We start from the raw sequence: 461373 nt of genomic DNA on the forward strand, positions 1-461373 counted from the left end.
CAGAGCACCGGGTGGGGAACCATTATTTATCTCGCGGCTCTGTCAGGCGTAGATCCTCAGCTGCATGAAGCGGCTATTATGGATGGAGCAAGCCGATTTAAACGGATGCTGTATATCAATCTGCCGACGATAGTGCCCACCATTACGATCATGCTGATCTTGAATATGGGTAATATACTGGGCGTTGGCTTCGAAAAGATTCTGCTGCTGCAGAATTCGCTTAATATGGAGGCTTCCGATGTAATTTCCACCTATGTATACCGCGCCGGCCTGGTGAACGCCCAATATAGTTTCTCAACGGCTGTCGGATTGTTCAACTCGGTAGTCAACGTTATTCTGCTTGTTACTGTCAACCAGATTGCCAAACGCACCAGTGAGAACAGTCTCTGGTAGAAAGGAGTTGAAGTCTTTGGTTACTGCGATGAAAGAATCCAAGGGGGACAAGCTGTTTCTAATCAGCACCTATATTTATTTGGTCCTTGCACTCCTGGTTGTTCTCTATCCGCTGATCTATATTCTCAGCGCTTCAATAAGTTCGCCGCAGGACGTCAATTCGGGAGCCATGTGGCTATTCCCGAAGAATGTAACACTGGACGGCTATAAGCTTGTTTTTGATAATCCGAAGATATGGAATGGCTACTGGAACACAATTATTTACACGGTGGTAGGAACTCTGGTCAATCTCGCCGTTACTTTGCCGGCTTCGTATGCGCTCAGCAGATCTGATTTTGTCGGGCGTCAGCTGTTCATGGGCCTCATTTTGTTCACGATGTTCTTCAGCGGCGGACTCGTGCCGACGTATTTGCTGGTCAAGAACCTTGGACTCATTAACAGCATGTGGGCATTGATTCTGCCGGTGGCCGCTTCGGTCTGGAATATCGTCGTGGCACGCACCTTTTTTCAGACGACCATTCCGAAAGAACTGCAGGAAGCGGCGCACATTGACGGTTGTACGAATCTGAAGCTGTTCATCCGCATTATTCTGCCGCTGTCGGCACCGATTATAGCCGTTATGGCCTTGTTCTATGGAGTTGGCCACTGGAACAGCTATTTCCCTTCTCTCATCTATTTAAATGATGATTCCAAGTATCCGCTGCAGATGGTTCTGCGCCAGATCCTTGTCCTTCAGGAAATGTCGGCCGAAACCACGGGCGCTTCGATCAACAGCGAGGTGGCGACCGCCATGAATAATAAGGCGGAAACGGCATCACTGATCAAATATGGAGTCATTGTTGTCTCCACACTGCCCATCGTGGCGGTCTATCCGTTCCTGCAGCGTTACTTTGTCCAAGGGGTCATGATTGGCTCTGTTAAAGGCTAAACGTTTACAATGTAATGATAACAAGGGAGGAATCATTTATGCAGACCACACGCAAACCATGGAAGCTTCTGCTGTCTTCGGCTCTAATTCTTACACTGCTGGCAGGGTGCAGCAATTCAAACGAAGGTGCTGCGAATAACAGTACCGGAGAGGTCGCTGTGAATAAAGAAGGTTTTCCAATTGTCAATGAATCCGTTACCCTGACGCTTATGGCGCCCGATGTAGGGATTCAGAACTGGGAGAACATGGCGGTGCTCCAGCAGATGGAGAAGAAGACCGGCATTACGCTGGAATATAAAAATGCACCGAAGGACAGCTTCGAGACAAAGAAGAATCTGGTGCTCGCCAGCGGAGATTACCCAGATATCCTCTATGCTGCCGGTTTGACGACTGCAGAGCAGATGAATTACGGAGAGCAGGGTATCCTCATTCCTCTGGAGGATCTGATCGATGAATACGCTCCGAACTTCAAGGCGCTGCTGGAAGAGAATCCGGATGTCCGCAAATCGATTACAGCACCGGACGGGCATATCTATTCCTTGCCGGTAGTGGAATTCAGCCAGCACTGGTACCGCAATCCGATGTGGTATAACGGGGAATTCCTGAAGGCGCTGAATATAGAGAAGCTCCCCGAAACGACAGAAGAGCTGTATACCTACCTGAAGCGTGTGAAGGAGGAAGATCCGAACGGCAATGGCATAGCCGATGAAATTCCGATTTCCTCGGTGACAACACCCGCAGCCAACCTCCGCGATATCCGCACCTGGCTGCTTGGCGCCTTCGGCATATATGAAGAGGAAATTTATGTAGACGATGAGGACAAGGTGCATTATACACCGCTTGAAGAAGGCTATAAGCAATATCTGACCTATATGAACCGCTTGTGGTCTGAAGACCTGCTGGATCATGAGAGCTTCTCGCAGACGGCAGAGCAAAAGAAGGCCAAAGCGCAGAATAACCAGGTCGCCCTCTTCTCCGACTGGCATGCCTACATGACCAAAGGCGGAGAGCCTTCTACAGCAGATCCGATGTTTGCACCTGTCCGCAGTGAATCGGTTGCTGCTCCTGCGATTGCCAAGAACAAAGGGATTACAACCGGCGCCTTTGCCATAACGCAGAACAATCCGGCGCCGGAAGCCTCCATGCGCTGGGTGGATTATCTCTATTCCTATGAAGGCGCCATGTTCTTCAATAAAGGGCCGGAAGGCATTCTCTGGGAATACACCGATAAAGAGAACCGGGTCAAGAAGTACTTGCCGGTACCGGAAGGCAAGGAAATGGAAGATTACCGGGCAACTCTGACGCCTAACTACGGCATTCCTGCTCCAACCTTGTCCATGGATGATATCAATAAGGGACTGAAGACAGACTTTGACCTCTGGGTAGAGCAGGAAACCCAGCAGAAGCTTCTCGATAAAGGCGCACGAATTCCGTTCCCGACTCTGTTCTTCACCGTGGAAGAGCAGACCGAAATCAGCAGCTTGAATTCTGATTTGAGCACATATGTGAAACAGATGGAAGCGAAGTTTATCACCGGTGCCGAGCCGCTTACGGGTTGGGACAATTATGTGGCGACCGTCAAGAAAATGGGCGGAGAGCGTGTGGCTGAAATCAACCAGGCAGCCTATGACCGCTGGAAATCCAACTAATTCAGCCTATACCACGAACATTAATCACAGGAGGGAAAGACATGCAAATCACGAGACATCCGAATAATCCTATTGTCGTCCCGGGCGGCTATGAATGGCGTAAGGTTACGGTCTTCAACCCGGCGGTCATCATCGACAACGGCAAATTTTATATGATAGAGCGCACCGCCGGTTCCCTGACTCCATGCAAAAATTACCTGGGTCTGCTGGAAAGTGATGACGGCGTGAACTTTTCCCACGTGAAGGATGAGCCGATTGTGACACCCGATATGCTGGGATTCCCTTACGGCAGTGTACAGGACCCGCGGATTGTCAAAATCGACGGTACCTTTTATCTGAACTATGCCCTACGTCCCTGTGCTATAAGTTATTATCCTACCGGGGCAGGCGTCCCCCTGCGCTCTATTCCGGAATATCCGGACGGGTGGGGGGAAGAGGAGGGGCATTGGCTGACCCGGTCATCCATTCTGAAATCGGATAATCTGCTGGATTGGGAGTTTGTGGCGGACACGACGCCTCTTGATATCAATGACCGGGACAACATTCTGTTCCCCGAGAAAATAGGCGGCAAATTCGTGCTGCTGCGCCGGCCCGAGGAATATGTGGGAGAAGCCTACGGAACGGATAAGGCAGCCATGTGGATTACCTACTCCGAGGATCTTGTGAACTGGGAAGAGCCCAAGCTGCTTGCTGCTGCCGGAAATCTGTCCTGGGAATCGCGAAAAATCGGAGGCTCTACGCCTCCGATACGTACAGATAAGGGCTGGCTGGTGCTCTATCACGGCGTTGATGAAGAGATTGTCTACCGTGTGGGGGCCATGCTGCTGGATTTGGAACAGCCAGAGAAAATCATTGCCCGGACACATCATTTCATTATGGAGCCGGAGACGTATTACGAGAAATTTGGGTTCCAGATTCCGAATGTCATCTTCCCGACGGGAAATGTGGTCAAAGACGGACTGCTCTATATCTATTACGGGGTAACGGATACGGCGATTGCGCTCGCCACTGTTCCACTGGATGAACTGGTAGAGCATATCCTCCAGGAAGCGCAGCAGCAAGACACCCCACAAAGTGAAGCCTCATTGGCTTCAAATTAAGAATTTATTTGCTTCGTGCTGTAAATTATTCTTCTATTTCTCGTTGAAATGATACCGTCCTACAAAAAGGACGTCAAAGCAGTTTCCACTTGAATGTTATTCAGGTACTTTGTGTGGGAATCAAACATATAAACTATCTCTTCAGAAAAGGCGGAAGCTCCGCAAACTTAAAACGGTCTATTTCGCAGCAGCCCCCTTTAAGGCATATTCCTTGCGGTACTGCCCCGGTGTCAGACCGATTTCTTTTTTGAACTTGCGGATGAAATTCGGCGTATCCAAGTAACCGACCTGCTCGATAATTTCTTTGAGCGGTGCGGTAGTGTTCTCCAGCAGCCGGATGACCTCATTCACACGCAGCTGCCAGATATATTGTGAGAAATTGATGCCGGTCTTCTCTTTGAAGCTCCGGCTTAAATAAGAGGTTGAAATGGCAAACTTAAGCGCCACATGCTCCAGGCTGAGTGTGTAATCAGCAAACTTCTCATCCACGTATGCCAGAATGTCATCCATCAATGAAGACTCGCTCGTCTCCGTATTCCGCTCGACCTGCGCGCAGATGTCAGAGGCCAGAGAGAGCAGACGGCTCTCAAGCTCTTCAAGCGTTTCGAAGGAGGTCAGTTCCGAAATATTAGCGAACACTCTTTCCATGCCAAGCTCGGAGGCGGTGCGCAGAAAAGCGTTCAGCAGATCGAAGCAGATGCAGCGCAGCAGATGAACCTGCAGCGGCTCGTCTTGGATCGTATCCATAGTATCGGCAATCATCTGGACGGCTACCGATTCGTTGCCCTGCTTCAGGCTCTGCTCCAGCTTCAGCATGGATTTGCGCGGAATCCAGAAGCTCTCGGTAGCGGCAGGGTTCAGCTCTGTAAGCTGCTCGAAGTAGGTCACCTGCCCGCTGCGCCGGATCATCCGGTGCTCCAGAGCTGCAGCAGCTTCAATGAAGGATTGGTTAAGGAGAGCCAGGTCCCTGTAGGCCATGCCGACACCGATACTTAGAGACAACTGCGAGTGCTCGCGGATTACCGCTTGAATGGCTTCAATAACCTGTTCCATCTGGTTCTGGACGGGCATGTCCGCATCGCCGGGAAGTGAAATGATCAAGGCAAACTGGTCTTTGACCGAGAATTCCACACCGAAGATCTGAGCACTTAGACCGGGCAGACATACATTGCTGAGTATTTCCTGCAGCAGATGGCGCTCCTGCCAGGACTTGCCGACCCGCACAGTGTCATCCCAGGAAAGGATTGCTGAGAAATAGAGGCCTTGTCCCTGAGGATATCTGAAGCCGGTGCTGAAGATCATCTGCTCAATCTCAGGATCATCCGGCTTGCCGTGTTTGAGCAGCAGCAGCATGCACTGATTGCGGACGAAGGGCTCCTGAAGATCAATTCTGGCACTGTAATCGTGGAGAGTCTGCCGGATCCATTCCCATTCATTGCGGAGTTTGGGAGTATCATTACCGCTGCCTTTCAGCTTGGCGAATTCCATCAGATCCCTGATCGGATGGTACTGCCGTTTGGCCAGCAGCAGTGCGGCGGCTATGCCGGTAATGACCGTTATACAGAAGACGATCAGAATCAGGGTCTGGACATGGGCGACACGGCTGAAGAACTGGAAGCTTGGCATCGTGGTCACATAGGTCCAGCCATTTTCTTCAGATTGTACAGAAACGACGGAATGTTGTTCCCCGTCCAGCTCCAGATTATGAATACCAGGCTCAAGTCTGGATAAATGTTCAAGCTCGTCCTGGGGAAGGTTGACGTTATGGCTGTTCGCGGTCAACACCTCTCCGGTGGGACCGAAAATATAGCTGCTCCCCGAGAAGTCACTCAAGATCGAATCCATAACCCCGGTAAGATTGGATTCTTTCATTAAATAGACAACGGTTCCATATGGATACGGGTCATTCGGTTTAACGGGTACAAGCATGACGAGCATCGGCTCCACGCGGGAATTTACCGTCACATTCTCAGCGGGACGCACCAGGGGCTGCCGGGTTTCATTCAAGTCCCGCTGTAATTCTTCCGGGGTCCAGCGCTCGAACTGATAGAGAGTATCGAAGGTGACATGAAGATCAGCTGATCCGCGGTAAGAATAGATGTTGGAATCGTTATGGAAATAAAGAAGCAGATCCTCTGTAATGCTGCTGCTGGCTTTGTAATTCGCCAGCGCCTGAATCGCCTCCAGGCTGTAGTAGGGATCGCGTACCATATAGGGGGTCAGATGTTTGTCATAGGCGATTCTCCCTGCTATTTCCTGAAGCTCATTCATACGGGTATCTATGGTGTTCTTCACCTGGTTAAGCTGATTGACATTGGATTGTTCAATTTCTACACGAAGGCCTTTGACAGCGTTTTCGTAAACGAAAATGGTTACACCGGTCAGAGGGATAAGAAAGATGAGGATGTAGGAAAACGCATATTTTAGAAGAAGCCTTGATTTGAAATGATTCCAGCTGAGCCTGAATCTGTTGAGTAAGGATGGCTTGAGTGCCGGATTTGCCATGAAGCTTTCCCTCCTGTGTTAACATATTCGGTTTAAAAATCTTGGAATTAACTGTTCTCTTCTGGATTACACTTGTGCTAGTATAAACATTATAACATTATAATCTTTGAAATGAAGCAGCACATCAGGTTTATTTTTAAAAACATAAGGATGTACAGGTTTCATATCATGTCATTATTGATTTTTGAATTTCGCCTGTATATCGAGGTTGAAGAAGGAGATGGGATGAGTGGGCACAGAGAATGTGCTGCGCAATTTGCAGCTTGTTGACGGGCGGATTGTTGATATCGCCATTCAGGACGGGGTTATCACCTCCATTGCACCGTCAGGCCAGGCTGAAGGAGAGATCGGTCTAGACTGTTCTGGTTTATATGTGTCCAGCGGATGGATTGATCTGCATGTGCATGCCGTGCCGGAGCTTGATCCTTATGGCGATGAGATCGACGAAATTGGTGTGAAGCAGGGGGTAACGACGCTGGTGGATGCTGGTAGCTGCGGTGCAGACCGGATCGGGACTTTGTATATCGCGAGGTTGAAGGCTGATACACGGGTATTTGCTCTGTTGAATATCTCAAGGATCGGGCTCGAACGGACAGATGAACTGTCGCAACTGGAATGGATTGACCGGGCTAAGGCACTTGAGGCGGCAGCGGCTTATCCTGATTTCATCGTTGGTCTGAAAGCCCGCATAAGCCAAAGTGTCGTCAAAGACAGCGGCATAGAGCCGCTCAAGCTGGCACGCACATTGTCGGAAGAAACAAAGCTTCCGCTCATGGTGCACATCGGTTCCGCTCCGCCCCTTGTCTCCGAAGTGCTGGAGCTGTTACAGCCTGGCGATGTGATCACCCATTACCTTAACGGCAAGCCCAACAATCTGTTCCATGCGGACGGCACACCGCTGCAAGGACTGCTGGATGCAGCTGCACGGGGAGTTCATCTGGATGTGGGGCATGGCACAGCGAGCTTCTCCTTCCGGATTGCAGAACAGGCGAAGGCGGCAGGCATTGCGCTGAATACAATTAGCACGGATATTTACCGGGGCAACCGTCTGAACGGGCCGGTGTACAGTATGTCGAATGTGCTGACAAAATTTCTGGTTCTCGGCTACAGTCTGGAAGAGGTGATCCGCGCTGTGACAAGCAGTGCAGCGGAGTGGCTCGGCAAGCCGGAGCTCGGGCAGATTAGGGTGGGGCAGCAGGCGAACCTGACTTTGTTTGCCCTGGAAGCAGGCGAGAAGCAGCTTATGGACTCGGAAGGTAATGTCCGGGTCGCGAAACACTATATTGAGGCTAAAGGAGTCTTTGCTAATGGGTCACTCATTACAGGCTAGATATGGATTGAAGCGTGTTATTAATGCCAGTGGAAGAATGAGCATCCTTGGCGTTTCCGCACCTACGGATTCGGTCATGGAGGCGATGAAGCAGGGCGGACAGCAGTATGTGGAAATTGCGGATCTTGTGGACAAATCCGGAGAATATATTGCACGCCTGCTTGGTTCCGAAGGTGCGATTGTTGTGAACTCGGCATCCAGCGGCATAGCGCTGTCGGTGGCAGCCATTGTGACCGCCGGAGATCCGCGGCTGAGCCTTCGCCTGCACCAGGAGCCGGTATTGAAGAATGAAATTATCATGCTAAAAGGCCATAATGTGCAGTATGGAGCTCCTGTCGAAACCATGGTATTCCTTGGCGGTGGCCGGGTAGTGGAAGTAGGATACGCCAATGAAGGCCGCAAAGAGCATATCGAACAGGCCATCGGTGATCGCACTGCAGCCATTCTCTACGTCAAATCCCATCACGCCGTCCAGAAGAACATGATTTCTGTCGAAGAAGCCTGGGAGGTGGCACAGCGTCAAGGGGTCCCACTGATTGTTGATGCGGCTGCGGAAGAGGATCTGCACAAATATGTCCAATATTCGGATTTGGCGATTTTCAGCGGATCGAAAGCTATTGAAGGCCCTACCTCCGGTATCGTCGCTGGCAAAAAGAAATACGTCGAGTGGTTGAAAGTGCAGCTGCACGGGATCGGCCGCAGCATGAAGGTCGGCAAAGAGACTACCTTCGGACTGCTTCAGGCCTTGGATGAATACCAGGACAAAGCCGATCACAGCGAGCGGGAGAAGCTGGCGCTGGAGGCTCTTCAGCCGCTGGCCGGGCTTCCTGGTGTTTCGGTCCGCATCGTGCAGGATGAAGCTGGCAGAAGGATTTTCCGCGGGCGTATCCAGATTGATTCCTCTGTTGCAGGGATGGATGCAAAGAATGTCAATGACCAGCTGCGTGAAGGCGTAATTGCGGTATATACCCGGGACTATGGCGTCAAGCAGGGTTATTTCGATATTGATCCAAGGTCTCTGCAAGGTGATGATCTTCAGGTTATCGTCAGCAGAATACATGAAATCGTGGGGGGCGAACAAGCATGAGTAATATTCGGCAGCGTCTGTATAAGAACCGGGCGGCACTTAATGTACTGGCCGGCAGTATCGGGAACGCTAAAGATGTGTACGAAGCTGCGGAAGGATATGTACTGGTAGGTGTGCTCTCCAAAAATTATGCTACGGCGGAAGAAGCGGTAGCCGCCATGACTGAATATGGTCAGGCTATTCGAGATGCCGTATCCATCGGGCTTGGGGCTGGAGACAACCGCCAGGCGGCAGTTGTAGCGGAGATTGCCGCAAGTTATCCGGGAAGCCATATCAATCAGGTATTTCCTTCAGTAGGGGCGACCCGCGCCAATCTGGGAGCTAAGGACAGCTGGATTAACAGCCTGGTCTCTCCATGCGGGAAGCCGGGCTATGTAAATATATCGACCGGACCCGTCAGTTCAGGGACCACTTCGCAGGCTATTGTTCCGGTTCATGCCGCCATTGCATTGGTTCGTGATATGGGCGGCAATGCGCTCAAGTATTATCCGATGCAGGGACTGAAGCTGGAGGAGGAGTACCGTGCGGTTGCCGAGGCCTGCGGGGAAGCAGGGTTTGCTCTGGAGCCTACGGGCGGAATTGACCTGGATAACTTCGGACCCATTCTGGAGATTGCTCTTCAGGCAGGCGTGCCGCAGGTTATTCCGCATGTCTATTCCTCCATTATTGAGCCGCAGACCGGAAGTACGAACGTACAGGATGTCCGTAGACTGCTCGAAACAATGAAATCGTTGGTGGACCAGTATGCCTAGGATTGCTGCTTTTGGTGAAGTGATGATGCGGCTGCAGGTTCCGGGCTATGAAACACTGGTGCAGAGCAACAGGCTGGAGTATTCTTTTTCCGGCAGCGGGGTGAATGTAACAGCTGCACTGGCCAGATACGGCCATCACGGTGCGCTAATTACCACCTTGCCGGAAACTCCGGTGGGCGAAGCGGCTATCGCTTATCTGCGCAAACTTGGCGTGGATACCTCACTAATCAGCCGAGGCGGCAAGCAGCTGGGGATGTACTTTTTGGAGAATGGCTTTGGAGCTCGCCGCGGCAGAGTCACCTACACAGACCGGCTGGGCAGCAGCTTCAATACCGCGGAGGCAAGCAATTATGATATGGGAGCGCTTGCCGCCAAGGTCGATGTTCTTCATTTGTGCGGCATTACGCTGGCTATGAATGAAGGTGTGCGCAAGCAGATGAAACAGCTTGCTGCAGAAGTGAAAAGTGCCGGTGGCAAGATTGCTTTTGACTGCAATTATCGTCCTGTGTTATGGGGGACGGATGGCTATGCCAAGGCCCGCCCGCATTATGAGGAAGTGTTGGAGCTGGCGGACCTGGTGCTGATGAACGAGAAGGATGCGCAGTATATACTTGGCATTGGAACCGGAGAATATGATAGAATAACGCAGTTGAAGCAAGCGATTCCCGAAGTGGCGGAACGCTTCCAAATCGGAATGACAGCGGGAACCCATCGTGAGATTAACGCTGACAACACGCATTCCCTGACAGGATATATCTATCATCAAGGTACGTTCGTGTTTTCCCGCAAGCTGACCTTCCCGGTGTATGACCGGATTGGTGCCGGCGATATGTTTGCCAGCGCCGTCATCCATGGGGAATTGCAGCAATACCCACATCAGCAGACGGTTAATATGGCATCGGCGGCAGCGATGCTGGCCCATACCACTCAAGGTGATACAGCGCTTTTTACCGAGAGCGAGGTGCTCCGGGTGTTGTCAGACCATACCTTAGATGTTGAAAGGTAGTGAACAGCGAGTGTCACTGAAACGCAAGCAAGGTCCTTTATATCAACAAATTCAGAAAATTCTCAAAGACCGGATTCTGCATGGGGTATATCCTCTCGGGAGCATCATCCCATCCGAGCAGCAGCTGGAGAAAGAATTCGGCGTCAGTAAAATGACGGTCCGCGGCGCGGTCCAGGAACTGTCCCATGAAGGCTATGTGCAGAAGAAAAGCGGTGTCGGAACAATTGTGATGCGCAATACCTCCTATCAGAAGCTCTCTAAGGGCAAACGGTTTACAGAGCTGCTCGTAGAAGAGGGCCATAAGCTGGAAAAGAGACTGCTGAATTCCAGGTTAGTCATCAATGATACCGGAACGGAGGATTATGACCGCTACGGGCCGTATTGCCAGCGGATTGAACGGCTCTACATCCTAAACGGACAGCCGTATATTCATCTGATACACTTCTTGGCTGCAGCTGCACTGCCCGGCGGAGGCACGGAAGAAATGGAGGCAGACATCCAGTCACTGTATGACTCACTGGAGGAGAACGACATCGTGCTGGAGAATTTCAAGGACCGTTTCTTTGTAGAGTCAGCACCTCATGAGGTATGCCAGCTGCTGGAGCTTCCCCCGGGGACACATGTGCTTAAGCGCCTGCGTAACTCCTTTGACGGGGAAGGCAGACTGATTGAACACAGTATCGGCTGTTATAACACGGAGCTCCAACATTATCTGGTCAGTTACGACACCTGAAGTCAGCGTTAGGACGGATGGATGTCTATAAGAAAACAAGGTGGATACCGTTATTCTCAGACTCTCGCTGCTTGCAGCGGGATTTTTTTATGCGTAGGAGAAATAATTCCAATTAAAGTTCCTTTATCAGCTGGTCACTACGCTATGCTGCTTTTACATTATGCTTGAGGGACAGGTTGACGTAATGGAGGAAGGGGTAAAAAATGATCAACCGAAAAATAAGATAAAGCGTCAATTACTTTGGTAGATGAATGATGATGTAGTTGAGGAGATGAGAGACCGCTGCGGGCGGTGATTGCGGATTATATAAGTATCCACATGATGCTGCCGTTCCATGCAAAATCAAGGATGTTAAAGAACCTTCTTAAAAGATCGAAAACAAAAAAGCCACTTGTCCCGATCCGGTCCAAGCGGCAATAAATGGGGTGATGCCAGTGACGCTGACACCACCCGCAAAGTGGATGGTATGCAATGTTAATTAAATCAATTTTTCTGCCTAACCCTATCGTAGCGTGAATTAGCTGGCATTGTAGCGCTCATAAGCAGTCTTGTAGATGTTCATATATTCCTCAAGGCCCATTTTCTCAATAGTGCTCACGTAATCGTCCCATTGATCAAACGATGCGCTGCCATTAACGAATTTGGCTTCCATTTCACCGATATAATCCTGAATGTCTTTACCGACGGAAGACATGAATTCTGTCTCTTCATTGGTAAAGTTGAAGTTGAACCAGATATCCTCAACCGCATTTGGTTCAGCTTTTTTAGCAGCTTCCATTGAATTCGGCAAGGTCTCAGAGCCTTTGAAATATTCCCCCTTCACATAACCCGGGTAGCTTCCGCCTGTCCAGGTAAAATATTTCGTAAGTGCCTGGTCCATCGTCAGTCCATCTGGATTGTTTGTGATTTCTTTAATATATTCCAGATCTCCATCCGCATTCTTGTTATACGTGGTTCCTTCTTCTCCCATGAAGAAGAACGTAGCTCCTTCCTGGCCATAGAAGTGATCCATCCAGCGGATGGTCGCTTCAGGATGCTCATTTTTATCCGTAATAGCAAACGCACCAACGTGTACCATAGGAACTTTTACATGCGAATACAATTTATCTCCATGTGGACCTTCCAGCGCACCAAGACCGATGAAATTATCTTTGCCCATCACAGTGTCCGGATTCGGAACAATCGTCGAACCCAGCAAATCTCCCTGTCCTTTGGCGTTTAATGCACCGCTCTCAATCGTAAATATTTCCTTGTCGATTAGCCCCTCAGTGTAGAGTTTATTCATAAACTGCAGCATTTCTTTATATTCCGGGAGAGTCTTGGTAAAACGCAATTCATTCGTGTCTGGATCAACATCAACGAATTTGTGGCCGAGGCCCTTAGTTCCAAGCCCCCAAGCCCCTTTGATCTGATCAATGATTGAGGTAATTCCAGTGCCTCCGTACGGAATTTCATCATTTTTTCCGTTTCCGTTTAAATCGGTTTCTTTAACTGCCTTAAGGTAATTGTAAAATTCATCGATGGTTTTGGGCTCCTCCATTTTCAGCTGCTTCAGCCAGTCTTCATTGACCCAAAGTGGTGTACCGATCAACATAGATAAGAAGTTCGGATCATAGACGGAAGGGAGGGAGTAAATATTGCCGTCCGGCATCGTCAGTCCCTTGCGAATATCCGGATTTTCCTCCATCAACTTCTTAAAGTTAGGAGCGTACTGATCAATCAGGTCATTCAGTGGGATAAATATGCCTTGAGGACCGTAACGGGTCAGCTCTGCAGAACCTACTCTTGCTGAATAAAATACATCGGGATAATCGCCGCCTGCCAGTGCAAGATTTCGTTTTTCCGTTAAGGACTCAAAAGGAACGAGATTAAAATTTACGTCGATATTAGATAATTCCTGATACTTTTTCCACACGAATACGTCATCATAATTACTGCTGTTTCCATTCCATTTCCCTGTAAAAAAGTCGAGTGTTATCTTCTCATTAACGATAGGCATACCTGTCTCGTTCAGGCTAGATGCTGCTTCCGGAGTGCTAGCTTTGTCGGCTGTTTTATCAGCTCCGGAACTACAGCCTGCCATTAAGCTGGCTGCAATAACTAACGACAACGAAAGACTTCCCCATTTTTTCCACATACCTATTTCACTCCTCAATTTATAGTAAATTACATTATTTAGCCTTTAATCGCACCGATCATCACGCCTTTAATGAAATATTTCTGAAGGAAAGGATACAAAAGAAGCATGGGCAGATTGGTTACAATCACTGCTGCATATTTGATAGCCTCAACCTCCATCAGGCTTCTGGAAAAGGTATCACTGCCGAGATCCACCATGTTCTGCATTTGATCCTGAATCAGAATTTCTCGTAAAAAGAGCTGCAGCGGATACTTGTCCCTGTCGGATAGATAGATCAATGCGTTGAAATAACTGTTCCAGTGTCCGACTGCATAAAACAGCACCATAACAGCGAGTACAGGCCCGGATAAGGGAAGAATAATCCGTATGAGCAGCTTCATGTTTGAACAGCCGTCCAGAAATGCAGCCTCCTGTAATTCTTTCGGAATCGAGTTCTGAAAGAACGTTCGCATAATGAGAATATTCCATACCGAAACCGCAGTAGGGAGGATCATTACCCAATAGGTATCGAGCAAACCTAAATCTTTAATAAGCAGGTAAGTCGGAATCATGCCTCCGCTGAAGAACATCGTAAACACAATCATCATTGTGAATACGTTTCTTCCCTTGAAATCTTGACGAGACAGCGGATAGGCTGCTGCTATAGTCATCACTACATTAAGCGCTGTTCCAAAGAAAGTGTATAAAATTGTATTAAGGTAACCTTTCATCAGCTCGTTATTTTCGAAAATTCGCTCATATCCGACGAAAGAAAGATCTGTCGGCCACAGCCACACGTTTCCAAGCATGACATCCTCCGGATTGCTGATCGAAGCAATCATGACGAAGTAAATTGGATACAGGACAATGAGAGAAATGATCCCGAGCAGAATGTAGATGGATCTCATGACAAAACGGTCTGCGGGGCTTTCCGCCATAATCCTATCCCTCCTTTCTACCACAGACTGCTTGAGCTTACCTTTCTCGCAATCCGGTTAACAATTATTAACATAATGAAGTTGACCATGGAATTGAATAGACCAACCGCGGCCGAGTAACTGTACTGTGCACCGAGGATTCCGCTGCGATATACGTTTGTCGAGATCACGTCTGAGCTTTCCATGTTCAGGTTGTTTTGCATAAGAAACACTTTTTCAAAGCCAACTCCAAGAATTGAGCCCATGTTCAAAATAAGCAGAACGATAATTGTTGGAGCAATGCCTGGGATATTAATATGCCATATTCTTTTTAATCTCGAAGCTCCGTCTACCCTTGCTGCTTCGTGGAGCTGGGGATCGATCCCGGCTAAAGCCGCAATATAAATAATGGAGCTCCAACCCATCGTCTGCCATACGCCTGACCATACATAAATGCTTTTGAACCATCCAGGCTCAGTCATAAAGCCGATCGATTCACCGCCAAACAGGGTGATCACCACATTCACAAGCCCTGATACAGGAGACAGAAACATCATAATGATACCTACCATAACAATGGTTGATAAGAAATGAGGCATATACGTTACTGTCTGAACAAATTTGCGGAATTTCCCCGTCCGCAGCTCATGAATCATAAGTGCGAGAATGATAGGAATCGGAAAACCGACAATCAGTTCATATATCCCGATACCCAGGGTATTGCTAATAATCCGCCAAAAATAAAAGCTGTCGAAGAATCGCTCAAAATGCTCAAAACCTACCCATGGGCTGCCGACGATCCCTTTGTTGGCAATAAAGTCCTTGAATGCAATTTGTACTCCGTACATCGGAATATAATGAAAGATCATAAAGTAGGCGACTACAGGCAGAAATAACAAATAAAGTTCCCAGTTTTTTGTCCATGACTTCAGACTATTTTTTTGCTTCCATTTGAAACGTTCTTTTTTCACCGCTATTTGGTTACCCATCATTTCATCCTTCCCAATACCAACACCCTCTCTTTTTCGAACTGCAAGTTTGTTTGCTAATGGACACTTACAGGTCACACCTTACAAGAGCTTATTGAAATGTGGTATTCACCGTTCTTTGGATCGCAACCATTTCTTTCGAAATTTACGAAATCTATCATCTTTCCTAAGAAAAGCATTACAATCTTAAAAAATACATACTAGCATTTTACATTGGATTAACATGAGAGCTCTCGGGCGTTAATACTTATTTACTAAAATAAGCCGATTGCTTAAAAATCTCGTAAGGCTGCTGTACCTAATGAGATTTCAAAAAAAGTGGGGAGTGGAAAGGAGAAGGAGGTAAGAAATTCAAAACCAAACGATTAGTACGTTATTCAATTTCTTATATCAAGGTATAGTCGGGGGCGTAAAGATGAATAAAAAACGAATCAACCTGGTTTCTCTTCTTCTGATCACGATCGTGGTGATTGCTTGTGCACCTCTCTTGCTATGGTTTAGAAGCAGTCCGCTCCTCGCATTAGAAATATTCGAAAGGGCTATATACAATCTAGAGATTAGTTATCAAGTTACGGTGTTGTTATTGGCTGTTATTGTGATTGGTATTGTATATGGGGTGGCAGGTAAAGATGGATTGGCGTATTTAAACCTTACAAAGCGAGATGGGAAAATTCGGCCTGAACCGTGGATCGGCATTAAACCAAAAGAAACAGAGACGTGGAAAAACTTGGGTCTAAACTTTGCGATCGTGATTACGTTGGTAACGGCTGTTGTCATCTACTTTCAAGTGGTTCATGGGGGAAACGTGAGCCTGAAATTATATCCAGGGGTTATACTGATCCTTGTTTTTGCGCTCATGAATGCTTTTTCAGAAGAAATTATCTTTCGATTTTCATTCGTTGCCGTAGTTAGCAGATATGGTCTCTCTCCGTACGTAGCGCAAGGATTAGCAGCGGCGATCTTTGGTGTTGTTCATTATTTTGGAAATCCAGGCGGGGTACTAGGCGTATTGATGGCTGCTTTTATCGGATGGTTTTTGGCCAAATCAATGTTAGAAACGAAAGGTTTCTTCTGGGCACTGACGATTCATTTCTTGCAGGATGTCGTTATTTTCAGTGCCTTGTTTTTGGAATAGGTGTTCGGTCCACTATGGGTTTGATGGCAGCAGCTTGTACCGATTACCCGAAAATGAATAATACATGGTTGGTTTCCGATTTCATGATGAAATTGTATAAAAGTATAAAAGTTGTGCATTAAACCTTTTGGATACCTCACATAAGTCGCATGGTCAGACGTAAACAAGATTGTTAAATCTTTATTGGATTGCTGGTGTTCTAATTTTGGTATCGCTCTCAAAATAAATATTGAAACGTTTCCAACTTGATGTTATTATGATTTTCATAACAGAGCTAAGTGGGGGGTTAGATGTCAAGTATTAAAGATGTAGCCAGTCTAGCTGGCGTAGCTGTTGGAACCGTCTCACGCGTCATTAACAACTCGGGAGCCGTAAAGCCTGATACACGCAAAAAAGTAGAGAAGGCCATAAAAGAGTTGAATTATTATCCTAATGAAATCGCTCGTAATTTTAAAATGCAAAAATCAAAGACAGTGGCATTGCTCCTCCCCAGTATATGGAACCCTTTCTTTTCTGAACTGGCTTATTACATTGAAGATGAATTAGATCTCGAAGGCTTCAAGCTTATGCTGTGCAATAGCGGAGGCAAGCCGGAAAAGGAACTCTATTATCTGGATATGCTTCGGCAAAACAAAGTGGCTGGCATAGTCGGTATTACTTACAACGATATTGAAAGCAGTGTGAGGAATAACATCCCGATTGTAAGTATTGACAGACACTTTAACAAGAAAATCACCTGTGTGACGTCTGACAATTATGAAGGAGGACGTCTAGCTTTAAGGGAACTGGTTAAGGCAGGTGCCCGAAAACCGGCCTTTTTGGGAAGCGTCACTTCCGTCTTTAGTGAAACCATGAATCGCAGAAAAGGGTTCGTTGACGAGGCTGAGGAAATGAAAGTCGACTATGTGATCTATGAAAAGCCAGATCCCATTATGGACGACGATGCTTACTTTGACGAGTTTTTCAAAACGCATCCCGATGTGGATGGGATTTTCGCTATTACCGACTTACTGGCTGCCAACTACATTGACAGGGCAGGAAGGATGGGTTATCGCGTTCCGGAAGATGTTAAGGTCATCGGGTATGACGGGATTCAGGATCATCCCTATTTCCATCCGATATTGTCCACCATTAGGCAACCTGTCGAGGAGATGGCACGTACGACAATCAGACTTCTTTATAAAAAATTCGAAGGAGTAACTTTGGAGAAGGAAGTATATCGCTTGCCTGTACATTTCAGACAGGGTGAGACTACTTAACTCATAATAATTGATCGTTAGCGGTTATCTCCTCTAGCGATCAAAGTAAGACCCCAATTCAGTTATCTGATTAGTAGATGGATATGCTGCAGGGGATGTTTTTTAACTTTAAGTTGGAAACGTTTCAATTAAAATTGGAAACGTTTCAATATATCAACAAAGAGAGGACATATGAGGGTGAATCCAAAAGACTCCGCGAGCTATCAACCCGGAAGCCAAGTGAAACGTAAAACGTGGGCACGGCTCAAACGTGACTATGAACTGTATCTGTTTCTGCTGCCAATCATCATTATTTATGCCGTATTCAAGTACTACCCAATGTACGGGGTACAAATTGCATTCAAGGACTTCTCACCAAGTCAGGGAATATGGGGGAGCGATTGGGTAGGTTTTCAGCATTTCATTGATTTTTTTGATTCCTATAACTTCTGGTCCATCATATCAAATACGCTAACGCTTAGCTTCCTGTCACTCCTATTCGGTTTCCCGGTTCCGATTATCATTGCGATCATGCTGAATCAGATGTTAGGCAAGCGGTATAAGAAATTTATCCAGACCGTCATTTATGCTCCGCATTTTATTTCTACGGTAGTACTCGTAGGTATGCTCCATGTTTTTTTATCGCCCAACAGCGGTTTGGTGAATCACATGATCACCTGGCTTGGCGGTGACCCTGTTCTCTTCATGGCGGACGAGGGATGGTTTCGACCCTTGTACATATTGTCAGGGATTTGGCAAGAGACCGGTTTCGCCACCATTATTTACCTGGCTGCTTTAGCGGGAGTCAATCCCGAACTTCACGAAGCAGCAATTATGGATGGTGCGAGTAAATGGAAACGAGTATGGTACGTGGATATTCCAAGTATTTTACCGACGATCGTAATTTTGCTGATTCTCGCTCTAGGAAACATCATGAGCATTGGTTTTGAGAAGGCATTCCTAATGCAAAACGATTTGAACTACGCTACTTCCAACATTCTTCCGACCTATGTTTATGAAATGGGGATTCAGAAAGCACAATACAGTTTTTCCACGGCAGTTGGACTGTTCAATTCCGTGATCAATATTATCCTGATTGTCACCGTCAACCGAATTGCCAAAAGATTGACGGAAACCAGCCTTTGGTAAAGGAGAGCTTAATTTGAATCAGTTATTGAAAAGAAAAAGCAGAGGGGACATTTGGTTTGACGTGATCAACCTTGTCTTATTGAGCTTGATTATGCTTCTCGTGTTATTCCCGTTGTATTTTGTGTTGATTGCTTCATTCAGTGATCCAAATCAGATCTATTCCGGGAATGTTTGGTTGTTTCCAAAAGGGTTCACGTTGGATGGTTATGTTCGAATCTTCAGCGATTCTTCGATTTGGATCGGTTATGCAAATTCCATTCTTTATGCGGGTGTAGGAACGCTGATTGGTGTAGCTGTTACGGTATTTGCAGCCTATCCTTTGGCTCGCAAAAATTTGATGGGCAAATCGGCAATCATGTGGTTTTTGATGATCACCATGTTTTTTAGCGGGGGACTAATTCCCACGTATCTGTTGATTAAGGACCTTCAGATGTTGGATACCATCTGGGCTTTAGTTATTCCAGGAGCCGGCAGTGTTTTCAATGTCATTATCGTGAGGACGTTTTTTCAGTCATCCATTCCGGATGAATTGTGGGAAGCGGCTTCAATTGACGGCTGTTCCAACACCCGATTTTTCTGGAGCATTGTAATGCCTTTGTCAAAATCAATCATTGCTGTCATGGTTCTGTACCATGTGGTTGGTTTCTGGAACGGTTTCTTCGATGCTTTGATTTATATGAATGACGAAAGCAAGTATCCGCTTCAGCTGGTACTCCGCAATATCCTTGTCCAGAACCAGGTTAACTCCGGCATGATGGTGGATGTGGAATCATACGCGGCGAAGATGCGTGTTACTGAACTTATCAAATACGGTGTCATCATTGTATCCAGTTTGCCGCTGTTAATCTTGTACCCATTCCTTCAGAAATACTTTGTCAAAGGCGTAATGATCGGTTCGATCAAGGGATGATATTGACACGGTACTTGAAGGGGGGGATGTACGGGAGATGTATACGTCTCTGCAAACCGGCTCCAACAAAGATCAAAAAAAATTGACCAGAGATTGAAACAAATTCTTGGGAGGTTTATGCATCATGAAATCTGTATTCAAAAGTGCGGGAATTTTAATACTGACTGGCGCATTTGCACTAAGTGCATGTTCAGGAGACGGCGGATCGAAGAAACAGACTTCCAACCCACCTGCCGATTTCAACAAGACCGGTCTTCCGATCGTTGAAGAAGCGATTTCTTTAAAAATGGTATCCCCGAAAGCTGCATTAGCACCGGAGTATGCGCAAATGGAAATATTCAAGCGTCTTGAAGAGCAGACCAACGTTAAGATCGAGTGGGAGAATATCCCGGACACTGATTTTGCAGAAAAGAAAAACCTTTTGCTCGCAAGCGGAAATTTACCAGATGCATTTTACGGGGCTGGTTTTACAGATTACGAACTAATTAATTACGGTGAAGACGGAACCATCATTCCCTTGGAGGATTTAATTGATCAATATGCACCTAATCTGAAAGCGCTTTTAGATAGCAGACCTGATATCAAGTCCTCCATCACAGCACCTGATGGGCACATTTACGGGCTGCCTTCTTGGGAGGAGAACAACCTTGGAACCAACCCCTTCTTCCACGTGATTAATAAAAAGTGGCTCGACACACTGGGTTTGAAAATGCCTGAGACGTTGGACGAATATACGGAAGCGCTGATGGCATTTAAAACTCAGGATCCAAATGGAAACGGTAAAGCCGACGAGATTCCATTGAGCTTTATGCATATGCAGTGGTGTATGGATATTGCAGGGATTTTCGGAGCGTTTGGCCTGCCGGATAATCTGGAGCACCGGGTTGTTCGCGATGGCAAAGTTATTTTTACTGCGACGCAGCCCGAATATAAGGAAGCCCTTAAATATTTTAATGAGAAATGGTATAAGCAGGGTTTGATTGATCCTGAATCCTTTACCCAGGACGCAGCGCAGTATCTGGCCAAAGGCAAAACAACAGACGAAACGCTCGGCTCCTATATCTGGTGGGAGGTGGAGGAAGTTGTTGGACCTGATCGAGGAAAGGATTATGCATTGTTGTCTCCGTTAAAAGGACCTAATGGTGCCCAAACGATTGGACGAAGCAATGGGGGTGGCCCCGGTCGTGGTGCATTTGTGATCACGAAGGAAAACCAGAACCCAGAAATTACGATGCGCTGGATCGATCAACAGTATGAACCGTACATGGCAGCTCAAATTCATTGGGGCCCGCTGGATGTTGTATTCGAGAAGGATGAGAATGGGAAATTGGTAAACTTGCCCCTACCTGAAGGAACATCAGCAGGAGAATTCCGTCAAAAAGTGGCTCCGGGCACAGGCGGACCAGGTGTCATTACGATCGACGACTTCGGAAAAGTTGTAGACATGGAGCCTAGGGCACAACAGCGCGCTAAAGATTTGGAAAAATATTACGAACCTTACATGGAGAAGGAAAGCTACCCGAGTATCTTCTTTGAACCGGAGGAGCTGGACAAAATCAATAGAATTGAGTCAGAGCTGATTAAATATGTAAATACCCAACGAGGTAAATTCATTGTCGAGGGCGGCGTGGATGAGCAGTGGGACAATTATGTGAAGACATTGGAGAAAATGGGATTGAACGAGTTGATGGAAATCTACCAAAACGGGCTGGATCGATATAACGCAACTTTAAAAAAATAATTTAACAAGCGATGGGTGGAGAGAAGTTGTGCTTGATGTTATAGCTATAGGAGAAGTGTTGATAGACTTTACTCCAGTTGATTCTGCTGGGGGAAGCACCCAACAGTATGAGTGTAATCCTGGAGGGGCACCGGCTAACGTAGCAGTGGCGCTATCCCGATTGGGAGTCAAAGCTGCATTAATCAGCAAGATTGGAGAGGATCGTTTCGGTTCGTTACTGCACCAAGCCTTGCTTAGCAGTGGGGTTGATGTATCAGGGCTCACATTTACCGATGAAGCGAATACAACGCTAGCCTTTGTTCACTTGGATGAAGACGGCGACCGGTCATTCAGTTTTTTTCGGAAGCCAGGAGCGGATACCTTCTTATCCTCACAAGATGTTCCTTTCGATCTGATCGAGAACGCCAGAGTACTGCATTTTGGATCATTGTCGATGACCCATGAGCCCGCACGGACGGCAACGAGAGCAGCTGTCGTTAAGGCCAAAGAGACTGGCGCACTGCTTTCATTTGATCCGAATATCCGTCTTTCGCTATGGGAGACTGAAGAGGCAGCGAAGCAGAATATTCTTTGGGGCTTGCAGTATACCGACATTTTGAAAATATCGGAAGAAGAACTCAGCTTTATCACGGGTGCAACAGACATTGAAAAAGGATCTTTGGAACTGCAGCAACAATTTGGCATCCCCTTGATTGTCGTAACGTTAGCAGATAGAGGCTCCTATTACCGGATGACCGCTCATGATGGATATGCTCCAGGTTTTCCGGTAAAAGCCATCGACACGACAGGCGCTGGCGACGCATTTCTGGGCTGTTTTTTAACCAAGTTGCTGGAAATAGGGAATTCATTAAATCTGCTGACAAAGCAGCAAATCATCTACATGTTAACGTTTGCCAATGCTGGCGGTGCATTAGTAACAACTCGGAAGGGAGCTCTCCAATCTATGCCAACGACAGATGAAATAAACAAAATGATAGACTCTAGTAAAGAGTTCAAAATGGACAGTTTCAGACCAGGATTTCATTTCTCTCCTCCCTCCCATTGGTTGAATGATCCGAACGGATTAGTTTATTACGAGGGCGAATATCATCTGTTTTATCAGAACCATCCCTTTAGTAACCAATGGGGCCCGATGCACTGGGGCCATGCCGTGAGTGAGAATCTGATTCACTGGCAGCATGCACCAATCGCTTTGTTTCCTGATGAGCATGGAGCTATATTTTCCGGTTGCTGTGTGGTTGACTGGAACGATAGCAGCGGGCTGTTTGAAGGTCACCATGGATTGATTGCAATCTTTACTCATGCGGATACATATCCGGAGACTGATCAGCCTCGACAACGGCAAAGCTTGGCTTACAGCCGCGATAAAGGAAAAACCTGGCATAAATATGCGGGGAATCCGGTCCTTGCCGAACCTGATCTGGTTGACTTCAGGGATCCTAAGGTATTCTGGCATGCAGAAAGTAAGCGATGGATTATGGTTATAGTCGCGGGTGACCATGTTCGCTTCTATCGATCGGAAAATTTGATTGATTGGGCGCTCGCCAGTGTATTCGGTCATGAGGAAGGTTCCCACGACGGTGTTTGGGAATGCCCAGATCTCTTTGAATTGCCTATCGGTGATACGGGGCGTACCAAGTGGGTGCTTATCATAAGCATAGGGGATAATCCTTCTTGTCCGGAAGGCTCACGTACCCAATACTTTATCGGTGAGTTCGATGGAGTGACGTTCATTAACGATAACTCCGCTGATCACATCATGTGGCTAGATTATGGTCGGGACAACTATGCCGGGGTCACCTGGTCGGATATACCTGAAAAAGACGGCCGGCGCGTGATCATTGGATGGATGAGCAACTGGAAATATGCCAACGAGACGCCAACAGGTACTTGGAGAGGGTCAATGACTTTGCCTCGGACCTTGGCATTAAGCAGTCAGGATGAAGGAGTCGTTTTAACCCAAATGCCTGTTCGGGAAATAGAGCAGTTGCGGAAAGACCCCATGAGTTGGTCTGATGTCAGAGTGACGGCCGAGACACCGTTTAGTCATAAAATTAGCGATGATCTGCTTGAGATTGAAGTCGATATCGATATGGGTTCCAGTGACGAGGTACAGATCATCATGAAATCCACCGGAGAGAGTGAAACGGTTATCGGGTACGATTCGATGCGCGAGTGGTTGTTCATTGACCGCACGAAGTCGGGACTGACTGACTTCCATTCATCGTTTCCATGCAACCACGGTGCCAGCATGTCCCAAGAGAAGGGGAAGATTAAGCTGCATATCTGGCTGGATCGCAATGCGGTTGAAGTGTATGGGAATGATGGCCTGGTTGTCCTGACCGATCAGATTTTCCCGGACGCGCCAATGGACAGTATTTCTATTATTTCGAAATCGGGACAAGCGAAACTGAACCTGCTGCATATCCATGCTCTTCAGTCGATCCATGCTTCTAAAGATGTCATAAAGCAGATATTAAGGAGGGGGGAAGTATGAATTCGAAAAATCAGGGCTTGATGATGTCCTGGACCTTTGACGAAGGAACAGGATTCAACACTATGGAGAGCATATCGAAAGTTCGGGATCATATTCATTATGTATTTAATCAAGCAGAATTCACCGAACCGTGCGACCCGCAGTGGAGAAAAGGAGTGGTGGGAAATGGACTCCTTTTCGATGGTTACTCGACTTATATTGCCCATGCGACTCACGCTAAAGATCCAAACATCAAGTACAACTACCGATCAGAGCTAAGTATTGGAGTATGGCTTGCACCACGTTCTTATGAATGGGGGTATGAAGGAAAGTTATCTGCCATTGTGAACTATCACAACATGGATCGCAAGCAGGGATATCTGCTGGGGATGTATCGTCATGGCTCTTGGTCCTTTCAAGTCGGTTTGGAAAGTGGGGATTGGAAAGAACTTTGGGCACCGGACGGACATGAACTTCCCAAGAACCAATGGTCGTACGTGAATGCTGTATTTGATGGAAATCAAGGGATCATGAAGCTTTACTTAAACGGCAGTGAAGTCGCTTCGACTGATCTACCTCGTGGTTCCCGGCTGGTCGAGGCTTTAGACACGGAATTGCTCATTGGCAAAAACAATCACAGCAGTCTGCTGGCAGATGTATTCAGCCTTCACATGTTCAGCGGTATGCTTGATGAACTCAACATTTATAATCGGGCCCTGAGCAAACAAGAGGTAATCGATTCTTATCGATATGTAATAGATACCAACCACAGAGGATCCCATCCGCTATTAAATGATGAGGAAATAAAGCTGGATCGGAGGCCGCTGCTACCGGATCGCCATAGACCGCAGTATCATGTCAGCCCGCCAGCGCATTGGATGAACGAGCCTCATGCACCGATTTATTTTAACGGGCAATATCATTTATTTTATCAGCATAACCCCCTTGGCCCGTTTTTTCATCAAATCCATTGGGGACATTGGGTAAGCAAGGATCTCGTACATTGGCGGGATCTTCCTGTGGCCTTGGCTCCCGAAAAAGATCAACTCGCCCCGGACGGAATTTGGTCGGGAAGTGCAACTTATGATGTGGAAGGTTTGCCTGTCTTATTTTTCACGGCGGGAAATGACAGTGCTTCGCCGAATCAGAGCGTGGCCCTTGCCCGAAGCACTTATCCCATGGATAACGATCCGGATCTGGTTCATTGGGTCAAACATCCGGAGCCGTTGATTGTGCAGAAGAAAGGAATGGGTGCATTCGGAGATTTCCGGGATCCGTTCGTATGGAAGGATGATAATGGCTGGTATGCCTTGGTCGGGTCAGGGATTGAAGACGAAGGAGGAGCCGCGCTTGCCTTTGTGTCCCAGGATATGCTGAATTGGACGTACAAAGGGCCCTTTTTTAAAGCAGATATTCAGAAGTTTCCTTATCTTGGACCCATCTGGGAGCTTCCTGTGCTTCTTCCTTTAGGTCGTGACCGAAAGGGGGAGAACAAATTTCTCCTGTTAGTCAGTCCTGTGGGACAGGGAGCGGACGTCGAGGTATTCTACTGGATCGGGCAGCTTGACATGCAAGAACTATCATTTATTCCTGATCAAGAGGAGCCTCAGTTGATTGATGTTGGTGATTTTCATTTTACTGGCCCTAGCGGAATGATAGATCCCAAGACTGGCAGAAAGATCGTATTTACGATTGCACAAGGTGACCGAACGTCGGAGTTGGAATATAAATCGGGCTGGGCTCATAATGGCGGCTTACCGTTAAGTGTGTATTTACGGGAAGACGGACGGCTGGGGATTGAACCCATTCAGGAGCTTCAATCATTACGAGGCGCTAAGCGGTTGTCGTTATATGACAAAACATTGGCTGAAGCGAACGAACTGCTGCAGGAGGTCCAAGGCGACATGCTTGAGATTCAAGTGGTAATGGAGCCGGTTAGCGCAAAACAATTTGGAATGAAGTTACGTCGTACGCCTGATGGAGAAGAAGAGACCCTTCTGTTTTATGATATGAGTGAATCGATGTTCTTGGTAGATCGAACAAACACCACGCTTCATCCGGGAGAAAAGTGCAGAGGTGTGCAAGGCGGTAAGCTTGAACTGCTGGAAGATTATCTAAGGCTTCACATTTATATGGACCGCTCTATGGTCGAAGCTTATGCCAACGGATTAAAAAGTCTGACAACCCGAGTGTATCCAAGCCGTTTGGATGCATTGGGACTTGAGATTTGGGGAGATGGGGAACTGTTGGTTAAATCGCTGGATATATGGGAGATGAAATCCATTTGGTAAAAAGAGCGCTTAGGCGCTCCTTACCCTTTGGACAATTTGATCAAAAACCAGGACTTTTATGAAAGCGTGCTATTCTCTCTCCTTTATGCTTCATGACCATTCTTCCTTGTAGAAGGGGAGCTGTCAAAATTCCGGTGAATATAAAATCGTGAAGGAGAGCTCTTGAATGAAATATGCAAGTACAAGAAGAACCTGGATGATAAGAATGATCATATGGACAATGCTTCTCCAGCTTGCTGTACCTGAAATATCAATGGCAGCCGAAACACATGAAGAGGTGGGGCAACTTCCAAAGACTGAAACGGAACTGTCCGTTATGGATACCGTCTATCAAATTCAAAACCCAGGATTTGAAACAAAAGATTTGACGGGTTGGACGGTAGTCAAGGGCGATGCTTTCGGCGAGAACAGCGTATCGGACGAAAAAGTTTGGTGGGCGGAAGCAATACCGTACAACCAGGAAGGCGATTATCATTTAAACGGTTGGAGATATGATGAATCAGCAACCGGTGTGCTTCGCTCCAGCACTTTTGAACTTGGCGGCAGCGGCTGGATCAGCTTCAAACTTGGCGGTGCAAAGAACCCTGACAAGGCATATATCAATATCGTGGAAGCTGAGACGGGACAAGTTATTGGCAGGTATGGGAACAGCGCTTTTGCCGACGTTGGTTTCCCGGATCCCACACAAGGATTGCGCTTAGCTAATATGGAGCAGTATAAGGCAGATCTTTCCGAATATTTGGGCAAGAAGCTGTATGTGGAGATCGTCGATCATGCAACCACGGACTGGGGAGTGATATTTGCGGACGCATTCTTCATGTATCATGAAACCGAACCTGCTGAAGGAATTATCGCCACGGATATCAAGCCTGATTTCAAACGCTATCAAATCGAAAATCCCAGCTTTGAAACCGGGGACTTAACAGGATGGACGGTTGTCGAAGGTGAGGCATTTGGGCCGAACAGTGTATCGGACGACACAACCTTTTGGGATGAACAAATCCCGTACAACCAGGAAGGCACCTATCATTTGAACGGCTGGAAATATAATGAGGCTGCCACCGGTGTGCTTCGTTCAAGCACCTTCGAGCTGGGCGGAACAGGCTGGATTTCCTTCAGACTGGGTGGAGGCAAGAATCCGAATCAAGGGTATGTGAGCGTCATCGAAGCGGATACGGGAGACTTGATTGCCAGGTACGGTAACAGTGAATTTAATGAGTCCGGGTTCCCGGATCCTGCGCAGGGTCTGAGACTGGCGAATATGGAATTATATAAAGCCGACCTGTCCAAGTATATTGGAAAGAAATTGTATCTTGAAATCGAAGATCATGCAGCATCGGATTGGGGACTGATATTTGCGGATGCCTTCAATACCTTCAGTGAAACCGTACCGGATGAAGGTGTCATGGCAGAGAACATTATCCCGGCCGAAATCACAAACCGCAGTTTTGAAACCGGGAATTTGGATGGCTGGACAGCTGAAGGTACTGCTTTTCAAGTATCCCAGGAAGCTCAAGCCGGTAAAGAAGGGAACTTCTATGCCAAGTCTTCTGCGGAAGGACAGGGCTCTATTACCTCCAATACTTTTACCATGCAGGGAACCGGAAGCATTACCTTTACTATTTTAAAAATCGTCAATCCGGAGGATGCCTACGTCGCAATTTATGATGCGTCCACAGATACGTTGCTTAAAAAGACTGGGGATATCAGTGCGAACGAGAAAATTTCCTGGAACATGCAGGAACACTACAATAAGAAGCTCTATGTCAAGGTTGTTGATCAATCCAACCAAGCCAGTATTGCTGTTGACGCTTTTCAAGCTCGTGGTTTGGGGACCATTTTCTATATGAGTCTTGATGAAGGCGCAGGAAAGAAGGCGCTTGAAGAAGTAAGCAATCTGGAGCATGATGTGAACTATGTATTTAACAACGCCAGATACATGGCCTCGAAGGATCCGAGATGGACTCCGCGTGGAGTCAAAGGCGGCGCCTTGTTGTTTGATGGATATTCAAATGATATTGAGATCAATACAAAGGATATTATACCTGTAAGCGATGCGTTTACGCTTGAAGCTTGGGTCGCCCCGCGAAGCTACGAATGGGGGGACGGGAACAAGCTGTCTGCGATTGTAAACCAGTCTGATCAGGATAAAGCCGAAGGCTTCGCGCTTGGCATGTACCGGCACGGCACATGGTCGATGCAGGTCGGGATCGGTGGTCAGTGGATTCAGGTATGGGTAAAGGATCACCCGCTCGAAAAATACAAGTGGAATTATGTGGCCGCTACCTTCGATAAGAAAGAAGGAATGATTAAGTTATATCTAAACGGAGAGGAAGTGGCTTCCCAGGCAACACCAGTCAATGTCCCGATCACACCATCTGGAGCAAGTCTGATTATCGGGAAAAATAATAAACCGGTAGAATTGGCTGGCTTGTTCTCCTACAATATGTTCAGCGGACTCATTGATGAGGTGAAGCTGCAGAACAAAGCCCTTACCGCTCAGGAGCTGCTAGCTGAATACGACGAGGTGAAGTCGCTTCACGGGGGCGCGGTTCCGGTAATTCCGAATGGTGATATTGATGAGGACCCAAGTGTGTTTGATGGAGATCAGCACCGCCCCCAATACCATGCGATGCCTCCTCAAAACTGGATGAATGAAGCGCATGCACCGATTTATTATAACGGTAAATACCATTTATTTTATCAGCATAACCCGCAAGGTCCGTTCTGGCATCAAATCCACTGGGGACATTGGGTTAGTGACGATATGGTTCACTGGGAGAATGTGAGGCCTGCTCTTGCCCCCGAAGCTGGCACCTTGGATCCGGACGGCGCATGGTCAGGAAGTGCAGCGTATGATCGCGACGGAAATCCCGTTCTCTTTTATACCGCCGGCAATGACTCCCTGTCTCCGAACCAAAGAACAGGACTTGCGACTCCGGCAGATTTATCCGATCCCAATTTGGAACAATGGGTGAAACATCCCGCGCCAGTAACAGAGCAGAACGGGAATGGCATCCATAACGAGTTTCGTGACCCGTTTGTCTGGTACGATGAAGAGGTCGATAAGTGGTATCAGTTAGTGACGTCCGGCCTTGAAGATTTCAACAGTGGAACTGCTTTGGTGTATGTGTCCGACGATATGTACAACTGGGAGTATAAAGGACCTTTATTCAATAGTGACAGAAGCCAGTATCCAGAGCTCGGTACCGTATGGGAACTGCCCGTATTATTGCCGTTAGGCAAGGACAGTACGGGTAAGCAAAAGCATATTTTTATGATAAACCCTCATGAAAAGCCGGAGCATGTTCCTCCCGCGAGCGATGTGAAAAGAGATGTTGAGGTCTTTTACTGGATTGGCACCTGGGATCGGGATAACTTCAAATTTATACCTGACCAAGAGGCTCCTTCTAAATTGGATGTGGGTGATGGCTATTTAACTGCAGAGAGTGGAATGGTCACACCTGACGGAAGAACGGTTGTTTATTCCATGGTTCAAAATGTAAGAACACCTCAAGCAGAATACCAAGCTGGATGGGCCCATAATTTAGCATTGCCGATTTCACTTAGCCTGGACGAGCAAGATAAATTGCGTATCGAACCCATACAGGAATTGCAGAGTCTTCGGGGAAATAAGGTAGTTGATTTTGCAGACAAAAACCTGGAAACCGCCAATCAATTGATTAAAAATGTCAAAGGCGACATGCTGGAGATTGTAATGGAAATTGATCCCGGCGAAGCCCAGAAATTCGGCCTCAAGGTGCGGCGCTCCGATAACGGCCAAGAGGAAACACTCATTTACTACGACAAGACAAACGGGACATTGAATGTGGATCGCACGAAGAGCAGCATTGACCCGGATGTACGTGTGGACGGCATTCAAGGCGGATATGTGGATCTTGACGGAGAGAACTTGAAGCTGCATATTTTTCTTGATCGTTCAGTTGTTGAAGCCTTTGCCAATTACAAGAAAAAGCTGACAACCCGCGTCTATGTGGGCAGGTACGACTCCCTGGGACTGCAGGTCTGGGGCGACAACGATATTACGGTCAAGTCGATGGAAGTATGGAACATGAATGCCTTAAAAGGGGAAGCGGCTGCTCCGGTCGATGTGCCTGATGACTGGGATAACTCGGTGTATACCGATATTACAGATCTGCCTAACCATGATTTTGCTGCAGGCGACTTAACTGGTTGGGTAGCTGAAGGAGAGGCCTTCTCGGATGTTCATGTGACAGATACACCATTTTTCTGGGACACCATTTATTTTAATCCGTCGCAAAAAATTCCGGGTGGCTATCACTTATGGGGCTTCAACGAGGGCGCCGGAGGTGACAGCTTAACGGGAACGCTAAAATCACAAAATTTTGTCCTTGGCGGAAACGGTAAAATCAATTTCCTGGTTAGCGGCGGGCGTGATATAGATAAGCTGTATGTTGCACTGGTCCGGGTATCGGACGGTAAAGAGTTATTCAAAGAGACTGCCACCAATTATGAGGAATATCAACGGAAGATTTGGGATGCGTCGGAGTACATCGGCGAGGAGCTTTACATTAAGGTGGTTGATCAATCCATAGGCGGATTTGGTCATATTAACGTCGATGACTTCAATGTACCGGTTAAGGTAAACAATTCCACGGGTGTAACCGTTACTTCGCGATAAACCAAGATCGAAACCGTCAGTGGAAATTCGAAAACTGCTACAAAATTATGAAAACGGGATAAAACCCTCAGGAACGCAATAAAGGCGTCCTGAGGGTTTTTGCGTAAATTTAAGGTTCCTGTAAGGTTAGGTTTAACACAGTGTAAGTTGCGGTCTTTAATATTGAATTTACGACCCTTACAGCAGGCAAACAACAATAAGATGTGGTTCTGCAAATTCATGTAAAGGGGAATGAAGTCAACTTTGATCGGGGAGTTCAGGATAGTAACCTGCGCACAAGCGAAGAGAAAGCTGAGCTGAGCTGCAAAATAAATACTCCGTCCGGTGAATCCAGATCTAGTCCATTCAACACATATTACAGGGAGAGAATTCGATGTATCGATCAACCATCCAATCAATATCCAAAAAAGCGCTGGCTTATTCGCTGGCTTTTACACTCGCAGCCTTCCCCGTTGTCAACGCCACTCAAGCCTTAGCTGCGCCAGCGGCTTCATCCGCTCTGTCTTCCTTGGCTGCAGAGGCTCATGCTCCAGTCCAGTACCGGATCGACGCCCGACTTGACGAAAACAACATGCGCATCAAGGGAAGCGAAACCGTCACTTATAGGAACACTTCCAATGATACCCTGCGGAAGATCGTATTCCATACGTTTGCCGACGCCAACCGGTCCAAAGCGACCCAAACTTCAATGTTTGAGCGAAACAATGAGGAGATCCAGAAAGAAAATCCACAGAAGAAGCCGGAAGACTTTCTGGGCGGCATTGACATTCGGAGCGCGGCGGCAGACGGGCAATCCTTGGTCTTTTCGAACAGCAATCAGGCTTTGACCGTTGAACTGAAGCAGGAGTTAAAGCCTGGCGAAGCAGTGACGGTCGAAATCGGCTTTGAGGTGAAAATCCCTTACGGCATGCAGCGTCTCTCGTACTACAAAGACATCATAAACGGTGCACATTGGTTCCCGGTTATGTCGGTCTATGACGAAAACAAACATGAATGGGACAGAACGAAATACAGTAAAGCCTTCGAATCCGATTATTACGTTTCATCAGACTTCGAGGTGCATTTTAACGTGCCGGAAGCCTATCAGATGCTGATGCCAGGAAACATAACGACGCAGGCCGACCCGAAGGAGCCCGGCCGCAAAATCGTAACCGCTAGGGCCGATAACACCCGGGAGTTCGTCTTCTTTGCCAGCCCGAATTATAAGGTGGAGAGTGTTACACGGGATGGACTCACGGTTGAATATTATTACTCAGACAACATGCCAGGCAAGAAAAAACTCGTCGACGGATACATCGACACCGCTTTTGAGGCTATTTCATTTTTCAGCGAAAAATATGGGAAATACCCTTACTCTGAATTCCGGATTGCAGAGTCATACGTTGAGGGGGTGGCGGTTGAGTTCGCCCGGGTCATTCAAATGGGGCAAATCCAACTGAACAGCGATCCGGCACATGATTACGTATTCGTTCATGAAATTGCCCACCAATGGTTCCATGCCTTGATCGGCAACAGTTCGGAGACAGAATCGTTTTTGGATGAAGGATTTGCCGATTTTTCGAAGGTCTATTTCGCGGAAAAACAAGGTGATGATCTGAACGGGTTCAAGTCTATCCAAATCGATGATGTGTCATGGATTGACAAGCCGATCGCCTCAACCAATACGGAAGTAGGTGACATGGAGAGTCCAACTTTTTACAATAAAGGACGCCAGGCCATCTACCAGTTATACCGCATGGTGGGCGAGGACAAATTCGATTCGTTCATGCAGGAATATTTTAAGCGGTACGAGTATAAAAATGCGACGACACAGGGGCTTTTGCAGACGATCCAAGATACACTTGGTGATGAAGCGCGAAAGGAAATGGACACGATGCTGCATGATTTTGATTTTGCCCTGAAACCCGAATATCAATTATCTAAGGAGGAAGCAGCCGCGTATTGGCATGAGCAGTTCAAAAACACATACCATTCGTCTCTGATCCAAGTTCCCAATCTTCCTTCGGAAACGATGAGCCGCATTGTGGATAAGGCGCTGCAAGGCGAACCGCTGACCATTGTGCTAAGCGATCAGGCCGTCGGCAAAGAGAAAGAGCAGCAACAAAAGATCTTGTCGAAGCTTGAAGGAACACTTGGGATTATGGACATTCCATACGAAGTAATTTCCGATCGGCAAACACTCAAGAACAAGCTAAAAAAGGAGCTCGGGACCAGCAACATCATCGCCATTGGTAATTACAAGACCAACGGACTCATTCAGGCGCTTAAACCCGGCATCATACAAAAATCAAAGGCCATCGGCTTAGACTGGAAAAGCAAGGTGAACCTAAAGGCATCTAAGGGCGCATACGTTGTTAAGCATCCATACAATCAGAATCGCCTGCTGCTGCATTTTTTCTGGAACGATGAAGCCTTAAGCAGCAATGCGGTCGAATCGTTTGCGGAGCAAATGCTGCGTGGGATCAGTTTTAGCAGTGACTTTTATCAATATTACATCTTGGACCAAGCAGGCAGTATCGCGACAGACAAAAAGATCACTAATCCGATGGCGAAATTGTTTGCCGAAGATTAAAATTAAGAGTATCTGTGGCCAATACGCTCGTTTCAATATATGGTTATTTATTGACAGGGCGGGGAAGATGATTATGAAGAGAGCGGAAGATTTTGAGCTGCCGCTCTTTTTCCCTGCCTACAGAAAGGAGGTTCGGACCGAATTGCCGTTAAGTCAAAAAATACTGATTGTGGACGATGAGGAAGATATCGTCAAGCTTTTGAAAACCGTGCTGGTCAAGGAAGGCTTCGAACATGTGTATACCGCCACTTCCGCCGTGGAAGGCTGGATCCAGTTTCTGGACAAGCAGCCCGACCTCGCCATTTTGGACATTATGCTTCCGGACGGTGAGGGCTATGACGTATGCAAACAAATCCGCAGTGTTTCGAACGTGCCGATTTTCTTTTTGTCAGCCAAAACCGAGGAAATTGATAAAATACTCGGATTTGCCATAGGCGGTGATGATTATATTACCAAGCCGTTTAGTCCGAAGGAGGTGGCCTACCGGATCAAAGCCCGTTTCAGAAGAGCGGAGGTTACCCCGGTCGAGAAAAGAAACGAGCATATGCTGAAAGCTGGCCCATTTGAGTTTGATGAACAAAAACTCGAACTGAAGAAGAACAGCGAAATCATCGAGCTCAAACCGAAAGAACTTGGTCTTATTAGCTATTTGCTAAAACATCCGAACCGAATTATAAGCAAGGAAAGCCTTTACGATCAAGTGTGGGGGGAAGAATCCTTCGGCTATGACAACACGGTCATGGTTCATATTCGGCGGCTGAGGGAAAAGATCGAGAAGGACCCGTCAAACCCGCAATATTTGGTGACCGTAAAAGGACTGGGATATAAGTTTGTATTGCAGGAATCGGCGCAATGAAATGGCGGCTGACCGGCAGATATCTGGTATCCGTCGTCCTGATTGTAGTTGTCGTCATCTTCATTAACATTCTGGTGGTAACCGGGCTTTTTATATACCAAAGCGTATCTTCCCATCACCCGTTCCAACAAGATGAAGCCTCAGCTGAGGCCATCACCCGGTCATTCGGTAAAGAAATCGTTCTGTCCGAATCGGGGATGGTCATTTCCCTGCAAGGGAAGGAAACGCTGGAGCACAATCAGGCCTGGGTTCAAATTTTGGACGAAAACGGCGAACAAGTTTATGGCTATCATGTGCCGCCTGAAGCCAAAACGAAATATACACCAAAGGATATCGTTCAGACCTACAAATATATGGAAGAAGAACTGATGTCGACCGTTTATATAGGGGAAAAGCAGGGAAACGGGAAACGCTACAGCTATTTGATCGGCTTTCAGAACCCTTATCTTGAGCGGCATATCCTCACCTATGATATCCAGAAGGTCGGACGTTTCCTTCAGCTTGGCATCCTTACCTTAATTTGCGTCGATGGCTTCATCGCGCTCTGCATCGCTTATTTGTTCAGCAAAAGATTAACCCGGCCGCTTTCCGTGCTCATTGACGGGATCAAGCAGCTGGCCCATAAAAACTACCAGGTGCACTATGAAACGAAGGGCATTTACAAGGATGTGTTTTACAATTTCAACATGCTGAACGAGGAGCTGCGGGCAAGCGAATTGGAACGGAAAAAGCTGGACCGGATGAAAGAGGAGTGGATCGCGAACATTTCGCATGATATCAAAACGCCGCTTGCTTCAATTCAGGGGTACGCCGAAATGATGCGGGACAAGGAGTATGAATTTACGGTCGAGGAAATGCAGGATTACGCGGAAATCATTGAACGGAAGTCGCTTTATTTGAAAGACGTGATAGAGGATCTGAACCTTGCCACCCGTCTGAGAAACAAGGGACTGACGCTCAATCTGAAGAGCGTAAACATCGTCAGCCTTGTCCGGAACACTGTCATTGATACATTGAATGACGCCCGGTACGGCAATCGGAATATCCATTTCCGTTACAGCGACGAAGTAATTCTTAAAGAGGTTGACGAAATCCTGATTCGCCGCGCGGTTGCCAATTTGATATACAACGCTGTCGTACATAACGACGAGGATGTGGTCATTCAAGTCAGTGTCGAGAACGAAGGAGAATTCGTTCGAATCCTTGTCGAGGACGATGGCAAAGGAATCAAGAATGAAGAACTGGAACGGATATTTGACCGTTATTATCGCGGAACCAATACGGGTGAGTTGCATAAAGGAGCAGGACTCGGCATGGCCATTGCGCACGATATCGTGAAGGCCCATAGCGGTGAAATCCATGTTGTGAGTGAGTTTCATAGCGGAACAAGAATTGAAGTTTTGCTCTAAAGGGGAACGATAGTTCTATTACGACTCAAAGCATGATTTCTGAACTTTTTAGTATGAAAGCGTTTGACTTATTTGAATATCAATCTATAATGATGAAAGGAAATTGGACTTGGACGGGACACAGACAGCGTGTCCTGGTTGGTGTCCGCCTGAATGGATTGATATGCCGACGAGCTTCAAAAAGGCCTAGCCTATGGGGATAACGATAATCGGTATAGGCTGGATGTATATTCACAGCAAGCTTCCATAACCAGGAGGCTTGCTGTTTCATTTTTAGAAGGAGAACAGGTCAGAATGACACTTAAAAAAAGAATCTTTTTATTGTTCTTTCTCAGTGCTTTTATCCCCTTTATCAGCATATTTGCGATTTCTTACTATACCATTGACTCCATTTTCGCAAATAAAATCGATGATGGCATCCGCAGCAATTTGCAGCAGGTGACATCCTCATTGGAGAATTCCATCACCAATCTGAATCATGTTACGCAGCAATTGTCTTACGGTGGTACTGTAGGCAAAAGACTGGATGAATTCTTGAATCCGTCCTCCGATATCTTCGAATTGATCGAGGCCAGGGACGAATTAAAGAGTGAGTTAAGCGTAGTCACGTTTACCAATCCGAATATCGGGTTGACCTTGTATTATTTCCAGAAAGAAGGCACTACGCAGTTCGGCAACTTTCCGATTAAGGATCATTTTTCTCCTGAGTCTTTGCCGATGCTCTTCCAAACGTATGGCATTAAGTATTATGGTCCCCATATCAGCATGAACCGGTTTGATGACCAACTTGTTCTGTCTGCTATGCGAAAAGTACAACTGCCCGAAAGAGACGATGTGTATATTTACGTAGAATCGGGCTTTCGCCTTACCCAGGATATCTTGGGCTACAATCAATACAATGGAGCTTTATCTCATCTGATTCTGGATGGTAAAGGAAACATTGTGTACAGTGAAATACCGGAAGCCATGAAGGTAGGAGAGAATTTCAGTGGCTTAACGGCGGATCATGCCAAGGACGGAATATCCCGCGGGTATCACTGGTTTAAGGAGGATTCCTCACAGAAATGGAGTGTCGTATCGGTCATATCGCAGGCTCAATATCAACAGGAGAAAAATCAGTGGCTGCTTCAAATATTACTGGTCGCTTTATTTTTCCTCGGCTTTACCGTATTTCTTGCTTGGCTCCTGTGGAAGATGGTCTACAAACCACTCGGCCTGTTCCACTCAGAAATCAATGGGATGTCCAAGAATCCACAAACGACCGGGAGCCGGGCTCGCACTCAGATTCCCGAATTTGATTTTCTGCTCGGTGAATTTTCGAATATGCAGCATCAAATCGGCGACCTCTTCAAGGAAGTGCAGCAGAAAGAGAAGATTCGTGCAGACCTGGAAGTGGAAAAACTGCTCTATCAGATCAACCCGCACTTTCTGATGAATACGCTGGATACGGTGCACTGGCTGGCCGTGATGAATGGACAAGGGGAGATCGACAAGCTGGTGCAGTCATTGAACAAGCTGCTCTATTACAATTTGGGCAAATTAGGTCAAGTATCCACGATGGAAGAGGAAATTGATGCGTTAAGGCAGTATCTGATTTTGCAGCAAATTCGATATGACTTTGAATTTGACGTCCGGATTACTACAGATGAACAAGTGCTTCAAATTCCTGTGCCCCGCTTTATTCTGCAACCGCTGGTTGAAAATTCGCTTTATCATGGATTGAGTGATGAAGGTTTTATTCAAATTGAAGTTACTTGCACTGAAACGTTGAACATTATGATACAGGATAATGGTGCAGGTATGACGAAGGAAGCCATTCATAAACTGCTGAACAATCGTGTAGCTGAACAACAAAAAGTAGGGATGGGCATCGGACTCAATTACGTTCACCGCATGTTGAAGGCACAGTACGGGGATCAAGCACAACTGATGATCGAGAGTGAGTTGGGAAAAGGAACAAGCATACTGCTCATATTGCCTATTAAAGGAGAAGATATCTCGGCATGATTAAGGTATTGATTGTGGATGACGATAAGCTGGTACGCAAAGGCATTAGCTCTGCGATGCCATGGAACGAGTTCAACATGGAAGTTGTGGGAGAAGCAAGCAACGGGGCGAAAGCACTGGATTTCCTGAAATCCCAACCGGTCGATCTGATGTTGACGGATCTTGCGATGCCAGTAATGTCAGGGATTGAACTGATGCGAGCTACGAGGCAGCTCTATCCTAAACTTCATATCGTTGTGTTAACACTGCATCAGGATTTCGATTATATCCAGGAGGCGCTCAGGCTGGGAGCCATCGACTATATAGCCAAAGTCCAACTGGAGAAAGAGCAATTCGAACATGTTCTGCATCGGATACATACTCGAATTGACGGGTTGACGAACACGAACCGAAAGATACCCTCTCAGAATGAAATCAATGTCCATTATCGAAATGTGTATGCACTTGTTTCACAGGATCGCAAATCAGAGCATAATTCGCCAATGGAGCTAACTGCACATGGAGGCCAGATCCGATGGGAGGTTGAGCGAAATAGCTGGATGTGGGCAGCACCCCAAAACGAAGAGGATCAACTGTTTCATCAATTGAAGGAATCCCTGGATCAAGTCCCCCAAAGTACGTTGTTGGTTTTGTCAGATGTACAAGAGCGAACGTGGTCGCAAATCAAAAACTGGATTATGAATTATACAGAGACGTCTTTATTCTATGCGTACAACCCCAATGCCCAAGTCATTGCCGTTTCAATGAATCAGGAAGACACATTTTCAAAAGAACCGCAGGACGAGGACATTGACCGGATTAAGCAGAGTTGGTTCCAAACCCCATGGACCCACCATGACAGTTACTACAACCAACTCATTGAACAGTTCAAATCATTGCGATTACGTAAAGATCAGTTGATGGGATTGCTGTACTCGATCGTTATGGAGTGGAACCACCTTTTTGCCCGAACTACGCTTGGAAGAATCTCCATGATCCATTCTTTTGAGTCCTGGTACGAGGTTGAAAAATGGATCAAACAAACTGCTGCAGGCATTCGAAAGGCCGATGAACAGACTGCGTATTCACAGGAAATCATCGATGCCGTAAAAAAAGCGGTGATGATCATGCAGCATGATTTGGAGCAGGCGTATACAGCTTCAGGCCTCTCCCAACAACTCAACATCAGCCGAAGCTATTTCAGTCAATGTTTCAAAGATCTGATGGGGAAAACCTTTAATGAGTACTCCCGATTCATCCGGGTAGAGAAGTCCAAAGAGTATTTGCTCAATACGAACCACACGATTTTCTGGATTGCAGAGCGAGTGGGTTATACGGATGAAAAATATTTCAGCCGGATTTTTCGCGAAATGACAGGTCTTCTGCCAAGCGAGTATCGGCAGCTAGGCAAAGGAGTTAATAGCGAACATCTTGCCAGTGACCGAACATCCATTCAAAGGGGCAAGTAACCGCATTCCATAATGACCGTTGTAGGCTGTCCTGTAAATGATTTGATAAATGAAGGCCGACAGTTTCCTGTTTTCGGAGCTGCCGGCTTTTTTTCAATCGAGAATAAGGATAGATAGACGAATGTAGGTCAGTAGGTAGGGTAAATGCTCACAAGCTAACCAATGCTTTAGAATACCGGTTGAAAACTGTAACCATTTCTCTATCCAAACGGACGTGCAATCCCTATCTCGAGTGGTCTTCACTCCATTTTATAATGAAAGCGCAAACAAATATTGAACATCAGAATAAAGGGGAATCGAATTAGATGAGAACAAAATGGTCCATGAAAAGCAAAGTGTTGACGAAACGTCTGGCCGTGCTGTCGATGTCTGCCTTAATGGTTTCAACCCTCGCGGCATGTGGAGGCTCTTCCAACCCTCCTACTGCAGAGGAAGCAGGCAAATATGAAGTAACGCCTGGTGATCCGTTCAGTGCTTATAAAGACGAAATCACGGTAACCATGGGTCGGGTGACTACAGCTAACCCGAAACTGCCGGCTGGAGATACCTATGAGAATAACGCGTATACCCGGCTGGTCAAAGACACGTTTAACGCTAAGATTACAGATCAATTTGAAGCCAATGGCGAAGATTATAGCCGTCAGGTTTCGCTCGCCATCGCATCCGGGGAATTGCCTGACATGATGCGCGTTGATTCCAAAGATGAACTGAAAGAATTGGTTGATAATGACCTGATTGAGGATCTGACGGCCATTTACGATCAATATGCCACGGATAACATCAAGCAGATTTACGATTCCTATGATGGCCGTGCATTAGACAATGCGACGATCGATGGACGTTTGATGGGCCTTCCAGCGACTTCCCTGGATTCCGCACCAACGATGGTTTGGGTCCGTCAAGATTGGCTGGATCTGCTGGGGATTCAACTGGATGCAGACGGAGACGGTGCCATCTCGCTGGACGAAGTGGAGAAAACAGCGCTGGAATTCCTAAAAAGAGATCCTGGCCAATCCGGGAACCCGGTAGGTATTCCATTTGTGAACACGATGAATACAACAGATTATAATGGTTCTGCTTATACCATGCTGGGTGTTGCCTCAACCGAGGGAGCGTTCCCGCAATATTGGATGAATGGTGAAGACGGCAAAATCGTGTATGGTTCCACGACAGAAGAAACGAAGCAAATGCTGGGCATTATGGCGGATTGGTACAAGAACGGCATCATTGACCCGCAATTTGGTACCCGCACGTTTGATGATATTACCGCACTCTACGCTAATGGCCAAAGCGGTATTGCTTTTGGACCGTGGCATATCCCTGACTGGGGATTGATCAGCGCGAAGCAGATGGATAAAAATGCGAAATTCTCGGCTTATACGCTGGAGGATGCAGACGGTAAGGTCAACGTGGCGCATGCCAATCCATCAAATCAGTTTATTGTGGTGAGAAAGGGTTATGAACACCCTGAACTGGCCGTTAAGATTGTAAACCTGTTCTACGATAAACTGGCCAATGATAAAGATGTCGCAACAACCATGCCGGAAGCTGCCAAGTATCAGGAGACCGGGGTAGACGGTTCTACAAGACCTTTTAATATCGAAGTCAACTCGGCTACATCGCTGCTGGATGATTACTCCGACGTCGTTCGCGGCATTAAAGGAGAGATTGGCCTGGATGAGGTTCGCACAACCGAATCGAAGAACAATATTGGAAGCATCAAAACCTATTTGAGCGACATGGATACGGATGACGTGACTGCTTGGTCAAAATATCATTCGCGGATCAACGGAGTTGGACTGATCGACAAACTGACAAAGGAAAACAAATTCGTTTGGATGACACCTGCTTTCTCTGGAACTACACCAAGCATGAAGCAGACGTGGGCCAATCTGACGAAGCTCGAGCAGGAATCGTTCATCAAAATCGTGACGGGTTCCGAACCGCTCGATTACTTCGATACATTCGTCAGCAACTGGAAAAAACAAGGCGGCGATCAAGTCATTCAGGAAATTGAAGACGAAATCGCATCGAAACAATAGACATCCATGAACAGTTGGAGGGCTGCGGTAAGCAGCCTTTCTTCAGGAAAGGGGCTCATCCATGAAACAGGAGAAATTGAAAGCAAGAGGCCGGCTCGGTACAGGTGCCATGTATCATATGATGATGCTGCCGGGCATTTTGTTTTTGCTAGTATTCAGCTATATTCCGATGGTCGGCGTCATTACGGCGTTTCAGGACTATATACCGGCCAAGGGCATGTTCGGCTCCGAATTTGTAGGGCTGAAGCATTTTATTTATATGTTTAAGCTGCCGGATATCGCACAGGTCGTCAGCAATACGTTGGTGATTGCCATTGGCAAGATTCTGCTCGGAACGATGATGGCGATCATTTTTTCCGTTTTGTTGAATGAAATACGTATCAAATACGTTAAAAAATCCGTGCAGACGATTGTTTATCTGCCGCACTTTCTATCCTGGGTAGTACTGGCATCCGTCGTTGTCAACATGTTCAGTTTGGACGGAATTGTGAATCAAATGTTGGCGTTCTTTGGCCTGGAAAATATTAATTTCCTAGGTAGCAACACCTGGTTCCAACCACTGATTATAGGTACAGACGTGTGGAAGGAATTTGGTTACAGTTCCATTGTCTATTTGGCTGCGATTACGTCGATTGATCCCGGACTATATGAAGCGGCTGGAATGGATGGAGCCAGCTGGTGGAGAAAAGTATGGCATATTACGTTACCGGGTATGCTGCCTATTATTCTGCTCATGGGTGTAATGAGCTTGACCAATATTTTGAGTGCCGGTTTCGATCAAATCTATAATCTGTATAACCCGGTTGTCTATGAGTCGGGTGATATTCTGGATACTTATGTCTACCGGATCGGTCTCGTTGGGCGACAGTACAGCTTCGGTACGGCTGTTGGCTTGTTCAAGTCCGTAATCGGCATTATTTTGCTCTTGTCTGCCAACCAGCTCGCCAAAAAATATACGGACCGAAAAATATTCTAAGGAGGCCAAATCTGTGTCCTATTCTGCAAACTTCAAAGATCGAATTGGCCGGTTTGTCATCTATGCCATCGTCATTATGCTGGCGTTGGTCTGCCTTCTTCCGTTATGGAATATCGTTGCCATTTCATTCAGCAGCAGCGAGGCGGTATCCGCGAATGCCGTAGGACTCGTTCCGGTCAATTTTACAACAGCAGCGTATACCAAAATTATCGATGATGCACAGTTCTGGCGTTCCTTTGGCATATCCGTACTACGTGTCGCGCTTACTCTTGTGCTTAACATGATTCTGATTATTTTGATGGCTTATCCGTTATCCAAATCGAAAAGGGAATTTAAAGGCAGAAACATTTATATGAATATCATGATTTTTGCCATGTTGTTCAGTGGAGGCATGATTCCGAGTTACCTGCTGATCAAAAACCTGGACATGCTGAATACGATTTGGGCACTTGTTCTGCCAGGCGCTGTCCCGATATTCAGTGTCATCCTCGTGATGAACTTCTTCTCGGCTGTACCCAAAGCGCTTGAAGAAGCAGCATTCATTGATGGGGCGAATCCGCTCCAAGTCTTGTTCAAAGTGTATGTTCCCGTGTCCATTCCTGCGCTGGCGACAGTCGCTTTATTCAGTATTGTAGGTACATGGAATGACTTTTTCAGCGGTTTGATCTATATGACCAAAGTCAGCAATTATCCGCTAATGACCTATATTCAGTCCCTTAATGTGAATATTGCCGATTTGCTTCAAGCCGGCACGAATTCCAGCGAGCTCAGCAACCTGACTGAAATTTCGAACAAAAACCTGAATGCAGCCAAAATCGTAGTCGCGGTCATCCCGCTATTGCTGATTTATCCGCTGCTGCAAAAATACTTTGTGACAGGCATCGTCGTAGGGTCGGTCAAAGAGTAACGAGATGTTTTGAGATGATGAAAATAAAACTACTTTTCTTGTGATAGAGAGGTTGAATGGAATATGGAAAATAAAAAATGGTGGAAAGAAACCGTTGTCTATCAAATATATCCAAGGAGCTTTCAAGATAGTAACGGAGATGGAATCGGCGATTTGAAGGGCATTGTGTCCCGATTGGATTATTTGCAGGAACTCGGCATCGGTGCGATCTGGTTATCACCCGTTTGCAAGTCCCCTCAAGATGATTTTGGGTATGATATTTCAGATTATCAGGACATCGATCCGATGTTTGGGACTTTGGAAGATATGGAAACGTTAATTCATGAAGCCGGGAAACGAGACATTCGGATCATTATGGATTTGGTGTTGAACCATACGTCGGATGAACACCCTTGGTTTCAGGAAGCCAAGAAAGGCAAAGACAATCCGTACCATGACTATTATGTCTGGAGAGATGGCGTGGAAGGAACGCCTCCGAACGACTTGGGTTCCACATTCGGGGGTTCAGCTTGGGAGTGGGTGCCTGAGATCGGGCAATATTATTTGCATCTATTTTCCGTAAAACAGCCGGATCTCAACTGGGAAAACCCCAAAGTCCGGCAGGAGATATACAACATGATTAATTGGTGGATCGACAAGGGTGTTGGTGGTTTTCGACTTGACGTGATCGACTTAATCGGCAAAGAACCCGATATGAAGATTACGGGAAACGGGCCGAATCTGCATAAATATATCAGGGAACTGAGCCAGGAGACATTTCAAAAAGCGGAAGACCTGCTAACCGTTGGAGAAACATGGGGCGCCACTCCGGAAATTGCCAAACTGTACAGCAACCCGGACGGCAGCGAATTTTCAATGGTATTTCAATTTGAACATATCGGCTTGGATGAACAAGAAGGGAAAGGAAAGTGGGAGCTTAAGCCATTAGATGTAATGGCATTAAAAAAAGTGCTGTCCAAATGGCAGACGGAGCTCAAGGGCGACGCCTGGAACAGTTTGTTCTGGAACAACCACGATTTGCCACGAATCGTTTCACGTTGGGGAAATGACGGAGAATTCAGGATCGAATCGGCTAAAATGTTGGCCACTCTTCTTCATGGTATGCAAGGGACGCCATACATTTATCAGGGTGAGGAATTAGGCATGACGAATGTCCAATATGCGATTGAAGATTATCGTGATATTGAATTGCTCAATTTCTATAAGGAAAGAATGGGAAAAGGACACCCTGAAAGCAGCATTATGGAGTCGATCTACGCCAAGGGACGCGATAACGCGAGAACACCTATGCAGTGGGATGCTTCCGATAACGCTGGTTTTACACGAGGGGAACCTTGGATTAAGGTGAATCCGAATTATACGGATATCCATGCCGAGCAAAGTTTGAATAACCCTGAATCCATATTCCATTATTATCGGAAGTTAATTCAATTACGAAAAGATCATGAAGTCATCGTATATGGCGATTATGAGCTGATCTTTCCAGAGAATCAAGACGTGTTTGCTTATACCCGAACGTTGAATGGTACAAAAATTGTTGTCGTATGCAATTTCAAAGGATATACGACTGAACTCCCGCTTCAGGAACAATTGGCAGAGACGAATCAGCTGTTGATTTCCAATTATGCAGGTAATCTATCAGAGAACGAATTGCGTCCATACGAAGCAAGAATGTACCTTATCATGGCTTAGAAACATAATACTATAAATAAAGTGTGATTGATTCGTGCAGTTTATATCGTGGTTGAGAAAGAAGGATTGCATCAAATGAAAAGAGTATGGTGGAAAGAAGCAGTAGCTTATCAAATCTATCCGAGAAGCTTCATGGATTCCAACGGGGATGGGATTGGCGACATTAAGGGGATCATTTCAAAGCTGGATTATATCCAGGATCTCGGTATTGATCTGATATGGATCTGCCCGATGTATAAATCACCTAATGATGATAATGGTTATGACATCAGCGATTACTGTTCCATTATGGATGAATTCGGCACAATGGCGGACTTTGATCAATTACTGAATGAAGTGCATCACCGCGGCATGAAACTCATCATGGATTTGGTGATCAATCATACAAGTGATGAACACCCGTGGTTTATTGAATCCAGATCTTCGCTGGATAATCCTAAACGAGATTGGTACATCTGGAGAGATGGGAAGAACGGTGAAGAACCGAATAACTGGGAAAGCATCTTTGGCGGTTCTGCTTGGGAATATGATGAAGTCTCCGGACAGTACTATCTTCATCTGTTCTCCAAAAAACAACCGGACTTGAATTGGGCCAATGAAGAAGTTCGGAAAGCCATTTATGAAATGATGAATTGGTGGCTGGATAAAGGGATTGATGGGTTCCGTGTCGATGCCATCAGCCATATTCACAAAGAAGAGGGCCTATTGGATATGCCAATTAAAGAAGGGGTCAAATACATCTCTTCTTTTGAAAAGCATATGAATGTCAAAGGAATTCAGCGATATCTGCAAGAAATGAAAGAGAACACATTATCCAAATATGACGTCGTGACAGTTGGGGAAGCAAATGGAGTAAAGGTAGAGGACCAAGAAGATCTGTATGATTGGATTTGTGAAGTCAGAGGCAAATTTAATATGGTCTTCCAATTCGAACACCTTGACCTCTGGAAAAACAGCACAGACAGGCAACTTGATGTTCCCAAATTGAAAAACGTATTGACCAAGTGGCAAAAATCGCTGGAAGGCATCGGTTGGAATGCTTTGTTTATTGAAAATCATGATCAGCCCCGCAAAGTTTCATCCTGGGGAAATGATGCGGAGTATTGGTACGAAAGCGCTACAGCTCTTGGAGCCATGTACTTTTTCATGCAAGGCACCCCTTTCATTTATCAGGGGCAAGAAATAGGTATGACGAATGTGGCTTACCCTTCCATAGAGGATTATAACGACGTAGCTGATCGGAATTTATATCGGATCAAACGTGAAGAGGGGATGTCGCATGAGGAGATCATGAACATCATTTGGGCTTCGAGCCGCGATAATTCCAGAACGCCAATGCAGTGGTCTTCGGAAAAACAAGCCGGATTTACCACAGGTACTCCATGGTTAAAGGTGAATGACAATTACGTCAATATTAATGTAGAGAAACAACTTCAGGAACCACATTCCATCCTGCACTTTTATAAACAAATGATTCAGCTGCGAAAAGAACACGATACGTTGACTTATGGTATCTATGAGCTTCTTATGCCGGATCATCCTAGTGTGTTCGCATATACACGTACACTGGCAGACCAACAGGTGTTGGTATTAATCAATCTTACTGGACAAATCGTGGAGCTGGGTGAAGAAGAGCTTGGCCTTAACTTCTCAGAGATCTGGCTTACCAACTACGAGAATGGCAAGCTGCCAATGAGGTTACGGCCATTCGAAACAATCATTGGTTTAAGCGATAAAGTCGAAGACGGAGAATTCTCCGGTATGGAATGAACCCCAAAGTTCCTTCTCTAATTTGTGACGGAAAGAGAAGCACACCCCTTAGAATCGACATTGGAATAAACCCCTGGTTTATCCGAGGAAATTCTGAGGGGCATTTTTTATTCATGCGGTTAAGGGTCCGAAGTTTAAACAGTACTCCGAAGCATAGAAGGAAAGCGATGCATCTTCACCTGTGTCACCGGACAGTTAGTATGACTTAGGAGACAATAAAAAAACCTTCTCACTGAGAGTTATACTCTCAGAAAAGAAGGCATATTGTGAAACCTCATCATTCGTATTTGAATTTTTCCGTCAGATTCTCTAATTTCTGTGACATACCCGACAAGGTTGTGGCCAGGCTCGTAATTTGCTTCATTGAAGCCAGTTGTTCTTCTGAAGATGCAGCTATATTTTGTGAGTTGTCAGCAGCTTGAAGCGCCAGATTCGTGACCTGCTCTTGGCCCGCTGTTATTTCCTGAACACTTGCAGTGATCTGCTGTGTAACACTGGCGAGTTCTTCCGTTTGCTGCGCGATAAAGTTTGTGGCCCCCACAATTTTGTTAAACTGTTGTTCCGTCTCATTAGCAATCTGTATGCCTGAGTCGACGTCCTGTTTAACTCGTTCCAACGTTTTAAGAGATTGTTCTATATCTGTACGCATATCTTGAATCAATGTGGAAATCTGCCCCGATGATTGATTCGACTGTTCAGCGAGTTTTCTCACTTCAGCAGCAACTACGGAGAAACCGCGGCCTTCTTCGCCTGCACGGGCAGCCTCAATGGAAGCATTTAAAGCAAGAAGATTAGTCTGTTTTGCGATATCCGTAATGGCATGTAACATTGTACCGATCTGCTGACTGCGTTCATCCAGCATCCTCATGACAACATCCGTTTCATTAACCGAATGGTTAATCAGGTTCATTTGCTTCGCCGTGTGTTCTACGGCAGTACCACCGATGTTCGCTAATTCCATCGCATCAACAGAAGAATCGGCAATGGTTGATGAGCTTTCCGCTATTCGCTGAATACCAATCGATATTTCCTCGAGTGAGTTGGTTGTCCTTTGCAGCATCATTTGCTGCTCTTGTGCACCGGCTGCGGATTCTTGAATCGACATGGTAATATTCTCAGTTGCTTGACTGGTGTGCTCTGCTCCAAGGGTCAATTCTTTAGAGGATGAAGCAACCTGCTTGGTGGAGAGATCGACTTGGCTAATAAGATATCTCATATTTTTAATCATCTCATTAAAATCCTTAGCCAGCTCACCAATCTCATCCTTGGACTTCATTTTAACCTCATCAACGGTCAGATCACCTTCCGCAACTGACTTTAGTCGCTTTGCGATCTTTATGATAGGGTTCGTTAATCGACCCGAAACAATGCTGACGATAATCGATCCGAGAACAACCGCAACTGCCATAACAATCAGAACAAGATAAAGGACTTGTGTGGCACCACTGTTGAACTCACTTAGGTATGCGCCCGAACCGATGATCCATCCCCAATGTGGGTCCATTTCGACATATGAAACTTTCGTTTCTACTTCACCTGTATCGGGTAAAGCCCACTTGTAGGTGACAAATCCACCTCCAGCTGATCCAACGTTAACGATCTCTTTCCCCAAATATACGCCATCTTCCGTTACGACATCTGTCAAATCCTGACCTTCATTCGAGGGATTCATCACGGATTGAGCATCCTTACCAACTGCCCATGGATATCCCGTTTCCCCTACAGTATATTCACTTTTTACTGGCCGCTTATTATCGGCGTTTTTTTCACCAAGCAGTTCGACACGGAGTTTCTCCTGTGCTTGCTCCAATGTTAAATCTCCATTCTCCACTTGCTCATTGAGGAGATTAATCATGCCAATGACCATCCGCACACTATTTTCGAGTGCAGCCTTGCCCGATTCATTCATTTCATTTTTCGAGACCGTATACGAAGTGAACCCGATCACAATCGTAGGCACGATTAGTATAGTCAAGCATAGAGTGACTAACTTTGTTCTTAAAGATCTCATTTTTAGTATAGATGCCATCTTTGTTTTCACTGCATTTCCCCCTCAATACATCAAAAAATTACAGCTCCCATAATTTTAATAGTTAAAATTTAAAATTTAAAATAAAAGTCTGTACATAATATATCGTACATTTATCGCGTAAAATGAAGCCTCGTTTCGATGTCTGTGGCGGACTTTTTGGTTGTGGATGTTATTAGTACAATCCGCGATCCTAAGTCTTAACTTTATAGTAAAATCCTTGCTGCGGCTGACTTTATACCTATATCAAAGTTTATAAATGGGAGGAAGCTTTTTTTCAAACCTGCCTCGTCTTCAGGGGGAAATAGAACGTGTGTAAAATAGCCCTCCAACATTTGACTCTGATCAAAATCGAGGACAAAAGTGTTCATGGTACAACAAGAAATGAGAACTTTAAACTAAACTTAAACTTGCTCCATACTTCGCCTTAACCCTGGAGGCTTATGATCGTTCCCAAGGTAATAATCAAATACACAAATAGAAGATTAAAACAGCAGACATTTGAAAGACTTAACATGGCAAAGCTGCTCTATATTGAGGGGGTTTTACCATAAAAAGAATGGAAGGGAGCGAACTACTACGTGATTGTTAAAAAGAAAAATAAGATTCTGACCATCTTCAAGAGAATGCTTCTCGTCATGTTGTCCGCTGTACTCATCTGGATTGGTTTTCATCATGTCATGAAGCTGGTAGAGCAGCATAAGTACCCGGCTATAGGGCAGTATGTACAAATTGAGAATCAACGGATGCATGTTTACACAAAAGGTAACGGACCCAATACCATTGTATTATTTAGCGGTCTGGGAACAGCCTCACCTGTGCTGGATTTTGAGCCTTTAATCAATGAAATGTCCAAACATAACAGAGTTGTCGTCCTAGAGCCATTCGGATATGGCTGGAGTGATAAGACGGATAGGAAAAGAACGGTAGAGCACATCGTTGAGGAACTAAGAAGTGCTTTGAAGCAACTAAATATCAAAGGGCCATATGTATTAATGCCGCATTCTGCTTCCGGAATTTATACCATGTATTATGCTCATGAGTATCCTGAAGAGGTTAAGGCAGTTGTTGGAATAGACGCGACGCTGCCAGCTGCCCTTGCTTATTTTAATGAATCCCCTCCGTCCATCCCGGATTATATGAAATATGCGGAGCCCAGCGGGTTAGCTAGACTCGCTGTAACTTTGGATGGTAGTGATTATCTTCCTCTTGCGAGTGAAGGTGCTTACTCGGACGAGAATTTAGCAATGACCAAAGCCATGACGGCATGGAACAGTTACAACAAAAATATTGTTCAAGAGGCAAGTGAACTGGATGATAATGTGAGAAAAACTGCTCAGATGTCGTTTCCATCAGATATGCCCGTATTGTTTTTTACAAGAGACGATGGCAGGGTGAGTGAGGACGGGAAATCTCATTCTTCTTTCTTACAAACTCAGCTTACCGAACATCCTTCGAGTACAATCTTCCCTTTAAAAGGTCATCATTACCTTCATTGGACTAAATACAAGGAGATGAGCGAAGTTGTCCTGAGATTCATGAAAGATATTGAAGATCAATAGTAAAGTTATATTGCTATGATGGTAAGCCTGTGTCGTCCTTCGTTATTAGACGATTCATGGAGCAGCCCGGTATTTATGGGATATATTCGAATCTTGGCAAGATGAATTGACAAGAACATGAACCCAATGAGAGTCGCTAAAATAGCGGCTTTTTTTGGTTTTATCGATAAGACATTGTCCTGATCAAGGATAACTAAAGAGGTTTACTTACGTAGCTAATAGTAGGAAATAGCAACAGCAAAAGTGTTAAGAGTAAAGGGGACAATATCCCTTTAATCAAAATGTAGTGCTGCCCAACGTGGATTTCTAGTTCTATGTTTTACTTTCGTGACTTGACCTTAGGTCTGCCCTAAGGTATATGCTTAATTTGTTTTCAAGGGACTGGGGGAGGAAAAACCGATGAAAAAGGAAATCACCATTAGCGAGTTAGCAAAATTGATGGGCGTGTCCGTCCATCAAATTCGTTATTTTGAGGAAAAAGGCATATTGTTCCCGTCCTATATCGATGAAAATCAATATCGGATGTATAGCATCAACGAGATGTATCAGCTGGCACATATTTTGCTCCTCCGTAAGGTGGGATTGTCCGTACAAGTCATCCGGGATTGGAACGATGAAGGGACGCCGGACGACATGCAGCGGTTGCTTGTGCAGTCTGTTTCCAAGATGGAAGCCGAGATAGATCGCCTGGACAAGTTAAGCGGTTTTATCTGTAAGGTCTTGGATGAGAATGAGCGCTATGAACAGGAGGCTGATTCCTTCCGAATTACTCAACGAGATCAGCTTGTTCTGTCTTCATGGTTCGAGACAGACATCGAGACGGAACTGGATGCTCGAATGTTGGTCCAGCAGGGGGATACGCTGCCAGCGTTGTTTGAAGCGGACATTCATTACATATATGAGGGAGGAGGCCGCGTACTGCTGTGCACGGAAGTGTACGACATGGAAGGAGACATGGTTTTGCCAGCTGGCGAGTATTTATCGTACCAGTTCTCGATACATGGCGAAGAAGGCTTGGAACAACGCTTCAATCAATTCCAGGCTTTCGCCGATAGCAGCTCTCTTATTTTAACCGGACCACAAATCCTCGTGGAAAAGTCGTACCTGTCTCTGTTCACCCAAGAAAGCATACATTACGAATTGCTAGCGCGAATTGATCGCAAAGGCAGTGATGCTACGAAAGGGGAGGAGAGTCGATGACCACGATTCCCGCCATTCATATGGAGCGAATGAAAGAGGAACACAAAGTCTCAGTCAGCGAACTGCTACAACAAGGATTTTGCAGCAAATTTCAGTTTGGGACAGGGCTAAATAACGCGCAGTTGCAGTGGTTGTTAGAAAGATTTCTTGTGCTGGATGAGCAGCGGGGAGAAGGTGAGCGTATTGTTGCCATACAGGGAGGATCTGTCATCGGCAGCCTGTCACTTCAGTTTCAGGTTCGTTCAGGTGAGCCGCGTCCAAGTACAACAGCAATGGATCTGCTCCGCTTGTGGGAAGGGATTCAAGAAGTTGGATGGGGAAAAGCGTTAGGTTTTGCTGTGCGATTGGCCTGTTTGAGACATCGTCCGGTGAGTGGAGAATTGTATATTGCTGACGTATCTGTCCATGAACGGTTTCGGGGAGCGGGCGTGGGGAGAATGATGCTGGATTGGGGCCTCGGCGAAGCAGCATCAAGGCCGGAAATCCGATATGCAAGCTTGCATGTATCGGGCAGCAACGTTGGAGCCAAACGTCTGTATGAACGGATGGGATTCTGTACGAAGGACGTTCAGCGCAGCCAATTCATGGCGTGGTTATTTGGCGAGCAAGAGTGGAATTACATGATTCATGAAGGGTAGACATACTTGCGTAGAAAGGAATGCAGAGGAGAGATGAAAAAAAAATGGGGAATTTCGCTCCTGATCATCCTGCTGCTGTTGGGAGGAACCGGCGCGTATATTTTACAGCAGAACAGCTTTGATATGGTCCAACAAGCTGTGGAGATGGATACGCCTCAAGGCAAACTGACGGGCGTACTAACGTTACCCGAGAAATATAGCGGCAAGGTTGGTCTAGTGTTGTTCATTCATGGAGACGGCCCAATCGATGCGACACACGATGACGGGTATAAACCGCTCTGGGAGCGGCTTGCTGCGCTTGGTTATGCCTCACTCTCGCTCGACAAGAGGGGCATCGGTGGATCGGAAGGCAACTGGTTAGACCAGAGTATGGATGATCGGGTGGAGGAAGCACAGCAAGCGTTGGCCTGGGCGAGGCAGCAACCAGCAATCGACGTGAATCGCATAGGCGTATGGGGGGCAAGCCAGGCAGGGTGGGTTATTCCTAAACTAGCCGGCAAAGAACAGCTAGCTTTTAGCATTCTCGTTTCTCCGGCAATCAACTGGCTTACGCAGGGAGAATACAATACGCGCAGTCAAATGGCGAAGGAAGGACGGTCTTTCAATGAGATTGAGCAGAAGGTGATCGACGATAACCGAATTAAGGATCTGTTAAAGGCTGGCAGCTCTTATGATGAATATAGGAGCGCTGCGGGTCAAAAACATGCCATGTCCAGGGAACGTTGGACGTTTGTAAGTCAGAACTATACTGCTGATGCTACAAACGATATTGCGAATTTTAGCTCTCCAGTTCTGCTTATCCTCGGTGATCAGGATATTAACGTAGATGTGAAAGAAACAGAGAAGGTTTACAGGGAACATGTATCACCATCCGAATTACTGCGAGTTAAAGTGCTGTCCGACACGGAGCACTCCATGCTCTCCACCTCGACAGCCGATTCGCCGACGCGTGCATTATTAATCAGCCTGTTTGCGCCGAGAAGCATTACTGCGAAGGGTTACATGGATGAAATTACGGATTTTTTGCAAAATGTTCAACCAATTCAAGAGATACAGCCTTAAAGTGAAAAGTTATAGCGTATGGATACCGGGAGAGTAAGACATGGAACTGGAGGTGCGGAGCGGGAGGATAGTCGGCCTAAATTTGCAAAAGCCATTGCCATCTTAGGTATGGATCATGGTCAACGATAAGCTGTACTCTGCAGTAAAAAACAAGTCTCTAGAACGTGGCGTAATGATGGCTATAGTGGTGAATTGAGGAATGAGAGAAAAGGACATAGAGTTGAAACTAATTCATATGTATATGATATTTTTTATATTATTTTAAGGTTTTATTTTCTAAATACTTTATATTTAATATGGAAAAGACCGAAGGGGGATTATAAATTTAATGGATAATAACAAGCCGTCGCCAGACAATGAAGAAGAAATGAAAGATTCTTTGACAGAAGAGCAGGAAACACAGCAAGAAACAACTTTGGAACCGGAAATGCTAAAAGAGGAGAATCAACAAAATTCATTAGAGACTCATCCACAGGCGGCTAAAGGGAAAAGCAGTGTGGTCTGGATGGTAATCTCGGGAATACTTGCTGCTGCACTTATCATTGTAATCGTATATCCACCATTTGGTGGGGGCAGGGAGTCTGTGGCTTCGGTCAATGGGACTGACATTTCAAAGGACGAGCTATACAATGAATTGGTATCTCTTGGTGGCGAGAGTACATTAAACAGCATGATTACTATGAAATTAATAGACCAAGAGGCAGCAAAGGCTAACGTGTCTGTTACTGAAGAAGATGTGAATGCCGAGATTGAATCGCTAAAAACCCAATATGGCGGTGAAGAAGGACTTAACACAGCGCTTTCTCAATCAGGTATGACAATGGATTCGCTCAAGAAAAATACGGAAGTACAAGTGAAAATCCGTAAAATACTAGAGCCGAAAACGACAGTAAAAGATGAGGATATCAGTGCTTACTATGAGCAGAACAAAGCGACGTTCGCAACTCCGGAGCAGGTAAGAGCATCCCATATCCTTGTGGCAACGAAAAAAGAAGCTGATGAGATCAAAAAACAATTGGATGAAGGGGCAGACTTTGCAGCCCTGGCAACAGAAAAATCCACAGATACAGCTTCTGCAGCGAATGGCGGGGATCTTGGATTTTTCGGAGAAGGTGAAATGGTAGAACCATTTGAGAAAGCCGCTTTCTCCATGCAGATCGATGAAATTAGTGACCCGGTTCAATCGGATTTTGGTTATCACATTATCAAGAAGACCGATTATAAAAAAGCAGCAGATCCAACACTGGAAGATAAAAAGGAAGATATTCGTAAAATACTGGTGGAGCAACAAGTTGGTGAACTCAGCACCAATTGGATGACGGATTTGCGTTCAAATGCTACCATTACCAACACACTTGAGCCAGCAAAAGAAAATACAGGTGCTGCAGATTCCAAAGATTCCGCTCAGAATACAGAATCCAGTACAAGCGAATAATAGTAACGATGGTGGAATAAAAACAAGTAAGCAGCTGGAAAATTTGGATTGCAAGGTTTAAATTTTTCAGCTGTTTTTTTACAAATTGATAATTGTCGTGGACAAGAATATTGTCTCATTGAAGTCGCTATTTTAGCGGCTTTTTTTATTTTATCGGAACAAGAACTTGTTATAAAATAGACAACCCCGGCTGAGAGGCAGGAATCGGCACATGGCACATTAGACAACTTTCTCTGCACCAACGTCACTCAACCTTACAAGAGTGTAAGGCAATGTCATCTAGATCAATGGTTTCAACCTGGCTGCTTCTCTATACTAATCCATGGTTAGGATTATTTTTGAGGGGGAGTTGGCGTGAGATTTTTTGAAATGCTGCTATTCTTATCAAGTACTTGTTTGTTGGCACTCCTGTTCATGTTCAATCAACGGATCCGAAGATCAGCTTTGCTCCTGACAAGCGGAGCAGGCTCCATTTTTTTAGTGATACATTTGCTTGTCGAAGGATATAGGGTTCAGCTTTTATTTTTATACGGATACACAGTCCTAATGCTTTTGCTTTCGCTTATAGACGTGTTCATAACAACGAAAGTCATTCGAACTGCCTCGCGAATCCGTAGGGTTTTGGGCCGACTTCTTAGCGTGATTGGGCTAATCGCAACGGGCTGCTTCCTCTATGTGTTTCCTGTATTCGACTTTCCATCGCCAACCGGTGAGTTGAAGGTAGGCACGCAAGTCTTTCATTTCATCGATCCAAGCCGGGAGGAGACATTTGGCAAAACCGCGACAGGCAAGAGGGAATTGATGGTTCAGGTATGGTATCCGGCTCAAGCTGGCACCGGCAAGTACGCTCCCTTTATTCCCGATACCCGGATTTTACGTTATATGGCCGCAGACTATGGCCTTCCCGGGTTTACTTTTCAGCACCTGAAGTACGTATCCAGTCATTCTTATTCGGGGGCTGAAGTTTCTTCGGCACAGACTTCATACCCGCTGATCCTTGCGAATCCCGGCTTCAGCTCTTCCAGGTTTCTCCACACATTGCAAGCCGAAAATCTCGCGAGTCACGGATATATTGTGGCCGTGATTGACCACACCTACAATACATTTGCAACCGAGTTTCCAGACGGTCGAATCACAACCAGCGCAACCAACGATTTATTTTCGCCAGATCAGGATTATCGGACGGGAAGAGAAATTCGCGACAAGCTGGGAAAAGTTTTAACCGATGATGTAACGTTTGCGCTGGACCAATTGGAGCTCATCCAATCGGGGCAGATTCCAAGTCATCTGACAGGGAGGATGGATCTTGGACATGTCGGGGTGTTCGGTCATTCCATTGGTGGAGCGACGGCTTACGATGTTTCTTATGACCCGCGAATCGTGGTTGGAATAGACCTTGATGGAGGGCTTTATCGTCTGCGTGACAGAGAGGAACTGCAAAAGCCGTTTTTGTTCATCAACTCGGAAAGCTATTTCGAAAAGTTAAAAATGGTGATGGATAACCGGATCTACACGGATGCAGAGCTTAAACGTATGGGCTCAACAAGAGAGTGGGAGGATCAAGTAACGGAAGATAAAAAGTTGGAGCTTGAACGGATGCGCAAAACAGTCGGCAAAGGGGGGCAAGTACTCTATATCGATAATATGGAGCATTTGAATTTTGCAGACGTACAGTTCGTTTCTCCGATCTTCAGCTTGCTGGGCATTACAGGAAAGATTACGCCTGAAAGAGCCAACTCCGTTATCAATGCCTATATGCTGGATTTCTTCGATAAATATCTCAAAAATCAAATTGGACTCTTAATGAAAGGACCGGATAGCCGCTTTCCAGAGGTGAAGTTCGTAACCCCGCTATTATAAAAGACGGAACAGGATGCTGAATTTAAATATGCTCCTCATCAAGTAGACAGGTTATTTCTTATTGGATGAACCACACGAATCCATAGCAAATTCATAAACAAAAAGAATAGATATTGCTTCTAATAAGTCGCATGATGCGGCTTTTTTTGGAATCTTTGTTAAACCGGAGCTTAAACGCCCCGGTTTTATTGTATACCAAGAAGTTTTAAGGATGTTTTACAAGGTGATAGCCTTCCTAATCCGTCATATTCTAAGGATGCTCAGTCAGACTGGACAAAGGAACGGTCATTTCCTGCTCCGAGTTTCCGATCGGATAGATTCGAGCCGTCTCATCTTCATTGACATGCTGGATAAAGATAGGGGCATCCTGGTAAGTTACATTTTTCATAATGGCTGATTCCGAAATTTCAATCGCTCTTTGTTTGTTCATGAGAATTCTCCTTATTCTGAACGCTTGTTCAATTGATCAGGATGACGGTGGGTGGCTTTTTTTATTTCTTGGTCGAGTTTCGATTGTCCTTGAATTTCTGCCGCAGCCTCCATCTGATTATTCAGCTGATGTTCGATTTGTCCGATTCCATGAGCTTCTTGTTGTTGTTGGCTCTTAGCCAAAAGATATCCCTCCATGTTGTGATTTCTTTATAAACTCTGCATCACTACATTGCACCAAACAATAAGAGCTTATGCATCGTTTTTCCTGTACTCAGATTTAATTGCCATGGTGTTACATTTGATGCGAGAAAATTGGACTGTTTACAGAAAGAGTAAGCCGATTGGAAAGTAGGTGTAAATAGTGACCTATTTCGGTTGGATGGTGTAGAGATAAAAACGATTATTTGCTTTTTCAACTTGATCTACATTTTGGGGATTCATGCCAACCTGACATCAAGATCAGTTCAAGTGTCCGTTACGTCTTGTTTAGTTTTTCATAACTTATAGAGTTGGCAGATTTGGATGAAGATAGAATTTAAGAGGAGGCGGAAACATGAGTAGAAAAGTTGTGATTGAGATTAACTTCAACAACTACGGTTTCGACCCGCAGCGTCTGACGAAGGTATGGTTGGAGCGGAGAATGGACATTTTTCGCAGGTATACCCTGAACTGTCTCAAGGCACAGACGAATCAGGATTTCCTGACCGTAGTGAAGCTCTCGAAGGAATCAGGAGAGTTGATGCAGGAAATTTTGGCAGAGCAGGAACCATTGCCGGCAAATATCCGTTTTGGTACGCATATCGAGAGCGTTCGCGCCATACTTGCATTTGCAGAAGGACATGAAGACATCTATATTGCCAGACTTGATTCGGATGACCTATACCACAGAACGTTTGTTCAACAGCTTTATAGCGTGGAGCCGAAGCCAGACACGATGGCACTTATCAATCAGAACGGTTATTTGTGGGACAGCGTTAATAATGAGATGGCACCGACGTTCCACCGTTCACCGCAGTTTTATGTGTATCTGTATAAAACGGAGCAATACGCCTCAGGATACCGCGTCAAGTTACCTGGCAGAGGTACTCATGGGAATGTCATCGATCTACCACATGAGCTGCTTTCTCCACGCAATTATATCAATGTCGTTCATTCCAGCAATACCTCGGTAAAAAAGGTTCCACTTAAAGACCGGCTGAGCGAAAGCGAAATTGATCAGGTATTACGGGAATTCATGATCTGACAAGAGCAAGGCTGATACACAAATACGTTGAAAAAGATTAGTCACCCAACTTGAAAAGAAAGAGAGAGCGGAATATCCGCTCTCTCTTTTCACGATTCACCTACGTGGTTAGCAAGCCTTGTCCGAATATGTTTCCATATTTCCAAGCAATTTGTCCAGTGCAGTTCTACTAGAAATTCATATACTATTCACATCCTACATCATCCCTAAACATCTAAGGAGGGCTAAGCGCGTGTCTATGGAAAAAAAACTCATTGTAGAAATGCTTTTTAATAATTGGGGAGCGACAGCGGATCGACTAACCAAGAGCTGGATAGAATACCGAATAGATTTATTCATGAAATATGCATTGAAGAGCCTGCTCCTTCAATCTTCTCAGGATTTTACCTGTTACGTGCTGTATGATCCGAAGTCAGAGAAGCTTATACAGGAGATGCTAAAAAAGTATCCTCCCCTGCCTTCAAATATCTGTTTTGCAACACCTAAAGAATACCAGTCTCATCTAATCCAAGATATTCAAGAGTTCAAGTATTTGTACCGCGTTTATCTGTCCAGTGACGATATGTATCACCAAGATTTTATCAAAAGGCTGCACGCCTATAAACCTCAAAAAGACACGGTTGCCTTGGTACCGCAATACGGTTACATCTACGACTCGGTACAAAAGCGACTGGGAAAATTTTTTTTCTGGCTTCCAAGCTACGGTGTCACAATTACCAATGTGGATGAGTATTTGAGAGGACAAGCGGCCCGGTATAGCTGGCGCGATGCATATAAGGTTCCCAGGGAATTCATTCATATTAAAGAACCAATCTGGATTAATCATATTCATGGACAGAACACAGGAACAACTTTTGACAACGTACTGACCTGGAAAATAGCAAATGTTCATGATGCTTGTACCTTGGAGCCTTGGAACAACAGTAAACAGCCTAAAGCTGCTTTCGGTCCTGAGATAACAGAGCCAAATGAAATCGAACAGATCCTGAACCGCTTCTTCTAACTGTGTGCTCCTTTACCAACTGTCATCAATAACGTGATAAGTTCTAAACGTTGCGAAGTCGCCTGAATGGCGACTTTTTTTGAGTTGGAATTGGTATTTAGTGAAGAGTTCAAAAACCGGAGGCCTCTTCTTGGATAAGAAAACGAGAATGCGGATTGATAAATTTTCAGAGATCCATTATTATGAAAGCGTTATCTGTAGGTATTGATTTGTACAATCCGGTCACTTGACCAACTTATTAAATCTTGAGGTGAGCAGAATGAAATACAGAAGATTGGGCATGACCGAACTGGATGTATCCGTCGTAGGCGTAGGCACGTGGCAGTTTGGTGGTGACTGGGGCAAGGATTATACACAGAAAGAAGTCGATGACATTCTCTACCGGGCCAAAGAATTGGGCATTAATTTGATTGATACGGCCGAATGCTACGGACCTCACCATATGTCAGAGAGCTTTATCGGCGATTTTATGTCCCGGGATCGGCGTGAGGATTGGGTGATTGCAACCAAGTTCGGTCACCAGTGGCATGAACATTGGACAAATGCCTGGAGCGTGGATCAGATTCGCGTTCAATTGGAAGAATCCCTGAAAGCCCTAAAAACGGATTATGTCGATTTGTATCAGTTCCATTCCGGATCGGATGAGGCGTTCGATAACGACGAGCTGTGGACTATGCTGGACAAGCAGGTGCAGGCCGGTAAAATTCGCAATCTTGGTATATCAATCGGAAGCAATGATAATCTGCATCAGACGAGCAAGGCTACGGAGTTGAACGCAAAGGCAATTCAGGTTGTATATAACCGTCTGGACCAGAAGCCGGAAGAGAGGGTATTCCCATCATGTCTGGAGCAGGATCTAGGTGTGTTGGCAAGAGTCCCGCTGGCCAGCGGTTACCTGAGTGGCAAATACAAGCCGGGCGTGGTATTCAATGACAATGTCAGAAAAGGACGCGAGCGGGAAGAGATAGATGAGAAGCTGAAGCTTGTGAGTGAAATTCAGAAGGAAGAAGTTCCGGAAGGTGTCGACATGGCATCGTGGGCCCTTGCCTGGTGTCTGAAGCATCCAGCTGTTAGCTGCGTCATTCCGGGATGCAAAAGTCCGGAGCAGGTTGAAGCGAACGCCCGGGCGGCAGATCTGGAGCTGTAAGGACCTTCTTAGGCCTAAGTTAGAACAACAAGATAGCCATAGCAATTTGATGTGAAATCAAAGAGTTATATTTCCAATTCTTTATTATGATTTTGAACGGTTTAGATGACCTAATAGTAAGTTGTAGCCCTTAAATAGGACACCTTTAAGCTAAGACCGTTTCCCGATACTTTATCGGAAACGGTCGTTTAAGATGGAATGTTTTTTTATCTAATTTTGAATACCCCCTTGTTTTACATATTATTCCACTATAATACCGTATATTGGGATTTACATGCTGTGTCATTGAAGTGAAAAGATCCGCCACAAATAAACTATAATCTATCAGGTTTTAGCCCAAAGAATAATATAGTAAGATTTACAAATAAAGCTAAATAATTTGCATTTAATGCAATTTGAGAGGAAGTGGTGAGTAAACTTCTATTGGCTGCTGAAAAAGTTACATTTTTGAACGCGCTTTCATTTCGTGCAATAAGTTGAGGAGGGTGAAGATATTGAAATTGAAATTAAAAAAATCAGTTCATATTTTACTGGCCTGTTTAACGGCTCTGCCTCTGATGTTAACTTCGACACACGTGTCAGCAGCTAGTGATGCCAACATTAATTTGGCCTCCGAAAAACAGCTCATCAAGGGCTTTGGGGGAATTAACCATCCAGCCTGGATCGGCGACTTGACGGCAGCTCAACGTGAAACGGCCTTTGGCAACGGACAGAATCAGCTTGGTTTTTCCATTCTGAGAATCTATGTCGACGAAAATAGAAATAACTGGTACAGAGAGGTTGCTACCGCGAAAAGAGCGATTGAACAGGGCGCCCTTGTATTCGCTTCACCGTGGAATCCTCCGAGTGACATGGTTGAAACCTTTAATCACAATGGGGATCCAAACGCCAAAAGACTGAAATACGACAAATATGCCGCGTACGCGCAGCATCTGAACGACTTCGTAACTTATATGAAAAACAATGGTGTAGACCTGTATGCCATCTCGGTACAAAATGAGCCGGATTATGCCCATGACTGGACCTGGTGGACACCACAGGAGATCCTTCGTTTCATGAAAGAGAATGCTGGCTCCATTCAAAATACCAAGGTCATGGCACCAGAATCGTTCCAGTATTTGAAAAACATATCTGACCCGATTCTGAATGATCCTCAGGCACTCGCCAACATGGACATTCTGGGAGCACATACGTATGGAACCCAGTTCAAAGATTTTGCATACCCGCTCTTTAAGCAAAAAGGAGCCGGCAAAGAACTCTGGATGACTGAAGTTTACTACCCGAACAGTGATAACAACTCGGCGGACCGCTGGCCAGAGGCATTGGACGTATCCTACCATATGCACAACGCCATGGTTGAAGGGGATTTCCAGGCATATGTATGGTGGTACATTCGGAGACAATACGGCCCGATGAATGAGGACGGCACCATTAGCAAACGCGGATATAATATGGCTCATTTCTCCAAATTTGTACGGCCAGGTTATCGCAGAGTAGATGCAACCAAAAATCCAGATACCAACACTTTCGTTTCGGCCTACAAAGGTGATAACAAAGTGGTCATTGTGGCGATTAATCGCGGCACATCAGCTGCAAGCCAAAAATTCGTTCTGCAGAGCGGTAACGCCTCCATCGTATCCTCATGGGTTACGGATAGCAGCCGAAACCTGGCAAGTGGAACACCGATTACAGTGTCAGGAGGAGCCTTTACGGCACAGCTTCCTGCCCAGAGCGTAACCACGTTCGTAGCCAATATCACCGGCAGCAGTGGCGGTAGTCCAGGAACTGGAACCTCATACGAGGCAGAGACCGATACCACACTTACCGATGCTGTCATTGAAACAATCTATCCAGGATATACAGGCTCCGGATACGTTAACTTCAACGCCTTGACAAATTCGACCATTCAATGGAATGCCATCAATAATGCTATAACTGGAACCAAAAACGTAAAGTTTCGATATGCGCTGGAAAGCGGAACGCGTAACCTCGACATATTCGTCAACGGAACCAAAGTCATCAGCAACGAACCTTTCCCGGAAACCGGAAGCTGGTCGACTTGGAGTGAAAAAACAATTCAGGTCCCCATGAACACGGGAAGCAATACCATTAAAGTGGTAACAGCCGGCACAGAAGGGCCGAATGTGGATAACATTACGGTTACAGCAGCGCAATAAGCGAGCCAATTTCTTATGTAAAATAATAAATAGCCAAGCCCCCGTTCTGCACTTGATACGCTAGCTGGTATCCTGGGATGGGGGTTACTCATTTTTTAAAGGAGAATAACGAAATGTTCAAAAATCACATATAGCAAGTGTAATTTGTATATTGATACCTGCTGTTGGTCTTTTATTGCGATCTCAGGAGGTTTGCACACTTTGAAAAAGATGATCTGATAATCACTAGGACGCGCAGGTTCCGGACCAGGGGCATTCTTTTTTGTTCAAATAGTCAGAATGATTTAAGCATTCGTGGAAACAATACTCAGAAATACGTGCATGTTTACAGTACAGAGAAATGCTGGGCAAGAAAGTGGTCCAAAATTCTTTATAACGTTCTCTGAGTTGGAAAAATGGGCATGACTCTTACATATAAAAAACTAAAAAAATACTTTGGGGAATGTAGTGCCGATTGTGATCAATATGATCACAGTCGTTATGGTTATTGGAAGTCTGTCCATCGAGGGCATGAAAATCCGCACGTGCCTAACGCTGGATCTGATGCGAAGTTTCGAAATTTAGGGGTTGATCTTAAACGAAGTTGAAACCCTTCTGCTGATCAGCATTATCCGTAAGAAGGGAGGGAAGCACGTTTGAATCGAACCATTCGAATCGGTCTGCTGCTGCCCGGATTGCTGCTGCTGCTGTTTACCGCTGGGTGTTGGAGCAGCAAGGAGATTGAGGACCTTAGTGTATATGTTGGACTTGGAATTGATGTGGAGAATGAAACACCATTTGAAAAAAGTGTTAATCAACAGGGAGGACACTACCCTAAAGAAAACAATATTACGGCCACGGTACAAATAGTGCCTCGAGGAACAGCTAAAGAACAGTCCGGACCGGGATCACCAGGAGCAGGGAAATCTTATTTTAACGAACAATTAACAGGGGATTCCCTGATTCAAATTTTTCGCCAATTTTCACTGAGAAGAGATCGACCGCTGATCGGTCATCATCTTAAAGTCATCGTCGTCTCGGCCGAGGTGTCCAGAAAATACAGTTTGGATCAGCTGCTTGATTTTGTGCTGCGGGATAACGACATTCGGCCAAGCTGTCTGGTCCTGGTCAGTCACCGGGAAGCACTGGAAGCACTGTCGTCCAAAGAACCTGGTGAAATTCCATCATTCTATCTTACAGGTCTGTTTGACAATGAAAATCGAACGAACAAAATAATCCCTGCCATGTCGCTTGCCAAATTGGATGCTACAATGCAGTCCGGATCAAGCTATTTATTGCAGAACGTGATTTCATATGAAGGAGAACATAAATTTTCTGGAGCAGGCATCTATAGTGGAAAGACCAATCGGTGGATTGGCAGTCTAAGCCAAACCGATTTAGAAGGGTTAGCCTGGATTCAAGGCGAGGCACCAGGAGGCCTAACCAAAGCGTACCGAGAAAAATCGGGGAGCACCATCACGTATGAAATAAGACACTCCAAGAGCAAAATCATCCCCACGGTCAAAGGGGATGACATTTCCTTTCATGTTCAGGTGGAATCGGATGGCTGGTTTATGGAAGACTGGACTTCACCGGAGGAAAAAGGCACGGAAAAGTATTTGGCTGAATTGGAAAACGAGTTTAGCGACCAGGCTGAACAACAGATTCAGCAGCTATTGTACAAAATGCAGCATGTGTATAAGGTAGACGTTGGAGGATTTGGAGACCGGCTTCGCATTAAATACCCCAAAGTATGGAAAAAGGTTAAACCGGATTGGGATAAAGTGTTTAGTGAAATCCCGATTACCTATGATATAAAAATCAAAATTACGAATCAGGGTTCGTCGACAGAGTAGGGAGGGAGCCGACAACCTTGATCCATTAATCGGTGTCGCAAATACATGTCAACCCTAAATAATTTTTAAATCAAAAAAGCGAGCCAAGTTTTTTCAACTTCGCTCGCTTTTTGCTTCTTATTCTGAAGAGCCTGAAGGTTTAAAATTTTTCCATATAGAGCTTGACGGATTACTAGCAAGCAGCGAGTGAGGCTATTCATAATAAATAGCCTCGTAAGGAAACTCTAACTTATTCATGCGATATTCTTTGGGCGACATGGACATATATTGCCGAAAAACTTTGCCGAAATAGCTGGGACTCTCAAAGCCGCATTGTTGGCCAATTTGGGAAATCGGAAGTTCCGTTGTGCGGAGTAGTCGGATTGCAACCTCAATCCGTCTGTCTTTGAGATAGGCTAGCGGTGATGTTTTCTCCGATTTCTGAAATAACCTGCACAAGTAGTGTTTATTGATATCGCAATGGCTGGCCAGCAAATCCAGCGTCAATGGGGAAGCATAATTCTCTCGAATGAACTTTTTACATTTCTCGATCGTTGTGATTGAAAGGACACCGATATCCCTCTCCGCATCCCGACTCGTCTGCACCAAGATAAGCAACCACTGATAGACTTGCATGGACAAGCGATACTTGTCCGTTACTTTCTCTTGATGAATCAGATGGATGATTTGCCATAACTCTTGGATCAAGGGAGAATCCGCGTTTCGTAGAATGACGTGCCCCTCATTATCATGGATTATATCCCAAATTCGGCTCGCTTCATCCCCACGAATGTTTATCCAAATAAATTCCCAGGGTTCGTTATTCTCTTGCTTATAGTAATAGCAATGTTCTCCGGAGATTTTAACGAGTAGTGCATGTCCCTTCGGTAAAGGGATTGTTTGATTTTCAATATCCAGATAACCCTTACCATTAAGCGTGTATTGAAAAACAACGTGCCCCGGGTCCGGTCTATTATCACTTGGACAGCGATATTCCTCGCTTGAGACGATCTGCCATCCAATAGAGTCTAACGTCATGATTGATGTATCGTCATTACGAAAAGCATAAGAGACCGTATGAACCATACTTTCATCCCCTGCCTAAAAAAGTCAATTATATTATATAATACGTCACATTTTTTAGATTGTCTGCCTTTTTTTACACCTGTAAGATAATTGTAAGCGGTAACATAGAAAGGGGGGTGACTGTAGTTTGTGTTCCTTTGGATAAGTGAAAACATGTTTCAAGCAACAAAGGAATCGTGCTTCAAATTTACAGCGAACGGCAAACAACAAGTAGGGCAGATTTTGAATAAAAATGAATTTTTAGATAAGGAGGAGTTAATCCAATGGATCGTAGAACTGTTTCCATCCAGAAATCGATGTTTGTATCTTTATTAGCACTCCTTATGGTTATTTCACTGGCCATACCTCCGGCGCCGGTGCGTGCAGAGTCATCAGGCAGCCTGCCGGGGCGCCAAGCGGAATATCTTAACCGGGGTCTGGTTGCGGTTCTTGTAGACAACGGCGTTTTTTTAAGCTGGAGGTATTTAAATAATGATCCTGATGAGATCGCTTTCAATATATATAAAAACGGAACCAAAGTAAACGCATCTCCCATAAGCGATGTGACAAATTATGTGGACACAACTGGCTTCGACAGCTCGCAGTATCAGATCTCCACTGTCATTGCGGGCAAGGAGCAAATGCAGCCGGAAGTGGTATCGGTCTGGCATAACGATTATCTGCCTATTCCGCTGGATAAACCGGCCGACGGTCGGACCAAAGACGGTGGAACCTATTCCTATTATGCTGGCGACGCTTCCGTAGCGGACTTGGACGGTGATGGCGAATATGAGATCGTCTTCATGTGGAGTCCGAGCAATTCCAAGGACAATTCGCAGGCCGGTTATACCGGCAATGTCTATATCGATGCCATCAAACTGGACGGCACGAAGCTGTGGCGGATTGACCTGGGCGTTAACATCCGCGCCGGAGCACATTATACACAGTTAATGGTATACGACCTGGATGGCAACGGAAAAGCCGAAATCGTTGTTAAGACGGCGGATGGCACGAAAGACGGCCAAGGCACGGTCATTGGCGACGGGGCGAAAGATTACCGCAACGAGAGCGGATACATACTGACAGGGCCGGAATATCTCACGCTGTTTGACGGTGAAACCGGCGCGGCTGTATCCACCGTGGATTATGATCCACCAAGAGGCAACGTTAGCGAATGGGGTGACGGCTACGGCAACCGTGTAGACCGGTTCCTTGGAGCGATTGCTTATCTGGATGGCACGAAGCCAAGTGTCGTGATGAGCCGCGGTTATTATACCCGCACCGTGCTTGCTGCTTATGATTATGTTGGCGGGGAACTGGTGAAGCGTTGGGTGTTCGACACGAACGAAGCAGGAACACAATATCAATCGCAGGGCAACCATAATCTAAGTGTGCTGGATGCCGACAATGACGGCAAGGACGAGATCATGTTTGGCGCCTTGGCTATAGACGACGACGGCAGCTTGATGTACAGCACCGGACTTGGCCACGGCGACGCCATGCATGCCGGCCAGCTCGATCCGAACCGGGATGGCTACCAGGTGGTAAGTGTGCACGAGCATTCGGATGCGGCATACGGACTGGAGATGCGCGATGCTGCTACAGGTGAAATTATATGGGGGGAGAAAACAGGTTTCGACACCGGTCGCGGGATGTCGGCGGACATTGATCCGAACTATCCGGGCTACGAATCATGGGCCACGGCCGTTACCAACGGGCAAAGTGTACCTGTAACCAATACCTATTCGGCTGCCGGAGAGGCTATCTACACTGTGGACGAAGGGCCCAAAACCGCCAATTTCGCCATCTGGTGGGATGGAGATCTTCAGCGGGAGCTGTTTGACCATGAGTGGGATAATAGCACAGCCAGAGGAATTCCGCTCATCTATAAGTGGGATTACGAAAACAAAAAGCTGAATGAAATCTTCCGTGCGACCGGTACGTTAACGAACAACCATACCAAAGGGAATCCTGCACTTCAGGCGGACATTCTGGGTGACTGGCGTGAGGAGCTTCTGCTGCGGAGCGAAGATAGTTCGGAGTATCGTCTCTACACGACGACAATTCCTTCAGACTATCGCATCCCTACGCTGATGCAGGACCCAGTGTATCGACTTGGCGCAGCGTGGCAAAATGTAGCCTACAACCAGCCGCCACATACGGGCTTTTATCTTGGAGCAGAAGCTACGGAATTTCCCAAAGCCGATCTGGCTCTGACGCGTGAAGCAGAAATGCCGGAGCCGGTCTACCGCTTTAATTTCGGTACAGAAACTGCGTCGGGAAGTACGAACATACAGGATACACTCTACGCACAAGATCCGGGATACGGCTTCTTGGATACGGACGGTATTGCGGTAGGGGCAAACCTGGTTTCGGTCGACACAGGCACAACATTTGCCGTTGACCTGCCAAATGCAAATTATAAGGTAACCCTGCGACTAGGTAGCGATGCGCATGATTCGAACGTGGGTATTAAATCCGAATTCGTCCAAAAGCTCGCTGTAACCAATGTGAAAGCCGGAGCACCGCTGGAGTATTCCTATGACATTGCATTGGTGGATGGACAGCTCGATTTCCTCTTCACCGGCACAGCCATAGACATTCAGAATATTATTATCGAGAAATATCCGGAGAAAGAAGCCGGTATGGCAACGACAATCTATATGGCCGGCGATTCAACCATGCAATCTTACAGTGAAATGCAGGCTCCTCAAGAAGGATGGGGCCAGCAGTTCGGACGTTATTTCTCAAATGGTGCAGTGATCGTGAACGATGCGATCGGCGGCCGAAGCAGCAAATCCTTTATGGTAGACGGCCGTCTGGATACGATCCTGCAGCGAATCAAGCCGGGGGACTTTTTCTTCATTTCCTTCGGTCATAACGACGCCAGTGCAGGGATACCGGACCGGTATGCATCACCTGAGGACTATAAGATCTACTTAGCTCGCTATGTAAACGGTGCCAAACAGCGCGGCGCTACACCGGTATTGCTCACTCCGGTTGGACGCAGAGATTTCAATACGGTGACTCAGGAATTCAACGTCAGCTTCCCGGCATACGTGCAGGCTGCCAAAGAAGTTGCTGAGGAGCAGGACGTGCCGCTGATTGATCTCAGCAAGTTAAGTATTGCGTACTACGACAAAATTGGTAATACAGCTGCGGAGAAAGTATTCCTGTATGCTAATCCGGGTGAATATCCGAAATACCCGAATGGTATCAACGATAATACCCATTTCAGCAGCTATGGTGCGCAGAAAATTGCCGGACTCGTTGCAGGAGCGGTCAAAGATATGGATCTGAGCATTTCTCATCTGGTCATCGACCCTGATATATCCGAACCCGAGCCGGAGCCGGAAGTCCAGCTCTATGAGGAGGATTTTGAAGGCGACGCTGCTGATTACCAGTATGCGATGGTTAATGCCACTGGTATTGGAGGAACGATGACTGGAACGGTGGTTGAGCAGTCAGGAAATAAGGTGCTGTCCGTCACGGGGTCTGGATCAGGCAATCGGGCCAAAGTATTCCGTCTGTTCGATGCCGTAAACGGCGATCAGGTGAACGTGAACTTTGACTGGCAATCCGGTAATGTGAGTGCCTATCCGTCAGAAGGTCATCTCACGGTTCAGGATTCTAATGAAAATGCCCTGTTCACGCTGTATACGAAAACCGGAAGCACAAAAATTCATTATTTTGTCGGTGCATATAATCCGGATTACGGCACAGGGGATACAGCGATACCGGAAGGTGGAACGGCTACAGAGATTACCAAGAACCAGTGGGTGAATGTGGATGCAACCATTAATTTTGCCGAGAAAACGCTGAATCTGACATTAACGAATCTGGCGGATCCAACAGCAACACAAACGATCAAAGATATCCGGCTTAGTTCCGGAGTATATGCGGACAACGTCAGAGCCATGAGGTTCCTGGGGACGAGAAAAGGCGGTGGAGGCACACTGAACTGGACTACCCAAATCGACAACGTGCGGATTGAAGGCACGCAGCTTCCTTCGGAGGGTGGCGATCAAACGGCCTTGATTGATCTGTACGATGAGATCAAAGCACTGGAACTGTCGGAATATACAGAAGCATCAAAAGCCGTGGTGAACCGGGCTTTGGCAGCTGCGGAAGCCATAATCAATACCGAAGCCACCCAGGCTCAAATTGACCATGCGTTTAACATGTTAACTGTCGCGAAGGATTCATTGACAAGTGAACCAGGCGAAGAGATTAATGAATATAAATTCGATTTTGGTTCTGGCAGTGCTGCCGAAGGATACATCAAGGTAGATGCCAACAGAGCGTACATCGAAGGCAATGGGTATGGCTTTGCAGATACTTCAATGACCCATGATGAGAACCGGGAAACCGGAGATGCGCTTACGGAGGATTTCACACGGGTAAACGGCACTTCATTCCTGGTGGAAATGGAGCCAGCCAATTACAGGGTAACGATGAGCATCGGGGATGCGGAGGAATCGACCAGCGCGAATGTCGTTGTAGAGCAGATGACGAAGCTGCCGCTCACAACCATTGCCAATGGCGAATTCAAAGAAATTACGTATGATATTGCCCTGATTGATGGGGTCTTTAACTTCAACTTCACCGGAAATGCACCGAAGATCAATGCGCTGAAACTGGAGCGTCTGCCAAATCACAGTGCAAGCGATAAACCTGTTATTTATTTGGCCAGCGATTCCACCGTGGCCAATTATGCGGAGAACTATCGTCCGCAAGCAGGCTGGGGCGAAACATTGGGCGGATATTTTGATCCAAATGAAGTCAGCATTGATAACCGGGCAATAGGAGGATTGAGCAGCAAAACCTTCCTGGTCGGCGGATATCTTAATGATATTTTGCTCGACATTCATGAAGGTGATTATCTGTTCATGCAGTGGTCCCATAACGATTCCACACCGTCCCGTCCGGAGCGATATCTTACGCCCGAGCAGTTTAAGGTATATTTGAAAGAGTACATCGAAGGTGCTCAGCAAAGAGGGGCAATTCCGGTTCTGGTCACGCCTGTGAACCGACGTGATTTTACCGGGGATATCCTGAACAAGAGCTTCCCGGAATACGTACAGGCGATGAAAGAAACGGCTCAGGAAACGGAAACACTCATCATCGATCTGAACCAGGCCAGTTGGGAGTATTTCCAGGAGCTTGGCACTGAAGGAACCAAATCGATATTCATGTGGGTAGGCACAACGGAAGACAATACACATTTACAGATGAACGGTGCAATCAAGGTATCTGAACTCGTGGCTCGTCTCGTGAAGGAATTAAATATACCGCTGTCAGCCTTTGTCACCCTGGAAGGCGAATCACCGGATCAGGAAGCCCCGCATACCAAGGCAACTGTGGAAGGAGAATCGAAGGACGGCTGGTATACTTCTCCAGTACAAGTAACCTTTACAGCAAGCGATGATGATTCGGAAATTGAAGGGACCTATTATCAAATCAATGGTGGTGAAACGCTGAGTGGCACACAGTTGACCCTGGGTGAAGAGGGTACACACACCATCACTTACTGGAGCGTCGATGTTGATGGTAACCAAGAGAGTGAACAGTCGTTGTCCATATCCATTGATCTCGTTCCTCCAATCATTGAAATTCATGGTGAAACAGAATACACCATTGATCAGCACGTGGAAATCGGCTATACAGCCTCCGATACGGTATCCGGTGTGGCAGAACCGACGGGAGTGGTTCTGAACACTCCAGCGTATACACTGGAACCCGGCCTGAATCAGGTTACGGCAACCGTCTCCGATTTGGCTGGCAGGGAACAGACGGTAGAATACAGTTTCGGGATTATTGCTACGTTCGACAGCCTGATCAATCTGACCAATACCTTTGCAAATGAATCGATAGATCCTAATGCCGGTGTTCTTGCTGATCAGCTTGCGAACACGTTACAGCAGGCCAAACAGGCAGCAAACGATCATGAAGGAGCAAAAGCGCGTCAACTGCTTGCATCCTACGGGAATGACATTCAAGCCGCCAGAGGAACGGTATTTACGGATGAGCAGGCAAGTGTGCTGCTTAAGTGGGAAGAATGGCTCAAGGAGGCAACTCCACTAGCAATCGGAGCCCCTGGCACTCCGGTGTTATCTGACAATAACGGTTACGACACAGGGCTGAAAGACGGTGACTACACTGTCACGATGAATTTGTGGTGGGGCAATAACGGCAATCAGTTCAAACTGTATGAGAATGGTGAATTGATCAAGGAAATTGCTCTGGTCGATCAATCACCATCCGCCCAGTCTGTTAAAGTTGATATTACTGGAAAGAAAAATGGCACCTATATTTATACCGGGGAATTGATTAATGCACTGGGTACGACCATGAGTGTTCCGCTGACAGTCATCGTTACAGATGCTTCCCCGGGGCAAGTCGTTCTGTCGAACGACAACTGGGACGGTGACGGCAACTTTAATATCACCATGAATCTCTGGTGGGGAACGAACGCAACCGAATACGAACTTTACGAAAATGGTGTTTTGATCGACACACAATCGCTGCCATCACATACGCCTAGTGCACAGTCTGCGGTTACCGCACTCTCTGGAAGGGTACCTGGAATCTATGAGTATGAAGCTGTACTTCGTAATTCTTCAGGGGAAACCAGATCTACCAAATTAAGTGTGACGGTACGAGAGTAAGAAGAAATGTTTGAGGCATTCTCCTTGACAATAAGTGATTAGAACTGAAGTAAGGTACGCATATACAAAGTGCTATTCCTCATCATTTTGAGGAGTAGCACTTTTGTTTATGTTGAGAAATTGTAACGGTACATGTTATGTCCTAAGCTGAGGACAAAAGCATTGAATCATCGATTAAGCTAACGGGCAGTTTACATTAACAGGAACTGCTCTAAAGAAGGAAATTTACAAGTATTTGTTGAATAATATTCCATGTTTTCTACCTGAAAGGAGAGGTTAGATGGGGAAAAATCAAACAATCTGTTTAGCAATTGATGAATCGATCAGGTTCTTGGATTCTTCCCCGCACTTAGAGTTCAGCGGCGACCACAGCCGCCACAAATGGAATGGGGCATGGTGGCATATGGGAGCAATTTACGAAATGGGGGAAGTGGATAAAATTCCTGAATCTGCTATTGTCCAGGCTAAGAATTGGTTGGAAACGCAAGTCTGGCAGACCTTCATCATATCTCCCAATGATCACCCAACAAGCGAAAGCGATAAAATGAAGATGGATTGCTGTCATTGTGAACTTGCCGTATACTATATGATTCTCAAAGCTTATGACTGTGATTTGGATAATGAACTTCCCTGGATTCGCGAATGGCTACTGAAATATCAGTTACCTGATGGTGGATTGAACTGTGATCCTGATGCTTACGTTCATTCCCATAAGAGTTCTATTATCTCTACCCTTCCTCCTCTAGAAGCTATCTTATGGCATACGAACCGCGATTTTACGGAACAGGAAGACGTATTTCTAGATGAAGGTGCGCGCTATTTAATAGAGCATCGTCTTGTATGTTCTAAACATGAAGGGAACATTATCAATAAAGACTGGCTGCAACCCGCTTCCCGAGATTCTTTGAATACGATATATTGCGGGGGATGTCTTTCTTGGTAGAATGGTCCCGGCGCAGGAATAAACCGCTACCGACTGAGTTACTTATTGAGGGAATGGAGCGATTGAAACCCTTTATAGAAGCAGGCAGCGTGCGAATCGGCAGACAAGTTTTTGATCCACAAGGGCCATGGGCTGGAGACACCTTTCCCTTGTTAGAAGAATTATCCAGAATAGGCGATGTTTCGCCTTATCTGACTAGCCAATTAGATCGAGTTATTGAGCAAATGTCGAAGAACAGCTGACAACCTGGAAAAGGTCGGCATTTAATCGAAAGCTTTTTTAATCGAGTGAAACAGTATCGGCGCTTGGCAACCAGCTATGACAAGACAGTGAGCATATTCAAGGCTTTTTTGGCGTTGATTTCGATAAGGATGTGGATCAAATAGGTTTGCGTATAGGCTCTAATCAATCTAATTAGGTCGATATTGTGGATGATCCAGGATAACGGCCGCATTCATCATGCAGCCCAAGTGCAAGAATTCTTGAAGCAGCATCACCGATTACAATTTGTTTTTCTGCCGAAGTACTCGCCTGACCTTAACCTGATTGAAGGTTTATGGAAGTGGCTAAAGAGCGATGTCGTTATTGTAAAAACAAAGAAATTGGAGGTGGCTTGACAATGAAAATACTTATAGTAGGCTATTTTACTCAAATTTCAAAATCAAATATTAAAAAATATTTTCCTAATGACTGGGACATTGTAATTGTGCCGCCGGGAAAAGAAATGCTGCATCATATTGTAGACTGCCAGGTAATCATACCAGAACATATCAAAGTGGATCGCGACTTACTTTCCATGGCACAAAAATTAAAACTGGTACAGACGGGTGCAGGGTATGATAATGTAGATATTGATGCCTGCACGCAACTAGGTATTTGGGTAGCTAATGCTGCAGGAGTGAATGCGCAGGCAGTGGCCGAGCATGTAATGGCGAAGATGTTGTCTTATTATAAAAACATACCCTACCTCGATAGATTCATGAAAACCAGAACAGATGAAAGACAGTTGGATTATACAGGAAGTGAATTAAAAGGTAAAACAATAGGAATTATCGGCTTTGGTGCTGTCGGTAAAAAAGTAGCTGAGTTTTGCAGGGTTTTTGATATGAATGTGCTGGTTAATGCTAGACATGCCGTTGTACAACCTGACAGCTTTGTAAAAATGACGGATTTCGATAATCTTGTAAGTGTATCAGATATAGTCACTGTACATACGTCACTGAATTCGCAAACCAAACAACTGATTGATAAAGGAGTATTCAAAAAGATGAAGAATACCGCACTTTTTATCAATACGGCTCGCGGTGGGATTGTCAATGAAAATGACCTAATTGCTGCATTAAAAGATAAAGAAATTTCAGGAGCATGCTTGGATGTGTATGAATCTGAACCGCTTTCAATTGACAGTGAACTAAGGGATCTGAGTAATGTCATACTTACTCCCCATACTGCTGGCATGCCAGATGGCGTCAAGTTGCATAAAAAAAGATATGATTTCTTTGTGAATAATATAAAACATATAAAAAACGGTGAAGAACCTGAAAGCAAGCTTAATCAGGTGTTATAATTCTGATAATTTTTCATTTTATTAAAAGAGCAGTCGATCAATTGGCCGTTATACGTATCCCGGTCATACGCCCGCTTCCTCCAAATGCAGATGAAGCAAATCGCTACGGAGATTTAAAAGAGAGGTTGATGAAATGAATCTAATCTGTGAATCTCAAGTCGTTACCGATTATTTGACCATGACAGCAGAGGTCAATTATGATCATCCGCTAATTGCTGGACTTGCTTCGGAGTTAGCAGCATCATCAAAAGATCAGGTAGATTTTATTAGGCAGTCATATATATATGTCAGAGATCATATTGCCCATTCTTGGGATATCCAGAGTTCTAGAATCACTTGTTCGGCATCAGAGACATTGGTTTATAAAGAAGGTATTTGTTATGCCAAAGCAAACCTGCTATGTGCAATATTACGAAGAGCAGGCATACCATCTGGCTTCTGTTATCAACGACTTACGATCGGGGATACTCCGGATACGGGCTATTGTATCCATGCATTAAACGCTGTTTACATTCAAAAAACAAATTCATGGATCCGCTTGGACGCACGAGGGAACAAGCCGGGAATCCAAGCAGAGTTCTCATTGAATGGAGAAAAACTTGCTTTTAAGATCCGAAAAGAGTATGACGAAGCTGAGTATGTGACTATATTTAAGTCTCCAAATATGAAGACCATCGAAACTTTGAAGAATAACACAGACTGCATAAACATGTATCTTCACGGACTACCCGATCAACTGTAATCATTAAACTAACGGGAAACAAATAGCTCAATAATACCAAGAAAGCAGCTGATTCATGTGATCGGCTGCTTTTGTTATGCTATTGGGCAGGTTAGTTTAATGAAAAAAAGATACATAGATAGGAAATGATCAGATCATACCAAACTATATGACATGTATAACTTACTTTTGACCATTCTTTTCCCTTACCTTCATTCTTATAATGAATTACTAAAGTGATAGGTTTTTATGATAATAAATAAAAAGAAATCTATTTCACATGATTAAGTGGAAACAGAGGAAGGAAGAGTATTATGAGACTGTTTGAGCAGCATCAGCACAGAAAGATACGTTCCCTAGAAGGAACGTGGGATTTTCAGATGCAAGACGGAGAACATGCGGGTAAGCACTATCTCTTGCCAGTTCCGGGTTGTTGGGAAATGCATCCAGATCTATTGAACTATCGCGGAAAAGGTACTTACCGCAAGGTGATTGTAACGGAGAGGGAGGCTCATCTGCGTTTTCTATTTCAAGGGGTCAGCCATACCGCAGAGGTTTATTTTGACGGTAAATATGTAACGAGACATTATAATGCCTACACTGCATTTGACGCTCTAATTAAAGGTGTTTCACCAGGGACGCATACACTTGAAGTCAGAGTCGACAATGGTTTTCATGAGGCCTCCTCCTTACATATGCATAATGATTACTATACTTATGGTGGCATCATTCGTTCTGTTGAGGTTCAAGAACTTGAAGACGCATACATTGAACGCTTGGAATTTGTGCCCAGCAAGCATGAGGGTTTATGGCAAGCTGAGATCAAAGCCGTTGTCATAAACCTGAGCGATCAGAAGAAAACATTTCGCTTGCAGGGTCAGGGGGCGGGTGAATCATTGGACTTTGAAGGTAAAGAGCTGCGACCACATGAAAAGGCGGTAATAATAGGGAAATTCACTTTTCCGGAAGCTAAGGCCTGGATTCATGAATCACCTAATCTATATCATATAAAGTTAAAGTTGTCAGACGACCAAGGGAATTTAGTCGATGATCTGACAGAGCGAGTTGGATTCCGTATCATTACTACACATAGAGGAAGGATTCAGGTTAACGACCAGGATATTGTACTGAGAGGCTTTAACAGGCATGAGGATCATGGAATCTTTGGTGCATCGTTCCCTTTGTCTGCAATGGCACACGATCTGGATTTAATGAAAGAAATGGGATGTAACAGTGTCAGAACAAGTCACTATCCGAATGATCCCCTCTTTCTTGACCTATGTGATGAGCGCGGATTCTACGTATGGGAAGAAAATCATGCCAGAGGCCTGAACATTGAGCAAATGAGAAATCCGAATTTTATTCAGCAATGCGAAGATGTAAATAGGGAGATGGTTGAACAACATTATAATCATCCAAGTATTATTATCTGGGCTATCCTTAATGAGTGTGCTAGCAATACCGAGGAAGGTCGAGTTCATTACAAACGTCAGCTGGAGCAGATAAGAGAACTGGATGACAGTAGACCACTGACCTTTGCTTCTCATCATCGAGATAGAGAATTATGTTTTGATCTTGCGGATATCGTCTCCTTTAATCTGTACCCCGGCTGGTATGGGCCTGAAGATCCGGGGGAATTATGCGATGCTGCCAGACGCTGGGCCGACGAAGCAGGTGGTTTTGGCAAACCGATGATCATGAGTGAATTTGGTGCAGATGCCGTATATGGATACCGTCACATGACAAGAGTAAAGGGCACGGAGGAACGACAAGCGGATATTATTGAACAGAATTTAATCGCTTATGAGAAGCGTGAGTTTGTATCAGGCATGTATATTTGGCAATTTTGCGATTGCCGTGTCACCGAGGAAGAAGTTGGACCGCTGTGGAGAATAACAACCCAAAATTTAAAAGGAGTAGTAGATACTTATCGTCGTCCAAAACTCGCTTTTGAAACAGTGAAACAAATGTGGAACAGAGATGACAAAAGATAAAAATTAAAGATAGAGGCACTTGCACAAACACAATCCTGAAAATAATAACCAGGAAGCCAACCAAGGGTAATTCCAAAAATACTATTGTAAAAATTCACATTGTACTAACTACAACTAAACAATAGAAAAAGGAAGACTGCCGATCTTTAGAACTGTAAGAGGTGTTGCCAAACGACAACAATATGAATGCTTTAAAAGTCGCTAATATAGCGACTTTTTTTGTTTTAAGGAACTAAGTTCTTGCCCCATACTAAGGACAAGAACATTGTGTCATAGTCGATTAGACAAATAGGTAATTAGAATATGATATCTGCTTCATAAAGCTAACGGGCAGGTTAGTTTAAAAACCTTCTTATATTCTCTTTTTAAGGGCTTTTTCTATGGGTTCGCTTCTCAGAAATACTATTTCTTTGTACGTTTTTGTTTACAAGGTTTTATCGATTACAATGGATAATTTGTAGTTAGCATAATTGTTTAACTCTAGCAAAAATTGGTTTAACGCTTCATTGCTTGGAAACCTACATTCAACCAGATAGCATCCATCACCACTTATTTTGTAATTATTTAGAATGTGATCCTCTTTAGAATGAATGAACGAAAGAAATGGCTGATGGTGTGTATCTTTAATATAGATATTTAGAAATGCATACGTAAAACATCCTAATTTTGCGTGATTAACTTTAATGCTGTATCCCTCTATAACTCCGGTATCCTCAAGTTTTTCTACCCGGGCTGCTGCTGCAGGTCCAGTTAGGTGAACTCTTTCCCCTAATTCTTTCATCGTAATTCGGCTATTTTGACTCAGCTCTTCAATAATTCGTTTATCTGTATGATCCAAATCAAGCGCATCTCCTTTAAAAATAAAGTAAAAAGACCAATACACTTTATTTAATCTGTGTATTTGAAGGTTGCATCTAGTATAAACTTATCATTGTCAACAAACAAAATTAAAAAAACAGAAGGAGCATTATATAAATATGCACATTCAACAAGTTCGAAATGCAACAATCATTGTTCACTATGCAGGTAAAAAGTTCCTAGTCGATCCATTGCTCGCGGACAAAGGTCTATATGATCCATTCCCGGCGGGGATCAGGGAGGATTTGAGAAATCCTATAATTGATTTGCCAATGTCCGTTTACGACATCATTAAGGATGTCGATGCTGTTATTCTGACTCATTTGCATCTAGATCACTACGATGATATAGCAAAAGCAGTGCTTCCAAAAGGCACTAAAGTTTTTGTGCAAAACGAAGAAGATGCTAAACAAATTGAAAGTGACGGTTTTCAACAAGTAGAAGTACTTACTGAAGATACGCTTTTTGAAGGTATTCAGTTAATTAAAACAAAAGGCGAGCACGGCAGAGGGGAAGATTTATTAAAAGTGATGGGACAGGTATGTGGTGTTGTCTTCAAACATGCCAACGAGAAGACGTTATACCTAGCCGGAGATACAGTATGGTATGAAGGTGTCGAAAAAGAAATCACTTCCCACACGCCTGAGATTATCGTGCTGAACGCTGGAGATAATAGTTGGCACGATTTGGGCTCGCTTGTAATGGGCAAAGAAGATGTCTATGAGGTGCACAAAGCAGCTCCTAACGCCAAAATTATCTCAGTTCATATGGAAGCAGTTAATCACTGGACATTATCTAGAAAAGAACTAAAAAGCTTTGGAGAAGAAAAGGGATTCGCCTCTAGTTTATTAATTCCCGAAGACGGGGAATCGTACACTTTTTAAATTGCACAAGCTCCTTGCATATCAAATATTTACCAAAATCTACAGATAGGAGAATATGCTATGAACCAAACGAATCCTAAACTTTGGACAAAAAACTTCATTATTCTTTCGTCTGTCAATTTCATTATGACATTAATTTTCTTTTTATTAAACGCGACAATCACTCTTTATTCAATTAATGAATTTGATGCATCAACCGGCCAAGCTGGTATCGTCGCAGGAATTTTTATTATCGGTTCATTATTAGGGCGTTTGTTTACAGGGCGTCTTATACATTCCAAAAAAATCTTGATGACCAGCTTGTTTTTATTAATTTTGACAACATTACTTTATTTCGTTCATCTTAATGTTAACTTTCTCATATTAAATCGGCTTTTAAACGGGATCACAGTGGGTATTATATCTACCATTGTGAGTACGGTTGTTGTATTTAGCCTTCCTGCATCACGAAAAGGTGAGGGAATAAGTTATTTTGCAATTAGTACGGCCTTGGCCACAGGAATCGGTCCATTTATTGGTTTAGTTTTGAGTCAAAATTCAAACTTTGATATGATTTTTTCTTTAAGTCTATTGCTTGGAATTTTTAGCTTAGTAATCGCATTTTTTCTGAAGTTTCCTGCAGCGTACAAGACTGAGAAGAATAATAAAAAGGGAATAAAAATCACTGACTTTGTTGAGCCAAAAGTAATACCGATAGCAATTATTATTTTTTTCATGACTTTTTGTTTTTCCGGCATAGTTTCATATTTAAATATTTATGCTTTGGAATTAGGGTTAATAGACACAGCAAGTTTCTTCTTTATGGTATATACTGTTTTTGTCTTAATATCACGACCTTTTACAGGACGAATAATGGATAAAAAAGGAGCTAATATTATCATATATCCGGCTCTTATTATTTATGGAGTAGGGATGATTCTTTTAAGCTCAGTTAATAGCAGCTTTACATTGTTATTGGTAGGAGCATTGGTTGCTCTTGGATTTGGCAATATCTCTTCCATAACTCAAGCCATAGCCATAAATTTAGCTGAACCTCACCGAGTGGGCTTAGCAACTGCGACGTTCTTTATATTCTATGATCTAGGTAACGGATTTGGCCCATCTATTATCGGTTTGGTAATACCAGCTACAGGATATAGTGGTTTGTATGTAATACTCGGATTAATTGTATTTGCTACACTTGTTCTATATTACATGTTGTATGGAAAGAAAGAAGGGAAAATTCAAAATCAAGTGGTAAACTAAAGAGCACTTAAAGTGAGGATCCTGAGAATTTGAACTGTGATCTATAATAGATAGACGTCTATATTTTTATATGAAGCAATTGGATCAGTACGAAATTTTCTTGAAAAATAGAGTGAGGAGAAATTTATGACTGTAGTATTGCAAAGAGTTAACAACGAGAATATGGATGAGATAAAAAAAATGTATGATGATTCGTTTCCTAAAGAAGAGATGATCCCGTATAATAAATTGGTCGAGATAAGCAATGATATCGACCATTTGTTTTATGGAGTATATGACAATTACACGCTGGTAGGAATGAATTATCTAATCGTAAAAAAAGACATGCTTTACGTACTATATTTGGCAATTAATAAAGCATATCAAAATAAAGGGTACGGCAAAGCAATTGTTAATGAGATAAAAAATAAATACTCCAACTATCGGATTTGCCTGAATATTGAAGAAGTTAACCCTAAATTTATTAATAATGATCAAAGAATTAAAAGGAAACGTTTTTATCAACTTTTAGGTTTTGAGTCTCAGGATTACTTAATCTCAAATCATGAAGGCATAACTTTCGAGACGATGTCAATAAATGGGGATGTATCCTCTAAAGAAATTCATGCGCTATTCGATTATTTTAAAAAGCTAAGTCAGATTAAGACTAACCGGAAACGTTAGTTGAAAGACATGAGCAGTCTGCAGATTAGCAGGCTGCTCATTTTTTTGTTGAGCTGTCGGTGACATAAGTAAGTTCCGTGAATCTTTTTACTTCTTCAACCGAATTGGTTGTTGTATCCGGACGTTCACCAAGAACCGTAATATGCACCTGTTTTTTAATAGACACATTTAAAATGTTTCATTGACTATCTAAAAAGAGAAGAGTACATTTGGTTTTATGTTACAAGGGAATATCATGATAGATAGTTACAATTTGTGAAATTTATTCATCATCAGGGACAGAACAAAATTTAGGAAAGAGGACCGTTCTATGCGCTTTATCCGAATACTAAATGACATAAGACTTAAAAGTAAGCTATCATTGATTTTTATAACCGTGGCCGTACTCCCTCTTTTAATAAGTGGTATCTATTTAACAAGCAAACTGAGGGAAGTAATGATCACGAACGCCTTTGAACAAGCAACCAACAACGTAGAGCGTGTCCAGAAAAGGACCGAGGAAGTTATCAATGTAGCTATTGATATTTCCTATCAACTCTCAAATGATAACCGAATGAAGTCCATAGCTAGCCGCAGCTATGACAGTTATAACGAAGTCATCCAAACCTATCGTCAATATACTGACATTCGGGATTATATGCGGCTTTATAAAGAAATAAAATCCATTCGGTTAAATACGTCCAATCCAACGATGCTCAATAACTGGGAATTTATGCAGCCAGACGACCAAACGAAACAGTCTGAGTGGTATAGATCCGCCTTGAGTCAAAAAGGGCTTGCAGGTTGGGACTATATTCAGGATGAGCGTGATCATAAACATTATCTAAGTCTGGTTCGAAAAATCAATCTGGATGAGTTGAAAAAAGAAAGTGTTTTGGTGATTAATGTGAATTCTGATTTGCTAAACTCTATTCTATCCCAAGAGACCTTTTCAACGATGATCGTGGATGACAACAACAATATTGTGGCAGCCAACCGGCCAAATCTTCACGGTCAAAACCTTGCTTCTGTGCATGCTGGGAGCAATATGTTGTCTCAAACAGAGGGCAGCTATGAAGCTATCATGGATGGGAAAAATTCGAAGGTGGTCATAGCAAACATAACTCCACAGAATAGCTGGAATGGACTACGTATCATTTCCGTTTTTACGGTGTCTGACATTCTACATGATGCAAACGCTATCATTCGGTTGGCTACTTTTGTTATAGGTGGATGTCTAATCATCGCAGTTTTGCTTGTCTATGTTTCGGCATCATTTATTGCAAGGAGATTGCTTCGACTTAGTAAACACATGTCCCGAGTAGGCACGGTGTCCTGGGATACTTATCTTGACCTCGACGGAAAAGATGAGATCGGACAACTTTCCAGACAATTCAATGATCTGGTTCATCGGATCAGTGAACTAATGTTTGAAGTGGAAGAGAGTAACCAGCAGAAACAGCTACTATTACAAAAACAAAATGACATCAAATTTAAGATGTTGGCGAGCCAGGTCAATCCTCACTTCCTGTTTAATACACTTGAGTCGATTAGAATGGAAGCACATCTTCGTGGGGAAGAGGGCTTGGCCCAAGCCGTATGGCAGCTTAGCATGTTGATCCGAAATAGTTTGGAGGTCGGAAGTCGCCAGATTCCACTTTCAGATGAGTTAAATATGGTTCGGTGTTACTTGGAGCTACAAAAATTCCGATATGAAGACAGACTTCAATACAATCTGGAAATCGACCCAGCAACCGAACACATTGAAATTCCTCCACTTATCATTCAACCTTTGGTTGAAAACTCGATACTCCATGGCTTAGATCGCAAGGAGGGTCCAACGTTGATCACGGTTCGAACGAAGCTTAACGATCAGGGGATGTTATTTGTAGAAATCCATGATGATGGTGCGGGTATTCCTCCAATGAAAATGAATGAGTTAAAAAAACAGTTAATGAACTCCGATGAATCTGGGAATCGCATTGGTCTTCGTAACGTGAACGACCGATTAGTACTTACCTACGGTGTAGGTTCAAGGCTTTCAATTGAGAGCGTAGAGGGTAGTGGCACCTGCATCATATTTTGCATTCCGAAGGAAGGAGGGGAACCTAATGTTCTCCGTGATAATCGTTGATGATGAACCGAAACTACGGTTGGGGTTGCAAACGTTAATACCATGGAGGGAATTGGGGTTCGAAGTGATTGGAACGGCAGCTGGTGGAAATGAAGCGCTCCGAATATTCGAAGAAACGATTCCCGACGTATTGTTGGTTGATATACGTATGCCGGGGATGGATGGACTGGAACTCCTTCAGAAGATCCGCCACCGTGGCTGGCTCAGTCATGTCATTATTCTCAGTGGCTACGCCGATTTTGAATATGCGCGCCAAGCACTTCAATTCGGTGTCGATGCATATCTGCTGAAACCAGTGAACAAGGAAGAATTGTCAGCATCTCTCCAAAAGATTCATGGGCAGCTCTCAAAAACGCAGGAAAAGAGCATGTTACAAAAGACAAAAACGCCAGAATGGATACTTTACTCTTTACTATCTGGAAGATACGCTTCGGAGGATTCCTTTTTGATTGAATGGTCTGACTCATTTGAGGCGAGCTGGAAAACATATCAAATCCTTTTAATTGGGTTTTCAGGTTCACATCAAGAAGAAAGCGAACAGATTCATAAATTTAAGGATGTACTCAGTAGAACGTATGCTTCGGAACGTCAAGGGATCGTTTTATATTTTGCTCCATACATTGTCCTGTTGCTTGGTGATTCTCCTGTCGGCGAATTGGGATGGAATGAACTTCACAAGAATCTCCAGCTCTTATCCGGAGAGCTTCGATTTGAAATGGACGTAGCGTTAGGTGAGCCTGTTCGGTCTCTAGATGAAATCATTCATTCCTTCAGAACTGCACGATGCCTTCTCGAGCGTAGTTTTTTTTACGATAAAGGGAGGCTGCTGACTGAGGAAACACCGGAAACCTACCAAAAGGAAAATGTTCAAACTTCAGTATTATCTCTACCAAATAAGGAGGAAGAGGCTTTCAGGCTGCATTATCTGGTAGATGTTGGCCATGCAAGTGCGATCTCATCTTTTTTAAACGAAATAGCATTACAACAAGTATCTGAGCAGGCTGATGAAAAGGAGATCCGTGACCGCTTCTTCTACCTTGCTAATGAAACGGTTCGGAAAATTCATTCCCGTCTCTGGTCTTTAAGCGGTTATCCGGGAGAGCCGGCCCAATTCCTTGCTGAAGTATATCATTCCCGATATATTCGGGATCTCGTAGACCGGATTTCTGTTGTTATGGAGAGGCTCGCTCGATGCGCAGATTATAATAGTAAGGACAATGAAATGAAGCGATTGCTGGATTATATAGATCGACACTATGGGGATAACCTAAGATTAGAAATGCTTGCCGTATTGTTTAACTACAGTAGTTCCTATTTGGGCCAACTCTTCAAAAGTTACACGGGGGAATATTTCAACGCCTATCTTGATCGGATACGGATTCAAAAAGCGAAAGAATTACTGGCTCAGGATATGAAGGTTTACGAAGTGGCTGAAAGGGTAGGATATTCAAACGTCAATTATTTCTACACCAAATTCAAGAAACTAGAAGGGGAGTCACCTTCTTTTTATCAAAAAAAAGAATAACCTTAAACAAAGCTCCTCTACTAACGGAAGTAAACGAACAGTAGGGGAGTTTTCTAATCTTTAAATGAAATGAAAAGAAATGTGCTTTCTGAAAATACAAAGGATTTTAGAATGAAAGGATTTAAAATTTGTGATATGTCCGAGAGCCTCCTCAGCCAATATAGTTGATACGAAAGGAGGGACCATAACAATTGAAAGCGATAACAGGAATGCAACGAACTGGGGGGAGGCAATAAAATGAAGGCAAAATCTGATTCGCTTATGAAGTATGCTGCGTCGAATAAAACCTATTTAAAGTTAGGATCGGCCATTTTCTTGTTGAGCATCATCATATCGAGTTTTACTCATTCCAGGGTGGAAGCAGCCATTACGGTGCCCGGGTTTGTTGTTGAACCTGATCAAACACAAGCATTAATAGTAACCTTTAAAGATGCTCAGCTAGAAGGGCACGGGATTGAAAAACGGGAAGAGACAACTGCCAAAGCTGAGGACAAGTCATATGATGGGGAAGGTTACATTTCTTATTTTTTCGAAGAGGATAATACAACTAAAGGAAGCGCCACATTCAAGGTTGAAGCACCGGAAGATGGCCTTTATGAGTTGAGCTTGGGATATTACATTCCTGAAGGGAATGGGGACAAAACAACCTCTATACAAGTGAATGGTTCAGGAGCTGGTGAATTGACGCTGAATGCTCCCAACCCAGGGCTGGTCCGCGCTGAAAAAAAGGTGACAAAAGTGCTTCTAACCGGGGGGAGCAACTCCATTCAAATCTTTCGGGGGTGGGGATACTATGGTATTGAGTATATCAAGCTCCAACGTATAGATCCCAACGTATCCAAACAGCAAATAAATATGCATACCTTGAGTAATTCCCAAGCAACTCCCCAAGCCAAAGCACTCTTGGATTTTATGACCAGCCAGTATGGAAAGAAGATAATCTCGGGACAGCAGACACTAGAAGATGCGAAGTGGATCTACAAGCAGACAGGAAAATCCCCTGCGCTGGTTTCCAGTGATTTGATGGATTATTCTCCATCCCGTGTTGAAAATGGAAGCACCTCAAACGAGGTGGAGAAGATGATTGAATGGTATGAACGCGGAGGCATAGTATCATTAAGCTGGCATTGGAATGCGCCGAAGGGAATAGGTGGCAACGAACCGGGCCGCGAATGGTGGCGTGGTTTTAATACCGAGTTCACGACCTTCGATGTAGAATATGCCCTGAATCATCCGGAATCGGAAGATTACAAGCTTTTAATTCGAGACATTGATGCCATCGCTGTTCAGTTGAAACGATTACAGGATCATAACATTCCCGTACTTTGGAGACCACTGCACGAAGCAGAGGGCGGCTGGTTTTGGTGGGGAGCCAAAGGGCCGGAACCTACCAAAAAATTATATAGATTAATGTACGAACGCTTGACCGATCACCATCAGTTAAACAATCTCATTTGGGTTTGGAACTCTGTGAAGGAGGAGTGGTACCCTGGCGATGATATGGTCGACATCGTGAGTGTCGACGTTTACAATCCAGCGGGTGATCACAGCCCGAACATTGCCAAGTATGATGAACTCTTGTTTTTGAGCAAGCACAAAAAGCTTGTAGCGCTTGCAGAAAACGGGCCTATTCCAGATCCTGATCTGCTGCAGACTTACGGCGCACATTGGAGCTTTTTCAATACCTGGACTGGCGATTATCTGCGCGATGGAAAAACGAATACAAAGGAACATTTGAAAAAGGTATACAATCATGACAACGTAATCACGCTAGATGAACTTCCCGAAGGGTTGTATGGCAGTCCCTAAATCGAAAAGGGATACATTTTATTATGGAGCAGAAATAATCTAGTTTAACAGGAGTGAATCATGTAATGGCTATTTATATTAACGAGTCACAGCATATTTTTCATCTGCAATCCCGCGTAACCAGTTATGTTATTCAAATCGTAGACGGCTTCCCATTATTGGTATATTGGGGGCAACGATTGTCCGAGAAAGGTAATCTGGAAAAGCTTGTACCAGGTTTGGAAAAAACGGAGCCTGGCTCCATGCCTCATGAATATCCGCAATATGGAACAGGCGACTTCAGATCGCCTGCCTATCAAGTTCAACTTGAAGACGGAAGCCGGATTACAGAGCTTCGCTATAAAGGGTACACTACAAAGGCAGGTAAACCAGCACTTGAAGGCTTGCCGTATGTGTATACGGAAACGGACCATGAAGCAGATACCTTGGAGCTGGAACTGGAGGATGCATATGCAGGAATGACCGTTCTTCTAAAATATTGCATCTTCAGGGATGGAGCTATTACCCGGTCAGTTCACTTTAAGAACTATGGTCAAAGCACGATCAAACTTTTACGTGCGCTTAGTGCCAATGTTGATTTGTATGGTAAGAGCCATTATGAATTGCTATACCTTGCGGGTCATTGGGCTCGAGAGGCGCATCTTCAACGCAGGCCCCTGGGCCCAGGAGGTACTAGTCTTGGAAGCAAACGTGGAATGAGTAGTCATCAGCACAATCCTTTTGCGGCTGTCGTTAGCCCGGGAGCCGATGAGGATCATGGGGAGGTCTTTGCAGTAAATCTGGTGTATAGCGGTAATTTTCACGCCGAAGCTGAAGTGGATGCTTTTGGTGTCGTTCGTTTGGGCATTGGACTCAATCCGTTTGATTTTGGTTGGATGCTTCCTCCAGGCGAATCCTTCCAAACCCCTGAGGCTGTATTGGTATATTCAAATGAAGGGATCGGTGGCATGTCCAGAGTCTATCATCGACTCTACCGAAATCGGTTATGCCGCGGCGTGCATAGGGACAAGGAGCGACCGATTCTCGTGAACAATTGGGAGGCAACTTATTTTAATTTCACTGCAGAAAAGATTGAAGCGATTGCCGAGGCTGGCTCTCAACTGGGGATTGAACTGTTGGTGCTTGATGACGGCTGGTTTGGCAAACGTGACAGCGACAACAGTTCTCTCGGAGATTGGGTTGAAGATCGTCGAAAGCTTCCTAACGGCTTGCGTGATTTGGCGGAACGGATTGAACGTCACGGCTTGCAATTCGGTCTATGGTTTGAACCTGAAATGATTTCACCCGACAGTGATCTGTACCGGAAGCACCCCGACTGGTGCCTGCACGTTGAAGGCCGTCGCCGGACGGAAGCCCGGTGGCAATTGGTATTGGATCTTTCACGGCCGGAAGTCCGTGATTATTTGTATGATGCACTGGCTGAAATCTTCACCAACGTACCTGTTTCTTATGTAAAATGGGACATGAACCGCGCGTTGACCGAAATTGGTTCCGCAACGGCTTTACCTGAGAATCAACAGGAGATTGCACATCGGTACGTGCTTGGCCTCTATGAACTTTTAAATAAACTGACTACTGCATTTCCGGGAATTTTATTCGAAAGTTGTTCCAGCGGTGGAGGTCGGTTTGATCCCGGAATGCTCTACTATATGCCGCAGACTTGGACAAGTGACAACACGGATGCCGTGGAACGCTTAAAAATACAATATGGGACCAGTTTGGTTTATCCCGTCAGTACCATCGGAGCTCATGTCTCCGCAGTGCCGAACCATCAAGTCCACCGCGATACCTCGCTTAAATTCAGAGGTGACGTTGCGATGTCGGGGAACTTTGGCTATGAACTTGATCTGACCAAATTCACCGATGCCGAAAAAATCCGGGTGAAGGAACAGGTTGCCATGTACAAAGAACATCGTTCTCTCATACAACAGGGTGATCTATTTAGACTTCGGAGTCCTTTTCAAGGCAATGAAACTGCTTGGATGTTTGTTTCTGACAATCGATCCGAAGCTATCGTATTTTATTTTCGAGTTTTAGCCAAGCCCAATCCTGCTGCTGATGTACTTCAGCTCAAAGGATTGGATCATTCGTATACTTATGAGGTGAGTGGAGAGAGTGGACTCATGGGATCTTTCGGCGGGGATCGTTTAATGCAAGCAGGCCTGATTATCCCTCCTCTTACAGGAGATTATACCAGTGTATGGTTCAAGTTAAGCGCTGCTCAATAAATATGGCGAAGCCAAAAGCATGCTCTAAACGTTAACTTTCAATGATTCAATGATAAAAATTCTCTGCATTGTTTTACAGCAGAGAATTTTTATTATACCAACTTATGAAAAAAATTGATTTTTCTGAAAACAGTAAGGATTTTTGAATGAAATTCTAATAGATCTCCGATATGTCACCAAAATAATATTCGTTTTATGATGGGAGAGGAAAGGGGGGGATGAAATGAAAGCGATAACAGAAGAGAGAAGGTTCCGCACACGCAAACACAAAAATTCGCAAAAGTGGAAAGTCTTTAAGAATCAGAAATATCTGTACATGATGTCATTTCCATTTGTGATTTGGGTGTTTGTATTTCAGTATTTGCCACTATGGGGTTGGACGATGGCATTTCAAAACTATAGACCAGGCAAAGGGTTTTTCGATCAAAAATGGGTTGGATTCGACCATTTCCAAGCACTGTTTCAGGATGAGCATTTCTATTTGGTGCTAAGAAATACGCTAGCAATGAGCCTTATGGGGCTTGTGGCAGGGTTCGTGTTTCCTGTATTGTTCGCAGTGATTCTAAACGAGGTACGGGTTCAGTTTATGAAGCGTTTCGTGCAGACTGTTTCTTACCTGCCTCACTTCGTGTCTTGGGTCGTGGCCGCGGGGATTGTCATCAAAATGCTGTCAACCGATGGAGGCGCGATAAATGACTTGCTCTTGGGGCTGAATTTGATTGACCAACCGATACAATTTATGGCCAAGGGGCAACTGTTCTGGGGAATAGTGACCGGAGCCGATGTTTGGAAGGAGACAGGTTGGAACGCCATTATCTATTTGGCTGCCATTTCGGGGATTGGTCCTGAACTGTATGAGGCAGCAAGGGTCGACGGTGCCAGTCGTTTGAGACAAATATGGCATATTACACTCCCTGGCATCAGGCCAACAATCATCGTACTGTTTATTATGTCGATTGGCCACCTTGTAGGAATCGGATTTGAAAAGCAATTCTTGCTCGGCAATCACATGGTTAGCGATTATTCCGAAGTGTTGGATCTATATGCGTTGAACTACGGTTTATCAATGGGGAGATATTCTTTTGGTACAGCTATTAGTATCTTCAATTCGGTCATCAGTGTGATTTTGCTGTTCGTCGTGAATGGACTCTTTAAAAAATTCGCTAACGAAAGCATTATGTAAGGAGGAGGAACAGACATGGAAGCATCCGAGCCGACAACTTCTTCCGTCACACCAAAACGACCGAAGATAGGCGCAAAAACTCCCCAAGACTTGATATTTGACACCTTTGTTTACGTATTCATTGGAATCGTTACGATCGCGACGCTATATCCATTTTTGAATGTGCTCGCCATTTCATTCAACGATTCCGTAGATACTGTTCGAGGCGGTATTTCAATTTTCCCTAGACAATTCACTCTTGAAAATTATAAGCTCATCTTTAGTTATGAAGGGTTGATCACGGGATTCAAAATATCGGTGCTGCGAACTGTTATAGGAACACTGGCAGGTCTTGTAAGCGGTTCGATGGTTGCTTATACACTTGCTCGTAGAGAATTTCAGGGAAGACGATTTGTTTCCGTATTTCTGGCTATCACCATGTATGTGTCGGGCGGTTTGATTCCTGGTTTTATCTTGATCAAGAATTTGGATCTGATCAATACTTTCGCAGTTTATATTTTGCCAGGACTCGTAAGCGCCTTCAATATATTCATCATCCGTTCGTTTATTGATGGAATTCCTTATGCTCTGCAAGAATCGGCCAAGCTTGATGGGGCAAACGATTTCACCATTTACTGGCGTGTCATACTACCACTCACCAAGCCTGCTCTTGCAACCGTAGCCTTGTTCCTTGCTGTCGGGCAATGGAATTCTTGGTTTGATACGTACCTTTACAATGGTTCGAATGACTCCCTGACCACCTTGCAGTATGAGCTTATGAAAGTGCTTCAGAGTACCACCACAAATTCTAACAATATACGTGGGGAAAACATGTCGCAATTGATGTCACAGGTGTCTCCTGACGCGGTAAAAATGGCGATTACCATCATCGCAACTGTACCTATTCTCATTGTGTACCCATTCTTGCAGAAGTACTTTGTTAAAGGCATGACACTGGGTGCGGTCAAAAGCTGATGAGACACTAACCGTAAATGACTTTGTATCCTTAAATTATCTGAATCATGGGGAGTGTTTGTTTTGATGAGAAAGCGAACCCGAAAAACAGCAGTAACACTACTTTCAGCTGGTCTTTTGCTGAGTCAACTCGCAGCCTGCAGTGGAAGTAGTGGCGGGGAATCAGCAAGTCAAGATGGCTCAAATCCTATCACGCTTACTTATTTTTCAGAGGATGGAAGTCCTAACTGGAACAATATGAACGATCGCATAGGAAAAGTTATCACAGAGAAAACAGGCGTCGTTTTGGATGCTGAATTCGCAGTGGGGGACCCTGTGCAAAAGGTATCCATCATGGCTGCTACCGGTGAAGTTCCTGATCTCATAGCTGCAAAGGCTGATCTTGGCAAGCTAGTGGACGTAGGTGCAGTTCTTGACCTGACGGACCTGATTGAAGAACATGCGCCTAATATTAAAAAGATGCTTGGCGATAAGATTGTTCGTGCCAAATATAGTTTGGAGGATCAAGCCATCTATGCCATTCCGACTTGGTCTGCTATCGATGAACGTAAATTCAAAGCTGACGGCGGCTTCCAGCTTCAGCATCGTGTTGTAAAAGAAGCTGGTTATCCTGAAATTCGTACGGTAAAGGACTATGAGAAGGTCCTTACAGATTATTTGGCTAAACACCCAACAGATGAAAACGGTAACAAAAATATCGGACTAACCATTAATGCGGATGACTGGCATATGTATCAGGTGACGAACATGGGATTCTTTACGACAGGTGCACCGGATGATGGAGAATACTACGTGGACCAAGAAACATTCGATGTAACCTATCATTTCCGCCGTCCGGAGGAAAGGGAATATTTCCGCTGGTTGAACCATATGAACGATATAGGTTTACTGGATAAGGAAAGCTTTGTCCAAAAGACGGATCAATTCAAATCCAAGGTTTCATCTGGACGTGTGCTTGGCCTGATCGACCCTGCATGGGACTATGGCGATGCTCAACAGGCATTGAAGGCTGCAGGGAAATTTGATCAAACCTACGGCCATTATCCAGTAACTTTATCTGAGGAGTATAAGGATACAAATTTCTGGTCCGCTGGGTTTGACGGAGGATATGGGATTGCGATTTCCAGCGAGTGCAAAGATCCTGTAGCTGCAATCAAATTTTTGGATTACCTCGCTTCGGAAGAAGGACAGATTCTGATGAACTGGGGGATCGAGGGACAAGATTACGTTGTAGAGAATGGAAAAAGAACCGTACCGAAGGAAGTTCAAGAAAAGATGGACAATGAAGGCAGTGCTTACATGAAGGAATCGGGTCTCGGTCTGTATTGGAACCTATCCGTTCATTATGGTGACGGAATTGAGGACTCGACAGGCAATTATTTTACGAAAACGAACAGTGATCTTTTAACCGCTACCTACAGTGAACCCGAAAAAGAAGCTTTGGCTGCATACAAAGTTGAGCACTGGAGAGATCTTTTCCCGAAAGAAGAAGAGTTTCCTGAAAGAAAAGCCGGCGCGGTTTACAATATTGCTTTGCCAAGCGATAGCCAGGCGACAATATTAATGGCCAAAATGAAGGATATCACATGGAAACGGATTCCTGAAGCTGTGATGGCCAAACCGGAAGATTTCGATAAAGTCTGGGATGAGTACATGGCTGAATTGGAAAAGGCTGGAGTGGAAGAGATGGAAGAGGCTTTTGGTCAATATGTGAAAGACCGAGTTAAACTGTGGAGTGGTCAATAACTATTCAAGTGAGAATAGACAGAAAGGCAGGATAAGATGAAATCGATACCTTGCAATCCTAATGCATCGGAAGAAGTTCGTTCTGTGCTCAACTATTTCCACGAAATTCAAGGGAATGGCATCATTACGGGACAGCACACACAAACCATGGCGCAAGAAGAATTGAACTACATTCATCAAGTAACAGGGAAGTGGCCAGCACTATGCGGATTCGAGCTTCTGGGGTATTCTCCAAACATTAATTATGAAGATAGTGGCGAAGAGTGTTTGCTGGAAGTCGCTGAAAACCAGGATACGCTGCAAAAAGCTTGGGAGTGGACGCGGAAAAGCAGAGGATTGCTTACATTTACATGGCATTGGTTTTCTCCACTGAACGGACGCGATAAAAGCTTCTACACGGAGCATACAGATTTTAACGTGAGTAAAGCGATTACGGAAGGGACCAAAGAATACCAAGCTCTGCTGTCCGATATGGATCATATGGCTGAAATTCTCCGCGAATTTTGCGACAAACGTATTCCGATCTTGTGGAGACCATTTCATGAAGCGGAAGGAACCTGGTTCTGGTGGGGCAGCCAAGGCCCGGAAATCGCAAAACAATTGTACCGCATCATGTATGAGAGGTATACGCATTATCATAATCTAACGAATTTAATTTGGGTATGGAACTCACCGTTAGTCGAAGGTTATGTTGGGGATGACGTGGTTGACATTATTTCCAGGGATATGTATCCCCCGGCTCACCAACATACGGATTTACGTAAGGAATATGAAGAACTAGTTGGTGTCACACGGACACCAAAACTTGCTGCTATCGGGGAAATTGGTCCGATTCCGAGTGTTAGAAGCTTGTCCACCTCGCGCATCCCGTGGCTGTGGTTTATGACATGGTCTCAGGATTTTGGTAAAACGGAGAAGTTTACGACAAAAGACGAGCTGCGCAGCGCATATCACTGTGACTATGCCATAACATTGGACAAACTACCGAAGCTATATTAAGCAATGTTTTATCATTCTAAAAAGATGTTCTACGTTATATGTAACCTGTTCCATTGGTACAATGTATATTGTAGAAGTTGAAGCAAACTGGCGTCGGTACCCACCGACGTCAGTTTGTATGTTTTCATTTTCCGATTTCGATTGTAAAACGATGGGGAATCGATCTTATCTTCGTTAATTCATTAAGCTAACGGGCAGGATTGCTCAATGTTGCTGTTGAATCCTCTTCATTGCAGGGGCTATAGATATTAAGGTGGTGTATAGAAGTGTTCGGAGTAGTTGCTCATTTTGACCAGAATACAGAGCTCTATATAAAGCAGGTTTGGAAAGAGTTGAGCGATAATGCAGTTTCTAAATATGCAGAGGAAGTACGAGATAGGCGACCTCACATTACGATAGCAGGTTATAACTCTGACGTAGATATCGAGCAATTCATAAGCGATTTTGACTGTTTTTATGAATCTAAAAAACAACTTTCAATCACAATGAGCTCGTTAGGAACCTTCTTGAACACGGGGATTTTATTCCTTGCGCCTGTTCCTTCCAAAGAGTTTATAACGCTTCATGATAATCATCACAGTTTCTTTGAAAAATATCGAATGAATGCTGAGTCTCAATATCTTCCGAATAACTGGATACCTCACTGTACAATAGCAAACAGATTAAACGATGAGAACTTAAAAGAAGCAATGTCTTACTGCACGAAAAGAATCGAAAGAATAAGTGCCACAATCGTTGAAGTATCAGTAATCAAAGCAATATACGAAAATAATAAATGTATAAAGTCACCATCTATTCATATGAAAGCTTTGGGCATTGTCTAAAATTACAATATAACTAAAGTATCACGACCCAGAGCAAGTTAGCTAACGGGAGACAATAACTCAATAACCAAGAAAGCAGCTGATCAAAGTGATCGGCTGCTTTTGCTCGACTAACGGGCAGGATAGCATAATACTTATTGAAAATATTCAACAGTACTCTTTTGGTAAATTTATAGTGGTTTACAGTGCATAGAAATAACGTTATTGCTTAGTTATTGAACTCATAAGACTTTGAGAGCGTTAATCTTCAAATTCTTGAATTGAAACCATTTATTAGTTGTATCGTATTTAATATGATACATAATAGGGTAAATAAGGAAATAGTTCAAGGAGGAAGATGATTTGAAAAAGAGTACTAAATGGGTATTGTGGATCTTAGGATTGATGTTGGCTGTGATTTTTATCAATTTTTACATGAATCAATTTAGTTTCGCTTATGCTCTGATCACCGTGCTTTTACTTGTCTTTACGGGGTGGGGATTCATAGTAAAATTAAAGAATGACGTTCGTCAATATGAAGATCATTATAGAAGAGAGTCACAATCTAGAATAGACGATATAGAAAAATACACACGGTAGCTAAAGCTTCTCATAATGAAGCACATCTTTCCATTGCACGATAAGCGGCTAGCTAAACCTCTCTCCTTATTGGAGGAGGTAGGGCTTGTACTGTCAGAAAGAAAGGAAAGGGGATATATGTATTATATTCAATAACAAACCACTTTTGAATTTGCTAAACGAATGGATAGAGGAATAAAACTTACTGAAAAATGTATGGATCTTTTAGAATGGAGCCAGATTGTTAGCAGAGCACTAATGTCATAATTATTAAAAGGTTAGAGGGGATATCATGTTGAGAAATATTGCATTCATATTCTCACTACTGATTGGAGCCTTACTTGTTTTTATTGCGTCTATACCTCTCTTCCTTCCCTTCCCATATAGTCATGGATCAAATTCAGGGCCTTTGAACACAAAGGAATTTGTTATAATGATTGCTTATGACCATAGGACACTTTTTTTATTAATTGGACTAGTTTTATCCATAGCTTCATTGTTTGGACTCAAGAGAAAAACTCTATATCAATGAGATATTGTACTAACGAGAAACGGCAGTTAAATCAAAGACCTCAGTCTTTCAATGAATAGCCCCTTAGAATGACATTGGAAAAACCCTGGGTTTAACCTATGAAATTCTAAGGGGTATTTTAGTGGCAATTAAAGCAAGATGGACGATCCGTTTGTAGGTAAAGGAAAAATGGGCGTATCGGCAAATCAGCGTTTGAAGGAAGTATCTTTAAAAATGAATATTCATTATTTAAAGTTTGCTATAGTTCGCTCCAGGTGCAGCATATAAAATGGAAACAACACTCATGTAAGCGCTTTATTTATAATGAGTGAATTCGATTGGAGGTGTATGATGAGAAGAAAGACATGGATGACGTTAATGATTTCGGGAGTGGTTTCATTGTTTATTTCACTAAGCGCTTTCGCGGGGTATGTATTTTGGGAGCCGCTAACGTACCACAACCCGAGCACATGGCAAAAGGCGGATGGATACTCCAACGGTTCCATGTTTAACTGTACCTGGCGAGGGAACAATGTGAATTTTACGAACGACGGTAAACTTAAACTGAGCTTGACCAGCTCTTCCTACAACAAATTTGATTGCGGTGAATATCGTTCAACCAATTCTTACGGATACGGTCTGTACGAGGTGAGTATGAAACCTGCCAAAAACACTGGCATTGTCTCTTCTTTTTTCACCTATACCGGTCCTGCTCACGGCACGCAGTGGGATGAGATTGATATTGAATTCCTGGGGAAGGACACGACCAAGGTACAGTTCAATTACTACACCAATGGTATCGGCGGGCATGAGAAGATCATTAACTTGGGTTTTGATGCATCCCAGGGCTTCCACACGTACGCATTCGATTGGCAGCCAGGCCATATCAAGTGGTACGTAGATGGCGTTCTGAAACATACGGCCACAACCAACATTCCCAAGACACCAGGTAAAATCATGATGAATATCTGGAACGGAACCGGTGTGGATGACTGGCTTGGATCATATAACGGAGCCAATCCGCTGCATGCGGAATATGATTGGGTGAAATATACGAGTAATTAACACGATAAGCGGAAAAAAGTTGAAGCACGAAGAGGACAAGAGGAGAGCTGTGTACTCCGCTTGCCTCTTTTTTTTAAAAAAAGGGTTTGGCTTGGAGCAGCGTCCTTTCCTCGCATGGCGTCAGTCAAGCATCAATATCTCCATTCAGTATAAAACGGACGAGGACATGACCAACAATGGTGGGGTAAGTCCATGCTTGGCTGATATTTTTGCATTTCATGTTTTATATTTTAGAGCAACATTGCACTAATGCAACATTCATATCCATTTTCCAATATCCTAAATTAATGCAATAAATGTTGTAATATTAGTATGGGCATACATATGGATCATTCATTATGATGGATTCTGTAAACAACATTACTACATAGACAGGGGGAGCAAAGGTTGAACACTAGCAAAAAAAGAAAGATAGGCGGTTTAGCACTCGCAGGAATGTTCGCGCTTTCAGCAGTTCTCAGTGGGTGCAGCACGAGTGGGCAGAGTAAGGAAGCTGCGCCAAGCACGCCAAGCCCAGCACTGGAGATGAAGGATGGTAAATATGATCCACCCGTCAGCATTACCTACTTGCGGCCGTGGGGTCCGGATGTGAAGTTCAAATCGGGTGAGGATCAAGACAACAATGTGCACACGAAATGGGCCAAAGACAAGCTCGGTATTGAATTGAAAAATCAATGGGTTTCACCTTCCACCAATAATGCATTCGAAACCAAGCTGCGCCTGTCACTTGCTTCCAATGCAGAGATGCCGGATATTATCTCGTATCGCGGGGAGTTCAATCTGGTTCGCGAGCTGATCGAGACAGGCAAATTCGTCGATGCTGGAGAATTGTTCGATAAATATGCGAGTGATACCTGGAAAGCAGCCGTTAATGAAGATCCTACCGTATGGTATCCGTATATGCAGGACGGCAAACGAATCGGTATTCCCATTCTCGATTACGCGTATAACGGTGATCCGGTAATGTGGATTCGGGAAGACTGGATGAAACAGTTCAATCTGAAAGCACCGGAGACATTAAGTGATCTCGAAGTAATCATGGAAACGTTTACAAATAAAGACCCGGATGGAAACGGCAAAAAAGATACGTACGGTCTGACGATCGGATTCAAAAACTGGCTGAACACCTGGATGTCCGATGCCGGCTGGATTTTCGGAGCTTACGGCACAATGCCGAATCAATGGAATCTGAACGCAGAGGGCAAGCTTGAATATGGCTCTGTCACACCAGGTGCAAAACAGGCTCTGGCTACACTGCAGGACTGGATGAGCAAAGGATATATTCCAGAAGAAGCGGGCGTCTATGATGAGACCAAAGCTGCTGAAGAATTTACGGCTGGTAAAGCAGGTATTGTTGTAGGACCTCACTGGATGCCATCATGGCCGCTGGAGGATGTGAAGAAAAATAATCCGGAAGCTGAATACAAAGCTTATCCCATCCCGGAAGGACCAGACGGCAAAGCAGGCCGACATGGTACTTCCAACGGTAACGGCGTGATCCTGATTAACAAGGACATGAAGAACCCGGAAGCATTTTTCACCTATCAGAACTACCTGTTTGACCACTATGCGAATCCAAAAGAAGGCGATGAGTTCGAACATGGCTTCGCGGAAGGATATGACTGGGCTATGGTTGACGGCAAACCTTCCACAGATGCCAGTGTAACCGGTGGTTATGCACCTGAGAAGTACACGCTGACATTCGACGGTGCGCGAATTCCAAACCTGAGCATGACGACACTAGCCAAGCTCGCAAGCGGGGAAGAAGCAATAACACCTTTCGAGAGAAAAATTAAATCCGGTGTGCCGGAGCCGATGCTCGCAGCAGCCAAAATTGTTCTGGATCAAAAAGACATTGTCTACAACCAAATGTTCACAGGCGCTCCAACCATGACGATGCAGATGAACAACGATATTCTGTCCAAAATGGAGAAAGATTTGTTCTCACAGATTGTTTACGGCAAAGCTTCGGTAGACGCATTTGATGGATTTGTAGAGAAGTGGAAATCTTCCGGCGGGGATCAGATTACACAGGAAGTGAACGAGTGGTATCAGTCCGTAACGAGCGGTAAATAAACAGCGGAGTTTAGTCGCAAAACAGGCTCAGGAGTAAGAGCAAGTCCATCCATCAGGACGGTCAAACAAAATGAAAAAGGCATTGCTGGAGAACATTCCGGCAATGCCTTTTGGCAGTCTTTGTGGTGCATGACAGCGAAATCGGAAGAAGAGAAGTGGTTGGAATGAAAACATTCCAAACCCTGGGCAGTCTAAGGAACAGGACAGCCTGGCTTCGGTTCCTTGCTCTATCAAACGGGCAGATTTTCTCTGTATTCTTGCGGTGTCACGTCATAGAATTTTTTGAATACCCGGATGAAATAAGCGGTATTGTTATACCCGACAAGCTCGGCAATCTCAAATACCTTTTCGCTGGATGAACGCAAGTAATAGGCCGCTTTCTCCATTCGTAACCGATACACATAAGCTGTAAGAGCTTCTCCGGTCTCTGCTTTGTACACCTTGGACAAATACACCGGGTGAAGGTGAACATGCTCAGCTATAGCGGGCAAGGAGACATCACCAGCGAGGTGATGGTCCACAAAGCTTTTGACACTGCGCACGATCGTACTGTGATTGTCCTTCAGCTCTTGTTCTGCGTCCTCACTGATCGTATGAAGCGCCCGGATAGACCAGTCCTTTAGCTGCTGTGCGGTTGCATAACTCGGTGCCTGAAAGTATCGATACGTTTCGGTAGGCAGGACGGAAGAGATCTGTTTGCCGTTCTTGTGAATGATATAAGCGAACGCTCCAGCCAAGGCGTGATACACTTCAATGGTCGTTTCCGCGATATCATGATGTTCCCCAGATTGCAGCAGTTCTTCGAAAATCACCTCGATTTTTTGCTCCACATCGTCGAAGCGTCCGGCCTCCAGCAGACTGATCAGTGTGGGCGGCTTGTACAGGGAACGGATGGCCGGCAGTGGATGTACATCCGGATCATCCGAAGCGGTCACGAACAGGCCACGTGCCTGACCCATCCGCTTTCGCATGGAGCGTACCGCTCCCTCGTAGATTTCCCCGATGTCGTCAGGAAACTTGCCCCAATGAGAGACCGAGATGGAAATGGCTCCTTTCAAGTAGAGCTGTACATTGGTTTGAATCTGGGTTGCATAATGCTCCAGCAGTGCTTGCGGTTTTTCATCCTTGGTCAACCCTGTCGGTGCGGCATGCTTAACACTTGCCAGAACGACAAGATAATCGTGAACATCCCGTGTGTGCCAGATGTGAAAATGATGCTGCATTACTTCGCTGATGATATTGCATATTGCGTATTCCATCAATGACAGATCACGTTGTCCCATCTCGGACAAGTGTTCCTCCATACGAATCACCATCATGCCCAATTCCTCACCGACCGAGTAGGGCAATTCCAGCAACTCAAGCTTGTCCGTCAATGCTTGCGGAGAATAGGTTTTGCCCGTGAGCAGTTCGTGAAGCATGGTCGATTGCAGAAGAGGAAGATGGTCCTGAAACGCATGCAAAGCACGTTGGTACGACGCAGCGGTTTGCCATTTTTGCTTAATGCGGTCCACGAGACGCTGTACGGTCTCGATCAGGTCTTCATCGCTGACAGGCTTAAGCAGGTAGTCGAAGCTTTCCTGTGCCATCGCCTGCTTGGCATATTCGAAATCGGCGTATCCCGATAACAGAATGGTCTGCACATGCGGCCATCGTTCGTGAATGGTCGTGATCAGCGCAATGCCGGACATCTCCGGCATGCGAATATCGGTCATGACGATATCTATATCGTGATTTTCCATGATTTCCAGCGCGACCGCGCCAGATAAAGCTTCGTGAACCGTGCCAATGCCGCAGCTTTCCCACGGGATCGTTTCAGCTAACGTTTCCACAACCGATTTCTCATCGTCAACCAATAAAATCTGTAACATGTTGTCACCTACTCATTAAGATTATCGTGCCATCTGATATTTACTTTCACTCCGCCACTGGGCGAATGTTCATATTCTAATCCGGCACCTTCACCATACAAAAAGTACAAACGCTGATGTACGTTCCAAGTACCGCAGCCCATATTTTCATCCAGCGGTTTCAGCAGGTTGCTCTTTAATTGATCCAGCTGTTCATCCGTCATGCCACGTCCACTGTCTTCAACGGTAATCCTATACATGTCGTCCTTGTAATTCGCATGAATGGTAATATAACCGTCCTCGGATCGTGGCTCAATGCCATGGATGATAGCGTTCTCAACGATTGGCTGAAGTGTGAGTCTGGGTACGGTTTTGCCCAACATTGCATCAGGTACATCGATTGTAAAATGCATCCGCTCCAGTCTCAACGCCTGGATTTCCAAGTAATTTTTGACCATTGCCAGCTCTTCCTTGATCGTGGTCTGGTCCTTCTCCGATCTTGTTATGTATCGATAATACTCACCCAAATTCAGTGCCATGGCCACAACCGCTTTTTCGTTTTTCATCCGGGCCATGTTTTTGATATAGAAGAGGCAGTTGTACAGAAAATGCGGATTAATCTGCGATTGCAACTGTTTCAGCGTGGCCTCACGTCTTCTCAGCTGTTCCTCGTACACATTTTCAATTAACTCCTGTATTCGCTGGGCCATAATGTTAAATCGTGCAAACAGCAGGCTGAACTCATTCCGGGACGAATGATGCAAACGAACGGAAAAGTCGCCGGTTGACAAACGATTTGTTCCTTTTACCAGCTGTAGAAGCGGGAGTTGAACACTCCGGTACAAGACATATAATACTACGATGCTCATGGCAATCAGTACAGCGATGGAAGCATAAAAGAGATTGCGGCTGCTCGTAATGGGTCTCAGAATCTGCTGCATCGGAACATAATCGACATAATACCATCCCAGACTGCCGGATTGGATATAAGAGACATAGTACTCGGTTTGGTTCAGGTTGGCGGTGAAACCGCCTTTACCTTGCAGATCCGTCTCTTGCAGTTTGGTTTGAACTGCATCCAAGGTGTCACTCCCGCTGCTATTACTGATCAGGCCAAGTTCGGGGTGAAACATGAAGGGATCCCCCTTGTTATTTAACTTGTTCTGATCCAGCATCGCCGTTAAATGACGCACAGGAAAACTGATCTTGGTAATTAATCGGGCTTTGTCCGGCTTGATGCTCGCTGTGGTCGGGTCCGTCGTGTACCACTCAAACTGGTTATGCGTGTACGTCCATGACTTCGATAGCGGTTGGCTGAATTCATCTTCACTATACGGAATGTAGGCATAATAATCGGTCGAGATGACTTTTTGCAAGCGCGGAAAATACAACGTAATTGTTGAATGCCATTTGCTTGCCGCATTATACAGATTCATCTTTTCCAGAATGGCACTGCCTACCTTGACACGTTCATAAGGAATATCTTTATAGTCCGGCCGCTGGTACTCCTGAATGCTGGAATCCTGTCCAATGGACATGCCGTATAAAGATAGTTGGTAAATGTTGGACTCTACTGAGTCGGCAAAAGTGGATAGGTGATTCATCGTATTATTCTGGATCTCTTGTTCAATCACACGCACGCTTTCTCTGTTTGAATACGTGTACAGAAACAGGACCAGAACCAGCAGCACGACGAACAGCAACGTGATCTTGGTGAAGACATTCAGACGGGCGAACAACGCTCAACCTCCTCAACTCATTAAAATATTGTTATCGTTGTTGCAATATTAGGATATAGATCGCAAATGGCCGTTGCTATAATTTTAATATACAAGTTCACGCGCACTTGTAAAATACAAAATTTATAACATGGGGGATGTTGGGGTGAAGGAACATACGTTAGAGACGCCGCGCAAACGGCGGGCCATCAAGGTAAAACAGCGTTGGAATATGCAGCGAAACTGGTCCTTGCATTTGATGCTTGTTCCGGCGGTTATGCTGGCCATTATTTTTCAGTACATACCAATGGGAGGCATCGTTATTGCTTTTCAGGATTTCAAGCCTTACCTGGGATTTACCGAATCGAAATGGGTAGGTTGGGATAATTTCAAATATTTGTTCCTGTATCCGGATGTGGGGCAAGTGATCTGGAACACGCTGGTGATTGCATTTTTCAAAATTATTGCAGGGTTAATTGCTCCATTCCTGTTCGCCATCCTGTTAAACGAAGTACGACTGGTTGCCTTCAAAAGAGTCAGTCAGACACTCGTTTATCTGCCGCACTTTCTTTCTTGGGTCATCCTGGGTGGAATTTTGCTGGATATTCTTTCTCCGCAAGGAGGCATGGTGAACAAACTCGTCGTTGCGCTGGGAGGCGACCCGATATTTTTCCTGGGCGATGGAACATGGTTTCGGATAACACTGATTGTTAGTGATGTTTGGAAAGAATTTGGCTTCGGTACGATCGTATTTTTGGCTTCTCTCTCCGGTATAAACCCGGCATTGTACGAAGCGGCAGAAGTGGATGGAGCAAACCGGTTCAAGCAGACGCTGCATATAACGATCCCTGCATTGATGCCGATTACCATCGTACTCATGACACTTTCAATCGGTAACATTCTGAATGCCGGATTTGATCAGGTCTTTAACCTGTATAATCCACTTGTGTATGACAAAGGCGACATCATTGATACGTTTGTCTATCGACTTGGTATCCTGAACGGCAAGATGAGTTTTGCCACAGCTGTAGGGTTATTCAAATCGGTGGTAGCGACCATTCTGATCGTCATCTCATATCGACTCGCTTACAAACTGGCTAACTATCGCGTGTTCTAGAGAGGAGAAAAGGGCTTGTACTACAAAACAAAAGGATATCGAATTTTCAGCGTTGCCAATTATATTTTTCTCGGCGTATTATCACTGCTTTGCATACTGCCTATCATTCATATTTTGGCTGTCTCGTTCAGCAGCATGGCGCCGGCCTCATCCAATCTTGTCAGCTTCTGGCCGATCGGGTTCACCACAGACGCGTATGTAAAAACATTCGGCAATTCCAATTTTATTAACTCCTTGCTGGTCTCGGTCCAACGAACGGTCATTGCGACTCTCATCGGCATGGTGATCATGCTGATTACAGCGTTTCCACTCTCGAAGGAAGACATCAGCTTTAAGGGTCGTTCAATATACACATGGTTCTTCGTATTTACAATTTTGTTCAGCGGCGGTCTGATTCCGAGTTACATTCTGATTCAAAAGCTGGGGCTTATGGACACGATCTGGGCTCTCGTTCTGCCGGGAGCGCTGTCCGTGTGGAATGTGATTCTCATGATGAACTTCTTTCGTGGTCTGCCCAAGGAACTGGAGGAAGCTGCCTATCTGGATGGGGCTGGTCATATCAAAACGCTGGTGCTGGTCTACGTCCCGCTGTCTCTCCCGGCGATCGCCACGCTGTCACTTTTCACCATGGTAGGTCAGTGGAATTCCTGGTTCGACGGCATGATCTATATGTCGGATGTGAAAAATTATCCACTTGCTTCCTTACTGCAGACCATTATCGTGCAGCAGGATCTTAGTAAAATCAACGTAGACCCGTCTATGCTGGAGAATGTCTCCCAGCGTACCGTTCGCGCAGCACAAATCTTTATAGGGGCATTACCTATTTTGCTGGTATATCCATTTTTGCAACGCTTTTTCGTAAAAGGCATCGTCATCGGGGCAGTGAAGGAATAGCGCTACCCGGAAGTAACCATACATTAGGGAGGAATACGGGTGAAGAAAGGTTTGGCTTGTCTCGTGGCAGGAAGCATGATGGTTTCACTGATCGCTCCCGCAGCAGCCGGAGCGGAAAACACTCCAATGCAAGTAGGGAAGGGACAGATGCAGGCGGGCAGCCTGCATTCTGCCCCATATCAGGATATGACGGGCCACTGGGCAGAAGCGGCCGTGACGCGGATGCAGAATCTGGATTTGATCAAAGGATATTCGAATGGCACGTTAAAACCGAATGAACGCATCAGCCGCGCTGAATTTGTGGTGCTGCTGGACCGGGTATTCGGCTTTGCCGGCGGGCAAGCATCAGGGTCAGTTTCGTTTTCGGACTTGAATGAAAGGGACTGGTACTATGATGCACTGGTACGTGCGCATGGATCAGGAATCATCCAGGGAACCGATGCTGCACATCTGTCACCGGATCTGCCCATCACAAGGCAGGATGCCGCAGTCATGGCAGATCGGGCGTTTCAACTTTCGACAGGCAAGGAAGACAAGCAAGTGTTAATCCGTTTCAAGGATGTGCAGGAGGTGGCAGACTACGCCAAAAATGCGTTAAGCTATTTGGTTCAGGAGAAAATTGTAAACGGATACAATGACGAGTTGTCTCCGAAATCGGATATTACACGAGCTGAGGCAGCCACGTTGATGTCCACCCTAATCACGGATGTTAAACATACTTCTGGTACGTATGAATCAAATGTGGATGGTAACCTGGTCGTTCGATCAACGGACGTCACGCTTCGAAATATGACGGTTGACGGTAATCTGTTGCTCGCCGAGGGTATTGGTGAAGGTACAGTGACGCTGGATGGTGTGACAGTTAAGGGGAGTGTCATTATCAAAGGTGGAGGAAGCCACTCCATCGACATTCATGGCTCCAAACTGAAACATGTTATCGTCGATAAAGCTTTCGGTTCGGTGCATGTAAATATCGAGGGGAACAGCGAGGTCAATGAGATGACCGTCATGCGCAAAGCAACGGTTGAACTGTCTGCGGAGAGCATGATTGACAGGTTGAGCGTGAACAGCAAAGCTCGTCATACCCGTATCGATGCCAAAGGCAAGATCAAGCTGCTGAATGTGGAAGCCGAAAACGTACTTGTTAACGGGGAATCAGTTACAACAGGGCAGCACAGTGTGAATACGAAGAAAGGCAACGAGCAGCCTGAACATCCTGAACAACCGAAATCAACCTTACCCGGTAGCGAAAATGGTTCAAATGCTGCCACGCCTTCCAATCCTGGCGGAGTGGCACCACCCGTTCCCGGTACGCCTTCAGGTGAGAAGCCGATCCCTGCTACTACCATACCGAACGAGCAATGGGAGCTCATCTGGAATGATGAATTCAGCGGATCTTCCGTGGATGCTTCCAAATGGACGGTGCAGGATACCGGACTTGTCTATAACAATGAATTGCAATATTACAGCCCTGACAATACACGCATCGTTAAAGATGGTGACCGGAATGTATTGCAAATTGAGGCAAAGCGAGAGCAGAAGAGCGGCAAGTCATTCACATCAGGCAAGCTGATCACGATGGGCAAAGGGGACTGGACCTACGGCAAAGTTGTCGTTCGGGCGAAACTCCCCGTTCAGCAGGGCATGTGGCCGGCGATCTGGATGATGCCCACGGATGAAGCTCACTATGGGGGATGGCCGGCTTCTGGCGAGATTGACATTATGGAACTGATCGGTGGTAAGAACAAAGATCACGAAGTATACAGCACCATCCATTATGACTCCAAGAAACCAGACGGTTCACACGGACATGATCAAGGGAAATTTACACTGCCACAAGGGCAATCCTTTGCAGATGATTATCATGATTTTCAGGTGGAATGGCTGCCCGGCATGATTCGATTCTACGTTGATGGAAAACTGCATCATCAGGTGAACAATTGGCAGACCACTGCGGCAGGGCAGCCGGAAAGTTACACCTTCCCAGCCCCCTTTGACCGACCGTTTTATCTGATCCTTAATCTGGCAGTAGGCGGAGACTGGCCGGGATCCCCGGAGAGCGAATTTGTGTCCGAGAAGATGAACGTTGATTTTGTGCGGGTGTATTCGTATAAAAGTATGGATCAGTGGCCCGATGTAACCTCAAATCCCATCGAGCCTGAACGGCAGCGTGAGCCGCAAGCGGACGGAAACCAGATCTATAATGAACGCTTCACGGAAGGCGTAGATGCAACAGGAGTACCGAAGGAATGGAAGTTTATCACGAATGCAGGTGGAGCAGGTAAGGTTGAAGTCGTTGATGATGAACAAAAAGGCAAAGCAGCGAAGGTGACCATATCACAGGCAGGAACCGAAAGCTATTCCATACAACTGACACAAATGCCGATCTATTTGAAGAAAAACAAAAAATATAAGGTGCAGTTCGATGCAAAAGCTTCGGCTAACCGGGTGATCCGTTCTAAAGTGACGCAGTTTGAAAAAAGCTGGACGAACTACTCCGAAGAAAAAGTATTCTCTTTAACGCCCGATTGGCAGCCGTTCGAATACACGTTCAACATGCGTAATGGTTCCGACAACAATGCAAGGTTCGAATTCAATCTGGGACTGAATGAAGGAGAAGTGACGTTGGCCAATGTGAAGCTGACGGAGATTGGTGAAGCCGATTCTCTGCCGGTGGAACGCAAAGCACTGCCGGATGGCAATTACATCTTTAATGGTACGTTTGATCAAGGTAAAGAGCGTCTCGGCTTCTGGTCCAACCGGATTCAATCCGGTGCCGAAGCACAAATATCGGTGAATAACTTTCTGAAGTTCCCGATTATGGAACGGCAGCTCGTGGTTGATGTGAAACAAACGAATGGAGAGCCTGATCAAGTTGCTGTCATTCAGCCTGATATGAAACTGGAAGGCAGCACGACCTATGGATTCTCTTTTGATGCAAAGGCGGATATGCCTCGCACTATGGAGGTCGATTTATCCAGCGCAGAGGGTCATGAGGTACAGGTGCATCAGGGGCAACAAATTCAGCTCGGACAGGAGCTTAAAAATTACACAGGTGAGATTGTAATCGGTGAGGGAGCGGCTGCAGCAACTTCTGAACTGAAACTTCTATTCGGCAGTTCTACGGGCAAGGTCTACGTGGATAATGTCAGGTTGACCAAGCGCGGAAAGCCGGTATTGATTCAGGGCTATACGCATATTCCAGCAACGGATGCTTGGATGATGCAAGGCCTGCAACTCGAAAACTCCGATGAAGGCGGCAAACATGTCAGCTACATGGACGAAGGTGACCTGCTTCAATTTAAAATGGATGTTGCGAGTGACGGAGTCTACGCATTCTCCACACGGATGGCGAGTGCCAAAGCCGATTCAAAAGTCCGATTCAGTATCCAAGACGAGCAAGGAATAACCGTAGCAAGCACTGATCTGCTGCTTGGAGATACGGGTGGATGGCAAACTTACAAAACCGTATATCTGCCAGCATTTTCACTGAAAGCCGGAGCATCGTATTACGTTAATTTGGAAGGGAACGAATACAATACACGCTGGTTGGACGTTTCACAGAGCCAGGTGAAGAATGGCGAATTGACTGCAAATTCGGCGGATTGGACACTGATTCCCGACGTTTTAGCGGCTACGTATGGCAGTGATCACGGCATGAGTATTACTTTGCCGGGCACAACCGAGAATTGGTGGGAAGTGTTGCTGCAGCAAGGTCAGCTTTCTCTGGAGGGGAGTAAAACGTATCGTCTGAGCTTTGAGGCCACTTCGTCCGCTCCAAAGTCTATGCAAGCAGTAGTCTCGCAGGGCAGCGGTGGAGATACAAAGTATATGGATGAAACAGTAAATCTGACTGAAACCAAGCAGCGATATGCCTATACCTTTACAATGGGGGAACAAGGGGATGCTGCAGCCTTGCTGAATTTTGGTCTCGGCACCCCTCCAGCGGGAGAGCACAATGTATCCCTTCAAAATGTGATGTTGTTCGAAGTGAATCCCGCTGCGGATCAAGGCGGACAGCCGGTGCATGTCAATCTGATCCCGAATGGGGACTTTGCCAAAGGAAGTGAAGGCTGGTTTAAACATTCGGACGGGGTTGAATCAGAACTGGTAGTTAGCGTTGATAATCAAAAGCTGCAAGCTCAAATCGGTCAGGTAGGAAATAATCCTTGGGATCGACAGGTGATTAATGAAGGTTTTGCAATGCAGCAGGGTTACAAATATAAACTGATGTTCAAAGCCAAAGCGGATAAACCGCGTGAAATGGGAATTGGCATCGGTTGGGTTGATGTTCCCGCTGGATACGCATGGCACGGATTCTTTGGTGAACGAGTGGACTTGTCTACCTCGGAGCAGGAATATACCTTTACATTTGATACAACCGAGCCGAGTTATGCAAACAGCCGAATTGTGTTTGATATGGGCAACATCAGTGGTATCGAAGACGGGAATACAACTATCACGTTATCTGATGTGAGCCTCATCAATCTGGGGCCAGCTCAATAGAACGGCATAAATTTATTAAAATTGAATGATGGCAGCAAAGTAGTACAGGACCGAGCGGTATGGAACTGTTCAAACGTGTACCGACCCGCAAGAAACCTCACTACAGTTTCAACTGAACTGAAATACAGCAATAGCGTCACCACAGTTCGTTAGCCAAAGTCACATCTCTTTTGACATAGCAGGCAATCGGTGTGTTGGGACGAAGCAGAGTTTTCATGCTTCGTCCTTTTTTAGTTTGCATCGGTTTTACTGTTCATCACTTCAACTGGCGATCAAGGAAGCGGAGTAATCGCAAAATCGTCAACAAACGCAGTGTTATAAAAACAAAAATTATATTATGTTCTTAGAGTGGAAATAAAATCGCTAAGCTAACTGGTCGATAGGTTTGGAGGCATAAATGGACGCGATTCTCTTGATAGCAAAACTGCCTGATTGGCTGCTGCTTTGATTAAGTCAACGGGCAGAATAACGCAACGAATAGAAGCAGACTGCGTCTAATAGCTCGTTGGAAAAATATGAGAGGGGTTGAATGAAAGATGACAGCATCATTTTCACATATGCCCAAAGAATACGAATGTCCATTTTGTCGTGTTTGGGGGATCGAGGGACCTGATCGGGGAACAAAACAAAGGGATATCATCTATCAGAATGAAAAGGTAACGGCATTTATAGCGAGCAAATGGTGGCCAAACAATAAAGGACATGTTCTTGTTATTCCTAATCCACATTTCGAGAACATCTTTGAACTCCCTGCGGATTACGCTGCTGAAATTCACCGTGCGGCTCAGCTTACAGCATTTGCAATGAAAAGTACATATGGATGTGATGGGATTTCAACGCGGCAACATAATGAACCTGCTGGCAATCAAGACGTGTGGCATTATCATCTCCATGTGTACCCCAGATATGTGAATGATCAACTTTATCTGTCACAGGGTTCTCAGTCCGATCCAGATGAACGCTCTTTCTATGCTGATAAGCTGCGATCTTGGATAAAGGAAAACATGTAAGGTCTGGGAGGAGCAAATGAGTACTCTAGTAAGAGAGATGAACCTTACATTACGTGGGCCATACTAAATGATTGGGGAAAAATAACAAACAGACTAACAAAAAGTGATACACTTAGATTCACGGGTACTGATGTTTTTACTGAAAAACAGTGTAGGATGATGACATGAGAAAAATATTATCTTTTATGGATTGGGGTATTTTTGCCCTTCGTTTGTACCATTACATTTTGCTGTCATCACGGCTGTTTACAGAAAGTGATCTGTCGAACCGAACATGGCTAAACGTCATTTGGCTTATGGCAGCCCTTATCGTTCCTTTGATATTCTGGTTTCCTCAACGGCGGATGAACAAGGTCTGGTTTTGTATCGCGGAGCTATTGCTGGGAGGCTCTTATTATGTGAACTCTGTCATCCATCCGGAACTGACTTCCAAAGCAGACTATCTGCTGCCGAGTCTAACAATGGGGTACTTATTGACCAAGCAGACACTCTGGGTCATTCCCGCAATTTTATTTATTCCTTTTATCTTCCAGTCTTATTTAAAATCACCTTGGGAACAAGCCTTTAGTAGTGGGACAGATAATGTGTTATTCTGTTTCATCGGCATATGGGCAAGCTTCGTAGCCAAAGCGTATTATCAGAAAAATGAACTTGTGGTCGAAGTAGAGCAGCAAAATAAGCTGTTAACCCACTACGCAGCTGAAATTGAGAAAATGACTCTGCTTGAAGAACGCAACCGTATGTCCAAGGAACTTCATGATACTCTGGGGCATTCCTTTATTTCAATCATTATGAGTCTTGATGCTTCCATCGCTCTTATGGATCGTAAGCCTGCCGAGGTCAAGGAACGGTTAATTCGCTTAAGAGCACTGGCTGAACAAAATCTTGACGAAATGAGAAGTATTGTTCATGAGATTGGAGAGGAAGAGGAGTCGAATCTTGTATGGCAGGTTGAGGCTCATGTGGCCAATTTTCGGGAACATACAGGAATTCTCCTGACGTTAAATGTACTAGGAACAGAGCAGCACACGCATTTTGAAGTAAGGCAGGCGATTCTGCGGGTCATCCAGGAGTCTATTACGAACGCACTAAAACATGGAAAAGCGTCTCAATTGCATCTGGAGCTTCAATTTTCCGAATTCGTTCTGCACTTGGTTGTTCGAAATAATGGGAAACCGATTGACAAATTGGAATATGGCTTCGGGTTGACTACGATGAAACATCGAGTTGAGCGGCTGGGGGGCAGCCTGTTTGTATCATCAGTGGTGGGAGCTGAAACGATTACCGAAGTCAGATGTGAAATTCCCCTCAAAGGAGTGGGGCTACATGGGGAAAATTAAAGTATTACTTGCAGATGATCAGGAATTAATTTTGGAGAGCCTACATATCGTGCTGTCCATGGAAGAAGATATTGAAATCGTTGGATTAGCTAGAAATGGGGAAGAAGCAGTCCAAGGCTGCTATCAGTTTCAGCCCGATATGGTATTGATGGATATCAATATGCCCGTCATGAATGGCGTTGACGCAACAGCTCTGATCAAAGAGCGAATGCCTATCATCAAAGTTATGATGCTGACCTCCTATCAGGAAGTGGAATATGTCATGGCGGCATTAAGTAATGGAGCAGAAGGCTATCTTCTCAAGGCCATCCACCCCAGAGATCTAGCTGCAGGCATACGGGTAGTTCATGCGGGAGGGACGTTAATCTCACAGGAGATGGCGAGTAAAATGATCAAAAGTATGAATACGGGATCCGCTATTAAAAATAATGAATACGGGCTTAGCAGCCGTGAAATTGAAATATTGCAAAAGCTAGCTTCAGGCATGCGTAACCAAGATATTGCAGAGGCTTTGTTTCTTAGTGAAGGAACGATCAAGAATTACATTTCAACGATTTACTCAAAACTTAATGTTAAGGGAAGACAAGAAGCAGCCCGTAAAGCCAGAGAGTCGGGAATCATGAATGACTAAGACAACATACAAAAAGCCGGTAATTTTTATAGTTGCCGGCTTCTTAGCCGTTTAGTCATATGACTTTATCATGACCAAAGCGCACTGTCACTTTATGACTTTTTCAGCCTATACTCATAACTATCATCAAACTATAAAGGGGCTGACTCACGAATGAAGAAAAGATCTGCACACACAGAATATTCGCAAATGGAGGAGAAATTAAGCAAATGGAGTCTATTTTGGCGCTTTCCAATCAGCTGGATGATCGCGGGAGCTATCGGCATAATTCTAGTGGATGCGTTGATCCGGCCGCTAGTAGAGCAATCACACGGCTTGGTTTCTCTTCTGTGGACATTAACGTTGGGCTTTCTGGCCATCATGGTGTATATACTCACCATGAAATATATAGCCCGTCGGTCCACTCCTGAGTTATCGAGAAAGGGCGCAGGGCTTGAAGCTGTTATGGGAGCACTAACCGGGCTTATCTTTATTGCCTTATCCACTATTATTATAGTTTCATTGGGAAGTTACTCCTTTCAATGGGTGAATGAGGCGGATACGGTTACTGTGCTAATCGTTTCTATTAAAGCAGCTTTAGGCGCAGCCATTGTCGAGGAACTTATCTTTCGTGGACTAATGTTTCAAGCTATAAATAAATTGCTGGGAACTTGGACCGCACTCGCTGTGACTTCTCTATTCTTTGGAATAGCCCATCTTGGGAATACAGGAGCAACATTATGGAGCGCATTCGCCATAACTTTAGAAGCAGGTGTTCTGCTTGGAGCCGCGTTTTTGTGGCGGCGAAACCTGTGGTTTGCCATGGGACTGCATTTTTCCTGGAATGCACTTGAAGGTGTGCTTGGCATTCCTGTTTCCGGACACAGTTCAGCCGGTCTGTTTATTGTGAAAGTGAACGGTCCTTCACTTCTCACTGGAGGTGACTTTGGACTTGAGGGGTCTGTAGTTCCGGTTATCATCAGCCTTCTGATTTCCATTCCCATGCTGTATGGTGCTATTCGCAATCGCAATCTGCCAACGAATTTTTCATAAGCTATATATAGAATACATCAGAATCTACACACACTTTATATATTTCCCCTGAATCGCAAACTCATCGGAACAAATTTATGATCACTTCGAAACATCAAATAGCTCTCTTGGTGTTATATAAGAGGGTTTTTTGATATGTAGAGGAACACGTATGAGTTTGGTTGTTCTGAAAGGAATTCTACCGGAGTACATAACATCAAGATAAGCTATAAAAATGCACTTAATAACAATTACTTTGCTTTCTTTTGTGAGATAAAATTGACTTTAGTTAGTCAGATTGGAAAGGGGGCAATTTCAATGCGAATCGATGCACATCAACATTATTGGAAGATTAAACGTGGGGACTACACTTGGATCACTCCAGACCTGCCCATCTTATATCAGGATTATTTACCAAAGGATCTTGAGCCGATGTTAAACAGGCATCATATGGACGGAAGTATTGTTGTCCAAGCAGCACCTACGATTGAAGAAACTAATTTTATCCTGTCTCTTGCTGATCAGACACCTTCTATTCTTGGGGTTGTAGGGTGGTTGGACCTATTCCAAAGGGAACATAGACAGCACTTTGAGAAATTTCGACTCCATCCAAAGTTCAAAGGATTTAGAGTTATGATCCAGGATATGCCCGACCCCACCCTTATTTTAAATAAAAAATTTGTTGACGCACTTCGTAGCTATGCGGAAGAGGGAGTACCAGTGGACCTGTTATTAACGCATCAACAAATGCATCTAGTTTTAAGGCTTATACAACAAGTACCGAAGCTTCGTGGCGTTATTGACCACATCGCCAAACCTCCAATTCACAGTAGAGAGATGGAGCCTTGGTCTCAATATTTGGCCGAAATTTCCACTTATCCGAATATCTATTGCAAATTATCCGGTATGGTAACCGAAACCGGTCGAGAAGGATGGAACCTGGAAGACTTTGTTCCCTATATTCGCAAGGTAGTGGAATTATTTGGGCCTAATCGAGTGTTGTTCGGTAGTGATTGGCCAGTATGTCTGTTAACCGCGGAATATGATCAGGTCATGGAAATTCTTCTTCATGCGATTCCAGAAAATTGGGGAGAACAGGAACAGAGTCGTTTGTTTGGCCTCAATGCGAGAGAGTTTTATAGATTATGAATCCGTTCAAGTCTTATAGATTATCTGTCATTAAATAATTTGTATTTAGGGATGATAATGTTACTATGATGTAGTGTAATTGAGGTACATGTTTTTTCTCACAAGCATTTATATTAGATGGCGATATATTAGACTATACATTAACCGAGCCTTTTAAATTTTCGACAATCGTTTCTGAAAACTCGAATTATGAAATGAAAATTAGTCGAATTTGTTGTATATGGACAGGTAAGCGCTTACGTTACAATGGATTCAAGCAAAAACAGGAACCAAAATGGCAACGATACCGACCGACATCGATCGTTCGGCAAAGGAATTCAGTTGTTTAGTTCAATAACATTAATGTGAGGAGAATGTACTATGGCAATGATTCGATGTAATTATTTCTCGGAAACGTTAGGACTCAGCACATCAATGACTGTTATTGTGCCTCAAGCGACCAGGGGACAAGTCGGAATGCAAGGCGTCGCCAATCGGGAGCGGCATCCCGTCCTCTGGCTATTGCATGGCGGCTCTGATGACGATACGATCTGGATGAGACGGACATCGATTGAACGCTATGTTTCCGAGCTGGGGCTTGCTGTCGTAATGCCTCAAGTCCAATTAAGCTTCTATACGGATATGGCGTACGGAGGAAAATACGGTACCTTTCTGATGGAAGAACTGCCTCAGATTGCCCGGTCCTTGTTCCCGCTGTCGGACGCTCGTGAAGATAATTTTGTCGCTGGGCTATCGATGGGAGGTTACGGCGCATTCAAATGGGCGCTGAGCAAACCCGACATGTTCGCTGCTGCTGCTGGACTTTCGACCGGTAATTTCCCGTTTTGGAGCCCGGGGCCGGGAGGCGAGTTTCCTCCGTTTCTGCGGCTCGCATTCGGAGACGGACCACATGTGGGAACCGATAACGATCTTTATCATCTTGTTCAGTCTTGTGATCGCGCAGCTGGACCAAAACCCGCGTTTTACCAAGCTTGCGGTACAAATGATTTCCTGTACAATCTAAATATCGAACTGAAGGAAACATTTAAGCAATCTTCACTGGATTACACTTACGCTGAAGAGCCTGGCGTACACGATTGGGCATTTTGGGATAAAACCATTCAAGACGTGTTGAGATGGCTTCCTTTGGAACGTGAAGAGTAAGTTCTATATATTAGGAACGGCTTCTTCTTGATATAATGATATATTTTGTGCCACATTGCGGTGAACCTTTCAAAAGTCGAAATAATGATCATTGAACTAATGGGAAACGATAGCTCAATGAAAAATGTTGTATCATCGACAAGACAAACTACTAAGTATAACATGCTGTCGGGCTTCTTTAAGCTAACCGGCAGGTTAGCACAACCATACCTGTTATTTTTTGTTTAACAGTATAACTAAAATCAGTATTCGTTGCCCTATCAAGAAGGTTTGAGTGGCGAATTCAACTTAAGCGGAAGAGGACTTTGCAGCTCTGCATTCAAAATTTCCGTTTGCGGCTCATGAGAGAGTCTGGGTGTGCGCGCACCTAGCATGAATGGATATACGACCCAAGCCGTACTGCAATGTTTGGTGTACTTCTGTAGGGGTGGAGACGAAGGGAAGAGACTTCAAACGAAGCGAGAAACGACAATGCCCTCGTAAAGGGATTGTCGTTTCTCGCTAAAACTTTAACCTTGTATAATTTCTGCTATCTGATCTTTTACATGTACATCACTTAGTCCGCCGTGGTAACAAACGATGGCTGTAAGGTCGAGATTAACATACTTATTCAATGAGAGCTGCGCTGTATTCATATCAGGTGTGGTCGGGGCATGAATACCTCCTAGTTTTCCGTTTACACAGTACATTGAATCCCAAGCAATAAGAGTTTTACTTTCCTTCAGGTAAAGACTATTCAGTCAGGTTGATTCTTATAAAAGGAGGGCTGAATTACAGAGAACGATAGCTTATAATTAAGACGGGTGCTATGATTTTCTATATCTCCATAGAGAGGGGACCACGCATGAACCAAAGACCGTCAGAAGAAGAATACGCCGGGGGCTTCGGCGAGTATATCCGGTCGGTGCCGGAAGGCAACATCATCGACATTCTGCTAGCTCAGGAAAAGCAAATGACCGAGCTGCTGGCATCGTTGACCGAAAGCCAGGGAGCGTATAGGTATGCGGAAGGAAAATGGACGCTGAAAGAAGTCGTGGGCCACATCGCGGACAACGAACGCGTTATGGCCTACCGCCTGCTCCGGTTCTCAAGAGGAGACAAGACGACTCTACCCGGTTTCGACCAGGAATCGTTCATACCTCCTTTCGGAAATTGGACGATCGCACAATTGGCCGAAGACTACCAGGCCGTACGGCAATCGACGATCACTCTGCTGCGCGGGTTGCCGGCAGAGGCGTGGTCCCTCAAGGGGACAGCCAACAACATAAGCATTACGGCGCGTGCCCTTGCGTACGTCTGTGCGGGACACGAACTCCATCACTTGGCGATCATCCAAAATCGGTACTTGAGTTAGTCGCCTTTTTAAGTCATACACTTTCCGCTCCGTTTGTTAATAGGCTGATGGAAGAGAGGAAAGACAGGAGGCTTACGGCTAGCGTGAAAACATGGTGAATAAGCTCGCAGGTGCATTTATCATATAAAGTTGAACAGTTCAGGCTTTTGATTGTCTTTGAGTATTTGAAAAGATTAATCAAGAGAGGAATGGTATGAATAAGTTGAGTTTGTATACAAAATTCGTGACTCATTGGTTCAAATGCTATTGGAAGCTGCATATGGTATGATATCAGTTGATCAACAAGAAAAAAGTTGTCGAGGGACAAGAACTTGTACCGTGAATATGGAGCAAATTCTTGAGTAATAGCTTTAAATAAAGTGGCATATATTGTTTTATTAAAAATTAAGAAGGCTAACAAGAATTGTACTTAAATTAATGAATCATTTTAGCAATTATAGGGTAAGGGAGAGTGGGTTAATGGATAGCAAACGGTTTGAAATTATTTATACTCAAGGAACCCTAGAATTTTTTAAGATTATTCGTGATAATCAGACAGGGGTTCTATACATGTTGAATCTTACTGCTGCTGGAAGTGGGTTGACCGTTTTGGTTGACCAAGAAGGAAAACCTTTAGTAGATGACAATTTTAAAAAATAATCGAGAATGAGTTTATATGGTTGTTGCGGGACAAGAACATTGTTCCATTCAAAGTCGCTATTATAGCGACTTTTTTTTGGTTTTTAAGAACTATGTTATTGTCCCATGCTGAGTTTGTAGCATTGTCGAAATCGACACTGTCATGATGTGGCCAGGTTTGTCGTAAAAAAGAGGGCAGTTTTTTTGCCGATGCCTGTCACACATCGTCAGAATGCTCTTCTATCTGAAGATGTGACTAGATGGCTTCAACTCTAAATAAATTCAACGGACTATCATTAGATGGTACGTTTTCTTTTGTTAAAATAGTAATTCAAGAACGTTAACCGTTCCGAACGGCGCTTTGTTTCTTTTTGTCCTATTGTCAAATCAACTAGCGTGGCAAGCGGTCTTCGATACCTTGGTTATAATATTCAAAGTAAGAAAACAAAAAAAACATTTGCGTTTTGCAAATAATAAAAGTATAACTATAACAAGAGGTGAGGTAATTGGAAAACAACTTAAGAGAGATGTTTCAGATCATGACACGGCGTTTTGGGTTATTGGATAAAAACTGCTGCACCGCAGGAGGGGTGGATATTTCACTCGTTCAAAGCCATATTATTTACGAAATTGATCGTAAGCATAATCCATCCATTCAGCAGGTGGCAGATGCACTCTCCATTGACATTACGACGTTTAGCCGCCAGGTTCAAAGTCTTGTGAAGTTGGGTTTGGTTCAAAAAACGCCATTACCAGAAGATCGACGGATATACATACTATCCTTGACTACACAAGGTAAGTTTGTCGCTACGGTCATTGATGAGCAGATGAATGATTATTTAAAAGAAGTCTTTTCGCATATGTCTGAGTTTGAACGGGAGATGGTGATCAATGCCGTTAAACTGTTAAACGAAAGTATGGCGAAATCCAGCGTATGCTGTACACCACTGGGATAATTGATTTATCCCATTTATTTAACAATATACTTGCAAAATGCAAGTAATTATGAGGAGGAAACCAAAATGTTTAAAAGTATCCCTGTTAACCAAGTGAACTGCTGCGAATCACCAGTACAAGAGAAGAGTAACTTACCTGTTGCGATAATTGGAGCTGGACCGGTTGGTCTTGCAGCAGCAGCACAACTCATTTCAAAGGGTGAGACCTTTCTATTGTTTGAAGCTGGAGATGAAGTGGGAGCAAATATTAGAAAATGGGAACATGTACGACTGTTCTCACCTTGGGAATATAACATCGATATAGCTGCTAAAGAATTGCTGCTAAAGGCGAATTGGGTCGCTCCTCAAAACGGAACCATCCCAACGGGGAAGGAGATTATTGAGCATTATTTAAAACCTTTGGCTGCGCTGCCTGAAGTGAGTCCATACATTCATTTGAATACGAAAGTTACTGCGATCAGTCGTAAAGGGTTAAGCAAAGTGAAAACAAGCGGGCGTGAGAAACTGCCGTTTGTGATCCATGCTGAACAAAATGGATTTTCATTTATTTATGAAGCGCGTGCTGTTATTGATGCCTCTGGGACATGGTCCAATCCCAACCCGCTTCGTTCAGACGGTATATTTTCAGAAGAGGAAAAAGCGCTTAGTAGTCACATTTCATACGGTATCCCTGCTGTATTAGGAAAAGATAGAAGTCGTTATAGCGGCAAGAAGGTGCTTGTTGTAGGTAGCGGACATTCTGCGATCAATACTTTGCTTGAACTTGCCGAGCTTCAAAAAGAAGAATCGGATACCGAAATTGTTTGGGCTATTCGAAAAGCGAATATTGAGGAGGTTTATGGCGGGCGAGAATTAGATGGGCTGCAGGCAAGGGGTGAACTGGGTACTCGAATTCAAAGAGTGGTTGAATCCGGTGCGGTAAGTGTCATGACGGCATTCCATATTGAAGAACTTCAGAAGCAAGGTGAAAAGATCCAGGTTTCCGGAACCATTCGTAATGAAAAAGTGGTGATTGATCACATCGATGAAATTGTAGGTAACACAGGTTCTCGTCCTGACTTATCAATGGTCCGAGAAGTACGGGTATTAACGGACCCAAGCTTGGACTGTGTTTATGAGCTCGCACCATTAATTGATCCCAATATACACAGCTGCGGTACAGTTAGACCACATGGTGAAAAGGAACTACGTCAACCTGAAAAGGACTTTTATATCGTGGGTGCCAAAAGTTATGGAAGAGCGCCAACCTTCTTGATGGCAACCGGATATGAGCAAGTCAGATCCATTGTAGCGGCTTTGGTGGGAGATATGGAGTCAGCACGAAAAGTAGAGCTGGAATTGCCGGAGACAGGTGTATGCAGTCTTGGTGGTAGTGGAGCTGGCAGCTGCTGTGAACCGGTTCAAGTAGAGGAAGCATCTTCGAATTGCTGCTCTCCTTTCAAAACGGAAAAGGAAGGATCAAATTCTTGCTGCGGATAAACAAGAATTCGAAGACATTTTTTCAACGAAAGTACAGTTTAGTTTAACCAGCGCGTTTAGTCATTTACAACAAATGGAACGTATGTTCCAATAATAGTAGGGTTAATTTTCTAAATATGGAGGGTTTTTAGCGTGACGCAAAACGGGATTGTGTTGGTTGTGAGTGTCTCGATTCTACATGAAGATAAGCTGCTTATGATTAAAGAAAACAAAGAATCTGTCAAGAATACATGGAACTTCCCGTCAGGGAGAATCGAGTATGGTGAAGATATTCTAGACGCGGCACGTAGAGAAGCAAAAGAAGAAACTGGCTACGACGTTCAACTTACAGCCACTACTGGTATTTATAATTTCATTAGTAGTACAAATCATCTGGTTATTTTGTTTCATTTTACTGGTGAAATCATCGGTGGTTCTCTTCTGTTAAATGCAACTGAGATCATTGATTCGAAGTGGATAGCACCTACGGATCTGTTAATTCCAAATTTGATGGAGCTACGCGATAAAGCAGTAATTATTCAGATTACAGAAAATTTGATCTCTCAAAAGGAATACTCATTAGCCTTATTCAACAGATATTATGGAGATATTCCTCGACCAATAGATTTTTCGAATGAGGTGACAATAATGTCACGTTGAAATCAAAATTGTTATGCGAATCGATGGGAATATATAGTCATTCACCCATATACTTAGACTTGTTAAACGAGTTTATTTTGGTAAAGGGGATATCTTCTGATGACTGATGTAATAAAAGCAATAATACTTGGCATCATAGAAGGCTTAACAGAATTTTTACCTGTATCGTCTACTGGACATCTTATTTTAGCAGGCAATTTGCTTAACTTTGAGGGAGACGCGGCAATAACCTTTAAAATTGTTATACAATTGGGCGCAGTGATGGCAGTTCTTATTCTTTATTGGAAAAGGTATATGGAGATTGGGTCAAACTTAATTAAAATGGAATTTTCAAAAAGTAAAGGATTAAACGTAATACATATGATTTTGGCTATGTTACCAGCATTAATCGTATATCTTCTACTAAAAGACACTATAAAAAGCCAATTATTCGGCCCAACACCTGTCTTAATTGGTCTAGTTGCTGGTGGTTTGTTAATGATTATCGCAGCTAGGAATAAGAGAACTAACAGCGTTGATACGATTGATGAGATTAGTTATAAACAAGCTTTTGGGATTGGCTTATTCCAGTGTTTGGCTTTGTGGCCGGGTTTTTCGAGATCAGGTTCGACCATTTCAGGTGGCCTTTTGCTCGGTACTAGCCAAAAAGCTGCCGCAGATTTTACGTTTATTATTTCTGTACCTGTTATGTTTGGTGCTACCTTGTTGGATTTATACGATAGCCGTGAGTTACTTAGTTTAGACGATTTATATCTAATGTTAATTGGCTTTATTACATCTTTCCTTGTGGCTATGATCGCGGTAGTGACGTTTATTAGACTAATCAAGCGACTTCGATTGGAGTGGTTTGCTCTATACCGTTTTGTATTAGCAGCTCTTTTCTATTTTATCGTCATACTGTAATTGTAAACTATAGCTTATAAACTCTCTATTAACTAACGGGCAGGATAGTTCAGAAAATGGTACTATATTGAAAATAAGTTGTCTAGGTAAAAAGGGAAAGAGGAGAGGAGTAGGGTTATGGTTAGTAAAGAAATAAGGGAGATCATCGAAAATTACATCAAAGCATACAATAAATTTGAAATTGAAAGAATGGCTGAACTTTTGCATAAGGACATACTATTCAGAAATATTTCCAATGGAGAAACCACAACGGAGACCAGAGGAATTCAAGCATTTAAGGAGTTGGCAGAACAGTCGTCAACCATGTTCTCCAGCCGTCGTCAGACAATTACCGATTACAGTGTTATACATGACAAAATAGAGGTAGGAATCGATTATGAAGGTATTCTTGCCATGGACTTTCCTAATGGATTAAAAACCGGAGATACGTTGCAATTAAAAGGAAAGTCAATATTCGAAATTAAAGAAGAAAAAATCTCATTGATTGAAGATCACAGTTGAGTTAACCACATGTTTTTTTTAACTAACGTGATAACATCTACAAGTGTGTTTTTCAACGGTGAAAACACCGCTTATCATCTCAAATAGAAAACAATGCCTGAAACATGAGAGAGCCGATAACCGCGTAATAGGGTTATCGGCTCTGCGTCTGTACGGCTAGCTCTTGGACATGCATTAATCAGCAACCTCTCGGTTATGTCACTTGTTGCTGGTCTTCTTGATCAAGTCCACACCATCGTATGCCAGACTTTCCACACTTGCTGCCTTCTGCAGTATGTAATGATCAAAAAAGTTCTTCGTAAAGTCTGTAACAAGATTTCGCATCTCCATAGCATCCCGTTCGCCTCTGAGTTCCTCATTAACACTGGTAAACACGATGTCGCAGTAATCTAAATGCGCAACACGATCAACAGAGAAATAATAGGTTTCCATGCTATTGTTAGCGCCAATTATCGCATTCATATTATAGTTAGGTTCACAAAACAGTAGCAAGAAGGGTTTCTTAAGATCGCTGTCAAGAAGGCCGAACGCACCGCTATCCAAGCCAATCCCGCAGGCGAACCGGTCGTCATCCCGACAAACAATCGCCGTCGTAGGCCCTCCGTAAGAATGTCCGACTATGCCCATGCCCATGTCGAGCAACAATCTGCCCTTAAAGATGGAGTTCAGCTCTCCAGAGTCCAGTTTGTAAAGATAATCAGCTACATACCTAACATCTTCAGCCTGTAATTCACTATACTCTGTTAACTTGGCAAGTATCGGCAGTGCAAGCACGTTACGGCACATCTCAATGGCAGTTTCATCGTCAGGCCGCATCTCCATCTTACCAGCCAACGCAAGCATCTCCGGATCTTCAGAAAACGCCATAATGACATCCGAAAAATCCTTGGATACATTAAACAGTCGCCCATCTTTACGCTTATACATCGTGCTATTCTGATGGCCGATGCTTACCACAACATATCCCATGCTTGCCATGTCCGTACAGATCACTGTACCCCATTCTGGAGAACCGCCCCCGCCGCAAACATAGAATAACACCGGATAGCGCATTTCCTTCCCGGAGAGAGCAAGGTCGTCGTAACACTGGGTCTTGATATCTATAGAGAAAAAATCCTTCTCTTTAAAATACGCAGTGACAAGTGGCTGCTCATTAAACATCTCGTAGACTTCAGGAAACATGTACGTTGATGTAGTCTTACCTTCGCTACTGTCGGACGGATAGTACACAAACGCCGTCAGTTCTCTTTTTGAGCAATCTGATGCCGTGTACTCGAAATCCATCTGGGTTCGACCGACAGTATAGCCGCCAATTGGTTCTGGAAATGCGTCATAAGTTTTCATTTTCTTGTTCCCCCTTAATAATAAAAGTGGCGAATGTGAAATACATACAACATTGAGCTATAAGCGCTTTTCAAAACTGTGAAACGATTACATCCTATCTTCAGTGAATCATATCTACTCCTTGGCTTTCTTGAGATCGCTAACCATTTCAGAATATTTATGATCTTCAAGCAGCCCATGACCCATAAATTCAGCAAAGTACTTGCTGATCTTATGCTGCAGCTCAGAGTCCTTAATATCGAATTCCCTAAAAAACATGATTAAATTAAGCTGCATTGACTCAAACATAAAAGAAATCAGGTCGTCGTCAATATCAGGTCGGAGATATCCATCAACCCTCATTCGGCGTAAAATGTCCTTAATCAAGGGGAATGACTCGCCCTTTAGCACATTCACATATACTTTAAGCAAAATGTTCTCAGGAATATATGATAATGTTTTAGTGAGTTTGACTTCCAACTCATTCAGTGGTTCGGTCACCATGCCATTAGCGTTACCAAATAAGCCAGTAAGGAAAAACCGGAAAAGGGAATCTTCATTACTGTTATTAAAATACGCAGCTCTTTTCTGGGTCACATTACGTATTAAGAGACAATAAAGGTCATCTTTGTCTTCAAAATACCGATAAAATGTTCCGGGGTGCATGGACAAACTATCCAAAACCATCTTCATAGTTATATCCTCATAAAGATGATCAACAAAAAGATGCATAGCGCTATTAGATATTTCCTCGCGCCTCGCTTCATCTAAACGAAAGAAAGTACTTTTTGGCATAGATTACTCCTTAATGTGAGGTGTGAATTGATTCACACTATATAGATAATCAATTCACATGTCAAGTCGTATTGAAATATGAATATCATTATAAAAGAGTAAAATCATTGCATAGAAAATTACTTAACTTCTGGAGGAATAGATTTCTATCAGCAAGGATATACTTTCGAAGAATCCGATTCTTTACTTATCGTTCTCAATATGTTAATTTATTTATGGGAGGAGGGAAACCGAATGGCACGTACCAAAGAATTTGATGAAAATGTAGTTCTAGATAAGGCAATGAAGCTCTTTTGGGAACAAGGTTATGAAAAGACTTCAATGACGGATCTAGTTGAGCATATGGGTATCCATCGGAGAAGTTTGTATGACACCTTTGGCGACAAACATACCTTGTTTCTGAAAGCAATCGATCGATTTCGAACTAAAGTAAATACCGAGCTTGCAGGAGTAGTTAAAGGCTCTGAGACTGCTGTTGATGCTCTTCAATTGATTATTAGTTACATGATATATGGGAATGGGGATAAAGAATCACCTTCTGGTTGCTTAATGGTGAATTCAGCTGTGGAATTAGCTATGCGCGATATAGATGTGGATTCAAAGGCCACTGAATCATTTACACTAGCGGAGCAACTGTTCAAGGATATTATTCTGTGGGGACAGAAGAATGGAGAATTGACCCTAGATTATGATGCCGGAGTACTGGCAGCACATCTGAATGCGGTTGGTATTGGGTTGAGGGCAATGGCGAGAACTTCCATTCCTAAAGAGAACCTGCAGCGTACTGCCAATATCTCTATAAAACTCTTAACTAAATAACTCTAGGTTAAATGTCATCTAACTATCCATGTTTATTCTTTTTTTTGAATGATTGTTCTAATATGGTGAACCAACAAAGTTCTCTTTTTGAAGAGATCATTCTTTTGCTGATTTTAGAATGATCATTCTTATATTATAGAGCATATCCCTCCTTCAGCTAAGAAATTGTATCTTCACAATGAGAAGAATACACAAATGTTGTTATGGAAAAATAAACTACAAAATTTAAAGGAGCATTAATTATGAAATTTTCGGAACAAGTCGCATTTGTCACTGGTGCCAACCGAGGTCTTGGTCGATATCTAACGCTAGAACTTCTATCCAGAGGAGCAAAAGTTTATGCAGCAGCAAGAAATCCAGAAAGCATTGATATTCCGGGTGTAATCCCTGTGAAACTGGATATTACCAATCCTCAAGAGGTGATTGAAGCTGCTAAGATCGCTCAGGATATAACACTTCTAATAAACAATGCCGGATCGTCAACAGGTGCATCATTACTTGAAGGAGATCTAGATCAAATTTATTTAGAATTTAACACACATTTCTTTGGTACCCTTTCCATGGTTCGTTCTTTTGCACCAATTATGACTAAAAACGGCGGTGGTTCGATTCTGAATATTCTTTCCGTATTGTCTTGGTATAGTTCCGGTACTGTTGGTGCTTATACAGCTGCAAAAGCTGCTGAATGGGCTTTGACGAACGACCTACGTTTAAATCTCCACTCACAAAATATCCGAGTAGCGGGGTTACATGTTGGCTTTATGGAGACAGACATGACATCGGGCTTAGAAGTTCCGAAAGTTAATCCCTTGGACGTTGCAAAAGCAGCGATTGATGGTATAGAAGCTGACAAATTTGAAATTCTTGCGGATGATGTTAGTCGCCAAGTTCAAGGTGGACTTGCAGGTGGTGTAGCTGCACTATACCCCCAACTTTCCTAAGATAGGGGGCTTGGATATTGAGCAGAACGGTATTGATTACCGGTGCATCGCGTGGCATTGGCAAAGAACTAGCGGATCGATTCGCCAAAGAAAGATTCAATTTGGTATTGGTAGCACGTAGCGAAGAGAAGATGGTGTCTCTCGCGAAAGAGTTTCAGATAAGGTACGGTGTCCAAGTGACTGTCATCGCTAAAGATGTCGCGTTGCCGGGTGTGCCGGAGGATATCTACGAGGAATTATCAGAGAAAGGCATTGTAGTGAACTACCTTGTTAATAATGCGGGTTTTGGTTTGTATGGAGAATTCTTGGATTCGCAGTTGGAGCAAGAGATGAACATGATTGACATCAATATTAAGGCTCTAACAACTATGACAAAGGTCTTTCTACCGGATATGGTCAAAGCGAATGCAGGCGGTGTACTGAATGTAGCGTCGTTAGTTTCTTTTTTTCCGGGACCTTTGATGGCAGTCTATTATGCAACAAAGGCTTATGTTCTATCATTCACTGAAGCATTGGAAAATGAGCTGAGTGGTACTGGCGTGACTGTATCAGCACTATGTCCGGGGCCAACAGCGACTAGTTTCATTGATCATGCAGGGCTAACCTCTTCAAAGTTGTTAGATAGGGGTGTCATGGAGGTGAGTCAAGTGGCGAATGAAGGTTATCGTAAATTTATGCAAGGGAAGACATTAATTATTCCTGGAAGACGCAATCAATTTATGGCCCTTTTGCCTCGATTACTACCACGCAGATTGATGACGCATGTTGTTAAAACTGCACAGAGCAAAGTGGAACAATGACTAAACGGAGCAATAAATAAATTGAAGGGATGATTTGAAAATGGAAAAATTGTGGAGTAAGATCAAAATCGGAAATCTGGAATTGCCGCATCGTTTAGTGATGGCACCAATGACGCGTAGTAGAGCGCAGGAAGATGGTACACCAGGAGAGCTAAGTGCCCTTTATTATTCACAGAGGGCGTCAATGGGATTACTTATTAGTGAAGGTACGCAACCTTCTGATGACGGTCAAGGTTACTTGAATTCGCCGGGTATCTATACGGATAAGCAAATTAAGGGATGGAAGAAGATAACAGATGCTGTACACGGAGCAGGTGGATATATGTTTATCCAATTAATGCATGTTGGACGTATGTCACATCCTGAAAATACCCCGCATCATCGTCAGCCAGTCGCACCCTCTGCGATTGCACCTGGATTAGAAATGTTTACTGCTAAAGGGATGCAGGAAATCCCTGTTCCACGTGCCTTAAGTGAAGAAGATATTCAAACGACTATTTTGGACTTCAGAAAAGCAGCAGCAGCAGCTATTGAGGCAGGAGCTGATGGTGTTGAAATTCATGGAGCCAATGGTTATTTAATCAATCAATTCTTTGGGGTAAATTCTAATCAACGAACAGACAATTACGGTGGATCTATAGAGAACCGTGTTCGCTTTGCTATTGAAGTAACAAAAGCAATCGTTGAAGAAATAGGAGCAGAAAAAACAGGCTTCCGTATTTCACCAGGGACGCCTCTGGGGGGGATTGATGAAGGCGAACAAAGTCATGAACTTTATCTTCATCTTGTTAAAGAATTATCCCAATTTAATTTGGCTTACCTTCACGTTATGCATTTAGGCAATGAAACACTTCTTCGTGAAATACGTTCAATTTGGTCAAATCCATTATTGGTCAATCGCGCTGGGAGAGCACGTGAAGACATTAGTATTGATATTGAAAATGGTATTGCTGATATGATACCAGTGGGTGTTTGGTCACTAGCTAATCCAGATTTAGTAGAACGTCTAAAACAAGACGCTCCCTTTAATGAAGTCGACGGTACAACATTATACGCTGGCACTGGAAGCGCGGGTTATACGGATTATCCTACGATGAACGAAATTGAATCTCAACACAAGTAAGAGCGACAAACACTAATGGCGTACACCTAGAGTGTACGCCTTAATCACCTTGCGTTTGAATGGGATTAACGTAAACATTTATGCATCAAATAATCAATGCATCAATTCAACCATATAGAGGAGTAAATCACAAAACAGGTAATACAATAAGGAGCCGTACACATTTGCACGGCTCCTTATTGTATCAAGAGCACTGATTCATATGGACGTAGGAGTGCTCAAACTACAGGTTCATTCTGCTTTTTGAAATACTGCTCAATCACCAATTCGAGCACAGGTCCGGGTTCTAAACGCTGTAGCTGGGCCAGGTCACCGAATTCCATGCGGTAGGGCTGTTCGGTACTGCTTGGAATCCAGTAGGGCAGAGGTTTGCCGTTGGAATCCAGTCCATTCGGATCACCTGTCGCGATGAAATTGGACAGATAATTACACATCTGGCGTGCCAGGTCATAATGTTTACCAATGAAAGGCCGCCAGCATTTGGCGAGTGTTTCGAAGAAAAACCACAGATCGACCGAGTGGAACGTTCCTGGCTGATCCCAGCCGGGAATCTCTGCATCGAAGTTATAATAATAGAGCGGTGTTTCGGACGGATGACCGCTGTTTGACCGAATTGCGAGTTGAATCGCATACTCAATCATGCGGACAGAAGCCTGCTGCAATGCATGTTCGAGATCGATCGTATCGGCTTCACATCTCTGCAAAAAGACAGGAGCATCCTCGCCAAAAAGTTCAGCAGCCATCTGTTTCAGTTCCTCCATACTGCTTACCGCAGGTCGGGTCCAGAACTCGGAGGAGGTATGCCCAAGCATCACAGGAACGAGTTCGCGCTTATGCTGCATGAAACGGGTGAATGGATCAGCTGTACAGAACTGTCCATCGATGACTGTTCCCCAGAAGCTTTTATATTCCAGCATTTTATCCCTTAGAGTGACCGCATCCAACTGCCTTGCTTCAGCCAGCGAGGATACGCCCAGAAACCGAAAAAATGCAGCACCTTCCTGCTCGGCATCACCCAGTGTACCGCGAACAGCTGGTACACGCACCTTCGGATACAGTTCGGTCGCGATACCACTCATGATGACAGCACGCTGGAACAAGCCTTTGTTTTGCGGCGAAGTCATCTGGCTAAGTACACTGCCACCGCCTGCAGATTGTCCGCCAATCGTGATCTGATCCGGGTCACCGCCGAATGCGGTAATATTACGTTTGACCCAAGCTGTACCTGCCTGCTGATCCAGATGTCCAAAGTTCGCAGGTGCATGCGGGGATTCAGCGCTGATCTCGGGATGACACAGGAAGCCAAACGCATTCAGCCTGTAGTTTACGGTAACCACCACAATGCCTCTGCGGGCAATACGTTCACCGTCAAATTCCATTTCAGCTGTATGACCTACTTGAAGTCCGCCGCCAAAATACCAGACAAACACAGGCAGCTTCTCATCGGTTCGTTTGGCAGGTGTCCACACATTCAAATACAGACAATCCTCGTTCATCGGCAGGTCGGGATCAACAGCCCATTCCCGCGTATAGATGTTATTATCATCGATGACGGTTGGAGCCTGCATCGAGGTGGGGGCAAAATCAAAAGCTTGCAGCACTCCCTCCCAATCGGATGCAGGCTGCGGTGCGCGCCAGCGATTTGGGCCTACCGGAGGTGCGGCGAATGGGATACCTTTAAAGCTCGTAATACGCGGGTCTGCAGCAGGCAGCCCCTGAACTTGACCATTTTCCACCGTAACTGTTCTAAGCAACACAACATTCTCCTCTCTGAATTAAACATCAATATGCATGTCGAGCCAAACTGTGTGGTTGCGCTTACAAATCTGCTGGGATAGCGGCCCTCTATCTCTATCACAAGCAACTTGAAGCCTTGTTCCCAGCATCGAAATTAAATCAATAACTCCCCATTATGATATATAATGACTGGTAACAAGAATGGAGGTGCCGGATGTGGACTCGTTATGGAGAGACGGGAGCAGGGCGAGCCAGGTTTATTTTATCAGCGGCGGCCATAAACCGGTAAATCTTCACCAGTGGGGACCTGGCGTGCGTGACGTCTATGCACTGCATTACATCATTCATGGGCAGGGCACACTGGAAACGGGCGGGCAGAATTTTCGGCTGGGTGCGGGAGAGAGCTTTATCATTTTTCCGCAAAAAGAAATCTATTACTACCCCGATCCTGCCGACCCGTGGGAATACGTATGGATGGAGTTCAACGGGCGAGACGCAGGACGATTCATAGAGTTAACACAGCTTACGGTCCAGTGCCCTGTACTGCCAGCTGCGCCGGAAAGCTTGGAACCCTGGTTTCATCTGGCCTGGAATGCGGGGGAATCGCCAAGTGAAATGTTAAGGGCGGATGCGCGTTTGCACCTTTTATTGTCCTATTACATGGAGTTTTTCCCAAGCGAGAAGCAGGAGGAAACTAGAGATTATGTGTGGCTGGCGAGAACGTATATTGAGCAGAACTACTGGAAATCTTCCTTGACGGTTGCGGAGATTGTACAGGCCGTAAATCTGGAGCGCAGCTATCTGTTCCGCAGGTTCAAAAAAGCTACAGGCGAATCAGTTTCGGCGTATATCACGGCATGCCGCATCCGGCGTGCCTGCGAGCTGCTGAAGTCATCCAGATTGTCCATTCAATCCATAGCCTATTCAGTGGGTTACAATGATCCGCTTTATTTTTCCAGAGTATTCAAAAAGATAACATCTCATACGCCATCATCATACATGATGCTGCATCAGAAACAAATAGAACGTTAGGGAATCAAGTTCGGTTCTCTAATAGATAAGACTCACTGCGTTTAACGAAAAAGAGCACAGTTCCCCGATTCTCGGTAATAACGGATAAGCTTCTCGATCGGTTCCCGTCCACAGTTCAGCTTCACACCGAGACAATCAATGCAGAGGAATTGCTGGGCTGTGCGCGAAACCAGTTTAATATAGATGCCGACATCGTCCGAGGAGAGCGGAACGGAACAGGAGGTGCACAGGCGGTTTTGAGCCATTACTTCACCAATTTGGCCCGGACGACGAGACAATCATGTGCCCCAACAACTGGTGCATAACGCTCGCGGAATACACCCAGCTCCTTATGCTCCCAGCAATCGTAGAGTGACAGGGCATAACCGGCGGCGTAAGGCAGTCCCATATCCCAGAATTGAAGGGACAGCTCGCGCTGACTGTCGCTCAAGTTGAAGAAACCGATGGCGAGATCTCCGTCTGTCAGCACCTTCACCAGCATGAATACATCGTCTGTGTGGAACCACTGCGGCTCGGGTTTGATGCGATAAGCACCGCGCGCCTCAACGTCTTGGTTGATGGCAAGCAGGTCCGGATTCAACAAAATTTCCTTGGTGGCCTGATTGGTTTTGCGTACATCACATCCAATCATGAGCGGTGAACCCATCATGGACCATAGCGAAAAGTGGGTCTTGTACTCAATGTCGTTGCAGCCGCCGATCGTTCCGATAAAGTCGTTGTTGCTTCCCCCGTACATGCCAACAATCAGCATGTCCATGTCATTATGGCAGAAGGAACCAGTGTAGCTTTGTTTGCCGAGCTGAGAAAGAGCCAATTCCTTGACCGATTCCCAGTTGTCGCGAATGTCACCGGTGGAGCGATACATATGAGCCCCAGATTCACGAATCCAGTCATACACGTTGTCCTCTCCCCAGTTGCAGGCAGAGAACAGGATATCCCGTCCGCAGTTTTTAAGCGCAAGGCTCATGCGTTTGTATAACAGTTCGCCAGAGATATGACGCGGCTTAAAACAGTAGTCATATTTTAAATAATCCACACCCCACTCAGCAAACAGCGCTGCGTCCTGAAATTCATGCTCAAAGCTGCCTGGATAACCTGCACAAGTATGTGTGCCGACACAGGAGTACATGCCGAACTTCAGGCCTTTATCGTGGATATAATCTGCAAGCGCCTTCATTCCACTCGGGAATTTCTCGGGATCAGCGACCAAGCTGCCATCAGCATCCCGTTCCTTCAGGCTCCAACAATCATCAATGACGATGTACTCGTAACCTGCTTCGAGGTAACCCTCCGACACAAATACGTCAGCGACGTCCCGGATTAATTGTTCATTGATATCCCATGTGAAAGTATTCCATGAATTCCAGCCCAACGCAGGAGCTAATCCCATTAACGAATGGTTGCTCATAATCTCGCTTCCTTCCTAATCCTGTCTTCAAAAGTGTTGAACAGCTTGAACACAATTCATATTGCAATATAACTACAATGAACTTAAACGATAAATGCGTATTCAGCCATAGCTTGACGTTGCTTGAACATGGACAGATGTTGTCTAGGGGGATTTAACGAATGGATACATGCTTGCACTGGATGATGGGATATCGATGAAAAAAACATACCATTGCGTTTATGCTTTCTTGGGGAAGGCCGTTCTGAAAATGTACAATCAAACGAGGTTAAAACGATACAAATGACGTGGTACAACAACATTGTTTCATTCAAAGTCGCTATTATAGCGGCTATTTTTTGTAGGCTTTAGCCAGTTGAGTGCGTAAAGCGCGCGAAACAAAAAACCACCCGCTATGCGAGTGGAGAGGACGAGGGTAAGGATACATGTTCTTGCGAAACCTGAGGACAAAAACATATATCTGACTTGGTGTCTAACGACACAAAAGTGGCACATTGTAGAAGCTTTATCCCTGATTTATTTTCAATGTCCGAGAAAATGAAAGAACGCTACTGACATACTGTTGGCAGTAGGGGGCTTGTATAATCAAGACATCCAAAGTGAGAGTGAGGTAATTTACATGACTCTATAATAAAACGAATGGATCGCCGATGCTTATTTCGACGCGATGGCGAATGACCTACTCATGTCAGTATTACAACGAATAACATAACAACCCCATATAACAAAGGAGGACATTAACATTATGTCAGCAATTGGACCCGACTTCATTTCACTTCAAGTGAGTAATCTTGAAAGCTCTGCAGAATTCTATCAAAACTATCTTGGGCTGGTTCGCTCACAGGCAGGGCCACCTCATGCTGTAGTCTTTGAAACAAAACCTATTGCATTTGCTCTTCGTGACCTGTTGCCTGAAACAGAACTCGGTTCAGGTACTCAGCCTGGACTTGGTGTCGCTCTGTGGCTTTATGCTCCCAATACGCAAGAAATACACGACAAGCTTATTGCAGCAGGCGTAAAGATTACATCTTCACCAATAGATGGACCATTCGGACGAACTTTTTCATTTGCCGACCCAGACGGTTACCTGATTACCCTTCACAGTAAAGCCTAATACGAAAGTGTATCTAGCTTAACAATGGTGATAACTTCTTCTGTCACAGTGAGCCAAATGTTAGTACAACATTAAGACCTTATTCCTAAAAGTTGTATTCTCCCCGTACGGTAGACAGGTGAAATCATAGATCCTGTTACTGTGAGGGGAGTTTTTTCATCTCAGGTTCACGAACATATGCGTCTTCATTAGCGATCCTATCGAAAATTGCAGTCTCAACGTTCATGGGATACCTAAAGGAAAAGTTTGCTAATAATTCTTCGAGATGCATGTCCAGCTCAAATATAAATATGGAAATTGAGAATTCTGGGAGCAAACCACCCGTTGGACGGGTGGTCATGATTATGCTAAATGGTAATTTACGCTATAAAAAGATCTGCCTTAGCCATGGTGAAGTCAAGGCAAGTGTCTCAGCAGAAAATATTGTGGAAATAAAAACCAAAATAACGATTGCTAAATCAGTGACTGTAAGGTAATATTCAATCATCAAAAGAAAATCTAAACGTTTAAACAGCTAATGAACGATGGTTCGTATGCTTAGACAGGAGAGACCTATGAGAAAAACCAGCATAAAGGACATCGCACTTAGGGCTAATGTTTCAATTGCTACAGTCTCCTATGTACTTAACGGCACTCGTAATGTCCGTCCCGAAACGCGCAAAAGGGTCTTGGAGGCCATCGACACATTAAATTACAAACCGAACGAGATAGCTAAAAGCCTTAAACGCAATCGTACCAATACAATTGGTGTTATTACGGAGGATGTGACTGTATTTAACGCTCCGGATATTATCGATGGTATCAACGATTTTGGAGACCGTCACGACCTGCATATACTGCTCGTCAATCTTAGGCTTGATAAGCGTATCGGCCGCAATTTTCAAGACGTCGATGCGTATCGCAAGTATGCAACGAATGCCGTGTCCGAGCTACTTGGTAAACAGGTAGACGGCATCATCTACATTGGAGTTCACACTCGCGATCTGACAGGTCTGATCAATGTTGAAGACAAACCGATTATATATACCTACGGTTACACACAAGACGCTATTTCAATTCAGTATAATGATGAACAGGCATCCTATGAAGCGATGTCGTACTTGGTACGAAAGGGACACAGTCGCATCGCAATTATTAGCGGTTTGATGGATTCGATTCCTTCAAGACGCCGATTAAATGGTTATTACAAAGCAGTTACGGAGTTTGAATTGCCGTTTGACCCTACCTTGATTAAGATAGGAGACTGGGAACGAGATTCAGGCTATAGGATCGCCAACGAGCTACTCGACATGCACAATCCGCCGACTGCGATTCTGTCGATGAACGATGTTATGGGCGTGGGGGTTCTTCAGGCTGCAAAGGAGAAGGGGATTAGCGTCCCTGGAGATATTTCGGTGGTTGGTTTTGACGATAGGGAATTTAGCGATTATCTCAGCCCACGCCTGACAACAATGAGCCTACCGCTTCATGAGATGGGGTATTTGGCGATTGAAACGCTATATCGTTTGATCAATGGTGAAGACGTTCAAGACCTCACCATGCCGGAATGCCGCCTGATCGAACGTGATTCAGTTCGGATGTTAGAACCTTAAAAGCTTGGAAAGAAGCGGGTGAGTTACATTGCAAAGGGTCAAACGCGGTTAGGCTCCGCTACTCTTCTTTGGAAAGAGGTTGCATCATATCAGGAATATAATATTCCTTACCCAATATAATTTAAACGTTTAACCGAATTGCCGATATATGAAGGGGTGATTTGAATGGCGATTCTTAGCAATGATAAATTTAAAATCAAATTTGGAGAACGTGGAACCGTCCAGTCATTGGTGATGAAAGATGATCCCCATAAGATGAATTGGGTAGTGGATCCTTGCTATTTACAAGAGGTCGGATTTCAAGATGATGAGGATAAGCTTTTTGGAGAATGGAGCCTGAAGTTGAATGGAAGGTATGTACAAAGTTCAATGTTTGAGCCAAATATAACGAAACACAACACACATCATGTTACCGTAGAGTTCAAAGACTTACCGGTCAAAATCTTGTTTTCATATTTGCTCGAAGGAGATCAATTACGCTGGGGTATCGAATTGACGAATGAAACGGATGAGAGCCTTGAAATTCAAGGGTTACATGTTTGGTTTTCTCTCGCCTACATTATGTTTCGAACGCAAGATGTTTACCGTAACATGAATGAATCCTGTGCCGTATTTACGCACCTTGGTGGGAACTTTGCCAAATTTGCTGCTGTACGGCGAAGCAACGAAGGACCTCATTTGGGAATCTACACGCTCAGAGGAACTACGTCAACCATGGGTTCCCTTTGCCGGTATTGTAACCGCTTTCTAGAACAGGTTTCTCCCTCTTTGGACGGCTTGTTATACCACAGGCTCTCTTTGGTAGAGGATGGAACTTCATTGAAAGATTCGGTATCTACCGATTGGATATATGATGGCGCTTACATCCCTTTGACGTTAAAGCCTGGGCAAACCGAAAACTGGCAGTATGCCTTTGTGTCATTCCAGAACCTGGCGGATTTCTATCACCAAGGAAAGGCCCTCGGACATCCTCGCTGGAGCTATATACCCGTGGTGCCTAAAGGAGGACAATTCGAGGCCTCATTGATTCTTCCTAAAGAGCTGGAATTGGGGACGTTAAGACTGTACAGTGTGTCTGGAACCACGAATGACATCGTGGAACAGGATATCACGACACTCGTGATTCCTTCAGGAAACTCACTGTCCACAGATAAGGATTCTGATCAAATTAGCAATCACAGCGTTGATCAGGAGTACATAGTCAGCTTGCCTGCTGACGTACCGGGAGAACGCAAACTGGAAATGATACTCAAGGACGGACGTCGTGACATGCTGGTTTGGAATGTACTTGAACCAGTTCATACATTGCTCGAAAAGCGGGCAGAATGGCTTGCGGTTAACAGCTATGATGGTGGGGAGTCAGCTGTTCGGCCCCATGCGTTCCGTCCGTTGTCTAACCAAGGCGAGGCGCTGGGCAAATTGGCATTCATACTGATGAACAATTTGATGTCTTCACCTGTCCCTGCGCAGATTACGAAGGCGGAAGCAGCTGCAGTGCTGGATATGAAGAAGCACTGGTTCATAGACGGTGATTTGTCCCGGCCGCAACCGTTGTACGGTAACTTTTATCGTATATACGATTTTGATTATATCGCGCACGTTTTTTATCTATTATCTCAGATGGATGAAAAGCTTCTTCATCTGCATTCTCCTTCCGAGTATTTGAAATGGGCCGGGGAAGTCATGTGTTTGCGACTTGATCCGGATTGTCATTTCGGCCAGAGAGAAAAGGACGAATCGCGTTTAAATGGAGTGTTCGTTCTGTACATACGAGAACTGCTGCATGAGTTGAACAGCAAGGGATATGCTGAATTGCACGACCGATTACGACAACTGTGGGATCGCTTTGGTCGGGAAATGGAAATTGCTGTTCGCCACTATGGCGGAGCTGTCACAGAGCACTTTTACGATAATGCCGGATTTGGTCCAACGTGCACAGCGTTGTGTTCCCTTGGACTTACCGACGAAGCTTCACAATATGGTCAGCTTATTTTGGCTAATATCGGGTTCAGCAACGATTATAGGCTGCAGAATCCGGATCGATGGTGGGAAGCACTGTCTCCTATGATTCATTCCTTGTGGGGCGGACTTGCAGCATCATCGGCATTGGTTGCTTATGAACATCTCGGCGATCCTGAATATCTGGAAGCAGCTTATCGCTCTACGATGGCAATCTTTCATTGCTATGACTGGAATGTAAGATCCACACCACGAAGGCTGGAGCAAGGTGAAGCTGCATCGACGTATAGTGTAGCTGCGCCCAATTTGAACATGCCGGAGTTGTCGCGTAATCGTTTCGGACAATCGGTGTTCGTGGGAGCAGACGATCCGCTGTTTGCCGCTTTGTTCTCCGATGTATCGGGGGATGATTGGGATATGGGTGAAGAATTAGTGGCTTATTTGTTGGGGTTTGGAACTACAACCTATCTCTATCGAGATGGAGAAGGCACATTAAGGTGCGTCAACGGATTCGTGACTGAAGAACATGCCGGGTGGACCGTGAAAAGTTATGCGGCGTATCCGTCCAGATACGTATTCCGTGAGGAACAGTTAGAGTTCCGAGCACCTCAAGGAACATTGCAAAAGAGCATTCGCCTGGAGAATGGAAAGTTCTCTGTATACTCATGACCGTCCGTTCAACTTGCCATTGCCCATTCGGTCTTAAATGGGAAGTACAGACTTGGCAACGATCAGCATCATGTAATTATCCGGATATGAAGAAGGACTACGTTTTTAAGTTAAACGATTAAATTCGTTGGCTTGAAATAAATAGCATTCGAAAAGGGAGGAAACAAACATGAGGTTTGGTAAGCGCAAGTTGGTACTATCTCTCGCATTAACCTTGGCTTTCTCCACGCTAGCAGGTTGTTCCGGGAATTCGGACACTTCCGGCAATGCCAAAAATGCAGGGGCGGGCAACGGGGATACCTCCGCTGGGGGCGTCACTCTTGAGTTGCTGTATTGGGGGGATGATGTGCAGAAGCAACTGGTGGAATCCGCTGCAGAAAAATATACGGCGGACACCGGGGTGAAAATCAATGCGCAGGTGTTGCCCGCAGACGGCACATTCGACACCTTCATCCAGACGAGACTTCAATCCGGAGAACTGCCGGACATCAGTTACATGGGGGAAGCTGACATTCAAAAATATAATGAGATGGGCATTTTGGAGGACATTTCCGATCTACTTGCGGATGGAAGCATTCCAGAGAAACTTCCTGCAATCACCATCCATACCCCAGAACAGAAAGTAATCGGTGTAGGTTTGTCCAATCAAATGGAACTGCTTTTCTATAGTAAATCGAAATTTGATGAGGCAGGCGTTCCATATCCACCTACCAAGGTTGAAGAAGCCTGGGATTGGGATACCTTTGTTGCCAATGCCAAGAAGCTAACCAAGGACTCAAGTGGTAAGACGGCCGCCGATGCTGGGTTCGATGCTGCATTGACCGAAAACTATGGTCTTGGTTTTACGGCAGGTCGTGAATTTCACCATTTTTGGGCAGCGAGCGCGAATGGAGGTGGCATTGTATCCCCGGATGGAAAAGAGTTTCAATGGGATTCACCCAAAACGACAGAAGGTATTCAAAAACTGGTTGATCTTGTGAACAAAGACAAAGTTGCTTCTGCCTTTAGCTATACCTGGAGTTCTGGGATTGGCTCGGCTGTGGATGCGTTAAGCGGGGGGTACGCTATGGCAATCAGCGGATCCTGGGATTTAGCGAATATCAAAGGCAATGAGGATATTGGTGTAGGTGTACTTCCTAAAATGGAGAGAGCAGTAACCATGAATGCTGGAGCTCCTCTAGTTGTGTACAATACTTCCAAACATATCGAAGAGGCCAAGAAATTCTACGCCTACATGGTCAACCCGGAAAACAGCCTAGACCTGCTGAAAAGCGGAGCATGGCTGCCCAATCAGGCAGACTGGTATACGGACCCAGCTTTAATTGATCAATGGACGGCAGATCTGCCAGCAAGCGCGAAGGAAACAATCCTTAGCTATGCCACGACTAAGGATGCCATTGTCCAATGGCCTGCGTATTATGTTCCGGCTTACTTGAAAATGAACACAGAATACGAAAAGTCGATCGACCAGGCATTATCGGGACAGAAAAGCGTCAAGGAAATCTATGATGCAATTATGCCGGTAATTAAGTCGCTGTGGGAAAGTGGGAAGGTTTCCTAGCAATAGGAACGCTGAAGTTTGAATTTGAAAAGAGAGGCTATGCTTATGAATCCAGAACGCAAAATTGATTCGGAATCCACCCCAATCCGAAGATTTGCTAAAGGTGCTACCAAAGAGGCCATTGCCGGATATCTATTCGCCGCTCCCGCCATTATTGGATTTTTGGTGCTGACGATGTATCCGATGCTCGCCAGTTTATATTACAGTTTTCATAAAATTACGATTATGAGTGGTAGTCAGGTCATGGAATGGATTGGGCTCGATAATTTCAAGTACATTTTCAGCAATCCCAGCTCTGAATTCAAAAAGTCCATTACGGTTACGCTGGTTTACGCATTTGTTAACGTTGCGCTCGTTATCGTGTTCTGCCTGATCGTTTCCTTACTGCTGAACCGCAAATTTATCGGAAGAAATTTGCTGAGAGCCATCTTTTTTCTGCCATCCGTCGTACCGATGCTAGCGACAACGATCGTGTGGCAGATGCTATTGCAAAATCAGGCCAAAGGGGGACTCATCAACTGGGTTCTACTGCAGATGGGCATTGCACCTTGGGATTTTCTCAATGATCCACTACGGATTTTCTACACCTTGTTTATCATGAGCCTGTGGACATGTGGCGGGACAATTGTTGTATTTATCGCCACGCTGCAGGACGTCCCGGGTGAACTGCTGGAAGCCGTAGAGATGGACGGAGGAAACGCCTGGCACAAGTTTCTGAAGGTAACTTACCCTACAATTAAACCCGTACTCTTTTTTCAGCTCATCATGTGTATGATGACGTCGATCCAGATCTACACCCAGAGCGTGGTGTTATCTAGAAATGGTGCGCCTGATCGAATGACATACTTTATCAACGTCATGATCTACGACCATTCCTTTGTTCAAGTGGGCATGCGTGGTTTGGCATCAGCCGAAGCCTGGATTGTTTTTCTGATCACTTTGGTGATTACGGGTGTGTTGTTTTACTTTCAAGGCGCACTTAAACGTGATGATTCCATGGGCAAACGAAAGTGGGTGAGATAATGGAGACGGTACCTGCACCGATGAAATATACAAGCATCAAGCAGGCAAAAAACCGAAGAAAAGCGATTCATTTCGGATTAATTTTGTTATCTCTCCTGCTTGCATTAATGTTTGCTTTTCCATTGTACTGGCTATTACGCGGAGCAATGGTTAGTCATTCTGAAATATTGGCTAGGCCGCCTGTATTTTTTCCGAAGGAGCTTGGGTTCGAGAATTTCAGGCTTGGGTTGGAACGGATTCAGTTCTGGCGTCAGCTATGGAATTCCGTCTCCATCGTCGTTCCTTATGTCATTGGTACCGTGATAACGACCAGCTTTGCGGCATACGCGTTTGCCAAATTACGTTTCCCTATGCGCGGCGCCTGGTTTGTACTTGTCATCAGCAGTATGATGCTGCCTAGTGCGGTTACATTACTGCCGCAGTTTTCGTTATATACATCGCTTGGGCTTGCAGGCAAACCTGCGCTAATTATTCCAGCCTTTTTTTGCGCAGGCGGTAATGCATACTTCGTTTTTCTGCTAAGACAATTTTTCATGACCATCCCTGCTGAACTAAGCGAGGCGGCCAAAATCGACGGCGCGGGGTATTTCCGCATTTACTATCGCATCATGCTGCCACTCATTCGCCCTGCTATGATCGTTGTTGCACTATTCAGTTTTATCAACTGTTGGAACGAATTTTTCTATACGATGATTTATCTGAAAACAGAGGCCGATTATACCTTGCCCATGGGCTTGTACATGGTGAACGGAATGCGTATTCCGAACTATGAGCAGGTCATGGCGCTTGCACTGATCGTAACACTTCCCTGCCTGGTGTTTTTCCTGATCGGCAACAAATACTTTGTAGAAGGCATTACGTTGACGGGAATTAAAGGTTAATAAGGAGGAGACGAAGCAATGGCGAAAAAGAAGAGGAAATGGGCAACGAAAATGTGGGTGGCGGCTTTGGCCACCGTCGTAACCTTGAATACAGGCATCGTACCAGTATCGGCGAACTATACGACAGATTTTGTGCATGAAGGTGTGGGTAAAGACTACGGCGAAGCAACATGGAATAATAATCTGATCGTAAGACAGCCCGTGGATTTCAGTCAGGAAACTGTTGGCCAAATGATGAAAACCATTGAAGATTTTGATTTTGACCAATTCGCTGCAGATCATGCAGACTTACCATGGCTCGATCAATTGCTGGTAAACGAGGGTGTCATCCCAGACGACAACAACGATGATGGCAGTGCCAACACACTGTTCAGCCGAGGGAGCGCGCTATACATGAAAACGCAGGACAACAGGCAACTCGGTTTTGTCGGGACGGTACATTATGCGGATACCCTCAACAAGGATACGATGTACAATATTACCCTGTCCACGGGAGCCGTTGTGGAAGACAAGGGTGCTCGTAAAAATTATCCGAGCCATGCTGACCAGACTTACAAAAGCGGCGGATTGGATATCAGCCAGCGTAAATTTATTTCCTCCTCTAACAGTGCCGTTACTTTACTGAAGTTGACCAATAACGGTAATTCGCCAATTACGTTAACGATGACCGTCAAATCTCCATTTGTAACTGAAGCCGAGGGAGATGAATTGATCGGCAAACGGGTGGCCGCTCCAATCATGGTTGGACGCGCCGGAGAAAAATACGTGGAAGCGATGTCGTATGTTGACGTGCATCTAAGTGGGGATGGCATGATGCCTGCTGGCAATGATTTGGTCAAAGAGATTACGATTCCTGCAGGTACATCGGTGGATGAGAAAGTGGTCATGGGATGGTTGGCGGAAGAAATACCAGCCTCGAAAACGCAGTATACTGCGTTTAAAGCAAGTAATAATGAAAAGGCTTTCAGTGATCAGGTAAAGGAGTATAACGAATGGTGGGCGCAGAATATCCCCTACATCGATATTCCGGACGAAAACGTGAAGAAGGTACTGTATTACCGTTGGTGGTCCAACCGCTTCAACTTGCTGGAAGCCAACATTCCCGGCAACGACTGGCAATTCCCGATGAACATGGAAGGGGTGCTCGGTTATAACAACGGCATTACGGTCAGTGTTCCGTGGGTGTTGCAGGACTTGAAGTGGCTACGTGATCCATCTTATGCATACGGTACTTGGCTAGCCCAAGGCGAATATTCCGAAAACGCCAATTACAAAAACAACCCGGGACGACCCAATATCTGGACGTGGGACATGATGCAAAACACCTCGCAAGTTGGTTGGGAAGCTTACAAAATTTATGGTGGCGGAGAAAAGGTTTTGAAAAAATTCGCTGATTTCTCGGCAAACGATGTGACAGGTACATTGAATCATTTCCGGGGAACCAATCCTGATTTGGTCTATTACAATCACGGGCCGATTACCGGCAATGATGGAGACACAGTATCCATGCACTGGAAAGGAAACGGAAACTATGCGCGTTTGGACGGTTCTTCTACAGCGTATGCAAACGCGGTAGCCACGCAACAAATGTACGAACAACTCGGGGATGACGCAAACGCTAAACGCATGGAAGAGGTTGCCGAGCGCATTCGGAACGCGATCCTGAACAACATGTGGTACGACGAAGCGGACTTTGACGCTGACGGCGAGGCTGATACCAACGGGGAAGGCAGCTTTTTGCACAAAAAAGTTATCAACCAACAAGACGTATTCAATCCATGGCGTGACAACAATATGTTTGTGTTTAACTTTGGTGTGGTGCCGAAAGAAGGGGAGCCAGGGTACGAATCCAAGTACTTGACCCAATTGTCTGATTACGGCGATCCGAACTATTATCCGATTTTCCCATTCTTCACGGCAGATCAGCACAGTATCATGAAACGTGTGGAAGCATTCCAGAACGGAGAGACCAGCGCGTTCGGAACCGACCAGTTCGCTTGGTGCAACTTTGGAAATTATATCAATACCATTCGCGCTTCTTTACGCCACTACCCAGTGGAGAATATCAACAGTGACACCTACAAAACGTTGTTTGACTGGGGTGCTTGGCTACACACAGTTGAACCGGGTAATACCGACCATCTAGATTCCAATGAATTCTTCTGGCTGGAGGATTATTTCTTTGGTACGCCTTGGACGCCGCAAAACCCGCCGAATCCAAGTGGCAAGATGGTGCGGGCTTGGATTCACCACGATACGCTCGGCATGATGAATTATTCCGTCATGGAGGATATGGCAGGCCTTCAACCACGAGCGGACGATAAAATCGAGCTTTGGCCTCTTGATATCAAATACGACCATTTTGCTGTGGACAATGTGCGTTATCACGATGCCAATCTGTCCATTGTGTGGCAGGACCCGGCCCAGTATAACGATAGCGATCCATACTACAAGGATATCCCTGTCGGATACTCGTTGTTCATTAATGGAGAACGTGTCATGACTACCGATGAAATGTCGCATATCATTTTTGATACAGCAACGGGCAAAGTAGAAAAACCGGACGGTGACGTGCCAGGTGCCGTCGGGGACAACACAAACACCAACGTCATTTATGAAATTGGTAGCGCTGTTGATCTGGCTTCGGCAGACGATACGTCACTGGTAGGCAATGAAAAAGCAGTAGACATGTTCAATAAAGCTGGAGTTGATGTGGAGCATAGCGGCGTAAACCTGGCAACGGCATCTGGAACTACGGTTGAGTCTAGTTATATTCATAGCAACTCCAATGTGAACAGACTGGTAGACGGGTCTACGATTGCCTCCATTAACCATACCTCGAATACTGCGTTATTCGGCGGCTCGCCGAACCCATCCGATTCGGTTATGTTTCAATTTGACGGAGCCCAAGCGGTGGATAACGTGAAAGTGTACTTCTATAATGATCGGCGGCCAAACGGCTATGCAGCCCCGCAAACGTTTGGTGTGGAATACTTGGATGCGGACGGCACCACATGGAAGCCTGTGGAAGGGCAATTCCGTTATCCAGATTATGTGGCTGCAAATTACAACAATGTTGAATTTAATGCGGTGAACACGGCGGCCATCCGAGTCCATTTTACGCATGCATCGGGCTACTCGACAGGAATTAAGGAAATTCAAATCTATAATAACGACCTGAACGTAACGCCTTCGGAAAATCTTGCACCAAAAGTGCAATTAGACCTGCCAGTGAACGTGGAGCAAGGTGCCCCATTGAAGTTGGCGCCCGTAATTACGGATGATGGTCTGCCAAGCGGGCGTTTGACGTATGAATGGAATCTAGTATCAGGTGATGCTGGTGCAGTGCAGGCAGAGGCACTGGATCAGGCCACACTAAATGTGACATTCGGCGCGGTGGGCGAATACGTCTACGAGTTGAGCGTCAGTGACGGGGATGCAATCACGAAGGTAGAAGTACCCATCACGGTATACGTAGCGACGGCCGAATTGTCTAATGTCATTGCCAAGTTTGCAGATCGGGTATCGCCGCAGGGCAAACTTGTCCGTAATGCGGATGACTTCACTCCGGAGTCGTGGCAGGCTTTGCAGGCAGCGCTGACTGAGGCCAAGGAACTGCTTGCGAGAGATGATTATACGCTTGATGAAGTGCAGTCCATGACGAATCGAGTGCGCCTTGCTGAAGAGAGTCTCCGTTATCGCAATGCTGCCCTTTTGGCTACGCCAAGCGCTTCCTATACATCGGCATGGGAATCTTTAAACTCGGTGAATGACGGGTATATTCCTTTAGTTCCTGGGAGCATCGGTAACCCAGAGATCGAAACTCAATATGGAAACTGGGGATCGCCCAACCAGAATCATTGGGTGGAATATACATGGAAAAACCCTGTGACCCTGTCTGGTAGTTCGATGTACTTTTATGATGATGGAGGCGGCGTTCAGGTTCCGGCTGATTACAACTTCGAGTATTGGGATCAGGAGACGGGCGAGTATGTGGCGGTTAGCGGACTTAGTGATAAGAAAATGGAAAAGGGCAAATTCAACCAAGTCACCTTTAATGAAGTCACGACCGACAAATTACGTTTAACGATGAAGAACCAAAGCAGTTCGGTGTACACCGGTTTAAAAGAATGGCGGGCCATCTCTGCCAAACCTGAAGGGGAAGAACCACCTCAAACAGAGCATGGTGCGATAACGGCCATTGAGCCAGCATCGGTCAATACGACCATTAACGTCATGCCTGAGCTGCCTTCACAAGTCACCGTGACCTATGAAGACAATACGAAAGGGCTAGCTAATGTAGTGTGGGATGAAATTCCGGAAAATAAGCTATCCATCGCGACCGATTTTGTTGTGCTTGGCAGTGTGGAAGGAACCGACCTGAGAGCAAGCCTGCGTATTTATGTTAAATACGATAAGTCCCGCCTAAAAGCGGCAATTGATGCTGCTTCGGATCCTTCCGTGAACGAAGAGAACTATATTGGCACACCGGAACAATGGCAAACGTTGCAAGCAGCTTTGCAGATAGCTAGTGACGTGTATAATAATGACGCTTCGACCGAAGGAGATATCGATTCGGCGTACAAAGCGCTGCTGGAAGCTTTTGAAGCCCTAGAGCCGGTAGAGGAACACAATGTAACTATTATCGGTATCAACATTCCAGGCGGTTCTGTGGATCAGTTGGCGAAGGAAATCGTTGTTCCTGAAACGACGACGCTGGAAGAACTTAATGCGGGGTTGAACGTCCCTGCAAGTGTGACATTTGCGGTGTACGAATCTGATGGGCTGACATCGGCAATTGATTTAAAGACTGGATACAAAGTGACGGTAACAGGTTCAGATCAAATTACGACGAAGACGTACACCGTCCTGATGGTTACAGAAAATCCGCCAGTGGATACAGTGGCGCTCGAAGCGAAGCTGAATGAAGCAAAGGCGTTGAAGCAAGAACGGTACACGGCGGCAAGTTGGCAGAACTTAGCGGAAAAGATGTCTTCTGCTGAACAATTGTTGACGAGCGGTTCCGCTTCACAGGCTGACATTGATGCTGCGGTTCTCGCGCTGGATTCTGCAATTGCGGGATTAAAACTGTTACCTACACCTATACCTACACCGACTCCAAGCCCATCGCCATCAGCTCCAACACCAGTTCCAGCACCAGCTCCTACGCCTTCGGATCCGAAAAAGCTTACGCCAGTTACCGTGAGCCAAGGCAGAATCGAAGTAAAAGCAGTTGCTAGCGAAAAAGATGGTAAGGCCAAGGCTCAGCTTACAGACAGCCATATTAATGCAGCGCTGCAAGATATGAAGGACGGGAAGTTAACTATTGTCATCCAAAAGGACATGGAAACACAACAAGTCGAAGCCGTGCTTCCATGGAATACGCTTAGTACTACGAAGTCTTTGACCAGTGTAAGAATTGAAATGGGATCAGCCGTTTTGACGATACCTCATCAATTCCTGACTACGTTTAAGGACATCAGTAATCTGGGAGTGGCCTTTGAAGCCGTGGAACCAAGCGAGCTGCCAAAACATGCTGGAAAACTTCGTGAAGCAGAAGTGGTCAGCAACATCACGGTAACTGCGGATGGAAATAGTATTTCTTCTAAAGAACTGCATGGAAAAGGACTTAGGCTAGCCATGCTTTATCAGTTGAACTCAGGGATGAAAGGGCATCAGGTGTTTGCATTTACGCTGAACGATGCCGGAGTGGCCCGAACTATTGTCGACGGTAAATATGATGCATCCACAAAAATGTTTGAGTTTAATATGCATCAGAACGGCATGTTCGGAGTACTTGGCGCAAACGTTGCCTTCAAGGACTTGATCAATGTGAATTGGGCTGTGGAAGGCATTGAAGCACTGGCAGCAAGGGGAGCTATTGAGGGAACGGGAGCTGGAGATTTTAATCCGGCATCTCAAGTAACCCGGGCAGAATTCCTCAAAATGTTGATGAACACATTCGATCTGTTGGATGAAACAGCAACACCCGCATTTAGCGATATCAAAGAAGGCACATGGTACAGCACTCCAATCGCAAGTGCGCATAAGCTGGGCATTGTCAAAGGCAAAGCAGATGGCACTTTTGGTCCCAATGAACCAATAACCCGCGAGGAAATGGCCGTGATGATTTATCGGCTTGCAGGTAATTTAAATGTTACATTATCAATTGAAGGGGAAGATGATTCTGCGAAGTTTGTTGATTTGGAGAATCTTTCTTCGGAATCCTCAGCAGCAGTAGAGGCTGTTCGCATGGGTGGTTTAATTACAGGCATGCCGGATGGCCGCTTTATCCCTAGTGGCCAGACCACACGTGCGCAAGCGGTGACGGTTATTTACCGATTACTGACAAACCTAGAATAAGGGCTGCTTGGACTATTCAAATGTGGGTACACTCCTAAACTCTAAATCCACCTGATTAAAATAATGGTTGCTCCTAAACGTTTGTTATGGGGCAACCATTATTTTCGCGGAACAAGAACATTGGGCCATTGTCGATTGAACAAAATTTATAATTGAAATATGATATCTATTTCATTAAGCTAACGGGCGGAATATAATATCGCGAAAGAAATATACATAAGCTGATTCTTTCTGGCCTAATAATTAGATGATATTATGATTAGCCGTTAAGGAACCAAGTTCAGCGAGAATTTAACGCAATCAATGCAATATGTGTGTAGTTAAGGTATACGAACTAACTGGTTTGAAGCTCGAGATAGTGATACTAACTAAGTTATACCCGCTTTTAGAAGGACACTACTCGATAGTAACGTTTATTTATTACATACTCAGCCATATAAATTCATGTTGGAAATTTTCGGGTATAACCCTTCCCCCCTAAAGCAATACTCTAGAGGAAACTCATTAACTTCGAAGGGGTTAACTTACATGCTAAATGCTAAAACAACAGAAATTGTAAAAAATACAGCGCCGGTGCTTAAGGAACATAGTCACCAAATCGGAAAACGATTTTATGAATTACTTTTCCATAGAGCTCCTGAGTTAATCAATATTTTTAATCAAACCAATCAGAAGAGGGGAATCCAGCAGGAAGCCCTAGGTTACGTAGTTTATGCTGCAGGCGAGCATATCAATAATCTCGGGGCACTAACCCCAGTTATTCGAAGAATTAACGAGAAACATCGAGCCATTGGGATTCGAGCCGATCAGTATCCAATCGTTGGCGAGACATTACTACAAGCAGTAAAGGATGTGCTTGGAGATGCTGCAACTCCAGAGATTCTGGATGCATGGGGACAAGCATACGGATATATTGCCAACCTCTTTATACAAATGGAGGAAGAGTTGTATGAGGAGACTGAGAAACAGGTGGGCGGATGGTCTGGTTATCGGCGATTTATCGTGGATAAAAAAGAAATGGAAACCAAAGAGGTTACCTCATTCTATCTTAAGCCAGAGGATGGGAGAGCCATAGCATCATATAAAGCTGGGCAGTATTTGACGCTAAAAGCCGAAATCCCTGGTGAATCCTACACACATATCCGTCATTACAGTTTGTCCGAAGCGCCTGGTAAGGACTATTATCGGATATCCATCAAGGGCGAGGATGCAGCACGCAATGATCCGGAGGGAGTTGTTTCCCACTATTTGCATGACCAGGTCCAAAAAGGGGATAAGCTGCTTTTTTCTGCTCCTGCAGGTGATTTCGTTTTGAGTACAGATGAATTTCCAGTCGTTTTCATCAGTGGAGGGATAGGAATAACTCCATTACTCAGCATGTTAAACGAAGTCGTGCAGAAACAACCCCAGCGTAAGGTCCATTTTGTTCACGCTACTAAAAATGGTCAAACCCATGCATTTCAATCACATCTTACAGAGCTCGTTCAATCAAACAACCATATAAAGTCCTATGTCTGTTATACATCACCTACGCAAGAGGACCTTGCCTCTCACCGGTTTGATATAGAGGGACACATTAATTTGGAAGTGCTGTCGTCAATTAAACCGGCTGAACCGGCACAATATTATTTGTGTGGATCGATCCCTTTTATGGAGGATATTATAAAAAAACTTAGTGAACTAGCTGTGCCCAAGGATCATATTCATTATGAATCCTTTAGTCCAATAGCAATGTTAGATGAGGAGTAGGGATTAATTTAAGGCAACCTTATTCAAAATGACATCTAGAGCTTAACCCGTTTTTTACCTTCCCAAGTAAAAGCCCTTTGATCAAGTGAGGTGTACTCCTTAGAACTGACATTGGAGAAAAACTGGGTTTAACCGATAAAATTCCGAGCATTATTATGAATAAAAAAGGGAATTAGTTTAAGGCGTCATCCATTGCAATGCAAAAAGTAGCGATTAGCTTTCACGTCGATGTCGAGAACATAAGCATAGTCCAATTAATAGTCGCTATTTTAGCGGCTTTTTAAATTGAAACAAGTTCTTTTTCCATGTTAAACAGGGACAGACAGACTCTTTGGAATTATCAGTGCATAACCACCTGTCGAGGGACAAGAACTTGTACCGATTGCCGTAAAGGACAAGAACATGAGTCAATTAATGATTAGATAAGTATCTAACTATGTCTTCATGCAATTTCACTAAGCTAACGGGCAGGTTAGTCCTAATTAGGCTACAGGAATATCGACAAAACTAACCTTCAACTTTTATCGGGGTTTTATCTTATATTGAACTTGTGAACAACTGAAGTACGTTAGGGAAGTGGGTAATCCACTGGGCTTACAAGTGGTATCGTATGGAAAAGAATCAAGATAAACAATATACTAGCTATATAGTTTTATGTAGAGGTGAATATCAAATGGATGAAATCGATGAATCAAAACAAATTGTATTACAAATCGGCGGTGCATTGAAAAAGTACAGAAAAGAAAAAAACATGACCTTAGACGACTTATCGGAATTAACGGGCGTAAGCAAACTTACTCTGGGAAATATCGAACGTGGCGAGACAAATCCAACTTTGGCAATGATATGGAAAATTTCAAAAGGCATATCTTTACCGCTATTGGCTTTGTTCACATCAGAGAAACCTGTTAGTTTGTATCGAGCAGGCGAGGGACTGCGGTTTTCTAATGATGAGAAAAATTGGATCATTGAACCAGTCTTTAAAAGCAACGATATTGAAATGTGTCGGGCATACTTACAGCCAAATAGCTCGTATTACCCTGAAGGTCATCATGTGAATACAACTGAAATTGCGACAGTAATGACTGGTTCCATTGAGATACAAGTCAATGGAGAGATTTACACATTGAATCAATATGATACGATCAGTTTTCGTGCAGATTATCCTCACTCTTATACCAATCTTACGAATAGCGAAACCGTGCTTCATATATCCTTAAAATATGGTTTCTAAAAGTCGAAAATCCACTTATTAAATACAACTCCGAATTCCATGAAAGGAATTCAGAGTTGTATTTTTGTTTTTTAAGAGTTTCAGTATGATATAAAATATTTCTTGTTTAAAATAATATATTATAATATACTTTTGTTGTTCGCGCGGATGTTATAGCAAAGTTTTTTCAATCAACAGGAAGCAAATATAATACGTAAGAATTCAGGAAGGAGAAATGAAGAATGCCGAATAAACAAAATAAAAAATTCGTGCCATCCTCTGTAGGGCTGATCATTCTCGGCATTATTGTTATTGCAGCTAATTTACGTACTCCCTTAACCTCAGTTGGTCCTTTAGTGAGTTTTATAAGGGATGACGTTCATATTTCAAATACATTAGCAGGCCTGATCACAACGGTACCCTTGCTTGCCTTTGCTTTATTATCGTCTCTTGTACCAAAATTAGGACGAAGATATGGGGTTGAGCGTATCATTTTGATTGCCCTAATCTTTCTGACTGTTGGTATTGTAATACGTTCATTATCTGGCGCAGTTAATCTGTTTATTGGAACAGCCGTTCTTGGATTCGCCATTGCCATATGTAATGTATTATTGCCAAGTATAATCAAAAGGGATTTCCCAAATAAAATTGGCTCCATGACAGGAGTTTACTCCATTTCAATGAATTTATGTGGAGCAATCGCATCGGGAATCAGTGTACCGCTAGCCGTGAACGCCGGTCTAAAATGGCAGGGAGCATTGGGAATATGGGGGATTCTAAGCTTTGTATCGATCCTCTGTTGGCTACCTCAATTAAGAAATCAAACGAAACAAACAGCCACGACGAGTCAACAAATGGCCAGCAACAATGTGAATGTTTGGCGATCCCCGCTTGCCTGGCAAGTAACCTTGTTTATGGGTATACAGTCCATGGTTTTCTATGTGCTGATCGCATGGTTGCCTGAAATTTTAAAGCAGCAAGGAATTGATTCCAACCAATCAGGATGGTACCTCTCGATCATGCAGTTAGCGATGCTTCCATTTACCTTTATTGTTCCCGTTATTGCCGGGCGCATGTCTAGCCAACGTTTGTTAGTGGTCATCACGACCATTTTGCTTTTGACAGGAACGCTTGGACTTCTTTTCGGGAACTCCAGTATCATTCTGTTGTGGATCATATTACTCGGAATTGGTGGGGGGTTCGCCTTTAGTTTGGCTATGATGTTTTTCGGGTTGCGCACTGAAAATGCGCATCAAGCAGCGGAACTATCTGGCATGGCCCAATCGATCGGATATCTTCTTGCCGCAATCGGTCCAGCCCTTATAGGATATCTGCATGATGCGACAAATAGTTGGAACCTGCCACTTTCCATTCTGCTTGGCGCTTCGGTCTTACTCTTTTTAGTTGGTATGGGAGCAGCAAGTAATCGTTTTGTAGGTAGCCGCAATAGTTACGAGCTGCAACGGAAAGGATGATAACGATGTTTGACAAAATTATGGTGGCCATTGATAAAGCTGAAATAACGAACAAACTCCTTGATGCAACCGTTGAAATAGCCCAAAATAAACAAACTCAAGTTACCTTGGTTAATGTCAGCCAGGATTATGTGTCCAGCGGCATGACATTTGTACCAGAGAATTTTTTGGAAGACATACTGAACGAAATGGAGAAAGCGAGTTTGGAACAGTTGCACCAAGCCAAATCTAAATTAAAGTCTGCGGGGATTAACCCGGAAACTGTTCATCTTAAGGGAGATCCTGGGCATGAAATATTGAATTATGCAAGGGATACCGAGCAGCAACTTATCATTATCGGAAGCCGTGGGCTAAGGGGCATAAAAGAAATGATGCTTGGAAGTGTCAGTCACAAGGTTTCACAGTTATCAAGCTGCCCAGTCCTCATTGTACATTAACTCCTTCGGGGACTGTTGAGATGATGCATTGTTATATTGGCGGGGGAGCGTTTAGAGTATGAATCATACAGCGGCATTCCAGGATATTTGTGTCCTACAATGCCGCTGTTTCTATATCCCTTTAGTTGCTCAAATGCTGATCCTAAGATCACGGGAGAGGACCTGCCACTACACGGTGCTCCACAATGATCACCACCGTCCGGGCTCGCCAGCATCTAAGTGAAACCGTTTTTTAAATGGAACTCTTGTCCGCGGTATATATTGAATAAGAATGGTCCGGCAGGGTTTCTGATGCATATGTACATAAAAAATATTATGTAAACTATAAACGTTCCGTCGAAACACCCTGGATTTTCTTATAGAACTCGATGAGACGATCCACGTCATCAGTAATGATGCGTACAGAAGCAAAATACACGAGATAACATCCTTCCTACAATAAGTAATATAGCTTTGTATCGTAGTATATTGGATCCAAAGTACTTCTGGTTTAATCCTACTCCTTTACGATTACTTACTCCGACTATACATAAACGCTCCTGACAACAGTTTGTCAGGAGTGGTGTTTTATGAAGAAACCAGAGGAAAAAGAGTGTAGGACTAAATTAACGGGAAACTAGAGTTCAATATTAAAAAGGTATCCGCTGATCAATGTGATTGGTAGTTCTTGTTCAGCTAATTACTGCAAACCCTCAATCCCCAAGCTTGCAATAATACTAAGTGCGGAAGAAAAGAAAGATTACTTATCAGGCATGTTTGACTATTCTCGCATAACCATTTCGGGTAAAAATATAATATATAATCAAATATGTATAAGGAAGGTGAAAGAGATTGGACCTAATCATATATTCCGCACTTGCACTAATTTATTTAACCCTTGTTATCAGGATTACTATTCATTTATCCCGCAAAAAGCATTGGCTCAATTACTCCGTATTCCAGCTTTTCGTATTATTCTGCCTTGCATATGATAACGGAATTATTGCATTAGGTAATGTCATCGGAGAAGGGGAGCTACTCCTGAGACTTAGCAGTATTTGATTTTGGCTGCATGCGTTTGCTACTCCTACCCTAATACTCGTAGGCTTCTATATCTTACGTTGCTCAGGTGCCCAATTTTCAAAAAACATGATTACACATATTGCTGCCTGGCTGCTGACACTAGGCCTTATCATTTACCAAATTATTAGTTCAACGTTATCCGAAGTTAAAAATCTCATTGCCATTGAGGAGTATGGAGTGCTGAGGTACACAGCAGAAGGTCACGCAGGTCCGCCGTTCATGGTTATCATTGTTGGTTTTGTGCTCTTATTAATAGGGGGCATAGTACTAGCGAAACAAAAATGGGTATGGCTGTTTGTCGGAACGATTCTATTATTTATAGGACAAGGAATCCCTATAACAATTGAAAGCACCGCTTTAACCAATGTGTTTGAACTGATCCTCATGTTCTCGATATGGATCACCACTTCACAATGCCTGCTTTCTCAGAGGCGCTAAAAATATTCTAGGATAAAGGGTATTCTGCTCCGGGTTAGTTGACCAGTTCATTCCTTCCATGATCTAATCGTCCAGTTCATTAGGGGGCGGTTGAATGATCGTCGATGTCGGGGCTTTTGTATACTGAAATAATTGGTGTAAATAGGATATACCACATATCTGGGATTCAATGATCTTATCTAGATACGTCCTGACATTCTCAGCAATATTCATAATTCCCAGCGAATCCGTATGTTCGGTTGCGGCGATGGATTGCCTAAAATACACGGTATCTTCTGAATACACGGAGCTTTGTAGCATTTGAATCAATCTGATTTTTAGCAAATGAGATCCACTGTATCGGCGATAACGGTTGTCAGGGTCTCGATCCGCCGTTACATATCCTGCTTGCTCCCAGTACCGGATCGCCGATTTGGGAGCCTGCGTCAATTCAGATGCTTCGTTGATGGTGAACGTCTTCTCTGCATACGGAGATTTATTCTCTGTAGCGTACATCCGAATATCCTGGATTAACTTATCTAATCTCTCTTTTTCTTCGAACAAAACGACTTCCTTTTCCCTGATGATCCACATTGCATCTTTTAGTTTATCCTGATGGATGCAACGAAGCACCAAGGCTGTCACTTCCATTCCGAATGCTGGGGCCATGGCTAGGATACACGAAAGATAGGCTGCGTGCAGGTCCGTATAAATTCGGTAGCCATTTGAAGATCGTTCAGCTGGAGGTATTAGGCCTTTAGCTTCGTAATTTCTTATAGTACTGGCGCTAATCATGAATTTCGCCGCCATTTTTTTAGGGCGCATCGTCACTCGCATCTCTCCTCATTACAATTGATCAACATTCAACAAGCTTATAAGGTCTTCTGTGAAAATAGTTGATATTCCTTCTCTTTTTTTGCTGAACCTTCGAATTGGCTTGCAAGTTGTACAATGGAATTGAAATGAATTAGAAGGAGGCGTTTGCTTGTGAAGAAAAGATTCCCGATTTTCCGGCAAGACATGGCAATCGAAGAAATAAGTGAAGTGGCCAACAGTTATATTAAGTCTGAGTGGAGGTCCTTGTACGAATCCATGCATGAACAATTGACGGCTGCTTTTGTTGAAATTGAAGATGCGGCCTATGGTCTTTATTTGGATCAGCTTATGCCGTGTATATTCGAACAGCTGGAGAATACCGGTTTCAGTGCTAGGGAGAAGCTCGAAGAGAATGATTTCGTTATTGCCAAGCGCTTGATATTCCGAAACTCTCTTGAAAAATGGGGGACAGAAGACAACAGATCGAGAATATTTTGGAACGTGATCTATGACAAGCAAGGCAACCCAATCGGCACCATACTCACGGAAATCCCTCACTCACATTTGAAATTCGACATCCCTTCGGTACCAGTCATTTACTCACTGCAGGAGAATCTTAAGGAGCGGATCGTCCAAGGAATTAAGGAAATCAAGGAATCCGTATAAGTATAAAGTAATTTAGATGTAGAACCTTATACACTCCATATTTAAGGTTTCATAATCACCATTTTTATGAGAAATCTGGATACAAAAAACCAAAGAGGTTCAGCTTACGCAAAAGTTAATTTTATTTAAATATGAGAAATTAACTGTGTGAATCCTGTTATTATAAACCAAAGGTCGTTCAACTAACGGGAAACGATAGTCAATTAAGAGAACAAGAAGGCAGCCGACCTACGTGGTCAGCTGCCTTTGTTCAACTCATGGGCAGTTTAGCATAACTATACAGTTCCCCAATTGTATGGATGAGTCAGGTAGTCCTATCTACATTATGATAATGAAAAGAGAGGCAGATATCCTATCAAAAAAAGCATGAAATCAATACTGAAAAATAGTCACAAAAGCAGGGTGGAGGGAACCGTCAAAATTTTTCACTATACCGTGAGTCGTTCAACTAATTTAACTGTTATTTCTTCGCATGAAAGATCTTCATTACTAATTGCCCGAAGTAATAACTTTCTTCCCATCTCCACTAAAGGTATTTCAATTGTAGTAATATTCATAATTTTAGCTATAGGTTGATTGTCAAACCCTATAACAGCCAGTTCATCCGGTATTGAAATTCCCTTTTCCTTACTACATGTAACAATTCCTGCAGCTATTTGGTCGTTTGAAACCAATAAAGCTGAGGGAGGATTATTCATAGTTATTAATTTTTCGACGATCTTCTCCCCATCCTTGAAATCATAATTTTCTGAGAAAATATATTCGGATTCAAATGGTTCGTTGAGCTTATTTAAAAAATCCCTATAGGCTGATATCCTTTGCACACCGTTCGTTCCCACTTTTCTCCCTACGCAAATGCCAATCTTTCTATGACCTTTAGAGTACAAATACTTTAAACCCCTGGAGAAACTTTTATAATGATCCATAAATATTGAGGAAACTTTTCTGTCTCCCGTATTCTCACAAAAGATGATTGGACCATAATCTAAATAGGTATCTATAATATCCCATTGACAAATTCTAGAACAAATGATCAAAGCGTCTATTTGCTTTTGTTTTAACATATCTAATGCTTCAATTTCCCTATTTTCTTCATAATTAGTCTGGAAGAGAACCATCTTATAGTTAGAATTCAATGCCTGGTTTGCAATCCCCTCGACGATCAAAGCAAAAAATGGATGATTGAAAAATGGGATTGCAACACCTATAAGAAAGGTTTTTCCTTTACTTAAATGGACGGCATTTATATTTTTTTCATATTTGCTCGTCTCAATAGCTCGTCTAACCGCTTTTATTTTTTCTAAGCTTACATAAGGCTGATTATTGATTACACGGGATACGGTTGTAATTGAGACGCCCGCCATTTTTGCGATATCTCTTATGTTTGCCATTTTTTCTCCTTTCAAATTTTTAATGCTTGCTCTGAAACGGTTTCCATAATCTAAGCTTATATCAATGTATAAAAAGTTTAGGAGGAACTTGTATGGTTTTAGTGTTGGGTATATTGAGTTTAATCTTTACATGTACTTGTATCTTAATTTTAGCATCATTTGCTATTTCACTACATGAAAAAAAGTCGGAAATAGATAACAAGAATGACCCATTCAGTTATTTATTTGAAGTTTATAATGAGAAATAAATACTTGAATTAAGTCAATTTATTTTCACTAAAAATAATTAAGAAAAGAGGAAGAAAATGAGCGATAAACAAGTAACTCTACATGCTTTTGAAACAGATTACATTAAAGAACTGCATCACTGGTTGAATGACTCCGTTTCCATTTCCATGGTTGGAAGAACTCCATTGACCTATGAACAAACTGTGAATCATGTGGAGGAAAAACGTCAAGACGGAGATCTTTTATTAGCTATAAAAAATGAAGAAAAGCGTCTAATTGGATGGGTTTTTCTTCAAAATATAGAACTTGAACATGGTAGGGCAAGTATTGGTATCTTGTTAGCTCCAGAAGCTCGTGGACAAGGTTATGGAGAACCTGCTATGAAGCAAATGCTTGGCATTGGTTTTAAGCAACTACGTTTAAATAAAATTTACTTAACAACAAGAGGTGTTAACGAACAAGCTATTAGTTTGTATAAGAAAGTGGGATTTATTGTGGAAGGGAAATTAAGGAAACACGCTTTTTTTGAGGGGGAATTTCACGATACGTATATTATGGGGGTTTTAGCGTCGGAATGGGATTGAGTTTTTTGTGTTCAGACATGGGTACTTTAAGCACATATCCATTATTTGAAGTTACTCAACTTATTGAGTTCCTAAGATTATTGAGCGAGCAGATGTCTGGTTTACAATGATCGATAAGCCTAATTATTTATGCTCTAACGTTTATCTCACCAAGGTTAACCGAATTCTTATGGCTTAGGCTCCATCTGGCTCTAGATAAAATCTGGCCTATTTTTCAAATTGCTGTTCCTGCACTGCATTTCTTAATCATACTACTTTTCACTGCTCAAATTCAGTAAACCGTCAAGAGTGAACTGCATCCCAATTGTTAGACACCATCTAGCAATTGGGGTGGTCCGTTGAAGCTCTAGAAGCTGAATTAGAACGTTTACGCATGGAAAATGCCTACTAAAAAAAGTTGAATGCCTTACTATGGATTAGGCTTGAATTCCCGGTGGTTCCATTGCTAAAAACAGATAGTTGTTCCGTAATTCCCACAACTTCCCTCCAAATTAAGGCTTTTGCAAAGTAACATTGCTCCTATCTCGTACGATTGTTTCCATGTTGATCTCCTGTTTTCCTTTCAGGTATCTATCAAAGAAGGCCGTCGACAGCTCATTAATGGAGGCCTGTACACGTCTTGGCTCGGCCCCACTCGGCGGCAGTAATGGGGAGAATAGATAAAAGTCCGTGAAACTCATATGGTTGGCATGGTCAAAAACGACGAAGTAAGAATCCTTTCCCATAGCCGCTTTTTCTCGTCTTTCCTGAGACTCCGCCCAAAATCGCTCATAATGGCCCCGGTCATGCTCGGAAGCTTGAACGGCTTGATCCAGAGATTGTGCAAACCATCCGTAGTCAATGCTTTGCGCTGCATTCATCTGCAAATAGGCTTTATCGAAGCCTCGCTCGGGAACGGGATCGCCGTAAAGGACTCCATCCATATTCAGAGCCGCTTGGATTCGGGAATCCTTCATCAGCATTTGGGCTGCCGTTGCACCACCGAAAGAATGACCAAACACCCCGACTCGATCCATATCCACTTTTCCAGAGAGAATTCCAGACTGTGCTGACGAGGACATGGCCTCGATATGATCAAGAACAAATTTGGTGTCATCAACCCAATAACTGGTTTTCGTTTTATAATCTTCAAAGCCTGATAAATCCTCCATCCTGAGCAGAGCCGTTGTTTGATCAGGATATATAACGGCTGCCGCATCATAAGGATGATCAATGCCCACCACGATATAACCCTGGCTGGCCAGCTCTTCCACCTGAAATGTGTTTTGGTTACGAAAACCGGTTAGACCCGGGGAAAACAACAGTAAGGGAAAGCGTTCTTGCGCAGATGATATTTTTGCATCTGTATAGGCATGTGTTTTTACATAACGAAGTTGAGAAAGTAAAAAGGGCGACAAGGACATGGCTTCCCGAATTCCGGATAACACGACAGGCACATTCTCCATATAATCTGCGTTTGGTGCCTTCGAGGAAGTTTCAGCAGGGTACCATATCTGAACCATGAGCTTCCGATGATCATCGGGGTTGTCTGTTGCTGGTTCGCTTCTTGTTACGTCTTCCATGAAGAGCGTGGACGTACCTACTGGAAAGGAGCCAGTCGGTTCTGAGAAGGCAAAGACCGGCAAGATTGATGGCAAGAGGGCTGAAACGCCGGTATAGATAGCCAGGACCAGAATGATAACCGTTTGTTCCAACCACGTTTTTGTTTTTGATGCAGATGATTTTTGTATCGGTTGACCTGATCTTCGAGCTCTATACGACTGGAAAGCCATTAAACCGATAATTAGAGCTGATCCGTACAGGGGAATATTTTGCCAACGGTAGCCTTCAACCAGGATCTGGATTCCCCCACATAGCATCGAAATTCCGGCACCAATGGTTTGCAGCAGGGCCTTTTTGGGGAGACGAAGGAATGCACAAACGAAGAGCAAAATCACATTCACAATGAAAAGTAGCATTTCAATATTTCGCATAAAGCCTCCTAGATCATGTATTGTAATTTAAAGATTACTACACGTAACTGTAAAGACCCTGTTGCCAATCTTACATCATCCTTACAATTGAATTGTAGAGAACCTCAACCGATAATAAGCATGTATAGTAATGGTAGGAGAAATGGCTAGCTTGGAGGAAGACAGATATGAATCATAACCCAAATCTATGCATGACACGTACAGTCCTGATCGTAGACGACGAAGAAGAGATTGTGGAACTGATGAGAATTTTCCTTGAAAAGGAGAATTATGCCGTGAGGGAAGCTAGCAATGGGGAAGAAGCCTGGGCTATCCTTCAGCGGGAACATATAGACCTTGCACTAATCGATATTATGATGCCTGGAATGGATGGCTATCAGTTAATTAGCCGTATTCGCGAGAAGCTGAGGCTGCCAGTCATCATCGTTTCGGCTAAAACCGGGGATGTAGACAAAGTTACAGGACTTGGACTTGGCGCGGATGATTTTATAGCGAAACCTTTCAGCCCGATTGAGGTCGTGGCGCGAATCCAAGCACAGCTGCGGAGATATTATGACTTGCTTGGTGCTCAACCTGTTGCTGAAATAAAGCCTGCGCGAAGCATATGCGGTTCATTACAGTTGGATCATGAGTCCTGTATGCTTTACCGAGAGAATCAGAGCATTGTGCTCGGGCCCCTAGAATATAAGCTGTTAACCCTGTTCATGAATTCTCCGGGACGAATCTTTACCAAGAAACAAATCTATGAAGCTGTATGGAACGAGCCGTACCTTGAGGATAGTAATACCGTTATGGTTCAAATCAGCAGACTTAGGGATAAGCTTGAGAATGATCCAAAGCATCCGCGCTATCTCCAGACTATCAAGGGATTGGGATACAAATTGGTCAGGCAGGAGGGTAGCGAATGAGAACACGCAGCATGCATTCGAGCCTAATGATCAATTATGTATGGTTTACCATCTTTTTCGCTCTAATATGCTATCTGGTGTACAGCGCTATGTACGATGCCCGGGATGAATATATGAACCGAACTTTGCCCATGGTGGAGGCGGACAATTTGGTTCGGGAAGATTGGGAGGAAATACCCTATGAAACTGTAGCGTCTTTTGGTGGATATGTGCAGGTTCTGGATGAAAATTACCATGTCGTTTTTACTCGAGGACGTACAGATGCAGAATATCCTAAAAGTTATACGGAAGAAGAACTGCTAAGTCTGTTCTATGAGTCTTCCGATTTAGGTTATTACTCCATTGCACCGCAATTTACGAAAATGGGAGAAAAGTATCATTTGCTAGTTGCGATACCCGGAGGGATGATCATGAAGGAAAGCAGAATGGTCAGAACAGATCGGGAACAGACCGCGTATTTTGCCAGACTTATTGTGATTGGATTGGTTGTGTTTGCTGCAGCGTTTTCTCTCATTCTCTGGTTATACAGCTGGATTACCGCCAGAAAGATAACTCTCCCACTCCAAGCTGTCTCGAATAGACTGGCGGCAGTTTCTGAAGAGGAGCAAGGGGAACACCTTCAAATCAAGGCCAATAAGGAACTCATGGAAATTCAGCTGAATTTCAACCGGATGACAACCCGGCTGAAGAAAGCGCGCGAAGACAAGCGGCGGTTGGAAAATGACCGTACACGCATGTTTATGGACATTTCGCACGACTTGAAGACACCTGTTACCACCATTCAGGGATATGCGGAGGTCTTGCGTTTAGGACTGGAACAGGACGATCTTCAGCGAAAAAAATATGCGGGGCACATTCACCGGAAAGCCCTTTTTATTGGTGCTCTCGTTAATGACCTGTTGGAGTTGACCAAGCTCGAAAGCACATCGTTCTCTTTTGAACGAGTAAAAGGTGATCTGGCCGAAATATGCCGCACAGAAGCGGCCGATATGTACGATTCCTTTGAGCAGAAAGGCATTCATTTAGATATTACGATACCTGATAAGCCAATCTTATTCCATTTTCATGAAGGATTACTAAGAAGAATCATTCATAATTTGCTCGCGAATGCCTTAAAGTACAATACTCACGGAGCTCATGCATGGCTTACCTTGGAAGAAAGGACGGAAGGTTTGCTTTTGACAGTAGGGGATGATGGTCCAGGGATATCTGCAGACTTATTGGCAACGGTATTCGAGCCGTTCGTACGCGGAGACCGGGCGCGCCGAAATGACGGTGGGTCCGGATTAGGGCTTGCCATCGTAAAAGGCGCGGTTGAGAAGCATAACGGTGTCGTTTGGATAGATGACAAGGCAAAGGGTACACTGATTTCCATTTACTTACCTTTGTGAGTGTCATGGCACTATAAATATGCCCAAAAGCTAAAACAGTTGTTTAGTTTCTGGGCATATCATTTGGCATTATTGTCTTGGTTTAATCTCGTGGCGAATTTCACCCAGCGGCTGCCTGCAGCTGATGGGCATGGAACGACAATTCAGGTTCGACGGCCAGGTCGCGCAGCAATGCTTGGATCAGAAAGGCTCTTGGCTCTTCCTGATTCATCTCTTCCTCCAGCAATTTCGCCACTTGCTCTAACTCATTTTTTCTGGCATTCGGAACATACAGCTCTGGGATGATCGACTGTATGGTATGAAGCAATGAAGATATTCTTGCCGAATTTGTTGGAACAAGCGATTCCAATTCTACCTCTTCGTATTCCTTCATAAGATCGGTTGTCAATACAGCATGCGGAGAGTTCTTAACCAATCCTTCAACCAAATCATCCATACGTTCCGCGATAAATAGGACCAGTTTTTCGATGTGGATCGGTTTGAAGGCGAATAACAGATGAAAGGTATATTCACGAACTAGACCACTGAACAGGGAGGTTACATCCCACTTCCAATACGAGATGGCTGAACCATACTGTCTCGACAAGAGGTTTTCATAATAATTGAACATCTGAATCTGGATCTGTTGAATGAGGGTATAAACATTGTCGTTGCTCGCCGGAGGAAATTCAGTGTAGTCCCGGGAAATGTAATAGCCGTGACGGCTAAAAAATTGAAATAAACTCGTGATCTCAGCCAGATAGGTTTCCCGGCGCGGCAATGCAAGTTTTCGAATTCGCTCTACCTCATCCATCATGTATTGCTGACGTTGTTTTAGTATGCAGATAAACAAATCTTCTTTGGATCCGAAGAACTTGTACAATGAACCTTTGGCGATACTGCAATCGTCTGCGATATCTTGAATCGACGTCGCTCTGTAGCCCTTCTCCATAAAAAGACGGATGGCGGATTGGATGATCTTTTCTTTCAATAAACTCATGTTAATTCTCCTTATCACTTATTACGGATATCGAGCGTTATTCCTTTCCAATCTCCTTGGATAAGTATAACCAATATTCGATGAGCAAAAAAGAAGATTCAACGCAGAAAAACAATATAACTTTGAATGTAATGAATGATTACTAATCAAGGTGACCACAAAAAGTAATTAAATTAAAGCAATCAATAACATGAATGTTTGCAATAGAGCCAACACTTAAATGATCCTCACAGCAGAGTCAAACCATTTCCGGATACCAAGCAAAGCATCATGATGCCTAGAGCGCAAGCGCAGTTACAATAACGGGAGCTTTCGGACCAAAGAGAAATTCTATCATGTAGGCGTATCCTTTCTTTGCATCTCGGTCATTGTGGTATTTTCTTTCATTGGCGTCCGCGTTTTTTTCAAAAATAAACCGAGCACAAGTCCCAGTCCCGCAAAGCAAGCAGCCATCCAGAACGTGTCGCTGAAGGCGGCGATTGAAGCTTCAATCGTAGGCAGTTTACCTTCTATATTGGTTGTGATATGCGATGATAGGTATCCCGTGAAGCCAGCAATGGCAAAAGACGAAACCACCTGCAGAGACGCACTCGTGAGCGGGGTAACCCGGCTGACCATACGAGGAGGCGTTGAATTCAATACATAAGTATTGAGTGACATCATTGACAAGCCCATACCAGAACCGAGAGCAAACAGAATAATCATCATAAAGGCTGGTTCCTGCTTCGTGCCAACTAGAGCCATAGTGCAAAGTCCTCCGGCAATGAGGAGCATCCCTAATGTCAAAGGTGGCCGCACTCCTGTTCGGTCGAACCATTTACCCGCAAGCGGCATGAAAATCAGGGAACCGACCGCTTGAGGCAACAGATGCAGGCCTGTATCCAGCGGTCCGAGTTGTTTGACTTGCTGGAGGAGCAGCGGGAATAACAACACGGTTCCGAATAGTGCTGTTTGCATAATCCAAGACGTTAGGATTCCGAGTGTGAATGGAGCAGATCGAAATACACGTAATTCGAGAAGGGGCTGTCGCTGTACCAAGCATGAAATCACGAAGAGTACAAGCAAAACAGCACCGACAGACAAGCCTAAAAAGGCACGTGAAGAAGCGAGACCCAACCCGGCTTCACTGAAACCATACGTCAAGCAGGCAAAAGCAGCAGGTCCGAGAACCATTCCCACCATGTCCAGTGACGGATTGCCTTGTGCTTGGAAGGCGGGTAAGTGCTTTATTCCGATCCATATTCCTAGTAATCCGATCGGCAGGTTTATCCAGAAAATCCAATGCCAGCTCACATACTCTACTAACCAGCCGGATAATACTGGTCCAAGGGCGGGAGCGAGCAGCATCGGTATGCCTAACATGCCAATAATGGATCCGCGCTTGTCTGGAGGTGCCAGACGGTAAACCATAGCCATCCCAATCGGAGAAACCATGCCTCCTCCCAGCCCTTGAACAATGCGAAATAAAATCAATTGCCCGGACGTTTGTGCAAAAGCACAAAGAATGGAGCCTAGCGTAAAAAATCCGATAGAACAGAGAAACACTTTTTTGGAGCCAAATTTATCTGATAGCCATCCAGCCAATGGAATAACTGCCGAGAGCGCCAAAGTGTAGGCGGTAACCGCCCATTGCATGGTCTGGATTGAGACATCGAATTCCATAACCCAGGTTGGGAGGGCTACGTTGACAGCGGTGCTGTCCAAAATCACCATGAATGTTCCAATGACAATCGCAAATAACGGTGGAAGGTAGGGAAGGAGCGCATAGGAACCTTCCTTGCGGGCTTCATTAATCAAAGACGGATGAGACATAATGTGAACCTGCTTTCATCTGAAATAATTAGGATCCAAGTTGAGCCGGCTTCAACCTGTCCCAGGGAACGGACCCTCTTGTAACCATGAGGTTTTATAAAAAACCATATAGTCACGAATTCATCATAGCGTTCAGTAAGATGATGTGTCAATCCCTTAAATCAACCCGAATATTTGTATTTTGAACATCAGGTTCTTTACAAAACTTATAAGTCAAATTAGAATAATTTTTGAGTTTTAACAAAAAAACGTTTGTGTAAAACTAAAAAGTTACGGATGGTCAGAAAGAAGGGGATCTTCCTGTACTTATTCAATGTACTGGGGGAAAGGACTGGACTGGATTTTTGGCGGCAATCATTCAACCCCTTCTAAATGTACCGTACGAAAACGTAATAAAAGCTTAAATAGAAATGATGAGTTCTTGTAAAAACTTATCAGTCATAATACAATGGCACTGTTCCTTTTGTAAATTTAGATTTATTTGGAAGAGAGGAGGTAGACGAATTGGCCAGGATATCCTACTCCGGTATAGGTGACACCCCTTTTCAGCAATTGTTGGGTCACAATGCACAAATTCAAAAGAACTGGAACAAACTTGAACAAGCTTTTTACCAGGAAGGTGAATTAGATGGCAATTTAAAAGAACAAGTTCGTCGCACGCTCGCATTCGGTAATGGATGTAAGTACTGTCAGGCCAAAGGAAAGGCAGTAATGGATCAAAACGATTCAAAAACCAGCCTTGCAGTCGGTTTTGCCGAACTGTTCCTGCATCATCGTTCGTCCATTAATCAGGCGACTTTTGATGTGTTGAGTCAAGAATTTTCAGAAAAGGAGATTGCGGAGCTTTGTTCGTTCATTTGCTTCATCACGGCATCCCAAATGTTTGGGGCTATAATGGAGTTACAGCTTGAATAATGGAACCCAGAATGAACTGGAGGAGAAGAAAAATGAAAGCAACTCGAAAGCAAACGTTATCTAGACTCGTTAAAACTAGTGTAGCAGTAGCGCTATTCCTATCGCCCGTTTCTGCATTTTATAAGACTGGGTTAGGCCATGTATCAGCCGCATCATCAGTCAATAACACATCTATAAATCTGAAACCGTTTTGGACCAAAACGGTAGGAGATCCGAATAAAATAAATACTAGGGCCACGTTATTAGAGAATGATTTATATTATACAGTTGGCAATAAGTACATTGCGTTTGACGCTCTTGCTGGCAAGTCCCGCTGGACAATTCAAGCCTCTGCAGTATCCCAAACGGTAACGGATGGTCAATCGGTTTGGTTTACGGATGCAAAGGGACAACTCCTGAAGCTGGATGCCAAAACAGGCAAGCTGCAATGGAAAGTCAAAACGCAAGTAAGCCCAAAAAAGGGGGAGCGTTATTCGAACTTCAGCCTGCATCTGGCCGATGGAGTGATCTATGTCGGTGATGAATACGGATTGACTGCATACCATGCTTCAAACGGAAAGGTAAAGTGGAAAACAAAAGGCCACGATAATGGATTCAAAGTTCTCCAAACCGGAGATATGCTTGTGGTGTCCACTACCATTTCAGGTGCCTTGACGACGAGCGGGTTACAGGGAATTGAGGCAAAGACCGGCAAAGTAAAATGGACACAAACCGATGGAAATCATCAGGATATTCTATTCTCAAACGGCCAAACGTTCTATTCTCGCGATGTATCGGAGGGCATTGACGGCGGTTATGCAGCAAATATTGATGAAATTCGTTTAAGCAATGGAACTGTTAAGGCCACCCGATCCTATATCCCAGTAGATTTTGTTGAAGTACAGAGTGCATCCGATGTTGTTTCGGATGGAGATTACTTTTACGTCATTGGAAAGTACGATGATCAGCAAAAGCAAGCCGTGATTTCACGTTTTCCAGTGGATGGTCGTTCCGGCGGCGAACCTGATAAAACCTACGCCTTCGATGTTCCAGTAGTGGATTGGTCATTCGCAAACCGTGATGGTGTAGCATATGTTAGTTTGGACAACGGAAATCAAATCGCTTTAGATACGAATAGCGGTAAAACTTTAGCCTCTGTACATTACAAAGGGAACCCGTTACAAACTATCGTTGGACAAGACGTGATGATCGTCCAACACGGCGCCAATTTTAGTGGAGTAAAAGTAACATCGCCTGCCAATAGAAAATGATGTAACAACTCAAACTTCTTCAGTGAAGGATAGGATCGAAGCGAGAACGATGTATAATCTTATGCAAAAAACGATAGGGTATTGCAAATCCTCACGAAGTCGTTGACACTCTACGATAGAAAAAGTCGCTAATATGGTCATAACCCTGTAAGTAGTCAGTGAAAAAAAGACGGTTTTAAGCTGCGGCTGTTTCCCGGTACTCCACCGGGGAACGGTCGCTTATTCTTTTCTGGAATCGATTCAGTAATCGATATTTTTGTTTTCCAATCTTATTGTCTGTTTTAAATTCTATGTCTCCATTGTATTCTAGAAGAGATGCACATTTAACAAACCAGTTCTTATTGCAATGAAAGGATGATTTGTGTTGATAGATCACAATAATCTTGAAGAGTACCGTGACCCAATCAATTACGATCTTGAGTTTGGCGGCGAAATAGAAAAATACCATTTTTACCTTGAAGTTGCTAATTTGAACCCAGGAGAAGTTTTAGAACTTGCATGTGGTACAGGATTAACAACCATTCATTTAGCAAAATCGGGGATTGTTATAACAGGCGTTGATATTTCTTCAGAGATGCTTGAACATGCGCGAGTTAAAGCTCAAGGTTTGCCCGTTGATTTTATCGAAGCTGACGCGCGTACTTTCAATTCGGAAAAACAATTTTCTATGATTTATTTAACCGGAAATGCTTTTCAGGCATTTTTAAGTGATGAAGATCAGATAGCCTTACTTGAAACTGTTTACAAACATCTAGAGCCCAATGGGATATTTGTTTTTGAAACACGCAACCCTACAGGGACGGATTTATCAGACGAAGGGGAAACAATTTGGGGAGAATTTATTGATAAGGATGGCATGAAAGTCAAAGTATCTGGTATGCAATCCTATGATGAAAAAAAACATATCATGCACTGGGTTACTTTCCGTGATTGGGGATCTAAAAGAACTACTTCACGAATTGCATGCCGATTTACTGATAATGATACGCTCAAGCGTTTGTTAACCAACCAAGGCTTTAGTATAGAATGCCAGTATTCAGATTGGGATAAAACATTGTATACTTCTTTATCTCCTTCCATCATCAGTGTCTGTCGAAAAAAAGTCTAAGTACTAGGGTTATTAGGATCTCCGTTATTTAGTACTAGCAATTGGACGAGATCTTGGAGATGAAAACAAAGATGTAAGGTGTAAAGGAGGGGTAGCATATGAAAGCTAAAATTCTGGAGTTCAAGGTTCCCGAACTAGACTCAGGGCCATATGGGATCACATATGGACCGGACGGTGCCTGTTGGTTTACAGAGCAGAGAGGAAATCGAATTGGACGTATGACGGTCCGAGGAAAATATTCTTCTTACCCGGTTCCGACGCCCGAGGCTGGTCTCATGTCGATTGTGGCCGATATGAAGGGGGGCCTATGGTTTACGCAATATAAAGCGAACAAGATCGGTTATTTAACGCCCGAAGGTCGACTGACTGAGTTTGAAGTCCCGACACGCTCCGCCTCGCCGTTCGGCATCGCAGTAGGACCGGATCAATCCATTTGGTTTACGGAAATGTCGGGCAATAAAATTGGCAAAATATCGATTGATCACGAGATCAGCGAGTATTCCTTGCCTCAAGAAAACTGCTACCCCTCATTCATAACAAGAGGGGCTGATGGCGCCATGTGGTTTTCGGAGAACCAAGCCAATCGGATCGGGCGAATTACTCCAGATGGAGCAATTCATGAGTTCCCCATCCCGACGGAAAACGCCTGTCCTGTCGGATTAGCATGTGGTTCAGATGGGGCGGTATGGTTCGTCGAGATCCAAGGAAATAAAGTTGGGAAGATCACGACTGATGGTCAAATAACTGAGTATGAAATTCCGACCAAAGAAGCGCGACCTCATGCAATCACGCCAGGAAAGGAAGGCGAATTGTGGTTCACTGAATGGGGGCAAAATCAAATAGGTCGTATAACCACGAGCGGATTGATTACCGAATACCCTATTCCGACACCGAACGCGGAACCTCACGGCATTGTTTTCGGGTCGGACAACGCAGTTTGGTTTGCTGAAGAGTGCAACCAAATAGGGATGCTAATTTTTTAAGCGCAGCGGCTTTTGACTAATGGAGAACGATAGCCCAAAAATACAAAGAAGCAGCTGATCAATATGATCGGCTGCTTTTAGTTTAACTAAAGAGCAAGTTAATTGGCATACCTTCCTTCTTAGTATTCTGAGTAGCTACCTCTAAAGTATTTAGCTATGCTTTATTATAATAAGACATAAGCGGACCGACGCGCAGGATAAGCAGGGTATATAATTGAACGAATCAAAATGAAAGTAGGAACTTAAGCTAACGCGTAACTTAGAAGACTTGAAGAGTGTTTTCTGGAATGGATGCTTATAAATGGAGTTGTATGAAGGGACGTTTTGTATTGGTAACTATGTGGTGACCAGTTCCGTTTATACAATGAGTTGAAATCTTATTTATTGGGAGGGAAACGGATGAAGAAAAAATGGAGGATTATTTTATTTAGCTTTATTGGGGTAATTACTCTTTTAGTCATATTAGGTGCAACATACATCAACAATGTTGGTTATAACAATGTAAAGCTTATGTATATGTTAAATACAACAAATGTATCCATTGTTCAGATGGATGAAGAGGGGCAGTACCTTGGACTAAAATTGAACAGTAATCAAACTCTTAAAGATCGTATGGAGAGGGAAGGCTGGAAGTTCGAGCAGCAGGAAGGGGCTGCATTTTTCTTTACGAAAGAAAATAAAGAAGCTGTTGTTTCTACGGAAATATGGAATAGGAATTATGTCCTTTATCGTGTAGATAATAATGTCGTCAATATTGCCGACAATCAGGTACAGCAGACGCCATAGGAACATTAAAGATACAACAGTAAAAGTGTTAGAAATCATTCCGCCTGGGGTTCAAACAGAACTCATGACAGATGATCTTTTCCCCGAAATGAATTGGTGTCCGTAGGGAAGAAGGCCAAATCCGCATACGGAAACTTCAAATAAAAACAATTAGGCAATTCAACCATCCCACCGGGCTGAAATATTCCCCAGCATTTTTACTTTCTGTTTCCAAAAAAAAGGTATGGACATGTTGTTTTATTGCATGATTTATTTAACAACTAACGCTACATAAGTTCCAGATTTGATAAAACCATGGATCTAAGCTTTTGCTTTTTTACGGTTGTATTGATTTTTGTAGTACTGGGTTCTTGATGTCCTCATAATTCTGCGATAGCGGCGCCTTCCCCTTCGTTATAAAGCCCACTTACTTAATATCTTATAAGAAATTCTTGAAATTTCAGAAATTTATCCGATAGGAGGATGCTATTATACAACTACAAATAAAGATGAGGTGATGATATGCAAGTGAAATTGGCAGCGGACGCCATTCCCCTCTCCAAAAAGCGGAAGTCATGGATAAAGACGATACAAAAGTATAAAGTGATGTATGCTCTCTTATTACCGGCCTTAATTTACTTTGCCGTATTCAAATACATTCCTATGGCGGGAATCATGATTGCTTTTAAAAACTACAACCTGGCTTTGGGAGTATGGGATAGCCCGTGGGTGGGATTCAAGAATTTTACGGATTTTATGAACGGCGTTTATTTCTGGGACATCATGAAAAATACGATTGTTATATCGCTGTATAAGCTATTGTTCGGTTTCTCCGCTCCCATCGTACTTGCTTTACTCCTCAATGAAGTTCATACCCAATGGTTTAAGAAAATCGTACAAACCATTACTTATTTACCCCACTTTCTGTCTTGGGTCATTGTATATGGATTGATGGTAGCCTTATTAGCCCCAGGCGATGGCCTTTTTAATATGATTTTGAAGGAAAGTGGTTTTCAGCCCATCTCATTTCTAACGGAGCCTGCTTGGGGAAGACTGCTGGTCATCGCATCTGAAATATGGAAGGACATTGGATGGGGAGCGATACTGTACCTCGCCGCATTAGCAGGTATTGATCCAAGCTTATATGAGGCGGCTCGAATGGATGGAGCTTCCAAATGGAGACAACTCTGGCATATCACGTTACCCGGCATTCGAGGAGTCATTATTCTGATGCTGATCCTTAAATTAAGCCATATTCTGGATGCTGGCTTTGACCAAATATTCATGTTTGCTAACACCTTTAACCAGGAGAAGATCGACATTATCGACACATGGGTATACCGTGAAGGGTTGGAGCGTCTGAAGATTGGCTTGGCTACTGCTGTAGGATTGTTTAAAGCTGTCATTGGATTTGGATTAGTTTTGGCAGCAAATAAGCTCGCCAAAAAATTCGATGGGCAAATTTGGTGAGGTGGTTGATTAAATGATCCATTTGACAATCGGGGAAAAAGTCTGGCAATCCGTCGTTTATGTTATTCTTATTTTTTTATCCCTACTTTGCTTATTACCCTTTTTATATGTGATTGCTGTCTCCGTGACGCCAGAATCGGAAGTGTTACGAAGAGGGATTGTTATTATACCAGAATCTTTTACCTTTCTGGCCTATAAAGAAGTGTTCATTTCTCATGGGCTCTGGCAGGCGTATAAAATTACGTTGTTTCGAACGATCATAGGCACGGCATTAAATGTGTTTTTTACGGTCATCGCAGCGTACCCGTTATCCAAAAAATATTTGCCGGGACGCAGTCCGTTTTTACTATTCATTGTGTTTACCATGATGTTTAGTGGGGGTTTAATTCCCACTTATCTACTAATTCGCTCTTTGGGGTTGCTAAACAGTCCGTGGGTATTGATTATTCCGAATCTCATTAGTGCATTTAATCTGGTGATCATTAAAGGCTTTTTCGAGCAATTGCCAGGTGAAATCGAGGAATCAGCGAGGGTTGACGGTGCAAGTGAACTACAATCGTTATGGCGGATCATTTTACCACTGTCTTTGCCCGTCATTTCCACCATTTCTTTATTTTACGCTGTGGGGCATTGGAACAGTTATTTCGATGCTATTGTATATATCAATGATTCCAACCTCATGCCGCTTCAAGTAGTCTTACGCAACATCCTGCTTAATGTCGCAACACAAAGTGCTGAGTCGCTCGCCAATTCCGGAACTGTAAGTACGTTCGCTGTGCAGATGGCTACAGTTGTCGTGACTACGATTCCGATTTTGATCGTTTACCCATTTTTGCAAAAGCATTTTACCAAAGGTGTACTCCTGGGATCCGTTAAAGGGTAAAAGATGTTCCAACCTAAGTTATTACGGGGAAACCGTGATAATATACAAGCAAAGGAGAGGTCAATATGCAGCGTAAGAAGATTTCATTTGCTATTCTGTCGGCAATCTTAGGACTGGGAACGTTATTGTCAGGATGTGGGGGAAGCGAAGAAGTTACAACGACTACTTCGGGTAATTCGCAAGGGCAGTCTGGTCAGTTTGAAACCAAACTGAAAATTTCGATGTTTAATCAAGGTACGTTCAATGCTGCTGCTCCGATCCCTCCACGTGATGAAGATATTCAACGCCAAATGTTGGAAAAAGAGATGAACATCGACTTGGATATGGTGATTCCTCAAGCTGGGCAGGCAACAACCAAACTGAATACGCTCATTGCAGGCGGAGATATTCCAGATTTGATCTTCTTGAAGAGTCGTGCTGATCTCGCGCAATATTATGACCAAGGTGTTCTTGCGGATTTGACACCGTATCTGGATCAATTTCCTGAATTACAGAAACGCTTTAGCGATGACTCCTGGGAGGCGATGTCCTATCAAGGAAAAACGATCGGAGTTCCAGGATATGACAACGTAAACGGTATCAGTCGAAGCTACTTCATCCGCAATGATTGGCTGAAAAAGCTGAATATGAAAGTGCCAACGACACCGGATGAGCTGTTCGAAGTTATGAAAGCCTTTACAGAGAAAGATCCGGACGGTAATGGCAAAAACGATACGTACGGATTCATCGGCGGTATGAATAAAGAAGGCAATCTGCAAACCTACGGCTTCGATAGCTTGATGTGGATGTTCGGCGTCAATCCTCCTTCTGCCATTGAAGTAAAAGATAATGAACCGGTATTCCTGTTTATTGATCCCAAAATGAAAGAGGCACTTGCTTACATTAATAAAATGATGACAGCAAAAGTGGTAGACCCAGACTGGGTGACTATGAATTCGCCTGATTTGTTGGATCAAAAGATGTTTAAGGGTAAAGTTGGCTTCATGATCAGAGATGCCCGCAGGCTGGAGCCGGATTATCAGCAGAAAATGAAAGAAATTAGTGGCGAAGTGCCGGAATGGATCGTTATTCCTCCGATGAAAGGTCCGTACGGTGATCAAATTGTTGAGAGAAAATCGTTCCAAGGCAATTCATGGGCTATATCCGCGAAAGCGGATAAGGACAAAATCATTCGGATCTTGTCCATGCTGAATTATCTCTTTACGGATAAAGAAGCATATCCAAACTTTGCATACGGAATTAAAGGGATTCATTGGGATGTGGTGGACGGTAAAATCAAAAATAAAACCTCCGAATTATCGAAGGAAGTGAAGGAAAAGTACCTGTGGGTCGATCATTATAGAATGCCACGCCGTGGTGATGATGCTGAGTATTTCAGCTTTCAGAATCCGAAGACGGCGGAAGCTTTCAATAACAATCAGCAATATGTGGGGCCAACGCTGCCCGGAAATTTATTGACCCCAGACCCCAGCGATACCTTGGATGCTGACCGCCAACGTTTCATTAATGAAAGTTTAGTAAAATTTATGACGGGCAAAGAGCCTCTTTCCAACTGGGACAATTTCCTCCAAACGTTGGATACCAAGTTTGACATGCAGAAATATAAGGAAACTGCTATCCAGCAATTTAAAGAAGCCGGCCTTATCAAGTAAAATAAACGAAGAGAGTGGCTATTCGTAGCCCCTCTCTTTATTAGCATATGCTATTCTTAGTTTAAAACGGAACTATAAGGAAGATGATCGATGCGAAGAAGAATCAGCTTGCCTTTAAAATTATTTTTGATCGTGTTTGCCTTTGTATTAGGCTGCATCATCTTGATCAGCCAATTGTCTTATCGCTATGTCCAAAAGGAAATACGAACCAATGATATTTATTACACTAACCAAATCCTTGACAAGGTAGACCAGTATTTCACCGTTAATTTTTCCTCCTTCCAGACGATTCTCTTCTCGGCCGAAACATCGGTGAAAGCCAACATTGACAATACGGAAGTGATTAAAAAGCAATTAAGAGAGCTGTATGAACTCAACAGTAATTACGTCAGCAATATTTATTTGATCAAAAGCGATTTATCCATTCTAGGCGGCAGTACCGCTACCCGAATATTCGATGAACCTTTATCTGAAAGAGAACCTTTGTTTGATGCGGCTGACAAGAACAGAAGGACGACCTTTGTTAGTGAACCTTACAAATCCAAGTATTCCGGCTGGACCGTTACGATGGTTCGATATCTGAACGGCGCTCCGTTTCCTATGGCGATTGCGGTTGATTTGGATCTAAATGCCATTGAAGAAACCTTGTTCAAAATTAATAAACAAGAACAAATGAATCTGGCTCTGGTCACCGCGTCGGGAAAAATCATTGCCGGATTTTCTGAAAATAAAGGACTACTGAATATTCAAGATCATACGTTTTCAATCGGGGAGACATCAGCGGAACACATTCTAGATACGACAGAAACAAGTCTTCAACTGCGTACCAAAGATGGCATTCCGGTCTCCCTTTTGAAAAAAACGACGGAGAAGTTTAACTGGACCATGATTTCTCTCAACGATGAATCACGCTTGAAAGCAGCTTTGTCCAGATTGGAAACCTATTATATCGAACTTCTGGGTGCAGGTCTCATCTTAAGTTTGTTCATTTCTTTTTTTATTGCCAAATATATAAGGAATCCGCTCTATGCGCTCAAAACAAAAATGAAACGGGTGGAACAAGGCAACCTCACAACGACAATAACGATTAACCGTAACGATGAGTTTGGAGATCTTTCACGAGCCTTCGATCGGATGCTGCAGCAAATAGTGGAACTGATTCGGCGAGCTGAACTTCATAATGAACTTGAGCGGAAGTTGGAAATCCAAGTGCTGCAGTCTCAAATAAACCCTCATTTTCTGTATAACACGCTTGGTTCGATCAGCAATGTTATACGTCTCGGGCAAATAGAGAAAGTAGATGTGGTGATCGGGTCGCTCATTTCATTATTGGAATACGGGATAGACGATGCTTCAGAGAAGGTTTCCTTACGCCAGGAATTACGCAATGTAGCGGACTATATCGAGATCCAGAACATTCGGTATAACCGGAACTTCCACTTGATTGAACATATCGAAGCAGGGTTAATGGATTTTCCGGTTTTTCGAATGCTGCTGCAGCCTCTTGTGGAGAATAGCATCTTTCATGGTTATAACGGAGGGGGAATTGAGGGACCTATTACGATTCATGCGTACAGGGAGGACGGTATCGTCATCATAGAAGTCGTTGATCAAGGCGAGGGAATTTCAGCTGATCGAATAGAGCATGTTTTAAAATCAGAACCGAGTGATGTGGAAGTGAAAAGGAAAAGAATCGGACTGAATAATATTCATGGCCGAATAAGACTTCACTACGGAGAAGAGTTCGGGCTCCACATTATCAGTATACCTAAGGAAATAACCCGTATACGCGCCTTATTCCCCGCAGAATTGCAAAAAGGAGATGCATGATCGTGAGAGAATATACCTGCTTCATTGTTGACGATGAAGACCTGATCATTCAAAGATTGGAATTGTTTTTTAGCGAGCTCTCCCTTAGGGATAAGCGATTTGTTCTAGTGGGAAAAGCCAATAATGGGCTGAATGGGATCGAGGAGATGTTAAAACTTAAGCCTGATATCGTCATCTCCGATATCGTTATGCCGCGAATGGACGGAATCTCCATGATTGAGCAGCTCAAGGCGGAGCTCCCACATACCCAATACATCCTTTTGACCGCCTATTCATCCTTTGAATACGCCCAGCGAGCTATTCATGCCAACGTATTGGAGTACATTGTAAAGGTTCCGCTAAGGGAAGCGGATCTGGATCGAGCTTTGGATAAGGCAGCCGGGATTTTAAATGAGTTGAAGAAAAAAGAAGCTGAATTTCAATCGTTAAACGTATCCGTGCTTGAAAATAAATATAGAGTCCGTAAGCAATTTTTTAACGAGCTGATCCGAGGCGAAATTCCCTCTCATCGTGCATCAGATTTTGCCAATCGCATGCAATTTCATTTCTTTCAAGCCAACTATTGCTGCTTCATTGTTGAAATGAATACATATGGAAGTTTCCGAAACGAATACTCCGCCGCAGATCAAAACATCTTGAAGTACGCGATTACGAATATCATCGAAGAAACGGTAATGAATGGGGGCAGCGGCGTAGCTGCGGATCTGTCTGATCATCGTTTTATTGGCTTTCTATCCTGGGAAAACAACCGCAGTGATATGGAAACGGAATATGCTTGCCAATCCTTGGGAGGGCAGATCGTCTCTTATTTGCATCAATATTTGAATCAAAGGGTATCTGTCGCTTTTGGAGGTCCACACCGAGGCTGGGAATCGATTAAACAAGCCTACACGGAAGCTAAACATGTGAGTGACGATTTCTATTACCATACAGAGAAAGTCGTAAAAACACCAATGCATCGGTTGCAATACCATAATGACAAAAAGGCCGACTTTCAACAGAAACTGACTGATTTTCTTATGTGGGTGAAAAGGAAGATTTCCAAAGAAGAGCTGGAGAATGCACTCGCCGATCTGAACCAATTTGTTATGGACCATAAAATCCACAAGTCCATCATGGCACCGATGATTAGAGACTTGTACAGAGACATTACCGTGAAGTTTAAATCGGGGAACAAGCTGTACATGGAAGCAGCTGAATTCCCCATGGAATTTATGCCATTTCAGGAGCAGCTCGCCTATATTGGTGACTTTACATTCGAATACGTACACGCGGGCCAGCTATTACATCGTTCAGAAATCATGAGTGCTATGCATTTTATAGAGAAAAACCTGAAACAGCGTTTAACGCTGGAGGCTATTGCCGAGGAAGTGAATTTAGCACCATCGTATTTTAGCAGCTTATTCAAAAAAACAATGAGCGAAGGTGTGATCAGCTACATCAACCGTAAAAAAATCCAATTAGCCCTCGAGCTGTTAAATGTCCGGGATTACTCTTTATTGGAATTGTGCGAGGAAGTGGGCATCGTGAATGAAGGTTACTTTTGCAAACTGTTTAAAGAATATACGGGGGATACACCTAAGCAATACCGGATAAAAATGACGCGGTACGAATCCAAATAAGGATGCAAAAAATGTATGATTTTTTCGCGAAATCCTGTAAAAAAAAGGGGCCCAAAACCATTACCATGATAGGAGCATCTAATCATGGAGGTTATCCAAATGGAGCTTATGAAAGCAGATGTAACCGTCGTAGGCGGAGGTATTGCTGGGATATGCGCTGCCATTGCTGCCGCACGCCAAGGGCTGCAGGTTTCACTTATCAATGACCGGCCGGTTCTTGGGGGAAATGCGAGCAGTGAGGTCAGGGTTCATATCAACGGGTCGGCATATCTCGGAAACAGTCCTTCCTACTATGCTCGCGAGGGCGGGTTGGTAGAAGAACTCAAGCTGAAGATCTTTCATTATAATCCGTTATACAACAAGAAGCTTATGCTTTCGCTTTCGGATACGGTCTTGCTCGACATGGTTTATGATGAGCCTAACATTTCTCTATTCCTGAATACATGCGTGCATGAAACGGGCATGGAGAACGGCAGAATCAAATGGGTGGAGGGCCTTCAATTAGCTTCGGAAAGAAAATTTCGTTTTGAAAGCCCTACCTACATTGATTGCTCCGGCGATGGTATTGTTGGATATCAAGCAGGTGCTCACTTCCGATGGGGAAGAGAGGCGAAGCATGAATTCGAGGAGGAGCTCGCTCCAGAAGTGGCGGATCATTACACCATGGGCGATACGATTCTGTTTCAAGCCCGTGACGTAGACTATTCCGTTCCTTACAAAAGGCCTGGCTTTGCGTATGATATTACGAAGTTGGATTTTTTCGATAGTATCCGAAAAGGATTAAACCATCGATCTTTTCCAAGGAAAATCAATGGGCTTGGCGGATTGTGGTGGCTGGAATACGGCGGACATATGGACATTATTAAGAATAATGAAGATATCGCATTGGAACTGCGGAAATTGGTGTACGGGATATGGGATTATATCAAAAATAGCGGCGAGTTTGATGATGTAGACAATCTTATCCTGGATTATGTATGCCCGATCCCGGGAAAGCGCGAGTCGAGACGGTTTATAGGGGAACACATGCTGTCTCAGAACGATCTTACAGCAAAGCCTCATTTCGAAGATGCTGTATCCGTCGGAGGTTGGTACATGGATCTGCATGCGAATAAAGGCATCTACGATGAGGGGCCGGCTACCGCGTGGAATTTCGTGCCGGGATTATATAATATCCCTTTCCGCAGCTTATTTTCACGTAATATTCCTAATCTCATGTTCGCTGGCCGCAATATAAGCGCTACCCATGTGGCTTTCGGGTCTACAAGGGTCATGGCAACCTGTGGTTGTATGGGGCAGGCGGTAGGAACGGCTGCTGCGTTATGCGTAAAATATGAGGCAGATCCCGCGGCCATCGCCAAAGCCCATATGGGCGAGCTTCAAGCGCAGCTGCTTCGAGACGGGCAAACGATTGTAGGGCTTCAAGAGCGGTTGGATCCATATTTCGCTGACGGATTGGCGATTCGTGCCTCGTCTCAGCGAAGCTACGATAATCTTCAACCAACCGAAGAGATCTCCCTGGACAAAGCGTTATGTTTGGTCTTGCCGATTCAGACATCCATGGCTGAAAGCGTGCAGATCAAGATTAAAAATAGATCCGGGCATGCGGAAACGTTGCAAGTGAAGCTGTTTGGCGGGGAGCGGAAGGAAAACTATATTCCCACCAGCGAGCTGAAAGACTATCGATTGCAAATTTCAGCTCGTCACGATGACTGGATTACGCTTGACCTCAGCTGCAAGAAGCCGGCTGACGACAAAATCTACATCGTATTGGAGGGTACGGCAAGCCTTGCTGTACACACCAATGAAGAGAAAATGACAGGAGCGGTGAGCTTCTATTATAGACCGGAAGAGCCATCCAGACTGAAGAAATTCAACAGAAGTATTTGCTTCAAGGATCTGATACCATCCCAGGATATGTATAATCCCGCGAATGTCGTCAACGGATACTCCAGACCTTATGGTCTGCCGAACGGCTGGATTTCTGAACGTACGGAAGGACAGGAATGGTTGGAATTTGGTTTTGCAAGCCCCAAAAATCTGGATGAACTCCATCTTGTTTTTAATTCGCAGCTGAACTTGGAGCATTTCGACGATCCGATCGAGCCACTTATCCAAGACTATGATGTGACCTTAACCATGGAAGACGGAACCGAGAGTAAAATTAATATCCGTGGGAATTATCTTTCGTTGAATAAACATCAGGTGCATGCAAAAGGTGTAACCCGAATCCGGATTAATTTCTTCTCAACGTATGGTTCGCCTTATTTTGAAGTGTTTGCTGTAAAATTTTTTGCTCCTAAAACGCTAAGTGAGGTCGGGTGAAGTCGCGATGAAGGAATTTTCACCTCGAAGAGGGCTGCCTAATGTCATTACAAAGTTGGAAAATGGGGAAACCGTGACCATCGTCTATTTCGGCGGCAGTAATACGCGTTCTAAAGGATACAGGGTCATGACGGCGGATTGGCTGCGAGAGCAATACCCCAATGCGGATATTCGCTCTGTGAATGCAGGCATTGATGGGACAGGATCGGACCTCGGCTGCGCCCGAGTGGAGACCGATGTACTGCGTCATCAGCCTGATCTCGTGTTTGTTGAATTTGTTGGAAACGATGGCGGAGTTCCCGAATCCAAGGCGCGGATCGAAGGCATTGTCCGACAGATCCGCAAGCGCAGCCGGTTTACCGATATCCTGTTTGTTTATACGGTTAAGGAGCGGGATTTAACCTTATTTCAATCTGGCCAATACCAGAAGGGAGCTCTTATGCAAGAGGAAGTGGCCGATTATTATGGCATTCCTTCGATTCATCTGGGCGTAGCGGTCAGTCAATTGGTTTCTGAGGGAAAGCTCATTTTCACCTCAAGGGCAAACGTGTCCATTCCCGGAGCCGTTATTTTTACGCATGATTCGATCCATCCCACTATTCCCGAAGGACACCAGATCTACACGGATACCATCACCCGGTCGTTTGAGAAAATGAGCGAACTTCGCGATCGTGTGGGAAAAGTTGAACATCACTTGCCGCAGGACCCTTTGGTCCCTACCAATCCTTGGGAGTATGCGACCATGCTTCCGCTGGATCGTCTTACTCTTTTTTCGGCAGGATGGTCTTACATGACCCCAGATAATTTTGCTTTAGTACGCGAGTACGATTGGTTGTTTCCCGGCCTATGGCGGGCAGTCGATCCCGGAGAGGCGATCACGGTGGAGTTTGAGGGAACCCACATCGGGTTATTCGATATCGGGGGGCCGGATTCTGGCAGATTGAAGGTGTCGGTGGATGGAGGGGAACCCTTTCTTGTCGATCGATTCACACCCTATAACGATCATAATCGAAATCAGTATGTTTTCTTGCCGGAGCTGCCGAATGGGAAACATACGGTTCGTTTCGAAATCGATCACGAGAAGACAGACAAAGCGGCCGTGTTTGAAGCAAGCGGCAATGAACGAAGTATGGAACATGTTCGGCAGCATCCAGCTTGGTATGATCAAACGGTCATTCAGCTTGGGCAGTTGTTATTGGTGCAGCCGCCATTATAATGGATTTTTACACTTGGAAGACCTACATTCTATCTGACTGCAATGGAGCGATCAATTAGGATGCAGGTTTCTTTTTTTTACTTAAAATCGTATAAGAAATGCTTAAAATGAAAGAAATTTCACGGTGATATGACATGCTATGATACCAACGAAGAAGCGGGATTAGCTAGAAGGCTAAGGGTTAGGCTAATTGCTTCTTTACGCTCATTCGAGCAAAGGGCAACATCATTTTGAAAGCGTTATCATTAAAAGGAGAGGCTGTGAATTGTATGGTCAAAAGGAAGCTGTTTTTCTTCATCGTTTTCATGTTGACGATCGTAGTTCCTTCCAGCCTGATCGGAATAAGGGCCGCTTATGCGGATACCTTACCTTATCAGACGATTATCATCGATGACGGGAGCATCACGATCAATGATGTTGTGACACCTGATGCGGGTAACGAGAACAATGGATATTCGGCTCCAGACTGGACCACAAGCACAGGGGTGAAGGGGTATGATCATTCCAGCTCCAAATATACGAGTACAGCAGGCAAAACGATAACATGGAATCCACGCTTGGAAGCAGGAACGGCGAAAATTTCGTTCTATAAGCTGGATTGGGCGGATAAGGCAGATAGTAATGTAAAAATCGAAATTGTTCATAATGGAACGACGGATGTAGTCTTTATGGATCTAGAACCTTCATCTGGTGATCCAGCGGGATGGGTTGATTTGGGAGAGTACTATTTTTCCGGAGTTGGTGAAGAATTCGTTCGATTGACTCGGTCTACCAGTACGACGAACACGATCCTTACGCGCGCTGATGCGGTCAAGTTCGAAGGGAATATAAGGCAGAAAGAGCCGCATAAGACGATCATCATCGATGATGGAAGCCTCACAATTGATCATGTCGTCACGGTTGATTCCGGCAACGCTAATAACGGATTCTCCGCTCCTTATTGGAGCACAAGTGCGGGAGTGAAGGGTTACAATAATTCCAGCTCCAAATATACAGACGCCGTAAATAGAAGCATCACATGGAATCCACGCTTGGAAGCAGGGAAGGCGAGAATATCGTTCTATAAGCTGGATTGGGCAGATAAAGCAGATAGTAATGTAAAAATTGAGATTGTTCATAACGGGATTACGGATGTGAAGTTTATGGACCTTAGACCTTCGTCAGGTCCATCGGTCGGATGGGTTGATTTGGGGGAGTATGAGTTCAGTGGTGATGATAGCGAATTTGTCAGGCTGACTCGAACCCAACCTACGACGGGTACAATTATTACTCGGGCCGATGCAGTCAAGTTCGAAGGAAATATCCGGCAGCAGGCACCGCCGTTGCCCCCGCTGCGGAACCGCACATTAGCGAATCTCAGTTACACGGAAAAAGGCAGCATCGAAAATGATAACTATAAGGCAACCTTCTATGAGGCAGCATGGGATGGGGGCAAATCCATCGTTCGTGACATGTTCTACAAGAACACGGACACGGGAAACTGGATGCCGATAAATACTGTGGCGGAAAGACTTGAGGAGCAATGGGTTTTATTGGATGGGAATGCGGGGAGCCGAACCAATTACTACGATACGATGAACAAACGCTGGATTACATTTGACGGGATCACTTTTCCCGACAACCACACGGCGGTATTAACCGATTCCTCGCATGAGAGTGATTACGATTTTGAAGTGAACTGGTCCATGGCAGGGGATAAACCAGATGTTTCCTTTGCTTTTACACCTCGCCGCGACGGCAACTATGTGATTGGATATCAGTCCTTCACAACAGAGGTAGTCTCCGGCATCAATGAAGTGTTAAATGGATTCAGGTCGCATGCCAAAATGGTAGGTACCGTAGAATCAACAAGTTTGAGGGAACTGAGCGCTCCGATGAGTCTGGTTGAGAAGAATGATGGTTCAGGGAATCCTTTGACGTATGGGGTATTTGTACCTTCGGGAGAACTTCCGGTTGAATTTGAACCGACGGGAGGCGTTACGAAACAGCGGCTTGGCATGAGCCTTGTCAACAACGAAGGCAGCGTGCAGCCTATCCTCTATGCTCCTCAATTAGGGACTTATTCGCAAATGACCGCAGAAAGCACCTATCAATTTCATATGGGGCTAATCGCTCAAAAAAACAATTTGTATGAATCCTACGCGGATATTCTCCGCAATGAGTACGATTATTCGGCATACCGGGAAAATGTATCCGATCAGTCGCTTACTGACGCGATGTTCAATATGATCGATCTGCTTAAGATAGAGCCGCAAGGGGATGACTCTGTTGATTATGTCCCTTCACCCAGCGGGTGGTGGAGCCGTGCCAAGGGCTTTATTGATATCGAAAACGAAGATAGCGTTCGAACAAGCTCGAATGCGGTTCTTTTGGGGGCTTACTATTTGACGGGGGATGACCAGCTTTACGATACGAGAGCATTACCGTCCGTTCAGTATGGCGTATCGCGAAATGGTATCGGTTGGTCGCCGACGCAGAAGAAAGTATACGGCGTACCTTCGTTATGGAAAATGGCTACTCTTCCGTTCGACGTATCAAGCGTAGCCGCGGTCAATCAGATGATGGGCACTTCGGCAGGAATTGGGGCGCTGGCACAGGAAGAGTACCTTGTGCGTGATCCTGACCAGAAAGACCGGGGTCCTGTCATTCAGCCCCTGATGATGTATCGGATGACAGGAGATGCCCAGTATTTACAGGCTGCGAAGGATGCAGCCGACAGCTATATCACGCAGCATATCGATACGCCTGCATCCGTCGATGTGAGTAAAAATGAGTTTATTTATTATTATAGCAAGCTGTGGATGGAAATCTTGGAGCTTTACGAAGAAACTCAGGACCCCAAATACTTGAATGCTGCCTATAAGGAAGCCAAACGGTATGCAACCATGTTTGTTGCTCGTCCGGTTCCTGAAGGTACCGTTACGATTCCGCAGCCTGAGACGTATAATTACGCGGAGTCGTTCCATTGGCCGGAAAGCGGTAAATTTCAATATCCTCGAATCAAGCTCCCGGAAGATGTACCCGGAGGCGTACCAGCGGATCATTGGCTTGTTTCACCGAGCGGATTGACGTTTGAAGCAGGCAGTACAACCGGCTATTATCGGATGAATGCCCAGGAAGCTCCTTTCATGCTGAGATTGTCGCTCTATACAGGGGATAAACTGCTGCAGGATATTGCTCATAATGCGGTGATTGGTCGATATTCCAGTTATCCAGGTTATTACTACAAAGGCTTCGCCGTTAGCCAACTTGAACCGGATTTTCCTCTGGAAGGCCCTAGCGGGGCAACATCCATCTATTATCACCATATACCGGGGCAGCTCGGGCAAACGATGGATTATTTGATCAGTGAACAATCGTTGAAATCGAATGGCAGCATTTCGTTTCCTTCCGTATTTGAAACGAATTTTTTATGGTTCAAATATCATCTTTATGGGAATAAACCAGGTCAATTTTATGGTAATTCCGACGTTTGGCTGTGGATGCCCAAGGGGATTATTAAGACCAATCATCCTCAATTGAACTGGATAACGGGTGAGAGCGGGGATAAATTCTACATTGGGCTGAGCAACGCATCGTCAGATGAAGTACAGACTCCAATTGAATTGAATGAACAAATCATTGGATTCAACCCGGCACAAGATTATACCGTAACGATCATCCGCGATAATGGCACACCAGAGCAAACCGTTATGCGTGGCGGAATCATTGAAGCCACGGTTTCAGCAAAGGGAATCACCGCTATTATTGTAGAGGGTCTCGATATTGATGTACCGCTGCATCAGGTCAGATCGGCTGATACATCGGATGCAAGTTATTTCTTCGATATCCACAGTCCAATCGATGCAGTGAAAGGCATGCTGATCGTTAAGCCCGACGAAACGGTTTATGATGCTTATGTGCAAGCTAAAACGACGAAACCAGCGACAATCCATTATTCCTTAGATGGCGGGGCTACCTATACGACGATTCCAGATACGATATACCCGATGGAATGGTCGATACGGGTGAACGATTTATCCCAAACTTTCACTTACTACGTGGAATCGGAAGGGAAACAGACCCGCAAGCGGACACTTTATCTGCCTGAAAAGGTAACGGAAACACCAATCCAACCCGATGATGGGCAGGATGGTTCATCTATCATTGTGGATAATACGGAAGCGGAGACAGAAGGCGTCTGGATAAGGGATACAACGGCGAACGACTATTACTACGATAACTATGTATATGCGAAATCGACGGCCGGCACAGCGACAAGCAAGATGAGATGGCGGCCTGAGCTGCCAGAAAGTGTCACATACAGTGTGTATTACAAGCTTCCACAAATAACCACTGCAAGTGAAAATTGGACAACAAATGCCTCATTTACCGTTTATTATAGCGGGGGCTCCGAGACGGTTACTGTTGATGAGACAGCAGCGAATGGTACTTGGGTGCACCTGGGGGATTATCCTTTTGCTGCAGGCGATAGCGGGTTCGTGGAACTAACCAACAAGGCCAACAAATCAAGGGTCGTTGCCGATGCGATCATGTGGGTGGACCCGAACCGGATACCACAATTAGAATCTGCTGTGATCTTGTCCGATCGGAACGAACTGCAGATGACTCAAACCGCGCAATTGAGCGTAACCGGCTATTTGGATAACGGTTTGATCGGTGATCTAACCCAGGCCAATGTGCAGTATTTCGTAGATCGAACGGATCTGGCTGAAGTGGGCAGCAGCGGGGTGTTGACCCTTCTACATCTCGATGGGGAAACGGATCACATTGAGGTATGGGCTACTGTTACGATTGACGGAGTGACCTTAACAACGCCGCCTTTGAACATAACGATTAAGGACCTAACGGTTATCGTGGACAGTACAAATACAACCGGGTTATACACGACAGAAGGGTCCTGGAGCCAAAGCAATTTAGCCGGATACAAAATTGGGGTTAAATCCCGTTACTCAACAGTTCAAGGATCATCAGCAACGTGGAAAGGCCAGTTTCCAGAGGGGAAATATACGGTCTCGATCTACAAGCTTGTCCATACGACAGGAAACGATAATAATGTCAAAGTGGAAGTGAAGCATAAGACGGGTACCGAGGTCACCTATATCGATGCAACGGTCGGCTCATCGGGTTGGGTTAATCTAGGAACGTTCGACTTTACGGGGGACGGCAGCGAGTATGTTCGGTTAACCAGGGTTACTCCGACAACGGTAGACCCGCCAACGCTTCCTGCCGATATGATCTATACGAGGGCTGATGCAGTGAAGTTCGAACGGCATTCCGTTAGTTCGGAGCTGCCTGTAAATGAGGTGCCAGATCAACCGACACTTTCCGAATGACCGGGCGTTTATCAATATCGCGATGAGTATATGAATGGAAGTGGAACAACGGTAAGCGATGTTCTACAAATTATTGTAAAATAACCCTAAGAGCTGAGTGGATGAGAACGATCCATTCGGCTTTTTTTTGTCGAGTGTCGAGGGACAAGAACATATTCCCATTACCGATCAGGCATAAATTCGAAGTGAGGGTAAGGGCTAAAAATGGATTGTACTTGTTGGTAAACAGTGTTACTCTAAAAGTCTGTCTTTGACAAGACATTTAATAATAGTCACCATTTTAGTTGTAAAGAAAGGTAACACTATGATAAAAGTTGATAACCTATCCTTCTCATTTCCACAAAAGGAACTATATAAAAACATTTCATTTACGTTTGAAGAGGCACAACACTGCGCTTTTATCGGAACAAGTGGCAGTGGGAAAAGTACACTGATCGATATACTGATGGATCCGGAAAGATATTTGTTCGAGGGCAAGTTAGAGATAGACCCAGATTGCAGAATCGGGCATGTGAGTCAGTTCTCGCAAGTAGATAAAACCAAAGAAATGACCGTTTTTGAATATATCGGAGAAGAATTTATCAAGATACAAGATGAAATCACAGCGATTTATGCTGAAATGGAAACCACGTCGGATATGGATGCACTGATGGAAAAGGTTCAATCGGCTTTGGACGCATTCGATTCGATGGACGGAGATAATTTTGAAAACACCATTAATAAGCAGCTAAATCTGGCCAATCTCATGAAGCTCAAAGATCTTAGTATATCCGACGTGAGTGGTGGGGAATTCAAACTTATTCAAGTGATGAAGGAAATGCTTAATCGTCCGGACTTGATGATTATGGACGAACCAGATGTATTTTTAGACTTTGAAAATCTAAATGCGCTTAAAAAACTTATTAATTCCTACAAGGGAATGCTGCTAGTTGTTACGCACAACCGATATCTATTGAATCATTGTTTCAACAAAATTATACATCTTGAAAACACGGAGATCCAAGAGTTTGATGGGCGATATATTGATTATAACTTCTCACTACTTCAGACTAAAATTGAGTTACAAGAACTCACAATCGCTGAAGCTGAAGAAATTGAGAGAAACGAGAACATCGTTCATAATCTTAGAGCTATCGCAACTTATAATGCAGAAGCATCCAGAGGTAGAGCTTTAAAAGCTAGAGTTAAGTTTACAGAAAGATTGGAAGCGCGCAGAATTAAAGCGCCATTTGTTGATATTAAACAACCGAATATCAGTTTTGGTATTGATAATGAACTTGAAGACACCACTGTTATAAATGTCAATAATTATAGCGTTGCCTTTGATGAGTTGCTTTTAGACAATGTTAACTTTGAGATAAAATCTACAGATAAAGTAGCCATTATCGGTTCAAACGGTACCGGGAAAACAACTTTACTCCGAGAAATCTTTAAAAATAATCATGATTCAATTGAAATAAATGCTGATGTCAACGTGGCTTATTTATCTCAGCTTCAAGGCGAAATGCTAAAGGATTCCAATACAATACTAGATGAATTCATCGAGGCTGGGTTTGAAACTTATGATGAGATTAGATCGTATATTTCAAACTATGGCTTTCAAGGAGAAATCCTTAATCAAAAGATAGAATCTTTATCTGGTGGAGAAAAAAACATGCTTCAATTGGCTAAAGTTTCTGCCAGTAAAGCAAACGTGTTGCTTCTTGATGAACCGACAAGCCATTTAGACACTTATACACAAATAGCACTGGAGAAAGCCATAGAGGACTATAAAGGTGCAATTCTCATGATTTCTCATGATTTCTATTCTGTTGTAAATGGTATGGATTATGTTTTAATCATTGACGATAAAACGATTAGAAAAATGAGTATGCTAGAATTTAGAGAGATGATTTATGCTAGTCATTTTAATAAAGACTATTTAGAAACGGAACAAAAGAAAAAGTCAGTTGAAATGAAAATAGAATTGGCTTTGAAAGATACTGATTTTGAATCCGCAAAAGTATTAGTTGATGAGCTGGAAGAGCTAATTAAGTTGCTCTAATTTACAACACTCTGATTGAAAAGTTTGCAAGAAAGTGAAGTCAGTTACAGCGAATAGGGCTAAAGTGAATTAATCTGAGTTCAACGATGAAACATGACGTTGGTAGAAAAGTAGCCATAAAAAAGACACTGATGAATAGAATATCAGTGTCTTTTTACTGTATTGATTTCTTGATACAGCTATCAATCGTTGTAGCGGGACAAGAACATTGTGTCATTCCCGATTAGATTTTTATCTAAACAGTTGCGTGGTGGAAATGATGTTGCGCGACAAATGCACATTAACATAAAAAGTCGTAGGATTGAACTAACATTGTTTCATTCAAAATCACCATTATAGTTAGGGTATCGAAAGGTTTAAGCAGCGGGAAATTACGTGAGTCAGTGGGCTTAGATGAGCAACTCCAAAGTACATCCATGCAATGAAATTTGTTCATATATGGGGATCTGGAGTATGATGGGGGAGGCAATGCTGTTAATCACCATATAAATGATTTTATTTTTATTGTTAACCATACAGCTAAAGGGTTACCAGAAACCCAATGTTTTTTAGCTATTGTTCAAAAGGATTGCCTTTGGAAATTTATTATAAAATCAATGCCACATATGGAGCGATATCTTCGAGCTTTAATGACCTGTGCAGATGGCATGCCGAAAGCATTACGTTTGTACGAAAAACATTTATAGAGCGGAATTTTATTGTAAGTGTAATGCTTTTGGACCCGGTTATACATCACCATACTTCCTTGAAGGGGGATATCTGTTTTGGATGAGCAGTTTCTAGATTTATTGGCCGAGAAATATGATACGGAAGAAAAAATCATAACAGAGATCATCAACCTTGAAGCGATCTCCAATCTCCCGAAAGGAACAGAGCATTTTGTCAGTGATTTGCATGGGGAGTTCCAGGCTTTTCAGCATGTATTAAGAAACGGTTCGGGTACCGTCAAAGAGAAAATCAAAGAATTGTTCCGGGAGGTTTGGACGGATCAAGAAATCAATGATTTTGCGGCGCTCGTTTATTATCCGGAAGAAAAGATACAGCTGGTTATAGGAGACTTGAGCAATAAACAGGCTTTGGACCAGTGGTATAGACACACGATCGAACATATGCTTAAGCTTATTTCTTATGCCTCTTCCAAGTATACGCGCTCGAAATTGCGTAAAGCTCTGCCGGAGCAGTATGTATATATTGTGGAAGAGCTTCTATACAAGACGGATACGACCAACAATAAGGATCCTTATTACGAGGAAATATATCGGCAAATTATATCCTTGGGCCAGGCGGACAAGCTCATTATCGGCCTTGCTTATACGACCCAGCGCCTGGTCGTTGACCATCTTCATGTGGTTGGAGATATCTATGACCGGGGGCCTGACCCCGATAAAATTATGGATACACTAATCAACTACCATTCTGTAGACATTCAGTGGGGGAACCACGATGTCCTCTGGATCGGTGCCTACGCGGGTTCTTTGGTCTGCCTTGCGAATATTATCCGGATCTGCGCCAGATACGACAATCTGGACATCATTGAAGATGTATACGGAATAAATCTACGCCCACTGCTAAACTTGGCGGAGAAATACTATGAAGACAATCCGTCCTTCAGACCTAAGCTGCAGGCGGGCCATAACGTATCCGAGCAGGAAATTCTGCAGATTACCAAAATCCACCAAGCCATTGCCATGATCCAGTTTAAACTTGAAATCCCGATTATCAAAAGACGCCCATACTTTAATATGTCTGAAAGACTTTTGCTGGAGCAGATTGATTACGACAAAAATGAAATCAAAATCTGCGGTAAAACGTACCTGCTGGAAAACACCTGTTTCGCTACCGTAAATCCGCAGCAGCCTGCACAATTGCTGGAGGAAGAACGCGAGGTGATGGAAAAGCTGCTGTTCTCCGTTCAGCATTCCGAAAAGCTGGCCAGACATATGAATTTTCTCATGAAAAAGGGCAGCCTTTATTTAAAATACAACGGGAATTTGTTAATCCACGGCTGTATTCCTTTGGATGAAGAAGGAAATATGGAAGAAATGCAGATTGAAGACAAGACGTGTTCGGGCCGTCAGCTGCTTGATGTTCTTGAAAATTATTTGCGTTACGCCTTTGCGCATCCGGAAGAGACAGAAGATCTGGCGACGGATATGGTATGGTACATCTGGACAGGGGAATGTTCCTCGCTCTTTGGAAAGAGAGAAATGACCACTTTTGAACGGTATTTTATCCAAGATAAAGAAGCACATAAGGAGAGAAAGAATCCTTACTACCATTTACGTGAAAATGAGGAGATCTGCCGGAAAATCCTGCTGGAGTTTGGTTTGAATCCGGATCATGGGCATATCATTAACGGCCACACGCCAGTCAAAGAAATTCGTGGAGAGAGCCCCGTTAAAGCAAACGGAAAAATGGTCGTCATTGACGGAGGTTTTTCCAAAGCTTATCAATCCACAACGGGCATTGCCGGATATACCTTGTTGTATAACTCCTTTGGTATGCAGCTCGTCGCCCATCAGAAATTTAATTCAAAAGAAGATGTATTATGTAACGGAACGGACGTGTTATCTATAAAAAGATTGGTGGACAAAGAACTGGCGCGGAAACTGGTGAGGGAAACCAATGTTGGGGAAAAGCTGCTGCAGAAAATCTCGAATTTGAAGGATCTACTCGATTATCGCTACATGAAATGAAACTATTGCTTGGGCCACGGGGATTCAAGGACCGTCTTATGCGATTGTTGATCAAACCGCCATCAAAGTAATCGATGGAGCAGTGGAAGTTGTCTCTGAAGAGAAGTGAAAGCATTTTACACTCTGATATCCCCCGTTGTTGAATTAACGGGAGACAATAGCTCCATAAAAAAACAAGGAAGCAGCTGACCAACGTGATCAGCTGCTTTTGTTCATATAATGGGCAGGATCGTTGAATAAATACATGTTATAATCTGGATATTCAAATATTTATTGACTGCTCATCTCAAATAACTATCTGGATGCCTTGCAGTTTTGAATCCCCAAGGAAAGGGAATGGAAGCAACGGAATGAATGATAACAAACATCCTGTTCAAGATTTTCGTTTTATAGTAACCTTGCTTGCGGCTACGTTATGTTGTTTAGGTGTTGCGAGGTATTTACGTATTCAATCAGATACGAATATGTATCAATTCTTAACCTGGGATATGTTCCTGGCATGGGTACCGTATATTATTTCATCATGCATGAGTTACACATTCAATAAGAAAGCAAAGAAAATGAGCCTGATCTGGATGGCGCCGATGAGTGTAGGTTGGCTTTTTTTCCTGCCCAATTCGGCCTACCTTTTTACTGAAATCCTGCATTCATTCAGATATTTCGATGCTCAAGGAGAAACCCGGTTCTGGATCAATATTGATTTTTGGTATAACCTCACCCTAACGTTCGCCGTAGCCATACTAGGTTTACTTCTCTCGACGTGCTCGATCATTCAAATACACGGAGTGTTAAACAAATTAGTCAATAAGTACATTAACATAATGGTTATAGGCGCTATTTTACTATTAAGTAGTTTGGGCGTATACATTGGGAGATTTAATCGGTGGAATTCGTGGGATGTATTGTCTAGGCCTTGGCAAATTGTTAAGGATTTAGTGAATGATATCATTGTAGGAAACAGTATCGTTATTGAATTTGTGGCCATTGTATTTGCGATTCAAATATTTGCATACGTTATTGTATCCTTGTTGACTGCAAGGTCTAGTAACGAATGAATGCTGCTCGTTGATTCATCTAAGTTAATGGGCAGGTTAGCTCCAAGATGTGACGTCATCACGCGGAATGCTTAGAATGAGTCTACCTGTGAATTGGTACTTTATGGTTAAATATAGAAGGGATAATTATAAAAAATTGAGGAGGCACAATATATTATGGTCAATGACCTATACCGAAAACTTGTTCCTTTCTCTTCGAAGAAAAGTCTAGTTCAGGTAGCAGCTCAGTTTTTTATTTCAGGGATAATCGGAGTTACATATGGATGTATGTTAATTAACGAAACTATAGGTGGATATATTAATAAAGTCTTGCCGAGTAGTGATGGGCCGGATCTCCATTTGTATTTGCCCATTGTGATTACTGTGTTATTTTACTCATGCTTTGTTCAAAAAAAAAGAATTTTTCTGGAAAAAGTCTCATTTTGTTGTCTTCAAATTTTCACTGCGATAATTAGCTGTATTTTTGCTTGTGCAGTTTTACTTCTGATTTAATCCCAATTGGTGGTACGCTAACGTATAAACGATAGCTTAATAAAAACACGAAAGTAGTATATCCAATTAGTGTTCCGTATGTTGGGATTGCCGCTGCTAGGCTTAAACGAACACTCGATGTGCTTCTGAGAGAGGGCGCTACTGGACAACTACCTAGAAAGTGGTCAGCAGGAGGCCTTACGTTAGGTGGTCGCGGGAATTTTCGATTGAATAAAGTATGCAACTACTTAAATTATGAATGAAATAAGGTATAGAAGATGATACGGGAAATTAAAGAGCAATTCACTGAAGAGATCCTTACTGAAGCATTAAAGCGATATGACATTAATAATGACACCGTTCGTTTATTAGGGACAGGGACTTCCAAATAGTAAGAAGAAAGCTCATCTAGCCTTACAACAAATGGTAACACGAGCAATGAGGTACATTTATACAATGACTCTGGAGACTACAGTATTTATGGAGAGTATATGCCGGTAGAAACTATGACCCAAGAAGAAATACGTGAGGAGTTAGAGGCTGCTTAAAGGGACACGCTATCTGGTAATTAAATCTCGGGAGGGAACATACTTAATGTTTGATCACATCGTTTTCTCACCAGGAATGATTGCTTACAATGGAACGAAATTCTTGGATCAAGAAGATATTTTTCAAGTCAGCTATAATGATGGTAAGAATATTACAATTGACGTTGGCTGGTTAGAAGGGAATTTGCTGTGTTTGTAATTAAAGATTTTGATTGGGAAAACCCATTGTTAGAAAAAAGATGTGTAGAGTCGGATAAGTTACATGAGTTGGTTCATGAGTGTTCTGAGTATGTAAGGGAAATAATTGCTGATTGTTGAGGAACAAGAACAGGTTTCCGTCAATTCTGGCGTAAGGGTGAGTGGTGCAATTGAGCAATACACGCCCTTCATTCGGGAACTGATTGACTAAAGTAACTCGTGTTGTAATAGTATACCCTTATAAAGGTGGTTCGTCCATGCGAAAACAGGTATAGAGACATAATTGACAGCGCTCATGTTTTTCATCTAACAACGTATTAATAAATTTAAATTAATGCTAAATCATACATTTTGGAGGGATATACAAATGAAGCTTACAGGGAATACAAATTTTATTACTGGTGGCGGCTCAGGAATTGGTCGTGCATTGGCAGAAGCATTACACAAACTTGGAAACAAAGTAATCATCTCGGGTAGACGAAAAGAGTGTCTGGAAGAAACCCTTCAAGCAAATCCGGGCATGTTTGCAGTTGAACTGGACATACAGAATCCTTCCAGTATTAAGGAACCGCTGCGAATGTTCTTGACGAAGAGGTTCTGGTTTCAACAGTCACGACGAATTTACTTGGACCGATCCGGATGACTTCTTCATTAATCGAACATTTGAAGTCCAAAGAAGAGGCCGTAATCATTAACACGACTTCTGCGCTTGGATTCGTTCCGCTAGCAACGACTGCTGTAAGGCATATAACTAGACGGTTCTTTTCCTCGTTAAATCAATAAGCTAACAGGCAGGATAGTTGAATTAAACAAGGCCAACAAGGGAGGGAATTAATAGTGTTTCAAATTAGGTTGAGAACAGGGTTTGAAAACAATATAGCTTGAAGAACACCATTCAACATCCTGCTGCATCTGCATACTCGCTCCGAATAATAAACATATTAGTAAGAACTAATGGATAACTGCCCTTCTGCTCCCGCTGATTGAATCAGAGGATCAGATCATGTTCATGGCAGAAAAGGATTGGTTAATGTAACTTAGAACATATCAGTCAATGGATACAGGAGGTTAGCAGGGTGTATCAGGATCTTCAAGGACAGACAGTTGTCATTACTGGTGCTTCCACCGGCCTGGGAGAGGCGATGGCACGACGTTTTGGTGAGGAAAAAGCTAATGTTGTGATTAATTACTACAGTAATAATCAAAATGTACAGCCCATCATTGATGAAATCAAATTACAAGGTGGACAGGCCATCGGGGTACAGGGTGATGTCTCCAAAGAAGAGGACGTAAAGAAGCTGGTTCAGGCGGCACATGAGCACTTTGGCTCCCTCGATATTATGATCAACAATGCTGGTATAGAGAATGAGGTTCCGTCAGAAAAGCTGAGTTTGGCAGACTGGAAGCGAGTCATTGATGTAAATCTAACTGGAACATTTCTCGGTTGCAGAGAGGCCGTGGATTATATGCTGGAGCATAATATCAAAGGACGCATCATTAATATTTCCAGTGTGCATGAAGTTATCCCATGGCCGCATTTCCTTCATTACGCTGCGAGCAAGGGTGGGGTCAAGATGATGACCGAGACGCTGGCTCTGGAGTTTGCCCCAAGCGGAATCCGCGTAAATAGCATCGCCCCAGGTGCGATCAATACACCCATTAACGCAGTCAAATTTGCCAATCCCGTGTTGCGAGCATCGGTTGAGGATCTGGTACCGCTCGGATACATCGGTAAGCCTGAAGAAATTGCGGCGGTGGCTGTATGGCTCTCTTCTACGGAATCCAGTTATGTCACTGGGATTACACTAATCGCTGATGGAGGGATGACAAAATATCCTTCCTTTCAGGGCGGACGTGGGTAATTAACAGTAGGAATTCATGATTTACTAAGCCATCTAAAATGTTGTTGCCAAAATTATCTTACACGTGTTAAATTAACATCAATACTTGAATGGATGAATCGAAAATGGTTGTAAATGGAGGAGCCTGCACACAGCGGGCTCCTTTTGTCTTTTTTGCCTTAATACTGAAGTTAATTCTCAAGAGGAGATGATGTGTTCATATGAAGTACTGATCAAATGAACATCTTTATATTCTAGTTGTGATCCATCGATCCATAGGGTGTTGCGAAATTGTAAGCACATTGAACCATTGTTGAAAGACGGGGAGGAGGATTAGGTGTGATTGATGTACGGGACCTTAAATTTACGTATCCGGGACAGACAGAGCCTGCGATTCATCGTATGAATTTCCATATTCCAAAGGGAGAGATCTTTGGTTTTCTTGGTCCATCAGGAGCTGGCAAAAGTACAACGCAAAAAATACTGATAGGTGTTCTTAAGGGGTATCAAGGCAATGTTAAGGTGATGGATAAAGAGATCAAGGATATCGGACCTGACTACTATGAACGAATTGGAGTCGCTTTTGAATTTCCAAACTTTTACTCCAAGTTTTCTGTGTTAGAGAACTTAAAACTATTCCGGTCACTTTATGCTGGGCGAACAGAGGACCCGAAAGGGTTATTGGAGCAAGTGGGTTTGGATCAAGCAGCTAATTTGAGGGTGTCTCAACTATCAAAAGGGATGAAAATGCGTTTGAATTTTTGCCGTGCACTTTTGAATGACCCTGATATTCTCTTCCTGGATGAACCGACATCAGGTTTGGATCCGGTTAATGCCAAACAGATGAAGGATCTCATTCTGGAGAAAAAAGAAGAAGGTAAAACGGTTCTAATAACAACACACAACATGCAAGCAGCAGAGGAATTATGTGATCGCGTAGCTTTTATCGTGGATGGACAAATCAAACTGATCGATTCCCCTCGTGAACTTAAACTTCGTAAGGGACAAAAAAGAGTAAGGGTTGAGTATCGTCAAGAAGGGGAATTAATTAGCGCAGCTTTTCCCCAGCAGGGACTAGGTGATAATGAAATGTTTTTAAGTCTTATACGAAATTATTCAATTGAGACGATTCATTCCCAAGAGGCTTCACTGGAGCAAATATTTATTGAAGTTACAGGGAGAGAGCTCGTATGAGATTCATTTCTGCCTTTGCCTTTGATATCAGATTCCAGTGGCGCCATGGATTTTATATCGTATATGCCTTTGTGTGTGCCTGTTATTGGACATTGCTGAATTTTGTCCCTGATAAGTACTTGGAAAAGACCGTCATTCTGTTAACTTTTAGCGATCCGAGTGCACTGGGATTGATTTTGGCTGGAGGCATATTGCTTCTAGAGCGAGATCAGGGAGTTCACGATCCCCTTTTTGTTACACCTATTCTTATTCGGGATTATTTGTTCGCCAAAGTAGCTTCGTTATCTGTTTTATCTCTGATCGCGGCGTGGGTGATTCATACAACATCAATTGGAGTTCCGGAATCCCCTTATTTATTTTCAGCGGGTGTAGTGTTAACTTCGAGTCTTATGACGTTATTATCGATCGGGGTTGTCGTTCGGTACCAGACGATTAACGGTTTTATCCTAATGTCTCAAGTCTATGCGCTGCCATTATTGCTTCCTTTGCTTGCTTTTTTTGATGTATGGAATACTAGGCTATTTCAGATTTTTCCTACGGAGGGTACATTACTTCTTTTAGGATCGGCATCCTCTCCCTTATCGATTGAAGAGATTCTTTACGCTTTTTTGGTTTTGATCATATGGAATTATGCGATCTATAGCTGGGCTAAACGATCTTATAAGGAGTATGTTTTAGGAGGAATTGGGGAAAGGGGAGCTGGAAAGTGAATCGGTACCGAGTACTTTTGATGAACGATATTCGTCACGCAGGATCGGATCCGGTATTACTGGTTGGCTTTTTGGGCCCGGTGATCTTGATCTTACTCACTCGGTTTGGATTTCCGATGGCAGCTCAATGGCTGCAGACAAGTTACTCTTTCGATTTAAACGAGTTCAGAGACTTTACTGCAGTTCTTCTGGTTGTAACGATCCCCATGCTATTAGGTATGATGACTGGATTATTAATGTTGGATGAACGAGATGAAAACCTCATCTCCTATTTTGCAGTAACCCCGCTTATGAAAAGAGGTTATCTATCTTACAGATTAACTCTGCCTTCAATCTTAAGTGCCGTGCTAACCGTGATGTTTATATTATGCTCAGGACTAGCCGAGTTCCGTGTGGGGATTTTGCTTATGCTATTGTTATTGGCTATAGAAGCGCCATGGTTTGCACTGCTGGTGGCAGCTTTCTCTGCTAACAAAGTAGAGGGATTAGCTTTATACAAGATAGGTGCGCTTTTATTTATCGCTGGCCCTATTGTTATTTTTTTTGTGCCAGATCCATGGCAATGGGTAGGCATTTGGATCCCTACCTATTGGCCAGCAATGGTTTTTATAACTGGAATATCGGGTGCATCATTCGCTGCATTGACTTACTTTAGTGTAGGATTTATTTTTCATATTGCTATTCTGATGATGATGATCCGGGTGTTTGTTAAAAGAGCAGACTAGATATATTCCGCGAAAAAAGACACTTCCCATGATAAAGGACGATGCTGAACATGAGTGATTAATCCAAGTTTCGGGAGACACGAACATACTCCCATTGAAGTCACTATATTAGCGGCTTTTTTATCTTATCGGTACCAGTTCTTGTCCCGTGCCAAGGACATGAACTGGTACCGGTAATACCGGAATGGACAAGAACATAGTCCGATTGCCGATTAAGCAAATAACGAATCGATTTTTTCCTCGTGCTGTCGGGCAGGATAGCGTAACTTAGATGACTTGAAGAGTGTTTTCTGGAATGGATGCTTATAAATGGAGTTGTATGAAAGGACGTTTTTTATTGGTAAGATTCAGCCGTAAATAATTATAATGAAAGCTGATAAATTCTTTAAGTCGCAAATATAGCGGCTTTCTTTGCTTAACGGGGAGTCATAAAATTACTTAGTACGGAAGCAGACGAAATTCTAGTAGAAGAAGCAAAAATGATGCGTAATAATCAGGGCCTGAATGAAGGAGCCTTTGTAACCCAGGTTAACGATATGATGACTCAGGCACCAACAGGCCATTAATTCGATCCTCAGGCTGTGAAACATAATACCATGAAGTAATTAAAGGCCCACGTCCTTCGCGGTCCTTCGCGGGCTTTTGTTTGTTTTAACGGATGATGTCGAGGGACAAGATATAAAAAGGCACCCGCCATAAGGCAGGTACCATTTCTATAGGGATCAAGTATACATTACCTGCCGGGAATTTCATTACGAGATATTTCTTGTTCCTCCAGCAGTCGTTTAAGCTTTTGGCGCTGCCGTTTTTCCTTCTGACGGCGCTCTCTGTCCTCAGCCTGCAGAGCCTTGAGCAGGGAGACACACATACCGATAAGAACAACAGCGAACGGCAGTGCGGCCACAATGGATGCTGTCTGGAGGCCGTTCAACCCCCCGCTGATCAGCAGTACTACCGCGATGGCGGACTGCATAATTCCCCAGGTTAATTTCACTCTTGTACTCGGGTCCAGCTTGCCATCTGAAGACAGCATGCCCAGCACAAAGGTAGCAGAATCAGCCGACGTAATAAAGAAGGTCATAATCAGGAGTGTAGCGATGAATGCTATGATCGTACCCAAAGGCAGCTGCTCCAGCGTAAGGAATAAAGCGGTTGTCGTATCTTCTTTGACGGCCTCCGCCAGATGGGCAGCATTGAACAATTCGAGGTGAAGTCCTGTTCCGCCGAAGACTGAGAACCAGATAAATCCGAACAGGCTTGGAATAACCATGACGTAAATTACAAATTCCTTTATGGTTCTTCCTCTGGATACCCTTGCGATAAAAGTGCCAACAAAGGGAGCCCATGCGATCCACCATGCCCAATAAAATAACGTCCATGCTCCAATCCAGGTTTCTCTTGAAAACGGCGTCAGTCTCAAACTCATGTTAATAATATTCTGCAGGTAACTGCCCAAGGTTGTCGTGAATGTGTCAAATATAAAAGAAGTCGGTCCAGTCACCAATACAAACGCCATCAATAGCACAGCTATAATGAGGTTGGTGTTGCTCAGAATCTTAATACCTTTATCCAGACCGGTGGTTGCCGAGATCAAAAACAGTACGGTTACAATTGAGATAATGACAATCTGGGACATCGTCGAGTTAGGAATACCGAATAAGTAATTCAGACCCCCACCGATCTGAAGCGCACCCAATCCAAGGGAGGTTGCAACACCGAAGATGGTGGCAATGACCGCCAGAATATCAATGACCTTACCAAGCAAGCCTGCCGCAAGACGCTCACCTATCAGAGGAATAAAGGTGGAACTGATCAACCCTTTGTAGCCTTTCCGGAACTGGAAGTAAGCGAGCGCCAAGCCGATGACGGTATAGATAGCCCAAGGATGAAGCCCCCAGTGGAAAAAGGAATACCGCATTGAAAGTCTTGCTGCTTGCGTTGTTTCGGGTACCGCCCCCTCCGGTGCAGATAAATAGTGGGACAGCGGTTCAGCCACTCCCCAGAAAACCAGTCCAATGCCCATACCAGCGCTAAACAGCATGGACAGCCAGGAAATCGTAGAATATTCCGGTTCATCATCGTCATCCCCCAGCCTGATACCGCCAAATCGGCTGAACGCCAGATAGAAAGCGAAGATCAGGAAGAACAGTGTCGCTAGCAAATAAAACCAGCCAAAATTCTGAATAGAGAAGTTGTAGGCGACGTTAGCCACATCCGCCAGCTGATCAGGAGCGACGGCTCCCCATATTGCAAACAGTGCAACGATGATAATTGTGATTGTAAATACCATGAAGAGACCTCCGTTATGTAAGCTTCAGCCAACTGTTCCTTAATATGCGCTAGTCCAGCTTGTAATATTTCAAAAAGCCAGCTGTTGATAAAATAAAACAAATCGCCGTGTAATGAAACACTCGTCGGTTTGTTTTGATCTTATCAGAATAATATATTGCCAACATCGCTTGTTAATCTGAGATAATGTATAATCTCATCTAACTCGTACTATTTAATGGGAAACGATAGCTCAATAATACCAAGAAAGCGGCCGATCAATGTGATCGGCTGTTTTTGTTCAACTAGAGGGAAGGATAGGTTCATAATATGTGTTGAATATATCTCGAGATGACTCAATCTATATTAGCTATAATAGGGAGGATGAGGAATGGGACAAGAGCTTATAAAGGAAGTATTATCTTTATTGGATTTAGACCACAACATAAGATCCTCCAAAAAACAGTCGAGACATATTTAAAAAAAATTGAGTTTTTGAAGCCGTTAATCTGAAAAGATTGCCGTTGTGTTTAACAAAGTTGCTACTATCGTTCATGAAATTGGGCATGTCTTAAGTCTCGGTCATCCTAATGCTAATTATTATCCTACAAGTGTAGAATCAATTATGCGAACCTGTGGTAAATATGAAGGTTATTATGTCCTAGACAACACGATCTAAATGACATTAATAATAAATACGGAAATGGAGGAGAAAACGTTAAAAAAATCCCATTAACAATACTATTGTTCAGCTTAGTGTTAGTCGTTTTGGGTTGCTCTAGTGATAAACAAATCGCCTCAAGTCTTTCTGATGAAAGAATAGCAGAACTCCGCAAAGAGTACCCACTTTCTCAAGGAAATCCTAGTCCAGCACAAACCATAGACGTTCCTTTCGATCAAATTCTCGAAATGTCAGATTCAGTTGTTGATGAGAATTATGTTTTATCAGCTTATCAAGGGGAAAGTGAAGAGAGGAAGAGTTTTACGAAACAAACAGATGGAAATACACTTAATAATCTGGTAGAGCAGGTTAAAGAACTTTGGACGAATTAGGGAACAGATATCTCGATAAGGCACTGAAAGAATGGATGAAATCAGTACAAAAATAAAAAAAGGACCGTAAGTGTTCATCTTCCATCGATGAATGCTTTCGGTCCTTTTATGTTTATCCTGTACCTTTATGCCCTGGCAGCATCTTTATTAAAATATCTAATGAACGACGGTATCGGTTTCCGCCTCTCTTGGTTAACGTCTTCGGAAGGCTCCGCCGCGTGCCAGAGCGAAGAAGATGAGCAGGGCAATAATCGAGCCAACGATGGCTGGAATAATATGAAATCCGCCAACCACCGGCCCCCTTGGTCCCAGCAATTCCGTTCCTAACCAGGAACCGATAAAACCCGCAATAATGTTCCCAAGTACACCGCCCGGTACGTCCCGGCCAATCAAGTTGCCGCTTAACCAGCCAATAAGTCCACCAACAATGAGTACCCAGAGCAGATCCATGGATTGTTCTCCTTTCTTCGAGTTTATTACAAGTTATGTTGGGCTCAGTGGAATATACCTCAACTTCCAGTTGGTGGAGGAATCTAAAGTGTCTGTGCTAAGATGGGGGTAATTATGATTCAAGCTAGGGAACAAGGCTAGAAGGGGTGCACCACATTGAAGAAGATACTTGTCATTGACGATGAAGTCGCAATCAGAGATTTAATTGAGCTCGTACTGAGAAGAGAAAACTACGACGTTCAAACGGCTGAAAACGGCAAAATAGCCCTGCAGCTGCTGGATGCTTTTGGGCCGGACCTGGTGGTGCTTGACTTGATGCTGCCTGACTGCTCCGGATATGACCTGTGCAAGGAAATCACCGGGAAACGAGCCGTTCCTGTGATCATGCTCTCTGCCAAAAATGAGGTAATCGACAAGGTGCTCGGACTAGAGCTAGGGGCGGAAGATTACATGACCAAACCCTTTGACAATCGTGAATTGCTCGCTCGGATCAAGGTGATTCTGAGAAGAAACGAGAGTAAGGAGGAATCAAGTGAAGGAACAGAAGTGAAATCTACACGCATCATTCATGAAGAGCTGACATTTGATCTGGAAAGCCGAAGGGTGCTGAAAAACGGTGTACCCGTGTCTTTAACGGCCAAAGAGTTTAAAATTCTGGAAACGTTACTCAAAAGGCCAGACAAAATCTTTACCCGGGATGAGCTGCTGCAGATCGGATGGGGATATGACTTTATGGGAGACAGTCGCAGTGTGGATATGACCATCATGCGATTACGGAAGAAGCTGGAGGATAACGCGGACGAACCGAAGTATGTCAGGACGATCTATGGATTTGGCTATCAACTTGGAGGTGGCGAGGCCTGAAGTATGCAACCCGGTTACTGCTGAATTATTTATTTTTCTCCGTGCTGTCCTTTGGCATCATCATTTTTGCGGTGAATAAAGCCATCGATTACTACAGCTTCATTACCATTGAAAAACAGATGATGGAGAAGGCGGATCTGTCCGAGTTGTCCTTCCGTGAGGTGTTGGCACAGCATAGATCATCGACAGGAGAGCCGCAGACAAAAGAAATCGTCAGACTTGCTCTGGAGAAGCTGAAAGCTTCAGGCAAGGAAGTACGTATCTATGATAGCTCCAAGCAGCTGCTGGGCTTGGCTGTGAATGGCATCATCATTAATGATGGCAAACCGCTAATTTTTGAAAAGAATATTGAGAAAGCCCTGAGCGGCAGTTATGCCTACACCGTAACGGAAGATCATCTGCTTTATTTTTCCACTCCCATTCAGGATCAATACTACCAAAACGCTTATGTGTATGAATTCGTGGAGGACATTTCCTACTTTTATGCGATTATGGATCAAATCCGTTATATCCTGTTTGCGGGTGCAGGCGGATTTATTGTACTGATTACGTTATCCAGTCTGTGGATTGCCCGCAACACAACCAAGCCGATTAAGCTGTTGCTTGGCGCTGCGCAAAGTTTCTCTAGACAGGAGTTTCGGAGAGTTCATCTCAACCGGAAGGATGAGTTGGGCATGCTGGCAGATGGGCTGGATTCCATGGGGCGGCAGCTTCATGATTACATTCAGTACCAGAAACAATTTGTCTCCAACGTATCTCACGAGTTAAAAACACCATTGGCAGCCATTCGTGGTTTCTCTCAATACTTGGTTGAAGGGGAGAACGAGAACAAGGAGCTGCAAAAAATCTATGCTCATCTGCTGCAGGAATCGGATCGGCTGACGCGCTTGATTAATGAACTGTTGTTGCTATCCCGATTCGACAAGGCTGGTTCTAACGAACTGGAAGCCCGGAAGACGGAAATGAATGAACTGATTCAGCAAGTCGCAACGAGTATGGGTGCCAAGGCCAAAGATAAAGGAATCGAGATTATGTTCAGGGAGGCGGAAGCGGAACCGGAGGATAAGCTTCTGACGAGAGTCCACGCCAACGTGAATCCAATGCTGATGTCCCATGCGATCGCCAACCTTGTGGACAATGCCATCAAATATTCAGGCAGTACATCACTAATCGAATTGAAGTTGGAACATACGCCAAGCGAGGTAGTTATACGGATACGTGATCAAGGTATCGGTATCGCGGGCGATGAGCTGGAGAGAGTGCAGGAACGCTTTTACCGGGCGAAAAATGCAAGCACAGCGAACGGTTCAGGTCTTGGACTTTCTATTTGCAAAGAGATTGTAGAGCGGTTTAATGGATATATCGACATGGAAAGTCAAATCGGGGAAGGAACGACCGTTACGATTGTGTTACCCCGTGCTTAAACACGCGTAAATAGTTAACGTTACAAGATTGATACAATTCTGTTATGAGACTAACAAATGCTTTTTTTATAATCACTTCATAAGAAGAAATCACACATTTATGGAGGGATCATGATGAAATGGATAAACAAAGCTACATCTGTTATCCTGCTGAGTATTTTACTAACGATGGCACTGACGGGCTGTCAGTCCAATGGTGCCAAGTCGCCAGAAGCGCCGCAGAACTCGGCTGAAAAAAACACGCCCGACGAACAGGCCAAAGGCGAAGGAGCATCAAATTCTACTGCGCCTGCTTCAGAAAATTCGGAAGGACAGAGTACTGAAGCTATTAAGGAAGGTTCGATGGAGAAGGAAGGCAATGTGGCGCTGAAAGAGCTTGCTTTTGTCTATAATGAGCACACCATTGCGATTTCGGATACAGCGAATGAAGATCAAATGGAACAGATGCTGGGCAAACCGGATAACCTGAAATCTCATACGTACAGTGCCGACGATGGAACAAACATGGATACGTTAATCGGTTTTACAGAAAAGGTTTATACGTATCCTGGTCTGGAGATTAAAACAATCAGTATACCGGAGGGGAAACAAGACTCCATCTTTCATATCGAAATTACAGATCCTAAGTACGCGACAGTGCGAAACATTAAAGCAGGAGATAGCCTGGATACACTCAAAAACGCCTACCCTGAGGGGAAACTGCTTGGTGATGGAGCCCCTAATGAGGAGGATGACTACCGTTACGAGCCATCCAATTATGTGGATGTGATGTCGTTTCATATCAAGGATGCCAAGGTGGAGAGCATTCAGATCTACAGCCTTCTGGACTAATATTTTGTGATCGATGTTGGTAAGCCATTCATACGATTCACCTTTAATACCTGCCCTGGAGAGGGGCAGGTATTTTCTCGTTTATTGTCGCTGGACATGTCGAAGGACAAGAACCTGTGCCGATTGACGTTTAGATGTGTATCTAAACAAGGAGCGATGTAGTTAAAAAACTTCAATAGGCAGCTTAGGGGAATTCCAATCGATTATGATGATGTGCAACAGCATGGTAGTCCATATGCAATAATCGGAATTCAATCGGGAAGTTATCTGTTCATAGTGGATAGACAGTAAAATAATGTTAGTGAAATAAGGATGTCCCTCAAGGTCGTAAGCCTTGTGAACATCCCTTCTTAAATATGAAAAGCTGCTGATCTTATACAGTTAGTATATCTACTCCTAGAGCTGGAAGAGTCAACTTCTGTTCCAATCTCTCGCTGGTCAACAAGCTGCGATAAGGAACGTCCAGCGTAATCTCTCGTTGCTCATTCGTCAAATTGATCAGGAATAGGAAGCTTTGCTCCCCCTTCGTTCGAATCGACAGCTCAACACCTTCCGGCAGCTGGATTTTGGGCGCCAATTCCTTTTCCTTCAATATGTTTTCAAACAGCTGATAGAAATACGATGGCTCCGGCCAAGTGCCGACATAATATACTTCACCTTCACCAAGCTTATTGACAGTAACCGCCGGCACACCCTCGTAAAAGTCGTTGTCATACCAGGCGATCGGCTCTGCACCTCGCAGTTCCAGTAGATCACACCATTGCTTCGCAGCGAATGTCTTGCCCTCTGCGTTCCGTATCCGATGCTCACTGTTGCCGATTGCATCATATTCACTTACGACAACACCCGCCGCTTCCGCCAGTAGCCCCGGCAGAGGCAGCATCTCACATACATTCCTCATGTTCTTCACGCCAGTCCGATTGGTGAGGACAACCGTCCCCCCTTTAGCTGCGAATCGCTCCAGTCGTTGTGCTACTTCTTCACTTAACAGGAAGAGAGAAGGGACAATGACCAGCTTGTACCCGTCGAGTTCCTCGGTCCAGTTGATAACGTCCGTACCGATGCCCATTTTCAGAAATGCATTATGCATAGAGGACAAGTTGTCTATATAGTGCATTCCTCCTTCCGCCTGCGGCTGAAGGGAAAGCGCCGTATGCTGATCATGCGAATGCAGAATTGCAACCTGGGTAACAATGGTCGAGTCGGCCAGCAGTTCTCCTAACTGGTTCACCTCGCGAGTAAGCTCCGCGAACTCCCTGAACCTGCGTCCAGGAACATTGCTGTGGTCGATCAGCCCATGCCAGAATTGTTCGGCTCCGACGGTTGCACTCCGCCAGCGGAAATGGACGACCATGTCGGCACCTCGGGCGATTGTCTGCCAGGAACGAGCTCGGATCAGTCCAGGATAGGGGGTGCGCTGAATCGGCATCCAGGCACCCTGTGCTCCGCTGAGCTGTTCCATTACCCAGAAATTCCGGCGTTTGATGCCGCGAACCAAGTCCAGCGTAAGCGCACCGTTTCTCGGAAACTGATCGCCATAATCTCGATACAGCTCATTCGGATAATAATCGACAGAGACGAAGTCCAATTCGTTGTGCATATCATAATAGTCCAGGCTATTCGGATATTGCCACATGTTATGCGTCACAAATTGATCTGGACAGTTACGGCGTAAAATCTCAAGCTGCCATCCCAGCAGATGGCCCACGCTGTCGGAACAAAACCGCTTGTACTCCAGCAGATAGGAAGGATTCATCGGTTTGCTGGTACCGAGCGGTGTTGTTACCTCAGCCCAGCTGCTGTACTCACCGCTCCAGACGACCGTACCCCACTCCCGGTTCAACTCCTCCAGATTGGAATAACGCTTCTGCAGCCAAGCGACAAATGCACGATTACATGTATCACAATGGCACTCCTGGTAGTGCATCTCGTTATCGATTTGCCAGCCAATGACGGCAGGATGCTTACCATAGCGCTGTGACATCGCTTCCACAAATTTGGAGCCCAGCTTTCTCAAGGAAGAGCTGTTGTTGCAACGATGTCCACGCACACCTGGCCGGACGATGTGGCGCTGCTCATCCATGGGCAGTACATCCGGATAACGGGTTGTCATCCAGTTCGGCGGGGTATTGGTGGGGGTGCATAACACAATTTCAATGCCGCGCGAAGCGAATACATCTATAGCCGTATCCAACCATTCAAACTGATATTTACCCTCAGTCGGTTCCATTCGGCTCCAGGCGAACTCCGCCATTCGCACAACAGCAACCCCTGTCTCTTGCATAAGTAGGGCATCTTTCTCCCATAACTCCGGGGTCCATTGCTCTGGATAATAATCAATTCCTATCTTAATTGTCATCCTGAGATCTCCTTTATTCATCAATATATTGCGATTATATGCTATATTAATTGGTGTGAATATCTTAAATAATTAATATGATATAACAATATTAAGATAATAGGAGAGTTAGTCGCATGCCTCTTCCCAATCGCAATTTCCCAGTATTATCTGCCCGGGATAAGCTGCTTCCTTTTTATTTGCTTGGCATCGGCTTGCATCATGAACAGGAGCACATATGCCGGGACCAAGGCATTCAGGATTATCAGTGGATACAATGCCGCAGCGGAGTGGGCAAGCTCAAGCTAAGTGAAACGGAACATATCGTCAAGCCAGGCATGGGCATGCTGTTATTCCCTGGACAGAAGCACGAATATTATGCGCTATCCGAGAGCTGGGAAGTCGACTGGATCATTTTCGATGGCAGTGGGTCAGCCAGCTTGTTTGAAACCGTTGGTATTGTCGACACATGCGTATACACGCTTGCATCGCCTGAATACCTTCTATCCCGAATGCGGGAGTTGCTGCAAGCTGCCTTAACACCACAAGAGCAAACATTAAGCAATTACGCCTGCTCGGCCATCCTCTATAGCTTATTGACAGAGATTATTCAGCGCGTATCTGTGGAGGGAAACGATACCGTCGGGCAGCAGTACGAGCGATTAAAACCGGTTCTGGACTATATTGAACAGCATTATGCTGAAGAGATTACTTTGCCAGCGCTGGCTGGACTAATCTGTGTCACACCGGAATATTTCTGTCATTTGTTCAAGAAAACGACAGGCATTCGTCCCATCAGCTATGTTAATCAGGTAAGGGTCAACAAGAGCAAGGAATTGCTGCTCGACAATGTGCAGCGCGGGATGGAGGATATTGCACGTCAAGTCGGCTTCGAATCACCCAGCTATTATGGAGCAATCTTCAAGAAGCTGGAACGACTTACACCGGGTGCCTTCCGCCGCAGCTATCAGAAGTCGTGACATATTATGCTAGTTTGTGCACGGTGGGCGCAACTCAATCTATTTTACTGATCTTTATAATTTTAGATTTCTCTATATACTTCAAGTGAGTTGCAGGCATTATTGAAATCAATAGCAGACCATGTTGATTACAATGTGTCAGGGAAAAAACAAAGAATTTATTACGAATCTGATATTGGAAAAATTGTTGTGCAGGCAGAACTAACGGACAGTGAAGTCGAAGAGCTTAACAAGCAATTTGGAGAAGAGCTAATTAGTTTAAAACCTGTAGATAATGAGGAGTTTGTCGGGTTAACTCCGTCACAAGACAATCCTTTCATCCAGTAAATACAGGGCATTACGGGATTTCGCTAACGGGAGGTTAGTACAATTCTGCCCATGATTATAGAAGAAATAGGGGGGAACCGATTCCTTCGTGAATAACCAGGGGCTGTCTAGCCATTTTGAATGTGCTATACTGTATCCAAAAAAGAGGTCTCAAATAATGGCACGATACAAGGAAGAGCAATCCAAACATATTCGGGAAGCACGTAAGAATCAAATCTTAAAAGCAGCGCTAAGAGTGTTTGCGGAGTATGGGATAGAGGGCACGAAGATGAGCATGATCGCCAAGGCTGCTGATTTAAGCCACGGTCTTATGTACCATTATTTCGAGTCCAAAGAAGAATTGCTTACAACAAGCCTGCTCTGGGCAATGGAAGGTGCTGAGACGTTGATCGAGGAGGTTCGATCTTCGTCAGCGAAACCGTTGGAGAAAATAGCGCACTTCACCCGTTCTGCCATCACAGCAGGAAGTCATGACGTATTTCGAATGATTCAAAGCTGTATGAAATATCCGGATCTTGATGAAGAGACAAGGAAACTGATCAGCCAGACGAGTGAGAAATATGTAATGTTGCTAGTCCCCATCCTTATTGAAGGGCAGAGTCGTGATGAAATCGTTAAAGAAGAACCTGAAATGCTCGCCAATCTCTATCTGACGATATTGTCCGGATTGATCGCTGACGATGTGGGCTGGCTTCATCAAAATTTGGATTGGAATATACGTATGCTGCTCAGAGTTATTCAAAAATAAAGGATTTCGCTAGTAAAGTGAATCAATCTCCTATCTTTTACAAAACTCCTAATATGCTCCCCACCAATCTACATATCCTGTTTGTAAACGAACTGAGCCTTTTTGCTTTCCAAACGTGAGGAAAGCGAAAGGGTGTTTTTTATAGAAATAGATCTTTTCCCTCCTCTCGGTAGATCTTTTTGGTAACGTGTATCCCATTTCATATATATTTCGTGATAAGCTCCTGGTTATCAACAGAGCATCAGGCTCACAGATCAGATCATAAAACAGCTAGGGATATTTTTTTGTTGACAAAAATTGGAACCCAATTTACCATATTTATTGACTGATTGAGTCAATCAATAAATTTAAAAGTGAGGTGCTTGGGTGTATTGAAAAAAGCAGGAAAGAGCATACTGACGGGTCTAAACCCAATATCAAAAAAGGAAAGATCGCTTGCCCCTGATGTAGGACGCGGATTTATGTTGCTGTTGATCGTCATTGCTCACGCACCAATATATTTGTTTACGGCGAAGACATTTATGCTGACTCGTCCACTGGGAGAGCATTGGCTTGATGACTTCGTGAATTTGGTTGGCCTGTTGTTCGTGGATAACCGTGCTTATCCGATGTTTGCATCCTTGTTTGGTTACGGACTGGCTTCTATGGTAGCACGCCAAAAGGATAAGGGCGTACCTGTAACGGAAGTGAAGCGCTTGTTACGTCGTCGTTCGTGGTTGTTGATCGTTTGTGGGTTTATACATCTTGTCTTAATTGGAGGAGCAGACATCCTCGCCGTATATGGCATTTCCGGTCTTATTCTCGGATGGATGTTGTTTAAGCCGGTGAGGATGCAGCGTAGGGCTATGATCGTAATTGGTGCAGTATACATGGCTATTATTCCGACTGCCTGGGTATCGGTATATCCGATTTTGACGGGAGAAGAGCTGGACATCGGGTTAACTCCTTCCCACACTTATCTACTTCTAGTCTCGGAACATGTAATTGCATTTCCGATTATGATTCTGATTAATCTGCTGCTTTATCCGATGCTGCTAATTATTATCTTAGGAGTCTGGTCTGCCCACAAACGGTGGCTGGATAACCCTGAGCGCTTCCGTCCCCAGTTGAAACGAATCACAATCGGAGGAATCGGCATATCGCTGATTGGCGCACTTCCTTATGCTTTGACTGGTGCGAATATGTGGAATCCGGAACCTGAATTGATCAGTTGGTTTGTAATCGTCCATATCATCACCGGCATTGCAGGCGGATTAGGATATACGGCTCTTATTGCGTTGTTCAGCATATCAGCCCGCCATACGGCTCCGAGGGTGACGGAAGCGCTCGCGTCAGTTGGCAAACGATCGCTTACGTTTTACATCTACCAGGAAGCGCTGCTTGTCCTCTTGCTCTCGCCGGTCGCTCTGGGACTGGGAGGTGTGCTTGATGGCGCTGGAGTGTTTGCAATTGCAGTGTTGATCTGGTTCTCAAGTGTCTGCCTCGCTATCTGGCTAGAAAAACGGGGATGGAACGGCCCTGTCGATGCTTTCCTAAGAAGACTCATCTATCGGCAACGGAAAGTATCAGATAGAAGATGACGAATCGGATCAGCATATTCTATGAGGAGGCGACGTCAGGAGCTTAGCGTTAATCCGAGAGAGAATTTGTAGTTTGAAACAATAGGACTAATTAAAAGTAAAGGGAGGGAAACGAAATGAAAACGAAGATGGAACAAAGCAGCAGAGGCTTCTCCGTAACAGGGCTGAAAAGATTGCGCGACGTGCTATCAAGGCATGTCGAGTCTGGGAAGATTCCTGGGTTCGTCGCCCTAATCAGCCGGAACGGTGAGACGCACGTCGAGGCGATCGGCACGATGCGCCATGACAATGGCGTGCCGATGATTCGGGACACGATCTTCCGGATGGCGTCCACGTCCAAGATAGTTACGGCCGCGCCGGTGATGGTACTGCTCGACGAGTGCAAACTGCATCTGGACGACCCAGTAGACCCATGGCTGCCTGAACTCGCCAACCGACAGGTGCTGAAACGGCCAGATGGCCCGCTGGAAGAAACCGTGCCGGCACGGCGGCCAATTACTGTCAGGGACTTGTTGACCTCTACGTTTGGGCTTGGAGTGGATATGACGTTAATGGGTTCTCCGGTTATAAACGCGATCTTCGAGAATGGATTATTTGACACGCCAGGGCAGGAGATGCCCGGGCCGGATGAGTGGATGCGCCGTCTGGGTACACTCCCACTCTGCTACCAGCCCGGAGAACGGTGGCAATACCACATGAGTAACGAAGTGCTCGGCGTACTCGTTGCCAGGGTCACGGGTCAGACATTCGAGACGTTCCTGCGCGAACGCATCCTTGATCCCCTGGGGATGAAGGACACCGGCTTCTATGTGCCCCAGAACAAGATTGACCGGCTGCCACCCGCTTACATCCCCGATCCTCAGACTGGAGAGTTTATCGTATGGGACGAGGCCGAAGGCGGACGCTACAGTAAACCTCCCAAGTTCCAAGCAGGCGGCGGTGGGCTGCTCTCAACTGTTGACGACTATCATGCATATTTACAGATGCTGCTGAACCAAGGAATGCATGGGACCGAACGGATCCTGTCCCGACCAGCCATCCAGCTGATGACAACTAACCGTCTCACGCCTGAGCAACAAGCATTCCGAGAGGACTTGGCCAAAAACAACGTCCATTTATCGCATGGCCAAGGGCAGCACGGCGGCTGGGGCTTCGGTATGGCAGTACCCACCTACCGCGGCGACTATGCTTCCATCGGTCAGTTCGGTTGGGACGGCGGGACCGGCACCTCGGCTTACGCCGACCCGGATAAACAACTCACAGGGATTATGCTCACCCAGGTCGGGATGTCCACCCCGGATTCTGCGCATCTTATTCACGACTTCTGGACCATGGTCTATCAGGCAATCATCGAAGACTAACACCGAGCCCAACATGCAGCTCCCACACTTTAGCAAAATCATTTATTTTAATTTTTAATATGTAATATATCTTCCTCAAATTTCTCAACGAAATATCCTTCATCATCAAGTTGTACATTCATCTAAATTTGACTTTCATCGAAACGAAGCAAATACTTGCCTTTATCTGTGGCGTGCACGCCAAACATTGATCTTCAGACGACAAGAACAGGATACTTTGAAAGTCGCATTTTATGCGGCTTTTTTTTGTTTACTATCTTATCAAGATAACGTGAAGTTTTGCACACCGAAGCAAGTAATCAATATTGAATGAAATTGATTGTTTTGGATATTGACTAGGTCAAGTAGGTCCGAGCCGACACGATGAATCCGACAGATCAGGATCGAAAAAAGTAATTGATCGGTAAAAGAGTAGCCAGTCTTAAATTTGTTGAATTTTTAGGCGAATAGAGAAAGGTGGATAGCAACTTTTATCGGTTACGAGCGTCACTATCTCTAGACAACATAGAAGAGGGAGAGATAGGAACGAAATGTATAAGGTATTATCAGGAATAGTATTAGTTTTGATATTTTTGTTCGTCTTACCAGAACAGGCATCCATGGAGCAGGCATCTCAGGAAGTTCGTTTTCAGGACGAGCAGTTGGAGCAAGCCTTAAAACAAATACTAAAAAAAGAGAACACTGCAGCCATTACGCAGCAAGATATGGAGTCATTAACCTTGGTTGATCTATCAAATCGAGGAATTGAAAGCATTGAAGGCTTGCAGCATGCTTCAAATTTGACATATCTTGACCTGTCCAGAAATGAAATTAAAGATATTATGCCACTTAAGCCATTGGCTAAGATTCGCGAACTTGATATTACGGGCAATCAGATCACTTCAATTCAGGATTTGTCTGCCTTGACGGATATGGAAATGTTGATCGTAAACCGGAACCAAATTTCATCGATTGATGTCATCATGCAGCTTGGTCGTCTGCATACCTTCGAAGCGAACGATAATCAAATCTCGAACATTAAAGCATTATCGACGGCCACAGAATTAACATGGCTACAAATGAACGGGAACCAGATAACGAATATTCAGCCCTTGAGCGGATTGACCAAGCTAAAGAATTTGGAGCTAGCGAGCAATCAAATTTCGGACCTGAGTCCACTAAAGTCGCTATCCAAAAGTTTAAGGAGTCTTGATATCGGAAACAATGGAATCTCGGATCTCAGTGCGCTTGAAGGGATGACGCTAATGGAATCTCTATCAGCAGAAAACAATCAGATCAAGAAGCTGGATCCACTGAAAAAAATGTCTAACCTGTCATCCTTGAATCTAAACTCAAATCTAGTTTACAATCTTGAGCCGTTGAAATCCCTAAGCGAACTTCATAATTTATATTTAGAAGATAACCGTGTATGGAATTTGGATCCCATTCGAAATCATACGTTCAATCCTCCTCATTATGACACGGGAGCGATAAGATACTCGTTGCAATTGAGCGGTAACTACTTGGATTTAAGAAATACGACCAAAACATATCAACTTCTCAACAAGCTCGGTGGAGATGGATCCACCTTTTCCCAACTGAAAGCCCAGCGATTAGTAATAGGGAGTAAAACGGCTTACGTAGGAGAGAGATCCTTTGCACTTAGCGTAGCACCGTTTATTGAATCAAGCCGAACCTATGTCCCAATTCGATTTGTATCAGAACGATTGGGTTCGAAGGTGGAATGGAACCAAAGCAAAAAAGAGGTAACCATCAGCAAAGATAACACAACGATTCGTATGAAAATGAACTCGAAAACGGCTAGTGTGAATGGAAAATCCGTTTCATTGGATGCGCCTTTACTTTTGAAGAAGAATAGTTCGTTTGTGCCTGTGCGTTTCATATCCGAGTTTCTGGGGTCCCCCGTAGAATACATGGCGAATCCAAAAACAGTGATCGTATTTGAACAAAAATAGCTTCACTACTTACGGCCAAAACCCTCCTGTATATATTGCCGGAGGGTTTTGTCTTATGAACGTAATATTTGGTTAATTGTGAAGAGATGGGGTTACCGCTTTTTTCTAACGGGTCTCAAAGATAGAATAGAACGGTGAGAGGAGTCATCTATGAAAAAAATAAACGTAGCACTAACATTTTCATTAGTGTGTACTTTACTCATGGGTAATGCAGCGATTAGCTTCGCAGATAGTGTCTCGAATAGAATCGATAATGGGAAAATTGAAAATGGGCGAATGTTGATTCCTATACGTGCTGTTTCAGAACACTTCCATTCAAAAGTGACCTGGAACCAAGATAAAGCAAGCATTACCATTACTCGCGGAGAGCGAGAGCTTTTGCTACGTGTTAATTCTCGCACTGCCTTGGTTAACAACACTGCGATCAACATTGATATGCCTGTAAGAATGGATAACGGGACAACTTATGTGCCAGCACGCGTTTTTGCTGAAGCCTTTGGCGGAACAGCGCTGTGGTCCCAACAAGAACGGAAAACAACCATTACGCTCGGTCTCGAACAAATCTATATCCATACAGAGCCGCTAAAGCCATGGAGGATGACTCAGGAGAGAATAAACGTTCTGAATAAGAAGATAAATGAAGCCACTGATCTCTCTAGCTATTCGCAAATTCGAGAACATTTCAAACCTTATTTTACAGACACTTTTATTAACAAGATTATTCGTAGCAAAGGGATTCAAAATAACGCCATCCTAACAAAAACAGCCAATATTATCTACAACGGTACCACATCAGGAAGAATGCACCAATCGGCCTACTTTGATACTAACTCTATCCAAATTGAGCTTATTAATCGTTATGTATTCTACACATTCGTTGATAACCAATGGAAGGTTGATGATGTGAATGTGGGCAGGCAAATTATCGATCCATAATATGGATAAGAGGAGGACTTTGATTAAACCATTGTAGTGTTATCAAACAGAAGAGATTCAAAAACAACCGATCCGTGTAAATCGGTTGTTTTTTGTTTAGCTAACCGGTACAAATATGTGTCTAAGCCATGGAAAAGAACAAATGGCTAGGATCTGTTGTGAATTTAACAAAAATGATGGATGAAACTGTTGCGCGAATAAAGTTTGGTCATTGAATGAGGGTACTACAGTTTTAAATGACGGTCAGGTTAATGCGAGACAAAAAACAACCTCATTCCATGTCAAAGTTCTTGTCCAACGGCAGTTGTATACGGACAAGAAACATGGTCGGATTACCGATTAGGCATATAACTAATCGGCTCTTTTCCTAGTTCGTTCATTAAGCTAACGGGCAGGACAGTTCAACACCGTATTCAACTCCTCATTTTGGGAAAAATATAATATCCAACTACGAGGTGCCTGGAATTTGATAAAGTTAATCTGTAAAACGAGCGTTCATGGCTGCCGCCCCCCTGAGACAATATCCAATTGCAAATGGTCCACGGAACCCGTGGACCATTGCTTCTTCTGTTTATAGTCTAGCCGTCGAGCAGCGTCATCTGTTCTTTCATATAACGCGTGCCGTGAACGACATTCTTGGGGCTGACCTGATCGATTCGTTCGAGATCCTCCTTCATGAGAAGGATATCAGCCGCGGCCGCATTTTCCTCCAAGTACTTGATACGCTTCGTACCCGGGATAGGCAGCGCCCCGTTGGCAATCGTCCAGGCAATGGCCAATTGGGATGGTGTACAGTTCTTCTCCATCGCGATCTCCTTAATCTTGTCGACAACCTCAATGTTCTTCCTGAAGTTGTCTCCTTGGAACCGCGGCATCCATCTGCGAAGGTCGTCGGCGGCCAGATCCTCGAAAGTGCGAAGCTCGCCCGAGATAAAGCCCCTGCTCAGTGGACTGTAGGCCACATGGGTAATCCCAAGCTCTCTTACGGTAGGGAGTATCTCCTCTTCGATGTCACGGCTCCAGAGCGAATACTCACTCTCTAGCACGGAGATCGGATACACGGCATGAGCGCGGCGAATCGTGGAAGCGGAAGCCTCGGACAGGCCGAGCGCCCGAACTTTGCCTGCCTTGACCAAGTCTGCCACCGCTCCTACCGTCTCCTCTATCGGGATTTGCGGATCGACGCGGTGTTGGTAGTATAGATCGATGTAATCCGTATCCAAACGGCGAAGGCTATCCTCCACTACTTTCTTAACGTAATCAGGATGGCCACTGATGCTCTCGTAATTTGGGGTGTACGAGAACTTGGTGGCGATAATGGCTTGCTCGCGGCGCCCTTGAAGAGCACGGCCGAGCAGCTTTTCATTATGTCCGTTCCCGTACACGTCCGCGGTATCGAACATCGTGACGCCTATGTCCAAAGCGCGATGGATCGTTTGGATCGACTGTTCGTCGTTAGTCTCCCCGTAAATGCCTGGAGACATTCCCATAATTCCCAGTCCGATCGAAGAGACGAGGATATTGCTATTGCCCAAAATTCTTTGCTGCATTTGTTAATCCCTCATTCTATGTTTGTTGTCGCTCTGACTCCTCCATCTTGATTAACAACTGGCTCTCGGAAGGGATTCTCCCTTTCTCGATGTCTTCGTATATCGACAGTTTGTTATTGACGGCGTCGAGCGCTTCGGCCAATTCATTCTGGCGGCGAAATAATTCTTCCTTGTACTGGTTCAAGATCGCTTTGCGCTGTGGAATCGTGGAATCACCATCGAGCGCAAGATCCACCATCTCCTTCAGCAGCGACAGCTTCATCCCTGTCGCCCGGAAACATGTCATCAGCCGGATCCAATCTAGGTGATCTTGTTCGAACAGTCGATTCCCGTTCTTATCTCTCTTAATGTAAGGGAGCAATCCCTCCTTCTCGTAAAAACGAATCGTATGAGCCGGGCAACCAAGCCGCTCTGAAGCTTCTTTGATCGTGAATGCCATTGGCCGGATCGCTCCTTATCGGTTATTTTCAGACGGAATCGGCTGGTTCTTCCTCATCCTAAATCTTAAAGTACACTTTAAGGCAAGCATTATTTTGGGAGACAGCTGTTAACGTATGAACTACTGGTTATCATTATAATGCTCATCATTGACCCTATTCAGGGAGGGCTGTGAAAACTGGAGCTATAATAGAGGAACCTTCGGCGTTAAAATACGCACAATGTTCGTTCTAATATCGTTTATTTTCTCAGTCTGAAACTTTATTTGCCTAGTCTAACACTTTTTTCAGTCTAGAACTTTATTTTCTTTTGACAGCGACGGCTGTAATATCCTTAATGGTGATACCTTTAAAATCTTTCTTCATGGATAAGTTGATAAAAGCATCCATAATAAGCTTGCGGGTACGTTAAGGATGGCGTGATGATAACTGGAAACCACTTTCGAAAAAGTGACAGTTTCATTTAACTAACGGGAAACGTTAGCACAATAAACCCAAAGGAGGGAGCCGATCAACATGATCAGCTGCCTTTATTCAACTAACGGGCAGAAGAGTTGAATTGAAGTCTACGTATCGGCTCAGTTGGAAGCATTGCAAAAAACAAGGGACAGACTGCATTGTTGGCAGCTGCCCCCTGTTTCTTTACCTTTTGCTAATTCCAAATCTAACGGTGTCATATCGGCGCTCCTTGCGCTCCGTTCGAAACAGCTTCCCATGTTTCCCAAGTGGCTAAACGATCGGCATAGACTCCGCGCACCAAAGGCAAGACCCCTGAGCCGACCGCAAACCGCAGAGGTGGGTTCTCGGCGTCTATGATTTGAAGAATCGCTTCGGCCGTCGCATTCGGATCGCCTCGTTCTTCTGTTGATAAACGAACGGACACCTGATTTCGAAGTTCAGCGTAGACTTCCAATCCCTGTGATGTCTTCATGGACAGGGGGCTTCCAAAGTCAGTTGCAAAGGCGCCCGGCTCGAGCAACGTGACCTTAATTCCGAAGCTTTTAACCTCTTGAGCGAGGCTATCGTGCAATGCTTCGACTGCCCATTTGGACGCGCAATAGAAGCCGATGAGCGGCGTCGCAACAATCCCCATGGCACTTGAGACGCCGAGAATGTGCCCGCTGCCCTGTAGTCGAAGCAGAGGCAGGGCAGCTTGGATGACACGAAGCGTACCAAAGTAATTGGCGTCAAATAGTTCGCGGACGTCGGATTCCTCAGCCTCCTCAGTCGTGCCAACCAGTGTGTAACCGGCATTGTTTAGGATGACGTCCAGCCTGCCGAAATGCGCATGAGCCTGCTGAACGACATGCTCGACCTGCTGGGAATCTGTTACATCGAGCGCTAGGGGGAGAACAGCGTCTCCAAAACGTTCCTTAAGTTCGGCGATGTTTTCGGGTGTTCGAGCGGTGGCGGCAACCTTATCCCCGCGAGAGAGTGCGGCCTCCGCCCAAATGCGCCCTAATCCGCGAGAGGCTCCTGTAATGAACCAGACTTTGTTTTCCATAGTATTCTCCTCCAATACAGTTCCTGTGTGTAGTAGTTTTAAAGCTTCTGTTTTCTCTTTCGTTCTTCTATAATGTTACGGCTTAGCAGGTTGATACGGAATTTCAAATAAGTTAGCATGGTATTAACTTATGGTTTATGCAAAAGGGGGAGCCTGCCTGAATGATTGAGCAACTGAAGACGTTTGTTCAAGTGGTTGAGTCCGGAAGCTTTTCTAAGGCAGCCGAAAAGCTTTTTATTTCCTCAACCGCTGTGATGAAACAAATGAATTTGTTGGAAAAGCAAGCCGGAGTCCCACTTTTATCCGTACCAACCACGGTGTTAGCCTCACAAAGGCAGGAACAGTTTTTATCAAAGATGCGAAACATATGCTGCAGTATTTTCAAGAATCTCTTATTCGCATGCATCACTCCGCACAGGCCAATCGGCATGTTGTTCGGGTGGGTACTTCTATGCTTAACCCCTACAAGGTTTTGATTGATTTGTGGAATGGGATTAGCGACCTATACCCTCAATTCGGAATAAACATCGTTCATTTCGAGGATGACGCACATACACTCCCAACCACTTACCGCATGATTGGCCAATCGCTCGATATCATTGCGGGGCCATTTCTTACAGATAACTTGAAGGATTACTACCGTATGCTTGAACTGGGGAGTTACCGCGTTTGCTTTGCCGTATCTCGGCAACATAGGCTGGCTTCAAGAAAAACACTTTTTGTCAAAGATTTGTATGGGGAAAGATTGGCTGTAGTGAATGGTGGGAATAGTGCCGTCATTCATGACATACGTGATTTCCTGAAAATGAAACATCCTCAAATACAAATTAAGGATGTTCCGCGTCTCTATGATCTTGATGTGTTTAATCGCTGCGAGGAAAGTAATACGGTGATGTTAACATTGGAGGCGTGGGCAGATATTCATCCATCCTTGGTGACGATCCCTAGTGATTTAGATTTCGCAGTTCCATATGGTTTAATATATCCATTACATCCATCCAAGGAAGTTGGTCAATTCTTAGAAATTATAAAAGAAATGTATGGTAATGTTTTACCTAAGGTTGAGTGATGTCGAGGCTTACTGTGTAAAAGACTGTTTTCGTCAAAGGTTAACCAAGATAAATTTGGCGTTAGTGAGTAGGGAGGCACAAAGTAAGTTCAACTAACTGAGAAATATAGATCAATAAAAAACAAAAGCAGCTGATCAATGTGATCGGCTGCTTTTTTCAACTAACGGGCGGGTTGGCTTAATGGCAAATCGTCAGTTGTCGCAAAAATAAAGTTTTATTCCGAGCTGCTATTCTACACAGTATTAGAATTACAACAAAGTTAGCTTTCGTGAAATAGGTTTTAGACAAGAATGTGAGCCAGCACTAAGGCGGCGTTCAGTCCAGCAGGGCCACCGCCAACAATCGCAACATCATATATTTCGGCCTCAGTCTCCGGTCATCTTCCTTCTACCTCCCTGATCAACATCGCAATCTTCAAAAGCTATTGGCAAGCCAAGTTTGCACGGATTCGGCTTCAGGCTTCCAGCCAAGCAAGTTTCGAGCATGCACAGAGCGAATTCGGCAATTCGTCGCAAGTGTATATTGAGCCAGAAGGCCAAATTCAGCAACCGCTTCTTCCAGAGACCAGCTCATCGTGCGTCCCCCATATCCAAGCGCCTCACTCACGTAACGGCTTAGATCACGGAACGATTCCTCGCCATTTTCTGCGAAAAAGTAAGAGGAGGATGGCGCTTTGTCTAGCGCAAGAAGATACAATTGGGCCAAGTCACGAATATGGACGTTCGACCATCTGTTAAGACCTTTGCCAATATAGACTCCGGCCTTCATTTCTTTCGATTTCTGTACAATCATTGGAAGCTGAATGCTGTCTCTTGGAAGTCCGAGAGACGTTCCATATACCATGGAAGGTACGATTACAATGCCTCGCACTCCTTGATCGACCCCTGCTTTACGCACCAGCTCATTGACTCGAATCGATTCCAAGTCCCTTGTAACAGGTGTTTCTTCGTTATAGATTTGCTCGCTCTGGAATTCGCCCTTGGCATCATCCCCAACGTTGCCTGAACCGGATGTGTGAATCAACGGCTTTCCTGTACCGCGCAAAGCGCTAATAAACGTCTCAATAGCCTTGCGGTGAGCAACGTCAGCTGTATGAATCACTCCATCGCTCCGTTTTGCGTAATCAGCCAGTATTTCCGTATCTCCAAGTGTGCCCACGACAGGCTCCACTCCAAGCTCTTTCAGCTCGTTTATTTGGCTGGTACTCCGGGTCAGACCATAGATAGAATGCCCTGCATCGAGCAATACTTTAGCCACAGAACTTCCAATATATCCGGTAACGCCTGTCATAAATATTTTCATCGTTCGTCATCTCCCTAATCTAGGTTCTTAAAAGTAAAGTGATACGATCTGTCATTGCCTCCTATACTTAAATTAATAATGCGATAATATAGACCTTTTATATCTATAATAGAGCGAAAAAAAAGTGCGTGATTCAGCTTGCATTCATACAAAGAACCAGCTCCTTTGATCGCATGGACACGAAGTGCATAGTCGAGTTAAGAATAATTCATTTGCGCTCCGATTATCGACTCATCGAGTCCATAATCGACTGACTTAGCTCATTTTAGGGCTACGGATTACATATGTCAAGTACCTGGCTCGCCTAAACCGACATAAACCATTGCAATCTTAAACTTGTGCGGTTAAATAATTCAAAATTTTAAAAACAATTATTCAAAGCTGTTCGCAATCTCTTTGTTAGCTTTTTGTCGTTCTCGTGCTAAATGTTTTTAACAACGAGCATCCGGTTTTTCGTTCCGCAATTATCTCAGCTCGGCCGATGAAGCGATCAACATTAGGATATCTTCTGCATATTATTTTAATAAATTTCTACTTCGGTTTCCTTTTGAAAAAATGAAGTAATTGCTGATCTCCTAGCAGTAAAGGATATTGAACTAACGGGAAACGATAGCTCCATAAAACCAAGAAAGCAGCCGACCAACGTGATCGGCTGTCTTTTTGTTAAACTAACGGACAGTTTAGTTGAATATCAATCTCACTCAAACCGCCACCAGTGACGAAATTTTTTTGTAGAAACTAGGGAGGATTCTTGAGAGATGGGTTCTCTCCATTTTTGTGTAGTACTAAACCTATACTGTATACCTACTCGTGTCGATATAGACTTGTCCGTCTTTGTCTGCTTCTTGGGTATTGTTGTACTCTACTGCGTGCTCAAGTGATGTCGGATTAGACGCTCACCCAGCGATGTGCGGGCGAGTGAGAGCGGAAGATTATTTGTAGTATTCTCTGGAATGGGGTGAATAAAAAATAAATAAGGTTATCTACCTTTCATATGGTTCTGTTTCTATCGGACATATTTGAAGAGAGGGACTCTTTTCGGAAATGGTTAGAGACAAATTTCATGGTGACCGTGCTTCGTATTATTCATTACGTGCAGTTATTTGGTCCATTTCAATCTTTGATGAAGTAATCCATCAGAGTCTTTATTTTCTCCCACGACAAAGTCGGTCATATGGTACGTTAGATATTCTTCGTACTTGCTTTCGGTTTTGAGCAGGAGTTCATGAACGTTATAAATACCTACAGGGATATTATCCAGGATTAGGCTGGCCAAGGCTGCATAAATGCCGCATGCGACTTGAAAATACGTGGCATTTGTTTTGTACTGAGCATAAATGCGACTACTTCTCAACGAATTATACATAAACTTTTCACTATCCTCGTAAACCAAAAGAACTCCAACGAGGTCTGCACCTTCAACCCTCCCTTTTTCTGGATCGATTATGCGCTGGTCCCAATTCCATAAATCCTCTACACGGTCTAAATTGTTTCGGATTAATTCCGTTGTATATTCACTGACACGATATATAAATCCGATTTGTATATCAAATAACTCACCTAGTGTTAACACTTCTTCATGCGGCATCAGACATCCGTAAAATTCCTTGTCTCCTAACCTTACTTTGTATTCCATTGAATAGACCTGTTCATAAAAATAATGAGGCAAATGATTATGAACAAACATCGGATAGCTTAATATTGCTTCATCCAGGAAACATTCGACCGACCAAGAAGTATAGATGGTGTTAGGTTCGATTAATGTTTGGTCTGCGAAAAAGGAAGTATCATGCTCAACAATGTAGCAGGCTAAAGGTTTTTTGTCTGGATTTTCTTGCATCAGTTTTATAGCCATCCATTGTACGACACCGGGATTCATACCTGAGCATATAATGGCGGTTGTATGGGTGAAATCAGTTTTTCTAGTTTGATATTTAATATATCGCTCTGCAAGGGGAAAACCGTGCAGGCTCTCGTTATTATCGACCTGCTCATTCTCTAGGGCAGAATTAACGTACAATACGCCTAATTCGTTACAGCAGTTAAGCATCTCAATAGTATCGGCCCATGATACATCGATGACTACTTTTGTTTTTGTCTTAGTAAGGTGTTTCCGAAAGTCGCTTACATTTTTAAGATCTAGCTGGTGGATTTTGATTTGTTTCGAAAGATGGGGGAATAGTTGATCATAATATGCTTTATCCTTTTGGTTCATATCAATGAGGTGAAATCGCGAATGGTTAAGGATAGGGTAAATAGGGTCATTTTTATCTTGAACGGATTGATTAAGAATGGCTAATACCGCTTTAGCAGCACCTCCGCTGCTGCCTAATATCGTAATTGGAGGGGGGATTGCACAATCCAACATCTTATCACTTCCTTTAAAGTTTTCATGTTGTATGTATTAATATATGATTCTACTAATCGCAACGACAGTGCTTCTACCTATTAACAGGACAGATATAATAGATTAGAGGAACAGCTAATTAGCTGAATAAGCAGTTATGATTATTGTTTCCATATACTGACAAATAGGAGAATGGTCGATGCCCATTTTAGAAACAAAAACGTCTCAGCGTCATGGAAAACGTTAATCCATCCCTTGAAAAATACATTTGGGATGGGTTAACGCTATTCGCGTTTTCCATCCTGCAATATGAACGTGCAGGACTAAGGTCTAGCACTTTTTTTATTTTTTCACAAACGGCATTTGCTTAGTTGAGAAAATATACAAAAAGGCAGACTGACTTCTGGTTTGCCTTTTTGCTGTGCAAACGTATAATGAGTGCTTGAAGGGGGAGGAGCGCTATGACTATCGAATCGAGTTTCCGCCGGGCCAATCACATATGCAACCGTTATATTACGAAAGTTGAACAGGCGGGGCTTTCACTGTCCATTTTATATTGGGGATTCATGCCCGACCATTTCGACAATGCCCTTCACCGTCATTCCTTCTTCGAGGCCTGTTATGTGGTAGACGGAGAAGGAAGCTACTTTGAACAAAATCGGCAGTATGCTTTAAATAAAGGAACAGCGTTTCTATCTCTTCCAGGCGAATGGCATCAAATCCGCAGCCAGACAGGTCTGACGCTTTGTTACGTTGCTTTTGAGCTGGATGAAGTCCGCACAGATGCTTATTATGCCGAATCTTTCCGCCGTCTTGCCGAGCTTGGACAAAGCGTAATCCCGCAAGCAGACCTTACGCCGACGGGCCATGTATGGCAGGCTCTTATCGCTTCTTTTGACTTGCCGGGGGCAACGCTTTCTCTTGCTGTGAAGCAAATCTCGGCTTCTCTGCTGTTATCCATAGCGGATTTGCACGCTCCTTCACGAGCAGATTCGGCCGACACGGCGGAACAACCCGTGGAAACCAATACGTTGTTCCGCCAGGCTAAACGGTATATTGATGATAATATGAACAATGAGCTTACGCTTTTGACGGTGTCAAAGCACCTTCACATTTCGTCCCGCCACCTGACCCGGCTGTTTCAGGAAAACCTGGGGCAATCCTTCGTTCATTATATCCAGGAACGGCGTGTGCAGCATGCCACCTGGCTCCTGTTAAATGAACAGACTCCAATCAAAGATATCGCCATCCAGTGTGGGTTCCAGTCCGTACACTATTTTACCCGGATTTTCACACGCGAGCTTGGCGTTTCCCCGGGCAAATTCCGCCGCATTCAGTTTGCCGAAGGCCGTTCCGGCCAATTGCACTACCCTCCTAAGAGGTCCTGATTGTACAAAAACAGAGCTTGATCGTTCAAAGACAGCCCCTCCAACTCCCTATACAATAATGACATAAATCGATAGAGAGCTGGAGGTACAGGCATGCCACGAATAACCCCCTTGACCTTTAACGCCGACCCCGTCAATTTCATCCGGCTTCGGCCTGATCACGAGACCAAGCCCGGTATCTGGAATGGGTATGAAGAATGGTTTGAGCAAATTTGGTCCGACGATGCCCGGAGTGGTTTGCTTCCCGTTTATATGATCATTGACGGTACACACGGCGCCCCGTTCAGCGATTGTATGGAAAGGCTCCGGTCGCGCTGCCGCCGGGAAAACAGGGTTTTAATTGAAATGGACAGCACTGATTATTTGAAGTCTTCAGCAGATCTGCTGAAGCAGTTTCACCCTTATCTGACCGATAATCGTGCTTTTGGCGTTGTGGCATCAGACGTAACCGTTGAGGATTATTTCAGGCCAAATGCACAGGCGGCTTGGCTCAACGATATGGAGTATCAGCTGCAGCTTTATGATTCCGCCGATAGTGCAGAGCCCCACCTGCCAAACAGAGATCAGTCGGCCCCCATCGTTGTGACCTTCGGGCCCGGCGCTGGCTTCCTATCGACAGCAGCGGGGGCGGCTAACGTTTCTCTTTTTTGCGACTTATCCAGAGAGACTCAACAGAACCTGCACCGGCAGGGGATGGGTTCCCTAGGATTGGGGCCATGCGAGGATACGATCGAAACCTACAAACAGGCCTTGTTTTTGGAATGGCCCGTCTGGGAGGAATATCGGAAACGTCGCTCGTACAATTTTGGCTACTATATGGATATGAACAATCGGGAACAGCCGGTTTTGGTTACCGTCTCCATGCTTCAACGGCTTTTGGCTTCTGCAGCCAGACAGCCTTTTCGGGTAAAGCCGTTTTTTGCGCCGGGGATTTGGGGCGGACAATATTTGAAAGCGTTATGCGGCCTGCCCCGGGAATGGGATAACTGCGCCTGGGGTTTTGAACCTGTCGCGCCGGAAAATACCCTTTTAATTGGCTATCGGGATTTTATATTGGAGCTTCCCTTTTCGCTGCTGCTATCCGCTCATCCGGTAGCCATTATGGGAGAGCGCAATGTTCGGCTGTTTGGCGACTATTTTCCAATCCGGTTTGATTATCTCGATACGATAGACGGGGATCATCTGTCTTTGCAGGTTCACCCAGAGCAGAATTACATCGAGCAGACTTTCAATGAAACGATGACGCAGCAGGAATCCTATTACATTATGGAGCAAAAGGAAGGCGCCCAACCTTTTGTGGCGCTGGGCTTCACCGAAGGAACAACCGGGGAGGAACTTATTCAGGCGGTTGAATCCGCACATGCCTCAGGAGAACCGCTGAAGGTCGATGAATATGTGAACATCTTGGATGCGAATAAGGGTGATCTGTTCCTGATCCCGCCGGGAGCTGTTCATTTTTTGAGTAAAAATAATCTGGTACTGGAGATCTCTTCGACAACCTGGTGGTTTACCTTCAAAATTTATGACCATTTGCGGCTTGATCGAGACGGGCGGCCGCGTCCGATTAACAGCGATCATGCCAGACCGAACATGCTGGAGCAATTTGACACCCATTATGTTCATAAACATTTGGTAGCCGTCCCAAGGGAAAGCCGAATCCAGGGAGCCAGCAGAGAAGAGCTGCTGGGTGAGCGGGAGGATCTGCTCTTTCAGGTGAAAAGATTGAAGCTGGACGGAGAGTGGATCGACGACACGGGTGGAGAGTTTCTCATGTTTAACCTCGTAGAAGGCAACCGTGTGCGGCTTACTCCGCTTTACAACGAGGCAGCGGCCGTGGAGTGGGGGTACGCAGAAGCGTATATCGTTCCCGCTTCAGTCGGCGGTTTTCGCCTTGAGTCGCTGGGCGACCTGCCGTGCACCCTAATTCGGGCACGGGTTTCACCAGGTTGGAACATCCCCCTGCTTCCTCATCACTGGAATCCGGTGAACGCGGATGAATAACGATGTCACCATTGCTATTGATGCTGGGGGAACTTTTTTGAAGGCTGGCGTTCTGAGAGGGGGGCATCTATTGCCTGATCTCTATGTCACAAGGCCATCGCACTCCGATGGCAGCGCCTACGAAATCACTGCTAATCTGGCCGCCGTGATTCAGGAACTTGCCGCTGCCTACGTCGCCTACATGGAGCGGCTTGATTCCGATCAAGAGACCGCGGAAGCGGCCAGATTTCTCAACTTTCATATCGGCTTTGCTATCCCCGGTCCCTTTGAATACGAAACAGGCATTTCCCGTATCCGGGGATTGAATAAATACGAGCAACTCTACGATCTGAATTTAAAAACGCTGCTGCGGCACAAATTAATGAAGCTTGCGACGGAAAGCACCTCTTCCGCATGGATTTCCAGGCTTGCTGCCGCAGATATTCGGTTTGGCAATGATGCTGCCCTGTTCGCCCTGGGAATCAGCAGGCTTTTTCCTCAAGAGAAGTTGCTGTGCCTTACGCTAGGAACGGGCCTCGGCTCGGCTTTTGTTGAGAACAGGTCAATTGTACGTGGAAAATGGGGCATTCCCGACTCAGGCATGTTGTATGCTGAGCGATTCAAGGGAGAAACCGCCGATGATCTGTTTGGAGCTCGAGGAATTCTGGCCTTGGCGGACCGCCTTGGTGCCAGAAGGGACGGAGAAGACGTGTACCGTCTGGCCATGGAGGCCAGACAGGGAGTCTCATCCGCCATCCGTGTATGGCAGCTTTACGGACAGCTGCTCGGGGAAATGCTGCGTCCGTACGTGGCAGCGTTTCACCCCGCACGTCTGATCCTGGGCGGACAAATTGCCGGCACCTATGAATTATTTGGTCGCGCGCTTTCGGAAGCACTGTTGCCCGAGAAGGTTCCTTTGCATAATGAGAAGCAAATGCAGGAGCATGTGTTTCATGGGATTTACCAACTTGTAAGCGGTACCTATTCCACGGATGAAGGAGAAAAATAAATATGACGCTCGAACGACAAATCAACCAGGCTACTATTCCGACGCTTGATCGGAAGTGGAAAATATACGTCATTCACCATTCCCATACCGACCTTGGTTATACTGATCGGCAGGAAAAAATTGAGCAATATCATGTCGATTTTATCCGTCAGGCGCTGCATATTGTTAATGATGCTCATAATGAAATAAAACCCGAATGGAAAGGATTCCGCTGGACCTGTGAGACATTCTGGGCTGTGGAACAATTTTTAAAGCAGGCCGGGGACAAGGAGAAAGTTGCATTTGCCGATGCCGTGCGGCGCGGTGATATTGAGTTATCCGGTACTTATCTGAATATGACCGAACTGCCCGACATGCCGTTGTTGAACAAAATACACGGCAAGGCACAGCGTTATGCCGGCTCTATCGGTCACCAAATAGACAGCGCAATGACGGCAGATATCAACGGCTACAGTTGGGGGTATGCCGACAGCCTGCTGGATAATGGAATCCGGCATTTATTCAGCTGTATACATACTCATCACGGTATGTATGCGCTAGGGCGTAAGCAGTCTCCCTTCTGGTGGGAGGCCCCAAGCGGGGAACGCCTGCTGGTCTGGAATGGAGATCACTACATGCTGGGCAACGAACTTGGCTTTTGCCCAGGTGCGCTTGGCAAATACATGATTCGTGATGAATTTAACCACAGACGGATGGAACCGGCACACATTCACGATCCAATCGCCAATACTCGCATCCACCGCTACTTGGCCCAGCTTGAAGCGGAGCGGTATCCGTATGATTTCGTACCAGTGATGCTGTCCGGACTGCCTACGGATAACGGATCTCCCAACAGCGCAATCATGGAATGGATCGAGGCGTGGAACCTGCGAAGCGGGGAGGGGGTCTCCGTGGAGATGATCACCTTGAGCGGTTTTTTTGCCCGGCTGAAGGAGGAAGGGACAGACAGACTGCCTGTTCATAAAGGAGATTGGCCTGACTGGTGGACGGACGGCGTCAGCTCCACGCCGATGCATACCCAGATTTACCGGGACGCGCAGCGTACGCTCCGTAAGGTGGAAAAGCTCGATCCTGAACAAAAAAGCGTCAGTCTCCAGGACATCGAGGCTGTGGAGCAGTCGCTTGCTCTCTATGCCGAGCACACCTGGGGTTATCATTCCTCTGTGTATGAACCTTGGCACAAAAATGTGCAGCTGCTCGAGGTTCGCAAGACGGCACACGCCGCAGAGGCAAGCCGGCTTGCTTACCGCGCGCTGGATCAGGCGCTGCTGGCCGATAATGCTGCCACCTTGTACCCAGGGCGGCCTTACCGCTTCAAGGTCACGAACCTGTCGGAGCGGGAGGTAACCGAGTTGGTTCAGTTGAAGCTCGAAGGATGGGAGCCGGATGAACTGTTGAACGGAGTGGAGGTGATCCGGGAGGACAAGGGAGAAGTACTGATCCAGCAGTCAACTCACCCGGAGACGATTATAGTAGAACTTAAGCTTCAAAGTATGGAGAATTGCATACTGATTCTGCGCCCGCTCTTGGTAGCGCAGCAGGATCAATCTTGCTTAACGTCAACCTCCAACTCTAAGCTGATCGGTGCCGATCAGGTGTACGATATAGAGGATATGTATTCTTTGACGCAGGGCAGTCTACAAGCGCCAATCTCCGTTTTTCAAAACGGGCTGGAGTCGCCTTTTATACGCTTGACATGGTCAGAAGATCGGGGTATTTTCTCGTGGATCGATAAGGAGACTGGCCGTGAGCTGCTCAAGCCGGATGATTCGTATGGTGCTTTCACACCTATCTATGAGGTGACAAATCCAGCGAATCCGGCTGATGCTTCCCAAGTATGGAGCATCCGTTCAAGAATGGGGCGCAACCGTAAAGGCCTGAACGTGGATCGTTCGGTTGGTAAGCTTGTCTCTGTCCGCGCAGTGGATAATGGACCGCTATACACTACGGTTGAGCTAGGCTATCAGCTAAAGGGCATCGCCTATTTCTCATTGTTCCTGCGGGTCTATGCTCGGCAAAACCGGTTGGATATTTCGGTACGGTTGCATAAGGAGAGCGTTTGGAATCCGGAAAACGTATATCTGGCTTTACCTTTCACCCCGGGAGGCACGGGACCGGTTACCCTGTTTGCTGACAAGCCGGGAGGGTTGGTCCGCCCGTGGAAAGATCAGATTCCGGGAACCTGCCTGGATTATTCCTCTGTGCAGTCGGGAATTGCCTGGCAGGATAACGACCGCAGCCTACTGCTTGCTGTCCCGGACACGCCGCTTGTGCAATGGGGAACGCTGGATTACGGACCCCGAAAGGTACACACCCAGCAAGCGCCCGATGCTCAACCGGAAGCCTATGCCTGGCTGATGACGAATTACTGGGAAACGAATTTTAAAGCCACCTTGGGCGGCTTCTATGAATTCCAATATTTTATTTCGGCCGGTGACAGACTTTTGGCAGAAGATATGGCCGCAGCTCTGCAAGCGCTGAACGAACCGTTTGCAGTAGCCCGGGTCAACGAAAAATAAAATAAACCGATAGGCAAAAGCCCGGACTCATATTGAAGTGCACCCTTTAGAACAGACATTGGATAAACCGATGGTTTAACCGATGAAATTCTTTGGGTGCCTTTTTGTACTGCAGCGTTCCTGCCCAGCATTTAGCTTCATTAAAGGCTAATCTCAAGATCTTGCCTGGATCTCTTTTTAAAAATTAATTGGCTGCAGCCGAAAAGACCTGATGTTTTTTTTTCAAAATCTAATATTCAAACCAGATTCAAGTCTTGGTTCTAGCGGTCTAAAACAAAGGTTACTATCATTAGACGTATTCACTACTTTATCAATAGTTATTGCATGACCAATGCCTTCTTCGACCATAATCCCAGCATTATAAGCTAAATTGTATGTAGTCACGACGTTTAATTTATCGGAATTTTCACCAAACCAATCCGCCAATTCCAAGCGCACTGAATGACAAGCTGGTAAATGGAGATCTGAACGATGAACCGGTTGTCGAATTTATTAAGAGTGGATTCTATGGCGGCAAACCAGTGGGAATTATGGTGAACTACAACGATGCGACTGCACAAATGTAAAAGTATATGAAGGCAACCGTTGATGGGGAGAAAGAATATGAGACATTAACGGATAAAATCGTAGGGTACACGAAAGACCCCGAGAAAGCCGATGCCAATCAATGGAGTGGATACTGGTGTCGAGGGACAAGAAAATTGTACCATTGCCGAAAAGAACAAGAACATTGTGTCATTTCGGATTAGATAGTTATCTAAGATTTCTCTATTTAGGGATATATAAAGCAAGTTGAAAGATGCCGACACAGTCGGATACCTGAAACTGAACAACTTCACTCTAAAAGTGGATAAAAGAGGTTTAAGTAGGACAAGGGTAGAGCATTATTGTTGAAAATATAGTACGATCGTGCTAAAATTAAACCATGAGTACTAAAACTAGTGGTAAGTCGTTTATTGAAAAAGCACGAAGAGCACAAATCATGCAAACAACAATTGAAGCAATATGCGATTTAGGGTATGCACAGGCTTCAATAGGACAGATTGCTAAACGCGCTGGGGTTAGTAAGGGGGTTATTACGTATCATTTTCCCAGCAAGGATGAACTCATGCAGAAAATTGTAGAGGAGTTGTACTTGAAAGGCGCATCGTTTATGTCAGAAATTGCAACTGAGTCTACTGCCGCTAATATGCTGCGAAGATATATTGAAACAAATTTAGAATTTATTCTTGCTCATAAAAATCATGTAGCAGCCGTCGCTGAAATTGTAATGAATTTCAGAGATGAGGAGGGAAGGCTGATTTATCACAAACCTGCAGATAACTCGATATATGTGCCGATTATCGAGATACTACATTGGGGGCAAGAGGACGGCAGCTTCCGGCCTATTTTGCCGTCAAGTGCTCAAGTGTTGGCAATGACGATTCGAAGTGCCATTGATCTCGCGAGTCAGCAGCTCGTAGCAAACCCTGATTTTAACATCCAGGAGTATGCCAAAGAGCTAATTCAATTGTTTGAAGCAGCAACCGGAAAACCTCCGATTTGATTATATAAAAATAAAAAAGGGGCTGGTATGATGAAAACATTTCTGTTAATCCTCGGCGTCATTTTATTTGGTTTAGGCGTTCGTGGAATCATCGTTGGTTTGGTTCACGGTTTGGATGGTTCGTTTCTTCTTTACAAAAGTATGTCGGAGAACATGGAGATGTATGCCAATATTTTGTTTATTATTATTAGCATTATCATTCTGAGTATTTCGAAAACTAAAAAAAGGCTTGAAGTATCAGGTGAAACTTCAACAACACGGGACCAAGGGAATTGAATTAACGGGAAATCATAGTTTAATGAAGACTTATTACAGCCGGCAATTTGATCGGCTGTTTTTTTATGACAGATATTTTGAGACGAAGAAGTAGTACGTTTTTTTATTGGGATAATAAAGCTGAGGATGGTGCAATGGAACCTCAGACAAAGGACAAGAACTTGCACCGATTGCCGGAATGGACAAAAACATAGTGCGATTGCCGATTAGATGTATAACTAAACGTTGAATCTACTTCAACACAGTTAGGAATTAGAGGGAAAATGCCCGTGTTTTTTGCTTGGTTTGAAAAACTCAGCTATCAAACCCTTTGTGTTGTAGAAAAGAGTTGCCAAGTTATGGAGTCATAGAACGGTGTCATTGCCAGGAATCGAGTGACCAAATAGATCTAAAGTCGACGAAACAAGTATACAAATCATGAGAATACTCATCAAAAAATTGACAGAATCAAGATGTTTCTGTATAACTAAAACAGTTATAACTATTGTGGTTATAATTAAAAAAACAAAAAAAATTGGAGGCTAACATGAAAATCTTAAATCATTTTATCCCCGTTTTTACCGAGCAACTTGAATCAACTGTTGCTTATTATGAATCTCTTGCTAACCGATCTATGGATCGGACGTGGGATATTCCCGAAGCTGGCTTGTCTTTAGCCACAGTATACCCTTACGTTATTGTATCTGGAAGTCCCGAGGCCATGGAGCCTGCTAGATCACTCCGTGCCGTGGTGTATGTGGATTCGATGAACGAATTGAAGGAAGAATTAAAAAAACAAAATACCCTTATAATAAGGGATCAGTATGGTCCTATTGGTCCAAGCATTTTTGTGCAGCATCCCGATGGCAGTTTTATTGAATATGTAGAGCCTGCGTAAGTTACAGTTTGATTGGTGAAAAATTAAAAAATGTAAAATAAAGCTACTCCATACACCGTAGGAGCAGCTTTATTTTACATTTGCCTTTGTCCGTATTTGCTCCACAATTTGAGCTAGGGTAACAGAAGCCAGTTCATGCTCCATGACCTTCTGCGCATTTGAGAGTTTTGGTAATAGTATCGATTCAATGTTCATACCTACAGAGCAATTGGGGTCAGTATTCTTGTGAAAATTGAAAAGCTGATTTCCTTCCACAGATTCGACCGCTTGAAAGATATCCAGCAGGGTTAATCTTTCGGGCGATACCAGAAGGGAGGCCCCCGCAACTCCTGGTTTTGTTTCAATATACCCTGCTTTTTTGAGCTGGGCCATAATCCTTCTAATTACAACAGGGTTACTATTGATGCTACGTGCAATTCGATCACCAGTACTATATATGGGATCCAACGTAATCATGGAGAGAATATGGACTGCCATCGAAAAGCGACTGCTTATTTGTTTCATCTACTCACCTTCTTTGCTACACAGTATAGTTCCATTTATAGAACAGGTCAATCGACAGTTTTTCAGCAGGTAAACAAGAGAGTCAAAAATCATTTCCAAGCACTTATGATTCCATCAAATAAGAAGTTAGAATGAAGAATAAAGAAATGCCAGACTTCATTATGCTAACGGGAAACGATAGTTCAATAAAACCAAAAGGAGGCAGCCGATCAACGTGATCGGCTGCCTTTATTCAACTAACGAGCAGTAAAGTTTAGTTATAATCAACATTTGCCGCCATAAAATGGAGTTTACTTGGTAAAATTGTGAAGTGAAAATCACAGTAACTGGAGTGGATACTATGCTTTCTGAAGAAGGTTATGCGAAGGTGGCGAGAGAAGCGTTACGTCAATACCCAATCATTTGGGAAAGACTTGTGTATCTTGGAAAGAGCGATAATGTTACATTCCGAGTACAAACTAACGATGATAATCAAACATTTCTTATTAAAATCCATATCGCGACGAGTTTCATTAAATCAAAGGGAGATATCGCATCAGAACTTATTTGGCTTGAAGCTTTGGTTAGAGATACAAATCTCGTTGTACCTACACCTGTAAGAAATCTTCAAGGTAATCTAGTAACAGAAATATCAACTGATCATAGGAAAAATAAATCCATGGTGACTATTCATAAATGGGTTAATGGAAAAGTGCTTGCAAGAGAGCCAACAAGTAATGAAACTAAAAATTTGGCTCTCTTAATGGCGGCTCTACATAGACATTCTATGCAGTGGATTGCACCTGAAGGCTTTAATAGAACAATATACAATTCCGATCATTTATATTCATCACTTAAACAATTGAGACAGCTAGTAAATTTAGAGCTTATCTCAAGCGAAGCGTTTGTTCATGTGGAAGAGTCAGCACATAAAATAGCAAATGTGATACAAAGTTCTAAACGAGAACAGAGTAACTGGGGAATGATTCATTCTGACCTTCATGAGAGTAATTATGTTTTTTATGAAGGTATTCCTCGACCAATAGATTTTTCGAATTGTGGTTATGGCTTTTATTTATTTGATATAGCTGAAACATTTATGCATCTTTCATCTGAAAATAGGAAAGTATTTATTTCGTCGTATAGCAAAGTAAATCAACTACAAGAAAACTATTTCGAGTTATTAGAAGCATTCTTTATTTGGTCAATAATTAGGACTTTCGCATTCCATTCTCTAAATCCAAATGAACAACAATCCTTGGCAGAAAATTTTCCATCAGTTATTCAAGATTATTTTATCAAATACCTTAAGGGAGATAATTTTTTGTTAAACTAACGGGCAGGTTACTTTAAGGTCATGCGAGGTGAACCGTATCACAAGTAAAACAAATTTTCAGGCTGAGATTCTTTCTCGGGCGCCAAGTTTGGGGGCGGGTAAAGAAAAACCCCCAACCAAATCAAGCGATACCTAAATGTTGACAATAAATGAATGATCGTTTATTATTGGTTCATGAGATATAGAGATGATAACAAAGTCGAAGCAATATTTGACGCGACCGTACAGCTTATTAATGAGATCGGTTTCTCTGATACGTCGATATCAAAAATTGCCAAAAGAGCAAATGTATCAGCAGCGACGATTTATATTTACCATGAGAACAAAGAGGATCTGCTCTACAAGACCTACTTGAAGATTAAAGGCAAGATGAGCGAGAAAATGTTTCAGGGAGTGGATCATACCCGAACAGTTCACGAACGATTTGAGGCTATCATCCGCAACTATGTTGATTTTATTCAAACCTTCAAAGAGTACTTTTTATTTCTGGAGCAAGTCATGAATTCACCTTTGCCCCAGAAATGGTGCCTAGATGATACGGCAAGTCAGTTTCAACCGATCTTTGAGATGTTTGACGCCGGCATCCGACAGGAGATCTTGAAGAAGGAGGATATTAACATGTTAGTTGCTTACTCCATCTTGCCGATAGCCGAATTGTTGAAAGCACATTTGAAGAACGGGACCATATTAAATAGTAAACAATTAGATTCTGCCATCAAGATGAGTTGGGACGCTATTAAGGCATAGTTAGGTATTTTAAGCGATGCTACGCATCGCTGTTCTTTCCACCAATAGTAAATGAACGTTCACTTAATATTGATGCAATATAGATAAAAGAGAGGCAAAGAATAATGAAGTTTACCATCTTTGGAGCTAGCGGGGGTACGGGCTTACAGCTAATTGATCAAGCGATCAACAAGGGACATACCGTAAAAGCCTTTGTACGTGCCGCAGATCGAATCCCGTTTACCCGGGAGGGATTAACAGTTGTAGAAGGCAATCTATTTAGTGAAGAGGAGGTAGAATCGGCTGTTGAGGGGCAAGACGCGGTGTTTGTAGCTTTAGGAGCTACAGCAGGAAGTCCTTCAGATCTATGCTTACGTGGGACTCGTTCAATTGTGAACGCGATGAGAAGGCATAAAGTAAAAAGACTGGTCGTTCTTACGGGCTTTGGCACCAGCAGAGAAAGCAGGAATCAGCTCGGAATTGGGATGAGAACGATTGTAAAACTGGTTTCTTTAATGACGTTCCGAGAGTTTTACGATAAGGAAAGGCAGGATGGTATTGTGCGGAAAAGTGGATTGGACTGGACTATCGTTCAGCCTTCAAGGCTCACCGATGAGCCGGGCAAAGGGCGATATAAGCACGGTGCTTTTACTCCTTCCATGCTAGCTAAAATTTCTCGAGACGACGTGGCTAGATTCATGATCGTTTCAGTCGAACATGCTCGTTATATCAAACAATTCTCGTTTATTCATGACTGACTGAACAGCTTTGCATGTAGTAATGACCTAATTACATTTAAAATATAACCTTTCGGAGGAATAAATCATGAGACCAAACTGGACGCCTGACGATCTTCCAAACTTAAGAGGAAAAACCGCTATCGTGACGGGAGGCAATGGCGGGGTGGGCTATTATACGGCATTAGAGCTAGCGAAGCACGGTGCCAAAGTGATCATTGGAAGCCGTGATCCTAGGCGCGGCGAAGAGGCAATCATAAAGATGAAACAAACTGCACCGAATATAGATGTGACAGTGGAGCCATTAAACTTGGCTGATCTGAAGTCAGTTCGAAGCTTTGCCGACACGATCCACGGGAAAGTGAAAGGAATAGACGTCCTTATAAACAATGCTGGGGTAATGGCAGTTCCCACTCGTGAACTGACGGCCGATGGTTTTGAAATACACTTTGGAACCAATCATCTTGGACACTTCGCGTTGACAGGTCTGTTATTGCCGTTAATTGAAAAGAACCACGGTCGAATCGTTACAGTTAGCGCACAGTCAGCTCAAATGGGTGATATAGATTTTTCTGATTTAAAAATGGAAAAGAAATACAGACCAATGGCAGGATACAATCGCTCGAAACTTTCAAACATACTATTTGCCCGAGAATTAAATCGGCGTGCGAAGAAGAAAGGTATCACTTCTATAGCAGTACATCCTGGAACTAGTCCTACAGGAATCGGGAGAAACGCACCGAAGGGAACCAAAGCATTCGGACTGCTATTAATGAAAATATTCGGAACTCCTCCTGATCAATCATCTTGGCCATCACTTATTGCGGCGACGGATTCGACAATCACCGGAGATATTTACGTAGGGCTAGGAATGAATCCTCTAAAGGCTAAGAAACCGAAGTTTGTAGATTTCCCCAAAAAGGCATTGGATGTACAGCTTGCGGAAAAACTTTGGTTACTATCCGAGAAGTTAACCGGAGTACATTATAACCTGTAAAAAAACTATAAAAGATGGCTCTTTTTTTCGCCTATAGACCCGTTAAGATGAACCGTATCACATATGCCAGGTTATTACGCAAACGGGAGACATTAATTCAAAATAGCATGGAGCAGTTTGCCGGTTGGCAGATGCTCCTTTTTCGTAAGCTAATGGGTAGGGTAGGATAGTTGAATTTGACAAGGGCATAATACTACCAAAAGAATATGGAGGGAATGTCCTTGTCTAAATGGATTATTTCATTGATTGTTATTTTTATATTTTCTGTTGAAATCAACAATAATCTACTCATTGCTTCAGCTAATCCTACGTTAACTTTTTCAAATGTTGAACTGGACAAGCTGAAACTTGTTGCGGACTTCAAACTAATTACACCTTCTTCCTCCGTCCAAAGCTATAAATTGGAGATTAAGGCACCATACCCGTTTAATCCAGGGCAATCAGTTTCAGAAGTTAGACTTCATTTTTTTGATGAATCAGGAAACTCTTATTTGTTTGGAATTGAAGAACATAAGGCGGTTGGATATAAAATAAACCGAGTTATTACTACCATCGATGTTCGTAACCAAACAAGTACAACAAGAACTGTAGTCGAGGATTTTAAGTTTAGTGAACGTGGAGAGAAAATTAACATAAATGGATTTGAAGGGCGTTTTGAACCATGGGTTAACCATGTACCAGGTGGATACCTACGATGGGTACATAACGATACTTTCATTGAAATTGATAGCGGAGAATTAACTAAAGAGGAAATGATCGTGTTAGCAAGATCAATGAAATGATTCAACTAACGGGAGACGATAACTCAGTAATACAATCAATTTTTGAACGTAATAATTTAGCGCTTGACGCAAAGGTTAATCAGACCCAGCCTAATCCTGCTGAATTTACTCTAGGTCATAATGTAGGTAGTAGGGAAGAAGTTGAAAAGGTGATGAAAGAAGTAAAGAATTCTGGAGCCTATATCACAGTCCCGGCACATGACACTTTTTGGGGTGGTTATTCTGGCTACTTCCAAGATCCCGATGGTCATACATGGGAAGTTGTTTGGAACCCACAATGGGAAACCAATGAGTACTTTCATTCCTTCTGTATAAATAGTAATCAAAATAAAAGTAAGTGGATTGAAATATCTAAATATAAGAACGAAAATGAATATAGAAAAAGTATTGATCTAATTAATGATAATACTGAGATAAAGCAACTTTTGGAAAAATTCTCATCTCTTTTGGTTAATGGTAAGACTGACTTAGTTGAAGAGGATTATATAATGAAATTTAGTTCTAATGATACATAGCATTAAGCTAGCGGGAAACGATAGCTCAACAAAACCAACAAAGCAGCTGACCAACGTGATCAGCTGCTTTTGTTAAACGAACGGGCAACCAGGAATCGAGACTTTCTAGGACCCCTAGTCCTTTCTCAAATTGGTCTCTCGGGTGACATCAAATGCCTAAACATAAGTCCCATCTTTAAGAGCAGCAGATGATCGGTATTCTTCAAATCCAGACTCAGCAGCCCTGAAATTTTCTCCAGCCTGTACAGCACCGTGTTGCGATGGATGAATAGCTCACGTGCGGTCTCATTCACTTGGCCGTTGTTGGCGAAATAGGCTTCAAGTGTGTGCATCATCTCGCTGGTGTACTCCTCTTCTTTGTCCAGCAGTGGACGGAATAAATAAGAGCAATACCTACCCATAACCTCCTGTGGAATATGTCTGAAGAGATAAATGAACTCCAGATCAGCAAACATGACAACCGGTTCGCTTAAACCGAGTTCCGTGCTGATTCTCTCAGCCTCCCCGCACTCCCGGAAGCCGTCGATGAACTCCTCCATACCCGTTCTCACTTTACTGATATAACATTTCCTTGCTCCTGCTCCGTGGTCCCATGAATGCATCAAATCTGCATACAAAAGTGCCGAATTCTCATACTTCCTTCGATCCTTGGCCTCTTCATCTGGAAGAGGTAAGAGTGAATATATGCGGTTCATCACATAAAAATGATGGGATTCCAAGGAGGACGTTTTGGGATGGTCCTGAAGCTTATTCTGAATCTCCCTCAGCTTGCGCCTCTGACATTCATGGTCCCATGCATCAGCTCTTGTGGAAGATACCATGCATACGTAGGGAGTGCTCCAAAATGTGCTTCCCAACGCTTCCGCAAATTCGAGCACCGTTTTCAGAGAGGCGTTTCCCTTTAGGTAACGTTCCATGGCCGTGCCAAGACGACTGCCTGCCGCAGCAGCCTCCTGATTCTGGATGACCTCCAGATGATAGGAAAGAATAACGGCAGCTTGGTGAAATATGCCCTCCATTTCATGTGCTTCCAGCAGATTTTCAGTTTGTATCAGCAAGTAACCGTATGACTTTCCGTTTTTCAGCAGGGGTACCCGATACAACAGGTTGTTGGCCGACTTGTAAAACCGATTGTCCTGATTCCAGGGCCAATCGCTCAACAGCTCCATATCGGAACAGCGTGTCATGTTATACAAGCTCTGTCCCTCAGAGGTAACGATGGCTAAAGGAACCCCTAAAATGCTTGTGATACTTTGAAAATAATTGGTGTACTCATCCGCCTGCATCGCAAAATCAACCAGCTTCTTCTGCGTTTCAAGCAATTCATTCAGCCGGCGGGTATCGCGTTGGAACTCGGATTGGTAGAGAGCGGTGATCTGCTCGGAGAAGGTGAATTGAAAAGGCAGCTCAATTAGGGGCAAGCCCAGCCGATCGGCTTCCAGCAGGGCTATCTCTGGTATTTCCGCCCAGTATCGACCAAGCTTGATGCCAAGCCCGGAGGCCCCACGTTCATTCAGCTTTTGCAGCAAATTAACAAATTCCTCGGGTGAATCCCTAATCGCATAAGCTGTAGTCAACAAGAGCTCCCCTTCTTTCATCCAGTTGATCACATCCGGCGCATCCATCAAATTGATGGAGCTAATCGTTCGAGAAATTCCTTTTTTACCGGCTGCCAACTTCCCTTCCGATAACGGGTACACCGCCAACGCATCTTCTATAGTTAAATGCATGTCAATCCATCCTCCTAAAAGATACATATCTGAATCAGGTACCGGACACCACGTAACTTTTTAAGCAATTATATAGGGACTTGTCGAATTCCTGCAATCCCTTTTGTTATATGTGTGTTATATAAGTTAACTCAAAATATAGAATGTTCTGTTTTTGAACCAACGTAAAGCGTATACCGTTAGATAAAAAACCAAATTTGTGTTAGGAATATTTACACACTTATTTTTTGGCTTTATGATAGGACACAACTTCAAAGAGAAGAGGGGATTCAGATGCAGCTCACCCAAAATCAACAGGCAGCGGCCCAAAAGGACAGCCGTTCCATGCTTGTAATCGATGATGTCGGCAAAATCTACCCCAATGGCACTGTAGCTGTGCAGCATGCGAATCTGCATGTGGGGGAAGGAGAATTTCTATGTTTTGTCGGTCCTTCCGGTTGTGGGAAATCTACCATTTTCAATATGATTGCCGGTTTGACGGAACCGACCTCCGGTCATCTGACCGTGCTGGGTACTTCCCCAAAGGAAGCACGTAAACAGAATGAAATTGCCTTTGTATTTCAGGAGCATACCCTGCTACCGTGGGCCAAGTTGATTGATAATGTCACCATGCCTCTTACTTTGCGTGGCGTATCCAAAAAGGAGCGAATTACCGAAGGGGAGCGGGTTCTAGAGCTGGTAGGCCTAAAGGATTATATGAAGGTGCTGCCCCGTGAGTTGTCAGGCGGAATGAAGATGCGAGTATCTATTGCAAGAGCGTTGATATCCCGTCCCAAGCTGCTGTTAATGGACGAACCGTTTGGCGCCCTTGATGAAATTACCAGGCAGACGCTGCAGAATGAACTGCTAAATATTTGGGAACAGGACAAAAAGATGTCGGTTCTGTTCATTACGCATAACGTGTTTGAAAGTGTGTTCCTATCGACGAAAGTCGTGGTGATGACGCCTCGTCCCGGTAAAATTTCGGATTTCATTGATATTCCGTTTGCCTATCCGAGGGATGATGAATTCCGGACCCAGCCTGAATTCGGTGAATATGTACGCAGCGTGTCCAATGTACTGAAACATTGATAGCCAGAAATGAGAGGAGAGGGAAGCAACATGGAAGAGATGGTAGCTAATCCAGCCGTTGAAACGACACCAGGTATCCGAGCTTCTGGGAAGGACAATGCCCGCAGCCATCATCCGGCAGAAGAGAGCCCAGTTATTGGACTGCTGAAAAAAATTCTGCCGCCAATAGTCGTGTTCGTCCTGTTTATCGGCGGATGGGAACTGATCGTGCGAATGCTCGGAATGCCTCCGTATATTTTGCCCAAGCCATCCGATATTGCCGCTGCCGCCGCCGAGAACAGCACCAATCTAATTACGTCGGTTAGCACAACCATTGTAGAGGCTTTGATCGGTTTTACGATCAGTGTAGTGCTTGGGATTTCATTGGCCATTCTGCTCGCTCTGTCCAAAACAGTGGAAAAAAGCGTATATCCGTACGCTATTATCCTACAGACTATTCCGGTCGTTGCGGTCGCACCAATCATTGTAATCTGGTTCGGAGCGGGAATAAATGCCATTGTAATTATCTCATTCTTAATTAGCTTTTTCCCGATTTTATCGAATACACTGATCGGATTGAACTCAACGGATCAGAACATGAAGAATTTATTCTATTTGTATAATGCAAGCAAGCTGCAAACCATTTGGAGGCTGAGATTTCCGGCGGCACTCCCGTACATTATGGCAGGACTGAAAATTTCATGCTCCAGTTCGGTTGTCGGAGCGATCGTGGGTGAATACATTGCAGGCATTGGTGGCGGACAAGGCGGACTCGGTTACGGGATTACCGTTGCGGCAACCCGCCTGCAAACTCCTTATCTGTTCGCCTGCGGTTTAGCGGCATCCGCCCTAGGAATCGCATTTTTCCTGATCATCAACATGGTGTCGAACAAACTTTTGAAGTCCTGGCATGAATCAGCAATGAAATGATACCAGAATCGGGGGAGAGATCCAACATGTCCAAACATCATATGAACTTTCGTTACAAGAAATGGCTGCTGTCGGCTGCTTCTTTGATCATACTGCTTCTGAGCGCATGCTCCAATTCCTCCGCTCTAGAATCCGCCGCCCCGGCGAGAGGGGAAGCCGGAACAGATTTGAAGCAGGTGAAACTGATCGAGGGCTGGTACGCCAAAGGGGAAGATGGAGGCTATTTTGCGGCTTTGCAGCAGAACTATTATAAGGACAAGGGGATCGACATGACGATTCAGCCTGGAGGCCCCGAGGTGTCAACCATGCAGCTTGTCGCTGCAGGCAAAGCTGAATTCGGCATCTCTTATGCGGATGAAATTTTGAAGGCGCGGGAACAGGGAATCCCTGTTGTCGGTATCCTTGCCGGTTTTCAAAGCACACCGCAGGTTCTGATGTACCACAAGGGGGAGAACATTCAGGATTTCACAGATCTGAACGGCAAAACCGTATACATCGGTACTGCGGTGCCTTACTGGGAATATATCAAGAGCCAATACAATCTGACAGATGTAAAAGAAATGAAGTATAACGGGCAGCTTGTCAATTTTATCAATGATCCCAGTTCGCTCAATCAGGGTTACATCACGAATGAGCCTTACGCACTTTCTCAGCAGGGGGTTGAGGTGGACTATCTGAAAATCGCCGATTCCGGTTATGCGAACTATGCAGACGTTCTTTTTACGACTGAAGATTACCTCAAAGAGCACCCTGATGTCGTTGAAGCTGTGGTGCAGGCAAGTCAGAAAGGTTGGAGCTATTATCTAGACAACTATGAAAAGGTAAACCCGTTTATTCAAACCTACAATCCCGATATGACGGTAGAAGCAATGAATTACGAGGCAGTGCAGGAAAAACCATTTATTCTTAACAAGGATTCCGAGGCAAATGGTATTGGTTACATGACAAAAGAACGCTGGAGCACCCTGCAGGATCAGATGATCAAGGGCGGAGGATTAACGAAAGCACTAGATGTTACCCAGGCGTTTACAACCGAGTATCTGATGAAGCCATAAACCTGGACCAAAAGTATTTGATGCCTCAAACCAGAAATTTCAGAAAAAATGAGGGGACTTTATATGTTCAAACTTGGAAATCGAAAGAGCTATTGGCAAGTGTCCGAAACGCTGGTGGATCTAAGGCGAACTCAAAAGTACGGCAAGACAGTAACCCTCCCTGCACAGCCGCAGGAAGTCATATTTGATCTCGAGCATACGGCGGTTATTGTGGTCGATATGCAGAATGATTTCTGTACACCGGGTGGATGGCTGGATTCCATTGGGGTCGATACCTCTCCGCTCCTAAACCCGGTCAGCCGGCTGAACCGACTGATGCCCGAGCTGCGCAAAGCGGGAGTGCCTGTTATTTGGGTGAACTGGGGCAATCGGGAAGACCGAATGAACGTGCCGCCATCCGTGCTCCATGTGTACAATTCGGATGGGCGGGGCAACGGCATCGGGGACCCGCTGCCGGGGAACGGCTCCAAGGTGCTGGAGAAAGGCAGTTGGGGAACGGCAATTGTCGATGGCCTCGATTCATCCCCCGATGATATCTATGTGGATAAATACCGCATGAGTGGGTTTTGGGATACACCACTGGACAGTATTCTACGCAATCTTAATATTCAAACGGTGTTGTTTGCCGGGGTAAATCTCGATCAGTGTGTCATGCATACACTACAGGACGCGGCTTGTCTCGGATATGACGGCATACTTCTGGAGGATTGCTCGGCAACAAGCTCCCCAGATTTCTGCATAGATGCGACCTTGTACAATATCAAGCAATGTTATGGCTTCGTTACGGATTCCACCTGGTTGGTAAAAGAGCTGAGCGGGGCAGCGACCCCTATAGAGAGAAACACATCGGAAGAGCTGGCATCGCTAGAAGGCTGAGCGGAAGGATGGGATGACGCAATGAAGGACCAATGGAACGCGATTGTCAACCAGATGGTAGTTGAACCGACAGGACAGGGTAGGCTGAACGGACTCAGCTTTATGGTCAAGGATGTGTTTGCCGTACGTGACATTACAAATGGCGCCGGTAATCCATGTTGGCTCCAGACGCATGAGCCGGCGACGGAACACGCGGAAACGCTCAACCCGCTATTGCAGCAAGGAGCACGACTAACGGGGATGACGCAAACGGATGAGCTGATGTTCAGCTTGAATGGCGAAAATATTCATTATGGAACACCGGTGAATCCAAGGGCCCCCGATCGTATCCCTGGCGGTTCTTCTAGCGGATCGGCGGTTGCCGTCGCTGCGGGACTTGCTGACTTCTCTCTTGGAACGGATACGGGAGGATCGGTACGTGTGCCATCTTCGTACTGTGGAATTTATGGAATGCGTCCATCGCATGGCATTGTTTCCGAGAAAGGCGTTATCCCACTCGCTCCCAGCTTCGACACCGTTGGCTGGATGGCACGCGATCTCGAGACGCTGTGCCGGGTAGGTGAAGTGCTTTTGCCGCAGACAGACTCGGGTACAGGCTTTAGCCGGGTGCTCATCGGTGAGGATGCGTGGGAGCTGGCTGATACTGAGAGCAAAGAGGCGCTTACCCCTTACCTGAAGTTGCTGAGCGGCCTGGCTGCGAGCCATGAAACTATTCGCATCGCCCCGCAGGGTCTGCCTGAATGGATGACCATGTTCAGGACGATCCAAGGCTACGAAATATGGCAAGAGCATAGGGACTGGATTGAACGTGAGCAGCCGGCCTTCGGACCGGATACAGCCGGGCGATTCTCCTGGGCAAGCACCGTTGAACGTGCCGATCAGGAGAAGGAAGAAGAACGCCGGCTCGAGGTGTGCAAGCACATGGCTGACCTGCTCAGAACAGATACGGTGCTTGTGATTCCGACGACGACTGGAGTGGCCCCGAAGCTCGGACTGGGAGGACCTTTAATTGAAGAGCGAAGAGTGAAAACGATGCGGTTGACCTGCATTGCCGGTTTGTCGGGTCTGCCGCAGCTTACGATCCCCGCTACCGAGGTACTGGGCTGCCCGGTCGGTATTTCCCTTATCGCTGGCCAGGGACAGGATCAACGTCTGCTGGAATGGGCCACATCCCTTTTTCCAGCGGTAAATTCAGCAGTAAAAGATAAGAGCATCATTCGATAAATAAGGACATTAAGCTACGCGGAAAGAACATCAAAGCCACAGGAGAAAGGGTGTCAGTTATGTTTCAGCGATATGAAGGAACAGCATGGGAGGAGCGCTTTTTGCCCCGTCTGACAAGCAAACAGGTCAAAGAACTGCCGAAGGATAAGGCGCTGGTTATTCTGCCGGTCGGAGCTGTGGAGCAGCATGGACCCCATCTGCCTGTATATACGGACACTCTGATTGGGGAAGCGACATTAACACAAACGCTGGAGCGCGTGCGGGCAGATAAGGAGATTTGGCTACTGCCACCGGTCTCGTATGGTAAAAGCAACGAACATATCGGGCTTCCGGGCACCATTTCCTTATCTGCGAGCACACTGCATGCCATAATGCTGGACATTGCAGAAAGTCTGAAGGCCAGTGGTTTTCGCAAGCTGTTGTTGTTTAATACCCATGGCGGCAATGTGGATTTGCTGAATACGGTATCACGAGAAATACGGATCAGAACGGGGATGATGGTTTTCTATCTCAGTCCCAGCAGTCTGAATGTAGCAGAGGATCTCCTGTCTTCCGAGGAGCTGGAATACGGTATTCATGGTGGCGATTATGAGACCTCTCTCGTGATGTCTATCAAACCGGACTGGGTGAAGAAGGAGTTCCTCGTCAAAGAGCTTCCTGATATGTCCTCTTACCGCTTTCTTACATTAGAAGGGAAAATCCGCTTCGCCTGGAAGATGGCTGACATCTCCGCTACCGGTATTGCTGGTGATGCTACGACAGCCACGCCTGAGAAAGGCATGATTATTCAGGATAGAATCTCAGCGATTTTGTCGGAGGCGCTGGAGGAACTGTGTGATTTTGAAATCACCGATGTCCGCGGGACTGAACCGGTTCAGCAGCCAGCAGGAAGCACCCTGTGAAGCTCGTCAGTCTGAAACACGGCGATGGTGAACAGGCAGCGATTGAACATGGGGAACGATTCTTTCTTCTGGAGGAGATCAACAGGGCGGAAGGAAGCACATGGAGCACCTCCGTTATGGAGATCTTGCAGCAAGGCCAGCTAGAGGAGCTTGTCCAGTGGTATCAGAAGCACGGGGACAGAACAGTTTCATCAATCCCTTTCATACTTTCAGAGGGAGCTATACCTGCTCCTCTCTTCCGCCACCCTCGTAAGATCTGGGGAATTGGCATGAATTATGTGCAAAAAGCGATCGATCTCGCATCCACTCCTCCAGAGCGTGAGCCAGTCTGCTTCATGAAGCCGGACTCAAGCCTGATCGGGCCAGAAGAGTATATCCAGCTGACGGCTCAGGATGTGAATGTGACATCAGAAGCAGAGCTTGGCATTATCATCGGCCGAACCTGCAAAAATGTGCCGGAAGAACGTGGGCAGGAGGTCATTGCCGGTTTTGCCGCAACGCTGGATATGACTAACCAGGACATTCACGCACGGAACCCCAGATTCCTGCAGCGATCCAAGGTATCCGATACATTTTTCAGTCTTGGACCACAACTAATAACACCTGACGAAATAGGCGATATGCAGAGCCTCGTCGTTGAAACTGTGTTGAATGATGAGGTTATTCATAGCAATACGGTGTCTCGCATGATTTATCATCCATGGTTCATTGTCTCGTATTTTTCACAGATGATGACTCTCCATCCGGGAGATGTGATCATGACGGGCACACCCGGGTCCGTCCAGATTCAGCAAGGAGATGTCGCAGAGTGTAGAATCAGTGGCTTTATGACACTTCGAAATCCGGTAGGGGAAGTAGAATAAATCATCAGTAATTTTCCTTGGGGAGTGGTAATGAGATGAACAAGTACAGACAAAAGGGCACTGTAGTTTTACTCGCAGCAATGTTTTCCTTATCCACATTGCTTGCGGCTTGCGGGAATCAGCCAACTGCTCAGAATGCCGCTGCTACGGGGGGAAGCGAGGAACTCACGGCAATTACACAGGTGACGAACTGGTTTGCACAAGCGGAGCATGGGGGGCTATATGCGGCAAAGGAACAAGGATATTACAATGAGGCTGGTCTCGATATGACCATCCAGGCAGGTGGGCCGCAGGTGTCTCCAACACAGATCGTGGCTTCCGGCAAGGCGCAGTTCGGACTTGCTACAGCGGATCAATTGCTGGTCGCTCGTGAAGAAGGAATCCCCCTTGTAGCGATTGCGACGATATTCCAGAAAAGCCCGCAGGGACTTATGGTTCATGCCAACCAGAACATTTCCTCCCTGGCCGATTTGAACAACCGCTCTGTTTACGTGGGAACGGGCTCGGTGTTCTGGGATTTTGTGAAGAGTAAATACCAATTGGGTAACGTGAAGGAATTGGCTTATACCGGTTCTCTGGCTCCTTTTGTAGCCGATGAAACGGTTGCCATTCAGGGATATGTAACCAGTGAGCCGTACGAGATGAAGCAGCAGAATGTAGACATTAATTTCCTGCTGCTGGCAGATGCCGGTTATAACCCGTATTCCAATGTGCTGTTCACCACGGAGCAGTATATCCAGGATCATCCTGATATTGTGCGTGGTTATGTCGAGGCTTCGATGAAGGGCTGGGATTATTACAAGACCAATTATGATACCGTGAATGACGTCATTTTAAAGGAAAACCCTGATTTTACGAAAGAAAAGCTGAACTATGCCGCTGAAACGCTTATCCCGTTTGTATACGAAGGTGATGCGGCGGAACACGGTGTTGGTTACATGACAGAGGAACGCTGGGCGGAGCTCGGAAAGCAGCTAAAGGAGATTGGGGCATTGAAAGAGGAGCCTGATGTCAGCAAAGTATTTACGGATGAGTTCTTGCCGAATTCCTAAGAGATTCCTTTAGGAGATCAGTTTTACAACATACGGGAGGGGAACCGAATGAATGAACATTGGATAGCCGTATTGAAAGAACGCATGGATCCGGAATTGCTGCAGTGGGAGGAGGCGGCGCTTGCCAAATATTCGATGGATTATCATCACTTCTCTCCTGTGCTGGCCAGTCAGCTGCAGGGTAAGGTCGCCGAGTGCATCGCCAGTCCGCGCACCGAGGAAGAGCTTGACGATCTGCTCTCCATTGCAGCAGAGCTGGGAGTTCCGCTGACCATCAGGGGGAACGGCACCGGCAACTACGGTCAATGCGTTCCGGTCACAGGCGGAATCGTCCTGAATCTGGCCAAATACAACAAGGTGCTCGAAATGGGAGAAGGCACTATGCGGATCCAGGCCGGGACTAGACTCGGCAAAATGGAATCCACTGCCCGCAAGGCGGGTTATGAGCTGCGTACGATGCCTTCCACCTTTCAATCAGCGACGATCGGCGGTTTTTTATGCGGCGGTTTTGGCGGTATCGGTTCGATCAGCTGGGGGACGATCTGGGATGGGCTGGTACGTTCTCTAAAAATCAAGACCGTTGAGGTTCATCCCCGTACCATTGAGCTCCAGGGGGACGAGGTGCTGCCTTACCTGCATACTTACGGTACAATCGGCATTTTATCCGAAGTGGAAATCAATCTGGCTCCCCGAGTGGAATGGATGCAATGGGCAGTAACCTTTGACAGTTTTGAACAGGCTTTTCGCTTCGGGCAGTCGGTTGCTGAGGACAGTTCCTTGGTGAAACGGCTAATTTCCATCCATGAATGGCCGGTTCCGTCCTATTTTCTTCCGCTTGATCTCCCCGCTGGTCGTGCTGTTGTATTGCTTGAAGTGGATACAGCCAACGAATTCCAACTTGAACGTATCCTATCGGGATATGAAGGTCATATGGCTATGAAGGTCTCTGCCGAACAGTACCACAAAGGTGTAGGGGTCTCCGATTTCACATGGAATCATACGACTTTGTGGGCGCGCAAGGCAGACCCCGGCTTAACCTACCTGCAGCTGAATTTTGATCCATCCTGTGCCCTTGAGCAAATCTCATCTATGAAAAAGGAATATCCGGAAGTGATGAATCATATCGAGTTTGCCCGGCAAAACGGAAATTTGCTGATCTCCGGCCTGCCGCTGGTTCCCTTCACAACGGAGGAAAATCTGAATCAGCTGATGGAGCGTTATGAGGAAAACCGGGTTATAGTCAATAATCCGCATACTTGGGATTTGAAGGAAGGCGGGCGATCATACGCCCATGATCGTTTGTGGGAAATCAAACATCGTAACGATCCGAAGGGAATTCTGAATCAGGAGAAATTAAAGCGTTCGGCTGTTAGCGGCGTCTAATCAACGGGTGACGGAAGAATGGCGCAACCTGCAGCAGTTAACGTACCATACGGACTTCTATAGCAAATCCGTATCTACAGCAGAAGGAGCGAGTTGCATGAAATTTGGAAATGTGGTCATCCGCCGAAAGGTTCCTTGTATGATGCGGGACGGTGTAACGTTGTATTCAGACATATACATGCCTGACGAGACAGGAGAATTTCCTGTGCTGCTGATGCGCCAGCCCTACGGACGGTCGATTGCCTCTACCGTTACACTTGCCCACCCCGTCTGGTATGCCAGTAAGGGGTACATCGTAGTAATCCAGGACGTTAGGGGGCGGGGAGAGTCGGAAGGCGAATTTGATCCGTTTGTACAGGAAGCTGAGGACGGGGTTGATACCATCGAATGGGCAGCAGGTCTGTCCGGCTCGACCGGGAAAGTAGGCATGTACGGTTTCTCTTATCAAGGCCTAACACAATGGGCAGCAGCTTCCCTTCACCCCCCTGCGCTCAAGGCGATAGCACCGAGCATGTGTCCGGCAGACATGTACCATGGCTTATTTTATCCGCATGGCTCCTTCGCACTTGGCAATCATCTGCCGTGGGCTTTCCAGCTGGCTCGTGACACGGCACAAAGAGCGGGAGACTTCGAAACGGCAGAGCAATGCTCCCGATTGATGCGCAGCCCCGAGGAGATGCTTTGGAAAATGCCATTGAATGAAAGACATCCGATTCTGGAGCAATACTTTCCCGCATTTTATGATTGGATCGATCATCAAGCGTACGATGAGTACTGGGAGCGGATGAACTGGATCGACGAGATCGTCCGGGAACCGGTGCCGGCGTTGCATATTGGGGGCTGGTATGACGGTTTCCTAATGGGCACGTTACAGTCGTTCGAGGCTCTTCAAGCTACGGCCACTTCGGATTGTTTTCATCGGCTCATTGTCGGCCCGTGGGCTCACATTCCATGGGGACGCAGAGCGGGCGGAATCGACCATGGAGAGCAAGCGGATGGTGGTCATCATCTGGAGCAGCTGCGCTGGTTTGATTATTGGCTGAAGGGCAAGGAAGACATGGAATTGCCTGGTGAACTGCCGATCCGATATTTTGACCAATTGAGTCATGAATGGCATACGGCGGAACAGCTGCCTTCTGTATTTGAGTATGGGTCCTCTCCGTCCGAATCTTTTTATCTGTCAGGGTCACAGACCCCGGCGAACGGTGCGGCAGGAGGGGGGAGACTCGAAAAGCATAAGGAAGATGTGGAGGAGGCTGTTCCGGATGTATTCGTATACGACTCGCGTCTGCCAATGCGTCTGGACTCTTACCTGCCGTCCGACCGAGCTGCCATTCAGGAACGGCAAGAGATCCTGGTATATACGGGAGGACCGCTTGCAGAGGATATCCCGATTTTTGGGTCCCCGGAATTGACCGTTCAGTACCAAACATTGGGAGGACCGACGGATCTGGTGGCCATCCTCACGACCGTATCCGAGAAAGGGACGGCCCGGCTACTGAGTGTGGGTCGCACGGAAATCTGCAGTGAAGGAGCAGATGCCTCCAATGAATGGAGAATGGCGCGGATTCGGCTGCGTCCCTTGGCTGCTACCCTGCCGGCTGGCTCGTATGTCCGGCTTGAGTTAACAGGCAGCGCCTTCCCGTTATTCGCCCGGCATCCGAACGGTGTCTGGGATGAGACGAACAGCACGGGAACAGGTGGGTTGAAGATTGCCACCACGGCTGTTCGCAGTACTGAACAGGACATATCCTGTTTGAAGCTGCCGTTGAAAAGATGAAAATTGAAGCATAAATTAAAATCAATCAAAGTGAGGTTGAATGTATATGGTGAACATTCCAGGTCTGGTTGCTGGTAACTTTGAGAATTGTCCCGTCCACAAAATTTCCGCACAGGATACAAACAAGTTCATTTTACTGTGCGACAGGGAGCAGGTTCCTTTCACTTCATTTGTGGAGATCTTCGAGGTTGGAGGCAGAACTCCATCCAATGAACACCGGGAGGCTTATGAATATTTTTATGTGTTAAAAGGAGAGGGGCTTGCCAAAGTTGGCAACGAGTATGAGACTCCGATCCGCCAAGGCTCATTCATTATCATTCCACCGGGCAACCATCACGATATTATTAACACGGGCAGCACACGTCTGTATTGTCTGACGACCATGGTACCGGACGAAATGTTCTCGGATATGATCAAAGCGGGTCCTGCCACCGAGCTGGATGAGGAGGATCTGGCCGTGCTTCAGGCACTGGCTACCGCGCAATGAGTGCAGAGCTGCGCTTCATTAATGTTCGCCTTCCGCACCGAGAAGACCTGTGTCTTTATGAAGTAAAGGCGAAGGATGGAAAATGGGTTAGCGTCCGTCGGCAGGACCGTTTCCTTGTTGCACGGGAAAGCGGTGCTTCCCGTCTGCTGGTCCCGCATCAGGCCGGATCGGATCTGAAACGGTTGGCAGACGCGGATTGCATCGATCTGCAGGGCAGCATAATGCTTCCTGGCCTGGTTGACTGTCATATGCATCTGGATAAAGCTTTTTCGCTTGAGCAGGTGTCGAACCGATCCGGCACACTTCATGAAGCCATTCTTAATTACAGCCAGGCTGTACAGACATTCAGCAAGGAGCAGCTGGCGGAACGCATGCTGACGGCCGCCAGAATGGCACTGAGCTACGGGACCACGACTATAAGAAGCCACCTTGACTTCCCTGTTCATTTGGGGAGAGAGGTGGCCTTTCGGACGATTGAGGCAGCCTTGGAAGTACGGGAGAAGTTGAAGGGCAGTATGGCTATCCAATATGCGCTCATGGTACCGTTCCGCGGCAATCATGAAGCTGCGGATGAGGCAATCGAGGAAGCACTGCGGATGGGGATTGATATATTGGGTGGAGCCCCTCATCTGGCAGAGGACCCTGAACGGGAGATTGGCAGGATTTTTCGGTTAGCGGAACGTTTCGGCGTACCCATTGATCTGCATGCAGATGAAAGTGATAATCCCGGAAAAAAAACCGTGCTGAGCATAGCAGAACATACGATTCGCTACGGTTATCAGGGCAGAGTGACGGCAGATCATCTGTGCTCGTTGTCCGCAATGACGGAAAATGATGCACAGCATGTGATGGCGAAGATGAAGGAAACCGCTCTGAACGCGGTAACGCTGCCTGCGGTGAACCTGTATCTTCAGGGACGGGAAGATCGCGGCCTGGTAAGACGGGGTACAACACGCATTCGCGAGCTGCTTGCAGAAGGCATTCCACTTGCTGTTGCCTCCGACAATATTCAAGATCCTTTCCATCCGTTCGGCCGCGGGGATCTGATACAGATCGCCCAAATCACATCGTATGCGGCCCATATGGGCAGTGAACAGGATTTAGTACAGCTGCTGCGGATGATCACGGATACACCTGCTGAGATCACAGGCTGCGACGGGTACGGAATAGAAGAAGGGCATGACTGCAACTTTGTCGTAACGGATGCTTCGGATATCACGCAGCTGCTATCAGGTACAAAAATGAGTCGCTGGGTGTATGCCTCTGGCAGATGGCAGTCTGCTTTGCATACAGCGCAGACGTTTGCGTCTGATTTGGTAACATGATTGGCAACAAAAGGGAATTACTGTAAGTTGAACATAGAAGAGAAAGAGGGTGGCAAGATGGTTCCACAAGTCACAGGCACACAGACGATGGTAGTCAGTCCTCACTCTTTGGCCAGCGCGGCAGGATCGCGTATTTTGCAGCAAGGAGGTAACGCCTTTGATGCCGCCGTGGCGGTGAGCTCCTGTCTTGCCGTCGTATACCCACATATGACGGGACTGGGAGGCGATTCCTTCTGGCTGACCTATAGCAACGAAGATAGAGAAGTCAGGGCATATAACGCGAGTGGACGTTCGGGCAGCCGGATTACCGCAGCCTGCTTTGCGGGTGAATCAGCCATCCCACAGCGGGGACCCCGAAGCGTCATTACCGTGCCGGGTATGGTGGACGGCTGGGATGCCATATTACAGGAATATGGCTCGAAGACGCTGGCAGAGGTGCTTGAGCCCGCGATCCAATATGCACTGGAAGGCTTCCCGCTGTCGCCGGACCAGCATGTCAATACGGTCGAGCGTGCAGATGTGCTGGCAGCTTATCCACAGACAGCCGCCATCTATCTGCCCGGAGGCAAGGTCCCGGAGCAGGGCAGCCGCTTTGTGCAGTCTGCTTTGGGAAGCAGCCTGCTGCAGGTTGCGGACCAGGGCCGAGACGTATTTTATTCTGGCAGTGTTGGTCAGGAGATTGTTCGCTCCCTTAAGGAGCAGGGCGGCCTGCTGACACTGGAGGACTTTGCGAGACACAGAGGTGAATGGGTGGAACCGGTCAAAGGGAGTTACCGAGGACTTGATCTTTATCAGGTCCCTCCGAACTCACAGGGCTTTACTGGCATAATGGCGCTTCATATTCTCGAACAGTTTGATTTGGAGAGTATAGAGCATGGTTCCTATGAGTACTATCACCTGCTTGTGGAGGCGCTAAAGCTGAGCTTCCGTGACCGCGATCGTTATTTGACAGACCCACAATTTTCCTCAATCCCTCTGGACCGGCTGCTATCCAAATCCTATGCGGGGAAGCTGGCAGCCTGCATCGATATGGAGCGAGCCCTGCCGATGGATACCCAGCCGGTAGGCCATGATACAGCATATGCAGCGGTAGTAGACAGTGAGGGCAATGCCGTTTCATTTATCCAAAGCCTCTATTTTGAGTTCGGCTCGGCTGTGGTTGGGGGAGACACCGGTATTTTGCTGCAGAACCGGGGCTCGTTCTTTTCTCTTGAGCCGTCGCATGTGAACAGGCTTGAACCAGGCAAAAGAACTTTTCATACCCTGATGCCAGCGATGGCTTGCCGCGATGGGAAGCCGTATATTTTGTATGGTACCCAGGGAGGAGAAGGTCAGCCGCAGACACAAACCGCGCTGCTGACCCGCATGGTGGATTATCGCATGCCCCCCCAGATCGCTGTGCGTGAACCCCGCTGGGTGTGGGGAAGAACATGGGGAGAGGCAACGCAAGAATTAAGAGTGGAAGGCCGAATTACGGCAGAAGTGCAGCAGCGTTTACGGCTAGCCGGACACGAGGTATACACAGTTGAAGATTTTGCTAGAGTAATGGGACATGCGCATGCCATTATGATCGATGACAATGGCTTCCTGTTCGGGGGCACGGACCCTCGCTGCGATGGTGCGGCTATCGGATGGTAAACCAAAACAGGGGAGAAAGGTCTGGATGCTGCTAGCAACTCGTGGCGTTTGCAGGTCTTGATCCTGGAATTTTTAGTTCAGGGAAGTTACGGCGAGAAGCACACTAATAACGAAACGTGGCTCGAAGAGGCTTAGACATTCTTTATATCTAGCTGTGCAATGCGGTATACGGAAGATAAAAAATTGGAGCTGGAACGGATGCGCGAAACGGTGGACGAAGGGGGACAATTCCTCTATATCGACAATGCGGAGCATTTGAATTTTGCCGACGTACAATTCAATTCTCCGATTTTCAACATGCTGGGCATTACAGGAAAGATTTCTCCCGAAAGAGCGATTATATGCTGGATTTCTTCGATATACAATTGTCGAGGGACAAGAACATGTTCCCATTGAAGTCGCTATTTTAGCGGCTTTTTTATTTTATCGGTACAAGGATGGAACCGCCAACTTGTGTGAAGGTGACTGGGGTACCGAGCATGAAGTAACCAAGCAACATGACCACAAAAGGTTGGAGATTCAGAAATACCGATGCTTTGGCAGCGCCAACTTTACGAATTTGATTGTTCCAGATGATTGCACATAAGCCTTGAATGAGCAGAGCAGAACCGATTAAGAGTACCCACCATCCCAAGGAAAGGGTGCTCTGTTCATGAGGTTCGCGCCATGCAGCCACCGGAAATACGAGCATGCAGCCCAGCAATGTTGAATATGCAGTCGCTCCAAGTACATCCATTTTTTCTGTGAGCTTTCTCATTAAAATGGTAGAACCAGAGAATGCGAGCATGCAAATAAACATGATTCCCATACCAGTTGTCAGTGATACATGTAATCCTCTACCTTGGCTGACTACAAAAAAGACACCAATAAGCGCAACTAGAGATCCTACCACCATACGCAGAGTGAATGATTCTTTTAAGAAGAGTCGCGCTAGCAAAGCGGTAAATATAGGAGAGAGCGATAAAATAAGCGAAGCTGTCGTTGCATCTATCGTCTGCAATCCAGTAAAGAAAGATACCTGATGCAGCAACATCCCAATAAGAGCAACCGGAATTAAGTAGATGATATCCCGTGAAGTTAATCGAATCATACGTCTGGACAAGATAAGATAGCCAATTAGGAACACGGAGGAGACGGCAAGGCGGTATGCGGAAAGATGCATTGCAGGAAACTCCTGCAGTAAGAGTGAGCCGAATATGAAATTGCTTCCATAAAGAGTCGCACAAAGTAAGAGAAGCAGGTAAGTTCGCAAGCCGATGCGCCTTCTTTCAAAATTTGACTAATCCAATAGCCTTATTGGTTAAGCTGTCGTTTGATGGCAACCAGTTCGATCTCGATTTCAGCGCTACGTGGTAGCTTAGCTACCTGTACGGTAGTTCTTGCGGGATGATGATTACCAAAATAGTGACTATAAACGTCATTCATTTGCCCGAAGTGATCTAGATTCGTCATAAAAACGGAGGTTTTCACAACGTCTTCTAGGGTGAAACCAGCTTCAGATAACACGTTCTGAAGGTTCATCAGGCTCTGTTGGGTTTGTGCAATGATGCCTTCCTTTAATTGGCCTTCAGCATCTATCGGGAGCATTCCGGATGTATAAATAACATTTCCGGTAGCAATGGCTTGCGAATAAGGGCCTATTGCCGCTGGCGCTTGTGCGGATGCAATCATAATATGATTCATGGTGAATTTCCCTCCTTTAATGAATATAGAATGATTGTCGTTTTTGTTCGCTTAATAAAGAACCCGCAGTAATAAGCTGCGGGTGCGAGATTGTATTAAAAACCGCTAATCGCGTCGTTATTGACTCGCTGGTGAGTAATTCTCGTCTAGAAATGATTGAATAGCTTGGAACGCTTGAACTCTATTTTTTTCGAGCAGTATCATATGAGTACCTTCTCCGATTTCCACCCAACGGCGATAAGCAGCTCCAGTTAAGGAAGTAAAGAAGTTTTGTGCCAAATCTAATGGTACATCGATATCCCACTCCGCATGAATGAGGAGTACAGGTACGGTGATATCTTTAGGTTCATAGAAGGCTTTGCCAACCGTCCAATATTCACGTATGTCTAGAATCGGTCCGTTGGTAGCGCGAATATGCTCAGGGTGTGCGGTCTTGTTATTAGGATCGGAGGCCAGCGTTGCTTCAACCCATTTTTCAAACCAACCCTCAGGGAGCAAGCTGTCACGTTTCCCTTCAGGAGCAGCACTTAACCAGCGTTCTTTAGTAGTACCTGCGGGCACAAGGCGATAAGAGCCAAGCGGGCCGCCTGTATCAATAGGGATTGGTTTGTTGCTCAGCCACTGAGGAGCAATAAGGGTTAACTTGTTCACTTTGTTATTATTACGGCTTGTATATGCCCCAGCCACCGTACCGCCCCAAGACATCCCAAGTACATTGACCTTCGATAGATTTCGATGCTTTAGGACGAAGTCTACGGCCGAGCCAAAGTCACGAACTCCGGTTTCTGTACGGACAAGCGGAGGATTCTGATCAGCAGGTTGCTCCATTTCTGGCGGTCTTGTGGATCCACCATAGCCACGAACATCTACTGCATAGACGTCATAACCGTGACTTGCGAGGTAATCAAGGAAGGTGAAACCGTCTAGCTCAACATCATATAGGCTGCCAACTGGATAAGTAGCACCGTGGACCATGACGATCGTTTTCTCATTAGAGAAGACAGTCATAGATGCAGGACGTTTATTAAGGACCGAAAGCTCAATACCAGGCGTATCGCTAGCTATGTTAAAGTTCTCAGATACGATGGAGATAGATTTGTTGAATGTGTTGTTAGACATTGTATTTTTCGCCTCTCTTCAATGTATTAGATAAAGCGCCAGTTGAAGCCGTCTTCGCTTCGGGTGACGTATCCCGCTGAACTCTCTGGGAAGTGCGTACTGAAATAGATAATTGGACGATCGGCAACATATTCCAAAGCCCAGCGGCGTGAAATTCGGGCCTGATCGCCAAATTCACAGTACATAGAATTCCAATCCGGTCGCATAACTTGGAATGGGTGATGCATGATATCGGCGCCGAACAAAGCTTCTTCACTACCCGATGAAAGACGAATAGACATTTGTCCGATACTGTGACCTGGAGTCGGAATAAATGTAAATATATCTAGAAACTTTCCGCCTTCTGGACCGATAGTTTCCGTCAAGCCTGCCTCAACGATAGGAAGTACACTCTCTTCATAAACATTGAAATTTGCTTCATTTTCTTTGTTATGGCTCGCTTCGCTGGAGTAATACTCTTGTTCTTTAATAGGGAATACGTACTTGGCATTGGGGAATGTAGGTACCCATTTGCCGTCAACTAGCCTCGTATTCCAACCGACGTGATCCACATGCAAATGAGTTAGTAATACGTAATCGACTTCTTCAGGAGTAACGCCTGCCTCTTGAAGTCGCTCGAGATAAGGTAGCTGCAGATTGGCAAGATCCGGATTTAGTGGCAGGTTTTTATCGTTACCTGTAGCTGTATCAATAAGAATCGTATGATGGGGTGTCTTCACGACCCAGGTGCCAATACTCACGATGAGTTGCGAATTTTCGTCAAGCAAGCCCTCAGGGAAGAATTGTTGATTCTCTTCTAATACAGAGGGATCCCACGTACCTGGGAAATAAATTTCTGGTGGAACACCACTGATTACCATTTCGGTGACTCGGGTAACAGTAGTATCGCCTACGGTGTAAATCTTAGGTAGCTTAGTCATATAGCTCATCGCCCTCCTTCAAAATTTCGCTGGAAATGAAATTCTATATTTAAAAAGAATTATGTGTATATGTCCCGGGAACTTATTTGCACATCAGCCTTGTTAAAATCTTAATCCAATAATCTTCTTAAATCAACGTTTTTACACCGAAATTGAACGACCGTAAGAAAGCTTGCTATTGCTAGATATTTTAATTATTATCAAATTATAAATTTCGCTGAGAGCGAAAAAATTTAAATGTAAAGGAGACATGAGAGATGAATTCTATAGGCGAGGTCATTAGAAATACCCGCAAAAAGCAGAAATTAACTCTTAAAGAAGTGGCAAAAGTAGGATCTATCTCAGTATCTTTTCTCAGCGAAATTGAACGGAACAAAGCGAATCCGTCGATAAGTGTCCTAAAAAGGATTGCCAATGCGTTAAACGTGAATTTTACTGATCTATTTGGAGAGAAAGAACAAAGCATCGTTGTGAGAAAAAACGAACGTAAACCGTTGGTACATTCTGAAGGCTCACGTATTACATGGTATTCCCTTAGCGAGGGAAGTAAAAATAAGATGGGACCAATCTGGGGGGTGCTTGAAGAAGGTGCGACTTCTGGTGATGTTGGCGTAGGACACAGCGAAGGAGAGGAGTTTCTGTATGTCCATTCTGGTTGCCTGGAGTTCATGCTTGGGAATGATAGATATACGTTAGAAGAGGGAGATAGTATATATTTCGATGCCAAGACACCGCATAGCTATAAGAATGTATATAAAGGTGAGACCTTGGTGATTGCCGTGTCGACGCCTCCAACTTTTTAAGTCCAAACCGAATTATACCTTTCCTATAAAGTGAGCTTATGATTTGAAATAAGTAGTATTAAAAATGACTTGTTTCTTCTTTTCGCAACTCACTTTGACCACTTGAAATTATAGCTCGAAGAAGAGACTGGGATGCGTACTTGTTGCTGAAGGTGGAGATTTCGGATTCCGAGAAGGCGCTGTTGCACAAGTCGGCCGAGAAGCTGAAGGGCCTTATTCAATCGATTGAAGTCTAGTACGAAGAACAGCCAAGGAGGCATGCGCCTTCCTTGGCTGTTTTATTTCGTTCGAAACCCTTAGCGAGCCGTTCAAGAGCCGTCGACCGTGATCATTGGCGCATAAAGTCGGGGTTACTTATGGGACAGCCTCTTGATGGAAAGCACCACAAATTAAGATGATGGCTACGACTGAGCTCTTCGAATGCCAGACCTGTCAACAAACAATCTCATGCAAGCTCTGTAAGAAACAATGTCTCAAACTTCACTTTTCCTTGCTTTTCCACCCAGGTATCGAAATCCGTAAGATCGGGGAAAGCCTTGCGTACAACAGAAATATCGACCTCGTGGCCTTCTTCGTTTAACCATTGAAACACGCCGGCCAAGATTTCATTATGCTGGCGCAACGCGTCCAACGGAACTTGAACGTAAGGAATAGTTCGGTTAGTTATGCGGCCTATGGCCTCGACAATCTGCAAGGGTGTTAACTCATCGCCAGCAATTTCGATTGTTTTGCCCAAATAATTGTCTGGGTTATTAAGTGCTAACACGACGAAAGCACCTATGTCGTCCACAGCTACGAGTGGGATCACTCTATCCGGCTTGAAGGCTTGTGCCATTGTTCCATTCTGCACGCCGGCTGTCATCGGGTCTGAGAAGTTTTCCATGAAGGTGGCGGGACGCAATATGGTAGTAGGCAAATCGAGTGAAAGAATGTACTGCTCAATATCCCATTTCTGCATATCGCGATATCGGGATTGCGCATCTGCACCGCCAACCGATGTATAAATGAAGTGCTGGATGTTTGCCTTTAGGGCAGCATCGGCTACAGCCTTCCCAATACGTCTCTCATCGGCATTGGTTTCGAGAGTTGGGTTCCAGCCCGACGCCTGAACACTGAATACACCAAAAATCCCCTGCATAGCGGTATCGAGCGAGGCAAAATCAGTCATGTCACCTAAAAAAAGCTCGGCTCCCAGTTGGGATAGTTTCAGGGCCTTATCGCTTGATAAATCGCGAACAAATGCACGAACCTTCCAACCATCGGCGATTAGATGCCGAACGGCCGCACCTCCTTGTTGTCCAGTTGCTCCCAAAACCAATATCTTTTTATCATTCATATCCCCAAGCTCCTCTCTAAACTTTATAAGACTATTTACGCTTAAACTAAACCTTAGCAGTTAATAAGTCCTGTTGTTATCGTAAAATATCAACTGTATAATTTAAAGAAGACACATTTTTTTTTTATAACTCTATATAATAGACTACCTATATTATAGTTAGGGGTGTGGTTTTTATGGATGTAGGCAAGGGGGACGAACTATGCCTCATCTCTATTCGTGAAGCTTTGGAGGTGGTCCGCGGGAAATGGTCTTTTTTGGTACTTTCCTTACTTAGCTTGGGGCCGCAACGATTTAATCAAATGCGAAGGAATTTAGATAACATTAGCATCAAGTCTTTAACGGATGTCCTGCGCCATTTGGAGCACTATAAAGTCATCAATCGCCAGGTATATCCTACCGTACCTGTAACCGTTGAGTACTCGCTAACAGATAAAGGACAGGAATATATTCCCGTGCTTCGACAATTGCGCATATGGGGTGAAAACTGGGGAGAACATCCGCAGCTTGTCGATCTTCGCGAATACCATGGTTCTACAAATAGGTTGGAACCGGGAAAATATTCTAGAGGGGAACTTTCTTGATTTTAAAGAAAGCACCTTTTTTTCTGCGATTAAGAATTGCAGGAAATACATCCACACTGCTTTCTCATCAAATTAAGGTTCGGTAACCTTGAAGAGAAAACCGTACGCTCAACTATTGCCTTATATAAGCCAAGGTGGAGATCTACTCATTTCTTGGAAGTGCATCTAACGTGGCGTGGATTCTTTTAACCGAATCCGTTTTGGCCAGTAATTGAATTATATGATACTTTTAATATCTGGTCTGGGAGCGTTATGAAACAAGATAACTTTAATATGGTGATCATTGAAGTAACAGGAAACGTTAATTCAAAACAACATGGAGTAGTTTGCCGTTTGGCAGCTGCTCCGTTTTTTTAGCTAACGGGCAGGTTAGCTTAAATAGGAACGTCCTGGGTGTGTGAGATGCGCCGGCGGGCGCTATGGAGCTGCGTGGTTCTCGTCCGGATCGGAGGGAGCAGCCGCGTGCCGGTCGCCTGGGCGTCAGCTGTTCTGTGAAAATAAATTGTTAGACTGAAAAATAAAGTATTAGACCGTGAAATAAAGTTGTAGACTGGCAGCCGGCATTAACTAACGGGCAGGATAATGGAACCATTAGATGGACTTATTGTTCTCATATGATAAAATATATCCCAGAATTATCTTCGTGGGTTAATGAAAAGCGCTGATGAACTAATAAGAGACCAGCACAAAAAAGTGGTAGTTTTATGGATATGCAATAGTCGCCGAATGGAACTTGGTACTAAAAGGAGGCAGGACACATGCTAGAAGAACAGGAAATATTCGCGGGCGAAGGATATAACAGGTCGTACGCAATTGCTACGGGTATGCCGATTTTGAATCTTAGGGGTAGCATACCGCGTGAAGGTAACGGCCAACTACCGTTTCCGTGGGTGACAACGGGCATCAGGATTGATAAAGAACAGATGTTGGAAACCGTTATGAAGCAAAAGACACTCGAGTATTTGTTTAATATGCAATTCAGTAAGGAGGAGATGATCGACCGCAATTTGGTTGTAGGCTGTTATGAATACAGGAATCCGAATGACAAGGAACAAATATTGCTATATGCGCTGGTTTCGTTGAAGGAATTTCTCGCGAGATACGGCGATGAACGGGCATCGGAGATTCTGATGCGAGTTGGCTGCACATACGAGAAGATTATGGAGGAATGCGATGAAGCCATTGAAGAACACTTTGCAGTGTTGCGCCGGTCACTTCATTTAAAGAATTTGAGGGACAAATATGATGTCGTTTACGAGTGGAGTGAAGAGGAAGGGGTAAAGACGTACATAATCAGATACAGCAAATCGAGTTATACGAAGATTAAAGCTAAATCATTCGAAGAGTTGACCAAACTCTATGATGAGCAACGGAAGAAGGATGCAAAGAAGACGTTCGCGATTCTGGAACCGTTAGAAGCATTTATGCAAGCCTAAGAAAACCGCCCCTTTACGGGGCGGTTATTCAACATTTCATCGAAAGAAGATTCGATGAATATCCAGCGATAGAGAGGATTCTCGACAGTCGCATCGGAAATTGCTGACCCGTACGCCAGATATGGTCGAATGGGGACTGATGGAAGACGTTGATCCAGCCGATTATTTCGCCAAAACCATAGAGGTAGAATGATTTAAGTCGATTGGAAGCCTAGCGATTCAGGGAGAAATTCTGAACTGAAATTTGTCATAAAAAAACTGCACCTCCAATTGGTAGTTGTGTCTAACAATTGGGTGCAGTTCATGTCGGGAGTGTTTTTTTGTTTGTATAATGATGTATTTACATAGCATTTGAATGAATTCATCACGGTGAAAGGCGTCACAAGTGATTAAACTAACGGGAAACGTTAGCTCATAACAACAAGAAAGCAGCTGATCATTGTGATTGGCTGCTTTTATTCAACTACTTACATTACTCTTCAATACAACTTTTCTTTGTAAATTGCGTCTTAATCTAAGCAACTATTGGCTAGTTTATACAGTGATTAGAGAGGAATGGTCAGAATGAAGAAATACCTTGCTGGATTATTAATTATTTTTGTCCTATGTTTGGGCTTACCAGGACAGGCTTATATGGAGGCGTCTAACCAACAGCCTTTGGCTTTTGAGGATCTCAATCTGAAACAAGCGCTTAAGTCGTTATTGAATAAAAACGACGATGAATCCCTAACAAAAGAGGATTTAGAGTCACTGACCGACGTTCCTTTATCGGGTAAAGGAATTAAGAGTTTGCAGGGTTTGGAGTATGCAGTCAATGTGACGAAGCTCTCTTTAAGCAGAAATCAAATTACTGATATTTCACCTCTATCTAATGCTGTGAATTTGACGACTTTGGATTTGAGTGGCAATCAAATTGGGGATATTAAGCCCCTTGGGAACTTAACGAAGTTGACTGATTTATCGGTATCTAGGAACCAATTCAATGATCTTTCAGCGTTAGCGGGACTAGTTAATCTAAATACGTTGTCTATAAGTTCTAACAAGATCACAGATCTAAAGCCGCTAGCAGGATTAGTTAATCTTTGGAGACTCGATGCTGCGAATAATAACATCAAAGATCTTGCTCCGTTATCTAAATTAACTAACTTACTTTCTCTGGATTTATCATCTAACCAGATCTATGATTTGGAGCCGTTGAGAAATCTTCAAAGTTTGGCTTACCTCTATTTGAACAACAATCGAATCTGGGATTTAGAGCCGCTCCAACAACGTAGTTTTTTTCCGTATTATGATACGGGTGCATTCATTGAACCACTTGCGCTGCAAAATAACTATTTAGATTTAAGCAAGGGATCGAAAACATATAAATTATTTGTGAAACTGGCAGGAAATGAGTTGCCTAGCGGTCAGCGTAAGACACAGCGCTTGGTGATCGGCAGCACGACAGCTTATGTGGGAGAAAGTGCTTATCGTATTACCGCAGCGCCATTTATTCAGACGGGACGTACCTATGTGCCGATCCGTTTCATCTCCGAGAAGCTTGGGGCAACCGTGAATTGGAACCAGAGCACCAAAGAGGTAAAGATTCAGAAGGATGGTAAAACGATTCGTTGGGCTGTAGGGAACAGGCAGGTAAAAGTAAACCAGCAAACGGTGATGCAAGATGCTCCTTTACTTCTGAAGAACGGCAGTGCGTTCGTTCCTGTCCGTTTTGTGGCGGAGCAGTTAAATACTTCCGTTGAATATATGGGAAGCAAGCATATGGTCGTGATTTTCAAAAATTAAGTAGCTTAGTGAAATTACAGAATAATATTTGAAGATAAGGAACGCAATGACCATGCTTCAAAACGTTAGTGAAACAAAAGAGAAGCTCTACGCAAAGAAACCACTCCTTAAAAATCGGGAGTGGTTTTTGTCTATATACTAATGTATATTTTGTGGTCAAACTGTACTTTGTACTTAGATGCATTACGGTGAACCGTATCATAAATAAGCGCAAGTTTTTTTGCGGGGTTCCTTGCGGGGCATGGATTTGTATATATGTGTGCAGGTTTCGGGCCATGGTAACACTGAAAAGGTACATAGGGCGATCGCTTTTTGAGTGGAGCATCTTCGTCACATCCCATGGAGGGAAGAGGGCTTCGTGAATGGAGGAGACTCCCCGAGGCTGGGAAAGAAAAGTGTCAGGAGAGTCGATGCTGGGAGCGAACGTGCTTTTGCCCGGTGAAGTACGTCCAATCTTGTTGTGTTTTGATGATTCTCACTTATATCCCCCTCGAATGAAAAGACCGTAATAACCTTAAGACAACAGATGGGCGTGTTGTTGTAGCGAGAAACTAGAGCGAACGGCCATCCTTCCCGCAACAGCTCCGTCATTCGTCTGGACCATTCATGACCATTGTGCTCTGAGATTCCTTAGCATTCGCGTAGGAGATGCGCGTTGCAAGGGGCATGACCAAATTTGGTAGTGAGTCTTAAAATAACTGGGCAGACAATCATGAACAACATCGCCAGTAAAACCAATCAATATGCCCAGGTCATCTATTGCCTGGCTGCAACATTTGTCGTGTCAAGGGAAGATGAGTTGCACGGGAATGACGGCGTTCTTAGGAGAATAAATATCTTCCATTTGTTCACGTAACAGCTTTACGGCTGTTCGTGCCATTTCCTGTTCATCCTGCTGCACATAAGCTACGCCTGAAAGATGTGGATTATCGAAAGATAGCAAATCGATATTTGAGTGACCGTTCAGACGACTGATAGCGGCCGATGTAAGACGTGCAGTTTCTTCAGTCAAGGAGAAGGCTGCCGAAATTCCACTGTGGTCCTGCAAGAAGTCGCTTACATAGTCCAATGCTTGCTCGCTGCGTAGAATGTCGAGAGGGATGTGACACCACAAGCTCTTGTCAATCGAGATGCCTTGATCTGTGTACGCCTGCTCGAAGCCGAGCGTGCGATCCTCAACGGCTGTATTGGCATTTTCAGGTGAGATGAGTGCAATCTGCTGATGACTCTTGGATAGCAAATGGGAGACCGCCTTGTATGCACCGCCGTAATTGTCGGATGTAATGGTGTACGTCTCAATGTTGCGCAGATAGCGGTCGATGAACACGCACGGGAATTTATCGAGCGACAGACGCAGTAATGATTCGTTGTACTTCTCATCTTCTGTCGGAAAAACGATCAGCCCCTTCACACCGAGCTCCGTTAGTGTACGAATGACGTTTGATTCGATAGAGGAGGACTCGCGCGTGATGCTTAGTACCATGCTGAGGCCGGCTTCTTGCAGGAATTGTTCCGTGTAGTCAACGAGCTTCTGAATGACACGGGTCCTCATCGTCGGAATGATGAAGCCGATGAGCGGCATGGAGGACGCGCTGCGTGGGGATGGCGGAGAATTGATGCTAGAAACAACAAGACTAGAAGAGACGAATGAGCCTTTGCCTTGTACGCGTATAATTAATCCTTCGTCAGCTAGTAGGGTTAGGGCGTTCCTGACGGTTATTTTACTTACTCTGAATTCGTCCATTAGTTCTTGCTCAGAAGGAATGCGGTCCGTTGGCCGAAGCTGCCCTGATTTAATTTTCTGAAGAATATCTTCTCGAATTTGTTTGTAGAGCGCCAGCTTTTTCAAAAGGTTGCATCTCCCCATAAACTTTATGATTTTATAATCAATTGGTTATATAAAGCATATTTCATCTATATTATAATACGGCATGTAAAGCGCTTACAATATGGAATCTGAGAATTTGTTGCGAAGGGGTCTTTTCTTTGAACGGTTAGATTTTATGTTAAGGATGGTGGTGCCAAGGTAGATTGAACCGCTTAAATTAACTGAACTAACTAGTCAGCCGACTTTTCAAATGCATAACAAAAAAGAGAGGATGACGAACAAATGAAAAAACGCAGTACTTTAATCTCCATCGTTACAGTCCTTATTATGTCACTTGTTTTTACAGCATGTGGTAATCCTTCCGATTCAAAAACGGAAACACAGCAATTAGGCGCTAATGCTGGTGAGAATGCAACAGAATTGTCATTTTGGACATTCGTAGATTTGCACGGCAAGCATTTGGATAAAATGCTGGGGTTATGGAACCAACAGAACCCAGACAAACAGATTAAGTTGAATGTAACGGTTATGCCTTACGATGATATGCACAACAAGCTCTTATTGGCAGTTACAAGCGGAAAAGGTGCTCCTGATATCGCGGATATCGAGCTTGGTCAATTCCCTAAATTCTTGGAAGGTGACAACGTTCTACTGGAATCTTTGAATGATGTATTTGCACCATACAAAGACGTTGTTGTTCCTTCACGTGTCGAGATTTACTCCAAAGCCGACCAGGTTTATGGCTTTGATTATCACGTAGGTGCTACGCTTGCTTTCTACAACACTGAAATTCTCGAACAAGCAGGTGTTGACTACAAGACAATCAAAACTTGGGAAGATTACAAACAAGCAGGTATCAAGGTTTATGAAAAGACTGGCAAGTACTTAGGTACTGCTGATACATCAGCTACGTGGCAAGCATCGCTTCTGCTAGCTCAGCAAAACGCTGATTTTACAGATGAAAATGGTAATCCAAAAGTTAACTCGCCTGAAATGATTAAAGCGTATGAAATGTTAGTCGATCTGCAGAAGAACAATGTTATTCATACGATCCCTGGCGGACAACCCGACACAGAAGAAGCAAAAGGCGAATACAACAAAGGCAACTACGCGAGCGCATTGATGCCTGAGTGGTACATGTCCCGCTTTGTAAACGAAATGAAGGACCTTAAAGGGAAGTATGCAATTGCTCCGTTGCCTGTATTTGAAGAAGGTAATCCTCGTTCCGTTGGCTTAGGCGGTACTGGCACAGTTGTTACTAAGAATGGTAAAGACGTTCAGTTGGCCAAAGAATTTGTAGCCTTTGCTAAGCTTTCGAAAGAAGCTACTACTGAAATCTGGAATACACTTGGATTTGACCCAATCAACATGGAAGTATGGAAAGATGATGCAGTAACGAAAAACCCTGATAATGAATACGTCCAATACTTTAAAACAAATGCATTTGATACTTTGAATGAAATCAAAGACGAAATTCAAGCAATCAAATCCGTTAAAGCGTCACCGACGATCGGCAATGTCTTCAATACGGTTACTTTGAATGCTATCTTTGAAGATGGCCAAGACGTGAAGGAAGCGCTGGATGAAGCACAAGAAGCAATTGAACAAGAATTGAAATAAATATAATAAGTAAATGATTTGATTAAACCTGTCGGCAGGTATGTGGTCGGCAGGTTTAACCATAGTCAAGGGAGATTGAGAATATGATAAAGAAATTTGTATACTCTCAAAAAGTTGCGCCTTATGTTTTTGTATTGCCATTTATACTCATATTTTTGATCTTCTGGTTTTATCCGCTTCTAAATTCATTCGTAATGAGCTTTCAAGATAAGATGTTGGGACAGGATCCTAAATGGATTGGTGAAGCGAATTATTCGAAATTGCTTACAGATAAAGTGTTTTTGACGGCTATTAAAAATAGCGTTGTGTACATGTTAGGAACCTTAGTGCTGTTAATCCCTTTCCCGATGTTATTCGCCGTTATGATCAACAGTAAGTTAATGCTGGGAAGAGAGTTTTTTAAATCTTCGTTCTTTCTCCCTGCATTGACATCTGTCGCAGTTGCGGGTACCATTTTCCGCCTTACATTCGGTGAAATGGAAGGTTCATTAATGAACAGTTTCCTGGGTCTATTTGGTGTAGAGCCTATTAAATTCTTGAAAGACGGAGAATGGAGTATGGCAGCACTGTTAATCCTCGCATGTTGGAGATGGACAGGTGTTAATATGCTTTACTATCTATCCGGTTTGAAAAGCATTGACAATGAATTTTATGAGGCTGCTTCAATTGACGGAGCATCTGCTTGGCAGAAGTTTAGAACGATCACAATGCCATTATTGAAGCCGACCACGGTATATGTTACGACAATTAGTGTTTATGCAGGTTTAGCAATGTTTACCGAGAGCCTGATGATGTTTAACGGTAACAATTCACCCAAAAATATTGGCTTAACCATTGTTGGATATCTGTATAGACAAGGGATTGAGAAAAATAAGCTGGGTTACGCAGCTGCAGTTGGTATCATTCTGTTAGTCATTGCTATGGTTATCAATTTAACGCAGTTGAAATTTAGTGGAATGTTCAAAAAGGAGGAGGATTAAAGTGGGCAAAAGTCAGACGAGGAATGAATTCATATCCAGAATAGTAATTATTAGTTTGTTCATTATACTATTCGTTATAATAATGATTCCATTCTATGCAGTGGCCCTATCTTCCTTCAAACCAGGTGAATCATTAATTAGATATGGTCTTAACCTAAGTTTGGATTTTAGTATTATGAGTTTTGACAATTTTATCTATCTGTTTACAGGAGAACATGATTATTTTGTGTGGTTTTGGAACAGTATGACTTTAACAATCGTTCAAGTAGTTTTAACACTTTTTGTAAGCGCATTTGTTGGATATGGTTTTGCAGCATATGATTTTAAAGGGAAGAACTTCCTCTTTATATGTGTTTTGCTCATTATGATGGTGCCTTTCGAAATACTGCTGGTTCCTTTGTACAGCCTAATTAATGATTTGAAAATGGTGAATAGCTATTCAGCAATCATTCTGCCGGGTATAGCCAATGCCGCGACAATATTTTTCTTCAGGCAATATCTAAGAAGCATACCCAAAGAGATTATTCAATCTGGGCGGGTTGATGGCGCAAACGAGTATGCGATTTATTTCAGACTAATTATGCCGATTATGAAGCCTTCCTTTGCGGCAATGGCCATTTTGAATGGTATGAATAGCTGGAATAATCTGTTGTGGCCATTCATGGTGCTCGGAGATCAGAGTAAATTCACACTTCCAATCGGTTTGAAAACGTTGTTAACTCCTTATGGCAATAACTATGACCTCTTGATCGTGGGCTCCTTCTTCTCCATCATTCCAATTTTCATACTGTTTATTGCTTTCCAGAAATATTTCATAGACGGTATGACTGCAGGGGCTGTTAAAGGGTAGAAAATATTATGATGAAGCAGGTGATAAGATGGAAATCCAGCCAAGAGCGTTACACGACATTCAACCATTAATTGAGCAGAGAGCAGATCCTTTTATGTACCGACATTCGGACGGTTATTATTACTTCGTAGCATCCGTTCCGGAGTATGATCGGATTGAAATCCGTAGAGCTGAGAACCTTGAGGGGCTTGTTACATCAACTCCTGTAGTGATCTGGAGAAAGCGCGAGACTGGTATCCTTAGTGCCAATATTTGGGCGCCTGAACTGCATTTTATTGATGACAAATGGTACGTGTATTTCGCTGCCGCACATACGACGGATACGAATGAAGGCTTGTTCGACCATCGGATGTACGTGCTAGAGAATGAAAATGCCAATCCGCTCGAAGGCAGTTGGACGGAAAGAGGACAGGTTCGTACCGCGTGGGAAAGCTTCGCCCTCGATGCCACTACCTTTGAGCATAATGGCAGCCGTTATTACGTATGGGCACAAAAGGATCCGAATATCGAAGGTAACTCTAATCTGTATATATCTAAAATGAGCAATCCGTGGACGCTGACTGGGCCGCAAACGATGATTTCGATGCCGGAATATGACTGGGAGATCATTGGTTATAAAGTGAACGAAGGCGCGGCATTTCTTCGCAAGGGTAATCGGGTATTCCTTTCTTACTCGGCTAGCGCTACTGATTTCAATTATTGCATGGGCCTGCTTGAAGCCGATGTGGATGCTGATTTGCTCGATGCCACCTCATGGCGCAAGTCGCAAGCAGCGGTTTTCTCGACAGATGAGAGCATCTCGATGTATGGTCCCGGTCATAATTCCTTCACGGTGTCAGAGGCCGACGAAAAGACGCTATTTGTGTTCCACGCAAGAACGTACAAGAACATTATAGGAGATCCGCTATACGATCCGAATCGCCATACATTTGTGACAGAGCTTTTGTGGACGGCTGACGGCAGACCCGATTTCCGCGGCTCTGTTGCAGCACTTGCACGTTCTTTACAGTGAACGAGTGTCCCAACAAGGTTGGTTGATGGATTTGAGTTCGTTTATCCAACTTGCCAAAGAGAGACAGTAAGAACATCGAAGGCACCCTACTGGGTGCCTTCGATTTCGCTCTACAGATAATACGCCGAACCGTACCACAAGTAATGGTAAGTTGCCTTAAAACTTGCCGCTCCAGTTATCCCGGAGAATCGTATCATAAATAAGTGAGTTCTTGAAAAATATATAAGAGGAGGCCGCTCAATTGAAAGCACTTATATTTAATAAATTCGGAGACCGGAAGAACTAGAATATCTTGAAATTTCGGATCCGGTTATCGGGCATGACGAAACATGAGTAAGGATGAAAGCAATCGGACTGAATTTTGCAGATATTTATAGAAGGAAAGGAAACTATCATCTTACTGGGAATTCCCCGGTTTTAGTTATGAAGGGGCAGGAGTCGTTGAATAAACGGGAGCTAATGTCCAAGGAATCAGCGTTGGCGACCTTGTTGCATTTGCCGATAAAAAAGGCTTCTGCTTTACTGCAAGGCTTGACTGCCCACTATTTAACAAAAGATAGTTATGCGGTTAAGGAGAATGATGTAATTCATGCGGCAGCAGGGGGCGTTGGACAGTTGCTTGTCCGAATTGCAAAGCTCTTCGGTGGGAGGGTCATTGGTTTAACCTTCTCTATGTAGAAGGCGACGGCAGTTAAGTATGTTGGGGGAATCAAGAGAAGATCCGGGAAAATATTTTGTCGATAGATAATGAAATAAATACGCTAGTTTCGCTTATTAAATAAATTTAATCGCTTATAATATTTACTAAATAGCATCTAAGGTTCTGGGTGTTTGTCAAATAATGCACTTAGGCAGATTACTTAGAACCTATAACCGGTAGGAGTAAAAGGTGTTAAAGTAATGTAATTAGTTAAGTATATGTCCGACAACGACAGCACAATCAGAACAAGAAAGCAGCAGATCAATGTGATCTGCTGTTTTTGTTTAATCAACTGGCGGTTGCATCAAGAGAGACTTCTAGAAAGCTGGGGAGTTAATGTCGAGGGACAAGAACATGTTCCTATTGCCGGTTAACTGGGGAATAACGATTCTACAACTGGTTGTCGATCTTTTTCAAGGCCTTAAAGTAATCTCCGTGCATTAATCCGGTGATTTATAAGATCCTGCACGATCAATCATTACCTTCCAATCCTCTGCTTCATAAGGCATGCTGTCCTCATTCTCCGGTACGCCAAGCTGGACCTCAAGAATTACCATCCTGGTTTCGGCCAGAATAGAAAAGAGGCTATTCAAGGTAATCGCAAACTGATTGCCTGTGGTCACCTGCCTGATCTGCCCGTTAATAAGCACCTGCCCACTGCCTGAAATTATAGTCCATGCTCGGCACCCTAATCGATGATGGCGTAATCCGATATGTTTGCCAGGGAAAAGCGTCATATTCAATGTGGTTACGGTTGTATTTTCGTCTTCTACCGATCTCTCCATGACGCGATAGCTGCCCCAAGTTGCCTCGACGTACATCGGTTGCAGTGGAATACTGCCCAATTGCTCTTTAATTTCATTTGAATCTTTTTTGTTGGCTATGAGAATTCCGTCCGGACTTGCGACAGTGATAATACCTGGGACTCCGATGACGTGGATCGGGTAGGGGAGCTCGTTAACGATGTAGGAATCCGGGGAGGATTCGGATATTCTGCCGTGTCCCAATACATTGGAATCCAACTGATCACACAGAGCATCCCAGCTCCCGATATCCTGCCATACACCCTCATATGGCAATACAACAGCCCGTTGCGATTGTTCAGCAACTTGTTTGTCAAAACTGCGTTCAGGCAACTGTTCATACAGGGTTAACAATTGTTCGTAATGAACCGGAAGGCCATTTTTTTCAATATGGGACAACATAAACGCAAGAGAGAAGGCATACACCCCGCAATTCCACAATGCGCCATGCTGTAGCAGGGTTTCAGCGACATCCAATTCAGGTTTCTCTATGAATTGTGTAACCGGTGCATAACCATTAGGTTCTTTTCTTCCTGGCAGGATGTATCCATATTGTTCTGAAGCGTATGTGGGCCTTGTCCCAATTAAAATGATATCGGCATGAGTCTGTTTCAATATATCCGGAAGTAATTTGAAGCTCCTGAAAAAGTCCTCATCTGCGAACACATCCGCTGGCGCGATACAAATCATATCGTCAGGTTCAGCCGCTCCGGAGGATTTCAGATACAAGGTCGCCAAGGCAGCTGCAGTAAAAGTCCCACGCTTAAAAGGTTCTCCAATGACGGGTATCTTGCCTTTGGTATGACGGGCTGTAATGTCGGTCTGGTCCTGATGTGAAATGATGAGCGTTGAGTCCAGTAGGCCTGAGCTGTCAAGCTGGCGGCATACTCTGCTGATCATGGATTCTCTTCCGCCTGCAGGTGACGGAAGTATATCTACGAACAGCTTGGAGCGAAGCTCATTGGACAGCGGCCAAAGCCTTTTGCCTGCGCCGCCACATAGCAGTACGATATGCATTGGCTTCCTCCTTAAGCTTGGGGAGTTCTGCTATAGATTTTACGTTTGTGAAAGGAAAGAGATCGGTATTTAAGCGCAAAATTGCGAATTTGTTGTTCTTTTAACGAAGAAGCGTTCATGTTCAGACTTTTATTCATGGAACTCTTTAGGATCATGCTGGCCGGGTTTTTCGAATACATAAAATTGGCATAGGTTTCATACTCAGAGAACCCAAACTGCTTCTTCTTATTGATATTTGAGATAATCGCTTTGTACCATGGCAGCTGATGGATCGTTTCGATTTTCTTTTTCAAAGCAGAGAGTTTCGATTTTTCGAACAGCATATAATGGGTGACAAAAGAGCGTGGGCGCGGCGCTTTCATGTCTAACAGCTTGCGGTAGGTGTTGAAATATTCTGGCTGACTCCAGTCGCGACAGTAAAATACCGTCTTATTTTCAACAATAAATGAATGAGGTTTAATGAGCACCGTATCCGCATCCATCACCAGAAAGTGCTTCGCTCTCACAATGTGATCCCCGTTCATTTTAAGCAGTTGTTGATATAACCAGCCTGAGCGGTCCCAGCGGGATGATTGATAGTGTATATCGTTTTTGGTGATAGGCAGGACTGACCGCTCGTTAACAAAAATGCAGTGTTTGCGGGAACAAAGGTTTCTGATTTTGTTGCTGGTCGGGGAAACAATATAAATCTGTCCAATCGGGTGCCGCACATAACGGCGAATACTATCGATAACTTGAGGAAGGGTGCTCAAATCTTTTTCGATCGCAGGTATAAGAACATCGATCATAGGCGCACGTTTTAACTGTATTCCATGCTGAACTGGCATCGTCTCAACTCCTTGGACAAATGGTTACATCTTGTTCATGATATGTGTGCAAAATTGGTTTGGTCAGGGCATGTGCGAATATACCATTTTTACGAACAAGGGCATTTGTTTAGGGTTGTTTTATCGGTATTACATATAATGCATGATCTTGATGAAACATCAGGGTTCGATTCATTTGTTGAAGGGAGAAGTGTTATATGGGGGTTGATAAATTGAAGCCGTTAAGAAGCAAATGGTTGAAAACAAAAGTGATCCTCAATAATGGTTCTATCAAACCATTTATACCTGATACGCAGCGGTATAACAAAGCCAACCTGTGGTCCATGATCAGCAGATACGGTATGGTTTATATTAAACCCGAGATTGGCACTTACGGAATGGGTGTCATAAAGGCGGAGATGCTGAGTCATCAGAATTTTGCCTATCAGATTGAACAAAAACGACTGTCGTTTGATAACTTTGACTCGTTCCATGCAAGTCTTGTACGTCTGGTGCATAAAAGAAGCTATCTCATTCAGAGAGGAATCAATCTGCTTAAGCACAACAAGAGGCGCTTTGATATCAGAGTCATGATACAGTTAAGTCCCGACAATCAGTGGGAGGCTACAGGAATCATCGGCCGACTCGGTCATCCGAAAAAAATTGTGACCAATTATCACAGCGGTGGTAAACCAATGGATGTTCACAGACTGCTGGAATCTCATGCATCCCTGAAACGCAGAAATGAACTCATCCAGGAGATGAATGAGCTTGGATTACGTATTGCACGCCACATGAAGAAAAGATACCCGTACCTTAAGCAAATCGGCGTTGATATTGGGCTGGACCGGAGTTTGAAACCCTGGATTATTGAGGTGAACGTCAAACCAGACCCTTATATTTTCAACCAATTAAAGGATAAGACAATGTATCGAAGGGTGATAAAATATTTCCGCCATGCTGCTAAAAAAACAAAATAACGTTTCTCTTTTAATCATAACAATATCATCCCCCGCAGTCCGTTCTTATTCTGTAATCTATGCAGGGACCGAGCTGTTCTTTTAGAGAGATACCCTTACTTGGCAGCCGTCTTGTCGTCATAGAATTTTGCGAAAAAAGTGAATCTATCCCGAAAATTACTCTTAGCAGAAATCCAGAAATGGCAGCATGAAACTAAGCCCAGCTTTAGTGGTTTTTAAAAACTGTGCTTCTTAGGATGTATGGAGTAGGCGACTTCAATCAGTGCCGCTCAGAGATATTTGTTGCCTTTGCGCGTTTTCGAGGATTTTCGTTTTCCGGCACTTTCATTCTGCCTAGGAACTAGGCCAGCCCACGAACACCCGCGTGCTTCCAAAAAGGAGCGACATACCGTGGTGTACCATGGCCGTTGTAGTCAGACTAACGGATGGGTTCGCGACACCACAGCTTAACGACCTTCCTCACCAGCCGTAAGAATAGTATAAAACGCCGCATCAAAATTTTCATTACGCTGTGGTGCCCCGAGAGGGGCATGGATGGCTAACGGGCAGGTTAGTTTGAAAATAGAAGATCCGTCTTGAAATGTGTAAGTTGTCTTTAAGAAATACAACAATTATCCTTTCCACGTGATATAATTCAGAAAAATTCATCGTCTGTAAATTAGATGTACATATGGAGTGCTACTTAAGATGAACAATATTTTAGAAGATATAATTAACAGGTTAAAGATAAGCTTGAAAGAGGATACAAATGGAATAATAATTGGTGAGTTCAATGATGTGATCTCTAGTATGAGTTCAATTCTCTTCATCTAACTCAGTACAAATCATTTTTAGAAAAAACAAATGGTGCACAGTGTGGGGCGATTGATTTTTGGTCCTATGAGGAATTACCTGATAATAATCAATTTAATCAGAACAGAGGCATCTGCTTTTTTACTGATATGGTGTATCCAATCAAGGTGTTAAAATAGGTAAGACATGGTATCAATATGAACTAAAAGATAAATCATGTAGTTACCACAATTAGAATGCACTACAAAGATTCGAATGCTGCATTGTATCAAATGATATGCAATTTGTCTGGAGAAGTGGAGGACGGTCACTTGTCTCTATAAGGTTTTAAGTCAATCCGTGAAGATACAGTGAATCACATGTGAAAGAAGCCGTTCGATAAATGTCGAGGGACAAGAACATAGTCCGATTGACGATTAGATGTATATCTAAACAGTGAATATATCACTTCAAACAATCCATATATAAACTGCTACACATCCGCTGAATCCAATGGAAAGAAATAAAGGACCCGAATATGGAAAGCCAGTAAACATCGGTAATAGTGTATGGGTTGGTGGTAGAGCTATATCAATCCAGGTGTGACGATTGGTAATAATGTCGTAGTTGCTTCCGGAGCAGTTGTAACTAAGGACGTTCCAGACAACATGGTAGTTGGTGGCAACCCAGCGAGAGTAATTAAACAAATCGAGCAAAATTGAATATCGGTTTTGCTTTGATGGTGTAAGAGATGTGATGCATATTTGAAAGACTAAGAACATCTAATGAGTTAGCTCTCTATTTTAGGGAAGATTTATTGGTGGTATAAAATTTAAATGGACGCTATTATTCCAACAATGTCTCCTTTGGATATGTTCTTTATTAAGCAGAGCTACAGTCTCAAGATATGCTGAGAAGTAATTATTTTTATAACCTGCACACCTATCACGAGCCTGAAAACGTATGTTCAGCTCAGTGTTATTTGTCACTTCCCCTTAACAGTTAAACTGGTTTACTTTTTTTTCTTCAATTCTCCCTGAACGGATCTTCGTACTCTTTCTTTTACACTCAGTTTGTCTATGGCTTGGTCGTACGCTTCTTGTTCACGCAGTCACGTCTTATAGCAGGGAAGTAAAACAAGCAGTAATTGTAATTTTATTCAAATTTGCTCGCCCCACTAATTTAGTTCAGCGTCTTTCAACGACATCATTAATGTGCATTTGTAAACAATTTAGTTTTCCAATACAGAAGTAAGACTAAAACAACTTAATAAAAAGCTGTTTACTTCGCTTATTTCACCAAAAAAATGTGCAAATGTAAATTTAATGTGCAACAATAACAAAAAAATATGTGCAAATAAGATAATATATTTTGACAAATGCACTTCATTGGATTATTTTGTTAATAGGAGTTGAGTTAGCTACTCTAAGCAATTATCTTCCAATATAGTTGTCAAGCTAGTTGCTTTACTTCTATTTAAGATTTTAAATCAAATTAAAGGAGAGTGAGTAACATCAAAGAATTACATTTATCAGGAGAAATGAGTAGTAGTAAAGAATCTGAGAATATATTTTTCAAAAACAGATACAGGCCCCAATTACATTATTCACCTAAGAAAAATTGGATGAATGATCCTAACGGTATGGTTTACTATGAAGGAGAATATCACCTTTTCTACCAACATACGCCTCATGATACTAAACCTGATTTTGGCAACATGCATTGGGGGCATGCGGTAAGCAATGATTTAGTATATTGGGAGGAACTTCCTCCGGCGATTCTTCCTGGGGAAGATGGAGCGATCTTCTCGGGAAGCGTGGTGGTGGATAAAAACAATACAAGCGGATTTTTCAACGAGAATGGATCTGGATTGGTTGCAATTTATACTAATAATGGCAACAGTGCACAGTATGGAAAACCACAGGTGCAAAGCATTGCTTATAGCAGAGATAAAGGCCGAACTTGGACAAAATATAAAGGTAACCCTGTTTTATTCCCAATGAAAACGCTAGATTTCCGTGATCCGAAGGTATTCTGGCATGATGAAACCTCAATGTGGGTAATGGCTCTTGCTGTGAAAGACCGTATCGAATTTTACATCTCACCAAATCTTAAGGAATGGTCTTTTGCAAGCGAATTCGGTTCCGACATTGCTGGTATTCACCGAGGAGTATTTGAGTGTCCTGACTTATTACAAATCCAAGTAGATGAGGAACCTGATATTACTAAGTGGATTCTGATACTAAGCGTTGGGGATAGAAATGGTGTGAATCCAAAGGATCCAGAACCACCAGCTGGCGGTTCCGGTATGATGTATTTCATAGGGAACTTTGATGGTAGGTCATTCACACTTGATGATACGTCGGAATCTTTAGATGCTATCAGATGGATAGATTACGGATCTGACTTTTACGCCGCCGTGACATGGAATGGCATTCCGAAAGAAGACGGAAGGAAGATTTGGGTCGGCTGGTTGAACAACTGGCGTTATGCCACCGCTCTTCCTTCAAAGGAATGGCGTGGCCAAATGTCAATCCCCCGAGAGATTCAGCTTAAGACATATCCGGAAGGAATTCGCTTAATTCAAGTACCTGTAAGTGAGCTAAGTCAACTTAGAAAACCGATTAAGTCTCTGAAAGACTTAACGATTAAGCCAGGTAGCAACATCTTATCTGATATTTCTACTGAAAAGGCAGAAATTATTGCGGAATTTGAAATCGGTACTGCAATAGAAGTTGGGTTTAAGGTGAGAATGTCTGCCAATCAGGAGACGATTATCGGATATAATATCTTGAAAGAGGAGTTGTTTATTGATCGGACAAAGTCGAATGACATTGATTTCCATCCTGACTTTGCTGCAAAACACAAGGCCCCTATGAAGCCAGAGCATGAACGAATACAATTGAGTATTTACGTTGATTGGTCTAGTGTCGAGGTCTTCGGCAATAAAGGAAAAGCAATCATCTCAGACATGATTTTCCCGGACTTGGAAAGTAGAGGGTTAGAACTCTATACTCTTGGCGGAGAGCTAAAGATTGTTTCGCTTCAAATCAATGATCTGGTAAGCATCTGGGGAAATGCTACAGTTTAATGGTTACATCCCAGTTTTTTGGGCACCCATAGGTGTCCAAAATAATGAATATAAGATACTTCAAAAATCAGTTGAAGCATTTGTGAAAAAAATTGAATTCTTAACCGCTAATTCTAATGAGATGAGACTAGCGGTTCTTTTTTTATAAAAAGAGTGAAGGGAGCAAATTAACATCAACAATGAACAATGGAACAATATTTTTGTCCTCCGATGTCGCGCGATAAGAACATTGTACCATTGCTGAAATGGACAAGAACATTGTTCCATTCAAAGTCGCTTATTTAGCGGCTTTTTTGTTTTAAGGAACTAAGTTCTTGTCCCCTAATGAGGACAAGAACTTTGTACCATTGCCGAAAAGGACAAAAACATTGTGTCATTTCGGATTAGGTAGGTATATAAACAGTTGGATGATGGAACTCATGTAGCGAGATAAAAGCACAGAACTCAGTTCCATTGCTGAAACATGGTACCAATGTCGATTTTAATTCTTAGCTGTTTAATTAAACTAACGGGCAGGTTAATTTAAAAAGCATTGCACCAGGACAGCTATTCAAAGCGTTTAGTTACTTTTAGTTGGCAGTCATTACTAAAACAGAAAACCGGTAGTAGTTATAGTTTGTTCTAAGATGAATTTACTTATCATTGTAAATTACTTTGTGATACATAGTAATATGTGGTACGATGTAAATGGGGTGAACAAAATGACAGAAAGCAGTATCAGCCGAGATTTGCTTCGCGGTAACATGGATACGATCATCTTACGGGTTTTAACCGAAGGAGATAACTATGGCTATGAAATTATAAAAGCTATTTCGAAATATAGTTATGGTCAGTATGAATTGAAAGAACCATCACTTTATACGAGCCTCAAAAGATTGGAATCCCATGGTCACATAAAATCGTACTGGGGAGATGAAAGCCATGGAGGTAGGCGTAAATATTACACAGTTACTTCTTCTGGTCATGAAGTATATTTACATAATCTCTTAGCATGGAAAAATGCCAAAAAGTTAATTGATCAATTAATTGAATCAGAGGGGGGAGCAGAATGAACAAATTAGAAAAATATGTAGACCATCTATTTACCGGATATAAAAAGACTCGGCAAGTGCAAGAACTTAGAAATGAGATTCTAAGCAATCTTGAAGCCAAAGTACATGATTTGACAGCACATGGTATGAAATACGAAGTTGCAGTACAAGAAGCAAAAAGTAGTATCAAGAGTGTAGACGGCTTGGTGGAGGGGCATTTTCCATATTACGTGAATAAATACAAAGCGGAACTTCTTCAAACCGCAGCGCTCTATTTTTTAATTGCTTGGGTTCTAACTATACCTTTAAGTCTTATCAAACAAGCAGGTATTCTCTTAAGCGTCATTCTGCCGATTTTGGCAGCAGTTTGTTATATAAGTTATCTTAAGAAAACTAATCTAAATCAAAATAATAAAGATCTAGCTATCTCTCATGATGTCTCGAATAAGCGTCATCGCAATATAGCTTGGGCTATTTGGACTGTATTTTTCCTTATCCAATCGTTGTTCACGACAGCTATCCATTTTGGAAGCGATATATGGTTTGGAAGAGGTATTCAGATACTAGGACCTTATCAGTTTGCAGTTCTTGCAACCCATTATATTTGGCCCTTAATTACTGTTATTATTCCATTATTGTTCCAAGCTTCATTGAAAGTGAAACAAAAACATATGGTAGGTGAATCTTTATGAATAAAAAAAACACAGCAAATTTTGTTCTAGCTATGATAGGGATTATTCTCTTTGTCACCGTTTATGGAATCCTATTGCCGAGAATGGAACGCGAAGATCAAGTCTATGCAGCTCAACAGACTGACCCTCTAACTCACAATATTGAAGAATCCATCAGATATAAAAATAAATACATGGGTAACGCGGGGAATTTATCGGGCCTAATTCATTCTCTTCCACTAGGGAATATTGAGAGTGAACTTGAGCTCTTTCCTGATAAGCTGGCAGCAAATATATTATATAAATCTTCTACTGCCGACATCACACCAGAACTGTTGGAACGTTCATTAATATATAATGCAACAGCAACCTTTGCATTAATTGATAACTTGCAGGAGATTCGTTATACATTTTCTGACTTATCGTATGTAGTATCTAGAGAAGATGCAGAAATGTTGCAGGGGCAAGCTGACTCTCCATTAATTAATTCCCCTAATAAATGGAGAACTGAATTTCAAAGTAAATTAGAAGATTCTAAATACGTGGAAATGGGAATGAAGACGTTGTACTAAATGGTTGATTATTATCTATGAAATTAGATTGATTGCAAAGATTGAGCTAACGGGAAACGTTAGTTGAATGAATACAAGAAAGCAATCGTTATGACCGGCTGCTTAATTCTAAGTCAGCTATATAATATACAATATCACTCTCAAAAAGGGGTCTTAAGAAATGAAAGAAGGACATATTGAAAAAATTAATTTATATGACATTACTAAGGATATATCCGAATATAGAAACTGGATAGTGAATGAAGTAAATGATCATGCTCTACGTATTGCTGTTATTAATGGTGAATATCATTGGCATAAGCATGAAGATTGTGATGAGTTATTCATGGTTCTTGAAGGAGAACTTTTCATTGATTTGGAAGGGATAGGACGATATACTTAAACTTGGAGAAATTTTTACTATTCCACGTAATGTTATGCATCGTACTAGGTCTATTGAAAGAACGGTTAATTTATGTTTTGAAAATCCTCTAACGATATATCTGGAAAAACAGCAGAAAGTCTATAAAGCTAACTGGTAGCACCAAAAACACACAATTGTCGCGGGACAAGAACATTGTACCATTGCCGAAAAGGACAAAAACATTGTGTCATTCCCGATTACATACAGATTGTACGTTGAGAATTAATAAAGACTCGCCAGCGTTAGGCGAGTCTTTATTAGTGTAGTGATAGAGTTAGCTCCACTTTCTTGAAGATGATGTATAGCTACCATCGCCTTTGATATTCAAAATCAATTCCCCGTTAGTAGTTTGAGGATTGATTTCCCATATTCCAAAACTAGTTTTAATAGAAGAAGTTGCACGTATTGTACCGCTACTTGGGCCTGGACCAACTCCTGCGACCTCACCATCCAAATTCCAAAGGCTCCATATCGGACTGTAAAAACTTGTAGAGGGAACTGAGTTGTACCATGTGATTTTATTACCGTCAGTAATGTACTCTTGTTTTAAAGTATAAGACCATAACAGCAGGGTGTCGCCAGTAACAGCACTGTGAGCACTGAGTGTTACATCTGCAGTCCAAATACCGTTTGCGGCAGGGGCAATTAAAGAAGGAAGTGACCTATTTTGCGAAACTGACGATGTTAGCTGAATATAGCTTCCGTCATCAAAAGTATATGTAGCTACTGGATTAGACTCATCAACAACCAGACCTGATTCCAATGCTTCGTTAATCTTAGCTGGATTGTTAGCTTGAACTTCCAATTGGGCAGTGGAAACGCTAGGCGTCACCTCACCATTGTTAGTGGTGTCTGCTGAGGCAAATGCGGCAGTGGACGAGGAAAGTATAAATGTAGCGGCGAACAAACTGACCAAGTACTTTTTCATTCTCTTGCTCCCTTCGTAATACAATATGGTATAATTGGATTGTACAATCATATAATACCATATTAACCCATTTAATGAAACCCTTTTTAAGGATTTAATTCCAATTATAGGAAGGGAGTGGATCTTATGTTAAAGGAACTCAGGAAGAGGGATTATATCATTTTCTTTGTGATCACTATGCTAGGTTTGCTTGTCAATCTGACAAGTGGCACAGGCAGTTCACTTGTTTGGCCTGTTGTAAAAATTTTGATTGCATCTCTGGTAGTTAGTGCCGTAATGGGTACATTGACCAATGTGATCTTTCGGAAAAGGAAGAAGTTAGGCTCCTAAAGAATCAACACATGATTTGAAGAAGAAGTCGCTATTATGAACTGCACCCCAATTGTTGGACACCATCTAACAAATTGGAGGTGCAGTTTTTTTGTCAAAATTCAACTTAGACTTGAAGATAGTTTTTAGCGGAGAAAAATATTAGGTTGTAAAAAATAACAAAGTAGTAGACTAGCGAGGTACCAACAAAAGACTTCGGTGCCTGATTAGACATATGTACAAAATACGAGTTTTGTGAAATAGTAAGTAAAAATTTAGCTCAACAACTCAAATTCTCGATCTTCAACCAACCATCAACCAAATGAACATATTTCTTCTCTTTGTGATTCCTTCATTCCTCAACCCATGATTCATGCAACAAAACAATCATCCATCAATTTCCTGATAACTGATTTAATGAATTTAAAATTTATCCACCTGACACTTTGAACACTTCCTAAATACTGGCAAAAAACATATAGCGAATACAACATTGTCTATCGGTTCATTTAATACATTACCTGTAATTATTACTCCTGCTATAACGATTTATGGCCAACGTAATAAACAAACTATTCAAATGTCCTGCACCATAATACAGGTTCAATTTGCTTGATCGCCTCTCTTTGTGATTTTTTTATCATGTTATCATTTTCACGCTTTGAGCTCAAAAAAATACCTTGATTATTTAAAACAAACTGCTTAACTCTCGTCAAGCAGCTTAGTCTGAATTTGATTTATTGGTATCCTTGCCTACGTCACCTACACTGCGATAAATCTAATCAAACCTCCTAATATATATGGTATATGGTTTTCTTACTCCTTATGTTCAACAATAACAATAATGTATTCACCACAAAATATACATTAGAATATCTCTCTTCTCGCTTTTAGTTTCTCAAGGTTTTGCTTATGAAATCCCTTCACAATCAACCAAGTTGCCAAACTCAACTCATAAACACCTACAGGCAGTGCAATAACTCCTTTTACTGCAGACAGCGGTTCTACAATTCCGAACATTTCTAACAGACTGGCTATAAATACGAGTACAGCTGTAGTCATACCAAAGATCGCTAACCGTCTTGGCACTAAACCTGTTCGAAAAAGCAAATAGCTATACAAGGCTGTATTAACACCCAGCATAAAGTTGGGACCTAACATTGAAGTCCATCGATGGAAAGCTTGAAGCATGTATCCAATCTCCTGAAGATTTTCTTCACTTGTTAAGTGGTTTAATTCATAATGAATACTAAGTTGTAATAAACCTAATATACTCACCACACCTATTACAAGAAGAACAGCTTCCATAAATCGAAAGCACAGATGTCCTAGGGCAAAATGTTCATTCCAACGACGAAGATATGGAAATAGCATAACTCCTGTACCTACTGCTGTCAGAATGAGCAAGAGATCGTTCATGACTCCAAGTAAAACCTTTGTTTTAAATCCATTTGTCACGGCCAAATACCATTGTTCTGACAGTACCGGCTCATATGAAATAACAGCGATGACTGAGGTAACTGCAGCAACAATGTAAAAAATACCGATGATGATCCCATTTATTCTGTCTTGTGTCATAAACTTACCTCCTGGGGGTTATTATGGACCAATTTGAAGTCATAGAGAATGCTTTAATCCATATTGAGAATAATTTAGATCAACCTCTATCATTAGAGTCTGTGGCTAAGTCCAACAACATGTCGAAATTCTACTTCCACAGACTTTTTTCTGCCATGATGGGCTGTACGTTAAATAACTACATCCTCTCCAGAAGATTAAATGCGTCGCTACAATACATTCAAACCGATCATTTATCACTCACTGATATTGCCTACCAGCTAAACTTTGGAACTCAATCATCCTTTACCCGTGCGTTCAAACGCCAATATGGTATTACTCCAAGTTCTCAAAGAGTAAAAGCAATGCACATTTCTCAAACCCCCATGCCTTCTGTGGTTAGAAGACCCATCAAAAATATGAATGGAGATATTGTTACAGATTTCACCCTAATGGAATTCGAATCAATACGGGTGAGCGGCATCGCCTTTGAGGTTGACCTGGCAACCGATGATTACAAGACGAAGATTCGGTCTCATTCGCTCAAACTGTTAAATGAAATGGATAAAACCGTCACCGGTTCATGTTTTGTCATTTATTCGAATTGTGAACCCAATTCAACCCGCTTTAAGGTTCTATTTGGGATCCCATATGATATTCGAATCAATAAACCTTTCTATTTTACTGTTGATGTCCCACCGCTCTTCTGTGCCAGGTTCAAATATTCTGGTGACCTCCTAGATATAGGTGATGTTCTCAAAACAGATTATGCAAGATTTTTAAAGATTTCTAGGCAGGAAGCAGACGAGTCACATATTGAACTTATACAATTTTTTGATGACATACATAATCTTGATTCTGTCTATCACATTTACGCACCTATTAAAAAGCTACCTATCGATTCAGATTAATCATGACGCTTTACGGTAACGAGGTTTCTTTTGTTAATCTCTCCTTCCTGTTTACGTTTTGGATTGGATGAACAAAAGATAACATAATGGCTAAACATACACTTTCCAGATCTTGCTGTAACCCAAAAGGTACCTCTTGCGTGATGCATGCATGTCATCTATCAAAATATACGAAATCGTTATCTGCTTTTTATGGATGAATTTAACCAATCGGCATGGAATAATGTGGCTTTTTCAAGATATAACCCCCGGGAAACTTTTAATATCATATGGATAAATGTGTGAAATGTATTTATTTAGAGTTTTTGCACTTTTTCAGAGAAACGTTTTACTGGTCTACAGATCTAAATAATGATGCTGCAACAACAAAAAAGCCGCTGTGATAGCGACTTTAATACGAATATATTTTTTTCACTCGACAGCATCCTTTCAATCATTCGTCGTCATTCTCACTGTAATTCTCTTCAACTCACTAAGAATAGTATGACCTAAATTCTTAATCAATCCCAAACCACTTCTGTTCCCGCAATAAAATCATGAAGCGCACGTTTATCTTCACGTACTGCCACCATGATCACGCTGATAATAAAACAGATTCCTAAAGTGAGTGCATAGAGAATCCCTGCAACTACAACTCGTAGTAACATTGCACCAATCCCAGGTGATTCATGCGTATCGTATTTACGAATTCGAATTCCGCATATGCGCTTGCCGATTGTGCGGCCATTCCAAAACACGGGTAAAAAAATGGAGTACAATGAACTCAATACATTCGCGATCGGTTCATTACTATCAAAGTTTCCCGTAATCACTCCTGCTATCACGGCTAATGGCAATGCAATAATCAGACCATCCAAAATTCCTGCACCAAGTCTGATCCAAAAACCTGCGTTATACAAAATAATTCCTCCAGACTGCGTTAGATTGCACAAACTCCTCTCCAAATGGAATGATTAAATTTATGTGTATCATCAGAAAGTATAACCATGAACACCCTTTCAAGGAGGATAAATTCTTACGGCCCCCTTTTGTCATTTCTAGCAAACTAATCATTTGCATTCATACGCACCCTCCAACTCCCCAACTGCATGCGTATATGAGGATTTTTACGACAACATTGGGTACAAATTTGTGGGTTAACAACAAAAAAAGAAGCCATATTGAACATATGGCCTCACAACGAGGTTAGGATACAACACTATCCTACATATGAAACGCTCTCCAAAACGAGCCCTTGGTATTAATGATATCTCTGATCTGCGCAAAAGGAATCGTAAACGTTGGAAATCCCGCCGCATATGGAGCAATATCATAAGGATTGAAATAAAGATGCAGCGCATCTGCCGTAACAAAAAAAGGCTGATTCGGACTAATCCCTTCATAGGTATCCGGAAATACATAAGAATACTGCGGATCATTCTTGATCTGATCCCCCACAATCTGGCTCAATACTTTTACATAATCACTATTGGGTTTAAATAAGTCCTTCAGTTCATACATCTGTCCACTACTGAGGTTAATAATCGCATAGATCATCGTTGGCATGCCATGTGCAGCACCGAACGGATAGTTATATCCCGTGAGCTGCAGCTGCAGCAGCTGTTGCTGGTAGAACGTAAGTTCAAAATCACCGGTATAGCTATAGTCCAGCTTCTGGTCGGCAGGTATCGGTTTGATCTGAGACAAGGTCCTCAATTTCAGATTAAGTGCTAGTTGTGCGGCTTGATCGGCTAACCCTTCCACCTGCGGGTAGTAGACGAGGTAATCGGGATTCGGTTTATACTTCTCTTCACGTACACGGTAAGGCGGATGAAGCGGAACGATCGTATTTTGCCGCCAAATGATCTGCCCGGCACGATTGACATAGGATAAGCGCTGATCTACATTCGCCTTGATCAAATCCGGTGCCACAACTTCGAGTGTACCTGACCCTTCCACACGCGGAAAACCTGGTGCAGGTCGCCCGCTCAGATCCAGAAGAACCGTCTGTCTTCCATCCGATGCAGAGGCTAAGCCTCCTCTATAATTGCTGACATCGCGATATATGAATTCTGTAAGTCTCCTCCCGGTGACATCTGCAATGGCATACACAGAGCCTACGTAAGGCTGTTCCGGGTCAATCGCTTGCCCCAGCGCAAATCGCTGCTCCCCCAGATCTCGAATGTCGTTGTAGCCGGGTTGAATGACAAATGCTCCCTGCGAATTGATTACACCATAGATCGACTTGTAATCCTCCGCTGTATTCACAATGGCGTGACCGCCGCTGAACGGAAAGGCTGAAGTAAATTTCGGTTCAATTCGGACCTGACCACGTTCGTCCAGGTATCCGTATTTTCCCGAGGTCTCCCTCTGGAATGCCAGTAAACCATCTCCAAGAGGACCCACATACGCGTAAGGATATGTCGCCAGTCTCTGCCCATTACGATCAATGAGTGCAAACTCATTGTCCTTGATCTGAACAACGGCTTTTCCGTTACTAAAATCGTAGGCTGATACGAATTGTGCCCGGATCACCTCATTGCCAGCAGCGTCCAGGTAGCCGTAACGACTCACATCCCCACCTGTCTGATCTCCGGAAGTATCATAGAAAAGCGCACGTCCATCCTTCAGATCCGCAATAAACGGATATGCCCGTTTGGTTAGCACATGACCTTGTTCATTGATCATTTTGAATCCTTGAGAATCAATGACGATTGCCCGTTCTTCTGCGAACGCATTAATGGAATCGTATACAGGTTGAACCACATACTGCCCATTCAGATTAATAACGCCTGCATTTCCGTCCTTAACAACGACTGCCAGACCATTTGGCTGAAAATCACGTGCATCATCAAGCACCGGTTCCAGTCGGATACGACCCTCTGCGTCCATATACCCCCACTTGGTTCCATTAACGGTTCTTACCGATATGGGGAATAACCACGTCGTTTCACGGACATGACTGCCTCCCATGCCCTGTTTAATCCGTTTCTCCAGCTCAAGCAGCACTTCACGCGATGGATACGGTTCATTGAAGCTTAGCGCTTTCTGAACCGACATCAGTGCAGCGGGCAATAACCCGGATCGGTACTGGGCATCGGCAAGGTAGTACCAGTAAAAGGTGTAATCCGGATAATGCTGGGTTAGTTGTTCATAGTAATGGACGACCTTGGGAAAGTAATACATGTACACATCCGTGGCGGGTACCCATTTCCCATTTTGCCACCGAATGATCTCTACCCGGTAAGCCTCCCCTGTATCATGTGTCCAGAGGGCAATCTCCACTTTTCCATCTCTTCCGTGCTGACCTGGCATATCAATAATCTCGGCATGACTGAAATAGAGATCTTCTGGTGCCACGTCAGTTAACCCTGATTCTGTCCATTCATATACAGCAAGTTTGGACCAGATGGAACCGAGCTGCCAGCCTACGATAAGATTGTTTCTTGCAGTCGATGTCACAGGTGCAGCTGTGAGCAAGGTTACATTGTATCCCATGCCTTTGGTGACAGACATCTTCGTCCACTGACCTTGCACAAATTTCAAAATGAATAATGTCAATTCTCCATCCAGTTTATATACCGCAGCAATCTCCGGCATCCCGTCTCCGGTCAGATCTGCTGCATAGATAGCCGGATGTTCGACAGGTTTAAGTATAGTGACAACAGCAGCGCCAGCTGGAAGTTGTTGTTTAACAATTTGAGTTAACAGCGGCTCGCTCATGGACATGTTGTTTCCTCCCTTATGACCGCATTCGCCTAATGGTATGCATCATAACCCGGGATATGACATCTGAACGAATAAAACTGCTAACATCACATTAAGAGATCTTATCGCGTAGTATTACTTTCTGACCGTTAAACATAATGTGGTTAACCTCTTGTATCGGAATGGTCTGGGTCGATATCCATTTCGTTATAGTATCCTCAATCCTCACAAACCCTCCTTTTGGTGTAATCTGTGTACCATCATTTAAATAGATCTCCAGACGAAGATCCTCGAGGGGAATTCGATTCATATCCATACCCTTCAGTGTTACACCTACGGAAGAAACGGTTACTTTGACATCTGTATCTTTATCAAGATGGACCGTAGCATCCCCCGTTTTGCTTAAAGCCTCTTCTTTCAAATTAAAACTTGTTTCCCACTGCCCCTTAATTATCTGATCATAGGTAGTAAACTTCCCTTTAAGCTGAAGATTTTCGAGTTGACTGATATCGGATATATCGAAGATATACTCTATATAGTCTCCACCGTAACCGATACCGTCTTTCATAAAAGAACCATAATAGATCGTATTCATTGGAATATTTTGTGGAGTACCTTGCTCATCGGTAAAGAAAAAATAACCATAATTGTAACTGCCCATTTCAATGTTGGGATTCACCTGAATATGCAGTTTTTCATCCACGAAACCTATATTGGAGATATATAACCAATCCATTCCCTCCAAAGGAATATGAGTTTCGTCACGTTGCAGTACATGAATTGAACCCTCTTCATCAAATATCTTTGAGGATTCTCCGCTCCACCCGCTTATATCGTCTTTCATTTGATTCAGGGTAACGTAGTCATTCTGTTGATGCGTACTTAAAAGTTTGGAAAGATTAAGTTTTACATCATAATTCTCATCTTTGGATGCACCAGACAAAAATGAACTTACACTCAACGTCATCCGGCTCTTCAGTTTTTTTCCTTGTATCAGAAATCGTACAACCGCTGTTTTTTCTTCGGCATCATAATATACGATCTGAGCGTTATTTGCCTGACCACCAGATACATGATAGCTATATATATCAAGTGTGGCATCAATTCGATCTTCCGTAAGATCCGTGAAAGAAACATATATTTCCGCAGTATTTCCATCTCTCACTGCACCAAGTGTCTGCATCCGTATGCCTTGATCTTCACTTAGCTTGTTTACTGGTTGAAGGATATTAATTCGATCCGCACTCAGAAAGCGGAGAACGGATGACAGATCAATAACCCCTAAGGCTGCTGCTGCACCAGTAACAACCGTTAAGGATAGAACGGACGCAGCAGAAATATAGATGATCTTATGTCTCATTTTACTATTCGAGGATGTTTTCGAATTTTTTATTTGACTTTGAGCATCTACTTGAAGCCCAGCCTTCTCATAAAATATATTCTTGATATTCATTAGATTTTGTTCAGTTAAATGATCCTTTGAACGTGAAATGTAAATCACCACCTTTATTTTCTTTTCATCCACCAATCTCGCAGGTGCTTTTTAGAACGGTAAATTTTATTGTGGACCTGTCTAACTTGTAGGGATAATGCTTCTGAGATTTCATTAGGCTTTTGCCCATCGTAAAACCGGCGTTTCATAATCTCTCGATCCGGTTCAGGGAACGCTTCAATGGCTTGCTGTAAATCATTCTGTTCTTCTCGGCTGATGATCTGAGAGAGTGTATCTTCTGTTTCAACAACATGGATGCTTTCTTCGTACAGAAGTTCACTCCTTTGGTTCAATTTTCGATATCGATCAATCGCCTTGTGCTTAGCGATGGTTGCAAGATAATTTTTTAGACTACTACGTTCAGGCTGGAATGCTAGTGGATTTTGCCAAAAAGAAAAAAAGGTGTCTGCCACGCACTCTTCTATATCTTCTGTCGATGCCTTATGTAATATGGAATAAATGATCTTCCACAGTAAACCCGCGTAATGATCCATAACCCACGTCATGGCACCAGGATCGCGCCTTGCGACTGCTTCCCTGATCTGTTCCTCACTCATCGATGTTCATTCCTCCTCTCATTAGCTTAAAATAGCACTCCTACTTAAATTCGATTTAAAATTCCAATTTACTCACAATCCACAAAAAAAGATTTGCAGAGGCATACGCTTCTACAAATCTTTCGGTGCGCTTCAGAATGTTTCCTGAACGCTTAGTTGCACATATTGAGTTAACCGGCAATAATATCGCAGCAAGAGCTCTTCATCACCGTTTCCGAGAGCCAGATTACGTCCCTCCATAATCATTGGCTCAACCACTTCCTGAAGAAACATTAGTTGGAACCGCTTGGTCTCCTCGAGGAACTGTTCCAGTACTTCCACATCCCTCAGTGTAAATTGGGATATTCCCCGCAGCAGCAGTTCTTCAGCCCAACTGCCTACCTGCTGTATGAACTGACTATAGTCTTCCAAGTCTCCCCATCCTTCCGTAACCCAAATCCAGTTTCAGGCTGATTACCTTTTGACCCTTCAGGAAACTGATCGGATAGAACTTGCTCTGTTCAATTCGAACAAAAGCATAAAAGTGTTCGAGTGAAGCGGCTCCATACCCTGACTCGAGACGCTGAAACATCGTTTGCCAGTCCATTGAATAGGGGAACGTCAGGGGAAGCAGCTCTCCGTCTTCACTTTCAATCGTCAGAATAAGATTCTGGGTTTGTTTATCAAAGCTGTGATCCACGATTTTGGCCACCCGAAGGATCGCAAGACGCTCTTTCGGTGGTGTAAAGAGATCAAATATCCGGGAATCCTCAAGGAGTACAGAAGATACATCCTGCCTGAATTTGCCCAGATTCACATCTTCCACTTCTGTTCGCGTCATTATTTCTAGCTTCGCCCCTTCCCCGGAGGAGAGCCTGCGGTCTTCATTCACTTTTACCGTGTGAAATTGCAGCTCTTCCCCGACAAATTGACGGAAGGTTACGTTGGATAACCAGGGAGTATATGCTCCATAGTGCTCTGAGTAGGAGAACGATTGATCGTCATAGTATACGGCTCGGACATCACTATACGTATACATCTCCTGGTCATCGAGGCAGTAGAAATAATACGTTATTCCGCGGTAACCGGACCGAGTCTCCCAAGCGTCCGCCCCCAGACCGTACAAGTGCAGCTGCGGAACCGTGAAGTATTTACTGCGAAAACTGCCTATGAGCTGACTCTGTTTAAACGCAGATACGTTCTCCTGCTCCAACACCTCCAGCGCGAGATACAGTTTGGTGATCCGATCAAGCATGGACTGCATGGAGAAACGGATATGCCGGTTAAAAAACAGTTGCAATTCACCCTGAATTCCTCGTAAACTGCGCTCAACGTCAGGAAGGTTGCCACTATGAGCCGCAATAGCCAATGTCTCGAGCTGAGCCATATAGGTTTGAGGCAGCCTTGCGAGTCCTGTATTTAACATACCAGTAAGCATGCCCCGACATTCGCGAACGGTATGAATGGAAAACTTGGCTTCATATACCTTTCCGCTTAATGCTTCCGTATCGTCCACATTATGTTGTCTTCTATATCGCAGTAAAGCTTCCAGCTTCGCCATATTTCCGGCGGTCTGTTTCACCTTGCATAGAGCCTTGGCCAGGCTCGGTTCCTCGGTAAATGAAACCTCAATGTCTTGTCTTACAAGTCGTACCGTAAGGAGTGAATCCTCCAAAATTTCAATCTGCTCGGGATACCGCAACCTGAACAAAACCTCTTCGATCATTGAAGAGCTGTACGATTTCATTAATGTGGACAGGTCATACTCCGTCATCCAGCGGAAACGGGATACCATATTCGTAGCTCCCGCTTCCGCTCCTATACCGAGGGAATTGGCACTTGACTCGTCAGAACCTGCTTCAAGTTGTTCCGCCTTCGTCTTATTAGATCCTGTAGCATCTTCGTCCGTCTGTTGTTCACGCTGATAATACAGGATGGAGATCAGAACATGTTTGCAGACATGTTCTGACGGACAGGAACACGCCCAATGATCCAGCGTATCTTCCAGCGTACACAGGGTTCCATCGCTCAATTGACAACTTACTGAGGATGCATTCCACGTATATTGCACACTCACACCGTTATCCATATCTTTCAAAGACCGCTTGTATAATCCCTTGTTGGCATGCCGTATAAGGAAATCTTCGGTACACAGCTTCGCAAATGTCCTGAATTTATGTTCAAATTCATTCACGACATCAACGCCCTGTCGCTCTCAAGATATCGTAGAGTGTTTCACTGAAGACACGTCCTGGAATTTGTCCCAGGGCAATGCTCTTGTTGTTGCCATAATAATAGTTCTTCTTGCTATCCGGTCTAAAGAAATGCAGGTCTTCCAGCGTAATATTATCCATTCCCTCGTAATATGAAATACTCGTACCGCTGAAGCGCAATTCAGCAACAAATTCATCGTATTCTTTGTAAAACTCGTGATACCAACCGCCGTCCATTGCCGGCCCTTTAATCCAACCGTATTTCTCCAGCGCTTTAGGGAAAACAGTTGGTGAGAATTCTGATTCAGGAAGACGATTATATTCCTCAAGCTTGAAATCTTCATCCTCAGGCAAATGAATTTCACGCTCAAGCTGCTCGAAAGGCTGCTTGATCTCATAATCTTCAAGCTGCGTTTTCCAGCCCTCCAAAATGGATGCTTCAAGTTCAAGAGGGTGTACAAGTCCGACCTGAGCATCAGAAGGCAGTTCGTATTCATCCTCATCCACAGTATTAAATGTGCCATCCTCCATATAGCGGAAGGTGCTGATCAGCTCGCCATCTTGATACGTGCCCCAGATCAGACCTACAGCGAATTTCTTCATGATTACATTTTGAACAAACAGTGCCTTCCACTCATCTGCGGACCACAGACGCTGCTTGGACAGTGATTCTTCCAATCGCTCTGCCTGAATGCCGACCATCGTTTTGAGGTCTTTCTTCAGCTGTGTGAAACGTGCCTTGGACTGCGCAGCGAGTTCGGCATCGTCTTTCTGTGCAGGGGCAGGCAGGCTTTTCACGGTTTTACCCGTTTCTTCATTCAAGGCAACGACCTGCAGATCCCCATTCACTTTAATCAGGAAGGATCGCTCTCCGTAACTAAGACGCATCGTTCCTGACTCGTCAAAACCGAGCGTAGTGACAAGCCGATCTTCCAACTGTTCCGGGGTAAGTCCCAAATTGTCGGCTGCTAATTGCAGCGCTTCTTCTGCAGCGCCCTTAACCTGCCGGTTTTTCACGCTTCGTTTAATCTTGTCAATGGCCATGAGAGCAGATGGCTCTTTCAGATAAGCCAATACCTTTACAGCCTCTGCCGCAATGGCTCCCCGGCTGTTTTCCGTCCATTCCTTAATTTGAGGGGTTAAAATGTTCACGATCTGAATATTGCCAAAGAGTGCAGAGATATACATCACCCACTTCTCCTTAGCAGGCGCACCGTCCTGGATCCACAACTGGAGCAGTTCACTAGCAAATCGCGCTAACGATTCTTCGCTTACGTATTCACGCAGTTCATTCAGCCTTTCATTCGGCGAAGCTGTATGATCTACCGATTGCACCAGGATGTATTGCTTAATTCGTTCGTCCAAAGGCTGATTGTCCCCCAAACGAATAAGAGAAGGTAGATCATTCAGGGATAACCAGCCAAGCCTAGAGAGCTTTTTGGCATCTGCCTGATCAGCAAGTGCAGCGTGGGCATACTCAGGACTTTGGTCCGCGGTATCCAGCAGAATTTGGATCAGGTTCTTCCAATCCTCTGACTTCTCAGCCTTCAGAAGCTCATGATATAGATCCTTACTCTGTTCCAAACTGCGGATGGCGCTGAGAGCCATTTCTTTCACGCCTGCTTTCTTCTCTGAACGGTATATGGTCGTAAATAAGTCTGGGTCAGGCAAGCGATTGAATTCGGATAACGCGAGTCCGTTTGCCTTTTTGGACGAATCCTGCAACCCGGCACGAATGGCTTCGGCAAGCTTCTTGGTTGAGAGTTTGCTCCGGTGTTCAAAGGTGATCTCCAAAATCAACACCCGAGTGTCGGTTGGAAGCTTCTTATACTGTTCCAGGGCATAGTCCAGATTTTGCTGGATGATCCGGCGGTACTCATCCTGGGGCATGGAATTATATCTGTAATCCGTCATGCCGTTAAGCGAGATCAGGCTGGTTAACAATTTCTCATGCTGCACCTCCGGATCTTGTCCATAACGTTGAAGCAGCTTCTCTCCACTAAATGCGTACGACCGATACATATCAGAGACAATGTCCAGCGTCCAGTCCGGATAGGTAGTCAGAATCACGAACCGGCGCATCGCCTCCGAATCCACAGGCAGGAAACTAATGGCAACCAGGCTCTGAATGCGCTTTTTGTCACGATTCAGGTTATTAAACAGACCGCGGCTGTTTGGATCTTTCCAGTACTCCTCAAACGGAGTTTTGCCTTCCAGATACCGTGCGATCGCAAGACCGCTGCGACCTCCATCCAAAGGCTCCCGCAGTACGGCAAAAACAGCTTGTTCAACCGTTCCGTCAGCATTAGGCAGTTCCAGACCTTGATCCTCCAATATCTTTTGAATAATCAGCTTGAGATACGGTGTTTTGAGAATCTGATATGCTCGTCTGGATTGATCGGGCTCACTCGTAATCGCCGATTGTAGAGAATTCCAGGATATGGAATACATATTAAGCTCACTTAGCATTAGCTCGATCAACTGATAAGGTTCTTCGAGAGGAAGCACACCAGCAAGAAGCACATCGGCATTCTTGGTTCTGGAATCCATACTCAGCAGGTACATGCGCATTTCAAAAGGATAGATCTCATGCAATTGCGTTATTGCTTCCAAAAGCGCATGACCCGTCTCACCTTTGTTTTCAAGAAACCGCTCTTTACCCCCGCTGATATTAATCAGATATAATAACGAACTGCTCAGCAATACCATGGTTTGGTGGAACACGTTCTGGGACAATTGATCTTTTTTATTCAATGAAGTATTTGGATAATGCTCTGCAATTAGTCGATTCCGTTTTTGTTGAAGGAATTCCGGATCCAGATCATGCCCGGACCGATTAGACCTGGTCTGCATGGAGCAAACAACCAGTGGCTCAATAAGCTTATGTAAGGTAGGACGGAGCTGTTCTGCATCATCAGCTATTACCAGTTGAAGCAACTCATGCAGGTTTTGGCTGAGTAAATGTACCTGTGCCGGATGTGCGGCAACGCCATTCAATTGGGAATACAGTTTCAACAGAAGCAATGCGTTGATTATTTCCCGTTGGTGGTTTCCGTAGCCATTTCCTTTTTTGGATTCAACAAACAACTGAACACGGCTTAGCCTGCTTTTCAGCTCCTCTACAATCTCCTTATCTCCGGCAAACTGACGGATTTTCTCCAACCGGGACAGCAAACCACCCAGCCGGTCCTGACTTTTGCTCTTTCCGCTTAATCCGTAAGCTTCTGAATCATTTCCCAGACAGACGGTGAAGCCATCTGTACTCCAGGAATTGCGTCTGGAATATTGGGACTCCAGATGAATGACAATAGCCCCCGCTCGGAAAAATACGTCCCCATCGTCTTTCTTGGCAAGTTTCATGAGAGCATCAATCGTATAGTACACATAGTGACTCGAATTTCCCAGCATTTCAGGAAACTTGTCCGTTATTCCCAGGACATAATCAATGATTTCTTGACTCCGATCTGTTTTGAGTGAGTAATCCTTCGAGCACATCTCAGCAAACTTCTCTACCAGTGCTTCCACCGCGCGGTCTGTTGTAAGCATTACGCATTCCTCCTTGAAATTTAGTAACAAGACACTTTGTATTTTCACTAGGTAATAATATCGCCAATCCAATCTGCCAATTCATTGGGAGTAATTGCAGCTACATGCGCTCCCATATTGGTTAGCGTTTGTGCAGCATGTTTGTTGTAGACGGTATCCCCATTAAAATCGAGTGCAGTGAGGACAAGCAATTTGCACCCTGCGTCGATAATATCTTTGCACGCCTTATACATCTGCTGGATCGGATATCCTTCTTCCAGATCACTGACTAGGATATAGATCGTTTTGCCTGGATTATCGATCAACGTTTCTCCATAACGCAGCGCCTTGGCAATATGCGTCCCTCCACCTAGCTGTACACTCATGAGCACGTCTACCGGATCTTCCAACCTGTCGCTCAGATCGACAACCTGGGTATCAAATATAAACAGATGGGTACGCAAAGCATTTAATCGATAAAAGATACTTGCCATCACCGAGCTGTAAATGACCGAGTCCATCATACTGCCACTTTCATCCACAGCGATGATGATGTTCCATTTATTATGCGGCTGTATGTTACCATCGAAATATAAACGATCAATCACAAATCTGCGTTTGGTTCGGTCATAATTCTTCAGGTTCTTGGTGATGGTTTGTTTAAAATTCAGATTGCGCAAGGATCGTACAGAACTGGGCGTGTACCGGCTGCGTTTCCCCATGATACTGGCTCTGGTCTGTGATTCCAGTTTACGGCGCAGATCTTCAACTACGGTTCGCACAATTTCCTTCGCACTTCGGAGTACATCACCCTTCATTCGCCCTTTGAACTGCATGATGTTTTTCAGCAGGTTCATATTGGGTTCGAGAGATTCAAGCAGCTTTTTATCTGTTAACAGCTCTGTTAGACCGTAACGGTCCAATGCCTGTTTTTCCAACAATTCCACGGTTGGTTTGGGAAACAATTCCCTGACCTTATGCAGCCAATTGGGGACCGTTAGATTCGAAGAACCACGTCCGCCTTCTTTTCGATATCCCTGTTCCTCGCCATACTCGCGATTGTACAGATAACCCAGAATTTCATCGATTTCGGTATAAGCAAAATGATCCGCATTGTAAGCCTCTGTATTCGACAACCCTTCTTCGGCAGATTCGCCCAGGATCAATCGCCACCGGTTTAAGGTTTCCGCCTGTTTCGGATTCGGAGTCTCTTTTACATGATCGGGAGATGTACTGCATCTGTTCAAATCAGCTTCCATGCCTCAAACTCCTTCCGAATGGCATCGTCCCATGCTTTCGCCTGAATTAGCATTTGTTCGTCTACCCCAGGCTTGGACATCTCTTCGGCCTGCACCTGATGCAAATTCGCAACCCGATCCGCAATCAGTGCCGTCTCCATGGGTGTGAAATAAGTAAAAGCAAGTCGCAGTTCCGGGATCATGACGATAAAGTCATCATGATCTAACTGCTCTATCATATAATTCAATTCTGATAAGAGCTGATCTTCATATAGAAAAGCGTCTCGTGCCACGGCAAACACGCCCTGTAAATAATGTGCTGTCTGCCGCATTTGTTCCGGCGTTCCGCGGATGTATCCCCGAGCGCGATCAACGATCTCTTCCCTTGATCGGTCACCGAGACCCGAAGATATGGCCAGGCACACCCCTTCGAGTTGAGCCGGAAGCTTGTGGTCTGCCAGCAATTCATTCAGGTGAGCCCTGAATGTTTCATCCTGATAACGTTCCTCAGAGGACTCAGCAAGCATCGCGAGCAGCTTCAGTCCCTGAATAATCGCTTTATGCTCATCCGGATTTGTTCTGGAGATATGCAATAGCTTGTCCACGGCATTGTTATAGGCTTCAGCAACCAGTTCGGGAAGATGGCTGTCTTCCGATAAACCAAGCAACCTTCGGTGTTGATGAATTCGATCCAAAATATGAAGGCTCGCGCACAGGGACAGGAAATTCCCATCCTTTCTTAACGCAGAACGCACCTGGTCATACAATTGCTTTGCCGTATCCTGTAACCCCATAAGCAGTGCCTGGAGCAAGGATTTCGCAAGTTCTCCGCTATGATGATCCGGGATATCCTGCATATGTTCTGCCATTTTCCGAGTAGCCGCTTCCTGAATCGTGCCGCCGTAGAGGGAATTTTCGATTAATCTTGCTTCAATTCTGGACGAATAGGTATAGATCCATGTCTCCCGGACCAGGTTCATGTCTCGCTGTGTAATCCAGTCCGGACCTGATTGACGCTTCGCAAATTCCGGAACCAGATAAGTAATGCATTGGAACAATTGACTAAGCTGACGGTGTTCCGGTTTGGCATACAGGTCCAGCACCTTTTTGTGCTGCCCGGTCGTCCGAAGCTGAAGCTTCGACAAGTCACAACGTGCTCTGAAATCTTCAACAATCGGGATACTGAACGAATTGGGAGCAACACTTCCGATCACATCACCCGTAAGGAGACGCTGAAGCTCCTGCAAAGGTTTTTCTGTAGCGAGCGTTAACTCGCCTTTGACAAAAGAGGCCAGAGCTGCGTCCATTAGCTCGTAGACACCGCCTTCCCTTTTGCCCCGAAGTGTAGCGAGGCCCTGAATCATGCTGAAAGCTTCTATCGCGTCACTCGTTGATACATGCTCATGACCTTCGCGCAGTTTACGAGTAAGCTGGGACAACAGATCAACTGCAATCATGTTATATGCCGCACTTTTCTGGCGGAGCAGTTGGGACCAGATCATATCGTAGTAATTCACATAAGGCATTCCGCTCGCATAGCCATTCAGACGATCCGCCTCCGCAAAGGTATATACCATGGGATACATCTGCTGATGGAACGAATCCTTCGGCGAAGAACTCATGCTATGGGGCACAGCCTTGTTCTGATTTGCACTAAGTTTCAAGTCCAGCAGTCCATACGTATGGAATCCACCTGTAATGACAAGCACACGATCATATTTTCGGGAAGCCTTATCGATACAACTTCGCATATGGGCTTCTCTAGCAAGGTCCCCAGAACTGTTTAGTCGCTCCGATGTATAACACATGCGGGATAACGTACAATACGTGAACACATCCTGCACAAACTCCTGCGTTGATTTCTCCAAGCCGCCAATCTCAAATACTTTCTCCCACAGTTCATCGAAGCTGCGACAGTTTGTTTTTTGACATAAACGGTTGATAAAGTCCGAACCAGCCAGCAGTGTTTCATCCTGGATGGAGATTTCCCGTTGTTCTGATTTTTCTTTCATAGAGAAATGATAGTAATCAAGATCAATAAACTGAGCCGGAATGCCCAGTCGGGATGCTTCTCGTAAAGCTACATATTCAGGAGAGTAACGCAGCATGGGATAGTAGCATGCAGCCCGATCATCCTCAGTCTCATAGGTATAATACAGACTGACCGGGGGAAGCGTCGCTTCATCGGCCAATACAGGAATGAATGGATTTCCGCTCTCCGGCCCTTCAATCAGAATGCTGTCCGGCTTGTACGCTTCAATCAACTGCAGCAAATGATAGGAGCATACCGGGCTATGGTGCCTTATGGGAAAATAGATGATACCGTTGTTCAGGTTATAAACCTGAGTTTCAAAAAGGATATGTAATTGGCTAACGTCCAGCTCCGCCAATTGGTGTTTTACCCGATCCATTTTTTCTCCTCATAATAGTCCTTCCAGATGCCCTCTTCCCTGGAGCGCTCTTTCACGACCTTGGAGAAGTAGGTTTTGAGAATGGACAGATCCTTGTCATTTTCCTTGGCAATGGTTCCGAGCATGTTCTGGACCAGCCGGTCCAGTGCAATCCCTTTATCTTCGTAATAATACGAGGTCATTGCACTTTGGACGTAAACGGATACGGCTTCGGCAGTACTCATGGAAGCTTGGGGCGTATCCAGCTTGTACCCCTCGCGTGTCATTCCGGTACGAAGCTCCATAAAAGTTGTTGCGAGCAGTTCAACTACATCCGGATTAATTTCGATGTCAATATCACTATGTAATAACAGGCTGCGTGCCTGGGATTCAATAATTTTCGCTTCCATTTTTACATTGCTGATCGGTTTGATCGTTTCAAAATTGAAACGGCGTTTCAGTGCACCGCTCATCTCGTTAACGCCTTTATCACGAATATTCGCTGTAGCAATGACATTAAATCCTGGTTTGGCAAACAAAACACCGCCATCCAGTTCAGGAATGCTCATCACCTTGTCGCTTAGAATACTGATCAGACTATCCTGTGCTTCGGCTGGACAACGTGTAATCTCTTCGAAACGGGTGATAATGCCTCTCTTCATTCCGCTGTACAGTGGAGAGGGTACCAGCGCCGCTTCGGATGGACCTTTATCAAGGAGCATGGCATAGTTCCACGAATATTTGATCATGTCTTCCGTAGTGCCTGCCGTCCCCTGAATGGTATTCAGACTGGTTCCCGAGATCGCTGCGGTCAGCAGTTCACTGAGCATGGTCTTGGCCGTTCCTGGTTCTCCCACCAGCATTAATCCACGATTGCCCGCCAGCGTTACTACTGCACGTTCAATTAATACGTCATTGCCGTAAAATTTACGCGTGATCGGAATGGCCTCCCCATCAAGTATCGCAGGTTTGTCCCTGCCAATGATGAAGTCACGCACGTATGCCGGGGACAATAGCCAATTCGGAGGCCGCTTTCCCGTATCTTCCTCCCGGAGTGCGCGTAATTCAGCCTCGTATAGTGTCTCAGCCGGTGGTTTAAGCATTTCCATCGTCAACAGTATCCCCTCTCACAAAACAGATCGTATGTTCTTATTCCTATTATTTTATCACAGTGGTCTCTCAACTACCCTAGAAACCGAGAAAAATGGTTGAAACGTCCCTCTTATCCGAACTTTGTACTAAGTCGATGGACATGGGAATAGCACATTTGTGAACAAAGAGTCCAGTCATTAATTTCCGTTATATCGGCATCATGCTCCCTCCAACCCAGATTCTTTCTAGGCTTTTGCATAAAAGGTTCTATGAACTACTAATATCATTACATTAACAATATGATGGTTTAACCAAAGAATGCGAACAACGCAAAGAAACACAGACTGTCAGCCTGCGTTTCATTCTTCTCACTACTATTTTTCGAAAATGATTCTACATTCTACCATTCGCATGTTTCCTGCTTACATTCTTCGTCCACAGGAAGCGGAATACAGCTCATACCACTCGTATCTTGTCAATTCAATCCGGGTTGCATCACGGCAGGCACGAATACGTTCAGGTCGTATTGATCCAATGACAGGTTGAATTCCGGCGGGATGCTTCATTAACCATGCGAGCACTACAGACTCAGCCGTAACGCCACGTTCCCCGGCTATACGATGAACCACCTGGGCTGTATGTTCAATTTCCGGTCTCTGCCCTTCAACCACCCTGCCTGTGAATCTTCCCTGAGATAGCGGCCCCCATGCCTGCAGCTGGATATGCTCCGCCTGACAATACTCCATCGTACCGTAAGGAAAAACATTCTCCTTGGCTTGTGGACGATTCACGGTAACCCCTGCTTCCACGAATCCGATTTTGTCCAGACTCATCTCAAGCTGATTCACTATCAGAGGAACGGTACAGTTCAGCTGAAGCAGACGAATCTGTTCTGAACCCATGTTGGACACACCAAAATGCCTGACCTTCCCTGAATGATGGAGCCTCGCAAGTGCCTCACCAATCTCCTGCGGATGGGCAAGAGGATCCGGGCGGTGGAGCAGCAATATGTCCAGATAATCTACTCCGAGGCGTGTAAGAATGCCGTCAACACTGGCTTGAATATGGGCTCCGGAAGAATCATAGCGCTGTGGACCTTCGTCATCTCCCACCAGGCGTATGCCACATTTCGACTGGATAATGATCTGTTCTCTCAATCCTTGGCGCTCTGATAATATTCGGCCAAAGACATGTTCTGCTTTGCCACGTGTATAGATATCAGCCAGATCATAATGATTAATGCCGATTTCAAGAGCTGCTTCGACAGCCTGGTGGCCTTCGAGAACAAGATCATCGGTAATGGGCAAACCATCCCACTCCCCGCCGAATCGCATGCATCCAAGCACAAGAGGACTTGCTGGGATTTGGTGTTGATGCAGTGGGAGCCTTAAGTCTGTCATGCAGAATTCACCACTTTTCCATTATTTTATTAACCGCTTTCAGTAGATATACACTTTCTTCCCAACCATTCTATTTTCCTTCCTTTACAGGCAAATTTGAACGAAATTTGATATCATTATCTATAAATATAGCTGCAAATAACATATTATGGACAAAAACAAGGTTTCTGTGGTTCTCTATTGAATATGTAGAAGGTGCAGGCTTTGCAGATAAAGCCATAGAATTAAACGTATGCACACGTTGGAAATGGAATTCATATCTGAGCTCTTGGATGAGAGGAGAGAATTGAATTGAACACGAACGAAACTTCACAAACGGCGTTTTTTACCAAGGAATTTACGCAAAACCCCTATCCTGTCTACGAAAAATTAAGAGAGACCGACCCTGTCTTCAAAGTCATGTTTCCTCATGGTGAGTTCGGATGGATTATTACCCGATACGAGGACGCAGTCGAAGTGCTTAAGGATCCTCGCTTCAGTAAGGATGTTGCCAAACGGTACGGTCCTGAGAATCAATCCATTTTTGTGAATAACATGCTATTTTCCGATCCGCCGGATCACCGCCGTCTGAGAGGACTTGTACAGAAAGCGTTCACGCCCAAGCTGGTTGCGGACATGAGGAGCCATATCCAGGAAATCGCCGACGACTTACTGAATAACATTGGCTCTCGGGATAAGATGAACCTGATTGATGAGTACGCTTTTCCACTACCCATTATCGTCATTAGTGAAATTTTGGGTGTACCTCTTGAGGATCAGGACAAGTTCCGTTTATGGTCCAATTCCATTATTGATGCGTCGAATTCGGATCACGCCGAGATGTTTGAACAGCATGCCAAGGAGTTCACTGAGTATCTCACTGCCTGGTTTGCCAAAGTGCGCGAGAATCCAGGCAAAGACCTGATCAGTCAGCTTGTTATCGCAGAAGAATCCGGACAACAGCTGACCGAAAATGAATTACTCGGCGTTGTTTCCCTGCTCATTATTGCGGGTCACGAAACTACTGTTAATCTGATCGGCAATGGAGTACTAGCCCTTCTGGAACACCCGGAACAGCGGGATCTGTTGATTCGACAACCGGAGCTTATTCATAATGCAATTGAAGAAATGCTTCGGTACAACGGTCCTGTCGAATTCAGTACGTCACGCTGGGCGCTGGAGGATATAGAATTTCGAGGACAGAACATTGCCAAAGGTGAGCTTGTAATCGTCGCGCTTGATTCCACGAATCGGGATGACGCCAAATTCAAAGATGCAGATGTCTTTGACATCACACGGGAAAAGAGTTCGCATCTCGCTTTTGGCACAGGCATTCACCTCTGTCTTGGTGCGCCTCTGGCACGTCTGGAAGGCGAGATTGCCATCCATACCTTGCTCGCCCGTTATCCTGAGATACAGCTTCAGACAGACGTTAATCAACTGGAGTGGAGACCTGGCATGATTGTGCGTGGAGTCAAGGAGATTCCAGTCCAACTCAAATAAAATCAGTCATAAGCGTAATGAAAGAGAGGCTTTTTGCATCATGGAAATTAACACTGTAATACTCATTGTATTGTTGCTTCTAGTTCTGGTGTTACTCATTAGAGTGATTAGTCTTCAAAGCCAGCTAAATGAACTCAAACGGGATGTGGAGCGGATTGAAAATGGCACCGGCATGACGCCGCGTTCCAACGTGAATTATTCATCCTTAGCTTCGACCCTGTCGTCTGCTCCGGATTCACAAACGGAGTTGTCCCAGCTTGATCATGAGTTGCTGGTACTCATACAACAAGGGCAAAAAATAAAGGCCATCAAAAAGCTGCGCGAAGCCAGAGACCTTTCCCTCAAAGATGCCAAAGATTATGTCGATGCTTTAGATCGCACATAAAGTCTTGGAGATTTGATTAAACTCCCTGCTAAATTCAATTTACTCAAATCATTTCTACATGATGAAAGTAACGAATTTAAACCAGGGAGTTTACTTTTGAATGCATCAGTGATACAGTTATTTCAATATTACTAGAAATAAGAAATAAAGACGAAAGGACAGATCGTTATGGAACATGCATCGACTGGAATAGAACAAGCTGTCAAAATTCACAAAGCGCTGGGTGAGCAAACTCGTTACAAAATCATTCAGATTTTGTCCGCTGAAAGCAATCTGTGTCCTGCTGATCTGGAAAATCGACTTGTAACCGTGGCCCTTTCCACGTTGTCTCATCACTTGAAGCAGTTGTCCGATTGTGGTCTGCTTACATCTCAAAAGAAAGGAACCTACATCTACTACAGCTTGAATACCGACACAGTTCAAAAATTTGCTCCCTATCTGCTGGACACATAAAAATTTTATTCTATATTTCAATAGAACTAGAAATATAGAATCATACAATTAAACGGATACAGGATATTGAGCCTAACTCCTAGTCGATAAAAAATGATTTAAGCCGTTTGTCTCGTCTTTATTTCTATATTTCTAATAATATAAAATTAAAATAAGAAAGAGGTTATATTCTCATGTCCAACACCTGGAGAATCTATGTACTTGCCTTAGTCAGCTTTCTTGTAGGAACCTCCGAATATGTCATCGCGGGTATTCTAGATCGTATTGCAGATACCATGCAAATTTCGTTAATCGCTGCCGGGCAGCTGATCACCATATTTTCACTTGTTTATGCACTTGGCACACCGATTATCATTGCCTTGACTTCCCGCTTCGATCGCCGCAAGCTATTGCTCTATTTCCTTGGTCTGTTTGTTGCAGCCAATGTTCTCGCTTATCTCCTTCCAGGGTATGGGCTGTTCGTCGCCGCCCGTGTACTGATGGCTCTAGGGGCCGGAGTTGTTGTAGTAACCGCATTGACGGTTGCTTCCAAAGTTGCTGCTGAAGGCAAACAAGCGAGTGCTATCGCCACGGTCATCACTGGATTCACGGCCTCTCTGATCATTGGTGTACCCTTGGGAAGAATTGTAGCAGCCTCATGGGACTGGAAACTTGTTTTTGCAGGCATTGCCGTGCTCGGTGTGATTGCCATGATTGTTATTGCATTATCCATTCCATCATCGGAAGGAGAAGCACCTGTACCTCTGAAAAAACAGTTATCTCTGCTGAAGCAACCTCGACTTGGATTGGCGCTGCTGGTGACATTTTTCTGGCTTGGCGGTTACTCCATTGCATATACTTACATTTCACCTTATCTGGTCTCTGTCGCAGGCATGAGTGAAGGCGTGCTAAGTTCGGCCTTGCTTGCCTTTGGCATTGCGAGTTTGATCGGCTCCAAAGTTGGGGGATACAGCGCGGATCGTATAGGGGTGAAGCGTACTCTTTTCATAGGTATGGCATTGCATATTGTCAGTTTGGTGATGCTGAACTTGACGGCCCACGCTTCTGTGACCATCTTCGCCATCCTCATTCTCTGGTCATTTGCAGCGTGGTCTTCCGGCCCAACTCAACAATATAATCTGGTTACCATGGCACCCGAATCCTCGGGCATCATGCTGAGTCTGAACAGTTCGGTGATGCAGCTCGCAATGGCTGCCGGTGCTGGAATTGGCGGAATCGCCGTCAACTCGGTTTCGTTGTCATCCATTACCTGGATTGGAGCTGCCGGCGTAGCTGTCGCATTGATCATCATGATGCTTTCTTACCGTCCTACCTCACTTAAACCTTCACAAATAGATGCAAATAACGTTGCATAAAAAAAGATGTGTAATTGAATTTGTAGACCACAGCAAAAAGAGAGGGCCTGTATAACTACAGATCCTCTCTTTTGCTTACTTCTTCAACATTTATTGTGCTGTAACAGCGCCATCGATCGGGTATACGGCACCATTGATGTATGGAGCTTCATCTCCAAGCAGGAAGGCAACCAGATTAGCGATTTCTTCCGGTTTGCCCAGGCGTCCGGACGGTATGCTGTCCACGGTCGCTTTGAACACTTCCGGATTGTCCTTGCCGAATTGGATGACCATTGGTGTCTCGATCGTTCCTGGCGCAATCGCATTCACCCGAATGTTGTCTTTGCCATATTCAATGGCTGCGGTACGGGTCAAGCCAACCACGCCGTGTTTGGTAGCTGCGTAAGGTGCAACTGCCGGAACACCAACAATACCTGCGGTCGAAGCCGTATTCAGAATGGCACCGCCACCTGTTTTGAGCATTTCAGTAATCACATATTTCAGTCCATAAAATACACTTCTCAGGTTGATATCGATAATTTTGTCGAACTGCTCAATCGTATGTTCAATGAGTTTGACTCCAGGTCCTGCGATCCCTGCATTGTTGAAGAACATATCAATTCGTCCGAACTCTTCAACTGCTTTTTTCACATAATTCTCAACGTCACTGGCCTTGCTTACATCTGCCTGTACAAAAATGGCTTTGGCTCCGAGCTTCTCAATCTGTTTAACTGTTTCTTGACCGGTCTCTTCGACGAGATCAACAACCACAATGGATGCGCCCTTTTCAGCCAGCTTGAGTGCAGCTGCTTGACCCAATCCACTTCCTGCTCCAGTAATAATGGCTACTTTTCCTGTGTGACTCATTCTGATCTCCTCCATCTGTGTTAGTCATCTTGTCATCGGATCGGCTCATCGAATATGAAGTATAATTCAACAAATTGCGACATATGTAGGTTAAAACTGACATAAATCCTGCCTGACATTACCTATTTTAATAGACTTACGACATAAAAACAAACCATATTATATGCCTACATACCATGATATGGATCACAAACTTGACATCTCCTGAAGGAGAGCCTTCACAATTCAGTGAATTCATGCTCTCCATTTAAGAGATGTATATTACAAGCCTAAACACAAACACATCTTTATCTAAGCAAATTGGTCTTCGCAAGTTCAATCAATTCATCTCCACGCCCGTTGAGAACCGCCTTCATCATCCACAAGGTGAAGCCTTCCGCCTGTTTGATGTTAATCTTTGGAGGCAAGGACAGCTCCTGACGATTCACAACCGCGTCAATCAGGACAGGACCATCATGCTGCAGCGCACGCGCTACCGCTTCCTCCAATTCGGCAGGGTCTTCAACTCGTATCCCTTCCATACCCATCGCTTGTGCAACCATGGCGAAGTTGGGATTCACCAGTTCCGTGCCGGATTCGAGGAATCCTGCCGCTTTCATCTCCAGTTCCACAAAGCTCAGTGCTCCGTTGTTGAATACGACCACCTTCACTGGAAGGTTATGCTGTTTCAGTGTCAACAGATCCCCCATTAACATCGCAAGGCCGCCATCACCGGATAATGAGATGACTTGTCTTCCCGGATTGGCTACCTGAGCTCCAATCGCCTGTGGAAGTGCGTTTGCCATGGTACCATGATTGAATGAACCAAGCAGTCTTCGATTGGGGCTCATCTCCAGATACCTTGCCGCCCATACCGTCGGTGTTCCCACATCACACGTAAAAATCGCATTTTCACCTGCTGCATCACTAATGGCTTTGGTTAAGTACTGCGGGTGAATAGGCTTCTTCCCCGGTTTTCCTATGGCAAGTTCATCGAGTTCCTTACGTACTTTCATGTAACGGTCCACACTTTTTCTCAGATGCTTGTCATTATGCTCTTCCGTCAATAAAGGCAGCAAAGCCTCAATGGTCGCTTTGACATCACCGCATAATCCATAATCCACCTTCGTGCGCCGCCCCAAGTGAGAGGACTGGATATCCACTTGAAGCACAATTGCTTTCTCCGGGTAAAATTGACGATAGGGAAAATCCGTTCCCAGCATCAATAACACATCACAGTCCATCATGGCGTGATAACCGGATGAATATCCAATCAATCCAGTCAGTCCTACGGAGTACGGATTATCATACTCCAAATGTTCCTTGCCCCGAAGTGCCATGACCATCGGAGATTTCAGGCGATCACACAGCTGCATAAGAGGTTCCCGCGCACCTGCACATCCGGCCCCGCACAGCAACGTAATTTTTTTGTCCTGATTCAGATAATCTGCTAATTTTCGCAGTTCCGGTTCTGAAGGATGTACCACAGGCTTGGTCACGTGAAAGACATGCTCAGGTACGGGCAGATCGGCAGCCTCAAGCCCTGCCACATCTCCTGGTAGGACGATGACCGATACTCCGGAACGCGCCACCGCAGTTTGCATCGCCATGGTAACGGAGCGCGGCATTTGTTTGGCCGTAGTTATGACCTCGCAATAATGACTGCATTCCTGAAAGAGATACTCCGGATGTGTGGATTGGAAGTAATCACTGCCGATCTCATCGCTGGGGATATGAGCTGCAATGGCGAGTACCGGCACCCGGTTTCGGTGGCAGTCGTACAAGCCGTTAATTAAATGCATATTTCCTGGCCCGCTGCTGCCTGCGCAGACAGCAATACTTCCACTTACCTCAGCATCAGCTCCAGCGGCAAATGCAGCCACTTCTTCATGGCGAACATGAATCCATTCAATTTTGCCGGACCGCCGGATGGAATCCAGCACCGCATTCAGGGAGTCTCCCACGATGCCGTATATTCGATTGATCCCTGCATTCAATAACGCCTCGACCAGTACGTCTGCGATTGTTTTTTTCATGCCAGCTCTCCTTTAATCGCTTATTTTGAGTTATGTTTCCACCCCGCTAATATACCTATTCTTATACCCCATTCTTTTGAAAATCGAATCAATTTCATATGTATTTATGGATATATAGACAGACAAACCACCCCTACTTTCCGTGTACACGGAGCAATGAAGAGGTGGTTTGAGCAATTCTATTGGTTGATCAATATTTTAATATATTAGACCAATTCTTTTTGCTGACTTAAATGGCAGGCATTACGTTGCCGCCGCTTACCGGAATATAAGCACCTGTGATAAAAGAGGACAGATCCGAGGCCAAAAATGCTACTGCATTGGCGATCTCCTGATCTTCGCCCCGACGCTTCAACGGAACCGATTGAGTGTACGCCGCATCATGTCCAGGTTCACTATTGCGGTCACGGTCGCTTATTGTCCAGCCAGGAGCGACCTGATTCACTGTAATCTGATATTCGCCGACTTCCTTGGCCAGTACCCGATACAATCCGTCCATCCCACGTTTGCCTGCAGTATAAGCCGATTGTGTCGCGAAGTTCTGCATGGCACATTCCGTGTTAATGCCAATGAATCGACCGCCTTTGGCTTCTTTCATATAAGGAATAAAGGCTTTGGCGAGGTACACACTCTGCAACACACAGGATTCGAACTGGCTGACGTAGTCTTCAGGAGATTGTTCCAACACGGTTTTCCATTCATACTGAATGACTGCATTGGCAACTACAATGTCAACTCCGCCGAGACTGGACTGAATCCGATCCCGCATCTGAATTGCAGTTTCTTGTTTCGTGATATCTCCTTGAACGATAACTGCCTGCCTGCCGCCCGCTTCAATCTCACGTTGAAGTTCAAGTGCTTTTGTTTCATTGTTTATGTAATGCAGCGCGATATTTGCACCACAGTCGGCCAGCGTGCGGGCGATTACTCTCCCGAGCTGTCCAGTGGAGCCAGTCACCAACGCGGTCTTGCCTGTGAGATCCAATTGCATGAACACAGCACCTCCTTGGTTCAAAATCTATCAATAAATCCAAATATTTTACTAAAACGATTTCGAAACATTCCATTTGCTTACTGAAAGATCGACGTTTATGACAAATCCCCATGCTGAATCAGATCAATTTCCTGAAAACGGCTAACTTCCTTTTCCCAACGTTCTTCCACATATTTGCGGTGAACCGGATGATCATTATAAGCATCATAAGCCGCCTGGTTGGCGAAAACCATTGAGAAACTGTAGTCAAACTCATTTTTGGCGCTTACCTGGCGCAGTACCTGAAAATTCTCCACACCCGGAATTGCTGCAAGCGCATTCGCACTTTCCTTCAAAAAAGCTTCAGCCTCAGGTGTATCCTTGCCATCGTAAAGTGTAAACGTCACCATATGTGTAATACTACTCATCTCTATTTCCTCCTCCAATATGATTTCACTCTATTTCCTAGTTTACCTCTGATTGATATGTAAGCGCAATCCGTAATAAAATGTTTTAGAAGTTGGATCGCTCATATGCAGTCATATTCTCCATTCTTGAAACACAGAAAAACCCCGAGAACGAATTCCCGAGGTTTTTCTTGTCATCTATGGACAGACTAGTTTTTAAGGTTGTATTTGCGGTTGAACTTGTCAACACGACCACCGATGTCCACGTTTCTTTGTTTACCAGTGAAGAACGGGTGGGATGCGGAACTAGTGTCCACACGGATTACAGGGTAAGAGTTACCGTCTTCCCATTCCATTGTCTCGTTCGAGAATTTAGTCGAAGAGCTCAGGAATTTGTAATCAGCACTTGCATCGTAAAAAATTACGGTTTGTGTCTTTGGATGGATATCAGCTTTTGGCATAATCTATTTACACTCCTTTAAATGGGTACTTCCTTGAATAGAACTAAATTTTATTATACTCTTTTTTTGGACAAAGTACCAGCAGGATTTGAAGAAACGATAAATTAATTTACAATTCGCCACAATCCACACCTGATTTAACTTTACGTTATACCTTTCTCCAGTACATTCAGCATGTACTCCAGAGCCTCCAATTCATCTCTTCCTCTTGTCTGCAATCTGACTACACTGCCGTTACGGATCGGAAGAAGCGCCATACCGAGCAGGCTTTTGACATCTACACGATGCTCATGATCAGACCCCACAAACGACAATGAAATATCCGAGGCAAAACGTGACGCTTGAGAAGATACAGACATCAAATCATCCCGGTGAAAATCAGAGTGAATCGTAAATTCATGTGTTCTCACAACCTTCAGTTCCTTTCGCTAAGTAGCTTACCAACTTGAGTGGTTTGTAATATTTTATATATTAAAATCTCCATGAATTATACCACGTTATGGGAGCTTGTATCATCCTTTATTGGCGAAAAATGCAAAAAAAGAAGCCCCCCAAATCAGGACTTCCTTCGTAGCAACTCACATGCCGTTTGGATATACCATCACTTTCAGACTGCCGCTCTTGTTGTGCAGCGCCCGTTCCATCGCTTGTTGAGTTTCATCCAAAGAGTAACGGTCAGTGATCAAGGACATCACATCATGCTGACCAGAGCTTAGAAACTCAATACCCGCCGGATACGTGTTGGCATATCGGAATATACCGTAAATATCAACCTCATTGTCCGCGATAAAAGGAACATTCAGTGCAATCTCGTCCTGTGCCGGCAGGCCTACGATGGCCAGTTTGCCTCCCCGTCTCAGTGAATACAAGGCAGACTGGAGTGCCTTGGGGTTTCCTGCAGTTTCCCAGGCTGTATCCACACCGACCCCGTTCGTTAACTCACGAATGACTGCGAGTGCATCTTCCTTTCGCACATTAATGGTATGCGCGGCTCCCATGCGGCGAGCGGCTTCCAACCTGACCTCTTCCAGATCCGTAACAATGATCTTGTCGACACCGAATGATTTTGCAGCAGCCACTGCCATCAGTCCGACAGGTCCCATGCCCATAATTGCAAGTGTTGTTCCAGGAGCCAGCTTACTGCGGCGTGCTGCATGAATGCCCACTGAAAATGGCTCGTTCATGGCTGCTTCCTCGAAGGACAGATGATCCGGGATCGGAAAAACCATATCTTCTCGAATGGTCATGTACTGAACAAATGCGCCATCCACCGGAGGGGTTGCAAGGAATTGTACATCAGGACACAAGTTATAGCGTCCTTCCTTACAAGCCGGACAGCGTCCGCAAGTGACGCCTGGTTCAATAGCGACCCGATCCCCAGCCTTCAACCGCGATACGTTGGAGCCCACAGCGGCAACGATACCTGCGCATTCATGCCCGAGGATGATGGGCTTCTCTACTACAAATCTGCCGATTCTTCCATGTTCAAAATAATGTACATCCGACCCGCAGACGCCCACTGCCATGACCTGAATAAGAACTTCGTCCTCTGCAGGCTGGGGTACAACCTGTTCTTCGATGATGATTCGTCCCGGTTCAGTCATTACAGCTGCTTTCATGGTCTCTGGTAATTGATGCTGTCCCATACGTTTCCGCCTCCTCATGGTTGCCAATGATGTCCCTAATGAAAACAGGGTCTGCGTGCTTCACGGCTCTATTAATAGATAGTTCGCCCCTGTTCGTCCTCAATGCCGCTCTTGCGATAGAAATACGTATTGATCATGTCCCGCCATTCTTTCGCATGTTCTGCTTGGTCTTCCTGACGCGAAGCGACCTTTTCAAATATTTCAGGATCTATTTTGCCCTCAAGCTTTCTCCATGTTTCTGCCAAGACTTCTGCCTGCTCAGCACCTTTGAAGTGTGTGTCATAGATATGCTGAATGACCGTCTTGCCTGAATGCAGCACATGCGTGTAAGGAACATGATGGAAAAATAACAATAATTCATCGGGGCACGTTTCTACAGATTCATATCGTTCAGCGTTCTCCCGGTGATACTGCGAAGTATAGCCTGTACCGCTTTTCACGGTTCGATCTACACCAATGCCATGACAGTCGGCAAAATGATACGTTCCCCATTTGGAATATTCGTAACCATCCACGTTGGGACCGTAATGGTGATCTGGATTAACCATCCAGCCTACTCCGAGTGGTGCCGTATAATTCTCATAAATGTCCAAGGAGTTCAAAAGCATGCCGGAGATCCGCTGAACAACCTCTTCATCATGACCAAATGTCAGTCTGACCCATTCATCGGCGATCTCCTCAGAAGACAGCTCTGGATTCCAGGCAAGTCTGCCATATCCGTACAGATTGGCTTGGGCAAGCGGGTGTCCGGTCCAGCAGGCATCTGCACCAATATTGGATACGGCTGCAAAACCACTATAAGGCCGGTTATACAGCGATCCATCCGCAATACGTTTAACTTCCGATCCTTGACCCTTGGCGTACGTGTCAAAGTCCAAAACTTCTTTCCACTGTGGAATTAAATAACACAAATGCCGTTGCTGGCCCGTATACTCCTGGGTAATCTGAAATTCAAGCACCTGATTCGTCTTCTCCATCGCTCCAAACAGTGGAGAAACAGCCTCCCGAACCTGAAAATCCATCGGACCATTCTTGATCTGCAAAATGACGTTATCTGCAAATCGTCCATCCAGCGGCTTAAAGTGGTCATATGCGGCCCGCGCACGGTCCGTGGAACGATCACGCCAATCCTGCTTGCAGTTATAGACGAAGCAGCGCCAGATAACCAGCCCGCCAAATGGACGAAGCGCTTCAGCGAGCATGTTCGCTCCATCGGCGTGGTCCCGATTATACGTGAAAGGACCTGGGCGGTTTTCGGAATCTGCTTTGATCAGGTAACCCCCAAAATCAGGGATAGCGGCATACACCTTGGCGGTCTGGATATTCCACCATTCGCGTACCTGTTCATCCAGTGGATCTGCCGTAAGCAATCCGCCAATCTCCATCGGGCTTGCATAGTTGGCACTGAGGAACAGTCGAATGCCATAGTCTCTGAATTCGGAGGCCACTCGGGCAACATCACTCAAAAAGCGTTCCGTCAGAAACAGCGTTTCACGCTGATGCACGTTGACATTGTTGATCGATATGGCATTGATACCGGTGGAGGCAAGCAGCCGTGCATAATCGCGAATGCGTCCGAAATCACGTGTGAACTCTCCATTTTCATAAAAAATGGATTCGCCGGCATATCCGCGTTCAATGCTGCCGTCCACATTGTCCCACTGGTTGATCATTCGCAGTGCATTGCGGGGCTGCTCGGTAATATGGCTCCATTTTTTCGCAGATGGATCTGTTCCACTTGAACGGCCTTGGTCCAGAACCAGCTCCCTGAGCAGATGGAATGTACCATACAGCGCACCTTGAGGTGTCTCTGCACCAATCCAAAGTCTGCCTTGTTCCTCGTCTTCTCGAATGATATACCCTTCGCCTTGAACCGCAGCACGCTCACTTTCACTAAAGGCTTGTGCAACGAATGGATTCGCTGACCACGTGCCAATCCATACACCTGAAGCATTCAAAGCCTGCTCATCTGCTTGGTGGGCAGCTGTTACGGTCTTCGCTTTTACGCCAAACAGTTTCTCCAGTCCTTGAGTTAGTTCTCCCAGAGCGGTAGAGATAACTTTGTGATTCTCTATTGCATATATACATTCCGCCCAGGCGGGAGCAGCCTTAATGGCAGCTCCTTTACGACTATGCTCACCTGAGAGATATCCCAGCCAGGCATCATACTGTGGACCGGCCAAGCTTTTTTGAACGATTGAACGACTCATTGTACCGCCTCCTTGCTAGCATAGATCTGTTCCAAACGATTGCCCTTGCCTTCAAGCAGCCACAGAATGGATGTGACTCCGCGCGGATAGTATTTGCTGCCCACGGCAACACCGGACAGAATCTGGTCGCTCCAGCACCAGTATGACTCTTCCGGATGCAGCAGCCAGTTCACGTGCGCCGCATCGGATGCCTGACCGGATTCATCCCATTCCATGCCCAGTAATTCTCTAGTAATAAACTGGGACAGATATATTTTGCTTAACCATGAGTTATTGCTTGTCGAGGACAGCTTCCATCCCCCATCCTCAAACAGACAAGTACCAGGTACAAGAACGGTTTTGAGGTGTGTTTGGAGGGCTTGCAGGTAAGGACCGAATCGGCCGTTGACATCGAGAGCGCCTTCACAACCTGTAAAGTAAGGAAATACCAGACCTTCAATCGCCGGGATAATACGGGAATCGTTATTTTCCGCAATGACGGCTGGGATGTAGCCACCTTCCGTCAATTGGGCTGCAACACTCGCTGCACAGCGGTCAGCCTGACGGCCTGCCTGAAGGGATAGATCCAGGAGCTTCTCCGCGGCAAACAGTTTTTCCAAAGCCACATATACAGCCCAGCATTTGCCCGCCAGATAAATATTGTTCCGCGATTGTCCAAGCGATACATCAAGGCTGTCATAGGTTGTAATTTCTGCTCCGCCTTTGGTACGGCTGCTATCCAATCCCATCAGTCCATTGCGCTGATCCTCATCCGGGTGATCCCGGTTCAACATGCTATCGAAGCAATCCCGAATCACAGGAAGCATTTCCTTCACAAATGCCTGATCCTTTGTCTGTTCGATGTACACCGTTGCACAGCACAGCCAGTTTACAAGTTCCTCATGGCTCATCTGAGAGAAACAATCGTCAATCCCCACGAGTTCATAAGCTGAATGTCCCGGACGAGAGAATACATTGGCTACACCAATATCATGGGTAAAGGTCAATCCACCTGGATACTCCTTCTCTTCCCCAGGGAACCGAACCTGATCGGTATAACTGTAACGTTTAACAAACCACTCGAGCTCGTTACGAACCGTCCAAGGGTTCAAAGCAAGTTCGAAGTACAGCTGATCCGCTGTCAGATCAAGGGTATTCATCATCCGATATTCCCCTTCATTGACGATCCAGAACGGTTCGCCATCTGCATCCAGCAGTTGTGTACTTGCATAGTAACTATGGATGGAATGAGCGAGCATGAATGCCTGATCATCCGACAAGGCAGCCGTTCCCAGACGCTGTTCTGCTTCCACACAAGAAGAAGTCAGTGCATCGAAACGATCCAGCGCATACTGTCCTGCCTCTTGAATATCCGTGAAATAGCGGGTGTACCAATACGTCGTGTCCAAACCCGAAGTGACAATTCCACCGCGATAAAAACATACTGCAAACCGATATGTACGTTTCTCGCCGGCTGGAACCTCCATCAACAGTGCAGCCGTACCGCCCAGGCCAAAGGCCAAATTCTCGACGTGTTTTTCCTGTAAAATTTTATCCAATGTGAACCCGAGAGCTGGCCACAGTCCGTCATCAGCGGACATAATCGCTGTAAGCCTGCCTTGTCCAACCCCTGTGAGTTTTCCACCCTCAGGTCCGCCAATCATGCGCATCGCAGAGTACGGATCATTACCCTGATAGCCAAAATATGCTTTGCGTGACTGCTTCCCTTGCGTATTATCAATCGTCATCTCCACGAGAACCGCTGGCACCAAAGCATCTTTTAATTCTTCGAGATCACCGCTCTTCGGTTCGGGTACGGGACGTACAGGCGAATAAATCCGGAAGGTAAGATCTCCTGCTGTCCACGTATCGGTTCCGGACTTGAATTCACGCGTAATTTCATCATCCCGAAAAGCTGAAATCAACGGACGTTGAGCTCGGGTTGAAGCTGCTGATTGTGACGCTGATCCTGCCTCTTCTCCTGAAGGATTCTCCGTGTTCTCCAGTTTTTCCACATCGTATCGTATACTCTCATCCTCCGTTGCTTCAAAGAAAGGCAGTGCCTCATAATGTCCGCCATCACGGGATTGTAATCCGATATATATATTTTGGTCTGCAGGTTTTCCCAGCTCTAAGCCGAGACCGCCTTTGGCACCCTTATAGCCAAGTGTAAAACTTGCAAAAGCCCCAATCGGTGAATGATGGGCATTATAAAAAATCGATTTGGACGTGCTCATGAACGATGACCCCTCTCAAAATGGTTTGCATACGTTTTCATAGCCTCATCCTACCACGGGCATTCTGCCATAGACCATGGACAAATCAATCGGATATTTACCCAAATCAAGCTGTGTATTATAATAAATTAAAGCGATTACATTTTCAATCTTTGGCAAACGATCCGTTAGATCGAGCCTGTCATTTCGTTTCATACTATTATAAAGGAGGTTTCCAATGACTTCTACGTACTTGCCTCCAGCTCTCGGTGAAAGTGTGCATGAAGTGTTCTACCCGGATGTGCAAACCACCGTCAATCTGTTCGCCATTCATCTGCGGAGTGTTGGATCGGACTGGAATTACCCGGCGCATGAACACCCCCAATACGAACTGAACTATGTGACAGAGGGTATGCAGCACATGACGGTTAACGGGCAATTGTATGCACAAAAGGCTGGCGAGCTGCTCCTGATTCCTCCGGGAAGCATTCATTCCAGCCAAAGCCAGAACGGCCAGGGATTTACCTATTTCTGCATGCACTTTGATATCGATGATCAATTATTCCTCTCTTTGCTTGCCCGAATCAAGCAGGTTCTCTTTCATTCAGACAGCCCGGTTACGTTAAAAATTGAGCCAGTACTGCAGAAATTAATGAATTCTGCGAATGAGAATACAGCTTCAAATACGATGGTACAGCGCATGCAGCTGCAGTCCGCCGTGTTTGAATTGTTCGGCCACCTGTGGGAGGCTGTCTCCCAGGAGGCTGCACACCTGTTCACTGAAGGATACGAACGAATTGAACTTGCCCACCAGATTCGCAATCGTCTGCAAGGGCTGGTGAACCAGCAATTTAAACAAGGCCATGAATCGGACACCCACTATGGGATTGACGACATTGCAGCCGAGCTGGGAATCAGCTCCTCGCATTGTAATCGTGTGTTCAAACAGGTATTCGGTCAGTCTCCGCGTGTAGTGCTATCCGAGATGGTTCTGCATGAAGCGAAGGTTCTGCTTGGAAATCCGAAACTGTCGGTTCAAAGTATCGCCGCCATGCTCGGGTACAGGGATATTGCCCATTTTAGCCGCCAATTCAAGCGTTGGTCAGGCATGTCTCCTTCACGGTACAGACAGGAACAACCTGCGGTGCAGTGAGTCTGATTGTCAGTATCGCGAAGCAGAGGAGCGTGCAATCATATAGATGAATATAAACATTTCGATCCATATCGTGGGACTGAAAGCCGCTTATTGGATTTATGCAAGAATTTATTTTAACAGACGTTTAATCGTCTTCAGCTTGCCCTCATAAGGCGGGTACAAAATGGACAAATTCAGTTTCGTGCTTTTTTTAAGCACACTTTTCATGTGAGAGAAGGTTTCGAGGCTATAGCGTCCGTGATAAGAACCGATTCCCGAGTGCCCTACACCTCCGAACGGTAATAACGGATTGGCGACATGGGTAAGGGTATCATTAATACAGCCGCCTCCAAAAGATACTTCACTCAGCACTTTCTCCTGAATTTGTTCATCCGATGTAAACAGGTAAAGAGCCAGCGGCTTGGGACGTTTCAAAATTCCGGCTATCGCTTCATTAATGTGGCCATAACTGATGATCGGCAGAATCGGTCCGAAGATCTCATCCTCCATGCTGGCGGCTTCCCATGACTCGGCATCGATGAATGTGGGTTCAATGAAACGATCCACTTCATCGGAACGGCCGCCATAGATTACTTTGTTCTGATCCCGTTCTATCAGGTTCGTTAATCGTCTAAAATGAACTTGGTTGACGATTCGTCCGTAATCCGGATTGTGCTGAATGTCTGTACCGAAGAACGATTTTACCACTTCTTTCATCTCAGAGATCAGCTGTTCCTTCACCTGTTCATGCACAAGCAGATAGTCTGGTGCGATACAGGTTTGCCCTGTATTAAGCAGCTTGCCCCATATGATGCGCTGGGCAGCCACTTTAATGTCCGCCCTCTCGTCCACAATGACCGGGCTTTTGCCACCAAGCTCCAACGTGACGGGAACGAGATTTTTGGCTGCTGCCTCCATGACAATTTTTCCTACCGGCACACTTCCAGTAAAAAAGATATAGTCAAACGGAGCGTTAATAAGAGATGTTGTTGTATCCTTCCCCCCTTCCACCACATGTACGTATGCTGGTTCAAAAACCGAGGCGATCATCTCACGAACAACTGTTGAGACGGCTGGCGTGTTTTCAGACGCTTTAAGCACTGCGGTATTTCCCGCGGCAATGGCACCAATCAACGGTTCAATCAGAAGCTGAAACGGATAGTTAAACGGACCGATGATCAATACCGAGCCATATGGCTCGGGAATAATGTAGCTTTTGGAGCCGATCAGGGCCACGCGGGTTTTTACTTTGACGGGTTTAACCCATTTCTTCACTTTTCGTATGGTGTGTGTAATGCTGTCCATCATAAACCCGATTTCGGTCGTATATGATTCAAACTCACTTTTACCCAAATCCTGATACAATGCTTCGGTTAGCCTCGACTCATACTTCCGAATAGCCTGTTTCAGCTTAGTTAAACGTGCAATCCGGGCTTCTGCCGAACGAGTGGCTCCCGAGTGGAAGAACTGATGATGCTGCTCCAAAATGAGCTTAACCTCATGACTGTCTAGTTCCTGCAGGGTACTCATATTTCAACACTCCTCTACATTTCATTGATGAAAGGTTTAAACGAACGAACGTATTCGACGAAACTGTGTGCCTGTTTACATGAACAAGTGAAATATCTGGCTACAGACACTCTTTTTCCAGCGCTGCAACCAGTTCTTTCAACCGCTCGACAGACGGCTTCAAGGAAGCGGAATAATAACGCTGGGTGCCTTTTTGTTCTACCGAGATTAGCCCTTTTTCAAGCAGCAATTTGAGATGGTGGGATATCGCGGGCCTGGACAGGCTGGATTGTTCGGTGATTTCATTAACGGTCATCTGGCCTCGCTCGGTCAGTGTGAGTAAGATTCCTTGGCGGTGGTTATCACTGAGCACCTGGAACAAAGGAATGCAGGACTGGAAAATGGTTAACGCTTCTTGTCCCATGGTTTCACCTCGATCAGTTCATTATTTTACTGGCTTTTTCCTCATTGTCAGTTAGTTTAAACATTTAAACGCAATATGATCATTGTACCTCTTACGTCCGCAAATCTCAATAATTCTACACTTTTATCTAAAATGGAATAAAAGCGCTTCCATACTACCATACAAGTATGGTAGTATGGCAATAAAGGAGTTGAAGTTGTGGAATATCCCCCAAAGTTCTCATCCAAAACCGGTTTGTCGTCTTCCATAAACGGTCTGTCGTCCATGAATAAGCAATCCTCCTCGACACGGGATGTGGTCTATGCCACGTTGAAGCAATTGATTCTAAGCCTCAAGTTGCCTCCGGGCACGGCCATCTCCGAAAAGGAGATATCACTGGAATTCCAGGTTAGCCGGACCCCTGTTCGGGAGAGTTTTGTAAGGCTTGCTCAAGAAGGACTGCTTGAAGTGTATCCCCAGCGAGGTACATATGTTTCCCTGATTCAGGTAGATCTCGTAGAGGAAGCACGCTTCATGCGCGAACAGCTTGAACGAGCCGTGATTCGGCTTGCATGCTTGCACTTTCCGGATCAGGAGATGCAGGCTTTGGAGCAAAACCTTGCTCAGCAGCAGGCTTGTTTGCTCAAACCGGATGATGAACGAATGTTCCAACTGGACGAGGAATTCCACAGCACCCTTTTTGCAGGTTGTAACAAAAGCAAAACATGGACCGTGATCCAGCAAATGAACGTGCACCTTAATCGGAGCCGCATGCTTCGTTTGTCATCAGATCACCAGTGGGACCACTTGATCCATCAGCACCGGTCCATGGTGGAGGCCATTCAGCAGCATGATGCCAAGACGGCAGAGCGAATAATGCAGGAGCATCTTCACCTGACCGTAACGGATTTGGCCATCCTGCGGGATACATACCCTTCCTATTTTCAACAAAGATAAGTCCTTCTCTTTCTAACTACACTTGATGAGGTGAACGTGATGAAAATGGTTTTTCGCTGGTTTGGCGAAGGCAATGATACGGTGACGCTTGATCATATCCGGCAGATTCCGGGTGTGGAAGGCATCGTATGGGCGCTGCATGATGTACCAGCAGGCGATGAATGGCCGATGGACAAAATACTGGCTGTCAAAGCGGCTGCGGATCAGGCAGGATTGCATCTGGATGTGGTTGAAAGTGTCAATATTCATGAAGATATTAAACTGGGTCTGCCTACCAGGGATCAATACATCGCCAATTACAAAAAAACGATGGAAAAGCTCGCTCAGGTTGGTGTAAAAGTCATCTGTTACAACTTTATGCCCATCTTCGACTGGCTGCGTACGGATCTTCATAAGGAAATGGAAGACGGCTCCACAGCACTCTTCTATGAGAGCAGCAAACTTGCGGATATTGAACCGCTCGAGCTCGTTCGGCGTATTACTGAAAATTCCGCATTAACCATGCCAGGCTGGGAACCTGAACGGCTGCAATACCTAACAGGTCTCTTTGAAGCCTATAAAAATGTGACAGAGGAAGATATGTGGGAGCATGCCCGGTATTTCCTGCAGGAGATTATCCCTACGGCGGAAAGGCTCGGCATTCGAATGGCTATCCACCCGGATGATCCGCCATGGCCTATCTTTGGATTACCGAAAATTATCATCAGCCAGGATAATCTTCGCAAATATCTAAATCTTTATGACAGCCCTTCCAACTGTGTAACCTTATGCAGCGGCTCTCTTGGAGCGAACCCGGCGAATGATATAATCAGCATGATTCATGAATTCCGAGACCGAATTCCGTTTGCTCATATTCGCAATGTCAAAGTGTATGAAAATGGCGACTTCATTGAAACCTCCCACCGCAGCCAGGATGGAAATGTTGATATCGCAGGTGTGGTTGAGGCTTATCACGACATCGGTTTTGAAGGATATGCAAGGCCGGACCACGGACGTCATCTCTGGGGTGAACAGTGCAGACCGGGTTATGGTCTCTACGATCGCGCTCTGGGTATTATGTATCTCTGGGGTGTCTGGGATTCTCTGCAAAGGAGGGCAAAAGCATGAGTGACTATCTATCTGAACCATCTTCCCGTCTGAAAGGTAAAACGGCTGTAATTACAGGTGGTGCCGGTGTGTTGTGCCGCTCCATGGCTGAAGAACTCGCACGACACGGGGCCCGTGTCGCCATTCTCAATCGTACGGTATCCAAAGGTGAAGAAGTTGCTGCAGCAATTGAAGCTGCTGGTGGAATAGCTATTGCCGTTGCTTGTGACGTAACCCAAGCGGATAGTGTGAAGGCCGCTGCGGCGACTGTACTGGAAAAGCTGGGCCCCTGCGACATTCTGATCAATGGTGCAGGCGGTAATCATGCCAGTGCCAATACCACCAACGAAATTTTCAGACTGGAGGATCTCGAACAGCCTGATGTTACTACTTTTTTTGACGTCAGTGTGGATGGGTTCCGCCAGGTGATGGATCTCAATTTTGTGGGGTCTCTTATTCCTACCCAGATCTTTGCAAGACAAATGATCGAGCGTGATGTTCCCGCTACAGTCATTAACATTTCGTCCATGAGTGCACCGTCCCCCATGACCAAAGTTCCAGCGTACAGTGCTGCCAAAGCAGCAATCAACAATTTTACGCAGTGGCTTGCCGTGCATCTTGCCGAATCGGGGATTCGAGTTAATGCCATCGCACCAGGATTTTTCCTGACAGAGCAAAACCGCAACCTGCTGCTTCATCCGGATGGCTCTCCTACGGAACGCTCCAGCAAAATCATTGCGCATACCCCAATGCGCCGGTTTGGCAAACCGGAAGACCTGCTCGGTACGTTAATGTGGCTGGCGGATGAGAAACAGTCTGCATTCGTCACAGGCACCGTCATCCCTGTCGATGGCGGATTTATGGCATACGCTGGCGTCTGAGTGCCCTCATAAACTTGTGAATATATACGATAAAACTTCACTAGCAACATTGATTGATGTATCGCATGCTGACCCGAAGCCAGGAGTGTAATCCCGGTTTCGGGTTTTTGCGTCCTCAGAATAAGATCATCCAGCCAAGGAAAAGCTTGTAATAGTCCAAAATACGCTTGGCAGCTTGGTCACTATTAGACGAATAGACGTGCCATGCACCTGTTTCCAAGCGAAGGAAGGTGATACATACATGATGGAAGAAACATGGGTTGTTGTTGTACGCTCCATTATCGCTTTTTTGACTCTAATCATCTATACAAGAGTGCTCGGCAAACAGCAGATGGGCAACCTGACGTATTTTGATTACATTAATGGCATTACCATCGGTTCCATCGCGGGCACTTTTGCGACCGATTTGTCCACCAAAGCCTGGATTCACTTTGTAGCTTTGACTATTTTCACAATAATCACCATCATCTTTCAATTCATTACCTTAAAAAACCGAACCATCTCCAAACTGATGGACTCCGATCCCACCCTAGTGATTCAGAACGGTAAAATCCTGGAACAGAACCTTCATAAAATGCGTGTAAAGTTTGACGAACTGACCATGATGCTGCGGCAAAAAGATGTATTTGACATCACGACACTTGACTATGCAATTCTTGAACCGGACGGCAGTCTCTCCGTTGTACTAAAACCTGAGAATCAACCGGTTACAGCCAAAGATATGCATATGCATCCACCCCAAAGCAGACTGATGACCGAACTGATTATCGATGGTGTCTTGATCAGGCAGAACCTGAAGGAGCGAAACAAGGATATCAGTTGGCTAACGGAACAGTTAAAAAAGAAAAATATTACGGTCCAGGACATTGCTTTTGCGGCTATTTTGCCTAACGATAAATTGTATATCGATCTTTTTGAAGATCATTTTTCAGAAAAAAATGATATGGGTGATTACAAGGGACCTTTCTAACGTTCCATAATTGCAAGGAGGCCGCTGAATGAAAACTCGTTTTTGGTTACTGTATGTGCTTCCGATTTTTATGCTGATTCTGTTTATCGCCATTATGGCCAGCGGATCATTTCTCAAAAATCCTTTAGGTACCGAGGATCGTTTGCTTGAATCCGTCCAAACGCTGGAAAAGCAGGTGAACGATAAACAGTGGACTGAAGCCAAGTCTCAAGTTGATTATGCGATGCAGGCGTGGGATCGAATCGTCAACCGTATTCAGTTCAGCGTGGAGCGTGAAACGATTTACGATATTCTGGGTACTCTCGCACGAATTGAGGGAGGTGTCACCGCAAAGAATGAAGAGGAAACTCTAGTAGAAATCCATTATTTCTACGTATTATGGAATAACCTTGGCGACTAGTGTTGAGACCAATTCACGATGTATAGGAAAAGGCACCTCCTTTATCCCAAAGGAAGTGCCTTAAAGTTGCGTTTAAACGTTCCGCTGACGTAAACCGCGTGAGCGCGGCTTGCGTACTGAACCCTCTTTGCGGAAAAAAAGACTCAGCGCGCCCTTCGCACACCAGAGTGCAAATAAAGCAAATAGGGTTCCCCAGAACAAGGCCGGCAGGAAAGTCTGCTGTGCGAGATTGGCTGCATCCCCTGCCCGTGAAGGCTGCGTCCAGGACATCAGTCCGACATATATGGCACTGACCACGGACTCTTCCAGCGTCAAGAAAGCCAGTAACAGATAATAAAACTTCACTATTTTGGCGCCAAAAATCATCATCACGACATTCAGGGCAATAAACCCTGTGAGCCATAACATCCCGAACTCTCCTCTTACGTATAACAAAAGGGATACAAGTGCAACAGCGGTCATGATGCCCAGACCCCACATGTGCAAGCCTTTACGATACAGGTAGAATAGCAGCCAGGCAAATAGTGATGCCGTTATATAACCTGCCAGGGACACCAATATGGATCTGCCTGGTGTCAGCATGGATGAATAGGTAACGCCGCTATGGTCTGCATATAATTCGATACGCAGAACTTTGCCTGATAATAGCAGGGTGACCAACGCATGGCCGAATTCATGAATCATCGTATCCAGATTTCGGAACAACGAAGAAAACGGAATAAAACGTGTGAGAAACACGGAAGCCACCAGAAACAATATGGTTTTGAGCCATTTATTCAATCCCGTATCCCTCCTTCTCTCCGAGTAACATGCCTATCGTTTATACTACGCTTCTTAGCTCAACCCGTTTCGTTCCATGAAATGGGCTGCACAATATGTCATCCACCAGCAGAAACTTCGATTGTGTCCTATGAAAAAAGAAGACATATCATAACGACCCTTCTCTACTTCCAGTGTAACAAGCAGTCGATTTTGCATACGCTTCAGCGCATATTGAACAAATTGATCTGCGGTTTCACTTTGCACAAGTGTAACATAAGCATACAGCGAATGGTCTACAGGTTCATCAAGCGGACTAACACCTGCACATGAAAACTCTGTCATCACGCCAGCTTGCTGAAGCAAGGATAGTGCCTCGAGCAGCTCTGCATCCACTTCAACTCCGTTCCACACCACTGTTTTCTTCGCTAATATCGTATGTTTTTCACGCTCCGTCCAGTGCATAAGCTCCTGCTTGCGTCTTCTCCAAATATGGGGCGGCTGCTGACTTAGCAGAATTTCCAGTTCTTCACTTCGTTCCATATGCGTCTCCTCCTCCTGTACCCCCAATCGTTCTCCGGTCGGCTTATACAACGAAAAGAGCACATCGCTGTGCTCTCTGCGTGGCAAAAGGCAAAGGAATGGCATCACCATTCCTCAGCATGTTGTATCATTGTACCTTTTTCGATGACTGGCATCAAATGGATTTATGTTTATTCATTCAGTGCCTGTTTCAGGGCATCCAGATTCTGCTTCATAACACCGATATAGTCCATTCCTGCTGCAATCTCCTCTTCAGTTAATCCTTCAATCGGGTTCAACACAGCCGTTTTGGCACCCACTTCACTGGCGATGGTCTCGGATACTTTGGAAGATACCAGAGTTTCGAAGAAAATCGTTTTGACCTGATGTTCCTTGGCAAAATCGATAACGGATGCCATCTGTGCTGCAGAAGGCTCCTGCTCTGGAGACAAACCGGCAATCGGCACCTGTTTCAGTCCATATTGCTGGGCAAGATATCCGAACGCTGCATGCTGTGTAATGAAATCTTTTCGTTTGCTGTCTGTCACAGCCGCTTTGAAGTCCTGATCCAATGTTTCCAGTTTGGCAATGTACGCATCAGCGTTTTGCTTGAACTGTTCAGCATGCTCCGGTGCAGCCTTCGCCAGTCCTGCTTCTATATTCCGTACCTCCTGAATGGCCAGAACAGGCGACAGCCACACATGCGGGTCAAGTCCGCCATGATCATGTGTATGCCCTTCTTCTGCATCGGTTTCATGGTCGTGGTCATGGTCTTCTGTAGTGGCTTCATCGGCATGCTCGTGGTCGTGTTCTTCCGTAGTGGATTCACCCGCATGATCATGCGTGTCTGCTGATTCTGCATGGCCATGCTCATGCTCGTGCTCTTCTGAGCCCTCAAGCAGATTGATTCCATGGCTGGCTTCCACTTGAATGAGAGTCTCGCTGCTCAGGCTGTCTGTAACCTGATCAATCCATGATTCCATCCCAGCCCCATTATATACAAGGACATCGGCCTTTTCGATACTTGCAATATCCTGCGGGGTTGGTTCCCAATCATGCGGTTCCGTACCTGCCGGGACAAGTGTATGAACATCGGCCAGGTCACCCGCCACATTTTTGGTGAATTCATACATGGGGTAAAAGCTGACCTGAACGTTTAATTTTTCCTCTAATGCTGCTGGAGTGCTCGCTGGAGCGGCATCTGATTCGGATGCCGTTTTCGTTTGGCCGCAGCCTGATACAATAAGTGTGAGACTGAACAATAGTCCCAATGCTGATTTTTTACTGAATTTCATGTGGTATATTCTCCCTTGATTGTATGGATATAATTGCGTGCTGCTGCTTTCTTTCCTTGCGATGACGCTTACGGTTGTATAGTTGAATCAGCTTCTGTGCTGATATTCCAGTCAATAGAAAGGCCAGCAGAATGAGGGCGATCGTCCCTCCTGGAGGTGTATTCAAATGGTAAGATGTAGTCAACCCGCCGAAGATCCCGATTAACCCGGTAATGACGGCGATCACTATGGCTGCTGCGAAGCTGCGTGAGATTCTCAGAGCCAGCGCAGCCGGCAGCACAATTAGGGCTGATACAAGCAGCACACCGACAATGGGCATAGCTGAAGCAACCGTCAGGCCCGTAAGTACTGCAAACGCAAACGATAAACCTTTGACCTGAATGCCTCCGATGGAAGCTGTCTCTTCATCAAACGTCAAATTGTATAACGGTCTACGTAGCACGAAGAAAAAAATCAAACCGATCACACACACGGCCACCATCATCCATAGCTGTGTATCGCTAACAGCTACAATGGATCCGAATAAATAGGAACTAAACGTCTTGGACAGACTGGATTTCAGACTCATAAGCACAACAGCTAACGCCAAGCCTGACGTCATAATGATCGCTACAGGGACCTCACTGTAAGTCAGGTAATTACGCCGCAGTTGCTCCACCAGCAGTGCACCAATGACTGCGATGGCAAAACCACAAATAACCGGATCAAGGTTCAAAACTGAACCAAGTGCAACCCCGGCAAGTGAAACGTGAGACAATGTATCCGCCATTAATACCTGACGCCGAAGCATCAGATAGACACCCAGAATGGGAGCTATGATTCCAATCAGTCCGCCTGCCCAGAAAGCACGCTGCATGAATTCGTACTCAAACACTGCCATTCCTCGCTTTCTTGCCGTTCCAGGACAATGGTTCGATCCAATCGGTTGCCCATCTCTTCCAGACCATGTGTCACCATAACAATCGTCAGCCCATGCACATCTGCATAGTGACGCATCTGATTATAGAATCCTTCCCGGCTGCGGCGGTCCATTCCCGTTGTGGGTTCATCCAGTACAAGCACTTGGGGCTGTCCTGCCAAAGCTCTGGCAATGCATATTCGCTGTTTCTGCCCACCCGACAGTTCGCCTACCCGCGTATTCCGGTATTCCCACATGCCAACCTCGCGCAGACTTCGCTCCACGAGAGCTTCCTGTTCACCTCTGAATCTGCGGAAGAGACCAAGCTTGCGGTAACATCCTGATCGAACCAGTTCAATGACTGTACTGGGAAATCCGCTATTAAACGATGCCACCTGTTGGGGCACATATCCGATCTCCAGTTTGCTGCCACGGTTATTCTGAGCATTCATATGTACCGTGCCGCTCCAGGGCTGTAACAGCCCCAGCAGCAACTTCAGCATGGTTGTTTTCGCAGAACCGTTCGGGCCGGTAATGCCCACGAATTCACCCACGTGAATATCCAGCGACAGTTGGTCAATGACAGGCTCTTTGCCATATCCAAAGACCACATCGCGCATGGAGGATAGAATCATGATGTTTCCTCTTTTCGTAAGTATTACGATGTGGAAAAGGCAAAAAATTTTTACCTTGTTTCCCGGTGAATGGTCATTTTCTTCAAACGCGGTGAGTATTTTTTCAACTCAATCCGTTCAGGGTGGTTACGCTTGTTCTTCGTTGTCGTATAGTTGCGGTCTCCGCATTCGGTGCAGGCTAAGGTTACAATCACTCTCATGGTAGTGCCTCCTTCGTTTTTTTAAATCGTAATAATTACTATTTAATGATACTAATCCATGTTTTTTCTTTTGTCAACTCCATGACGGGAAAGGATCTTTCAGTTCTCTCCAGTTCATGTGCATCTCTTCTTCGGTGAGGAGTGTTTCATCCAGCGTCCGTTCAATCTCTGCAAGGTCCATATCCACACCGATAAATACCAATTTGGTTACCCTGTCTCCCCACAGTTCATCCCAATCCGGAATTGGGGGTAATGTGTCTCCAAAATGCATTTGTCGCTCCTCCTCACTCATTGCACCAACCCACAACCCTGCAGGGCCCAACTGCTTGGACGTTCCTGCGTGACTGAACGAAATCGCCAGGTTGTTGCGTGTCGCCAGCCACATCAGACCTTTGGATCTTACAATACTCTCCGGCCATTTGCCTATCCAACGCAATAATCGTTCCGGATGGAACGGGCGTTTACGGTGATATACAAACGAGTGAATGCCATATTCTTCTGTCTCGGGGGTATGCTCTTCTTTCATTAATTCGCGGATCCAGCCCGCCGATTGGCTTGCTTTCTCAAAATCAAACCGGCCTGTGTTCAATATTTCCTTCGGGTCAATCTGTCCATGCGTAGTTTGGATGAGTCTGGCTTGCGGCTGCATGGCACGCAGTGCCTTTTCCAACTTCGACAATTCATCCTCCGAGACGAGATCACACTTGTTCAGAATCAGCACATCGCAGAATTCTACCTGATCGGTCAGCAGATGCACGATTCCCCGAATATCGCCCTCTCCCGCTTCTTGTCCCCTGTCCTTCAATGTTTCCTTGGAATAAAAGTCCCGCCAGAACTGAGCAGCATCTACAACCGTCACCATGGTATCAAGACGGGTAAACTTCGTTAAATCAATCCCTAGCTCTTCATCAATATATGTAAACGTCTGGGCAACAGGAACAGGCTCTCCTATCCCCGTTGATTCAATCAAGATATAGTCAAATGAACCGTCTAGAGCAAGTCGTTCCACTTCTTTCAGCAGATCCTCCCGTAATGTGCAGCAGATGCAACCATTAGACATCTCTACCAGCTTCTCATCAATGCGTGACAGCCCACCGCCATCCCGAATCAATCCGGCATCGATGTTCACTTCACTCAGATCGTTTACAATAACTGCGACTCTCATGCCCTCCCGATTATGGAGCACATGATTTAATAGGGTTGTTTTGCCTGCCCCCAAATATCCGCTTAATACGGTCACCGGTATTTGGCGCTTGGCCTGATTTTCCGACATTTCCCTTCCTCCACTCTAGCGATCTCGTTTAATTTAACCAAGGAAACTTCAACATACTATATTGATTGGCGTTAATCGTAACTATTACGATTAATGACCCTAACTATACATGACCGTTCTTTCGTTTGTCAACTTTCTGGTAAAGAGAATCATTAAATCGTAACAATTATGATTAAAATAGCAAAGCCCGTGTATGTTGCTGAATGTACAGGCATATAGTTAATTAAAAGTCCGGTTGTGGAGGTCTGCCTAATGAAGCTTGCGGCCAATCTGAAGCTCTTGTCATTCCTGATCCCCTGTGCCTTTCTTGTTCCCGTGCTGATTACAATGGCTCCTGATCTCAAACAGGCATGGAACAGTGAAGCTTTGCAAAATATGAAAACAGTATTCATAGGCATTTTCCTTGAAGCAGCCCCATTTCTACTTATCGGTGTACTGCTTTCTTCGCTCATGCAATGGTTCGTATCCGAAGAGATCGTACGCAAACTCACACCAAAGCATCCCATTGGCGGTGTGCTGGTGGCTGGACTGCTCGGGATCATATTCCCCATCTGTGAATGCGGCATGATTCCAGTAGTACGGCGATTGATGCATAAAGGAATGCCAGCTTATATCGCGGTAACGTTTATTCTTAGTGGTCCTGTTGTTAATCCGATCGTGTTTACAGCGACTTTGCTTGCTTTTCCATCCCATCCCGAAATAACTATCGCTCGTATGGGACTTGCCTTTGCCGTCGCGGCTTCGATTGGGGGGCTGGTCTATTTATTCGTTCGAAAGAATCCTCTGCGTAAGCAAAAGGTTGCCGTGACAGAGGTCAAGACTCATCCTGGATTCAAAATGGCCCAACCCCATACTCACGCTGAAGGGCATAATCATAACCATACCCATGAGAAAAACTGGCGCAGCTTCTTCATTCATGCCGGAGATGAATTTGTAGATATGAGCAAGTACCTGGTCATTGGTGCACTGATTACAGCTTGCATTCAGACGTTTATCAGCCGCAGTGATCTGATTGCACTAGGGAACGGCCCCGTGGCCTCCTATGTATTTATGATGGGATTTGCATATGTATTATCTCTGTGCTCGACCTCTGATGCCTTTGTGGCATCTGCGTTCTCTCATACTTTTGCGCTGGGACCGCTGATATCATTTCTTGTTCTCGGACCCATGCTTGATTTTAAGAGCACACTCATGTTGCTTTCCACCTTCCGCACAAGGTTTGTCATTGGGTTAAGCATGGCCATTATTGTTCTCGTCTTCGCCGGATCGTGGTTGATTAACCTTCTGGTATAGGATAAAAAAACAGACTACATTTCGTATTCATACATCATGAAGCAAGTGAAAATTAAATTCTGCAGCATATGTTCACTTCAATAATGATAAGAGGTGATTAGATGACTCATCCTGTATCCTTTCACATCCATACTCACAGTCACAGAAGGCATGCCGTTCAATGGCACTCATTGATTCGTGCCGTCTGGATTGGCGGTCTGGCCATATACATCTTTCATTTAAACGCAAATGATTCTCTTCACTATTATCTGGCACCAACCATGCAGCGATTGTTATTATGCTGTCCTATACCATTCTTGTTTATCGCGGCCGTTATGGCTTGGCATGGTCTCTTCGGTCACGGCCAAGTTGATTGCGATTGCGAGCATCCTCCTCCGTCCGGATGGCTTCGCAGTTCGATGACCTACGGTCTGATTATGTTTCCCTTGCTGCTCGGTTTTTTGCTGCCCGATCAGGCACTCGGCAGTTCCATGGCTAGTCAGAAAGGCATGTCGCTGTCTTATGCCCCGCCCGAAATTCGGCGTAAAGAGCCTGCCCCCGAAGATACGGTCAAGCTGGATATTCAAGATTTCGCCCAAAATCAAACGTCTGCTGCATCCGGGTCAGTCAGTAAAGTCCAATTCATTCCTCCCGATGAATACAGCCGTGAATTTGCTGAGTTGGCCGAGAAATTGTATGCCGAATCGGTCATCAAAGTATATCCAGAAATATTTTCCGAAACGCTTGGGACCATCGACATGTTTCAGCGTCAATTCGCTGGCAAGGAGATCTCCCTCACTGGGTTTGTTTATCGTGATCAGAGCATGAATCACGAATCACACTTTGCGCTCGGTCGTTTCCTTGTCATGTGTTGTCCTGCAGATGCGGCGCCCTTTGGTGTCATGATTCACATCCCCGAAGCTGACACATTTCCAACCGACAGCTGGGTACAAATTGACGGAAGCATCGGTTCCGCTCAGGTAAATGGCAAGGATACAATTGAGATTCGGGCAACGAAAGTTACCCCCGTATCCGAGCCATCCACCCCTTATATATACACCAATGCGGATTCCGTTATGGCTTATGAGAAGTTACAGGACAATTGAGGGGACGGATAAGTCCGGTTTCCGTTCTAAAAAACGAAAAACCCGAAGCATGAATTCATGGCTTCGGGTTTTGCAATTCGGTTCCAAGAGTAGATGGTACCTTGGGTGACCTGATTTCTTATTCCGTTACGATATCATGAACGAGTACCGGAGCGTCGGCATGATCTGCAATCGTAATATTTTCTTTGATCTTAGCGATCACGTCTGCCACATCCTCACGATTGGCATGGATCGTTACCAGTGACTCGCCAGCTTTGACGGGGTCGCCTACTTTTTTGTTAAGCATCAAGCCTACGGCAAGATCAATCTCCGATTCTTTTGTTGCACGTCCTGCGCCAAGCAGCATCGCAGCAGTTCCGATTTCGTCAGCTACGATTCCAGCAACATATCCATCCTGATCAGCCGGGACTTCAACCAGATATTTCGCCTGTGGCAAACGATCCGGATGATCTACAACAGATGCATCGCCGCCCTGGTTGGCCAGGAAATGCTTGAATTTCTCCAGTGCCTTCCCGTTCTGGATCACTTCTTTCAATTTCTCCTCCGCTTGTTCAAGGGAGTCTGCTTTCCCAGCGAGGAATACCATTTGACGTCCAAGAGCCAGACACAGTTCTTCCAGATCTTTTGGTCCTTTGCCTTGCAGCGTCAGAATCGCTTCTTTAACTTCGAGGGCGTTACCGATTGCCAATCCGAGTGGTTGAGACATGTCGGAGATAACCGCCATCGTTTTGCGTCCAACATTGTTACCGATGCTTACCATAGCATGTGCCAGTTCTTTTGCATCTTCGGTTGTTTTCATGAAGGCACCAGCACCTGTTTTCACGTCCAGTACGATGGCGTCTGCACCCGCTGCAATTTTCTTGCTCATGATGGAGCTGGCGATCAGTGGAATGGAGTTGACCGTTGCTGTAACGTCACGGAGTGCATAGAGCTTTTTGTCAGCAGGCGTAAGATTTCCGCTTTGACCAATAACCGCTACCTTGTGTTCGTTAACGAGCCTGATAAACTCTTCCTTCTCCAGCTCTACGTGGAAACCGGCAACGGATTCCAGTTTGTCTGTCGTTCCGCCAGTATGGCCCAGACCGCGTCCGGACATTTTGGCTACGGGAACATCCAGGGCAGCAACAAGCGGTGCCAAAACCAATGTTGTTGTATCGCCTACGCCCCCCGTGGAGTGCTTGTCTACTTTGATGCCTTCAATGGCGGACAAATCAATCGTTTCACCCGAATTCACCATGGACATTGTCAGATCGGCGCGTTCCTTGTCGGTCATATCCTTGAAGAATACTGCCATCGCCCAAGCGCTGACTTGATAATCCGGAATATCACCTTGTGTATATCCTTGAACAACAAAATCAATCTCGGCTGTTGTCAGTTCTTTTCCGTCGCGTTTTTTGGCAATAATGTCTACCATTCTCATGATGATCTCTCCTTTGTTGTGGTGGGTATTTACACGGTCACTCCGATGGCAGAACAACCTTCCGACCGCTGTTATCCCCAGATTTTTCGATTCCTTTTTTATAAGGGGAAAATCCGGTGATAAAGGCGGACGCTTCACTTCTTCAGGTTTCTTCTGCCCTCTCCGTTATCGTGTAATTATGTTTATTGATGTGGTGAAAACCTTGAGATAGAGTCGAGGCGTTTCGCTTCTTCAAAATTGATCCGTTTCCTTCACTACGTGCTAATAACAAAGTTTCAATTCAAATCAATGGATATTAGCGTAATTTACAGGGTGATTGCTGTCTCAAGTGCTACGACCATCATGTCGTTGAACGTTTTTTGACGTTCTTCGGCAGAGGTTTCTTCGCCTGTCAACAAGTGGTCGCTCACAGTCAGGATCGTCAATGCATTGACGCCAAACTTGGCAGCAATGGTGTAAAGGGCTGTCGTTTCCATCTCAACGCCCAATACGCCGTGCTGCATCAATTTTTCTGTAACAGAACGGTCATCGCGATAGAATGAATCGGAGCTAAATACGTTACCGACATGGATCTTCAGACCTTTTGCTGTTGCGCGATCATATGCTTCTTTCAACAGGGAGAACGTTGCGATTGGAGAGAAGTCATATCCGCCAAATACTAGCTTGTTCATGCTGGAATCCGTACAGGAAGCTTGTGCCAAAATGACGTCACGAACACGTACATTCTCCTGCATACCTCCGCATGTTCCCACACGAATGAGGTTTTTGACGCCATATTCGCTGATCAATTCGTTGGCATAGATGGCGAATGATGGGATCCCCATGCCTGAACCTTGCACTGAAATACGGTGTCCTTGATATGTACCGGTGAAACCGAGCATTCCGCGAACTTCATTGTAACAAACCACATCTTCAAGATACGTATCTGCAATAAACTTTGCACGCAGCGGGTCTCCTGGCAACAGGATCGTTTCTGCGATATCTCCGGGTTTGGCTCCGATATGTGTACTCATGGTTAAATCTCCTCCAGTTTATCCATTGGTTTAGTGATGGTCAGGAACCACCGAAGCCGCCGCAGCTGCTCCAAGATTACCTGACCATTCTTCATTAATTTAATCTAACGACTTTAATACTTCCGTCAACTGCAGAAATTTATTTCAAATCATTCAGGAAGCTTGTACCATATTCCGGCAGTTTAACACCGAAGTTGTCAGCAACCGTTGCGCCAAGATCGGCAAATGTGCTGCGCAGTTCAAGCTGCTTGCCCTCGCTGAAGCGCGGGGAATACACAAGCAATGGCACATATTCACGTGTATGGTCCGTACCACGATACGTTGGGTCGTTACCATGGTCTGCTGTAATGATAAGCAGGTCATCGGTAGTCATTTTGTCAAAAATCTCAGGCAGACGCGCATCATAATCCTCCAGGGCTTGAGCATACCCTTGCGGATCACGGCGGTGACCAAACAATGCATCGAAGTCAACCAGGTTCAGGAAGCTGAGACCTGTGAATTCTTCATCCATCGTTTCGGACAACTTGTCCATACCGTCCATGTTGGACACCGTACGAACAGACTTGGTTACCCCTTCGCCGTCATAGATATCTGCGATTTTACCAAGGGCAATGACGTCGAATCCTCCGTCCTTAAGCTCATTCATAACTGTACGGCCAAATGGTTTGAGCGCATAGTCATGACGGTTTGCTGTACGTTTGAAATTCCCTACTTCGCCAACAAATGGACGTGCAATAATCCGGCCCAGCATGTAAGGATCGTCGAGTGTGATCTCCCGGCAGAATTCACAGATTTCGTACAGCTCTTTCAATGGAACCACATCTTCGTGTGCAGCAATCTGCAGAACGGAATCCGCAGAAGTATATATGATGAGGGCACCTGTTTTTACATGCTCTTCACCCAGCTCATCAATAATTTCCGTGCCACTGGCTGGCTTGTTCCCAATGACTTTACGGCCTGTCTTCTCTTCGATGCGCTGAATCAGCTCATCCGGGAAGCCATTCTCGAATACGCGGAAAGGCGTATCGATATACAGCCCCATGATCTCCCAGTGACCTGTCATGGTGTCTTTGCCGCGGGACGCTTCCTGCATTTTTGTATAATACGCTTTAGGTGCATCCGCGACAGGTATACCCTCGATTTCTTTAATGTTGGACAGTCCGAGACTTGCCATATTCGGCATGTTCAGACCTCCGCGTTCACGTGCAATGTGACCAAACGTATCCACATCGTAATCATCAAATTCTGCCGCATCCGGCGCTTCACCGATACCTACAGAATCCATGACGATCAGATGTACTCTTTTAAATGTTGACATAACTTACGCACTCCTTCCAATAATCCGGCTTACAAGAACAGTCCGGCGATGATCGCAGACAGCACGCTGACAAGCGATGCACCGTAAAGCAGCTTCAGACCGAAGCGGGCCACCACATTGCCCTGTTTTTCATGAAGTCCCTTCACCGCACCGGCAATGATACCGATGGAGGAGAAGTTGGCGAACGATACGAGGAAGACCGACACGATGCCTGTCGTACGGGCAGACAGTGCGGTTTGTTTGGTCAGATCCAGCATGGCGACAAATTCGTTCGACACCATTTTGGTTGCCATAATACTTCCCGCCTGAATCGCTTCCTTCCAGGGAACGCCCATAATAAACGCAAAGGGTGCAAACACATAACCAAGCAGTTCCTGGAACGAGATGCCGAGAACAGCACTGAATATGCCGTTAGTGAGCGCAATCAAGGCAACGAATCCGATGAGCATTGCTGCAACAACGATTGCCACTTTGAATCCGTCCAGAATGTACTCGCCGAGCATCTCGAAGAACGATTGTTTCTCCTCTTCCTGCACTTCCAATATATCTTCTTCCTCGGTTACCTTATACGGATTCACGATGGAAGCGATGATAAAACCGCCAAACAGGTTCAGCACAAGCGCTGTAACCACATATTTCGGATCGATCATGGACATATAGGCACCGACGATCGACATCGATACCGTGGACATGGCCGAGGCACACAACGTGTACAACCGATGCTTTGGCAGCAAACCGATTTGTTTTTTCACGGATATGAACACTTCAGATTGCCCCAGAATGGCGGAAGCAACCGCGTTATATGATTCCAGTTTGCCCATTCCGTTGATTTTGCTTAATACCAGACCAATATATTTTATAACAAAAGGTAAGATTCGGATATACTGCAATATACCAATCAGGGCAGAGATAACGACAATCGGCATCAGCACGTTCAGGAAAAACGGAACTCCCCCGCTCGCATCTTCAATGGTAGTCAGACCGCCAAATACAAATGAAATCCCTTCATTCGCATAAGCCAGCAAACTTTCAAAAACGGTGGAGAACCCACCGATCAAAAACGTACCGATTTCGGTGTTTAACAAAGCATAAGCCAGGATAACCTGCAAAACAATCATGACGGCCAGCGGCCGATAACGAATATTCTTTTTACCGTTGCTTGCGATATAAGCCAGTCCAAACACAACGAGTAAACCCAGGATGGCAATCAAAAATTTCATTGTATCTCTCCTTTGAAGGTAGTTAAGCCAGATGTTCGTTTCAACTCAAAGGCTCATTACGGTAAGATTAAACTTTCAGAAAGTTTATGAAGCGCTTACAAATAGTTCATTGGATAAGGGTCAGGACCTGCTCCCCATAGCCGGAAAAAACCGGATTCTGGAGAACAGATCATTAACCTTTAGAATTAATAAGAAGATGTGGACTGTCCACCCTGCATGATCTTCACGCCTGAGCTTGCTCCAATTCGAGTTGCTCCTGCTTCAATCATTTTTTGCATGTCTTCCAGGCTGCGTACCCCACCCGATGCTTTTACGCCCATGTCTGGTCCGACTGTGCGACGCATCAGTGCGATATCTTCCGGCGTTGCTCCGCCTGTGGAGAATCCCGTTGACGTTTTGACAAAATCAGCACCAGCTTTCACGGCTGCCTGACATGCGCGTACTTTTTCGTCATCCGTAAGCAGACAAGTTTCGATAATGACTTTCACCAAAGCTTTGCCTGCAGCGGCTTGAACAACAGCACGAATGTCTTGCTCAACGTAATCGTCTCTGCCATCTTTCAGCGCGCTGATGTTGATGACCATGTCTACTTCCGTTGCACCTTTGGCAATAGCATCTGTCGTTTCGAACGCTTTGGTTTCAGAAGTCGAAGCTCCAAGAGGAAAACCGATAACCGTACAAATATCCACGCCACTGCCTTGAAGCTGCCCTGCTGCATAAGAAACCCAACCCGGATTCACACATACAGAAGCAAATTGGTACTGTTTCGCTTCTTCCGTCAGTTTGTCCATTTCACTTTGCGTAGCATCCGCACGAAGCAAGGTATGATCGATCATTTTGGCTAATTGAGCTGAAGTCAATTGAATCTCTCCCTTATCTGAACTGATTATTTATAGCCTTACACTAACATGAACATATGTAAAAATCAATATGAACTTTTGTTCATTCACTTAAGTGAGCGAAACAACGATTATAGCTTCTGCCTAAAAAAGCAAAACATCCGCCGAATTTCCGTGGCAGATGTTGTCATCATATTGAACTAGAATCGGAGCAAAGCCTGTGCTGTATACTGGTCTGTTACCAAAATGTTAGCATAATGTCCTTTGAGCGCAGCATGAATGGCTTCAATTTTACGTTGCCCTCCGGCAACAAGGATTGATTTTTCCTTATTCCGTAATTCGGCCAGGTCAATCCCTACGGTCCTGCTGTTGATTTCTTCACTGATTAATTGTCCTTCCGCATCAAAAAATCTTGAGCAAATATCGCCTGCACCCGAACTCATCAGCAGTCGCTGTTCTTCTTCATTAAAGTATCCCAGCTTGAACAGGAGTGCATCTTCCTTTACGGTACCCACGGTAAACATGGCAATATTCGCCTGTCTGCCGAGTTCCACGATTCGTCCGATGTGGCGGTCGGCTTCCACCATTTTTTTGACTTCAATATTGTCGAAAATCACGGGCAAAGGCAGGTATCGCGGGACGGTATGATACGCTTCTGCAAACAGATGTACGATCTCTGCCGCATACGTGTTCACGTGTGAATGGCTTACGCCACCCTTTAGCTGCACCACTTCAACACCTTTAACCTGCTTGGCCCGAAGCTGTTTGGCTACAGCGTACATCGTCGTTCCCCAGGTCACACCAATAATGTCTGCATCCTGAACAGTATCCTGCAGATAGTCAGCTGCTCTTTTGCTAATATGTTTCTGTATTTCATCATCACTCTTCAGTGGAGCAAAACAGACGAGTGCGGTATCCAGATCATATTTGGCTTTGAGCTCTCCGGCAATGATATCAATGTCCTCCAGCGGGTCCATAATTTCAATGCGCACATACCCACGATCCTTCGCATACTGGAGCAACCGGGATACGGTTGGACGAGACACGCCCAGCCTAACGGCAATATCCTGCTGGCTGTAATCCGACTGATAGTACAATTTGGCTGCTTCAATGCTTAAACGTTGTTTCTCCAGATCCATTCCCATTTGCGCTCATCTCACTCATCCATGGTATCGTTAGAAATCTTCTCTCACATTGCTCACTCTCATTAATTACGCTGCTAGTCCTGTTCATTATACATCATTAAGTACCAGGTCACTATTCCTCTCTGAAGCTTGTTTTTAGGCAAGATACCCGAATCAAGGAATAAAAAGAGAGCCATGATGCATACTACTGCGGTCGCTTTATCGTTTAGGAAATCATATTTCACCAAAATACATTACTGAGAGGACGAATTGCATGCCTACCCTATTGTATATTACTGCCCATCCCCACGATCATGAGACCTCCTTCAGTATGGCTACAGGTCAAGCATTCATAGAAGCATACCAGGAGAGCCATCCTGCGGATGAAATTGTACATCTCGATCTGTACCGATCCAACATCCCGCATATTGATGCAGATGTATTCAGTGGTTGGGGAAAACTCCAATCGGGCAGCGAGCTGACAGCGGAAGAGCAATCGAAAGTTAGCCGTCTGAACGAGCTATCGGATCAATTTGCTTCAGCAGACAAATACGTTTTTGTTACACCCATGTGGAATTTCTCGTTCCCTCCAATCATGAAGGCTTATATTGACTCCATCTGCGTGGCTGGAAAAACGTTCCGTTACACGGAGCAAGGCCCTATCGGGCTGTTGTCCAATAAAAAAGCGCTGCATATTCAGGCCCGCGGCGGCATTTATTCCGAAGGACCTGCGGCACAAACCGAATCCGGACATCGCTATCTGAGCGTCATCATGTCCTTCCTCGGTGTTCCCAAACTGGAAGGGATTTTTGTGGAAGGTCACAACCAGTTCAAGGAACGGGCCGTGCAGATTAAACAGGATGCAATTGAACAGGCTCGTAAGGTAGCGAAGCAGTTTTAAGCCTCTATGTAAACAGTAAAGCCCGCTTGAAACCCTTTCAGTACATGGGTTGGCAAGCGGGCCTCTATATGATGACGATGTTATCCCTTACTGTTGACCAGCACGGGCACGACTTATGGTTTCTAGTTTTCGGGTTATGGCATTACGGTCTACTTTCAGACCCCAGATCATTTCAATAATGTGTTCTTTCTCTTCTGGAGAATCCGCATGCTTGAGCTGCATTAACAGATCATGCATCTGTTCGTTAATGCCTTCAAACTGGTTCCAGAGATCCTGTCTTATTTCTTGGGAATCCAGATGACGATTAGCATCCACTTCTTCTTTTAGAGCTTGCAGAATGGAATTTTTCCATTCATCATCGCCTAACCGTGTCGCTATGTTCAGGAGATCCAGATAATCGTCAACAAGAAGTGAGTTCAATTCAGCGTGTGTTTTCATCGTTTATTGCATCCCCTTTTCGTCGTTTACCAAGTATTATACTCGGTATTTCAGGATATGCAATAGTTGTCGGAAAAAGTTGCAGTATCTAGTGGTTCATGTCATGTTTTGACGAAAGCGGTTGCTGCGAACCTCAGGACTTGAGTTGCTGTAACAGCTGCACACGATAAGCTTCACTTTCAAGCGACTGGATCTCCTTGTATTGTTCAGCCGTAAGTACTTTCGGTTCGCCCGCTGCCTTTGCAATCATATACACTTTCGCACTTTCTTCCACAACTTGGGTCCGGTAGTAGGCTTCCCGCAAATTTTTTCCTGTAGTCACCAGCCCGTGATTCACGAGAATAAGCGCTGAATGAGCCTCTACCTTAGCTGCCACTGCATCGGCAAGCAGTTTGGTTGTGGGAAGAACATACGGAATAAATCCGATATCGCCTACAAGTGCAGACTGATCCGGGAAAAGGTGCGGCAACTCATCGAACACGAGGCTAAGTGCAATGGTGTATGCAGGGTGAGTGTGAACAATCGCCTGGATGTCAGGGTTTACGCGATAGCTGTACAGATGCATCAATACTTCAGAAGAAGGACGTGTCGATCCGGCACGTGGCTCACCTGTCGCGATATCAACGGCAATCCATTCGTCCGGATCAATATCCTCAAGTGCATAGCCACTCGGAGAGAGCAGCATCGTACCCTCTGAACGAGCACTCAAATTCCCTCCCGGACCTACCACCAGACCTTGCGCAACCGATTTGCGCGCATATTTACTCAGCTCTTCTCTTACCTGCTGTTCAGTCATGTTCTTCCCCACTCCTTCATGTTCTTTTTAGTTGGACCCTTTCGCTAACTGTTGATTCAGACTTTGATAGATCTCATAGGCTTCCTGCCATGATGCCCTATCCTCAGGCTCATACGTGTCCAGTGAGAAAGAAGCGGCTACAATGCCTCTGACCTCGGACGAACTGCTCACTTCGCCATGCGCTACCAATTGCAGCATACAATTCCCTGCTGAAGTTGCCTCCACTGGACCCGCCACTACAGGGATTCCGGTTGCGTTGGCCGTAAACTGGCATAGTAGACGGTTTTGCACACCACCACCGACCATATGAATGACATGCGGTCTGCTCCCGGTGACAAGCTCCAGTTCATCCAGAGTCTGTCTGAATTCCAGCGCCAGACTTTCCAGAATACAGCGTACAATTGCCCCAATAGAGTCCGGAATGGTTTGCCCGCTGCTTCTGCACTGTCGACGTATTCGCTCAGGCATATCTCCTGGTGGTAAATATACTGTATCTCCCGGAAGTACAAAGCATTGGTGTGCTGAAACCGAGTTGGCCAACTGAACCAGCTCTTGATGAGTGAATGCTTTGTTTTCGCGTTCCCATTGCCTTTTGCACTCCTGCAAAAGCCAGAGACCGGATCGATTTTTTAATGTTCGCACCTTGCCGCTGACCGTTCCTTCATTCGTGAATCCAAGTTTGCGGCTTTGTTCATCGAGAATGGGGGTATCGCGTTCCACCCCCATTAATGACCACGTACCGCAGCTGATAAAAGCAAAATTAGGATCTGATGCAGGAATGGCTGCGAGTGCAGATGCAGTATCATGTGAGCCAACCGATATGACTTGCATCGGTCCGGTCCGCAGCTCCTCGCATAGATCATCTGTCAGCTGTCCCAACACCGTTCCTGTCTGTACCAGAGGTGGAAATAATGTTTCAGGCACACCAAGACGGCCAAGCAATGATTCATTCCACCGGGCCTCACCTGCATGCAGTAAACCACTTGTGCTGGCAATTGTATATTCACAAGCCTGCTGGCCTGAGAGGTAGAAGTGAAACAAGTCTGGCATGAATAACATCCGCATATCCGGTCGTAAACCTTCGGCGTTTTCCCGCAAACTTCCGATCAGTTGAAATACCGTATTAATTTGCTGTGGCAAAACGCCGGACATGGTGTATAGCTCCGCTTCATTGACAATACGCAGAGTCTCTTCCATCCATTTTGAATTTCGCGGTTCCCGGTAATGACGAGGATTCGAGCACAACCTTCCTGCGCCATCCAACAGGCCATAATCAACACCCCAGGTATCCACAGCGATCGATCGTACCGGTTGAGTCAACTCTTGGGTACCCTTTACAATACCTTGTTTAAGTTCATGGAACAGTCTTAGAAAGTCCCAATATAAACCGTCTCGGAGCTGCACGGGGTCATTGCTGAATCGATGCACTTCCTGTAACGAGATCTTATTTCCATCAAAACTACCTCTAACCATCCGACCGCTTCCAGCACCATAGTCAGCAGCAAGTACATGTGTTGCCTGAGTTCCCATCTCTCATGCCTCCTTCTTTTGAAGAACGCCACGTTCAGATCAGGCTGAACATGGCGTCTGACATGCTGGCTTATCGGTATAAAGGTCCAAACACGCTGCATGCGCGATAATCAGCACTTTCCGGTTCACTTGTTCCAAATAATCCCCAGGCTCGCGGACGGAATATCTCGGATTCAGGGACATTGTGCATACTCACCGGAATCCGCAGGATCGAAGCCAGTGTCAGGAGATCGGAACCGATGTGTCCATAGGAGATGGAGCCGTGGTTCGCGCCCCATTGATTCATCACTTCATAAACAGAGGTAAAGGCTCCTGCTCCGGTCAAAATCGGGGCAAACCAGGTTGATGGCCACGTCGGATCCGTCCGCTGGTCCAGCGTATCATGCACTTCTTCAGGCAAATCCACGGTGTATCCCTGCGCGAGCTGCAGTACAGGGCCGAGACCTTTGACCAGATTCAGCCGAGTCATCGTTACAGGCATGCCGCCTTTGGTCAGGAAATCAGCGGAATATCCGCCGCCTCTGAAATATTCGACCGAGGCCGGTCTCCACGATGTCGCTTGCAGACAGTTCTGCACTTCTTCGTCTGAAATTTCCCAGAACGGCTTAAGGACCGGCTCGCCATCTTTTGACTGCTGTCCAGTTCCGTCTAATGCCGCAGATCCCGAATTGATCAGATGCAGAATACCATCCTTCGCTTTTCCTTCCAATTGGTGTCCTGTAACCCGTGCAACCGAATCCGGGCTCCAGTAGGTCCGTACATCCGCAAAAATCTGCGCCGTATGGGTGAGCAGCGAGCCGAATAACATCGACACCCCGTTCAGACTGTCATTTTCTGTGGCAACCAGATAAGGTGAACGTTTACCGTTCCAGTCAAAGGATGAATTCAGGATCGATTCAAGGAAATCGCCATTAGGTGAGTGATCCGTCCATTGCCGCTGTCCCTGGAAGCCGGATACGATTGCATGGTGACCCATCGATTCCTCTGTGAAACCAAGCTCTGCCAATTTTGGATTGCCGGCCATGAGGTCACGTACGATTTGAGTCATTTTTACAACGGTTTCCCACTCATATTCTTTGCGCTTGCGGTCGGTCTGGAGGTGAGACGGATTATTATCCGGTCCCTCACTACAATTCTCTTTTACCCATGCCAGCGCCAGCTTGTATTCTTCGGGATCATAAATTTCTTCCTCAATCCGCCGGGTCAACTCGCTCATGTCCACATATTCGTTCCGCATGCCGAGATATTCCTGAAAAAACGAATCATTCACAATGGAGCCGGCAATCCCCATGGATACCGAACCAATAGACAGATAAGCGCGTCCCTTCATTGTAGCGGCTGCAAGCCCGGCTCGGCTGAAACGAAGCAATTTCTCACGTACATCTTCAGGAATAGTCGTGTCCCCACCATCCTGAACATCCTCCCCGTAGATACCAAAGGCCGGAATCCCCTTCTGGGCATGGGCAGAGAGTACAGCTGCCAGATAAACCGCACCTGGTCGTTCCGTACCGTTGAAGCCCCAGATGGCTGTAGGAATCGATGGCGACATATCCATTGTTTCCGTTCCATAACACCAGCAAGGCGTGACGGTGATCGTGACACCAACATTGGAACGGTTAAACAGCTCTGCTGCCGCTGCGGCTTCAGCTACCCCGCCAATACAGGACTCGGCAACCACACATTCGACCGGAGAACCATCGGGATAACGGAGCTCTGCAGAGAGCAGCTCTGCAACCGATGTCGCCATGCGCATCGTCTGGTCCTCCAAAGATTCCCGGACTCCCTTGCGTCTGCCATCAATGGTGGGGCGAATACCAATCTTGGGAAATGCCTGTTTATAACGGTAATCCTGATGTGTCATACTAAACGTCCTCCTCAAATTTTTTCTGGATTGGTACGAATTGATTACACGTTGTCTTGTCAGGATGCAGTTAAAGCGGTCAGACCACGGCTTCAGTAGGCCCGATACCCATTGGTGCGCCAGCCCGAAGCAAGAGATATAGATTTTAATGAATGCGTTTACATAATGCAATTTAACAAAATCCACTCTATTTATCGATTTCAATATGTAGTTCCCATGGCCTCGGAACAGAACTCGCTAGAGCAGAAAAGTGCACGGTAATGTGAAGTTTTATTCAAATAAAATGGTTCATTTCAGGTTTGGGTTATCGGTAACCCTAACATAGCATGCACCCATATTGCTGTCAATTGGCATTTTCCTATAAAATGATAAGACTATGTTGCGGAAAGGTTAGATTCTATTGATCACTATTTATGATATTGCCAAGAAAGCCAACGTTTCTGCCATGACAGTCTCCAAAGTGATTAATCAAACAGGTCGAATCAGTACGGCCACCAGAGAACGTGTACAGCAGGTCATAGATGAACTCGGATATATCCCCAATTCGAATGCACGCAGTCTTGTACTTCAGCGAACACAGATGCTGTCTCTGTTGATCACAGATATTACCAACCCTTTTTATACCACACTTGCCCGAGGTGCCGAGGATTCAGCCAATGCTCGCGGTTATCGGCTCTTGTTCAGTAATAGTGACGAAGATTATAACAAGGAGAGGAATTATGTGGAGACGATTCTGTCTACACGCGTGGACGGTGTACTCTTTGCACCTGCGGGGGATCGCTCTATTGACCACTTGAAGCAGCTACAGGAGAGGAACATCCCTTTCGTCATTCTGGATCGTACCGTGCCTGGCATTACATCGGATGTGATTGCCGGGGACAGTCGGGAAGGCGCCCTTCTCTTAATCCGGTATCTTACGGAGCTGGGTCACCGGCGCATCGCACTCGTCAACGGTTCTTCCGAGGTTTCTACTGCCAGACTAAGGGAAGAAGGCTATATAGAGGGCTTACGGGAAGCAGGAGTACCTGTTGATCCGGAGCTTGTCCTTCGGACCGATTATCGCGATTTCAGTGACGAAGCTGGGATCGAGCGATTACTTGCGCAACCGGATAAACCAACAGCTATTTTTGCTGCCAATAATATGCTGGCTATTGGAGTTATTCGTCTTTTGCGTAAAAGGGGGCTTCGTGTACCGGAAGATATATCTGTCGTCTGTTTTGACGATTTGGATCTGGCTTCTGCTTTTGATCCCTTCCTGACTGTAGCAGCGCAGCCTGCATATGACTTCGGTGCGATCGGCATGCAAATGCTCATCGACAGAATTGAGGGAACGGCACCACCAGAATCCCAAACGGTCATTCTGCCTTCGGAGCTGCGCATCCGCGCTTCAGCTTCTGTACCACCAGCGACTAACTGATCACTTGGTATGAAAATAAGCTGCGTAAGGAACGAACCATTTTTGTGGCGCAAAATACACAAACAGGACGCCACAGAGCTATCCGCTCCCGTGCGTCCTGTTTTGGTTCATGAATATGGTCCAGGGTTCAACCCTCAGATTGAAGGGCCAAGGCCACTTCGCGAACAAGACCTGGAAACCAGTCCATCAGAGCTTCGAACGTATAACCCGCCTCTTCTGCCTTGGATGTATCCATCGTCCATGATTCCGAAATGCCGAAGGGGGACATATCCTCCTGGACGGTTTCGCGTAACACCTGGGACTGCATGCCTGTAACGGTCTCAATCAAATCCATCATGGCGGATAACGTAATGGAGCCTTTCGATGCTGCATTCACGGGTCCAGTAATCGATGAATGCCCCAGCCAGGCGAGAAATCTTGCTGCTTCTGTTGAATTGATAAACCCAATCTCGGCTTCCGGATTCGGCATACCGATCGGTTTTCCTTTTTGCACATGCTCAATATGAAAATGCAGCCTTCTCGTATAATCGTCAATTCCAAGTACAATTGGAATTCTCATCGCCACAACCGGGAAACTCGCTTCCTGAAAGAACACTGCTTCAGCAAGGCGCTTTCCCTCCCCATATGAAAAATCTTCGTGGTTCCCATATTTCAATGGATACGTGTACGGGTCAAAATCCGCTTCTGTAAAACCGGGTTTGGGATCGCCATACACAGAAAGCGTCGATGTAAGTACATATCTTTGGGTACGTCCCGCAAATGCTTCACATGCCGATTTCGCTGCATCCGGCGAGTAACAGATATTATCGTACACCACATCCCACATGTCGGTCTTTGCTGCCTCAGCCAGAGATTGCGGATCCTCCCGATCCATCTTGATCCGGTTCACTTCTGGCCCGAAGTCCACGTTCGTTTTGCCACGCGTCGCAACCGTAATTTGCGATTGGCCCTCCCACAGCAAATGATCAACCAGACGTTTGCCGAAGAAGCGTGTCCCGCCAAGTATGAGTACTTTTTTCATCCGATAAACCTCCTACCCTCTTCTGGTGTTTCATTCATTATAACGAGGTTTGCAATAATACAACAACTATACCCCATAACGCAACCGCTAACCTCGTTTTCAAACCCAGGAAGGTGATTGCCTAATTTTAAAAGCTGGTTTTTACAATATTGAGCATGGTATGGGCACCCTGCTGAAATTCATAACCCGTCTTTACTTCTGAAACCGTGCAGCCTTGTTTTTCAATCAGAGCCTTCAGCTCATCCATCTTCTCATAACGTGTTCCGGAAAGTCCTACTGTGGGGAAAATTCGCAGCTCGTATCTGGTTACACGCAGCAGCTCAAGAATGGTTTGGACATGGAAGCTGAAGTCCAATCGATCTGCATACGTAAACAGAAAATGCGCGGATAACGCCATATCGAATTGTTCATCAGCGAAAGGCAGCACGGGCAATTCGGAATAGATATAGCGTTCAGGAAATTCCCTCATATCTGCCGTACAATCCTGAAGTGCACGTGTCCTAGCTTGTTTCAAACCATCAATCGAATCGAAATAGTTCCACCTGTATCTGTCACGCACCTGTTCCAATTGCTTGATGGTGTGCTCAATATCCTGCTGTCCTTTGGTTTCCAAATTGCTGATTGCGTGTTGGTAAGCAATATCAGATGCCATGGAATCCGCACCTTGTCTGCGGGAATGGCTGCTAAATGAACAAGCCCCGCCCGGACAATCCAGAATGGATCTGCCTCTGAGATCTTCCGGGGTAAGGCCAAACATCAACATATATTCCTCGTAGGTCCTTCCAACAAAAATAATCTGCTCCAGTTCAAGGCCCAAGTCCTTGTTGCCCTGCTCTTCTCTACTCATCTCGTCTCAGCTCACTTTCTTGTTCTCGACTTAATCGTTCGGGAATACCAGACCAATCTGCTTGCGGATCTGATCCATCACCTGCATGGTGACATGGGAACGTTCATAAGTATTCATCTCCGATTCCGTTTTCCCCTGCTGAAGCAGATTAACAAACTCCTCTACCTCATAATACATGGCCGGATAGGTCTGCTCGACGGTCAACGGTTCTACCGTACCGTCATTGTAGCGAATTTCCGCATGTTCAGGGGAGCCAATCTTATCGATGATGATGCTCCCGCGCTCTCCCATAATTTCGCTAGGTACATGGGAATTCGAGATTTTGGAGTAAGTCACTACGGCTTCCATCCCATCGTAGCCGAGTAGCACGCTACCCTGCCCGTCAACGCCCGATTCCAGCATCATCGCCTGGGCTTGAACCTGGTTTGGCGCACCAAACAGCGTAATAAGTGGGTACAGGCAGTATACACCCAAATCCATCAATGCGCCGTTTGCAAGTTCCGGTTTGAAAGCATTGAGCACAATGCCCTCTTTGTACTTGTCGTAACGCGATGAATACTGACAGTAACCCGCTACATATTTGCGCACGGGTCCGATTTTATGTAGGTGGGCCTGTACCATTTTGAACGGGGGAGCAAGCGTTGACTTCATGGCTTCCATCAGCAACACATCATTATCTCGCGCTGTGTCTATCACACGGCGGACCTCTGCAGCATTGGCAGCCAGCGGTTTCTCACACAACACGTGCTTGCCGTTTTTCAGGAAAATCTCTGTCTGATCGGCATGATACGTATTTGGTGTAGCAATGTAGACGGCATCTATCGCGTCACTTGCCGCCATCTCCTGCAAGTCTGTAAACCGATGCTCGGCATTATATTTATCTGCAAATGCATTGGCCTTATCGGCGGTCCGTGAATAGACTGCTGTCAATTCAAAGCCCTTTACATGGGATGCTGCTTCAAGAAGCCTTTCTGTAATCCAGTTGGTACCTACCACTCCGAAACGAACCATTCTTACCTACCTCTTTCATGAATAAATTTCGCATGTACACCATCCTGCTCATTGTAGCATATTTCAACCCATGTGAAGGAAAGACGAGATTTCTTGCTATTGAAATCTTGCTTTTTTATGTACGATTCTGTTGAACATTGTTCAAACAAGGGTATAATGTGTCGTGAGGTGATCCTATGGAACGTCAGGAAAAATACCAATCCGATTCCATTTCCATAGATGAAATAAGATGGACTGCCATTATCAGCAATGACAGCGCCTATGATGGCAAATTTTATTACGGAGTCAAGACGACAGGCATTTTTTGCCGACCTTCCTGCAAATCCAAAGAGCCCAAATATACAAATGTGCTTGTTTTCAGCCATCCTGATGAAGCGTTGGCGCAAGGCTTCAGACCATGCAAACGATGCAAGCCAACAGGAGAGCGTGTTCCTGATCAGGAATGGATCTTCATGGTAACGGACTATATCGCACTTCATTATGCGGAACCACTTACACTTGATCTGCTTGCCCAGATTAGTCATGGAAGCCCGTATCACTTGCATCGCGTATTCAAACGGATTACCGGAATGACTCCGCTGCAATATGTTCAGGAAAAACGAATGACTGAGGCGGGCAATTTATTGGTGAATACCTCGCTAACGGTCACAGATATTGGTCGTCGTGTAGGCATAGCCAATTCTGCCTATTTTATTGCTGTATTCCGCAAGCATACGGGACAGACGCCTGCCCATTATCGCGAACAGAGGCATCCCAAATGACGAAAACCAATCTGCTATATAAAACACCCAAAACATTATTGAACAAAGGATCCGGTTTCCTTAACGGTTACACCCACACGCTCAATCCCTATACCGGTTGCTCTTTTGCATGCTCTTACTGTTATGTACGACAAATGCCCGTTTCCTTATTCCGCAAGGAGGATTGGGGAACTTGGGTTGATGTTAAACAGGAGGCTGCGAGCATACTCGTCAAGGAGTTAAAACGTGCTCGCTCGAAAGGCAAGATTACGTTGTTTATGTCCTCCAGCACAGATCCATATCAGCCTGCTGAATATAAAGAGCAGATTACGCGTTCGTTGCTGGAAGTCATGATCGACCATCCGCCGGATTTCCTATTGGTCCAGACCCGAAGTCCTCTCGTAACGCGGGACATGGATCTGTTCCAGCAGTTAGGTGAACGTGTGCGTGTAAGCATAACGATAGAAACGGATCGGGATGAGATCCGTAAGCATTTCAGCCCCGCTGCACCACCCATTGCTGGAAGGTTGCGTGCGCTGGAACAATTAAGGGATGCGGGCATCCCTACCCAGGTTGCGATTGCACCTGTGCTGCCCAGCAGTGAGAACTTTCCATCCCTCCTGAGGCCGCTAGTTCAACGTGTATGCATCGATGATTATTTCATGGGCGATGGCAGCGAAGGCAAACGAACCCGAAGACTGGGCATGGAATCGCTCTATCAACAAATTGGCATGGAAGACTGGTATCATCCAGAAGCCTATCGCCTCCTTGTGGAGCGTATGAAAAAGCAGTTTGCAGATCATGAGATCTGGATCAGCCAGGCCGGGTTTGAGCCCTAGATACCGTTGTATGCCAAAAAGAGCCCTGCTTCCTTCAATGGAAGACAGGGCTCCTTTATTAGTATATTGAGCGAGTGATTGATGTATTATTGATCAAGTGTATATAATGCCAAACCTTCCGGCAGTGCAGCAGGGCGCTGACAAGTGCTTCTCATTTTATAGAAAGTCTGCTCATCGCTTGAATCATGGAAGGCCCACATCGCTTCAAGAACGTGGTAGGCGAGGTCTCCACTCGCTCTGTGAGCGCGACCGCTTTGAGCGGCGTAGGCCATATCAGCTACACCAATTCCGCGTGTGTTTTCCTGGTATCCTGGAAGTAACGGAACTTCCGTCCAATCCTGTTCACCCAGCAACCGGTAGCGCACAGGGCCCCCAAACGTGTTGGGATCCGGTACCTGCAATGTGCCATGCGTGCCATATACCTCTATCGGAGGCAATGCACTTCCTCCAAAAACATCGAAGCTGGTTATCAGTGTGCCAATGGCTCCTTGCTCGAACTGCAGCAGTCCTGCCACATGCGTTGGAATGTCCACGGGGATGGTTTGCCCCCTCTTTTTCTCGCTGGTAATTGTACGCTCTTCCATTGCTTTGCCTGTCATGCCAGCAATCGAACGGATCGGCCCCAGCAATTGTACCAACGCTGTCAGATAGTATGGTCCCATATCGAACATCGGTCCTCCACCTGAGGCGTAATAGAACTCCGGATCGGGATGCCAGTGTTCATGTCCACGGCTCATCATAAACGCTGTAGCGGCCACAGGCTTGCCGATCACGCCATCCTCCACCAGCTTGAGCGAGGTTTGGATACCAGAACCGAAGAATGTTTCGGGTGCGCATCCGACCAGTAATCCTTTGCGTTTGGCCGTTTCAAGGACAGCCTGCCCTTCCTCACGAGTGACAGCGAGTGGTTTTTCCACGTAGACATGTTTCCCCGCTTCCAGCGACCGCAGACAAACATCTGCATGGACAGCAGGAATCGTCAAATTGATGATCAGTTCAATCTCGGGATTGGCCAGCATTTCATCTACCGTGTATACATTTGGAACATTGTAGGCTGCTGCCTGCTCCTCGGCCCTCGTACGGTCAATATCCGCTACGGCAACCAATTCAAGAATTTCGAACCGATGACAGTTTTCCATATAAATACTGCTGATTTTACCACAGCCAATAATGCCTACTTTCATAGTTTTCATGCATGTGGGCCCCCTTCACGCGGATCGGATTTGTGGAATGCTGAAGAAGTATATCTTTTTTCGTATGATACTTGGTTATCATGGAATGAAAGCAAAATTAAGTTTGGTTATCAGCCATTCCCGTGTAAACTGCAGCTGCTTTCCCTGCGTTGTTCTTCGCAATTTCTTTACCTGCCGCAGTCCATCTGAAGCCACTACGCATCATTTCAGTTACTTGCTCCATCTCTACAATGTCTGCATGATGACCGAGCGAGTTGTAGAATACACGGCCGGCACCCCAGCGCTTCGTCCATACAACAGGCATATCCACAGGTCCATTGGCTGAATGAGGACCCTCTACGACAGGAAAACGCGTTGTTGCCAGCACTTCCACTGCAGGGTCTACGTGCAGGTAGTACTGCTCGCTTTTTACCTGAAAATCTTCGATGTGGTCCAGCAGCGGACTCGAACCGCGCTTGATGTTTACCGTGTACTCCACGCCATCATTACCCGGGTGTGCAACCCACTGCCCGCCAGTCATGAACTGCCAATCCACGTTATTCCGGAACGCGTCACACATCCCGCCGTGAATACCTGCCAAGCCTACGCCACTCTGAACGGCAGCCGATACGTTATTGACCAGCTCCTGTTCAATCTGTCCCATCGTCCACAGCGGAACAATCAGATCCAGACCGAGCAGTTTCTCTGCGTCTGCATAAGCTTCCAATGTATTTGAAACTTCAACCTCAAACTGCTCTTCCTTCAGAATGCGTTCAAAAATCGCTGCTACCTGCTCCGGTTCATGTCCATCCCAGCCGCCCCATACAATCAGTGCCTTGCTCATCGCTAATCACTCGCTTTCGGTTAGTTTGGTGTCGCTTTACATCTGTACCGCCTTCGCCTTTAAGCACATCGGTCAAATTCTTCTTTATGCCTTTTGTATCAGCATTCATTCTGCCTTCCCTTGCTCACATCTCTTCAAGCGATACCCAGCGCCGCTCTGTGACGGAACGTTCCACGGCTTCCAGTACAGCCTGACAAGCGACCCCGTCATGGAAACTCGGTGAAGGCTGCCGCCCTTCGGAGATGGCTGTAACCAGTTCCAGCATTTCATGGGTAAACGTGTGCTCAAATCCAATCGTATGTCCGGCAGGCCACCAGGCCTCGGCATATTTGTGTGCCGGATCCGTAGCCAGGACACGGCGGAATCCCTGCACATCCTCTTCATCTTTTGTAAAATACACTTCCAGCTCATTCATCCGTTCAAAGTCAAATCGGACACTGCCCAGACTGCCATTGATTTCAAACGAATTGGTGCTGCGGTGACCTGCTGCAAAACGTGTAGCCTCGAAGCTGCCCAGCGCTCCTCCTGCAAATCGCGCCAGAAACAGTGTGGCATCATCAACAGTCACTTCGCCCTTCGGCGCATCAGCATTGGAGCTGCCTTTCGCACTAAGTCCAGTCATTTCGGAAGCAAGCGGCCGTTCTTTGATAAACGTCTCGCTCATACCGATCACTTCCTTGAATTCTCCCACGAGGAAGCGTGCGAGATCGATCAAGTGTGCTCCCAGGTCTCCGTGTGAGCCGGAACCAGCCACTTCTTTTTGCAGGCGCCAGACGAGCGGAAACGAAGGATCCATAATCCAGTCCTGCAGGAAAAACGCACGGAAATGATAGATTTTACCCAAACGTCCGCTCTGCACCAGCTCCTTGGCAAGCTGCACAGCCGGGGAGAAGCGATAGTTGAAGCCGACCATGTGGGCCACTCCGGCGTCCTCTGCTGCTTGAAGCATCTCTCTTGAATCGGCGAGCGACAAGGCAAGCGGCTTCTCGCAAAACAGATGTTTACCCTGGCGTGCCGCTTCCAGTGCAATTTCCTTGTGAGCATCACTTGGTGCATTAATATCGATCAGGTCGATATCATCACGCTGTACCAGTTCACGCCAGTCAGTTACACTTTCGGACCAACCAAACTGGCTCGCAGCTTCCTGCACTCCCTGTTCATTCCGACCGCAAATTACCGACATTTCCGGCTGCAGTGGGGCTGACGGGAAAAACATAGGCAGACTGCGATAAGCATTGCTATGGGCCTTTCCCATAAACTTGTATCCAACCATTCCGACACGTAGACGATTTGACATGGTTATTTCCTCCTTTGGAATGTAAATCATGCTCTAGACTACTTGCGAATCGACGAAGTCCGAATGATCAACTCCGTAGGTAATAATTCTCTTGGCCATTCGGACGACAAGCCTGAAGCTTTTGTTGAAGCGCTTCCATCCGAAGATCCATGAATAAGCTTCGATACCGCGAGTTCCCCCATTTCATAAAAAGGAACCCTGACGCTTGTTAGCGGTGGAACAGACATCTCGGCAGCATCGGAATCGTCGTATCCGACAAATGCCGGAAAATCCTGAACCTTAATTCCGCGCTCACGCAATCCGTGCATAACACCGATAGCCATTCGATCATTTGCAGCAAACACCGCGTCAATCTCGTCTAGCCTCGCTGCAATCGTGGCTGCCGCCTCCACGCCACTTCTTCTGCTGTAATTTCCCTCAAACAGCAGACTAGGATCCAGCTCCATCCCTGCTTCTTTTAACCCAATCTGAACGCCCTGCAGCCGCTCCTGACTGTTCGAATAACTGTCCGGACCGTTGAGAAAAGCAATATTGCGATATCCTTGCTCGGTAAGGTGACGTATTGCAAGCCTGCTTCCCTCTACATGATCAGCATCCACTTCCAGGAAGGATTCGTCTGCAAAATGCTGATTCATTACACAAAAAGGATGTCCTTCCTCCTGAAGCTGCTGCATGGCTGCCAGTTCTCCATGGTCATCTCTGGCACCGAGAATAATGCAGGCATCCACTTTCTGTCGTCGGAACAGGTCGGCATAATTCATTACTTCGCCAGGTGACCTGAACATGACGAGCAGGTCCATGCCGCTGTCTCTCGCCTTGTTCCCAATGCCACTGAGCATTTCCGAGAAAAAGTAAGCGGAGAACAAATGTGCCTTCGGGACATAGGGTAAAACAACACCGAGATTACCACTTTTGCTTCTGGCGAAGCTGCGTGCTATTGCACTGGGCACATATCCAAGCTTCTCAGAAGCTTCCAATACCTTGCGGCGAGTCTCCTCTTTGATCGGTCCAACGCCATTAAGCACACGGGATACCGTAGCTTCGGAGACCCCAGCGAAGTCAGCCACTTCTTTGCGGGATGCCATGGATTTCACCCCCTTACATTATTGAATTATGATGTTTATTGGTAGAAGATGATTTTATGTACGCGCGTACATTTTCTCATGTGTTGTAACCGTTGTCAATGCTTTTTACATAAAACAGGAAGAGAATCTGAACCTGCAGATTCTCTTCCTGTCTTGGTTAATCATATAGCGAAAATCTCGTCCGACAATTTGCTAAAAGTGTCCTATTGCCAGCTGGCTGATCGTTCGTTAGGTGACCCTGAGACTCAGGGGATTCAGGGATGTTTAAGTCGTCACACCATAATCCACGGATGATTGGCTAAACTCGGCTTGCTCCACTATTTTGGCCGGGCTCTGGATGCGATCCGAAGGTTCCGGCGTTGCCTGAAGCTCTCTTACTTTGTGCAGCACTTCCTTATTGGGCAGGAAATGTACTGAACGAATAAAACGGATCGTTTTGGTTTTGGCACGCATGACAATCGAATCCGTCTCGGCCCGGTCATCAGCAAGATAACGTACGCCGCCCAAAATTTCCCCTGGAGTAACACCGGTTGCTGCAAAGATGACATCTTCGGTGCCAATCATGTCCTCCATCGTTAATACTTTGTAAGGATTGTCAATGCCCATCTGAAGGCAGCGCTGGAACTCATCTGCATTGGCCGGCATTAAACGGCCTTGAATCTCGCCACCGAGACAAGAGAGTGCGGCGGCTGCCAGCACACCTTCAGGAGCGCCTCCGGAACCAACATACAGGTCAATACCAGCCTCGGGGAATGCAGGCGCCATGGCACCAGCCACATCACCGTCGCTGAGGAATTTGATCCGTACGCCGACTTTCCGCAGCGTTTTGATCGTGCTCTCATGTCGAACGCGGTCCAGAATCATGACGGTCAGATCCGAGATGTTTTTATTCAATGCGGCAGCTGCTTTCTCCAGTGTAACCTCAACCGGGTCTTCGATGCTGACCTTGCCGACCAGAGCAGGACCTACAGCCAGCTTCTCCATATACATATCCGGTGCATGGAGCAGGTTTCCTTTTCCCGCCACTGCAATAACCGATAAAGCGTTGTTCAGGCCCTTGGCCACGATTTCTGTACCTTCGAGAGGATCTACAGCAACGTCTACCTCGGGTCCTTCAGCGTTACCCACTTCCTCGCCGATGTACAACATGGGTGCTTCATCCATTTCTCCTTCACCGATTACCACCGTGCCGCGAATGGACACGGAATCGAACATGGCGCGCATGGCCAAAGTAGCCGCTTCATCTGCACTATTCTTGTCACCCCGCCCCATCCAGGGGGCTGAGGCTAACGCAGCCAATTCTGTTACTCGGACAATTTCCAACGCCAGTTCGCGTTCCATTTTTCCCACTTCCTTTCCAGTTTTCAAAAGCATACATTGAAAGTGGTGCTAAATCCATCGCAAATCCATATGAAATTGATCTATAATCAGGTCTAAGCGCTGCTTATGGTAATATCTACCTTTACATTTTGAAGTTAATAAGTTGTGGAATTTACTCTTTTTTTAAAGACTTTTTTAATAAAAGAACAATGATTTAACGTTAGTAAACCTAAAATTTCCATACCGTTTTTTGATCAAAACTCGATTATTCTCGGGTACAGGTTAACATGGACTGAAATTATTATTTTCATTTCCTCAAACAATGGATAATCAACATAAATGCTGATATTACTTAGGTGCAGACCCTTTATCAGGTCTTACAGCGAAAACGATTTACTTCAAGACGATTTTGGCAAGATTACTCCCTGTGTTGAATGGATATTAAGATGAAATTCCGCAACTTGGATTTGTATACTTCGGAATGAGAGCACACTCATTCATCGGTTTGACCGTCTTTAATTTTCTTTTAGCAATATAGATACTGCTTATAGGGGGCATTGAAAATAATCAGTTTACATAATAATAATTATGTTAATATAATCACCAAAATCTGTCCTTTTCAATTTCGATCTCTCTGTTTGTCGGTTCGCGAGCTTCGAACATCATTCATAAGTTCATGTTAATCAAACCCAAAAAAGACCAGAAAAGGAGAACACCTTCTCTGGTCTAAACTTTTCCCAATCTTTAATCATGTTGCACAACAATAGTATGCTCACTTTTAATTTCATTCGAAGATAATGAATAAGGTTCACTGCAGCTCTCCCCAGCCTTGCGCACCGCCCGTATAATACCTCCATATCCGGTGCAGCGGCACAGATTGCCGCATAATCCCGTTTCGATCTGCTCCTGCGTAGGCTGCGGATGCTGATCCAACAGTGCTTTGGTGGCAATGACCATCCCGGGTGTGCAGTAACCGCATTGGAAACCGCCTTCTTCAACAAAAGCCTGCTGAATTGGATGAAGACTGTCTGGCTGCTCACCTTGAAGCCCTTCAATGGTCGTAATCTCGCTTCCCTCACATTGATAAGCCATGACAAGGCAGGAATTGACCGGCTCGCCATCCATAAGCACCATGCATGCACCGCAGCGACCGACTTCGCAGGATACTTTCGTTCCGGTCAGCTTCAAATGAGTCCGAAGCACATCTACAAGCCGGGTCGTTTGGGCAATATGCAGCTGCTTCTCTTCCCCATTCACAACAGCTGTCCATCTGTTTCCAAGTGGCTCACTCATGAGGGACTCACTCCTTCCTGTAAAGGTACATCAAGCGGTTTGACCAATTGTTCTCGCGGCACGGGCAATCGGTTCACCCAAACGCCCGCAGCCTGGTGAATCGCTGCAGTTATCGCCGGAGCAAGCGCCACAGATCCGATCTCCCCAATCCCTCTTGGCCCAAAAGGATCCCCTTCCGGCAGGTCCTCAATAGCCTCGACCTCCAGGTTGGTATGAATATCCCGAATCGTTGGAATCAGGTATGTGTCCAGATTGGTTGTAAGATATCGACTATCCTGCATGACCGCATCTTCAGTTAATGTAAAACCAAGTGCCATCACACTCCCGCCTTCGATCTGTCCGATGAAGCCCATCGGATTAATGACAGGACCTGCGGCTACCACATGGCGTGTATCGAGCAATTTGGCTTCGCCAGTCAGGGTATTCACTTCCACCTCTGCCGCAACCGCCGCATACGTATATAAATAGTGACCACCCACTACATTATCCGGGGTGGTCGGATAATCGAAATGAGTATCAAAAATCCATTCTTCTACTTCGCCCTGCTTCACCAGCTCTGCATAGGGGATAACTAAACCCGATGTTACCGTCGGATCCTCCGATGGTTCTAAAGTTTCAGCAGCTGCATCAGGCTGTTCTTCCTGTCCTCCCCCTCTTCCAGAATGCAGCATTGATTTTATGTCCGTTGCATCTTCAGGAAACGTACCTTTGCGCCATACGCCACCGGCCCCTGTTACCAGTTCTTCGACCGGAATACCTGACAATGCAGAAGCAACCGACAGAACTCTGGAACGGAACGGTGTCTGTAATCGCTGCAGAGCCATCCAGGCCATGGTTGTTGAACGTGAAGCTGTGCTCGATCCGCTGTGAGGAACACGGTCCGTATCTCCAATGATGATGCTGAGATCGGTAGTGCTGCATTGAAACAGATCGCAAAGCATAATTTCCAGTGTAGCTATCAGACCCTGACCGAACTCTTCATAACTGAATGCTGCCTCAATCTTGCCTTCGGCGTTCAGGGATAGACGTCCTCCCGCCGGATCTGGAATGCCGTAACCAAGTCCTGCACCGTGCATGGCGAGGGCTGCCCCCACTCCGCGCTTGATCCAGGGGGGCCGAGAGTGATCTGCCGGGGGATGCTGATGTTTTTGCCAAAGCTTAGAGCGATCCATCGCTTCCCATACTTGTGACAGTCCATCTGTAACCAGAATCCGCTGATTCAGTGGTCCCAGGTCAGTCTTCACTCTCATGTTCCGTCTCCGAAACTCCCAGGGGTCCATGTTCATAATCTCCGCGAGCCGATCCATCTGTCCTTCCACCGCGAAGATAGCCTGATTGCCGCCGAATCCACGAAACTCCCCCGAGAGCCCATTATTGGTATACACCGACACGCCCTCCACATCCACATTTGGGATGGAGTAAGGTCCTAAACAATGCTCCGTGCAGAAGTTAAGCACAGGTGCTCCAAGCGTGGCATACGCTCCGGTATCTGCTGTAATGCGGACCCGGTGAGCCTGAAGGATGCCTTCGCGGCTGATTCCGGTTTGCATTTCGATTTTCATCGGATGCCGCTTCAGACCTGCACGAACGGATTCTTTGCGGGAATTGTGCATTTTTACAGGGCGCCCGCTTTTCAAGGCAAGAAGTGCACCATAAGGCTGTACGTTCAGTTCATCTTTCCCACCGAAAGAGCCACCAATGGGAGACGATACGACACGGATATTTTCTTCAGGACAACCGATAATCCGTGCAAGCTGCATCCGGTCTTTGTACCCGTGCTGGGTCGCTGCGTAGACGTTAAGCCTTCCTTCATCTGGAACAAACAGACCACCTTCGGTCTCCATATACGCGTGCATCTGACGAGGCGTATAGTACGTTTCCGTGACGATATGTTCACACGCTGCAAAGGCCTTCTCAGCATCTCCACGTTTGATCTCGGTGCGATGGAGAACATTGCCCGGGCCATGCGCATGCAACTCTGGCGCGCCAGGGGCCAGTGCAGCCTCGGTGCTGTCCAGCGGAGTAAGCTCCTCATACTCAACGTGGATTGCATCAAGGGCCAGTGCCGCCCGTTCCGGGGAATCCGCAGCAACCGCTGCAATGGCATCACCGACATAACGTACGACATCTTCGCAAAATACTGGTTGATCCGGCGTCGCGATGCCAAATCGATTCAATCCGGGTACGTCCTTGGATGTCAGAACGGCAAATACCCCTTCCATTGCCTCTGCTTCAGTAGTGTCTATAGACAAAATGCGGGCATGCGGGTATGTGCTGCGCAGCACTCTTCCATGGATCATATCGGGTAGAGTCATATCCGTCAGATATTGAAGTTGCCCGGTTACTTTTGGAACCCCATCGGGTCGCAGATGCCAGCGTTTACCACTATGTTCCCGATTCAGCAGCATGGTCTCTCTCCCCTTTTCAACAATGAATTTTGAACCATCTATATCCGATAAAGGAATACTCTACACTTGACCGTTGTTCGGATTGAACAACCTCAATTCTACCTATGGAGTGCTTCCCACAGCCCAGCTCCCAACATATTACCAGCTGTCTGCTTGCGGTAATGTTCACTAGCAAATGCATCACCATAAGTCACGAATTCTGAAGCAGCAGTGCTTCCGAGAGCTGTGGCTTGCATGATGGAAGCTTCTCCGCTGCGAAGCAATTGCTCCGACTCCGGGAGGCGCATGGCCATGCCCGAACCCCCGCCTGCCGCAATCGCAACCTTAATCCATCGACCATTTGAACCTATCTCACCGTGAAAAGCGATCGTCACCAGTGACGCACTGAACGTCTCCCGCCGACCCAGCTTACGGTAAAATGCAATTTCTCTCTCACCAGGTGTGTGGAAATCCGTATCTGATTCAGACACCATGTTCATCGGGATATGGATGGAGATTAACACATCATCTGGATTGCGACTGCCGTCACGTCCACCATTCAGCCAGGAGGCCAGAGAGCGGATCTCCATTCCTGCGTCCGTCATCCAATGCAACTCTGCGTTGTATACAAGCAATGCGGGAAGGGTATCCCCGACTCCTGACACAATATTGCCGCCGATTGTTGCTACATTCCGAATGGAAGGGGCTGCTATCGTGTTCACAGCCTCTTGCAGTAATGGCAGCTGGCTCAGTAACCTGTCCTTGGCACAACTATTCAATCGGGTCAGAGCCCCGATGACGATTCGGTCTCCATCAACATGTACTCCGCTTGCACCCGGAATACGAGCCAGGCTAATCATATGCTCCGGTGCGGGGACCAGGCCGCCTTCCCACTGGGTCCGCAGCAATGTTGCACCTGCAGCGAAACAATAGCGTCCCTTCAACCTGTTCTTCAACATTTGGAGTTCTTCCAGATCTCCAGGCTGCCATACCGATGGCATTGCTCCTGATCCATACGCTGGTATAACCATCGTTCCATCCCCTCTCTTGTTCTTCAATCTACGGGACGTTGGATGTCACCAAGTAACCCTTGGCATCGCTGGATCCATTCCGTCCAGGCGTGGCCTCATGGCGCAAATTTATGCCGCATGATCCAAATAATTCTTCAAATCATATGGGACTGAAGGAACTACGTCAATTACCTTCACATCGTTTTGGATAAATGTATAAATACGCCATGTGTTTTGTGCTTGATGCATTATTTACGACCAAAACCTCACACTTGTCTTCTTTAAGAACGATACAAGTAACACAAAAAAAGGCCACCCCAACTGCCTGGATGACCTATTCATGTCAAGATATAATCCATAAGGAATCTTATTCTGTTCAGTATTATTTAAGGATTCATATCCTACACAAACATTAATTCGTCTGATTTGACTCACTTACAAAATCCATAATGCGTTTTAGTTCCGGCTCGGTATCAGCGTCCCAGAAACAGAACTCAGGCAAAGCTACCTGTATACCCGTGTATTTGGCGTTACGCAAAATTTTGCGGGCACCCTCATCCCCACGGAGTGATCGGAGGTGTCCTGCCATATGGGAGCGGAAGGCTACAGGCGGCTTGCTTCCCTCACTGTCCGCAGCAGCTGCATAATCAGCCAGTCTGTTCGCAGCAAGGGCGGAAGATACCTGATTAATATCCTGTGCCCTCAATAAAGGTTGATCCCCCAAAAGAATCATAACTCCTTCCATTTCGTATTCCATGGCTGCCTTTATGCCGCAATGAAGTGATGCCGCCATGCCACAAGCATAATCTGTACAAAGAGCAATTCGAAGTCCAGCCTCCGGCCTGTAGCTGTAGGAAGCTGAGTTAAGCAGGTTTTCGGGAATCCATGCCAAGGAATCCTCCGGTTTCACAACACAGATGACCTGTTCCAGCTCAGAATCCAATGCCGCTTGTAGTGACCAGGCTGCCAATGCTCTCCCATCCGGCATGGCAAGAGATAACTTATCTCGTCCAAGGCGGGTACTCCTACCTGCCGCGAGCACAATGCCCGTCACTCGCATGTATATTCCCCCTTTGGACTGGACGATTACCATTGGACACAGCACGTCTGCAGGCGACCAGTTCGGCAGCAATACTAATGGCGATCTCCTCTGGACCATCTGCTCCAATACTTAGGCCAACGGGAGAGTGAACATTCGGAAGTGGCGGCAAATCTTTCAGCAGGCGTGCTGTCCGTGTTTTGGACCCCATAATGCCGAGGTAAGAATAGTCACAGTCCAACATCAGCTCCAGGAATTCGCGTTCACGCGGGAACTGATGGCTCATCAGAATGATGTAATCCCCGCTTTTTATATCCAGCACAGGTATGATCTCATGGGGAAAACCAAGGACGATCTCAACATTCGGGAATCGTTCAGCAGTACACAAGCCCTCTCTCCAATCGGCTACAATCACGCGAAATCCTGCTGCTCTGGCAAGCCTGGCTACAGGAATGGCGTCATTACCCGCTCCGATCATAATCAGACGAGGTTTGGGTGTGTATAGCGTAGTCATCTGCGGCGGCAGGTTCCAATCATCAGCTTCAGTTGATCCCCCGGTTTTCTCACGTTCTGCTGGTGCTGAACTAGAAGACACATTGGATGCATCGATCAAGGGGACTGGGACAAGAGCAAGATGTGGCGTATCGACTCGATCCGGATTCGAATCCATCGTGCTATCTATATCATCTGTAAAGGCATCCTGTTCATTGGTCAGCGGCCGGCCGGACTTTGCTGTACCGCCCCCGTTGGTCACGAGCAATGGACGTAAGGATAAATCATGTTTCCCATCTATTGAAATAATCCGTTTCCACCCATACCGAATGTAGGAATACTGATCCAGAAAGGTGCGGGTCAACTCTACAGCAGAGCCAGATTGGAAACACGCGTGCATTTCCGATATTACGGTCCTTAGCTCACTGCAGACAGGTTCAAGCATAATGATGACTAAGCCTCCGCAGCCAATCGTTTCGCCCCAGGAGAGATCGTCCTCAGGACGCATGTCATATTCGACAAATTCCATCTGTTCTGTATCCAGCACACGCTCTACACGTGCCTGAAGATCACTCTCCAGACACCCGGGACTGATACTGCCATACATCCTGCCATCTTCGGTCAAGAGCATAGAGACCCCCTGCTTACGGTAAGCATGACCTTCCACCTTGACCGCCGTCGCAAGTACACAGCGTGCTTCACGGGCCGCAATTGTACACAGATCATGCATATCCATATTCGTCTCCACCTTTCCGAATAGTCTTTACATCAACTCAAACTTACAGATTTTCTGAAACGCTGTGTAGGTCAGATTCTTTTCATCAAACGTGCAATGCTCTTATCCGATTCACGAAGTACGATGCCACGGTCGATCGTCTGGATTTTGCGGTTTTTAAGCACAATGCTTCCATCAATGATGACTGTGTCCACACAGCTTCGAGTTGCGGAGTAAACTACGCGGGAATAGACATCCGTCTCATAGGAAGGGTACGTATGGAAATCATCCAGATCCAATAGCACCATATCTGCCTTTTTGCCAACTTCCAAACTGCCAATTTCCTTCGACAAACCAAGCACTTCGGCACCACCCATGGTTGCCATGCGCAGCACTGTACGTGCATCCATAATTGTTGATCCATGGGGAACCTTTTGAATCAGTGCAGTCAGGCGCATCTCCTGGAACATATCCAGATTATTGTTGCATGGTGCACCGTCGGCGCCGATACCTACAGCGATCTGGCGGTTGAGCAGGTCTGGAATTTCAGCTATGCCAGAGGATAATTTCATATTCGACCCTGGACAGTGGGTCACTTTTACACCACGCTTGCGAATAATTTCCTTTTCCTCTTCACTCAGCCACACACAGTGCGCAAGCACCAGACGCGGAGTTGCCAGACCGATATGATCAAGGTAGACAATATTACGCATGCCGCGTTCGTGTTCGACCAATTCAATCTCGCCACGATTCTCCGAAGCATGCGTATGCACTTTCACATGGTACTTGCTCGAGAGATCACGTACTTCTACCAGCAATTCTTCTGTACAAGAAACGACGAATCGTGGACAAAAGGCATATTGAATACGTCCGCCTCCAAAGCCGTTCCATTTTTCCAGCAAGTCGACACTTTGCTGCAGCGAAGTTGCTGTATTTTCACGCAGCGGCTCAGGGACTTCATCGCCATGGTCCATCATGACCTTGCCTGAAATAACCCGAATGCCACTCTGTGCCATCGCCTGAAAAGCCGAATCCGTATGATGTACGGTTTCCATGTCCAATATGGTCGTTGTTCCACTCGAAATCAATTCGCCGAGTCCAAGCATCGCCGAATAATAGACGGATTCCTCATCATGTGCTGCCTCAAGCGGCCAGATCCGCTGCCTCAGCCAATCCATTAGCTCGAGATCATCCGCACGGCCGCGGAAGAGTGTCTGGCACAAATGAATATGCGTTTGAATAAAACCTGGCAGCAGCACCTTGCCACGAGCGTCAATGACCTGATCTGCCTGAACGTCGATATGCTCGGCGATTTCTTTGATTTTGTTATCCTCAATCAGCAGATCTCCTGTAAATACGTCTTCTTCTGCATTCATCGTGACGAGCTGAGCGCCTTTCAGCAGGATTGTTCCCATGATAATCTCCCCTATCCGTATCTGTCTCTGTTCTGTTACTCTGCACCAATGCGAGGTCGGAACAACCTACCATCTAACCGCTGTTACCACCCAATAGCCATGCCGTCTCCTCGGGGATCAGCAGCCCCGCTGATCATGCCATCTTCACGGATAACGATGCCCTGCGATTGCCCCATAATGTCATCCCAAGGCGCTCTGACTTCCACGTTATGCCCCCACTGGGCGAGCATCTCGCATACGTCATCATGATAACGGTTTTCCACTCGCATGGTGTCACCTTCTTCGCCCCATGTGCGTCCGTACACCCAGCGCGGCAGACCGATGGCTTCCTGAATGTTAAGGCCATAGTCGAGTACACCCGTGAGTACGGATAACTGCGTTTGAGGCTGTCCTTCTCCACCTTGTGTACCTACGAGCATATAAGGTTTTCCGTTACGGGTGACAAGCCCCGGCATAAGGGTGTGGAAAGAGCGTTTATTCGGTTCAAGCACATTGGCATCCATCGGATCAAGGGAGAAAAAGGACCCCCGATTCTGCATGATCACACCGGTGTCTCCCGGAATATAGGCTGCGCCAAAATCAAAATACAGACTTTGAATAAACGAAACGGCGTTGCCATCCTGATCAACAACAGCCGCGTAGGCTGTATCCTGCCCAATCGTCTTAGACAAAAAAGGCTGTGCTACCGGAGGAGCAGACTGGATCTCATTCCATAACTCATCCCCGTAAGTCTTGGATAACAGATGATTCAGCGGGATCTCCCGAAAGTCCGGGTCGGTCAGATATCGATCACGATCACGAAATGCCTTTTTCACCACTTCGGCCATCAGATGATAGAACTCCGGTGAAGTGCGTGCTACGGAAGACAGATCGATATGTTCGAGCATGTTTAACATCATCAGCATGGAGAAGCCCTGCGAGTTGGGCGGCATCTGGTGCACCTCATACCCACGGTACCCGGTGCTGACAGGCTTCACCCACTCCCCTTTGTGAACTGCAAAATCCTGTGGTGCAAGCATGCCGCCATCCTCGCGAATAGCCGAAGTTAAGCGGTCTGCCAGTTCTCCTGTATAAAAAGTATCCCGTCCCCCCACCTGAATCAGGCGAATGGAGGCGGCGAGTTCAGTCTGGACGAGTAGCTCACCTTCCTGCAAAAGTGTACCAAAAGGGGCAAATACCGCTCGCAGCGGTGTGTGCCCCATAATGAAGTCTTCATCTCGTTCCAACCAGAGGCGCAGATTGCGGGATACAGGGCATCCCTGCTCTGCATACCGCGCTGCCGGTTCAAGCAGCTGCTCCCACGGCAGTTTGCCGTAGCGGGACCAGACTTCCCACCAAGCATCCACCATTCCTGGAACCGTAATTGCACTGAGCACTCCGCGCTGAGGAATTACATTCATGCCCATCGCCTTGAACGTGTCGGCATGGATGCCTGCCGCTGAACGACCACTCCCGTTGTAGGCGGTAATCTCACCGCTGGCTCCATCGTGGATGAGGAAGAAGGCATCGCCTCCAAGTCCGGTCATGTGTGGATAAACTACGCCAAGAGCAGCGCTCACGGCAATGGCTGCATCATAAGCGTTACCGCCTTTCTGAAGAATCGAGCTTCCAACCGCGCTCGCCAGGTAGTGCGGAGAGGTGACCATCACCTCTCTGGAAACGGGCATGTGGTTTAGCATAAGGCTCCCTCCTTCCCCGCGTAAACGTCCAGTGCTGCCTGCACCGCCTCACCAGCAGGTAATCCATGCCGGTGACGCAGCAGCACGGCTTCCAGAGCACCAAGCACATGCAGTACATTTTTGCGCTGACAGCTGAAACCCATCGTGCCGATCCGCCAGATTTTCCCCTTCAATGGTCCGAACGAGCTGGCGATCTCAATCCCGAAATCCTCCAGAAGCATACTCCGGACCGATTCTCCGTCGATGCCGTCCGGAATGTTAATACACGTAACTACTGGAAGTTTGCTGCTCAGGTCTCCATACAGCTGAAGTCCCATACCCTGAATTCCGGCTACCAGCGCGCGTTCATTGATCCGATGCCGCTGGAAACGGGCATCCAGTCCTTCCTGAAGCAGAATGCGCAGCCCCTCATGAAGACCGTAGAGCATCGAAGTTGCTTCCGTGTGATGATTCAAACGCGCCGAGCTCCAATAATCCTGCAGCTGGCTCAGGTCGAAATAGTTGCTTGCAATGGTTCGCCCTATTGCCCTCGCGCTTGTTGCGTCACGGAGTCCTCGTTCGACGGTTTTGCGGCTCATCAGTTTTTTCTCAACGCGGCTGTTATACGTTAATGGTGCCATTCCGGAAGGAACGGACAAACACTTCTGCGTTCCACCCATCACTGCATCCAGATGCCAGGCATCCGTCTCGACGGGTGTACCGCCTATTGTAGCGACCGCATCAACGACAAGGAGAATATCCAATTCTCGGCACACTTTGCCAATCTCCGCAAGTGGCTGCATCTGTCCAGTGGATGTCTCCCCATGAACCATTGCGACCAGGCTTGGCTTATGGACATGAATAGCCTTGATTACCTCTTCCGGATCAAATACCGAGCCCCACGTTGTTTCAATAAATACAACATCAGCACCGCAGCGCTCCGATATTTCCACAAGCAGATGTCCAAATCGCCCGTAAATGGGAACCAGTACTTTATCCCCTGGCTGAATCAGACTGACCAGCACAGCTTCAATGCCTGAGCGGGACGTCCCGTCCACCGGATAGCACCATTCATTATTGGTCATATATAACTCACGCAGCATGGCCATCGTTTCATTCATCAGGGAAGTGAACTCCGGATCGAACTGTCCCAGGATCGGGAAGGACAATGCCCTTAGAACTCTTGGATCGACTTCAACTGGCCCCGGCGTCATGATCGTTCGCAAGGACGGGGACAATTCTCTATAGTTGGACATGTTCACTCAACTCCCGTAACCGTATTTATAGAGTAGCTGAACCAGGACCCGAAAACCTCGCATCAAGTCCTCCTCAGCTGTATATTCAAGTGGATTATGACTAATTCCGGCCTGACTTGGTACAAAGATCATCGCTGTCGGGCAAGCTGGCTGGAAAATTTGTGAATCATGCCCGGCCCCGCTTGGCATATGGATATAAGACAATTGCTCCTGCTCGCAGATCTTCTGAATATCCGATGTGATCTGTTCGTTCATTGGAATCGGAGTAACTGACAGGTGCTCTTCCCAGTTCAGTTCCAGTTGCAGTTCTGATGCTATCCGGCTAAACTCCTGGAGCATATCATGCCAGCAGCGGTCTATGCTCCCCTGCCGAATATGACGAATATCAAGAGAGAATACGGCACGCGCAGCAACCACATTTCCTACACCAGGTTCAGCGGTGATTCGCCCAACGGTTGCCACGAGCGGTTCTCCCGCTGCCATAGCAATCCTTCTAACCGACGTGATCATCTCGGCTGCACCTGCAAGTGCATCCTTCCGCCAGGACATGGGTGTAGTTCCTGCATGATTGGCTTCACCGCTGACTGTAATGCTAAATCGCTTCTGTCCTACAATATCGGAAACAATGCCGATTGAATGACCCAGCCGTTCAAGAACCTGGCCTTGTTCGATGTGAAGTTCGATAAATGCACCGTATTTTTGAGCAGCCGCTCTGTAGCTGCTGTCCGGTCCGAATCCAGCTTCACGAATCGCTTGTGCAAATGAAGTCCCGTCTATGTCCTTCAACTGTTGAACCTCTTCAAAAGAGGTGACACCCGTTATACTTCGAGATCCCCAATAGGCAAATGGAAACCGGCTTCCTTCCTCTTCGCAAAGTGATACAACTTGAAGCGTACGTTTTGGTGCCCCGAATTGCTGCTGCAAGTACTCCAGGGCGAGTACCCCCGCCGCTACCCCTAAGGCTCCGTCATACTTGCCGCCGTACACGACAGAATCGATATGTGATCCGGTCACAATGGGGAGGTGTTCAACACCTGCTTCAGAATCTGTGCCTCTTAGCGTGCCATATAGATTACCTGATTGGTCGAATTCGGGAATCAATCCCTTCTCCTGCATCCGTGCAGCCAATGCATGCTGCGCCTCACACCAGGCTTTGTCGTACAGCAGGCGAGTAACCCCGCCCTTGGCATCGGCACCAAACGTCGACAGCCAATCCAGCATGGTTTGCAGTTTCACTTCTGCCAATTGGGGCAAAGGAACAATCGGCTCTTCCGTACCGGATGCCAAGTACATTCCAAACTCTGTCATGATGCTCCCTCCGTTCCGCGCATGCCAATCATGCCATGTGAGCCAGCAGCAATAAATTGTCCTGCAGGTTCATGGGACACCCCTTCTTCTGCACCGTACACTCGCAAGCCCCGGCAGTATACTTCCTCAATGGTGCAGGCAAACGTACGTCCAACATAAGGACTCTGTTTGTGGGTATATAGCAGGTCTTCCGTTTTCAATGTGGTACTTTTATTCCAATCAATCAACACCAGATCCGCATCCTTGCCGATGGCAATTTCCCCTTTGCTCTCAAGCCCAAGCCTCCTGGCAGGCTGTAAAGCGAGAACCCTTCCGAGCAAAGGCAAGTTTATATGACGGCGAAGATATCCTTCATCCAGCATGATCAGCAATGTGCTCTGCGCGCCGGAAATGCCGCCCCATATTTCGAAAAAGTTACTGGACTGTTTCATGGATGGCGGGCACGGAGAATGATCCGATGCAATTACATCAATGAGTCCCGATGCCAGTGCATCCCATAACTTCTCTTGTTCAGCACGGCTCCGGAGTGGTGGGGCACATTTCGCTACAGCGCCCAATTGAACAACATCCTGGTCCGTGAGTGTCAGATAATGCGGGCAAGTTTCCGAGGTAACATCCTGCCCACGTCGCTTGGCCTCTGCAATCAATTCCAATGCTTCTCTCGTGCTGATATGCACAAAATGTAATGGGCATCCGGTCTGTTCTCCGTATTGAAGCGCCCTGTTCACTGCCAAGACCTCAGCTTTTGCCGGACGGGACTGTACATAATCCATTGGCCCGGTCTTTCCTTCGGCTATACTTCTTGCGCCAAGCTCTGCAACCATTCCTTCGTCTTCTGCATGAAGAGCGAGTACGCGATTTAGCCTGGCAATCTCATGCATTCCGTCCAAAAGCGTATGGTCATCCGCTCTCGCAAAAATGTCTTCCCCTTCTCCGCCCGGCTCGGACATAAAAGCCTTGAATCCAGCTGCACCAGACTGGGCTAAATGGGCCAGCTGCTGTCGATTACCGGGAACAAGCCCGCCCCAAAATGCATAATCAACATAGGACTGTCCTTTGGCTGCTTTCATTTTCTTATCCCACGCCTCCGGACTTGTTGTTGGGGGCACACCATTTAACGGCATATCGACATAGGTTGTAATCCCACCTGCAGCGAGAGAAGCCGATCCGGAGCGGAATCCCTCCCAGCTTGCCAGTCCCGGTTCATTGAAATGAACATGAATATCCACGACGCCAGGCATGGCCGTCAAACCAGCTGCTTCTATGATTTCAGTTCCATCATCCGCCTTCAGATGCGCTGACAGAGCCGTTATTTTCCCATTTGTAATACCGATATCCAGTTCATCAACATGATCTCTTAACACAACCCGGGCCCCCCGGATGATTGAATCGTACTTTGTCATTTGGATGCCCTCCCCTGCGTCAGAACCAGCGTTCGAATCTCTTCAGCTTCCCCGATATGTACTGTAACCTCCTGGAGCGATCAATAAAGGAATATGATAATGGCTCGCTGCGTCGGATACGGCAAAACGAATCGGTACCACCGTCCATAATGCCTGCCCTAACTCTTCGAGTGAACGCTGCGCATAATAATCCTCAACATCGAAATGAAGCTCATACACGGCCTGCTCCAGCTTACCTGCATCCAGCAACGGTACGTCCAGACGGCCATCACCATTGGTGACCGATTCAGCCACTTTCACCTTGAACTCCTTCTCTTCATCCTTGTGCAAAACATACAGCTCAACTCGAACCCCCGCAGCCGGAACTCCTTTGGATGTGTCCAGCACATGCGTTGTTATCCGTCCTCCTGCTGCTGACATTATGATCCACCCTCTCTCTCGGAGCCATCACCCACTGATTCGAGATCATTTCTTGTCATGGAGAAACCCTGGAAGCCATAAGGCGGTCTGGGCTCGGTATACACCTTCCCGTCTCCTTCTTTCACTTCCTCAAGCACCGTTTCCCAAGTTCGATTGTTGGATTCAAAAGAGACTTCACTCAGTTGCCCGAACCGCTTCAACAGACGAAGTCCAATATGATACAGCAGGTGTTGAATGGATGCAGAATGGCATTCATGGAAAACAGCAGCAGCTACATCACTTACCTGCTCCGCGGCGACGTAACGTCCACGGGAATCGTCCATTCCATCTCTGGGATCGTCGTAACGCCAGTTGATATCCAGGAAAATGAACAGCGGACGATCCATCGCCTCAGGCAAAGTTGTATATTCGTCCCGGATAAATCCGGAAAATTCACTTCCTTTGACCTTGATCAATCGAAGATCGGCCACACCACTGAAATGATTACTCAATTCAATTTGTTGACCATTTCGTTCTGCCTCTAATGCGGCTGTGGCCCGATCATTCTGGGAATACCGGAATACCAGCGCACTCGATCGATAACTTCCATCAATCCCGATGGGGACATCTGCAAAAGGAATCTGATCTGCCGTCATCTGTACCTTCGTCATCTGAGGATACGTCTCGAGCAACCGCTGACTGACGTAAGCAAGAAAGCCTTCAACTGTAGCACCGGTGTAGCTCGTAGCGTGTTTGAGAATAAAATTCTTCATGGAGTCCGTGGCAACAACGCGAGAATTATCTCCTTCCGTAAAAGAAGGCAAAAATTCATCTCCCTGCACAGCTACCTTTATGTTCATGCCAAACAGAATGTTGCTTCGCCCGGTAAAAGGGGATTCCGGAATCGGACTGATGCCGGTCAGGGGTTTGGCGTAGGAACGGTACACCCATACATCCCCTTTGCCGTAATACATGGTTCGTTTTGGCATTGCAGCAGTTTTCGACACCAATTCATGTTCATGGCCGATTTGTGCCAGCCACTGCTCCAGACGAATGGATGCAATTTTGAATACTTCCTTCAGAGCCGTCTGAAATTCTTCTTCCCGACCTCGACCGTTACGCTGACGTATGGATTCGAGTATGGAATGAGCGGTATGACCTTTCACCGCTAATATAAACGGAAAGCCGAATCGGCTTGTATATTCCTTGTTTAATTGGCTCAGTTCGCTGTACATCTCCGGGGAGAGCGAATCAAGTCCAGCACCGGCTTGTTCCTGTACGGAATTGCTGCTCATGCTAATCCTTGCTCCAAGATCGGGATGGTTGCGAAGCAGCTGCAGTATGACCTTGTCTTCGGATGTTTCGACTACATTTTTCATTACATTTATCATGTGTTCCATTGAATCAAAGGGTCGCAAAGTCCAGGAACGTTCCGCCACCCACGGTGATTCCTCAAATAATCCACCAAAGGTATGCACGAACTGCGTGACAGACCAGCTGTTAACGAGTTTAATGAGATCGCTCATGTTAGAACCTCCGGTCTTCTGTAGATTGATGTTTTTCATTTTAAGGTTCAAGATAGGATGCAGCAATAATATTTACGCAATTTTGTAATATAACATAACATCACAATAGGGATTTGTTATCTATGCACGGGATTCAGGACTTACATGTCATAAAACCTAAAAAAGACCGTACACCCTGTAAGGGGCGCACGGTCTATTGCTCTATATTGATGTTATTGTGATGATGCACAAAACCATTTTCCTTGCATGCCTTTCGCCTTGGATCACTTCATCTGGACTTATCCAACATTTAGTTATTGCAGAACTTATGCTCGTGCTGTTGTTTTATCACGACCAAACTTGCGGAACGTAAATACCAGCTTTAATTTTAGAAGGTCATTGGTTTTCTTGAAATCCATCTGAAGCAGGCTTCCGATTTTCTCCATTCGGTAGGTGATGGTATTCCGGTGCACGAACAGCTGCTTGGCAGCTTCATTGATAAGTCCGTCATTCTCAATAAATGATTCCAGCGTGTTCATCAATACCTGGTTCGGATCGCCGTCTCTGGCCAGTAAGGGCTCCAGTACCTTATTGCAGTAGTTCTCCATAATGTTATCCGGGACATGTTGGAACACATAGGCGAACTCCAGCATCTCGAACTGGAGCGCACGGTCTTTCATCCCGAAGCGGCGAGCCAATTGCCGAGTATCCAGACACTCTTGATAAGCTTCACGCAGTGATTTGGGCTCATGCTTCATCTTGCTGATCCAGAACCGCGGAGCAGATGCCCCTTTTGCCTCCTGGGCAGATAACACATCCGCGAAGCGGCTCAATAGAAAACTTGATAATTCTTCGCCATAGTCTCGGCCGGTCGGACATGTATAAATGGACAGGATCCCGTCTTCCATCTGAAAATGCTGCGAAGCTGTGAACTGCATGAGTGGATTGTATTGCAATTCCCGATGAATTTGTTTCAGCAATTTTCCTTCGGCAAAAACTGAAGGTTCCAGTGTAATGAGTACACATTGATACGTACCCTGGAACAGATGAACGCCTTTGTTCTCGCTAAGTCTGGTCAATTCCTCTACAGTCATTTTGTTATCGAGGTACTGGGTTAACAGGGTACGCATCTCGTCCTGTACGGTCGGATTAATGTGTTCGCGATACGTCATATCCATATAAAACGCCAGTACGTCCGCAGCCTGTTGGAATAATTCTTCCTCTGCTCGAAGAGAGAGCGCCGAGTCTGTAAACACAAGCAGAAACCCGTATTCTTCATCATTTTGCTTGATCGGAACACGATGACAACTGCCCTGATTCCATTTCACGCGATGCATGACGGATTTCCATGGCCAGCCCTGTGCCAACGCATCACCAGCAATGCCATCGCTACCATAGAGCACATGCCCCCGTGAACCAATGACCGCCAGCGGGTAATTCAAAACCGTCGCGAGCTCTGCAAATACATTACGATGCTGCTGCTGTTGCAATGCAAACTGCATCAGTTTTTTCTGTTTTTGCACGACTTCATGGAGCAACCTGTGGCTGCGTTCGTGTTCCGCTTTGAACAAGGCATTCATCTGATCGGAAAAGGTAAATTGAAACGGCAGTTCCAACAGTGGCAGGCGCAGACGATCCGCTTCCTCAATAATCCCTTGCGGAATGGACTGCCAGAAACGCCCAAGCTTAATACCGAGCCCAGCACAGCCGCGGTCATTCAGGCGGCGCATTAAACGCAGCGCATCTGTCTCATTGTCTTTCATGATAAAAGCGGTTGTGAATAATAATTCTCCGGATTTAATCCAATCCGCTATATCTGGAGCGTCCATGACATTAACGGATTTCATCATCCGTGAAGTCCCTTCCCCGCCGGCAACCAGTCTGGCCTCGGACAACGGGTATACCTGTAAAGCCTCTTTAACCGTAAGTTGCATGGACACTACCTCCCATATATATAACTAACGAAGTTATATTTTACTCTTATCATGGAAAAACAAGCTCAAATTTGCGATTTCATGCTTTCCATTTTGAGAAAACCGTATGATTTGTTAAGTATTATAACATCATTTTTAATTTTATAGCTTACATGAGAAAAAAATAAAACCCATGACAACGTCGCAGCCTTGGCTCTGCAAACTGTCATAGGTTTTATATTTTCATTTTGGAATGCTCAATTTACGATTTTTAAGTTCAAATTCCAAGTGTTTCCGGACTTAGCCATAATTTCATCCGGGACAATACCTCTTTGATATTTAGCGGTTTGCTAATATAGTCTGAGGCTCCTGCCGCGATACATTTATCACGATCTTCTTTCATGGCTTTGGCCGTTAATGCGATGATCGGCAGCTGAGTGAGCTTCAATCGTTCCCGAATCTGACGCGTGGTTTCGTAACCATCCAATTCCGGCATCATAATATCCATCAAAATGATATCAGGATTGGCTTCCCCGCGTTCCAGCATCTCCAGACATTCATACCCATTCTGTGCAGTAATGACTTGCATGCCATACTGTTCAAGTGCATTGGCGAGTGCATAAACATTGCGGATATCATCGTCCACGACGAGAACTTGACGGCCATTCAACAACGATTCTTCCAGAGGGGTAAGTAAAATGTCATCTTGCGATGAGTTTGAAAAGGAGTCCATCATTGCTGCAGGCATTGTTGTCGCTACCTCGTTCAAAAACAGTCTTGAAGTGCTCGCCATTTCCGGCTCCTCCCGTTTCAATGGCAAGAACAGGGTAAATACGCTTCCCTGCCCTTCACGGCTAGTCGCAGATATGGAACCTCCCAGCAGCGTCGCGAGCGATTGTGAGATGGACAGCCCCAGCCCCGTTCCGCCGTATTTGCGTGCAGTAGCTCCATCAGCCTGCTTGAATGCATCAAAGATCTGTAACAGCTTGTCGTCCGGGATACCGATCCCTGTATCACTAACCGAGAATGCAATCACTTCCGTTTCCGCCGCCCCTGCTTCAGAGCCTGCCAGATTCATTCTGGAGATGGTCAAGGCCACTTCACCCTCATGCGTGAATTTGAATGCATTCGAGAGCAGATTTCTTAAAATCTGATGCAAGCGCATTTCATCCGTCACAATGAATTCCGGCAAATCGCCTTGCATCTGGATACGGAAGTCGATTCCTTTCTGCTCGGCAGTTTTCAGGAAATACTGATTCATCATTTCTGGCAGCACGTTGAGATAAACATCGTCCAGATCAATGTCCATCTCTCCGGCTTCCACTTTGGACAAATCGAGAATATCATTGATGAGATTAAGCAGATCTTTACCGGATGTATGAATAACAGATGCATATTTTTGCTCTTCACTACTCAAGTGCTGATGTTTGTTCTCGGCCAGAATCTCCGATAGTATTAACATACTATTAAGCGGAGTACGAAGTTCATGTGACATGTTAGCCAAAAATTCGGATTTGTATCCCGAACTGGTCCGCAGCTGATCTGCCACATTGGCAAGCTCGCTGGCAGACGTTTCAGCTGCATTTTTTTGCACTTCCAGACGCTCGTTTAATATATGCAGCTCTTCCGTCTGCATTTGCAGTTCCTCTGTCTGCGACAGCATCTCCTCGGTTTGTGCCTGAAGTTTCTCGGACTGAGCCTGCAGCTCTTCATTCAGAACCTGGGATTCATCATATAACTGCTGTAATTCCATACGTGTTGCCGTCGAATGAAGGGAAACACTAAATATCTCGATTAGTTCCTTAAGCTGATCCAGTTCATTCTCCTGTAAAGGTTTTAATGAAGCGAGCTCAACCACCGCTATGGTTCGGCCCTCGAAGATAACAGGCACCACTGTTAGCGATGTTGCAGATGCATGGCCCAACCCGGAAGAGATTCGGATATAGTTCTGCGGCAAATCGTTCATGCGCATTATCCTTTTTTCTACTGCGCTTTGACCTACGAGTCCCTCGCCTGGAGCCAGGGACACTTCGCCAAGAGAGCGCTCTTTTTCCCCGTCCGCCGCATACGCAGCTACACGAAGCAGCCGATTATCTTTCCAATAGTAGAGGATACCGTAGGGAACTTCCAGCAGGATGGCAAGCTGATTCAGGAACAGGCGTGACAGTCCCTCGAGATTGTTGGGATTCTGCAAGAGAGTGGCGATACTTGTAATCTGATCCTTCACCCGATTCTGTTGCTGCACCTTATCCAGCAATAGGTTGGTCTCACGACCAAGGTCACCCACTTCATCCTGTGTTCGCACATGAATCCGCTCTGTCAGGTTGCCGCCCTTTGAAATATCGCTGATGGTTTGTTTGACTTCACGTAGTGTTTTGACAATATTACCGGAAAGTATAATAGCTGCTACAATGGAGAATGCGGCAATCGCAGTCCATAAGGAGTACATGATCGTAAGCAGCGTGGAGCTGCGTTCAGCAAGGCTGTTTACCCGGGCTTCCGTTAAGGCAATCTCTGTATTGCGAAAACTTGAAAGTTGAGCCCGGAGTAGATCGATTTCATTTTTACCGGGATCGGATTGAAAAAACGAAACCACCTTTTCCTGATCACCTTGTCTCTTCAATTCAATAGAAGGCTCGCCTGCAATTTCAATCCAGCGTGTGATATGGGTTTTAATCGTTTGCAAACTCTGCTGCTGGGAGGGGTTATCACTAATCAGCCCGTACAGCTGATCATAATTCGAATTCCACTCCGAAAGCGCTTGATTATAAGGGTCCAGGTAACTGTCTTTTCCTGTAAGCATGAATCCTCGCTGTCCGGTTTCCATGTCGAGAACATCTTTCTCAATGGCATTGGTCAGATTATGCACTTCCAGGTCATGATGGCTTATAAAATCGTTTTCTTTTTGCAATTCATTAATTTGAGCCGATAAAACGAGCAAGGCGGCACCGAATAACAACACAACCACAAGATAGCCCAACAGAATTTTGGAGCGTATCGTAAATCTTCTCTTCGTCGACAACGCGGAAACCTCCAATGAAATAAACAATTCACCGAACAATAAATTAGATCTGCATATGTAGTTTATCTGGATACGTTATGTCTGACAAGCATTATATCCGCATATTACCTATTCCGAATCCGTATATTCCCAGTATATGAATTAGAGGGTTAAACGCATTTTGTTCTAATTTTCCGTAGTCTGAATGTTATGAGGCTTGAAGGTGAGACCAGATGTGGCTTTATGGGAAAATTGTTTCTATTCAAACTTCCCAATAAAAAAACGACCTGCTTAAGCAGGTCGCTTTTTTATTTCATCTTGCTCTCATATCTATTTTCCTAGGATGTTTAAATTATGCTTTCGGTGCAATCATCTTAGCCGGATCAACATACTGATCGAACTGTTCCTCAGTTAGTAATCCCGTTTGCAGAGCAGCCTCTTTCAGTGACAATCCTTCCTTATGAGCCAGCTTCGCAATCTTGGCTGCATTCTCGTAACCAATGTGCGGGTTAAGAGCAGTGACCAGCATCAGCGAGTTGTTGAGGTTATGTTCAATTTGACCCAAATTAGGCTCAATGCCGACAGCACACTTATCATTAAAGGCAATGATGGAGTCCGCTAGCAGTTGTACGGATTGCAGGAAATTATAAATGATTACAGGTTTGAATACATTCAGCTCAAAGTTACCCTGACTTGCCGCGAATCCGATCGCAGCATCGTTCCCCATCACTTGCGTAACGACCATGGTCAGCGCTTCGCTCTGGGTCGGATTCACTTTGCCTGGCATGATGGAACTGCCCGGTTCGTTCTCTGGAATACGGATCTCCCCGAGACCACTGCGTGGACCACTTGCAAGCCAGCGAACATCATTAGCAATCTTCATCAGGTCAGCTGCAAGCGCTTTAACTGCGCCATGGGCGTAAACCACTTCGTCATGACTTGTCAGTGCGTGAAATTTGTTGGGTGCTGATACAAAATCCTTGCCTGTATGTTTGCCAATTTCCTTGGCAGTATAATCACCAAAATCAGGATGGGCGTTAATTCCCGTTCCTACAGCTGTACCGCCAATCGCAAGTTCCTTCATATAATGAACACTGTCGCGAATCATGCGCTCACTCTTGTCCAGCATGGCTTCCCAGCCACTGATTTCCTGACCAAGTGTAATGGGTGTAGCGTCCTGCAGGTGGGTACGTCCAATTTTGATAATATCCTTAAACGCTTCGGCTTTGTCTGCAAAGGTCGATTTCAGTACAGCAATCGCTGGCAGAAGCTGATCTTCAACTGCAAGCACACCAGCAACATGCAGAGCAGTCGGGAACGTATCATTAGAGCTCTGGGACATGTTCACATCATCATTCGGGTGCAATCGTTCTTCCTTGCCCTTCTGTTCGAGCAGCTGGTTGCCCAGATTGGCGATGACTTCATTCACATTCATGTTGGATTGCGTACCACTTCCGGTCTGCCATACTACTAGAGGGAAATGATCGTCAATTCGGCCAGCAATAATCTCGTCCGCTGCATACGCAATGGCATCCGACTTGGCGGCAGACAGCTTGCCGAGCTTATGGTTGCTCGCTGCAGCACTCTTTTTCAAAATGGCAAGCGCACGAATAACTTCCATCGGCATATGTTCGCGCCCAATCGGGAAGTTTTCCTTGCTGCGCTGGGTCTGTGCACCCCATAATCTGTCGGCTGGTACTTTCATTTCTCCGAGTGTATCTCTCTCAATGCGGTATTCCACTTGATTTTCCTCCTCCAAATAGTTGGTCTGGAACTCTCGTAAGCGTGTATCCCTTTGTCATATTATACATGATTGTCCTTCAGGTTTTCACCTTTTCGACAAAATTGTAAGCGTACCTCAAAATGTGCAAATCATATTGATTTACGAGTAAATCGGATAAAGGCGGCTGGTTTGTTCGAATATTTCACCAGGCTCAAGCCCGATCAATCCCATCTCTTCGGCTGGTATACCTTGTACATTTGGGGCATTGACCAAGTTCATCTGGGGTTCAGGACAGAAAAATCCGCCTTCCGTATTGTTGTTCCAGATCATCCAGTGTTTGTATGAAGCGCCTACATCATAAACGAACTTGTCCCCTGTACGCTGATTCGTAAGCTCCATGTAGTTTCGACCATTCTGTGGCTCGGCTGTATAGTGATTGTCCATGGCCTCAAAGAACGGGCTGACACCTTCAGCTTTTAACTTTTCCTCATTCGGTGAAAGCGGTTGAAATTGGCCGGTAGGCAAAGAACGTTCATTTAGTTCACGACGCTGACCAATGGTGATTTTTGTAGTGTAATCCGACACATGGCTGTCCGGTACAAACGCGACATTGATGGCGGTATGAAAAGCAAACAAATTCGGCATGCGTTCTTTGCCGTTATTGCGAACATTCAGCTGCTGTTGAAGCCCGGTGCTGCCAAGGGAATAACGAAGGGTTACCGTAAACGTGAAAGGCAGATATTGATGGAAAAGATGTCCCTCTTTAACTTCCTGGCTGAGTAGTATATAACTCTCCAATTCATTGGTTCCGTACCCTTCAACCTTCCATTCCGCCTCATGCAAAAAGCCGTGCAGATGATTGCCCGTAGCCGGCTCGTTCACTGGCAATTGATAGACTTCGCCATTCCACGGGAAGCGGCCATCTTCATAACGGTTCGGTGGAGACAAAATCGGAATACCGTATACCGCTGGTGCAGCTTTGAATGCATCCATATTATTTAGATCCGGCTCACGTAGATAGCGATGACCACGCTCTGTATCACGAAACGCAACCAGGTTGGCACCCACGCTTGGAATTACAGCCGCCTCAAATTGATTAAAACGAAGCCAGACCGCTGGAATTCCGCCAAATTGCTCTTCATACGCTGTATTCTGCTGTGTCATTGTTATATGTACCTCCTGCATTCTAAGGTTATATTATACGGCTCGAATATATCACGACTGGGCACAAAATACCAATCTGTGATATAGAACATTTTCATCATCAGACGACAAAAAAGACAGCTGCGCTGCTCCGCGGCTGTCCTAATGGCAATCCTTATCCGATTAATCAACATATTTGCCGTGATCCGGCACAGCATTCTGCTCAAATTCCAGATCAAGCTGCTCGAGCGAATCGCGCAAGAAATCTCCAGTAAGTGAATGGCCATGTCCGGTAACCGCCACTCTGGGTTCCAATCGGCGGATCGTATGAACCGATCGGTGGGCTTCATCCCAATCTGTTGTAAAGTATGCAGGTGGACCATGCATCTGTTGGTCCTGCAGCAGCACACTCCATAGTGACTCCTGCTTCACCGAGATAATGGCGTCTCCTGCAATCAGGATGCGGTCTTCCTCGCGGAAAAGCGACACATGTCCAGGCGTGTGGCCTGGTGTATGCACCCATTGCCAACCGGGCATTCCGGGTATCGTGTGATCTTCCGGCAGACTGAATATTCGATCATCCAGGTTGATTGCTTCATTGGGATATGCGAATGACAATCTAGCCATCAACCCACCACCTACGGAAGGGTCCGCTGGAGGATAATCTTTTAACCCTGTTAAATAAGGCAATTCTAGCGGATGAGCGAAGACGGGCACTCCCCAGAACTGCTCAAGCTCAATTACTGTACCCACATGGTCAAAATGGCCGTGTGTCAATATAATGGCGGACGGCGGTCCCTGAAACCGTTCTGCTGCGATGCGCACAATATGATCCGTGAATCTCGCCATTCCGGTATCCACGAGCACCCAATTCCTGCTTCCCGGTTCACCGATGAACACAACATTAACAAATAATGTACGCAGACTGAGGATATCGTGCGCGACTTCTTCAAGTCCTGTCATTCCTGCTGTGATCAGATTGTCAGATGTCATCCACGGTTACCTCCCATTCAGGCGATTGTCCCTCTGTTTGCCATCCATAGACTGCCCCTTTTTGGCATATCTATTCCCTTTTCTCATAAAAATAGACGATGCATACCCTGTTTGGGCACACACCGTCTAGTATAGTCCGTTGATTCACATAATAGAACATCTTCCTCTGTTCTGATTATGCCGGATAGGCATCCAGAGCCGCGTCAAGCAGCTTGTCGTACAGATCATCATCGTTTTCCAGCAGCTCGTCCATACGCAGGAGTTCTTCTTCATCGCCGGATTGCTCCGTGAAATGAAGACTGTAATCCCAGTCCTTCCCATTCTTGCTCATAAACGTTACCTCGTAAATGGACTTTTCCCCTTCTGCACGAAAAACGGTTGTTCCAATATAGGATTTTTCGTCTTCCCGACGCATCTCGGCACGAATAATTTCGATATTCACCAACATACACTCCTTTAATCTCTCATCTCTAACAGGTCTACATCATATATGGTAAACCTAGTTTGGTAATTATTATTGGTTAATTGTACAATATATATCGTAGCAACGTATACCTTATTCAATGAAGGAACCTCAATGTACCCTTACATACATGAATTGAGGGGCTTAATGTTCCAGCGAGCGAGCTACAATACGTTATATAACAGGAGGAGAATATAGCATGAATAATTTTGAGCTTAATCTGCAGCAATACGCAGAACTGGCCGTCAAAGTGGGAGTAAACGTTCATCCTGGACAAACACTCGTTGTCAATGCACCAATCACTGCAGCACATTTTGTGCGACTGATCGTGAAGGCAGCCTATGAAACAGGTGCCAAGCTGGTCAAAGTAAACTGGAGCGATGAAACCGTAACACGTCTCCACTATGATCTTGCACCGGATGAAGCCTTCTCTATTGAACCGAAATGGTTTGCAGGTGAAATGACTGAACTCGTTGAAGAAGGTGCAGCCATTCTGCATGTCATTGCAGAAAATCCCGATCTCTTGAATGGTGTAGCTCAGGATCGCATTGTGACTAGTCAAAAAGTGCGCGGAAAAGCACTGGAGAAATATCGTGCATATCAGATGGCTGATAAATTCAGCTGGTCCATCGTTGCCGTTCCTTCCCCGGAATGGGCTGCAAAAGTATTCCCTGATCTGCCTGCAGAGCAGCAAATCGATAAGCTGTGGGATGTGATTTTCAAAACGGTTCGCATTGGAGAACAGGATGCTGTTTCCGAATGGAAAACACATTTACAAAACCTTGATTCCCGTGCCGATCTGCTCAACAAGAAAAAATACAAAAAATTGCATTATACTGCCCCTGGCACAGATTTAACCATCGAGCTTCCTGAAGGACATATCTGGGTATCCGGTGGCAGCATCAATGAGCAAGGTCATGTCTTCGTTGCCAATATGCCTACGGAGGAAGTGTTTACTGCCCCACTGAAAACGGGAGTTAATGGTACCGTGCGGAGCACCAAACCACTGAGCTATGGCGGCAATCTTATCGACGGATTCTCTCTTACATTCGAGAATGGCCGAATTGTTGACTTTACGGCTGAACAGGGACAAGATGCACTCAAAAACCTGATTGAAATGGATGAAGGTGCACACTATCTGGGTGAGGTAGCCCTCGTTCCCCATCAATCACCGATTTCCGATACAAATATTTTGTTCTATAACACCCTGTTTGATGAAAATGCATCCAACCACCTGGCGATTGGTAACGCATATGCGTTCTGTCTGGAAGGCGGTAAAGCCATGTCGAAGCAGGAATTAATCGATGGTGGTTTGAACTCAAGCCTTACGCATGTAGATTTCATGGTTGGATCAGCAGAAATGAACATTCACGGTGTCACGTCCGAAGGGAAAGAAGAACCCATCTTCCTGCAAGGTAACTGGGCATTTTAAAATAAAGGTTCATGGAGAGAGGAGATCATTCCTCTCTTTTCCTGCGTTAGCGGGTAAATTCACAGGACATGGAGGTCACTACAATGTTAAGTTTTGAACAAAAACTGGATCGTTACGCAGAGCTGGCTGTCAAAGTGGGGGCCAACGTTCAACCCGGGCAAATCCTGGTGATCAGCGCCATGATTGATACAGCTGAATTTGTGCGTCTGCTTGTTCGTAAAGCCTACGAAGTCGGTGCCAAACAAGTCATCGTAAAATATGGAGATGAGACCGTAAATCGGCTGCGGTTCGAAATGGCTCCGCAAGAGTCATTTCAGGAGCCGCCGAAGTGGCATGCGGCTGAGCTTGAAGAGCTGGCAGCGAACAACGCTGCCTTTTTGACCGTCCTCTCTTCGAGTCCGGACCTGCTCAAAGGAATTGATCCAGAACGAATCTCTACCCATCAGCGTACATACGGGCAGGCGATGGCCAAATATCGGCAGTATCAGCAGGCCGACAAAATGAGCTGGACCGGAGTAGCCTGTCCTTCACCGGATTGGGCAGCAAAGGTATTCCCGGACCTGCCTGCCTCGGAGCAGATGAAGCAGCTGTGGGAGGCCATTTTCGCCGCTGTCAGAGCCGATCTGGATGACCCTGTTCAAGCCTGGGAACAGCATATTGACCGGTTGGAACATAAAGCCGTTGCCCTGAACACCAAAAAGTATAAAGCATTGCATTTTGTCTCACCTGGAACCGATCTGACGGTTGAACTCCCTGAAGGGCATATATGGGCGCAAGCAGGCAGTATTAATGAACAGGGAACTCGCTTCGTTGCCAATATTCCGACGGAGGAAGTGTTCACGGCTCCAAGCAAACATGGCGTCAATGGTAAGGTTTCCAGCACCAAACCACTTAGTTATGGCGGCAGCATCATTGATCGCTTCTCGCTCACATTCGAGAATGGCCGTATCGTCGATTTTCAAGCAGAAGAGGGTCAGGATACACTGGAACGACTGATTAATATGGATGAGGGCTCTCATTATCTTGGCGAGGTGGCATTGGTGCCCTTCCATTCACCGATCTCCGAGAGCGGCATTCTCTATTACACCACGTTATATGATGAGAATGCTTCATGCCATCTGGCCATCGGCAGTTCCTATGCTTTTAATATGGAAGGCGGCAAAGCCATGTCACCCGATGAACTTGCTGCCCGTGGCATGAACTCCAGCATTACGCATGTAGACTTCATGATGGGTTCCCCGGAAACCAATATTTATGGCATTACGGCAAGCGGAGAACGGGAAGCGGTCTTCCTGAATGGGGATTGGGCATTCTAAGCATTTTCCATTCAATAATAATCCCATATTGTTTATGATTAGGCTGCCTCGCTGGCATGATTCGGTGAGGCAGTCTCTTTTGGTTTGTTAGTCCATACTTCTCCTGTTGTCGGAGCAACCTCCCATTGTGCCATTTCCATATAATGTTGTAAAATGTAATGATACCAATGTTTGTGGATTGTTCACCAGAAAGGAGAACATCATGGCCAATCGGCTCCAGTTACTCTTGGCCTCAGATTTCCATAATTTGAGCCCCACACTTCAGGAAGAAGTGTATTACGAATACTATAATATGGTTCATGGTCTCATCGTTTATATCATCAAGGAACGTACTGCAGCAGAAGATATTATCCAGGAAGCATTTATCAAAATTATTAAAAACAAACCCATTTTCGAGAACGAAGTCAAACTGAAAGCCTGGCTCAAGGTCGTCACCCGAAACACTGCTATTAATTATCTGAGAAAAAATAAAAATAACCGTAACCAACTGGATACGGATAGTGTTTTTATAGATATGGAGACGATCAATCAGACAGCAGCATCCGTAGAGAGCACCGTGGAGACGCAAATGATGCAGGAATCCATTGAGTTCTATCTGGAGCAACTGAAACCCGAATATCGAGTGCTGGTAGAGCTGCGCTGGAAAGAAGGATTGTCCTATCGGGAAATGGCTGATCTGCTGGACACTTCGGAAGAAATCGTGAAACAACGTTTGTTCAGGGCCCGGGGCAGTATCAAGAAGCAATTACATAAGGAATGGGGTGGGACCATTGAGCAAAGGCAAGTCAGATAGGCATGTTGAACATTTTAATTCAGAGCTGGAGGACGAATATTTCGATGCCACATTTGATCTGGCGTTTGATGAAGCCTTCCATCAGGCTGTCTCTGCTCTCCCTGCCTCCAATACGGAACCTATGCGTCAGTCCTGGCTGCAAGTTCAAAGGGAAATTACCCGAATTGGCGTGAGAAGAAAAAGAATGCGCACTTTGCGCTTATCTCTTGTGGTAGCTGCATCGTTAACGATCGGTGGTGTCATCTTCAGTTTGCCATCCGGAACACAAGCGGTTTCACCTTTTGTCCAGTCGATCAAGGATTGGGGCAACGGTGTAAAATCAATCGTGATTGAGGATCGCACCACTCAGCTCGGAGCGGATCCTTCAACCGCCAAAACAGCGCCTCCACCTGAACGTGGAATTAATGAGGCTCCCCAAATTTTTACTGGCGATGAGGTTGAGGAATTTGTGCAACAATTTGAGGACAAATCCATCGTCCTTGAAGAGGTAGTCGTAACGGAAGAAATAGCTCGCTCGGGATTCAAGGGTGACTTTTTGTTGTCAAGAGCTATACCCGAGCGTTTTAAAAAGGTTAAATATGAGCTGATTCTGAATCCTGATATCCCGGTTAATTCTGACGATTATTATAAAACCGATCGGATGAGGGTCCGCTATATGGGTGAAGGCAAGAATGGTGAAGAAGAGATTATCCAATTTGACTATGTCAATGTCATGCCTGGACAGGTCATTGAAGGTCCAATGCTCCGTGAAACCAATGTTGTCAAATTAGCTGACGGTAGCGATGCTTTTGTATATATCGGCCCACCCTATAACACATTTCAATGGATGATGGGTTCGGTAAACATGAGTTTATTTGGAACCGTTTCGCAAGAAGAAATGATCGCAATAGCCAATGATCTGCAGGAACAGAAGTTTCCTGGCAGTACCCAATAATCAATCAAAATAATACGTTACTTGAAATATCTGTTGTAGTCTCGGGTTTGGTTCCGTCATCAGCTGTATGTTTACTGACAACTCGATAGTAATAACCTGTGATGACTGTCCAACTGGACTGAGCATAAAGGGATTGCGTTTGTGTTTTCTTTTTGGAACTGGTCCGATAGGTCACCCATTCCGAGCCCGTCCAACGTTCCAGTCGATACTCGACTTGAAGGGATTTCATTTCCTTGAAGGTTGATGTTGTTGTAGTTACGTTAGCTGTCAGGCCACCTCCGGGTGCAACATTACCATCGGCCTGATAGATATATTTTAGAGTTGCCAGGGAGTGAACACTCGGTTCCAGTGGAGGTGGTGGTGCAGTAAGTGCACCGGACGCCAGGTTTGGACTAGCCACGACAGTACTGCCGGTTGGGATGGATAGGATTGCAGGGATCGATAATGCAGCAACAAGTGTAACTTTTAGGATGGACGACAAACTCATTTTCCACATATTCATTCCTCCTCAAATGCCAAATTTGATTTTGTGTTAGGTATAAACGGATGGAGTGGCTTGCAGGTTTCAAAAAAAAAAAAAGACGCTCCGACTTTTAATGTCGGCAGCGTCTTTCTTTCTTGCGTTGAATCTGTGGGCTGGTTAAAAACCCAAATTGAAACGTAAACAATTCAGCTTTCGTATAGGCATATTAAGGAGTTAAGGAGTTTCCATTTCCCCGTTCATAACTCAATGATGTTCGTTGCAATATTGGCACAAAATTCACTGTCATGTTCCACAAAAAGAAGCGTTGGCGTGTGCTCTAGCAGCAGGTCTTCAATTTGCATGCGAGAGATGACATCAACAAAATTGAGCGGTTCATCCCACACGTGCAAGTGTGCCTCCTCGCTGAGGCTTTTGGCAATCAGTACTTTCTTTTTCTGGCCGGCACTATAGGTTGCGATATCCTTCTCCAATTGCAGCCTTGAGAAATCCAGCTTCCGTAATATAGATTTAAAGAGGCTCTCGTCAATACCCGCATTAAACGCGTACTCTGATAAGCTTCCAGCGAGACCAGAAGTATCCTGTGACACATACGATATTTTAACCTGAGGATCTTTGCGGAGATAACCTGTATACGAAATATCCTCGCCGCAAATCAATTTAAGGATACTTGATTTTCCAGATCCATTTTTACCATAAAGTGCAACACGGTCCCCTTTTTCAACCTTAAAATTTATGTCCTTACACACTGTATTGGAACCATATGCAATCGACACATTATCCAGTTGAATAATTTCATTTTTGTGAAAGTCCAATTGATGAATCTGCAGCCTTTCTGCACTTTCAATATTTTTGAGGAGTTTGGACTTTTCTTGAATGGCAGACTGCTGCCGCTGCTCCATGTTTTTGGAACGTTTCATCATTTTTGCAGCCTTGTGTCCAATATAGCCTTTATCCACCTTAGAGCCGGAGTTCCTTGTACCATTTTTGGATTTTTCGACTTCATGGGACCAGCCCCCGGTCCGTTTGGCTGAGTCAGATAAACGTTTAATGTCTTTTTTCAGCTTTTCGTTGCTTGCCATTTCATATTCATCTTGTCTCTTTTTATTTTCCCACCAAGCGGAGAAATTACCTTTTTGAATCTCGATGTTTGTTTTATTGATCGAAAGAATGTGATCTACACTGTTATCCAGAAAGGAGCGATCGTGGGATACCAGGATAAAACCGCTTTTCCTCCTCAGATAATCACTGACGAGCTTTCTGGCATGCATGTCGAGATGATTGGTAGGCTCATCGATAAGCAAAAATTGATTTTCCTTCATGAACAAGGCAGCCAGCATGACCTTCGTTTGTTCTCCATTGGATAAGGAATGAAATGGTCGATACAAAACATCCTCGGATACCTTCAAAAGGTTGAGCTCGCGCACGAGTTCCCAATGCTGATAGTCTGGATGAACATCGCTAATCACATCGAGAGTCATCGAGTCTTTATGTTCAACATGGAAAGGAAAATACTCAAAATGAACATTTGAAGAAATCGTACCACTGTATTCATATTTACCGAGCAGCAGGTTAAGGAACGTTGTTTTCCCTCTCCCGTTTCTCCCGGTAAAGCCCAATTTCCAATCAGAGTCCAATTGAAAACTCACATTTTCAAATATGTTATCGTAACTGCCGTCATAGGCAAAAGTCAGGTTTGAGACGTTTATTATTGACATAAGGGATCATCCTTTTCATTTATGTTAAGTTGCTAAATGAATGAGGTTATGACCAAGACATGGTTCCCTTATTTTATCCGATCTTTTATAAATCCAAGCAATTCAAACTTAACGCCAGGTATATCTATTCATAGACGGATAAAGCTCCGAATTCCGATTCGTGATTTGGTGAACCATGCCAATGTTCATATCCAGTGACAGGTTCACATAAACATTTACAACCTCTAATTCAGTCATAACTCTATCCCCCTTTAAAATCATATGGCTTCAGATACCAAAAACTTAACATGGATATGAATCAGGGGTCAAGGATGGATGGATTTTTATGGGGAAATCACAACATCCATTAATCAAACAAATCATCGATCGAGCGGATTGGCTTCACTTCAAAGGACTGCTTCGACGAGGCTAAACACGCATATGCTCCAGCCCAAATAACTATGGCTAAAATAATGTACACCATCTTCTCACCTCCCCACTATTTCAGGTTTGATGAGTAAACGATTTACCACCTCTGCACTGAGCAGCATAAGGACAAGTAGGATAAGTACTATCATTGGAAAAGAGTCCGTACTGGTTTTCGTTGCAAGGAGTCCAAAGAGTGGTGGAATCAGTGTGGTACCGCTATAGGCGACAGCCATCTGGTACCCCATTAACTTTGCTGAATTTTCTTTACCAAACCGAGTAGGCGTTTCATGCAATAGTCCTGGATAGATCGGAGCAAGACCGAGTCCAATGAGTATAAAGCCAGCTACGGAGAACGATGAGGGTAATGGAAGCAACAATAGGAATCCACCGCCAATCGTCACCCATTGGCCGTAACGGATCAAGAGGCGATTATGGACTTTTAAAGTGATAAAGCCCGTGATAAACCTGCCGAAAGTTATCCCTCCATAATAATGAGAGATCCATCCAGCAGCCATGTCTGCTGAAAATTCTTTTGTACCCACCAAGTAGCTGGCTCCCCATAGTCCAACTGTTGTTTCTACCCCGCAATATAACAGAAAAGCGATCAGCGACGGCGTAACTCCCCTTATTTTCAGTACGTTCACCGGAATAACCATCTCTTGCTGTGTCTTTATGTCTTTTTTCACTGGTTGTGCTGTTTCACGGCTCGCTGCGACACGTTTCCATAAAGGAAGCGTTATAAAAAGCACAATAACAAGTATGAGCTGGATGACAGCGACTGCTGTATACCCGCTTCTCCAAGAGTTCTGACCTGCTATATAGCCAGCCATGATAATGGGGCCCATGGTAGCGCCAACTCCCCAGAAGCAGTGCAACCAGTTCATGTGATGTGCTTTGTAATTTTCGGCGACATAATGATTTAATGCAGCATCTGCTGCTCCAGCCCCAAGCCCCAGTGGAATGGCCAAAAACATAAACCACAACATGGATGGAGCAAAGGAAAATCCAATCAATGAAACTGCAGTTATCAAGCAGCTGAACAAGGCGATTTTACCCGTACCTATTTTCTGAATCATCCTTCCGCTGGCCAGACTGGAAACAATGGTGCCTCCAGCAATAATCATAGAAATGATACCAGCTGAACCTACGGAAGAACCGATTTCTGGCCAAATGACCGGCCAAGCTGACCCAAGCAGTGAATCCGGAAGCCCTAAACTAATAAATGCGAGATAGATCACAATTAGAAACCAGGTTGCCATCAGTGTAACTCCTTTCTGGATGTAATCATTCTTCACGTTATAATAAACACACTTTATAAAGTGTATAAATTAAATATGCAGCAAATCGTTAACTTTTGTCAAGACTCGTCGTGTGACCTTGTGAATAAAACAAACTTAAGCAAATAAAAAAACAGCCTAGGGATGAATAACATCTCTAGACTGCTTTTTATCTGTTTTCATTTAAAATCATTTGGATCCAGATGAAGGGTTTAAGCCCCTTCTTCCTCAACCAACATCTCCAGTTTGATCACATTTACCCGTGAAATCCGCTTATGCTCCGTCTCCTGAATGACGAAAACATATCCTCCATATTCCACGGATTGACCAACCTCGGGTGGGATAGCGTCCACTCTGGAGTAGAGCCATCCACCAATCGTATCGTAGTCGCTCCGATCCATGTCCAGTTCGAACCGTTCACTGACTTCTTCAATCAGCATCATGCCGTCAATGGAGTATTCCATCTCATCCACTTTCTCAATGGCAGGACGCTCCTGATCGAATTCATCCTGGATCTCGCCCACGATCTCTTCCATAATATCCTCCAGTGTCACCATTCCGGAAGTTCCTCCGTACTCATCAATCAAAATCGCAATCTGTGTCTTGCTGCGCTGCATACGCTTGAGCAGATCACTGATGGGTGTCGAATCCGGTACAGCGAGGATCGGACGAATCACGGAGATCGTGTCTGTGAGCTGAGACCGCATCAGATCTTTGATGTGAATAAAGCCAATAATGTGGTCCTTGTCACCGTTATAGACCGGATAGCGGGTCCGCATGCTTTCACTGGCAATTTCCAGATTTTCAAGCATGGACTGATTGGCGTTCAGACAGATCATTTCCGTCCGCGGAATCATAATTTCACGGGCGGTTGTTGCCGTAAAATCAAATATATTATCAACAAGCGCCAATTCAGTATTGTCAATTAAACCGCTCTTATTGCTTTCTTTCATGAGAATGCGTATTTCATCTTCGCTATGCGCCGAGTCATGCTCCGAAGCAGGTGCCATTCGAAACAATCTCAGCAGGCTGTTCGCCATTCCATTTAGAGCCCAGATAAAGGGATACATTAATTTGTAAAAGAACATAAGCAACGCCGCAGACCATAACGTCACCGTCTCGGATTTGCGGATTGCCATCGTCTTGGGAGCAAGTTCCCCGAGTACAATATGCAAAATCGTAATAATAACAAAAGCAATTACAATCGAAATTCCGTGTACGTATACCGGGCCGAGTCCAAACGCGGTAAACATGGGCTCAAGCAAGTGAGCAATAGCAGGCTCTCCAAGCCAACCCAGTCCAAGCGAAGCCAGCGTGATGCCCAATTGGCACGCAGACAGGTAAGCATCCAGGTTACGTACAATATTGGAAGCATAGATCGCTCTTTTGTTGCCTGCTTCCACCAAAGCTTCAATTCGGCTGCCGCGCACTTTCACCATCGCGAATTCTGCCGAAACAAAAAAACCATTCATTAATACAAGCAAAGCAATTAAAAATAAATTTAATATACTCGGTAAGGGGTCACTCAAATTGTCATCCTATTCGCCGTCATTCTTCGGCAAATAGGTCCACCTCCTTCGAAAATGTAGGATATTAGCCATTCTGCCGCTCATATGCAGTTTCAACTTCCCAATGCTTCCACCTCCATCTTTGTTCTGTCGAATAAAAGGATATGCTTCTTTTATTATATAACTCTAAACTACACAGTCAATCCGTGTCCTATGACAACGAAATGGTGATAATCAGCAATTTACTTAACAAAAGTAACGAATACGCCATTTTGTTTACGTTTTGCTAACTAAATAAAAGAGTATTTCCGCTCGCATTCAGACTCGGGGGAATACTCTTTTATTGCATGTTTCTGCTGCGGAAGAAACTACCGTTCCATTTTCACTGGAAAACCGATAGACGTGTCCCATCGCCAAAGTGGGGTTTTCCCTGGTTCGTTCCGCAGTCCTCCAATCCAGGATTCATCTCTTCTTAATTCTGCCCAATCCACTTCTCCAGCTAATACCTGGTTGCCGAGTTCTGTTAGAGATACCACGCTGTGACGGAATTTCTCATCATGCTGTGTAAAATCAGGAAAAGTATCTACTCCACTGATGTGTAGTAAGGCATGTGGTTCCTTGGCCATTCTTCTCAGATGTGCCCAATATTCCAAATCTCCCATGCCCAAAACATGCAGCCAATCACCCACGTGTTTAAATAATGGATACGGATGCTCTACACCCTGCTTCACAGCTTCCAACGTCGTTTGTTCAATTACACCCAGACCATTAGATAGCGATGGCATACGGGACAGATGAGCCTCAAAAGCAGCATGGGCAAACGGGTAAATCGAGGTATCCTGTTTTAAGTAGTCCATATGAGCCTGAATATCAGGAGAGGTGTACGCTTCCCAAAGCTTGCTGCCTGCCTGAATTTCCTCCGCTCCCATTACATGCCAAGTGCCTGACAAACGTCCAATCTGTCCAGGTGTAAGCTGACCGAGCCCCCGAAAGTGCTCTATCTCCGGATAAGCATCAATACACAACAGATTCAGTTTGGTATCCCCCAGTGACTGACCTTTAAAATAGTGCAGCAGGTAAGATAACATCGCCTGATCATAGAGATCATATTCAAACCATAGTACAATTTCCTTATATTCATGGAATGCATGAAGCTTGCGTTCCAACTCCACAATTTGCAGGTATTCCGTCTGCGGTATCCCCAATTGATGTTCGAGATAGGCTGCACGCTTGCTTCTCTCCATCTCCTTCCCCATATCTCTGGCTACAGGTCCAAACGTGTACAGTTCGCGCCAGACCAGTACCTCTCCTTCAATTCCACTTTGTCGCAAACGATCAGCCGCATGGTCTCCATTCGTAATATGTAACATGCCTTTTCCCCCTTCATGCAGTTCTTTGAATACGGAAATAACGTCCGCTACAGGTATTGTCCGCTTAAGCTTTGCCCGGGCATCATACAGCCTTTTCTTCAGTGCCGGGACAGACACGCTGAGGAAATCGGATATTTCTTGAAGGGAATAGCCCTGAAAATAAAACATGTGCACCACTTGCCTCATGGATGACGGCAAATTGGTAATGGAATCGCGCAGAATACGATGCACTTCCTTTTGTAGTACCAGCTGTTCCGGATTATGTGCCTCATCGCTTGCTACAGCCGTGTCCTGTATCTCCTGTACTGGGTAAGTGGCGTGCTGTTTACGCCTTAACCAGCGGTAGCACTGTCTTTCAACGATCACTTTGAACCATCCCGGGAAAGCTTCAGGTTTCTCCAGCTTCGACAAATTGGCAAAAGCTTCTGTGAACGCCTCCTGTACCACATCTTCAGCCCAGAAGGCATCCTCCAGTTTGTGATAAGCCACAGCGAGCGCCATCCCGCGGAACTGTTTCATTAATTGCTCATAGGCCTCAGCTTCACCCCGGATGGCTCCCTCGATCCACGTTTTCATGATGTAAACTCCTTTCTGTTAGCGCTGTGCTTGGCCCGTATATGTATAAGTGCCACGATTGCAGGTAATGGTTACTTTAATCTTTAGTATATCTAAAAAAACTGTCCCGCCTGTGGATGAAATTCCACAAGCGGGACAGCCTGATCGTTTTTATGTGTATGCAAGACCCCGTTTTAGTACCGGATTAGCGTCTGCTTGGAGCTTGAGGATAGTTTCCGACTACACCTGGATATTGGTACAACAAAGGCTCATCAAACGTAGCATAATCAAAGTTAACCATTAACAGCATAATCCGTCTTCCCGTCTTCGGATCACTGATGATGATGTGATCACGTCCTGCTGCTTCGATAATTCCTTGGAAAATGCGTGCATTCCACTCTTTGTTGCCTTCATATGTCATGTAGAACGTACCGAATTTGCCGAGGTTCAGACGCAAAATGTTTTCAATATAAGATTGTTCAAACTGCGGAGCAGTTGTTGTAACAACCCCACCCGCTGGCGTCATTGGACTGCCACTGGATACGAGTGGAGGTACACTTGTGGAGCTTGGTGAAACCATGCCTGGTGTCGGCGACATCGTAGGCATTCCGTTCCCGATTTTGTAAGATGTTCCTTGAACTTGCGAGTTGGCTTGTTGACCCAGTGCCTGTGTTGTTGGTTGATATGGTTGGTTAATCATTGTAATTCCTCCCCAATTTTAATAAACTTCCGGACAGTCATCACCTGTCGGAGCGAAGAAACAATGCGCCTTGAAACGGCCAGTATTTTGCTGGTCATACCACGTTGCTGGACAGTCGCCCACAGGTCGGAAGAACCAAAGGGAATTGCTGGCAGGCCAGATCCGTTCTCCATTAATCACTCGTTGTGCCAGACGAATCTCGGATTGCCTTGCCCGCTGATAGAAATAGCCTTTTTGAGTCGCCTCGAAGCCTCCGGGATTCTGGAATACCATACGGTTAATATCACGAATGTCCCCAAAATCCAGACAATCCACCAGCACCCGGTTCACACCCACATTCCCTACAAGCAGCATACCCTGTTCGCCGTCACCCTCAGCCTCTGCCCTCATCAGTCGAGCCAGCAGCTTGACGTCTTCTGAGTTGGCCTTAATAACAGCCATATTCTGTTTCCTCCCTTGCTTCAGCTCTTCATCACCGTACATCGTATTGTGCAGGAGCCTATTCGGTGACACGATTTCATCTTTTTTCCACAAAAAAATCCCGGAACCTCACCACATGTGAAGTCCCGGGACAAAATATTTCCTATATAAGCCGCCTATTAAGGCTTGGCATTAATCCAATAATCATAAGCATGGACCATGTTACCCTGGTAGGCTTCATACTCCGTTAACAGATCAGGCAGCTTCGCAAGCTCACGTTCCATCTCGGCAGCACCCTTTTCGTAAAATGAAATATGGGCGCCTTCGTGATTCTCTTTCATTTCTACCGAAATCAGCAGAGGCTTGCCCAAACGATCAGCAATTTCCATTTCCTGACTAACCACCGCCGTAATCCCATTGGAGCCTTCAGCTATGTTGCGGAAAGCCATTAGCGAGACATGGTCCAATGTGCGGATCATAAACTCACTGACAGACATGTCCTGTCCTGGCAAAGGCAAGGTATCCAACCATACGGCCAGATCGGCACTGGTTTCCAGACTGCTGTCCTTCTTCGTTTCTTCATGGAAAAAGGCGATATTAGCAGCCCACTCCGACAAGAGAGCATCCCGGTCGGAATTCCATTCCGGCAGCGTGTAGGGCTCAATATCCAGGTGAATGCCCTGGAACCGTTCATCCGGTTCGACTTCGGCATTATAATTTTTCACATAATTAATCAGGCGTTCGATACGCGGTCGGTTCTCTGTTCTTCCCCAGATGGGATGTCCACCCATGGCGTGAATCTCAATACCTTGTGCCTGGGCCCGTTTAACAAAACTCCGATAACTTGAATAGGGCTGGTCCAGATCAAGCCGGACGTATAAGAAATTGATATGCTGCTCTGTTGCAAATTCAAGGATATGCTGGCCGCCATCATCCGTTACCTGAGAAGCCTCCCAGATGTAGGTTCCGCGAATTTCCGGCTGAAGTGTCGGCTTTTCCGGTGCCGGCTGTTCAACCGGTTCAAGCTGTCCCCAGTACACGATATCATGTACGGCTGAACCGGCATATGAAGTATGATCACGTAACGTTTCTGCAACTTCTGCCATGACACTCTCCAATTGTGCTGCGCCCTTTCCGGCGAATGAAGTAAACTCTTCCCCAGGCATCGGCTTCGTATTCACGCCAACCGTCACAGAGGCACCACTGGCATCGGCCCAATTCATTTCCTGCTCAATCAGTTGTATAATTCCGTTATTTCCTTGTGCGTTATCGCGGTAAGCTAATAAAGTAACATGATTGAACTGTTCCATAAACCAACGTGATAACGGCGCGTTATCTGCATCATCCGAAGTTCTGGTACCAGCGACCGTGTAAGAATCCAGCCAAAATGGCAAATCAACATTCACGGCGATTCCATCATGCTGCTTAATGTGATCAAGCAATAGCTCCATATTGGCGACCCAGGATTGAACCAGTGGTTCGGCATCTTCTTTCCATGCAGGCAGAACGTAGGGTTTGATATCCAGGTGAATCGCATCGAATCGCTCATCCGCACTGGCTTCCTGATTATACTCATTAACCCACGAGGCCAACCTTAACATTGGTGCTTCACGACCAGTCACTGCCCACGACGGATCGCCTCCGAGCGCTTCAACAGCGATTCCAGCAGCACTGGCTTTAGCGATAAACGTACGATAGACCTCATTGGACAAATTCATATCCACATTTACATAGAGTCTGTTAATCTTATGTTTAGCTGCGTTAGCCAGCAGCTCGTCTCCTCCAACGTCTTGGACAGACTTCGCCTGCCATACCCAAGCTGCCCGTATGTCAGTGCCAGCCTCCACTGGCGAAGCAAACCCTGTCATTATAATCCCTCCAATCAGCAGTAATAGTCCAATGATCTTCCGGGATGGATTCCCGAACATATACTCCCTCCATTCCTGTACTGTTGTAAAATCACATTCATTATAGCAACCGACTTCTGAAATTCAAATAAGCCCAAGTGCTTAACTTGGGCTTATGGCTTCTATAGAGTTCAATTTGTACAACAGACCGAGTGAATCCCGGTTCTAGTCCTCATATATCATTTTTCGGGTCATGCCCCCATCAATCATCAGATTGGTCCCTGTGACAAAGGTATTGCTTGGATCCGACAAATATAAACATGCGCGGGAGATATCCGAAGGGACGCCTACACGGCCTGCCGGATGCTGTTCATGGTCTTCGGGTTTCAATTCGTCCACGTTACCTGTCTCGATCCATCCCGGACTGATACAATTGACCCGAATGCCGTCCTTGCCAAGTGAGACTGCCATCGCATGTGTCAGAGCAACAATGGCCCCTTTTGATGCTGCATAGGCCTCTGTTTCAGGTTCAGACATAAACGCCCGCGTCGATGCCATGTTTATAATAGAGCCTCCATGTTCATTTTGTTTCATATGTTTGGCCGCTTCACGGCTCGCAAGAAAGCAGCTCCTTACATTCGTATTGAGCACATCGTCCCATTCCTCCACGGTCAGTTCATAGGGAGACTTCCATCTCGCTGCCCCGGCATTGTTCACCAGTATATTGATTTGTTTGTATTCTTCCATGGTTGTATGGATCAGATTCTCAATATCCTTCTCCTTGCGAACATCGCACTGAACAAAGATCGCTTCTCCGCCTTCATTGCGTATGGAGGCTGCAGCAGCTGCTCCTTCCGCTTCCTGGAAGTCAGCCAGTACAACTTTGGCTCCTGCGATCGCATACGCTTCGGCCACATTGCGTCCAATACCCTGTGCTGCTCCTGTAACTACAACGACTTGATCTGTAAATGACATCATTAACTCCTCCTCTATTGAGAGGTTTCTGTCATCGCATATGAATATGTCGAATCAAGGAACCTTATTTTAAAAGTCTTTCTCCTTATATAAAAACACGATACCACCTTTAAGAAACGCTTGTCCAAGAAAAAGAAAATTAAAAAAAGCTTACGCCACTATGGCGCAAGCCAGCCGGATTACCCGCGTACTCGCTCTGAATACAGTCGGTTGTAGCGCTCAAAGCCTATATACCGCGTTCCCTTAAAGGAAAGACGACCTTCATCTCCCTCGGAGCACAATCCGTACTCTTCTCCATTCACCTTGAATTCGAGCCGATCACCGCTCTCTACCTCAAAGGTAATGTAATACAACGTACGGGCTGAACTGCCTGGTTCAGCTTGCGACTGACTGATCTGCATTCTTCTGCCCGTTATTCGCGAAGGTACAGTGAGCAGTGGCTCGGCGTTGTTCCGCCCCCATCTCCATATTTCCTTCCCCACGGACAGAAGCACAATCCCTATAATCAGAACAAATACAACCGGAAAGACGGTTCCAAAAAAATCAAACATCCAGGATGATTCAATGCCCATGTCTCTCCCCTCCGATCTTACACTTAGGACAGCCAGAGTCTTGACCCGTCTCCTGTAAATATATATGCGCAATAATTAGGAACTTGTTATCCGGATTCAAAACCAAAAGCAATGAGTGGGAAAACCCTAGATTAGAAGCTAAAAGATTGATATTGTGCTGAGACACATGCATCTTTAAAGCAATAAAATACTAAAAAGGCTTCCCGATTTGTGTCGATCGAGCCTGTACATCACCATATTTAAGGTAAACTTACTTAAACGATGTCGCAAATCAGTGATTAAGTAGTAGAATCTGACTAACCTCTCCGTCTTTGAATAACTCAGATGATGCTCGTATGTAACGTAATCCCTTTTTACGCATGCAGCATTTTCTCATACAGGAATGTTTCCTTCTCAATATTTACAGGTATTTCCTATATTCTGTTTATACTACTGCAAGCTGCAGTTATGGTTCTCTCTAAGCAGCATCAATCTAAATTCGAGTGTAAATTTACGGTCCCCCTTAAAATGGATGCGCGGCTCCAACTGAGATAGCACTTTCAAACAAAAGTGGCTATCTCAGTTAAAGGTACCCTGCGTTAAGCTAATTGTGTGATTACAAGATGTGCCGAAACAGGTCTTGTTCCACCAGCAAGAGGTGTGATCGTTAATGCAGTGGCATTACCAGCTGGATTCCGTACGGTTAGGATTGAATTTATAACAGTCGTTTGTACTAAGGCTACCCCTACAATTTGAGACGTACCTGTGGCCCTCCCAACAACGGTTGGAGCCAAATCAGCGCCATTGAGGGTTAAAATAAGTTGACCTGCTTCATTGATACTCACTTGAAACAGCACTTGATACGTCCCTATTGCTGCTAGATTGAATGAACTGGGTCCCGTTCGACTTATAGTTGTTCCGCTGGTAGGCCCATTTTGAGGGAAACTCACATCAGTGCCCGGAGCAACAGTAGCTGCATTATCAGGAGGCATCAGAGCAAAAAAATCGGCGAATCCCAGGACCCCTCCGGCTGCTCCTGTAGCACCCGTCGGACCTGCCACACCGGCTGGACCTGCTGCTCCAGTGGCACCTGCCGGGCCTGCCACACCGGCTGGACCTGCTGCTCCAGTGGCACCTGCCGGGCCTGCCACACCAGCTGGACCTGCTGCTCCAGTAGCACCTGCGGGCCCCGCTGCACCGGCTGGACCTGCTGCTCCAGTTGGCCCAGGCAAACCTTGTGGTCCAATGGCTCCGGCTGGGCCAGGCTCGCCTTGTGGTCCTTGAGGTCCTATTAGGCCTTGTGCTCCGGGGATACCCTGTGCTCCCACCGGACCTGCAGGACCTGCCTCACCCTGAAGGCCTTGTGCTCCGGCTGGGCCAGGCTCGCCTTGAAGTCCTTGAGGTCCAATAAGGCCTTGTGCTCCAGGGATCCCCTGTGGCCCCATCGGGCCAGCCGGGCCAGCTTCACCTTGAGGGCCTCGTGCTCCGGCTGGGCCGGGTTGCCCTTGAGGTCCCTGTGGACCTGGAGGCCCTCCGGCTGGGCCAGCTGGTCCGGGTGGACCTACTTTCCCTTGGATTCCCTGCACGCCCTGAGGACCTTGTTGTCCCTTAGGACCAACAACAGTTGGTGTAGAAACATTCACTTCAGGTGGAGGACAAGTTACCCGTACTACTTTTTTAACAACTTTTACTCGCTGTTCTTTTCTTTTCCCTTTTGGTTGACATACGGATTTGATTTTTTTCTTACGCCGCTTTTTCTCTTCTGGACTACCCAAATGTGGACACCTCCCTATAACATAGTTTAGTGTACGTATGTAGTTGGCTTGACGTATGGACGAACATCTATGTTTAACTACACCAAAACCTATTTTTAAGGAAAAGGGCTACTTCACATGGCAGTTTAGCCCGTAAGATGTGGTAAAGGCAAAAGAGGCTCTGACAGCATTATACTGTAAGAGTCTTTTATTGGTTTTTGGCTTCAAAATGACGCTTTTAACCGTATTTCATACGTGTAGTGCGTCCAATATATATCTGTTTCAAATAAAAATCGCCCCCGATTGGAGGCGAAATGTTTGTTATAACTGCTTTTTTAACTTGATTGTTAGTAAGCGTACATTAAATTCATAAAACCGCGGGTTGCTTCTGCACCCTCCGTTTGCTCCGGTTCTTCAGCCTGGGCGTATTGCGCCATGCAGGCCTTCACTTCTTCCTCTGTGGTGCAACGGATGGCATCATCGCATGTGTAGCATAATTGAAGCATATATCTTGTTAATTCGTCCGCCTGCGTGAATTGAGTTTGTTCATTGGTTCTCATCTTCATCACTCCCATCTCTTCTTGAATTCAATATAACATCATTTGATGGTTATTATTGTGTTTTATTTCACAAAGTAAGTAAAAAGAAAAGAAACCCTTCGGTTTCCTTCTTCAAACGAATATTATCCTTTGAAACTACAGCACTTTCCAGTGTATGCCGCCATCCACTGTTTGCAGCAGCAGAGACCTCTTGGTATCCGTATTCTCGACCAGAATCCAGCCCAGTTTCGAGGACACCATCTGCAGTTTCACGATCTCCGGATAGTCCTCCAGAATCCCGTCCAATACTTTACTGCCCGGAAGTGCTTTCCAGCTTTTCCCCGCATCCTTCGTCTGAAACGTTGTCCCTGACTGAACTGCCCATCCTTCTGAAGCATTCAGGAAAGCAGGAGTCAGGTTACGATTGATTCCCTTTTGCTTATTCAGACCGAATGTAGATAGAGTCCAACTCTTTCCGCCATCATCCGTGAAAAAGCCGTGCTGCTTGGTATAATCCCCACTGGAACAGGTTAGGGGCATCCAGGCTCCCTTCGCTTCTCGACCAAAAAACTGAGGGGATCCAATGTTGAAATTTCCACATCCATTGAAATCGTTCCGGTCAAAAAATGTCGGTCCTGACTTCCAGTTCTCACCGCCATCTGTCGTAACATATAGCTTCGGAGTTCCGAATTCCAGGGCTGTCAGGAAACCATGTTTCGGGTCAGAGAAAGTGAGGCCAGTGGTGTATCCGCGTGTCGGAATCTCTGCTGTAACAGGCCCATCGTCCTCATCACTGGAGGACATTCCCTTCCAGGTGATACCGCCATCTTCGGTAACAAACAGCTTTTTGTCCTGCTTGCCAATGGAAGTATCCACTGTAGTCAGAATCCAGCCTTTTTCCGGGGATACGAATGAAATAGCAGTGACTTTGTCCGTCTTGGATAAGGAAGACAAGCTCCAGCTTGCTCCGCCATTATTCGTGCGAAGCACCATTGTATCGGTTCCGCCCATTCCTTCACGTACAATCCACCCATGGGTACGATCTACAAAATAAATGCTCTGTCCATACTGCGGATTGGCCGGAAACTGCACATTCTCTGATGGTGAGATGTTCGACCAGGTCACACCCTGATCCTGGGTGTAATACAAACGCAGCTCGTTCCTTGTGACCCCCCATGCCAACCCTCCGTTGTCATTAAGCAGCTGGAAGTCGGTCAAACGCGTTTGAATCTGGTATTCTGCCATATCTGCGGTTTGCGTAGTGCTTTCAGGAGGCACAACCGTTAATGTCTGACCAGTATTTCCGATCTCTTCCTGCTCTTGGGGCGGTTCTGCCACCGGTGTCTGACCTGAGTCGGTGCAGGCAGCCAGTACGGCAGCTATTCCTATAGACAGCAATGCTGTCTGCGCGATTTTGGTCCATTGCAAACGCAAGTGGGGTTCACCTCTCTCATCCAATAGCAGGCGCGCATGCCTGTCCAATTGGTGTTCATTTTACGATTCATTCGAATCCACTTTTCCCATTCTAACACAAACCATGTCGAAAAGGCTCATCTTGGCTTATAGGGCGTCCGAAGGTAACCCTAACTCCGATACTCGTTCCTTAGTTGCATAAACATGCCGTACTTTCGACGCAATCTTCCTCAAACAGACAACAAAAGCGAAAAAGTTTATAGACATCGCTTTCTTTTCGAACATTTATACCTTAATATGGATGGAAGTCTACCCCAAAGAGGAGAGGATATGAACATGGTAAACAGTGCAATGCTCAAACCAAGCCGTGTCGTTATTATTGGCATGGGCGCGGTGGGAACAACAACGGGATACACGCTGATGTTAAGACAGCGCTCGTCCGAGTTGGTATTTGTGGATGTGAATCATGATAAGGCTACAGGCGAAATGCTGGATATGAACCACGGGCTTCCGTTTACCGGAGGCGTCAAAGTATGGGCTGGTGACTATTCGGACTGCAAGGATGCAGACATCATTATCATTACGGCTGGGGCTTCCCAGAAGCCTGGCGAAACCCGTATTGATCTGTTGAAGAAAAATGCAAGCATTTTCAAAGAGATCATTGAACGCATTACCGAGGTGAATTCTCACGGTATTTTGTTAATTGCCACCAATCCCGTAGACATATTGTCCTACACTTCCTGGAAACAGAGCGGCTGGCCTGCTTCAAGGGTAATCGGCTCCGGTACGCTGCTGGACAGCGCCCGTTTTCGCTACCTGATTGGCAAGAATAAAGGGATCGATCCACGCAGCATCCATGCCCACATTATCGGGGAACACGGGGATTCCGAAGTACCCGTATGGAGTCTTGCCAACGTTGCAGGTACCGATCTCGAACTGGATGAGGAAACGCAGCAGGATATTTTCGACCGCACCAAAAATGCCGCTTATGAGATTATTAATGCCAAAGGAGCCACTTCCTATGCAATTGCACTCGCTTTGGATCGCATTGTGGCAGCCATTCTGGGCAATGAGGGTTCGGTGCTGAATGTATCCACATTACTTAACGATTATAACGGCGTGTCCGATGTTTACCTCGGAGTTCCATGTGTGGTGGATCGCAACGGCGTGCGAGAGATTTTGCCACTTCCTTTGAATGAGACAGAGAAAATCGCTTTCCAGGCTTCTGCGAACAAATTGAAGGAACAGATTGACGGATTGGAATAATGTCATAATTTTAATATAACCAAAGGACCATCTGAGTCTGCCTTTTACGGGATTCAATTGGTCCTTTTGTATCGATTAATCGGTAAACATCTGAAGGAAACCATTTAGGTTTACATAATATTTAATACGTAATCAAAGGCTCGCTTATCTCAATTGATGCATCTAGCCAATAATAATCAGAAAATCGGCAGATTTCAGTTTGCTGTTCATCGCAATGTACCTCACATCAAAAAGAACCGATGAAATCCTTAGATTTCATCAGTTCTTGCTATAATATATCGATTAGCATACCGCCAAAAATTCCAGCAAAGACAATGACCCATGGTGGGAATTTCCAGAAGACGAGCATGATAAACAGAATGGATACCAACGAAAAATCAGCTGGTGTTATAATGGCTGTCGTCCATAGCGGTTGGTAGAGCGCAGCCAGCAGAATGCCAACCACCGCTGCATTAATGCCAGTCAATACCCCTTGCATATGCGGATTTTTACGAAGGACACTCCAGAAAGGGAGCGTGCCAATGATGAGCAAGAAAGCGGGTAAAAAAATGGCTACAGTAGCAACGATTGCTCCCGAAATCCCCATTGTTATCGCACCAAGATAAGCAGCAAAAGTAAACAACGGTCCTGGGACAGCCTGAGTTGCGCCATATCCAGCCAGAAAATCATCTTTGCTCAACAAGCCTCTGGGTACCAATTCCTGTTCCAAAAGCGGTAGAACCACGTGCCCTCCACCAAAGACCAGTGAACCCGATCGATACATATAATCGAATAAGGATAACCACTCGATCCCCGTGACCTGCCGCAATATCGGCAGTGCGATGAACAAACCAACAAAGGTGGTCAAACACAGCACGGCGACTGTTCGACTTACCGGGACAACCAGGTCAGGAACGTGCAGAACGGGTGATTTCCGGTACAACCAAAAACCAAGCAATCCTGCTGACACAATTAGTATGGCCTGACTGTAAACGGCTGTCCATAGTAAAGCAAGAACAGCTGTCAACACAGCAAGCGTAACCCTTACTTTATCGGGTGTGAGTTTTTGGCCCATTCCGAGAATTGCGTGAGCGACGATGGCGACAGCTACAATCTTCAACCCGCTAAGCCATCCAGCGTTACTTATATCAAACTCCCTTAATAAGAAGGCAAACAAAACCAAAGCAATCACTGAAGGAAGCGTGAAGCCGATCCAGGCAATCAGCCCTCCTAGAATACCAGCTCGAATTATACCAATACCAATGCCAACCTGACTACTCGCTGGCCCAGGAAGAAACTGACACAGCGCCACAAGATCTGCATAACTCTGCTCGTCCATCCACTGCCTTTTGCGTATGTATTCATTGTGAAAATAACCCAAGTGTGCGGTAGGTCCTCCAAAGGATGTCAATCCAAGTTTAGTTGACACCAGGAGCACTTCCCCTAGAGAGGCTAACTTCCCTTGTGAGGCGTTCAGCTTTGGAATCTTTTTGTCCCCTACCATTCTGCACATCTCTCCTAATCAAGAAGTGGTTGTGACTCTATAAACGTTGGAAGTTTAACATCCAGCAATGCCATCGCTTCTTCCTTCTCCCGACTGGTGACGTGCGTATAAACGGTCGTGGTTTGAATCGATGCGTGCCCGAGCAGCTCCTGAACGGTACGCAAGTCGGCGCCGCGCCTGAGCATCATGGTGGCGAACGAATGTCGCAGCTTGTGGCTGGAATAGTGCAGACGCTGATGGGTCGGTGACTCTTGCTGGAAGCGTTCAAACGTTTCTGTTGATATGAGCTGAATACTGCGAATCGATAATCGCTTCCCTTTTTGTGACACAAAAAGCGCCTCTTCCTTCGCCCGCCAAGGTGACAATCGCTCTTCCACAGCCAGGGATAACAGATCTGCAACCACTTCTGGAACAGGAAGTGTGCGCCACTTACGGCCTTTACCGAACACGTCCAGCGTGCGGCGTTCCGCATTATAATCTTTGCAGTTGAGCGCGTGCACCTCACCAACCCGTAATCCCATATAACCCATCAATAGAAAGATAGCGAGATTACGTGTGCGATACTTTCCTTGGACGGATTGCAGAAATCGTTCCAGACCGCTTTCGTCCAGGAAGACCGGTGCACGATTTTTCTCGGTTTTGGACTTTTTGATCCCCGAAGCCGGATTATTCGTCAACACTTCCAGTTCAATTAGCGACTTGTAGAAGCAGTTTATCGCTGCATGTTTGCGATTTCTCGTAGCGTCACTAACTCCCCGTTCGCGTGCGCGTGACAGAAATGACAATACATGCAGCTTTTTCACCTGTTCCAGTGACTTTCCCTGAATAGATGCGAGAAACTCAGCAACGTCACCTGTATATGATTTTACCGTGTGTCCCGTGTATCCGGCATCTTTCATCCATATGTGAAAAGCTTCAAGTTCGTCCGCATACTGCTCCCGAATCTCGTCAGTCATCATCCGTATTCGTCACCACAATTCATTATTATACTTTAATCCACAATTACGACGTCGATCAGCGGGCTGATTTCTTCCGGTCGTCCTTCATTGCGCGTAAGCACAAATGATGGCAGCGGATTTTCGTGCAAACCGTTAACGGACTCACAGATCTGGACATACAAGTCCATATGCAAAGTCTCTCCTTCACCTGAAACATCGATTACAGGCCAAACTTTCTCCGCACATGCTGGCCAGTTGGCCAGTTCATTCACGGGTACGATGCTGAACTGTTGTACAGAAGGCGCGATACGATAAATTCCTCTTAATTCAGGTTCATCACCAAGTTTGTCCACGGCAAGTGTCAATGCCGCTTGCTTGTCTGGTGCGGAATAGATCGAATAACACCAAGGTGATACTCCCCATGCAATCGCCATGAGTCCCTCATCCATTAAAGTGTCCGAGAGGTCTCCCTCGCCGAATTGTTCAATCAGATTACTATCTCCGTGACCAATCAATTCTTCCACTCGTTTCGCCATACGGGGCAAGTCAGCTAGTATAAATCCCCCACGGCCATATGAGTCAAATACGTGATGATCCCGACTCCAGCTCGCTGAAACGCCGGATTGCTGCTGAACAGCTTCTGCCGGAAATAATGTAATGAATACCGTCACGACTTGGGCGTATTTAACGATTGCCTCCTGTTCAGGCTCCAGGGGGCCTTCGGCAATCCGGGGTGTTTTTCGGTGCAGCGATATACGCAGCTCATATTCTCCTTCTGCAAAATTGGACCATCCAAACGGTACCGATTGCTCGATACCTTCAATGGGAGCCAATGAAATCGTACTTTCAGACTTCAATGTAACAGAATACTGAGCAAAACCAATTTCCTGGCCATATATAATACTAGCGTCTTGTCGATCGATCGGTGCATCCAGCTGCTGTGCAATGACAGATACTTTGCGTCCATCCTTCAGGGTGCGCTGCGGATCCATATCCAGTTGAAAGACTTCACTCTCTTCAGGATGTGAAATCTTCACCTTCGTTTCTGCTAGTACGGTAGAGTCTGCCAGTGCAAAACCAAAATTCGGATTTCGGTGAAGCTGATTTGTATGTATTGGTGTGTTCATGGTACATCCCCTCTCCTATGTCTGATGGCATGTCACATCCCCCAATATATTTCATATTTGATCTGACCGCAACCCCGGCAGGGTGTGCATGTACGAACTTGCATCTTATGACCTACCCAGAATGGCTCCAAGGTCAATATCCTTTTCTCGTTTTCTTTCCATCACTTTATAACAAAAAAAAGACCCCGTACTGCTTCGCGATAGCGAGTCAGTATGAGGCGAAAAAATGAAACCAGCTTTTAAAGCTGAAGTTTAGATCCTAACTTCTTTGTTTTTATTTCTCTTTAACTTGAGCCGCTGCAGATATCCGCCGATCCGGGTTTAAATGACTGTAATGTCGACCATATGCGAAATAAATGATCAAACCAATAATCAGCCAAGCGAAAAACGTAATCCATGTCAGTGCCGCAAGACGTGTCATAAGGTATACACAACCTATGGCACTAAGAATCGGAATCCATGGGACGAGAGGCACCTTGAATCCTCGTTTGAGATCCGGGTTGTTTTTGCGCAGCACGATAATGCCGAGACTCACGACCGCAAATGCAAATAACGTTCCGATGTTAGTGAGTTCTGCCAGATGACCGAGTGAGATGAACCCTGAGAATAAAGCAATGATAATACCTGCTACCCATGTGCCTGTAGCTGGTGTTTGACTCTTTCCGCTGATCTTCGAGAATACCGGGGATAGCAATCCGTCCCGTGACATCGAATAGAGAAGCCGGCTCTGGCCGTACATCATGACAAGTAGAACTGTAGTTATGCCCGTGATCGCACCAAGGGCCACGACCCAGGACAGACCATGCAGATTCACGAATTCAAATGCAAATGCAACCGGATCGCTAACATTCAGCATGTGGAAAGGCACAATGCCTGTCAAGATCAAAGATACTACGATATAGAGCAGCGTACATATGGCTAAGGAAGCAATAATACCGATCGGCAAGTCCCGTTGGGGACGCTTGACTTCCTCCGCTGCAGTGGAAACCGCATCAAATCCGATATAGGCAAAAAAGACCGTTGCCGCCCCTGCGGTTACTCCCGATATACCAAATGGCAAAAATGGCTGCCAGTTGGTTGGCTCTACATAAAATACACCTACTCCAATAAAAATCAGCACAACCATTATTTTGATTGCAACCATAATGCCATTCGCTCGAGCGGCTTCCTTGACTCCACGGGTGAGCAGGAAGGTAATAATCAATGTGATGACCGCTGCAGTGACATCAAAATAGGTTCCCTTCTCGGGATTAAATGCACTGCTGAGCGCATGGGGTAATTGTAATCCGAAGCCGGACAGCAGCGCCTGAAAATAACCGGACCATCCGCTGGCAACAGCCGCACTCGCGAATCCATACTCCAAAATCAGATCCCAACCAAGAATCCAGGCAATGACTTCTCCAAAAGCGGTGTAGCTGTATGTGTACGCACTTCCCGAAGCAGGTACGCTAGATGCAAATTCGGAATAACATAATGCAGCAAACGCACAGATTATACCTGCGAGCAAAAAGGACAGTACAAGCCCAGGTCCCGCATACTTGGCGGCCGCAACACCTGTGAGCACGAAAATCCCCGTACCAATTATGGCACCTACCCCCAGTGTGGTTAAGTCCAATGGACCCAGCGCTCTCTTTAATGCATTACTGTTATCATCTCCAAAAGCTATTGGCTTTTTTCGAAGCAATGAAGATCGTTTCTGGTTTTCAGACATACACATGTTCCTCTCATTATAAATGTAGATTTCTTTCGTAACTGCATGATCTTTGATCTGTTCTATAAAAAAGACGTTTGTTCTATCTTAACGAGCATCTACAGAAATCTATGGTTTTCTACACGTTGTCGCGTTGCTCTACTAAATTATTTTAGTTGGCTGTATTATTTTGTGCTATTTGGACGAATAATATCGTGATCAGATGGAGGGGACATAATATGAAAATCGATTTAAAATAAAACTGCGTATAATTTATATTATGCGCAGTTTTTAGAACGCTTTTTCAAAGGCATAAACTACTTTAACTCGTTGTTATAAGCATTTTCATAAATGAAGGGCTTTTTCGTCTTTTTCAGCTGTCACTTCGCGCCATAATTCGTCTAAGGGCTACGTCTACACCCCTGCTCTCGTCTATAGATGACTTCCTTTTGTTTAGATATAAAAAAGCCGCTAAATTTAGCGGCTCCTTCAATGCGATTTATTCTTATGTCATACAGGTGTCTCTCGACAATTGATTTTGGCTAAACGATTTATACGCGATCTTTACTCCCAGCCCAATTCCTGCCCATTGGTTTCAATCACCTTTTTATACCAGTAGAAACTGTTCTTCTTGCTTCTCTTCAGCGTACCCTTGCCCTCATTATCCTTGTCTACGTGAATAAATCCGTAGCGTTTTGCCATTTCACCCGTGGAAGCACTAACAATATCGATGCAGCCCCAGGCTGTGTAACCGATCAGGTTAACGCCGTCACGAACAGCTTCTCTCATTTGTTCAATGTGAGCCCGCAAAAACTCAATTCGGTACGTATCGTTAATGGTGCCATCCTCTTCAACGACATCAACCGCACCTAGACCATTCTCCACAATCATCATCGGGATGCGATACCGATCATATACATGGTTCAGCACGTACCGGAGTCCAACCGGATCAATCTGCCATCCCCAGTCTGTCGCTTTAAGATATGGATTTTTGAATCCACCGAAGACGTTGCCTTGAGTCTCATCTCCCTCTGGGCGGGTACCCACCACGTGAGACTTGTAGTAGCTAAAGCTGTAGAAATCAACACAACCTTGTTTTAAAATTTCCTCATCGCCTTCGGTCATTTGTATGTGAATCTTTTTCTCTTCGAAATATCGCTTCGCAAAGTCAGGGTATTCTCCTCTAACTTGCACGTCACTGCTCATCATATTGTTGATTTGATCCATTCTTAGTGCTTGTAACATATCTTCAGGTCTACATGTACTTCCGTAGCCATGACTGTAATTGATCATACAGCCGAGTTTGAAGTCTGGATTGATATCGTGCGCAAGCTTGACAGCTCTGGCACTCGCCACAAATTGATGGTGCAACGCTTGAAATCTTAACTGGGTGCTCTCCACTGCTTTGTTGTTAAATACGCCGCCTCTTTTATCAACCAAAAGTCCTCCTGCCAAGTAGGCACCTGCTGGAACAATCAGGCTATTAATCTCGTTAAATGTGATCCAATACTTCACCACATCTTTGTAACGATTAAAGATTGCGTCGCAATACTTCACGTAACAATCGATCATTTCCCTGGAAGCCCAAGCGTTGAATTTCTTAGTTAAAGCAAAAGGTGCTTCATAATGGGAAATCGTAACGATCGGTTCAATGTTATACTTTTTCAGTTCATTAAACACAGTGTCGTAAAATTGAAGACCTGCTTCATTTGGGGTCGCATCGTCTCCGTTAGGAAAAATTCTGGACCATGCAATGGACATTCTGTAGCAGCGGAAACCCATCTCTGCGAACAAACGGATATCTTCCTTGTAATGATGATAAAAATCTACGGCTTCGTGAGAAGGATAATGAACCCCCTCTTCATTAGTTATGGTAATGCGGCGGGGAACCGTATGCGTTCCTCCCGTCATCATATCGGCTGTACTCGCCTTTTTTCCATCAAGGTTCCAGGCACCTTCGTATTGATTCGCCGCTGTTGCACCGCCCCACATAAATGAGTCCGGGAAACCATTTTTATTATTCATGAACAATTCCTCCTTAAATAATCTTGATGAGTTTCTCACCAATCGTAATAGATGCTTTGTCCGTGCTGATAACATCTACAAAATCATTTGAATTCGTAACAATAATCGGTGTGGTCAAATCGTATCCTTTAGATGCAATTGCATTTGTATCAAACTCAATGAGCAGATCTCCAGCCTTTACTACGTCACCTTCTTGGACATGCACCTTGAAATGCTCCCCTTTCAGCTTCACGGTATTCATGCCAATATGAATTAGAAGTTCAGCACCATTATTTGAGCTAATACCGATTGCATGGGACGTCGGGAAAACCGCAGATATCACACCGTCAGCTGGTGAAACGAGTTTTCCAACTGTAGGCTCAATAGCGATCCCTTTACCCATAGCCCCCGTTGCAAAAGCTTCGTCCTTGATCGTCGATAACTCCAGAACTTTACCAGTCAACGGAGCGATGAGAACATGTTCCGAAACATCGGTAACCATCACACGACTCGTTGAAGAAGATTTTTCTTTAGATTCTTGATTTTTCCCTTCCTCAGGTACATCTTCAAATCCCAAGATAAGAGTCATTAAGAATGTAACTACAAATGCAATGACACAACCAATGGCCGCATGAACCAGGTTCCATGGATGATCAGTGATAAAAGCCGGCAGCGTAGCCAAACCTGCAATTCCCAGAGCGGATCGAGCTACTCCAAATAATCCGACATATATTCCGGCAACAGCCCCACCAACGATTACAGCGATCAATGGCTTTTTCAAGCGTAGATTCACACCAAACAAGGCGGGCTCGGTAATTCCGAGTAATGCAGTTATACTGGTAGAATATGCAACCTGTTTGAAGGCTTTATTTTTAGTTCTCAAAGCGACTGCAAGGGCAGCTGCGCCCTGAGAAATATTGTGCACAAGCATACCTGGGCCAACGATACTATCGGTCTTCGTCTGTGCATACGCAGTGAGCACCACAGGTCCCAGACTATAATGCATACCTGTCATAATCAGGAAAGGGAATGCTCCGCCGATAATACCAGAAACTAACCATCCTGCATGTGTATTGACAAATGAAACGGCTGACGCAAGATAGTTACCCGCGATTGCACCAATAGGACCGAGCACGATTAGCGTTAGCGGCGCCATAACAAGGATAACAATCAACGGTTTAAGAATGGATTTAATGACCGAGGGAGAATACTTTTCGGCAAAGCGTTCGACATAAGATAAAATCCATACTGCTAAAATAATGGGAATGACCGACGAAGAGTACGTTGCGGAAGTGACCGGCAGACCCAAGAACGTAATCGGTTCACCTGCAGTCATTAACCCTGCAAAGGTGGGATGCAGCAGAACACCAGCAATGGTTAATGAAAAGCCCACGTTAGCCTTAAGCTTAACTGCCGCACTCCAGGCAAGCAGCATTGGTAAGAAGTAATAGGCCGCATCACCGATAAAGGTCATGATTGTATTAAACTGTCCATCCAGATCAACGAGATCAAACGTTTTTAAGATAAGAAGAACGGCTTTGATCATGGCACAACCAATCATGGCTGGCAGGATGGGCGTAAAGATGCCGGAGATGGTGTCCAGAAGCGTAGTAAGTTTCCCTTTTTTCACAGATGGAGCATCATTTTTGCTTGCGAAGTTCCCCAACTGCGTCAACGCTTTATACACATTATTTACCTCGTTACCGATAATGACCTGATACTGCCCACCGCTGCTGGCAACACCTACAACACCTTGTACATTTTTTAATGCTTCATTATCCGCGACCTTCTCGTCCTTCAGATTAAATCGCAGCCTGGTAGCACAGTGCGTTACACTGTCTACATTTTTTTCTCCACCGACCAGCTTTAAAATCTCGGCGGCTGTGCTTTCATGTTTCATGTACTGCTCCCCCTTAAACAATTTTTGGTATAAAAAAAGACCTAGAATTCTATCGAATATAGATAAGCTCTATACACGATGGAACTCTAGGTCTTGCCTGCCTCACCAGTAACAATCCTAGTATAGTCATTATTTTGGGTCGATGATTCAATCCTTCTCTTCATCGATGACCCTTTTGATATGAACCGTTAAATATACCAATTCATCTTCCGTCAGTTCTTTTCCGTAGTCAACTCGAATCAGCTGTGCAATACGGAGACTGCATTGATATTCTTGCGTATATTTTTCCTTAATGATATGGAGAAAATCACTATCGCCACTTTTCACAACGGTATTATTAAACAACCGATAAGCGAAAAACTTTAAATGAGTGACAAGTCTGGAATAATGGAGCGAGCTTTCATTAAAATGAATATTAAACTGATATCGAATAATGTTTAAGACTTTATGAATAAACTGTGTAATCTTCATGGTTTCTTCCATTTCAGAACCCAGTTCAGCATTAACTATATGAAGAGCAATGAACCCAGCCTCATCTTCAGGCAACGAGATATTGAATTCCTCATTAATCATATCCCGAGCTTTCATGGCTACGCGAAATTCATTGGAGTAAAACGCTTTAATTTCGGACAACAATGCATTATTGAAATTCATTCCCTGATTATAGCGTGCCACAGCAAAATTAATATGATCGGTTAGCGTTAAATATATATTTTCATTGAGTTCCTTGTCTAAGGACTGCTTGGCGTATTGAATAATACTGTCGGACACACGAATATATTCCATCGGGATTTGTGCCAGCAGGGCATATAATTTGCCTGATACATTTTTGGATTTCAGAAAAAATTCTTTTTCAATCTTGACTGTGTCCACATCGTCTCCCTTTTTCTTCTGAAAACCAATGCCACTGCCTAAAAGCATCATCTCCTGGCGCCGTTCATTCACTGCACAGACGACATTATTGTTAATAATTCGTGTGATCTTCATGGGAATCTCCTTTTAAAATGAAACGTTAACAAAATTTAACATCAAAAAAAGACCATCAATTATGCATACATGAAGAACAATTCTGCATGTTTGCATTATCAATCGGTCTTGCCTGCTGATCAGTAACAATCCTGATTAAATTCATTATTAACTTATATGGCTATCTTAGTGGAAAGCGTTATATTTGTCAACAACCCTTTCTTTAACCACGATTGGTTTTAAAAATACGACTAAATTGATTCAAAAAAAGAGCCGTTCCTAGAGTGAAGGCTCTTTTACTTTCCATCGCTTTGTTTCGAATGTCGTCCAGGTTCACATGCAGCAGCTTACCATTTTGCTTCATAAGTTTTCCTGCAACAAAGACCGTGTCCACATTGGATGGATTGGCGAATTGCACAACAGCACCGATCGGATCGTGAACGGGGAACAAATTCAGATCGGTTGTACGATTCATAATCAAATCAGCTTCTTTTCCTGGTATGACTGAACCTGTTTTCCGCTCCAGCCCTAAAGCCTGTGCACCGGCCGAAGTTGCAAACCGCAGTACCTGACTCGCTTGCAAACTCAGCTCTCCCGGCATTTCACCTTGCGCCAGCAATAACTCGTTCGTTCTGGAACGCTCAGCTTGCAAAGCAAATTTCATCTGTGAAAACATATCTCCACCTGTCGAAGTCACCACATCCACTCCAAGCGTTGGCGCCACCATGTTCCAGAAAATATCCTGTAGCCGGATAGCCATGTCCCATCATCATCTCTACTTCAGGCGTAACTGACAAAGAGGCTCCAGCGTCTGCCAGCATCTTAAATTCATCCATGCCCATTGTATTGCCGTGAACGACATTAATTCGCGGGGTAAGCAGCCCTGCCTCGTACATTCGACTAATGGAACGATCTGCAGATCCCCAGCTGCCAAACCCGACATGCATCGAACAAATTGCGTCCAGTTCTTCTGCGACCTGAATGTCCTGCACCGTGGTATCCCAATGGCTAAACTCTCGGCCGCGAATAGCAAGTCCATACGTGAGCAATTGGTCGCTAGAGGAGAAATAACGCTCCTTCACACCTCTGATATTCTCCGGGTATGAAAGGGTACTTTCCCGATGATACTACACAACCGTTTTTCAATAGATAACCTGTCCCTATGAGACACCTCTCCAATCGTAATGGTTTGTAAAATGATCTGATCCGCATTGCTTGTCCTTACATATGATTCATGACTATATTTTCGCTAGTATATATACATTATATATTAAGTGTTAATATTTATTAATTCTGGTACACCAAACTTCAATCTATAGTGATGATAGGTCTTACATTGTTAAACTTCATTCTATTCTCCACTGGATTCCAGCTTACTTTTCGCTCGAAAACGTCTCACCTTCATTAGATTGCCGCACATTTTATCATCGCAATATTTCTGTGTCCTACTGCGAGTATTGTCATAGAAGATCCAGCGGCAGTCCGGATTGTCACAGCATCGAATTCTCTTTACTTCGCCCTCCACCAGTGTCATGGCAAAGTCAGCAGCGACCTCTGCCATCACCTGAAACCAATGCGTATGGATGGGAACCAGCTTAACATCCAGTCTTTGATCCTGTGAGATTAGTCGTCTGATCACCCCACCACTCCGCATGAAGTCATTTAACCATGCTTGATCCTTCTCCGTTAGGGGCGTTCCCGCTGATAAACGGATAGCCAGAGACTGTAACTCATCTCTAAAGCTTCTCATGGCGGATTCCTCTTCAGTCGATGCCGGCACTTGTGCTTCTAATTGCCAACGATTCAAGAAATCCTGCTGCCAGCTTGCTTTTCCCAGTCTGTCTTCAGATCGATCCCCGCCGCGCCAATCATGATAGTCGCTATTCACAAAATCTGTCCATAACCTATCCATCTATACCTCCGTTATTGTAACTATCTAAATAGAAAAAGATGGTTACCTTCTTTCGAATTGTGTTATATTAATTGTAACCATTTCAAACCATATTAGCTAGTTACAAGCATGAAGACGCAAATCATGAGATGAGTTCCACAAGAGAGGATTGAACTTTAAAGATGACGTCTGTTACAACTGCATTAGATGTGTTGGTTATTCAAAAAGAAGATACCTGGGATCAATGTAACTGGATCGTCCCATTGTCGAAGGCTCTTGAAGGGCTGACCGCAGATCAAGCAGCTTGGATCCCTCCCTCAGGAGGACTAACTATATGGCAGCTGGTCAATCATATGTATTATTACAACGAGCGGATCTTAGAGCGTCTTCAAGGTCAGGCTCCATCTGTACCCGCTGCCGAATCGAATGAAGCTACGTTTGGCAAACCCGGGGACCCCTTGGACCAGGTTGGCTGGAGCCAACTTGTGGAGCGAACCACTAAGCTGGCAGAGCAGTTGCACGATAACCTGGTTACGTTACAGGATTCCAGACTTGAAGAAGCCTATTTGGATTCCGAACAAAACTGGGCTCAAACACTCGCCCGCTGGGTCCTTCATGACGCTTATCACGCCGGACAGATCGTACTTCTCCGCAGGCAGCAAGGAAGCTGGAATATCGTTTTCTGAAAAAAGTACTTGAACTGCTAGCGCTTACAGGAATAAGATGAACTTATTAATGTTACAACTTGTACAACAACCTATAAATTGAATAGGATCTTCGGGGTAGGGTGAAATTCCCAACCGGCGGTGATGTTCTTCGGAACCAGCCCGCGACTCGCTGTTGACTGCTATGGACAACGGCGACTGACTTGGTGTGACTCCAAGGCCGACGGTACAGTCCGGATGAGAGAAGATCAACACATGACATATCACTTCCGGGGAAGGTTTCTTTCCTGATGTTATGTCCATGGATGAGCCCCCGTTTATTTGGTGTATGCCAAAACGGGGGCTTTTGTCGATTTTGCCAACTGAAGATTCCGTGTTCTGACGAAGGAGTCCTGAATATGGAAAAGACCCAACATGCATCAAGCGTTTATCGCAAGGAAAGAAGCAATACCGGCTTTTGGCTCGTTGTTCTCGGTGCAGCCCTTTGGGGTGTGGATCCGTTGTTCCGCATTATTTTATTGCAAACGATGACCTCTACCCAGATTGTACTAGTGGAACATATCATTGTGAGTCTAATCGCTATTCCTGTCCTGTGGAAATTCCGCGCCGATCTGAAAAATCTTCGAGCCCGCCACTGGATTGCCGTTATCTTTATTTCATGGGGCGGTTCAGCACTGGCCACGGTCTTATTCACGCTGGCACTTACACACAATGATCCGAATACGGTACTGTTACTGCAAAAAATGCAGCCCATCTTCGCGATTGTTTTGGCCAAGATCCTGCTTAAGGAAACATTACCGCGCCGTTTCGGCTGGTTATTCATCGTTGCTCTTATAGGAACTTATCTGCTCACGTTCGGATTCACGCTTCCGCTTGGAAACTGGAACAACTGGATTCATGCAGGCAGCCTGTTATCTCTTGGGGCAGCAGCCTTATGGGGCGGATCTACGGTGATGGGACGACTGATGCTGGGGCAAACCCGTTATGAAACGGTCACCTCCCTTCGCTTCGTCGTAGCTCTCCCGCTGTTGATTTTTATGACCTGGAACGAAGGTGCTGCCTGGACACTGCCTTCGGGTACAGGCGAACAAGCGGCTGTTGCACTTAACATTTTGGGCCAGGCGCTATTGCCTGGATTACTGAGTTTACTGCTATATTATAAAGGTCTCTCATCCACCAAAGCTTCGGTGGCCACACTGGCGGAGCTTAGCTTCCCGATGGCGGGTGTGCTTGTAAATTGGATTGCTTTCCGGACGCTTATCACATGGGAACAATTACTTGGGTTCATTTTGATTTGGGTTGCCCTGTTCGCCATATCCAAACAGCAGGAACGGTCCTTCACGGCTGCAGATGCAGCTCCAAAGCTTCGGACAGACTAATTATGATGATATAAATAAATGAAAAGGCACTGACGCATCTCCATAGATGTGCAGTGCCTTTTGTCTTTTAACAATTCCAGTGGTACGATGACATATGGAGTGATTGTTGTAATCATTAATATATTTGGAGAGGAACGATCATCATGTCTTCATTTTCATATACTTCTTACGATGCTATAGGTTTGGCTGAACTGATTCGAGCACGGGAAGTTTCTCCGGTTGAATTGTTGGAAGCGGCCTACGCGCGATTGGAAGAAGTTAATCCGCAGCTTAATGCGGTCATTCGTACATATGAAACACGCGCACGTACGGAAGCGGGCTATGTCCGCCCGGGCGAGCAGCCTTTTGCAGGCGTGCCATTGCTCCTTAAAGACATCTCCCAATCGCTGGAGGGTGAGATACTGACTTCAGGTTCTCGTCTGCTGAAGGATCATCGGGCATTGCGTAATTCAAATTTTGTAACCCGCCTCCGTGATGCGGGCTTTGTAATTATCGGACATACGAATACACCGGAATTTGGCCTGAAAAATATTACCGAACCTCGTCTTCACGGGCCGAGTCGCAATCCATGGAACACGGACCACTCTCCTGGAGGTTCAAGTGGTGGTGCCGCAGCAGCTGTTGCTTCGGGGATCGTCCCGCTGGCTGGAGCTAGTGACGGAGGCGGGTCAATTCGTATTCCAGCCTCCTTCAGCGGACTTTTCGGACTCAAACCCACACGTGGGCGGACACCTGTAGGACCAGGGGTGGGCCGTCAATGGCAAGGTGCATCCATTGATTTTGCGCTCTCCCGTACCGTGCGAGACAGTGCAGCCCTGCTGGATACGTTGCAGGTGATTCAGCCTGAGGCTGCGTTTCATGCTCCGCTCTTTCCGGGAAGTTATTTGGCCGATATGAACTATCCTCATCAACGCAAACTGAAGATTGCATATACCACGGATTCACCGGTGGGCACCCCGGTAAGTGATGATGCCAAGGAAGCCGTATTCAAACTCGTCCGCTGGTTGGAAGAACAAGGTCATCTCGTTGAGGAAAAACTGAGTCCGGTTAACGGTGTTCGATTGATGGAGAACTATTATATGATGAACAGCGGTGAAATGGCGGCAATGATCTCTTCCATGGAACATGCTATGGGTAGACCCTTGACCTCGGGCGATATGGAGATTGAATCCTGGGTTCTGGCTGAAGCAGGCAAAAAGGTATCGGCCGCAGAGTTCGTTCATAGTCTTGCTGAATGGGACGTGGCTGCTGCGCAGATGTCTACGCTCTTTGAGCGGTATGATTTTTATGTAACACCTGTTAATGCTTATCCAGCACCAAAGGTTGGAGAATTAACACCTGATGAAGAGCAGATTCAACATCTGATGCAGATTAGCGAATTGGACAAGCTGCATCAGCAGCAATTGATCTATGAGATGTTTGAGCCAAGTCTCACCTATACTCCATTCACCCAGCTCGCCAATCTGACAGGTCAGCCAGCGATGAGTGTTCCCCTTCACCTCACGCCTGATGGCTTGCCCATGGGAGTGCAGATTATGGCAACCAAAGGGCGTGAAGACTGGCTGCTCCATCTGGCTGGTCAGTTGGAAACTTCCGGACTCTGGATTGGCATGAACGGGAATCCGCTTTTCCCTGCTTAAAGTAAAGAACAGGATAGCTGCTTAATTCCGCTACCACTTATATAATGTAAGGAGTAACGGGAGTAACGGAGTTAAGCATGCGTCCGAGTCTCTTGTACTCGATTAAATGTAATGTGTTTATACGTTTGTCTTTCTCGCTAATATAAATGCTATATGCGTATTAGCTTCTGTTTTATTAATTTAGTTTACATAATAAATGTTACGTATTTTATTTTCCGTTATTGTTGCGATGATCTATTTTACTAGAAGGCTAGATCGGCTACTTCGTATATCTCAATGATACAATGTAATTAATCCCGATTTTTTGAGCTCGTTTGTTGGGAATTGGTCTGCGTTTGTATTCTTCAAAACCTAATTTTGAATACATTTTCATGGCAGGAATATTGGTATCGGCCACTTCCTCAATCAAGTAAACCTCATAAGGGGTATGCTTGATGATGTGAAGAATTAATTGTGAAGCAACGCCCTGTCCTCTGAATTCGTCCGCCGTCCCTACAAATTCGATAGAACCTACCTCGTTTGAAGGCTGAACAAAGGGAGCTTCAAATTCTTTCTTTAGAAAAATGGCTGCCATCGTACCCTTGTAAAAGCCTAAATGTTTACGGAGTTCCTTTTTATCCAGTCTTACCGAGTGTGAAATCCCATCCGTGCAGGCAGCCATTCCCACGACTTCTTTCCCATTTAGCGCTACATAAAATTGATCCAATACAAACATATGGGCAAACGTATCGGCAATCTTTAGCGGATCTCTTGAGAAAAAGCCAAGCCATTGCGTGAATCCATCAGCAAATATTTTACTTATCCCTTGTCTCACATCAAACTCGGCTTGATCTGCTCTAACCACTCGAAACATAATTGGATCACTCCTTTTCCTTCATTAGAAATGCAGTGATGATAGTCGGTGAAGGCACGGTGAAGCCACTCTTAAGCAAAACTTTCATTTCAGCCAAACCCTGAATCGAAGCATACAAAAAAATAGCCATTTCTTGCGCATTACCGGAACGAAAATCCCCAAGCTGCTGACCTTTGCGAATGAGCTGTACCGTAGAATCCATAAGCTGGCTATTTACGTGAAGGATCTCTTCATATTGATCAGAATTTGTGTCGGCTCCAGCCAAAAGAGATTGATTGATTAGAATTAGCAGATTAGCCAGATCTTCCCCATGACTCAAGTCGCTGTATACTTCGTCTACAAACTGTGCAATTAACTCTTTAGGAGAATAATCGGATTGGTTGAAAAAAGTAATATTGCGTTTTAATCCTTCAACTGCGTAGGTAACCAATTCATGAAATAACTCTTCCTTTGTTTTGTAGTGTCGATACAATAGTCCGATACTGATACCTGCAGTGTCTGCGATATCTTGAACATTCGTTGAACCGTACCCTTGATGGACAAATAATCGCATTGCAGACGCATGAATTTTCATCTTAGTTGCTTTGCGCATTTCTTCGAACTGTTCCTTGCTACGCGGCAAACGATCTCTCTCCTTTTTTTGAGTGAGTTTTTACTCATTATAAACTGATTGTATTCACAATCACAACGCTTAATTACAGGTACGGAGTGTTAGTTGCATTCGAGCATAGCAAAAAAACAGTCGATATTCCTTAATGCACAAAAAGCCGCTAATTCAGCGACTTCTTATACTTAAAGTATAGGACTTCTGTGCCTATGCATGTACTTGCTTCAAATGGTCTAACATCATGTTTAGTTTACTCCACTGCTCCAGTGGCAGCGATTCGAAGATCAACATCCACATCAAAATGGGCTCGGGATAGTTCTTCCCCCCAATTGTCCTGTACTTCTTTGTATAAAGGGTACTGATATGCCCTGGCAAATAACCCAAACCCGACAGGATCGATATTATAGTCCTGGCACTTTTTGATGAGCTTCTCAATGTTCTTTTTCATTTCCTCGCTCAATTTAGTTGCCATTTCCTCGGAATTTTGCAACAGTTCAAATTCAAGAAACTTCTCAGTTATACTGATGATCGACTTAACTTTAATTTTGAATTGAAATCTGCCATTTTCATGAGACGATTTAATTTTAACGGATATGTCACCTAAAGAAAAACTCACTTTGTCGATGTTAAAAGGCATGGATTGTTGTAAATCGTCAACAGCAAAAGTGAGACTGACTCCTGGCTCAGCTTCATTTTTCAAAATGTGAAGAAGTGTCGTTTCCTGATAGGTCAGAGATGTTCTGTACTGCCCTTTTCGGGATAAAAGAGTTGTTCCTTTTAGCAAGATCTTGTTATTTTCGATCTTGATTTCCGAGATGGAAGGCGTCATCGCTCGGTCATACAATTGTCTATGTAGCTCCTGCGCGGTTGTTTTTACCGTGGCTGAACTTCTACTTCCTGAATCGACAATGGCTCTTATAAATAATGGTAACGGCGGTTGATCTTTGGGTTGCAATTGAAAAACATCCTCAATAGGACCATCAAAAGCAACGATGCGATCGGTAATCGTATTGCGAGGATCGCGGAACGTGACATCGAGTATGTTAAACCAATCCTTATATTGAAGCAATTGTTTCCCTACAATAATCACTTGAAAATTACGTCCCGCAAGCGAACCAGGAAATTGGGCATCCTGCTGATTCCTAGACTGTCTTAAACCTTCTGCTATTCCTTCCCCTTCGCGGGTTTTCTTCTGAATGTCTTTACTGAATACGGGTGCTGAAATGAAATAATGGAGCTTTTTATCTTTGACATCCAATCCAAGAGCCAGGGGAACCGTTGCATCTTCTAAATTGGTTTTGTCATTGGCGCAACCTGCGAGTGCAGCCAGCAATATACAGGACACACTCAAGATAATAAATTTTCCGAACCATCTCATGTGTGTTTCCCCCCTCCCCTCTTTTTGCGAATCGCTACATACAGAAGAACGCCCGCAGGCAGAGCAAACTCCATGATAAATCCAATTAAATTAAGTGCGTAGTTTATTTGCGCAACTTCAATAAAGCCAGGCCGATAGAGGTAAAAGCTGATTTCAATGACAATACACCACACGGCAAGGTGGTATCTTTCCTGCCCTTTTCCCACCAGCGACGCTGAGCATCTCGATACAAGATACATGGAGGGAATCCATATACATGAGAACACAAACACATAAAAAGCAATGAATACTACCTCTACCCGCTCAATAAACTGAAATTCAATGGACTTCATTATGCTAATTACCGGATCGTTATACTCCCCGATCTCATCAGGGCTAAAATACACGTAACAAATCAGGGTGATCCCCAAGTAAACAATACAAGTGAGCGTGTTGGAGATTATCATGGCAGGTAGTGCTTTTTCTTTGTTAACTAGATGGGGGTAGAGAAACAAAACCAGACCGATGCCGAGCATCGGATAGATCATAAATTTTATGGATGAAAGAACAGGAAACCATCCCTCTTTAAAAAGCGGCAGTAAATAGAGCCAATGTGCACGACTAAGTGTAGATACATAAATGAACGGAATCCATAATGAGAGTATCGTGACAATTTCGCTGTACCGCCCGATCGCCTGAAAGCCATGCTGCGCAATCTGGAATGTGGGGATGAGCAGCAGCAGGAGTAGAACATAAATATATGTACTCGGCAATAACCATAATTTAATGACAAGTGAAGCAATCATATAACCGTCATATGCCAGAAGCAAATAATAGGCCATAAATATAAAAGAAGCTGCTTTTGCTGCCCACACGCCGATATACCGCTGAATCAATTCCAGTATCGTGCTGTCTGGATTATATTTCATCAACTTGACGATCGCTACGGAGGCTAATGTTGCCAGCCCCCATCCCAAAAAAATCACCATCCAGCCATCTGTCCCCGCATGCCTTGCAAGTTCTCTTGGAATAGACAAAAAAGCAACACTGATTTGGAAAGTAGAAATAATAAGAATGAATTGAAGCATAGTTACCGGGCGTAATGACTTCATCTCTATTTATTCTCCTTCCATCCTCTGCTTTTCCCCTGTCTTTTTGACTGGCGTGGTTTCGTGCTTACAGGGCGGTTGTTCATCATCCACAACGGTACCCGCAGTAAGGTATCCTTCCAATCCATGGCCCTAAATGGAGCAATAGGCGTGCTATAAGAGGTACCGAGCGAGTTTAATGTTATTAGCCGGCCAATGAAGCTCATCATGCCCACGACCAGACCGATGAACCCGAACCAAGTAGCGAGAATCATCATCATGAACCGCATGATCCGTACAGCTGCCATCATGTCTTGATTGGGAATAATAAAAGAGGAGATCGCTGTAAAAGCCACCACGATAACCATTACGTTGCTGATTAACCCTGCCTGGACAACTGCCTGTCCAATGACAATACCGCCGACGATTCCTACCGTTTGTCCTACTGGAGCTGGAAGACGAACTCCCGCTTCCCTTAACATCTCAAGTGTGATTTCCATAATGATCGCCTCAACAAATGGCGGGAATGGAACTTGCCCTCGTGACTCACCAAGTGTTAATAGCAGCTTCAATGGTATAATCTCAAAATGAAACGAAATCACGGATATAAAAAAGCCAGGTAAAAAAATTGCGATGAAAAAGGCAAAGATACGCAATATTCTAAGAAATGACGAAATGGACCATCTGGAACTGTAATCATCAACCGTCTGAAAAAAAGACATGAACGTAGCCGGAGCAACCAAAACGCTTGGCGAACCATCGACTACAACGACACAACGTCCCTGTAATATTTGAGAAGCGGCCGTATCGGGCCTCTCCGTAGTAATCATTTGAGGAAGCAAAGCAAGCGGTTGGTCCTCAATGAATTCAACCAATTCTCCGGTGTTAATGATGGCATCCACGTCAATGGATTGAATTCGTTCTTCGAGTGCTTTAATGATATCCGGTTTGGTTACATCTTCCAAATAAAGCAAAGAAACTGCCGTTTGTCCTCGTTTTCCAACAATATACCGCTTCACCTTTAGCTCTTTGTCCGCAATATAACGGCGGATCATGGCTATATTTTGAGAACCGGTCTCTATAAAGCCTTGATGAGCCCCTTTCAGTGAGGGTTCCTGCTGAGGATCCTCAATAGCTCGTTGCGGCAATCCTTTTGTATCCAATGCATAGGCAGTACTACGACCTTCAATAAACAACACGCTGTAGCCGAGGATAATGGAAAGTTTGAGTTCATTCCACTTGGAGTGGGGTTTTACATAACCCACTGTAGTAATGAAATCTTCGGAAGCGTTCCCGGCTTCAAGCTGAAGAGGAGCAAGAACATCATGATTAAGTGACGTTTTGTCTGTCAATTCTTCCATATAGACTATGGCAGCTTGTTCTCCGGTTTGTTTGATGCATAACTTTCGAATGATCAGATCGGGAGTATCCGTAAAGATTTCTTCAATTCTGCGAATGGATTCGTTCAGACTTTTGGTGATGTTTTCATCTTTCGTGTTCGTGGCAGATTGTTCATCCACTACGTATACCTCCCTTCTTCCAGCAGCATTTCCTTATTATGACGATTATTGCCACCAATATGCATTTCGCCGAGTCCCAATTCAGAGCCCACTTGTGGTAGGTGAGTGAAAATGACCAGTGCAGACATCAACTGAAGAAACGCACCTATAGACAAAAAGAAACAGGAACACATGACGTCTCCCTGTTTCTTTTCTTCTATGTTCTAATGTTTTCTGTTTTACTCAACATGCTAGAACTCTGTACCGCATCATATCTCAGCTTCCAAATTACAAGCAGGAGTATACGACATTTCGCAAACGTCTCTGAATGTAAGGCTCCTGGCTGTTCAGCAGGTGCTGCGCATACATGACAGTAAGCTCGGAGTCCGGATCAATGATGGCCATACACCCGGCAGCACCGCTCCAGCCAAATTCGCCAAGCGGGCTGAGTGAGCCGCTTCCTGACTTGGAAACGTGAGTGCGTACACCCAATCCATAACCGTACCCCCCCATGTGATCCCATGAGTAGTCAGGGCGGGTCATCTCATTCAGATGATCTGTTCGCATCAGTTCCACTGAAGCCTGTGACAGGATTCGAACGCCTTCCGGACTGGTTCCGCGCCCAGTAAGCGCGTTCAGGAACAACGCGTAATCGCTAACCGTAGATAAAAGCCCAGCGCCGCCGCTCTCCAGTTCGGTGCCTACCCGGAATCCATTTCCGTCCATACGTACGGCTTGTTCAAGCTCATCATTGTATGCGTACTGTGGAATCAGTCGGGCCTGCTGCTCTTCGTTCAGATCGAACGCTGTATCGTTCATGCCGAGCGGACCAGTGATTTCTTCACGCAGATACGTCCCAAAGCGTCTGCCGCTAACAACCTCAACCAGAGCTCCCAGAACATCATGGCACATGCTATAGTTCCAGTGTGTACCTGGTTCGAACAGAAGCGGCTCCTTAGCGAGCGCTTTCGCAAATTCGCGGGTCGGCAATGTTCCGTCTGTATTCTGCACCGCTTCCTGGATGGATGGTGCTCCAACGTCATAGGAGAACCCGGCGGTCATCGTAAACAAGTCGCGTACCGTAATCGGCCTTGTTGCTTTTTCCAGCCTAACCTCTCCGTTTGGCAATACATTTTTCACCTTCATATCTGCATACTCTGGCAGGTAGTCGGACACCGGATCGCTGAGCAACATATGCCCTCTTTCTACAAGCTGAAGCGCTGCTACGCAAGTCATAATTTTGGTCATGGAGTAAAGATTGAAGATGGCCCCATCACCGATGGGCGTTTTCTCCTCCAGGTTGGCGTAACCGTTCCGATAGTGGAAAACGGTATCATTTTGATGTATAACCAACACTTCTGCCCATGGAATCCTCCAGGATGTAATGCGGTCAATGAATGAAGCAAGCGGTTTAAAGTCCATGTTTCCCCGTCCTTTTATGTAAAGTCGTTATCCTTGCGCAATGTGGTCCATGTTCAACACCACGATACACATACTATAAATATACGACCATTCGCGAGCGTTGACCACTACCCGATCAAACTTATACGCCTAAAACAAAAAAGCCGCTAAAATAGCGACTTTAAATGATCTGTATTAATATTCCTCAAGCACTGTCTGTGGTATTTCTTATGCTTATGAATCTTTTTGGCTGAAGGTTACAACAGTTCGATATACCCTTCTGTTCCATGAACCCGAATGCGTTGCCCATCTTTGATCCGTTTGGTCGCATTCTGCACTCCGACAACTGCTGGCAGCCCATATTCCCTTGCAATAACGGCTCCATGGGTCATCAGTCCACCCACTTCGGTGACTAGGCCTTTGATGGATACAAACAATGGTGTCCAGCCAGGGTCAGTAAAGGAGGTGACTAATATATCACCATCTTCCAGATCGGCATTTTCCATGTTTAAAATGACACGTGCTCTTCCTTCTATGACTCCGGAAGAAACAGGTAATCCTGCAATCGCATTAGCCGGCAAATTTTCCCGTTTGTACTCCCCTGTAATGATTTCACCATCAGACGTGATTACACGTGGTGGCGTCAATCTTTCATAACGTTTGTATTCTTCTTTCCGCTCGTTGATGATAGGGTAATCCAATTTATGGGTACGTGTAATTTCATAAAGTTCTTCTATAGTAAGATAGTATATGTCTTCTTTCTCATGAATAACGCCCGCTTGAACGAGTTGCTCGGCTTCTTTCAATAGAACCTGCTTATAAACGAAGTAGCGATTAACCATACCGTATTTGGGATATTCCCGATAACCGATGAAATTCCGGACGATGTCAATCATGCGTTTGGTTTCTTTGGATTTTTGTTCACCATCCGGCAATTGCTTCAATCGGCCTATCAACTCTTGTTCCTTCTCCAAAGCTTCCTGACGCCCTTGCTCAAATTTCCGTTTGCCTGCATTAGGCTCAAAGTTCTTGATGTTACCAAGAATCGTGGGGACAAGTGCAATTGGTTTTTCACTCCAACGAGTTTTTGTAATATCGATTTCTCCGGTACATCGCATTCCGTATTTGCTGAGATAATCAAGGATCGCGTTTTGGATTTCCTTTCCTCCATCAAACGTAAGCAGTTCATCCAAAAAGTGATCTTCTTTTGCATGCTGCAAATAATCAATGACTTCCGGATAAGGGCGAATCACATCCGCGACATCCAATAGCGCCAGACCCATTTCCGAAGTAATATTACCCGGTACAGATTGAGAAAGGGTATCTGCCGCGTTTTTTTCACCTAACCACTTGTTCATGTTTTCATTGATCCATGTTGTAGCATTTATAGCCGCCATAAACACAGCCGTACTTTGCGGGTCAAATAAGATCTTTTTTAATTGCTGGATATCTTCCAGAATAAAATCAATTAAATCAGATCCCGATTTTGTTTGGATATTTTGTTTTAACTCTTCTATTGATGATTGAGTATTTTTAATGAGGTTAGGAACGATTGCCGGATCAATTTCGGGCTGTGGCTGAATGTCGGCAGACATCCCTTTATTGCTTTTATTGGCGTAAGGTTCCTTTTTGTCTGTTGGTAACAATTTTATAAAATCTCGCTCTATTATGGTCATAAGCGCACCTTTTATGAGCGGGTCGGATCCCAGATTATTTAATAAAATTTCTCTGCTGTCAGGCGAAGACAGATGCTGTGTGATATCAACAAATAACCTTCCACCAGCTCTAAACCTGGGTCCAAAAGAGGTTAACTCGAATAAAGACATTCCAAGAGGTTTCATGGGATCCGTCATCATTTGTTGATGAGCGACAGATACGTAAACGTGATTTTCTTGATCATTCGCTTCAGGAATGGGATACAATGTCGTGATTGGCCGACTCTGCACAATATAAAATGTGCCATGGGCCAAACACCATTCGATATCCTGTGGGGAACCAAAATAAGCTTCAATCTGTCTTCCTATGCGTGCCAGTTCTAAAATTTGTTGATCCGTTAGCGATTGAGTCTTTTGCTGTTCAGGATCGATCGGAAGAGTATCTGTTCCGCCCTCTTTTCGTCCATAGACAGCCAATTTTTTGGCTGCGATCATCTTATCGACGATTTCCTCACCCCTTACTTTATAACCATCGGCAGATACCAAGCCCGACACCAATGCTTCTCCAAGTCCGTAACTGGCATCGATGGATAACAGTTTTCGGTTGGACGTAATCGGATCAGCGGTAAACATAATTCCTGAAGCTTGCGGGAAGATCATCCTTTGAATAATAACAGACAAATTAACCTGGCTGTGGTCAAATCCATGTTGTATACGGTAGATTACTGCGCGATCCGTAAACAGGGATGCCCAACATTTGCTGATATGCTGTAAAATGGCTTCTTTGCCGATGATATTCAAGTAGGTGTCTTGTTGACCAGCAAAAGAGGCATGTGGTAAATCTTCAGCAGTTGCGCTGGAACGTACGGCATAAGCATGTTCATCTCCAAACCGGTTGAGATAGTGTCCAACTGCTTCCACAACGTCAAAAGGAATTTCCGAGTTCAAAATGATTTGCCGAATCTGCCTGCTGATTTCGCCAATTTGTTCTCGATCTTCTGCTTTTAGCAAGGTTAGTTGACCCAGCAGAGCATGGTACGTTGCGTTTTGTTCAAGAGCTTTTTGATATCCCACTGTTGTAACACAAAACCCTTCCGGTACTTCGATCTCTTTCATTCTAGAGAGTTCCCCTAAATTTAACCCCTTCCCTCCAACGAGCCAAAGCTGTGTCTTTTCGATCTCATGGAAACTGAGAACCAGAGAACTCATTCAACATCTCTCCTACCATCAAATTTTTAAAAAAATCCTTTGACAAGATTTCACCGCCATGTTACACTTAGAGTGTAAGATACATTATTTATGCCTATACATAATGAAAGTCGTAAACTGATCATATCATCGTGCCTGTTTATATGCAATACAAAAGAACCTGAGCAATGTTGTCAGGTTCTTTTTTTGATATTCGTGATTATTAGGTCCAATAGTAATTTCATTATCAATCTCAATTAACTTTTATTACATTGTTAATTTGGGCTAATCCCCTTCCAATCAGGCTTTGGATACAAAAAACTTAAGAATACTCCGCCTAATGCCGATGGTAACAATACAAAGGCCGTGAATTGCAGTGCTTTCATCCCTTCTACCAATGCATAACTATGAATTGGATTGAGGAATTGGGTAAACGTCATGATAGCTGTGTGAAAACCGACTGTCACCCATACTGTTCCTGACACTGCTCGCAGATAGCCTAGGATTAGAGCAAATCCTGGTAAAAAGTGAATTTGTTCTGAAGAATACATTGCCCCGATTCCCCAAGCAAACAATGAAAAGAGTACCGTTTGAATCATTACAACAGACCATTGTGGTAGGATCGTCTGCAGAAGTTTAAATATCATACCTCTAAATATAAGTTCCTCAGGTAGTGCCTCAATGAGAAAAACGGAAATCATGAGAAGCCCAGCACCTATTAGCATATTGCTAATGGAGGTGTTTAATATGATGACATTGCTCCAGCCTAGAGTGATACAAAGAGTCACCCCCAACGTTGCGGGAATGAGCCAGATCAGAAAACCAGAAATAAATGAACTCAATTTTGTTTTAAAAGAATTATGTTCCCTCCAGCCTAAGTTCTCTTTATTGCATTCCCCAACAATATACAAAGTCATCAATACCAGGAGAGTTATAGTTACACCCATGAGAAGATGAAGTAATTGGCTATAGCCAGACTCCATATAACTTTGTTGGAACCATTTCATTAGCCGCCAGAATAGCAAGGTTGAGACAAGAATAATCATTATACTTATGATCACTCTCGGAAACCTACCTAGATGGTCAATCACTGTTCGCTCCTTTCTCTAATCAAGAAATTTTTAGGGTTCTTCGCCTGTTTTGTTTGACCGCATTATCACACGTCTATTCTTACATTCACCAATTTAAAAAGATATACGTGAATACTACATTTCATTCTAGTCTCGAATCTCCATTCTCACTAGATGGAATCGTTAGAGTGCTGTTCTACAAAAGCAGCAATCTTGGCGTTAACTTGATCCGGGTACTCCCCGTTAATTGCGTGTGAGGCATTGGGCCAGTTTATCATCTCAAGACAGGGAACATTTGTAGTGCCGTTCCTTACCGCTTTTGCCGAATCATGCATGGTGCTGTTCTGTGCCATTACAGCCAGTACAGGTACTTCGATCTTCTGTAAATCTGAGGGGCTGAACAGATCCGGCGCAGGCAACTTGACCTTGAAGGTGCTCATTGCGGATTCAATTAATCTGGCAATCGGTTCACTGTCATCCGCTTTCGCCCCGCCGGATATATAGCTGAGCATTTTTTCGCGAATCCATTTGGGCACAAACGGAACGGATGCTGGGATGGATGCAGCTATCATTTTTAGTGAAATAGGTGCAAAAACAAACACTGGGTCCAACAAACTGACCGAGGCCACCTTTTCCGGATAAAAGCGGACTACATTCATAGCCGTCCACCCACCAATGGAGACGCCGACCAGATGTACTTTTTCGAGCTTTAAACGGGTAAATACTTCATGCAGCCAGCGCGCCTGCTCCTTTTGATTTGCTATTATCTTCGTTTGCCGACTCATCCCCGCTTCTCCCAGCAAATCAAGTGCAAACACCGGTCTTTCGCTCATTAATCCCCGTAGATTGGGTTCCCACATGGGCGTTGAAGAAGAACGTCCTGGTAATAATAACAACGGTTCTTTCTCCTGGTTAGCTTCATAGGTGAATGTATAAACACGCACCGTACCAAACTCCGTTTCAACATCCTGAGTCAAAGTAGGTCTTGGGAGAAGGGCCATTGCCTCGTCATATGCGGATTGGAATTCCGCCTGATGAGTTGCAGAAATAAAACAACCCATCTTTGCTGCAGCGTTTCGGTTAACATCCTTGGTTGACTTCTTCATTTCTCCCCCTTCCCTGATCTAGAAATAGGGATCAGATTATTCGATAATTTATACCGCGTTTCTCCATATAACAAATTATGTTATCGAGTTGGCCCTTAGTCACTTTTCCTTTTTTATCACCGTAATCGGCAATAGGACGATGTCCTGTTCCTTCAATAAGATTGTAAACTTAGATAGCTTGAATTGGTTATAAAATGGACAAACCGGAGATAATTTACTCATATTACCTTAGGAGGTTTATTTTATGAGTACCAATAATATTCAATCAGAGCAGAGTGCTTATTTGAAAGAACTGAATGCTTTATTTATCCCTTTGGATGGCATGGAGAATCTGGACCGCATGGTTGACGCGATCGGAGATGCAGATATTGTGCTGCTCGGCGAAGCAAGCCATGGGACAGCTGACTTCTATCGGTATCGTGCCGAGCTATCGAAGAGACTGATTGCAAGCAAAGGATTCAACATCATCGGCGTGGAGGGTGATTGGCCCGCTGCTTATCGGCTGAACCGGTATGTGAAAGGAATGGCCGGATCCGATTCTTCGGCATCCGAAGCACTGGGCGATTTTACCCGCTGGCCAACCTGGATGTGGGCGAACACGGATATTTGTGATTTTGCCGAGTGGCTGAAAGAGCATAATGCAGCCAATCACACTGAAAGCAATGAACGTCCGAAGGTTGGATTTTATGGAATAGACATGTATTCGTTGTGGGAATCGATGGAGGCCATTATCGGTTATTTGGAGAAGACAAAGTCTCCTCAACTGGAACAGGCACGCCGTACATACGCCTGTTTTGATCCTTACAGCAAGGATCATCAGAGTTATGGCATCGCGGCAGGATTGCTTTCGGAGAGCTGTGAGAATGAAGTGGTTGAACTGCTAAAACAAATGCAGGATCGGCGCATGACGCATCCGGGTAGTGAGGAAGAGCTGAATGCTGAGGTCAATATGCTGGTTACTTCCAGCTCCGAGGCCTACTATCGTACGATGGTCCGTGGCGGTCCGCAATCCTGGAATGTTCGGGACAAACATATGGTTGAATCGTTAAAGAGAATCATGGCCTATTATGGAAGATCTGCCAAAGCCATTGTCTGGGAGCACAATACGCATATTGGTGACGCGCGGGCAACGGATATGATACAGGATGGCATGGTGAATGTGGGACAGCTGCTGCGAGAAGACCCTGAGCATCGGGTATTTGCCGTTGGCTTCGGAACCTATCAGGGTGAGGTTCTCGCGGGAAGAGCATGGGGAGATCCTGTGGAGAAAATGATGGTTCCACCAGGACAGCCAGGGAGCTGGGAGGATTACATGCACCGGGCAGGTGAAGGCCGGGATGGCATGGTCATGCTTTCCGATACATCCTCCGTCTTGCATAAAACCATTGGCCACCGTGCGATCGGTGTGGTATATAATCCTGATCATGAGCGATACGGCAATTATGTACCTTCCAGCATGGCGGATCGTTATGATGCGTTTATTCATATTGATCGGACCACCGCTCTTCAGCCACTGTCAGTGCATCAACCGGTTGCAACAGAAGCTTTATTTTCAACATAACGGATCTTGCTGAACGTCTGTGGGTGTCGCAGGCGGATTCCAACATAAAAGCAGCAGTCTCTGAATCGTTCACTCGAAACGGGAGACTGCTGTTTTTTAATGGACTATCGTTTTCCGTCAGTAAATGAGTAAAACATGGTCAGCTCCCTTTGTCGATCTCATATTCATTTTATGTGTTGGTCAGGTTCCTTCATGCAGACGACCACTTTTCCTTTCACACGACCCTCACCAATATCACGAAGTGCCTGAGCTCCTTCAGATAAAGGGTACTGCCGATCAATGATTGGCCTGACCTGACCTGTTTCGACAAGCTCCTTCCAAACCATCTGGTCTCCCTGGTTCGGTTTATGGAAAAGTAACGTAAATTTCTTTTTTTCAAGCCAAGAAAAAAACGGGCTTAACAGCAGATTCAGGAGAATGCTTGACATGAGGCCTCCAATCATCACATAGGTACCGCCCTTCTCCAATACACGCCTCAAAGCAAAAGCAGAACGGTTTCCGACAACATCAACAATCAAGTCATATCTGGATCCCAATGCAGTGAAGTCTTCTTTCGTATAATCCAACACTCGGTCGGCCCCTATACCAAGCAGCATATCCAGCTTCCCGTCGCGATCAACCGCAGTTACTTCTGCCCCGTGTAATTTGGCATATTGAATTGCAAACGTCCCGACTCCGCCACCGGCTCCATTGATCAGAACTTTTTGTCCCCTTTGCAATTTCCCTTGATCACGCAGTCCCTGCAAAGCTAGTACAGCAGCTTGTGGGATGGCAGCCGCCTGCACAAAGCTAATTCCTGCGGGTTTGGTTGTCAACGCATCCTCTCTGGCAGATACATATTCCGCAAACCCGCCCCAGCCAGAGCCGGATAGATCCCCGAACACCTCGTCACCGGGCTTAAATTGTTTGGCAGCTGCTCCAACCGCGATTACCCGTCCTGCAATATCTGCACCAAGAATACGATAACGTGGTTTCCGCATTGCACCGAGCCGGTTGACGAACGGTTTTCCGCGAAGGAGATCCCAATCCCAGGAGTTAACCGATGCGGCATGGATTTCAATTAACACTTCATCTTCCTTTGGTGCAGGAATGTCCACCTCTTCTATTCGTAGGACATCGGGTGTTCCGTATGTGTCATAGACCATTGCTCGCATTGCTTTTGCATTCCGTTCTCCGGGTGATTCCGTGTTATCCATTCGTTCTCTCACGGGCATTCTCCATTCGATAGACTTATGTGTATCGATATCCTGTAACCCTGACGCAAGAAAGTCGTGTCGTTCAGAATTTCTCGTGCGGTTTATAACCAAGCTGCAGCAGAGTGTTCAGACCTTCAAACAACTGATACGTTGGGCATTTTTTGTAGTTTCATTTTAAAGTTGAAAATACCGAATTAATGTATAGATTCAAATCGTTCCTTTTAGAACACTTATTTCACCCGACTTGACTCTGGTATCGTACCAGGGTTTATCGTAATCCATATCGAAATGTGGTTTTTCACGAATCAGGGGGAACAATGATGATTAAAAATCGGTTTGATCAAGTATTTGAAATCTTGAAGCAATCTTTTCCCGAATCAGAATATCGGGAATACGCCGAACAGAAGAAGCTGTTATCCAATTCGCGTTATCGACTTCTCACTGAGGAGAACGGGCAGAATGAAGTGATTGGTTTTCTCGCAGGTTGGGAGTTCGAGACCTTCAGGTACGTTGAAAATGTAGCAGTCTCTCCATCCACTCGCGGAAGTGGCATCGGAAAGCAGATCATGGAGCGTTTCATGAAAGAGTCCGACATGCCAGTTATCCTGGAAGTCGAATTGCCCGACGATGACCTGAGACGAAGAAGAATCGGTTTCTACGAGCGTTTGGGATTCCGCCTGGAAGATTATACTTATGTTCAGCCGGCACTCCGTCCAGGACAGCCCGCCATGCCTCTGCAGATCATGAGCTATCCAAAAGCTTTGACCTCAAGTGAATTTGAAATGGTGAGAAAGGTATTGTATAAGGAAGTGTACGGCATACCCACCTCTTACGCATACGCATAAAATAGATATGTGCAGGAAAGGAAACTAATGAAGAACGATTATAAAATTAATGAAATTTCCAAGCTCTATGGAATAGGTGTCGACTCGCTGCGTTATTATGAAAAACTGGGATTGCTTGTCACTCGTCGAGATTGCAACGGATACCGTCTGTATAGTCTTCATGATATGTACAAATTAAATATCATCCGTGACCTGCGTCAGCTGGATTTTACGATGCAGCAGATCAAAGCGTACCTCGATCAACAAAGTGTTGAAAACACACTCGAATTGTTATACAAGGAACAAGAACTGATTCAGGAACAGGTTGCAAAGCTTGAAACTACGCAACGTATCATTCAAGGCAGAATCAAGGTACTGACCGAAGCAATGCTAATCAAGACGGGTGTTTTCTCCATCAAAACATACTCTGAACGACCTTGTTTGCAATTAAATACACGCATAACGAGGGATGAGGAGATGGATTATGCCATTAAGAAGCTGCATCAGAAGCATAAAGGACACATCCTGGATTTTGGCAATCAATTGTATGGGGCATCCGTCTCGCTTGAGGAATTGAATCATGGCTTGAGGGATGTTTTTAACTCCGTCTTCTTTATTTTTGATTCTGATGGAGCCGGACTGATCGACCCCGATTACAGCCTGCCGGCTGGGGATTATCTATCGCTCTACTATCGTGGAGATTATCGTCAAAGTCATGAGAAAATGCAAGATGTCGTCGCTTATGCAGGTGAACATGGATTTCGGCTGTTGGGAGACCCGTTCGAAATTTATGAAATTGATAATCGAGATACCATCATTACCGATCAATTTCTGACCGAAATCCAGGTGAGGGTTGCCATGGAATAAGAATTTGTCGGATAATTTTCAAAAGAAACGAATAAACTGACGTATTAATTAACAATAGTATTTGTGGGTGAAAATAAAAAGAATAAGCCGATCCAAAGAAAGGATCAGCTTATTCGTGAATTGGGTTGGTTAGGATCAGGCGCGCTTATTTTCAACCGATTTCATGCGGTTTTGATCGTCGTCCTGTCGGTCATGGCTGAATTCTTGGCCTGCTTCAACTTCACCCTGTCCCGATACACTTCGGGCAAAATTGGTGAACTGCCTTTTGTGCTCATCCTGCTCGTGTTTTTGCTTCAGAAGCTCCTGTGGATCCTGATTCGTCATATGGTTGATCCTCCTACAAAATCAAAATAAGTCTCCACATTATGAGTTTTGCTGATGTCTGGATTCATCTTTGATTTCTTCACGGAATCCGGAAATGCTATGTTTACGGCGTTCGTTTTTCTCTTCGATTTGACCTTTTTCCCGTGCTGGAATCTCATCTCCAAATTCCTCGAGATAATCTTCTGCTTCCCGGTAGTTTTCGATCGTGTTCTGAACCGCGTTTTGCAAGTGTTCAACGTTGTCCTCACGGTTATCCGGTTTGCTCATACATGTCACCTCCCCAAATATGGAATCAGTGCTGTTTATTCGCACTACAGAAGTGTTCCAAAAGAGAGCAGTGCTTATGCATGAAAATCATTCTCCTTTCCTTCTATAATGTAATGGAGAATGACCCGTAACGACTTTGAACACTCGGCCAAAATGTGTTACGCTTCCGAATCCCACCTTTCTCGCAATCAAATTCACTTTCAGGCTGGAACTCTCGAGCTGTTTTTTGGCTTCCTTGATCCGAACACTATTCACGTACTCTACAAAGGCAAATCCCGTCGCCTCTTTGAAGGATCGACTCAAATAATATGGACTAATAAAGAACCTGTCCGCCAACAAATGAAGGGATAGTTCCTCCATATAATGTTCGTTAATATAACGGACAATCTCTGATATTCGTTCATGCATGGGACTTGGTGATGCCAGCGGTTCCGCATCATGCTGCCTGAATTGTCTGCAGCACATGATAAGCAGCTGCACGGCTAGTGTCTGGGCAAACAACTCAAAGCCGCTACCGCGCTCCTGCATCTCCTGAATAATCGCTCGGGATTGCGGTTCAATCAGCTGCCGATTGCGCAAGGAATCCTTTAATATCAAATAATCTCGGTCCAGCATAGGCAGAAGTGCTTCCCGATGAGAGCCATCCAGCGAAAAATATTGTTCATGCATGTTAATAATGAGCCGCTCATGCTTTGGCTGCTCCGCATTGGTTGTACGGTGCAGAATATTGGGGGCGATGATGACGACATCGCCTTCGTTAATGGTAATCGTCCGGTCTTGAATGAAAAATTCCCGCTTGCCTGACATCAAAATATAAATTTCGTAAGTGCTGTGAAAATGGCTGACCGGCATATGATGGCTTAACGCTTTCCGGTGGGATACCGTAAAAGTGCCCGCATTATTCTCGTAATATAGATTCCCCATTTTACTGAATGCCCCTTCCATCTCGTCCCTGTTGTTTATTATATCGCAAGAAATAAGAAGAAATGGATAGATTCCGCAAAAGATGTACATATCCCAATGGTAAAATGGAGGTACAACCAACCAAGGAGGAAGGATACATGCAAACCACCTCATCAATCACAACTCCGATTCAATGGGCATTAAAAGCCTGCGAAGCGTTAATGGACAAATTTGAGCCGGAGAATCTTCCACCGGATCGATTCCACTACCATCAGGGTGTCTTTCTGTCTGGTATGGAAAAATGCTGGCGGCAGACCGGAGAACAAAAGCTGTACGACTACATCAAAGGATGGGTCGATAGTCAAATTCTCGAGGATGGCAGCATCAAAAAATTTAAATCCGATGAGTTAGACGACATACAACCTGGTGTGCTTCTCTTCACTCTCTACGAGCAGACGGGAGATGAACGGTACAAAAAAGCACTGCACACCCTGGTGCCCTTGCTGAAATCTTGGCCGACGAATTCCTCCGGCGGATTCTGGCACAAGGGACACTATCCGAATCAAATGTGGCTGGACGGTTTATATATGGCTGGACCCATTGCCGTACAATTTGCCAAAACATTTGGTGAGAGCGATTACATCGACATGATGGTCTTTCAGGCACTGCTTATGGAAAGGCATACAAAAGACCCAGCCACTGGCTTGCTGTACCACGGTTGGGACGAAACCAAGGAAGCCAAATGGGCTGACCCTGTAACGGGTCTCGCTCCGGAATTCTGGGGCCGCGCCATCGGCTGGTATCCTGTCGCTTTGCTCGAAATGTTTGAATACATGCCAGAGGATCATCCCGATAAAGCCAAACTCGTGACCATTGTACAGGATCTGCTGATCGCTCTGACGAACTACCAGGATCCCGCCACCGGATTATGGTATCAAGTCGTTGACAAAGGAGATCAACCGGATAACTGGCACGAAAACTCCTGCACGGCATTGTTTGCTCATTCCATTGCCAAGGCGGTTCGGTTCGGCTATCTGGACGCTCAATATTTGAAGTATGCCTGGAAAGGTTACCACGGAGTCATTGATACACTGAAGTTCGATGAGAACGGTAACGTTGTGATCGGCAACATTTGTATCGGAACGGGAATTGGCGATTATGCCCACTATATCGCACGCCCAACCAGCGAGAATGACCTGCATGGAGCAGGAGCCTTTATTCTCATGTGTGTGGAGATGAATCTGGCTGCAAAATAGGTTAGCACCAAAAAAGACAGGGACACTCGTCCCTGTCTTCTTGATTTTCCCTGCTTTTCGACCGAGGAATATGGGAAGTGTTCCTTATTAAACGGTTCTGCCCGTTCGCTTCCAAAACGTTTTAGCTCTCCCTTTCTTGGCCATAAGGTTTGCCGACAACAGCATCCCCATAATGACGATAACACCGCCGACGATCTGGGAAATCAGCAATTCCTGACCAGACAGTACAGAGAGAATCGCGGTGAAAATGGGCATCAAATTCATCGTGATGCTGGCTTTGCCTGGCCCGAGTTCCTTGACTCCCTGGTTCCAGAACAGAAATGACCCGATGGAAGGAAATAATCCTAGATAAAGGATACCTGTTATACCAAAAGACGTGACGTGCTCGATATGCAGCGGCTGCAGGAACAACAGTGGAGTCATGCAAATGACGCCTATAAAAGCAGTAAAGGCTACAAATGTGATCGGCGGAAGATGCTGCGCTCTTTTGCCGACAATGGAATAGATAGCCCACAGAAATACTGCGAGCAGCATGATGCCGTCTCCCTGGTTGTAGTGTGTGCTGAATATCCCGAGCAAATGTCCTTTCGTTAATACCGTCAGTACGCCCAGGAAGGACAATACCAACCCCGCACCCTGCCATCTAGTAATTTTATCTTTGAGAAATAATAGGGACAATACAATCATCACGGCTGGAGTTAAACTGTTAATCAAGCTGCCATTCGTAGACGATGTGTGTTGGAGAGCCGTGTATGTGAGAAGTGTGTAGGCCACAACGCCCACCAGTGACAAGAATAGCAGAACACCCCAATTGTTCTTCCATACCTTCAGCCATTTTGGCTTCTCTACCAACTGCGCAAGTGGAATCAACACAATAGCCGCAATCACCCATCGCAAGAAAGATGCCCAGATCGGCGGAAAGTCAGAAGTCACCGCTTTGCCGAACATCAGGTTTCCCGCCCAAAACAAATTTGCCAATATTAAAAATAGCCAAGCTTTTGCTTTCATCACAATCAAACTCCTATCCACTTGAATTCCAGATCCCGTTACCATATGGGCATGTTTGGGATTCCAGTAAGTTTCACTTCTGGTTTCTTTTCTGTTTTCTTATAAACATGATACAATACGCTTATCTATAAATAAAATGAATATAATTCATGAAGGAGATACCAAATTTGATATGAATAAATCACTTCTACAGTTGATCGTCACGATATCGGAGACCCGCAGCTTTACGATGGCCAGTGAGAAAATGAATATGACGCAGCCGGCTGTCAGCCGTGCGGTTACTACTCTGGAACGTGAACTCGGGGTTACGCTGCTTATCCGGGACCGACGTCGTGGTGTTGCGCTAACACCAATCGGAGAGCGGATCGTCCGAATTTTCCGAGAAATCCTTCAAGGTTATGAGAAAATCGATCAGGAAATCTCGAGTGAAAAGGGATTGGAGACGGGTTGCGTCCGTATCGGTGCTTTCCCGGTAGCCTCGACATACTTTGTCCCAAAACTGATCCGTTATATTAAGCGGCAATATCCCAATCTGGAATTCACCATTGTGGAAGGTACCATTGCAGAGGTACAGGAATGGTTGGATAATCGACAGATCGATGTCGGACTGCTCATCCCTACGGATGAAACGACCGATTCGTTCCCTATTTACCGGGAAGGCATATATGCGGTCATGAGAGATGATCATCCATTAGTGGAGAAGACCATCATTAGTCCTGAAGATTTGCGAGAGGAACCCATGCTGCTCTGGAAAGCTGGATATGAGCCTCCTGTTCTGAAGTGGTTCGAGAGTGCGGGAGTAACACCAAAAGTGGAATACATCCTCTATAATTACAGAACATCACTTCAAATGATTCTTGCCGGTGAAGGGTTGGCGGTAATGTCGGAGTTGTCTCTTCTGGACATTCCACAGGGTATTTCGCTGAAACGCCTGTCACCTGAAGCCTACCGGGACATTCATATCGCAACCGGTCCCGAGAAAGATTGTACGATAGCGGTAAAAACCTTTGTTGAGGCTGCTCAAACCCTGTTTCCTTTTCAAACGGATCGCGAACCTTTGATTGACGTTTAAAAACGTAAAAAAGCCGCTGCAATAGCGACTTTTGTTGAACCTATGTTCTTGTCTGTCCATCATTTTTAAGTAATTAATGAATGTCTTTCTTTTTGAAGCTACCACCCTTAACTTCTGCTACATCGTACACGACAACAAAAGCATTCGGGTCTATTTCGTGAATAATTTCTTTTATTTTGCTCTCTTCCATACGGTTGATTACACAAGTGATTTCTTTGAACTGTTCATTGGAGTAACCGCCATAAGCATCGGTATAGGTTGCTCCACGGCCCAATCGGTCACGAATGGTTTCGACCATGATTTCGGGTTGATTCGTGATGATTTTAAACGTTTTGGAACCGCTCAAGCCTTCTTCAACGATATGAATGACTTTGGAAGCAATAAAATAAGCGAGTGCAGACAGGATCGCCCCTTGCAGACCAAATACGGTCGAAACGACAATAAAGACAAACATATTTAAAAATAAGATTAGATCACTTGTTCCAAACGGAACTTTACGTGAAAGCAGTACAGCTAACATATCTATCCCATCCAATGCCCCGCCGTTACGCAATGCCAGACCCATACCAAAACCGATGATAATCCCACCGACAACGGTAATCAGCAAAGTATCCCCTTCAATAATTGTAGGCACATGGTGCATAAGACTGGTACTTACCGCCAGTGAAGCAATACCGATAATCGAGTAGAAAGCAAAGCTCTTACCTATTTGCTTATATCCCAGCCAAACAAAGGGAATGTTAATCACACCAATCAGTATCCCTAATGGCAATCCGAACAGTTGTGAACCAACGATGCTCAGACCTGTAACACCGCCGTCTGAGACGTTGTTAGGGATCAATACTGCTTCTAGACCATAGGCAGTAATACAGGCTCCGATGATAATCAATAATACTTTTGAGAAAATCCGCGCTTTATTCGATTTTTGTTTTTTCCTTTGATGCATTCATTTTCCCCCTTGGACAAGAACTCATAAAATACAGTCTATAATAATTATCACCGTTTTGACAAATTTTTCGCCGCATCAAGAACATTTTCCTTTGCCCTGATCCTTCTGTACTGTTTCGTCAAACGAAAAGAATTTTATACCAGGGGACTTCCAAATTCTGCATTCTTAACAGAAAAAAAGCCGCTAAAATAGCGGCTTATCATTGCTTTCAAATCTGATGCTTCATTTGAAAAATCCAACACATGAACAAGCCGTCACCTTATTTGCCGGTTTCAGCAAAGGTTCTAATACGTTCTCCAATCTGGTCACGCACCCTTTGAAAAACGGTCCATTTCTCTTCATTAGTGCCTTGTGCTTTTGCGGGGTCATCGAATCCCCAGTGTTCCCGCTTCACTTGTGGAGGAGTCATTGGACATTTATCTGCTGCGTCCCCACATAGGGTAACGACGAAATCTGCGTTGTTCAGCAATTCGGAGTCAATAATGTCTGAAGTTTGGCTGGAAATATCCAAGCCGACTTCCTTCATGGCTGCTACCGCTTTGGGATTTAGACCATGTGCCTCGATTCCTGCGCTATAAATGTTCCATTCGTCACTGAGGTATTTCTTGGCCCAGCCTTCGGCCATTTGGCTCCGGCAAGAGTTGCCTGTACATAGAAAGTAAAGTATTTTTTTGTTCATGTTCATCGTCTCCTCTTAGTTGAATTAAATAATGCTTAACCACAGATACAGCCCTACTAGCGTAATAAACAAAGTCGGTACCGTTATAATGATGCCTGTCTTAAAATAAGTGCCCCATGAAATTTTGACACCTTTGGTGCTAAGCACATGAAGCCAGAGCAGAGTCGCAAGTGAACCAATCGGGGTAATCTTTGGACCTAAGTCCGATCCAATGATATTGGCATAGATGAGTGCCTCCCGAACAGTCCCCGTAGCCGTTGTTGCATCAATGGCTAGAGCATCAATCAACACGGTAGGCATATTGTTCATCAGGGATGAAATAATTGCAGCAATAAAACCCATACCAAGGGTTGCAGCAAACAATCCTTGATCGGCCACTGCCTGGATCGCTACGGCCAGCAGATCCGTCAGACCAACATTACGCAGGCCATAGATGACAACATACATACCGATTGAAAAGAATACGATGGCCCAAGGTGCTTCCTTCACGACCGATGTGGTCGGTACAGCAGAACTTCGGGAAGCCATGAACAGGAAGAACATTGCAACAACACCCGCAATAAGGGATACAGGAAGTCCTATAAATTCACTGGCGAAGTATCCTATAAGCAGAACGCCCAAGACTACCCACGACAACCGAAACATCTTCATATCCTTGATAGCCGTTACGGGAGCTTTCAATTCGCTGGTATCAAAGCGTTTCGGAATACTTTTTCTGAAAAAGAGATACAGCACCCCTATACTGGCAACCAGTGAGAACAGATTCGGAATAAACATTCTCCCTGCGTACTCCATAAAGGTAATACCAAAGAAATCAGCAGAGACAATATTGACCAGGTTACTTACAACGAGTGGCAAGGATGTCGTATCTGCAATAAATCCGCTGGCGATGATGAAAGGGAATACTTTTTTCTCATCAAAGTGAAGTGCTCTAACCATAGCCAGAACAATCGGTGTCAGAATCAATGCTCCTCCGTCGTTGGCAAAGAAAGCGGAAACGATCGCTCCCAGAATCGATACGTATACAAACATTCGGACACCGTTGCCATGTGACGCCTTCGCCATATGTAAAGCAGCCCACTCAAAAAATCCAATTCGATCCAGAATCAACGAAATCAGAATGATTGCAACAAAAGCAAACGTGGCGTTCCAGACGATTTGCGTAACATCCCATACATCCTGGAAAGTGACCACACCCACAAGTAAAGCGAGAATCGCTCCACCGCAAGCAGACCAACCAATGGACAGGTTTCTAGGTTGCCAAATGACAAGAACCAGTGTTATCAAAAATATGGTGCACGCAAGCAGCGTAGCAAACAAACACATACACCCCCTATCCGTTTATCTTCATTTATATTTGTATATAATAATATACTTATATATTGTGCGGAAAATTATTTGCACGCTGATGAAATCCCCTCTTTATTTAAAGACTTAAGAATAGTTGCCGAGTCCGGCATAAATTCCAAAACGGATTTAATGTAAGGAGTGTCCTCTACATTCAAAGAGTAATATACCCATTGTCCCCGTTTGCTTTCTTTTACCAAGCCTTGATCCTTCAACTTACGCAAATGCTGACTGATTCCAGGTTGAGACATGTCCAGAATGTCAACAAATTCACATACGCACCATTCACGTTCTTGGAGGAGTGATAATATCGTTAGACGTGTTTTGTCGCCCAGCAATTTTAGCTTATCAGATGCTTCTTGAATAGATTTCATCACATTTTCTCCCCTCCCCATATAAGTGCATGCTTATATTATAATACCAAAATGACAAAGTCAATGTTGAACCACAAATAAGTAAAAAAGAGCGAGGGCTCAAGGCTGAACCATCGCTTCTCTGCTGTTTCACATCTAGTCATTTAATCCTTTTCCATCAAGGATATGGGGAATATATTTTTCGATTCTTGACTCACGAGTTTTGGATTGTTTGGGTGAAGAAAAATGCATGATATATGCTCTTTGCCGTCCTGGCGTCAATCCCTCAAAAGCTGTTTTTAAGTCGGGAATTTCTACGAATTTATTAGCCAGCTCTTCAGGAATGGTGAATTCCGAATGCTTTTTAAATTCCACTTCCAGACCGGCTTTCTCAACTTCCACGGCTTCATCAATATATGCCTTGATCATAAGCTGCATTTCATCTATCGTTTGAACATTGGTGAACCGAATCTGCCGGGCTGCCTGAACATTCTCCGTTTGTTGAATCAGGATTCCGTGCGGATCCTTTAACAAGGCACCTTTATGAAACAGCAGTGCGCAGTAATCCTTGAAACCATGAATTAAAACGATGTTTTTGTTGTCATATGTGTAACAGGGATGCATCCACTTGAACTCCTCCGTCAGTCCGCAGTCGAGTACGATCTCACGCAACAGCTCGAATTCTTCTTTCCAGTTCTTAAGCTTGTTAAAATAAGGATCAATCTTCGTATTTCTTTCACCTTTCAACATTAAATTACCCCCTGATACTGTTGGTTATAATCCATGGTTCAGAAGAAAGGAAAAGCATAAGTTTATGAAGTTTATGCTTTTCCTCCATTTTCAATTAAGCCAAGATCTTTTCAAGCTCGCCGCACCATTTACTCCAGCCATACTTAGCTCCACCCAGTGCCTGAGCGTTGGAGATTCCGGTTTGTTCAAGGTGAAGGTTAACCTTTCCATCCCCTAAGTCCTGTAGTGTCCAGGTAATCGTATGCTTCTCGCCGCTCTCCCAAGTATAGGATAACCGGTGAGGTTCGTCCACGATCAGTACTTCACCTTCAATAATCCCATTCCAGTACTCCGTAGCCTGCGTGCGAAATTGAAAACGATGTCCGACGACCGGTTTAAAATTATTATCCATTCCTTGACCCGTATGGATGTTGGCCACCCATTTGGCAAGCTTGTTTGAATCAGTTAATGCTGACCATAGCTTCTCGACCGATGTCTTATACTGATAATCCAATTCCAATGTTAAACTCATTCTTCTTCCTCCTCCAATAGTTGGTTCAAGCGCATCATATTTATAGTCCAGAACTTGCTGTAAAAAGCAACCCAATCTTCAACTTCTCTAAGTGGAGAGGCGTTTAGCCTAAACCGCGTTTCTCTGCCGACTTTTCGATCAACAACCAGACCAGCCTCTTTCAGGATGTTCAAATGCTTGGATACCGCTGTCCGGCCCATGGAAAACCGTGCCGTTAATTCATGAAGCGGTACTTCATCTGCTTGAGCTAACAGCTGCATAAGTTGGCGCCTGGTTGGATCTGCGATGGCGACAAAGACATCCCGTGATTGCTTGTTCTCACTCATACCACTCCCCTCCAATCTTCACTATGGATAAATATGGATGATGGTCCGGAGGGACAATTGTTGATCTCCTGTCTACCTATAGTTTGCGGCTTTTTGGTCGCAGCGCCCACGATGCAATGTTTAGTGCAGCATAGCCAAGCGGAAGGATGACATTAAACCCGTAACTGCCATAATCGTTAGCAAACGCATGAGATAAAGCGGCGCCAGTCATCAAAAAGAAAATACCGGCATGGACCCATTCTTTAAGCCGGGGAAAACCTGGAATGACGAGAGCGATGGATCCAAGAACTTTCCACAGTCCAAGAAGGGTTAGGACATATATTGGGTATCCCAGATCTGTCACTAACTTAAGGTTCCCCTCCAATTGCATCAATTGCCCAATCCCACTTAACATAACTGTTGTAGCGAGTAGTAATGTAATTGTCCAAAAAGCCGTTTTCCTGAGTTGTGGCTCTACCTTTGCAGTTGATTTCGCACCGAGCATTATACCCATTCGTTCCCTCCTCAAATATTACTTTTAGATGTGAGACATATAAGCTGCTATCTTGTCATAATTGGACACCATTTAGTGTCGTTTTTATTATATGACACCGATCGGTGTCGTGTCAATAAGGTTTTAAGTACACTTCCCAAAATTTTCTGAACTTCGAAATAATGAAAATAAAAAACACCTCTTATGAGGTGTAATGGTTACTTACAAGATGGAAAAGTATTCACTTAGTGAATCCGGACCCTATTTCCAAAAAGCCACTAATTTATGGCCATCAATGGGCTCTCACCCATTCCCCCTGCTCAAATGCCTACATACTATACACCAGACTAATGAACAGGAGTGATGCTGTATGACATTTTTACCTCCTTTTGGACCCGGTGGAGGATTTGGTGGACCTGGTGGACCTGGTGGACCTGGAGGTCCTGGAGGAATTTTTGGACCAGGTGGTCCTGGTGGTCCCGGTGGAACACCTGGTCCTCCATCGTTCCCCGGAGGCGGAGGCGGCGGCGGACCCCAAGGCGTGCAGCCCCCTTCTGGGCCACCGCCTTCATTCATTCCACAGCAATCCCCTTCGTTGTTTGCAGTAGATCCGAGAGCAATATCCGGTTGTCTGTTCCGCTACACATATATTTGGCCGAATCATGGCCCCGGCTTCTGGATGTATCCGGTATTTGTCGGCAGAAATTCGGTGGCTGGCTTCCGTTGGAATGGATTCTTCTGGCTGTACAGCGGCATTGATCTGCAGCGGATCAGTTCGTTTAGCTGTTTTTAATACTTCATTACCCTGCTTGCGGATCACTCCGCTTACAGGGTTTTTTATTTGAATAACAGGTGCGCCTTCGATTCCGTAATGCTGCGTTCTTCCCATCCAGGCAAAGAAATGATCAAACCCTCATTTAAACCGTCCAATAACAGAAGAACTCCACCCGAAAAGATTTGATCCAACGCATCTTCAAAGCTCTGAATCAGACTTGCTTCACCGACATCTAAAATGCCATCCTTTATGAACGTTAACGTGATCTCATCAGAAGAGGAGCACTCGTGCAGCGGACGAATTACGTTGTCCTGTACCTTTTGCATGTCGGTCATTCCATCCAAATAAAAAAGTGCGGCGTGGTTGCTGCCGATCGTGATTTCACGAACCACAAAATCGGAACTGTTTCCCATGAAGTCACAAATGAGATCGATATTTGAGTAAATTTGGTTGGAAAATTCGGGTTGCAACTTCATTTAGTACCAATCCCCCTCAGTTATGTAGTATTGGTACTAAATGAAATAATAAACAAATCGTTCTCATCTTCGTACTTGCAGCATTAACGGTGGGGTCATATGCTAATAAGGCAATAAAGACCGTCCAGCAGGACGATCTTCATAAGTAGGTATTGAGTTTAACCTTATTCCAAACCTTTTTTACCGTAATCCGTTAAGAATTCAACGGTTTGTGGATCATAGTGGGAGAAAAAGGCGCTTTGCTCTGTATCGAGCGCAGCTATCTTTTCCATATCCATCGAGGTTAATTGAAAATCAAAAACATTAAAGTTTTGTTCCATTCTGTCTTTATTGACTGTTTTCGGAATGACTACTACGCCTCGTTGAATCAGGAAACGCAAAGCAACTTGAGCTGTAGACTTATTGTATTGATTGCCAATCTCCTGCAGCGTAGCATTGGTGAACAGATCGTTTTTCCCTTCTGCAAAAGGACCCCAGGATTCAATCTGTGTATTGTATTTCTTCATAATTTCATGAGCTTTGACCTGCTGGTTGAACACATGGGTTTCCACCTGATTAACAGCCGGTACTACATCGCTGAACTGCACCAGGTCGATATATCTGTCCGGATAGAAATTGCTTACTCCGATCGCTTGGATTTTACCAGCCTTATAGTATTCTTCCATTGCGCGGTATGTTCCATAATAATCATTGAACGGCTGATGGATCAGGAGCAAGTCCAGATAATCGAGCTGGAGTTTTCTCAGGGATTCGTCAATGGATGCTTTTGCTTTTTCATAGCCTGCATTGGAAATCCAGACTTTGGTCGTGATGAAAAACTCTTCTCTCGGTACTCCACTTTTCTTGATGGCACGGCCCACTGCTTCTTCGTTTCGGTAAGCCTGTGCAGTATCAATGGAACGGTAGCCTACACTTATCGCATCAAGCACACATTTTTCGCATTCAGCCTGATCTGGAATTTGATATACATCATATCCTAGAATCGGCATCTTTACCCCATTATTTAATGTTACATATTCCATTTCAATTCCTCCTCATGATTAGTTGAATGCATGTTTCATAATTATCGGGCAGATTGTCAAACCGTTCATCCTCAACCGATTCCAGCCATTTTGTTTCCCCGTGTGTCATGGCGAGGTGTACTATTATTGGTATATTTCTTTGGCGATCTTAAATGCCGACCAGGCTTTCGGCCAGCCTACATAGAACGCAAGATGTGTTATCATTTCTGCTAGTTCCTCTTTGGAAACGCCATTTGCTTTGGCTCTATGTACATGAGCCGTCAATTGTTCAAAATTCCCGCCAGAGATTAGAGCACTAACCGTTATCATGCTGCGATCCCGCGGAGATAATTCGTTCTCCCTTGACCAGACTTCACCAAATAATACATCATCATTAAGTTCTGCAAACTTGGGTGCGAATTCTCCAAGGTTATCTCGACCAGCAGTTTGTTTTTCCGACATAGATTCCATCTCCCTTGTTATTTCATATTTTCTAAACGATAAAGTATGGCCATGAATCTGACATTAACGCTCAGACATTTCAGGCTGCTGCTTCAATATCTTTTTGGGGTCTTATGCTCCACAAGATAAAGAACGAGACACTAACAACAGCTAGACATACCCAATAAACCTCACGAATTCCTGCAAACTGAGCAATAATCCCGCCGCCTAAATTCCCCACTAATCTTCCAATAATGGATCCGTTGTAATAGATCGTGGAGGACAACCCAGGTGAATTTGGAAGCAGCTCTGTGAAATAACTTAGCCCATTGCCCATAGCGATAGCGACAAACACAGCCTGCAATAGCTGCGCTGCAATAATCTGCCAGGAATCAGTAGAAAGACTTAAAACAATATTGTAGATAACTGCAATAAAGCAGGCGTTAATCATTAATGTATGATTCGATAACTTCCGGCCCAGGGCACCAAGTGCAAACATAATGGGAATCTCCAAACCGGCACAAATACTTACAACCAATCCGACATCTGTATGCGTACCATGAAGTTCATTGACGATAAACAAAGGTGTGACGATCCCGTTTATGGCGTTAACCGCAAATAGCAAGATGAAGGCAATCGACGGAAACCAGATCTGCCGACGGGTAACTGATGGTGAGCCAGCAGTATCCGCTCTTTTCTTTTGAACTGCTCTCTTTTTCGGAAGAAACACAAGTACAAGAGTTGCAATGATAAGAAAGATGGCAGAAGTCCCCAGAAAGAGCCCCTTGTATCCAACGGCTCCTAAGATCATTGTCCCTACTAAAGGACCTACCAGGAATCCGAGAGAAACAAGTGTACGCAAAGTAGACATTGCAAATGTCTTGTCATCCGAGTTGCTTTCTGTAGCGGATTCTTGAGCATAGGCATAAATTTGAGGCATGACAGCTGCCCCTAAACCACTAAAAAAACTAACGATGATCAGCAAAATCAAGTAGTTATCAAACAACAAATACGAAGCATAGCCTACTGCAGATGAAACGGTGGCTATAATAATAATGAGTTTACGGTCCTGCTTGCGATCCGAATATTTACCAATAAACGAGTTTGCCACCACTCCACTCAAAGAACTCACAGCTGTAAAAACACCAAAAGCTCCTGCGCTCATTCCCAATTCCTCAGTACAATAGAGAGCTAAGTATGGGAGCGTAATTGAAATTCCGGTGCCGACCATAAGGACACAGATAACAAATAAACCATAACCCTTGATAGCAAACAAATGGATCAGTCGTTTGTACAAGTTCTGCCTCCTTAGAACAATGTTAAATACCGTTCCTGACTCGTAGGACAATGACCATCTCATTGATCGCTACATCAGCTGGCTGTTCAATGGCAAAAGCGATCGCACGGGCAATACTCTCGGCATCAATTGCACTCACATACATTTTTTGCTGCTGCTTCTCCAATTCCACTGGAGGTACCTGTGATGATCACTATGATTCCTTCAACACTCGACATAGAGCGTTCCGTCGAATACTCAACCATGCTCTGCTTATTCGTATTATGCAACAATTGAAAGAGCAACCGTTATCTCATTTGTCTCAAATGATTGCCTATTCCTCTCAACACCACTGTGTCGATGTTGCTGCATATCGAAAAGGCAAGCCAAATTTGAGTTCGGCTTGCCTTCCATAAAAAGCTGAGATTTTATCAATAATTACATTTTGTCATTATATTAATAGGTATTTCATCAATTTTTCTTCTATTAAATGGCAGTAGTAAGCAGAAACTTAAGAATAATTTCAAATTACTATATTTGTGTTGTTTCATGTGTCCAAGGGTTAGATCTAACAGTCAATATCTCACTTTACCAGACACTTGCACCCTACTAGTTTACATAATATATACTATGGTTTTAAATCTTCGTATTTAATTCATATTAAACAAGGAAAATCAACATTGCCTCCCCAGTTGTCGTCTGGACCCCACTCCAACTGTCCATGTACAAGAAATGACTTTAATACTCAAAACAGCGCAAAATTAGCGGCTTTTACGTATTGATGCTCCAATGCTCCGACAAATTACGATTTCTTCCATTCCATCAAGTATTCCTCATGGTCGGTATGTTCATCTACAAGTGTTTCTACAATTTTGAAGCCGTTCTTTTCGTAAAAGCGTGTAGCTGAAGTGTTTTCTTTATATACTTTTAATGTAATTTTTGTTTTATGGGTTTTAATAAAATCGAGTAGCTCTTTTCCATAACCACTTCTTTGATAAGCTGTATCTATAAACAGTGCTGCTAAATAGTTTTCTACCATAGAAACGAACCCAGCAATTTTTGCTTGATTGTAAATAACATAGGTTTCGGCCATCGGAAAGTATTTGTTTTTCATCGCATCCTTTTGAGATAGCCAATATTCCTGATTGATGAAATCATGTGCTTGAATCGAGCCTGTGTACCAAATATTAATTAAAGTTTCTGTATCATTCTGCTTATGTAATTCAATTCTCATATTGGTTTCACCTCAATGTAAGTGTAGTATGACAATCTATGGTAACATAGCCCGTAGCCGGAAGCAAAAGATCTGTCCCTTTACTCAACGCTCCTGAACAATAACTTGATATCTAAGAACTGAAAAAGCCGCTAAATTAGCGGCTATGGTTTTGAATCGGGTCCTGACGCACCTGTTCTCTTGTCCATGTTCCTCCGCTGGTTGGCAGTACAAGAACGGCATTCTGCTGCAATTGAAGAGGCGATGTAATCCAAACATTCATTCAGAAATCTGAAAAGACAAATCCGGCAATGATTTATCTGAGTTATACGAGAGTTTTGGTCATTATAAAATCGATTTGTTCTTCATCCCCCATATAGAATGAGTGTGCTCCTGTTTGAATAAATCCCATTTTGTTATAAAATGCAATCGCATTATCATTTTTTTCCCACACGCCAAGCCATATTTTGTTTTTGTTCTTTTCGATCGCAATGTCTATAGCTTTATTCAGCAAATGCTTACCGAGCCCGTACTTTTGAAAATGGTTTTTGATATAGATCCTCTCAATTTCAAGAAACTCTTCCCCCATGCTTTCGGATTGGGCATCACTGATATTTACCTTTAAATAGCCAGCAAGTTCTTCATTAAAATAGATGAAAAAAATGTCGGAAGAACGATTGGATAACTCCTTCTCCAACTGTTCCGAGTTAAATGCCCTCTCCAAATATCCCTTCATATTTTCAGGTGAATTCTGATCTTTAAATGTATCATTAAATGTTTCAATACTGATTTCCTGGAGTGTATGCACATCTTCACAGCTGCATTTTGTGATTTTTACTGTCTCTGTCATATTAAGGTGGTTTCGCTCCTTGATAGAATGAACAAATTCTCTCTGTTCCCTTTTATTTGTTTCCTGCCCGCCATTTATTTTGTTGCAAATGCAATAAAAACAGGATATATTAAATCTACTTTAATTTTGTTGTATTTGCAACATAAAACATACATAACGAGGGTGATTAAATTGAAATATATATTTTTCATCTTAGGAATATTAATATTGACTCTTGGAATTTCTTTTACGATTCAATCGGACCTTGGGACCTCACCCTTTGATGCACTATTGGTAGGGCTATCCTTGAATGTGGGGCTTTCTGTAGGAAGCTGGGAGATCATTATTGCGCTGCTCCTGATATGCTGCAATTCTATTCTATCAAGACAAAAACCAGAATTTCTAGGGTTGTTAACCGCATTTATAACAGGGATTGGCATTGATATGTGGCTTTTCTTCTTGCACAGTTGGGTAACTCCTGAATTATTGATCGGTAAAATTGTATATATGGTCATTGGTTTAGTACTTATTGGATTAGGAACTGCAACATACCTACTGACCAACTTCGCACCGATTCCCCTGGATCGATTAACATTGATTATTCAAAAACGTACCCGATCGAATCTCTTGGTTGCGAGAACGCTCCTTTACCTTGTGTTCCTGTTACTGGCATTGATTTTAAAGGGCCCTATTGGTATGGGAACGATACTGACCGTTTGTTTAGGAGGAGTTATACTAAATACTTTTATGCCTTTGATGAAAAAGGTATTGGATCGTTTCTCCAGCCATTCCAGTTCATCAACGGTTCTCGTGAAAGACAAAAGCCATTCAATATAGTAAACAAGGCAATTGCCTCCTCATTCTAATCGTAATAGCATATAATCAGACTTAATCGGTTGTTCGCAAAAACAATTTCATAACCATAAGGAGACATTCATGGACATGCCCAGAGGTACATACGGCTTTCGATTCGCGGAAGATAAGGAGCTGCAGCTATGCGTATTATTTGCGGCTGGCTGTGATTCCATCACCAATCCTTCCTATCATTGGGACGGGCTGGAGCGCACCGACGGGCCTCTCCTTCTTTTCCAGTACACCCTTTCAGGCGAAGGTATATATGAATCCGGGAAACAGCGGCATCGTGTCACTGCCGGACAGGCTTTTCTTGCTGAAATTCCAGGACCCCATCGCTATTATTACCATGCTGATTCCAAAGAGCCATGGGAATTTCTATTTTTGCTCTTCCGGCCGAATCTGATTCTGCCTCTTTGGCGCAAATTCTTGCGTGAAGCAGGAGAAGTCCCATACCTTCCCGCAGATTGTGCACCAGTTAAGCTGTTGCGAATGATTGTGAACGATGCGGCAGCAGGCCGAGTCTCAGATCCTTTCATCGCTTCTTCTTCTGTATACCAGTTCATCTCAGAACTGGCCAGACTGCAGGTAACAACTCTGCGAAACAGGAGCAACTGGTCAGAAAACGTCCAGCGCGCAGCTGAATTTATAGAGAATAACTACGCACAGATGATTAGTATTGATCAGCTGTCTGAGCATGTCTCTTTGTCCAAGTATCATTTGATTCGCCGGTTCTCAGCCAGTACGGGTCTGACACCAGGCGCTTATTTAACTCGCATCCGCACGGAAAAGGCCATGGAACTGCTTCGGGGAACCGGACTCAGCATTGAGGCCATTGCAGAACGGATTGGCTACTCCAGCGGAAGTTACTTTATTAAAGCTTTTCGCACCATGACCGGGCTTACACCAGGTGAGTTCCGCAGCGGAGGAGATAGCTTGGCATACCGTAAACTGTTCTTCGATTAACCGCAATATTGTGCTACTTGGCGTTTAAAATTACTGTAGATATTACTAAACTCCTTTATTATGATGAACACAACAAAAGCAATAATTAATCAGTAAAGGAGCTATTCCATGAATCATAAGCTTGCAGCACCTACACCACCGCTAGGCTGGAACAGCTGGGACTGCTACGGCGCGGCCGTTACAGAAGAAGAAATCCGGGGCAATGCGGAATACATGGCTGAACATCTCAAAACATTTGGGTGGAATTACATTACCGTCGATATTCAATGGTACGAGCCTTATGCAAACTCCTCTCAGTACCGACCGTTTGTCCCGCTCATCATGGATGAATATTCCCGGCTAATGCCTGCCGAGAACCGTTTTCCGTCCGCAAAAGGCGGACAAGGCTTCAAGCCATTAGCCGATTATGTACATAGCCTTGGACTGAAGTTTGGCATTCATATCATGCGCGGCATTCCAAGACAGGCTGCTCACGCTGCTACTCCCATTATGAACACCACGGCAACAGCGCGTGATATTGCACACACAAATTCCATCTGTCCGTGGAATACGGATATGTACGGCGTGGATTCGTCGAAAGAAGGCGCACAGGCTTACTATGATTCTCTCTTTGAACTATATGCTGAGTGGGGTGTCGACTTGGTAAAAGTAGACGACATTGCTGCATCTAGACTGTACGACACCCATCAGCCAGAGATCGCGTTAATCTCCAAAGCCATCGAACGCTGCGGCAGGCCAATGGTGCTGAGCCTCTCCCCTGGTCCGGCTCCGGTGGAATACTCCGCATTTTTTACCGAACATGCCAACATGTGGCGGGTTACGGATGACTTCTGGGATCAATGGCCGCTGCTGCTGGATATGTTTGACCGCTGCCGGACATGGCAAGGGATTCCGCAGGCAGGCTGCTGGCCAGACTGTGACATGCTCCCGCTCGGCCATATTGGGATTCGGTCTGTGGACGGCGGTGGCGCAGACCGATGGACGCGTTTCACAAGAGACGAGCAGTTGACGATGATGTCACTCTGGAGCATCTTCCGCTCACCTCTTATTTTTGGCGGCGAGCTTCGCGACTGTGACGAATGGACGCTGTCCCTGCTTACCAACCGAGAGGTATTGCGCATGCAGCAGGAGAGCCGTGGAGCGAAGGAAACACTGCGCGAAGGTAATCTCATTGTCTGGACAGCTGATGACACCGATGATTCCCGTTACGCTGCAATATTTAACGTTGGCGACTCTGAGTTGCCGCTGAGCTTGGCTTTGGAGCAAATCGGGCTCACCGGCTTTACCTCCGGCACCGATTTGTGGAACGGAACCGCAGCCGAACTTAAGGCAGGTGTAGTACAAACAACTGTCCCTCCGCACGGTGTACGCCTTTATCGGTTCATCTGATTCCTGATTTAGTCTGTTCACACCAACTTAAACTAGCAATGAGCCAGTCGTCGATATTACTTCGACACTGGCTCATTTGTTTTAGTGGACTTCAAATATTAAAGTACCATGACGGTTTTGGCTCCACTCACAAATGAGTTAATACCTGATTTTTTGGGGTTCCATCTTCAATTCTAACCCTTAAACATCTTCTCTGGATCAAATTAGAACTTATCGCTAAGAATATAAGTGACAGAAATTTTGGGAGGAACATGATGACTCTTAATATCCTTGTTGGTTTTGTTGTACCTTGGGTGTTGTTCATATATCTGTTTATCAAACACAGGAGATTACTATTTCCTTTCTTCCCTGTTGCAGTTGCTCTGGCTTCCGTTGTTAATAACATTGGATTCAATTACTTTTGGCTGCTCTCGCCTGTTTTTAAAAATATAGCTTTTTCTGCAATTCCGTTTGATCTAGGCATGTTCCCCATCGTTGCTTTATTTATGCTGTATCTGGTCTATGAAAAAAAAATTAAACCTGTACCTGTAATCTTCATAAGTGCCCTTATACTGACGTGCCTGGAATGGCTGTTGAAGCAGCAAGGAAGAGTAACGTACTTTAATAACTGGAATGTTTTTTGGACGTTTTTCTCTTATTTGATTCCCATCATAGCCATGTATGTGTACTCCGTGTTATTCTTCAAAATTTATAAAAAAATAAACTAGTCCCCGGTGCTATTATTTCGATCCAATGCATCAGCTATTTTTTCAAGTTTAATGTAGATCGCACGCAAATAAGCTGCAAAATAGATCAAACCCAAAATCAAGATTAATGCTAACATACATCTCCTCCTTAGTGACTTCATGGATAATCCAATGCCTAACTTTATTATACATAAAAAGGAAAAGGTGTAATAGTGAGTGAGCACATGGGCTTACTTCATACTTATTGATAAAAATAACAAAACCGATATTCCCTGCTTTAGGGAGTATCGGCTAGTGTTTTCCATAAAACTCATTCTGTTTATAAGGTTTTCAAATACCATGTATCGCATGCAAAATGTTCCGATTCATTCAGTGGTTTTTCTAATGCAGTGAACCCGTTTTTTGCATAGAACTTGTTGGCTGCGACCATTTTGCTGAGGGTTTCAAGATAACATTGTTCATAATGCTTTTTCGCAAATTCAAGGACAACGTGAAGTAATTCGCTTGAAATACCTGTGCCTCGTGTCTCTTTTAATGCATACATCTTTTGCAATTCACAAATGTTCGGAAAGCCCTCAATCGGTCCAATCCCACAACCCGCTACTATTTTAGCGTTTTCCTCAACCACCCAGTATTTAGAGCCCTCATTTTGGTACAGATTATAGAAATCACCTAAATGCGGATCAGTCCAAGCTGTCCCTGGTTTATTAGCGCCAAATTCGATCAAACAGGTTCTAATAAGCGATTCGACCTGTTTATTATCTCTCTCTTCTATCTCTCTTATGAACATATAGTAAGCCTCCGCATTCCCCTTAAACCTCATAAGTCGTTCTTTTCTTATTTCTCATTACTATCTAAATACTGACCTGTAATTGACTTTTCCTCATGGACAATCTGCGAAGGTAATCCCTCGAAAACCACCTGTCCACCCTTGCTGCCTCCGTCGGGTCCCATATCAATAATCCAATCCGCTTGGCTAATCACATCGAGATTATGCTCGATGACAATCACAGTGTTGCCGGCATCCACGAGACGGTTCATGATCTCCAGCAGATGGCCGATATCCGACATATGAAGACCGGTCGTGGGCTCGTCCATTACGTAGATACTGCCCTTCTTGTGCAGTTCGCTTGCCAGCTTGATTCGTTGGCATTCCCCACCGGAGAGCGTGCTAAGCGGTTGTCCAAGCGTAATGTAATTCAGTCCGACATCACTCATTGCTTGAAGTTTGCGCTTCACTTCTTTGAGTTGGAAAAACTCCAACGCTTGCTCCACGGTCATCTCCAGTACTTCAGCAATTGACTTGCCGTTCAGCTTATACTCGAGTACCTCATCTTTGAACCGTCTGCCTTCACATACATCACATGGCAGCTTCACGCTGTCCAGGAAGGAAAGGTCTGTATATATGACCCCAAGCCCCTGACAATGCTCGCATGCTCCCTTGGAATTGAAGCTGAACAAGCCTTGATTCACCTTATTCTCTTTGGCAAACGCTTTACGAACATCGTCCATAATGCCCGTATATGTCGCAGGATTGGAACGTGTTGATACACCTACCGCAGATTGGTCGATCACGATTGCATCCGAATGCTGGGTGAGAAATACTTCGTTGATTAGCGTACTTTTGCCTGAACCGGCGACACCTGTAACGACAGTAAGCACACCCGTTGGAATGTCTACACTTACATTCTGCAGGTTATGCAAGGTTGCATCCTTAATGGGCAGCTTGCCAGATGGCTGCCTGCAATCGTGCTTCAATTGCAGAGGTCGTTTCATGTGGGAGCCAGTCAGCGTACCTGATTCCAGCAGACCATGGAAACTTCCTTCATATACTATTGTTCCGCCACGGCTGCCAGCGTGAGGTCCAACGTCTACGATATGGTCCGCAACCTTGATCACATCCGGATCGTGCTCCACGACAATTACGGTGTTGCCCTTATCGCGCAGCTTCTGAAGTATTTCATTTAACCGGTGGACGTCTCGAGGGTGCAGGCCAACGCTAGGTTCATCAAAGATGTAAGTGACATCCACAAGGCTGCCACTGAGGTGTTTCACCATCTTGACCCGCTGCGACTCGCCGCCGGATAATGTATCTGTCTCACGGTCCAATGTCAGGTAGTCCAGTCCGATATCCACCAGATGCTGTAGCCGTTCCGTCAATGACTTGATAACTGGCGCTGCAACTGCGTCATCAATCTCCCGAATGACTCGAATAAGCTGACCCACCTCCATGGCAGACATCTCCGCAATATTGAGTCCTTTGATTCTGCAGCTGAGCGCTGCCTGACTAAGTCTTGCACCCTGACAACTGGAACAAGGACCTTCTGAGATAAATGGCATAACCGCTTTTTGTGTGCGTTCAGATTTCGTCTTAACATCCTGCTTGATGTATTTGTTGGTAAACTTCTCAATGACACCTTCTACTGTAATATTAGTTGCCTTACCCGCGAAATCCACTTTCACTTTTCTAGCCTTGCCATACAAAAGCAGTTCCAACTCCTCATCGGAGTATTCGTTAAGCTTCTTGTCCGGATCGAAGTCCCCGGACTGCAGGACCATGTTCCAATCCCAGCCATTCACGCCATAGTCCGGAAGCAGAATAGCCCCTTCGTTTAGAGATTGAGACATGTCTACTGCCTTGCTCATATCAACGCCGAGCCTTCGTCCGATTCCGTTACACTCGGGGCACATGCCTTGTGGATCATTAAAAGAGAACATGTTAACCGGTCCAACATAAGGCTTACCCACTCTCGAAAAGAGCAGCCGCAGAATGGGTGAAATATCAGTAATCGTACCCATTGTGGAATGAGAACCACCGCCTAATCGCTTCTGGTCCACAATCACTGCCATGCTTAGATTTTCGATCGCATCCGTATCCGGTTGTGGTACGCGGGGCAGGAACGTACGCACGAACATGCTGAAGTTCTCATTCAGCAAACGTGTGGATTCTGCAGCGATTGTATCAAAAACAATTGATGATTTGCCGGATCCGGATACCCCGGTGAAGATTGTAATTCTCCGCTTGGGGATGCGCAAGGATACGTTCTTGAGATTGTTTTCCCTCGCACCAGAGAGTACAATGTACTCCTGATTAGTTTCGCTCATGCATGGAAACCCTCCGATTTTTTAATTTGTCATTCGTGATACACTCGAATTTACCGCTATTGGTGAATCCAGTTCAGTTGGACTCATTTTCCTCTTCTAGCAGTTGGTCCAAGCGCATCATATTGTTACTCCAGAATTTACTGTAAAAAGCGACCCAATCTTGAATTTCTTGGAGTGGAGCGGCATTTAACCTGAATCTCGTTTCTCTTCCAACCTTTCGGTCATGTACCAAATCCGCCTCTTTAAGGACGGTTAGATGCTTGGATACCGCCGTCCGACCCATTTCAAACTGTGCTGTTAATTCATATAGCGGTACTTCTTCTGGCTCTGCTTCTGCTAATAACTCAATCAGTCGTCGTCTGGTTGGATCTGCAATCGCGTCAAATACATCACGCGATTGGATGTTCTCACTCACAACACTCTCTCCTAAATATCATTTCCATGAATACAAAATTGCAGTGAACACATTCATTTTCACGTTGCGTTTTCGCCGGGTGATTCCTTTTCCAAAAATTAGACACCTTTTAGTGACGTATTGATTGTAAGATACCGTTTGGAGTCATGTCAACGAATCATTGACCTTTTAACGCGAAAAACTGAAGTTACGGAAGACGGCATATTTTATCCTTTATTGGATCACCTTATCTGAGAAGGAGAGGTGTATCTACATTGACCGATTTAAGTTGCACTGCACAAGACGCTTCCTCATCGTCTGAAGGAAAGGGGAAGGGAGAGTTAAAATGGTGGCAGCTTTCCCTGCTTGGCATCGGATGTACGATTGGAACCGGATATTTTCTAGGTTCGGGAATCGGTATTAAACAGACTGGACCTTCCATGGTGCTGTCCTTTTTGATAGCGGCATTGGGTACCTATATTGTGTTTCATTTTCTGGCGAAAATGACTACGGCAGATCCTCAAGAAGGCTCGTTCTGTTATTATGCTGGCAAAGCATTTGGACGCTGGGCACGTTTCGGATGCGGCTGGAATTACTGGAGCACCAAAATTTTGATCATGGGAAGCCAATTGACTGCCTTGTCCATTCTCTCCCGATTCTGGTTTCCGAATGTTCCCCTTTGGGTTTTTGCAGCAGGATATGCGGTACTGTCCATTTTTGTTGTATTACTCGGCACACAGTGGTTTGATAAAATCGAGAATGTTCTAGCCGTAGTCAAAACGGCAGCTATCGTTATGTTTATTCTGCTGGCTGCAGCTGCACTCTTTGGCTGGATTCATGGGGGAAGCAATGAAAGACCGGGCTTTCCTGGTTCAGCTTCTGAAGTGTTCCCTGGGAAATTCCCGGCCTTCTGGTCCTCGCTCCTCTATGCGTTTTACGCCTATGGAGGTGTGGAGACCATTGGTCTCATGTCCATTCAGTTGCAAGATAAAAAGGATGCTCCCAAAGCCGGAAAGGTCATGCTGACCGGACTTTCAATCCTGTACATGTTATCGATCGGACTGGCCGTATTCATGGTGCAATATACGAAGATGAATGAAAAGGAAAGTCCATTTGTAACCGCCTTGTCTTCGTATCATTTGGCCTTTTTCCCACATGTATTCAATGGGGCCATCATCTTGGCCGGTTTTTCAGCCATGAGCGCCTCATTGTTTGCAGTCGTTAACTTATTGGTTACCATGTCCAAGGACGGGGACGCGCCCAAGTTATTCAAGATCAAGTTGAAATTTAAACAGCTCCCCCTGCCATCCCTTGCTCTAGCCGCGGTTGGATTATGTGCATCCATCGTAACAGCCCTTCTACTGCCAGGAAAAATCTACGAGTACATCACCACCGCAGCTGGTATTCTGCAGATGTATAACTGGTCCTTTATCATTATTGCAGCGTTCAAGATCCTCCGGATCCGCTTGCGAGATGTAATCTTTGGCATATCGGGTTTGATTCTGTTATTGGGTGCCGTTAGTGGGACACTAGTGAAGCCAGACATCCGGGTGGGCTTTTTCGTAAGTCTAATCATGATTGTTGTTATTGGTCTGGTCACCTGGATCATGACGAGATGGTGGAAAAAACATAAGGTCTCCACTTAATCAAACAAAAAAAGGATATCCTCATTGGATATCCTCTTCTCGATTTTGTTCTATAGCAAAGGGATATTTCCCTCTTGGCACTCCTGCCAGGTTCTCTGATTCCACACCGAAGCCTGCACCTCGCCAATATGAGCTTTTCTTAACAAGAACATATAAAGCCGGGATTGACCAATGCCGCCTCCCATAGTAAATGGCAATTCCCCATTCAAAACAGACTGATGAAAATCAAGTGCAGCCCGTTCTTTCGTTTGGCTCAGAGCAAGCTGCTTTTCGAGAGAAACGGCATCCACGCGGATCCCCATGGATGATACTTCCAGTGCCTGCTCAAGTACAGGATACCACAACAATATATCTCCGTTTAGTGTCCAATCATCGTAGTCAGGGGATCGACCATCATGAATTCTTCCGGAATCCAGTAATCCACCCACCTGCATAATGAAGACAGCACCGTATTGGCGCGCAATCTCGTTTTCGCGTTGTTTTGGCGTGAGTTCAGGGTATTGGTTTTCTAATTCTTGTGTTGTGATGAAGAATATCTGAGCTGGAAGAATGGGTTTAAGGCATGAATATTGTTTGCACAGTTCCTGTTCCGTAGCCTGAATGGAACGATAGATCTTATGAACTTCTTCCTTTAAAGTGGTCAGGTTACGTTGTTCTACAGCGATCACTTTTTCCCAATCCCATTGATCCACATAGATGGAATGCAGATTATCCATCCACTCATCACGTCTAATCGCATTCATAACAGTATACAATCCCTCTCCCACCTGGAACCCATATGTCTTCAGAGCGATACGTTTCCACTTGGCTAGCGATTGGACGACTTCAATCTGCCCCTCTTCCATATCCAGTGCGTCGAAAGAAACCATACGCTCTACACCATTCAAGTTATCATTGATTCCTGTACCTTCCTGCAAAAGAACCGGTGAAGGTATCTGCATGAGGTTTAAGTTCAGCTCCAACTGCTCCTGAAATGTTTTTCTTGAAAAATGTATCGCCTCGGCAGTTTCCCTGAGATTCAGCAGCGGTTTATACTCGCTTGGTACAACAATCGTTCGCAGCATTTAGGTACATCGTCCCTTCAGTTTAATTTTCATGCAGCGTTCTGCATAACTGATGAGAGCAGTCTATGTGCCTAATGTGCATGTGTCGCGTTGTCCCAGTACAGAACCGTTGCATTTGGGTGTATGCCCAACCTCTACGAAAATAAGGCTCGCAGCCCCTGCAGAGCAAAATATACCCCGAATCCAACGAGGGACAACCCGGATACAACGGAAATTATGGCGAGACTCTTTTGATTGAGATAACGCCGCATACCTGTGGTCAAACCCGCCACCAGCACATCCCAGAGCGTAAGTCCGATAAAGATCATGCTGCTGTAGATCAGCAAATGACTCGTCCCAAAAGATACTGCCGTTTTGGCCAAAATGGAGCCGTAAATCCCCAGCCAGAAAATGATGGACATCGGACTCGTAATGGACATGAAAAAGCCAAGCATGAAACAGTGGATAAGGGAATCCTTACGGTTTTTGGATGAATGCAGCTTCAGTTTATTAATCTGTAAGATGCTTTCAATCCCGGTATAGGTCAGTGTAAACCCGCCAACAAGCCAGAGGAGAATTTGAACCATGGGGATATTGAGGAATTGAACCAAACCCAAATAAATCAAGAGCATAAATGCGGCATCCGCAATCATTGAACCCGCACCGACCATCCAGGCATGCCAAAATCCATTCTTGATGCCCTTGTCCAAACGTGCTGAATTCACGGGCCCAATGGGAGCAGCAAGCGTCAAACCAAGGAAAATATAACTGATCAGAAGTTGAACACTCAACTCTTCTTCACTCCTACTCGCTTGTCCGGTTTATTTCCACATCTTATGATCCTCACTCTTCTAAAATGACACAATGTTAAATATCTTCCTTCAACATATATGAACACAAGATACAAATAAAAGGCCATTTCACAAGACAGATGAACATGTCCGGAAATAGCCTTTGATTATTTTAGAAGTCTATGAAATTGCATTTTTGAGATCTTAAATGTCACGAAGTCGTATTCTCTACGCTATAGGTGTCCCTGCAGGTAGTTCAATATCCGGTTGTAACAGAACGACATCTCCCTTTTCGGGCACCCCTCCTAAAACGAGTACCTCAGACTTAAATCCGGCAATCCGCCGTGGAGGAAAGTTAACTACCCCGATAACCTGTTTCCCTATGATATCCTCAGCCGCATATCTTTTGGTAATTTGCGCACTCGATTTTTTGATTCCAATCTCTTGTCCAAAATCAATCTCAAGCTTGATTGCAGGCACTTTGGCTTCCGCAAAGAACTCAGCGTGAATAATGGTTCCTATTCGGATGTCCAGTTTTAAAAAATCATCAATCGTTGCCATGTATACAAACTCCTCCCAATAATAGTTGAAATTATCGCATATAAAAAGAAGTACGCCTAAACCGTAAATTTACATTATATCATTGTTTTATTGGTGTAACTAAATCTTTAATAGATATAGAACTATCGTCATTAGAGATAAGTAATTTATTTTTCGAGGCCAGTTTATATTCCGATGTTTTATTTCATATCATCCTGTACAATTACACTATTCATAAAAAATTCCTTTACTTAGAAACGGCAGT

General features: G+C 45.1%; 372 protein-coding genes, 16 pseudogenes and 1 riboswitch (1 of these 389 only partly in view). Of the genes and pseudogenes, 217 read left to right on the forward strand and 171 right to left on the reverse strand.

Annotated features, from left to right (window positions below):
- The 4 genes in view from AB3N00_RS01940 to AB3N00_RS01955 are tightly spaced (at most 41 nt apart) and all read left to right on the forward strand, a layout consistent with a single transcriptional unit that may run on beyond the window.
- Nucleotides 1-393: the end of an ABC transporter permease gene (locus AB3N00_RS01940; protein ID WP_413033047.1), read on the forward strand. The gene continues 558 nt to the left of window position 1, outside the view; 393 of the gene's 951 nt are visible here — the last part of the coding sequence; its start codon lies off the left edge, out of view; the stop codon is at nt 391-393.
- A 16-nt stretch (nt 394-409) separates the two neighbouring features.
- Nucleotides 410-1321 carry a carbohydrate ABC transporter permease gene (locus AB3N00_RS01945; protein ID WP_413033048.1) on the forward strand — a complete coding sequence of 304 codons (912 nt, stop codon included), beginning with the start codon at nt 410-412 and terminating at the stop codon, nt 1319-1321.
- Between the two features lie 38 nt (nt 1322-1359).
- Nucleotides 1360-2970 (forward strand): extracellular solute-binding protein, encoded by a 1611-nt coding sequence (locus tag AB3N00_RS01950; protein ID WP_413033049.1) that lies wholly within the window; start codon nt 1360-1362, stop codon nt 2968-2970.
- Nucleotides 2971-3011: 41 nt separating this feature from the next.
- Entirely contained in the window at nt 3012-4070 is a 1059-nt protein-coding gene (locus tag AB3N00_RS01955) for a glycosidase (protein ID WP_413033050.1), read from the forward strand.
- A 177-nt stretch (nt 4071-4247) separates the two neighbouring features.
- On the opposite strand, the gene AB3N00_RS01960 is transcribed toward AB3N00_RS01955, so the two are convergent.
- A complete protein-coding gene (locus tag AB3N00_RS01960) occupies nt 4248-6575 on the reverse strand; it encodes a helix-turn-helix domain-containing protein (protein WP_413033051.1) in 2328 nt (775 codons plus the stop codon).
- Nucleotides 6576-6804: 229 nt separating this feature from the next.
- Here AB3N00_RS01960 and AB3N00_RS01965 point away from each other — a divergent pair, with 229 nt between their 5' ends.
- The 5 genes from AB3N00_RS01965 to AB3N00_RS01985 are packed head-to-tail and all read left to right on the forward strand — an operon-like array spanning nt 6805 to nt 11483.
- Nucleotides 6805-7905 (forward strand): amidohydrolase/deacetylase family metallohydrolase, encoded by a 1101-nt coding sequence (locus AB3N00_RS01965; RefSeq protein ID WP_413033052.1) that lies wholly within the window; start codon nt 6805-6807, stop codon nt 7903-7905.
- A complete protein-coding gene (locus AB3N00_RS01970) occupies nt 7883-8992 on the forward strand; it encodes a DgaE family pyridoxal phosphate-dependent ammonia lyase (protein WP_413033053.1) in 1110 nt (369 codons plus the stop codon). Before AB3N00_RS01965 ends, AB3N00_RS01970 begins: the two co-directional genes overlap by 23 nt.
- On the forward strand, nt 8989-9744 hold the full coding sequence (gene dagF, locus AB3N00_RS01975; protein WP_413033054.1) for a 2-dehydro-3-deoxy-phosphogluconate aldolase: 756 nt from the start codon (nt 8989-8991) through the stop codon (nt 9742-9744). Before AB3N00_RS01970 ends, dagF begins: the two co-directional genes overlap by 4 nt.
- Complete coding sequence (locus tag AB3N00_RS01980; RefSeq protein ID WP_413033055.1) at nt 9737-10750, forward strand: sugar kinase; 1014 nt, start codon at nt 9737-9739, stop codon at nt 10748-10750. Before dagF ends, AB3N00_RS01980 begins: the two co-directional genes overlap by 8 nt.
- 10 nt (nt 10751-10760) lie before the next feature.
- A complete protein-coding gene (locus tag AB3N00_RS01985; RefSeq protein ID WP_413033056.1) occupies nt 10761-11483 on the forward strand; it encodes a GntR family transcriptional regulator in 723 nt (240 codons plus the stop codon).
- Nucleotides 11484-12000: 517 nt separating this feature from the next.
- On the opposite strand, the gene AB3N00_RS01990 is transcribed toward AB3N00_RS01985, so the two are convergent.
- Genes AB3N00_RS01990 through AB3N00_RS02000 form a run of 3 tightly spaced genes read right to left on the reverse strand, consistent with a single transcriptional unit; the run spans nt 12001 to nt 15388 of the window.
- Nucleotides 12001-13620 carry an extracellular solute-binding protein gene (locus tag AB3N00_RS01990; RefSeq protein WP_413033057.1) on the reverse strand — a complete coding sequence of 540 codons (1620 nt, stop codon included), beginning with the start codon at nt 13618-13620 and terminating at the stop codon, nt 12001-12003.
- Nucleotides 13621-13658: 38 nt separating this feature from the next.
- On the reverse strand, nt 13659-14540 hold the full coding sequence (locus AB3N00_RS01995) for a carbohydrate ABC transporter permease (protein ID WP_413033058.1): 882 nt from the start codon (nt 14538-14540) through the stop codon (nt 13659-13661).
- Nucleotides 14541-14557: 17 nt separating this feature from the next.
- A complete protein-coding gene (locus AB3N00_RS02000; RefSeq protein ID WP_413035168.1) occupies nt 14558-15388 on the reverse strand; it encodes an ABC transporter permease in 831 nt (276 codons plus the stop codon).
- Between the two features lie 535 nt (nt 15389-15923).
- Between AB3N00_RS02000 and AB3N00_RS02005 the strand changes: the two genes are divergently transcribed.
- The 18 genes from AB3N00_RS02005 (at nt 15924) to AB3N00_RS02090 (ending at nt 46790) form a co-directional block, all read left to right on the forward strand.
- A complete protein-coding gene (locus AB3N00_RS02005; RefSeq protein ID WP_413033059.1) occupies nt 15924-16643 on the forward strand; it encodes a CPBP family intramembrane glutamic endopeptidase in 720 nt (239 codons plus the stop codon).
- Between the two features lie 290 nt (nt 16644-16933).
- On the forward strand, nt 16934-17902 hold the full coding sequence (locus AB3N00_RS02010) for a LacI family DNA-binding transcriptional regulator (protein WP_413033060.1): 969 nt from the start codon (nt 16934-16936) through the stop codon (nt 17900-17902).
- 171 nt (nt 17903-18073) lie between these two features.
- Nucleotides 18074-19030: an ABC transporter permease gene (locus AB3N00_RS02015; protein WP_413033061.1), complete on the forward strand. Its 957-nt coding sequence runs from the start codon at nt 18074-18076 to the stop codon at nt 19028-19030.
- A gap of 13 nt (nt 19031-19043) precedes the next feature.
- Nucleotides 19044-19940, forward strand: coding sequence for a carbohydrate ABC transporter permease (locus AB3N00_RS02020; protein WP_413033062.1), 897 nt, complete (start codon nt 19044-19046; stop codon nt 19938-19940).
- A gap of 124 nt (nt 19941-20064) precedes the next feature.
- The gene (locus tag AB3N00_RS02025) at nt 20065-21681 is read left to right on the forward strand and encodes an ABC transporter substrate-binding protein (protein WP_413033063.1); all 1617 of its coding nucleotides are present in this window, start codon (nt 20065-20067) and stop codon (nt 21679-21681) included.
- A 28-nt stretch (nt 21682-21709) separates the two neighbouring features.
- Nucleotides 21710-24178, forward strand: coding sequence for a PfkB family carbohydrate kinase (locus tag AB3N00_RS02030; RefSeq protein ID WP_413033064.1), 2469 nt, complete (start codon nt 21710-21712; stop codon nt 24176-24178).
- Complete coding sequence (locus AB3N00_RS02035) at nt 24175-26448, forward strand: GH32 C-terminal domain-containing protein (protein ID WP_413033065.1); 2274 nt, start codon at nt 24175-24177, stop codon at nt 26446-26448. Before AB3N00_RS02030 ends, AB3N00_RS02035 begins: the two co-directional genes overlap by 4 nt.
- Before the next feature lie 166 nt (nt 26449-26614).
- Nucleotides 26615-31111 (forward strand): GH32 C-terminal domain-containing protein, encoded by a 4497-nt coding sequence (locus AB3N00_RS02040; protein ID WP_413033066.1) that lies wholly within the window; start codon nt 26615-26617, stop codon nt 31109-31111.
- Between the two features lie 373 nt (nt 31112-31484).
- A complete protein-coding gene (locus AB3N00_RS02045) occupies nt 31485-33683 on the forward strand; it encodes a M1 family metallopeptidase (protein WP_413033067.1) in 2199 nt (732 codons plus the stop codon).
- Between the two features lie 142 nt (nt 33684-33825).
- The gene (locus AB3N00_RS02050) at nt 33826-34539 is read left to right on the forward strand and encodes a response regulator transcription factor (protein WP_413035169.1); all 714 of its coding nucleotides are present in this window, start codon (nt 33826-33828) and stop codon (nt 34537-34539) included.
- A complete protein-coding gene (locus AB3N00_RS02055) occupies nt 34536-35948 on the forward strand; it encodes a sensor histidine kinase (RefSeq protein WP_413033068.1) in 1413 nt (470 codons plus the stop codon). Before AB3N00_RS02050 ends, AB3N00_RS02055 begins: the two co-directional genes overlap by 4 nt.
- Nucleotides 35949-36242: 294 nt before the next feature.
- Nucleotides 36243-37955 (forward strand): histidine kinase, encoded by a 1713-nt coding sequence (locus AB3N00_RS02060; protein WP_413033069.1) that lies wholly within the window; start codon nt 36243-36245, stop codon nt 37953-37955.
- Nucleotides 37952-39403: a response regulator transcription factor gene (locus AB3N00_RS02065; RefSeq protein WP_413033070.1), complete on the forward strand. Its 1452-nt coding sequence runs from the start codon at nt 37952-37954 to the stop codon at nt 39401-39403. The genes AB3N00_RS02060 and AB3N00_RS02065 overlap by 4 nt, the downstream gene beginning before the upstream one ends.
- A 305-nt stretch (nt 39404-39708) precedes the next feature.
- Nucleotides 39709-41445: a sugar ABC transporter substrate-binding protein gene (locus tag AB3N00_RS02070; RefSeq protein WP_413033071.1), complete on the forward strand. Its 1737-nt coding sequence runs from the start codon at nt 39709-39711 to the stop codon at nt 41443-41445.
- 61 nt (nt 41446-41506) lie between these two features.
- Nucleotides 41507-42421, forward strand: a complete 915-nt coding sequence (locus tag AB3N00_RS02075) for an ABC transporter permease (protein WP_413033072.1) — start codon at nt 41507-41509, stop codon at nt 42419-42421.
- A 13-nt stretch (nt 42422-42434) separates the two neighbouring features.
- Nucleotides 42435-43328, forward strand: coding sequence for a carbohydrate ABC transporter permease (locus AB3N00_RS02080; RefSeq protein ID WP_413033073.1), 894 nt, complete (start codon nt 42435-42437; stop codon nt 43326-43328).
- 63 nt (nt 43329-43391) lie between these two features.
- Nucleotides 43392-45020: a glycoside hydrolase family 13 protein gene (locus AB3N00_RS02085; RefSeq protein WP_413033074.1), complete on the forward strand. Its 1629-nt coding sequence runs from the start codon at nt 43392-43394 to the stop codon at nt 45018-45020.
- 75 nt (nt 45021-45095) lie between these two features.
- Nucleotides 45096-46790 carry a glycoside hydrolase family 13 protein gene (locus tag AB3N00_RS02090; protein ID WP_413033075.1) on the forward strand — a complete coding sequence of 565 codons (1695 nt, stop codon included), beginning with the start codon at nt 45096-45098 and terminating at the stop codon, nt 46788-46790.
- Between the two features lie 277 nt (nt 46791-47067).
- Here the strand turns inward: AB3N00_RS02090 and AB3N00_RS02095 are convergent, their stop codons facing one another.
- On the reverse strand, nt 47068-48831 hold the full coding sequence (locus AB3N00_RS02095; protein ID WP_413033076.1) for a methyl-accepting chemotaxis protein: 1764 nt from the start codon (nt 48829-48831) through the stop codon (nt 47068-47070).
- 569 nt (nt 48832-49400) lie between these two features.
- On the opposite strand from AB3N00_RS02095, the gene AB3N00_RS02100 reads away from it, so the two are divergent.
- The 6 genes from AB3N00_RS02100 to AB3N00_RS02125 all read left to right on the forward strand — a co-directional run bounded on the left by AB3N00_RS02100 (nt 49401) and on the right by AB3N00_RS02125 (nt 56576).
- Nucleotides 49401-50381: an alpha/beta fold hydrolase gene (locus tag AB3N00_RS02100; RefSeq protein WP_413033077.1), complete on the forward strand. Its 981-nt coding sequence runs from the start codon at nt 49401-49403 to the stop codon at nt 50379-50381.
- Nucleotides 50382-50780: 399 nt separating this feature from the next.
- On the forward strand, nt 50781-51581 hold the full coding sequence (locus AB3N00_RS02105) for a MerR family transcriptional regulator (protein ID WP_413033078.1): 801 nt from the start codon (nt 50781-50783) through the stop codon (nt 51579-51581).
- Nucleotides 51578-52219 carry a GNAT family N-acetyltransferase gene (locus tag AB3N00_RS02110; protein WP_413033079.1) on the forward strand — a complete coding sequence of 214 codons (642 nt, stop codon included), beginning with the start codon at nt 51578-51580 and terminating at the stop codon, nt 52217-52219. Before AB3N00_RS02105 ends, AB3N00_RS02110 begins: the two co-directional genes overlap by 4 nt.
- A gap of 33 nt (nt 52220-52252) precedes the next feature.
- Nucleotides 52253-53281: an alpha/beta hydrolase family protein gene (locus AB3N00_RS02115; protein ID WP_413033080.1), complete on the forward strand. Its 1029-nt coding sequence runs from the start codon at nt 52253-52255 to the stop codon at nt 53279-53281.
- Nucleotides 53282-53609: 328 nt separating this feature from the next.
- Nucleotides 53610-54716: a peptidylprolyl isomerase gene (locus tag AB3N00_RS02120; protein ID WP_413033081.1), complete on the forward strand. Its 1107-nt coding sequence runs from the start codon at nt 53610-53612 to the stop codon at nt 54714-54716.
- A gap of 354 nt (nt 54717-55070) precedes the next feature.
- Complete coding sequence (locus AB3N00_RS02125; RefSeq protein WP_413033082.1) at nt 55071-56576, forward strand: alpha/beta hydrolase family protein; 1506 nt, start codon at nt 55071-55073, stop codon at nt 56574-56576.
- 250 nt (nt 56577-56826) lie between these two features.
- On the opposite strand, the gene AB3N00_RS02130 is transcribed toward AB3N00_RS02125, so the two are convergent.
- Nucleotides 56827-57006: an H-type small acid-soluble spore protein gene (locus tag AB3N00_RS02130; protein ID WP_175398772.1), complete on the reverse strand. Its 180-nt coding sequence runs from the start codon at nt 57004-57006 to the stop codon at nt 56827-56829.
- An 11-nt stretch (nt 57007-57017) separates the two neighbouring features.
- The gene (locus AB3N00_RS02135; RefSeq protein ID WP_413033083.1) at nt 57018-57188 is read right to left on the reverse strand and encodes a hypothetical protein; all 171 of its coding nucleotides are present in this window, start codon (nt 57186-57188) and stop codon (nt 57018-57020) included.
- A 373-nt stretch (nt 57189-57561) separates the two neighbouring features.
- On the opposite strand from AB3N00_RS02135, the gene AB3N00_RS02140 reads away from it, so the two are divergent.
- The 5 genes from AB3N00_RS02140 to AB3N00_RS02160 all read left to right on the forward strand — a co-directional run bounded on the left by AB3N00_RS02140 (nt 57562) and on the right by AB3N00_RS02160 (nt 64413).
- The gene (locus tag AB3N00_RS02140) at nt 57562-58251 is read left to right on the forward strand and encodes a glycosyltransferase (RefSeq protein ID WP_413033084.1); all 690 of its coding nucleotides are present in this window, start codon (nt 57562-57564) and stop codon (nt 58249-58251) included.
- A gap of 238 nt (nt 58252-58489) precedes the next feature.
- The gene (locus tag AB3N00_RS02145; RefSeq protein WP_413035170.1) at nt 58490-59254 is read left to right on the forward strand and encodes a glycosyltransferase; all 765 of its coding nucleotides are present in this window, start codon (nt 58490-58492) and stop codon (nt 59252-59254) included.
- A gap of 259 nt (nt 59255-59513) precedes the next feature.
- On the forward strand, nt 59514-60401 hold the full coding sequence (locus tag AB3N00_RS02150; protein ID WP_413033085.1) for an aldo/keto reductase: 888 nt from the start codon (nt 59514-59516) through the stop codon (nt 60399-60401).
- A gap of 494 nt (nt 60402-60895) precedes the next feature.
- Complete coding sequence (locus tag AB3N00_RS02155; RefSeq protein ID WP_413033086.1) at nt 60896-62578, forward strand: carbohydrate-binding protein; 1683 nt, start codon at nt 60896-60898, stop codon at nt 62576-62578.
- 635 nt (nt 62579-63213) lie between these two features.
- Nucleotides 63214-64413 (forward strand): Ger(x)C family spore germination protein, encoded by a 1200-nt coding sequence (locus AB3N00_RS02160; protein ID WP_413033087.1) that lies wholly within the window; start codon nt 63214-63216, stop codon nt 64411-64413.
- A 192-nt stretch (nt 64414-64605) separates the two neighbouring features.
- Here AB3N00_RS02160 and AB3N00_RS02165 read toward each other — a convergent pair whose 3' ends face one another.
- Complete coding sequence (locus AB3N00_RS02165; RefSeq protein WP_413033088.1) at nt 64606-65478, reverse strand: AraC family transcriptional regulator; 873 nt, start codon at nt 65476-65478, stop codon at nt 64606-64608.
- A 263-nt stretch (nt 65479-65741) separates the two neighbouring features.
- Here AB3N00_RS02165 and AB3N00_RS02170 point away from each other — a divergent pair, with 263 nt between their 5' ends.
- The 6 genes and pseudogenes from AB3N00_RS02170 to AB3N00_RS02195 all read left to right on the forward strand — a co-directional run bounded on the left by AB3N00_RS02170 (nt 65742) and on the right by AB3N00_RS02195 (nt 77350).
- Nucleotides 65742-72125: a GDSL-type esterase/lipase family protein gene (locus AB3N00_RS02170; protein WP_413033089.1), complete on the forward strand. Its 6384-nt coding sequence runs from the start codon at nt 65742-65744 to the stop codon at nt 72123-72125.
- 280 nt (nt 72126-72405) lie between these two features.
- Complete coding sequence (locus AB3N00_RS02175) at nt 72406-73068, forward strand: hypothetical protein (RefSeq protein ID WP_413033090.1); 663 nt, start codon at nt 72406-72408, stop codon at nt 73066-73068.
- 431 nt (nt 73069-73499) lie between these two features.
- Nucleotides 73500-73652 (forward strand): annotated as a pseudogene (locus tag AB3N00_RS02180) (transposase); the annotation flags it as partial.
- Nucleotides 73625-74635: an NAD(P)-dependent oxidoreductase gene (locus AB3N00_RS02185; RefSeq protein ID WP_413033091.1), complete on the forward strand. Its 1011-nt coding sequence runs from the start codon at nt 73625-73627 to the stop codon at nt 74633-74635. The pseudogene AB3N00_RS02180 and the gene AB3N00_RS02185, both read left to right, overlap by 28 nt.
- Nucleotides 74636-74768: 133 nt before the next feature.
- Nucleotides 74769-75377 carry a transglutaminase-like domain-containing protein gene (locus tag AB3N00_RS02190; protein ID WP_413033092.1) on the forward strand — a complete coding sequence of 203 codons (609 nt, stop codon included), beginning with the start codon at nt 74769-74771 and terminating at the stop codon, nt 75375-75377.
- A gap of 293 nt (nt 75378-75670) precedes the next feature.
- Complete coding sequence (locus AB3N00_RS02195) at nt 75671-77350, forward strand: glycoside hydrolase family 2 protein (RefSeq protein WP_413033093.1); 1680 nt, start codon at nt 75671-75673, stop codon at nt 77348-77350.
- 424 nt (nt 77351-77774) lie between these two features.
- Here AB3N00_RS02195 and AB3N00_RS02200 read toward each other — a convergent pair whose 3' ends face one another.
- On the reverse strand, nt 77775-78188 hold the full coding sequence (locus tag AB3N00_RS02200) for an Lrp/AsnC family transcriptional regulator (RefSeq protein WP_413033094.1): 414 nt from the start codon (nt 78186-78188) through the stop codon (nt 77775-77777).
- A 139-nt stretch (nt 78189-78327) separates the two neighbouring features.
- Here AB3N00_RS02200 and AB3N00_RS02205 point away from each other — a divergent pair, with 139 nt between their 5' ends.
- The 15 genes from AB3N00_RS02205 (at nt 78328) to AB3N00_RS02275 (ending at nt 98591) form a co-directional block, all read left to right on the forward strand.
- The gene (locus tag AB3N00_RS02205; RefSeq protein WP_413033095.1) at nt 78328-79092 is read left to right on the forward strand and encodes an MBL fold metallo-hydrolase; all 765 of its coding nucleotides are present in this window, start codon (nt 78328-78330) and stop codon (nt 79090-79092) included.
- Nucleotides 79093-79152: 60 nt separating this feature from the next.
- The gene (locus tag AB3N00_RS02210; protein ID WP_413033096.1) at nt 79153-80337 is read left to right on the forward strand and encodes an MFS transporter; all 1185 of its coding nucleotides are present in this window, start codon (nt 79153-79155) and stop codon (nt 80335-80337) included.
- A gap of 126 nt (nt 80338-80463) precedes the next feature.
- Nucleotides 80464-81000 (forward strand): GNAT family N-acetyltransferase, encoded by a 537-nt coding sequence (locus AB3N00_RS02215; protein WP_413033097.1) that lies wholly within the window; start codon nt 80464-80466, stop codon nt 80998-81000.
- A 310-nt stretch (nt 81001-81310) separates the two neighbouring features.
- Nucleotides 81311-83113 carry a sensor histidine kinase gene (locus AB3N00_RS02220; RefSeq protein ID WP_413033098.1) on the forward strand — a complete coding sequence of 601 codons (1803 nt, stop codon included), beginning with the start codon at nt 81311-81313 and terminating at the stop codon, nt 83111-83113.
- Nucleotides 83091-84638 carry a response regulator transcription factor gene (locus AB3N00_RS02225; protein WP_413033099.1) on the forward strand — a complete coding sequence of 516 codons (1548 nt, stop codon included), beginning with the start codon at nt 83091-83093 and terminating at the stop codon, nt 84636-84638. Before AB3N00_RS02220 ends, AB3N00_RS02225 begins: the two co-directional genes overlap by 23 nt.
- Before the next feature lie 237 nt (nt 84639-84875).
- The gene (locus AB3N00_RS02230; RefSeq protein ID WP_413033100.1) at nt 84876-86447 is read left to right on the forward strand and encodes a glycosyl hydrolase; all 1572 of its coding nucleotides are present in this window, start codon (nt 84876-84878) and stop codon (nt 86445-86447) included.
- 65 nt (nt 86448-86512) lie between these two features.
- A complete protein-coding gene (locus AB3N00_RS02235) occupies nt 86513-88675 on the forward strand; it encodes an alpha-galactosidase (RefSeq protein WP_413033101.1) in 2163 nt (720 codons plus the stop codon).
- A 223-nt stretch (nt 88676-88898) separates the two neighbouring features.
- Nucleotides 88899-89858: an ABC transporter permease gene (locus AB3N00_RS02240; RefSeq protein WP_413033102.1), complete on the forward strand. Its 960-nt coding sequence runs from the start codon at nt 88899-88901 to the stop codon at nt 89856-89858.
- A 15-nt stretch (nt 89859-89873) separates the two neighbouring features.
- On the forward strand, nt 89874-90812 hold the full coding sequence (locus tag AB3N00_RS02245) for a carbohydrate ABC transporter permease (RefSeq protein WP_413033103.1): 939 nt from the start codon (nt 89874-89876) through the stop codon (nt 90810-90812).
- A 66-nt stretch (nt 90813-90878) separates the two neighbouring features.
- A complete protein-coding gene (locus tag AB3N00_RS02250) occupies nt 90879-92558 on the forward strand; it encodes an ABC transporter substrate-binding protein (protein ID WP_413033104.1) in 1680 nt (559 codons plus the stop codon).
- Between the two features lie 36 nt (nt 92559-92594).
- Nucleotides 92595-93557: a glycosyl hydrolase gene (locus AB3N00_RS02255; RefSeq protein ID WP_413033105.1), complete on the forward strand. Its 963-nt coding sequence runs from the start codon at nt 92595-92597 to the stop codon at nt 93555-93557.
- Nucleotides 93558-93823: 266 nt separating this feature from the next.
- A complete protein-coding gene (locus tag AB3N00_RS02260) occupies nt 93824-94381 on the forward strand; it encodes a 2'-5' RNA ligase family protein (RefSeq protein WP_413033106.1) in 558 nt (185 codons plus the stop codon).
- A gap of 342 nt (nt 94382-94723) precedes the next feature.
- A complete protein-coding gene (locus tag AB3N00_RS02265; RefSeq protein WP_413033107.1) occupies nt 94724-94960 on the forward strand; it encodes a hypothetical protein in 237 nt (78 codons plus the stop codon).
- A gap of 841 nt (nt 94961-95801) precedes the next feature.
- Nucleotides 95802-96515 carry a beta-glucanase gene (gene bglS, locus AB3N00_RS02270; RefSeq protein ID WP_413033108.1) on the forward strand — a complete coding sequence of 238 codons (714 nt, stop codon included), beginning with the start codon at nt 95802-95804 and terminating at the stop codon, nt 96513-96515.
- 387 nt (nt 96516-96902) lie between these two features.
- On the forward strand, nt 96903-98591 hold the full coding sequence (locus AB3N00_RS02275; RefSeq protein ID WP_413033109.1) for an extracellular solute-binding protein: 1689 nt from the start codon (nt 96903-96905) through the stop codon (nt 98589-98591).
- A gap of 230 nt (nt 98592-98821) precedes the next feature.
- On the opposite strand, the gene AB3N00_RS02280 is transcribed toward AB3N00_RS02275, so the two are convergent.
- Together AB3N00_RS02280 and AB3N00_RS02285 are read right to left on the reverse strand one after the other, a co-directional pair.
- A complete protein-coding gene (locus AB3N00_RS02280; RefSeq protein ID WP_413033110.1) occupies nt 98822-100462 on the reverse strand; it encodes a response regulator transcription factor in 1641 nt (546 codons plus the stop codon).
- Nucleotides 100463-100470: 8 nt separating this feature from the next.
- Entirely contained in the window at nt 100471-102180 is a 1710-nt protein-coding gene (locus tag AB3N00_RS02285; protein ID WP_413033111.1) for a sensor histidine kinase, read from the reverse strand.
- Between the two features lie 145 nt (nt 102181-102325).
- Between AB3N00_RS02285 and AB3N00_RS02290 the strand changes: the two genes are divergently transcribed.
- The 9 genes from AB3N00_RS02290 (at nt 102326) to AB3N00_RS02330 (ending at nt 114960) form a co-directional block, all read left to right on the forward strand.
- A complete protein-coding gene (locus tag AB3N00_RS02290; protein ID WP_413033112.1) occupies nt 102326-103276 on the forward strand; it encodes an ABC transporter permease in 951 nt (316 codons plus the stop codon).
- Nucleotides 103277-103291: 15 nt separating this feature from the next.
- Complete coding sequence (locus tag AB3N00_RS02295) at nt 103292-104170, forward strand: carbohydrate ABC transporter permease (protein ID WP_413033113.1); 879 nt, start codon at nt 103292-103294, stop codon at nt 104168-104170.
- A 39-nt stretch (nt 104171-104209) separates the two neighbouring features.
- Nucleotides 104210-108676 carry a carbohydrate binding domain-containing protein gene (locus tag AB3N00_RS02300; protein ID WP_413033114.1) on the forward strand — a complete coding sequence of 1489 codons (4467 nt, stop codon included), beginning with the start codon at nt 104210-104212 and terminating at the stop codon, nt 108674-108676.
- 536 nt (nt 108677-109212) lie between these two features.
- A complete protein-coding gene (locus AB3N00_RS02305) occupies nt 109213-109686 on the forward strand; it encodes an HIT family protein (protein ID WP_413033115.1) in 474 nt (157 codons plus the stop codon).
- Nucleotides 109687-109850: 164 nt separating this feature from the next.
- Entirely contained in the window at nt 109851-111026 is a 1176-nt protein-coding gene (locus AB3N00_RS02310) for a sensor histidine kinase (protein WP_413033116.1), read from the forward strand.
- Complete coding sequence (locus AB3N00_RS02315) at nt 111013-111657, forward strand: response regulator transcription factor (protein WP_413033117.1); 645 nt, start codon at nt 111013-111015, stop codon at nt 111655-111657. Before AB3N00_RS02310 ends, AB3N00_RS02315 begins: the two co-directional genes overlap by 14 nt.
- Before the next feature lie 153 nt (nt 111658-111810).
- Nucleotides 111811-112689 carry a CPBP family intramembrane glutamic endopeptidase gene (locus AB3N00_RS02320; protein ID WP_413033118.1) on the forward strand — a complete coding sequence of 293 codons (879 nt, stop codon included), beginning with the start codon at nt 111811-111813 and terminating at the stop codon, nt 112687-112689.
- 297 nt (nt 112690-112986) lie between these two features.
- On the forward strand, nt 112987-113817 hold the full coding sequence (locus tag AB3N00_RS02325; RefSeq protein WP_413033119.1) for an amidohydrolase family protein: 831 nt from the start codon (nt 112987-112989) through the stop codon (nt 113815-113817).
- Nucleotides 113818-114177: 360 nt separating this feature from the next.
- Nucleotides 114178-114960 (forward strand): alpha/beta hydrolase, encoded by a 783-nt coding sequence (locus AB3N00_RS02330; protein ID WP_413033120.1) that lies wholly within the window; start codon nt 114178-114180, stop codon nt 114958-114960.
- Between the two features lie 509 nt (nt 114961-115469).
- On the opposite strand, the pseudogene AB3N00_RS02335 reads toward AB3N00_RS02330, so the two are convergent.
- A pseudogene (locus AB3N00_RS02335) lies at nt 115470-115694 on the reverse strand (MBL fold metallo-hydrolase); the annotation flags it as partial.
- A 110-nt stretch (nt 115695-115804) separates the two neighbouring features.
- On the opposite strand from AB3N00_RS02335, the gene AB3N00_RS02340 reads away from it, so the two are divergent.
- The 7 genes from AB3N00_RS02340 to AB3N00_RS02370 all read left to right on the forward strand — a co-directional run bounded on the left by AB3N00_RS02340 (nt 115805) and on the right by AB3N00_RS02370 (nt 121410).
- Complete coding sequence (locus AB3N00_RS02340; protein ID WP_413033121.1) at nt 115805-116314, forward strand: DinB family protein; 510 nt, start codon at nt 115805-115807, stop codon at nt 116312-116314.
- A 459-nt stretch (nt 116315-116773) separates the two neighbouring features.
- Nucleotides 116774-116953, forward strand: coding sequence for a DUF6440 family protein (locus tag AB3N00_RS02345; RefSeq protein WP_413033122.1), 180 nt, complete (start codon nt 116774-116776; stop codon nt 116951-116953).
- 506 nt (nt 116954-117459) lie between these two features.
- On the forward strand, nt 117460-117888 hold the full coding sequence (locus AB3N00_RS02350; RefSeq protein WP_413035171.1) for a MarR family winged helix-turn-helix transcriptional regulator: 429 nt from the start codon (nt 117460-117462) through the stop codon (nt 117886-117888).
- A gap of 66 nt (nt 117889-117954) precedes the next feature.
- On the forward strand, nt 117955-119367 hold the full coding sequence (locus tag AB3N00_RS02355; protein WP_413033123.1) for an NAD(P)-binding domain-containing protein: 1413 nt from the start codon (nt 117955-117957) through the stop codon (nt 119365-119367).
- Nucleotides 119368-119499: 132 nt separating this feature from the next.
- On the forward strand, nt 119500-120006 hold the full coding sequence (locus AB3N00_RS02360; RefSeq protein ID WP_413033124.1) for an NUDIX hydrolase: 507 nt from the start codon (nt 119500-119502) through the stop codon (nt 120004-120006).
- A gap of 99 nt (nt 120007-120105) precedes the next feature.
- Nucleotides 120106-120909 carry an undecaprenyl-diphosphate phosphatase gene (locus AB3N00_RS02365; protein WP_413033125.1) on the forward strand — a complete coding sequence of 268 codons (804 nt, stop codon included), beginning with the start codon at nt 120106-120108 and terminating at the stop codon, nt 120907-120909.
- A 117-nt stretch (nt 120910-121026) separates the two neighbouring features.
- The gene (locus AB3N00_RS02370; RefSeq protein WP_413033126.1) at nt 121027-121410 is read left to right on the forward strand and encodes a nuclear transport factor 2 family protein; all 384 of its coding nucleotides are present in this window, start codon (nt 121027-121029) and stop codon (nt 121408-121410) included.
- A gap of 198 nt (nt 121411-121608) precedes the next feature.
- Here AB3N00_RS02370 and AB3N00_RS02375 read toward each other — a convergent pair whose 3' ends face one another.
- Together AB3N00_RS02375 and AB3N00_RS02380 are read right to left on the reverse strand one after the other, a co-directional pair.
- Nucleotides 121609-122754, reverse strand: a complete 1146-nt coding sequence (locus AB3N00_RS02375; protein ID WP_413033127.1) for a choline esterase — start codon at nt 122752-122754, stop codon at nt 121609-121611.
- 114 nt (nt 122755-122868) lie between these two features.
- Nucleotides 122869-123528: a TetR/AcrR family transcriptional regulator gene (locus tag AB3N00_RS02380; protein ID WP_413033128.1), complete on the reverse strand. Its 660-nt coding sequence runs from the start codon at nt 123526-123528 to the stop codon at nt 122869-122871.
- 234 nt (nt 123529-123762) lie between these two features.
- Here AB3N00_RS02380 and AB3N00_RS02385 point away from each other — a divergent pair, with 234 nt between their 5' ends.
- The 4 genes from AB3N00_RS02385 to AB3N00_RS02400 all read left to right on the forward strand — a co-directional run bounded on the left by AB3N00_RS02385 (nt 123763) and on the right by AB3N00_RS02400 (nt 127211).
- Nucleotides 123763-124347, forward strand: coding sequence for a TetR/AcrR family transcriptional regulator (locus AB3N00_RS02385; RefSeq protein WP_413033129.1), 585 nt, complete (start codon nt 123763-123765; stop codon nt 124345-124347).
- 242 nt (nt 124348-124589) lie between these two features.
- The gene (locus AB3N00_RS02390) at nt 124590-125288 is read left to right on the forward strand and encodes an SDR family oxidoreductase (RefSeq protein ID WP_413033130.1); all 699 of its coding nucleotides are present in this window, start codon (nt 124590-124592) and stop codon (nt 125286-125288) included.
- Nucleotides 125289-125302: 14 nt separating this feature from the next.
- Nucleotides 125303-126088: an SDR family NAD(P)-dependent oxidoreductase gene (locus AB3N00_RS02395; RefSeq protein ID WP_413035172.1), complete on the forward strand. Its 786-nt coding sequence runs from the start codon at nt 125303-125305 to the stop codon at nt 126086-126088.
- Between the two features lie 40 nt (nt 126089-126128).
- Nucleotides 126129-127211 carry an alkene reductase gene (locus AB3N00_RS02400; RefSeq protein WP_413033131.1) on the forward strand — a complete coding sequence of 361 codons (1083 nt, stop codon included), beginning with the start codon at nt 126129-126131 and terminating at the stop codon, nt 127209-127211.
- A gap of 218 nt (nt 127212-127429) precedes the next feature.
- Here the strand turns inward: AB3N00_RS02400 and AB3N00_RS02405 are convergent, their stop codons facing one another.
- The gene (locus AB3N00_RS02405; RefSeq protein ID WP_413033132.1) at nt 127430-128965 is read right to left on the reverse strand and encodes a carboxylesterase/lipase family protein; all 1536 of its coding nucleotides are present in this window, start codon (nt 128963-128965) and stop codon (nt 127430-127432) included.
- Between the two features lie 199 nt (nt 128966-129164).
- Here AB3N00_RS02405 and AB3N00_RS02410 point away from each other — a divergent pair, with 199 nt between their 5' ends.
- Nucleotides 129165-129980, forward strand: a complete 816-nt coding sequence (locus AB3N00_RS02410; protein WP_413033133.1) for an AraC family transcriptional regulator — start codon at nt 129165-129167, stop codon at nt 129978-129980.
- 41 nt (nt 129981-130021) lie between these two features.
- On the opposite strand, the gene AB3N00_RS02415 is transcribed toward AB3N00_RS02410, so the two are convergent.
- Entirely contained in the window at nt 130022-130258 is a 237-nt protein-coding gene (locus AB3N00_RS02415; protein WP_413033134.1) for a hypothetical protein, read from the reverse strand.
- Nucleotides 130225-131388 carry a glycoside hydrolase family 27 protein gene (locus AB3N00_RS02420; RefSeq protein WP_413033135.1) on the reverse strand — a complete coding sequence of 388 codons (1164 nt, stop codon included), beginning with the start codon at nt 131386-131388 and terminating at the stop codon, nt 130225-130227. Before AB3N00_RS02420 ends, AB3N00_RS02415 begins: the two co-directional genes overlap by 34 nt.
- Before the next feature lie 745 nt (nt 131389-132133).
- Here AB3N00_RS02420 and AB3N00_RS02425 point away from each other — a divergent pair.
- The 12 genes from AB3N00_RS02425 (at nt 132134) to AB3N00_RS02480 (ending at nt 151424) form a co-directional block, all read left to right on the forward strand.
- The gene (locus tag AB3N00_RS02425; RefSeq protein WP_413033136.1) at nt 132134-132502 is read left to right on the forward strand and encodes a VOC family protein; all 369 of its coding nucleotides are present in this window, start codon (nt 132134-132136) and stop codon (nt 132500-132502) included.
- 290 nt (nt 132503-132792) lie between these two features.
- The gene (locus tag AB3N00_RS02430) at nt 132793-132978 is read left to right on the forward strand and encodes a hypothetical protein (RefSeq protein WP_413033137.1); all 186 of its coding nucleotides are present in this window, start codon (nt 132793-132795) and stop codon (nt 132976-132978) included.
- Between the two features lie 78 nt (nt 132979-133056).
- Nucleotides 133057-134094, forward strand: a complete 1038-nt coding sequence (locus AB3N00_RS02435; protein ID WP_413033138.1) for a LacI family DNA-binding transcriptional regulator — start codon at nt 133057-133059, stop codon at nt 134092-134094.
- A 165-nt stretch (nt 134095-134259) separates the two neighbouring features.
- A complete protein-coding gene (locus tag AB3N00_RS02440) occupies nt 134260-136722 on the forward strand; it encodes a hypothetical protein (protein WP_413033139.1) in 2463 nt (820 codons plus the stop codon).
- Between the two features lie 169 nt (nt 136723-136891).
- The gene (locus AB3N00_RS02445; RefSeq protein WP_413033140.1) at nt 136892-138283 is read left to right on the forward strand and encodes an extracellular solute-binding protein; all 1392 of its coding nucleotides are present in this window, start codon (nt 136892-136894) and stop codon (nt 138281-138283) included.
- Nucleotides 138284-138328: 45 nt separating this feature from the next.
- Nucleotides 138329-139306 (forward strand): carbohydrate ABC transporter permease, encoded by a 978-nt coding sequence (locus AB3N00_RS02450; RefSeq protein WP_413033141.1) that lies wholly within the window; start codon nt 138329-138331, stop codon nt 139304-139306.
- A complete protein-coding gene (locus tag AB3N00_RS02455; protein ID WP_145321680.1) occupies nt 139306-140187 on the forward strand; it encodes a carbohydrate ABC transporter permease in 882 nt (293 codons plus the stop codon). Before AB3N00_RS02450 ends, AB3N00_RS02455 begins: the two co-directional genes overlap by 1 nt.
- An 18-nt stretch (nt 140188-140205) precedes the next feature.
- Complete coding sequence (locus AB3N00_RS02460; RefSeq protein ID WP_413033142.1) at nt 140206-146550, forward strand: S-layer homology domain-containing protein; 6345 nt, start codon at nt 140206-140208, stop codon at nt 146548-146550.
- 528 nt (nt 146551-147078) lie between these two features.
- On the forward strand, nt 147079-148299 hold the full coding sequence (gene hmpA / locus AB3N00_RS02465) for an NO-inducible flavohemoprotein (RefSeq protein WP_413033143.1): 1221 nt from the start codon (nt 147079-147081) through the stop codon (nt 148297-148299).
- Between the two features lie 610 nt (nt 148300-148909).
- A complete protein-coding gene (locus tag AB3N00_RS02470; RefSeq protein WP_413033144.1) occupies nt 148910-149533 on the forward strand; it encodes a helix-turn-helix domain-containing protein in 624 nt (207 codons plus the stop codon).
- A 221-nt stretch (nt 149534-149754) separates the two neighbouring features.
- Nucleotides 149755-150987 carry a CynX/NimT family MFS transporter gene (locus AB3N00_RS02475; protein WP_413033145.1) on the forward strand — a complete coding sequence of 411 codons (1233 nt, stop codon included), beginning with the start codon at nt 149755-149757 and terminating at the stop codon, nt 150985-150987.
- A 5-nt stretch (nt 150988-150992) separates the two neighbouring features.
- A complete protein-coding gene (locus AB3N00_RS02480) occupies nt 150993-151424 on the forward strand; it encodes a universal stress protein (protein ID WP_413033146.1) in 432 nt (143 codons plus the stop codon).
- A gap of 328 nt (nt 151425-151752) precedes the next feature.
- Here the strand turns inward: AB3N00_RS02480 and AB3N00_RS02485 are convergent.
- Nucleotides 151753-151842, reverse strand: a pseudogene (locus AB3N00_RS02485) (VOC family protein); the annotation flags it as partial.
- A gap of 710 nt (nt 151843-152552) precedes the next feature.
- Between AB3N00_RS02485 and AB3N00_RS02490 the strand changes: the two are divergent.
- A complete protein-coding gene (locus tag AB3N00_RS02490) occupies nt 152553-152924 on the forward strand; it encodes a hypothetical protein (protein WP_413033147.1) in 372 nt (123 codons plus the stop codon).
- Between the two features lie 63 nt (nt 152925-152987).
- Here the strand turns inward: AB3N00_RS02490 and AB3N00_RS02495 are convergent, their stop codons facing one another.
- Nucleotides 152988-153728, reverse strand: a complete 741-nt coding sequence (locus AB3N00_RS02495) for a MerR family DNA-binding transcriptional regulator (protein WP_413035173.1) — start codon at nt 153726-153728, stop codon at nt 152988-152990.
- A 162-nt stretch (nt 153729-153890) separates the two neighbouring features.
- On the opposite strand from AB3N00_RS02495, the gene AB3N00_RS02500 reads away from it, so the two are divergent.
- Nucleotides 153891-154385 (forward strand): DUF6022 family protein, encoded by a 495-nt coding sequence (locus tag AB3N00_RS02500; RefSeq protein WP_413033148.1) that lies wholly within the window; start codon nt 153891-153893, stop codon nt 154383-154385.
- 428 nt (nt 154386-154813) lie between these two features.
- Here AB3N00_RS02500 and AB3N00_RS02505 read toward each other — a convergent pair whose 3' ends face one another.
- Entirely contained in the window at nt 154814-155776 is a 963-nt protein-coding gene (locus AB3N00_RS02505) for a LacI family DNA-binding transcriptional regulator (RefSeq protein ID WP_413033149.1), read from the reverse strand.
- Nucleotides 155777-156081: 305 nt separating this feature from the next.
- On the opposite strand from AB3N00_RS02505, the gene AB3N00_RS02510 reads away from it, so the two are divergent.
- Together AB3N00_RS02510 and AB3N00_RS02515 are read left to right on the forward strand one after the other, a co-directional pair.
- A complete protein-coding gene (locus tag AB3N00_RS02510; RefSeq protein WP_413033150.1) occupies nt 156082-156588 on the forward strand; it encodes a GNAT family N-acetyltransferase in 507 nt (168 codons plus the stop codon).
- 334 nt (nt 156589-156922) lie between these two features.
- Nucleotides 156923-156999 (forward strand): annotated as a pseudogene (locus AB3N00_RS02515) (transposase); the annotation flags it as partial.
- A gap of 80 nt (nt 157000-157079) precedes the next feature.
- On the opposite strand, the gene AB3N00_RS02520 reads toward AB3N00_RS02515, so the two are convergent.
- A complete protein-coding gene (locus AB3N00_RS02520; protein WP_413033151.1) occupies nt 157080-158561 on the reverse strand; it encodes an alpha/beta hydrolase family protein in 1482 nt (493 codons plus the stop codon).
- 191 nt (nt 158562-158752) lie between these two features.
- Between AB3N00_RS02520 and AB3N00_RS02525 the strand changes: the two genes are divergently transcribed.
- Both AB3N00_RS02525 and AB3N00_RS02530 read left to right on the forward strand, forming a co-directional pair.
- Complete coding sequence (locus tag AB3N00_RS02525; RefSeq protein ID WP_413035174.1) at nt 158753-159469, forward strand: response regulator transcription factor; 717 nt, start codon at nt 158753-158755, stop codon at nt 159467-159469.
- Nucleotides 159466-160860 (forward strand): ATP-binding protein, encoded by a 1395-nt coding sequence (locus tag AB3N00_RS02530; RefSeq protein WP_413033152.1) that lies wholly within the window; start codon nt 159466-159468, stop codon nt 160858-160860. Before AB3N00_RS02525 ends, AB3N00_RS02530 begins: the two co-directional genes overlap by 4 nt.
- Nucleotides 160861-160960: 100 nt before the next feature.
- Here AB3N00_RS02530 and AB3N00_RS02535 read toward each other — a convergent pair whose 3' ends face one another.
- Complete coding sequence (locus AB3N00_RS02535) at nt 160961-161839, reverse strand: TetR/AcrR family transcriptional regulator (RefSeq protein WP_413033153.1); 879 nt, start codon at nt 161837-161839, stop codon at nt 160961-160963.
- 333 nt (nt 161840-162172) lie between these two features.
- The gene (locus AB3N00_RS02540; RefSeq protein WP_413033154.1) at nt 162173-163651 is read right to left on the reverse strand and encodes an MDR family MFS transporter; all 1479 of its coding nucleotides are present in this window, start codon (nt 163649-163651) and stop codon (nt 162173-162175) included.
- A 299-nt stretch (nt 163652-163950) separates the two neighbouring features.
- Between AB3N00_RS02540 and AB3N00_RS02545 the strand changes: the two are divergent.
- The 24 genes and pseudogenes from AB3N00_RS02545 to AB3N00_RS02660 form a co-directional block, all read left to right on the forward strand.
- Nucleotides 163951-164055, forward strand: a pseudogene (locus AB3N00_RS02545) (tyrosine-protein phosphatase); the annotation flags it as partial.
- Nucleotides 164056-164155: 100 nt separating this feature from the next.
- On the forward strand, nt 164156-164566 hold the full coding sequence (locus AB3N00_RS02550; protein ID WP_413033155.1) for a carboxymuconolactone decarboxylase family protein: 411 nt from the start codon (nt 164156-164158) through the stop codon (nt 164564-164566).
- A gap of 32 nt (nt 164567-164598) precedes the next feature.
- Nucleotides 164599-165816 carry a PQQ-binding-like beta-propeller repeat protein gene (locus tag AB3N00_RS02555; protein WP_413033156.1) on the forward strand — a complete coding sequence of 406 codons (1218 nt, stop codon included), beginning with the start codon at nt 164599-164601 and terminating at the stop codon, nt 165814-165816.
- Between the two features lie 364 nt (nt 165817-166180).
- Complete coding sequence (locus AB3N00_RS02560) at nt 166181-166924, forward strand: class I SAM-dependent DNA methyltransferase (RefSeq protein ID WP_413033157.1); 744 nt, start codon at nt 166181-166183, stop codon at nt 166922-166924.
- 98 nt (nt 166925-167022) lie between these two features.
- Nucleotides 167023-167907, forward strand: coding sequence for a Virginiamycin B lyase (locus tag AB3N00_RS02565; RefSeq protein WP_413033158.1), 885 nt, complete (start codon nt 167023-167025; stop codon nt 167905-167907).
- A 399-nt stretch (nt 167908-168306) separates the two neighbouring features.
- Nucleotides 168307-168693: a hypothetical protein gene (locus tag AB3N00_RS02570; RefSeq protein WP_413033159.1), complete on the forward strand. Its 387-nt coding sequence runs from the start codon at nt 168307-168309 to the stop codon at nt 168691-168693.
- Between the two features lie 501 nt (nt 168694-169194).
- Entirely contained in the window at nt 169195-170142 is a 948-nt protein-coding gene (locus AB3N00_RS02575; protein WP_413033160.1) for an ABC transporter permease, read from the forward strand.
- 13 nt (nt 170143-170155) lie between these two features.
- Nucleotides 170156-171025: a carbohydrate ABC transporter permease gene (locus AB3N00_RS02580; RefSeq protein WP_413033161.1), complete on the forward strand. Its 870-nt coding sequence runs from the start codon at nt 170156-170158 to the stop codon at nt 171023-171025.
- Nucleotides 171026-171090: 65 nt separating this feature from the next.
- Nucleotides 171091-172677 carry an extracellular solute-binding protein gene (locus AB3N00_RS02585; protein ID WP_413033162.1) on the forward strand — a complete coding sequence of 529 codons (1587 nt, stop codon included), beginning with the start codon at nt 171091-171093 and terminating at the stop codon, nt 172675-172677.
- Nucleotides 172678-172767: 90 nt separating this feature from the next.
- A complete protein-coding gene (locus AB3N00_RS02590; protein WP_413033163.1) occupies nt 172768-174507 on the forward strand; it encodes a histidine kinase in 1740 nt (579 codons plus the stop codon).
- Nucleotides 174504-176129, forward strand: coding sequence for a response regulator (locus AB3N00_RS02595; protein ID WP_413033164.1), 1626 nt, complete (start codon nt 174504-174506; stop codon nt 176127-176129). Before AB3N00_RS02590 ends, AB3N00_RS02595 begins: the two co-directional genes overlap by 4 nt.
- Before the next feature lie 99 nt (nt 176130-176228).
- Complete coding sequence (locus AB3N00_RS02600) at nt 176229-178454, forward strand: FAD-dependent oxidoreductase (protein WP_413033165.1); 2226 nt, start codon at nt 176229-176231, stop codon at nt 178452-178454.
- Between the two features lie 7 nt (nt 178455-178461).
- Nucleotides 178462-179670, forward strand: a complete 1209-nt coding sequence (locus tag AB3N00_RS02605; protein ID WP_413033166.1) for a GDSL-type esterase/lipase family protein — start codon at nt 178462-178464, stop codon at nt 179668-179670.
- A gap of 269 nt (nt 179671-179939) precedes the next feature.
- Entirely contained in the window at nt 179940-185006 is a 5067-nt protein-coding gene (locus AB3N00_RS02610) for a hypothetical protein (RefSeq protein ID WP_413033167.1), read from the forward strand.
- A 304-nt stretch (nt 185007-185310) separates the two neighbouring features.
- A complete protein-coding gene (locus tag AB3N00_RS02615) occupies nt 185311-187050 on the forward strand; it encodes an ABC-F family ATP-binding cassette domain-containing protein (protein ID WP_413035175.1) in 1740 nt (579 codons plus the stop codon).
- 764 nt (nt 187051-187814) lie between these two features.
- Entirely contained in the window at nt 187815-189746 is a 1932-nt protein-coding gene (locus AB3N00_RS02620) for a fructose-1,6-bisphosphatase (protein WP_413033168.1), read from the forward strand.
- A gap of 10 nt (nt 189747-189756) precedes the next feature.
- Nucleotides 189757-189855, forward strand: a pseudogene (locus AB3N00_RS02625) (peptidase E); the annotation flags it as partial.
- A gap of 241 nt (nt 189856-190096) precedes the next feature.
- The gene (locus tag AB3N00_RS02630; RefSeq protein ID WP_413033169.1) at nt 190097-190801 is read left to right on the forward strand and encodes a DUF1361 domain-containing protein; all 705 of its coding nucleotides are present in this window, start codon (nt 190097-190099) and stop codon (nt 190799-190801) included.
- A 1065-nt stretch (nt 190802-191866) separates the two neighbouring features.
- Nucleotides 191867-192019, forward strand: a complete 153-nt coding sequence (locus tag AB3N00_RS02635) for a hypothetical protein (protein WP_413033170.1) — start codon at nt 191867-191869, stop codon at nt 192017-192019.
- A gap of 366 nt (nt 192020-192385) precedes the next feature.
- Nucleotides 192386-192774 (forward strand): annotated as a pseudogene (locus AB3N00_RS02640) (SDR family NAD(P)-dependent oxidoreductase); the annotation flags it as partial.
- Nucleotides 192775-193094: 320 nt separating this feature from the next.
- The gene (locus AB3N00_RS02645) at nt 193095-193880 is read left to right on the forward strand and encodes a glucose-1-dehydrogenase (protein ID WP_413033171.1); all 786 of its coding nucleotides are present in this window, start codon (nt 193095-193097) and stop codon (nt 193878-193880) included.
- 318 nt (nt 193881-194198) lie between these two features.
- On the forward strand, nt 194199-195053 hold the full coding sequence (locus AB3N00_RS02650) for an ABC transporter ATP-binding protein (RefSeq protein WP_413033172.1): 855 nt from the start codon (nt 194199-194201) through the stop codon (nt 195051-195053).
- Nucleotides 195050-195763, forward strand: a complete 714-nt coding sequence (locus AB3N00_RS02655; RefSeq protein ID WP_413033173.1) for an ABC transporter permease — start codon at nt 195050-195052, stop codon at nt 195761-195763. The genes AB3N00_RS02650 and AB3N00_RS02655 overlap by 4 nt, the downstream gene beginning before the upstream one ends.
- 20 nt (nt 195764-195783) lie before the next feature.
- Nucleotides 195784-196488, forward strand: a complete 705-nt coding sequence (locus AB3N00_RS02660) for a hypothetical protein (RefSeq protein WP_413033174.1) — start codon at nt 195784-195786, stop codon at nt 196486-196488.
- 733 nt (nt 196489-197221) lie between these two features.
- Here the strand turns inward: AB3N00_RS02660 and AB3N00_RS02665 are convergent.
- The gene (locus tag AB3N00_RS02665; protein ID WP_413033175.1) at nt 197222-198778 is read right to left on the reverse strand and encodes a BCCT family transporter; all 1557 of its coding nucleotides are present in this window, start codon (nt 198776-198778) and stop codon (nt 197222-197224) included.
- A 734-nt stretch (nt 198779-199512) separates the two neighbouring features.
- On the opposite strand from AB3N00_RS02665, the gene AB3N00_RS02670 reads away from it, so the two are divergent.
- Nucleotides 199513-199809, forward strand: coding sequence for a hypothetical protein (locus AB3N00_RS02670; protein WP_413033176.1), 297 nt, complete (start codon nt 199513-199515; stop codon nt 199807-199809).
- Between the two features lie 192 nt (nt 199810-200001).
- Here AB3N00_RS02670 and AB3N00_RS02675 read toward each other — a convergent pair whose 3' ends face one another.
- The gene (locus AB3N00_RS02675) at nt 200002-200259 is read right to left on the reverse strand and encodes a GlsB/YeaQ/YmgE family stress response membrane protein (protein WP_062323324.1); all 258 of its coding nucleotides are present in this window, start codon (nt 200257-200259) and stop codon (nt 200002-200004) included.
- Nucleotides 200260-200415: 156 nt separating this feature from the next.
- Between AB3N00_RS02675 and AB3N00_RS02680 the strand changes: the two genes are divergently transcribed.
- The 3 genes from AB3N00_RS02680 to AB3N00_RS02690 all read left to right on the forward strand — a co-directional run bounded on the left by AB3N00_RS02680 (nt 200416) and on the right by AB3N00_RS02690 (nt 203378).
- Nucleotides 200416-201123, forward strand: coding sequence for a response regulator transcription factor (locus AB3N00_RS02680; RefSeq protein ID WP_413033177.1), 708 nt, complete (start codon nt 200416-200418; stop codon nt 201121-201123).
- Between the two features lie 71 nt (nt 201124-201194).
- Nucleotides 201195-202547, forward strand: a complete 1353-nt coding sequence (locus AB3N00_RS02685; RefSeq protein ID WP_413033178.1) for a sensor histidine kinase — start codon at nt 201195-201197, stop codon at nt 202545-202547.
- Between the two features lie 114 nt (nt 202548-202661).
- Entirely contained in the window at nt 202662-203378 is a 717-nt protein-coding gene (locus tag AB3N00_RS02690) for a hypothetical protein (protein ID WP_413033179.1), read from the forward strand.
- 373 nt (nt 203379-203751) lie between these two features.
- Here the strand turns inward: AB3N00_RS02690 and AB3N00_RS02695 are convergent, their stop codons facing one another.
- Nucleotides 203752-205737 carry a beta-galactosidase gene (locus AB3N00_RS02695; RefSeq protein ID WP_413033180.1) on the reverse strand — a complete coding sequence of 662 codons (1986 nt, stop codon included), beginning with the start codon at nt 205735-205737 and terminating at the stop codon, nt 203752-203754.
- A 116-nt stretch (nt 205738-205853) separates the two neighbouring features.
- On the opposite strand from AB3N00_RS02695, the gene AB3N00_RS02700 reads away from it, so the two are divergent.
- The 7 genes from AB3N00_RS02700 to AB3N00_RS02730 all read left to right on the forward strand — a co-directional run bounded on the left by AB3N00_RS02700 (nt 205854) and on the right by AB3N00_RS02730 (nt 213603).
- Entirely contained in the window at nt 205854-206696 is an 843-nt protein-coding gene (locus tag AB3N00_RS02700; RefSeq protein WP_413033181.1) for a helix-turn-helix domain-containing protein, read from the forward strand.
- A gap of 102 nt (nt 206697-206798) precedes the next feature.
- On the forward strand, nt 206799-207023 hold the full coding sequence (locus AB3N00_RS02705; protein WP_413033182.1) for a hypothetical protein: 225 nt from the start codon (nt 206799-206801) through the stop codon (nt 207021-207023).
- Nucleotides 207024-207180: 157 nt separating this feature from the next.
- Nucleotides 207181-207771 (forward strand): TetR/AcrR family transcriptional regulator, encoded by a 591-nt coding sequence (locus tag AB3N00_RS02710; RefSeq protein ID WP_413033183.1) that lies wholly within the window; start codon nt 207181-207183, stop codon nt 207769-207771.
- A 461-nt stretch (nt 207772-208232) separates the two neighbouring features.
- The gene (locus tag AB3N00_RS02715) at nt 208233-209351 is read left to right on the forward strand and encodes a DUF418 domain-containing protein (protein WP_413033184.1); all 1119 of its coding nucleotides are present in this window, start codon (nt 208233-208235) and stop codon (nt 209349-209351) included.
- A gap of 128 nt (nt 209352-209479) precedes the next feature.
- The gene (locus AB3N00_RS02720) at nt 209480-210712 is read left to right on the forward strand and encodes a serine hydrolase domain-containing protein (protein ID WP_413035176.1); all 1233 of its coding nucleotides are present in this window, start codon (nt 209480-209482) and stop codon (nt 210710-210712) included.
- A 530-nt stretch (nt 210713-211242) separates the two neighbouring features.
- Entirely contained in the window at nt 211243-212667 is a 1425-nt protein-coding gene (locus AB3N00_RS02725) for a leucine-rich repeat protein (RefSeq protein ID WP_413033185.1), read from the forward strand.
- A 150-nt stretch (nt 212668-212817) separates the two neighbouring features.
- On the forward strand, nt 212818-213603 hold the full coding sequence (locus tag AB3N00_RS02730) for a copper amine oxidase N-terminal domain-containing protein (RefSeq protein WP_413033186.1): 786 nt from the start codon (nt 212818-212820) through the stop codon (nt 213601-213603).
- A gap of 578 nt (nt 213604-214181) precedes the next feature.
- Here the strand turns inward: AB3N00_RS02730 and AB3N00_RS02735 are convergent.
- The 3 genes from AB3N00_RS02735 to AB3N00_RS02745 form a co-directional block, all read right to left on the reverse strand.
- Complete coding sequence (locus tag AB3N00_RS02735; RefSeq protein ID WP_413033187.1) at nt 214182-215153, reverse strand: aldo/keto reductase; 972 nt, start codon at nt 215151-215153, stop codon at nt 214182-214184.
- Nucleotides 215154-215169: 16 nt separating this feature from the next.
- On the reverse strand, nt 215170-215592 hold the full coding sequence (locus AB3N00_RS02740) for a MerR family transcriptional regulator (RefSeq protein WP_413033188.1): 423 nt from the start codon (nt 215590-215592) through the stop codon (nt 215170-215172).
- 671 nt (nt 215593-216263) lie between these two features.
- The gene (locus AB3N00_RS02745; RefSeq protein WP_413033189.1) at nt 216264-217094 is read right to left on the reverse strand and encodes an SDR family NAD(P)-dependent oxidoreductase; all 831 of its coding nucleotides are present in this window, start codon (nt 217092-217094) and stop codon (nt 216264-216266) included.
- A 161-nt stretch (nt 217095-217255) separates the two neighbouring features.
- Here AB3N00_RS02745 and AB3N00_RS02750 point away from each other — a divergent pair, with 161 nt between their 5' ends.
- Nucleotides 217256-217570, forward strand: a complete 315-nt coding sequence (locus AB3N00_RS02750) for a helix-turn-helix domain-containing protein (protein WP_413033190.1) — start codon at nt 217256-217258, stop codon at nt 217568-217570.
- Nucleotides 217462-218163 (forward strand): LysR family transcriptional regulator, encoded by a 702-nt coding sequence (locus AB3N00_RS02755; protein ID WP_413035284.1) that lies wholly within the window; start codon nt 217462-217464, stop codon nt 218161-218163. The genes AB3N00_RS02750 and AB3N00_RS02755 overlap by 109 nt, the downstream gene beginning before the upstream one ends.
- Nucleotides 218164-218578: 415 nt before the next feature.
- Here AB3N00_RS02755 and AB3N00_RS02760 read toward each other — a convergent pair whose 3' ends face one another.
- Nucleotides 218579-219466 carry an NAD-dependent epimerase/dehydratase family protein gene (locus tag AB3N00_RS02760; protein WP_413033191.1) on the reverse strand — a complete coding sequence of 296 codons (888 nt, stop codon included), beginning with the start codon at nt 219464-219466 and terminating at the stop codon, nt 218579-218581.
- A gap of 1099 nt (nt 219467-220565) precedes the next feature.
- The gene (locus AB3N00_RS02765) at nt 220566-221834 is read right to left on the reverse strand and encodes a saccharopine dehydrogenase NADP-binding domain-containing protein (protein WP_413033192.1); all 1269 of its coding nucleotides are present in this window, start codon (nt 221832-221834) and stop codon (nt 220566-220568) included.
- Between the two features lie 440 nt (nt 221835-222274).
- Between AB3N00_RS02765 and AB3N00_RS02770 the strand changes: the two genes are divergently transcribed.
- The 4 genes from AB3N00_RS02770 to AB3N00_RS02785 all read left to right on the forward strand — a co-directional run bounded on the left by AB3N00_RS02770 (nt 222275) and on the right by AB3N00_RS02785 (nt 228709).
- Complete coding sequence (locus AB3N00_RS02770; RefSeq protein WP_413033193.1) at nt 222275-223201, forward strand: helix-turn-helix domain-containing protein; 927 nt, start codon at nt 222275-222277, stop codon at nt 223199-223201.
- A gap of 93 nt (nt 223202-223294) precedes the next feature.
- Nucleotides 223295-225202, forward strand: coding sequence for a class I mannose-6-phosphate isomerase (locus AB3N00_RS02775; RefSeq protein WP_413033194.1), 1908 nt, complete (start codon nt 223295-223297; stop codon nt 225200-225202).
- Nucleotides 225195-226190, forward strand: a complete 996-nt coding sequence (locus AB3N00_RS02780; protein WP_413033195.1) for an ROK family protein — start codon at nt 225195-225197, stop codon at nt 226188-226190. The genes AB3N00_RS02775 and AB3N00_RS02780 overlap by 8 nt, the downstream gene beginning before the upstream one ends.
- Nucleotides 226191-226192: 2 nt before the next feature.
- Nucleotides 226193-228709: a glycoside hydrolase gene (locus AB3N00_RS02785; RefSeq protein WP_413033196.1), complete on the forward strand. Its 2517-nt coding sequence runs from the start codon at nt 226193-226195 to the stop codon at nt 228707-228709.
- A gap of 184 nt (nt 228710-228893) precedes the next feature.
- On the opposite strand, the pseudogene AB3N00_RS02790 reads toward AB3N00_RS02785, so the two are convergent.
- Nucleotides 228894-229138 (reverse strand): annotated as a pseudogene (locus tag AB3N00_RS02790) (LysR family transcriptional regulator); the annotation flags it as partial.
- Between the two features lie 143 nt (nt 229139-229281).
- Here AB3N00_RS02790 and AB3N00_RS02795 point away from each other — a divergent pair.
- The 4 genes from AB3N00_RS02795 (at nt 229282) to AB3N00_RS02810 (ending at nt 231408) form a co-directional block, all read left to right on the forward strand.
- Nucleotides 229282-229458, forward strand: a complete 177-nt coding sequence (locus AB3N00_RS02795; RefSeq protein ID WP_413033197.1) for a hypothetical protein — start codon at nt 229282-229284, stop codon at nt 229456-229458.
- Between the two features lie 176 nt (nt 229459-229634).
- The gene (locus AB3N00_RS02800; RefSeq protein WP_413033198.1) at nt 229635-230255 is read left to right on the forward strand and encodes a TetR/AcrR family transcriptional regulator; all 621 of its coding nucleotides are present in this window, start codon (nt 229635-229637) and stop codon (nt 230253-230255) included.
- A gap of 30 nt (nt 230256-230285) precedes the next feature.
- Complete coding sequence (locus AB3N00_RS02805; protein WP_413033199.1) at nt 230286-230531, forward strand: hypothetical protein; 246 nt, start codon at nt 230286-230288, stop codon at nt 230529-230531.
- Nucleotides 230532-231057: 526 nt separating this feature from the next.
- Nucleotides 231058-231408, forward strand: coding sequence for a VOC family protein (locus AB3N00_RS02810; RefSeq protein WP_413033200.1), 351 nt, complete (start codon nt 231058-231060; stop codon nt 231406-231408).
- Nucleotides 231409-231477: 69 nt separating this feature from the next.
- Here AB3N00_RS02810 and AB3N00_RS02815 read toward each other — a convergent pair whose 3' ends face one another.
- Entirely contained in the window at nt 231478-231912 is a 435-nt protein-coding gene (locus AB3N00_RS02815; RefSeq protein WP_413033201.1) for an Rrf2 family transcriptional regulator, read from the reverse strand.
- 310 nt (nt 231913-232222) lie between these two features.
- On the opposite strand from AB3N00_RS02815, the gene AB3N00_RS02820 reads away from it, so the two are divergent.
- The 6 genes and pseudogenes from AB3N00_RS02820 to AB3N00_RS02845 all read left to right on the forward strand — a co-directional run.
- The gene (locus AB3N00_RS02820) at nt 232223-233227 is read left to right on the forward strand and encodes a phosphotransferase enzyme family protein (protein WP_413033202.1); all 1005 of its coding nucleotides are present in this window, start codon (nt 232223-232225) and stop codon (nt 233225-233227) included.
- Nucleotides 233228-233401: 174 nt separating this feature from the next.
- Nucleotides 233402-233974, forward strand: coding sequence for a TetR/AcrR family transcriptional regulator (locus AB3N00_RS02825; protein WP_413033203.1), 573 nt, complete (start codon nt 233402-233404; stop codon nt 233972-233974).
- A 104-nt stretch (nt 233975-234078) separates the two neighbouring features.
- Entirely contained in the window at nt 234079-234711 is a 633-nt protein-coding gene (locus AB3N00_RS02830; protein ID WP_413033204.1) for an NAD(P)-dependent oxidoreductase, read from the forward strand.
- 67 nt (nt 234712-234778) lie between these two features.
- Nucleotides 234779-235687 (forward strand): oxidoreductase, encoded by a 909-nt coding sequence (locus tag AB3N00_RS02835; RefSeq protein WP_413033205.1) that lies wholly within the window; start codon nt 234779-234781, stop codon nt 235685-235687.
- A 221-nt stretch (nt 235688-235908) separates the two neighbouring features.
- Nucleotides 235909-236469, forward strand: coding sequence for a hypothetical protein (locus AB3N00_RS02840; RefSeq protein ID WP_413033206.1), 561 nt, complete (start codon nt 235909-235911; stop codon nt 236467-236469).
- A 35-nt stretch (nt 236470-236504) separates the two neighbouring features.
- Nucleotides 236505-236762, forward strand: a pseudogene (locus tag AB3N00_RS02845) (VOC family protein); the annotation flags it as partial.
- 347 nt (nt 236763-237109) lie between these two features.
- Here the strand turns inward: AB3N00_RS02845 and AB3N00_RS02850 are convergent.
- Entirely contained in the window at nt 237110-238714 is a 1605-nt protein-coding gene (locus tag AB3N00_RS02850; protein ID WP_413033207.1) for a PucR family transcriptional regulator, read from the reverse strand.
- 273 nt (nt 238715-238987) lie between these two features.
- On the opposite strand from AB3N00_RS02850, the gene AB3N00_RS02855 reads away from it, so the two are divergent.
- The 15 genes and pseudogenes from AB3N00_RS02855 to AB3N00_RS02925 all read left to right on the forward strand — a co-directional run.
- Complete coding sequence (locus tag AB3N00_RS02855; protein WP_175398624.1) at nt 238988-239785, forward strand: ABC transporter ATP-binding protein; 798 nt, start codon at nt 238988-238990, stop codon at nt 239783-239785.
- Nucleotides 239786-239815: 30 nt separating this feature from the next.
- On the forward strand, nt 239816-240694 hold the full coding sequence (locus AB3N00_RS02860; RefSeq protein ID WP_413033208.1) for an ABC transporter permease: 879 nt from the start codon (nt 239816-239818) through the stop codon (nt 240692-240694).
- A gap of 26 nt (nt 240695-240720) precedes the next feature.
- The gene (locus AB3N00_RS02865) at nt 240721-241749 is read left to right on the forward strand and encodes an ABC transporter substrate-binding protein (protein ID WP_413033209.1); all 1029 of its coding nucleotides are present in this window, start codon (nt 240721-240723) and stop codon (nt 241747-241749) included.
- Between the two features lie 63 nt (nt 241750-241812).
- On the forward strand, nt 241813-242625 hold the full coding sequence (locus AB3N00_RS02870; protein WP_413033210.1) for a cysteine hydrolase family protein: 813 nt from the start codon (nt 241813-241815) through the stop codon (nt 242623-242625).
- A gap of 21 nt (nt 242626-242646) precedes the next feature.
- The gene (locus AB3N00_RS02875) at nt 242647-243849 is read left to right on the forward strand and encodes an amidase (RefSeq protein WP_413033211.1); all 1203 of its coding nucleotides are present in this window, start codon (nt 242647-242649) and stop codon (nt 243847-243849) included.
- Nucleotides 243850-243908: 59 nt separating this feature from the next.
- The gene (locus AB3N00_RS02880) at nt 243909-244751 is read left to right on the forward strand and encodes a creatininase family protein (RefSeq protein ID WP_413033212.1); all 843 of its coding nucleotides are present in this window, start codon (nt 243909-243911) and stop codon (nt 244749-244751) included.
- Nucleotides 244748-245614, forward strand: coding sequence for a fumarylacetoacetate hydrolase family protein (locus AB3N00_RS02885; protein WP_413033213.1), 867 nt, complete (start codon nt 244748-244750; stop codon nt 245612-245614). Before AB3N00_RS02880 ends, AB3N00_RS02885 begins: the two co-directional genes overlap by 4 nt.
- 35 nt (nt 245615-245649) lie before the next feature.
- Complete coding sequence (locus AB3N00_RS02890; protein WP_413033214.1) at nt 245650-246666, forward strand: ABC transporter substrate-binding protein; 1017 nt, start codon at nt 245650-245652, stop codon at nt 246664-246666.
- 48 nt (nt 246667-246714) lie between these two features.
- Nucleotides 246715-248049, forward strand: coding sequence for an FAD-binding oxidoreductase (locus AB3N00_RS02895; protein ID WP_413033215.1), 1335 nt, complete (start codon nt 246715-246717; stop codon nt 248047-248049).
- 97 nt (nt 248050-248146) lie between these two features.
- Nucleotides 248147-249829: a CocE/NonD family hydrolase gene (locus AB3N00_RS02900; protein WP_413033216.1), complete on the forward strand. Its 1683-nt coding sequence runs from the start codon at nt 248147-248149 to the stop codon at nt 249827-249829.
- A gap of 46 nt (nt 249830-249875) precedes the next feature.
- Entirely contained in the window at nt 249876-250316 is a 441-nt protein-coding gene (locus AB3N00_RS02905) for a cupin domain-containing protein (protein WP_090898515.1), read from the forward strand.
- Complete coding sequence (locus tag AB3N00_RS02910; RefSeq protein WP_413033217.1) at nt 250313-251641, forward strand: amidohydrolase family protein; 1329 nt, start codon at nt 250313-250315, stop codon at nt 251639-251641. Before AB3N00_RS02905 ends, AB3N00_RS02910 begins: the two co-directional genes overlap by 4 nt.
- Nucleotides 251642-251698: 57 nt before the next feature.
- Nucleotides 251699-253279, forward strand: coding sequence for a gamma-glutamyltransferase (gene ggt / locus AB3N00_RS02915; protein ID WP_413035177.1), 1581 nt, complete (start codon nt 251699-251701; stop codon nt 253277-253279).
- 35 nt (nt 253280-253314) lie between these two features.
- Nucleotides 253315-253451, forward strand: a pseudogene (locus AB3N00_RS02920) (transposase); the annotation flags it as partial.
- A pseudogene (locus tag AB3N00_RS02925) lies at nt 253448-253647 on the forward strand (dienelactone hydrolase); the annotation flags it as partial. The pseudogenes AB3N00_RS02920 and AB3N00_RS02925, both read left to right, overlap by 4 nt.
- Nucleotides 253648-253697: 50 nt before the next feature.
- On the opposite strand, the gene AB3N00_RS02930 reads toward AB3N00_RS02925, so the two are convergent.
- The 4 genes from AB3N00_RS02930 to AB3N00_RS02945 all read right to left on the reverse strand — a co-directional run bounded on the left by AB3N00_RS02930 (nt 253698) and on the right by AB3N00_RS02945 (nt 257001).
- Nucleotides 253698-254531: a DMT family transporter gene (locus tag AB3N00_RS02930; protein WP_413033218.1), complete on the reverse strand. Its 834-nt coding sequence runs from the start codon at nt 254529-254531 to the stop codon at nt 253698-253700.
- A 41-nt stretch (nt 254532-254572) separates the two neighbouring features.
- Complete coding sequence (locus tag AB3N00_RS02935) at nt 254573-254962, reverse strand: Rid family detoxifying hydrolase (protein ID WP_413033219.1); 390 nt, start codon at nt 254960-254962, stop codon at nt 254573-254575.
- Between the two features lie 117 nt (nt 254963-255079).
- Nucleotides 255080-256081 (reverse strand): alpha/beta hydrolase, encoded by a 1002-nt coding sequence (locus AB3N00_RS02940; protein ID WP_413033220.1) that lies wholly within the window; start codon nt 256079-256081, stop codon nt 255080-255082.
- A gap of 26 nt (nt 256082-256107) precedes the next feature.
- Nucleotides 256108-257001: an MBL fold metallo-hydrolase gene (locus AB3N00_RS02945; RefSeq protein WP_413033221.1), complete on the reverse strand. Its 894-nt coding sequence runs from the start codon at nt 256999-257001 to the stop codon at nt 256108-256110.
- A gap of 257 nt (nt 257002-257258) precedes the next feature.
- Here AB3N00_RS02945 and AB3N00_RS02950 point away from each other — a divergent pair, with 257 nt between their 5' ends.
- Entirely contained in the window at nt 257259-257804 is a 546-nt protein-coding gene (locus tag AB3N00_RS02950; protein WP_413033222.1) for a helix-turn-helix domain-containing protein, read from the forward strand.
- Nucleotides 257805-258249: 445 nt separating this feature from the next.
- On the opposite strand, the gene AB3N00_RS02955 is transcribed toward AB3N00_RS02950, so the two are convergent.
- Entirely contained in the window at nt 258250-259140 is an 891-nt protein-coding gene (locus AB3N00_RS02955) for an NmrA/HSCARG family protein (protein WP_413033223.1), read from the reverse strand.
- 176 nt (nt 259141-259316) lie between these two features.
- On the opposite strand from AB3N00_RS02955, the gene AB3N00_RS02960 reads away from it, so the two are divergent.
- The 3 genes from AB3N00_RS02960 (at nt 259317) to AB3N00_RS02970 (ending at nt 262945) form a co-directional block, all read left to right on the forward strand.
- Nucleotides 259317-259724 carry a winged helix-turn-helix transcriptional regulator gene (locus AB3N00_RS02960; RefSeq protein WP_413033224.1) on the forward strand — a complete coding sequence of 136 codons (408 nt, stop codon included), beginning with the start codon at nt 259317-259319 and terminating at the stop codon, nt 259722-259724.
- Nucleotides 259725-260482: 758 nt separating this feature from the next.
- Nucleotides 260483-261160, forward strand: a complete 678-nt coding sequence (locus AB3N00_RS02965; RefSeq protein WP_413033225.1) for a hypothetical protein — start codon at nt 260483-260485, stop codon at nt 261158-261160.
- Nucleotides 261161-261724: 564 nt separating this feature from the next.
- A complete protein-coding gene (locus AB3N00_RS02970) occupies nt 261725-262945 on the forward strand; it encodes a stalk domain-containing protein (protein ID WP_413033226.1) in 1221 nt (406 codons plus the stop codon).
- 784 nt (nt 262946-263729) lie between these two features.
- Here the strand turns inward: AB3N00_RS02970 and AB3N00_RS02975 are convergent.
- A complete protein-coding gene (locus AB3N00_RS02975) occupies nt 263730-264812 on the reverse strand; it encodes a GntR family transcriptional regulator (RefSeq protein WP_413033227.1) in 1083 nt (360 codons plus the stop codon).
- Between the two features lie 243 nt (nt 264813-265055).
- Between AB3N00_RS02975 and AB3N00_RS02980 the strand changes: the two genes are divergently transcribed.
- The 5 genes and pseudogenes from AB3N00_RS02980 to AB3N00_RS03000 form a co-directional block, all read left to right on the forward strand.
- Entirely contained in the window at nt 265056-266393 is a 1338-nt protein-coding gene (locus AB3N00_RS02980) for an ABC transporter substrate-binding protein (RefSeq protein ID WP_413033228.1), read from the forward strand.
- 83 nt (nt 266394-266476) lie between these two features.
- Nucleotides 266477-267373: a carbohydrate ABC transporter permease gene (locus AB3N00_RS02985; protein ID WP_413033229.1), complete on the forward strand. Its 897-nt coding sequence runs from the start codon at nt 266477-266479 to the stop codon at nt 267371-267373.
- Nucleotides 267374-267404: 31 nt separating this feature from the next.
- Nucleotides 267405-268223 (forward strand): carbohydrate ABC transporter permease, encoded by an 819-nt coding sequence (locus AB3N00_RS02990; protein WP_373461373.1) that lies wholly within the window; start codon nt 267405-267407, stop codon nt 268221-268223.
- Nucleotides 268224-268251: 28 nt separating this feature from the next.
- Complete coding sequence (locus tag AB3N00_RS02995) at nt 268252-269235, forward strand: family 43 glycosylhydrolase (protein WP_413033230.1); 984 nt, start codon at nt 268252-268254, stop codon at nt 269233-269235.
- A 241-nt stretch (nt 269236-269476) separates the two neighbouring features.
- Nucleotides 269477-269907 (forward strand): annotated as a pseudogene (locus tag AB3N00_RS03000) (alcohol dehydrogenase catalytic domain-containing protein); the annotation flags it as partial.
- Between the two features lie 468 nt (nt 269908-270375).
- Here AB3N00_RS03000 and AB3N00_RS03005 read toward each other — a convergent pair.
- Entirely contained in the window at nt 270376-271755 is a 1380-nt protein-coding gene (locus AB3N00_RS03005) for a sugar phosphate nucleotidyltransferase (protein WP_413033231.1), read from the reverse strand.
- 11 nt (nt 271756-271766) lie between these two features.
- Entirely contained in the window at nt 271767-272582 is an 816-nt protein-coding gene (locus AB3N00_RS03010; protein WP_413033232.1) for a DUF6492 family protein, read from the reverse strand.
- Nucleotides 272583-272779: 197 nt separating this feature from the next.
- Between AB3N00_RS03010 and AB3N00_RS03015 the strand changes: the two genes are divergently transcribed.
- Nucleotides 272780-273541, forward strand: coding sequence for a YheC/YheD family protein (locus AB3N00_RS03015; RefSeq protein ID WP_413033233.1), 762 nt, complete (start codon nt 272780-272782; stop codon nt 273539-273541).
- A gap of 272 nt (nt 273542-273813) precedes the next feature.
- On the opposite strand, the pseudogene AB3N00_RS03020 reads toward AB3N00_RS03015, so the two are convergent.
- Nucleotides 273814-273906: pseudogene (locus tag AB3N00_RS03020) on the reverse strand (transposase); the annotation flags it as partial.
- A gap of 895 nt (nt 273907-274801) precedes the next feature.
- Here AB3N00_RS03020 and AB3N00_RS03025 point away from each other — a divergent pair.
- The 6 genes and pseudogenes from AB3N00_RS03025 to AB3N00_RS03050 all read left to right on the forward strand — a co-directional run.
- Nucleotides 274802-275034, forward strand: a pseudogene (locus AB3N00_RS03025) (DapH/DapD/GlmU-related protein); the annotation flags it as partial.
- Between the two features lie 782 nt (nt 275035-275816).
- On the forward strand, nt 275817-277403 hold the full coding sequence (locus tag AB3N00_RS03030) for a glycoside hydrolase family 32 protein (RefSeq protein WP_413033234.1): 1587 nt from the start codon (nt 275817-275819) through the stop codon (nt 277401-277403).
- Nucleotides 277404-278104: 701 nt separating this feature from the next.
- A complete protein-coding gene (locus AB3N00_RS03035) occupies nt 278105-278455 on the forward strand; it encodes a PadR family transcriptional regulator (RefSeq protein ID WP_175398567.1) in 351 nt (116 codons plus the stop codon).
- Entirely contained in the window at nt 278452-279126 is a 675-nt protein-coding gene (locus tag AB3N00_RS03040; protein WP_413033235.1) for a permease prefix domain 1-containing protein, read from the forward strand. The genes AB3N00_RS03035 and AB3N00_RS03040 overlap by 4 nt, the downstream gene beginning before the upstream one ends.
- Nucleotides 279123-279677: a DUF4825 domain-containing protein gene (locus tag AB3N00_RS03045; protein WP_175398565.1), complete on the forward strand. Its 555-nt coding sequence runs from the start codon at nt 279123-279125 to the stop codon at nt 279675-279677. The genes AB3N00_RS03040 and AB3N00_RS03045 overlap by 4 nt, the downstream gene beginning before the upstream one ends.
- Nucleotides 279678-279852: 175 nt before the next feature.
- Nucleotides 279853-280198, forward strand: a pseudogene (locus AB3N00_RS03050) (cupin domain-containing protein).
- 156 nt (nt 280199-280354) lie between these two features.
- Here the strand turns inward: AB3N00_RS03050 and AB3N00_RS03055 are convergent.
- Nucleotides 280355-281008, reverse strand: a complete 654-nt coding sequence (locus AB3N00_RS03055; RefSeq protein ID WP_413033236.1) for a hypothetical protein — start codon at nt 281006-281008, stop codon at nt 280355-280357.
- Between the two features lie 126 nt (nt 281009-281134).
- Here AB3N00_RS03055 and AB3N00_RS03060 point away from each other — a divergent pair, with 126 nt between their 5' ends.
- Nucleotides 281135-281338 (forward strand): hypothetical protein, encoded by a 204-nt coding sequence (locus tag AB3N00_RS03060; protein ID WP_413033237.1) that lies wholly within the window; start codon nt 281135-281137, stop codon nt 281336-281338.
- Nucleotides 281339-282184: 846 nt separating this feature from the next.
- Here AB3N00_RS03060 and AB3N00_RS03065 read toward each other — a convergent pair.
- Nucleotides 282185-282895: a DUF4386 domain-containing protein gene (locus AB3N00_RS03065; protein ID WP_413033238.1), complete on the reverse strand. Its 711-nt coding sequence runs from the start codon at nt 282893-282895 to the stop codon at nt 282185-282187.
- A 23-nt stretch (nt 282896-282918) separates the two neighbouring features.
- Between AB3N00_RS03065 and AB3N00_RS03070 the strand changes: the two genes are divergently transcribed.
- Nucleotides 282919-283785 carry a helix-turn-helix transcriptional regulator gene (locus AB3N00_RS03070; protein ID WP_413033239.1) on the forward strand — a complete coding sequence of 289 codons (867 nt, stop codon included), beginning with the start codon at nt 282919-282921 and terminating at the stop codon, nt 283783-283785.
- Nucleotides 283786-284285: 500 nt separating this feature from the next.
- Here AB3N00_RS03070 and AB3N00_RS03075 read toward each other — a convergent pair whose 3' ends face one another.
- The 11 genes from AB3N00_RS03075 to AB3N00_RS03125 all read right to left on the reverse strand — a co-directional run bounded on the left by AB3N00_RS03075 (nt 284286) and on the right by AB3N00_RS03125 (nt 301358).
- Complete coding sequence (locus AB3N00_RS03075; protein ID WP_413033240.1) at nt 284286-284684, reverse strand: RDD family protein; 399 nt, start codon at nt 284682-284684, stop codon at nt 284286-284288.
- Between the two features lie 304 nt (nt 284685-284988).
- On the reverse strand, nt 284989-287493 hold the full coding sequence (locus AB3N00_RS03080; RefSeq protein ID WP_413033241.1) for a WG repeat-containing protein: 2505 nt from the start codon (nt 287491-287493) through the stop codon (nt 284989-284991).
- 91 nt (nt 287494-287584) lie between these two features.
- Nucleotides 287585-288997: a hypothetical protein gene (locus tag AB3N00_RS03085; protein WP_413033242.1), complete on the reverse strand. Its 1413-nt coding sequence runs from the start codon at nt 288995-288997 to the stop codon at nt 287585-287587.
- Nucleotides 288979-289521, reverse strand: a complete 543-nt coding sequence (locus AB3N00_RS03090) for a sigma-70 family RNA polymerase sigma factor (RefSeq protein WP_413033243.1) — start codon at nt 289519-289521, stop codon at nt 288979-288981. The genes AB3N00_RS03085 and AB3N00_RS03090 overlap by 19 nt, the downstream gene beginning before the upstream one ends.
- Before the next feature lie 132 nt (nt 289522-289653).
- A complete protein-coding gene (locus AB3N00_RS03095; protein ID WP_413033244.1) occupies nt 289654-289932 on the reverse strand; it encodes a hypothetical protein in 279 nt (92 codons plus the stop codon).
- Nucleotides 289919-291589 carry a hypothetical protein gene (locus AB3N00_RS03100; protein ID WP_413033245.1) on the reverse strand — a complete coding sequence of 557 codons (1671 nt, stop codon included), beginning with the start codon at nt 291587-291589 and terminating at the stop codon, nt 289919-289921. The genes AB3N00_RS03095 and AB3N00_RS03100 overlap by 14 nt, the downstream gene beginning before the upstream one ends.
- 109 nt (nt 291590-291698) lie before the next feature.
- The gene (locus tag AB3N00_RS03105) at nt 291699-295259 is read right to left on the reverse strand and encodes a DUF4132 domain-containing protein (RefSeq protein WP_413033246.1); all 3561 of its coding nucleotides are present in this window, start codon (nt 295257-295259) and stop codon (nt 291699-291701) included.
- 47 nt (nt 295260-295306) lie between these two features.
- Entirely contained in the window at nt 295307-296497 is a 1191-nt protein-coding gene (locus AB3N00_RS03110) for a VWA domain-containing protein (protein WP_413033247.1), read from the reverse strand.
- Nucleotides 296482-298887 (reverse strand): DUF5682 family protein, encoded by a 2406-nt coding sequence (locus AB3N00_RS03115; RefSeq protein WP_413033248.1) that lies wholly within the window; start codon nt 298885-298887, stop codon nt 296482-296484. Before AB3N00_RS03115 ends, AB3N00_RS03110 begins: the two co-directional genes overlap by 16 nt.
- Complete coding sequence (locus AB3N00_RS03120; RefSeq protein ID WP_413033249.1) at nt 298875-299975, reverse strand: ATP-binding protein; 1101 nt, start codon at nt 299973-299975, stop codon at nt 298875-298877. Before AB3N00_RS03120 ends, AB3N00_RS03115 begins: the two co-directional genes overlap by 13 nt.
- Nucleotides 299976-300380: 405 nt before the next feature.
- Nucleotides 300381-301358, reverse strand: coding sequence for an aldo/keto reductase (locus tag AB3N00_RS03125; RefSeq protein WP_413033250.1), 978 nt, complete (start codon nt 301356-301358; stop codon nt 300381-300383).
- A gap of 291 nt (nt 301359-301649) precedes the next feature.
- Here AB3N00_RS03125 and AB3N00_RS03130 point away from each other — a divergent pair, with 291 nt between their 5' ends.
- The 4 genes from AB3N00_RS03130 to AB3N00_RS03145 all read left to right on the forward strand — a co-directional run bounded on the left by AB3N00_RS03130 (nt 301650) and on the right by AB3N00_RS03145 (nt 305033).
- Complete coding sequence (locus tag AB3N00_RS03130) at nt 301650-302840, forward strand: cytochrome P450 family protein (protein WP_413033251.1); 1191 nt, start codon at nt 301650-301652, stop codon at nt 302838-302840.
- 40 nt (nt 302841-302880) lie between these two features.
- Nucleotides 302881-303225, forward strand: a complete 345-nt coding sequence (locus AB3N00_RS03135; RefSeq protein ID WP_413033252.1) for a ribosomal protein L7/L12 — start codon at nt 302881-302883, stop codon at nt 303223-303225.
- A 168-nt stretch (nt 303226-303393) separates the two neighbouring features.
- Complete coding sequence (locus AB3N00_RS03140) at nt 303394-303678, forward strand: ArsR/SmtB family transcription factor (RefSeq protein WP_413033253.1); 285 nt, start codon at nt 303394-303396, stop codon at nt 303676-303678.
- A gap of 173 nt (nt 303679-303851) precedes the next feature.
- Complete coding sequence (locus tag AB3N00_RS03145; protein WP_413033254.1) at nt 303852-305033, forward strand: MFS transporter; 1182 nt, start codon at nt 303852-303854, stop codon at nt 305031-305033.
- 90 nt (nt 305034-305123) lie between these two features.
- Here the strand turns inward: AB3N00_RS03145 and AB3N00_RS03150 are convergent, their stop codons facing one another.
- From AB3N00_RS03150 to AB3N00_RS03195, 10 genes are all read right to left on the reverse strand, one after another.
- Entirely contained in the window at nt 305124-305879 is a 756-nt protein-coding gene (locus tag AB3N00_RS03150; RefSeq protein ID WP_175398538.1) for an SDR family NAD(P)-dependent oxidoreductase, read from the reverse strand.
- 287 nt (nt 305880-306166) lie between these two features.
- Nucleotides 306167-307894, reverse strand: a complete 1728-nt coding sequence (poxB, locus tag AB3N00_RS03155) for a ubiquinone-dependent pyruvate dehydrogenase (RefSeq protein ID WP_413033255.1) — start codon at nt 307892-307894, stop codon at nt 306167-306169.
- A gap of 229 nt (nt 307895-308123) precedes the next feature.
- Nucleotides 308124-308885: an SDR family NAD(P)-dependent oxidoreductase gene (locus tag AB3N00_RS03160; RefSeq protein WP_413033256.1), complete on the reverse strand. Its 762-nt coding sequence runs from the start codon at nt 308883-308885 to the stop codon at nt 308124-308126.
- Nucleotides 308886-308983: 98 nt separating this feature from the next.
- Nucleotides 308984-309295: a Dabb family protein gene (locus tag AB3N00_RS03165; protein ID WP_413033257.1), complete on the reverse strand. Its 312-nt coding sequence runs from the start codon at nt 309293-309295 to the stop codon at nt 308984-308986.
- Between the two features lie 188 nt (nt 309296-309483).
- Entirely contained in the window at nt 309484-309735 is a 252-nt protein-coding gene (locus tag AB3N00_RS03170) for a type B 50S ribosomal protein L31 (protein WP_095287054.1), read from the reverse strand.
- Nucleotides 309736-309878: 143 nt separating this feature from the next.
- On the reverse strand, nt 309879-310145 hold the full coding sequence (locus tag AB3N00_RS03175; protein ID WP_413033258.1) for an HPr family phosphocarrier protein: 267 nt from the start codon (nt 310143-310145) through the stop codon (nt 309879-309881).
- Between the two features lie 168 nt (nt 310146-310313).
- Nucleotides 310314-311381 carry an NAD(P)-dependent alcohol dehydrogenase gene (locus tag AB3N00_RS03180; protein WP_413033259.1) on the reverse strand — a complete coding sequence of 356 codons (1068 nt, stop codon included), beginning with the start codon at nt 311379-311381 and terminating at the stop codon, nt 310314-310316.
- Nucleotides 311382-311452: 71 nt separating this feature from the next.
- Complete coding sequence (locus AB3N00_RS03185; RefSeq protein WP_413033260.1) at nt 311453-313591, reverse strand: alpha-glucuronidase family glycosyl hydrolase; 2139 nt, start codon at nt 313589-313591, stop codon at nt 311453-311455.
- Nucleotides 313588-315807 carry a glycoside hydrolase family 52 protein gene (locus AB3N00_RS03190; protein WP_413033261.1) on the reverse strand — a complete coding sequence of 740 codons (2220 nt, stop codon included), beginning with the start codon at nt 315805-315807 and terminating at the stop codon, nt 313588-313590. The genes AB3N00_RS03185 and AB3N00_RS03190 overlap by 4 nt, the downstream gene beginning before the upstream one ends.
- A 45-nt stretch (nt 315808-315852) precedes the next feature.
- The gene (locus AB3N00_RS03195; protein ID WP_413033262.1) at nt 315853-316002 is read right to left on the reverse strand and encodes a hypothetical protein; all 150 of its coding nucleotides are present in this window, start codon (nt 316000-316002) and stop codon (nt 315853-315855) included.
- Nucleotides 316003-316024: 22 nt separating this feature from the next.
- Between AB3N00_RS03195 and AB3N00_RS03200 the strand changes: the two genes are divergently transcribed.
- Complete coding sequence (locus tag AB3N00_RS03200; protein WP_413033263.1) at nt 316025-316939, forward strand: AraC family transcriptional regulator; 915 nt, start codon at nt 316025-316027, stop codon at nt 316937-316939.
- A gap of 111 nt (nt 316940-317050) precedes the next feature.
- Here the strand turns inward: AB3N00_RS03200 and AB3N00_RS03205 are convergent, their stop codons facing one another.
- Nucleotides 317051-318451: an aldehyde dehydrogenase gene (locus AB3N00_RS03205; protein WP_413033264.1), complete on the reverse strand. Its 1401-nt coding sequence runs from the start codon at nt 318449-318451 to the stop codon at nt 317051-317053.
- Between the two features lie 100 nt (nt 318452-318551).
- A complete protein-coding gene (locus AB3N00_RS03210) occupies nt 318552-318854 on the reverse strand; it encodes an ArsR/SmtB family transcription factor (RefSeq protein WP_175398529.1) in 303 nt (100 codons plus the stop codon).
- Nucleotides 318855-319118: 264 nt separating this feature from the next.
- On the opposite strand from AB3N00_RS03210, the gene AB3N00_RS03215 reads away from it, so the two are divergent.
- The 5 genes from AB3N00_RS03215 (at nt 319119) to AB3N00_RS03235 (ending at nt 323127) form a co-directional block, all read left to right on the forward strand.
- Complete coding sequence (locus tag AB3N00_RS03215) at nt 319119-319790, forward strand: GntR family transcriptional regulator (protein WP_413035178.1); 672 nt, start codon at nt 319119-319121, stop codon at nt 319788-319790.
- A gap of 39 nt (nt 319791-319829) precedes the next feature.
- Nucleotides 319830-320897 (forward strand): mannonate dehydratase, encoded by a 1068-nt coding sequence (gene uxuA, locus AB3N00_RS03220; RefSeq protein ID WP_413033265.1) that lies wholly within the window; start codon nt 319830-319832, stop codon nt 320895-320897.
- The gene (locus AB3N00_RS03225) at nt 320894-321757 is read left to right on the forward strand and encodes an SDR family oxidoreductase (protein ID WP_413033266.1); all 864 of its coding nucleotides are present in this window, start codon (nt 320894-320896) and stop codon (nt 321755-321757) included. Before uxuA ends, AB3N00_RS03225 begins: the two co-directional genes overlap by 4 nt.
- A 241-nt stretch (nt 321758-321998) precedes the next feature.
- Complete coding sequence (locus tag AB3N00_RS03230) at nt 321999-322727, forward strand: DUF421 domain-containing protein (RefSeq protein ID WP_413033267.1); 729 nt, start codon at nt 321999-322001, stop codon at nt 322725-322727.
- 28 nt (nt 322728-322755) lie between these two features.
- A complete protein-coding gene (locus AB3N00_RS03235) occupies nt 322756-323127 on the forward strand; it encodes a DUF4363 family protein (RefSeq protein WP_413033268.1) in 372 nt (123 codons plus the stop codon).
- Between the two features lie 72 nt (nt 323128-323199).
- On the opposite strand, the gene AB3N00_RS03240 is transcribed toward AB3N00_RS03235, so the two are convergent.
- The 7 genes from AB3N00_RS03240 to AB3N00_RS03270 form a co-directional block, all read right to left on the reverse strand.
- On the reverse strand, nt 323200-323907 hold the full coding sequence (locus tag AB3N00_RS03240) for a M50 family metallopeptidase (RefSeq protein ID WP_413033269.1): 708 nt from the start codon (nt 323905-323907) through the stop codon (nt 323200-323202).
- Between the two features lie 54 nt (nt 323908-323961).
- On the reverse strand, nt 323962-324516 hold the full coding sequence (locus AB3N00_RS03245) for a hypothetical protein (protein WP_413033270.1): 555 nt from the start codon (nt 324514-324516) through the stop codon (nt 323962-323964).
- A gap of 83 nt (nt 324517-324599) precedes the next feature.
- A complete protein-coding gene (locus AB3N00_RS03250; RefSeq protein WP_413033271.1) occupies nt 324600-325703 on the reverse strand; it encodes a metal ABC transporter substrate-binding protein in 1104 nt (367 codons plus the stop codon).
- The gene (locus tag AB3N00_RS03255; RefSeq protein ID WP_413033272.1) at nt 325690-326583 is read right to left on the reverse strand and encodes a metal ABC transporter permease; all 894 of its coding nucleotides are present in this window, start codon (nt 326581-326583) and stop codon (nt 325690-325692) included. Before AB3N00_RS03255 ends, AB3N00_RS03250 begins: the two co-directional genes overlap by 14 nt.
- Nucleotides 326529-327236, reverse strand: coding sequence for a metal ABC transporter ATP-binding protein (locus AB3N00_RS03260; RefSeq protein WP_413033273.1), 708 nt, complete (start codon nt 327234-327236; stop codon nt 326529-326531). Before AB3N00_RS03260 ends, AB3N00_RS03255 begins: the two co-directional genes overlap by 55 nt.
- Nucleotides 327237-327286: 50 nt before the next feature.
- Complete coding sequence (gene rpmG / locus AB3N00_RS03265) at nt 327287-327436, reverse strand: 50S ribosomal protein L33 (protein WP_024631975.1); 150 nt, start codon at nt 327434-327436, stop codon at nt 327287-327289.
- Between the two features lie 73 nt (nt 327437-327509).
- The gene (locus AB3N00_RS03270) at nt 327510-328709 is read right to left on the reverse strand and encodes a GTP-binding protein (RefSeq protein WP_413033274.1); all 1200 of its coding nucleotides are present in this window, start codon (nt 328707-328709) and stop codon (nt 327510-327512) included.
- Nucleotides 328710-328961: 252 nt separating this feature from the next.
- On the opposite strand from AB3N00_RS03270, the gene AB3N00_RS03275 reads away from it, so the two are divergent.
- Nucleotides 328962-330002 carry a permease gene (locus tag AB3N00_RS03275; RefSeq protein WP_413033275.1) on the forward strand — a complete coding sequence of 347 codons (1041 nt, stop codon included), beginning with the start codon at nt 328962-328964 and terminating at the stop codon, nt 330000-330002.
- Between the two features lie 101 nt (nt 330003-330103).
- The gene (locus AB3N00_RS03280) at nt 330104-331087 is read left to right on the forward strand and encodes a TIGR03943 family putative permease subunit (protein WP_413033276.1); all 984 of its coding nucleotides are present in this window, start codon (nt 330104-330106) and stop codon (nt 331085-331087) included.
- Nucleotides 331088-331205: 118 nt separating this feature from the next.
- Here AB3N00_RS03280 and AB3N00_RS03285 read toward each other — a convergent pair whose 3' ends face one another.
- The 6 genes from AB3N00_RS03285 to AB3N00_RS03310 form a co-directional block, all read right to left on the reverse strand.
- A complete protein-coding gene (locus AB3N00_RS03285) occupies nt 331206-332507 on the reverse strand; it encodes a pyrimidine-nucleoside phosphorylase (RefSeq protein ID WP_413033277.1) in 1302 nt (433 codons plus the stop codon).
- A gap of 305 nt (nt 332508-332812) precedes the next feature.
- Nucleotides 332813-333520, reverse strand: a complete 708-nt coding sequence (gene deoD / locus AB3N00_RS03290; protein ID WP_413033278.1) for a purine-nucleoside phosphorylase — start codon at nt 333518-333520, stop codon at nt 332813-332815.
- A gap of 139 nt (nt 333521-333659) precedes the next feature.
- Nucleotides 333660-334838, reverse strand: coding sequence for a phosphopentomutase (deoB, locus tag AB3N00_RS03295; RefSeq protein WP_413033279.1), 1179 nt, complete (start codon nt 334836-334838; stop codon nt 333660-333662).
- A gap of 29 nt (nt 334839-334867) precedes the next feature.
- A complete protein-coding gene (locus AB3N00_RS03300) occupies nt 334868-336058 on the reverse strand; it encodes a NupC/NupG family nucleoside CNT transporter (protein WP_413033280.1) in 1191 nt (396 codons plus the stop codon).
- A 185-nt stretch (nt 336059-336243) separates the two neighbouring features.
- Entirely contained in the window at nt 336244-336894 is a 651-nt protein-coding gene (deoC, locus tag AB3N00_RS03305) for a deoxyribose-phosphate aldolase (protein ID WP_413035179.1), read from the reverse strand.
- A gap of 203 nt (nt 336895-337097) precedes the next feature.
- On the reverse strand, nt 337098-338036 hold the full coding sequence (locus AB3N00_RS03310; RefSeq protein WP_413033281.1) for a sugar-binding transcriptional regulator: 939 nt from the start codon (nt 338034-338036) through the stop codon (nt 337098-337100).
- Nucleotides 338037-338295: 259 nt separating this feature from the next.
- Here AB3N00_RS03310 and AB3N00_RS03315 point away from each other — a divergent pair, with 259 nt between their 5' ends.
- Nucleotides 338296-338922, forward strand: coding sequence for an FMN-dependent NADH-azoreductase (locus tag AB3N00_RS03315; protein WP_413033282.1), 627 nt, complete (start codon nt 338296-338298; stop codon nt 338920-338922).
- 87 nt (nt 338923-339009) lie between these two features.
- On the opposite strand, the gene AB3N00_RS03320 is transcribed toward AB3N00_RS03315, so the two are convergent.
- The 4 genes from AB3N00_RS03320 to AB3N00_RS03335 all read right to left on the reverse strand — a co-directional run bounded on the left by AB3N00_RS03320 (nt 339010) and on the right by AB3N00_RS03335 (nt 343547).
- Nucleotides 339010-339360 (reverse strand): hypothetical protein, encoded by a 351-nt coding sequence (locus tag AB3N00_RS03320; RefSeq protein ID WP_413033283.1) that lies wholly within the window; start codon nt 339358-339360, stop codon nt 339010-339012.
- A 133-nt stretch (nt 339361-339493) separates the two neighbouring features.
- Nucleotides 339494-340156 (reverse strand): class II aldolase/adducin family protein, encoded by a 663-nt coding sequence (locus AB3N00_RS03325; protein WP_413033284.1) that lies wholly within the window; start codon nt 340154-340156, stop codon nt 339494-339496.
- A gap of 27 nt (nt 340157-340183) precedes the next feature.
- The gene (locus AB3N00_RS03330; protein ID WP_413033285.1) at nt 340184-341686 is read right to left on the reverse strand and encodes a rhamnulokinase; all 1503 of its coding nucleotides are present in this window, start codon (nt 341684-341686) and stop codon (nt 340184-340186) included.
- 70 nt (nt 341687-341756) lie between these two features.
- A complete protein-coding gene (locus AB3N00_RS03335; RefSeq protein WP_413033286.1) occupies nt 341757-343547 on the reverse strand; it encodes an L-fucose isomerase in 1791 nt (596 codons plus the stop codon).
- 400 nt (nt 343548-343947) lie between these two features.
- Between AB3N00_RS03335 and AB3N00_RS03340 the strand changes: the two genes are divergently transcribed.
- A complete protein-coding gene (locus tag AB3N00_RS03340) occupies nt 343948-344964 on the forward strand; it encodes a LacI family DNA-binding transcriptional regulator (protein WP_413033287.1) in 1017 nt (338 codons plus the stop codon).
- A gap of 127 nt (nt 344965-345091) precedes the next feature.
- Here AB3N00_RS03340 and AB3N00_RS03345 read toward each other — a convergent pair whose 3' ends face one another.
- The 3 genes from AB3N00_RS03345 to AB3N00_RS03355 form a co-directional block, all read right to left on the reverse strand.
- Complete coding sequence (locus AB3N00_RS03345; protein WP_413033288.1) at nt 345092-345985, reverse strand: NAD-dependent epimerase/dehydratase family protein; 894 nt, start codon at nt 345983-345985, stop codon at nt 345092-345094.
- Nucleotides 345986-346112: 127 nt separating this feature from the next.
- Nucleotides 346113-346832 (reverse strand): SAM-dependent methyltransferase, encoded by a 720-nt coding sequence (locus AB3N00_RS03350; RefSeq protein ID WP_413033289.1) that lies wholly within the window; start codon nt 346830-346832, stop codon nt 346113-346115.
- Nucleotides 346833-346862: 30 nt separating this feature from the next.
- Nucleotides 346863-347843 (reverse strand): Gfo/Idh/MocA family protein, encoded by a 981-nt coding sequence (locus AB3N00_RS03355; protein WP_413033290.1) that lies wholly within the window; start codon nt 347841-347843, stop codon nt 346863-346865.
- A 176-nt stretch (nt 347844-348019) separates the two neighbouring features.
- Here AB3N00_RS03355 and AB3N00_RS03360 point away from each other — a divergent pair, with 176 nt between their 5' ends.
- Entirely contained in the window at nt 348020-348604 is a 585-nt protein-coding gene (locus AB3N00_RS03360; protein ID WP_413033291.1) for a bifunctional transcriptional activator/DNA repair enzyme AdaA, read from the forward strand.
- Nucleotides 348601-349422, forward strand: a complete 822-nt coding sequence (locus tag AB3N00_RS03365; RefSeq protein ID WP_413033292.1) for a radical SAM protein — start codon at nt 348601-348603, stop codon at nt 349420-349422. Before AB3N00_RS03360 ends, AB3N00_RS03365 begins: the two co-directional genes overlap by 4 nt.
- A gap of 86 nt (nt 349423-349508) precedes the next feature.
- Here the strand turns inward: AB3N00_RS03365 and AB3N00_RS03370 are convergent, their stop codons facing one another.
- From AB3N00_RS03370 to AB3N00_RS03480, 23 genes are all read right to left on the reverse strand, one after another.
- Nucleotides 349509-350615: a Gfo/Idh/MocA family protein gene (locus tag AB3N00_RS03370; protein WP_413033293.1), complete on the reverse strand. Its 1107-nt coding sequence runs from the start codon at nt 350613-350615 to the stop codon at nt 349509-349511.
- A 97-nt stretch (nt 350616-350712) separates the two neighbouring features.
- A complete protein-coding gene (locus AB3N00_RS03375) occupies nt 350713-351438 on the reverse strand; it encodes a ThuA domain-containing protein (RefSeq protein WP_413033294.1) in 726 nt (241 codons plus the stop codon).
- Nucleotides 351439-351562: 124 nt separating this feature from the next.
- Nucleotides 351563-352735, reverse strand: coding sequence for a Gfo/Idh/MocA family protein (locus tag AB3N00_RS03380; protein WP_413033295.1), 1173 nt, complete (start codon nt 352733-352735; stop codon nt 351563-351565).
- A 38-nt stretch (nt 352736-352773) separates the two neighbouring features.
- Complete coding sequence (locus AB3N00_RS03385) at nt 352774-353820, reverse strand: LacI family DNA-binding transcriptional regulator (RefSeq protein WP_413033296.1); 1047 nt, start codon at nt 353818-353820, stop codon at nt 352774-352776.
- Between the two features lie 264 nt (nt 353821-354084).
- Nucleotides 354085-355161 carry a class II fructose-bisphosphatase gene (gene glpX, locus AB3N00_RS03390; RefSeq protein WP_175398497.1) on the reverse strand — a complete coding sequence of 359 codons (1077 nt, stop codon included), beginning with the start codon at nt 355159-355161 and terminating at the stop codon, nt 354085-354087.
- Nucleotides 355162-355884: 723 nt separating this feature from the next.
- Complete coding sequence (locus tag AB3N00_RS03395) at nt 355885-356433, reverse strand: (2Fe-2S)-binding protein (RefSeq protein WP_413033297.1); 549 nt, start codon at nt 356431-356433, stop codon at nt 355885-355887.
- On the reverse strand, nt 356430-358841 hold the full coding sequence (locus AB3N00_RS03400) for a molybdopterin cofactor-binding domain-containing protein (protein WP_413033298.1): 2412 nt from the start codon (nt 358839-358841) through the stop codon (nt 356430-356432). Before AB3N00_RS03400 ends, AB3N00_RS03395 begins: the two co-directional genes overlap by 4 nt.
- Before the next feature lie 98 nt (nt 358842-358939).
- On the reverse strand, nt 358940-359851 hold the full coding sequence (locus tag AB3N00_RS03405; RefSeq protein WP_413033299.1) for an FAD binding domain-containing protein: 912 nt from the start codon (nt 359849-359851) through the stop codon (nt 358940-358942).
- Nucleotides 359852-360242: 391 nt separating this feature from the next.
- Complete coding sequence (locus AB3N00_RS03410) at nt 360243-360890, reverse strand: nucleotidyltransferase family protein (RefSeq protein ID WP_413033300.1); 648 nt, start codon at nt 360888-360890, stop codon at nt 360243-360245.
- Nucleotides 360856-362097 carry an XdhC family protein gene (locus AB3N00_RS03415; RefSeq protein WP_413033301.1) on the reverse strand — a complete coding sequence of 414 codons (1242 nt, stop codon included), beginning with the start codon at nt 362095-362097 and terminating at the stop codon, nt 360856-360858. The genes AB3N00_RS03410 and AB3N00_RS03415 overlap by 35 nt, the downstream gene beginning before the upstream one ends.
- A gap of 71 nt (nt 362098-362168) precedes the next feature.
- Nucleotides 362169-363491 carry a 5'-deoxyadenosine deaminase gene (locus AB3N00_RS03420; RefSeq protein ID WP_413033302.1) on the reverse strand — a complete coding sequence of 441 codons (1323 nt, stop codon included), beginning with the start codon at nt 363489-363491 and terminating at the stop codon, nt 362169-362171.
- An 83-nt stretch (nt 363492-363574) separates the two neighbouring features.
- A complete protein-coding gene (ggt, locus tag AB3N00_RS03425) occupies nt 363575-365170 on the reverse strand; it encodes a gamma-glutamyltransferase (protein WP_413033303.1) in 1596 nt (531 codons plus the stop codon).
- Entirely contained in the window at nt 365164-366405 is a 1242-nt protein-coding gene (locus AB3N00_RS03430; RefSeq protein WP_413033304.1) for a pyridoxal-phosphate-dependent aminotransferase family protein, read from the reverse strand. The genes ggt (AB3N00_RS03425) and AB3N00_RS03430 overlap by 7 nt, the downstream gene beginning before the upstream one ends.
- Before the next feature lie 6 nt (nt 366406-366411).
- Nucleotides 366412-367713, reverse strand: coding sequence for a Zn-dependent hydrolase (locus AB3N00_RS03435; protein WP_413033305.1), 1302 nt, complete (start codon nt 367711-367713; stop codon nt 366412-366414).
- Nucleotides 367710-369116, reverse strand: coding sequence for an allantoinase AllB (gene allB, locus AB3N00_RS03440; protein ID WP_413033306.1), 1407 nt, complete (start codon nt 369114-369116; stop codon nt 367710-367712). Before allB ends, AB3N00_RS03435 begins: the two co-directional genes overlap by 4 nt.
- A gap of 42 nt (nt 369117-369158) precedes the next feature.
- A complete protein-coding gene (uraH, locus tag AB3N00_RS03445) occupies nt 369159-369536 on the reverse strand; it encodes a hydroxyisourate hydrolase (protein ID WP_413033307.1) in 378 nt (125 codons plus the stop codon).
- A complete protein-coding gene (gene pucL / locus AB3N00_RS03450) occupies nt 369536-371041 on the reverse strand; it encodes a factor-independent urate hydroxylase (protein ID WP_413033308.1) in 1506 nt (501 codons plus the stop codon). Before pucL ends, uraH begins: the two co-directional genes overlap by 1 nt.
- Before the next feature lie 305 nt (nt 371042-371346).
- Entirely contained in the window at nt 371347-372954 is a 1608-nt protein-coding gene (locus AB3N00_RS03455) for a PucR family transcriptional regulator (RefSeq protein WP_413033309.1), read from the reverse strand.
- Between the two features lie 256 nt (nt 372955-373210).
- Nucleotides 373211-375955: a CHASE3 domain-containing protein gene (locus AB3N00_RS03460; RefSeq protein WP_413033310.1), complete on the reverse strand. Its 2745-nt coding sequence runs from the start codon at nt 375953-375955 to the stop codon at nt 373211-373213.
- Nucleotides 375956-376286: 331 nt separating this feature from the next.
- Nucleotides 376287-377675 carry a class II fumarate hydratase gene (gene fumC / locus AB3N00_RS03465; RefSeq protein WP_413033311.1) on the reverse strand — a complete coding sequence of 463 codons (1389 nt, stop codon included), beginning with the start codon at nt 377673-377675 and terminating at the stop codon, nt 376287-376289.
- Nucleotides 377676-377816: 141 nt separating this feature from the next.
- Complete coding sequence (locus AB3N00_RS03470; protein WP_413033312.1) at nt 377817-378821, reverse strand: aldose 1-epimerase; 1005 nt, start codon at nt 378819-378821, stop codon at nt 377817-377819.
- A gap of 162 nt (nt 378822-378983) precedes the next feature.
- The gene (locus AB3N00_RS03475; protein WP_413033313.1) at nt 378984-379793 is read right to left on the reverse strand and encodes an MBL fold metallo-hydrolase; all 810 of its coding nucleotides are present in this window, start codon (nt 379791-379793) and stop codon (nt 378984-378986) included.
- Between the two features lie 175 nt (nt 379794-379968).
- Nucleotides 379969-380241: a hypothetical protein gene (locus AB3N00_RS03480; RefSeq protein WP_413033314.1), complete on the reverse strand. Its 273-nt coding sequence runs from the start codon at nt 380239-380241 to the stop codon at nt 379969-379971.
- A 214-nt stretch (nt 380242-380455) separates the two neighbouring features.
- Here AB3N00_RS03480 and AB3N00_RS03485 point away from each other — a divergent pair, with 214 nt between their 5' ends.
- From AB3N00_RS03485 to AB3N00_RS03500, 4 genes are all read left to right on the forward strand, one after another.
- Nucleotides 380456-381688, forward strand: coding sequence for an aminopeptidase (locus AB3N00_RS03485; RefSeq protein WP_413033315.1), 1233 nt, complete (start codon nt 380456-380458; stop codon nt 381686-381688).
- 83 nt (nt 381689-381771) lie between these two features.
- Nucleotides 381772-383004, forward strand: coding sequence for an aminopeptidase (locus AB3N00_RS03490; RefSeq protein ID WP_413033316.1), 1233 nt, complete (start codon nt 381772-381774; stop codon nt 383002-383004).
- A 202-nt stretch (nt 383005-383206) separates the two neighbouring features.
- The gene (locus AB3N00_RS03495) at nt 383207-383797 is read left to right on the forward strand and encodes an RNA polymerase sigma factor (RefSeq protein ID WP_413033317.1); all 591 of its coding nucleotides are present in this window, start codon (nt 383207-383209) and stop codon (nt 383795-383797) included.
- Nucleotides 383775-384731 carry a hypothetical protein gene (locus AB3N00_RS03500; RefSeq protein WP_413033318.1) on the forward strand — a complete coding sequence of 319 codons (957 nt, stop codon included), beginning with the start codon at nt 383775-383777 and terminating at the stop codon, nt 384729-384731. The genes AB3N00_RS03495 and AB3N00_RS03500 overlap by 23 nt, the downstream gene beginning before the upstream one ends.
- Nucleotides 384732-384735: 4 nt before the next feature.
- Here the strand turns inward: AB3N00_RS03500 and AB3N00_RS03505 are convergent, their stop codons facing one another.
- The 14 genes from AB3N00_RS03505 to AB3N00_RS03570 form a co-directional block, all read right to left on the reverse strand.
- Nucleotides 384736-385227: a hypothetical protein gene (locus AB3N00_RS03505; RefSeq protein WP_413033319.1), complete on the reverse strand. Its 492-nt coding sequence runs from the start codon at nt 385225-385227 to the stop codon at nt 384736-384738.
- A gap of 224 nt (nt 385228-385451) precedes the next feature.
- Nucleotides 385452-386930 carry an Lsa family ABC-F type ribosomal protection protein gene (locus tag AB3N00_RS03510; RefSeq protein ID WP_413033320.1) on the reverse strand — a complete coding sequence of 493 codons (1479 nt, stop codon included), beginning with the start codon at nt 386928-386930 and terminating at the stop codon, nt 385452-385454.
- A 108-nt stretch (nt 386931-387038) separates the two neighbouring features.
- The gene (locus AB3N00_RS03515) at nt 387039-387167 is read right to left on the reverse strand and encodes a hypothetical protein (RefSeq protein ID WP_413033321.1); all 129 of its coding nucleotides are present in this window, start codon (nt 387165-387167) and stop codon (nt 387039-387041) included.
- Between the two features lie 230 nt (nt 387168-387397).
- Nucleotides 387398-388597, reverse strand: coding sequence for an MFS transporter (locus AB3N00_RS03520; protein WP_413033322.1), 1200 nt, complete (start codon nt 388595-388597; stop codon nt 387398-387400).
- 230 nt (nt 388598-388827) lie between these two features.
- A complete protein-coding gene (locus AB3N00_RS03525) occupies nt 388828-390144 on the reverse strand; it encodes a hemolysin family protein (protein WP_413033323.1) in 1317 nt (438 codons plus the stop codon).
- Between the two features lie 347 nt (nt 390145-390491).
- Nucleotides 390492-392069 (reverse strand): sigma-70 family RNA polymerase sigma factor, encoded by a 1578-nt coding sequence (locus tag AB3N00_RS03530; protein WP_413033324.1) that lies wholly within the window; start codon nt 392067-392069, stop codon nt 390492-390494.
- Nucleotides 392070-392253: 184 nt separating this feature from the next.
- Complete coding sequence (gene gerQ, locus AB3N00_RS03535; RefSeq protein ID WP_413033325.1) at nt 392254-392748, reverse strand: spore coat protein GerQ; 495 nt, start codon at nt 392746-392748, stop codon at nt 392254-392256.
- Between the two features lie 18 nt (nt 392749-392766).
- A complete protein-coding gene (locus AB3N00_RS03540; protein WP_413033326.1) occupies nt 392767-393189 on the reverse strand; it encodes a cell wall hydrolase in 423 nt (140 codons plus the stop codon).
- Nucleotides 393190-393347: 158 nt separating this feature from the next.
- Nucleotides 393348-395096 carry a hypothetical protein gene (locus tag AB3N00_RS03545; RefSeq protein ID WP_413033327.1) on the reverse strand — a complete coding sequence of 583 codons (1749 nt, stop codon included), beginning with the start codon at nt 395094-395096 and terminating at the stop codon, nt 393348-393350.
- 144 nt (nt 395097-395240) lie between these two features.
- Nucleotides 395241-395990, reverse strand: a complete 750-nt coding sequence (locus AB3N00_RS03550) for an SDR family NAD(P)-dependent oxidoreductase (RefSeq protein WP_413033328.1) — start codon at nt 395988-395990, stop codon at nt 395241-395243.
- 179 nt (nt 395991-396169) lie between these two features.
- Nucleotides 396170-396562 (reverse strand): DUF2500 domain-containing protein, encoded by a 393-nt coding sequence (locus tag AB3N00_RS03555; RefSeq protein ID WP_413033329.1) that lies wholly within the window; start codon nt 396560-396562, stop codon nt 396170-396172.
- Nucleotides 396563-397140: 578 nt separating this feature from the next.
- Complete coding sequence (locus tag AB3N00_RS03560) at nt 397141-398316, reverse strand: collagen-like protein (RefSeq protein WP_413033330.1); 1176 nt, start codon at nt 398314-398316, stop codon at nt 397141-397143.
- Nucleotides 398317-398642: 326 nt separating this feature from the next.
- Nucleotides 398643-398855 (reverse strand): hypothetical protein, encoded by a 213-nt coding sequence (locus AB3N00_RS03565; RefSeq protein ID WP_413033331.1) that lies wholly within the window; start codon nt 398853-398855, stop codon nt 398643-398645.
- A gap of 135 nt (nt 398856-398990) precedes the next feature.
- Nucleotides 398991-400268, reverse strand: a complete 1278-nt coding sequence (locus AB3N00_RS03570) for a hypothetical protein (RefSeq protein WP_413033332.1) — start codon at nt 400266-400268, stop codon at nt 398991-398993.
- Nucleotides 400269-400583: 315 nt separating this feature from the next.
- Here AB3N00_RS03570 and AB3N00_RS03575 point away from each other — a divergent pair, with 315 nt between their 5' ends.
- Nucleotides 400584-401513: an L-lactate dehydrogenase gene (locus AB3N00_RS03575; RefSeq protein ID WP_413035180.1), complete on the forward strand. Its 930-nt coding sequence runs from the start codon at nt 400584-400586 to the stop codon at nt 401511-401513.
- A 268-nt stretch (nt 401514-401781) separates the two neighbouring features.
- Here AB3N00_RS03575 and AB3N00_RS03580 read toward each other — a convergent pair whose 3' ends face one another.
- The 9 genes and pseudogenes from AB3N00_RS03580 to AB3N00_RS03620 all read right to left on the reverse strand — a co-directional run bounded on the left by AB3N00_RS03580 (nt 401782) and on the right by AB3N00_RS03620 (nt 413533).
- Entirely contained in the window at nt 401782-402996 is a 1215-nt protein-coding gene (locus AB3N00_RS03580; RefSeq protein ID WP_413033333.1) for a chromate transporter, read from the reverse strand.
- A 14-nt stretch (nt 402997-403010) separates the two neighbouring features.
- A complete protein-coding gene (locus AB3N00_RS03585; RefSeq protein ID WP_413033334.1) occupies nt 403011-403955 on the reverse strand; it encodes a tyrosine-type recombinase/integrase in 945 nt (314 codons plus the stop codon).
- 32 nt (nt 403956-403987) lie between these two features.
- Complete coding sequence (locus AB3N00_RS03590) at nt 403988-405061, reverse strand: hypothetical protein (RefSeq protein ID WP_413033335.1); 1074 nt, start codon at nt 405059-405061, stop codon at nt 403988-403990.
- Nucleotides 405062-405335: 274 nt separating this feature from the next.
- Entirely contained in the window at nt 405336-406772 is a 1437-nt protein-coding gene (locus AB3N00_RS03595) for an amino acid permease (protein WP_413033336.1), read from the reverse strand.
- Between the two features lie 543 nt (nt 406773-407315).
- Nucleotides 407316-408776 carry a glycoside hydrolase family 1 protein gene (locus AB3N00_RS03600; RefSeq protein ID WP_413033337.1) on the reverse strand — a complete coding sequence of 487 codons (1461 nt, stop codon included), beginning with the start codon at nt 408774-408776 and terminating at the stop codon, nt 407316-407318.
- Nucleotides 408777-408789: 13 nt separating this feature from the next.
- Nucleotides 408790-410655: a beta-glucoside-specific PTS transporter subunit IIABC gene (locus AB3N00_RS03605; protein WP_413033338.1), complete on the reverse strand. Its 1866-nt coding sequence runs from the start codon at nt 410653-410655 to the stop codon at nt 408790-408792.
- Between the two features lie 147 nt (nt 410656-410802).
- Nucleotides 410803-411642 (reverse strand): BglG family transcription antiterminator LicT, encoded by an 840-nt coding sequence (licT, locus tag AB3N00_RS03610; protein WP_413033339.1) that lies wholly within the window; start codon nt 411640-411642, stop codon nt 410803-410805.
- A gap of 202 nt (nt 411643-411844) precedes the next feature.
- Nucleotides 411845-412748 (reverse strand): annotated as a pseudogene (locus AB3N00_RS03615) (amidohydrolase family protein); the annotation flags it as partial.
- 224 nt (nt 412749-412972) lie between these two features.
- A complete protein-coding gene (locus tag AB3N00_RS03620; RefSeq protein WP_413033340.1) occupies nt 412973-413533 on the reverse strand; it encodes a CGNR zinc finger domain-containing protein in 561 nt (186 codons plus the stop codon).
- A 161-nt stretch (nt 413534-413694) separates the two neighbouring features.
- Between AB3N00_RS03620 and AB3N00_RS03625 the strand changes: the two genes are divergently transcribed.
- From AB3N00_RS03625 to AB3N00_RS03635, 3 genes are all read left to right on the forward strand, one after another.
- Nucleotides 413695-414198 carry a DinB family protein gene (locus tag AB3N00_RS03625; protein WP_413033341.1) on the forward strand — a complete coding sequence of 168 codons (504 nt, stop codon included), beginning with the start codon at nt 413695-413697 and terminating at the stop codon, nt 414196-414198.
- Nucleotides 414199-414281: 83 nt separating this feature from the next.
- Nucleotides 414282-414430, forward strand: a riboswitch (FMN riboswitch).
- 145 nt (nt 414431-414575) lie between these two features.
- Entirely contained in the window at nt 414576-415556 is a 981-nt protein-coding gene (locus AB3N00_RS03630; protein WP_413033342.1) for a DMT family transporter, read from the forward strand.
- Between the two features lie 143 nt (nt 415557-415699).
- Nucleotides 415700-417196 (forward strand): amidase, encoded by a 1497-nt coding sequence (locus tag AB3N00_RS03635; protein WP_413033343.1) that lies wholly within the window; start codon nt 415700-415702, stop codon nt 417194-417196.
- 259 nt (nt 417197-417455) lie between these two features.
- Here the strand turns inward: AB3N00_RS03635 and AB3N00_RS03640 are convergent, their stop codons facing one another.
- The 10 genes from AB3N00_RS03640 to AB3N00_RS03685 form a co-directional block, all read right to left on the reverse strand.
- A complete protein-coding gene (locus tag AB3N00_RS03640) occupies nt 417456-418049 on the reverse strand; it encodes a GNAT family N-acetyltransferase (protein WP_413033344.1) in 594 nt (197 codons plus the stop codon).
- Nucleotides 418050-418056: 7 nt separating this feature from the next.
- A complete protein-coding gene (locus AB3N00_RS03645) occupies nt 418057-418671 on the reverse strand; it encodes a TetR/AcrR family transcriptional regulator (protein WP_413033345.1) in 615 nt (204 codons plus the stop codon).
- 235 nt (nt 418672-418906) lie between these two features.
- Complete coding sequence (locus AB3N00_RS03650) at nt 418907-420034, reverse strand: Ger(x)C family spore germination protein (RefSeq protein WP_413033346.1); 1128 nt, start codon at nt 420032-420034, stop codon at nt 418907-418909.
- Nucleotides 420031-421125 (reverse strand): GerAB/ArcD/ProY family transporter, encoded by a 1095-nt coding sequence (locus tag AB3N00_RS03655; RefSeq protein WP_413033347.1) that lies wholly within the window; start codon nt 421123-421125, stop codon nt 420031-420033. Before AB3N00_RS03655 ends, AB3N00_RS03650 begins: the two co-directional genes overlap by 4 nt.
- A gap of 2 nt (nt 421126-421127) precedes the next feature.
- Nucleotides 421128-422621 (reverse strand): spore germination protein, encoded by a 1494-nt coding sequence (locus AB3N00_RS03660; RefSeq protein ID WP_413033348.1) that lies wholly within the window; start codon nt 422619-422621, stop codon nt 421128-421130.
- Nucleotides 422621-422776, reverse strand: coding sequence for a hypothetical protein (locus tag AB3N00_RS03665; protein WP_413033349.1), 156 nt, complete (start codon nt 422774-422776; stop codon nt 422621-422623). The genes AB3N00_RS03660 and AB3N00_RS03665 overlap by 1 nt, the downstream gene beginning before the upstream one ends.
- Nucleotides 422777-422888: 112 nt before the next feature.
- A complete protein-coding gene (locus AB3N00_RS03670; RefSeq protein WP_413033350.1) occupies nt 422889-424022 on the reverse strand; it encodes a serine hydrolase domain-containing protein in 1134 nt (377 codons plus the stop codon).
- Nucleotides 424023-424258: 236 nt separating this feature from the next.
- Complete coding sequence (gene ppsA, locus AB3N00_RS03675) at nt 424259-426865, reverse strand: phosphoenolpyruvate synthase (protein ID WP_413033351.1); 2607 nt, start codon at nt 426863-426865, stop codon at nt 424259-424261.
- Between the two features lie 254 nt (nt 426866-427119).
- Nucleotides 427120-427890, reverse strand: coding sequence for a CPBP family intramembrane glutamic endopeptidase (locus AB3N00_RS03680; RefSeq protein ID WP_413033352.1), 771 nt, complete (start codon nt 427888-427890; stop codon nt 427120-427122).
- 194 nt (nt 427891-428084) lie between these two features.
- Nucleotides 428085-429020 (reverse strand): alpha/beta fold hydrolase, encoded by a 936-nt coding sequence (locus AB3N00_RS03685; RefSeq protein ID WP_413033353.1) that lies wholly within the window; start codon nt 429018-429020, stop codon nt 428085-428087.
- Nucleotides 429021-429264: 244 nt separating this feature from the next.
- On the opposite strand from AB3N00_RS03685, the gene AB3N00_RS03690 reads away from it, so the two are divergent.
- Nucleotides 429265-430581: an erythromycin esterase family protein gene (locus tag AB3N00_RS03690; RefSeq protein WP_413033354.1), complete on the forward strand. Its 1317-nt coding sequence runs from the start codon at nt 429265-429267 to the stop codon at nt 430579-430581.
- A 164-nt stretch (nt 430582-430745) separates the two neighbouring features.
- Here the strand turns inward: AB3N00_RS03690 and AB3N00_RS03695 are convergent, their stop codons facing one another.
- Nucleotides 430746-431789, reverse strand: coding sequence for an NAD(P)-dependent alcohol dehydrogenase (locus tag AB3N00_RS03695; RefSeq protein ID WP_413033355.1), 1044 nt, complete (start codon nt 431787-431789; stop codon nt 430746-430748).
- A 308-nt stretch (nt 431790-432097) separates the two neighbouring features.
- Here AB3N00_RS03695 and AB3N00_RS03700 point away from each other — a divergent pair, with 308 nt between their 5' ends.
- Both AB3N00_RS03700 and AB3N00_RS03705 read left to right on the forward strand, forming a co-directional pair.
- A complete protein-coding gene (locus tag AB3N00_RS03700; RefSeq protein WP_413033356.1) occupies nt 432098-432622 on the forward strand; it encodes a GNAT family N-acetyltransferase in 525 nt (174 codons plus the stop codon).
- A gap of 27 nt (nt 432623-432649) precedes the next feature.
- A complete protein-coding gene (locus tag AB3N00_RS03705) occupies nt 432650-433468 on the forward strand; it encodes a MerR family transcriptional regulator (RefSeq protein WP_413033357.1) in 819 nt (272 codons plus the stop codon).
- 135 nt (nt 433469-433603) lie between these two features.
- Here the strand turns inward: AB3N00_RS03705 and AB3N00_RS03710 are convergent, their stop codons facing one another.
- The 3 genes from AB3N00_RS03710 to AB3N00_RS03720 all read right to left on the reverse strand — a co-directional run bounded on the left by AB3N00_RS03710 (nt 433604) and on the right by AB3N00_RS03720 (nt 434983).
- On the reverse strand, nt 433604-433792 hold the full coding sequence (locus AB3N00_RS03710; RefSeq protein ID WP_347380904.1) for a hypothetical protein: 189 nt from the start codon (nt 433790-433792) through the stop codon (nt 433604-433606).
- A 39-nt stretch (nt 433793-433831) separates the two neighbouring features.
- Nucleotides 433832-434059, reverse strand: coding sequence for a small acid-soluble spore protein Tlp (gene tlp, locus AB3N00_RS03715; protein WP_413033358.1), 228 nt, complete (start codon nt 434057-434059; stop codon nt 433832-433834).
- Nucleotides 434060-434146: 87 nt separating this feature from the next.
- Complete coding sequence (locus tag AB3N00_RS03720; RefSeq protein WP_413033359.1) at nt 434147-434983, reverse strand: helix-turn-helix domain-containing protein; 837 nt, start codon at nt 434981-434983, stop codon at nt 434147-434149.
- A 137-nt stretch (nt 434984-435120) separates the two neighbouring features.
- Between AB3N00_RS03720 and AB3N00_RS03725 the strand changes: the two genes are divergently transcribed.
- The gene (locus AB3N00_RS03725; protein ID WP_413033360.1) at nt 435121-436218 is read left to right on the forward strand and encodes a glycoside hydrolase family 88/105 protein; all 1098 of its coding nucleotides are present in this window, start codon (nt 435121-435123) and stop codon (nt 436216-436218) included.
- 87 nt (nt 436219-436305) lie between these two features.
- Here AB3N00_RS03725 and AB3N00_RS03730 read toward each other — a convergent pair whose 3' ends face one another.
- A complete protein-coding gene (locus tag AB3N00_RS03730) occupies nt 436306-437226 on the reverse strand; it encodes a DMT family transporter (protein WP_413033361.1) in 921 nt (306 codons plus the stop codon).
- Nucleotides 437227-437398: 172 nt separating this feature from the next.
- On the opposite strand from AB3N00_RS03730, the gene AB3N00_RS03735 reads away from it, so the two are divergent.
- Complete coding sequence (locus AB3N00_RS03735; protein ID WP_413033362.1) at nt 437399-438298, forward strand: LysR family transcriptional regulator; 900 nt, start codon at nt 437399-437401, stop codon at nt 438296-438298.
- Nucleotides 438299-438371: 73 nt separating this feature from the next.
- Here AB3N00_RS03735 and AB3N00_RS03740 read toward each other — a convergent pair whose 3' ends face one another.
- The 8 genes from AB3N00_RS03740 to AB3N00_RS03775 all read right to left on the reverse strand — a co-directional run bounded on the left by AB3N00_RS03740 (nt 438372) and on the right by AB3N00_RS03775 (nt 443706).
- Nucleotides 438372-439244: a YitT family protein gene (locus AB3N00_RS03740; RefSeq protein ID WP_413033363.1), complete on the reverse strand. Its 873-nt coding sequence runs from the start codon at nt 439242-439244 to the stop codon at nt 438372-438374.
- A gap of 262 nt (nt 439245-439506) precedes the next feature.
- The gene (arsC, locus tag AB3N00_RS03745; RefSeq protein WP_413033364.1) at nt 439507-439926 is read right to left on the reverse strand and encodes an arsenate reductase (thioredoxin); all 420 of its coding nucleotides are present in this window, start codon (nt 439924-439926) and stop codon (nt 439507-439509) included.
- Between the two features lie 24 nt (nt 439927-439950).
- Nucleotides 439951-441246 (reverse strand): arsenic transporter, encoded by a 1296-nt coding sequence (locus tag AB3N00_RS03750; RefSeq protein WP_413033365.1) that lies wholly within the window; start codon nt 441244-441246, stop codon nt 439951-439953.
- A 74-nt stretch (nt 441247-441320) separates the two neighbouring features.
- Complete coding sequence (locus AB3N00_RS03755; protein ID WP_413033366.1) at nt 441321-441647, reverse strand: ArsR/SmtB family transcription factor; 327 nt, start codon at nt 441645-441647, stop codon at nt 441321-441323.
- A 135-nt stretch (nt 441648-441782) separates the two neighbouring features.
- Entirely contained in the window at nt 441783-442376 is a 594-nt protein-coding gene (locus tag AB3N00_RS03760; protein WP_413033367.1) for a YdeI/OmpD-associated family protein, read from the reverse strand.
- A gap of 94 nt (nt 442377-442470) precedes the next feature.
- On the reverse strand, nt 442471-442887 hold the full coding sequence (locus AB3N00_RS03765; protein WP_413033368.1) for an SRPBCC family protein: 417 nt from the start codon (nt 442885-442887) through the stop codon (nt 442471-442473).
- The gene (locus AB3N00_RS03770) at nt 442884-443213 is read right to left on the reverse strand and encodes an ArsR/SmtB family transcription factor (protein WP_413033369.1); all 330 of its coding nucleotides are present in this window, start codon (nt 443211-443213) and stop codon (nt 442884-442886) included. The genes AB3N00_RS03765 and AB3N00_RS03770 overlap by 4 nt, the downstream gene beginning before the upstream one ends.
- A gap of 76 nt (nt 443214-443289) precedes the next feature.
- Nucleotides 443290-443706, reverse strand: a complete 417-nt coding sequence (locus tag AB3N00_RS03775) for a DoxX family protein (RefSeq protein WP_413033370.1) — start codon at nt 443704-443706, stop codon at nt 443290-443292.
- A 349-nt stretch (nt 443707-444055) separates the two neighbouring features.
- Between AB3N00_RS03775 and AB3N00_RS03780 the strand changes: the two genes are divergently transcribed.
- Entirely contained in the window at nt 444056-444478 is a 423-nt protein-coding gene (locus tag AB3N00_RS03780; protein WP_413033371.1) for a collagen-like protein, read from the forward strand.
- Between the two features lie 44 nt (nt 444479-444522).
- Here AB3N00_RS03780 and AB3N00_RS03785 read toward each other — a convergent pair whose 3' ends face one another.
- The 8 genes from AB3N00_RS03785 to AB3N00_RS03820 all read right to left on the reverse strand — a co-directional run bounded on the left by AB3N00_RS03785 (nt 444523) and on the right by AB3N00_RS03820 (nt 449717).
- Nucleotides 444523-444936 (reverse strand): spore germination protein, encoded by a 414-nt coding sequence (locus AB3N00_RS03785; protein WP_413033372.1) that lies wholly within the window; start codon nt 444934-444936, stop codon nt 444523-444525.
- A gap of 164 nt (nt 444937-445100) precedes the next feature.
- Entirely contained in the window at nt 445101-445958 is an 858-nt protein-coding gene (locus AB3N00_RS03790; RefSeq protein WP_413033373.1) for an aldo/keto reductase, read from the reverse strand.
- 123 nt (nt 445959-446081) lie between these two features.
- Entirely contained in the window at nt 446082-446399 is a 318-nt protein-coding gene (locus AB3N00_RS03795; RefSeq protein ID WP_413033374.1) for a carboxymuconolactone decarboxylase family protein, read from the reverse strand.
- 79 nt (nt 446400-446478) lie between these two features.
- Complete coding sequence (locus AB3N00_RS03800) at nt 446479-447675, reverse strand: sugar efflux transporter (RefSeq protein WP_413033375.1); 1197 nt, start codon at nt 447673-447675, stop codon at nt 446479-446481.
- Between the two features lie 22 nt (nt 447676-447697).
- On the reverse strand, nt 447698-447847 hold the full coding sequence (locus AB3N00_RS03805; RefSeq protein WP_413035285.1) for a hypothetical protein: 150 nt from the start codon (nt 447845-447847) through the stop codon (nt 447698-447700).
- 609 nt (nt 447848-448456) lie between these two features.
- A complete protein-coding gene (locus AB3N00_RS03810) occupies nt 448457-448888 on the reverse strand; it encodes an N-acetyltransferase (RefSeq protein WP_413033376.1) in 432 nt (143 codons plus the stop codon).
- Between the two features lie 136 nt (nt 448889-449024).
- A complete protein-coding gene (locus AB3N00_RS03815; RefSeq protein ID WP_413035286.1) occupies nt 449025-449150 on the reverse strand; it encodes a hypothetical protein in 126 nt (41 codons plus the stop codon).
- A gap of 42 nt (nt 449151-449192) precedes the next feature.
- On the reverse strand, nt 449193-449717 hold the full coding sequence (locus AB3N00_RS03820) for a GNAT family N-acetyltransferase (protein ID WP_413033377.1): 525 nt from the start codon (nt 449715-449717) through the stop codon (nt 449193-449195).
- A gap of 171 nt (nt 449718-449888) precedes the next feature.
- Between AB3N00_RS03820 and AB3N00_RS03825 the strand changes: the two genes are divergently transcribed.
- The 4 genes from AB3N00_RS03825 to AB3N00_RS03840 all read left to right on the forward strand — a co-directional run bounded on the left by AB3N00_RS03825 (nt 449889) and on the right by AB3N00_RS03840 (nt 453610).
- Nucleotides 449889-450533: a YczE/YyaS/YitT family protein gene (locus AB3N00_RS03825; RefSeq protein WP_413035181.1), complete on the forward strand. Its 645-nt coding sequence runs from the start codon at nt 449889-449891 to the stop codon at nt 450531-450533.
- Between the two features lie 99 nt (nt 450534-450632).
- Nucleotides 450633-451514: a helix-turn-helix domain-containing protein gene (locus AB3N00_RS03830; RefSeq protein WP_413033378.1), complete on the forward strand. Its 882-nt coding sequence runs from the start codon at nt 450633-450635 to the stop codon at nt 451512-451514.
- Nucleotides 451515-451622: 108 nt separating this feature from the next.
- Nucleotides 451623-452903: a glycoside hydrolase family 27 protein gene (locus AB3N00_RS03835; RefSeq protein ID WP_413033379.1), complete on the forward strand. Its 1281-nt coding sequence runs from the start codon at nt 451623-451625 to the stop codon at nt 452901-452903.
- A gap of 254 nt (nt 452904-453157) precedes the next feature.
- The gene (locus AB3N00_RS03840) at nt 453158-453610 is read left to right on the forward strand and encodes a CBO0543 family protein (protein ID WP_413033380.1); all 453 of its coding nucleotides are present in this window, start codon (nt 453158-453160) and stop codon (nt 453608-453610) included.
- Between the two features lie 298 nt (nt 453611-453908).
- Here the strand turns inward: AB3N00_RS03840 and AB3N00_RS03845 are convergent, their stop codons facing one another.
- The 3 genes from AB3N00_RS03845 to AB3N00_RS03855 form a co-directional block, all read right to left on the reverse strand.
- Complete coding sequence (locus AB3N00_RS03845) at nt 453909-454379, reverse strand: GNAT family N-acetyltransferase (protein WP_413033381.1); 471 nt, start codon at nt 454377-454379, stop codon at nt 453909-453911.
- A 47-nt stretch (nt 454380-454426) separates the two neighbouring features.
- The gene (locus AB3N00_RS03850) at nt 454427-456694 is read right to left on the reverse strand and encodes an ATP-binding cassette domain-containing protein (protein WP_413033382.1); all 2268 of its coding nucleotides are present in this window, start codon (nt 456692-456694) and stop codon (nt 454427-454429) included.
- Nucleotides 456695-456767: 73 nt separating this feature from the next.
- Complete coding sequence (locus tag AB3N00_RS03855; RefSeq protein WP_413033383.1) at nt 456768-457109, reverse strand: ArsR/SmtB family transcription factor; 342 nt, start codon at nt 457107-457109, stop codon at nt 456768-456770.
- A gap of 254 nt (nt 457110-457363) precedes the next feature.
- Here AB3N00_RS03855 and AB3N00_RS03860 point away from each other — a divergent pair, with 254 nt between their 5' ends.
- The gene (locus AB3N00_RS03860; protein WP_413033384.1) at nt 457364-458734 is read left to right on the forward strand and encodes an amino acid permease; all 1371 of its coding nucleotides are present in this window, start codon (nt 457364-457366) and stop codon (nt 458732-458734) included.
- 50 nt (nt 458735-458784) lie between these two features.
- Here AB3N00_RS03860 and asnA read toward each other — a convergent pair whose 3' ends face one another.
- From asnA to csaA, 3 genes are all read right to left on the reverse strand, one after another.
- The gene (gene asnA, locus AB3N00_RS03865) at nt 458785-459798 is read right to left on the reverse strand and encodes an aspartate--ammonia ligase (RefSeq protein WP_413033385.1); all 1014 of its coding nucleotides are present in this window, start codon (nt 459796-459798) and stop codon (nt 458785-458787) included.
- 134 nt (nt 459799-459932) lie between these two features.
- Nucleotides 459933-460568: a LysE family transporter gene (locus tag AB3N00_RS03870; protein WP_413033386.1), complete on the reverse strand. Its 636-nt coding sequence runs from the start codon at nt 460566-460568 to the stop codon at nt 459933-459935.
- A 228-nt stretch (nt 460569-460796) separates the two neighbouring features.
- A complete protein-coding gene (csaA, locus tag AB3N00_RS03875; protein ID WP_413033387.1) occupies nt 460797-461129 on the reverse strand; it encodes a chaperone CsaA in 333 nt (110 codons plus the stop codon).
- Nucleotides 461130-461373: the final 244 nt, after the last annotated feature.

The sequence above is a fragment of the Paenibacillus xylanilyticus genome, from assembly GCF_047246825.1.
Classification (GTDB): Bacteria; Bacillota; Bacilli; order Paenibacillales; family Paenibacillaceae; genus Paenibacillus; species Paenibacillus xylanilyticus_B.

Excerpts from the sequence above, each read along its gene's own strand:
- AB3N00_RS03115 (WP_413033248.1), bottom strand. The coding sequence starts at position 298,887 with ATGGATCGGGTAAAACACCAATTGGCGGAGCTGGACGTTAGCCAATTA.
- AB3N00_RS02975 (WP_413033227.1), bottom strand. The coding sequence starts at position 264,812 with ATGGGGAGATGCAACCTTTTGAAAAAGCTGGCGCTCTACAAACAAATT.
- AB3N00_RS02130 (WP_175398772.1), bottom strand. The coding sequence starts at position 57,006 with ATGAACAAACAAAGAGCGATTGAAATTTCGGAATCAGCCATTATGAAA.
- AB3N00_RS02005 (WP_413033059.1), top strand. The coding sequence starts at position 15,924 with ATGAATAAAAAACGAATCAACCTGGTTTCTCTTCTTCTGATCACGATC.
- AB3N00_RS02450 (WP_413033141.1), top strand. The coding sequence starts at position 138,329 with ATGAATCCAGAACGCAAAATTGATTCGGAATCCACCCCAATCCGAAGA.
- AB3N00_RS03470 (WP_413033312.1), bottom strand. The coding sequence starts at position 378,821 with ATGACACAGCAGAATACAGCGTATGAAGAGCAATTTGGCGGAATTCCA.
- AB3N00_RS02035 (WP_413033065.1), top strand. The coding sequence starts at position 24,175 with ATGAATTCGAAAAATCAGGGCTTGATGATGTCCTGGACCTTTGACGAA.
- AB3N00_RS02815 (WP_413033201.1), bottom strand. The coding sequence starts at position 231,912 with ATGAAACAAATAAGCAGTCGCTTTTCGATGGCAGTCCATATTCTCTCC.
- AB3N00_RS03520 (WP_413033322.1), bottom strand. The coding sequence starts at position 388,597 with ATGGCAACCTGGTTTCTAATTGTGATCTATCTCGCATTTATTAGTTTA.
- AB3N00_RS02900 (WP_413033216.1), top strand. The coding sequence starts at position 248,147 with ATGAAATTTGGAAATGTGGTCATCCGCCGAAAGGTTCCTTGTATGATG.
- AB3N00_RS02025 (WP_413033063.1), top strand. The coding sequence starts at position 20,065 with ATGAAATCTGTATTCAAAAGTGCGGGAATTTTAATACTGACTGGCGCA.
- AB3N00_RS03100 (WP_413033245.1), bottom strand. The coding sequence starts at position 291,589 with ATGGATAACGGTGTGAGTGTGCAATATACGTGGAATGCATCCTCAGTA.
- AB3N00_RS03190 (WP_413033261.1), bottom strand. The coding sequence starts at position 315,807 with ATGAGCACGTCCAAATCGATTTTTTATAATGCCCATCATTCACCGATT.
- AB3N00_RS02610 (WP_413033167.1), top strand. The coding sequence starts at position 179,940 with ATGGTCAAAAGGAAGCTGTTTTTCTTCATCGTTTTCATGTTGACGATC.
- AB3N00_RS03655 (WP_413033347.1), bottom strand. The coding sequence starts at position 421,125 with ATGAAGTCATTACGCCCGGTAACTATGCTTCAATTCATTCTTATTATT.
- AB3N00_RS03335 (WP_413033286.1), bottom strand. The coding sequence starts at position 343,547 with ATGACACATCAGGATTACCGTTATAAACAGGCATTTCCCAAGATTGGT.
- AB3N00_RS03165 (WP_413033257.1), bottom strand. The coding sequence starts at position 309,295 with ATGAGTAGTATTACACATATGGTGACGTTTACACTTTACGATGGCAAG.
- AB3N00_RS02535 (WP_413033153.1), bottom strand. The coding sequence starts at position 161,839 with ATGAGTTTATTGAAAGAAAAGATCATCCAATCCGCCATCCGTCTTTTT.
- AB3N00_RS02350 (WP_413035171.1), top strand. The coding sequence starts at position 117,460 with ATGTTTCAGATCATGACACGGCGTTTTGGGTTATTGGATAAAAACTGC.
- AB3N00_RS03380 (WP_413033295.1), bottom strand. The coding sequence starts at position 352,735 with ATGTCAAATCGTCTACGTGTCGGAATGGTTGGATACAAGTTTATGGGA.
- AB3N00_RS03580 (WP_413033333.1), bottom strand. The coding sequence starts at position 402,996 with ATGGTAGGGGACAAAAAGATTCCAAAGCTGAACGCCTCACAAGGGAAG.
- AB3N00_RS03765 (WP_413033368.1), bottom strand. The coding sequence starts at position 442,887 with ATGAGTTTAACATTGGAATTGGATTATCAGTATAAGACATCGGTCGAG.
- hmpA (WP_413033143.1), top strand. The coding sequence starts at position 147,079 with ATGCTAAATGCTAAAACAACAGAAATTGTAAAAAATACAGCGCCGGTG.
- AB3N00_RS02070 (WP_413033071.1), top strand. The coding sequence starts at position 39,709 with ATGAGAACAAAATGGTCCATGAAAAGCAAAGTGTTGACGAAACGTCTG.
- AB3N00_RS03375 (WP_413033294.1), bottom strand. The coding sequence starts at position 351,438 with ATGAGCAAGGCACTGATTGTATGGGGCGGCTGGGATGGACATGAACCG.
- AB3N00_RS02805 (WP_413033199.1), top strand. The coding sequence starts at position 230,286 with ATGAAAACATTTCTGTTAATCCTCGGCGTCATTTTATTTGGTTTAGGC.
- AB3N00_RS03225 (WP_413033266.1), top strand. The coding sequence starts at position 320,894 with ATGAGTGACTATCTATCTGAACCATCTTCCCGTCTGAAAGGTAAAACG.
- AB3N00_RS03150 (WP_175398538.1), bottom strand. The coding sequence starts at position 305,879 with ATGAGTCACACAGGAAAAGTAGCCATTATTACTGGAGCAGGAAGTGGA.
- AB3N00_RS03045 (WP_175398565.1), top strand. The coding sequence starts at position 279,123 with ATGAATAAAAAAAACACAGCAAATTTTGTTCTAGCTATGATAGGGATT.
- AB3N00_RS03105 (WP_413033246.1), bottom strand. The coding sequence starts at position 295,259 with ATGCTTACAACAGACCGCGCGGTGGAAGCACTGGTAGAGAAGTTTGCT.
- AB3N00_RS03200 (WP_413033263.1), top strand. The coding sequence starts at position 316,025 with ATGACTTCTACGTACTTGCCTCCAGCTCTCGGTGAAAGTGTGCATGAA.
- AB3N00_RS02440 (WP_413033139.1), top strand. The coding sequence starts at position 134,260 with ATGGCGATTCTTAGCAATGATAAATTTAAAATCAAATTTGGAGAACGT.
- AB3N00_RS02765 (WP_413033192.1), bottom strand. The coding sequence starts at position 221,834 with ATGTTGGATTGTGCAATCCCCCCTCCAATTACGATATTAGGCAGCAGC.
- AB3N00_RS02630 (WP_413033169.1), top strand. The coding sequence starts at position 190,097 with ATGAATGATAACAAACATCCTGTTCAAGATTTTCGTTTTATAGTAACC.
- AB3N00_RS02255 (WP_413033105.1), top strand. The coding sequence starts at position 92,595 with ATGAAATCGATACCTTGCAATCCTAATGCATCGGAAGAAGTTCGTTCT.
- AB3N00_RS03135 (WP_413033252.1), top strand. The coding sequence starts at position 302,881 with ATGGAAATTAACACTGTAATACTCATTGTATTGTTGCTTCTAGTTCTG.
- AB3N00_RS02955 (WP_413033223.1), bottom strand. The coding sequence starts at position 259,140 with ATGAATGATAAAAAGATATTGGTTTTGGGAGCAACTGGACAACAAGGA.
- AB3N00_RS02760 (WP_413033191.1), bottom strand. The coding sequence starts at position 219,466 with ATGAAAATATTTATGACAGGCGTTACCGGATATATTGGAAGTTCTGTG.
- AB3N00_RS02850 (WP_413033207.1), bottom strand. The coding sequence starts at position 238,714 with ATGCATTTAACTATAGAAGATGCGTTGGCGGTGTACCCGTTATCGGAA.
- AB3N00_RS02245 (WP_413033103.1), top strand. The coding sequence starts at position 89,874 with ATGGAAGCATCCGAGCCGACAACTTCTTCCGTCACACCAAAACGACCG.
- AB3N00_RS02895 (WP_413033215.1), top strand. The coding sequence starts at position 246,715 with ATGAATGAACATTGGATAGCCGTATTGAAAGAACGCATGGATCCGGAA.
- AB3N00_RS02120 (WP_413033081.1), top strand. The coding sequence starts at position 53,610 with ATGGATAATAACAAGCCGTCGCCAGACAATGAAGAAGAAATGAAAGAT.
- AB3N00_RS02910 (WP_413033217.1), top strand. The coding sequence starts at position 250,313 with ATGAGTGCAGAGCTGCGCTTCATTAATGTTCGCCTTCCGCACCGAGAA.
- AB3N00_RS03640 (WP_413033344.1), bottom strand. The coding sequence starts at position 418,049 with ATGTTTCGAGTGGTTAGAGCAGATCAAGCCGAGTTTGATGTGAGACAA.
- AB3N00_RS02830 (WP_413033204.1), top strand. The coding sequence starts at position 234,079 with ATGAAGTTTACCATCTTTGGAGCTAGCGGGGGTACGGGCTTACAGCTA.
- AB3N00_RS03490 (WP_413033316.1), top strand. The coding sequence starts at position 381,772 with ATGTTAAGTTTTGAACAAAAACTGGATCGTTACGCAGAGCTGGCTGTC.
- AB3N00_RS03575 (WP_413035180.1), top strand. The coding sequence starts at position 400,584 with ATGGTAAACAGTGCAATGCTCAAACCAAGCCGTGTCGTTATTATTGGC.
- AB3N00_RS03330 (WP_413033285.1), bottom strand. The coding sequence starts at position 341,686 with ATGGGAACTCAGGCAACACATGTACTTGCTGCTGACTATGGTGCTGGA.
- AB3N00_RS02720 (WP_413035176.1), top strand. The coding sequence starts at position 209,480 with ATGGAACAAAGCAGCAGAGGCTTCTCCGTAACAGGGCTGAAAAGATTG.
- AB3N00_RS02340 (WP_413033121.1), top strand. The coding sequence starts at position 115,805 with ATGAACCAAAGACCGTCAGAAGAAGAATACGCCGGGGGCTTCGGCGAG.
- AB3N00_RS03680 (WP_413033352.1), bottom strand. The coding sequence starts at position 427,890 with ATGATTATTCTTGTCTCAACCTTGCTATTCTGGCGGCTAATGAAATGG.
- AB3N00_RS03355 (WP_413033290.1), bottom strand. The coding sequence starts at position 347,843 with ATGGTTCGTTTCGGAGTGGTAGGTACCAACTGGATTACAGAAAGGCTT.
- AB3N00_RS02210 (WP_413033096.1), top strand. The coding sequence starts at position 79,153 with ATGAACCAAACGAATCCTAAACTTTGGACAAAAAACTTCATTATTCTT.
- AB3N00_RS02390 (WP_413033130.1), top strand. The coding sequence starts at position 124,590 with ATGAAATTTTCGGAACAAGTCGCATTTGTCACTGGTGCCAACCGAGGT.
- AB3N00_RS02220 (WP_413033098.1), top strand. The coding sequence starts at position 81,311 with ATGCGCTTTATCCGAATACTAAATGACATAAGACTTAAAAGTAAGCTA.
- AB3N00_RS03015 (WP_413033233.1), top strand. The coding sequence starts at position 272,780 with ATGGGGGTTGATAAATTGAAGCCGTTAAGAAGCAAATGGTTGAAAACA.
- AB3N00_RS03215 (WP_413035178.1), top strand. The coding sequence starts at position 319,119 with ATGAATAAGCAATCCTCCTCGACACGGGATGTGGTCTATGCCACGTTG.
- AB3N00_RS03405 (WP_413033299.1), bottom strand. The coding sequence starts at position 359,851 with ATGGTTATACCAGCGTATGGATCAGGAGCAATGCCATCGGTATGGCAG.
- AB3N00_RS02105 (WP_413033078.1), top strand. The coding sequence starts at position 50,781 with ATGAAAAAGGAAATCACCATTAGCGAGTTAGCAAAATTGATGGGCGTG.
- AB3N00_RS03545 (WP_413033327.1), bottom strand. The coding sequence starts at position 395,096 with ATGTTCGGGAATCCATCCCGGAAGATCATTGGACTATTACTGCTGATT.
- AB3N00_RS02015 (WP_413033061.1), top strand. The coding sequence starts at position 18,074 with ATGAGGGTGAATCCAAAAGACTCCGCGAGCTATCAACCCGGAAGCCAA.
- AB3N00_RS03230 (WP_413033267.1), top strand. The coding sequence starts at position 321,999 with ATGATGGAAGAAACATGGGTTGTTGTTGTACGCTCCATTATCGCTTTT.
- AB3N00_RS02635 (WP_413033170.1), top strand. The coding sequence starts at position 191,867 with ATGTTTGATCACATCGTTTTCTCACCAGGAATGATTGCTTACAATGGA.
- AB3N00_RS02775 (WP_413033194.1), top strand. The coding sequence starts at position 223,295 with ATGCCACGAATAACCCCCTTGACCTTTAACGCCGACCCCGTCAATTTC.
- AB3N00_RS02690 (WP_413033179.1), top strand. The coding sequence starts at position 202,662 with ATGAAATGGATAAACAAAGCTACATCTGTTATCCTGCTGAGTATTTTA.
- AB3N00_RS02175 (WP_413033090.1), top strand. The coding sequence starts at position 72,406 with ATGGGGAAAAATCAAACAATCTGTTTAGCAATTGATGAATCGATCAGG.
- AB3N00_RS03120 (WP_413033249.1), bottom strand. The coding sequence starts at position 299,975 with ATGGAAATGCTTAAACCACCGGCTGAGACACTATACGAGGCTGAATTA.
- AB3N00_RS02780 (WP_413033195.1), top strand. The coding sequence starts at position 225,195 with ATGAATAACGATGTCACCATTGCTATTGATGCTGGGGGAACTTTTTTG.
- AB3N00_RS02495 (WP_413035173.1), bottom strand. The coding sequence starts at position 153,728 with ATGCGCCCTAAAAAAATGGCGGCGAAATTCATGATTAGCGCCAGTACT.
- AB3N00_RS03735 (WP_413033362.1), top strand. The coding sequence starts at position 437,399 with ATGAATAAATCACTTCTACAGTTGATCGTCACGATATCGGAGACCCGC.
- AB3N00_RS02430 (WP_413033137.1), top strand. The coding sequence starts at position 132,793 with ATGGAAATTGAGAATTCTGGGAGCAAACCACCCGTTGGACGGGTGGTC.
- AB3N00_RS02740 (WP_413033188.1), bottom strand. The coding sequence starts at position 215,592 with ATGGCATTCACGATCAAAGAAGCTTCAGAGCGGCTTGGTTGCCCGGCT.
- AB3N00_RS03280 (WP_413033276.1), top strand. The coding sequence starts at position 330,104 with ATGACTCATCCTGTATCCTTTCACATCCATACTCACAGTCACAGAAGG.
- deoD (WP_413033278.1), bottom strand. The coding sequence starts at position 333,520 with ATGAGTACACATATCGGAGCCAAACCCGGAGATATCGCAGAAACGATC.
- AB3N00_RS03400 (WP_413033298.1), bottom strand. The coding sequence starts at position 358,841 with ATGCTGCTGAATCGGGAACATAGTGGTAAACGCTGGCATCTGCGACCC.
- AB3N00_RS02215 (WP_413033097.1), top strand. The coding sequence starts at position 80,464 with ATGACTGTAGTATTGCAAAGAGTTAACAACGAGAATATGGATGAGATA.
- uraH (WP_413033307.1), bottom strand. The coding sequence starts at position 369,536 with ATGTCAGCAGCAGGAGGACGGATAACAACGCATGTGCTGGACACATCC.
- AB3N00_RS03180 (WP_413033259.1), bottom strand. The coding sequence starts at position 311,381 with ATGGGACAGCATCAATTACCAGAGACCATGAAAGCAGCTGTAATGACT.
- AB3N00_RS02575 (WP_413033160.1), top strand. The coding sequence starts at position 169,195 with ATGCAAGTGAAATTGGCAGCGGACGCCATTCCCCTCTCCAAAAAGCGG.
- AB3N00_RS02585 (WP_413033162.1), top strand. The coding sequence starts at position 171,091 with ATGCAGCGTAAGAAGATTTCATTTGCTATTCTGTCGGCAATCTTAGGA.
- AB3N00_RS02505 (WP_413033149.1), bottom strand. The coding sequence starts at position 155,776 with ATGGCAAACATAAGAGATATCGCAAAAATGGCGGGCGTCTCAATTACA.
- AB3N00_RS03705 (WP_413033357.1), top strand. The coding sequence starts at position 432,650 with ATGAAGAACGATTATAAAATTAATGAAATTTCCAAGCTCTATGGAATA.
- AB3N00_RS01950 (WP_413033049.1), top strand. The coding sequence starts at position 1,360 with ATGCAGACCACACGCAAACCATGGAAGCTTCTGCTGTCTTCGGCTCTA.
- AB3N00_RS02715 (WP_413033184.1), top strand. The coding sequence starts at position 208,233 with ATGTTGCTGTTGATCGTCATTGCTCACGCACCAATATATTTGTTTACG.
- AB3N00_RS02085 (WP_413033074.1), top strand. The coding sequence starts at position 43,392 with ATGGAAAATAAAAAATGGTGGAAAGAAACCGTTGTCTATCAAATATAT.
- AB3N00_RS02880 (WP_413033212.1), top strand. The coding sequence starts at position 243,909 with ATGTTTCAGCGATATGAAGGAACAGCATGGGAGGAGCGCTTTTTGCCC.
- AB3N00_RS02150 (WP_413033085.1), top strand. The coding sequence starts at position 59,514 with ATGAAATACAGAAGATTGGGCATGACCGAACTGGATGTATCCGTCGTA.
- AB3N00_RS02825 (WP_413033203.1), top strand. The coding sequence starts at position 233,402 with ATGAGATATAGAGATGATAACAAAGTCGAAGCAATATTTGACGCGACC.
- AB3N00_RS02145 (WP_413035170.1), top strand. The coding sequence starts at position 58,490 with ATGGAAAAAAAACTCATTGTAGAAATGCTTTTTAATAATTGGGGAGCG.
- arsC (WP_413033364.1), bottom strand. The coding sequence starts at position 439,926 with ATGAACAAAAAAATACTTTACTTTCTATGTACAGGCAACTCTTGCCGG.
- csaA (WP_413033387.1), bottom strand. The coding sequence starts at position 461,129 with ATGGCAACGATTGATGATTTTTTAAAACTGGACATCCGAATAGGAACC.
- ppsA (WP_413033351.1), bottom strand. The coding sequence starts at position 426,865 with ATGAGTTCTCTGGTTCTCAGTTTCCATGAGATCGAAAAGACACAGCTT.
- AB3N00_RS02420 (WP_413033135.1), bottom strand. The coding sequence starts at position 131,388 with ATGAGCAACCATTCGTTAATGGGATTAGCTCCTGCGTTGGGCTGGAAT.
- AB3N00_RS02615 (WP_413035175.1), top strand. The coding sequence starts at position 185,311 with ATGATAAAAGTTGATAACCTATCCTTCTCATTTCCACAAAAGGAACTA.
- AB3N00_RS02170 (WP_413033089.1), top strand. The coding sequence starts at position 65,742 with ATGGATCGTAGAACTGTTTCCATCCAGAAATCGATGTTTGTATCTTTA.
- AB3N00_RS03040 (WP_413033235.1), top strand. The coding sequence starts at position 278,452 with ATGAACAAATTAGAAAAATATGTAGACCATCTATTTACCGGATATAAA.
- deoB (WP_413033279.1), bottom strand. The coding sequence starts at position 334,838 with ATGTCAACATTTAAAAGAGTACATCTGATCGTCATGGATTCTGTAGGT.
- bglS (WP_413033108.1), top strand. The coding sequence starts at position 95,802 with ATGAGAAGAAAGACATGGATGACGTTAATGATTTCGGGAGTGGTTTCA.
- AB3N00_RS02370 (WP_413033126.1), top strand. The coding sequence starts at position 121,027 with ATGGTTAGTAAAGAAATAAGGGAGATCATCGAAAATTACATCAAAGCA.
- AB3N00_RS02710 (WP_413033183.1), top strand. The coding sequence starts at position 207,181 with ATGGCACGATACAAGGAAGAGCAATCCAAACATATTCGGGAAGCACGT.
- AB3N00_RS03205 (WP_413033264.1), bottom strand. The coding sequence starts at position 318,451 with ATGAGTACCCTGCAGGAACTAGACAGTCATGAGGTTAAGCTCATTTTG.
- AB3N00_RS03270 (WP_413033274.1), bottom strand. The coding sequence starts at position 328,709 with ATGTCGGAAAATCAGGCCAAGCGCCAAATACCGGTGACCGTATTAAGC.
- AB3N00_RS02165 (WP_413033088.1), bottom strand. The coding sequence starts at position 65,478 with ATGGTTCATACGGTCTCTTATGCTTTTCGTAATGACGATACATCAATC.
- AB3N00_RS03815 (WP_413035286.1), bottom strand. The coding sequence starts at position 449,150 with ATGAATGTTTGGATTACATCGCCTCTTCAATTGCAGCAGAATGCCGTT.
- AB3N00_RS03620 (WP_413033340.1), bottom strand. The coding sequence starts at position 413,533 with ATGGATAGGTTATGGACAGATTTTGTGAATAGCGACTATCATGATTGG.
- AB3N00_RS02785 (WP_413033196.1), top strand. The coding sequence starts at position 226,193 with ATGACGCTCGAACGACAAATCAACCAGGCTACTATTCCGACGCTTGAT.
- AB3N00_RS03315 (WP_413033282.1), top strand. The coding sequence starts at position 338,296 with ATGCCTACCCTATTGTATATTACTGCCCATCCCCACGATCATGAGACC.
- AB3N00_RS03070 (WP_413033239.1), top strand. The coding sequence starts at position 282,919 with ATGGACCAATTTGAAGTCATAGAGAATGCTTTAATCCATATTGAGAAT.
- AB3N00_RS03785 (WP_413033372.1), bottom strand. The coding sequence starts at position 444,936 with ATGAAGTTGCAACCCGAATTTTCCAACCAAATTTACTCAAATATCGAT.
- AB3N00_RS02530 (WP_413033152.1), top strand. The coding sequence starts at position 159,466 with ATGAGAACACGCAGCATGCATTCGAGCCTAATGATCAATTATGTATGG.
- AB3N00_RS03005 (WP_413033231.1), bottom strand. The coding sequence starts at position 271,755 with ATGCATATCGTACTGCTATGTGGCGGCGCAGGCAAAAGGCTTTGGCCG.
- AB3N00_RS03530 (WP_413033324.1), bottom strand. The coding sequence starts at position 392,069 with ATGAAAACGTGGATCGAGGGAGCCATCCGGGGTGAAGCTGAGGCCTAT.
- AB3N00_RS02400 (WP_413033131.1), top strand. The coding sequence starts at position 126,129 with ATGGAAAAATTGTGGAGTAAGATCAAAATCGGAAATCTGGAATTGCCG.
- AB3N00_RS03035 (WP_175398567.1), top strand. The coding sequence starts at position 278,105 with ATGACAGAAAGCAGTATCAGCCGAGATTTGCTTCGCGGTAACATGGAT.
- AB3N00_RS02445 (WP_413033140.1), top strand. The coding sequence starts at position 136,892 with ATGAGGTTTGGTAAGCGCAAGTTGGTACTATCTCTCGCATTAACCTTG.
- AB3N00_RS02115 (WP_413033080.1), top strand. The coding sequence starts at position 52,253 with ATGAAAAAAAAATGGGGAATTTCGCTCCTGATCATCCTGCTGCTGTTG.
- AB3N00_RS02040 (WP_413033066.1), top strand. The coding sequence starts at position 26,615 with ATGAAATATGCAAGTACAAGAAGAACCTGGATGATAAGAATGATCATA.
- AB3N00_RS03110 (WP_413033247.1), bottom strand. The coding sequence starts at position 296,497 with ATGGAAGCTGATTTGAACAGATGCAGTACATCTCCCGATCATGTAAAA.
- AB3N00_RS02490 (WP_413033147.1), top strand. The coding sequence starts at position 152,553 with ATGATTACACATATTGCTGCCTGGCTGCTGACACTAGGCCTTATCATT.
- AB3N00_RS02935 (WP_413033219.1), bottom strand. The coding sequence starts at position 254,962 with ATGAATCATATTATGATTGCATCCGCACAAGCGCCAGCGGCAATAGGC.
- AB3N00_RS02205 (WP_413033095.1), top strand. The coding sequence starts at position 78,328 with ATGCACATTCAACAAGTTCGAAATGCAACAATCATTGTTCACTATGCA.
- AB3N00_RS03365 (WP_413033292.1), top strand. The coding sequence starts at position 348,601 with ATGACGAAAACCAATCTGCTATATAAAACACCCAAAACATTATTGAAC.
- AB3N00_RS03090 (WP_413033243.1), bottom strand. The coding sequence starts at position 289,521 with ATGAGTGAGGAACAGATCAGGGAAGCAGTCGCAAGGCGCGATCCTGGT.
- AB3N00_RS02185 (WP_413033091.1), top strand. The coding sequence starts at position 73,625 with ATGGAAGTGGCTAAAGAGCGATGTCGTTATTGTAAAAACAAAGAAATT.
- AB3N00_RS02525 (WP_413035174.1), top strand. The coding sequence starts at position 158,753 with ATGACACGTACAGTCCTGATCGTAGACGACGAAGAAGAGATTGTGGAA.
- AB3N00_RS02365 (WP_413033125.1), top strand. The coding sequence starts at position 120,106 with ATGACTGATGTAATAAAAGCAATAATACTTGGCATCATAGAAGGCTTA.
- AB3N00_RS03770 (WP_413033369.1), bottom strand. The coding sequence starts at position 443,213 with ATGAGTGAGAACAAGCAATCACGGGATGTCTTTGTCGCCATCGCAGAT.
- AB3N00_RS03740 (WP_413033363.1), bottom strand. The coding sequence starts at position 439,244 with ATGCATCAAAGGAAAAAACAAAAATCGAATAAAGCGCGGATTTTCTCA.
- AB3N00_RS02380 (WP_413033128.1), bottom strand. The coding sequence starts at position 123,528 with ATGCCAAAAAGTACTTTCTTTCGTTTAGATGAAGCGAGGCGCGAGGAA.
- AB3N00_RS03430 (WP_413033304.1), bottom strand. The coding sequence starts at position 366,405 with ATGTCCAACTATAGAGAATTGTCCCCGTCCTTGCGAACGATCATGACG.
- AB3N00_RS03690 (WP_413033354.1), top strand. The coding sequence starts at position 429,265 with ATGAGTACCAATAATATTCAATCAGAGCAGAGTGCTTATTTGAAAGAA.
- AB3N00_RS03820 (WP_413033377.1), bottom strand. The coding sequence starts at position 449,717 with ATGACAGAGACAGTAAAAATCACAAAATGCAGCTGTGAAGATGTGCAT.
- AB3N00_RS02330 (WP_413033120.1), top strand. The coding sequence starts at position 114,178 with ATGGCAATGATTCGATGTAATTATTTCTCGGAAACGTTAGGACTCAGC.
- AB3N00_RS02320 (WP_413033118.1), top strand. The coding sequence starts at position 111,811 with ATGAAGAAAAGATCTGCACACACAGAATATTCGCAAATGGAGGAGAAA.
- AB3N00_RS02755 (WP_413035284.1), top strand. The coding sequence starts at position 217,462 with ATGCTGCAGTATTTTCAAGAATCTCTTATTCGCATGCATCACTCCGCA.
- AB3N00_RS03370 (WP_413033293.1), bottom strand. The coding sequence starts at position 350,615 with ATGAAAACTATGAAAGTAGGCATTATTGGCTGTGGTAAAATCAGCAGT.
- AB3N00_RS03780 (WP_413033371.1), top strand. The coding sequence starts at position 444,056 with ATGACATTTTTACCTCCTTTTGGACCCGGTGGAGGATTTGGTGGACCT.
- AB3N00_RS02520 (WP_413033151.1), bottom strand. The coding sequence starts at position 158,561 with ATGCGAAATATTGAAATGCTACTTTTCATTGTGAATGTGATTTTGCTC.
- AB3N00_RS03080 (WP_413033241.1), bottom strand. The coding sequence starts at position 287,493 with ATGTCCATGAGCGAGCCGCTGTTAACTCAAATTGTTAAACAACAACTT.
- AB3N00_RS03775 (WP_413033370.1), bottom strand. The coding sequence starts at position 443,706 with ATGGGTATAATGCTCGGTGCGAAATCAACTGCAAAGGTAGAGCCACAA.
- AB3N00_RS03250 (WP_413033271.1), bottom strand. The coding sequence starts at position 325,703 with ATGAAATTCAGTAAAAAATCAGCATTGGGACTATTGTTCAGTCTCACA.
- AB3N00_RS02010 (WP_413033060.1), top strand. The coding sequence starts at position 16,934 with ATGTCAAGTATTAAAGATGTAGCCAGTCTAGCTGGCGTAGCTGTTGGA.
- AB3N00_RS03540 (WP_413033326.1), bottom strand. The coding sequence starts at position 393,189 with ATGGCTGTTATTAAGGCCAACTCAGAAGACGTCAAGCTGCTGGCTCGA.
- pucL (WP_413033308.1), bottom strand. The coding sequence starts at position 371,041 with ATGAGCGATCTCATTAAACTCGTTAACAGCTGGTCTGTCACGCAGTTC.
- AB3N00_RS02315 (WP_413033117.1), top strand. The coding sequence starts at position 111,013 with ATGGGGAAAATTAAAGTATTACTTGCAGATGATCAGGAATTAATTTTG.
- AB3N00_RS02435 (WP_413033138.1), top strand. The coding sequence starts at position 133,057 with ATGAGAAAAACCAGCATAAAGGACATCGCACTTAGGGCTAATGTTTCA.
- AB3N00_RS03650 (WP_413033346.1), bottom strand. The coding sequence starts at position 420,034 with ATGAGATGGTTCGGAAAATTTATTATCTTGAGTGTGTCCTGTATATTG.
- AB3N00_RS02745 (WP_413033189.1), bottom strand. The coding sequence starts at position 217,094 with ATGGAAAACAAAGTCTGGTTCATTACAGGAGCCTCTCGCGGATTAGGG.
- deoC (WP_413035179.1), bottom strand. The coding sequence starts at position 336,894 with ATGATCGATCATACCTTGCTTCGTGCGGATGCTACGCAAAGTGAAATG.
- AB3N00_RS02795 (WP_413033197.1), top strand. The coding sequence starts at position 229,282 with ATGAAGGCAACCGTTGATGGGGAGAAAGAATATGAGACATTAACGGAT.
- AB3N00_RS02460 (WP_413033142.1), top strand. The coding sequence starts at position 140,206 with ATGGCGAAAAAGAAGAGGAAATGGGCAACGAAAATGTGGGTGGCGGCT.
- AB3N00_RS03195 (WP_413033262.1), bottom strand. The coding sequence starts at position 316,002 with ATGAAACGAAATGACAGGCTCGATCTAACGGATCGTTTGCCAAAGATT.
- AB3N00_RS03145 (WP_413033254.1), top strand. The coding sequence starts at position 303,852 with ATGTCCAACACCTGGAGAATCTATGTACTTGCCTTAGTCAGCTTTCTT.
- AB3N00_RS02905 (WP_090898515.1), top strand. The coding sequence starts at position 249,876 with ATGGTGAACATTCCAGGTCTGGTTGCTGGTAACTTTGAGAATTGTCCC.
- AB3N00_RS02240 (WP_413033102.1), top strand. The coding sequence starts at position 88,899 with ATGAAAGCGATAACAGAAGAGAGAAGGTTCCGCACACGCAAACACAAA.
- AB3N00_RS02235 (WP_413033101.1), top strand. The coding sequence starts at position 86,513 with ATGGCTATTTATATTAACGAGTCACAGCATATTTTTCATCTGCAATCC.
- AB3N00_RS02950 (WP_413033222.1), top strand. The coding sequence starts at position 257,259 with ATGAATTCTATAGGCGAGGTCATTAGAAATACCCGCAAAAAGCAGAAA.
- AB3N00_RS03595 (WP_413033336.1), bottom strand. The coding sequence starts at position 406,772 with ATGTCTGAAAACCAGAAACGATCTTCATTGCTTCGAAAAAAGCCAATA.
- AB3N00_RS03140 (WP_413033253.1), top strand. The coding sequence starts at position 303,394 with ATGGAACATGCATCGACTGGAATAGAACAAGCTGTCAAAATTCACAAA.
- AB3N00_RS02750 (WP_413033190.1), top strand. The coding sequence starts at position 217,256 with ATGATTGAGCAACTGAAGACGTTTGTTCAAGTGGTTGAGTCCGGAAGC.
- AB3N00_RS02090 (WP_413033075.1), top strand. The coding sequence starts at position 45,096 with ATGAAAAGAGTATGGTGGAAAGAAGCAGTAGCTTATCAAATCTATCCG.
- asnA (WP_413033385.1), bottom strand. The coding sequence starts at position 459,798 with ATGCTGCGAACGATTGTTGTACCAAGCGAGTATAAACCGCTGCTGAAT.
- AB3N00_RS02595 (WP_413033164.1), top strand. The coding sequence starts at position 174,504 with ATGATCGTGAGAGAATATACCTGCTTCATTGTTGACGATGAAGACCTG.
- AB3N00_RS02945 (WP_413033221.1), bottom strand. The coding sequence starts at position 257,001 with ATGACTAAGCTACCTAAGATTTACACCGTAGGCGATACTACTGTTACC.
- AB3N00_RS02730 (WP_413033186.1), top strand. The coding sequence starts at position 212,818 with ATGAAAAAAATAAACGTAGCACTAACATTTTCATTAGTGTGTACTTTA.
- AB3N00_RS02665 (WP_413033175.1), bottom strand. The coding sequence starts at position 198,778 with ATGGTATTTACAATCACAATTATCATCGTTGCACTGTTTGCAATATGG.
- AB3N00_RS03850 (WP_413033382.1), bottom strand. The coding sequence starts at position 456,694 with ATGAGCGAAACTAATCAGGAGTACATTGTACTCTCTGGTGCGAGGGAA.
- AB3N00_RS03325 (WP_413033284.1), bottom strand. The coding sequence starts at position 340,156 with ATGACTGAACAGCAGGTAAGAGAAGAGCTGAGTAAATATGCGCGCAAA.
- glpX (WP_175398497.1), bottom strand. The coding sequence starts at position 355,161 with ATGGAACGCGAACTGGCGTTGGAAATTGTCCGAGTAACAGAATTGGCT.
- AB3N00_RS02970 (WP_413033226.1), top strand. The coding sequence starts at position 261,725 with ATGAAGAAATACCTTGCTGGATTATTAATTATTTTTGTCCTATGTTTG.
- AB3N00_RS02660 (WP_413033174.1), top strand. The coding sequence starts at position 195,784 with ATGAACGATATTCGTCACGCAGGATCGGATCCGGTATTACTGGTTGGC.
- AB3N00_RS02345 (WP_413033122.1), top strand. The coding sequence starts at position 116,774 with ATGGATAGCAAACGGTTTGAAATTATTTATACTCAAGGAACCCTAGAA.
- AB3N00_RS03550 (WP_413033328.1), bottom strand. The coding sequence starts at position 395,990 with ATGTCATTTACAGATCAAGTCGTTGTAGTTACAGGAGCAGCACAGGGT.
- AB3N00_RS03810 (WP_413033376.1), bottom strand. The coding sequence starts at position 448,888 with ATGAGAATTGAATTACATAAGCAGAATGATACAGAAACTTTAATTAAT.
- AB3N00_RS03360 (WP_413033291.1), top strand. The coding sequence starts at position 348,020 with ATGGAACGTCAGGAAAAATACCAATCCGATTCCATTTCCATAGATGAA.
- AB3N00_RS02725 (WP_413033185.1), top strand. The coding sequence starts at position 211,243 with ATGTATAAGGTATTATCAGGAATAGTATTAGTTTTGATATTTTTGTTC.
- AB3N00_RS01960 (WP_413033051.1), bottom strand. The coding sequence starts at position 6,575 with ATGGCAAATCCGGCACTCAAGCCATCCTTACTCAACAGATTCAGGCTC.
- ggt (WP_413035177.1), top strand. The coding sequence starts at position 251,699 with ATGGTTCCACAAGTCACAGGCACACAGACGATGGTAGTCAGTCCTCAC.
- uxuA (WP_413033265.1), top strand. The coding sequence starts at position 319,830 with ATGAAAATGGTTTTTCGCTGGTTTGGCGAAGGCAATGATACGGTGACG.
- AB3N00_RS02305 (WP_413033115.1), top strand. The coding sequence starts at position 109,213 with ATGACAGCATCATTTTCACATATGCCCAAAGAATACGAATGTCCATTT.
- AB3N00_RS02475 (WP_413033145.1), top strand. The coding sequence starts at position 149,755 with ATGCCGAATAAACAAAATAAAAAATTCGTGCCATCCTCTGTAGGGCTG.
- AB3N00_RS03585 (WP_413033334.1), bottom strand. The coding sequence starts at position 403,955 with ATGATGACTGACGAGATTCGGGAGCAGTATGCGGACGAACTTGAAGCT.
- AB3N00_RS03160 (WP_413033256.1), bottom strand. The coding sequence starts at position 308,885 with ATGCAATTGGATCTCACAGGCAAGACCGCGTTGGTGACTGGCTCCACT.
- AB3N00_RS02355 (WP_413033123.1), top strand. The coding sequence starts at position 117,955 with ATGTTTAAAAGTATCCCTGTTAACCAAGTGAACTGCTGCGAATCACCA.
- allB (WP_413033306.1), bottom strand. The coding sequence starts at position 369,116 with ATGACAAAGTACGATTCAATCATCCGGGGGGCCCGGGTTGTGTTAAGA.
- dagF (WP_413033054.1), top strand. The coding sequence starts at position 8,989 with ATGAGTAATATTCGGCAGCGTCTGTATAAGAACCGGGCGGCACTTAAT.
- AB3N00_RS02675 (WP_062323324.1), bottom strand. The coding sequence starts at position 200,259 with ATGGATCTGCTCTGGGTACTCATTGTTGGTGGACTTATTGGCTGGTTA.
- AB3N00_RS02835 (WP_413033205.1), top strand. The coding sequence starts at position 234,779 with ATGAGACCAAACTGGACGCCTGACGATCTTCCAAACTTAAGAGGAAAA.
- AB3N00_RS02190 (WP_413033092.1), top strand. The coding sequence starts at position 74,769 with ATGAATCTAATCTGTGAATCTCAAGTCGTTACCGATTATTTGACCATG.
- AB3N00_RS02855 (WP_175398624.1), top strand. The coding sequence starts at position 238,988 with ATGCAGCTCACCCAAAATCAACAGGCAGCGGCCCAAAAGGACAGCCGT.
- AB3N00_RS02870 (WP_413033210.1), top strand. The coding sequence starts at position 241,813 with ATGTTCAAACTTGGAAATCGAAAGAGCTATTGGCAAGTGTCCGAAACG.
- AB3N00_RS03725 (WP_413033360.1), top strand. The coding sequence starts at position 435,121 with ATGCAAACCACCTCATCAATCACAACTCCGATTCAATGGGCATTAAAA.
- AB3N00_RS02995 (WP_413033230.1), top strand. The coding sequence starts at position 268,252 with ATGGAAATCCAGCCAAGAGCGTTACACGACATTCAACCATTAATTGAG.
- AB3N00_RS02875 (WP_413033211.1), top strand. The coding sequence starts at position 242,647 with ATGAAGGACCAATGGAACGCGATTGTCAACCAGATGGTAGTTGAACCG.
- AB3N00_RS02045 (WP_413033067.1), top strand. The coding sequence starts at position 31,485 with ATGTATCGATCAACCATCCAATCAATATCCAAAAAAGCGCTGGCTTAT.
- AB3N00_RS03385 (WP_413033296.1), bottom strand. The coding sequence starts at position 353,820 with ATGGCATCCCGCAAAGAAGTGGCTGACTTCGCTGGGGTCTCCGAAGCT.
- AB3N00_RS03840 (WP_413033380.1), top strand. The coding sequence starts at position 453,158 with ATGACTCTTAATATCCTTGTTGGTTTTGTTGTACCTTGGGTGTTGTTC.
- AB3N00_RS02055 (WP_413033068.1), top strand. The coding sequence starts at position 34,536 with ATGAAATGGCGGCTGACCGGCAGATATCTGGTATCCGTCGTCCTGATT.
- AB3N00_RS03320 (WP_413033283.1), bottom strand. The coding sequence starts at position 339,360 with ATGAAAACACACGCTGAATTGAACTCACTTCTTGTTGACGATTATCTG.
- AB3N00_RS02195 (WP_413033093.1), top strand. The coding sequence starts at position 75,671 with ATGAGACTGTTTGAGCAGCATCAGCACAGAAAGATACGTTCCCTAGAA.
- AB3N00_RS03185 (WP_413033260.1), bottom strand. The coding sequence starts at position 313,591 with ATGAGTCGTTCAATCGTTCAAAAAAGCTTGGCCGGTCCACAGTATGAT.
- AB3N00_RS01955 (WP_413033050.1), top strand. The coding sequence starts at position 3,012 with ATGCAAATCACGAGACATCCGAATAATCCTATTGTCGTCCCGGGCGGC.
- AB3N00_RS03755 (WP_413033366.1), bottom strand. The coding sequence starts at position 441,647 with ATGAAATCTATTCAAGAAGCATCTGATAAGCTAAAATTGCTGGGCGAC.
- AB3N00_RS03260 (WP_413033273.1), bottom strand. The coding sequence starts at position 327,236 with ATGATTCTATCCTCCATGCGCGATGTGGTCTTTGGATATGGCAAAGAG.
- AB3N00_RS03505 (WP_413033319.1), bottom strand. The coding sequence starts at position 385,227 with ATGTGGAAAATGAGTTTGTCGTCCATCCTAAAAGTTACACTTGTTGCT.
- AB3N00_RS02140 (WP_413033084.1), top strand. The coding sequence starts at position 57,562 with ATGAGTAGAAAAGTTGTGATTGAGATTAACTTCAACAACTACGGTTTC.
- AB3N00_RS03710 (WP_347380904.1), bottom strand. The coding sequence starts at position 433,792 with ATGACGAATCAGGATCCACAGGAGCTTCTGAAGCAAAAACACGAGCAG.
- AB3N00_RS03345 (WP_413033288.1), bottom strand. The coding sequence starts at position 345,985 with ATGAAAAAAGTACTCATACTTGGCGGGACACGCTTCTTCGGCAAACGT.
- AB3N00_RS03475 (WP_413033313.1), bottom strand. The coding sequence starts at position 379,793 with ATGACATCTGACAATCTGATCACAGCAGGAATGACAGGACTTGAAGAA.
- AB3N00_RS03590 (WP_413033335.1), bottom strand. The coding sequence starts at position 405,061 with ATGAACACACCAATACATACAAATCAGCTTCACCGAAATCCGAATTTT.
- AB3N00_RS03255 (WP_413033272.1), bottom strand. The coding sequence starts at position 326,583 with ATGGCAGTGTTTGAGTACGAATTCATGCAGCGTGCTTTCTGGGCAGGC.
- AB3N00_RS03830 (WP_413033378.1), top strand. The coding sequence starts at position 450,633 with ATGGACATGCCCAGAGGTACATACGGCTTTCGATTCGCGGAAGATAAG.
- AB3N00_RS02565 (WP_413033158.1), top strand. The coding sequence starts at position 167,023 with ATGAAAGCTAAAATTCTGGAGTTCAAGGTTCCCGAACTAGACTCAGGG.
- AB3N00_RS02230 (WP_413033100.1), top strand. The coding sequence starts at position 84,876 with ATGAAGGCAAAATCTGATTCGCTTATGAAGTATGCTGCGTCGAATAAA.
- AB3N00_RS02960 (WP_413033224.1), top strand. The coding sequence starts at position 259,317 with ATGGATGTAGGCAAGGGGGACGAACTATGCCTCATCTCTATTCGTGAA.
- AB3N00_RS01970 (WP_413033053.1), top strand. The coding sequence starts at position 7,883 with ATGGGTCACTCATTACAGGCTAGATATGGATTGAAGCGTGTTATTAAT.
- AB3N00_RS02940 (WP_413033220.1), bottom strand. The coding sequence starts at position 256,081 with ATGTCTAACAACACATTCAACAAATCTATCTCCATCGTATCTGAGAAC.
- AB3N00_RS03625 (WP_413033341.1), top strand. The coding sequence starts at position 413,695 with ATGACGTCTGTTACAACTGCATTAGATGTGTTGGTTATTCAAAAAGAA.
- AB3N00_RS03210 (WP_175398529.1), bottom strand. The coding sequence starts at position 318,854 with ATGGGACAAGAAGCGTTAACCATTTTCCAGTCCTGCATTCCTTTGTTC.
- AB3N00_RS03125 (WP_413033250.1), bottom strand. The coding sequence starts at position 301,358 with ATGACAGACTTAAGGCTCCCACTGCATCAACACCAAATCCCAGCAAGT.
- AB3N00_RS03415 (WP_413033301.1), bottom strand. The coding sequence starts at position 362,097 with ATGGATATGCATGATCTGTGTACAATTGCGGCCCGTGAAGCACGCTGT.
- AB3N00_RS02375 (WP_413033127.1), bottom strand. The coding sequence starts at position 122,754 with ATGAAAACTTATGACGCATTTCCAGAACCAATTGGCGGCTATACTGTC.
- AB3N00_RS03565 (WP_413033331.1), bottom strand. The coding sequence starts at position 398,855 with ATGAGAACCAATGAACAAACTCAATTCACGCAGGCGGACGAATTAACA.
- AB3N00_RS03410 (WP_413033300.1), bottom strand. The coding sequence starts at position 360,890 with ATGCGAGTGACGGGCATTGTGCTCGCGGCAGGTAGGAGTACCCGCCTT.
- AB3N00_RS02965 (WP_413033225.1), top strand. The coding sequence starts at position 260,483 with ATGCTAGAAGAACAGGAAATATTCGCGGGCGAAGGATATAACAGGTCG.
- rpmG (WP_024631975.1), bottom strand. The coding sequence starts at position 327,436 with ATGAGAGTGATTGTAACCTTAGCCTGCACCGAATGCGGAGACCGCAAC.
- AB3N00_RS03790 (WP_413033373.1), bottom strand. The coding sequence starts at position 445,958 with ATGGAATATGTAACATTAAATAATGGGGTAAAGATGCCGATTCTAGGA.
- AB3N00_RS02865 (WP_413033209.1), top strand. The coding sequence starts at position 240,721 with ATGTCCAAACATCATATGAACTTTCGTTACAAGAAATGGCTGCTGTCG.
- AB3N00_RS03510 (WP_413033320.1), bottom strand. The coding sequence starts at position 386,930 with ATGTCAATAATAAACGTCTCAAACCTGACTTTTGCCTATGACGGCAGT.
- AB3N00_RS03055 (WP_413033236.1), bottom strand. The coding sequence starts at position 281,008 with ATGAAAAAGTACTTGGTCAGTTTGTTCGCCGCTACATTTATACTTTCC.
- AB3N00_RS02770 (WP_413033193.1), top strand. The coding sequence starts at position 222,275 with ATGACTATCGAATCGAGTTTCCGCCGGGCCAATCACATATGCAACCGT.
- AB3N00_RS03275 (WP_413033275.1), top strand. The coding sequence starts at position 328,962 with ATGAAGCTTGCGGCCAATCTGAAGCTCTTGTCATTCCTGATCCCCTGT.
- AB3N00_RS02065 (WP_413033070.1), top strand. The coding sequence starts at position 37,952 with ATGATTAAGGTATTGATTGTGGATGACGATAAGCTGGTACGCAAAGGC.
- AB3N00_RS02655 (WP_413033173.1), top strand. The coding sequence starts at position 195,050 with ATGAGATTCATTTCTGCCTTTGCCTTTGATATCAGATTCCAGTGGCGC.
- AB3N00_RS02470 (WP_413033144.1), top strand. The coding sequence starts at position 148,910 with ATGGAAAAGAATCAAGATAAACAATATACTAGCTATATAGTTTTATGT.
- AB3N00_RS03635 (WP_413033343.1), top strand. The coding sequence starts at position 415,700 with ATGTCTTCATTTTCATATACTTCTTACGATGCTATAGGTTTGGCTGAA.
- AB3N00_RS02810 (WP_413033200.1), top strand. The coding sequence starts at position 231,058 with ATGAAAATCTTAAATCATTTTATCCCCGTTTTTACCGAGCAACTTGAA.
- poxB (WP_413033255.1), bottom strand. The coding sequence starts at position 307,894 with ATGAAAAAAACAATCGCAGACGTACTGGTCGAGGCGTTATTGAATGCA.
- AB3N00_RS02480 (WP_413033146.1), top strand. The coding sequence starts at position 150,993 with ATGTTTGACAAAATTATGGTGGCCATTGATAAAGCTGAAATAACGAAC.
- AB3N00_RS02985 (WP_413033229.1), top strand. The coding sequence starts at position 266,477 with ATGATAAAGAAATTTGTATACTCTCAAAAAGTTGCGCCTTATGTTTTT.
- AB3N00_RS02800 (WP_413033198.1), top strand. The coding sequence starts at position 229,635 with ATGAGTACTAAAACTAGTGGTAAGTCGTTTATTGAAAAAGCACGAAGA.
- AB3N00_RS03310 (WP_413033281.1), bottom strand. The coding sequence starts at position 338,036 with ATGGATCTGGAGAAACAACGTTTAAGCATTGAAGCAGCCAAATTGTAC.
- AB3N00_RS02890 (WP_413033214.1), top strand. The coding sequence starts at position 245,650 with ATGAACAAGTACAGACAAAAGGGCACTGTAGTTTTACTCGCAGCAATG.
- AB3N00_RS03605 (WP_413033338.1), bottom strand. The coding sequence starts at position 410,655 with ATGAAACATGAAAGCACAGCCGCCGAGATTTTAAAGCTGGTCGGTGGA.
- AB3N00_RS02590 (WP_413033163.1), top strand. The coding sequence starts at position 172,768 with ATGCGAAGAAGAATCAGCTTGCCTTTAAAATTATTTTTGATCGTGTTT.
- licT (WP_413033339.1), bottom strand. The coding sequence starts at position 411,642 with ATGAAGATCACACGAATTATTAACAATAATGTCGTCTGTGCAGTGAAT.
- tlp (WP_413033358.1), bottom strand. The coding sequence starts at position 434,059 with ATGAGCAAACCGGATAACCGTGAGGACAACGTTGAACACTTGCAAAAC.
- AB3N00_RS03630 (WP_413033342.1), top strand. The coding sequence starts at position 414,576 with ATGGAAAAGACCCAACATGCATCAAGCGTTTATCGCAAGGAAAGAAGC.
- AB3N00_RS03435 (WP_413033305.1), bottom strand. The coding sequence starts at position 367,713 with ATGACAGAGTTTGGAATGTACTTGGCATCCGGTACGGAAGAGCCGATT.
- AB3N00_RS01995 (WP_413033058.1), bottom strand. The coding sequence starts at position 14,540 with ATGGCGGAAAGCCCCGCAGACCGTTTTGTCATGAGATCCATCTACATT.
- gerQ (WP_413033325.1), bottom strand. The coding sequence starts at position 392,748 with ATGATTAACCAACCATATCAACCAACAACACAGGCACTGGGTCAACAA.
- AB3N00_RS03010 (WP_413033232.1), bottom strand. The coding sequence starts at position 272,582 with ATGCCAGTTCAGCATGGAATACAGTTAAAACGTGCGCCTATGATCGAT.
- AB3N00_RS02385 (WP_413033129.1), top strand. The coding sequence starts at position 123,763 with ATGGCACGTACCAAAGAATTTGATGAAAATGTAGTTCTAGATAAGGCA.
- AB3N00_RS03515 (WP_413033321.1), bottom strand. The coding sequence starts at position 387,167 with ATGACTGAATTAGAGGTTGTAAATGTTTATGTGAACCTGTCACTGGAT.
- AB3N00_RS03685 (WP_413033353.1), bottom strand. The coding sequence starts at position 429,020 with ATGAAGAAGTCAACCAAGGATGTTAACCGAAACGCTGCAGCAAAGATG.
- AB3N00_RS02700 (WP_413033181.1), top strand. The coding sequence starts at position 205,854 with ATGCCTCTTCCCAATCGCAATTTCCCAGTATTATCTGCCCGGGATAAG.
- AB3N00_RS03760 (WP_413033367.1), bottom strand. The coding sequence starts at position 442,376 with ATGTTGAAAGGTGAAAGAAATACGAAGATTGATCCTTATTTTAACAAG.
- AB3N00_RS03720 (WP_413033359.1), bottom strand. The coding sequence starts at position 434,983 with ATGGGGAATCTATATTACGAGAATAATGCGGGCACTTTTACGGTATCC.
- AB3N00_RS03795 (WP_413033374.1), bottom strand. The coding sequence starts at position 446,399 with ATGTCGGAAAAACAAACTGCTGGTCGAGATAACCTTGGAGAATTCGCA.
- AB3N00_RS02310 (WP_413033116.1), top strand. The coding sequence starts at position 109,851 with ATGAGAAAAATATTATCTTTTATGGATTGGGGTATTTTTGCCCTTCGT.
- AB3N00_RS03845 (WP_413033381.1), bottom strand. The coding sequence starts at position 454,379 with ATGTTCATAAGAGAGATAGAAGAGAGAGATAATAAACAGGTCGAATCG.
- AB3N00_RS01990 (WP_413033057.1), bottom strand. The coding sequence starts at position 13,620 with ATGTGGAAAAAATGGGGAAGTCTTTCGTTGTCGTTAGTTATTGCAGCC.
- AB3N00_RS02695 (WP_413033180.1), bottom strand. The coding sequence starts at position 205,737 with ATGACAATTAAGATAGGAATTGATTATTATCCAGAGCAATGGACCCCG.
- AB3N00_RS01980 (WP_413033055.1), top strand. The coding sequence starts at position 9,737 with ATGCCTAGGATTGCTGCTTTTGGTGAAGTGATGATGCGGCTGCAGGTT.
- AB3N00_RS03485 (WP_413033315.1), top strand. The coding sequence starts at position 380,456 with ATGAATAATTTTGAGCTTAATCTGCAGCAATACGCAGAACTGGCCGTC.
- AB3N00_RS03060 (WP_413033237.1), top strand. The coding sequence starts at position 281,135 with ATGTTAAAGGAACTCAGGAAGAGGGATTATATCATTTTCTTTGTGATC.
- AB3N00_RS03455 (WP_413033309.1), bottom strand. The coding sequence starts at position 372,954 with ATGCAACTTACGGTTAAAGAGGCTTTACAGGTATACCCGTTGTCCGAG.
- AB3N00_RS02455 (WP_145321680.1), top strand. The coding sequence starts at position 139,306 with ATGGAGACGGTACCTGCACCGATGAAATATACAAGCATCAAGCAGGCA.
- AB3N00_RS02225 (WP_413033099.1), top strand. The coding sequence starts at position 83,091 with ATGTTCTCCGTGATAATCGTTGATGATGAACCGAAACTACGGTTGGGG.
- AB3N00_RS03730 (WP_413033361.1), bottom strand. The coding sequence starts at position 437,226 with ATGAAAGCAAAAGCTTGGCTATTTTTAATATTGGCAAATTTGTTTTGG.
- AB3N00_RS02570 (WP_413033159.1), top strand. The coding sequence starts at position 168,307 with ATGAAGAAAAAATGGAGGATTATTTTATTTAGCTTTATTGGGGTAATT.
- AB3N00_RS03300 (WP_413033280.1), bottom strand. The coding sequence starts at position 336,058 with ATGAAATTTTTGATTGCCATCCTGGGTTTACTCGTTGTGTTTGGACTG.
- AB3N00_RS03495 (WP_413033317.1), top strand. The coding sequence starts at position 383,207 with ATGGCCAATCGGCTCCAGTTACTCTTGGCCTCAGATTTCCATAATTTG.
- AB3N00_RS03480 (WP_413033314.1), bottom strand. The coding sequence starts at position 380,241 with ATGTTGGTGAATATCGAAATTATTCGTGCCGAGATGCGTCGGGAAGAC.
- AB3N00_RS02075 (WP_413033072.1), top strand. The coding sequence starts at position 41,507 with ATGAAACAGGAGAAATTGAAAGCAAGAGGCCGGCTCGGTACAGGTGCC.
- AB3N00_RS02060 (WP_413033069.1), top strand. The coding sequence starts at position 36,243 with ATGACACTTAAAAAAAGAATCTTTTTATTGTTCTTTCTCAGTGCTTTT.
- AB3N00_RS02605 (WP_413033166.1), top strand. The coding sequence starts at position 178,462 with ATGAAGGAATTTTCACCTCGAAGAGGGCTGCCTAATGTCATTACAAAG.
- AB3N00_RS02980 (WP_413033228.1), top strand. The coding sequence starts at position 265,056 with ATGAAAAAACGCAGTACTTTAATCTCCATCGTTACAGTCCTTATTATG.
- AB3N00_RS02000 (WP_413035168.1), bottom strand. The coding sequence starts at position 15,388 with ATGATCTTTCATTATATTCCGATGTACGGAGTACAAATTGCATTCAAG.
- AB3N00_RS02735 (WP_413033187.1), bottom strand. The coding sequence starts at position 215,153 with ATGCAGCAAAGAATTTTGGGCAATAGCAATATCCTCGTCTCTTCGATC.
- AB3N00_RS03835 (WP_413033379.1), top strand. The coding sequence starts at position 451,623 with ATGAATCATAAGCTTGCAGCACCTACACCACCGCTAGGCTGGAACAGC.
- AB3N00_RS03420 (WP_413033302.1), bottom strand. The coding sequence starts at position 363,491 with ATGGGAACAATCCTGCTGAAAGGCGCTCAGCTCGTCACGATGAATGCA.
- AB3N00_RS02555 (WP_413033156.1), top strand. The coding sequence starts at position 164,599 with ATGAAAGCAACTCGAAAGCAAACGTTATCTAGACTCGTTAAAACTAGT.
- AB3N00_RS03600 (WP_413033337.1), bottom strand. The coding sequence starts at position 408,776 with ATGAATAATAAAAATGGTTTCCCGGACTCATTTATGTGGGGCGGTGCA.
- AB3N00_RS03285 (WP_413033277.1), bottom strand. The coding sequence starts at position 332,507 with ATGAGAATGGTAGACATTATTGCCAAAAAACGCGACGGAAAAGAACTG.
- AB3N00_RS03170 (WP_095287054.1), bottom strand. The coding sequence starts at position 309,735 with ATGCCAAAAGCTGATATCCATCCAAAGACACAAACCGTAATTTTTTAC.
- AB3N00_RS02425 (WP_413033136.1), top strand. The coding sequence starts at position 132,134 with ATGTCAGCAATTGGACCCGACTTCATTTCACTTCAAGTGAGTAATCTT.
- AB3N00_RS02510 (WP_413033150.1), top strand. The coding sequence starts at position 156,082 with ATGAGCGATAAACAAGTAACTCTACATGCTTTTGAAACAGATTACATT.
- AB3N00_RS03235 (WP_413033268.1), top strand. The coding sequence starts at position 322,756 with ATGAAAACTCGTTTTTGGTTACTGTATGTGCTTCCGATTTTTATGCTG.
- AB3N00_RS02280 (WP_413033110.1), bottom strand. The coding sequence starts at position 100,462 with ATGTTACAGATTTTATTGGTTGACGATGAGAAATCGGTTGTGGAAACG.
- AB3N00_RS02580 (WP_413033161.1), top strand. The coding sequence starts at position 170,156 with ATGATCCATTTGACAATCGGGGAAAAAGTCTGGCAATCCGTCGTTTAT.
- AB3N00_RS02600 (WP_413033165.1), top strand. The coding sequence starts at position 176,229 with ATGGAGCTTATGAAAGCAGATGTAACCGTCGTAGGCGGAGGTATTGCT.
- AB3N00_RS03065 (WP_413033238.1), bottom strand. The coding sequence starts at position 282,895 with ATGACACAAGACAGAATAAATGGGATCATCATCGGTATTTTTTACATT.
- ggt (WP_413033303.1), bottom strand. The coding sequence starts at position 365,170 with ATGCTAAACCACATGCCCGTTTCCAGAGAGGTGATGGTCACCTCTCCG.
- AB3N00_RS02540 (WP_413033154.1), bottom strand. The coding sequence starts at position 163,651 with ATGTCTCATCCGTCTTTGATTAATGAAGCCCGCAAGGAAGGTTCCTAT.
- AB3N00_RS03700 (WP_413033356.1), top strand. The coding sequence starts at position 432,098 with ATGATTAAAAATCGGTTTGATCAAGTATTTGAAATCTTGAAGCAATCT.
- AB3N00_RS02250 (WP_413033104.1), top strand. The coding sequence starts at position 90,879 with ATGAGAAAGCGAACCCGAAAAACAGCAGTAACACTACTTTCAGCTGGT.
- AB3N00_RS03350 (WP_413033289.1), bottom strand. The coding sequence starts at position 346,832 with ATGAGTAGAGAAGAGCAGGGCAACAAGGACTTGGGCCTTGAACTGGAG.
- AB3N00_RS03670 (WP_413033350.1), bottom strand. The coding sequence starts at position 424,022 with ATGGACTTTAAACCGCTTGCTTCATTCATTGACCGCATTACATCCTGG.
- AB3N00_RS02110 (WP_413033079.1), top strand. The coding sequence starts at position 51,578 with ATGACCACGATTCCCGCCATTCATATGGAGCGAATGAAAGAGGAACAC.
- AB3N00_RS03395 (WP_413033297.1), bottom strand. The coding sequence starts at position 356,433 with ATGAGTGAGCCACTTGGAAACAGATGGACAGCTGTTGTGAATGGGGAA.
- AB3N00_RS02860 (WP_413033208.1), top strand. The coding sequence starts at position 239,816 with ATGGAAGAGATGGTAGCTAATCCAGCCGTTGAAACGACACCAGGTATC.
- AB3N00_RS02325 (WP_413033119.1), top strand. The coding sequence starts at position 112,987 with ATGCGAATCGATGCACATCAACATTATTGGAAGATTAAACGTGGGGAC.
- AB3N00_RS03555 (WP_413033329.1), bottom strand. The coding sequence starts at position 396,562 with ATGGGCATTGAATCATCCTGGATGTTTGATTTTTTTGGAACCGTCTTT.